The sequence below is a fragment of the Kribbella sp. NPDC020701 genome, assembly GCF_055562215.1.
The window spans coordinates 111,193-445,175 of record NZ_JBVHFT010000006.1; the positions used below are offsets into that span (position 1 = coordinate 111,193).

The 333,983-nt window shown below is 68.5% G+C and carries 322 protein-coding genes, 2 tRNA genes, 2 pseudogenes and 3 riboswitches; of the genes and pseudogenes, 121 read left to right on the forward strand and 205 right to left on the reverse strand.

Annotated elements, in window-relative coordinates; genetic code table 11:
- Positions 1–65: 65 nt before the first annotated feature.
- Positions 66–1,412: a lytic transglycosylase domain-containing protein gene (locus ACZ3HV_RS16095; protein WP_465684961.1), complete on the reverse strand. Its 1,347-nt coding sequence runs from the start codon at positions 1,410–1,412 to the stop codon at positions 66–68.
- A 295-nt stretch (positions 1,413–1,707) separates the two neighbouring features.
- Positions 1,708–3,273, reverse strand: a complete 1,566-nt coding sequence (gene ffh, locus ACZ3HV_RS16100; protein WP_465684963.1) for a signal recognition particle protein — start codon at positions 3,271–3,273, stop codon at positions 1,708–1,710.
- A 139-nt stretch (positions 3,274–3,412) separates the two neighbouring features.
- Here ffh and ACZ3HV_RS16105 point away from each other — a divergent pair, with 139 nt between their 5' ends.
- The 4 genes from ACZ3HV_RS16105 (at position 3,413) to ACZ3HV_RS16120 (ending at position 6,064) form a co-directional block, all read left to right on the forward strand.
- The gene (locus ACZ3HV_RS16105; RefSeq protein ID WP_465684965.1) at positions 3,413–3,844 is read left to right on the forward strand and encodes a hypothetical protein; all 432 of its coding nucleotides are present in this window, start codon (positions 3,413–3,415) and stop codon (positions 3,842–3,844) included.
- A 3-nt stretch (positions 3,845–3,847) separates the two neighbouring features.
- The gene (locus ACZ3HV_RS16110; protein WP_465684967.1) at positions 3,848–4,852 is read left to right on the forward strand and encodes a hypothetical protein; all 1,005 of its coding nucleotides are present in this window, start codon (positions 3,848–3,850) and stop codon (positions 4,850–4,852) included.
- A gap of 16 nt (positions 4,853–4,868) precedes the next feature.
- Positions 4,869–5,021: a hypothetical protein gene (locus tag ACZ3HV_RS16115; protein ID WP_465684969.1), complete on the forward strand. Its 153-nt coding sequence runs from the start codon at positions 4,869–4,871 to the stop codon at positions 5,019–5,021.
- A gap of 302 nt (positions 5,022–5,323) precedes the next feature.
- Positions 5,324–6,064, forward strand: coding sequence for an arginase family protein (locus ACZ3HV_RS16120; RefSeq protein WP_465684971.1), 741 nt, complete (start codon positions 5,324–5,326; stop codon positions 6,062–6,064).
- Here the strand turns inward: ACZ3HV_RS16120 and ACZ3HV_RS16125 are convergent.
- From ACZ3HV_RS16125 to ACZ3HV_RS16140, 4 genes are read right to left on the reverse strand one after another with little or no spacing between them, the layout of a single operon-like run.
- Entirely contained in the window at positions 6,057–7,115 is a 1,059-nt protein-coding gene (locus ACZ3HV_RS16125; RefSeq protein ID WP_465684973.1) for a DUF2332 domain-containing protein, read from the reverse strand. The two genes, ACZ3HV_RS16120 and ACZ3HV_RS16125, sit on opposite strands and share 8 nt — an antisense overlap.
- A gap of 10 nt (positions 7,116–7,125) precedes the next feature.
- Positions 7,126–9,393: a [protein-PII] uridylyltransferase gene (locus ACZ3HV_RS16130; protein WP_465684975.1), complete on the reverse strand. Its 2,268-nt coding sequence runs from the start codon at positions 9,391–9,393 to the stop codon at positions 7,126–7,128.
- Complete coding sequence (locus ACZ3HV_RS16135; RefSeq protein WP_360365058.1) at positions 9,394–9,732, reverse strand: P-II family nitrogen regulator; 339 nt, start codon at positions 9,730–9,732, stop codon at positions 9,394–9,396.
- On the reverse strand, positions 9,729–11,081 hold the full coding sequence (locus ACZ3HV_RS16140) for an ammonium transporter (RefSeq protein WP_465684977.1): 1,353 nt from the start codon (positions 11,079–11,081) through the stop codon (positions 9,729–9,731). Before ACZ3HV_RS16140 ends, ACZ3HV_RS16135 begins: the two co-directional genes overlap by 4 nt.
- Positions 11,082–11,371: 290 nt before the next feature.
- Between ACZ3HV_RS16140 and ACZ3HV_RS16145 the strand changes: the two genes are divergently transcribed.
- Positions 11,372–12,025: a TetR/AcrR family transcriptional regulator gene (locus ACZ3HV_RS16145; RefSeq protein WP_465684979.1), complete on the forward strand. Its 654-nt coding sequence runs from the start codon at positions 11,372–11,374 to the stop codon at positions 12,023–12,025.
- Here the strand turns inward: ACZ3HV_RS16145 and ACZ3HV_RS16150 are convergent.
- Genes ACZ3HV_RS16150 through ACZ3HV_RS16160 form a run of 3 tightly spaced genes read right to left on the reverse strand, consistent with a single transcriptional unit; the run spans position 11,954 to position 14,630 of the window.
- A complete protein-coding gene (locus ACZ3HV_RS16150) occupies positions 11,954–13,201 on the reverse strand; it encodes a hypothetical protein (protein ID WP_465684981.1) in 1,248 nt (415 codons plus the stop codon). The two genes, ACZ3HV_RS16145 and ACZ3HV_RS16150, sit on opposite strands and share 72 nt — an antisense overlap.
- The gene (locus ACZ3HV_RS16155; protein ID WP_465684983.1) at positions 13,198–13,656 is read right to left on the reverse strand and encodes an RNA polymerase sigma factor; all 459 of its coding nucleotides are present in this window, start codon (positions 13,654–13,656) and stop codon (positions 13,198–13,200) included. Before ACZ3HV_RS16155 ends, ACZ3HV_RS16150 begins: the two co-directional genes overlap by 4 nt.
- Positions 13,657–13,682: 26 nt before the next feature.
- The gene (locus tag ACZ3HV_RS16160; RefSeq protein WP_465684985.1) at positions 13,683–14,630 is read right to left on the reverse strand and encodes an NAD(P)/FAD-dependent oxidoreductase; all 948 of its coding nucleotides are present in this window, start codon (positions 14,628–14,630) and stop codon (positions 13,683–13,685) included.
- A 76-nt stretch (positions 14,631–14,706) separates the two neighbouring features.
- Here ACZ3HV_RS16160 and ACZ3HV_RS16165 point away from each other — a divergent pair, with 76 nt between their 5' ends.
- Both ACZ3HV_RS16165 and ACZ3HV_RS16170 read left to right on the forward strand, forming a co-directional pair.
- Entirely contained in the window at positions 14,707–15,282 is a 576-nt protein-coding gene (locus ACZ3HV_RS16165; protein ID WP_465684987.1) for a helix-turn-helix domain-containing protein, read from the forward strand.
- Positions 15,283–15,325: 43 nt separating this feature from the next.
- The gene (locus tag ACZ3HV_RS16170; RefSeq protein WP_465684988.1) at positions 15,326–16,285 is read left to right on the forward strand and encodes an asparaginase; all 960 of its coding nucleotides are present in this window, start codon (positions 15,326–15,328) and stop codon (positions 16,283–16,285) included.
- A 44-nt stretch (positions 16,286–16,329) separates the two neighbouring features.
- Here the strand turns inward: ACZ3HV_RS16170 and ACZ3HV_RS16175 are convergent, their stop codons facing one another.
- Genes ACZ3HV_RS16175 through ACZ3HV_RS16205 form a run of 7 tightly spaced genes read right to left on the reverse strand, consistent with a single transcriptional unit; the run spans position 16,330 to position 24,898 of the window.
- Complete coding sequence (locus ACZ3HV_RS16175; RefSeq protein ID WP_465684990.1) at positions 16,330–17,556, reverse strand: RNA polymerase sigma factor; 1,227 nt, start codon at positions 17,554–17,556, stop codon at positions 16,330–16,332.
- Positions 17,534–17,941 carry a YciI family protein gene (locus ACZ3HV_RS16180; protein WP_360365040.1) on the reverse strand — a complete coding sequence of 136 codons (408 nt, stop codon included), beginning with the start codon at positions 17,939–17,941 and terminating at the stop codon, positions 17,534–17,536. The genes ACZ3HV_RS16175 and ACZ3HV_RS16180 overlap by 23 nt, the downstream gene beginning before the upstream one ends.
- 60 nt (positions 17,942–18,001) lie before the next feature.
- Positions 18,002–19,189, reverse strand: a complete 1,188-nt coding sequence (gene ftsY, locus ACZ3HV_RS16185; protein WP_465684992.1) for a signal recognition particle-docking protein FtsY — start codon at positions 19,187–19,189, stop codon at positions 18,002–18,004.
- 43 nt (positions 19,190–19,232) lie between these two features.
- Positions 19,233–20,852 carry a thiol reductant ABC exporter subunit CydC gene (gene cydC / locus ACZ3HV_RS16190; protein WP_465684994.1) on the reverse strand — a complete coding sequence of 540 codons (1,620 nt, stop codon included), beginning with the start codon at positions 20,850–20,852 and terminating at the stop codon, positions 19,233–19,235.
- Complete coding sequence (cydD, locus tag ACZ3HV_RS16195; protein ID WP_465684996.1) at positions 20,849–22,474, reverse strand: thiol reductant ABC exporter subunit CydD; 1,626 nt, start codon at positions 22,472–22,474, stop codon at positions 20,849–20,851. The genes cydC and cydD overlap by 4 nt, the downstream gene beginning before the upstream one ends.
- Complete coding sequence (cydB, locus tag ACZ3HV_RS16200) at positions 22,471–23,469, reverse strand: cytochrome d ubiquinol oxidase subunit II (protein WP_360365032.1); 999 nt, start codon at positions 23,467–23,469, stop codon at positions 22,471–22,473. The genes cydD and cydB overlap by 4 nt, the downstream gene beginning before the upstream one ends.
- 10 nt (positions 23,470–23,479) lie before the next feature.
- Entirely contained in the window at positions 23,480–24,898 is a 1,419-nt protein-coding gene (locus tag ACZ3HV_RS16205; protein WP_360365030.1) for a cytochrome ubiquinol oxidase subunit I, read from the reverse strand.
- Between the two features lie 83 nt (positions 24,899–24,981).
- Here ACZ3HV_RS16205 and ACZ3HV_RS16210 point away from each other — a divergent pair, with 83 nt between their 5' ends.
- On the forward strand, positions 24,982–25,368 hold the full coding sequence (locus ACZ3HV_RS16210; protein WP_360365028.1) for a BlaI/MecI/CopY family transcriptional regulator: 387 nt from the start codon (positions 24,982–24,984) through the stop codon (positions 25,366–25,368).
- Complete coding sequence (locus tag ACZ3HV_RS16215; protein WP_465684999.1) at positions 25,365–26,270, forward strand: M56 family metallopeptidase; 906 nt, start codon at positions 25,365–25,367, stop codon at positions 26,268–26,270. The genes ACZ3HV_RS16210 and ACZ3HV_RS16215 overlap by 4 nt, the downstream gene beginning before the upstream one ends.
- Here ACZ3HV_RS16215 and ACZ3HV_RS16220 read toward each other — a convergent pair.
- From ACZ3HV_RS16220 to ACZ3HV_RS16240, 5 genes are all read right to left on the reverse strand, one after another.
- Positions 26,263–26,823, reverse strand: a complete 561-nt coding sequence (locus ACZ3HV_RS16220) for a dihydrofolate reductase family protein (RefSeq protein WP_465685001.1) — start codon at positions 26,821–26,823, stop codon at positions 26,263–26,265. The two genes, ACZ3HV_RS16215 and ACZ3HV_RS16220, sit on opposite strands and share 8 nt — an antisense overlap.
- A gap of 147 nt (positions 26,824–26,970) precedes the next feature.
- Entirely contained in the window at positions 26,971–28,062 is a 1,092-nt protein-coding gene (locus tag ACZ3HV_RS16225) for a threonine aldolase family protein (RefSeq protein ID WP_465685003.1), read from the reverse strand.
- Positions 28,063–28,096: 34 nt separating this feature from the next.
- Positions 28,097–28,795 carry an anti-sigma factor family protein gene (locus ACZ3HV_RS16230; protein WP_360365020.1) on the reverse strand — a complete coding sequence of 233 codons (699 nt, stop codon included), beginning with the start codon at positions 28,793–28,795 and terminating at the stop codon, positions 28,097–28,099.
- Positions 28,792–29,322 (reverse strand): sigma-70 family RNA polymerase sigma factor, encoded by a 531-nt coding sequence (locus tag ACZ3HV_RS16235; protein WP_465685006.1) that lies wholly within the window; start codon positions 29,320–29,322, stop codon positions 28,792–28,794. Before ACZ3HV_RS16235 ends, ACZ3HV_RS16230 begins: the two co-directional genes overlap by 4 nt.
- 61 nt (positions 29,323–29,383) lie before the next feature.
- Complete coding sequence (locus tag ACZ3HV_RS16240) at positions 29,384–29,908, reverse strand: COG4315 family predicted lipoprotein (RefSeq protein WP_465685008.1); 525 nt, start codon at positions 29,906–29,908, stop codon at positions 29,384–29,386.
- 84 nt (positions 29,909–29,992) lie between these two features.
- On the opposite strand from ACZ3HV_RS16240, the gene ACZ3HV_RS16245 reads away from it, so the two are divergent.
- Complete coding sequence (locus ACZ3HV_RS16245) at positions 29,993–30,316, forward strand: nuclear transport factor 2 family protein (protein WP_465685010.1); 324 nt, start codon at positions 29,993–29,995, stop codon at positions 30,314–30,316.
- On the opposite strand, the gene ACZ3HV_RS16250 is transcribed toward ACZ3HV_RS16245, so the two are convergent.
- The 15 genes from ACZ3HV_RS16250 to ACZ3HV_RS16320 all read right to left on the reverse strand — a co-directional run bounded on the left by ACZ3HV_RS16250 (position 30,306) and on the right by ACZ3HV_RS16320 (position 45,374).
- A complete protein-coding gene (locus ACZ3HV_RS16250; protein ID WP_465685012.1) occupies positions 30,306–31,256 on the reverse strand; it encodes a zinc-dependent alcohol dehydrogenase family protein in 951 nt (316 codons plus the stop codon). The genes ACZ3HV_RS16245 and ACZ3HV_RS16250 overlap by 11 nt on opposite strands.
- Positions 31,257–31,258: 2 nt before the next feature.
- The gene (locus ACZ3HV_RS16255; RefSeq protein ID WP_465685014.1) at positions 31,259–32,281 is read right to left on the reverse strand and encodes an alcohol dehydrogenase catalytic domain-containing protein; all 1,023 of its coding nucleotides are present in this window, start codon (positions 32,279–32,281) and stop codon (positions 31,259–31,261) included.
- A gap of 71 nt (positions 32,282–32,352) precedes the next feature.
- Positions 32,353–32,919: a TetR/AcrR family transcriptional regulator gene (locus ACZ3HV_RS16260; RefSeq protein WP_465685016.1), complete on the reverse strand. Its 567-nt coding sequence runs from the start codon at positions 32,917–32,919 to the stop codon at positions 32,353–32,355.
- A 49-nt stretch (positions 32,920–32,968) separates the two neighbouring features.
- A complete protein-coding gene (locus tag ACZ3HV_RS16265; RefSeq protein ID WP_465685018.1) occupies positions 32,969–33,373 on the reverse strand; it encodes a VapC toxin family PIN domain ribonuclease in 405 nt (134 codons plus the stop codon).
- Complete coding sequence (locus tag ACZ3HV_RS16270; protein ID WP_360365004.1) at positions 33,370–33,645, reverse strand: type II toxin-antitoxin system Phd/YefM family antitoxin; 276 nt, start codon at positions 33,643–33,645, stop codon at positions 33,370–33,372. The genes ACZ3HV_RS16265 and ACZ3HV_RS16270 overlap by 4 nt, the downstream gene beginning before the upstream one ends.
- A gap of 32 nt (positions 33,646–33,677) precedes the next feature.
- Positions 33,678–37,238, reverse strand: coding sequence for a chromosome segregation protein SMC (gene smc / locus ACZ3HV_RS16275; protein ID WP_465685517.1), 3,561 nt, complete (start codon positions 37,236–37,238; stop codon positions 33,678–33,680).
- Positions 37,239–37,511: 273 nt separating this feature from the next.
- Complete coding sequence (locus tag ACZ3HV_RS16280; protein WP_233712037.1) at positions 37,512–37,667, reverse strand: hypothetical protein; 156 nt, start codon at positions 37,665–37,667, stop codon at positions 37,512–37,514.
- Between the two features lie 187 nt (positions 37,668–37,854).
- On the reverse strand, positions 37,855–38,709 hold the full coding sequence (mutM, locus tag ACZ3HV_RS16285; protein ID WP_360365001.1) for a bifunctional DNA-formamidopyrimidine glycosylase/DNA-(apurinic or apyrimidinic site) lyase: 855 nt from the start codon (positions 38,707–38,709) through the stop codon (positions 37,855–37,857).
- A 1-nt stretch (position 38,710) separates the two neighbouring features.
- The gene (rnc, locus tag ACZ3HV_RS16290) at positions 38,711–39,442 is read right to left on the reverse strand and encodes a ribonuclease III (RefSeq protein ID WP_465685020.1); all 732 of its coding nucleotides are present in this window, start codon (positions 39,440–39,442) and stop codon (positions 38,711–38,713) included.
- A 13-nt stretch (positions 39,443–39,455) separates the two neighbouring features.
- Positions 39,456–39,647 (reverse strand): 50S ribosomal protein L32, encoded by a 192-nt coding sequence (gene rpmF / locus ACZ3HV_RS16295; protein WP_077012766.1) that lies wholly within the window; start codon positions 39,645–39,647, stop codon positions 39,456–39,458.
- Positions 39,648–39,714: 67 nt separating this feature from the next.
- Positions 39,715–40,236 (reverse strand): YceD family protein, encoded by a 522-nt coding sequence (locus ACZ3HV_RS16300; protein WP_360364997.1) that lies wholly within the window; start codon positions 40,234–40,236, stop codon positions 39,715–39,717.
- Between the two features lie 130 nt (positions 40,237–40,366).
- Positions 40,367–40,837, reverse strand: coding sequence for a pantetheine-phosphate adenylyltransferase (coaD, locus tag ACZ3HV_RS16305; RefSeq protein WP_465685023.1), 471 nt, complete (start codon positions 40,835–40,837; stop codon positions 40,367–40,369).
- On the reverse strand, positions 40,830–41,390 hold the full coding sequence (rsmD, locus tag ACZ3HV_RS16310; RefSeq protein ID WP_465685024.1) for a 16S rRNA (guanine(966)-N(2))-methyltransferase RsmD: 561 nt from the start codon (positions 41,388–41,390) through the stop codon (positions 40,830–40,832). Before rsmD ends, coaD begins: the two co-directional genes overlap by 8 nt.
- Positions 41,391–41,505: 115 nt before the next feature.
- Positions 41,506–43,764 (reverse strand): ATP-dependent DNA helicase RecG, encoded by a 2,259-nt coding sequence (gene recG, locus ACZ3HV_RS16315; RefSeq protein ID WP_465685026.1) that lies wholly within the window; start codon positions 43,762–43,764, stop codon positions 41,506–41,508.
- The gene (locus tag ACZ3HV_RS16320) at positions 43,761–45,374 is read right to left on the reverse strand and encodes a DAK2 domain-containing protein (protein ID WP_465685028.1); all 1,614 of its coding nucleotides are present in this window, start codon (positions 45,372–45,374) and stop codon (positions 43,761–43,763) included. Before ACZ3HV_RS16320 ends, recG begins: the two co-directional genes overlap by 4 nt.
- A gap of 86 nt (positions 45,375–45,460) precedes the next feature.
- On the opposite strand from ACZ3HV_RS16320, the gene ACZ3HV_RS16325 reads away from it, so the two are divergent.
- Complete coding sequence (locus ACZ3HV_RS16325) at positions 45,461–46,408, forward strand: SAM-dependent methyltransferase (protein ID WP_465685030.1); 948 nt, start codon at positions 45,461–45,463, stop codon at positions 46,406–46,408.
- A gap of 75 nt (positions 46,409–46,483) precedes the next feature.
- Here ACZ3HV_RS16325 and rpmB read toward each other — a convergent pair whose 3' ends face one another.
- From rpmB to ACZ3HV_RS16350, 5 genes are all read right to left on the reverse strand, one after another.
- On the reverse strand, positions 46,484–46,705 hold the full coding sequence (rpmB, locus tag ACZ3HV_RS16330; RefSeq protein ID WP_130449155.1) for a 50S ribosomal protein L28: 222 nt from the start codon (positions 46,703–46,705) through the stop codon (positions 46,484–46,486).
- 84 nt (positions 46,706–46,789) lie between these two features.
- Positions 46,790–48,772 (reverse strand): aldo/keto reductase, encoded by a 1,983-nt coding sequence (locus ACZ3HV_RS16335; protein ID WP_465685032.1) that lies wholly within the window; start codon positions 48,770–48,772, stop codon positions 46,790–46,792.
- Between the two features lie 40 nt (positions 48,773–48,812).
- Complete coding sequence (locus tag ACZ3HV_RS16340) at positions 48,813–49,640, reverse strand: carbohydrate ABC transporter permease (protein ID WP_465685034.1); 828 nt, start codon at positions 49,638–49,640, stop codon at positions 48,813–48,815.
- On the reverse strand, positions 49,630–50,643 hold the full coding sequence (locus tag ACZ3HV_RS16345; RefSeq protein WP_465685036.1) for a carbohydrate ABC transporter permease: 1,014 nt from the start codon (positions 50,641–50,643) through the stop codon (positions 49,630–49,632). Before ACZ3HV_RS16345 ends, ACZ3HV_RS16340 begins: the two co-directional genes overlap by 11 nt.
- A 1-nt stretch (position 50,644) precedes the next feature.
- Positions 50,645–51,922, reverse strand: a complete 1,278-nt coding sequence (locus ACZ3HV_RS16350; protein WP_465685038.1) for an ABC transporter substrate-binding protein — start codon at positions 51,920–51,922, stop codon at positions 50,645–50,647.
- A gap of 153 nt (positions 51,923–52,075) precedes the next feature.
- Here ACZ3HV_RS16350 and ACZ3HV_RS16355 point away from each other — a divergent pair, with 153 nt between their 5' ends.
- Both ACZ3HV_RS16355 and ACZ3HV_RS16360 read left to right on the forward strand, forming a co-directional pair.
- Positions 52,076–52,684: an HAD family hydrolase gene (locus ACZ3HV_RS16355; protein WP_465685040.1), complete on the forward strand. Its 609-nt coding sequence runs from the start codon at positions 52,076–52,078 to the stop codon at positions 52,682–52,684.
- A gap of 87 nt (positions 52,685–52,771) precedes the next feature.
- Positions 52,772–54,424 (forward strand): GxGYxYP domain-containing protein, encoded by a 1,653-nt coding sequence (locus ACZ3HV_RS16360; RefSeq protein WP_465685042.1) that lies wholly within the window; start codon positions 52,772–52,774, stop codon positions 54,422–54,424.
- A 43-nt stretch (positions 54,425–54,467) separates the two neighbouring features.
- Here the strand turns inward: ACZ3HV_RS16360 and ACZ3HV_RS16365 are convergent, their stop codons facing one another.
- From ACZ3HV_RS16365 to ACZ3HV_RS16375, 3 genes are all read right to left on the reverse strand, one after another.
- Entirely contained in the window at positions 54,468–54,950 is a 483-nt protein-coding gene (locus ACZ3HV_RS16365) for a GNAT family N-acetyltransferase (RefSeq protein ID WP_465685044.1), read from the reverse strand.
- 242 nt (positions 54,951–55,192) lie between these two features.
- Positions 55,193–56,440, reverse strand: coding sequence for an MFS transporter (locus ACZ3HV_RS16370; protein WP_465685046.1), 1,248 nt, complete (start codon positions 56,438–56,440; stop codon positions 55,193–55,195).
- 56 nt (positions 56,441–56,496) lie between these two features.
- The gene (locus tag ACZ3HV_RS16375) at positions 56,497–57,141 is read right to left on the reverse strand and encodes an HAD-IA family hydrolase (RefSeq protein ID WP_465685048.1); all 645 of its coding nucleotides are present in this window, start codon (positions 57,139–57,141) and stop codon (positions 56,497–56,499) included.
- 177 nt (positions 57,142–57,318) lie between these two features.
- Between ACZ3HV_RS16375 and ACZ3HV_RS16380 the strand changes: the two genes are divergently transcribed.
- A complete protein-coding gene (locus tag ACZ3HV_RS16380; RefSeq protein WP_465685050.1) occupies positions 57,319–58,347 on the forward strand; it encodes an ROK family protein in 1,029 nt (342 codons plus the stop codon).
- Here the strand turns inward: ACZ3HV_RS16380 and ACZ3HV_RS16385 are convergent.
- The 3 genes from ACZ3HV_RS16385 to ACZ3HV_RS16395 are packed head-to-tail and all read right to left on the reverse strand — an operon-like array spanning position 58,344 to position 60,782.
- Positions 58,344–59,018 carry a DinB family protein gene (locus ACZ3HV_RS16385; protein ID WP_465685052.1) on the reverse strand — a complete coding sequence of 225 codons (675 nt, stop codon included), beginning with the start codon at positions 59,016–59,018 and terminating at the stop codon, positions 58,344–58,346. The two genes, ACZ3HV_RS16380 and ACZ3HV_RS16385, sit on opposite strands and share 4 nt — an antisense overlap.
- The gene (gene thiD, locus ACZ3HV_RS16390; RefSeq protein ID WP_465685054.1) at positions 59,015–59,818 is read right to left on the reverse strand and encodes a bifunctional hydroxymethylpyrimidine kinase/phosphomethylpyrimidine kinase; all 804 of its coding nucleotides are present in this window, start codon (positions 59,816–59,818) and stop codon (positions 59,015–59,017) included. Before thiD ends, ACZ3HV_RS16385 begins: the two co-directional genes overlap by 4 nt.
- A gap of 1 nt (position 59,819) precedes the next feature.
- A complete protein-coding gene (locus ACZ3HV_RS16395) occupies positions 59,820–60,782 on the reverse strand; it encodes a thiamine-phosphate kinase (protein WP_465685056.1) in 963 nt (320 codons plus the stop codon).
- A 128-nt stretch (positions 60,783–60,910) separates the two neighbouring features.
- Here ACZ3HV_RS16395 and ACZ3HV_RS16400 point away from each other — a divergent pair, with 128 nt between their 5' ends.
- From ACZ3HV_RS16400 to ACZ3HV_RS16415, 4 genes are all read left to right on the forward strand, one after another.
- Positions 60,911–61,147 (forward strand): Lrp/AsnC family transcriptional regulator, encoded by a 237-nt coding sequence (locus tag ACZ3HV_RS16400; protein ID WP_184806149.1) that lies wholly within the window; start codon positions 60,911–60,913, stop codon positions 61,145–61,147.
- Positions 61,148–61,178: 31 nt separating this feature from the next.
- Positions 61,179–61,634: a DUF3515 domain-containing protein gene (locus tag ACZ3HV_RS16405; protein WP_465685058.1), complete on the forward strand. Its 456-nt coding sequence runs from the start codon at positions 61,179–61,181 to the stop codon at positions 61,632–61,634.
- 119 nt (positions 61,635–61,753) lie between these two features.
- Positions 61,754–62,170, forward strand: a complete 417-nt coding sequence (locus tag ACZ3HV_RS16410; protein ID WP_465685060.1) for a YciI family protein — start codon at positions 61,754–61,756, stop codon at positions 62,168–62,170.
- 6 nt (positions 62,171–62,176) lie between these two features.
- Complete coding sequence (locus ACZ3HV_RS16415) at positions 62,177–63,376, forward strand: RNA polymerase sigma factor (protein ID WP_465685062.1); 1,200 nt, start codon at positions 62,177–62,179, stop codon at positions 63,374–63,376.
- A gap of 162 nt (positions 63,377–63,538) precedes the next feature.
- Here the strand turns inward: ACZ3HV_RS16415 and ACZ3HV_RS16420 are convergent, their stop codons facing one another.
- On the reverse strand, positions 63,539–64,669 hold the full coding sequence (locus tag ACZ3HV_RS16420; protein ID WP_465685064.1) for a D-alanine--D-alanine ligase family protein: 1,131 nt from the start codon (positions 64,667–64,669) through the stop codon (positions 63,539–63,541).
- A 282-nt stretch (positions 64,670–64,951) separates the two neighbouring features.
- Between ACZ3HV_RS16420 and ACZ3HV_RS16425 the strand changes: the two genes are divergently transcribed.
- Positions 64,952–65,587 carry a TetR/AcrR family transcriptional regulator gene (locus tag ACZ3HV_RS16425; RefSeq protein WP_465685066.1) on the forward strand — a complete coding sequence of 212 codons (636 nt, stop codon included), beginning with the start codon at positions 64,952–64,954 and terminating at the stop codon, positions 65,585–65,587.
- Positions 65,577–66,689, forward strand: coding sequence for a trans-sulfuration enzyme family protein (locus ACZ3HV_RS16430; protein ID WP_465685068.1), 1,113 nt, complete (start codon positions 65,577–65,579; stop codon positions 66,687–66,689). The genes ACZ3HV_RS16425 and ACZ3HV_RS16430 overlap by 11 nt, the downstream gene beginning before the upstream one ends.
- Here ACZ3HV_RS16430 and ACZ3HV_RS16435 read toward each other — a convergent pair.
- The gene (locus tag ACZ3HV_RS16435) at positions 66,673–67,842 is read right to left on the reverse strand and encodes an MFS transporter (protein WP_465685070.1); all 1,170 of its coding nucleotides are present in this window, start codon (positions 67,840–67,842) and stop codon (positions 66,673–66,675) included. The genes ACZ3HV_RS16430 and ACZ3HV_RS16435 overlap by 17 nt on opposite strands.
- Positions 67,839–68,591, reverse strand: coding sequence for a DeoR/GlpR family DNA-binding transcription regulator (locus tag ACZ3HV_RS16440; RefSeq protein WP_465685072.1), 753 nt, complete (start codon positions 68,589–68,591; stop codon positions 67,839–67,841). Before ACZ3HV_RS16440 ends, ACZ3HV_RS16435 begins: the two co-directional genes overlap by 4 nt.
- Before the next feature lie 76 nt (positions 68,592–68,667).
- Here ACZ3HV_RS16440 and ACZ3HV_RS16445 point away from each other — a divergent pair, with 76 nt between their 5' ends.
- The gene (locus ACZ3HV_RS16445; protein WP_465685074.1) at positions 68,668–69,828 is read left to right on the forward strand and encodes an MFS transporter; all 1,161 of its coding nucleotides are present in this window, start codon (positions 68,668–68,670) and stop codon (positions 69,826–69,828) included.
- Here the strand turns inward: ACZ3HV_RS16445 and ACZ3HV_RS16450 are convergent.
- The gene (locus ACZ3HV_RS16450; protein ID WP_465685076.1) at positions 69,825–70,076 is read right to left on the reverse strand and encodes a hypothetical protein; all 252 of its coding nucleotides are present in this window, start codon (positions 70,074–70,076) and stop codon (positions 69,825–69,827) included. The two genes, ACZ3HV_RS16445 and ACZ3HV_RS16450, sit on opposite strands and share 4 nt — an antisense overlap.
- 48 nt (positions 70,077–70,124) lie before the next feature.
- Here ACZ3HV_RS16450 and ACZ3HV_RS16455 point away from each other — a divergent pair, with 48 nt between their 5' ends.
- Both ACZ3HV_RS16455 and ACZ3HV_RS16460 read left to right on the forward strand, forming a co-directional pair.
- Complete coding sequence (locus ACZ3HV_RS16455) at positions 70,125–70,880, forward strand: MerR family transcriptional regulator (protein WP_465685078.1); 756 nt, start codon at positions 70,125–70,127, stop codon at positions 70,878–70,880.
- 12 nt (positions 70,881–70,892) lie between these two features.
- Positions 70,893–71,366, forward strand: a complete 474-nt coding sequence (locus tag ACZ3HV_RS16460; protein WP_465685080.1) for a GNAT family N-acetyltransferase — start codon at positions 70,893–70,895, stop codon at positions 71,364–71,366.
- Positions 71,367–71,368: 2 nt separating this feature from the next.
- Here the strand turns inward: ACZ3HV_RS16460 and ACZ3HV_RS16465 are convergent, their stop codons facing one another.
- Both ACZ3HV_RS16465 and ACZ3HV_RS16470 read right to left on the reverse strand, forming a co-directional pair.
- Positions 71,369–72,376: a sugar phosphate isomerase/epimerase family protein gene (locus ACZ3HV_RS16465; protein WP_465685082.1), complete on the reverse strand. Its 1,008-nt coding sequence runs from the start codon at positions 72,374–72,376 to the stop codon at positions 71,369–71,371.
- A 19-nt stretch (positions 72,377–72,395) separates the two neighbouring features.
- Positions 72,396–73,490 (reverse strand): Gfo/Idh/MocA family protein, encoded by a 1,095-nt coding sequence (locus tag ACZ3HV_RS16470; RefSeq protein WP_465685084.1) that lies wholly within the window; start codon positions 73,488–73,490, stop codon positions 72,396–72,398.
- A 74-nt stretch (positions 73,491–73,564) separates the two neighbouring features.
- On the opposite strand from ACZ3HV_RS16470, the gene ACZ3HV_RS16475 reads away from it, so the two are divergent.
- Positions 73,565–74,692: an ROK family protein gene (locus tag ACZ3HV_RS16475; RefSeq protein ID WP_465685086.1), complete on the forward strand. Its 1,128-nt coding sequence runs from the start codon at positions 73,565–73,567 to the stop codon at positions 74,690–74,692.
- On the opposite strand, the gene ACZ3HV_RS16480 is transcribed toward ACZ3HV_RS16475, so the two are convergent.
- From ACZ3HV_RS16480 to ACZ3HV_RS16490, 3 genes are all read right to left on the reverse strand, one after another.
- A complete protein-coding gene (locus tag ACZ3HV_RS16480) occupies positions 74,668–75,582 on the reverse strand; it encodes an aminoglycoside phosphotransferase family protein (protein WP_465685088.1) in 915 nt (304 codons plus the stop codon). The genes ACZ3HV_RS16475 and ACZ3HV_RS16480 overlap by 25 nt on opposite strands.
- Positions 75,579–76,583 (reverse strand): NAD(P)H-dependent glycerol-3-phosphate dehydrogenase, encoded by a 1,005-nt coding sequence (locus ACZ3HV_RS16485; RefSeq protein ID WP_465685090.1) that lies wholly within the window; start codon positions 76,581–76,583, stop codon positions 75,579–75,581. Before ACZ3HV_RS16485 ends, ACZ3HV_RS16480 begins: the two co-directional genes overlap by 4 nt.
- Before the next feature lie 64 nt (positions 76,584–76,647).
- Positions 76,648–77,442 (reverse strand): lysophospholipid acyltransferase family protein, encoded by a 795-nt coding sequence (locus ACZ3HV_RS16490; protein ID WP_465685092.1) that lies wholly within the window; start codon positions 77,440–77,442, stop codon positions 76,648–76,650.
- A gap of 16 nt (positions 77,443–77,458) precedes the next feature.
- Here ACZ3HV_RS16490 and cofC point away from each other — a divergent pair, with 16 nt between their 5' ends.
- Complete coding sequence (gene cofC / locus ACZ3HV_RS16495; protein ID WP_465685094.1) at positions 77,459–78,130, forward strand: 2-phospho-L-lactate guanylyltransferase; 672 nt, start codon at positions 77,459–77,461, stop codon at positions 78,128–78,130.
- Position 78,131: 1 nt separating this feature from the next.
- On the forward strand, positions 78,132–78,338 hold the full coding sequence (locus ACZ3HV_RS16500; RefSeq protein WP_360364925.1) for a hypothetical protein: 207 nt from the start codon (positions 78,132–78,134) through the stop codon (positions 78,336–78,338).
- A 135-nt stretch (positions 78,339–78,473) separates the two neighbouring features.
- Here the strand turns inward: ACZ3HV_RS16500 and ACZ3HV_RS16505 are convergent, their stop codons facing one another.
- The 5 genes from ACZ3HV_RS16505 to leuC all read right to left on the reverse strand — a co-directional run bounded on the left by ACZ3HV_RS16505 (position 78,474) and on the right by leuC (position 83,106).
- Positions 78,474–79,061 carry an HU family DNA-binding protein gene (locus ACZ3HV_RS16505; RefSeq protein ID WP_465685096.1) on the reverse strand — a complete coding sequence of 196 codons (588 nt, stop codon included), beginning with the start codon at positions 79,059–79,061 and terminating at the stop codon, positions 78,474–78,476.
- A gap of 244 nt (positions 79,062–79,305) precedes the next feature.
- Positions 79,306–79,491: a hypothetical protein gene (locus tag ACZ3HV_RS16510; RefSeq protein ID WP_465685098.1), complete on the reverse strand. Its 186-nt coding sequence runs from the start codon at positions 79,489–79,491 to the stop codon at positions 79,306–79,308.
- 29 nt (positions 79,492–79,520) lie between these two features.
- Positions 79,521–80,678, reverse strand: coding sequence for a magnesium/cobalt transporter CorA (gene corA / locus ACZ3HV_RS16515; RefSeq protein ID WP_465685100.1), 1,158 nt, complete (start codon positions 80,676–80,678; stop codon positions 79,521–79,523).
- A gap of 383 nt (positions 80,679–81,061) precedes the next feature.
- A complete protein-coding gene (gene leuD / locus ACZ3HV_RS16520; RefSeq protein WP_465685101.1) occupies positions 81,062–81,661 on the reverse strand; it encodes a 3-isopropylmalate dehydratase small subunit in 600 nt (199 codons plus the stop codon).
- Between the two features lie 14 nt (positions 81,662–81,675).
- Positions 81,676–83,106 (reverse strand): 3-isopropylmalate dehydratase large subunit, encoded by a 1,431-nt coding sequence (gene leuC / locus ACZ3HV_RS16525; RefSeq protein WP_465685103.1) that lies wholly within the window; start codon positions 83,104–83,106, stop codon positions 81,676–81,678.
- A 138-nt stretch (positions 83,107–83,244) separates the two neighbouring features.
- Here leuC and ACZ3HV_RS16530 point away from each other — a divergent pair, with 138 nt between their 5' ends.
- From ACZ3HV_RS16530 to ACZ3HV_RS16545, 4 genes are all read left to right on the forward strand, one after another.
- Positions 83,245–83,964: an IclR family transcriptional regulator gene (locus ACZ3HV_RS16530; protein ID WP_360376363.1), complete on the forward strand. Its 720-nt coding sequence runs from the start codon at positions 83,245–83,247 to the stop codon at positions 83,962–83,964.
- 77 nt (positions 83,965–84,041) lie between these two features.
- The gene (locus ACZ3HV_RS16535) at positions 84,042–84,605 is read left to right on the forward strand and encodes an HdeD family acid-resistance protein (protein ID WP_465685105.1); all 564 of its coding nucleotides are present in this window, start codon (positions 84,042–84,044) and stop codon (positions 84,603–84,605) included.
- Between the two features lie 42 nt (positions 84,606–84,647).
- Positions 84,648–85,328 carry a response regulator transcription factor gene (locus tag ACZ3HV_RS16540; protein ID WP_465685107.1) on the forward strand — a complete coding sequence of 227 codons (681 nt, stop codon included), beginning with the start codon at positions 84,648–84,650 and terminating at the stop codon, positions 85,326–85,328.
- Positions 85,329–85,419: 91 nt separating this feature from the next.
- On the forward strand, positions 85,420–85,794 hold the full coding sequence (locus ACZ3HV_RS16545) for a response regulator (RefSeq protein WP_465685109.1): 375 nt from the start codon (positions 85,420–85,422) through the stop codon (positions 85,792–85,794).
- On the opposite strand, the gene ACZ3HV_RS16550 is transcribed toward ACZ3HV_RS16545, so the two are convergent.
- Both ACZ3HV_RS16550 and ACZ3HV_RS16555 read right to left on the reverse strand, forming a co-directional pair.
- Positions 85,754–87,769, reverse strand: a complete 2,016-nt coding sequence (locus ACZ3HV_RS16550) for a hypothetical protein (RefSeq protein WP_465685111.1) — start codon at positions 87,767–87,769, stop codon at positions 85,754–85,756. The two genes, ACZ3HV_RS16545 and ACZ3HV_RS16550, sit on opposite strands and share 41 nt — an antisense overlap.
- Before the next feature lies 1 nt (position 87,770).
- Positions 87,771–89,066: a GAF domain-containing sensor histidine kinase gene (locus ACZ3HV_RS16555; protein ID WP_465685113.1), complete on the reverse strand. Its 1,296-nt coding sequence runs from the start codon at positions 89,064–89,066 to the stop codon at positions 87,771–87,773.
- A gap of 219 nt (positions 89,067–89,285) precedes the next feature.
- Here ACZ3HV_RS16555 and ACZ3HV_RS16560 point away from each other — a divergent pair, with 219 nt between their 5' ends.
- Both ACZ3HV_RS16560 and ACZ3HV_RS16565 read left to right on the forward strand, forming a co-directional pair.
- Entirely contained in the window at positions 89,286–90,053 is a 768-nt protein-coding gene (locus ACZ3HV_RS16560; RefSeq protein WP_465685115.1) for an ABC transporter ATP-binding protein, read from the forward strand.
- A gap of 3 nt (positions 90,054–90,056) precedes the next feature.
- Entirely contained in the window at positions 90,057–92,600 is a 2,544-nt protein-coding gene (locus tag ACZ3HV_RS16565) for an ABC transporter permease (protein ID WP_465685117.1), read from the forward strand.
- A 60-nt stretch (positions 92,601–92,660) separates the two neighbouring features.
- On the opposite strand, the gene ACZ3HV_RS16570 is transcribed toward ACZ3HV_RS16565, so the two are convergent.
- From ACZ3HV_RS16570 to ACZ3HV_RS16590, 5 genes are all read right to left on the reverse strand, one after another.
- A tRNA-Glu gene (locus ACZ3HV_RS16570) sits at positions 92,661–92,736 on the reverse strand.
- A 78-nt stretch (positions 92,737–92,814) separates the two neighbouring features.
- Positions 92,815–92,886: transfer RNA gene (locus tag ACZ3HV_RS16575), tRNA-Gln, on the reverse strand.
- A 118-nt stretch (positions 92,887–93,004) separates the two neighbouring features.
- Positions 93,005–93,934: a lysostaphin resistance A-like protein gene (locus ACZ3HV_RS16580; RefSeq protein ID WP_465685119.1), complete on the reverse strand. Its 930-nt coding sequence runs from the start codon at positions 93,932–93,934 to the stop codon at positions 93,005–93,007.
- Complete coding sequence (gltX, locus tag ACZ3HV_RS16585; RefSeq protein WP_465685121.1) at positions 93,931–95,475, reverse strand: glutamate--tRNA ligase; 1,545 nt, start codon at positions 95,473–95,475, stop codon at positions 93,931–93,933. The genes ACZ3HV_RS16580 and gltX overlap by 4 nt, the downstream gene beginning before the upstream one ends.
- A complete protein-coding gene (locus tag ACZ3HV_RS16590; protein WP_465685123.1) occupies positions 95,468–96,256 on the reverse strand; it encodes a fumarylacetoacetate hydrolase family protein in 789 nt (262 codons plus the stop codon). Before ACZ3HV_RS16590 ends, gltX begins: the two co-directional genes overlap by 8 nt.
- 41 nt (positions 96,257–96,297) lie before the next feature.
- Between ACZ3HV_RS16590 and ACZ3HV_RS16595 the strand changes: the two genes are divergently transcribed.
- Genes ACZ3HV_RS16595 through ACZ3HV_RS16605 form a run of 3 tightly spaced genes read left to right on the forward strand, consistent with a single transcriptional unit; the run spans position 96,298 to position 97,832 of the window.
- A complete protein-coding gene (locus tag ACZ3HV_RS16595) occupies positions 96,298–96,780 on the forward strand; it encodes a GNAT family N-acetyltransferase (RefSeq protein WP_465685125.1) in 483 nt (160 codons plus the stop codon).
- Complete coding sequence (locus tag ACZ3HV_RS16600) at positions 96,777–97,628, forward strand: 3-methyladenine DNA glycosylase (protein WP_465685127.1); 852 nt, start codon at positions 96,777–96,779, stop codon at positions 97,626–97,628. Before ACZ3HV_RS16595 ends, ACZ3HV_RS16600 begins: the two co-directional genes overlap by 4 nt.
- A 9-nt stretch (positions 97,629–97,637) precedes the next feature.
- Entirely contained in the window at positions 97,638–97,832 is a 195-nt protein-coding gene (locus tag ACZ3HV_RS16605) for a hypothetical protein (RefSeq protein ID WP_465685129.1), read from the forward strand.
- 5 nt (positions 97,833–97,837) lie between these two features.
- Here the strand turns inward: ACZ3HV_RS16605 and ACZ3HV_RS16610 are convergent, their stop codons facing one another.
- From ACZ3HV_RS16610 to ACZ3HV_RS16625, 4 genes are read right to left on the reverse strand one after another with little or no spacing between them, the layout of a single operon-like run.
- The gene (locus ACZ3HV_RS16610) at positions 97,838–98,470 is read right to left on the reverse strand and encodes a class I SAM-dependent methyltransferase (RefSeq protein WP_465685131.1); all 633 of its coding nucleotides are present in this window, start codon (positions 98,468–98,470) and stop codon (positions 97,838–97,840) included.
- Between the two features lie 48 nt (positions 98,471–98,518).
- Positions 98,519–99,631, reverse strand: a complete 1,113-nt coding sequence (locus tag ACZ3HV_RS16615; RefSeq protein WP_465685133.1) for a hypothetical protein — start codon at positions 99,629–99,631, stop codon at positions 98,519–98,521.
- Positions 99,628–100,182 carry an RNA polymerase sigma factor gene (locus ACZ3HV_RS16620; RefSeq protein ID WP_360376323.1) on the reverse strand — a complete coding sequence of 185 codons (555 nt, stop codon included), beginning with the start codon at positions 100,180–100,182 and terminating at the stop codon, positions 99,628–99,630. The genes ACZ3HV_RS16615 and ACZ3HV_RS16620 overlap by 4 nt, the downstream gene beginning before the upstream one ends.
- A 34-nt stretch (positions 100,183–100,216) precedes the next feature.
- Positions 100,217–101,044, reverse strand: coding sequence for a class I SAM-dependent methyltransferase (locus ACZ3HV_RS16625; RefSeq protein ID WP_465685135.1), 828 nt, complete (start codon positions 101,042–101,044; stop codon positions 100,217–100,219).
- Between the two features lie 137 nt (positions 101,045–101,181).
- Here ACZ3HV_RS16625 and ACZ3HV_RS16630 point away from each other — a divergent pair, with 137 nt between their 5' ends.
- From ACZ3HV_RS16630 to ACZ3HV_RS16645, 4 genes are all read left to right on the forward strand, one after another.
- Complete coding sequence (locus ACZ3HV_RS16630) at positions 101,182–102,468, forward strand: Fic family protein (RefSeq protein WP_465685137.1); 1,287 nt, start codon at positions 101,182–101,184, stop codon at positions 102,466–102,468.
- 87 nt (positions 102,469–102,555) lie between these two features.
- Positions 102,556–103,137 (forward strand): DinB family protein, encoded by a 582-nt coding sequence (locus tag ACZ3HV_RS16635; protein WP_465685139.1) that lies wholly within the window; start codon positions 102,556–102,558, stop codon positions 103,135–103,137.
- Between the two features lie 60 nt (positions 103,138–103,197).
- Positions 103,198–103,353, forward strand: a riboswitch (cobalamin riboswitch).
- A gap of 136 nt (positions 103,354–103,489) precedes the next feature.
- Positions 103,490–107,458, forward strand: coding sequence for a ribonucleoside-diphosphate reductase subunit alpha (locus ACZ3HV_RS16640; protein WP_465685141.1), 3,969 nt, complete (start codon positions 103,490–103,492; stop codon positions 107,456–107,458).
- Positions 107,455–108,522: a ribonucleotide-diphosphate reductase subunit beta gene (locus ACZ3HV_RS16645; RefSeq protein WP_465685143.1), complete on the forward strand. Its 1,068-nt coding sequence runs from the start codon at positions 107,455–107,457 to the stop codon at positions 108,520–108,522. The genes ACZ3HV_RS16640 and ACZ3HV_RS16645 overlap by 4 nt, the downstream gene beginning before the upstream one ends.
- Positions 108,523–108,620: 98 nt before the next feature.
- Here the strand turns inward: ACZ3HV_RS16645 and ACZ3HV_RS16650 are convergent, their stop codons facing one another.
- The 10 genes from ACZ3HV_RS16650 to ACZ3HV_RS16695 form a co-directional block, all read right to left on the reverse strand.
- On the reverse strand, positions 108,621–109,487 hold the full coding sequence (locus ACZ3HV_RS16650; protein WP_465685146.1) for a DUF4145 domain-containing protein: 867 nt from the start codon (positions 109,485–109,487) through the stop codon (positions 108,621–108,623).
- Between the two features lie 8 nt (positions 109,488–109,495).
- On the reverse strand, positions 109,496–114,013 hold the full coding sequence (locus ACZ3HV_RS16655) for an AAA domain-containing protein (RefSeq protein WP_465685148.1): 4,518 nt from the start codon (positions 114,011–114,013) through the stop codon (positions 109,496–109,498).
- A gap of 163 nt (positions 114,014–114,176) precedes the next feature.
- Positions 114,177–114,437, reverse strand: coding sequence for an isochorismatase family protein (locus ACZ3HV_RS16660; RefSeq protein ID WP_465685519.1), 261 nt, complete (start codon positions 114,435–114,437; stop codon positions 114,177–114,179).
- A gap of 184 nt (positions 114,438–114,621) precedes the next feature.
- The gene (locus ACZ3HV_RS16665) at positions 114,622–115,074 is read right to left on the reverse strand and encodes a MarR family winged helix-turn-helix transcriptional regulator (RefSeq protein WP_465685150.1); all 453 of its coding nucleotides are present in this window, start codon (positions 115,072–115,074) and stop codon (positions 114,622–114,624) included.
- A 51-nt stretch (positions 115,075–115,125) separates the two neighbouring features.
- On the reverse strand, positions 115,126–115,362 hold the full coding sequence (locus ACZ3HV_RS16670) for a hypothetical protein (protein WP_360376305.1): 237 nt from the start codon (positions 115,360–115,362) through the stop codon (positions 115,126–115,128).
- Positions 115,359–116,948 carry a citramalate synthase gene (gene cimA, locus ACZ3HV_RS16675; RefSeq protein ID WP_360376303.1) on the reverse strand — a complete coding sequence of 530 codons (1,590 nt, stop codon included), beginning with the start codon at positions 116,946–116,948 and terminating at the stop codon, positions 115,359–115,361. The genes ACZ3HV_RS16670 and cimA overlap by 4 nt, the downstream gene beginning before the upstream one ends.
- A gap of 221 nt (positions 116,949–117,169) precedes the next feature.
- Positions 117,170–117,577, reverse strand: a complete 408-nt coding sequence (locus ACZ3HV_RS16680; RefSeq protein WP_465685152.1) for a hypothetical protein — start codon at positions 117,575–117,577, stop codon at positions 117,170–117,172.
- 123 nt (positions 117,578–117,700) lie between these two features.
- Entirely contained in the window at positions 117,701–118,792 is a 1,092-nt protein-coding gene (locus tag ACZ3HV_RS16685) for a branched-chain amino acid aminotransferase (RefSeq protein WP_465685154.1), read from the reverse strand.
- Positions 118,793–118,863: 71 nt separating this feature from the next.
- Positions 118,864–119,913 carry a 3-isopropylmalate dehydrogenase gene (locus ACZ3HV_RS16690; RefSeq protein ID WP_465685156.1) on the reverse strand — a complete coding sequence of 350 codons (1,050 nt, stop codon included), beginning with the start codon at positions 119,911–119,913 and terminating at the stop codon, positions 118,864–118,866.
- Positions 119,910–120,074: a hypothetical protein gene (locus ACZ3HV_RS16695; protein WP_465685158.1), complete on the reverse strand. Its 165-nt coding sequence runs from the start codon at positions 120,072–120,074 to the stop codon at positions 119,910–119,912. Before ACZ3HV_RS16695 ends, ACZ3HV_RS16690 begins: the two co-directional genes overlap by 4 nt.
- Before the next feature lie 147 nt (positions 120,075–120,221).
- Here ACZ3HV_RS16695 and ACZ3HV_RS16700 point away from each other — a divergent pair, with 147 nt between their 5' ends.
- Positions 120,222–120,788: an O-methyltransferase gene (locus tag ACZ3HV_RS16700; RefSeq protein ID WP_465685160.1), complete on the forward strand. Its 567-nt coding sequence runs from the start codon at positions 120,222–120,224 to the stop codon at positions 120,786–120,788.
- Positions 120,789–120,894: 106 nt separating this feature from the next.
- Here the strand turns inward: ACZ3HV_RS16700 and serA are convergent, their stop codons facing one another.
- The 6 genes from serA to ilvD all read right to left on the reverse strand — a co-directional run bounded on the left by serA (position 120,895) and on the right by ilvD (position 129,306).
- Positions 120,895–122,493, reverse strand: coding sequence for a phosphoglycerate dehydrogenase (serA, locus tag ACZ3HV_RS16705; protein WP_465685162.1), 1,599 nt, complete (start codon positions 122,491–122,493; stop codon positions 120,895–120,897).
- Between the two features lie 115 nt (positions 122,494–122,608).
- Entirely contained in the window at positions 122,609–123,793 is a 1,185-nt protein-coding gene (locus ACZ3HV_RS16710) for a S1 family peptidase (RefSeq protein ID WP_465685164.1), read from the reverse strand.
- Positions 123,794–123,899: 106 nt separating this feature from the next.
- Positions 123,900–124,919, reverse strand: coding sequence for a ketol-acid reductoisomerase (ilvC, locus tag ACZ3HV_RS16715; RefSeq protein WP_360376372.1), 1,020 nt, complete (start codon positions 124,917–124,919; stop codon positions 123,900–123,902).
- A 55-nt stretch (positions 124,920–124,974) separates the two neighbouring features.
- A complete protein-coding gene (gene ilvN, locus ACZ3HV_RS16720; RefSeq protein ID WP_465685166.1) occupies positions 124,975–125,610 on the reverse strand; it encodes an acetolactate synthase small subunit in 636 nt (211 codons plus the stop codon).
- Positions 125,610–127,358, reverse strand: a complete 1,749-nt coding sequence (locus tag ACZ3HV_RS16725; protein ID WP_465685168.1) for an acetolactate synthase large subunit — start codon at positions 127,356–127,358, stop codon at positions 125,610–125,612. Before ACZ3HV_RS16725 ends, ilvN begins: the two co-directional genes overlap by 1 nt.
- A 280-nt stretch (positions 127,359–127,638) precedes the next feature.
- A complete protein-coding gene (gene ilvD, locus ACZ3HV_RS16730; RefSeq protein ID WP_465685170.1) occupies positions 127,639–129,306 on the reverse strand; it encodes a dihydroxy-acid dehydratase in 1,668 nt (555 codons plus the stop codon).
- A gap of 143 nt (positions 129,307–129,449) precedes the next feature.
- Positions 129,450–129,532, forward strand: a riboswitch (ZMP/ZTP riboswitch).
- Between the two features lie 16 nt (positions 129,533–129,548).
- On the opposite strand from ilvD, the gene ACZ3HV_RS16735 reads away from it, so the two are divergent.
- Positions 129,549–130,460: a 5-aminoimidazole-4-carboxamide ribonucleotide transformylase gene (locus ACZ3HV_RS16735; RefSeq protein ID WP_465685172.1), complete on the forward strand. Its 912-nt coding sequence runs from the start codon at positions 129,549–129,551 to the stop codon at positions 130,458–130,460.
- Here ACZ3HV_RS16735 and ACZ3HV_RS16740 read toward each other — a convergent pair.
- The 4 genes from ACZ3HV_RS16740 to ACZ3HV_RS16755 form a co-directional block, all read right to left on the reverse strand.
- Positions 130,457–132,715, reverse strand: coding sequence for an MMPL family transporter (locus tag ACZ3HV_RS16740; protein WP_465685174.1), 2,259 nt, complete (start codon positions 132,713–132,715; stop codon positions 130,457–130,459). The two genes, ACZ3HV_RS16735 and ACZ3HV_RS16740, sit on opposite strands and share 4 nt — an antisense overlap.
- A gap of 318 nt (positions 132,716–133,033) precedes the next feature.
- A complete protein-coding gene (locus ACZ3HV_RS16745; protein ID WP_465685176.1) occupies positions 133,034–133,297 on the reverse strand; it encodes a MoaD/ThiS family protein in 264 nt (87 codons plus the stop codon).
- Entirely contained in the window at positions 133,294–134,388 is a 1,095-nt protein-coding gene (locus ACZ3HV_RS16750) for a WD40/YVTN/BNR-like repeat-containing protein (protein WP_465685178.1), read from the reverse strand. Before ACZ3HV_RS16750 ends, ACZ3HV_RS16745 begins: the two co-directional genes overlap by 4 nt.
- A 13-nt stretch (positions 134,389–134,401) precedes the next feature.
- Positions 134,402–135,334: a 2-hydroxyacid dehydrogenase gene (locus tag ACZ3HV_RS16755; RefSeq protein ID WP_465685180.1), complete on the reverse strand. Its 933-nt coding sequence runs from the start codon at positions 135,332–135,334 to the stop codon at positions 134,402–134,404.
- Between the two features lie 75 nt (positions 135,335–135,409).
- On the opposite strand from ACZ3HV_RS16755, the gene ACZ3HV_RS16760 reads away from it, so the two are divergent.
- The 4 genes from ACZ3HV_RS16760 to ACZ3HV_RS16775 all read left to right on the forward strand — a co-directional run bounded on the left by ACZ3HV_RS16760 (position 135,410) and on the right by ACZ3HV_RS16775 (position 139,835).
- Positions 135,410–136,789: an FAD-binding oxidoreductase gene (locus tag ACZ3HV_RS16760; protein WP_465685182.1), complete on the forward strand. Its 1,380-nt coding sequence runs from the start codon at positions 135,410–135,412 to the stop codon at positions 136,787–136,789.
- Positions 136,786–138,072: a class I SAM-dependent methyltransferase gene (locus tag ACZ3HV_RS16765; protein ID WP_465685184.1), complete on the forward strand. Its 1,287-nt coding sequence runs from the start codon at positions 136,786–136,788 to the stop codon at positions 138,070–138,072. The genes ACZ3HV_RS16760 and ACZ3HV_RS16765 overlap by 4 nt, the downstream gene beginning before the upstream one ends.
- 55 nt (positions 138,073–138,127) lie before the next feature.
- Positions 138,128–139,240 carry a PQQ-dependent sugar dehydrogenase gene (locus ACZ3HV_RS16770; RefSeq protein ID WP_465685185.1) on the forward strand — a complete coding sequence of 371 codons (1,113 nt, stop codon included), beginning with the start codon at positions 138,128–138,130 and terminating at the stop codon, positions 139,238–139,240.
- Positions 139,241–139,316: 76 nt separating this feature from the next.
- A complete protein-coding gene (locus ACZ3HV_RS16775; protein ID WP_465685187.1) occupies positions 139,317–139,835 on the forward strand; it encodes a general stress protein in 519 nt (172 codons plus the stop codon).
- A gap of 45 nt (positions 139,836–139,880) precedes the next feature.
- Here ACZ3HV_RS16775 and gatB read toward each other — a convergent pair whose 3' ends face one another.
- From gatB to gatC, 3 genes are read right to left on the reverse strand one after another with little or no spacing between them, the layout of a single operon-like run.
- Positions 139,881–141,389, reverse strand: coding sequence for an Asp-tRNA(Asn)/Glu-tRNA(Gln) amidotransferase subunit GatB (gene gatB, locus ACZ3HV_RS16780; RefSeq protein WP_465685188.1), 1,509 nt, complete (start codon positions 141,387–141,389; stop codon positions 139,881–139,883).
- Positions 141,386–142,891: an Asp-tRNA(Asn)/Glu-tRNA(Gln) amidotransferase subunit GatA gene (gene gatA / locus ACZ3HV_RS16785; protein WP_465685190.1), complete on the reverse strand. Its 1,506-nt coding sequence runs from the start codon at positions 142,889–142,891 to the stop codon at positions 141,386–141,388. Before gatA ends, gatB begins: the two co-directional genes overlap by 4 nt.
- A complete protein-coding gene (gene gatC / locus ACZ3HV_RS16790; protein ID WP_130387521.1) occupies positions 142,891–143,187 on the reverse strand; it encodes an Asp-tRNA(Asn)/Glu-tRNA(Gln) amidotransferase subunit GatC in 297 nt (98 codons plus the stop codon). The genes gatA and gatC overlap by 1 nt, the downstream gene beginning before the upstream one ends.
- Before the next feature lie 235 nt (positions 143,188–143,422).
- Between gatC and ACZ3HV_RS16795 the strand changes: the two genes are divergently transcribed.
- Positions 143,423–144,067 carry an ACT domain-containing protein gene (locus tag ACZ3HV_RS16795; RefSeq protein WP_360378428.1) on the forward strand — a complete coding sequence of 215 codons (645 nt, stop codon included), beginning with the start codon at positions 143,423–143,425 and terminating at the stop codon, positions 144,065–144,067.
- A gap of 64 nt (positions 144,068–144,131) precedes the next feature.
- Here ACZ3HV_RS16795 and ACZ3HV_RS16800 read toward each other — a convergent pair whose 3' ends face one another.
- On the reverse strand, positions 144,132–144,356 hold the full coding sequence (locus ACZ3HV_RS16800) for a hypothetical protein (protein WP_465685193.1): 225 nt from the start codon (positions 144,354–144,356) through the stop codon (positions 144,132–144,134).
- Positions 144,357–144,380: 24 nt separating this feature from the next.
- Positions 144,381–145,343, reverse strand: a complete 963-nt coding sequence (locus ACZ3HV_RS16805) for a hypothetical protein (protein WP_465685195.1) — start codon at positions 145,341–145,343, stop codon at positions 144,381–144,383.
- Here ACZ3HV_RS16805 and ACZ3HV_RS16810 point away from each other — a divergent pair.
- On the forward strand, positions 145,296–145,937 hold the full coding sequence (locus ACZ3HV_RS16810) for a hypothetical protein (RefSeq protein WP_465685197.1): 642 nt from the start codon (positions 145,296–145,298) through the stop codon (positions 145,935–145,937). The genes ACZ3HV_RS16805 and ACZ3HV_RS16810 overlap by 48 nt on opposite strands.
- Positions 145,938–146,024: 87 nt before the next feature.
- Here the strand turns inward: ACZ3HV_RS16810 and ligA are convergent, their stop codons facing one another.
- The 5 genes from ligA to ACZ3HV_RS16835 all read right to left on the reverse strand — a co-directional run bounded on the left by ligA (position 146,025) and on the right by ACZ3HV_RS16835 (position 154,283).
- Positions 146,025–148,154, reverse strand: a complete 2,130-nt coding sequence (gene ligA / locus ACZ3HV_RS16815) for an NAD-dependent DNA ligase LigA (protein WP_465685199.1) — start codon at positions 148,152–148,154, stop codon at positions 146,025–146,027.
- Between the two features lie 72 nt (positions 148,155–148,226).
- Positions 148,227–149,204 carry a uroporphyrinogen decarboxylase/cobalamine-independent methonine synthase family protein gene (locus tag ACZ3HV_RS16820; RefSeq protein WP_465685201.1) on the reverse strand — a complete coding sequence of 326 codons (978 nt, stop codon included), beginning with the start codon at positions 149,202–149,204 and terminating at the stop codon, positions 148,227–148,229.
- A 118-nt stretch (positions 149,205–149,322) separates the two neighbouring features.
- Entirely contained in the window at positions 149,323–150,414 is a 1,092-nt protein-coding gene (gene mnmA / locus ACZ3HV_RS16825; RefSeq protein WP_465685203.1) for a tRNA 2-thiouridine(34) synthase MnmA, read from the reverse strand.
- A complete protein-coding gene (locus tag ACZ3HV_RS16830) occupies positions 150,414–151,616 on the reverse strand; it encodes a cysteine desulfurase family protein (protein WP_465685205.1) in 1,203 nt (400 codons plus the stop codon). Before ACZ3HV_RS16830 ends, mnmA begins: the two co-directional genes overlap by 1 nt.
- Positions 151,617–151,664: 48 nt before the next feature.
- Entirely contained in the window at positions 151,665–154,283 is a 2,619-nt protein-coding gene (locus ACZ3HV_RS16835; protein ID WP_465685206.1) for an ATP-binding protein, read from the reverse strand.
- A gap of 80 nt (positions 154,284–154,363) precedes the next feature.
- On the opposite strand from ACZ3HV_RS16835, the gene ACZ3HV_RS16840 reads away from it, so the two are divergent.
- Positions 154,364–154,843, forward strand: a complete 480-nt coding sequence (locus tag ACZ3HV_RS16840) for a pyridoxamine 5'-phosphate oxidase family protein (RefSeq protein ID WP_465685208.1) — start codon at positions 154,364–154,366, stop codon at positions 154,841–154,843.
- On the opposite strand, the gene ACZ3HV_RS16845 is transcribed toward ACZ3HV_RS16840, so the two are convergent.
- From ACZ3HV_RS16845 to ACZ3HV_RS16860, 4 genes are all read right to left on the reverse strand, one after another.
- Positions 154,798–155,478, reverse strand: coding sequence for a nucleotidyltransferase domain-containing protein (locus tag ACZ3HV_RS16845; protein ID WP_465685210.1), 681 nt, complete (start codon positions 155,476–155,478; stop codon positions 154,798–154,800). The two genes, ACZ3HV_RS16840 and ACZ3HV_RS16845, sit on opposite strands and share 46 nt — an antisense overlap.
- Complete coding sequence (locus ACZ3HV_RS16850) at positions 155,478–156,287, reverse strand: NAD-dependent epimerase/dehydratase family protein (RefSeq protein ID WP_465685212.1); 810 nt, start codon at positions 156,285–156,287, stop codon at positions 155,478–155,480. Before ACZ3HV_RS16850 ends, ACZ3HV_RS16845 begins: the two co-directional genes overlap by 1 nt.
- 248 nt (positions 156,288–156,535) lie before the next feature.
- Positions 156,536–157,495 (reverse strand): electron transfer flavoprotein subunit alpha/FixB family protein, encoded by a 960-nt coding sequence (locus tag ACZ3HV_RS16855; protein ID WP_465685214.1) that lies wholly within the window; start codon positions 157,493–157,495, stop codon positions 156,536–156,538.
- Positions 157,496–157,509: 14 nt separating this feature from the next.
- Complete coding sequence (locus tag ACZ3HV_RS16860; protein WP_465685216.1) at positions 157,510–158,316, reverse strand: electron transfer flavoprotein subunit beta/FixA family protein; 807 nt, start codon at positions 158,314–158,316, stop codon at positions 157,510–157,512.
- 129 nt (positions 158,317–158,445) lie between these two features.
- Between ACZ3HV_RS16860 and ACZ3HV_RS16865 the strand changes: the two genes are divergently transcribed.
- On the forward strand, positions 158,446–159,198 hold the full coding sequence (locus tag ACZ3HV_RS16865; protein ID WP_465685218.1) for a class I SAM-dependent methyltransferase: 753 nt from the start codon (positions 158,446–158,448) through the stop codon (positions 159,196–159,198).
- Here the strand turns inward: ACZ3HV_RS16865 and ACZ3HV_RS16870 are convergent.
- The 8 genes from ACZ3HV_RS16870 to ACZ3HV_RS16905 all read right to left on the reverse strand — a co-directional run bounded on the left by ACZ3HV_RS16870 (position 159,173) and on the right by ACZ3HV_RS16905 (position 166,175).
- Positions 159,173–160,213 carry a hypothetical protein gene (locus ACZ3HV_RS16870; protein ID WP_465685220.1) on the reverse strand — a complete coding sequence of 347 codons (1,041 nt, stop codon included), beginning with the start codon at positions 160,211–160,213 and terminating at the stop codon, positions 159,173–159,175. The genes ACZ3HV_RS16865 and ACZ3HV_RS16870 overlap by 26 nt on opposite strands.
- Complete coding sequence (locus ACZ3HV_RS16875; protein ID WP_465685222.1) at positions 160,206–161,081, reverse strand: acyltransferase; 876 nt, start codon at positions 161,079–161,081, stop codon at positions 160,206–160,208. Before ACZ3HV_RS16875 ends, ACZ3HV_RS16870 begins: the two co-directional genes overlap by 8 nt.
- 9 nt (positions 161,082–161,090) lie before the next feature.
- Positions 161,091–162,038, reverse strand: a complete 948-nt coding sequence (locus ACZ3HV_RS16880) for a class I SAM-dependent methyltransferase (RefSeq protein WP_465685224.1) — start codon at positions 162,036–162,038, stop codon at positions 161,091–161,093.
- Positions 162,038–162,817, reverse strand: a complete 780-nt coding sequence (locus tag ACZ3HV_RS16885) for an enoyl-CoA hydratase/isomerase family protein (protein ID WP_465685226.1) — start codon at positions 162,815–162,817, stop codon at positions 162,038–162,040. Before ACZ3HV_RS16885 ends, ACZ3HV_RS16880 begins: the two co-directional genes overlap by 1 nt.
- 40 nt (positions 162,818–162,857) lie before the next feature.
- The gene (locus tag ACZ3HV_RS16890; protein ID WP_465685228.1) at positions 162,858–163,583 is read right to left on the reverse strand and encodes a 4-carboxy-4-hydroxy-2-oxoadipate aldolase/oxaloacetate decarboxylase; all 726 of its coding nucleotides are present in this window, start codon (positions 163,581–163,583) and stop codon (positions 162,858–162,860) included.
- Positions 163,573–164,040, reverse strand: a complete 468-nt coding sequence (locus ACZ3HV_RS16895) for an amidohydrolase family protein (protein ID WP_465685230.1) — start codon at positions 164,038–164,040, stop codon at positions 163,573–163,575. Before ACZ3HV_RS16895 ends, ACZ3HV_RS16890 begins: the two co-directional genes overlap by 11 nt.
- 72 nt (positions 164,041–164,112) lie before the next feature.
- Positions 164,113–165,156, reverse strand: a complete 1,044-nt coding sequence (locus ACZ3HV_RS16900) for a Gfo/Idh/MocA family protein (RefSeq protein WP_465685232.1) — start codon at positions 165,154–165,156, stop codon at positions 164,113–164,115.
- Entirely contained in the window at positions 165,153–166,175 is a 1,023-nt protein-coding gene (locus ACZ3HV_RS16905) for a Gfo/Idh/MocA family protein (protein WP_465685234.1), read from the reverse strand. The genes ACZ3HV_RS16900 and ACZ3HV_RS16905 overlap by 4 nt, the downstream gene beginning before the upstream one ends.
- Positions 166,176–166,322: 147 nt before the next feature.
- On the opposite strand from ACZ3HV_RS16905, the gene glgX reads away from it, so the two are divergent.
- Positions 166,323–168,419 carry a glycogen debranching protein GlgX gene (gene glgX, locus ACZ3HV_RS16910; RefSeq protein ID WP_360378372.1) on the forward strand — a complete coding sequence of 699 codons (2,097 nt, stop codon included), beginning with the start codon at positions 166,323–166,325 and terminating at the stop codon, positions 168,417–168,419.
- A 128-nt stretch (positions 168,420–168,547) separates the two neighbouring features.
- Positions 168,548–169,252, forward strand: a complete 705-nt coding sequence (locus tag ACZ3HV_RS16915) for an SGNH/GDSL hydrolase family protein (RefSeq protein ID WP_465685236.1) — start codon at positions 168,548–168,550, stop codon at positions 169,250–169,252.
- On the opposite strand, the gene ACZ3HV_RS16920 is transcribed toward ACZ3HV_RS16915, so the two are convergent.
- On the reverse strand, positions 169,253–169,696 hold the full coding sequence (locus tag ACZ3HV_RS16920) for a PadR family transcriptional regulator (protein WP_465685521.1): 444 nt from the start codon (positions 169,694–169,696) through the stop codon (positions 169,253–169,255).
- On the opposite strand from ACZ3HV_RS16920, the gene ACZ3HV_RS16925 reads away from it, so the two are divergent.
- The 4 genes from ACZ3HV_RS16925 to ACZ3HV_RS16940 are packed head-to-tail and all read left to right on the forward strand — an operon-like array spanning position 169,681 to position 172,205.
- On the forward strand, positions 169,681–170,091 hold the full coding sequence (locus ACZ3HV_RS16925; protein WP_465685238.1) for a MarR family winged helix-turn-helix transcriptional regulator: 411 nt from the start codon (positions 169,681–169,683) through the stop codon (positions 170,089–170,091). The two genes, ACZ3HV_RS16920 and ACZ3HV_RS16925, sit on opposite strands and share 16 nt — an antisense overlap.
- Positions 170,088–170,474 (forward strand): hypothetical protein, encoded by a 387-nt coding sequence (locus tag ACZ3HV_RS16930; protein ID WP_465685240.1) that lies wholly within the window; start codon positions 170,088–170,090, stop codon positions 170,472–170,474. The genes ACZ3HV_RS16925 and ACZ3HV_RS16930 overlap by 4 nt, the downstream gene beginning before the upstream one ends.
- A gap of 40 nt (positions 170,475–170,514) precedes the next feature.
- A complete protein-coding gene (locus tag ACZ3HV_RS16935; protein ID WP_360378348.1) occupies positions 170,515–171,339 on the forward strand; it encodes a MerR family transcriptional regulator in 825 nt (274 codons plus the stop codon).
- Complete coding sequence (locus ACZ3HV_RS16940; RefSeq protein ID WP_465685242.1) at positions 171,339–172,205, forward strand: transglutaminase-like domain-containing protein; 867 nt, start codon at positions 171,339–171,341, stop codon at positions 172,203–172,205. Before ACZ3HV_RS16935 ends, ACZ3HV_RS16940 begins: the two co-directional genes overlap by 1 nt.
- Before the next feature lie 6 nt (positions 172,206–172,211).
- Here ACZ3HV_RS16940 and ACZ3HV_RS16945 read toward each other — a convergent pair whose 3' ends face one another.
- Together ACZ3HV_RS16945 and glgP are read right to left on the reverse strand one after the other, a co-directional pair.
- On the reverse strand, positions 172,212–173,081 hold the full coding sequence (locus ACZ3HV_RS16945; protein WP_465685244.1) for an alpha/beta fold hydrolase: 870 nt from the start codon (positions 173,079–173,081) through the stop codon (positions 172,212–172,214).
- A 113-nt stretch (positions 173,082–173,194) separates the two neighbouring features.
- The gene (gene glgP, locus ACZ3HV_RS16950) at positions 173,195–175,798 is read right to left on the reverse strand and encodes an alpha-glucan family phosphorylase (protein ID WP_465685246.1); all 2,604 of its coding nucleotides are present in this window, start codon (positions 175,796–175,798) and stop codon (positions 173,195–173,197) included.
- A 205-nt stretch (positions 175,799–176,003) separates the two neighbouring features.
- On the opposite strand from glgP, the gene ACZ3HV_RS16955 reads away from it, so the two are divergent.
- Positions 176,004–177,992 (forward strand): alpha-1,4-glucan--maltose-1-phosphate maltosyltransferase, encoded by a 1,989-nt coding sequence (locus tag ACZ3HV_RS16955; protein ID WP_465685248.1) that lies wholly within the window; start codon positions 176,004–176,006, stop codon positions 177,990–177,992.
- Between the two features lie 99 nt (positions 177,993–178,091).
- Here ACZ3HV_RS16955 and ACZ3HV_RS16960 read toward each other — a convergent pair whose 3' ends face one another.
- On the reverse strand, positions 178,092–179,264 hold the full coding sequence (locus tag ACZ3HV_RS16960; protein ID WP_465685250.1) for a threonine synthase: 1,173 nt from the start codon (positions 179,262–179,264) through the stop codon (positions 178,092–178,094).
- A gap of 11 nt (positions 179,265–179,275) precedes the next feature.
- A complete protein-coding gene (locus ACZ3HV_RS16965) occupies positions 179,276–179,884 on the reverse strand; it encodes a winged helix-turn-helix domain-containing protein (RefSeq protein ID WP_465685252.1) in 609 nt (202 codons plus the stop codon).
- A 329-nt stretch (positions 179,885–180,213) separates the two neighbouring features.
- On the opposite strand from ACZ3HV_RS16965, the gene ACZ3HV_RS16970 reads away from it, so the two are divergent.
- Positions 180,214–184,590, forward strand: coding sequence for a S8 family serine peptidase (locus ACZ3HV_RS16970; protein WP_465685254.1), 4,377 nt, complete (start codon positions 180,214–180,216; stop codon positions 184,588–184,590).
- Between the two features lie 88 nt (positions 184,591–184,678).
- Here ACZ3HV_RS16970 and ACZ3HV_RS16975 read toward each other — a convergent pair.
- The 3 genes and pseudogenes from ACZ3HV_RS16975 to ACZ3HV_RS16985 all read right to left on the reverse strand — a co-directional run bounded on the left by ACZ3HV_RS16975 (position 184,679) and on the right by ACZ3HV_RS16985 (position 187,096).
- Positions 184,679–185,443, reverse strand: a pseudogene (locus ACZ3HV_RS16975) (dihydropteroate synthase).
- A 16-nt stretch (positions 185,444–185,459) separates the two neighbouring features.
- Positions 185,460–185,549, reverse strand: a riboswitch (ZMP/ZTP riboswitch).
- A gap of 240 nt (positions 185,550–185,789) precedes the next feature.
- The gene (locus ACZ3HV_RS16980; protein WP_465685256.1) at positions 185,790–186,407 is read right to left on the reverse strand and encodes a winged helix-turn-helix domain-containing protein; all 618 of its coding nucleotides are present in this window, start codon (positions 186,405–186,407) and stop codon (positions 185,790–185,792) included.
- A 329-nt stretch (positions 186,408–186,736) separates the two neighbouring features.
- Positions 186,737–187,096: a hypothetical protein gene (locus ACZ3HV_RS16985; protein WP_465685258.1), complete on the reverse strand. Its 360-nt coding sequence runs from the start codon at positions 187,094–187,096 to the stop codon at positions 186,737–186,739.
- Positions 187,097–187,311: 215 nt separating this feature from the next.
- On the opposite strand from ACZ3HV_RS16985, the gene arfA reads away from it, so the two are divergent.
- The 6 genes from arfA (at position 187,312) to ACZ3HV_RS17015 (ending at position 193,167) form a co-directional block, all read left to right on the forward strand.
- The gene (gene arfA / locus ACZ3HV_RS16990) at positions 187,312–188,400 is read left to right on the forward strand and encodes a channel-forming protein ArfA/OmpATb (RefSeq protein WP_465685260.1); all 1,089 of its coding nucleotides are present in this window, start codon (positions 187,312–187,314) and stop codon (positions 188,398–188,400) included.
- 116 nt (positions 188,401–188,516) lie between these two features.
- Entirely contained in the window at positions 188,517–189,224 is a 708-nt protein-coding gene (locus tag ACZ3HV_RS16995) for a sunset domain-containing protein (protein ID WP_465685262.1), read from the forward strand.
- Entirely contained in the window at positions 189,221–189,430 is a 210-nt protein-coding gene (locus tag ACZ3HV_RS17000) for a type II toxin-antitoxin system HicB family antitoxin (RefSeq protein WP_465685264.1), read from the forward strand. Before ACZ3HV_RS16995 ends, ACZ3HV_RS17000 begins: the two co-directional genes overlap by 4 nt.
- Positions 189,430–189,819 (forward strand): type II toxin-antitoxin system HicA family toxin, encoded by a 390-nt coding sequence (locus ACZ3HV_RS17005; protein ID WP_465685266.1) that lies wholly within the window; start codon positions 189,430–189,432, stop codon positions 189,817–189,819. The genes ACZ3HV_RS17000 and ACZ3HV_RS17005 overlap by 1 nt, the downstream gene beginning before the upstream one ends.
- 214 nt (positions 189,820–190,033) lie before the next feature.
- Complete coding sequence (gene treS / locus ACZ3HV_RS17010) at positions 190,034–191,755, forward strand: maltose alpha-D-glucosyltransferase (RefSeq protein ID WP_465685268.1); 1,722 nt, start codon at positions 190,034–190,036, stop codon at positions 191,753–191,755.
- On the forward strand, positions 191,755–193,167 hold the full coding sequence (locus ACZ3HV_RS17015) for a maltokinase N-terminal cap-like domain-containing protein (protein ID WP_465685270.1): 1,413 nt from the start codon (positions 191,755–191,757) through the stop codon (positions 193,165–193,167). The genes treS and ACZ3HV_RS17015 overlap by 1 nt, the downstream gene beginning before the upstream one ends.
- A 19-nt stretch (positions 193,168–193,186) precedes the next feature.
- On the opposite strand, the gene ACZ3HV_RS17020 is transcribed toward ACZ3HV_RS17015, so the two are convergent.
- Positions 193,187–193,588, reverse strand: coding sequence for a type II toxin-antitoxin system VapC family toxin (locus ACZ3HV_RS17020; RefSeq protein ID WP_465685272.1), 402 nt, complete (start codon positions 193,586–193,588; stop codon positions 193,187–193,189).
- Positions 193,589–193,590: 2 nt separating this feature from the next.
- Positions 193,591–193,827, reverse strand: a complete 237-nt coding sequence (locus ACZ3HV_RS17025; RefSeq protein ID WP_465685274.1) for a ribbon-helix-helix domain-containing protein — start codon at positions 193,825–193,827, stop codon at positions 193,591–193,593.
- An 88-nt stretch (positions 193,828–193,915) separates the two neighbouring features.
- On the opposite strand from ACZ3HV_RS17025, the gene glgB reads away from it, so the two are divergent.
- Together glgB and ACZ3HV_RS17035 are read left to right on the forward strand one after the other, a co-directional pair.
- On the forward strand, positions 193,916–196,168 hold the full coding sequence (glgB, locus tag ACZ3HV_RS17030) for a 1,4-alpha-glucan branching protein GlgB (RefSeq protein WP_465685276.1): 2,253 nt from the start codon (positions 193,916–193,918) through the stop codon (positions 196,166–196,168).
- Positions 196,169–196,178: 10 nt separating this feature from the next.
- Complete coding sequence (locus ACZ3HV_RS17035) at positions 196,179–197,057, forward strand: NUDIX hydrolase (protein ID WP_465685278.1); 879 nt, start codon at positions 196,179–196,181, stop codon at positions 197,055–197,057.
- Positions 197,058–197,065: 8 nt separating this feature from the next.
- On the opposite strand, the gene ACZ3HV_RS17040 is transcribed toward ACZ3HV_RS17035, so the two are convergent.
- Complete coding sequence (locus tag ACZ3HV_RS17040) at positions 197,066–197,464, reverse strand: DUF4870 domain-containing protein (protein WP_465685280.1); 399 nt, start codon at positions 197,462–197,464, stop codon at positions 197,066–197,068.
- A 65-nt stretch (positions 197,465–197,529) separates the two neighbouring features.
- Between ACZ3HV_RS17040 and ACZ3HV_RS17045 the strand changes: the two genes are divergently transcribed.
- Positions 197,530–198,531 carry a sigma-70 family RNA polymerase sigma factor gene (locus ACZ3HV_RS17045; RefSeq protein ID WP_465685282.1) on the forward strand — a complete coding sequence of 334 codons (1,002 nt, stop codon included), beginning with the start codon at positions 197,530–197,532 and terminating at the stop codon, positions 198,529–198,531.
- Here the strand turns inward: ACZ3HV_RS17045 and ACZ3HV_RS17050 are convergent.
- A complete protein-coding gene (locus tag ACZ3HV_RS17050; RefSeq protein WP_465685284.1) occupies positions 198,491–199,963 on the reverse strand; it encodes an MFS transporter in 1,473 nt (490 codons plus the stop codon). The genes ACZ3HV_RS17045 and ACZ3HV_RS17050 overlap by 41 nt on opposite strands.
- Before the next feature lie 24 nt (positions 199,964–199,987).
- Here ACZ3HV_RS17050 and ACZ3HV_RS17055 point away from each other — a divergent pair, with 24 nt between their 5' ends.
- Positions 199,988–200,437 (forward strand): MerR family transcriptional regulator, encoded by a 450-nt coding sequence (locus ACZ3HV_RS17055; protein WP_360376828.1) that lies wholly within the window; start codon positions 199,988–199,990, stop codon positions 200,435–200,437.
- Here the strand turns inward: ACZ3HV_RS17055 and ACZ3HV_RS17060 are convergent.
- Positions 200,405–201,655 (reverse strand): RNA polymerase sigma factor, encoded by a 1,251-nt coding sequence (locus ACZ3HV_RS17060; protein WP_465685286.1) that lies wholly within the window; start codon positions 201,653–201,655, stop codon positions 200,405–200,407. The two genes, ACZ3HV_RS17055 and ACZ3HV_RS17060, sit on opposite strands and share 33 nt — an antisense overlap.
- A gap of 2 nt (positions 201,656–201,657) precedes the next feature.
- A complete protein-coding gene (locus tag ACZ3HV_RS17065) occupies positions 201,658–202,029 on the reverse strand; it encodes a YciI family protein (protein ID WP_360376822.1) in 372 nt (123 codons plus the stop codon).
- Positions 202,030–202,124: 95 nt separating this feature from the next.
- Between ACZ3HV_RS17065 and ACZ3HV_RS17070 the strand changes: the two genes are divergently transcribed.
- The gene (locus ACZ3HV_RS17070; protein ID WP_465685288.1) at positions 202,125–203,633 is read left to right on the forward strand and encodes a flavin-containing monooxygenase; all 1,509 of its coding nucleotides are present in this window, start codon (positions 202,125–202,127) and stop codon (positions 203,631–203,633) included.
- Here ACZ3HV_RS17070 and ACZ3HV_RS17075 read toward each other — a convergent pair.
- Positions 203,581–204,720 (reverse strand): citrate/2-methylcitrate synthase, encoded by a 1,140-nt coding sequence (locus ACZ3HV_RS17075; RefSeq protein WP_465685290.1) that lies wholly within the window; start codon positions 204,718–204,720, stop codon positions 203,581–203,583. The genes ACZ3HV_RS17070 and ACZ3HV_RS17075 overlap by 53 nt on opposite strands.
- A gap of 73 nt (positions 204,721–204,793) precedes the next feature.
- On the opposite strand from ACZ3HV_RS17075, the gene ACZ3HV_RS17080 reads away from it, so the two are divergent.
- Complete coding sequence (locus ACZ3HV_RS17080) at positions 204,794–205,954, forward strand: citrate/2-methylcitrate synthase (protein ID WP_465685292.1); 1,161 nt, start codon at positions 204,794–204,796, stop codon at positions 205,952–205,954.
- Here the strand turns inward: ACZ3HV_RS17080 and ACZ3HV_RS17085 are convergent.
- From ACZ3HV_RS17085 to ACZ3HV_RS17110, 6 genes are all read right to left on the reverse strand, one after another.
- A complete protein-coding gene (locus tag ACZ3HV_RS17085; protein WP_465685294.1) occupies positions 205,933–207,330 on the reverse strand; it encodes a hypothetical protein in 1,398 nt (465 codons plus the stop codon). The genes ACZ3HV_RS17080 and ACZ3HV_RS17085 overlap by 22 nt on opposite strands.
- 56 nt (positions 207,331–207,386) lie before the next feature.
- Entirely contained in the window at positions 207,387–208,271 is an 885-nt protein-coding gene (locus tag ACZ3HV_RS17090) for a MurR/RpiR family transcriptional regulator (RefSeq protein WP_360376807.1), read from the reverse strand.
- Positions 208,272–208,363: 92 nt separating this feature from the next.
- Positions 208,364–209,305: a co-chaperone YbbN gene (locus ACZ3HV_RS17095; protein ID WP_465685296.1), complete on the reverse strand. Its 942-nt coding sequence runs from the start codon at positions 209,303–209,305 to the stop codon at positions 208,364–208,366.
- Positions 209,306–209,345: 40 nt separating this feature from the next.
- Positions 209,346–211,142, reverse strand: coding sequence for an NAD-binding protein (locus ACZ3HV_RS17100; RefSeq protein ID WP_465685298.1), 1,797 nt, complete (start codon positions 211,140–211,142; stop codon positions 209,346–209,348).
- On the reverse strand, positions 211,063–212,736 hold the full coding sequence (locus tag ACZ3HV_RS17105) for an acyl-CoA mutase large subunit family protein (protein WP_465685300.1): 1,674 nt from the start codon (positions 212,734–212,736) through the stop codon (positions 211,063–211,065). Before ACZ3HV_RS17105 ends, ACZ3HV_RS17100 begins: the two co-directional genes overlap by 80 nt.
- Positions 212,737–212,878: 142 nt before the next feature.
- Positions 212,879–213,382, reverse strand: coding sequence for a MarR family winged helix-turn-helix transcriptional regulator (locus ACZ3HV_RS17110; RefSeq protein WP_465685302.1), 504 nt, complete (start codon positions 213,380–213,382; stop codon positions 212,879–212,881).
- A 32-nt stretch (positions 213,383–213,414) separates the two neighbouring features.
- On the opposite strand from ACZ3HV_RS17110, the gene ACZ3HV_RS17115 reads away from it, so the two are divergent.
- The 3 genes from ACZ3HV_RS17115 (at position 213,415) to ACZ3HV_RS17125 (ending at position 215,405) form a co-directional block, all read left to right on the forward strand.
- Positions 213,415–213,861 (forward strand): DUF4231 domain-containing protein, encoded by a 447-nt coding sequence (locus ACZ3HV_RS17115; protein WP_465685304.1) that lies wholly within the window; start codon positions 213,415–213,417, stop codon positions 213,859–213,861.
- Positions 213,862–213,964: 103 nt separating this feature from the next.
- The gene (locus ACZ3HV_RS17120) at positions 213,965–214,630 is read left to right on the forward strand and encodes a maleylpyruvate isomerase family mycothiol-dependent enzyme (RefSeq protein WP_465685306.1); all 666 of its coding nucleotides are present in this window, start codon (positions 213,965–213,967) and stop codon (positions 214,628–214,630) included.
- A gap of 124 nt (positions 214,631–214,754) precedes the next feature.
- Positions 214,755–215,405 carry a DUF6596 domain-containing protein gene (locus ACZ3HV_RS17125; protein ID WP_465685523.1) on the forward strand — a complete coding sequence of 217 codons (651 nt, stop codon included), beginning with the start codon at positions 214,755–214,757 and terminating at the stop codon, positions 215,403–215,405.
- Positions 215,406–215,409: 4 nt separating this feature from the next.
- Here ACZ3HV_RS17125 and ACZ3HV_RS17130 read toward each other — a convergent pair whose 3' ends face one another.
- The 4 genes from ACZ3HV_RS17130 to ACZ3HV_RS17145 all read right to left on the reverse strand — a co-directional run bounded on the left by ACZ3HV_RS17130 (position 215,410) and on the right by ACZ3HV_RS17145 (position 218,853).
- On the reverse strand, positions 215,410–216,120 hold the full coding sequence (locus ACZ3HV_RS17130; RefSeq protein ID WP_465685308.1) for a PH domain-containing protein: 711 nt from the start codon (positions 216,118–216,120) through the stop codon (positions 215,410–215,412).
- Positions 216,121–216,228: 108 nt separating this feature from the next.
- The gene (locus ACZ3HV_RS17135; RefSeq protein ID WP_360376765.1) at positions 216,229–216,387 is read right to left on the reverse strand and encodes a hypothetical protein; all 159 of its coding nucleotides are present in this window, start codon (positions 216,385–216,387) and stop codon (positions 216,229–216,231) included.
- Positions 216,388–216,682: 295 nt separating this feature from the next.
- Positions 216,683–217,639, reverse strand: a complete 957-nt coding sequence (meaB, locus tag ACZ3HV_RS17140; protein WP_465685310.1) for a methylmalonyl Co-A mutase-associated GTPase MeaB — start codon at positions 217,637–217,639, stop codon at positions 216,683–216,685.
- Positions 217,639–218,853: an acetyl-CoA C-acetyltransferase gene (locus tag ACZ3HV_RS17145; protein ID WP_360376760.1), complete on the reverse strand. Its 1,215-nt coding sequence runs from the start codon at positions 218,851–218,853 to the stop codon at positions 217,639–217,641. Before ACZ3HV_RS17145 ends, meaB begins: the two co-directional genes overlap by 1 nt.
- Positions 218,854–218,945: 92 nt before the next feature.
- Here ACZ3HV_RS17145 and mce point away from each other — a divergent pair, with 92 nt between their 5' ends.
- The 5 genes from mce (at position 218,946) to ACZ3HV_RS17170 (ending at position 224,915) form a co-directional block, all read left to right on the forward strand.
- Complete coding sequence (gene mce, locus ACZ3HV_RS17150; RefSeq protein WP_465685313.1) at positions 218,946–219,389, forward strand: methylmalonyl-CoA epimerase; 444 nt, start codon at positions 218,946–218,948, stop codon at positions 219,387–219,389.
- 51 nt (positions 219,390–219,440) lie between these two features.
- On the forward strand, positions 219,441–220,346 hold the full coding sequence (locus ACZ3HV_RS17155) for an anti-sigma factor RsbA family regulatory protein (protein WP_465685315.1): 906 nt from the start codon (positions 219,441–219,443) through the stop codon (positions 220,344–220,346).
- Between the two features lie 133 nt (positions 220,347–220,479).
- On the forward strand, positions 220,480–221,811 hold the full coding sequence (gene ccrA / locus ACZ3HV_RS17160) for a crotonyl-CoA carboxylase/reductase (protein ID WP_465685317.1): 1,332 nt from the start codon (positions 220,480–220,482) through the stop codon (positions 221,809–221,811).
- 93 nt (positions 221,812–221,904) lie between these two features.
- The gene (locus ACZ3HV_RS17165) at positions 221,905–223,581 is read left to right on the forward strand and encodes a cell envelope integrity protein TolA (RefSeq protein ID WP_465685319.1); all 1,677 of its coding nucleotides are present in this window, start codon (positions 221,905–221,907) and stop codon (positions 223,579–223,581) included.
- The gene (locus tag ACZ3HV_RS17170) at positions 223,578–224,915 is read left to right on the forward strand and encodes an AI-2E family transporter (RefSeq protein WP_465685321.1); all 1,338 of its coding nucleotides are present in this window, start codon (positions 223,578–223,580) and stop codon (positions 224,913–224,915) included. Before ACZ3HV_RS17165 ends, ACZ3HV_RS17170 begins: the two co-directional genes overlap by 4 nt.
- Here the strand turns inward: ACZ3HV_RS17170 and nicT are convergent.
- On the reverse strand, positions 224,912–225,940 hold the full coding sequence (gene nicT, locus ACZ3HV_RS17175; protein ID WP_465685323.1) for a Nickel transporter NicT: 1,029 nt from the start codon (positions 225,938–225,940) through the stop codon (positions 224,912–224,914). The two genes, ACZ3HV_RS17170 and nicT, sit on opposite strands and share 4 nt — an antisense overlap.
- Before the next feature lie 32 nt (positions 225,941–225,972).
- Positions 225,973–226,995: a DUF4331 family protein gene (locus ACZ3HV_RS17180; RefSeq protein ID WP_465685325.1), complete on the reverse strand. Its 1,023-nt coding sequence runs from the start codon at positions 226,993–226,995 to the stop codon at positions 225,973–225,975.
- Positions 226,996–227,099: 104 nt separating this feature from the next.
- On the opposite strand from ACZ3HV_RS17180, the gene ACZ3HV_RS17185 reads away from it, so the two are divergent.
- Genes ACZ3HV_RS17185 through ACZ3HV_RS17200 form a run of 4 tightly spaced genes read left to right on the forward strand, consistent with a single transcriptional unit; the run spans position 227,100 to position 232,874 of the window.
- Entirely contained in the window at positions 227,100–229,856 is a 2,757-nt protein-coding gene (locus ACZ3HV_RS17185; protein WP_465685327.1) for an ATP-binding protein, read from the forward strand.
- 26 nt (positions 229,857–229,882) lie between these two features.
- Entirely contained in the window at positions 229,883–230,401 is a 519-nt protein-coding gene (locus ACZ3HV_RS17190) for a PadR family transcriptional regulator (RefSeq protein ID WP_465685329.1), read from the forward strand.
- Positions 230,398–231,129, forward strand: coding sequence for an ABC transporter ATP-binding protein (locus ACZ3HV_RS17195; RefSeq protein WP_360380944.1), 732 nt, complete (start codon positions 230,398–230,400; stop codon positions 231,127–231,129). The genes ACZ3HV_RS17190 and ACZ3HV_RS17195 overlap by 4 nt, the downstream gene beginning before the upstream one ends.
- Complete coding sequence (locus ACZ3HV_RS17200; RefSeq protein ID WP_465685331.1) at positions 231,126–232,874, forward strand: ABC transporter permease; 1,749 nt, start codon at positions 231,126–231,128, stop codon at positions 232,872–232,874. Before ACZ3HV_RS17195 ends, ACZ3HV_RS17200 begins: the two co-directional genes overlap by 4 nt.
- Positions 232,875–233,126: 252 nt before the next feature.
- Here the strand turns inward: ACZ3HV_RS17200 and ACZ3HV_RS17205 are convergent, their stop codons facing one another.
- Positions 233,127–233,528, reverse strand: a complete 402-nt coding sequence (locus tag ACZ3HV_RS17205) for a hypothetical protein (protein WP_465685333.1) — start codon at positions 233,526–233,528, stop codon at positions 233,127–233,129.
- 75 nt (positions 233,529–233,603) lie between these two features.
- On the opposite strand from ACZ3HV_RS17205, the gene ACZ3HV_RS17210 reads away from it, so the two are divergent.
- A complete protein-coding gene (locus ACZ3HV_RS17210; RefSeq protein ID WP_465685335.1) occupies positions 233,604–235,553 on the forward strand; it encodes a 13E12 repeat family protein in 1,950 nt (649 codons plus the stop codon).
- A 605-nt stretch (positions 235,554–236,158) separates the two neighbouring features.
- Here ACZ3HV_RS17210 and ACZ3HV_RS17215 read toward each other — a convergent pair.
- The 11 genes from ACZ3HV_RS17215 to ACZ3HV_RS17265 form a co-directional block, all read right to left on the reverse strand.
- The gene (locus ACZ3HV_RS17215; RefSeq protein ID WP_465685337.1) at positions 236,159–236,902 is read right to left on the reverse strand and encodes a PIG-L deacetylase family protein; all 744 of its coding nucleotides are present in this window, start codon (positions 236,900–236,902) and stop codon (positions 236,159–236,161) included.
- A 10-nt stretch (positions 236,903–236,912) separates the two neighbouring features.
- On the reverse strand, positions 236,913–237,788 hold the full coding sequence (locus tag ACZ3HV_RS17220; RefSeq protein ID WP_465685339.1) for a carbohydrate ABC transporter permease: 876 nt from the start codon (positions 237,786–237,788) through the stop codon (positions 236,913–236,915).
- Positions 237,785–238,723 (reverse strand): carbohydrate ABC transporter permease, encoded by a 939-nt coding sequence (locus tag ACZ3HV_RS17225; protein WP_465685341.1) that lies wholly within the window; start codon positions 238,721–238,723, stop codon positions 237,785–237,787. Before ACZ3HV_RS17225 ends, ACZ3HV_RS17220 begins: the two co-directional genes overlap by 4 nt.
- A complete protein-coding gene (locus ACZ3HV_RS17230) occupies positions 238,720–240,000 on the reverse strand; it encodes an ABC transporter substrate-binding protein (RefSeq protein ID WP_465685343.1) in 1,281 nt (426 codons plus the stop codon). Before ACZ3HV_RS17230 ends, ACZ3HV_RS17225 begins: the two co-directional genes overlap by 4 nt.
- 1 nt (position 240,001) lies before the next feature.
- The gene (locus ACZ3HV_RS17235) at positions 240,002–240,967 is read right to left on the reverse strand and encodes a GNAT family N-acetyltransferase (protein ID WP_465685345.1); all 966 of its coding nucleotides are present in this window, start codon (positions 240,965–240,967) and stop codon (positions 240,002–240,004) included.
- Positions 240,964–242,070 (reverse strand): exo-beta-N-acetylmuramidase NamZ family protein, encoded by a 1,107-nt coding sequence (locus ACZ3HV_RS17240; RefSeq protein WP_465685347.1) that lies wholly within the window; start codon positions 242,068–242,070, stop codon positions 240,964–240,966. Before ACZ3HV_RS17240 ends, ACZ3HV_RS17235 begins: the two co-directional genes overlap by 4 nt.
- Positions 242,071–242,169: 99 nt before the next feature.
- Complete coding sequence (locus ACZ3HV_RS17245; protein WP_465685349.1) at positions 242,170–242,937, reverse strand: alpha/beta fold hydrolase; 768 nt, start codon at positions 242,935–242,937, stop codon at positions 242,170–242,172.
- Between the two features lie 11 nt (positions 242,938–242,948).
- The gene (locus ACZ3HV_RS17250) at positions 242,949–243,242 is read right to left on the reverse strand and encodes a hypothetical protein (RefSeq protein ID WP_465685350.1); all 294 of its coding nucleotides are present in this window, start codon (positions 243,240–243,242) and stop codon (positions 242,949–242,951) included.
- Positions 243,243–243,272: 30 nt separating this feature from the next.
- On the reverse strand, positions 243,273–244,151 hold the full coding sequence (locus tag ACZ3HV_RS17255; protein WP_465685352.1) for a M20/M25/M40 family metallo-hydrolase: 879 nt from the start codon (positions 244,149–244,151) through the stop codon (positions 243,273–243,275).
- A 1-nt stretch (position 244,152) separates the two neighbouring features.
- Entirely contained in the window at positions 244,153–244,665 is a 513-nt protein-coding gene (locus ACZ3HV_RS17260) for a hypothetical protein (protein WP_465685354.1), read from the reverse strand.
- A 75-nt stretch (positions 244,666–244,740) separates the two neighbouring features.
- Entirely contained in the window at positions 244,741–245,769 is a 1,029-nt protein-coding gene (locus ACZ3HV_RS17265; protein ID WP_465685356.1) for a fatty acid desaturase family protein, read from the reverse strand.
- A 189-nt stretch (positions 245,770–245,958) separates the two neighbouring features.
- Here ACZ3HV_RS17265 and ACZ3HV_RS17270 point away from each other — a divergent pair, with 189 nt between their 5' ends.
- Both ACZ3HV_RS17270 and ACZ3HV_RS17275 read left to right on the forward strand, forming a co-directional pair.
- Positions 245,959–247,254, forward strand: a complete 1,296-nt coding sequence (locus tag ACZ3HV_RS17270; RefSeq protein WP_360373847.1) for a sensor histidine kinase — start codon at positions 245,959–245,961, stop codon at positions 247,252–247,254.
- Complete coding sequence (locus tag ACZ3HV_RS17275) at positions 247,206–247,853, forward strand: response regulator transcription factor (protein ID WP_360373850.1); 648 nt, start codon at positions 247,206–247,208, stop codon at positions 247,851–247,853. The genes ACZ3HV_RS17270 and ACZ3HV_RS17275 overlap by 49 nt, the downstream gene beginning before the upstream one ends.
- Here the strand turns inward: ACZ3HV_RS17275 and ACZ3HV_RS17280 are convergent.
- Positions 247,831–248,640: a helix-turn-helix domain-containing protein gene (locus tag ACZ3HV_RS17280; RefSeq protein ID WP_465685359.1), complete on the reverse strand. Its 810-nt coding sequence runs from the start codon at positions 248,638–248,640 to the stop codon at positions 247,831–247,833. The genes ACZ3HV_RS17275 and ACZ3HV_RS17280 overlap by 23 nt on opposite strands.
- 50 nt (positions 248,641–248,690) lie before the next feature.
- Between ACZ3HV_RS17280 and ACZ3HV_RS17285 the strand changes: the two genes are divergently transcribed.
- The 3 genes and pseudogenes from ACZ3HV_RS17285 (at position 248,691) to ACZ3HV_RS17295 (ending at position 250,638) form a co-directional block, all read left to right on the forward strand.
- Positions 248,691–249,479: a phytanoyl-CoA dioxygenase family protein gene (locus ACZ3HV_RS17285; protein WP_465685361.1), complete on the forward strand. Its 789-nt coding sequence runs from the start codon at positions 248,691–248,693 to the stop codon at positions 249,477–249,479.
- Between the two features lie 135 nt (positions 249,480–249,614).
- A pseudogene (locus ACZ3HV_RS17290) lies at positions 249,615–250,315 on the forward strand (FAD-dependent oxidoreductase).
- Positions 250,316–250,329: 14 nt separating this feature from the next.
- Entirely contained in the window at positions 250,330–250,638 is a 309-nt protein-coding gene (locus ACZ3HV_RS17295) for a hypothetical protein (protein ID WP_465685362.1), read from the forward strand.
- Between the two features lie 8 nt (positions 250,639–250,646).
- On the opposite strand, the gene ACZ3HV_RS17300 is transcribed toward ACZ3HV_RS17295, so the two are convergent.
- The 4 genes from ACZ3HV_RS17300 to ACZ3HV_RS17315 form a co-directional block, all read right to left on the reverse strand.
- Entirely contained in the window at positions 250,647–252,425 is a 1,779-nt protein-coding gene (locus ACZ3HV_RS17300) for a 3-hydroxyacyl-CoA dehydrogenase family protein (protein ID WP_465685364.1), read from the reverse strand.
- 92 nt (positions 252,426–252,517) lie between these two features.
- Positions 252,518–252,973: an NUDIX domain-containing protein gene (locus tag ACZ3HV_RS17305; RefSeq protein WP_465685366.1), complete on the reverse strand. Its 456-nt coding sequence runs from the start codon at positions 252,971–252,973 to the stop codon at positions 252,518–252,520.
- Positions 252,970–253,851 (reverse strand): class I SAM-dependent methyltransferase, encoded by an 882-nt coding sequence (locus tag ACZ3HV_RS17310; protein WP_465685368.1) that lies wholly within the window; start codon positions 253,849–253,851, stop codon positions 252,970–252,972. The genes ACZ3HV_RS17305 and ACZ3HV_RS17310 overlap by 4 nt, the downstream gene beginning before the upstream one ends.
- Complete coding sequence (locus ACZ3HV_RS17315; RefSeq protein ID WP_360373868.1) at positions 253,848–254,171, reverse strand: hypothetical protein; 324 nt, start codon at positions 254,169–254,171, stop codon at positions 253,848–253,850. Before ACZ3HV_RS17315 ends, ACZ3HV_RS17310 begins: the two co-directional genes overlap by 4 nt.
- Before the next feature lie 74 nt (positions 254,172–254,245).
- Between ACZ3HV_RS17315 and nucS the strand changes: the two genes are divergently transcribed.
- The 5 genes from nucS to glmS all read left to right on the forward strand — a co-directional run bounded on the left by nucS (position 254,246) and on the right by glmS (position 257,784).
- Positions 254,246–254,905 (forward strand): endonuclease NucS, encoded by a 660-nt coding sequence (gene nucS, locus ACZ3HV_RS17320; protein WP_360373871.1) that lies wholly within the window; start codon positions 254,246–254,248, stop codon positions 254,903–254,905.
- A gap of 40 nt (positions 254,906–254,945) precedes the next feature.
- Positions 254,946–255,263: a hypothetical protein gene (locus ACZ3HV_RS17325; protein WP_465685370.1), complete on the forward strand. Its 318-nt coding sequence runs from the start codon at positions 254,946–254,948 to the stop codon at positions 255,261–255,263.
- Positions 255,260–255,553 carry an ArsR/SmtB family transcription factor gene (locus ACZ3HV_RS17330; protein ID WP_465685372.1) on the forward strand — a complete coding sequence of 98 codons (294 nt, stop codon included), beginning with the start codon at positions 255,260–255,262 and terminating at the stop codon, positions 255,551–255,553. Before ACZ3HV_RS17325 ends, ACZ3HV_RS17330 begins: the two co-directional genes overlap by 4 nt.
- A gap of 78 nt (positions 255,554–255,631) precedes the next feature.
- Positions 255,632–255,913, forward strand: a complete 282-nt coding sequence (locus ACZ3HV_RS17335) for a hypothetical protein (RefSeq protein ID WP_465685374.1) — start codon at positions 255,632–255,634, stop codon at positions 255,911–255,913.
- 50 nt (positions 255,914–255,963) lie between these two features.
- The gene (gene glmS, locus ACZ3HV_RS17340) at positions 255,964–257,784 is read left to right on the forward strand and encodes a glutamine--fructose-6-phosphate transaminase (isomerizing) (protein WP_465685376.1); all 1,821 of its coding nucleotides are present in this window, start codon (positions 255,964–255,966) and stop codon (positions 257,782–257,784) included.
- A gap of 19 nt (positions 257,785–257,803) precedes the next feature.
- Here glmS and glsA read toward each other — a convergent pair whose 3' ends face one another.
- Positions 257,804–259,156, reverse strand: coding sequence for a glutaminase A (gene glsA / locus ACZ3HV_RS17345; protein WP_465685378.1), 1,353 nt, complete (start codon positions 259,154–259,156; stop codon positions 257,804–257,806).
- A 104-nt stretch (positions 259,157–259,260) separates the two neighbouring features.
- Between glsA and ACZ3HV_RS17350 the strand changes: the two genes are divergently transcribed.
- The 8 genes from ACZ3HV_RS17350 (at position 259,261) to mmuM (ending at position 266,477) form a co-directional block, all read left to right on the forward strand.
- On the forward strand, positions 259,261–260,382 hold the full coding sequence (locus tag ACZ3HV_RS17350; protein ID WP_465685380.1) for an L-talarate/galactarate dehydratase: 1,122 nt from the start codon (positions 259,261–259,263) through the stop codon (positions 260,380–260,382).
- A complete protein-coding gene (locus tag ACZ3HV_RS17355) occupies positions 260,379–261,053 on the forward strand; it encodes a FadR/GntR family transcriptional regulator (RefSeq protein WP_465685382.1) in 675 nt (224 codons plus the stop codon). Before ACZ3HV_RS17350 ends, ACZ3HV_RS17355 begins: the two co-directional genes overlap by 4 nt.
- 17 nt (positions 261,054–261,070) lie before the next feature.
- Positions 261,071–261,931: a LysR family transcriptional regulator gene (locus ACZ3HV_RS17360; protein WP_465685384.1), complete on the forward strand. Its 861-nt coding sequence runs from the start codon at positions 261,071–261,073 to the stop codon at positions 261,929–261,931.
- Between the two features lie 52 nt (positions 261,932–261,983).
- The gene (kdgD, locus tag ACZ3HV_RS17365) at positions 261,984–262,898 is read left to right on the forward strand and encodes a 5-dehydro-4-deoxyglucarate dehydratase (protein WP_465685386.1); all 915 of its coding nucleotides are present in this window, start codon (positions 261,984–261,986) and stop codon (positions 262,896–262,898) included.
- Positions 262,895–264,217: an enolase C-terminal domain-like protein gene (locus ACZ3HV_RS17370; protein ID WP_465685388.1), complete on the forward strand. Its 1,323-nt coding sequence runs from the start codon at positions 262,895–262,897 to the stop codon at positions 264,215–264,217. The genes kdgD and ACZ3HV_RS17370 overlap by 4 nt, the downstream gene beginning before the upstream one ends.
- 19 nt (positions 264,218–264,236) lie before the next feature.
- The gene (locus tag ACZ3HV_RS17375; protein WP_465685525.1) at positions 264,237–264,599 is read left to right on the forward strand and encodes an esterase-like activity of phytase family protein; all 363 of its coding nucleotides are present in this window, start codon (positions 264,237–264,239) and stop codon (positions 264,597–264,599) included.
- An 89-nt stretch (positions 264,600–264,688) separates the two neighbouring features.
- Positions 264,689–265,615 (forward strand): FAD-dependent oxidoreductase, encoded by a 927-nt coding sequence (locus ACZ3HV_RS17380; protein ID WP_465685390.1) that lies wholly within the window; start codon positions 264,689–264,691, stop codon positions 265,613–265,615.
- Complete coding sequence (gene mmuM, locus ACZ3HV_RS17385) at positions 265,608–266,477, forward strand: homocysteine S-methyltransferase (protein WP_465685392.1); 870 nt, start codon at positions 265,608–265,610, stop codon at positions 266,475–266,477. The genes ACZ3HV_RS17380 and mmuM overlap by 8 nt, the downstream gene beginning before the upstream one ends.
- Here mmuM and pdxR read toward each other — a convergent pair.
- Complete coding sequence (gene pdxR / locus ACZ3HV_RS17390; RefSeq protein WP_465685394.1) at positions 266,466–267,845, reverse strand: MocR-like pyridoxine biosynthesis transcription factor PdxR; 1,380 nt, start codon at positions 267,843–267,845, stop codon at positions 266,466–266,468. The two genes, mmuM and pdxR, sit on opposite strands and share 12 nt — an antisense overlap.
- A 23-nt stretch (positions 267,846–267,868) precedes the next feature.
- Positions 267,869–268,858, reverse strand: a complete 990-nt coding sequence (locus ACZ3HV_RS17395) for an NAD(P)-dependent alcohol dehydrogenase (RefSeq protein WP_465685396.1) — start codon at positions 268,856–268,858, stop codon at positions 267,869–267,871.
- Between the two features lie 99 nt (positions 268,859–268,957).
- Between ACZ3HV_RS17395 and ACZ3HV_RS17400 the strand changes: the two genes are divergently transcribed.
- Together ACZ3HV_RS17400 and ACZ3HV_RS17405 are read left to right on the forward strand one after the other, a co-directional pair.
- Entirely contained in the window at positions 268,958–269,623 is a 666-nt protein-coding gene (locus tag ACZ3HV_RS17400) for a TetR/AcrR family transcriptional regulator (RefSeq protein ID WP_465685398.1), read from the forward strand.
- Positions 269,624–269,658: 35 nt separating this feature from the next.
- Positions 269,659–270,462 carry a hypothetical protein gene (locus ACZ3HV_RS17405; protein WP_465685400.1) on the forward strand — a complete coding sequence of 268 codons (804 nt, stop codon included), beginning with the start codon at positions 269,659–269,661 and terminating at the stop codon, positions 270,460–270,462.
- Positions 270,463–270,582: 120 nt separating this feature from the next.
- Here the strand turns inward: ACZ3HV_RS17405 and ACZ3HV_RS17410 are convergent, their stop codons facing one another.
- Together ACZ3HV_RS17410 and ACZ3HV_RS17415 are read right to left on the reverse strand one after the other, a co-directional pair.
- Positions 270,583–271,389, reverse strand: a complete 807-nt coding sequence (locus ACZ3HV_RS17410) for an ABC transporter permease (protein ID WP_465685402.1) — start codon at positions 271,387–271,389, stop codon at positions 270,583–270,585.
- A complete protein-coding gene (locus tag ACZ3HV_RS17415) occupies positions 271,386–272,285 on the reverse strand; it encodes an ABC transporter ATP-binding protein (RefSeq protein ID WP_465685404.1) in 900 nt (299 codons plus the stop codon). Before ACZ3HV_RS17415 ends, ACZ3HV_RS17410 begins: the two co-directional genes overlap by 4 nt.
- 152 nt (positions 272,286–272,437) lie before the next feature.
- On the opposite strand from ACZ3HV_RS17415, the gene ACZ3HV_RS17420 reads away from it, so the two are divergent.
- The 3 genes from ACZ3HV_RS17420 to ACZ3HV_RS17430 are packed head-to-tail and all read left to right on the forward strand — an operon-like array spanning position 272,438 to position 275,289.
- The gene (locus ACZ3HV_RS17420; protein WP_465685406.1) at positions 272,438–273,604 is read left to right on the forward strand and encodes a sensor histidine kinase; all 1,167 of its coding nucleotides are present in this window, start codon (positions 272,438–272,440) and stop codon (positions 273,602–273,604) included.
- On the forward strand, positions 273,601–274,275 hold the full coding sequence (locus ACZ3HV_RS17425) for a response regulator transcription factor (protein WP_465685408.1): 675 nt from the start codon (positions 273,601–273,603) through the stop codon (positions 274,273–274,275). Before ACZ3HV_RS17420 ends, ACZ3HV_RS17425 begins: the two co-directional genes overlap by 4 nt.
- 51 nt (positions 274,276–274,326) lie before the next feature.
- Entirely contained in the window at positions 274,327–275,289 is a 963-nt protein-coding gene (locus ACZ3HV_RS17430) for a GNAT family N-acetyltransferase (RefSeq protein WP_465685410.1), read from the forward strand.
- 54 nt (positions 275,290–275,343) lie between these two features.
- Here the strand turns inward: ACZ3HV_RS17430 and ACZ3HV_RS17435 are convergent, their stop codons facing one another.
- The gene (locus ACZ3HV_RS17435; RefSeq protein WP_465685411.1) at positions 275,344–275,811 is read right to left on the reverse strand and encodes an AMIN-like domain-containing (lipo)protein; all 468 of its coding nucleotides are present in this window, start codon (positions 275,809–275,811) and stop codon (positions 275,344–275,346) included.
- Between the two features lie 175 nt (positions 275,812–275,986).
- On the opposite strand from ACZ3HV_RS17435, the gene ACZ3HV_RS17440 reads away from it, so the two are divergent.
- Positions 275,987–276,454: a carboxymuconolactone decarboxylase family protein gene (locus tag ACZ3HV_RS17440; protein WP_465685412.1), complete on the forward strand. Its 468-nt coding sequence runs from the start codon at positions 275,987–275,989 to the stop codon at positions 276,452–276,454.
- Positions 276,455–276,461: 7 nt separating this feature from the next.
- Positions 276,462–277,184, forward strand: coding sequence for an isocitrate lyase/PEP mutase family protein (locus tag ACZ3HV_RS17445; protein ID WP_465685413.1), 723 nt, complete (start codon positions 276,462–276,464; stop codon positions 277,182–277,184).
- A gap of 12 nt (positions 277,185–277,196) precedes the next feature.
- On the opposite strand, the gene ACZ3HV_RS17450 is transcribed toward ACZ3HV_RS17445, so the two are convergent.
- Positions 277,197–279,071 carry a hypothetical protein gene (locus ACZ3HV_RS17450; RefSeq protein WP_465685414.1) on the reverse strand — a complete coding sequence of 625 codons (1,875 nt, stop codon included), beginning with the start codon at positions 279,069–279,071 and terminating at the stop codon, positions 277,197–277,199.
- A gap of 85 nt (positions 279,072–279,156) precedes the next feature.
- Here ACZ3HV_RS17450 and ACZ3HV_RS17455 point away from each other — a divergent pair, with 85 nt between their 5' ends.
- Positions 279,157–279,645: a pyridoxamine 5'-phosphate oxidase family protein gene (locus ACZ3HV_RS17455; protein ID WP_465685416.1), complete on the forward strand. Its 489-nt coding sequence runs from the start codon at positions 279,157–279,159 to the stop codon at positions 279,643–279,645.
- On the opposite strand, the gene ACZ3HV_RS17460 is transcribed toward ACZ3HV_RS17455, so the two are convergent.
- The gene (locus ACZ3HV_RS17460; protein WP_465685418.1) at positions 279,623–280,942 is read right to left on the reverse strand and encodes a cation:proton antiporter; all 1,320 of its coding nucleotides are present in this window, start codon (positions 280,940–280,942) and stop codon (positions 279,623–279,625) included. The two genes, ACZ3HV_RS17455 and ACZ3HV_RS17460, sit on opposite strands and share 23 nt — an antisense overlap.
- Positions 280,943–281,160: 218 nt before the next feature.
- On the opposite strand from ACZ3HV_RS17460, the gene ACZ3HV_RS17465 reads away from it, so the two are divergent.
- Positions 281,161–281,877 (forward strand): hypothetical protein, encoded by a 717-nt coding sequence (locus ACZ3HV_RS17465; protein ID WP_465685420.1) that lies wholly within the window; start codon positions 281,161–281,163, stop codon positions 281,875–281,877.
- A 16-nt stretch (positions 281,878–281,893) separates the two neighbouring features.
- Here the strand turns inward: ACZ3HV_RS17465 and ACZ3HV_RS17470 are convergent, their stop codons facing one another.
- The 5 genes from ACZ3HV_RS17470 to ACZ3HV_RS17490 all read right to left on the reverse strand — a co-directional run bounded on the left by ACZ3HV_RS17470 (position 281,894) and on the right by ACZ3HV_RS17490 (position 285,967).
- Complete coding sequence (locus ACZ3HV_RS17470) at positions 281,894–282,331, reverse strand: DUF7144 family membrane protein (protein WP_360373963.1); 438 nt, start codon at positions 282,329–282,331, stop codon at positions 281,894–281,896.
- Between the two features lie 128 nt (positions 282,332–282,459).
- Positions 282,460–283,110, reverse strand: a complete 651-nt coding sequence (locus ACZ3HV_RS17475) for a hypothetical protein (protein WP_465685422.1) — start codon at positions 283,108–283,110, stop codon at positions 282,460–282,462.
- Positions 283,094–283,918: a bestrophin-like domain gene (locus tag ACZ3HV_RS17480; protein ID WP_465685424.1), complete on the reverse strand. Its 825-nt coding sequence runs from the start codon at positions 283,916–283,918 to the stop codon at positions 283,094–283,096. The genes ACZ3HV_RS17475 and ACZ3HV_RS17480 overlap by 17 nt, the downstream gene beginning before the upstream one ends.
- Positions 283,919–284,041: 123 nt before the next feature.
- The gene (locus ACZ3HV_RS17485; protein WP_465685426.1) at positions 284,042–284,815 is read right to left on the reverse strand and encodes an aldo/keto reductase; all 774 of its coding nucleotides are present in this window, start codon (positions 284,813–284,815) and stop codon (positions 284,042–284,044) included.
- 69 nt (positions 284,816–284,884) lie between these two features.
- Positions 284,885–285,967, reverse strand: coding sequence for a glycoside hydrolase family 32 protein (locus ACZ3HV_RS17490; RefSeq protein ID WP_465685428.1), 1,083 nt, complete (start codon positions 285,965–285,967; stop codon positions 284,885–284,887).
- Here ACZ3HV_RS17490 and ACZ3HV_RS17495 point away from each other — a divergent pair.
- Both ACZ3HV_RS17495 and ACZ3HV_RS17500 read left to right on the forward strand, forming a co-directional pair.
- Positions 285,956–286,651 (forward strand): amidohydrolase family protein, encoded by a 696-nt coding sequence (locus ACZ3HV_RS17495; RefSeq protein WP_465685430.1) that lies wholly within the window; start codon positions 285,956–285,958, stop codon positions 286,649–286,651. The genes ACZ3HV_RS17490 and ACZ3HV_RS17495 overlap by 12 nt on opposite strands.
- A complete protein-coding gene (locus ACZ3HV_RS17500) occupies positions 286,648–287,232 on the forward strand; it encodes an MFS transporter (protein ID WP_465685432.1) in 585 nt (194 codons plus the stop codon). Before ACZ3HV_RS17495 ends, ACZ3HV_RS17500 begins: the two co-directional genes overlap by 4 nt.
- 298 nt (positions 287,233–287,530) lie before the next feature.
- Here the strand turns inward: ACZ3HV_RS17500 and ACZ3HV_RS17505 are convergent, their stop codons facing one another.
- Together ACZ3HV_RS17505 and ACZ3HV_RS17510 are read right to left on the reverse strand one after the other, a co-directional pair.
- A complete protein-coding gene (locus ACZ3HV_RS17505; protein WP_465685434.1) occupies positions 287,531–288,001 on the reverse strand; it encodes an alpha/beta fold hydrolase in 471 nt (156 codons plus the stop codon).
- Positions 288,002–288,016: 15 nt separating this feature from the next.
- Positions 288,017–288,739, reverse strand: a complete 723-nt coding sequence (locus ACZ3HV_RS17510; protein ID WP_465685436.1) for a patatin-like phospholipase family protein — start codon at positions 288,737–288,739, stop codon at positions 288,017–288,019.
- 61 nt (positions 288,740–288,800) lie between these two features.
- On the opposite strand from ACZ3HV_RS17510, the gene ACZ3HV_RS17515 reads away from it, so the two are divergent.
- The gene (locus tag ACZ3HV_RS17515; protein WP_465685438.1) at positions 288,801–289,400 is read left to right on the forward strand and encodes a TetR/AcrR family transcriptional regulator; all 600 of its coding nucleotides are present in this window, start codon (positions 288,801–288,803) and stop codon (positions 289,398–289,400) included.
- On the opposite strand, the gene ACZ3HV_RS17520 is transcribed toward ACZ3HV_RS17515, so the two are convergent.
- Both ACZ3HV_RS17520 and ACZ3HV_RS17525 read right to left on the reverse strand, forming a co-directional pair.
- Positions 289,397–291,376, reverse strand: a complete 1,980-nt coding sequence (locus tag ACZ3HV_RS17520) for a protein meaA (RefSeq protein WP_465685440.1) — start codon at positions 291,374–291,376, stop codon at positions 289,397–289,399. The genes ACZ3HV_RS17515 and ACZ3HV_RS17520 overlap by 4 nt on opposite strands.
- Positions 291,377–291,450: 74 nt before the next feature.
- Positions 291,451–291,765, reverse strand: a complete 315-nt coding sequence (locus ACZ3HV_RS17525) for an STAS domain-containing protein (RefSeq protein WP_465685442.1) — start codon at positions 291,763–291,765, stop codon at positions 291,451–291,453.
- A gap of 171 nt (positions 291,766–291,936) precedes the next feature.
- Between ACZ3HV_RS17525 and ACZ3HV_RS17530 the strand changes: the two genes are divergently transcribed.
- From ACZ3HV_RS17530 to sppA, 4 genes are all read left to right on the forward strand, one after another.
- The gene (locus ACZ3HV_RS17530; protein WP_465685445.1) at positions 291,937–292,227 is read left to right on the forward strand and encodes a hypothetical protein; all 291 of its coding nucleotides are present in this window, start codon (positions 291,937–291,939) and stop codon (positions 292,225–292,227) included.
- 155 nt (positions 292,228–292,382) lie between these two features.
- Positions 292,383–293,015: an RNA polymerase sigma factor gene (locus tag ACZ3HV_RS17535; RefSeq protein WP_465685447.1), complete on the forward strand. Its 633-nt coding sequence runs from the start codon at positions 292,383–292,385 to the stop codon at positions 293,013–293,015.
- Positions 293,012–294,139, forward strand: coding sequence for a CU044_5270 family protein (locus ACZ3HV_RS17540; protein WP_465685449.1), 1,128 nt, complete (start codon positions 293,012–293,014; stop codon positions 294,137–294,139). Before ACZ3HV_RS17535 ends, ACZ3HV_RS17540 begins: the two co-directional genes overlap by 4 nt.
- Before the next feature lie 283 nt (positions 294,140–294,422).
- Positions 294,423–296,075 (forward strand): signal peptide peptidase SppA, encoded by a 1,653-nt coding sequence (sppA, locus tag ACZ3HV_RS17545; protein ID WP_465685451.1) that lies wholly within the window; start codon positions 294,423–294,425, stop codon positions 296,073–296,075.
- Between the two features lie 2 nt (positions 296,076–296,077).
- Here the strand turns inward: sppA and ACZ3HV_RS17550 are convergent, their stop codons facing one another.
- A complete protein-coding gene (locus tag ACZ3HV_RS17550) occupies positions 296,078–296,662 on the reverse strand; it encodes a cob(I)yrinic acid a,c-diamide adenosyltransferase (RefSeq protein WP_360374001.1) in 585 nt (194 codons plus the stop codon).
- 49 nt (positions 296,663–296,711) lie between these two features.
- Here ACZ3HV_RS17550 and murA point away from each other — a divergent pair, with 49 nt between their 5' ends.
- Both murA and fabV read left to right on the forward strand, forming a co-directional pair.
- Positions 296,712–297,998: a UDP-N-acetylglucosamine 1-carboxyvinyltransferase gene (murA, locus tag ACZ3HV_RS17555; RefSeq protein ID WP_465685453.1), complete on the forward strand. Its 1,287-nt coding sequence runs from the start codon at positions 296,712–296,714 to the stop codon at positions 297,996–297,998.
- 71 nt (positions 297,999–298,069) lie between these two features.
- Positions 298,070–299,239, forward strand: a complete 1,170-nt coding sequence (gene fabV, locus ACZ3HV_RS17560) for an enoyl-[acyl-carrier-protein] reductase FabV (RefSeq protein WP_465685455.1) — start codon at positions 298,070–298,072, stop codon at positions 299,237–299,239.
- Here the strand turns inward: fabV and ACZ3HV_RS17565 are convergent.
- Positions 299,236–299,808, reverse strand: coding sequence for a CGNR zinc finger domain-containing protein (locus ACZ3HV_RS17565; protein WP_465685457.1), 573 nt, complete (start codon positions 299,806–299,808; stop codon positions 299,236–299,238). The two genes, fabV and ACZ3HV_RS17565, sit on opposite strands and share 4 nt — an antisense overlap.
- Positions 299,809–299,888: 80 nt before the next feature.
- Here ACZ3HV_RS17565 and ACZ3HV_RS17570 point away from each other — a divergent pair, with 80 nt between their 5' ends.
- A complete protein-coding gene (locus tag ACZ3HV_RS17570) occupies positions 299,889–301,100 on the forward strand; it encodes an MFS transporter (RefSeq protein ID WP_465685459.1) in 1,212 nt (403 codons plus the stop codon).
- A gap of 31 nt (positions 301,101–301,131) precedes the next feature.
- Here the strand turns inward: ACZ3HV_RS17570 and ACZ3HV_RS17575 are convergent, their stop codons facing one another.
- The 26 genes from ACZ3HV_RS17575 to ACZ3HV_RS17700 all read right to left on the reverse strand — a co-directional run bounded on the left by ACZ3HV_RS17575 (position 301,132) and on the right by ACZ3HV_RS17700 (position 329,728).
- Complete coding sequence (locus ACZ3HV_RS17575) at positions 301,132–303,633, reverse strand: DEAD/DEAH box helicase (RefSeq protein WP_465685461.1); 2,502 nt, start codon at positions 303,631–303,633, stop codon at positions 301,132–301,134.
- 57 nt (positions 303,634–303,690) lie between these two features.
- Positions 303,691–305,310, reverse strand: a complete 1,620-nt coding sequence (locus tag ACZ3HV_RS17580; RefSeq protein ID WP_465685463.1) for a type 2 periplasmic-binding domain-containing protein — start codon at positions 305,308–305,310, stop codon at positions 303,691–303,693.
- Entirely contained in the window at positions 305,307–306,239 is a 933-nt protein-coding gene (locus ACZ3HV_RS17585; protein WP_360379409.1) for a carbohydrate ABC transporter permease, read from the reverse strand. Before ACZ3HV_RS17585 ends, ACZ3HV_RS17580 begins: the two co-directional genes overlap by 4 nt.
- Positions 306,236–307,279, reverse strand: a complete 1,044-nt coding sequence (locus ACZ3HV_RS17590; RefSeq protein WP_465685465.1) for an ABC transporter permease — start codon at positions 307,277–307,279, stop codon at positions 306,236–306,238. Before ACZ3HV_RS17590 ends, ACZ3HV_RS17585 begins: the two co-directional genes overlap by 4 nt.
- A gap of 136 nt (positions 307,280–307,415) precedes the next feature.
- Positions 307,416–309,551, reverse strand: coding sequence for a DUF6351 family protein (locus ACZ3HV_RS17595; RefSeq protein ID WP_465685467.1), 2,136 nt, complete (start codon positions 309,549–309,551; stop codon positions 307,416–307,418).
- A 13-nt stretch (positions 309,552–309,564) separates the two neighbouring features.
- Positions 309,565–310,992 carry a cellulase family glycosylhydrolase gene (locus ACZ3HV_RS17600; RefSeq protein WP_465685469.1) on the reverse strand — a complete coding sequence of 476 codons (1,428 nt, stop codon included), beginning with the start codon at positions 310,990–310,992 and terminating at the stop codon, positions 309,565–309,567.
- Between the two features lie 11 nt (positions 310,993–311,003).
- The gene (locus tag ACZ3HV_RS17605; protein WP_465685471.1) at positions 311,004–312,563 is read right to left on the reverse strand and encodes an FAD-dependent oxidoreductase; all 1,560 of its coding nucleotides are present in this window, start codon (positions 312,561–312,563) and stop codon (positions 311,004–311,006) included.
- Positions 312,564–312,567: 4 nt separating this feature from the next.
- Positions 312,568–313,602, reverse strand: a complete 1,035-nt coding sequence (locus ACZ3HV_RS17610; protein WP_465685473.1) for a LacI family DNA-binding transcriptional regulator — start codon at positions 313,600–313,602, stop codon at positions 312,568–312,570.
- A complete protein-coding gene (locus ACZ3HV_RS17615) occupies positions 313,599–314,561 on the reverse strand; it encodes an ABC transporter ATP-binding protein (RefSeq protein ID WP_465685475.1) in 963 nt (320 codons plus the stop codon). The genes ACZ3HV_RS17610 and ACZ3HV_RS17615 overlap by 4 nt, the downstream gene beginning before the upstream one ends.
- Positions 314,558–315,568, reverse strand: coding sequence for an ABC transporter ATP-binding protein (locus ACZ3HV_RS17620; RefSeq protein WP_465685477.1), 1,011 nt, complete (start codon positions 315,566–315,568; stop codon positions 314,558–314,560). The genes ACZ3HV_RS17615 and ACZ3HV_RS17620 overlap by 4 nt, the downstream gene beginning before the upstream one ends.
- Positions 315,565–316,428: an ABC transporter permease gene (locus tag ACZ3HV_RS17625; protein ID WP_465685479.1), complete on the reverse strand. Its 864-nt coding sequence runs from the start codon at positions 316,426–316,428 to the stop codon at positions 315,565–315,567. Before ACZ3HV_RS17625 ends, ACZ3HV_RS17620 begins: the two co-directional genes overlap by 4 nt.
- Positions 316,428–317,426 (reverse strand): ABC transporter permease, encoded by a 999-nt coding sequence (locus tag ACZ3HV_RS17630; RefSeq protein ID WP_465685481.1) that lies wholly within the window; start codon positions 317,424–317,426, stop codon positions 316,428–316,430. Before ACZ3HV_RS17630 ends, ACZ3HV_RS17625 begins: the two co-directional genes overlap by 1 nt.
- A 2-nt stretch (positions 317,427–317,428) precedes the next feature.
- Positions 317,429–319,072, reverse strand: coding sequence for an ABC transporter substrate-binding protein (locus ACZ3HV_RS17635; RefSeq protein WP_465685483.1), 1,644 nt, complete (start codon positions 319,070–319,072; stop codon positions 317,429–317,431).
- 136 nt (positions 319,073–319,208) lie between these two features.
- Entirely contained in the window at positions 319,209–319,640 is a 432-nt protein-coding gene (locus tag ACZ3HV_RS17640) for a DUF2550 domain-containing protein (RefSeq protein WP_465685485.1), read from the reverse strand.
- Positions 319,641–319,743: 103 nt separating this feature from the next.
- Positions 319,744–320,157, reverse strand: a complete 414-nt coding sequence (locus ACZ3HV_RS17645) for a F0F1 ATP synthase subunit epsilon (protein ID WP_465685487.1) — start codon at positions 320,155–320,157, stop codon at positions 319,744–319,746.
- A gap of 5 nt (positions 320,158–320,162) precedes the next feature.
- Positions 320,163–321,635, reverse strand: coding sequence for a F0F1 ATP synthase subunit beta (gene atpD / locus ACZ3HV_RS17650; protein ID WP_465685489.1), 1,473 nt, complete (start codon positions 321,633–321,635; stop codon positions 320,163–320,165).
- Between the two features lie 5 nt (positions 321,636–321,640).
- Complete coding sequence (locus ACZ3HV_RS17655; RefSeq protein WP_465685491.1) at positions 321,641–322,552, reverse strand: F0F1 ATP synthase subunit gamma; 912 nt, start codon at positions 322,550–322,552, stop codon at positions 321,641–321,643.
- A gap of 6 nt (positions 322,553–322,558) precedes the next feature.
- Positions 322,559–324,196, reverse strand: coding sequence for a F0F1 ATP synthase subunit alpha (gene atpA / locus ACZ3HV_RS17660; RefSeq protein ID WP_465685493.1), 1,638 nt, complete (start codon positions 324,194–324,196; stop codon positions 322,559–322,561).
- A 90-nt stretch (positions 324,197–324,286) separates the two neighbouring features.
- Complete coding sequence (locus ACZ3HV_RS17665) at positions 324,287–325,084, reverse strand: F0F1 ATP synthase subunit delta (protein ID WP_329480174.1); 798 nt, start codon at positions 325,082–325,084, stop codon at positions 324,287–324,289.
- Positions 325,084–325,656 carry a F0F1 ATP synthase subunit B gene (locus ACZ3HV_RS17670; RefSeq protein ID WP_465685495.1) on the reverse strand — a complete coding sequence of 191 codons (573 nt, stop codon included), beginning with the start codon at positions 325,654–325,656 and terminating at the stop codon, positions 325,084–325,086. Before ACZ3HV_RS17670 ends, ACZ3HV_RS17665 begins: the two co-directional genes overlap by 1 nt.
- Positions 325,657–325,686: 30 nt before the next feature.
- Positions 325,687–325,908 carry an ATP synthase F0 subunit C gene (gene atpE, locus ACZ3HV_RS17675; protein ID WP_328519104.1) on the reverse strand — a complete coding sequence of 74 codons (222 nt, stop codon included), beginning with the start codon at positions 325,906–325,908 and terminating at the stop codon, positions 325,687–325,689.
- 73 nt (positions 325,909–325,981) lie between these two features.
- Complete coding sequence (gene atpB, locus ACZ3HV_RS17680) at positions 325,982–326,764, reverse strand: F0F1 ATP synthase subunit A (protein ID WP_465685497.1); 783 nt, start codon at positions 326,762–326,764, stop codon at positions 325,982–325,984.
- Between the two features lie 118 nt (positions 326,765–326,882).
- Complete coding sequence (locus tag ACZ3HV_RS17685) at positions 326,883–327,095, reverse strand: AtpZ/AtpI family protein (protein ID WP_465685499.1); 213 nt, start codon at positions 327,093–327,095, stop codon at positions 326,883–326,885.
- Between the two features lie 90 nt (positions 327,096–327,185).
- Positions 327,186–327,650, reverse strand: coding sequence for a hypothetical protein (locus ACZ3HV_RS17690; RefSeq protein WP_465685501.1), 465 nt, complete (start codon positions 327,648–327,650; stop codon positions 327,186–327,188).
- 204 nt (positions 327,651–327,854) lie between these two features.
- Positions 327,855–328,973, reverse strand: a complete 1,119-nt coding sequence (locus ACZ3HV_RS17695; protein ID WP_360379460.1) for a glycosyltransferase family 4 protein — start codon at positions 328,971–328,973, stop codon at positions 327,855–327,857.
- The gene (locus ACZ3HV_RS17700) at positions 328,973–329,728 is read right to left on the reverse strand and encodes an L-threonylcarbamoyladenylate synthase (protein WP_465685503.1); all 756 of its coding nucleotides are present in this window, start codon (positions 329,726–329,728) and stop codon (positions 328,973–328,975) included. Before ACZ3HV_RS17700 ends, ACZ3HV_RS17695 begins: the two co-directional genes overlap by 1 nt.
- A 242-nt stretch (positions 329,729–329,970) precedes the next feature.
- Here ACZ3HV_RS17700 and ACZ3HV_RS17705 point away from each other — a divergent pair, with 242 nt between their 5' ends.
- Positions 329,971–330,981: an adenosine deaminase gene (locus ACZ3HV_RS17705; RefSeq protein WP_465685505.1), complete on the forward strand. Its 1,011-nt coding sequence runs from the start codon at positions 329,971–329,973 to the stop codon at positions 330,979–330,981.
- A gap of 19 nt (positions 330,982–331,000) precedes the next feature.
- Positions 331,001–331,939 (forward strand): hypothetical protein, encoded by a 939-nt coding sequence (locus ACZ3HV_RS17710; protein ID WP_465685507.1) that lies wholly within the window; start codon positions 331,001–331,003, stop codon positions 331,937–331,939.
- On the opposite strand, the gene prmC is transcribed toward ACZ3HV_RS17710, so the two are convergent.
- Both prmC and prfA read right to left on the reverse strand, forming a co-directional pair.
- A complete protein-coding gene (prmC, locus tag ACZ3HV_RS17715) occupies positions 331,940–332,770 on the reverse strand; it encodes a peptide chain release factor N(5)-glutamine methyltransferase (protein ID WP_465685509.1) in 831 nt (276 codons plus the stop codon). It abuts the gene before it with no gap.
- Positions 332,767–333,843, reverse strand: a complete 1,077-nt coding sequence (gene prfA / locus ACZ3HV_RS17720) for a peptide chain release factor 1 (protein ID WP_465685511.1) — start codon at positions 333,841–333,843, stop codon at positions 332,767–332,769. Before prfA ends, prmC begins: the two co-directional genes overlap by 4 nt.
- Positions 333,844–333,983: the final 140 nt, after the last annotated feature.

The window sequence follows — 333,983 nt, forward strand, 5'->3', positions numbered from 1 at the left end:
CCCGAGTTGGTCTCGCTGCCGCACCTGGTCCCGTTGCCGCACCTGGTCCCGTTGCCGGAGTTGGTTCAGTTGCCGGTCTGGGGTGCCTGACTGGGGGTTGCCGCCGCCGTCCGGGTCGGCTCGGACTCCGGGCCGCTGGCGGTGCAAGGCGTCGGGGTCTCGGTCGGCGTCGGCGTCGGGGTCTCCGTCGGAGTGCCGGTGGGCGTCGGCGTACAGGTCGGCGTCGGCGTGGGAGTCGGCGTCGGAGTGGGCGTCGGCGTCGGAGTGTCCGTGGGCGTCGGAGTCGGCGTCGGCGTCGGCGTCGGAGTAGGCGTGGGGGTCGGCTTCGGCGTCGGAGTCGGTGTGAACGGCGGCTTCGGCGTCGTGGTCGGCGGGGTCGCCTGCGTGTTCGTCGGCTTCGGCGTCGTCGGCTTCGGGGTGGTCGGTGCCGTGGTCGGCGCCGTCGTCGGCTGCGCGGTGGTCGGCACGACGATCGGAGTCGTAGTCGGCGTAGGCGTCGTCGTCTGGCGGGTCGGGTCGTTCGTCCGGTCGACGTTCCCGTTGTCGTCCGGCGTGGCGATCTCGCCCTGGGTGTCCGGGATCGTCACCGTCTGCTTGCTGTACGACTGCATCCACCGCAGCACGGTCGACACATAGTCCATGGAGTGGTTGTAGCGCAGCACCGCCTGCACCAAGCCCTGCGGGTCGGCCAGGTTCGCGCCGCCCGCACAGAGGTAGTCACCGGCCGCCCGAGCCGCATCGAACACGTTGTGCGGGTCCTTGACCCCGTCACCGTTGCCGTCCGCGCCGAACGTCGTCCACGTCCCCGGGATGAACTGCATCGGCCCGACCGCACGGTCCCAGCTGGTGTTGCCGTCGTACACACCCTGGTCGGTGTCCGCGATCGCGGCCATCCCCGGGCCGCCGTCCAGCACCGGACCGAGGATCTTGCCGCGGGTGGTCCCGTTCGGCTCGACCTTGCCGCCGCTGGCGTGCGCGGACTCGACCTTGCCGATGCCGGCCAGCAGCGGCCAGGTCAGGTGGCAGCCGGGCGTCGTCAGCGCGAGATCGTTCGCAGCCTTCTGGTACGCCGCCAGCACCGTGCCCGGGATGCCCGAGGTGTCGCCGGTGATGCCGGGAATCGGCTGCACCGTGCCATCCGTCGTACCCGTGACAGGCACCTGGATCGTCGACTTCTCCTGCGTCGGCAGGCTGCCGTCGGCACCCGGCTGCTTCGGGACGTTGTTGGCCAGGTCGTCGAAGACCGCGTCCTGGCGCGGTGCGGACAGCGCGTGCGCGTCGACGATGAACGTGTTCGAGGTGACACCACCGACGACGAACACGGCGACCATCGCGGTAGGCGGAGCCAAGCACGCACACGTCGCGGACAACTTCCCCCGCCACGTGTCCAGGTTCTTGAACTGCTGCCTCATCGAACCGTCCTCGGCGCATTCCGCAGTGGTGTAACTCTCGGGCGTAGGCACGATCTTAGTCGTCACAGGGTCGTGGACAACCGGTAACGGTGCGCCACTTCATGCAGTAACCGGGTACCCGAGGGCAGTTCCGCCCGACGTCACCGAGAGTTCATCCCCCGGTTTTCACCGTACGCCGACGATGCCCGGACCGGACCAGCCAACCGGATGACAGTTCCGACATCCGGCCGCCGTACGCCGGTCCGATCGGTTCCCGTGGGAAGGTTCGCCCGATCGGGCACCGGCGTACCGCTGGCTACTTGTCGCCGCCCAGCATCTTCTTGAGGTCGTCGGGCAGCTCGAAGTCCCCACCGTTCTGACCGCCGCCGAACGCGGCCGGCAGCTGACCTGGCCGCGGTGCCTGCGGCTGGGGGCTGCCCTGGTTCGCCCGCTTGGCCGGGTTGCCCGAGCCGCGCTTCTTGCCCTTCTTCGCCTGCTGCTTCGCCTTCCGCGCGCCGCCCGCACCCGCACCGGGCATGCCAGGCATCCCGGGCATCCCCGGGATGCCCTTGCCGGAGGCCATCGCGGCCATCATCTTCCGCGCCTCGAAGAACCGCTCGACCAGACCGCTCACCGTGGCGACCTCGGTGCCGGAACCCTTCGCGATCCGGGCCCGGCGGGAGCCGTTGATGATGTTCGGATCGGTTCGCTCGGCCGGCGTCATCGAGTGGATGACCGCCTCGATCCGGTCGATCTCGCGCTCGTCGAAGTTCTCCAGCTGGTCCTTGAACTGGTTCGCGCCGGGCAGCATGCCGAAGATCTTGGTCAGCGGGCCCATCTTGCGGACCGACTGCATCTGGGCGAGGAAGTCGTCCAGCGTGAAGTCCTTGCCACCCTTCTTCTGCAGCTTGGCCGCGGTCTTGGCGGCCTCGTCGGCGTCGAAGGTGCGCTCGGCCTGCTCGATCAGGCTCATCACGTCGCCCATGCCGAGGATGCGCGAAGCCATCCGGTCGGGGTGGAAGACGTCGAAGTCCTCGAGCTTCTCGCCGTTGGAGGCGAACATCACCTGGCGGCCGGTCACCTGCGCGATCGACAGCGCGGCACCACCACGGGCGTCACCGTCGAGCTTGGTCAGCACGACACCGTCGAAACCGACACCGTCCTCGAACGCGCGGGCCGTCGTCACCGCGTCCTGGCCGATCATCGCGTCGACGACGAACAGCACCTCGTCAGGCTGCACCGCGTCGCGGATGTCCGCGGCCTGCTTCATCATGTCCTCGTCGATGCCGAGCCGGCCGGCCGTGTCGACGATCACCACGCTGTGCTGCTTGTCGCGCGCCTCGGTCATCGCCTTGCGGGCGACCTCGACCGGGTCGCCGACGCCGTTGCCCGGCTCGGGCGCGAACACCGGTACGCCGGCCCGCTCGCCGACCACCTGGAGCTGGGTGACCGCGTTCGGCCGCTGGAGGTCGGCGGCGACCAGCATCGGCGTCTGGTGCTGGGTCTCCTTCAGCCACTTGGCCAGCTTCCCGGCCAGGGTGGTCTTACCGGCGCCCTGCAGACCGGCGAGCATGATCACCGTCGGAGGCCGCTTGGCCATCCGCAGCTCACGGGTCTCGCCACCGAGGATGTTGACCAATTCCTCGTTGACGATCTTGATGACCTGCTGCGCCGGGTTCAGCCCGCCGCGCACCTCGGCGCCACTGGCCCGCTCGCGGACCGCCGCGATGAACTCCCGCACCACCGGCAACGCGACATCCGCCTCCAGCAACGCGATCCGGATCTCCCGGGTGGTCGCATCGATGTCGGCATCAGTCAGCTTGCCCTTGCCCCGCAAATTCTTGAAGGCGGTCGAGAGCCGATCGGAAAGCGTGTCGAACACGAGAAACAGTCCGTTTCCTCGAAGCAATGAACCCCCCGAGTCTACCGGCCCCCCAACCTGTGGATAACTCCGGCGGCGGAGGCGCGCATCTCGTTACGGTTGCACCGAGACAGTGACGGACAGCGCACAAGGGACAGGGATGGATATCGCGGAGTTCAACTCGGCCTTCACCGGAGCCAGACGGCGTATCAGGACCGAGCAGGCAGATGTCGGCAAAGAACAGGCGCGGCTACGCGCATTGGTCTCGGACGACGACACCTCCGAGGACCGTGAGTGGGCCCTGAGCTTGATCGAGTCGCTGGCTGTTCCGCCCGCCCCGCCACGGCAATGGAGTGCTCTGTACCACGAAGCCGGTGCGATCCACGCCGATTCGTACCGTACGGGCGACACAGTCGAGGAACGCATCGGCGCTCTACAGGAAGCACGCCGCCGCATCTGGGCGATCGCCGACCGCGCACCCAGGGACGAGGCACCCCACATCAGGGCGATGACCCGCGTGCTGGATCATCTCGAAGCCGAGCTTCGTGAGCCGACTTGGACCGACGACAGCCCTGCCGGCCCAGGAAGCTGACCTGTGAATGCGGGCGACCGGCTGATCCCGCGCGATTCCCCGGTGTACCAAGAGTTCGTGCGCCTGTACCGGATCGCCCGTGCACTTCGGCCGACGCCGGTGGACAGATGGAACGGCGAGCTCTACGCCACCGACGCCTCGGTTTGGGGCAGCGTCAGCCCGACGAGTGGCGCTGTCCGGCTCTCAGGCAGGCTCGTGGTGCCGTACCTGACCGGCACTACCTCGCACCAGCACGCGGTCGAGCAGGCCGAAGCACTCGCCACGGTCCTGCACGAGTCGACTCACGCCGGCATGGAGCTGAAGGCCCTCACCGAGCCGAACGCCATACATTCGAGGCACTCACTCGGCCTGACCGAAGGCGTTGCTGAAGTGCGAGCCATGGAGGACTTCCAGGCCTTCACCTGGCGGACAGGCTATCGAGATGTGGTGCTGCCCAAACCGCAGTACGAAGGTGTCTACGCGGCGACTGACCGACTGCTCGATCAGGCCGGCGGGCCGTTCAGGTCCCGCGAGCAACTCACGGACGAACTCGTCGCCGGACCGGCGGCCATGCATTTCGACCGCCTCGCGAGCGGCGTCGTCCGCAATCGTCTCTGCGACGTGGTTCCGTACGACGAGGACCATGAGCGCGCCGTGCGAGCGGCGCTCATCCGGGCAATGCTTCACGAGGCTTGGCCTGCGCTGCGCGACTATCCCGCGAGCATCGGCGAGCGCGTCGCGGAGGAGATCCGGATGAAGCTGAACTCGACGGTCGATGAGATTCGGCGGCACTATCGGCTCGGTGAGGCGGGGCCGTTCGGCGATGATCCGCGGGTGCGTGGGATCGCGGAGGTCACCGCGCAGCCTGCGCAGGTCGACACTTTGCGGTTCTTGTCTGCGCAGGCGCCGGCCACCGGTGCCGTCGCCCAACGACCACGGCTTGGGCAGGGTGCTCGTCGCACGGGTGCTGGGTCGGGACCCGTCGTACGGGCGCCTACAGCCAGCCGGCCTCCGAGCCTCGAGACCTGACTAGCAGAGGAGAACGATGGATCGTCAGAGCTTTGACGAACAGTTCAGGGCGCGGCAGTGGCTGCTCATCGATCAGGTGATGGATGCGGTCTTCGAGGCTCAGGAGGACGTGTTCGGGTTGATCTCCGAGCTGCCGGCCGAGGACGACCGGCGGACTCCCCTGGAGTGACGAGGTTGCGGAGGACTACCGACCGACAGTCCGGGAGCGGCTCGACCAGAAGCTGTGGATGACCACACGGACCACTGGCAGTGATTGACAGGCCGAGGATGTCTCGAAAGGATCTAACCGATACACGATCGACTACCGGTTAGGAGAGGTTTGTGGGGAAGCGGCGGGTGGTGGTGGATGGGCCTTCAAATTTGGGTTTGCGGGCTCCGGTGGAGGGGGCTGTGCCGGGGTGCTACAAGTTGGCGGGGGCGGTCCGGGATCTGGGGTTTTTGGGGCGGATCGGGGCTGCGGATGCGGGGTGCGTGACGCCGCCTCGGTATGACCGGGCGGGGTGGAAGCCGGGGGACGGCGTGTTCAACGCGGTGGGAATGGCGTCGTACACGGTGAAGTTGGCGGATCGTGTCGGGCGGTTGCTCGACGAGGACAAGTTCGTGGTGTTGCTGGGTGGTGAGTGCAGCAACCTGCTCGGGCCGGCGTTGGCGTTGAAGCGGCGGGGGCGGTACGGCGTCGTCTATCTCGACGGCCACTCGGACTTCCGGACCGTCGACAACTCGCCGTACGTCGGGGCTGCGGGAGGCGAGGCGCTCGCACTGGTGACCGGGCGTGGGCAGGCGGATCTCACCGATCTCGAACAACTGTGCGCGTACGTCAAGGACCCGGATGCGGCGCTGCTCGGGATCCGGGAGGACGACGAGTACGTCGGGGATGTCGAGAAGGCTGGGATTCCGGTGTGGCCGGCTCGTACCATCGCAGCGGATCCAGCACTGGCGGCGGCGCAGACACTCGAGCACCTGGGGCGGGGTGAGCTCGACGGGTTCTGGGTGCATCTGGATGTGGACATTCTCGACGCCGAGGTGATGCCGGCGGTCGACAGTCCCGACCCCGGCGGCATCGATCACGCCCAACTTCGAGCACTGCTCCAGCCCTTGCTGGCGTCGGCGAAATGCGTCGGGATCGACATCGGTATCTTCGACCCCGATCTAGATCCCGACGGTGTTTACGCGGCCGAGCTCACCGACACGCTCGTCGGGTCGTTCAGCTGAACCGGGGATCCCAGACCAGGTCTTGCCCGTGGGGCGCGGCACTCCCGAGGACCCGGAGCTCGCCGCCGGGCCAGGTCTGGACGTCGACGCGGTACTCCCAGCCGTCCGTCCCGCGGCCGTGGGAGAGCGTGTGGTGCGGCTCGAGGCGGAGATGGGCCAACGGGCTGGAGTCGGTCGCCTGCGCACCGAGCTCGTTCAGTCGGTCCTCCACTGCTGTCCGGTCGGTCCGGCGCAGGTACTGCCACATGATCGAGTGCCACACGACGGTGACGTGCCCCTCCGACAGCTCCAGGCCCTGCAGGAACGAGACGGCGTCCTCGCGCCGGATGTCAGCCGGCACCTGCCGTGCGATCGTCAGCGCACCACGCAACCGCTCCAGCCGCTCCGGCATGTCTGGCCAGACGTACGACGTCAACGTGAGCGCACCGTCCGCCGACAACGGGTTCACCGGCGCGATGTCGCATCCCACCCGCTCTGCGATCCGCAGCTCGACAGCTGGCACCGGCCCGGTCCACGCCGGATCGAACACCACCGGACTGTCCGTAGGTCCGTACGACGTCCCGTCGGCGACGTACCGGTAGTGATCGGCCCGCAGGTTCAACCCAGCGCTCGCACCGATCTCGAACAGCCGCACCGGCAGCGGCAGCGCATCGACCAGGTGCAACAGACCGCCGTACAGCGAGGCGGCCCGGCCTACCTCGTTCGTCTGCGGCGGCTGGGTCAGCAGCGATCGGATCTCGCCCGACCGCGACTGCAGCACCTGCTCGAACGCTTCCCACCCGAGCACGGGGTCCCACGACCCGCCCATGCTCGGGTAGAACGCCGCCAGCTCAGGCGCCGAACCGGACAGCACGAGCCCGTGCACAGCAGCCAGCAGCCGCAGTCCGATCGCGTCACCGAACGAACGGTCCTCATAGCCGGCCAGGACCTCGACTGACGAGCCACCGAGCTCGTAGTCGTCCACGATCAGCCGAAGCAGTTCGGCGTACATCGGGGACCCTAGGTCCTCGCAGGCGATCGCTTGGCGCTGGAAGGCTGCTACGACATCCACGTAGCTGAGACTAGAAGGTCAGACGATCGAGAACCGACTTTGCCGTCGTGCGCGCGTCCTCCTCCTCGAGCGGCGAGCCATAGCGATCCGTGAGGTAGAAAACGTCTACACACTCGGCACCCAGCGTGCTGACGTGTGCAGAGCGGATGTCAGCGCCTGTGGACGCTATGGCCGCGGTGACGTCGTACAACAGTCCAGGGCGGTCGTGTGCGCGCACCTGCAGCACAGTGGCTGTCTCCGATGCTCCAGGCAACAGGTCCACCCGGCTGGCGACCCGCTGCTTGACGGCGGACGAGTCACGCGCGGCCAAGCGGCGTACCAGGTCGGTGTCGTCCCGCAGTGCCACCGCGAGCCGGTCACGCAACCGCACCGGGTCAGGCGGCGAGCCAGCGACCGTCCACTGCGAGATCCCCAGCCCTTCAACGGACGTGATGACGGCAGACCGCACTGCGAGCCGCTCGACCGCCAGTACGGCGGCAACAGTCGACAGCGTGCCCACTTGGTCGGGTACGGCGACGTTGACCCGGAGGTCACCGTGATGGTCGGTCACCGTCAGGCCCAGTCGCCCTACGCCGACCACCTGGTGCAACACGGGCACCGGAATAGGCGGAGCCTCGGTCCACATGCCCTCCCCTCCCCCGGATAGCTCACCGCGCACCCGCCGGCACAACTCACCGACCAGCCGGATCCGCCACGGCGACGACGCCGCAGGACCCGCCGCCCGGGCGTCGGCGTACGTGAGCGCCTCCAGAAGATCCAGCGTCTCCGTGTCGCGTACGATGCCCACGACGAGGTCGACAGTCATCGGGTCATCGATGTCCCGACGGGTGGCGACCTGGGCGAGCATCAGGTGCTGCCGGACCAGCAAGGCGATCGTGTCCCCGTCCGCCTCGGCGAAACCGAGGCGCTGAGCCACCTTCCGGGCGATGACCGCACCGGTGACACTGTGGTCGCCGTCGACAGCCTTGCCTAGGTCATGCAGCAGTGCGGCGACGAGCAGCAGGTCAGGCCGCCGTACGTCGCGCACCATCTTCGAAGCCTCGACACACGTCTCCAGCAGATGCCGGTCGACAGTGAAGCGGTGGACCGCCGACTGCGGCGGCCGGAACCGCACTGAGTCCCACTCCGGCAGAATCCGCGTGATGTAGCCGGCCTGGTCCAAGGCCTCCCACACTTCGAGCAGTCCGCTGCCAGCACCCAGCAGGGCGCACAGCAACCGCCGCGCCTCCCCCGGCCAGGGCTCGGGTAGGTCAGCAGCCGAAGAAGCCAACCGTGCACACACCGCAGGCGACAGGACGAGCTCGCGATCGGCGGCGACAGCAGCAGCCCGCACACCCAGTACGGCGTCCCGCTCCGGCCGCGCATCCGGCATCAACACGACTTCGCCCTCGTGCTGACCGACTCCGTCATCGAGTGCCAGCAGCAACGGCCCACCAGACCGCTGCCGGCGCCTGGCGGACCGTCGCGGCTTGGTCATCAGGCTCTCGACGCGCCGCCAGGACACATCGCACACGTGAGCCAGCGTCCGGCCGGTCGAGTACACGTGCCGCAGCAGTTCGTCCCGTCCGGACAGACCGAGCCCGGACGCGACCTCACCGGCCAGGTCTGCGACCAGTCTGTCGGTCGAGCGCCCCGCGACCGTGTGCAGCTCGTCCCGGATGTTCAGCAGGTCCAGTCGGGCCCGCTCCACCACCGGATGCGGTACGTCGACCAACCACGAGGCCACCAACGCCCGCAGTACGACGGCATCCCGCAGACCGCCGTACGCCTCCTTGAGGTCGGGCTCGGCGAGGTGCGCGAGCTCACCGACCGTCGAGGCGCGGTCCCGGCAGGCCTGAGCCAGCCCAGGCAGGCGAGAGCGCGCCGTACGCCGCCAGTCCGCCATCAGCACGGACCGCAGCTGCAGCGTGAGATGTGAGTCCCCCGCGACGTGCCGTGCGTCCAGCAGACCGAGAGCGACCCGGACGTCGTCGGCGGCCGCCTGCCGGGCGTCCGCGATCGTCCGGACACTGTGGTCCAGCTTGGTCCGCGAGTCCCACAGCGGATACCAGATCTGTGCGGCCAGCTCGTCCACCCGTGGGTACCCCTCGACGTGCACGAGCATCACGTCGAGATCGCTGTACGGCGACAGCTCCTCCCGGCCATAGCCGCCAACTGCGACCAGCGCGACGCCCTCGGTAGGTACACCGAGGGCGTCGCAGGCCTTGGAGAGGAGCAGGTACAGCAGCGCGTCGGCCTCCTCGGCCCGGGCGCGCCGCTGTGCTGCCCGATCGATCATCTAGAGCGCGTCTCCGTCGAGCTCGCCGGTCCGCACCCGAACGATGGTCTCCACCGGCGTCACCCAGACCTTGCCGTCGCCGATCTTGCCGGTCTGCGCGGCCTTGACGATCACGTCCACCACGTCCGTGGAGTCACCGTCCTCGACGACCACCTCGAGCCGGACCTTCGGGACCAGGTCCACCTCGTACTCGGCGCCGCGGTAGACCTCGGTGTGGCCCTTCTGCCGACCGTAGCCGCTCGCTTCGGTGACCGTCATCCCGGTGACGCCGAACGTCTCGAGGGCGGCCCGGACGTCCTCCAGCTTGTGCGGCTTGACCACCGCGGTGATCAGCTTCATGCGTTGGCACCTTCCTTCTCGGAAGTCTCGGTGGTCCCATTGTCCGTTCCGGCCGCAGCAGCCGCCGGGCGGGTCGACAGCCCGCCGCGCAGACCAGCCGCACTCAGGAAGTCGTACGCCGTCTCGGCGTGCTCGACCTGGTCGACACCGGTGACCTCGTCGTCCTCCGTGACCCGGAAGCCGATCGTCTTGTCGATGATCTTGCCGAGGATGAAGGCGACCGTGAACGAGTAGACACCGACCACCAGGTTGGCCAGCGCCTGCTTACCCAACTGGGAGGCGCCCCCTCCGTAGAACAGACCGTTCACGGCTGACGGGGCCGCCGCCGTACCGAGGAAGCCGATTGCCAGCGAACCGAACAGACCGCCGACCAGGTGCACGCCGACCACGTCGAGGGAGTCGTCGAAGCCGAACTTGTACTTCAGCGACACCGCGAAGGCGCAGACCGCACCGGCCAGCAGGCCGAGGATGATCGCACCGACCGGGGTGACCGCACCACAGGACGGGGTGATCGCGACCAGACCGGCGATCGCACCGGACGCCATGCCGAGCGTGGTTGCCTTGCCGTGCCGGATCCGCTCGATGATCAGCCAGCCGATCACCGCGGCGGCGGTCGCGGCCTGGGTGTTCACGAAGGTGACCGCGGCGGTGGTGCCGGCGCTGAGCGCGGAGCCGGCGTTGAAGCCGAACCAGCCGAACCACAGCAGACCGGCGCCGAGGATGACCAGCGGCAGGCTGTGCGGCCGCATCGGGTCCTTCTTCCAGCCGATCCGCTTGCCGAGCACGATGGCCAGCGCGAGCGCGGCGGCGCCGGCGTTCACATGCACCGCCGTACCACCGGCGAAGTCGACCGCCTTCAGCTTGTCGCCGATCCAGCCGCCGTCGCCGTCCTGCAGGAACCAGACCGAGTGCGCGACCGGGAAGTACACCAGGAGCGTCCAGCCCACGACGAACGCGATCCAGCCACGGAAGGTGGCCCGGTCGGCGATCGCACCCGAGATCAGCGCCGGCGTGATGATCGCGAACATCAACTGGAACGCGACGAACGCGAGCGTCGGCGTCGAGCCGCTCACCGCGTCCGGCGACATCAGGCCCTTCAGGCCGACCTCCGAGAAGTCACCGACCACGTGTCCGGTGTCGCCGGCGAACGTCAAAGAGTAGCCGACCACCACCCACATGATGGTGACGACGGCGATGGTGATGAAACTCATCATCATCATGTTCAGCACGCTCTTCATGCGCACCATGCCGCCGTAGAAGAAAGCCAGGCCCGGTGTCATCAGCATCACCAGGGCGGCACTTGCCAAGACCCAGGCGGTATCGCCGGCGTTGATCTCCATCAACGTCATCCCTTCCATCGATCCAGGGGGTGGCCGGCGTCCTCAGTCGGGAGAACTCCACAACGCCGGGGAGCCCGCGCTCGGCCACACCGCAAACGGTGTCGGCGCGCCGTTTCAGCCGATCGGTCCGTTTGTTTCAGGCATGTGACAAAGCGGGCTCCCAGGTGACATCGAGGTGACGGCGCCGATATCAGGCGCGTAAGGGCAAGGTGTGACACTCTGGCCTGGACCACACGGGACAGCAGCCGCGCCACTGCCCCCGTCCGAGCCTGGGGCGAGAGATGGAGACCAATCAAGAGGTGAGGCCGCGTCGCGGCCGGCCGAGAGATCCGGACGCCGAGCCGAGGATCCGCCAGTTCGCCATAGAACTGCTGCTGAAGCGGGGATTCGACGGGATGACCGTCGATGACGTCGCCGAAGCGGCAGGTGTCGGCAAGGCGACCATCTACCGGCGCTGGGCCAGCAAGGAACAACTCGCCAACGACGCGATGGCGGAACTGTTCGACCTGGAGATCCCGGATGCCGACACCGGCTCGCTGGCCGGTGATCTGCTCGAGGTCTACCGCTACGCGTTGTTGTTCGTGAACAGTGAAAGGGGGCTTGCACTGATCCGCCTCGCAGTATCGGAGGCGAACCGCGATGAGCGGTCCGCGACGATCTACCGCGATTTCCTGGAGCGCCGGATCGCGCTGACCAGGACCGCGCTGGAGCGCGCCCGGACCCGGGGTGAACCGGTCCGGACGTCCGCGGACCCGGTACTGATGGTCGAGTGGCTCGCCGGAGTGTTCATCATCCGCACCTTGACCGGACAGCCGATGCCGGTACCGGAGGAGGCTGACCGCCTGGTCGAGGTGACCATGCGGGCCATCATGAAGGACGGTTCAGGGTCGGACGCCTGGTCCGATCGCCAAACCGTCCACAGCGAGTTCGGTGACTCGCCGGACTCTGCCTGAGTACAGGTCCCAGGCCAAGACCCAGCCTTGGACCTCCAGCAGCGGAGTGTTGTCGTCGTACCAGCCCAGCACCGAGCAGCAGCCAGGTGCACGGACAGCCTGCCGGTCGGCCGGACCGATCTCCGTTGTCGGCGGTGCGGCGCCGGGCTCCCCCAGCACCAGCAGGCGACTGGGGAGCGTTCGCAGGGTGGAAATCGCCGCGACGACCTGAGGCTGAGAGACCCTCGTCGGCACTTGGGGAAGGTCGTCGGCGACGAAAAGCCGGGCAGCCGCATTGTCCGACGAGAAAGTCTGACCCACCCACCGCCGGACCGGCAGCGCGAGTGCACTGTCCATCATCCATTGGCCGCTGACCAGATAGCGCATCACCGCCCCGGCATCCAGCCGGAAGGGCGCGGTGACGTCCTCCGGGTCGCTGGTGCCGCTGATCTTCACCAGTGCTCCCTCGCCGAAGCCGCCCTCGCCCACGAGCACGCGATAGGCCACACCGGGTCCACTGACGAGAACACGCTGGGCATCTCCCAGCCAGGACACACTCCGAAGGTCCTCGGTCGGTACGTCGTAGTGCGTGACCTCGGCCGTCGACGCGTCGACGGTGACCAGCTCGCCCGGCTGCGGGAAGGCAGCCATGTGCCCGTCGGGAGATACGGTTCCAGGGCTCAACGGCGATCCGTTGGCGATCGCAACCAACTGCACGTCCGCCAGTGACCACGAGGAGTCCGAACCGAGCAGCAGCGGCTCGTAGCCACCACCGCGCTTCACCAGCACCACAGCCGCGATCCGGTCGATCCGCTGGTCCGAGAGCGACCGCACCTTGTCCGGCAGTTGCAGGCGATCACCGAGCGGGGTCTCGAGGCGGTCGAGGAAACGCTCGCTGCCGGGCGGCGGGGCCATCCAGTAGTCGATCCCGGCGATCTGTCCGGCCGGTGCGATGTCACTGGGGTCGGTGGGCGGAGTGGTCGGCGGGACGAAGTCAGCCTTGTTGCCGGAGCTGGCTCCGACCCCGATCGCCGCGACGAGAGCGATGAGGACCACGACCACCAGACCGACCAGGATGCTGCGGCGCCGCCGTCGCCGGGTGGCCACGCCCTCGGCCCAGGCCGCGTCGGCCAGGTCCGGCTCCGGCAGCCGATCCGCGGCCCGCTGGAGCAGCGGCCCGACGTCTTCCGGCCTCACCGCGACTCTCCCGTGCCGGCGTCCCGCCAGTCCCCCGCACCCATCGCCGTCCGGAACCGGCTGAAGGCCGTCATCCCGTGCCCGTGCACAGTCTGATGCGAGAGGCTCAGTAGGTCGGCAACCTCGTATTCGGTGAGCTCCTCGAGATGCAGCAGCACGAACACCGTGCGCTGGGCAGGGCTCAGCTCGCCCAGCGCGATCTTCACCGGGTCGTCTTCGTCCGGGAACGCCTTCGCCCGGTTCCACGGCTTCAGCACGGGCTGATAGAGCACCCGCTGGACGAAGGCGTCGGGATCGTCAACCTTCGTCCAACGCAGCGACAGCCGGGTGAAGGCGCGCAACAGCGCCTCCTCGGCTCGCTCCAAGTCGCCGTACACGAGGTACGCCGTACGGAGCCATCTGCCCTGCCGCGCATCGACATACGAGGCGAAGTCCGGGTCGACCGTGTCGCGCATCCACCCTCCCGCCTCTATTCAACCTCTCAACTACTGCGCGCTGCTACGGCCAATCGCGTCTCTTCGGTGATCAGGTCGAAGTTGATCCCGGCGCCCGTCATCAGGCCGGCGGCCGCGGACGACATCACCTGAGCCATCGGATCGGTCACGTTGCCGGCCGCGAACACGCCGGGCACCTCGGTCGCGCCCCGCGCGTCGACCGGCACGACGGTGCCGATCAGGATGCCGTTGGTCTCTCGGACGACCGTCTCCAGACCCAGGTCGGCCAGGAAGTCCGCCCGTGCCCGCATCGTGGTCTGAATCGCCAGTGCCTGCCGCGGGATGACCTTGCCGCCTTCGAGCCGGACTCCGGTGAGCTTGCCGTTCTCCACCTCGACCTGCTCGACCTTTCCCTCGACTACGGAGATCCCGCGGGCCGCGAGCTCCTCCCACTGGTCGTCGGTCAACTCGGGAGCCGTGTGCAGGAACAGCGTGACGTCGTCACTCAGCTGCCGGAACAGCTGCACCTGATGCAGCGCCATCGCACTGGTCGCCAGTACGCCGATGGCCTGGTCCCGCACCTCCCAGCCGTGACAGTACGGGCAGTGCAACACGTCCTTCCCCCACCGCTCGGCCAGTCCGGGTACGTCGGGCAGCACGTCGGCCAGTCCGGTCGTCACCAGCAGTCTCCGGCCCCGGTACGCCGTACCGTCCGCGAGCTCGACCGTGAAACCGTCGGAGTCCCGGCCGGCCGTGGTCACGGTGCCCGTGACGATCTCCCCGCCGTACCCTGCGACCTCCTGGCGGCCGAGCACGTACAGCTCGCCCGGTGGCACACCATCGCGGGTCAGGAAGTTGTGGACGCCCTCCGCGGGCGCGTTGCGCGGCGTTCCGTCGTCCACTACCAGCACCGAGCGTCGCGACCGGGCCAGCGCCATCGCTCCACTCAGCCCGGCGGCGCCCCCGCCGATCACGATCACGTCGTACTTCGTCATCTCCGGTTCCTCTCTGTTGCTTCGAGGATTCGTGATGATTCTCGTTTTCGACAACCTTCTTTGCCACAATGGCAACATGGAAACGTTCGACGAGGTTCTCGAAGGGGTCGGCCCACGCTTGCGCACACTGCGCGTCGAGCGCGGGACGACGCTGGCCCAGCTGTCCGAGTCGACCGGGATCTCGGTGAGCACACTGTCGCGGCTGGAGTCAGGTCAGCGGCGGCCGACGCTCGAGCTGCTTCTGCCGCTGGCCCGCGCCCATCAGGTTCAGCTGGATGAACTGGTGGACGCGCCGCCGACCGGCGACCCGCGGATCTACGCCAAGCCGATCAAGCGCCACGGCACCGTGCACATCCCGCTGACCAGGCGTCCGGGTGGGCTGCAGGCGTTCAAGCAGATCCTCCCGGAGGGCTACCCCGGCAATGACGTAGCGCAGAAGACGCACGAGGGGTACGACTGGATCTATGTGCTGTCCGGACAGGTCCGCCTCAGGCTCGGCGACCAGGATTTCATCCTGAAGGAAGGCGAGGTGGCAGAGTTCGACACCCGGGTGCCGCACTGGTTCGGAAACCCCGGTCCGGGAGCAACCGAGGTGCTGTGCCTGTACGGGCCGCAGGGTGAACGGATGCACGTCCGGGCCCGCACCCGCTAGCAAGTAGGCTGCGCCCGTCCGTGTGACTGAGGAGGAGCAGGTAGTGAGCATCGCGTTGTTCACCTTGGGCGGCACCATCGCCATGGCCGGTGGACACCGGCTGACCGGCGAAGACCTCGCCGCCGCAGTGCCCGGGCTGTCCGATCTCGACCGGCCGGTCGAGATCCAGGACATCGAGGCAGTGCCGAGTTCCAACCTGACAGCCGCGAAGATGCTCGAGGTCGTCGACGCCGCTTCGAAGGCCGTGGCCGCCGGCGCTGTCGGTGTCGTGGTCACTCAAGGCACCGACACCCTGGAGGAGACCGCCTTCCTGGTGGATCAGGTCTGGCCGCACCCACAGCCGTTCGTGCTCACCGGTGCGATGCGCAACCCCACTCTGGCCGGCCCTGACGGCCCGGCGAACCTCCTGGCGGCTCTCCGCGTCGCCTGCTCCCCCGCGGCCCGCGACCTCGGCGCATTGGTCGTGTTCAAGGAGGAGATCCACGCGGCCCGGTGGGTGCGCAAGACGCACAGCACGAGTACGGCGACCTTCGTGTCACCCAACGCCGGTCCGATCGGTCACGTGGTGGAGGACCGGGTTCGCGTCCTCACGCGCCCGCTGCGTCTCGACGGCGTACAGGGAAGTGCTGAGCCGGCCGAGCTCGATGCGACCCGGGTGGCGCTCTACACCGTCACCATGGACGACGACGGGCTGCTGTTGCAGGGATTGGCGGACACCCACCAGGGTCTGGTGGTGGCCGGCTTCGGCGTCGGGCATGTCCCGGCCGCACTCGCGCCCGTACTGGGAGAGCTCGCCGCGCGAATGCCGGTGGTCCTGACATCGCGGACCGGCGCCGGCTCGATCGCGCGCAACACCTATCGGTCGGTCGGGTCGGAGTCGGATCTGCTGCAGCACGGCCTGATCGACGGCGGGTTCCTCGATCCGTACAAGGCCCGAGTCCTGCTTCGGTTGCTCTTGGCAACAGATGACGACATCGAGCCGGCGTTCGCGCAGTACGCCTGATACTTGGCACCGGACAGACCCCAGGGGTTTGGAGACGGCCCGGCCTAGCTGATCCGCGGGAGCCCGGCTGCTTTCCTGGTGAGGTAGTCGCGCTCCGGCAGGCTCGTCGTCCGTCGGGCCGCTTCGCGGAAGTGATGCACCGCGGTCTCGTTGTCGCCGCGCATCTCGTAGAGGTGCCCACGGGTGGCGTCCAGCCGGTAGTGGCCCGCCAGTTCGTCGTCGAGTGGTTCGAGGAGCTTGAGTCCGGCGTCCGGGCCGTCCACCATGGCGGCGGCGATAGCGCGGTTGAGCTTCACCATCGGGTTTCCGGACAGCTCCTCCAGCACTCCGTACAGCGCGAGGATCTCCGGCCAGTCGGTGTCCTCTGCGCGGTCCACCTCGTCGTGCAGTGCGGCGATCGCGGCCTGGAGCTGGTACTCACCGATTGGCGGCGTACTGAACGCTTGGACCGCGAGCGCCACGCCTTCGGTGATGTAGTCCTTGTTCCACAGCGTGCGGTCCTGCTCTGCGAGCGGGATGAGCTCCCCGGCCCTGCCAGTGCGTGCGAGCCGGCGGGCGTCGTTGAGGAGCATCAGCGCGAGCAGACCGGTCACCTGGCCGTCGTCCGGCAGCAGTGCATGCACAGCGCGGGTCAGACGGATCGCCTCACCGGACAGGTCGCTGCGTTCCAGCTCCGGACCGCTGGTGCTCATGTAGCCCTCGTTGAACATCAGATAGAGCACGTGCTGCACGTTGCGCAGCCGTTCCTCGCTCGCGTCGAGCTCGAAGGCCGCACCCTTGAGCTTCTGCTTGGCCCGGCTGATCCGCTGCGCCATCGTTGCCTCAGGCACCAGATACGCCGTGGCGATCTCGGCGGTGGTCAGTCCACCGACCGCACGCAGTGTCAGTGCGACCGCCGATGCCGGGGTGAGCGACGGGTGGCACGACAGGAACAGCAACTGGAGCGTGTCGTCGCGTTCCTCGACATCCTCCGGCGGCAGGTCCCGCAGTGCCGCGCGCTCCTCACGCCGCCGCCGGGCCTGCTCCTGTCGCACCTCGTCGATCACCCGACGGGACGCGGACTGGATCAACCATGCCTTCGGGTGGTCCGGCGTACCGTTCTTCGGCCACGTCGTAGCCGCAGCCAGCAAAGCCTCCTGGACGGCGTCCTCCGCGGCGGCGAAGTCCCCGGACCAGCGGACGACAGCACCGAGGACCTGCGGCGTCAGCTCACGCAGCAGGTCCTCGAGTGCTCGGTCGTGAGCACCGTCAGATGTCGTGGAGGTCGCCATCCGAATCCATGACCCGGCGGACCTCGATCGGCTGCTCGAGCGGGACACCACCGGGGCCGGGGGCGCAGGACTGCTCCGCCGCGATCTCCAGCGCCCGCTCCTCCGACTCGACGTCGACCATCGTGTAGCCGGCCAGGACCTCCTTGGACTCGGCGTACGGGCCGTCGGTCAGGACCGGCGCGCTCACACCGGTCGCGCGCACCACCTTGGCGTGCTTGGGCCAGGTCAGCGCGTTCACCTCGACCAGCTCGCCACTCTGCCGAAGCCGCTCGATGCTGTCCCCCAGGTGTTGCATGTGGGCCTTCATGTCGGCCTCGTCCCACTCCAGCATCGGGGTGTCGCAGTTACCGCCGTCCATGGTCATCAGCAGCATGAACTTGGTCATCTCATGTCCTCCTCGTAGGGCCTGTACCCGGGAGACGGAGCCGCCACCGCGTTCTCGACATCAGTCCAGCAGAGCGTCGACGAACTGTTCCGGATCGAAGGGTGCCAGGTCGTCGGGTCCTTCACCGAGACCGACCAGCTTCACCGGTACGCCGAGCTCACGCTGCACGGCGATCACGATGCCGCCCTTCGCCGTACCGTCGAGCTTGGTCAGGACCAGACCGGTGACGTTGATGACCTCGGCGAACACGCGGGCCTGGGTGAGCCCGTTCTGACCGGTGGTGGCGTCGATGACGAGCAGCACCTCGTCCACCTCGGCGGACTTCTCGATCACCCGCTTCACCTTGCCGAGCTCATCCATCAGGCCGGTCTTCGTGTGCAGCCGGCCGGCGGTGTCGACCAGGACGACGTCCGCCTCCTCCTCGATGCCCTGCTTGACCGAGTCGAACGCGATGCTGGCCGGGTCGCCGCCCTCAGGGCCACGCACGGTCCGCACCCCGACCCGCTCGCCCCAGGTCTGCAGCTGGTCCGCGGCCGCGGCGCGGAACGTGTCCGCCGCGCCGAGTACGACGTGCTTGTCCTCGGCGACCAGTACGCGCGCCAGCTTGCCGACCGTGGTCGTCTTACCGGTGCCGTTGACGCCCACTACCAAGACGACGGCCGGCTGGGTCTCCTTGCGGCTCACCTTGAGTGTCCGGTCCAGCGAGGGGTTGACCAGCGCGATCAGCTCCTCGCGGAGGATCTCGCGAGCCTGGCCACCGTTCACACCCTCCACGCGCATCCGGGTCCGTAACTTCTCGACCAGCTCCTGCGTGGGCGCCACACCGACGTCCGCGGTGATCAGCGTGGTCTCGATGTCCTCCCACGCCTCTTCGTCCAGCTTGTCCCGCGACAGCAGTGCGAGCAGCCCCTTGCCGAGCGAGCCCTGCGACCGTGCCAGCCGCGCCCGCAGCCGGACCAGGCGGCCCTGCGCGGACTCCGGCTTCTCGATCGTCGCGACCGGGGCCTCCGGCAGCTCGGTGTCCTCGAGCGTCCGGGTCGGCGTGTCCCGCGGCTCCTCCGCGTCCTCACCGACCGTCGGCTCGGCGGTCTCCAGCGACGCGGGCTCAGCGGCCCGCGGGAGCTCGGACCTGCGCCGCCGGGTGACGACGAGTCCGGTCGTACCGGCAACCAGGACGACCGCGATCACCACGATGATGGCGATCAGGGCTTGGTCGGTGAGCAGCGTGACGAGCTGTGGAGTCAACACGGTTCCCCATCTTGACAGACGCCCGGCCCGCCACCCGCATTCGTCACGTCAGGCACACCAGCTGTCGCGGTACGTGATCCGGCACCAGCTCGGGCCGGTGGGTGAGAAGGACCACCGTACGGCGATCGGCCGCGGCGAACAGGTCCGCGAGCAGGGCCCGCCCGGTCTCCTCGTCCAGATGCTCGGTCGGCTCGTCCAGGACGAGTACGTCGCGATCGGCGAGCAGGAGCCGGGCAAAGGCGAGTCGCTGCCGCTCACCGCCGGACAGACGCGCGCCGTGCTCGCCGACCATGGTGTCCAGCCCGTCCGGCAGCTTCTCGACGAACACCCCGAGCCGCGCCCGGTAGAGCGCCCTCCAGAGTTGCAGGTCGCTCGCACCGGGCTTGGCGAGCAGCAGGTTCTCCCGGATGCTCGTGTCGAACACGTGGCTCTCCTGTGTCAGGAGGCCGACCACGGACCGGACCTGGTCGCCTTCGAGCCTGGACATGTCCACACCGTCCAGCAGCACCTCTCCGGCTCGCGGCTCTAGGAACCGCAGCAGGACCGCGGCCAGCGTGCTCTTCCCCGAACCACTCGGCCCAGTGACGACCACCCGGCTGCCGGCAGGCATGTCCACGCTCAGACCGTCCAGTACGTCGTGGTCGTCGTACCCGACGCGCAGAAGCTTCACCTGGAGGTCGCGGCCGGTGGGGAGCGGGAGCGGCTGGGTCGGCTCGGTGACGGGCTCCGGCGTGTCCAGCAGTTCCTGCACGCGGCCGAGCGAGGACCGGACCCGGATCGCCAGTTGGGCCGCCGCGGGGATGCCACCTAGGACGTCCGCCAGCGCGAGTGGGGTGAGGACCAGTACCGCGAAGACCGCGCCGGTGATGTTCGCCGTACTGCCGAGCACCAGGGCTGCCACGCTCGCTCCGCCGACGCACAGGACGAGCAGTGCGCTGCCCAGTCCAGCGCTCCACGCGGATCGACGTTCAGCAGCTGCGAGTCTTGCGTCGCTCCTGCTGAAGGCGTCCAACACGTCATCGATCGCGTTGAAGGCCACGATGTCGCCTGCGGTCAGGAGCGTCTCGGTGGTGGTTGCGGCGACGTCTCCTCGTGCGCCGGCGATCTTCTGCTCGGCGCGCTCGGCGGACTTGGCCGTCAGCCAGGGTACGAGCGTGCACGCGATCAGAACCGCCAGTGCGACGGCCGCCCCGGCCGTGGGCAGCAGGAGGGCAAGCAGACCGACAGTCGCGGCGGCTGTCACCGCGGCGACCGCTACCGGCAGCACTACCCGCAGCCAGAGGTCGAGCACTGCGTCCACATCCAGCACGAGCCGCGCCAGCAGATCGCCTTTGCGCTGCGAGGTCAACCCACCGGGCGCCAACCGTTCCAGCCGCCCGGTGATGCGAGCCCGCGTCTCCCCCAGCACCCGGTACGCCGCATCGTGTCCCACCAACCGCTCGAGGTACCGGAACACGCCACGCCCGACGCCAAACGCGCGCACTGCCACGATCGGCACCATCAGCAAGAGTATCGGCGGCTGAGCGGAGGCAGCCGTGATCAACCAGGCAGAGGTAGCCAGCAAAGCCACCGCCGAACCCGCCGCCGCAACCCCGAGAAGCAGCGCCAGCAACAACCGCCACCGCATGCCCACCTGCGGCCGCGCGAGCCCCCATGTGGTCATGCGCTCACCAGCTCCCTAGCACCGATGGTCACGGTTCGGTCGGCGGCAGCGATCAGAGCCGGCCGGTGCGCCACCATCAGAACGGTCCGGCCGCCGGCCCGCAGTCCGTCGATCACCGCGGCCTCCGCATCCGCGTCCAGCCCGGCAGTCGGCTCGTCCAGCAACAGCACCGGCGCGTCCGTGAGGAGTGCTCTGGCGAGAGCGACCCGACGCTGCTCCCCACCCGACAGCAGCCGCCCCTGCTCCCCCACGGCCTTGTCCAACTCGAGCTCGCCGGCACCTGCCCCGATCAGCGCCAACCGCACGTCATCGTCCGAGGCATCCGGCCGACCAAGCCGCACGTTGTCGGCGACAGTGCCCAGTCGAAGACCCGGTCGCTGCGGTACCCAGGCGAACTGGCGCCTCCAGGTGCTCGGTTCGAACTCGTCCACCGCACTGCCACCGGCAACGACCACTCCGCGCTCCGGCTCGACGAACCCGAGCAACACCGACAACACCGTCGACTTCCCAGCACCACTCGGCCCGGTGAGCGCAACCACCTCACCCGGGCGGAGTTCGAGGTCGAAGCCGTCCAGCGCCGGCTGATCCCGACCCGGGTAGCGCACGGTCACGTCGTACAGGTAGAGCGGGCTCAGCCGCAGATCGGGTACGTCGATGCGGTCGCCGCGCTCGGGGAGCGGGGTCTCCAGCACGCGGAACACTTCTTCGCTCGCGGCCACTCCGTCGGCGCTGGCGTGGAATTGCAGACCGACCTGCCGGAGCGGAAGGTACGCCTCGGGCGCGAGGATCAACACCATCAACGCCGTCTCGAGTCCAAGCTTGCCGTCGACCAGGCGGAGGCCGACACCGACGGCCACCAGCGCCACCGAGATGCTGGCCAGCAGTTCCAAGGCAAATGAGGACAGGAACGCCAGCCGCAGGCTGCTCATCGACGCAACCCGGTGCTTGTCAGTCACCCGTCGTACGGCGGACTCCTGAGCCTTCGCGCGGCCGAACAGTTTGAGCGTGAGCAGTCCGCCGACCACATCGGCGAAGTGGTGCGCCAGTACGGCCAGTGCGTGCTGGCGACGGCGGCTGTGGGCCTGCGTCGCCCAGCCGATCAAGGCCATGAAGATCGGGATCAACGGAAGCGTGATGACCACAGTTCCGGCCGCGATCAGGTCGCCGGTCGCCATCCACCCGACCACTCCGGCGGGTACGGTCGCCGCGAGGACGAGCTGCGGCAGGTAGCGGGCGAAGTACGGGTCCAGGTCGTCGAGTCCCTTGGTGAGCAGAGTTGTCAGGGCACTACTGCGCTCACCGCTCAACCACACCGGGCCGAGCTTCAACGAGTGCTCCAGCACCTGCCGCCGCAGCGTCGACTTCACCGCAGCCGCAGCCCGCTGAGCCACCACCTCCTGCGCCCACACCAGCAAGGCTCGTCCCACGACGACCGCCACCAGCCCTGAGGCCACACCGGCGACCGCACTGCCGTGCAGCACCACTCCCGCGATGCCATGCGCCAGCAACACGGCCTGCACCACGATCAGCACCCCACTGGCGACACCGATCAGCACCGACGCGGCCAGGAAGACCCGGGCACCCCGAGCCCTCCGCAGCAGCCGCGGATCGAGCGGCTTCACGACACTACGACCGGTTCGACCGTGACGCGCTTGCGGAACACCCAGTACGTCCAGCCCTGATACAGCAGCACCAACGGCATGAAGATCGCGGCGATGATCGTCATCGCCTTCAGCGTGTACGCCGACGACGCGGCCTCGACCGCGGTCAGCGTCGTCCCGGGCTCCAGCGTCGACGGCATCACATCCGGGAACAGAGCGGTGAACAACGACACCACGGCCAGTCCGATGGCGAGCGCCGTACCGGTGAAGGCCCAGCCTTCGCGACGGAACAGGTTGGCCACCAGGCCGCCGGCGAACGCGACCACCGCGGCGATCGTCAGAATGACAGATGCGGTGTCGCCACGCAGCGCCTGGGCCCAGGCCAGGAAGGCGATCGCCAGTACGGCGGCGACGGCACCCACTCGGGTCGCCAGCCGGTTGGCGCGGACCCGCAGGTCACCGGTGGTGCGCAGCGCGAGGAAGATCGCACCGTGCGTCGCGAAGACCGTGAGGAAGGTGGCGCCACCGAGCAGGGCGAAGGGATTGAGCAGGCCGCCGAAGCTGCCGACGAACTCGTGGTCCGCGTCCAGCGGCACCCCCCGCACAATGTTGCCGAAGGCAATGCCCCAGAGCACCGCCGGGAGCACCGAGCCGATGATGATCAGCAGGTCCATCCGGTCGCGCCACTCCGGCTCGCTCCGCTTGCCGCGGTACTCGAGCGCGACGCCGCGCACGATCAACCCGAGCAGGATCGCGAACAGCGGCAGGTAGAACCCGCTGAACAGCGTCGCGTACCACTCCGGGAAGGCCGCGAACGTCGCAGCACCCGCCATGATCAGCCAGACCTCGTTGCCGTCCCAGACCGGGCCGATCGTGGTGATCGCGGCGCGCCGCTCGGGCTCGTCGCGGCCGAGCACCCGCAACAGCGTCCCGACCCCGAAGTCGAATCCCTCGAGCACGAAGTACCCGGTCCACAGCGCCGCGATCGCGACGAACCACACAGTCGTCAGTTCCATCTCGAGCCCCTCAGTAAGCGAACGACAGTGGTTTCTCGGTCTCGTCCGGTGAGCCGTCAGGCGGCCCCTCGGCGGCGGGTGCGTCGGTTCCCGCCAGTCCGCCCCGGATGGTCCGCAGCAGCAGCTTCACCTCGACCACCGCGAGTACGCCGTACAGCACGGTGAAGCCCACCAGCGACGTGATCACCTCCGCGCTGGTCGTCCCCGGTGACACACCCGATGCCGTCGGCAACAAACCGAACACCAGCCAGGGCTGTCGCCCGGTCTCGGTGAAGACCCAGCCGAAGGTGTTCGCCAGCAGCGGCAGCAACGGCAGCGGCGCGGCCAGCCAGATCAGCCACCGGCCCGGCGCCCGGCCCCGGCGCGTCACCCACAACAACCACGCCGCGATCGCCGCGGACGCCATCCCGACCCCGATCATCAGCCGGAAGGTCCAGTAGGTCAGCGGGATGTTCGGCTTGTACGACCCCGGACCGTAGAGCTGCTCGTACGCGTCCTGCAGCGAGTTGATCCCCTTCACCTGGCCGTCGAAATGCCCGGTCGCCAGGAACGACAGCAGGTAAGGCAACTTGACCGAGAAGATCTCCTTCGACCCGTCCAGCGTGCCGACGGTGAAGACCGAGAACGACGCCGGCTTCTCCGTCTCGTACAACGCCTCGGCCGCCGCCATCTTCATCGGCTGCACCTCGGTCATCACCTTGCCCTGGAGGTCACCGCTGATCGCGACACCCACACTGGCCACGAGCACCACCGACGCGCCGATCTTCAGCGCCGAACGGAACACGTCCTTGTCCACGGAGGGACGCCGTACCAGGTGCCAGAGCGCGACGCCGGCCACGAACGCGCCACCGACCATGAACGCGGCGAAGATCGTGTGCGGGAAGGTGACCAGGACGACCTTGTTCGTCAGCACCGCCCACAGATCGGTCATCTCGGCCCGGCCGCGGACGGCGTTGTACCGGAAGCCGACCGGGTTCTGCATCCAGGAGTTGGCCGCGAGGATGAAGTACGCCGACAGTTGCGTGCCGAGCACCACCATCCAGATGCAGCCCAGGTGGACCAGCTTCGGCAACCGCTCCCACCCGAAGATCCACAACCCGATGAACGTCGACTCGAGGAAGAACGCGAGCAGCCCCTCCAGCGCCAGCGGGGCACCGAACACGTCCCCGACGAAGCGCGAGTAGTCGCTCCAGTTCATCCCGAACTGGAACTCCTGCACCAGGCCGGTGACCACACCCATCGCGATGTTGATCAGGAACAGCTTCCCGTAGAACTTGGTCAGCCGGAGGTACTTCTCGTTGCCCGTGCGATACCACGCGGTCTGCAGACCGGCGGTGATCGCGACCAGCGAGATCGTCACCGGCACGAAGAAGAAGTGATACACGGTGGTGATCGCGAACTGCCAGCGGGCCAGATCCAGGGTGTCCACGGCAAGGCCTCCCGAGCCCATCTACGACGTGACGTAGTAGAGGCTAGCGCGGATCTACTACATTGTGTAGTTATACTGGTCACGTGGCGAGTGAGGAGAAGGCCCCGCGTCCCCTGGGCGACCTCGAGCGGCTGGTGATGGAGCAGCTCTGGGCGACCTCGGCCGCGCTGACCGTGCGCGAGGTGCACGAGCAGTTGTCACGTACCCGGGAGCTCGCCTACACCACCGTGATGACGGTGCTGGACCGGCTGGCGAAGAAGAAGCTGACCGAGCGGGAGCGCGACGGCAAGGCCTGGCGCTACCGGGCTGCGGCGCCGCGGGAGGAGCTCGCCGCCGACCTGATGCGCGATGCCCTCGAGCGTGCCGGCGACCGCCGCGAGGCTCTGGTCCGCTTCGTCGGAGGAGTGAGCGACGAGGAGGCCGCACTCCTGCGTGAGGCCCTGGCCCGGTTGGAGGAACAGGCGGGATGATCACGCCGGTCCTGCTGGCCGCACTCGCCCTGGTGCTGACCGGACCGGCACCGGCGCTGCTGGCTCGTTCCAGCTGGCCGTACCGGATCCCGCGTGCCGCTGTCGCACTCTGGCAAGCCATAGCCCTGGCTGCCGTCCTCGCCGCCGTGGGTGCGGGGATAGCCCTGTCCTACTCCACCGCGGGCGAGCCGGGCCAGCCCCGCTTCGACTCGTCGTCGCCCAGGGACCTGCTGGCGGCCTTGATCCTCGCCATGACCGCACTGGTCCTGGTGAAGCTGCTGTGGACGACAGGACACGTGGCCGTCGGCACCAGAGCTCGCCGCAAACGTCACCGCGACCTGGTCGACGTCCTGGCCACACCGGATGGTCTGATCCCCGGTCTGCGGGTCCTGGCCGAGGAGACGCCGCTCGCCTACTGCCTGCCGGCACTCCGCGGTGCGCGTGTCGTCGTCTCGGTCGGTGCGCTGGAACGACTCGATGAGAGTGAGCTCCACGCCGTACTGGCGCATGAGCAGGCGCACCTGCGCGCACGCCACGACCTGGTGCTGGAGGCGTTCACAGCACTGCACATGGCCTTCCCGCGCTGGGTCCGTAGCGATGTGGCGCTGGAGCAGGCACGCACGCTGGTGGAACTGCTGGCGGACGACGACGCCCGTCGCCGGAACGGACCGCGCCCGCTGGCCCGCGCTCTGGTCGCACTGGCCGGTGCGCCTGCCCCTGAAGCAGCCCTCGCCGCAGCCAAGTCGGCGACAGTCCTCAGAGTGCAGCGTCTGGCCGACCCAGAGCCTCAGGAGCGCTGGCTCTCGGCCATCACGTACGCCGGTGCGGCCGCACTGCTGATCCTTCCGACCGTCACCGTCGCCGCCCCGATCGTGACAGCGATCGTCGACGCGGTCAGCTAGCCGGCTGGTAGCGGACCAGGACGCCGCCCTTGGCCCACGGCCTGGCCTCGATCAGCTCGAGGGCGACCGGCGAGCCACCCTTCGGGAACGCGCTCTTGCCGTCCCCCAGCAGGATCGGGCAGATCCGCAGCTGCACCTCGTCGACGAGTCCGGCCTGCAGCAGCGAGTGGAACAGCGAGATGCTGCCCCACAAGATGATGTCCTTGCCGTCCTGCTCGGCCTTGAGCGCTCGCACTGCGTCGATGTCGCGGACCACCAGGCCCGGCTCGTACGGTCCCCACGGCGCGCTCTCGAGGGTCGTCGACACGACCACCAGGCGCAATGCGTTCAGCTGCGGGGCGATCGCCTCGTCGGCCGACGCCTCGGTCGGCCAGAACGCCACGAACAACCGGTACGTCTCGGCGCCGAGCAGCATGGTGTCGACGTTCTCGAGCAACGCGAGGTTGTCGTCGTCGGAATGCTCGGCGATCGAGTCGAAGAACTCCAGCCCACCGTCCAGCCCGGCGGCGTACCCGTCGAGGGTGACGTACTCCTGAAAGATCAGTCGCCTCATCCAGCGAGGCTACCCGAATCTCTTCCCCTCACCCCGGGCAACGGCCAGCAGCACGAGCCCCGACAGAACCAGCAGAACCACCATGGTGACGACGAATGTCAGCACATCTCTCCCCGTATCCCAACCCCAACACTGAGCATGACGTGCTCAGTGCACCAAAAGTTCCCCGAACGCCTTCGCGATCTCGTCGACCTGCCATTCCAGCGAGCTCGGCGTGGTCACCAGCTCCACCCACGACCAGCCCGGTACGTCGGCCGGCTGCCAGGGACCGCAGATCGACTCGCGCGTCGTCTCCATCCGCTCGACCGCGGACAGCTCGATCGCCTCGGCCGCGCGGGGCGCGTAGAGCCGGAACGAGTTGGTGTGCGGCGGCTCCGGGAAGACCCGGAATCCCTCGCTCTGCAAGGCCATCGCGAGCTCGACGGCCCGCTGGTAGAGGTCGTCCATCACCGGCAGGACTGTCCGCAGTCCGTCGCGCGCGGACACGGCGTACGGGAAGAGCGAGTACAGGTTGCCACCCAGTCGCCGCTGCCAGCGCCGTACCTCGGCGATGACGTCCTCCGGCCCGGCCAGTGCCGCACCGCTCACGCCACCCAGCACCTTGTAGAACGACACGTACACCGACGACGCGAGCGCGGCGATCTCCGCCAGGCTGTGCGCCAGGTACGGCGCGCTCTCCCACAGGCGAGCGCCATCCAGATGCAGTGGTACGCCGCGCTCCGCACAGGACTCGGCGAACACCACCAGCTCGTCCCACGACGGCAGGACGAACCCGGCATCGCGCAGCGGCAGCTCCAGCGTCACCGCGGCCAGCTTCCCGGGAATGGCGGCCAGCTCGTCCGGCCGGGGCTGACGCGGATCGGAGGTCAACCGCTCGATGCGGAGGTGGTGCACCTCCTCGAGTGCGTTCAGCTCGTGCACCAGCAGGTGTGAGAGCCCGTGCACCGCTACCCGGCTGGTCCCCGCACGATCGGCGTACACGCGCAGGACGCTCTGCTGGGCCATGATGCCGGTCGGCAGGAATACGGCCGCCGGCTTGCCCAGCAGCTCGGCCACCTCCTGCTCCAGCGCCGCGACCTCGCCACCGTTGCCATAGCTGTCACCCTGGTCATCGGTGGCGACCTCCGCGAGCCGACGCAGCCGGTCCGGCACGGAGACCCGTCGGTGCGAGAGCCAGCGCTCGCAGTTGTCAGCCGCGGCCTTCCGGCGGGCCCTCAGGTCGTCAGCGGTAGTAGGCACGCTTCCATCCTCTCGTGCGCTGCAACCGGGTTGTTCAGATGGTGGCGGTCACCACGTGTTCTCCCTGAAGAGTCTTGATCTCCACTGAACGGACCTGGTCGAGCGGCACCAGGACTCCACCGCCGAAGGCGCTGCCTTCACGGGCTGCCTTCGGGGAGACCACCCAGCTGCCGGCGACCCAGGTCTTGCCGGACGTGTCGGTGACGAACATCTGGCACTGCGCTCCGGCCTTCAGACCCGTGATGTTCACCCGGACCCAGCTCCAACCGGCCCGTGGCTCGACTGTGGTCGCCATCTTCGTGCCGGTGGTGGCGTCGGTCGCGGTGACTTCCTTGTAACCGGCCACGGGCTCGTCGGCCTGCGGTGCGGTCTGCCGGCCGAGGGCTACCCCTCCAACGAGCGCCCCGGCGACCAAGACGAACGCGGCTGCGACCAGCAGCCAGCGGGACCGCCGCTTCACCTTCACGGGGGCCGCAGCCGGAACTGGCTCGGGAGCCAGCGCCCGCACCTCCCGCAGCGTGCGCTGCAGCAGCAGGTCGCCGCCCTCGGGTGGGCCGTCCAGGAAAGCCTCCGGTGGCACCTCGCCGAGGAAGTCGTTCATCTCCTGCAACTCGGCCAGTTCGGTCCGGCACTCGGCACAGGTAGCCAGGTGCTCGTCGACCTCGTGGACCTCGTCCGGCTCGAGCGCACCCAGGGCGTAGGCGCCCAGCTGCGTACGGTCATGCTCACTCATTGGGCCACCTCCGCTTCTGTTCCTGCCATCACCGCGCGCAGGGCTCGGAGGGCGTAATACGATCTCGATTTCACGGTACCGGGTGGGACACCCAGTTCCTTCGCGGCTTCGGCCACCGACCGGCCGCGGTAGTACAACTGCACCAGCACCTCGCGATGCTCCGGTGACACCTTGTCCAGAGCGTCCAGTACCACCATGGTGTTCACCACTGCCTCGGAGTGATCACTCTCCACCGGCGGTTTGTCCACCACGTCGGCGACCTCGGCCGGCCGCACCGCCCGCGCTCTGGCCCGGTCGGTGACGATATTGCGCGCCACCGTCAGCAACCAGCCCCGGATGGACCCCTTGCCCTCGGTCAGGTCGTCGGCGTGCTTCCACGCCCGCACCAGCGTCTCCTGCACGACGTCCTCCGCCGCGGCCCGGTCGCCGGTGAGACGGGTCGCGTAGGCCAGCAGGCTGCGCCCGTGCTCGGCGTACAGGGTGCGGATCAACGTCTCGGCGGCGTCCGGCCCTGGGTAGTCACCCACCGTCCGTACGATAGGGGATTCCCCGCCTTTGGCAATGGCCGGGACCCACCGCGGCAGAGTTTCAGTAACCGTTGCCATTACCCGAGCCGGACGGCTGCGTGGTGATCTTCTTGCCATCCGCGCCGACGACCCACCAGACGCCGCCGACTGCCTGGCCTTTGGCGTCACCGGCCCGGGCGTCACTCGCGAACAGGTAGAGCGGCAGTCCGCCGATCGCCAGCTGCTTGCTTCCGTCGGACCGGGTGATCGTGCTCACCAGGGAGGTGTCGATCCCATCCAGCTGCGGTGTCCCGTCGCCGGCCGCCACCACCGGCCACTTGGCCAGGCAGTCGCCCTGGCAGGTCGACTTGCCGGAGGTGTCCTTGTCGAAGATGTACACGGTCCGTCCGTTGCCATCGACAACGACCTTGCCGAGGCCGCTGACGTCTGCGGTGGCCAGTTTCGCCGCCGACCCGGTCTGAGGAGCGGCCTGCGACGCACTCGCGCCGGATCCGGACCCGGAGCTCGAGTCGTCGCCGCCACCACACGCGGTCAGCCCGGCCAGGCCGAGCGCCATCACACCGATCACACTGCCCAGTCGCTTCATCAGATCCTCCTCGGTTGACCGACCTCACCCGCCATACGTGCGGATCGCGCGACCGGTTCAACCGGGGGGGTTATCGTCACTTCCATGAGCCAAGAGATCCCGGCCGCGGTCCAGCGCGCGCTCACCGCGATCGACGAGCAGGACAACGACGCGTTCGTGGCGGCGTTCGCCCCGGACGGTTACGTCGACGACTGGGGCCGCCAGTTCCGCGGCCCGGACCGGATCCGCTCCTGGAGCGGGAACGAGCTGATCGGCAAGCGGGCCACCTTCACCGGCACCGAGGTGTCCACGCCCGGCAACCCGCTCACGATCGTCACCCAGGTCGGCGGCGACGGCTTCAACGGCCCGTCCCACTTCACCTTCGACGTCCAGGACGACCAGCTCGCCTCGATGACGATCACGGCCTGAACAAAACCTTCCCGCCCCGCCCCGGCCGCCGGGCGTGCTCGAGCGCCTGCGCGTACTCCCCCAGCGGGTACGTCGCCTCGACGCGCGCCCGCAGTACGCCGTCCACCACCAGCCGGGACAGGTCGCCGTACGTCCGCTCGACCTCTGCCCGGGGAGCGGTGGTCAGCCAGTTGACGATCCACAGGCCACTCAGCCGCAACTGTCGGTAGATGTGGTCCCCGAGCCCGATCGCGGGCGGCTGCCCGGTCACCGACGAGTAGCTCACCACCGTGCCCTCGAACTCGGCCGCCTGCGCCAGTGCCCCGACCGTCGCGTCACCGGCGCCGTCGAGCACCAGCTTCAGCCGGTTGTCCCCCAGCTCGGCCCGGATCCGCTCGGCCAGATCGTCGCCGTCGACGACAACCGCGTCGGCGTCCAGCGCGACCGGCCGTCGTACGACGCTCAGTACGTTGAGTCCAGCGTGCTTCGCCAGGGCCGCCGCGTACTGCCCGACGGCGGAGTTCCCCAGGTTCTGCCCGATCCAGTCTCCTGGCTTCAGGTCGACGTACTTGGTGAGCGCGAGGTGGGCGGTCAGCGGGTTGATACCGAGCATCGCGAGCTGCAGCGGGTCGCCCTCGTCCGGGATCGGAATCACGTTGGCCGCCTTGACGACGACCTGCTCTGCCCAGGTCCCCTGCTCGTAGTTCGGCAGGATGAGCACGCGCCGGCCCAACAGTTCGGCACTGCCCTCGACCACTCGGCCGACGCCTTCCGAGCCGAGGGCGAACGGGACCTCGATCCGGTAGCCGTAGTTGCCTGAGGCAAGCATGGCGTCGACCGGGTTGATCGTCGCCGCCTCGATCCGGACGAGCACCTCGTCCGGGCCGACGGTCAGGTCGGGATCGTGGTCGAGGACGGCGTTCTCGAGCACGTCGCCCAGGGCTTTCAGGATCAGCTGCATGGTCAGGCTCCCGTCGTCAGGACCATGCGGAACCGGGCCGCGCCGGACAGCATCCGCGCGTACGCCTCGGGCGCCTGGTCGAGCGGGACGCGCTCGACCATCGGGCGGACGTCGTTGCTCAGCGCGAAGGCGAGGTTCTCCTCGTTCTCGCTCGGGGTGCCGGTGAGCGAGCCTTCGATCGAACGGCCGCCGAAGATCAGCGAGCCGGTCGTCACCTCGATCGGGTCGGTCGCCGCACCGACGACGATCAGCTTGCCGCGCAGACCCAGACCGTCGACCAGCGGCGTCATCGAGGCACCGCTGGCCGCGGTCGCCACAATCACCCGGGCGCCGCCGAGCTCTTGCAGCGTCTTGGCCGGATCCGCCGCCGCACTGTCGATGTACTCGCTCGCGCCAAGCTTCAGCGCGAGCTCACGCTTCTCCTCGCCGCGCGCGATCGCGACCACTCGCTGCCCGAGCTTGGCGGCGTACGGGATCGCCAAGTGCCCGAGTCCGCCGATCCCCTGGACGGCGACGAGATCCCCGGGCCGCGCCGCACCCTTGCGCAGGCCGTTGAACACCGTGATCCCCGCACACAACAGCGGCGCCGCCTCAGCCGCGTCCCACTCCTCCGGTACGCCGACCAGCCCACTGGCGGGCGTGGTCAGGAACTCGGCGTACCCACCGTCGATGGTGTCGCCGGTAATGGGCTGGTTCGAGCAGTAGACGAAGTCGCCGCGGCGGCAGTTCGCGCAGACGCCGCACGGGCCGGCCAAGTAGCCGACGCCGACGCGCTGCCCGACGGCCCAGGTGGCCACACCGTCGCCGATCGCGTCGATCCGGCCGACCACCTCGTGGCCGGGGACGATCGCCGTACCGGCCGGGTGGTTGCCGAACAGGTTGTGCACGCCGACGACGTCGCTGTGGCAGACGCCGCAGGCCTCGACGGCGATCCGGACCTGGCCGGCGCCGGGGGCGGTGAGTTCGCGCTCGACCAGCGTGAACGTGCCGTCCTCGACGGCCTCGATCGCACGGTAGGTGGTCATGGACACTCCTTAAGACGGTCGGTCATCTTGCTCTGGGTACAAGAAAGCCGTCCCGGGGTCGGGACGGCTTCTCAGGTCAGGAGGGCGTCGAAGGTGATGGTGAAGAAGATGTCGAAGGCGTCGCCGGTCTTGTCCGCGCGCGCCTGCAGCAGGGTGCCCTCCCAGGCGTTGGTCAGGTAGTGCGCGGTCGGCCGCGGATCGAGCGAGGCGCGGATCTCCCCCGCCTCCTGGCCCTCGGCGATCGCGTCGGCGAGCATCTCCGACCACTGATCGAAGCTGCCCTTGACCCGCAGCCGCAGCGGCTCGCTGTGGTCGACGATCTCAGCGCTGAAGTTGCCGAACATGCACCCGCGAGCGAAGTCCGGCAGCTCGTCACGGAGGAACTCGAAGTGCCGCCGGATCCGCTCCACCGGCGGTATCTCCTGGTTGGCGAGATCACTCAGCCGGCGAGAGTCGCCGTACCGCTCCAGCGCGACCGTGGCGAGCGCTTCCTTGCTCTCGAAGTGGTTGTAGAACGACCCCTTCGGAACCCCGGCCCGGTCCGTGATGTCCTTCACCCCAGCCGCGTTGAACCCGCGCTCCAGGAACAGGTCCACCCCAGCCCCCAGAATCTCTTCCTTCATACTCCGCCGCGCCATGCCACCAATATGACCGGTCGTCTCAGATTGCGCAAGCCAACCCCGGTGATCAGACCGCCCGTACCGTCAGCAGGTCGTCGAGCCCGCGAAAGTTCGCTGCGTTGCGGGTGTAGAGCGGCAGATCCCGGCTGGAGGCGATCGCGGCGATCATCAGATCCATCCGCCGGGGCCGGGGATCTCGTCCAGCCGCGACCGTCAGCGCCACGAAGGTCCCGTACCGCGTCACCGCGTTCCCGTCGAACGGCAACGGGTCGAACGCTCTCACCGCTGAACTCAGTACCTCAGCCCGAGCAGCCCGAGTGAACGGATCCTTCGCCATTTCGACACCCTGGTGCAGTTCTGCCAGCGAAATGGCTGTCAGCTCGGAACGCTGCGGGAGGTCGGCGATGTCCAGAACCAGCAAGTCGATATAGGTGCAGGTGTCGAGGACACCCACTGGTAAACGCTCGCTCATGCGCGCTCGAACGGGTCATCATCGTCGCCGATCCGGTCCTCCGACCCGAAGAACTCGTCGGCCTCCCTCCGCATCGCGGAGGCGTCGATCCGAGGCAGCAGCCGATGCTGGGCGACCAGATCCTCAGTGGTCGGCTGACGCCGCGTGGCGAGCGGCCGCAACTCGGCGACCTCCGCGCCGTTGCGGGTGATGTGGTAGGTCTCTCCCGCCTCGACAGCATCCATCACCGCCGCGGAGTGGTTGCGGAACTCTCGCTGGGTGATGATCTTCATACCACCAGCGTAGCGCGATGAGACACAGCTCGCTACACCGGTTCGGGTTCGCGGATGCGTTGGGAGATGACGGCGGAGACGCCGTCGCCGCGCATCGTGACGCCGTAGAGGGCGTCGGCGACCTCCATGGTGCGCTTCTGGTGGGTGATGACCAGGAGCTGGCTGTTCTCGCGGAGCTCTTCGTAGATCTCCAGGAGGCGGCCGAGGTTGGTGTCGTCCAGGGCCGCCTCGACCTCGTCCAGGATGTAGAAGGGCGAGGGGCGGGCCTTGAACAGCGCGACCAGGAAGGCGACGGCGACCAGGGAGCGCTCACCGCCGGAGAGCAGCGAGAGGCGCTTGACCTTCTTGCCGGGCGGGCGCGCCTCGACGTCGATACCGGTGGCGAGCATGTCGTCGGGATCGGTCAGGACCAGCCGGCCCTCACCACCGGGGAACAGCCGGCTGAACACGTGCTCGAAGGCGGTCTCGACGTCGCGGTAGGCCTCGGTGAACACCTGCTCGACCCGCTCGTCGACCTCCTTGACGATGTCCATCAGGTCGCGGCGTGACTTGCGCAGGTCCTCCAGCTGCTCGGACAGGAACCGGTGCCGCTCCTCCATCGCCTCGAACTCCTCCAGCGCGAGCGGGTTGATCCGCCCGAGCTGGTTGAGTGCGCGCTCGGCCTGCTTGAGCCGCTTCTCGACCTTGGTCCGGTTGAACGGCTCGCCCTCGAGCTCCAGCGTGCCGTCGTCGCCGTCCTTCGGCAGCGGCGGCACCAGCTGGTCCGGGCCGTACTCCGCGACCAGGGCGTCGACCTCGATCCCGATCTCGCCGAGCGCCTTCTCGTAGAGCTGCTCGAGCCGCATCTTGTGCTCGGCCCGGGCCAGCGCGTCGCGGTGCACGGTGTTGGTCAGCTGCTCCAGGTCGGAGCTCAGGTTCCGCGTCGCGGACCTGGCCTGCGCCAGCGCCTGCTCGCGATCGGCCCGTTGCGCCTGGATCGCCGCCCGCTCGGACGCCGCCTGCTGCAGCGAGGACTCCAGCCGGGCCAGCACGTGACCAGCCGCCAGGTGCACGGCCTGGGCCGCCTCCGCCTGGCGGGCGCGACGTGCTGCCCGCGCGATCGCCCGCGCCCGGGCCTCGCGCTCCTGCCGCGCCGCGCGCTCGAGCGAGTCGGCCCGTCCGGACAGCGCCCGGGCCCGCTCCTCGGTGGTCCGCAGCGCGAGCCGCGACTCCATCTCGGTCGCCCGGCCGGCCTTGGCCGCCTCAGCGAGCCGGTCACGCTCCGAGGTGTCCGGCTCGTCGCCGTCGTCGTCGAACGCCTCGGCGTCCATCAGCCGCTCTTCGAGCTCGGCCAGGCCGGACAGGTTCTTGTCGCGCTCCTCCTCGGCCGCGGCGATCGCCTCGGCCATCCGCTGCGCCTCACCGCGGGACGCCTTCGCCAGCGACCCGAAATGCGCCAGCTGCTCGGCGACGGCCGCCATCGCGGCGTCCGACTCGTGCAGCCGGGCCAGCGTGATCTCGACGGACTCCTTCTGCCGGGCCCGCTCGTCCTCCAGCCCCGCCAGCTCGAACCGCAGCCGCTCGCTGCGCGCCGTCGCCTCGGTCAGCTTCTCCGCCGCCTCGTCGACCGCGGACTGCACCTCGATCAGGCTCGGCGCCGCGTCCGAACCGCCGTACGCGAAGTGCGCTCCGAGTACGTCGCCTGCCCGGGTGGCGCAGGTGACGTCGGGCAGGTTCCGTACGAGCGATCGCGCCGCCGGCACGTCGTCCACCACGGCCACCTTGCGCAGCAGCCGCCGCAGCGCCGGCCGAAGACTCTCCGGGCATTCCACGACATCGACGGCGTACGACGATCCGTACGGCAACGGCGGCCACAGCGTGTAGTCGTCGGCCGGGGCGTCACCCAGCAGCAACCCGGCCCGGCCGAGATCGTGCTGCTTCAGGTGCCCGACGGCCTGCAGTGCGGCCTCGGTGTGCGTCACCGCGACCGCATCAGCGGCCTCACCGAGCGCGGCCGCGATGGCGGTCTCGTACCCGGTCCGCACGCTCAACAGGGCGGCGACCGAGCCCATCAGGCCGTTCACCTGCTCGGAGGCGGCCAGCAGGGCGCCGGCGCCGTCCTTGCGGTTCAGGCCGAGCTCCAGGGCTTCCTTCCGCGCGGCCAGACCGGTGCGCTCACGCTCGGCGTCGCGCTCCTCGGCCCGCAGCTTCGCCAGGCGCTCGTCCATCTCGTCGAGAACCGCCTGGGCGGCCTCGTACTGATCGTCGAGCCCCTTCTCGCCGGCATCCAGCCCGGCGACCTGGGTCTCCAACGCGGTGAAGTCGTGCTGCGCCTTGCCGGCCCGGACCTCGGCCTCGTGCATGTTGCTGGCGAGGCGGCCGATCTCGGATTCGGCGGCGGCCGCGCGGCTCTGCAGCACGTTCACCTGGCCGGTCAGCCGGGCCAGGCCCTCGCGGCGGTCGGCGGCGGCCCGGATCAGCGCGGAGATCCGGCGCTCCTCCTCGGCTTCCTGCGACTCCAGCTGCTGGCGGCGCTCAATGGCCTCCGCGAGCAGCTCGGAGTGCGCCTCGACCTCGGCCTCGATCTGTGCCTCGGTCTCGCGGACGCGGGCAGCCTCCAGCTCGAGTTCGTCGGGGTCGCGACCGGCCCGCGGCTCCTCGGCCTCGTCGTTCAGCGACCGGATCCGGTCCGCCGCGATCCGCGCCGTGCCCCTGATCTTCTCGCCGAAGCCGGACAGCTGGTACCAGGTGTCCTGGGCGGCTTGCAGGGCCGGCGCGTCCTCGCGGAGCGCGTCCTCGAGCTCGGCCTCCAGGTCGCGGGCCTCGCGCAGCTTGGCCTCGGTCTCGGTCCGCCGCTGGGTCAGCGCGGCCTCGTCCCGCAGCTCCGCCTCCAGCGCCGACTGCGCCTGGACGATGTCGTCGGCCAGCAGCCGCGCCCGGCCGTCCCGGACCTCGGCCTGGATCGTCACCGCTCGCCGCGCCACCTCCGCCTGGCGCCCGAGCGGCTTCAACTGGCGGCGGATCTCGGTGATCAGGTCACCGAGCCGGTGCAGGTTGCCCTCGGTGGCCTCCAGCTTCCGGATCGCCTTTTCCTTGCGCTTGCGGTGCTTCAGGACGCCGGCCGCCTCCTCGACGAACCCGCGCCGGCCCTCCGGCGTGGCGCGCAGGATCGAGTCGAGCTGGCCCTGGCCGACGATGACGTGCATCTCGCGGCCGATACCGGAGTCGCTGAGCAGTTCCTGGACGTCCAGCAGGCGGCAGCTCTGGCCGTTGATCTGGTAGTCCGACCCGCCGTTGCGGAACATCGTCCGGCTGATCGTCACCTCGGCGTACTCGATCGGCAGAGCGCCGTCTGCGTTATCGATGGTGAGCACCACCTCGGCGCGGCCCAGCGGGGCGCGGCCGGAGGTGCCGGCGAAGATGACGTCCTCCATCTTGCCGCCCCGCAGCGACTTGGCGCCCTGCTCGCCCATCACCCAGGCGAGGGCGTCGACGACGTTGGACTTGCCGGAGCCGTTCGGGCCGACGATGCAGGTGATGCCCGGTTCGAAGTTCATCGTCGTGGCCGACGCGAAGGACTTGAAGCCTCGGAGCGTCATGCTCTTCAGATACAAAGCGATGCTCTCCAACCCGTGAAAGGACAGACGATACCTGGGGAACCGTCGTAACTGCTCGTGACGCTGCCGCTACCCGGGGGAAGTAGTTCCGCTTCGCAGTCTACAAAGAGATCGCCGCGAACCAGCGGAGGCCGACCGATCAGAATGGCCGGCAAAAGGTCAGGAAGCACAACATGCGATGAACATAGAACCGGCGGAGGCCCGGACGGGGGCCACCGCCGTGGTGATGCGGACGGTAGAGATGGAACTCTGTTGTCGCGGCTCGGGTCCTCAGACCGAAGCAGGGGCGCGCAGTGCCTCGTCGACGGTGAGCAGTCTGCCCTCGTGGACCTGTGCGACGAGATGGTCGTTCTCTGCCTGAAGCCGCATCACGTGCGCCTCCAGGTCGGCGACACGCCGGTTGAGCAGACGAACCTGCTCGAGCATGCGCGGGTCAGTGCCTCCAAGGTGCCCTAGAAGAGCCTTGGCCATTGTGCTGTCCTCCGGAAGGGTTCTGGCCTGTGCGCCCCAAGGCCTGGTCACGACTGGAGCGCCGAAAATGTGTGCCGTCTTTCAGGGTGACACCGGCGGGGCCGACGGTCAACCTGGGCCACGTTTATTAACGATACCTCGCTCACCAGCGGACATGGCGCGGAACCGGCTGACATTTCGGGCACCGGTACGACGAACGGTTCATGAACGGCTCCCGACGAATCGGGCGGCCGTCGCGCGGGCACGGCGATCCCTCTTGCCCGTAGACGTTCAGGCCACGCTCGAAGTAGCCGGATTCCCCGTTGACGTTGACATACAGGGCATCGAAGCTGGTCCCGCCGACGTCCAGCGCGGCGGCCATCACCTCGTGGGCGTGCCGGACGATCTCCCTTATCTGTAAGGGTTTCATCGTTTCCGTCGCCCGGGCGTAGTGCAGCTTGGCGCGCCACAACGCTTCGTCAGCGTAGATATTGCCCACTCCGCTGATCGCGGTCTGGTCCAGCAGAGCCCGCTTCAGACCGGTCTTGCGGCGCCGGATCGCGGCCACGACGGCCTCCGGATCGAACAGAGGATCGAACGGGTCGCGGGCGATGTGGGCGATCTCCGCCGGCAGCTCGGCACCACCCTCGGAGTAGGACAGACCACCGAACATCCGCTGGTCCACAAAGCGGACCTCTCCGCCGTCGTCCGCGAACCGGAACCGGACCCGTAGGTGCGGCTCGTCCGGCGCGCCGATCGGCTGGACCCGGAACTGCCCACTCATCCCGAGGTGGGTCAGTACAGCGTCCCCGGACTCCAGCGGCAGCCACAGGTACTTCCCGCGCCGAGCCGGTTCGGTGAACACCTGGCCCTTCAGCCGGGCCACGAAGTCGTCCGGCCCGGCGGCGTGGCGCCGTACCGGGCGGGGGTGCAGGACCTCGACCGCGTCGATGGTCCGGCCGGTGGTGAACTGCGCCAGACCCCGGCGGACGACCTCTACTTCGGGAAGTTCAGGCACCTCAGGGCTGCTGTGAGGGGTCCGTGCTGTCGGGGTGCGCGGCGCGCAGGGCCTTCCAGGCGGTTTCGGCGGCTTGCTGCTCGGCTTCCTTCTTGCTCCGGCCGATGCCGTGACCGTACGTCTCGGAACCGATCCGGACCCGCGCCTCGAACGTCTTGGCGTGGTCCGGCCCGGACTCCGCGATCACATACTCGGGTACGCCGACGCCGAGCTGAGCGACCAGCTCCTGCAGCGAGGTCTTCCAGTCCAGGCCGGCACCGAGCCGGGCCGACGACTCCATCAGGTCGTCGAACAGCGTGTGCACGACGGCCCCGGCGGTCTCGAATCCCCGGTCCAGGTAGACCGCGCCGATCAGTGCCTCGACGCAGTCGGCCAGGATCGACGACTTGTCCCGGCCGCCGGTCGCTTCCTCGCCGCGGCCCAGCCGCAGGTACTTGCCGAGCTTGAGATCGCGGGCGACCCCGGCAAGGGCACGCATGTTGACCACGGCGGCGCGCAGCTTGGCCAGCCGGCCCTCGGACAGGTCCGGATGGTTGCGGAACAGCGACTCCGTGACGATGACGCCGAGCACGGAGTCCCCGAGGAACTCCAGCCGCTCGTTCGTCGGCAGCCCACCGTTCTCATACGCGAACGAACGGTGGGTGAAGGCGTGCTCCAGTAGTGCGTCAGCCAGCGATACGCCGAGCCGCTGGTTCAGCTCGGCGTAGAGCCCCGTTTCGTTGACCGAATTCACTTCCTGGTGCCGTTTAGCTCTCGACGACCTGGCGACGCTCGCCCTTGGCGCCGTACTGACCACAGGTCGGGCAGACGGTGTGCTGCAGGTGCTTCGCGCGGCAGGCGGGGTTCACGCAGGTCACCAGCGACGGGGCAGTGGTCTTCCACTGGGCCCGGCGGCTGCGGGTGTTGCTGCGCGACATCTTCCGCTTCGGAACGGCCACGGTTATGACTCCTCGGTTCGGCCGGGGGCTGGTTGACCCGGCCGGCTAGCTGACGTGTATTCGGTCTTCAGTTGTCCTGCGGTCGTTCGTCCTGCTGGAGCAGGCCGCCGAGGGCCGCCCAGCGCGGGTCGACACCGTCCTCGTGCTTGTGGCCGGGCTCGTCCGCCAGGCGTACCCCACACTCGGGGCACAGACCCGGACAGTCGTCCGTACACAACGGCTGGAACGGCAGTGCGAGCACCACCTGGTCCCTCAGCACCGGCTCGAGGTCGATCAGATCGCCCTCCATCCGGCTGGCCTCGTCCGGTCCGGCTTCGCTTTCCGGGTAGACGTACAGCTCCTGGACGTCAGCGAGAAACTCGTCCTCGATATCGACCAGGCACCGCGCGCACTCCCCGACCAGTCGGCCGCGGGCCGTCCCGGTGACGAGAACCCCTTCGACAACCGATTCCAGCCGTAGATCGAACTGGATCGGATCGCCTTCGGGGACACCGATCACGTCGATTCCGAGATCTGCCGGTGCCGGTGCCGTGAAGGTGACTTCGCGCTGGGACCCGGCGCGGCGCGACAGCTCGTGCGTGTCGATCACGAGTGGGGACCGCGGGTCCAAGACGCTCAGGACATCCCTTTCAGGCGTGGGCAGGGCAAGATCTCGGTCTCATCGAGACCGGTGCTCTACATTACCAACTCCCCGGCCACACGCCCAATTCGGGGTAATCCTAGAGTTTCGCGAGTAACCGTGCGTGAACGGCTGGGGTCACGAACGAGGCTACGTCGCCGCCGAGGCGGGCGATCTCCTTGACCCAGCTGGAGGAGATGAAAGCGTTCTCCGCGCGGGTCGGCAGGAACACCGTGTCCACCCCGGTCATCGCGTGGTTGAGCTGGGCCATCTGCAGCTCGTAGTCGTAGTCGGCGGCCGACCGCAGGCCCTTCACGATCACCCCGGCGCCCTCGGCCCGGCAGTAGTCGACCAGCAGGCCCTCGAAGGTGCCGATCCGGACGTTGCCGAAGGGCGCGGCGAGCTCGGTCAGCATCTCGATCCGCTCCTCGGGGCTGAACAGCCGGTTCTTCGACTGGTTCACCCCGGCCGCGACGATCACCTCGCCGAATGCGGCCGACGCCCGGGCGATGATGTCCAGATGCCCGTTGGTGGGCGGGTCGAAGGTCCCTGGGAAGACCGCCTTAGCCATGGCGGTGACCGTACCAAAGGCGGGCCTCGCCGTACTTGCGATCCCGCAGCGCGGCGAATCCGTCCGGCCACTCCCACGGCTCCCGCTTGCCGCGCTCGACCACGACCACCGCGTCGTCGGCCAGCCAGCCCTTCGCGGCCAGGTCGGTCAGCACGTCCTGCAGCTCGGCCGTCTCCAGCTTGTACGGCGGATCCGCGAAGACCAGGTCGAACCGTGCCGGGCTGTCCCCCGACGCGACCTTCTCTACCGGGCGCGTGAGCACGGTCGCGCCGGGCAGGCCGACGACCTTGATGTTGGCCGCGATCACCTCGGCCGCCTTCCGGTCGGACTCCACCAGCACAGCGCGCGCGGCTCCCCGGGACAGCGCCTCGAGCCCGATCGCCCCGGATCCGGCGTACAGATCGAGGACGGCGAGCCCGTCGAAGCTGCCGAACTCCGACTCCAGCGACGAGAACAACGCCTCCCGGACCCGGTCCGCGGTCGGGCGCGTTCCACTCCCCGCCGGTACGACGATCCGCCGCCCACCCGCCGCGCCCCCGACGATCCGGGTCACTGGGCCTCCCGGTCTGGACTGAGGAGCGCGGGGAGCGCGGCGACTGGAGCGACGAGGGAAGAACGGGAGCCAAGGCCCCGTGACCCCCGCGCCGGAGGCGCGGCATTCAACACAGTCACGTTTTCTCCAGGTACTCGGTGGTCTCCGACTCGAGCGCGCTCCGGACGAAGGATCGCAGCGCCGGGTACTCAGCCAGGTCGGCGTCGACCGAGACGATCGAGTTGGCGACGTGCCGGGCGGCGAAGATGACATCTTCATCCCGCAGCACGCTGAGCAGCTTCAGGCTGCTCCGCCGGCCCGACTGCGCCACGCCGAGCACGTCGCCCTCGCGCCGCGTCTCCAAGTCGATCCGGGACAGCTCGAACCCGTCCGTGGTCGAGGCCACCGCGTCCAACCGCCCGTACGACTTCGAACCAGGCCACAGGTCCGTGACCAGCAGGCAGAGCCCCGGCACGCGACCACGCCCGACCCGGCCGCGCAGTTGGTGCAGCTGGGAGATGCCGAACCGGTCCGCGTCCATGATCACCATCGTCGAGGCGTTCGGTACGTCGACGCCGACCTCGATCACCGTGGTCGCGATCAGCACGTCGATCTCGCCGGCGGCGAACCGCGACATCACGGCGTCCTTCTCGTCGGCGGGCAGCCGGCCGTGCAGGATCTCCACGCGCAGGTCGTGCAGGATCTCGGCCAGCGCTTCCGCCACCTGCATCACCGAGATCGGCGGGCGGGCCGGCTTCGTCGACCCGGGTCCGGCCGGCGGCTTGTCCTCCTCGCCGAGGACGAACTCGCCTTCCTCGTCGGCCGCATTCTTCACGTCGTCACCGATCCGCGGGCACACGACGTACGCCTGATGGCCCTTGCCGACCTCCTCGCGGACGCGGGTCCAGGCTCGCTGCAGCCAGTCCGGCTTCTCCTTCGCCGGGACCACGGACGACTGGATCGGCGACCGCCCGGCCGGCAACTGGGTCAGTGTCGAGACTGCGAGATCGCCGAACACCGTCATCGCCACGGTCCGCGGGATCGGCGTCGCCGTCATCACGAGCACGTGCGGGGTGTTCTCCCCCGACTTCTGGCTCAGCGCGGCCCGCTGCTCGACGCCGAACCGGTGCTGCTCGTCGACCACCACGAGCCCGAGATCCGCGAACTGGACCTTGTCCTCGAGCAGCGCATGGGTCCCGACCACGATCCCCGCGGCCCCGCTGGCCGCGTCGAGCATCGCCGTACGCCGGGATGCCGCGTTCAGCGAACCGGTGAGCAGACCGACCCGGGTGGCATGCTCCGCGCCGCCGAGCATGCCCTGCTCGGCCAGGTCACCGAGCATCTTGGTCAGCGTCTTGTGGTGCTGGGTGGCGAGCACCTCGGTCGGGGCGAGCAGGACCGCCTGACCGCCGTTGTCGACCACCGACAGCATCGCTCGCAGCGCGACCACGGTCTTGCCGGAGCCGACCTCGCCCTGCAGCAGCCGGTGCATCGGGTGCGCGCGGGCCAGATCCGCGAAGATGTCCTCCCCGACCTCCGACTGGCCTTCGGTCAGCGTGAACGGCAGCCGCTGGTCGAACTCGTCCAGCAGGCCGCCTTCCGCGCGCGGCCGCGGTACGGCGTTGAGCGCGTCGGTGACCGCCCGGCGCTGGGCCAGGATCGTCTGCATCACCAGCGCTTCCTCGAACCGGAACCGCTGCTGCGCGTCCCGGATGTCCTTCTCGGTGTCCGGCAGATGCACCTTCTGCAGGGCTTCCCGCAGGCCGAGCAGCTTCTCGTTGCGGAGGATCAGCTCCGGGATCGGGTCGTCGAGGCGCTCGTCGAGGCTGTCCAGGACGATCTTCACCGAGCGCTCGATCGTTGCGGTCGGCAACTTCGCGGTCGCCGGGTAGAGCGGCCGGAACGGCCGGGCCCGGCGCTCGATCTCGGCCTCGGACAGGTCTTCCTCGTCGAGGATCTCGGTGCCCGGACTCTTCAGCTGCATGATGTCGCGGAACATCGTCACCTCGCCCCAGAACAGGGCGGCGGTCCCGGGCGTCAGCTTGGTCGCCAGCCAGGGCTGGTTGAAGAACGCGAGCTCCAGGTCGCGCCGGCCATCGGTCACGACGACCTTGGTCAGCGTCTTGCGCCTGGCCCATTTCTGTACGTCGGTCAGCGGGATCTCGGCCTTGGTGTCCAGCGACCGCACGGTGACCTTCTTGACCCGGCCGTTGACGGTCGCCTGGTCGCCGACCTCGAGCTCGTCGAACGGGGTCAGCTCACCCTTCTTCAGGTACCGCCGTGGGTAGTGCCGCAAGAGCTCGCTGACGGTCTCGATCTCGAGCACGTCCGCGAAGGTCTTGGCCGTCTTGGCACCGAGGAAGTCGCGGAGCTTCCGGTCCATATCCGTTTTCATTCCACCCCGATCAGCAACGGGTACCTGTCCTGCCCTCCGTCGTACACCACGACATCGACATCTTTGCGGTTCCGCCGGACGTGCCGCTCCAAAGCTTCGGCCAGAGCGGGGTCCGCGTCCCGTCCGGTGACGATCGTGAGCAGCTCACCACCGCCGCCGAGCAACCGGTCCACCACGCCGAACGCGGCTGCCTCGAGGTCCTCGGTGATCAGCGCGAAGTCGCCGTCGACCACGCCCAGCGCGTCGCCGATCCGGCACCGGCCGGCCATCGTCCAGGCGTCCTTGACCGCGATCGTCACGGCGCCGTGCCGGGTCTGCCCGGCCGCGGCGGACAGGTGGACGACGTCGTCGTCGAAACTGCGCTCCGGGTCGTGGATGGCGATCGCCGCCAGGCCCTGGACCTGCGCCCGGGTCGGGATCACGGCCACCCGGATCCCGTCCTGCCGGGCGGCGGTCGCGGCGGCCTCGGCGACCGCGATCGAGTCGTTGTCGTTGGGCAGGATCACGATCTCCAGTGCCTTCGAGCGCTCGATCGCCTGCAGCAGCTCGCCCGTCGAACACCGCCGGCCCGGTCCGCCTCTGATGATGTGCGCGCCGGCCTCGGCGAACAGCTCGGCCAGCCCGTCGCCGGCCACGACCGCGATCACCGCCCGGCTCGGGACCGGCTCGTGGTGGTGCGCCTGATCGGCGAAATGCGTCACCCGGATCCGGTGTGGCCGGCCGATGTCGATGCCCTGCTCGACCGCGGCGCCGACGTCGTCGGTGTGGACGTGCACGTTCCACAGCCCGTCGCCGCCGACCACGACGACCGAATCCCCCAGGCCGGCGAGGTTCTGCCGGAAGTCACTGATCTTGTCATCCGGCGCGTCGAGCAGATACATGACCTCGTACGCCGGGCCCTCCGGGCTCAGGTCGCTCGTACTCTCGGTCGGCACCCGCGCGGGTACGTCGACCCGCACGAGCCGCCCGGTGAGCACGGACTCCATCGCGCCGAGGATCACGACCAGGCCGGCTCCCCCGGCGTCCACGACGCCCGCGCGCCGCAGTACGTCGAGCTGCTCGGTGGTCTTGGTCAGCGCCTGCCGCGCGGACGCGACGGCGGCCAGGCAGACGTCGGCCAGGCTCTTCCCGTCGTTCGCGGCCGTCATCGCGCCGGTCGCGGCGGCGCGGGCGACGGTCAGCATGGTCCCCTCGACCGGCTGCGCCACGGCGCCGTACGCGGCATCGGCGGCGTACTTCAGGGCGTCCGCGAAAGCGACGGGCTCGCTCATGCGTGGATCCGCGAGCACTCCCTCGGCCTGGTCACGCGGGAGGTTCTCGGCCAGACGGAGCCCGCAGGCGCGGACGAGCTGGGACGTGATGACGCCGGAGTTGCCGCGAGCGCCCAGGAGCGCGCCGCGGCCGAACGCCTGGACTGCCTCCGTGAAGGTCAGCTCACCCTGCGGCAGCGCGTCGCAAGCGGCCTCCCAGGTCAGGTAGAGGTTCGTCCCGGTGTCACCGTCCGGGACCGGGTACACGTTCAGCTCGTCGATCTCGGTCCGCGCGCGCCCGAGCTCGGCCAGCGCGGTCCGGGCCCAGGCCCGCAACACCTCGACGGTCAGTTCCTCCACGCCCGGAAGGCTAACCGGTCCGCCTACTATGTGCTGTGCTCTCCCCGGTCCTGTTCTCGGTTGCTGCTGACAGTTATGAGTGGGCTGTGCGGGAGATCCGGGGTGAGTTCGGGCGCTCCGTACGTATCGAGCGGGTCAGCGGGGACCTTGGGCGGGTCATGGACGGTCCGACGGTGCACGAGCTGGCTGAGGCGTGTGACGCCGGGCGGATCATGTTCGTGCGGCACCTGACGGTCGAGATCGCGAGCTTCGAGGAGCTGCCGCCGGACTACGAGCTCGCCGAGCTGGTGCTGGGTGAGCTGACCGAGTATCCGAAGGCGCTCGCCGTGCAGGCCTGGACGGACAACGCCGGCACGGGCGGGTCGTCGTACCACCGGATCGAGCAGGCGCTCGGCGAGCGTGGGGTGACCGTGACCCGCTCCGGTCAGGAGCTGGTCGTGTCGTGCTTCGTCGGCCGTCGGGCGACCCTGCTCGGCCTGAACCGGCTCGAGGACAGCCTGTCGGACTGGCCGGGTGGGCGGATGCGGCTGGCCCGGGCCGACGAGCGGGTGTCGCGGTCGGAGTTCAAGCTGGAGGAGGCGATCGCGACCTTCGGGCTGGAGCTGCCCGCCGGTGGGAAGGCGGTCGACCTCGGCGCCTCACCGGGTGGGTGGACGCGGATTCTGCGGCAGCACGGGCAGGAAGTGTGGTCGGTGGACCCGGGTTCGCTCGACCCGCGGCTGCGGGGTGATCGCCGGATCCACCATGAGGCGACGACGGCCGGGCGGTTCTTCGCGGCGAACCGGACCCGGTTCGACGTGGTGGTGAACGACATGCGGATGGACCAGGTGCTGAGCGCCCGGATGATGGTCGACGCGGCCGCGCACCTGCGCCGCGGCGGGCTGGCGATCGTCACGCTGAAGGGCGGCGGGAAGAACCCGCTCGACGGCGCCCGGCATGGTCTGGACGTGCTGCGCCAGGAGTACGACGTACTGCACGCGCGGCAGCTGCATCACAACCGCAACGAGATCACCGTGGTGGCGCGAAAGCTCTGAGAACACACGCGAAATAGGCGCCCGGGGTGATCCCGGGCGCCTATTTCAAGGCCCTACACGGAGTGAAAGCTGGGGTCAGCCGACGACGCGCTGGACCTTTCCTGCCTTGATGCAGGACGTGCACACCTTGAGCTTGGTCGGGGTGCCCTTGATGAGCGCCCGGACCGGCTGGATGTTGGGGTTGAACCGCCGGGGCGTGCGAGCCTTGACCCGGCGGATCATCGCGCCCTTACCCAAGCGGGCAACGCTGTTGCCGAACGTCGGCTGCTTGCCGCAGACATCGCACTTCTTAGACATGATTCTCCGTGTTCAGGGTCGTGACACCGACAGACCATGTTACATGCGGGCCGACGCACGACCAATTCGGTCCACAGCTGTGGATCAGGCAGTGAGGTAGGCCACTTCCTCGTCCGTCAGGGTCACCGACAGGCCCGGCGTCGAGGTCCGGGTCTCGCTGATGTGCCGCGGCCCGATCAGCGGGAACACCGGGTACGGCTGGTGCAGCAGCCAGGCCAGCGCGATCGCGGTCGGCTCGACACCCTTGGCAGCCGCCAGCTCCCGGGCCCGGTCGAGGCGGCGGAAGTTCTCGTCGGAGTAGAAGCAGCGCACCAGCTCCTCGTCCGACCGGTCCTCCGGCTTGGCCCGTCCGGTGAAGAACCCGCGCGCCTGGCTCGACCACGGGAACAGCGCGACCTGCCGCTCCCGCAACCACGCCTGCGACTCGTCGTCGGACACGTGCCGGCACCCGGCCCACGGTACGTCGTACGCCCGGGCGAGGCTGAGGTGGTTGCTCAGCAGGGTGAACGGCTGCTTGCCGCTCGCCTCGGCGTACGCGTTGGCCTCGTCGAAGCGGGCGGTGGACCAGTTGGACCCGCCGAACGCCTTGATCCGGCCGGCCTTGAAGTGCTCGTCGAGGACGTCGACGAACTCGGAGACCGCGATCTCCTCGTTGTCGCGGTGCATCAGGTACAGGTCGACGTGGTCGGTCTGCAGCCGCTCGAGGCTCTCGTTCAGCTGCCGGGTGATCGACTCGGGGTCGCAGTGCGGCGTGTGCGCACCCTTGCCGATGACAACGACCTCGTCCCGGTTGCCGCGCGAGGTGAGCCACTGGCCGAGCAGCTTCTCGCCGCGGCCGCCGCCATAGATGTAGGCCGTGTCGAACGTCGTACCGCCGCGCTCGACGAAGTCGTCGAAGATCGCGGCCGCGTGGGTGAGCGTCTGCTGGTTGTCGACACCCATCACGAGCCGGGACACCTGCTTGTCCAGGCCGGCCACCTTGCCGTAGATCATCGGGGCGTCGTCGCGGCGCTTCAGCGGCCGGCCGGTCGCGGTCGGAATCAGCGCGTCGTCGCGCTCACTCGCGTACTGCTGCCCGATCGCGACCCGCCAGGCGTCCTGGACGGTGAGGTTGCCGAGGGTGTCGGCCCAGCTCATCTCCGGGGCCTGCCGCTGCGCGATCGCCGCGGCGACCGCCTCGGCCTCGGCCGCGTAGATGAGGGCGGGCTCCGCGGAGATGTCCTGCGGCTCCTCCCCCACCTTGTGCAGGGTGACGTGGGTCGGCTTGCCGTCGCCGCCGAACCACGGGTCCTCGATGACGAGGTAGCCCTTGCTACCGAAGATGCGGACCTGGTTCTGGTCCTGCAGCCGTACGCCGGTACTGACCTGAGCGGTCACGCCGCCGTCGAAGAACAGCGTCGCCACCGACCACTCGTCGGCACCGGTCTCGCCGACGGTCCCGACCGCGGTCACGGCGGCCGGGTCCGCGAACGGCTGTCCGGTCGCGGCGCCGGCGATCAGCCGGGCGTACGACACCGGGTAGCCACCGACGTCGAGGATGCCGCCGCCGGCCAGTTCGTCGGCGAAGATCCGGCTCTCCGGCCGGAACCCGGCGGCGAACGCGAACGTGGCCTGGATCTGGTGCACGGTGCCGAGCTCGCCGTCGCGGACCAGCTGGGCGACCAGCTTGGTCTGCGGCAGGCAGCGGTACATGTACGCCTCCATCAGGAAGACGTCGTTGCGCACCGCGGCCTCGATCATCGCCTCGGCCCAGGCCTTGTTGATCGCCAGCGGCTTCTCGCACAGCACGTGCTTGCCGGCCTCGGCGGCCTTGATCGCCCATTCGGGGTGCATCGGGTGCGGCGTGGCGACGTACACCGCGTCCACGGTCTCGTCGGCCAGCAGGTCGTCGTACGAACCGTGCCGGTTGGCGATGTTCCATTTGTCCGCGAAGGCGTTGGCCGAGTCGATCGACCGGCTGCCGACGGCGACGACCGCGTTGGCCGCCGACGTCGGCACCTGGCTGGCGAACCTCGACGCGATGTTGCCGGTGCCGATGATTCCCCAGCGAAGCTTGGTGTCAGTCAAGAGGAGTCCCGTTCTTGTTTTGGCAGGGTCAGAACTACGGTCAGAATTTCATCGCGCCGGCGGCGATGTCGGCGATGAAGGAGCGGGCGCCGATGATGAAGACGCCGATCAGCGGAATGACACTCATCAGGGCACCTGCCATCACCATCGAGTAGTCGGTGCCGTAGATGCCGTTCAGCTGCTGCAGTGCGACCTGGAGCGGCAGCTTGTTCGGGTCGGTCATCACGATCAACGGCCACAGGTAATCGTTCCAGACATTGATGAACGTGAAGATACCCAGGAACGCCAGGCCGGGCCGCAGCACCGGGATGCCGACGGTCAGGTACTGCCGGAAGAAGCCGGCGCCGTCGACCTTGGCCGCCGAGATGAGCTCGTCGGGGATGGCGCCGCGGGCGTACTGGCGCATCCAGAAGATCCCGAACGCGTTCGCCGCGCCCGGGATGATCAGCGCCTTCAGCGACCCGATCCAGCCGAACTCGGCCAGCGTCACGAACTGCGGCACCAGGGACAGCTGGGCCGGGATCATGAAGGTGGCCAGCAGCAGCCCGAAGAGCCACTTGCTGCCGGGGAACTCGTACTTCGCGAACGCGAAGGCGGCCAGCGAGTCGAAGAACAGCACCAGCGCCGTCACCGCGAGCGCGACGATCACCGTGATCAGCATCGAGCCGAAGAAGTCGATGTTGTCGAGCACCTTGCCCATGTTCTCGAACAGGTGCGATCCGATCAGCAGCTTCGGTGGGTAGGTGAAGATGTCCGGCGTGGTGTTGGAGGCCATCACCACCATCCAGTAGAAGGGGAAGATCGACAGTACGACGCCGAACATCAGCACCACGTGGCTGACGATGTTCCGGGCTCGGTCAGCGCGCATCGGCCTGCTCCCTTCCGTTCGCGGTCTGTCGTGCGTTCCGGCGGGCGGCACGGCGGGCGATCCGCTCGTCACCACCGCCGATCAGCCGCCAGTTGATGATGCTGAACAACACGATCAGGATGAACAGGGCCCAACCGATGGCGGCGCCGTACCCGAACTGGTTGTTCAGGAACGCGCTCTGATACAGGTACGACACGATCGTCGTCCCCGAGCCGCCGGGGCCGCCGGTGTCGCCGAGCAGCACCTGGGACTCGGTGAAGATCTGCAGGCCACCGATGGTCGACGTGACGGCGGTGAACAGGATCACCGGGCGCAGCAGCGGCACGGTGATCCGCCAGAACGTCTGCCGCGGCGAGGCGCCGTCGACCTTGGCCGCCTCGTAGACGTCGCCGGAGATCGCCTGCAGGCCGGCCAGGAAGATGATCGCGTTGTACCCGACCCAGCGCCAGGTGACGATGCTCGCGATCGCGATCTTGATCCCCCACGGCTGGGTCAGCCATTCGATCTTGGTCAGCCCGATCGACTGCAGGAACGCGTTCAGCAGACCGAAGTTGTTGCTGAAGATCGAGCCGAAGACCATCGTGACCGCGACCACGGAGGTGACGTTCGGGATGAAGTAGGCGACCCGGTAGAAGCTGCGGAACCGGGTGGCGTTGTGCAGCGCGTTGGCGATCACCAGCGCCAGCAACAGCATCGGCACGGTCGACAGCACCCAGATGATCAGCGTGTTGCCGATCGACTGCCAGAACTTCGGATCGCTGAGCAGGTAGCTGTACTGCTGCAGCCCGACCCATTTCATCGCCCCGATGCCGTTCCAGGAATGGAACGAGATCCAGATCGAGAACAACACCGGGAACGCACCGAACACCGCGAACAGGATGAAGAACGGCGAGACGGCCGCGTACTGCGGCAGCGCCTGGCGGTACTTGTTCGGCGGCCTGGACGGCCCGGGGTCCTTGGTCGTACTGATCGGCGCCGGGAGCACCTTGCTGGTGACAGCCATCTCAGATCGCCCCCGCTCGGGTGAGTTCACGTTCGATCTGGCGCTGCGCGTCCGCCCAGGCCTGGTCCGGCGATTTCCCGGCCACTTCGACATTCACCAGCTCGGCGCCGAGCGGCGTACCGATGATGCTGTCGTACGGCGAGAAGTAGGCGCCGGGGTACTTCTTGGCCGACGCGGCGAAGACGTCGACGATCTTCTGGCCGCCGAAGAACGGATCCGGTGCGGCCATCGTCTGGTCGGTGTAGCTGGCCGGGGTGGACGGGAACAGCACCGGGTCGAGGAACGCCTGGGCCTGGTTCTTCGCCGACTCCAGCCAGCTGATGAACGCGAAGGCCGCCTCCGGGTTCTTGCAGTACTTCGTGATCGCCAGGAAGGACCCGCCACGGTTGCCGGCGCCACCAGGAGCCGCCGTCACCCGCCAGAGTCCCTTCGTCTTCGGGGCCGCGTTCTTCGGCCCGAGCTGCGCCCACCAGACGGCAGCGTTGTACGCGACCAGCTTGCCGTTGGTGACCACGGCGTTCGCGTCCGTCGTACCGGACTGTGCGTTCGCGGACAGGCCTTCCTTGACGACCCTGATCGAGAGGTCGAACGCCTGGCGGATGTGGTCCTGGTCGCCGATGTACTGCCCGTCCTCGGTCATGTAGCGCTTGGACTGCTGGGCCAGCGCGTAGCTGTAGACACCGGTGATGTTGTCGGTGATGGCCGAGCCGGGCACGGCGGCCTTGAGCTTCTTCCCGAGCTCGATGTAGCTGTCCCAGTCGGGCGCGAGCTCCGCGACCGCGGCCGGGTCGGTGTCGATGCCGGCCTTGGTGAAGATGTCCGTGCGGTAGAAGAGCGCGGTCGGTCCGGTGTCCATCGGATAGGCCATCATCCGGTCCTCGGGCGTGATCCCGAGCTTCCACTTCCAGGGCAGGAAGTCCTTCTCGAGGTCGTTCGCGCCGAGCGTCTTGAGATCGATGAACTGGTCCTGGTTCGGGAAATAGGTCGCCACGTCGTCGTTGATCGCGACGATGTCGGGCACGAGCGACTTGCCGGCCAGGGAGGTCAGCACCTTCGTCTTGTAGTTGGTCCCGATCCGGGTCATCGCCAGCTTCATGCCGTCGAACCCCGGGATCGCCTTCTCCGCCTGACCGATCAGGCCGTCGTTGACGGAGCCGACCCAGGTCCACATGCTGAGCTCGTCGGACCCGCCGAGTGAGCTGCGGGAGCCGCACCCGGTGAGACCCGCGGCGGCCGCGGCGGAGCCGAGCGCGAGGAACTTCCTTCTACTCAAGGTCATACGCCTCACCTGGCGCTTTCTGTTGGATTTCGCCGGAAGGTGTCCAGATATGTTTACGTCGCCATTAGGTAAGCGCATACCGACTGAACCGGTCAAGGGGTTGCCTTGGCCGGTCCCGGCAGGTGAACGGTTGGCGCCTGACAGGATGGCGGCATGGTCTCCGCCGTTCTCTTCGACGCCGATGGCGTCATCCAGCGCGCCAGCCAGGACTGGTGGTCGCGTCTGTCCTCGCTCGTCCCCTCCGACACCGACGCCTTCGTGGCCGACCTGATGGCGGCCGAGAAGCCGAGTCTGGTCGGGAAGGGCGACTTCCGTGACGCGGTGGCCGAGGTGCTCGCGCGCTGGAACTCGCCGGCCTCGCTGGAGGAGGCACTCGAGCCCTGGCACTGGTTCACCGCCGAACCGGCGGTCATCTCGCTGATCGGCGACCTGCGGACGGCCGGGATCGGATGCCACCTCGCGACCAACCAGCAGGCGTACCGGCGGGCGATCATGCAGGACGAGCGCGGGTACGGCGCATGGTTCGACCAGACGTTCTACTCCTGCGACCTCGGGCTGGCCAAGCCGGATCCGGCGTACTTCCGGGCCATCCTCGCGACGATCGACGTACCGGCGTCCTCGGTGCTCTTCATCGACGACAACGAAGCCAACGTGGCGGGCGCTGCGAGCGTCGGACTGCAGGCCGAACTGTTCGACCTGTCGTCCGGTGTCGAGACTCTGGTCGGGCTACTTCGGCGTTATGGACTGCCGATTCCGGGCTGAGGTCTTGTGGTGCCAGGGCGGCTGTGGCATCGTCGCCGGGCAGATGACAACGTAGGACAGTCACCAGCCGCTCCCTGGAGGCACTGCATGTCCGATCGCCGACGTCTCACCCTGACCCGCCGCCGCGCCCTCGGCCTCACCGCCGGGCTGGGACTCGGCTCACTCGCCCCGTCGTTCGCCTTCGGCGCCTCGCCTTCAGTGCGGCCGTCGTACCCCAAGGGTCAGCGACCGCGGCTGCTGAACGTGCTGACCGAAGACTCCTTGAGTCCTGCCGAGCGGACGCTCGCGACCACGCTCCAGGGCCTGTTGGCGCGCCGCGGTGGCGAGTCGCTGTACCTGAACATCCCGTCGCTGGGCTACCAGTTCTGGCTCGACGACCTCGTCTCCCGGTACGGCGTACGCACCCGGACCGGAGACCTGTGGAAAACCGTCAGCCGGTCGGGCGTCGACGGATATGTTCTCTTTCGAACGGGCACCCCGTCGGTCAACGTGGCGACCACGCTGGCCGGCCTGACGGGTGCCGTCGCGATCGAGGAGAGCTTGGAGGCGACCGCGGTCCAGGCCGGACTGCGCAAGGTCCTGGACGTGCGGGACAAGGACGACCGCTGGGTGTTCGACAACCACTGGCCCCGGCTGCGGCACGACGTCGCGGTCGAGCAGAGAGGAGACTGGCCGGAGCGACTGCGGGACTACGTGACGATGGCGGGGACGCTCGCCTTCTTCGACGGCAACTCCGGCTTCCGCGCCGAGGTGGTCACCGCGCTCGACGACGACGCCACGCTGATCGGCTGGGGCGACGCGTCGAACGGCGAGGACGCGTTCATCGGCGTGAACTCGTCCGCCGGCGTCAAGGCCCTGCCGGCCGACCATGCCCGCAACCTGTCGGTGCTGTCCGGCATCAGCGAGGACCGGCTGACGCAGCGAGGGCGCCCGTACGACCCGGCGCTGGCCACCGGAACGTCCACCGGTGATTCGGCTCGAGGCAACGACCTGAGCGGAGGGGGTGGGGGGAGGGCCCTCGAACCGGATCCGAATGCCCACTACGTGACTTTCCTGATCACCGACGGGGACAACATCCAGTGGATGCTGGGCGACTTCCCGACCGACAAGCGCTGGTTCGGCAGCCCCCGGCGCGGAGAGGTCGACCTCGGCTGGGGCATCTCACCGTCGCTCATCGACCTCGCCCCCTCGGTGATGCGCTGGTATTACGACCAGTCGCGCAAGGACCGCTGGGTCGTCGGCCCGTCCGGCGGCGGCTATATGTACCCGAGCAGGTATCCGGCCGCCGCGTTGGAGAAGCACACCGCGTCACTCGCCCAGTCGATGGGCCGCGCCGACCTCTCCGTCGCGCAGATCATCGACTTCGACGCCTTCGAGAACACCAGCCTCTGGTCGTCGTACCTGAAGCGCCCCGAGATCGACGGCCTGATCTACCTCGAGTACTCCCGGTACGACGGCCTCAAGGGCAAGGTCGTCTGGTCCGAAGGCAAGCCGGTCATCTCCGCCCGCACGATGCTCTGGGACGGACTCGACGGCGCCGACGAAGCATCGGTCACCGCCGAGCTCAACGCGGCCACCCGCAACCCACACACCACCGCCGGCTACTCGGTCGTCGTGTGGCACGCCTGGAGCAAGTCCGTCGACAATGTGCTGGCTATCGTCGACGGCCTCGCCCCACACGTGAAGGTCGTTCCGCCGGACACCCTGGTCAAGATGGTCGGCCGGTACGCCCGCCCGTAGGCGACGCCGGCTCGGACCCCGCGCCGACTAGGACGACGCGGGATCAGAGCTCCCGGAAGTAGACCGCGACCGGGAGCTTGACGCAGCCGAGACTCTCGTAGAGAGCCCGGGCAGGCGCATGGAAATCGTCACCACCGGTGCCGATCTCGACCATCTCCGCACCGTGCTCTCGCATCGCCGCGAACGCGTGCTCGCAGAGCACGGTGCCGAGATTGTCTCGACGATGCGCCGCCGCGACGGCCAGCAGCACGATGCTGCCGTGCCGACGGGCAGGCTCGACGGTCCAGGCGACATAGCCGCCCAGTACGCCGTTCTCCTCGGCGACCGCGACGTAATTGTGGTTGCCGGGGTCATGGAGTTCCGGGACCTGCTTGCGATAGTCGTCGCGCCAACCGCCGTGCTGGATGGCGAAGACGGTCTCGCCGACGAGCGGGCGGAAGGAATCCTCGTAGAACGGCCGGAACGTCTCGATGGTCAGCTCGGTGATCCGGGCCAGGTCAGACTGCACGTACGAACGAATGAGCATGAAGTGTGCCTCTCGCACTGAAGGGAGTCGGGCAGCGCGCGACCCGCTCGCAGTTCGCGACGCGGCGGGCCGATCTTCAGCGGCGAAGACGCCAGGCGGCGAAACACTCCATGCGCGTCATCCCAGTTGCTCGGTTGACGCGGACCGCCAGGCCATCACAACACCGCCGTCGATGACGACCTGCCGCTCACGAGTGGCGGGAGTCGGCAATTGTGATGGCCTGCAGGTCCGCACTCGCCGTGTCAGTCGACGTGCGGGACGGGTGGGGCGAGTCGGGCGGCGCCGTCGGCGGGGTCGCGGCGGAGGTGGAGGTCGTCTCGTCCGGTGCTCTCGTCCGGGTGGCCGGTCGCCGAGGTTTTCGGGCGACGGCTCAGCAGGAAGAGGGCGGCGAGGAGGGGGAGGGTGATGAGGTACGCCGTTCGCAGGTCGACGACACGGGCGAGTACGGCGAGGGCCGCGGGGGCGACGAGGATCGCCGTACCGGAGGCTAGGGCTCCGATTGCCGCCAGACGCGCCGGGCTGAGGCCGGGGGTTGCGACCAGGGCGGCCAGAGTGACCGGGTAGAGCGGCGCCACGCCGAGGCCGGCGACTGCCAGGCCGACAGCGACCACCGCGGGTGCGTCGAACAGGCTGACGAGCAGCGTGCCTGCGGCCGCGAAGATCCCGGCGGGTACGACGGGTGACCAGCCGCGCCAGTGGATCGGGCCGATCGCCCGTCCGATCGCCATACCGATGGGGAACGCGCTGCCGAGCAGTGCGGCTGTTGCCGTTGGCAACCCAGTGGCCACCAGCCGGGCCACCGCCCACACCACGAAACAGAACTCGACGGCCACGGCCAGCACCACCCGCAGCCAACCGAGCCCCACCGCCACCACCACCTGCCGCTCCAGTCGCCGACGGCCGGCTCCCGCTTCGCGGCGGGTGCCCAGCCATTTCCGGCCGAGGCCTACTGCGGGTGCGGAGTCGATCAGGACGGGCGCGTACGGCTCGTCGAGCTGGTGGGCCGGCTTCGCGCGTCGGGTGAGGATTGCGAGGAGAAGAAGGGGCGGGGTTGCGGCGAGCATGGCCAGGCGGCCGGTGGCGCCGAGGGAGTCGATGGCGCCGATGGTGATGGGCGCGAGGATGCCGGTAGCGCTGGCGACCGCGTTGACGCGGCTCAGGCGTGACGCCGCGGTCGGCCCGTCCAGCATGAGCGGGGTGACGAGAACCATCAGCGCGCCGCCCAACCCGACGAACAGGCCGCCGGCGATCGCGACGGCGTACACCGGAGCCAGCGCGAGCAGCACCGTCCCCACCGCGCAGCCGACCGCACCGATCGCGAGAGCGTTCTGCATCGACCACGACCGCAGCAGCCGCGGGCCGACCACCGCCACGATCAGAAGCCCGAGCGCAAATCCCGACGACAAGAGCGCCAGCCGGCTCGTAGGTTCGTCCAGATCCCGGGCCAGGATCGCAATGCAGGCACCGAGGCCGGCCAGCACGAACCCCATGGATGACAGCCCGATACCGATCCGGACCTCATCCCCTCGGGTTGCGGACCCCGGGTTCATTCGGCGCTCAGGTCGGTCGACCCGCCATCCTCCAGGAACAGAGCGACGAGCTGATGGAGGTCCGGGAGCTGGATGTCGGCGGGCACGCCCTTGAGACCGGCTGTCGTGGCGCCGGAGGCTCGGCCGGCTGCCAGGCCGACCGTGGTGTCCTCGACGACCAGACAGTGCTCAGCAGGTACGCCGAGGAGCTCGGCGGCTCGCAGATAGCCCTCCGGATCGGGCTTGCCGCGGGTGACGTCGTCCAACGTGACCAGGATCGACGGTGAGATCCCCGCCGCCTCCAGGCGGACCTTCGCCAGCCGGTTGGACGCACTGGTGTAGACCGCCCACGCCAGACCGAGCCGCTCCAGCGTGCTGGTCAGTTCATGCGCGCCCGGCGTGGGCACTACGTCGGACAAGTCGTCGCATTCGAGGTCCAGTATTCGCGCGACCGCCGCCGCCAGCTCGTCCGGCGAAAGGTCGGGCCGCAACCGGGCGATGGTCGCCTCGGCCGGGCTGCCGTGCGCGATCGCGAGGACCTCGGCGGCGGGTATGCCGTACTCCCCCGCCCAGTGGGTCCAGGTCCGGTCGACAACAGCGTCGGAATCGACCAGCGTGCCATCCATGTCGAACAGCACCGCGCGGACGTCGGGAAGCCCCATCACCCCTCCAATTAAACTCGTCCTCCGAGCATAAGGTAAAAGGATGCTATGACTCCAGTGCGCCGGGGACAGTGGCAGACGGCTTCGGACGTGCTGACACAAGTCAGCCGACAGCCCGGGATCACCCGGGCCGCTGTGGCGCGGGCGTTGCGGTTGAGCACAGGTTCGGCGACAGAGGTGACTGCTCGGCTACGCGGCGTACATCTGCTCACCGAGGTTCCTGCGCCCAGTCAGGGGCGTGGACGGCCGACCACAGTGCTGCGGGCGCATCCGCGGGGGCCCGTGGTGCTGGCGCTCGATCTGCGGCAAGGCAGTTGGCGGAGTGCGATCGCCACGCTCGACGGGTCGCTTCAGGACCAGCAGTACAAGCGTCATCGGAGCAGGCGGCCGCAGGTGGTGCTCAGCAATCTGCAGCGGGAAGTGAAGCGGGTTCAGGAGGAGTACGGGGATCGGCTGCGCGTCGTGAGCCTCGCAGTACCGGGGACTATCCGTGACAACCATTTGATGCAGGCGCCGACGCTGGAGTGGTTCGAGCTGGACCTCGAGACGGTCACTGCCGGCACGGGGCTCACACTCTTCGCCGGCAACGACGCGACGCTCAGCGGGGTGGCCGAGGCTCGCACTGGTGCTGCCGCTGGGGCTGGTACGGCGCTGCACCTCATCGTCGAGGTGGGACTCGGTGGGACGCTGCTGATCGACGGTGTGCCGGCGCAGGGTGCGTCCGGAGCAGGCGGCGAGTATGGGCACATCCCGTTCGGTGATCGCACGCGGCTGTGTCCGTGTGGTGCACGCGGATGCTGGGATCTGGAGATCGACGGGCGCGCATTGGCCAGACACCTCAAGGAGCCCGCACCGGACGACCCGTACGCCTACACCGAGGGCATCCTGCTCCGCACCGACCGCGCTACGGGTCGTGCGGTCACCAAGGTGGTCACTGCCCTCGCCAGCGGCATCGCCGGACTCGTCAACGCCCATGACCCGGATGTGGTCACCATCGGCGGCCTGGCCATCCCACTCAGGGCGGCGGCCGAGGCCACGTTCCAGCAGGCCTACCTAGCCGGCCTGATGACCTTCCACCGGGGCTCTCCCCCGCCGGTCCTCGCCGCGAAGCACGAGCCCGATGGTCCGCTCCGCGGTGCGGCGGCGCTGGCCCTCGACCACCTCACCAGCGAGCCGGCCATCGCCGCCTGGGCAGCACAGCACTAGCCGGCAGTCTCCGAGCTGGCCGACAGTCCCTGCCCCGGCTCCGGCTCAGCCTCCTCGGTCTGAGCTTCCCCGGCACCCTCTTCAGTGATTTCTTCAGGGGCCGGCTGCGGCTTGGGGACGATCGGGGGTTCGACCTGCGCCAGGATCGTGGTGAGGTCGAGTCGGTGGTGCTGGATCTCGTGTGCGGTGTGGCGGATGATCCAGCCCAGCGAGCGCGGCGCTCGTACCGGGTAGTTGTAGAGCCCCAGCCGACCGAGCTGCGGCGGCGTGAGCACACGGGCGGCGGCACCGAACTCCCGGGCGAACCGCATCAGCGCGGCCGCGACCTCCATCGGGTCCTGGTTCTCGTACTTGAGCTGCTTGACCCGACCGGTCCGGTCCATCGGCGCGTACACCGGCCGGTCCTCCGCCAGGCACTGCGCGATCCGCAGCCGCTGCACCTCGAGTACGTCGCGCACGTGGCACGCGTACTCGATCGCCGACCACACCTCCGGCTTCGGCCGCAGCCGGACGACGTTCGGGTCCGGACCGGCCGCGGCCTTGGTCAGCGCCATGCTGCACTCGGCCGCCTGCCGGACGAGCAGAGTCACGGTGCCCTGTAGGTCACCCGTGTCGTAGTTGAATCCGCACTGCTCGCAGTACCCGTCGACCGGGGGCTGCTGGTTCGTCAACTGCCACTCCCTCGAAATCTCCACGCATGGTCGACTGGACCGATCCCACCACCGAGTGCGAACCCCGCCCCGATCGCCCCGGTCACGTACTCCTTCGCAGCACCCACTGCGCTCGGTACGTCGTACCCACGGGCCAGGTACGACGCTATTGCACTGGCCAGAGTGCATCCGGTGCCGTGCGTGTGCCGGTTGTCCGCCCGGACCGCACTGTAGGACCGGCGTACCCCTGGACCGTGCAGCACGTCCACTGACGCCGTACCGACGTCGTGACCGCCCTTCACCAGGACCCACGACGCACCTGCGTCCAACAAGAGCTTGGCCGCGAGCTCTCGGTCCTCCACGGCCTCCAAGTCGACTCCGGCGACCGGTCCGAGCTCGGTGAGGTTCGGTGTGAGGACGGTGGCCAGCGGGACGATCTCGGAGCGTACGGACTCCATGGCGTCGGCGGCGAGCAACGCGTCGCCGTGCTTCGACACCGACACCGGGTCGACCACGACCGGCACGGACGGCGGCAGCGTGCGCAGTAGGGAGGCGACCACGCGGACCATCGACGCCGAGGCCAGCATGCCGGTCTTCACCGCGTCGACGCCGATGTCGTCCACCACGCTGTGGAACTGGGCCCGGACCTGCTCTTCCGGCAGCTCCCACGCCCCCTGGACGCCGAGACTGTTCTGCGCCGTGATCGCGGTCAGTACGCTCATCCCGTGCACGCCGTTGGCCAGCATCGTCTTCAGGTCCGCCTGGATCCCGGCTCCGCCACCGGAGTCGGAGCCGGCGATGGTCAGCACTCTGGGCAGCATCTCAACTCCTGAAGTGGGCGTGACCGGACTCGGCAGCATACGGCGCGCCGTCCACCGTCACGGTCCCGGCCTGGCGATCCTGGTTGCCCTCGGCAACCGAGCCGATGACGGTCCAGCCCTCGGGCACGTCGGCCGGTTCGAAGGTGCCGACCAGCGCGTGGTCCTCACCACCGGTCAGGACGAACTTCAGCGCGTCCACCCCGGTCGCGGCTGCAACCGCCTGCAGCGGCTCGGGCACGCTCAAGGCCTGCGTATGCACATCGATGGCGACCTCACTCGCCACCGCGATGTGTCCGAGGTCGGCGAGCAGTCCGTCGCTCACATCGCACAGCGAGGACGCTCCGGCGAGTGCGGCCCGCGGACCCTCGGCGTACGGCGGTTGTGGTCGGCGATGCGCCTCGACCACGGCCCGTGGCGAGCGGAACCCGCGTGCCAGCACCGCCCAGCCGGCCTCGGCCCAGCCCAGTCGGCCGATGTACGCGACCTCGTCACCTGGGCGCGCGCCCGACCGCAGCACCGGTGCACGTCCGTCCAGCGAACCGAACGCCGTCACCGAGACGACGATCTTGTCCGCCTGGACCGTGTCACCGCCGACGATGCTCACCTCGACCAGCTCGCACTCGTCCACCAGGCCCTGGTTGAGCTCCAGCGCCCAGGCCGTCGGCAGGTCGGCGGGCGCGCCGAAGCCGACCACCAGCGCCGTCGGCCGCGCTCCCATCGCCATGATGTCGGCCAGGTTCTGCGCGGCGGCCTTGCGGCCCACGTCGTACGCCGACGACCAGTCCTGGCGGAAGTGCCGGCCCTCCACCAGCAGGTCCGTCGTGATCACCATCCGACCGTCCGGCACCGCCATCACGGCAGCGTCGTCACCGGGGCCGACCAGGACGTCCTCACCTGTGGACAGCCCTTTGGTGACGGCCTCGATCAGGCCGAACTCACCCGTGCTCCCCAACGTCTCTGTCACGTCAACAGACCTCCCATATCGCCAACCGGAGTCTAGGCGGTACCGTGACCGGGCAACGAAGAGTACGCCCGGCTGTCTCGCAGTACCGGTGGCCGGAGCCAGCTGAGGACGACTGAGTGGAGAACGACGTGGTGGTCCAGGCCTACATCCTGATCCAGACCGAGGTCGGCAAGGCGGCCGACGTCGCGGCACAGATCGCCGAGGTCCAGGGCGTCACCCTGGCCGAGGACGTCACCGGTCCGTACGACGTGATCGTCCGCGCGGAAGCCCGCAACGTCGACGAACTGGGCAAGCTGGTGGTTGCCCGGGTCCAGAACGTGCCCGGCATCACTCGTACGCTGACCTGTCCTGTCGTCCACATCTGAACCGAATCCCGGGGTCCCGCCCATCTTTCGCATGCCCAAAGTCCTGTTCGCTGCACTCGGCCTGATCGTGCTGGCCGGGTGCAGTGCCGGTCCTGCGCCCGTTCCGGTCCCCTCCCCCGCGCCCGACGTCGCCGCCGCCTGCGCCGACCTCGTGAAGGCCTTGCCCGAGAAGGTGCTGGACGGCAAGCGGCGCACGACGACACCGGAGAGTCCGCTGACCACCGCGTACGGCGATCCGCCGATCGAGGTCACGTGTGGCGTCGCCCCGCCGGCCGGGATGGCCGAGGCGCAGTCGCAATGCTTCGAGGTGAACGGGATCGGCTGGTTCGCCAAGGAAGTCACCAACGGCGTCATCTTCACCACCATCGGCCGAGCCCTCTACCTCGAGGTCGCCGTCCCCTCGAAATACGCCCCCGAAGCCAACGCCCTCACCGACGTGTCGGACGCTGTCCACAGGTTCAACAAACTCGTCACGCCCTGTACCTGACGACGGCATACTCCCTGTCGAGAAGGTTGCTCTGCGGTTGGTGTCCGGTTCGGGCCGGTGGGGGCGACGTTTCGGATGAGAGGTGCCCGCGGTGGGTGCCTGGACGACGGGAGAATCCGATGAAGTACATGATCCTGACCTACGCGTCGCAGCAGGACTACGACGGGATGGCGGGCAAGGACACCGGGAAGCCGGCCTGGACGGGCGAGGACTTCGCGGCGATGGGCGCGTTCATGGAGAAGTTCAACGGAGACCTGGCCGAGTCAGGTGAGCTGGTCGAGACCCGCGCGCTGGCGGCGCCGGTGCTGACCCGGCGCCTGGGCTCGAAGGACGGTGCCTCGGTGGTGACCGACGGCCCGTACGCCGAGACCCAGGAGGTGCTCGCCGGTTACTGGATCGTGGAATGCGAGTCCTTCGACCGGGCGACCGAGATCGCCGCCAGACTCGGCGACACACCGGCGCCGGAGTTCGTCCGCGCGACCGCGTACGCCGACGTCCGCCCAGTGATCGAGGGCCGCGACGACCTGGTGGAGTGACCTGACATGACCATCGCTCTCGAGGACCTCTTGCGGGAGCTGGCGCCGCAGGTGCTCGGGGCGCTGGTCCGGCGGTACGGGCACTTCGACACCGCCGAGGACGCGGTGCAGGAGGCGTTGCTCGCGGCGGCGCAGCAGTGGCCGGAAGAAGGCGTGCCGGACAACCCCCGCGGGTGGCTGATCAGGGTGGCTTCGCGCCGGCTGACGGATCTGCTCCGCCGGGAGCAGGCCCGTCAGCGGCGGGAGGACCGGGTGGCGCAGTGGGCGTTGCCTGGTGAGCCGGTCGCGGACACCGACGACACGCTGGTCCTGCTGTTCATGTGCTGCCATCCGTCGCTGTCGCCCGCGTCGCAGATCGCGTTGACGTTGCGGGCGGTCGGTGGTCTCACCACCGCGGAGATCGCCCGGGCCTTCCTGGTGCCCGAGGCAACGATGACGCGACGGATCACCCGGGCGAAGGCGAGCGTGCAGGACAGCGGCGCGCGGTTCACCCTGCCGGCCGACCGGGACGAGCGGCTGGGCGCGGTGCTCAAGGTCGTGTACCTGATCTTCACCGAGGGCTACGCGAGTACGACGGGGCCGAGCCTGCAACGGGTCGAGTTGGCGGCCGAGGGGATCCGGTTGGCGCGGATGCTGCACCGGCTGCTGCCGGACGACAGCGAGGTCGCGGGCATGCTGGCGCTGATGTTGCTGACCGATGCGCGTCGTCCGGCTCGGACCGGTCCGCTCGGGGAGCTGGTGCCGATGGCCGAGCAGGACCGGTCGCTGTGGATCCCGGAGCTGATTCGGGAGGGCGTCGAGCTGATCACCGCGGCGCTGCCTCGAGGCCCGGTCGGGCCGTATCAGCTGCAGGCGGCGATCGCGGCGGTGCACGACGAGGCGCCGTCGGCCGAGGAGACCGACTGGGTGCAGATCGTCGCGCTGTACGAGGTGCTGTTGCAGCTGACCGACAATCCGATGGTCGCGCTCAATCACGTCGTCGCGGTGGCGATGGCGCGTGGGGCGGATGAGGGTCTCGTGCTCCTCGGTTCGATCGAAGACGACGAGCGGATTGCGAAGGATCACCGGTTGTCGGCGGTCCGAGCTCATCTGCTGGAGATGTCGGGCGACACAGTCGGTGCGAGGGCGGCGTACGAGGAGGCCGCGAGCAGGACGACCAGCCTCCCGCAGCAGCGTTACCTCCACGCCCGCGCGAGCCGACTATGAGCGGCGGACGCGGTAGCGGATGTGGGTTGCGTCGGGCGTCGAGCACTGCTGTGGACATAGACCTGCTCCCCTCCAGGGCCACCTGCGGACCGGGGCCACTGAGGTGACCGTAGGACCGCAGGATTTCAACCCGCTTTCATGGCGGGCGCCCGCGTGGGAGTTTCAGCGAAGGCCGGTGGGGCGGGTTGCGGCGAGCGTCAGGAGGCGTTCGACCAGGGCTGGGTAGTCGACGCCCGAGGCCGCCCACAGGCGGGGGAACATGCTGGTCGGGGTGAAGCCCGGCATGGTGTTGATCTCGTTGATGATCACCCGGCCGTCCTCGTCGAGGAAGAAGTCGACGCGCGCCAGACCCTCGGCCTCGATCGCGTCGAAGGCGGTGAGTGCCTTCGCCCGGATGTCCCCGGCGATCTCCTCGGGAAGATCGGCCGGCACCGAGAGAGCAAGGTACTCCTCGCCCTCGGGGAGGTACTTGGTCTCGAAGTCGTAGAAGTCGTGACCGCCACCCGAGACCGCGATCTCGCCGCAGACGCTGACCTCCGGCGTGCCGTCCGCGCGACCGAGAACGCCGACCTCGATCTCGCGCGGGTTCTTCGCGGAGGCCTCGACGATCACCTTCGGATCGTGCGCCCGTGCCTCGGCGATCGCGTCGTCGAGCTCGTCCAGGCTGTTCACCTTGCTGATGCCCAGGCTCGACCCGCCCCGGGCAGGCTTCACGAACACCGGGTAGCCGAGCGCGTCCACGGCCGCCCGGCTCGCGGCCGGGTCGTGGGTCCAGTCGCGGTCGCGGATGACGACGTACGGCGTCACCTCAAGACCGGCGCCCTGGAAGACGACCTTCATGTAGTGCTTGTCCATGCCGACCGCGCTGGCCAGTACGCCGGAGCCGACGTACCGGATGTCGGACATCTCGAGCAGGCCCTGGATGGTGCCGTCCTCGCCCCAGGGACCGTGCAGCAGCGGGAAGACCACGTCGACCTCGCCGAGCGTGCTCGGGACCTGGCCGGGTTCGCTCACCACGAGCTCGCGGTTGGCGCCGAACAGCACCGGCAGCGCGGTCACGTCCACCTCGGGGAGCTTGCCGTCGGTGATCGACAGCCGCTCCGGGTCACCGCTCTCCAGGACCCAGTGGCCGCTGGTGCTGATGCCGACCGGGACCACGTCGTACTTGTCCCGGTCGATCACCTGCAGCACGTTGGCCGCGGTCACGCACGAGATGGCGTGCTCGCTCGACCGGCCACCGAACACGACGGCGACGCGGGGCTTGCGTTGTTCTTCCCTCGAGTACTCACTCACCGGCTCGACTGTAGCGGCCCGGAGATCAGGAACCGATCGGGGTTCGGTTAAGAGCTCTTCAGATCGCGGACCGTAGCGGCGGGATACCTTGTGATCGCAGCGTGATCACACCGTCACTCACAGGTGACCGGGGGCGGTGACGCCGTACACGAGGGTGTTGTTCTTGTACTGGATCTCCTCGAGGGGACGGGTCATGGTGCCCCTTCGTCGAATTTGGTAGTGACTGCCATATGATGGTATCTACCGAACCTGTCACCCGCTACGCTGCCCGCGGAGGTGGAGATGGGACTGCGCGAGCTGAAGCGGGAACGGACCCGCCGGCTGATCGCGGACAAGGCGTTCGAGCTGTTCTCCGACCACGGCTTCGGCCGGACCACGGTCGAGCAGATCGCCGCCGCCGCGGAGGTCGGCCCGAGCACGCTGTACCGGTACTTCCCGACCAAGGAGACCCTGGTCCTGGAGTTCGTCGAGGACTGCCTGGTCGACGCGGTCACCTGGTTCCGCGAGCAGCCCGGCCTGGATCTGCCGGACGGCCTGCAGGCGGTGATCGAACGCGTGCTGGAGCAGCTGGAGCAGAACCCGGACCGGGTCCGCGCCGTCTTCGACCTGGCCGCCCAGACCCCGTCGGTCAGCGCGCACCTCAACGAGCTCATCTGGCGCTTCCGCAACGACCTGACCGACGAGCTCGTACGCCGGTTGCCCGCGAGCGCCCCCCGGGACTCCGAGTTCACCGCCGCCCTGTCCGCCGGGATCGCGATGAACATCATCGAGACGGTGGTCCGGATCTGGGTCGAGAACCCGGATGCCACCGAGGTGCGGGACCTCGCGCGCCGTGCCATGACCCTGCTCCGCGGCGGCGGTATCCCCCTCCCCGCGGCCGCTGATCAGGTCAGGGACAATTTCCGCTATGGCTCCTGATCTCGACCCGTCCACCGTTGTCGTCCACGCCGGCCGCCCCGAGCGGGTGCCGAACGCGCCGGTCGGCAACTCCCCCGTCTTCAGCTCGACGTACGTCGCGGGAGGGGATCGTGGCTACGGGCGGTTCGGCAACGATTCCTGGTCCGCGCTGGAGGAGACGCTCGGCGCGCTCGAAGGCGGGCGCGGGCTGGCGTTCGCGTCCGGCATGGCGGCCGTCGCGGCGATCGTCGACCTCGTCCCGGTCGGCGGCCGGGTGATCGCTCCACAGCATGCGTACTCCGGCGTACTCGCGCTCCTCGACCAGCAAGCCGACGCCGGCCGGCTGATCGTGGACCGGGTCAACGTCGCGGACACCGAGGCGGTTATCCACGCTGTCGACGGCGCCGACATGCTGTGGATCGAGTCGCCGACCAACCCGGCGATGGAAGTCGCCGACATCCCGGCGCTCTCCGCGGCCGGCCGCGCCGCCGACGCGATCGTCGTGGTCGACAACACGTTCGCGACCCCGTTGCTCCAGCAGCCGATCTCACTCGGCGCGGACATCGTGATGCACTCGGCCACCAAGTTCATCGCCGGTCACTCGGACGTCATCCTGGGCGCGGTCGTCACCGCCGACGAGGAGCTGTGGAACGCGGTCGAGCTCCGCCGCCGCAGCCTCGGCGCGATCCCCGGCCCGATGGAGGCCTGGCTAGCACTACGCGGCCTGCGGACACTCGCCCTGCGGCTGGAACGCGCGCAATCCAACGCGGCGTTCCTGGCTCAGCGTTTGCTCGAACACCCGAAGGTCAGCCGGGTGCGCTACCCCGGTCTGCCGGGAGACCCGGGTCACAAACGCGCCGAGGCGCAGATGTCCGGCTTCGGCGCCATCCTGTCCATCGAGCTCGGCGGTGACGCGGCAGCCGCTCAGCGGGTCTGTGAATGCACCGAGCTCTGGGTCCATGCGACCAGCCTCGGCGGCGTCGAGTCGATGCTCGAACGCCGCCGCCGCTGGCCGATCGAGGTCCCGACGATTCCGGACGACCTGATCCGGCTGGCCGTCGGGATCGAGCACCCCGCCGACCTCTGGGCCGATCTCGAGCAAGCCCTCACGAACGGGACTTGAGCACCGGCCCACCGAAGAACGTCAGGACGCACAGCACGACCGGCAGGATGAACGCGATGTTCAGCGGCATCCAGTGCGCGAGTCCACCGATCAACGCCGGCCCGGCGAGCAGACCGACGTACCCGAGTCCGACCACGCGGGCCATCAGCGCACCGGCCGCGCGGGGGTCGAGGTTGCCGGCGGCGGTGAAGAGCTGCGGTACGCCGCCGGCCAGGCCGAGACCGAACAGCGCCCAGCCGAACAGAGCCACGGGCACCCACGGGACCACGATCACGATGGTGAGACCGACCGCCGCCATGGCAGCGCCCCACCGGACGATCGCGGCCGGTCCGACGACTGCGGCGACCCGGTCGGTGAGGAAACGTCCGACGGTCATCGCCACCGCGAAAGCGCCGTACGCGTACGCCGCTGTGCTGACCGACGTACCGAGGATGTCGCGGAAGTGCAGCGCGGCCCAGTCGTTGGCGACGCCCTCCGACAGCATCAGGCCGAAGGCGAGTCCGCCGAGCGCCCAGACCAGCTTGGCCGGCGGCTTCGCGCGCTCCTGCTCCGTCTCATGCTCTTCCTCGACAGTTGCCTCGATCAAGAATGGCCGCGCGGCCACGGCGATCACGATGCACACCACACCGGAGAGGCCGAGGGTTACTTCCGTCGGTACGCCGGCCCGCAGCGTGGCGGCTCCGATCAGCGCAGCGATAGCGCCACCGATCGACCACATCGCATGGAAGGCGGCCATGATCGGGCGCGGGTAACCGCGTTCGACCACGACGGCTTGGGCGTTCATGCCGACGTCGATCGAGCCGTTGCCGAAGCCGATCAGGATGAGCGCGAGGCCGAGCGTCCACCAGTTGTGCGCCAGGCCGGGACCGGCCAGCGCGATGCCGAGCAGTACGCCGGCCGCCGGAACGAGCCGGCGTTGACCGAGCCGGTCGACGAGTGGGCCGGCGACCTGCATACCGGTGAAGGCAGCGCCACCGAGCACCAGCAGCAGAAGGCCGAGGGTGCTGTGAGAGATGCCGGTCGCGTGCTCGATGTTGGGGATGTGGACGACCCACATGCCGACGGCGAAGCCATTGAGGCCGAAGTACAGCCAAGTGGCGACGCGGGCGGCTCTGGGCGGTGCGGTCTGCTGACGCAGATCGGTGGTGCTCAAGGAGCGTCCTCCGCAGTGGCAACCTCGACGAGTACTCCGCGTTGGGTGAGCATGGTCCGTTGGTCCTCCGGAGCACCTGGGTCGGTGATGATCAGATCGGGCCGGTCGGCCGGGCACACATACGCCAGCGCAGCCCGGTCCCATTTGGCGCCGTCGGCGAGCACCATCGATCGGTTGGAGACGTTCATCGCCTCCTGCTTGACCTCTGCGTCGCCCAGGTCGAAGGCGGTCAGTCCGGCGTCCAAACTGAACGCACACGGACTCAGCACGGCCAGATCGAACCGCAGCGCCCGCAGCGAGGCGACGGTCAGCGGACCGACCAGTGACAGCTCCCCCTTGCGCGCCTCACCGCCAGGCATGAGCAGCCTGATCCGCGGTGCGTCGGCGAGTTCCTGGGCGACGTGCAACGACAACGGCATCACCGTCAGCGTGCGATCGCGCAACAGCCGCGCTGTCTCCAGCGCCGTCGTACCGCTGTCGAGGACGATCGTCTCGCCATCGCGAATGTGTTCGACCGCCGCCTTCGCGATCGCCCGCTTGGCCGCGACCGCCGCCTGGGCGCGCAGCGAGTACGGCGGCTCGACACCGGACGGCATCGAGGACACCGCTCCCCCGTGGACGCGTTTGAGCACGCCCTGCGCGGCGAGGAAATCGAGGTCGCGGCGGACCGTCATGTCCGACGCCTCGGTGGCCTCGACCAGTTCCTGGACCGAGACTCGGTCCAGCGTCCGAAGTCGTTCTACGATCACTTGATGCCGTTCCGCACTTCTCACGCGCAGAAATCTACCATCCGCCTGATCGTTCAAACAGATTGCGTGTTTGCTTGTGGCTGAAGACACAACGCTGGTCAAGCGATCGCGGTACGCCGTGGCCGCCGTCTTCTGCGTGCACGGATCGGTGACGGGGTCGTTCGCGACCCGGGTGCCGTGGATCCAGGAACACACCGGCGCGTCCCCGGGGCAACTCGGGCTGGCACTCGCGTTCCCGGCGCTCGGCGCGGCCCTGATGATGCCGCTCGCCGCGCGGGTGAGCCACCGCCTCGGCAGCCGGACGGCGCTCCGCGGCCTGCTCGCCCTCTGGACGCTGGCGCTGATCCTGCCGTCGTTCGCCCCGAACCTGTGGACGTTGTGCGCGGCGCTGCTGGTGTACGGCGGGACCTCGGGGATGGCCGATGTCGTGATGAACGCCATCGGGGTCGAGGTGGAGCACCGGCTGAACAAGTCGATCATGTCCGGGTTGCACGGCATGTGGAGTGTCGGTGCGCTGCTCGGTGCCGCGGTCGGGACGGTCGCGGCGCACGCCGGGTTGAGTGCCCAGATCCACCATTTGGTGGCGGCCGTCGTACTGACGGTGGTCGGGGCCGTCGTGTGTCAGTTCGTGCTGAACATCCATCCCGAGGACGACGAGGAGCCGCCGGCGCGGTTCGCCTTGCCACCGAAGTCGGCACTGCTGATCGGGGCGGTCGGGTTCTGCGCGGTGTTCGCCGAGGGCGCCAGCCTGGACTGGTCGGCGGTCTACCTGCGCGACATCCTCGACAGCTCGGCCGGAGTCGCGGCGGGTGCGACGACCGGGTTCGCGTTGACGATGGCGATCGCGCGGCTCACCGGTGACGCGGTGGTCGACCGGTTCGGCGCCGTACGCACGGTCCGCTGGAGTGGGGTGGTCGCCACGGCCGGCGGCGTACTGGTCGTCGTCGCTCCCACCGCGGTCGTCGCCATGGTCGGGTTCGGGCTGATCGGTGTCGGCATCGCGGTCGTCGTACCGCTCGCCTTCGCGGCCGCGGCCCGGAGCGGCACCAACGCCAGCCAGGCGATCGCCGGCGTCGCCACCATCACCTACGCCTCCGGCCTGGTCGCGCCGTCGATCATCGGCGGCATCGCGCAGGCGAGCAATCTGACGGTCTCGTTCGTGGTCGTCACCGTCCTCGCTGCCGCCCTGGCCGTCTTCGCCCCGGTTCTGCGCAGCAGGCCGCGCGTACGCGCCTAACTCAGCAACTGGTTGAGGACGTCGCCCGCCTCCTCGTAGCCGGCGTCGCTGATCCGTTGGAGCTCCAGCAGGTCTTTGGCGGCGGCCGCGCGCCGGGTGAGGTGCTCGCCGGCCCGCTCGTTGCCCTCGTCGAGCAACTCGTTCAGTACGTCCACGTCGGAGCGCTCGTCGGCCAGGTCGGCGAGGCGGTCCATCGCCTTCTCGTTGCCCTCGTCGGCGAGGGCGCGCAGGGTCTCCCAATCGCTCATGAGTCGATCATGCGACCTTGCCCCCGGGGCAAGGTCAAGAATGGAGTTGTGCTCACCATCGGACAGCTGGCCAGGTACGTCGGGGTGTCGACGAAAACTGTCCGTGTGTACCACGCCAAAGGCCTGCTGGCCGAGCCCGAGCGAGACTCATCCGGCTACCGCCGGTACCCGGCGCAGGCCGTCGTCGAGCTGGTCAGGATCCGCACACTGGCCGAGGCCGGCGTACCCCTCGCCCGGATCCGCGACCTGGGGTCCGCACCGGGCGAGCTCGAGACCGCACTGGAGCAGATCGATGCCGATCTGACCGCTCGTATGCGGCAACTCCGCGCGACCCAGCGCCGGCTTCGGCAGCTCGCCGCCGGCGACATCCGCCTGCTTCCCGCCGAGGTCGACCGCCACCTCGCGGGGCTGAGCGAGGTCGGTTTCACCGACCGCTGGATCAGGATGGAACGCGACCTGTGGATCGTCGTCTACGCGACCCATCCGGAGGTCGCCGGCACCTTCTTCCACGATCAGGCGCAGGCCCTGACCGATCCCGCCCTCCGGCAGCTCTACCTCGCCTACGACCAGGCCCACGATCTGGATCCGGCCGATCCGTTCCTCACCGAACTGGCCGACCGCATCGTTGCCGCAAGCATCGACCGCTACGGCACGGACCTGCCTGCCCAGCCCGAGGACACCGCGATTCCCCAACTCCTCCAGACCACCGTCAACGCCTCCTCCCCCGCCTGGCAGCGCCTCGACTCCCTCATCCGGCACCGCCTGAGTGACCTAGGGGTGCCCGGCGTCAGCGAGCACGGCTGAGATACTTCGGCCGTGAAGATCGATGAGGACCGCCAGGTGGCCTGGGAGCTGCGTTCCGCGGAGCCGGCTGATCTCGAGGCGATCGTCGAGCTGCGGGCCGTGGTGATGCGCCCGGATCTGGTGCGGTTGGGGAGATTCGACGAGCATCGGGTCCGGCAGCGGCTGCGGGACGCCTACTCCCCGCAGCACACCTCCGTCATCGTGGTCGACGGCGCCTTCGCCGGCTCCGTCGCCGTACGACCTGCCGAGGACGGGCGATGGCTGGAGCACTTCTATCTCTCTCCGGAACTCCAGGGCCGGGGGCTCGGATCAGCCGTCCTCCGGACACTGCTGCAGGACAGCGATGCCGACGGCGCAGTCGTCCGGCTGAACGTACTCCAGGGGAGCCCTGCACAACGCCTGTACGAGCGCCATGGGTTCGCCGTGGAGTCTCAGGACCCCGTCGACGTCTTCATGGTGCGACAGCCGGTCTCCCCTGGAGTGTGAGGCTACTTATCCGTGGCGAAGGCGGCGTCGAACGCGGCCGCGGGCTTGTCGAAGGCGAGGGCGCGGATGACGTTCACGGCCTCGGCGGCGCCGACCTTGCGCTCCATCCCGGCGTCTTCCCACTCGACCGAGATCGGACCGTCGTACCCGATCGAGTTCAGGACGCGGAAGCAGTCCTCCCACTGCACGTCACCATGGCCGGTGGAGTAGAAGTCCCAGCCGCGCCGCGGGTCACCCCAGGGCAGGTGCGAGCCGAGCCGGCCGTTGCGCCCGCCACCGACCCGCATCCGGGTGTCCTTGCAGTCGACGTGGTAGATCCGGTCCTTGAAGTCCCACAGGAACGCGACCGGGTCGATGTCCTGCCAGACCATGTGGCTCGGGTCCCAGTTCAGCCCGAACGCCTCGCGGTGACCGATCGCCTCCAGCGTCAGCGTGGTGGTCCAGTAGTCGTAGGCGATCTCCGACGGGTGCACCTCGTGCGCGAACCGCACGCCCTCGGCGTCGAACACGTCGAGGATCGGGTTCCACCGGTCGGCGAAGTCCTGGTAACCGGCCTCGATCCGCTCCGCGGGCACCGGCGGGAACATCGCGACGTACTGCCAGATCGACGAGCCGGTGAAGCCGATGACGGTGTTCACTCCCAGCTTCGCAGCGGCACGCGCGGTGTTCTTCAGGTCCTCGGCCGCCCGCTGCCGGACGCCCTCGGCGTCGCCGTCGCCCCAGATCCGGGACGGCACGATCGCCTGGTGCCGGAAGTCGATCGGGTTGTCGCAGACGGCCTGGCCGACCAGGTGGTTCGAGATCGCGAAGACCTGCAGGTTGTACTTCTCCAGGATGTCCTTGCGGCTCTGGACGTACGAGTCGTCGTCGACGGCCTGCTGGACATCGAAGTGGTCACCGGAGCAGGCGATCTCCACGCCGTCGTACCCCGCCGAGGACGCGAACTCGCAGGCCTCCTCGAACGGCAGGTCGGCCCACTGACCGGTGAACAGAGTGATCGGACGAGGCATCTGACTGGCTCCTAAGCGATTAAGCGTTGTCGACTGTGGTCCAGGCGCTGTCGTTCGCGGCCGAGCGCAGTACGGCGTCGACCACGCGGGCGGACCGCGCTCCGGCGGTGAAATCGGGCAGGCCGTCCGGCTGGTCGCCCAGTACAGCGGCATAGCTGTCGGCGACGAACGAGTCGAACGCGTCCTGGTACCCCTGCGCGTGCCCGGCCGGCAGCCGGTTCACTCGCGCCGCGGGCGGGCTCAGCGTCTCGGGGTCGCGGGTCAGCACCTGCGATGCGGTACGACGGCCGACCCACAGGCGGTCCGGATCCTCCTGGTCGAAGCCGAAGCTGGACTCGGTGCCGGAGACCTCCAGGTACAGGCGGTTCTTCCGGCCGGCCGCGACCTGGCTGACCACGATGGTGCCGACCACTCCGGCCTCGGTCCGGAACTGTGCGGTGGCCAGATCCTCGGTGCGGACCTCGACACCGCCACGCTGCGCTCGGACCGTCCGCAGTTGCGCGCTGATAGCAGCGATCCGGTCACCGGTGACGAACTCGGTCAGGTCGCACCAGTGCGACCCGATGTCGGCGAACGTCCGCGACGGACCGCCGGTGGAGTCGTCGACCCGCCAGTTCTGGTCATCGGCACCGGCCAGCCAGTCCTGCAAATACGACCCGTGCAGGCTGGTGATCACTCCGGCGTCGCCCGCCGCGATACGTGAGCGCAACTCGCGGACCATCGGGTGGTAGCGGTAGACGAACGGCACCGCGCCGACGAGGTCCTTCTCGACGGCGGCGGCTTGCAAACCGGTCGCGTCCTGGACCGAGGTCGCCAGCGGCTTCTCGCAGATCACGTGCTTGCCCGCCTCGAGCGCCTTCAGCGTCACGTCGAGGTGCGTGTTGTTCGGCGTACAGACGTGGACCACGTCGATGTCGGCGGCCAGGAGCTCGTCGAGGGTCGCGAAGCCGCGCTCGGCGCCGGTCGCCTCGGCTGCTCCCTCAGCCTTTGCAGGCGAGGAGCCGACAGCCCCGACCACCGAGGCTCCGGAGACCAACGCGGACCTGCCGTGAACGCCGCCCATGAAGCCGCCGCCGACGATCCCGATCCGGAGCTTGCGCGCACTGGTGGACACGTCGAAGGACGCTATGTGACACTTTTGAATCCTGTCAAGCAAAAGTCCACCGGCCCAGCGACGGAAGTGTGGCGATGAGCGATCTCGGTACGGCGGAAACCGCGGCCGTACTGCGCCTGCTCCTGGACGGGCAACCGCGGACCCGCGCCGAACTCATCGACCTCAGCGGCCTGGCCCGGTCCACGGTGACCGGACGGATCGAGGCGTTGCTCGAGTCGGGTCTCGTCGTCCCGTCAGGCGAAGCGGCCTCGACCGGCGGGCGACCGCCGGCGCGGTTCCGGTTCAATCCGACGGCGCGACTGATCCTGGCCGCGGATGTTGGCGCGACGCATCTGTCGGTCGCGCTCACCGATCTGACCGGAGAGATCCTGGACCGGTCGACAACCCCGCTGAACATCGCCGAAGGGCCAGAGGTGGTCCTGAGTGAGGTCGCGCGACTGGGACGAGTGTTGCTGCGGGCAGCTCGGCGATCCGTCCTGGATCTCGCCGGCACCGGAGTCGGACTACCGGGCCCCGTCGAGCACAGCACAGGCAGACCGAACCATCCGCCGATCATGCCGGGCTGGGACTCGTACGACGTCGTCGGCCGGCTGAGCAGTGAACTCACCGGCCCGGTCCTGGTCGACAACGACGTGAACATCATGGCGCTCGGCGAACACGCGACCGAGTACGCCGACGTCGAGCACCTGCTGTTCGTGAAAGTTGCCACCGGCATCGGCGCGGGCGTGATCAGCGGCGGCCGGCTCCATCGCGGCGCGCAAGGTGCGGCCGGCGACATCGGCCACATCCAGGCACCGGGTCACACCGAGCTCTGCCGGTGCGGCAACACCGGCTGCCTGGAGGCGGTTGCATCCGCCGCGGCCATCGCCACCCGACTCGGAGTCGGCGGCAGTCGCGACGTTGTCGAGCTGGTCCGGGCGGGCAACACCGCCGCGACCACGGCGGTTCGCCAAGCCGGACGGGAGATCGGGACAGTGCTTGCCGCGGCTGTCAGCCTGCTGAACCCGTCCGTGATCGTCGTCGGCGGCTCACTCTCCCAGGCCGGCGACAATCTGCTGGCCGGTATCCGGGAAGCGATCTATGCCAGATCGTTGCCTCTGGCCACCACCGATCTGCGCGTGGTCACCGCGAGCTCCGGCCAGGACGCCGCCCTCCGCGGCGCGGCGACCCTCGTCCTTCAGCACCAGCTGACGACGAGCTGATCCACGAGCGCGATGATCCGCTCCAGGTGCGGACCACTTCGGGCGCGCCCGAAGCCATGCCGTCGCCCGTGGAACGCAGCCTGCACCATCTGCAGGTGTGCCCAGCTCCGGACGCGTTCCGGGTCGAGCTCCGCGGCTTCAGCGAACACGGCCAGCTCGTGCCGCAACGCCTTCATCAGGTCCTCGGCCTCGATCAGTGCCAGCGCACGAGGTTTGAGTAACGTCGCCCCGTCGTACGCTTGATCGCCGACGTACCCCTTGGGATCGACAGCCAGCCACGGCTCGCGCTCGCCGCGCAGGATGTTGCGGGGATGGAAGTCGCCGTGCACGAGGAGGTCCGGCTGGTCACGGCCCAACTCGTCGACGACAGCCAGCGCGGCGTCCAGCGCGACGCCGGGCACCGCACCTGGAAAGTCCGCCGCCCCTTGGCGCAGCTCCTCCTCCCAGCTGTCCGCCTGATCCGCCAACCGCGGCAGCTCAGCAGTCGTCGCAACCGACAACCGGTTGCTGAGCCGCCCAGCCACCGCGACGATCTGGTCGCCGTCGCCGAGCTCCCACAGCGTTGACGACTGCACACGCTCGAGCAGCATCGCGAAGTGATCGTCATTGCGCTCGTACAGCAGAACAGCGCCGCGTCCTTCCCAAGCTGCGTAGGCGTCCGGCTCGTGCACGTTCCCCGGATGCGGAAAGGACACCTTGAGCGCCGCAGGCCCAGCAGCAGACCGCGCCGGCACGATCACACCGACCTGCCCATGCATCACCGGACCGTCAGCCACACAGCCCCACTGCGACAACAGCCCCTCGACGATCCCAGGCAGCTCTGCCAGCCACGCCGCACCGGCCTCGCCTTCACGATCGATCGTCGATTGCGCGAAGGCGGGCGGGATCAACCCCAACGCTCCGACTTGGCAGAGCGCGCGACCAGGCTGAACAGCATGTCCTTCGGCGTCATTTCGCCGGCGACGACCTTGGTGACGTGTTCGGCGATCGGCATCTCGACGTCGTGGTGGTGGGCCAGCTCGGAGATCGACGCGCAGGACTTCACGCCCTCGGCGACCTGACGAGTGGCACCGGCGATCTCGGCCACCGTCATGCCCTGGCCGAGCTTCTCGCCGAAGGTCCGGTTGCGCGACAGGGGCGACGAACACGTCGCGACCAGATCGCCCAGGCCGGCCAGCCCGGAGAACGTGTGCTCGTCCGCGCCGACCGCCGTACCGAGGCGGGCGATCTCGGCCAGCCCGCGCGTGATGACGGAGGCGCGCGCGTTGTCGCCGAAGCCGAGGCCGACCGCCATCCCGACGGCCAGCGCGATCACGTTCTTGCAGGCGCCGCCGAGCTCGCAGCCGATCACGTCGTTGTTCGTGTACGGGCGGAACGTCGGCGAATGGCACAGCTTCTGCAACCGGGTCGCCGTTCCCTCGTCCGCACACGCGACCACCGACGCGGCCGGCTGTCCTTCGGCGATCTCGCGCGCCAGGTTGGGACCCGACACCACCGCGATCCGCTCCGGGCCGGCACCGGTCAGCTCGGCGATCACCTCGCTCATCCGCTTCGTCGTACCGACCTCGACGCCCTTCATCAGGCTGACCAGCGGTACGGCGTTCGGCAACACGCCGGCCCAGTCCTTCAGGTTGTCCCGCAGTGACTGACTCGGAACCGCGAGTACGACGGCCTCCGCGCCATCGGCGGCCGCGGCGGGATCGTGGGTCGCGGTGATCGCGTCCGGGAGTCTCAGGCCGGGCAGGTAGTCGGCGTTCTCGTGCTGGGAGTTGATCGCCTCACACAGCGACTCACGCCGGCCCCACACGGACACCTGGTTCCCCGCGTTGGCCAGCACGACAGCAAACGCCGTACCCCAGGATCCAGCACCGAACACCGCCACCTTGGTCATTGGGCCTCCCGGGAGCCAAGGCCCAATGACCACGCCGGCGCCGGAGGCCCGGCCAAAAGCACTGTCATGCTGTCTCCTCACCGTCGGTGGGTTTGCGGGACTTGCGCAGGTCGAAGAGTTCCTTCGGCGGGGTCTCGCCGCGCAGTTCACCGAGGGTTTCGGCGACCGCGTGCATGATCACCTCGGTTGCCTCATGCAACAGCTCGTTGGTCAGCGGCTTGCCCTGGAACACGCTCAGGTCGACCGGCAGCCCGGCCCGCACCTGGATGGTCTTACGCGGCAGCAACCGGACCCTGATCTTGCCGGTGTAGGACTTCAGGACCTCCTGCGCACCCCAGTTGGCGATCGGGATCACCGGGCATCCGGTCTGCAGCGCGATCCGGGCCGCCCCGGTCTTGCCTGTCATCGGCCACATTTCCGGGTCGCGGGTGATCGTGCCCTCCGGATACATGCCGACGCACTCGCCCCGCTCGACCGCGGCGACGGCATCCCGGTATGCGTCGGCCGCCTGTGCCGAGTCCCGGTGCACCGGGATCTGCCCGGCACTGGTGATGATCCGGCCGAGGACCGGCAGCTTGAACACCGACGCCTTGCCGAGGAACCGCGGGATCCGGCGGCACTCCCAGATGTAGAACCCGAGCACGAACGGATCGAAGTGCGAGATGTGGTTGGCCGCGAACACCACGCCACCCGACCGCGGCATGTTCTCCCGGCCGGTGAACTGATGCTTGGTGAACACCAGCATGAACGGCTTGACGATCGCCACCACCAGGCCGAACCAGAAGCCCCGACGTGGCCGGGGATCGCTGCCTTGGCCGTCCACTACTGCCTCCTGGTGCTCGTCACTGCCATCCGTCATGGGAGAATCCTGCCTGATGGCAGACCTACAGGTCGCTCCCTGGATCCTGGCGATCCCGGTGAAGCGTACGGCGATCGCGAAGAGCCGGCTCGCCCCCGCCTACCCTCAGCACCGCCCGGAGCTCGCCCGCGCCTTCGCTGTCGACACTACTGCGGCCGCCCTCGCCTCTCCCTTGGTGCGTGCGGTCCTGGTCGTCACCGACGATCCCGTGGTGGCCGCGGACGTGACCGCGGTGGGCGCGCGCGTCGTCCCCGATCTCCCGGGCGCCGGGCTGAACGAAGCCTTGCTGCATGGAGCCACTGTGGCCGCTGCCGAGTTCCCGGGCAACGCGGTGGCCGCTCTCTCCGCGGATCTGCCCGCGTTGCGTCCGGACGAACTGACCGCCGCACTGGCCGCGTGCGTGGCGCCGCGGTCGTTCGTGGTCGACCTTCCCGGCACCGGTACGACGCTGCTCGCGGCAGCTCCCGGGGTCGCGCTCGATCCGCGCTTCGGCGTCGGTTCCGCACTAGCCCACCAGGCGTCCGGGGCGGTGCCGATCGAGCTGACCACCATCGAGTCGGTACGTCGTGATGTCGACACGGCAGCCGATCTGGCGCACGCCGTACAACTGGGTGTGGGTCCGGCCACGGCGGACGTGATGTCGCTGGTCCTCGGTGCGGCGACCGGGACCGAGGGTCTAGCCTGCTGACATGCAAGGGACTGTGAGCCGCTACGACACCGAGACGTTCTCCGGTGCGGTGCTGACCGACCGCGGCGTCGAACTGCCGTTCACCGTGCACGCGGTGGCCGATACCCCGGTCCGGCATCTGCGCGTCGGCCAGCGGGTGCGGCTGGAGACCAAGGGTTCCGGGGAAGGGCTGACCATCACCAAGGTGGAGTTCGCCACCGAGCTCTGAACGTTGCCGGAGGCACCCGGACACGGCCCGGCCAAGATTGCACTGTGCACACGGCGAAGGCCGGTCGCCCCTGGAGTGGGGTGACCGGCCTTCGCTGTAGTGCGGTGCTGTCGTGCGGTGCTGCAGTGCTGAAGGTCAGCGAGCGGCTGCGCGCTTCACCGGAGCCTTCTTGGCGGGGGCCTTCTTGGCCGGCGCCTTCTTGGCAACGGTCTTGACCGGGGCCTTCTTCGCCGGCGCCTTCTTGGCGACGGTCTTGGCCGGGGCCTTCTTGGCAGCCGCCTTGACCGGGGCCGCCTTCTTCGCGACCGTCTTGGTCGCCGTCGCCTTCTTCGCGGCGGCGGTCTTGGTCGCTGCGGCCTTGGCCGGAGCAGCCTTCTTCGCCGGGGCAGCCGCCTTGGTGGCGGTCGCGGCCGGCTTCGGAACGACCAGCTTCGGCAGCTTCTTCGCGCCGGAGACAACGGCCTTCAGCTCCGCACCCGCACGGAACTTCGGAACCACGGTCTTCTTGGCGCGCTTGGTCTCACCGGTCCGCGGGTTGCGCACGATGCGCGCCCCACGCTCGATGGCCTCGAAGGCACCGAAACCGGTGATGGCGACCTTGCCACCCTTCTTGGTCAGCTCGCGCTCAACGGTGTCGATCACCGATTCCAACGCGTGCTGGGCCTGGCGGCGGTTTCCGTCGAAGTGCACTGCGAGCGCTTCGACCAACTGGCTCTTGTTCACTGCTTCCCTCCGTGAACTAGACGTCGAGCACAGCGCTCGATCTCACAGGAACGTTATGGACTCAAGTGGCGGTTCACAAACACCAACGCGGCAATTCGGCCTTGTTTTGGGCGATTCGGGCCACAATTTCGCCCGATCCGGCCTCTGAAGGGTCCTGATGAGGTCTCCGAATCCCTGTAGAGCAACGATCCGATGCCCACAGTGATACCGCTGCGATCACCTTCGCACCACCCCGAAGCCCCGTTCAGCGGCGCTTTCCGCGCAGCGTTCGTACCCCTGACCGGGCGGTGTCGAGCCCTCTGGTCAGGGCCGAGTCACCTTTCCTGGCACGCAACTCGGCGGCCACCTTGCCGAGCAACCAGTCCAGCAACGGGATCGCGATCGCCAGGATCGCCCACATGATCAGCTTTCTGCGCAGGAACACCCACATGGCTGTCCACCTCCTTGGCGGACAGCATGTCAGAGCCAGCTGAGCCGTTTGAAGATGAGGTACAGACCGCCACACACCATGCCCATCAGGCCGACCGCGAACGGGTAGCCGTACTCCCAGTGCAGTTCGGGCATGTTGTCGAAGTTCATCCCGTAGACGGTGCCGATCAAGGTCGGCGCGAACAGGATGGCCGCCCACGCGGAGATCTTCTTGACCTCTTCGTTCTGCGCGCTGCTGGCGATCGCGAGGCTCTTCATCTCCTCGTTCTGTTCCTGGGCGACCAGCGTCGAGTTCACCGTCAGGATGTCGCGCAGCAGTTCGCGGAAGCCGTCGACCTTCTCCACCACTTCGGTGACGTGGTCGGCCACATCGCGCAGTGAACGTTGCAGTTCCTCGTCGACACCGTACTTCTCGAAGCCGCCGCGCAGGGACTCCAGCATGCCGACCAGTGGCCGGGTCGCGCGCTGGAACTCGATCACCTCACGGGACAGTTCGTAGATGCGCCGCGACACCTTCGGGTCACCGCGGAAGACCTCGGTCTCGATCTCGTCGATGTCGTTCTCGAGACCGGCGACCACCGGAGCGTAGCCGTCCACGACCTTGTCCATGATCGCGTAGAGCACGGCTTCGGTGCCGCGGTTGAGGAGTTCGGGATCGCGTTCGACCCGGCGGCGGACCGCGGCCAGGTTGGGCGCTTCGGCATGCCGGACCGTCACCACGAAGTCCGGGCCCACGAACAGGTGCACCTCGCCGAACTCGACCTCCTCGGTCGCGTCCCGGTAGCGAGCGGCCTTGAGGACCACGAACAACGTCTCGCCGTACCGCTCCAGCTTGGGCCGCTGGTGGGCCTGGATGGCGTCCTCGATGGCGAGCTCGTGCAGGTCGAACTCCTGCGCCAGGGACGCGAGTTCGCGGCTGTCCGGCCGGTACAGGCCGATCCAGGCCAGGCTCTTCGGGGCCTTGTGCAGCACGCGATAGGTCTCGGCCAGCGATCCCGGTGAGGCGACCCGGCTGCCGCCGCAGTAGATCGCGCTGTCGACGACGCTGTGCCCCTTGGGCTTCGGGGCTTCGCGTGGCAAGGCGTCCGGCTCCACGACGGGAGCGATCTCGGCATGACGGCGGGCGGCGGCACGCAGCGACGGGGTACGGCCGAAGGCACGGAGCGTGCGCAGGCGCAGGTCGGACATGGGTCCTCCAGGTGCGGTGAAGCGAGTGAGTGATGGGCACGCGTCTGCCCGACCCCCACGGCACTCAAGCCGCAACTACCAGAGGATTCAGCCTCTCAAGGTCGAGCGAGACCGGTATGTCTGGAGGGATCGCTGTTCATCAGCGCCTCACCTCCTTGGTCTCGCAAGCCTTGTTCTGACAACCCCCGCAAGGGTAACACCACAGTTATCGCCGCCGACGTCCCCGACGTTACGGCGGCGATAACTCCGCTTTGGGCCGGGCCTTCGGCACCGGCGTGGTCATGGGGCCTTGGCTCCCGGCCTTCCCTCGTCGCTCCGGTCGCTTCGCTCCCTGCGCTCCTCAGTCCAGGCCGGGAGGCCCCATGACCCTGTCTGGCCGAGTATCAGGCCTTGGCGGGAAGGGTGGCCGGCTTGAAGGACGGCCGGGTTGCTTCGTATGTCGCGATGTCGGCCTCGTGGGACAAGGTGATGCTGACGTCGTCGAGGCCGTTCAGCAGCCGGTAGCGGGTGTAGTCGTCGATCTCGAACGTCGCCGAGACGTCACCGGCCGAGATCGTCTTGTTCTCCAGGTCGACCGTGACCTTGGTGCCCGGGTCGGCCTCGATCGTGGTCCACAGCTGCTCGACGACGTCCTGGTCCACCAGGGCCGCCAGCAGTCCGGCCTTGCCCGAGTTGCCGCGGAAGATGTCGCCGAACCGCGACGACACGACCACACGGAACCCGTAGTCGAGCAGGGCCCAGACCGCGTGCTCCCGCGACGATCCGGTACCGAAGTCCGGTCCGGCCACGAGCACCGAGACCCCGTCGTACTCGGGCTGGTTGAGGACGAACGCCGGATCGTTGCGCCAGGCCGCGAACAGCCCGTCCTCGAAGCCGGTCCGGGTGACCCGCTTCAGGTAGACCGCGGGGATGATCTGGTCGGTGTCGACGTTGCTCCGGCGCAGCGGGGCCGCAGTACCGATGTGCTGGGTGAAGGCTTCCATGATTCTGCTGCTCCTCAGACGTTCTCGGGTACGGCGACGTCGACGGGCGGAAGGTCCGCGGGGGCCGCGAGGGTCCCGGTGACCGCGGTGGCGGCGGCGACCAGCGGTGACACCAGGTGGGTGCGCCCGCCCTTGCCCTGACGGCCTTCGAAGTTGCGGTTCGACGTGGAGGCGCTGCGCTCCCCCGGAGCCAGCTGGTCCGGGTTCATGCCCAGGCACATCGAGCAACCGGCCCCACGCCACTCGGCACCGGCGTCCTTGAAGATCGCGTCCAGGCCCTCGGCCTCGGCCTGCAGCCGGACCCGGCCGGAGCCGGGAACCACGAGCATCCGGGTGCCTTCGGCAACCTTCCGGCCGGCCAGCACGCCGGCCGCGGCCCGCAGGTCCTCGATCCGGCCGTTGGTGCACGAGCCCAGGAACACCGTGTCCACGTGGATCTCGCGCATCGGCGTACCGGCGCTGAGGCCCATGTACTCCAGCGCGCGCTCGGCCGCGACCTTGTCGTTCTCGTTGTCGAAGTCGGCCGGGGACGGAACGTTCTCCGACAGCGGGATGCCCTGGCCGGGGTTGGTACCCCAGGTGACGAACGGCGCGATATCCTCGGCCCGCAGCACGACCTCGCGGTCGAAGGTCGCGTCCTCGTCGGTGGCCAGGCTCTTCCAGTACTCGACGGCCGCTTCCCAGTCGACTCCCTGCGGCGCGTGCGGCTTGTCCTGCAGGTAGGCGAACGTGGTCTCGTCCGGCGCGATCATGCCGGCCTTCGCGCCCCACTCGATCGACATGTTGCAGATCGTCATCCGGGCTTCCATGCTCAGCGCCCGGATCGCCTCGCCGCGGTACTCCACGATGTAGCCCTGGCCGCCGCCGGTGCCGACCTGCGCGATCAGCGCGAGCACCAGGTCCTTGGCCGAAACCCCGTCGGGCAGCACGCCGTCGACCGTGACGGCCATCGTCTTCGGCCGGGCCTGCATCAGGGTCTGGGTGGCGAGCACGTGCTCGACCTCGCTCGTACCGATGCCGAAGGCAATCGCCCCGAACGCGCCGTGAGTAGAGGTGTGGCTGTCACCGCAGACCACGGTCATGCCGGGCTGGGTCAGGCCGAGCTGCGGGCCGATCACGTGCACGACGCCCTGGTCCGGGTCGCCGAGGGTGTGGATCCGGATGCCGAACTCCTCGGCGTTCTTGCGCAGCGTGTCGACCTGCGTGCGCGACACCGGGTCGGCGATCGGCTTGTCCACGTCGTACGTCGGGACGTTGTGGTCCTCGGTGGCGATGGTCAGGTCGGGCCGCCGGACCTGCCGGCCGGCCAGCCGGAGTCCGTCGAAGGCCTGCGGGCTGGTCACCTCGTGCACCAGGTGGAGGTCGATGTAGAGGAGGTCGGGCTCTCCGTCGGCATGGCGCACGACGTGCGCATCCCAGACCTTTTCCGACAACGTCCTACCCATCAGACTTCTCCTCCTTGATACTTGTCCCGCCCCGGCGCCCCGGGTGAGGCTTCTGGTGAGGTGCTATCGCTCACAGTGCTCCGGAACCCAGGGCAGAAGCGACTTGCGTTCCACGATTCGAGACGGCAATATCGTCTCATGGACAACTCTAGCGGAGTCGGCGTTCTCGACAAAGCAGCTCTCGTTCTGTCCGCCCTCGAGTCCGGGCCGGCGACCCTGGCCGGCCTGGTGGCGGCCACGGGACTGGCCCGCCCGACGGCGCACCGCCTGGCGGTGGCGCTGGAGCACCACCGTCTGGTCGGACGCGACATGCAGGGACGGTTCGTGCTCGGTCCGCGACTGAGTGAGTTGGCCTCCGCCGCCGGCGAGGACCGGCTGCTCGCCACCGCCGGCCCCGTACTGGCGCGACTGCGAGACATCACCGGTGAATCGGCGCAGCTGTTCCGCCGCCAGGGTGAGTACCGGGTCTGCGTCGCTGCCGCGGAGCGTCCGTCCGGCCTGCGCGACACCGTGCCGGTCGGTAGCCAGTTGACGATGGCAGCCGGGTCGGCAGCGCAAATACTGCTCGCCTGGGAGGACCCGGAGCGGATGCACCGCGGCCTCCACAACTCGACCTTCAACGCTGCGGCACTGGCCGGCGTACGGCGTCGTGGCTGGGCGCACTCGGTCGGCGAACGCGAGCAAGGTGTCGCGTCCGTCTCCGCTCCGGTCCGGTCGCCCAGCGGCAAGGTGATCGCGGCGGTCTCGGTCTCCGGCCCGATCGAGCGGCTGTCCCGCCAGCCCGGCCGGATGCACGCTCCCGCGGTCATGGCGGCCGCCGAGCGCCTCTCCGAAGCGCTCCGTCGCGCCTCTGAGTAGTCGTGACCCGCTCACGGTAGTTGTCAACCGGTCACGCTGGGATCACCATGAGGTTGAGAAGCCTCTAGGAGGTCTACATGGAGCGGGACTGGTTCACTCTCGGCTGGAAGATGCTGCTCGTCCGCGGCGTGATCGGCATCGTGTTCGGGATCATCGCGATCGTCTGGCCGATCAACACGGCGATCGCGCTGGCGTTGCTCTGGGGTATCTGGGCCCTGGTCGACGGCATCGGCTCGATCATGCAGGCATTCCAGCCGGAGTCCCGCGGTAGCCGGCTCTGGCTGATCACGCTCGGCGTGATCGCCCTGATCGCCGCGTTCTTCGCGATCACCAGCCCGGGGCTGACCGCGAAGGCCCTGACCTGGATCCTCGGCATCTGGCTGGTCATCCGCGGCGTCTTTGAACTCTTCGGAGCGTTCAGCAGCAACCGGGTGACGCCCCGCTGGCTGCTGGTGCTGAGCGGCGCTCTCTCGATCCTGCTGGGCATCCTGTTCGCCGCGAATCCAGGCGCCGGCGCCGTCGGCATCGCCGTACTGCTCGGAGTCACCGCCCTGATCTGGGGCGTCGTCCTGATCGGCGTGGGCCTGTCCGTACGCCGCGAACTGACCGGCCCAGCGCACACCAGCCCATCCCCGGCCTGACAACCACGGCCCGGCCTGGACGGCGGGCCTAGAGTGAGTGCCGTGGCGTTACGAGTTGTCTTTGCGGATGACAACTTCCTCGTGCGCGAAGGCATCTCCGCGCTGCTCACCGAGACCGAGGACGTCGAGCTCGTCGACGTGGTCACCGATCCGGCCGCGCTGCTGGAGTCGGTGGCCCGGCACCGGCCGGACGCCGTCCTGACCGACATCCGGATGCCCCCGACCTTCACGACCGAGGGCATCGACGCCGCCAAGCGGATCCGCGCCGACCACCCGTCGATCGGGGTCGTCGTGCTGTCGCAGTACGTCGAGGAGGACTACGCGTTCGACCTGCTGTCCGACGGTGTCGCCGGCCTCGGGTACCTGCTCAAGGAACGGGTGTCGCAACGCGACGAGCTGTTGCGAGCCCTGTACGACGTTGCGCGCGGCGGCTCCGTCCTCGATGCCCGGGTGGTCGAGGGTCTGCTGGCGCGCAAGGCGCGGGATTCGCGCTCACCCTTGCCCGGCCTGACCGACCGCGAGCGCGAGGTGCTCCAGGAACTCGCCGCCGGCCGCAGCAACGAGGCGACGGCCAAGGCCCTGTTCATGAGCACCCGCGCCGTCGAGAAACACATCAGCTCGCTCTTCCAGAAGCTCGGCCTGGCCGACGAGTCCGACGTCAACCGGCGCGTGATGGCCGTCCTCGCGTTCCTCGAAGCGACCGGTGGGCCGGCCGGCCGCTGACGTCGGTGGGGGCAACCGCACCAGTCCGGGCGGACAGCACCCTGTCGCCGCTCCGGTCTGTCCCCCACGATGGCGGACAGGAGGTGAACCAGTGACCGACGTACGCGTCCTGATCGTGGACGACCAGGAGCCGTTCCGCCGGGCGATCGCTGCCGTCGTGTCGGAGACCGACGGATTCGTCGTCGTCGCGTCCACGTCATCCGGCGAAGAGGCGCTGCTCGCTGTCACCAGGCTGCGCCCGAGTCTCGTGCTGATGGACGTCAACCTGCCCGGCATCGACGGCATCGAGGCCACCCGGCGGATCACCCGGGACGCCGCCCCGCCGGTCGTCGTACTGCTCTCGACCTATGACCAGGACGAGTTCGACCTCGCCGGCTGTGGAGCTGCGTCGTACCTGGCCAAGGCCACGTTCGGTCCGGACCTGCTCACTGCCGCGTGGGCTCGCCGGCTTCAACCGGAATACTGACCGACATCAGGCCAGCCTCATCAAGCCACAGCCGTCCGTCCGCGGCCTCGACCCGGTCGACGATCGCTTGTACGTCGATCTGATCGCGAGCGAGGCCGCGGATCTGCACGACCAACTCAGCGGCCGCGATCCGGACATCGATACCGGCCGCCATGGATCCGGCGCGCACCGCCTCGACACAGGCGAAGTACGCCGCCGCCTCGACCCTGGCCGGGAACCGCCGGTCAGCCGACGGCTCGACGTGCAGAGCGACCTCCTGCCCGCTCCGCGCCAGATGTGAGCTGAGCGCGCGAGCGAGCCCCGCCCGGGCCAGCTGGGTGGGGAACAGCCCCTGCGTCAGTGCCCGCAACGAGTCGAGCGCCGCGTTCGTATCGTCAACGAGCTGCTCGAGTTCGTCTGTCGCCGCGCTCCCGGACTTCGCGACGCTGAGGCGGCTCAACCGCTCCGGCATCGGCTGGAGGTAGGGCAACACCTCTCGGGTGATCGCGGACTCCAGCCGGCGGCGAGCGGCGTCGTCGGCCGCGATGATCCTTCGCCGGGACTCCTCCAGCGCCTCGGTGGTCTGATCGAGGGCAGCCACGTGCCCCGCCAGCTCGGCCTCCATCGCGGCGTTGCGGAAGGCCAGCGCGGTCTGGTCCGCCAGATCATGCAGCAGCTGCTCGTCCGCGGGCCGGAGCCCGCGCCCCTTCGGCATCGTGACGCCGATGCTGCCGAGGGTGTCGCCACCCTGCCGGACAGGCACCTGGTAGTCCGGTTCTCCGTCGGCCGGGCCGGGCCAGACGTCGGATATCCCCACCAGGCCGGGAACCTGAAGGACCGCGGTGGAGGACCGCGCGGACACCGCGCGCCCGGCTGCTTCCGCCACTGCAGGCAGCAGCGCGTTCGGTGACGGAGGCTCCGTGAGGCGACGGCTGAAGTCGGAAAGTGCCTCGTAGGGCGACGCCCTGGCCCCGTAGGCCAGCCGGTTGGCCAACCGGACGACCCGTTCGCGGAGCGGCTGGAACGCAAGTGCGACCAGCGCGGTGGCGAGCAGCGACAGCCAGAATCCACTGGTCTGGGTGTTGAGCAGGGCTGCGACCGCAAGGACCAGACCGACGTAGCCGATCCCGGCAAAAATGGTGCCTAGGGCAAGGACGACGGCCCGGTTGATGATCAGGTCCAGGTCGAACAGCCGGTAGCGCAGTACCGCGACGGCGAACAGCAGTGGCAGGAAGAAGTAGGAGACGAACAAGGGGAGGCTCGAGATCCAGGTCTGCCGTCCGCCGTTGAGCAGCTGGACGACGAGCAGGAAGATGAAGCTCAAGGCAACGAACGCCGCCGACAGCGCGATCAGCCGCAGTTGCTGCCGCTGCACTCCCCGGCTGCGACGCAGGCGGAGAACCATGGACACCATCGCGGCGACCAGACCACCGGCTATGAAAGGTAGCCCCAGGACGGGCAGCAGACTGCCGATCGGCCCGACGTCCTGGTGGTCGATGTCGTATTCGGTCGGCGACAAGGTGAGCAGGCCCCCGGTGTAACAGACGTACCCCACCAACGTCACGATGGCCGCGGCGCGCCAGCGGCGGGACAGCAGCCGGCCGTCCGGCGCAACCAGGAAGAGGATGGCAAGCGCAGCCAACGAGAGGTATCCACCCAGCAGGGCGGAGATCCAGCCCGCGATCCCGCCGAGGCCCTGGGACCCCGGCCCGTCGGCCGTGGCCACCCACACGCTGTAGGCCTCGGTCAGCAACGAGATCGACGAGAAGAAGCCGATCAGGCAGAGCAGCCAGCCGATCGGGTGCCGCGACCACCGTGCCACGATCAGCGCGCCCATCGCCGAGCACCCTACGACGGCCGCGGTGACGAACGGGAAACCGTGCACGGCGACGGCTTCCTCGGACAGTAGCTGGCGGTAGGCGGAGGTGACCCAGACATCGGCACCGGCGATCAGCACGGTGAGCGCGGTCAGCGCCCAGGCCACTCGCGCGTACATGTCAATCCACCGGCCGGCGCGCGCCCGGCAGTCTGGCTGCTACCAGAGTGCCGCGCGACGGTGTCGTCTCGATGGTCAGCGTTCCGCCGGCCGACTCGACCCGATCACGCATGTTGGCCAGACCTGCGCCGGCGTGCGCCGCCCCGAGATCGAACCCTGCACCGTCGTCCTGGACGCTCACCTCCAGCAGCGTGGGGCTGCCCCGCAGGTCCAGGCGGATCGCCTTCGCCGACGAATGCTTGGCCGAGTTCTGCAGCGCCTCCAGTGCGCAGAAGTACGCCGCGGCCTCGACGCCGGCCGGGTACCGGCCGATATCAGCCGCGACCAGTTCGGCCGGCAGGGGGCTCCAGGAGACCGCCGTCCGGAGTGCGACCGCAAGCCCTTCGTCGACAAGCAGGCTCGGGTAGATGCCCCGCGAGAGGCTGGTGATCGCCTCGATGGTCGCGGTGGCTGCCTTGCACTGCTCCGCGACCAGCCGATCGGCCCGCTGCGGCGACCGGCCGGCCAACGTGTGGGCGAGCCTCAGGTTCACCGCGAGCGCGACCAGGTGCTGCTGGGCGCCGTCGTGGATGTCGCGCTCGAGCCGCTTCCGTTCGGCGTCCTGCGCGTCGACGAGTCGTTGCCTCGACCTCCGCAGTTCCGCTGCGAGCCTGGACAGCTCCGCGAGTCGATGAACCAGCTCGGCCCGCAACCGCGCGCCGCGCAGTACGAGCCCGGCCTGATTGGCCAGCCCTACGAAGAGCCGTTCCTCGACCGGCGTGAGCGGTTCGTTCTCGTGTTCCTGAACGACCAGAACGCCCAGCAGCTCGCCGGCCTGGCGCACCGGCAACTGCCGCCGACCGGGCAGCTCGCCGGCCTCCCCCGATCCGTCAGCGGACGGCCAGGTTGCGGCGAGCCTCAGCCGGCCGTCGACCATCAGCCACACCTGCGCGGCCTTGGCGCCCGTCCCGGCGGCCAGCACTTCGGCCATCCGGGCCGGCAGGTCATCGTTCGCCGGGCCACCGGTCACCGCCGGCGAGAATCGGCTCAGAACCTCGTACGGCGACTGCGATCCGCCGTGCACCAGCCGCGACATGACGACCTCGAGCCGTGACTGCACTCGCCCGAGCGAGAGTGCGACCACCGCTGTCGCGAGCACCGAGAGTCCTATCTGCGGCGACGACGTGTGGCCGATGAGAACACCGCCGCCGAGAACGATGACGACGTACACCAGCACCACGAACACCACGAGTCCACCCAGCACCAGCAGACCAGCGAGTTGTTCACGGCCGGTACGCCGTCGCCCCCACAACCTCACCTCTGCAGTCTGCGCCCACCGACGCCGCGATGGGAGTGCCCGAACCCCCGGGGTGGGGTCAGCCGCACGATCGTCCGCTGATTGCCCGCGGCCAGCGCCAGGGTGCCGTGCGCCCAGCCCGATGGGACCAGGCGGCCGGATCGCCTTTGCTGGGATCACGCCGCTCGACCGGGGGGTCGAAACCAGGCACAACGAATCCAGCCACAGGGAGAATCACACATGTCTGCCACCATCAGCACGACCGGCAGCACCACTGCTCCGGTGACGGCCGCAGCCCGGGCCGAGGGCGTCAGCAAGTTCTACGGCACCGGTGACGCGACCATCGCCGCGCTCAAAGACGTCTATGTCAGCCTCGAGGCCGGCAAGTTCACCGCGATCATGGGGCCGTCCGGCTCGGGCAAGTCGACCTTGCTGCACATGCTCGCCGGCCTCGACCGGCCGACGTCGGGCGAGGTTTTCCTCGGGGACACCCAGATCACTTCACTGAACGACAAGGCGCTCACGCTGCTACGCCGGGATCAGATCGGCTTCATCTTCCAGTCGTTCAACCTGCTTCCGACGATGAGCGCCGCGGAGAACATCGTTCTTCCGATCCGCATCGCCGGCCGCAAGCCGGACGACATCTGGGTCAAGTCGATCGTCGACAAGCTGGGCCTCGCCGACCGGTTGAGCCATCGCCCGACCGAACTGTCCGGCGGTCAGCAGCAACGGGTCGCCGCGGCCCGCGCACTCGCCTCGCGTCCGCAGATCGTCTTCGCGGACGAGCCCACCGGCGCGCTCGACTCCGCCGCGGGAACCGAACTACTCGGCTTCCTGCGCAAGGCCGTCAAGGAACTCGGCCAGACGGTCGTCATGGTCACCCACGACCCGACTGCCGCCAGCTACGCCGACCGGGTCCTGTTCCTGGCCGACGGGCACGTCGTCGACGAGATGTTCGAGCCGACGGCCGACGCCGTTCTCGACTTCATGAAGCATCTAGGAGCCTGAGCCATGTTCACTGCAACGCTGCGCGGCATGCTCGCGCACAAGGTGCGACTCGTCCTGACCATTGCCTCGATCGCGCTCGGGGTCGCGTTCCTGGCCGGCACCCTGGTCCTGACCGACACCATGCGCCTGGCGTTCGACCAGCTGTTCGGCAAGGTCTCCGCCGGCACCGACGCGGTCGTCCGCGCCGAGGCCGCCTACAGCCAGTCCGAAGGCATCGGCACCAGCCGGGCGCCCATCCCCGCCTCGGTCCTCACCCAGGTACGCAAGGCCGACGGGGTCCGCACCGCCGAGGGCTCGGTGAGCGGCTACGCGCTGCTGACCGACAACGCCGGCCGGGCCGTGCTGACCAGCGGCGGAGCTCCCACCATGGGCTACAGCCTGCCGGCCGATCCCGCGCTGCGAGGTGACGTCAAGCTCCTCACCGGCACCGCGCCTTCAGGTGCGCACCAGGTGGCGATCGACGCCACCAGCGCCGAGGACCACCACATCGCGCTCGGCTCCACGATCAAGGTGCTGTTCAACGGTCCGACGCAGGAGTTCACCGTGGTCGGCACCGTCGGCTTCGGCGGCGAGAAGAACCTCGGCGGTACGACGGGCGCGTACTTCGACTCCGCGACCGCGCAACAGGTGCTGGGCGCACCCGGCTTCTTCGACTCGATCGGCGTCAGCGCCGATCCCGGGACGGCACCGGCCGACCTGGTGCAACGGATCACCACGGTGCTGCCCGACGGCGCCGAGGCGGTCACCGGTGCGACCGTGGTGAAGGAGTCCGCGGACGCGGTGAACAATGACCTGAAGGTCGTCACCATCCTGTTCATGGTCTTCGCCGGTATCGCCTTGTTCGTCGGCTCGTTCATCATCTGGAACACGTTCACCATGACCATCACCCAGCGGTCGCGGGAGATCGCCCTGCTGCGGGCCATCGGCGCCACCCGGCGCCAGGTGAACCGGAGCCTGGTGCTCGAGGCGCTGCTGCTCGGCCTCGTCGCGTCGGCCGTCGGTATCGGTCTCGGCCTACTCGTCGCCAAGGGCCTCAACCTGCTGATGGGCGCCGTCGGCTTCAGCCTGCCCAGTACGTCGATGCAGGTGGAGCCGCGCACCATCGTGGTATCCCTGCTGGTCGGCACCGTGGTCACCGTCGTGGCGGCACTCGTCCCGGCCTACCGGGCGACGAAGGTGCTGCCGGTAGAGGCTCTGCGTGAGGCAGTGCCAGGCTCCGGCAACCCGACGAGGAAGCGGGTGATCAGCGGGGCCGTCGTCACCGTCATCGGTCTGACCGGACTGTTCATGACCTTGTATGCCGACCTGAACATGAAGCTGTTCGGCCCCAGCCTGCTGGCCATCATCGTCGGCGTCCTCATGCTGCTTCCGGCTGCCGCCCGTCCGCTGGCGTCACTGATCGGCGTACCGCTGCGGATGCGTGGCCTGCCCGGCGAACTGGCCCGGCAGAACGCGATGCGCAATCCCCGCCGTACGTCGTCCACGGCCGCCGCGCTGATGGTCGGCCTGACCCTGGTGGTCAGCATGGGCGTGTTCGCCTCGTCGCTGAAGGCATCGTTCGGAGACATCATCGGGGATTCGACCAACGCCTCGCTGTTCGTCACTCCGTCGAGTGCCCAAGGCCCGGGCTACAGCCCGGAAGCGATCAAGGCGGTCCAGGGTGTGTCCGGCGTCGACAAGGTCTCTGCCAGTGGCTGGGGTCAAGCCCGGTTCAACGGTGCGGATTCGAGCTACTCCTCCGTCGACCCGGCCACCGCGACGGCGGGCCTGAACCTGCGGTTGTCGGCCGGCTCCGTGTCCGACCTCGGCACCACCGGGATCGTGGTGGCGCAGTCGGCCGCGACGACGCACGGGTGGAAGGTCGGCGACACCATCGGGACCGAGTTCGCCGAGACCGGCAAGCACACCATGAAGGTCGTCGGCATCTACGACAGCAAGGGCTGGATCAGCGACGACTACGTCATCAGCATCGCCGCTCAGACCGCCGCGGCCGGTCCGCAGCTGATCACCTCCGGCCTGGTCACGCTCGTCCCCGGCGCCGACCGGTCGACCGTCCAGAAGGCCATCACCGCGGCCCTGGCCGACCACCCGGACGCCAAGGTGCTCGATCGCAAGGGGTTCGAGAAGGAGGCCAGCGGCTTCATCGACAAGCTGCTCACCTTCGTCACAGTGATGTTGCTGCTGGCGGTCATCATCGCCCTGCTGGGCATCGTCAACACCCTGGTGCTGTCGGTCTTCGAGCGGACCCGTGAGCTGGGCCTGCTCCGGGCGGTCGGCATGACGCGGGCTCAGGTCCGGGCGATGGTGCGCTGGGAGTCCGTGGTGATCAGCCTGATCGGTGCGCTGGCCGGCGCCGCCCTCGGCATCGGCTTGGGGCTCGCACTGTCGCAGGCACTCGCGGACGAGGGCATCAAGGCCATCTCGATCCCCGGCCTGCAGGTGGCGCTGTACGTGGTGCTGGCCGCGGTCGCGGGTGTTCTGGCGGCCGTCGGACCGGCCAGGTCCGCCGCCAAGGTCGATGTCTTGAAGGCGGTGGTGGCGGACTGAGATCCGGTTGAACGGAAACTGACGAAGGCCCGGACCGTGAGGTCCGGGCCTTCGATTCTCTGGTAGCCCCGACGGGATTCGAACCCGCGCTACCGCCTTGAGAGGGCGGCGTGCTAGGCCGCTACACAACGGGGCCAGAGCGATGTCGACCGGTCCTTGCGGGCCGGGCAACGAGGTTGAACTCTACCGATTTCCATCGGTGCGGTCCAATCCGCTGGGGTACTAGGACTCGAACCTAGACTAACTGAACCAGAATCAGACGGGCTGCCAATTACCCCATACCCCAAAGGCATTTCACTACCGTTGTGAGCTTGTTTCCGCCCTCACAACCTGGCTCGAAGAGAGTACCCGAGCAAGTGCCTGGACACCAAAACGGGGTCCCCTCGGGCGGGTTGTCACTCCCGTCACACCAGCCTCTTGCCAGGTCCCGGCGCAGCGGTCAGCGGCAACGCGCAGACGCTGTCCAGCTTCATCCGCCGGGCCAGCCACAGCGCGACCGCACCGAAGGCCGCGAACTTCACCACGTCGACCGTCACCAGCGACCACGGCGCGTCCTGAACACCGAGGCTCGCGCCCACGCTGTCCGTCAAAGCCGCGAAGATGAACGTCACCACGTTGTTCGCCGCATGCGCCGCGATCGAGGCCTCCAGCCCACCCGTGCGTACGACGAGCAGGCCCGCGACCAGACCGAACGCGAACCGGTCCAGGAACAGTGCCGGACTCTGCCACGGCCAGATCCCGTGCGCGACCGTGAACAGGACGGTCGTGACCAGGATCGCGATCACGGCACTCCGAACCAGCGCGCCGACCGCCTGCAGCAGGTAGCCGCGGAAGAAGTACTCCTCCCCCGCCGCCTGGAACGCCGACGTCAGCAAGGTGACCGCGATCACGGCGATCGCGTCCGGCGCGGCACCACCACCGTGGCGCTCACCACCGGCGAGCTCGATGCCGCCGAACTGGATCACCGCGAGCATCACCAGTTCGAGTGCGACCGCCGCCACCGCGAACCAGGCCAGCGGCTTCCAGCGCAGCCGGCCGACCACCGAGGACAGCAGCCCCGGGGTCTGCCGGTTGAGCGTCCGCGCGACCAGCATGCAGAGCGGGATCAGGACGATCAGCGACAGGTTCGTCGCCAGCAGCCCGAACCACGAGACCGTGTCCTCGGGATCCTTCCGGATGACCTGCTGGAAGCTCAGGATGACGATGCTCGCGATCATCCAGCCGACGAGGATCGCGAGCGCGCCGAGCACGACGAACCCCCGCGGCGCGTACGGGTTCCGCAGCAGCCGCAGGTAGGTCGGGGCTTGCGTCTCGACCGGTTCGCTTGCGGTCATGACGTCGTACGACGGGCCCGCTCGAGCCGGTGCAGCGACTTCTCCCGGCCGAGCAGTTCCAGCGACTCGAACAGCGGCGGGGAGATCCGGCGACCGGAGATCGCCACCCGGACCGGGCCGAACGCGTTCTTCGGCTTCAGCCCGAGCCCTTCGATCAGCGATGCGCGCAGCGCCGCCTCGATCGCCTCGGTGGTCCAGTCGACGTCCGCGAGCGCCTTGGCCGACGCTTCCAGGACCGCGCCGGCGTCACCGGTGAGCACCTTCGCGGCGGCATCCGGGTCGATCGTGAACGCGTCGTCGTCGACGAACAGGAACCCGAGCATGTCGACGGACTCCGACAGCGAGTTCATCCGCTCCTGCACCAGCGGTACGGCGGCCTGCAGCAGCGCGAGCTGGTCCGCCGACGGCTCGGCCGGGAGCACCCCGGCCTTGGCCAGGAACGGGATCATCCGGGCCCCGAAGTCGTCGGCCGGCAGCATCCGCATGTGCGCCGCGTTGATCGCCTCGCACTTCTTCGGGTCGAACCGGGCCGCGTTCGCGTTCACCTTGCGGATGTCGAACGCCTCGACCATCTCCGCCATCGTGAACACGTCGCGGTCGTCGGCGATCGACCAGCCGAGCAGGGCCAGGTAGTTGAGCAGACCCTCGGGCAGGAAGCCGCGCTCCATGTACTCGCCGAGCCCCGCGCCCGGGTCGCGCTTGGACAGCTTCTTGTTGCCCTCGGTGCCCATTACGAACGGCAGGTGCCCGAACCGCGGCGTCCGGCCGCCGCCGATACCGATCTCGGCAAGCGCCTCGTAGAGGGCGATCTGCCGCGGCGTCGACGGGAGCAGGTCCTCGCCACGCAGCACGTGGGTGATCTCCATCAGCGCGTCGTCGACCGGGTTCACCAGCGGGTAGAGCGGGTAACCGTTCGCCCGGACCAGGACGTAGTCGCCCAGGTTCTCCGGCAGGAAGGTGATCTCGCCGCGGACCAGGTCGTCGAACACGATCGGCCGGTCGGGCATCCGGAGCCGGACCACGGGCCGGCGGCCTTCGTCGACGTACGCCTTGACCTGCTCGTCGGTGAGGACACGGCAGTGGCCGTCGTACCCGCTGTGCTGGCCGGCGGTGCGAGCGGCCTCGCGGCGCTGGTCGAGCTCCTCCTGCGAGCAGTAGCAGTGGTATGCCCTGCCCGCCGCGAGCAGCTTGGCGACGACATCGGCGTAGATGTCCATCCGCTCGGACTGCTTGTAGGGGCCGTACTCGCCGCCGACCTCGGGGCCTTCGTCCCAGGTCAGGCCGAGCCAGCGGAGCGACTCGAGCGTGTAGCCCAAGGCTTCGGGGGTGTTCCGGGCCTGGTCGGTGTCCTCGATCCGGAGCACCAGCGTGCCGCCGTAGTGCCGGGCGAAGGCCCAGTTGAACAGCGCGCTGCGGATGTTGCCGACCGTGAGCAGCCCGGTCGGCGACGGTGGGAACCGCACCCGGACCTGGTTCGGTTCCAGGCCGCCCAGGACGTCGCCGTCGTCGGCAAAGGAAGCAGCGGCAGGCCGGTCAGTCACGCACGATCACCTTGTTCGTCAGAGTTCCGATTCCTTCGATGCTGATCGAGACCTCGTCGCCGGGCAGCATCGGGCCGACCCCCGCCGGGGTGCCGGTGAGCACCACGTCGCCGGGCAGCAGCGTGGTGAAGGAGGTGATGTAGGCCAGCACCTCCGGGATGTCGAAGATGAACTGCGAGGTCCGCCCGTCCTGCTTGGGCTCGCCGTTCACCTCCGTCGTGACCCGTACGTCGGACGCGTCCAGCTCGGTGGTGATCCACGGGCCGAGCGGGCAGAACGTGTCGTACCCCTTCGCCCGGGCCCACTGCCCGTCGGACTTCTGCAGGTCGCGGGCGGTGACGTCGTTGGCCACCGTGTAGCCGAAGATCACCTCGTTGACCCGCTCCTTGGGCAGGTCCCGGCAGATCCGGCCGATCACGATCGCCAGCTCGCCCTCGAAGTGCAGGTCGTTGGTCTGCTCGGGGTAGATGATGCCGTCCCGCGGGCCGATCACGCTCGTGTTCGGCTTCAGGAAGATCATCGGCTCCTTGGGCACCTCGTTGCCGAGCTCCTGGGCGTGCGCGGCGTAGTTGCGCCCGACGCAGACCACCTTGCTCCGCGGGATCACCGGCGCGAGCAGCCGGACGTCGGCCAGTTGCAGCTTCTCCCCGGTGAACTGGACCGGCCGGTAGAGCGGGTCCGAGTCGAGCACCGCAACGGTGCCCACGAGTCCTTCGGGGTCGTCGGTCTCGACGACGCCGTACTTCGGTTCGTCGTCGACGGAGAATCTGGCGATACGCACGGCCCGAGCCTACCGTCGCGAGGGAATGAGACAGTTATCCGGTGACTGTTGATATCCGCCCGGCGCTTCCGGGCGAGTACGACGCGGTCGGCGAGCTGACCGTGGAGGCCTACACGCACGACGGTTTCGTCCGGGGCGACTACGCGATGACGCTGCGTGCGGCCGCCGACCGGGCGGCCAAGGCGGAGCTGTGGGTCGCGGCGGACGCCACCGGGCTGCTCGGCACGGTGACTTACTGCCCGCCGGGCTCTGTCTACCGGGAGATCGGCCAGGACGGCGAGGGCGAGTTCCGGATGCTCGGAGTCGCCGGCCGGGCGCGCGGACTGGGCATCGGGACCGCTCTGACCGAGCGCTGCGTCGATCGCACCCGGGAGCTGGGCCTGGCCCGGCTGGTGATGTGCAGCGCGATCTACATGACCACCGCGCACCGCGTGTACGAGCGCCTCGGCTTCGTCCGGCTGCCAGCCCGCGACTGGTCCCCGATCGCCGGAGTCGACCTGTGGGCGTTCGCCCTGGACCTGTGACTGCCACGCTGACGTTTGCCGAGTGGACGCCTCTCGAGGCGGCCCACCATCGCCGGGTCGACTGCCTGGTCGCGGATCACCTCGAACGCCGGCGCCGCCGCGAACCCCACCCGGTCGAGGACTTCCTCTTCACCTACTACCCCACCCGGCCGAACCAGCTCCGCGTCTGGCACCCCGGCCCCGGCGTCCGGTTGCTCGAGGCGTCCGAGTACGACGGGCGCCGCGGGTACACGTACGTCGACGGAGCAGCCGGCCTGGATCCGGCGGAGATCTCGCGTCGCGCGGACAGCATCCGGTGGATCCGCCGGCTCCTCGCCGCGACTCTCGATCGGCAACCACAGTTCGGCTGTTTCGGGCTGCACGAATGGGCGATGGTCTATCGGACACCCGCCGTACGTCATGAGAAATGGCCGCTCCGGCTGGGCGCCGCCGGCACCGACCAGGTGGTCGAGTCGCACAAGATCGCCTGCTCGCACTTCGACGCGTTCCGCTTCTTCACGTCGCCCGCACGACCGCTGAACGTGCTGCAGCCGACCCGCGAGTCCCAGCCTTCGCTCGAACAAGGCGGCTGCCTCCACGCCAACATGGACCTCTACAAATGGGCCTCCAAGCTCATGCCCTTCACTCCGAGCGCGTTGGTGCTGGACTGCTTCGAGCTGGCCCGCGACATCCGCACCCTCGACATGCGCGCGTCGCCGTACGACCTGTCCGCCCTGGATTACGAGCCGGTGCTCATCGAAACCCCGGCGGGCAAAGCCGAGTACGCCGCCGCCCAACGCGGCTTCGCCGACCGCGCCCGCCCGCTCCGCCGGCAACTCGTCGACCTCTGCGACGTTCTCCTCCGCTAACCTCACTCCATGGGAAAGATCGTCGCCATCGCCTTGGGTGCCCTGCTCCTAGCCATCGGCGCGATCTGGACCCTCCAAGGCCTCGGCTACCTCAAGGGCAGCTCGATGACAGGCAGCTCCTTCTGGGCCATCGTCGGCCCCATCGTGGCTGCCGCCGGAGTGTCCCTGGTGTACGTCGCGCTCCGAGGGCCCCGGAAACGCTGACGGATTCAGGTCGCCTTGCGGACGACTGCCCATTGGTAGTGCATGTCGCGGCCGTCGTCCCAGGTGAGCCATTCCTCGACGGTTGCGTGGCGGTCGAGGGTTTCACGGAGGCCGGCATCGGTGCGGATGCTGAAGAAGCGGCCCGGGCCGAAGCCGGAGTCGTCTTGCCAGACCTGCTCGCCGCCGGTGGCGTTACCCCAGAGGCCGACCGCGAGTGGCGCACCCGGGCGGAGGACTCGGACGATCTCCGCGAGCGCCTGGTCGAGATCCTCGTCGGCCACGTGCAGGAGGGTGCTCATCGTCCAGCCCGCGTCGAAGGTCGCGTCCTCGAACGGCAGGTCCAGCACCGAGGCAACCTGTGCCTTCAGGCCGATCGAACGGCACGTCTCGACGCTGGCGGGCGCGAGATCGACGCCCGTGTAGTCGAACCCAGCATCGGCGATCGCCTGTCCGTCGCGCCCGGGACCGCAGCCGATCTCCAGAACGGTCCGGCGCCCCTCACGCTCCAGTTGCTCGAGGTACGCCGTACGCCGGGCGACGCGTGCGTCGGGGAGATCCCGGCCGACGCGAGCCTCGACCTCGTTGTTGTAGTACGCGATCAGGTCGCTCTCGCGCTGTGTCCGCCCATCGTCTGTCACAGGCTGATGGTAGAAGGATCGGGCTCGGGCTTCGACTGAATACTCGGCCTAGAAGCGTCGGGGCGGGTCGTCGCCGGTGCTGCGGTGGATGGTGACGAGGGTTGCGCCTTGGCGGGCGGGTGCGGGGACGACCGTGTAGAGCGTGCGTCCCTTCGGGAACGTGAACTGCTGGGCTGCGCCGGCGGCTCCGGTTGTGGCGTCGCGTGAGGTCAAACCTTCCACGGTCTTGTTCGTGGTGAGGAGTGTGAGGACCAGACCCAGGCTGTCGCTACCGCCGAAGATGTAGGTGTCACTGGTCACTGCCGGTGGTGACATGTCGGCAGCGCCAATCGTGTCTTCGGTCTCCGCACCGGTCCGGTACGAGCCGTCAGCCGGCATGCTGGCGAACTGGTAACCACCCTCGACCGCGAAGGCATACAGGGTCCGATGGTGCAGCATCCCCGTCGAGTCGTAGTACCTGCGGTCGTCGAGCAGGATCGGATCTCCGATCGGCGGGGTCGCCTTGACCTGGGCCGACTGCGGATCCAGCGGCAACGGCGACGAGGTGTACTTACCGAGCGCGGCCGGATCCAGTGACTGTCGTCCTGCCGGCCCCGAGCACGTTGTGCGCCGGCCGACCAGCCAACCGGTCATCGTGTACGTCAACTCGGTCCGGGCGATGCGCCGACCGGAGGAATCACCGTAATCGAGCACGCCGGTCGTGCCGTTGAGCGTGAACTGATACCGCGGTACGCCGTACACGATCGCTTCCGGCGGCGTCTCGGTGGGATCGAGGACGGCGCGAACCCGGTTGCCCGTGACGGAGTTGATGCCCGGTTCGATCACCCTCCGGTCCTGGCACGCCCAGGCGCCGATCGCGCTCGGCAGCGGTCCGCTCGACGGAGTGCTCGTCGAGATCACGGGTTCCGGTGTCGTCGTGATCGCCGACGGCTTGTTGCCGTTGGCAAATAGCGCGGCGACGACGAGGACGCTCGCCACCGAGGCAGCAGCCAGGTACGGCGCGACTCGCCGGCGCCAGCCTGCTGGGCGGCTGATCGGGGCGCCGGCGGGTGACTCCGCAGTGCGCTCGTGGAAGGCCTGCCACAGCTGGTTGACGTCGACCTTCACCTGTGTGGCGGCCCGATCGAGGTCTTGCGTCAGCCGGCGCTCGGGTTCGTTCATCGGTGTTCCTCGAGTTCTACCGCGAGCCTGGCCAGGCCGCGGCTGACGAGTGACTTGACCGTGCCGACGCGCACTTGCATCGCGTCGGCGATGTCGGCCAGGGGTAGATCGAGCCAGTAGCGCAGTACGAGCGCCTCGCGCTGCCGCGGCGCCAGGCGGTCGAGCGCCCGCAGCAGCCCGAGCACCGACTCGGCCAGCTCGACCTGCTCGTCGGCCGGGGCGGCCGTGACCGGATGCAGGATCTTGCGGTCGGCGATGAGCTTGCGCCGGCGTCGCGACCGCACCTCGTTGACCACGATCCGGTTCAGGTACCCGGGGAGGTTCGCGATCTCGCGGTGCCGGCGGACGGCGTACAGCCGGCAGAACGCCTCCTGGACCACGTCCTCCGCATCCTCCGCGCCGAGCAGATGCGCCAGCCGCACCAGCCGCGCCGCCTGCGCCCGGAACAACGCCTCGAACCCAGACGTGAGCGTGGGCGTTGACCCCGCCGGACGCCCCGGCGTGGGCCCCGCCTCGTCGCCGCTCACCGCGTCTCCCAGGATCAGCCCCATACCTGAATGACGATCCCGGCGACGAAAGGTTGAGTCAATCCGTCCGAACGGCCTTCAGCGCGAAGAGCAAAGGAATGCGGGGCGCCTCGTCCGGCAGCCGCCACCAGCCTTCCGGCGTTTGCTGCATCGAGGGCCACCGCGGCCACGGCAGGACCTCGGACTCACGCAGAGAAGTGAGGCGGAAGCCGGCACCGGCAAGAGTGGTCACGAGCTCGCCGATCCCGTGCCGCCATTCGTAGCTGCGCTGCCGACCGGGAACCTCGTCGCCCGTGTACGTGACGGTGGAATCGTGAGCGATCGCCCCGCGACCTTCGAGGTAGTCGGCGCGGAGGACCAGTTCATCGGTCTCACCCGGCAGCGACACCTCGCGGAGCGCGTTCAGCAGTGGGTGAAACTCGACGACGTACAACGCACCGCCGGGTTTCAGGAGCTCGTGGACGACCTTCGCCCAGTGCTGCAGATCCGGGAGATAGCAGAGCGCACCCTTGCCCGTATAGACGACGTCGAATCGACGACCCTGGACCGCATCGACCGCGTCGTACACATCGGCATGCACGTACTCGACGTCCTGACCGGCGTTGGCAGCGATCCGGCGCGCTTCATCCAGCGACTTCGCCGACAGGTCGAGACCGGTGGTCCGCGCACCGCGCTGGGCGAACGCGATGGTCTCGGTCCCGAGATGGCACTGCAAATGGAGTACGTCGCGCCCGCGCAGTGCACCGAGGTCGTCCCACTCGTAGTCGGCGAACCAGTACTCCGCGGGCTGACTGTAGAACTGGCTGGCCGCATGCAGCGGCGCCCGCGCGTCCCAGTCCGCCTCGTTGGCGGCCACCATCTCCTGAGTCTCCACGTCCAACGTCACCGGCGTCTCCGTCCGTCTCCGTTCGGCCGCCGTCCAGTCTGCCCACAACCGGGTCCACACCTCGCCACTCAAAGTCACCACCATCCACAGGCTGTGGACTCTTGTTCAAGGTTTGTGGATAAGCTTGAATAAGAGGTATGGCACGGGTCGAGTTGCATCGGTGGCCTGGGCACCCGGATGGGTTCACCCGGGCGGAGCGGTTGGGCGGGTCCTACGAGTTGTACTTCCCGGATCCGCTGGTCGGGCGCGAGTTCGACCTGAGCGACGACGTGCTCGCCGTCCTCGAGGACGCCGCCGGAGACCTCGCCAGGCTCGACGCAACGGCCGCCGTGCTCACCAACAGTGAGGCTCTCGCCCGGCTGCTGCTGCGGGCCGAAGCTGTCGGGTCCTCCCAGATCGAAGGACTGGTGGTCGGCGCGCGCCGCCTGCTCAAGGCCGACGTACTCCGTGATCGCGCCGGCAGCGGACCCGGTGACGTCACCGCCGAGGAGGTGCTCGGGGCAGTCGACGCCATGACGTGGGTGACCGAATCCGTCCAGGCCGGCGACAAACTCGAGGTCGACCACCTGCTGGAAGCGCACCGGCGACTGATGGCCCAGTCCCCCACCCCTGACTTCGGCGGGGAGATCCGCTACCTGCAGAACTGGATCGGCGGCCGCTCCCCCGCCGAGGCGTACTACGTCCCGCCGCCGGCACATCTGATCCCTGACCTGCTCGCCGACCTGATGACGTTCGTCCGCGAGTCCCGCCTGCCGGTGCTGGCCAAGACAGCGATCGCCCACGCCCAGTTCGAGACCATCCATCCCTTTGCCGATGGCAACGGCCGGACCGGGCGTGCGTTGATTCACTTGATCCTGCGGGCCGACGGCCTGGTCGCGCGGACCGTGCCACCGGTGTCGTTGTCGCTCGCCACGCACGCGGGCCAGTACATCGAGGCCCTGACCGACTTCCGCTACGTCGGACGGGCGACCACCGCCAAGGCGCGGTCGGCGGCGAACCCATGGCTGCGCATGTTCGCGATGGCGTGCAGTCACGCGACCGCGGAGGCAGCCCGCTTCGAGCAGACCGCCACGGACCTCAAGACCGCGTGGCGCGAGCGGGCGACTCCCGTCCGCGCGGGATCTGCGACCGACCTGTTGATCGAGGCACTGCCGGCGGCCCCGGTCCTCACCCTCGCCGCGGCCGCGCAGCTCATCGATCGGTCTCAGCAGGCCGCCAATCAGGGACTGGCCAAGCTGGTCGAGGCGAAGGTCCTGCGCGAGGTCACCGACGGCCGCCGGAACCGTGTCTACGAAGCCCCGGAACTGATCGACGCCTTCACGTTGCTCGAGCGGCGCTTCGCCAGCCCGGCGGCCGATACCCGGATCGAACCGCCTAGCAGACCCGTTCCGTCGAGGCCAGAACCAACACACCATCCGCATTGACTTTCTCCTCCCCGTCGAGACACAATTCGAACACATGTTCGATCGCGTCTCAAATCGAGGCGCCTGACGGGGAGCGTGAGAACCGTGATGCCGGAGCCGTTCGACTGGGACATCCTGCACCGCCCATCAGCGATGGCGATGGTGCGAGGCCAGCTCGGCTTCAGCTGGATGGTGTTGTCCGGCCGGCTCGCCCAGCTGACCGACGAGCAGTACTTCTGGCGACCGAGCAGCGAGGCCCTGACCGTCGTCCGGCGGCACTACGCCGGCCGGTTCCGATCACTCGGATCCGGGGAGTGGGTGGCGCAGTGGCCGGACGAGCCGGACCATCGCGGCCCGCGCACGATCGCCTGGCTGATCGCCCATCTGACCGAGACCTTCTTCGAGCGTTGGGAGTGGACGTTCGGCGAGAGCCGGCAGGGCCGGGCCGACATCACGCTGCACGGCAACGCGCGGGACGCGGTGGCCTGGCTGACGCATTGGGTGGACGCCTGGCAGGAGTCGATCGCCGCGCTGGACGAGGAGCAGGTGATGACGGTCGGCCTGAGCCAGGCGACCGAGCTGGACGCGGGTGAGCCGTTCGGCCACGTCGTGCTCCGGCTCAACCGCGAGCTCATCCACCACGGCTCGGAGATCATGACGCTCCAGGATCTGTATGCGGTCGCGGCCTGAGAACCACAAGATGTGCGACACGCGGCGTGGCGCTACCACAAGATGTAGATCCGGCCGCCTAGCATCACTACTGCTGGTGGTTCGGAGTGGTCGGCACCACAAGATGTGGGCCATGCCGAGGCAACAGGGGAATCCGGTGCAAGTCCGGAGCTGCCCCGCAACGGTGAGCGGAGACCTTCCGCGAGTCCGGATACCTGCCACCGGCGCGTGCACCGCCGGTGCACGCGGTCCGAGACTTCGCGGGTGGGTCGCAGGGCGTGACGGCAGTGTTCCCGGCCGGTGCGGCCGTGTCGTCGTGCGCCTGCCCGCGCAATGGTCGAGGGCCTCCGATTCTCGCGTGGAGAGAGCATCTGTGACTATCGCTTCCTCATCCCGGACCGCTGATCAGACCGGTCCGGACGGCTCGGCCGATCAGCACCACCAACTCACCGTCGTCCGCCGCGACGGGAGTAGCACCGCCTTCGACCCGAGCAAGATCTCGGTTGCCGTGAGCAAGGCCTTCCTCGCGGTCGAGGGCGCCGAGGCCGGCGCCACCCACCGGGTCCGTGACCTGGTGGCCGACCTGACCGGCCGGGTCGTGCGCGCCCTGACCAGCCGCGGTGACGCCCGGCGCAGCGTCCAGGTCGAAGACATCCAGGACCAGGTCGAGCTGGCGCTGATGCGCGCCGGTGAGCACCAGGTCGCCCGCGCGTACGTCCTCTATCGGGAGGAGCGGACCAAAGCCCGCACGCCCGCGGACCCGGCCGGGGTCACCGAGAAGCCCACGCTGACGGTCCGCGCGGCCGACGGCAGCCGGGCACCGCTCGACACCGACCGGCTGCGGGTGATCGTCGTCGAGGCGGCCGAGGGGCTCGACGCGGTCGACCCCGAGCTGATCCTCGACGAAACCCTCGGCTCCTGCTACGACGGCATCGCGCAGCACGAGGTCGAGCTCGCGCTGGTGATGGCCGCCCGGTCCTACGTCGAGACCGAGCCGCAGTACAGCTTCGCCGCGTCCCGGCTGCTGCTGGACCAGATCCGGCGCGAGGCCCTCGGCCGCGTCCACGGCGAGCCCCGGCAGGCCAGCCAGGCCGACATGACCGAGGCGTACGCGGACTACTTCCCGCGCTACATCCAGGTCGGCATCGAGGCCGGACACCTCGACCCCGCGCTGGCCACCTTCGACCTGGCCCGGCTCGCCGCCGCGATCCGGCCCGAGCGCGATCTGGACTTCACCTTCCTCGGCCTGCAGACGCTCTACGACCGGTATCTGCTGCACATCGACAAGGTCCGCTTCGAGCTGCCGCAGGCGTTCTTCCTCCGGGTTGCGATGGGGATGGCGCTGCGCGAGGACGACCGGGAGGCGCGCGCGATCCAGTTCTACGAGCTGCTCAGCTCGTTCCGGTTCATGTCGTCCACGCCGACCCTGTTCAACTCCGGCACCACCCGGCCGCAGCTGTCGTCGTGCTTCCTGACCACGGTCGACGACGACCTGGCCGGCATCTTCCACGGCATCCGCAACAACGCACTGCTCGCGAAGTACTCCGGCGGTCTCGGCAACGACTGGACCCCGGTTCGCGGCATCGGCGCCAAGATCCGCGGCACCAATGGTGAGTCGCAAGGCGTCGTACCGTTCCTGAAGATCGCCAACGACACCGCCGTCGCGGTGAATCAGTGCTTTGCTCCGGAAACTCTCGTCTACGCCGCAGCCGGGGCAACAGCGATCCGCGACCTCAAGGTGGGCGATCTTGTGCTGGGCGCGAGCGGTCATTACCGCGAGGTCACAAGGACCTTCACCTACGACCAGGACGGTCCGATGGTGGAGGTCGACGTCAAGCATTCGATCGAGCCGCTCACGGTCACCGCCGGTCATCCGCTCTACGCGATTCAAGGCGTACCGATGGAGCAGGGCAACGAGCGCACGCTCGAATGGCTCGCCAAGGAGAAGGTCCAGGCTGCCTGGGTCGAGGCCGGCATGCTCAGCAGAGGTGACTACGTCGGGCAGGTCGTCCCAACGGATGTCATTCCCGTTCGTGGCTTCACCCAGGACGACGCACGCCTGTACGGCATCCTGCTCGGTGATGGCCACCTGTCGAAGAACGGCAACCAATGGGGGGTGTCAGGTAACCCACAGCGCGACACTCACCTGTCGTTCGTACGTGACTATCTCACCGCGCGCGAAATCCACTTCTGGGAGACGGGTCGTGGAGACACCTACGCTCAGGTCCACTGGTCGGCGGGACGCGGTGCCACGAGAGACCCGATCACGGGACGTATCCTCGGTCGCGGCGAGGCAACGCTTCCGTTGACCGGTGAGGACCTCTACGACGAACACCATTCGAAGCACATTGCCCGTCGGCTCACTCATCTACCGCTCGCCCAGGCACGAGCGCTCATCCATGGTCTCCTCGAAACTGACGGCGGCGTATCGCGTGGCAAGGAGATCTACTTCACGACTACTTCGCGAAAACTCGCCTCCGGGTTGCGTTACCAGCTACTCCGGCTCGGGATTCCCACCGCAGGGCAATACCGCGTGCGGGAGGGTCATCATGTGGGCCGACGGTCCGACGGATCCGAGATCACCTTCTCGAAACCGGTGCACGCGTTCGACCTCCGCATCCCCGCCGTAGCGGGAATCGCCGAGCGCGTGGGCGCCAGACCCATCACCAAGTTCAACTGGATCACCCATCAAGGCATGGTTTTCTCTCGCGTGCGCGAGGTCCGCACTACGCCGATGGTTCCGGTCGTGCACGACCTCGAGGTCGAGATCGACGAGTCCTACCTGACCACTGCCGGCCTGGCCCACAACGGTGGCAAACGGAAGGGCGCGGTGTGTGCGTATCTGGAGACGTGGCACATCGATGTCGAGGAGTTCCTCGACCTCCGCAAGAACACCGGCGACGAGCGCCGCCGTACGCACGACATGAACACGGCGAACTGGGTGCCGGACCTGTTCCTGCAGCGCGTCGAGGCGGGCGGCGAGTGGACGCTGTTCTCCCCCAACGAGGTCCCGGATCTGCACGACCTGTACGGCGCCGCGTTCGCCGAGGCCTACGTCGGGTACGAGGAAGCCGCCGACCGTGGTGAGATCCAGGTGTTCAAGCGGGTCAAGGCCATCGACCTGTGGCGCCGGATGCTGACCGTGCTGTTCGAGACCGGTCACCCGTGGATCACGTTCAAGGACGCCTGCAACCTGCGCTCGCCGCAGCAGCATGACGGCGTCGTCCACTCGTCGAACTTGTGCACCGAGATCACGCTCAACACGAGCGTCGAGGAGACCGCGGTCTGCAACCTCGGCTCGGTGAACCTGGTCGCGCACCTGACCGCTGACGGCCTGGACGCCGACCTGCTCCGCGACACCGTGAAGACGGCGGTCCGGATGCTCGACAACGTCATCGACGTGAACTTCTACACCACCCCGGAGTCGGAGCGGGCGAACCAGCGGCACCGTCCGGTCGGTCTCGGCCTGATGGGCTTCGCCGACGCACTGTTCTCGCTGCGGATCCCGTACTCCTCCGAGGCCGCGGTCGCGTTCGCCGACAGCTCGATGGAGCAGATCAGTTATCACGCGATCGAGGCGTCCAGCGATCTGGCCGCCGAGCGTGGCCGCTATTCGACGTACGACGGATCTCTGTGGAGCAAGGGGATCCTGCCGATCGACTCGCTCGAGCTGCTCAAGACCGCTCGTGACGGCGACGTGATCGTTGACGAGAGCAAGCAGTTGGACTGGGACGCGTTGCGCCACAAGGTGCTGCGCTACGGGATGCGCAACTCGAACGTGATGGCGATCGCGCCGACCGCGACGATCTCCAACATCTGTGGTGTGAGCCAGTCGATCGAGCCGGCGTACAGCAACCTGTTCGTGAAGTCGAACATGTCCGGTGAGTTCACCGTCGCGAACCCGTACCTCGTCGCCGACCTGAAGGCACGGGGCCTCTGGGACCAGGTGATGGTGTCGGACCTCAAGTACCACGACGGCATCCTGACCGGGATCGAGCGGATCCCGGCCGACCTGCGCGAGCTGTATGCGACCGCGTTCGAGATCGAGCCGCTGTGGCTGATCAGGGCCGCCTCCCGCCGGCAGAAGTGGATCGACCAGGCACAGTCGCTGAATCTCTACATGGCCGCGCCGTCGGGTCGAGCGCTGGACGAGTTGTACAGGTCGGCTTGGCGCTATGGCCTCAAGACGACTTATTACCTGCGTTCCCAGTCAGCGACCCACGTGGAGAAGTCCACGCTGAAGGGCACCGACGGGCGTCTCAACGCAGTGCCTGTTGCCATTCCTGAACCCACCGGAGCCGTCTGCTCCATCGACGACCCCGACTGCGAGGCCTGCCAGTGACCACCACGAACAACTCCACCGGGCTGGGCGCGGTTGCCGTCGGGGCATCCCGGGTCGAGGTTGCCGACAAGGCGATGATCAACGCGCGGGCCGACGTCAACCAGTTGCTGCCGTTGAAGTACCAGTGGGCCTGGGACAAATACCTTGCCGCATGCAACAACCACTGGATGCCGACCGAGGTCTCGATGCAGGCCGACATCTCACTCTGGAAGTCCAAGGACGGCCTGACCGAGGACGAGCGGCTGATGCTGAAGCGCAACCTCGGCTTCTTCGCGACCGCGGAGTCCCTGGTCGCGAACAACATCGTCCTGGCCGTCTACCGGCAGCTGACCAACCCCGAGTGCCGGCAGTACCTGCTGCGCCAGGCGTTCGAGGAGGCCGTGCACACGCACACCTTCCAGTACATCTGTACGTCGCTCGGCCTGGACGAAGGCGAGCTGTTCAACATGTACCGCGAGGTGCCGTCGATCTCGGACAAAGATGCCTGGGCGCTGAAATACACCCAGCACCTGGAGGACCCGGACTTCCGGACCGGGACGCCGGAGGCCGACACCGCGTTCCTGCGCGACCTGATCGCGTTCTACGTGGTGTTCGAGGGGATGTGGTTCTACACCGGCTTCGCGCAGATCCTGTCGCTCGGCCGGCGGAACAAGATGGTCGGCATCGCCGAGCAGTACCAGTACATCCTGCGGGACGAGTCGATCCACCTGAACTTCGGCATCGACTGCATCAACCAGATCAAGCAGGAGAACCCGCACCTCTGGACGGCCGAGTTCCAGGCCGAGGTCCGGCAGATGCTCACCGACGCGTGTGAGCTAGAAGTCGCGTACGGGCGTTCCACGATGCCGAACGGCATGCTCGGGCTGACCGCGGAGTTGTGCGAGCAGTACATGCACTTCATCACGGACCGCCGCGCGGAGCAGATCGGCCTCGCCCCCATCTTCGGCGAGACCCGCAACCCGTTCGGCTGGATGTCGGAGGTGATGGACCTGAAGAAGGAGAAGAACTTCTTCGAAACCCGCGTCATCGAGTACCAGTCGTCCAGCGGCCTGAGCTGGGACTGACCGCCGTCACCGGTTTGCTCGCGGAGTACACCGCGAGCAAACCGGCTCCGTACGAGCGACGGCACGTCCGGCACAGATATGCCGGCCGTCAAACTCCTTCAGTGCGAGGTCGGACTCGTCTCAGGGCTCGCGGCGGCCGGTGTGGAGGTTCGCCGAGCCGCGCCAGCAAGGTCGTTCAGTGCTGCGACGACGACGTTCCACGCGATCCGGACCGTGTCGGGATCCGGCCGGTAGTCGTCCGTCAGCTGACGCTTCGGATGGACCAAGTTGCGATGATTGCGCAGCACGTGCGCGTAGTCCGCGACATCCGTGGAAATCCAGCGCTGGTCACGCGCCCGGTTGATCATGGTCTCGAAGTGATCGCGTGGCGGCCGGTCGTCCAGCGGATGGTGCACGAAGAAGTCGTACAGCACGCCTTCGAGCAAGCTCCCAAGCATGATGACAGCCGCCGTCGGCGCACCGCCCTGCCAGCACGCATACGCCTCGTCCAGCCGGCCACGGAGCTGCTCGCCAAACGCTGCGTCGCCGACCACGTCAGTCAAGTTGGCGGTGAGCTCAACCGGAATCCGCGAGGTCATCCGGCTGGCATCGCCGTCTTCCTTCCGCGCGATCGACGGCTGGTTCGCTTCGAAGACGACGACCAGATCCTCGAGGGCCAGGAGCTGATTCAGCTCGGTCAGCACCGCCGCGTGCGCCTCTGGTTCGTCGACATACTCGCGCCGGTCCGCGAGCCTCAGTAACAAGGCCCGCATCATGGACGAATGCTTGCGGCACTCCGCAAGCCGCTCCCGCGTCCACCAGAGCCGACCGCCGTCCACGCCGTTTCGCAGCCGCCATCCTGCGGTACGGAACAAGCGTTCGAGGTCCGACCCGCTCCGGTACTTGAGCGGCGGATCGTCACCGCAGATGATCGTCGCCAGCTCGGCGGTGACGTTCTCGTCCAGCACTACTTCGAGCTCCGCCATCGCAATCCTCATTCCTCGTCAAGCTCGACCGGATGCCAGTTGGTCGAGGCGTCCGTTAGGTCTCCCGGCCTGATGTCCCGCTCCGCAAGCGCCTTCCACAGCGACTCCAGTTCACGCTCGGGATCGAAGGCGAACTCACTCTCCCGAACCCGCACCGTCACCCACCCCATCCGGTCCAGCTCGCTGTCGCGACGAGCATCATTCGTCTGCTGATCAAGGCCCGCATGCCAGTAGTGGCCGTCGCATTCGACGGCGATCCGCCCTCCGGCGCCTGCCACCACCAGATCGAGCGTTCGGGTGCCGACGGGAAACTGCGGTACGACGTGATACCCCTTGCCCCGGATCGCCCGAAACACCTGCTGCTCGAAGAGCGAATCGAACGGCTGTGTGGGATCAGTTGCCGACACGGAGTCCAGGTCCGGGGAGTGCCCGTAGATCGACGGCGGGTTGTTCATGTAGCCGAGCAGCGAGGCCCGCAGATCCCTCGGGTTCAAGTCGTCCATCCGCAAGCTGGTCACCAGCCACAGCTGATCCCGGGCGCGGCTGACGGCCACGTTGTACGCCTGCTGGTAGGACTGCGCCTGAGCCAGTCGGACCCGGCCGGCCATGACCGTCGACAGGAAGATGACATCGCGTTCGTCGCCCTGGAAGTTCGGCGCCGTCCCGACCCGGATCTTTCGGGATTGACGTTCCTCTGATGGGACCACCTCGTTGATGAGGTTCTCGAGCAGCCGCAAGTGCGACTGGGCGTTCGCCAGGACCACGATCCCGAACGTCTTGCCGTCGTAGGCCGGGTCTTCCATGCACTTGAGCATCGTGTCGATGACTTCACGGGCCTCGACCTCGTTCCGTCGATTGGCGTCGCGTCCCTCGACGACCGCGCCCTCGACGGAGATGACCTTGAGCGGATCGAGGTCGTCGGCCTTGCGTTCGCGCAGCGGGATGAGGCCGCCGGAGTCGGAGCCGTAGGCGTAGAACTGGTCCGACGACCAGCGGATGATCTCTGGCACACAGCGGAAGTGCTCACGCAGTCTGACCAGACCGTTCTTGCCGGCCCGAGCCGACAGCACTCCGTACAGGTTGGACTTCGGTGTCAGGTTGGTGCGGATGTCCTCCGGCAGTCCGCCCAACCGGTCACGTTGCCGATCGAAGACCTCGTCGAGCGTGCCCATCGCGGATCCGGCCGGGGTGCACTGCTTGTCATCCCCGACGACGATCACTCGCGGGGCCATCCAAAGCAGATACAGATGCTCGATGCCTACCTGGCTCGCCTCGTCCACGATGACGACGTCGAACCGGTCCCGGTGGGCGGGCAGGTTCTCCAGGAGGTTGGCCAGCGGCACAACCCAGGCGGGTACGGCGTCCTGCGCCTTCAGCATGGCCGCCCTCGCGGCCTTCCGGAATTCCGCCGTCTTCTGGCCGGTGCCGGCACCGATCTTGCTCATGTGCTCGCGGTAGGTGTTCAGCGCGCGGGTGTGCTGGTCGGTCAACCGGAGCATGCAGGCGCGCATCGCCTCGGCCGCGACCAGCTCACCGGTGACGATGCTGAGCCGAGCCGTCAGGTCGCTGTATTCCTTGACCAGTCTGTGCTCTTCCTCGACCGTGCGGTGAGCCTGGACGAACGACGCGGCCAGCGACCATGCCCATGCTGCGGCGAGATTACGATCCTTCCACTCCGTCTGCCTGTCCGCACGCATCAGCTCTAGTAGGGCCGGATGACTCTGGCCCAATCGGCTGGACAACTGCCGGCACCGCAACTCCGCCGCCCGCTCGGCCCGGAGCCGATTGACATCGCTCAGGGCGGCTGCGGCTGCCGCCGAGTCGCGGATCTTGACCGCGTCTGCCACTGCCGTCAAGTCGCGGACACAGATGTTGCCGCGCACCATCCCTTGCAGGCGGTCGATCAAGTCGTCCACCCGGCTGGTCGCCTCGCGGGCCCGTCGCGCTGCCTGCACCTGGGGAATGCTCCCGGCCACTGAGCTGAACTCGTCCATACTGCGGACCGCTATCGGCCGTGCCCCGAGAGCCGTCCGGAACCGGCCGACCACTTCGAGCATCCGCATCACCTGCTGGAGCAGGTCCGCGTGATCGGACAGCTCCGCGAGTCTGGGACGCAGGCTGCCGACCGTGATCTCGACGTCGACATCACGCCAGCGCTCCGCCAGCCGGACAGATGCGACCTCTGCGCGCAGGTGCGCCAGCGCCGCCTCCAGTTGGCTGGCGGACTCGATCCGGCTTCCGTCGACCTTGACAGCTTCGAGCAAAACCTCGGCGTCACGCTGTACCTTGGGGACCAGCCGGGTCCGGAGCTTGCGCCCCTGACGCAGATGCTCCAACAAGGCCTCGCCGACCACGATCCGCCGCTGAGTCTCGGCGACCGTCGCTGCGCTGACCGGCTGGAGAACCTCGACGGCACTGCGCGAGCGGTCGTTGAGCTCGGCGAGGAGCCGCTCGGCGTCGCTCGCCGTCTCGAGCAGTCCTCGCCACAGGCCTGCTCGTCGCGACCCGATCAGGTCGTCGGCGGCCCTTCTCGACCACTCAGTAGCCATGATCGAGGTCGTCCGCAGCAGCTGCTCGAACTCGGCCGCGCAACCCTCCAGCTCGGTCATCGTCTGATCGTCGGTGGACATCAGCACCTCCGACGGTCCCGCCGGAGGCGATGCGCTCGCCTCGCGTTCGTCGGCGAACAATGTCGCTAACTCGCCCTCGGTTGGCAGCTCCTCCTCGGCGGGCACGCTCCGATCGCCCAGATCGGCTCGCTCCACTGTTGCCGTCGACAACAATGTGGCCAGTTCTCGGAACTCGGCCTGCGACAGTGCAGGGGTCCGCTCGCTCTGCGGCACAGATGGCATCCAGTCGTGGACTAATGCTTCGCGCTGGGTCTGGGCGACGATCGCAGCCAGCGTTCCGGAGTACGTCGTACCCTCGTACTCAGGAACCGCCGGGGGCCACTCCTTGCGCTCGACGTCGCGGAGTTCGCGAACTCGCCCGTTCACAATCTCGGCCTGCTGCGAGAGCCTTGCACGCTCCGCGCTCAGTGCCTCTGCCTTGACCCGGAGTGTGCGTTCATCGGTGGACGCGATCGCGCCGGACAGCGCCTCGATCCCCTTCTCCAGCTCGGCGGCAGCGTCCCGACTACCACCGGCCAGCAGGACGCACAACTGGCGAAGTGGCGCCGGGATCTTCTCGCGCAGCACCCGAAGCGCCTGATCCTTCTGGCTGGTGACAAGCACCCGTTGCCCGCGGGCCAGCAGAGCGGAGATCAGGTTGGCGATCGTATGGGTCTTTCCGGTGCCGGGCGGCCCCTGAACGACGATGCTCGTCTCGTCGCGGAGGAGCTCCATCACCCGGGTCTGCTCCACGTTGGACGGCAGCGGGAAGCGCGGCTCGGTGCCGAGCACATCCCCGGACACGGCGCTGCTTCCAGAGAGCCAGCGCTCGCGGGTCGTCTGATCGGTCTCCGCGACCAACTGCGCGAGGCCGACCGGGATGCCCAAGTCGTCGTTCTCGAGCGCCTCGGCGATCCCTCTATATGCCTCGGCGATCAGAGCCTTCGTTCGCGGCCGGAGAACCAACGCCGGGGCCGTCGCGATCTTCGGAACATCCCCTGGCACGGCCTTCGGCGAGAGCGCTTCGTCGCGATCGTTTCCGATGGTCACCGCGAGCCCGAGCCAGCCGGACAGCATCTCCTGCACGAGCTCGCTGTCGAGCGCCTCCTGACTGTCGAGCATGTTGGCCCGCGGATCTCGAGCCCGATCCGGGCGGTACTGCTCGACGCCACCGAGCATCTCGTAGTCCTCGAGCCGACGGGTGCCCGGCAGGCGCCGTACCGTCAGCGTGCCTGAGCGGTCGACCCGTGGATGAGCCTTCTCTGTCAGCAGGTGCCGGCGCACGTTCAAGCCGTCCGGCGGACGCCAGCTCAGGTATCCGGCACCGAGCATGAACTCGAACTCGTCGTCCCGCTGCTCCATCATCTGGGCGGCGTGCTCGAGCCGCTCGTAGATGTTGTGGCGATGTCGTCGGACAGGCTCATCCGCCGCCCACTGCCGCCACTCCACGAGCCACCGGTCAAACGACTTCTGCCGCTCCAAGGCCGCCCGGACGGCTTCCCTGTCGAGTTCCTCACGCTCTTCGCCGAGTGCATCCGGTTCGCCGTCATCCTCGTCGCGCTCTGATGGCGCGACTGGCCGACTCACGACAGGATCCTCGCGCAGGACCGGAACGATCGCCGGATCGTGGACCGACGCCGGTGTGACCCAGCCGGACAGATCCGTTGGCGGCGGTGGCGCTGGTACCGCCGCGACCGGTTTGATCCGGACCAGCAGGTCGGTGTCCTTCGGATCCGGTCGCACGATGTCAGGTGGCAGCGTCGGCAACCAAAGCACATCTTCCGGCGCCTGCGAGGTGCCGTCGAAGATATCTGGTGACGAGCTCCGCCTGCTGAGGTCGGTCAGCTCCATCAGATAGGTGACCAGGTGTCTGGTGTTGACGAAAGCTTCGCCGTCAATCTGCTGTTCTGGGCTCATCCCAAGTCCCCCCTTGGACGCTAGGCAGCCCTGCAGATTATCGAGGGGCACGTTTGGTAGTCAATGAGCGTCTCACTGCAACTTCCGGTACGTCTTCTTGGCACGAGGGCGGTCGCGACCGACGAACCGCGGCGCTGGACGCGTCCCCGCAGTTCGTCGGCGGTCAGGGCAGGAGGGCGAGGATCTCGGCCGTGATGCCGGTTTCGCCGAGGCGGGGGAAGATGCGGGTGAGGGCGTGCTCATGGGAGTCGGCGGACAGGTCGGTCATCGCGTCGGTGGCGAGGGTGACGTTGTAGCCGTGTTCGTAGGCGGCGCGGGCGGTCGACTCGACGCCGATGCTGGTCGCGACCCCGGTCAGGACGACCTGGGTGACGCCGCGACGGCGCAGGTGCACGTCGAGGTCGGTGCCGTGGAACGCCCCCAGTTCCGCTTGGTGACGATGATGTCCTCCGGATGCCCGGCCAACTGGTCGCCGCCGGCGGGCGGCGTACCGGTCGAGTGCCGCTGCAGCTCGGAACGGTCAGTCCACCGAGGAGGCCTGCTGTCGCCGTTCCGATGAGTGGAGCGGGCGGGGACCGAAGAGGTCGACCAGGCGGCCGGGGCGGGGGTCACCGAGTGGTCGCCGCCTCGACGGCGTGGTCCAGCAGGGCGAGGGCCTTGAGGATGGTTTGGCGTTCGGACTCGGTGCAGCGCTCCTGCAGGGTCTCGGCCAGCCACTCCTGCCGGACCTTCCGGTCGCCCTGGATCCGGTGCCGGCCGGCCGTGGTCAGCGAGACCACCTGACGGCGGCCGTCCTCGGGGTCGGGGTGGCGCTCGATCAGATCGGCCGCACGGAGAGCCGCCAGAATCGCGGCCATCGACTGCGGCCGGACCCGCTCGGCCGCAGCCAGTTCGCTGGCCGACGCCGGCCCGTCCTTGTCGAGTCGGCTGAGCACCGAGGACTGCGACGGCGTCAGGTCGTCCTGCGTCGCGAGCTCCTTCAGCCGCCGCTTCACCCGCCCGAACACGACCCGCACCTCACTGGCCGCCCGCACCGCCGACGCGGAGATCTGCTGACCCATATCGCCAGCATAGACTGGTCAGTAGCAACTGAACAGTTTGAACTGACTATCTCAGGCGACGGTGACCTCGAGCACGCCGATGACCTTCGCGAGCCGGGCCGCGACCCGGCCGGCGTCGAAGCCCTCACCCTCGACGACCACCCGCAGCTCGCCCTTGTCCAGCGACAGCGCGAGCTCGCGGACGTCGTACGGATTCAGCTGGACGGCGATCCGGGCGAGCATCCCCTCGGTCTCGACCACCTCGGCAGTGAAGACCGTGACGGTGCGTTCTACCGCGAGCAGGGTCATCGTACGACCTCCTTGTGCCGCAGCAGCCCGAACGTGAAGCCGTCGACGAGGGCCTCCCACGACGCCTCGACGATGTTGTGACCGACGCCGACCGTCACCCACGAGCCCTCGCCGTCGGCGGTCTCGATCAGCACTCTGATCACCGCGTCCGTCCCGTGCCCTTGATCGAGGATGCGGACCTTGTAGTCGACCAGCTCGAACTTGTTCACCACCGGGTACGCGCGTTCGATCGCGGTGCGGAGCGCATGGTCGAGAGCGTTCACCGGGCCGTTGCCCTCGCCGGTGACGATCTCCCGCTCGCCGCCTGCGACCAGCTTCACCGTCGACTCCGAGACCGCCTCGCCGTCGGCCCGGGACTCGGTGATCACGCGCCACGACTCGACGTCGAAGAAGCTCGGCCGCTTCCCGGTGACCTCCTCGGTCAGCAGCAGCTCGAACGACGCGTCCGCGGCCTCGAACGTGTACCCGCGGGCCTCCATCTCCTTCACCCGGTCGGCCACCCGGCTGACCAGATCGCGGTCGTTGCCGAGGTCGAAGCCGAGCTCGCGGCCCTTCAGCTCGATGCTCGCGCGGCCGGCCATCTCGGAGACGAGCATCCGCATGTCGTTGCCCACCTGGGCCGGATCCGTGTGCTGGTAGAGATCCGGATCCACCTTGATGGCACTGGCGTGCAGGCCCGCCTTGTGGGCGAACGCGGACACACCGACGTACGGCTGCCGGGTCGACGGCGGCACGTTCGTCACTTCGGCGATCGCGTGGGCGATCCGGAACGACTCGGCGAGCTTGCCGGCCGGAAGCAGTTCCATCTCCCGCTTGAGCTCGAGGTTGGCCACGATCGCGAGCAGGTCGGCGTTGCCGGTGCGTTCGCCGTACCCGTTGATGGTGCCCTGGACGTGCGTGACGCCGGCCTCGACGGCGGCGATCGAGTTCGCCACCGCGCAGCCGGCGTCGTTGTGACAGTGGATGCCGAGCCGGGCGCCGGTGGAGTCGAGGACGTCGCGGACGATGTCCTGCAGTTCTCTCGGCAGCGTCCCGCCGTTGGTGTCGCACAACGCGACCACGTCGGCGCCGGCCTCGACTGCTACCCGGACGACTTCCAGGGCGTACGCGCGGTTGGCGCGGTAGCCGTCGAAGAAGTGCTCGGTGTCGAGGAACACCCGCTGCCCGTTCTCGTGCAGGTGGCGGACCGTGTCGGCGACCATGCGGAGGTTCTCGTCGAGCGTCGTACGCAAGGCGCGCTCGACGTGCGCATCGTGGCTCTTGGCAACGAGTGTGACCACGCCGGCGCCGGACTCGCGGAGCGCGGCGACCTGCGGGTCGTCGGCCGCGGTGGTCTCGGGCTTGCGGGTCGCGCCGAAGGCGGCGAAGGTCGCGTTCTTCAGGTGCAGCTCGGTCCGGGCGCGCTCGAAGAACTCGGTGTCCTTGGGCACGGCTCCCGGCCAGCCGCCCTCGATGAAGCCCACCCCCAGGTCGTCCAGATGCTGCGCAATGGCGATCTTGTCGGCCACGGACAGCGCCAGTCCCTCTTGCTGCGCGCCGTCGCGCAGAGTCGTGTCGTAGACGTGGAACTCGTCCGAGATGCTCATGATCGGCCTTCCGAGGGGGTGGCGGGCAAACAAAAAACCTCCCGCAAGGTGCGAGAGGTCTGCGCGCTCAGGTACAGCTGGCTGAGCGCGCCTAAGTAATAATGACCCGGCTGATCTTCATGACGTTTTGCAGTCTGCCACACAAAGTCCACAGCGTGGCGAGACCGTCTCGCATCACGAACATCCAGTACTCACAGCAGTACTACGGCGTACGAAGGAGTTCAGGCGGTGAGGCTGGTGAGGGACCAGCCGGGGTCGTCCCAGGCGGTGTAGAAGTCTTCGCGGGACAGGGGCCGCAGGCCCCATTCGTCGCGGTCCAGGGCCTGGTCGGTGAGGATGCCCTCGTCGTCCTCGAGGCGCTGCCACCAGTACCGGGTGATGGTGCCGTCCTCGGCCGCGCCGAGCTGGCGGACCACGACCCACTCGCGCTCGTGCCAGACCGCCTCGTACAGCCAGTCGGTGCCTTCCTCGTCAGCCAGCGCGCCGTAGGTGCGTGGCGCGGTGCCCCGGTCCAGATCCCGGATCAGCTCGACGGTGGCACGGATCGCGCCGGCCGTCTCGGGCGACCATGAGCGCCGCTCGGCCAGCTCCGCGTAGTAGGCCTCGACATTGTCCGGGAAGCTGCTCATGCAGCCCGACCCTATCGAACCCCGGCCGCGAACAGCGACCGTCCGTCCACACCCCAGACCTGAAAAGATCCTCTGAAAACGACCCGCTCCGAACGGAGCGGGTCGTCGTCATGGGCAACTAGTTCAGCAGATGCGGGTCATCCAGTTGTGGGTGTCGGGAGTGCGGCCGTACTGGACGTCGAGGAGGGCGCTGCGGACCGCGGCGGTGACCGGGCCGCCGTTGCCGTCGCCGACCTGGGTCTCGCCGTCCTTCCACTTCAGGGACGCGACCGGGGTGACCACCGCGGCAGTGCCGCAGGCGAAGACCTCGCGGACCTTGCCGGACGCCGCACCGTCACGCCACTCGTCGATCGAGATCTTGCGCTCGGTGACGGTGTAGCCGAGGTCGGTGACGAGCTTCAGGATCGAGTCCCGGGTGACGCCCTCGAGGATGGTGCCGGACAGCTCCGGGGTGACCACGGAGTTGTCGTCGAGGACGAAGTACAGGTTCATCCCGCCGAGCTCCTCGACCCACTTCTTCTCGACCGCGTCGAGGAAGGCGACCTGGTCGCAGCCCTGCTCGATCGCCTCGGCCTGCGCGAGCAGCGAGGAGGCGTAGTTGCCGCCGGTCTTGGCCGCGCCGGTGCCACCGGGGGCAGCCCGGGTGTACTCCTCGCTCAACCAGATCCGGACCGGCTTCACACCGCCGGAGAAGTACGACCCGGCCGGCGACGCGATCGCGCAGTACGTGACCTGTGCGGACGGGCGGACGCCGAGGAACGGGTCCGAGCCGAACATGAACGGCCGCAGGTAGAGCGACGTCTCGCCACCGCCGGGCACCCAGGCCTTGTCCAGCTCGACCAGCTTGCGCAGCGAGTCCAGGAAGGCGGCCTCGGGCAGCTCCGGAAGAGCCAGCCGGCGAGCAGAACGCGCGAAGCGGGCCGCGTTCGCCTCAGGGCGGAACATGTGGATCGAGTCGTCGGGATGCCGGTAGGCCTTCATCCCCTCGAAGATGGTCTGGGCGTAGTGGAACACCGCGGTGGCCGGAGACAGCTCCAGCGGACCGAAGGCGGTGATCCTCGCGTCGTGCCAGCCGTTCTCCTTGGTCCACGTGGCGATCGCCATGTGGTCGGAGAAATACTGCCCGAATCCCGGGTTCGCCAGGATCGTGGCGCGCTGGTCGTCGCTGGCCGGATGGGTGGTTGGCTCAACGGTGAACTGCAGATCGGCGCTCATAGCCGCACCGTACCTCTTGGCCAAGTGGTCATGCGAGCACCAGTCAGCGCCTCACACGCGGTCACCGGGCCTCACCCGGCCGCGCGCTTGGCGATGGCGTCACCGATCTCGCCGGTGCTGCGAGCGGCGCCCGTGCGCTCCTCGATATCGGCGGTCACGGCCGCCTCGATCGCGGCCGCGGCCTCGGTCAGGCCGAGGTGGTCGCACAGCAGCGCGGCGGACAGGATCGCCGCGGTCGGATCGGCCTTCTGCTGGCCGGCGATGTCCGGCGCGGAGCCGTGCACCGGCTCGAACATGCTCGGCGCGGTCTTGTCCGGGTTGATGTTGGCGCTCGCGGCCAGCCCGATGCCACCGCTGATCGCGGCCGCCAGGTCGGTGATGATGTCGCCGAACAGGTTGTCGGTGACGATCACGTCGAACCGCGCCGGGTCGGTGACCAGGAAGATCGTCGCGGCGTCCACGTGCAGGTAGTCGACCGCGATCTCCGGGAACTCCTCGGCGACCTTGTCGACGGTGCGCTTCCACAGGTGACCGGAGTACACGAGCACGTTGTTCTTGTGGACGAGCGTCAGCTTCTTGCGCGGGCGCGCCTGGGCCCGGGCGAACGCGTCCCGGACCACCCGCTCCACGCCGTACGCCGTGTTGACGGAGACCTCGGTGGCGATCTCGGCCGGCGTACCGACGCGCAATGCGCCGCCGTTGCCGACGTACGGACCCTCGGTGCCTTCACGGACCACGACGAAGTCGACGTCGCCCGGGTTCGCCAGGGGGGAGCCGACGGACGGGTAGATCTTCGAGGGGCGCAGGTTCACGTAGTGGTCGAGGGTGAAGCGGAGCTTCAGCAGCAGGCCGCGCTCCAGCGTGCCGGACGGGACCGACGGGTCACCGATCGCGCCGAGCAGGATCGCGTCGTGCTTGCGAATCTCCTCCAGCTCCGCGTCCGGCAGCGTCTCCCCCGTGGCGTGCCAGCGCCGCGCGCCGAGGTCGTACTCGGTCCGCTCGAACGTCACGCCGTGCTGGGCGGCGACCGCGTCGAGCACCTTGAGGGCCTCGGTGGTCACCTCGGGTCCGATCCCGTCCCCGGGAACGACGGCCAGCGTGAAGTTCTTCTTGTCGCTCACTTCTCGGGTTCTCCCCCATTGTCGCGGCGGTTCATGGCCTCTTGGACAGCCCTGGCCTCGGACGCGGTCGCACTCGCCGGGCGGGCCGGGCGGCGACGGCGCGTCGCCTTCCGTTCCCGGGCGTCGATCGCGGGCCAGTTGGCTGGATACATCTCGTACATGCTGCTCCTCCCGAAACAGGTCGCGGGCGGCAGGGTGTGCACGAATTTACTCTGACGTCCGACTATTTCACCACTATGCGGGCAGGTTGTCCCGGAATATGAGATGCCGGTGCTGGTACTGGACCAGAGCTGTGCAACTCTCAACCGGTGAGTGCTCTTCCAGAACTGCCGCCGCTGGTGTCAGCGGCCCTCAGCCTGTCCGGTCGGCGTGGATTCGTCAGCTCCACCAGGAACGAGACCGGCCGGCTGCTCGCCACGCTCGCGGCGTCGAAGACCGGCCTGCTCGGTGAACTCGGGACTGGCTGCGGTGTCGGTTCGGCCTGGCTGCGCAGCGGCGCCGGCGAGAGCACCCGGATCGTCACCGCGGAGAGCGACCCGCAACTGGCGCAGGTGGTGGCGGAACTGTTCGCCGATGACGAGCGGATCGAGGTCGTCTCGGCCGACTGGACCGCACTGATCGAACGCGGCCCGTTCGCGCTCCTGTTCGTCGACGCGCGCGAGGCCAAGCTGTCGGCCCGCGACATCATCGCGGACGTGATCGAGCCCGGCGGCTTCGTCGTCCTGGACGACTTCACGCCGTCGGCGGTCTGGCCGCCGATGTACGAGGGGCGCGTCGACACGCTGCGGCAGGAGTGGCTGATGGACAAGCGCTTCACCACCGTCGAGGTGATGGTCGCCCCGGACGCCGCCGTACTCCTCGCCACGCGGCACTGACCCCCCGGACATGGAGCGGGCCCGAGCTATTGAGCTCGGGCCCTTGCCAGCCGCCATGCGCCTGCGGGCGGCTGACCACCTCCAGTAAATCAGTCGTTGGACTGACTCACGCCTCCAGGTCCACGGTACGAGCGGTGTCGGCCTGGACCGCCCCGGCGATGTCGTCCAGCACGGCCGGCGCGATCGCCGAGTCGACCGACAGCGCGACCAGCGCCTTGCCGCCCTTGCGGTCACGGCTGACCTGCATGCCCGCGATGTTCACGTCCGCGTCGCCGAGGATGCGGCCGATCTGCCCGACGATGCCCGGCCGGTCCTCGTAGGTGAGGAAGGCGAGGTGCGCCGACAGCTCGACCTCGAGGTCGAACCCGTCGATCTCGACCAGCCGCTCCGACTGCCGGACGCCGACCAGCGTGCCGGACACCGACACCTGGGCACCGTCGGCGAGCGTGCCGCGCAGGGTGATCAGGTTGCGGTGCTCGGGGCTGTCGTGGTCGGTGACGAGCCGGACCTCGAGGCCCCGCTCGGCCGCGAGCAGCGGCGCGTTCACGTACGAGACGTTGTCCTCGACGACATCCGCGAACACACCCTTGAGGGCGGCCAGCTCGAGCACCTTGACGTCGTACTGCGTGATCTCGCCGCGGACCTCGACGTCGAGCTGCTGCGCGACGCCGCCGGCCAGCGCGGTGAAGATCCGGCCGAGCTTCTCGGTCAGGGCGATCCCCGGCCGGACGTCCTCGGCGATCACGCCGCCCTGGACGTTGACCGCGTCCGGCACCAGTTCGCCGGACAGCGCGAGCCGGACCGACTTGGCGACCGCGATCCCGGCCTTCTCCTGCGCCTCGTCGGTCGACGCGCCGAGGTGCGGGGTAGCGACCACGTTCTCGAACTCGAACAGCGGCGAGTCGGTGCACGGCTCGCTCGCGAACACGTCCAGGCCGGCGCCCGCGACGCGGCCCTCCTTGAGCGCGGTGTAGAGCGCCTGCTCGTCGACGATGCCGCCGCGGGCCGCGTTCACGATGATGACCTCGGGCTTGACCTTGTGCAGCTCCTCGTCGCCGATCAGGCCGATCGTCTCCGGGGTCTTCGGCAGGTGCACCGAGATGAAGTCGCTGGCGCCGAGCAGCTCGTCCAGGGACGCGAGCCGGACACCCATCTGCGCGGCCCGGCCGGCCTGCACGTACGGGTCGTAGGCGATCACGTTCATGCCGAAGGCGGCCAGCCGCTGCGCGACCAGGACGCCGATCTTGCCGAGGCCGACGATGCCGACGGTCTTCTCGAACAGCTCGACACCGGAGTACTTGCTGCGCTTCCACTCGCCGTTCTTCAGCGACAGGTCGGCGGCCGGGACACGGCGCGCGGCGGCCAGCAGCAGCGCGACCGCGAGCTCGGCGGCGCTGACGATGTTGGAGGTCGGCGCGTTGACGACCATCACGCCGGCCTGGGTGGCGGCCTTCACGTCCACGTTGTCCAGGCCGACACCGGCCCGGGCGACGACCTTCAGGCGCTTGGCGGCAGCGAGGGCTTCGGCGTCCACCTTGGTGGCGCTGCGGATCAGGATGGCGTCGACGTCGGCGATGGCCGGGAGCAGCTCGGCGCGGTCGGCGCCGTTGATCTGCCGGATCTCGAAGTCGGGGCCGAGCGCCTCGACGGTGGCCGGGCTGAGCTCTTCGGCAATCAGGACGACGGGCCGGGTTACGTCAGTCATGGAGGAATCTCCTGCAGAAGCGGTAGGGGCTCGTGTGAACAGAGCACCGCGCTGTGCCCGCTGCTCCGATGGTACCCCGTCGCCTCCGGACCCTGCGCGCGGACCCGAATGCCGGTCAGTCGCAGGCCCGCCCCGGCAACACCATCTCGACCCCGTCCATCACAAGCTTTCCGCCTTCCCGGACCAAGCGGTAGCGCTGGTCGAACCGGCGGCAGTTCAGCCCGCCCGCACCCTTGACGTCCGGCGAGAACAGTACGTTGAAGGTCATCCGCGCGTACGCCCCGTCCGCACCGTAGGCGCTCACCCCGGTGATCTTGGGATCGAAGAAGTACGACGTCTGGTGGCTGTCCCGGTCCCGGGTCGGGCTCATCGACTTCTTCCGGTACTTGGAGTACACCGTCTGCAGCGCGGTGAAGTCGTGCCGGTTCTCCAGCGTCAGATAGTCGCCGAGCATCCTCTGGGCTTCCACCGCCAGAGGGGTGCTCGCTACCTGCAATTCTGGAACGACCGGGTTCTGCGGCCCCCGCGACCGCGCACACTGACCGCCCGCTCCGACGGTCAGGCCGACGGGCTTCGGTGCGGTGTACGCGCGCAACTTGGCGAGCCCGATGATCGTGGCGGCCTGGACCGTGTCGCCGACGACGAGGCCGACCACCTGGCCGTTCTGGTCGACGACCGGGCCGCCGAGTTTGGCCGCGTTCATCACCTCGCTGAGTGCGCGCGGGCGCTCAGTCGTACCGACCGGCTGGATGCGTTGCTGGCCGGCCGCGGTGTAGCCGATCTGGGCGAGCTCCGACTTCGGGTCGGGATCGGCGGTGGCGAGCGGGATCGGTTCGTCCTCGAGTTGCCCGATCATCCGCAGTACGGCGACGCCGTCCGCGGTGGTGCCCAGCAGGTTCGCCTGCCGGATCTGGTTGTCCGGCGTCACGATCACGATCGACAGCGGCGTCTTGACCGCGGAGGCCGCGGTCAGGACGATCCCGTTCTCCAGGAGTACGCCGGTCGCCTCGCCCGACCCCTCACACGTCGTGGCCAGCACCCGGACGACACCGTGGCCGATCGATTCGAGGACCTGGCCGGTGTTGATCCGGAGGCTCTCGGCGCGGACGAACCAGCCCGCGGTGGCGCCGGCGGCGATGATCAGGAGGACGACGAGGAAACCGGCCAGGAAGCGGCCGTAGACCCACGGTTGCCGGGGCGGGGGGTCGGGGGTGCGGGGTGTCGTGGTCTGCAGCTGGGTGAGCGTGCCGGCGTCCGCGGGGACGCGGCGGGGCGGCCGGGGCAAGTCGCGCCCGTCCATCGGTCACCTCCCCCATCCCAGTGCAGACCGGGACCGTTATCGATTGTGCCAAAAGAAGAGGTCCGGGCCACCCACCTGGGTGCCCCGGACCTCTGGTGCTGCCGCGTCAGCGGGCTGAGGTGCCCTCGACATAGTCGTCGTCGTGGGACTTGACCCACGCCATCAGGCCGCGCAGTTCCTTACCCACGGCCTCGATCGGGTGGGACTCGCTCTGCTTGCGGAACTCGGCGAACTCCGGCGCGCCGGCGTCCTGGTCGGCGATGAAGCGGGCCGCGAAGGTGCCGTCGGTGATGTCGCCGAGGACCTCCTTCATGCGCTGCTTGACCGACGCGTCGATGATCCGCGGGCCGGACACGTAGTCGCCGTACTCGGCGGTGTCGGAGACCGACCAGCGCTGCTTGGCGATGCCGCCTTCGTAGATCAGGTCGACGATCAGCTTGAGCTCGTGCAGGCACTCGAAGTACGCGACCTCGGGCTGGTAGCCGGCCTCGGTCAGCACCTCGAACCCGTTCTGGATCAGCGCCGACACACCGCCGCAGAGGACGGCCTGCTCACCGAACAGGTCGGTCTCGGTCTCCTCGGTGAAGGTGGTCTTGATCCCGCCGGCCCGCAGGCCGCCGATGCCCTTGGCGTACGAGAGCGCCAGGTCCCACGCCTTGCCGGTGGCGTCCTGCTCGACCGCTACCAGCACGGGTACGCCGCGACCCTCGGTGTACTCACGGCGGACCAGGTGGCCCGGGCCCTTCGGGGCGACCATGAACACGTCCACGCCGGCCGGCGGCTTGATGTAGCCGAACCGGATGTTGAAGCCGTGACCGAAGACGAGCGCGTCGCCGTCGACCAGGTTCGGCTCGATGGCCTCGGTGTAGAGCTTGCGCTGGGCCGGGTCCGGCGCGAGGACGACGATGACGTCGGCCTCCTCGACCGCCTCGGCCGGGGTGAGGACCCGCAGGCCCTGGGCCTCGGCCTTGGCCCGGCTCTTCGAGCCCTCGGGCAGGCCGACCCGGACGTCGACGCCGGAGTCACGCAGCGACAGCGCGTGGGCGTGGCCCTGGGAGCCGTAGCCGAGCACGGCCACGTGGCGGCCCTGGATCACCGACAGGTCGGCGTTGTCGTCGTAGAACATTTCTGCTGCCACTGGGGCTCTTCTCCTCGGATTCTGTGTGTTGTCGGTACGGCGTTCAGGCGTGGCGGGCCGGTGCCACGGGTCGGCCCGGCGGGGGTGCCGGGACCGGGTGGTGCGCTCGGTCGGCGGGTTGCGCCTGCACGTTCGGGGTGCCCGAGGCGACATGCGGCGGTGGCACCGGGACCGGCCGCAGGGTGCGGTCGGAGATGGAGCGGCTGCCCCGGCCGATCGCGACCATGCCGGACTGCACCAGCTCGCGGACGCCGAAGGGTTCCAGCACCCGGAGCATGGCCTCGAGTTTCTCGGGATTGCCGGTCGCCTCGATCGTGATCGCGTCCGGAGCCACGTCCACCACCTTCGCACGGAACAGCTGGACGGTCTCCAGCACCTGTCCCCTGGTCAGGGTGTCCGCCTTGACCTTGACCAGCAGCAGTTCGCGCTGAACCGTCTGGCTGGGCTCGAGTTCGACGATCTTGATCACATTCACCAGCTTGTTCAGCTGCTTGGTGATCTGCTCCAGCGGCTGCTCGTCCACGCTGACCGCGATGGTCATCCGGGACACCTCGGGGTGCTCGGTCGGACCGACCGCGAGGGAATCGATGTTGAACCCCCGGCGCGAGATCAGCGCCGCGACACGGGCCAGCACACCGTGCTTGTTCTCGACCAGGATCGACAGCGTGTGCTTGCTCATCAGAGTTCCTCGGTGTCCCACTTGGGCGCCATGTCGCGGGCGATCTGGATGTCGTCGTTGCTGGTACCGGCCGCGACCATCGGCCAGACCATTGCGTCGCGGTGCACGACGAAGTCGACCACGACCGGCTGGTCCGTGACCGACATCGCCTTGTCGATGGTGGCGTCGACCGAGTCCTTGTCGGAGCAACGCAGCCCGACGCCGCCCATCGCCTCGGCCAGCTTGGCGAAGTCCGGGATCTGGGCCGAGTGCAGGTCGGTGTTGGAGTAGCGCTTGTCGTAGAACAGCGTCTGCCACTGCCGGACCATGCCCAGCGACTGGTTGTTGATCACGGCAACCTTGATCGGAATGCCCTCGAGCGCGCAGGTGACCAGCTCCTGGTTGGTCATCTGGAAGCAGCCGTCACCGTCGATCGCCCACACGGTCTTGTCCGGGCGCGCGACCTTGGCTCCCATCGCGGCCGGCACGGCGTACCCCATGGTGCCGAGGCCGCCGGAGTTCAGCCAGTGGCCCGGCTTCTCGAACGGCAGGTAGTGCGCGGCCCACATCTGGTGCTGGCCGACGCCCGCGGTGTAGACGGCGTCCGGTCCGGCGATCTTGCCGATCCGCTCGATCACGTACTGCGGGGACAGCGTGCCGTCCTCGGGTTCGTCGTACGCGACCGGGTACTTGGCGCGGACCGCCTCCAGCTGGTGCCGCCAGGCGTCGTACGACGGGGTCCGGCCGGCGTTCGCGATCTCGGTGCGCATCGCGGCGACCAGGTCGGTGATGACCTCCTTGCAGTCACCGACGATCGGCACGTCGGCGGCGCGGTTCTTGCCGATCTCGGCCGGGTCGATGTCGGCGTGGATGACCTTCGCGTCAGGCGCGAACGAGTCGAGGCGGCCAGTCACCCGGTCGTCGAAGCGGGCACCGAGACAAATCAGGAGATCAGACCTCTGCAGGGCGCCGACAGCGGACACCGAGCCGTGCATACCTGGCATGCCGAAGTGCAGCTCGTGGGTGTCGGGCAGCGCGCCGCGGGCCATCAGCGTGGTGACCACGGGGATGCCGAGGAGTTCCGCGAGCTCCTTCAACTCGGCGGTGGCCCGGGCCCGGATCACGCCGCCGCCGACGTACAGCACCGGCTTCTCGGCGGCCGCGATCAGCCGGGCCGCCTCGCGCACCTGCTTGGGGTGCGGGCGGGTCACCGGCCGGTAGCCGGGCAGCGAGAGCTCGGTCGGCCACTGGAAGTCGACCTTGGCCTGCATCGCGTCCTTGGTCACGTCGACGAGCACCGGGCCGGGCCGGCCGGTGGAGGCGATGTGGAACGCCTCGGCCACCGTGGTGGCGATGTCGTTCGGGTCGTTGACCAGGAAGTTGTGCTTGGTGATCGGCATCGTGATGCCGCGGATGTCGGCCTCCTGGAAGGCGTCCGTACCGATCGCGGCGCTGGCGACCTGCCCGGTGATCGCGACCAGCGGGACCGAGTCCATGTACGCGTCGGCGATCGGCGTCACCAGGTTCGTCGCGCCGGGGCCGGAGGTCGCCATGCACACGCCGGTCTTGCCGGACGCGGAGGCATACCCCTGGGCGGCGTGGCCGGCGCCCTGCTCGTGACGTACCAGGATGTGGCGGATCTGGGTCGAGTCGAGCATCGGGTCGTACGCCGGGAGGATCGCGCCACCCGGAATGCCGAAGACGGTGTCCACTCCGGCATGTTCCAGTGCACGGATCAGAGCCTGTGCCCCGGTCAGCTGCTCACTCATGAGTGCCTTCCCTATGTCCTGTCACGATTTGACTGTCGCGACCGATCCATCCTCGCTTGTGGTTGTCTTCAGGTCTTCTCTGGGTCTCAGATAGTCGCCCTGGCAACAAAAAACCCCTTCCGCCGGTTGGCTGAAGGGGCGCGCTCGACTCGGTGGTCGCGTCAGTCGGCGCGCCGCACAAGTACGAGGAGAATCGATCGCATGTAGGCATTATTCGCCTCCGGCCCGCGACCGGGTCAAGTTCAGCACCGAGCTGTCTCATTTGATGAGATGACTGTCTTTAGATGCAGACCGCACCTTCGGAGGCCGAACGGACCAGGCGGGTGTACTTGCCGAGGACCCCCTTGGTGATCGCCGGGGTCTTCGGGGTCCAGCCCTGCTTGCGGCGTTCGAGTTCCGCTTCGGTGACGTGGAGATCGAGGGTCCGGTTCTTCACGTCGAGGGTGATCCGGTCGCCGTCCCGGACGAACGCGATCGGGCCGCCGTCGACCGCTTCGGGGGCCACGTGTCCCACGCAGAGTCCCGTCGTACCGCCGGAGAAGCGGCCGTCGGTGAGGAGCAGGACGTCCTTGCCGAGGCCCGCGCCCTTGATCGCGCCGGTCACCGCGAGCATCTCGCGCATGCCGGGGCCGCCCTTGGGGCCTTCGTACCGGATCACGACGACGTCGCCGGGGTTCAACTCCGGGACTGCGTCCATCGCAGCGCGTTCGCCGTCGAAGACTCGCGCCGTACCCTCGAACACGTCCGAGTCGAAGCCGGCGCTCTTCACCACCGCGCCTTCCGGCGCGAGCGAGCCGTGCAGGATCGTGATGCCGCCGGTGCCGTGGATCGGCCTGTCGAGCGCGCGGATGATCGTGCCGTCGACGTCGGGCGGTGCGATGTCGGCGAGGTTCTCCGCCATCGTCTTGCCGGTGACCGTCAGGCAGTCGCCGTGCAGCAGGCCGGCGTCGAGGAGTGCCCGCATGACCACCGGGATACCGCCGACGCGGTCGACGTCGGTCATCACGTAGCGGCCGAACGGTTTCAGGTCGCCGAGGTGCGGGACCCGGTCGCCGATCCGGTTGAAGTCGGCCAGCGTCAGGTCGACCTCGGCCTCGCGGGCGATCGCGAGCAGGTGCAGTACGGCGTTCGTCGAGCCGCCGAGCGCCATCACGACGGCGATGGCGTTCTCGAAGGCCTCCTTGGTGAGGATCTGGCGGGCCGTGATCCCCTTCCGCAGCAGGCCGACCGCGGCCTCGCCGGACTTGCGGGCGTAGCCGTCGCGGCGACGGTCGACCGCGGGCGGTGCGGCCGAGCCCGGCAGCGACATCCCGAGTGCTTCGGCGGACGCGGCCATCGTGTTGGCTGTGTACATCCCGCCGCAGGCGCCCTCACCGGGGCAGATCGCGCGCTCGACCGCATCGACCTCGTCCTGGGTGATCAGGCCGCGAACACACGCGCCGACCGCCTCGAACGCGTCGATGATCGTGACGTCCTTGTCGCCGAGCTTGCCCGGCATGATCGACCCGGCGTACAGGAACACCGACGCCAGGTCGAGCCGGGCCGCGGCCATCAGCATGCCGGGCAGCGACTTGTCGCAACCGGCCAGCAGCACCGAGCCGTCGAGTCGCTCGGCCTCCATCACGGTCTCGACCGAGTCGGCGATGATCTCGCGGCTGACGAGTGAGTAGTGCATGCCGACATGGCCCATCGAGATGCCGTCGGACACGCTGATCGTGCCGAACTCGAGCGGATAGCCGCCGGCCGCGTGCACGCCTTCCTTGACCGCCTTCGCGAGCCGGTCCAGGGACAGGTTGCACGGGGTGATCTCGTTCCAGCTCGAGGCGACCCCGACCTGCGGCTTCGCCCAGTCGTCGTCCCCCATCCCCACCGCCCGGAGCATCCCTCGGCTGGCGGTGGCTTCCAGGCCATCGGTCACTGTCCGGCTGCGAGGCTTCACATCGACCATGCCGCTCACTCTATTCGGTTGCCTACGCTGTGCCAGGTGAACCGACTCGAGGCCGGCTCGACGGGGATCGGATCGTGTATCTGCGTGAGTACGCGACCACCGCACCGCTCTACGACTGAACCGGCAGCTGGCGGGACTAGGCTGGGGATCACCGCGACTGGCGAGGGTGGAGTACCACCGGGGAGCGGAATCAACCAGCAAGGCGTCGTCCGCCTGGGCGCCTCCGATCTCGGAGGTGCTTGATGCGTTATGGGATGAATCCACATCAGACCGCGGACATGGTGGCGACTGGGCCGCGCGCTCCGTTCACGGTGGTGTCTGGCGAGCCGTCGTACATCAACGTGCTGGATGCGCTCACCGGGTGGCAGCTCGTGCGCGAGGCCTCAAACGCGTTCGGCGTGCCGGCGGCTGCGTCGTACAAGCATGTGTCGCCGGCTGGGGCGGCCTTGGGCTCGTCGGTGAGCGCGGCCTATCTGCGCGCTCGCGATGCCGATCCGAAGTCGTCGTACGGCGACTTTGTCGCGGTCTCGCATCCGGTCGACGCGGAGCTCGCCGGGGTGCTCAAGCGGGTCGTCTCGGACGGGATCATCGCGCCTGGGTACGACGAAGGCGTGGTCGGGACGTTGGCGGCGAAGAAGCGTGCGAGCTTCCTGGTGCTGGAGGCCGACCCGGCGTTCGAGCCGCCGGCGGCGGAGGTCCGCGAGTTCTACGGACTACGGCTGACGCAGCGGCGGGACGATGTACCGCTGACTCGTGAGCTGCTGGATCCGGCGGTGCCGGACGCCGCGGCCCGGGACTTGGTGCTGGGGTTGATCGTCGCCCGTTACACCCAGTCGAACACTGTGGTGATGGTGAAGGACGGCATGACGATCGGCGTCGGCGCCGGGCAGCAGTCGCGCGTGGACTGCACACGGCTGGCCGGCGAGAAGGCTCAGGCGTGGTGGGCCCGGCACTCGGCCGAACCGTTGACCGGCGTCTCGATGGTGTCCGACGGCGCACTTCCCTTCGTCGACAACATCGAGGAGGCGCAGCGGCACGGCGTCACGCACATCGCCGAGCCGGGCGGCTCGATCCGATCGGACGAGGTCGCCGCGGCCTGCGCCGAGCGTGGGATCAGCTGGTCACCGACCGGCGTACGCCTGTTTCGGCACTAGACCGGGGAGGTCTCGCGCGGTTTGGGTTCGGGGGCCGGCGGTGGCTCGCCACCTTCCAGCTGGATGTCGGGGATGATGCGGTCGAGCCACTTCGGCAGCCACCAGGCCCGGTCGCCGAGCAGCGTCATCACCGACGGGACGAGGATCATCCGGACGATACTGGCGTCGATCAGGACCGCGACGGCCATGCCGACCGCGAGCATCTTCACGGTCGGGTCGTCGTCGAGGACGAAGCTCAGGAACACCGCGATCATGATCGCCGCCGCGGTCGTGATCACCCGGGCGGTCGCGCCGATCCCGATGGCCACGGCGCGATGGCTGTCCTTCGTCTGCAGCCAGGCCTCGTGGACGCGGGACAGCAGGAAGACCTCGTAGTCCATCGACAGCCCGAACACGATCGCGAACATCAGCATCGGGACGAACGACGGGATCGGCACCTTCTCGTCGATGCCGACCAGGGAGGATCCCCAGCCCCACTGGAAGACCGCGACGATCACGCCGTACGCGGCGCCGACCGACAGCAGGTTGAGGACCGCGGCCTTGACCCCGATCAGCAGCGAGCGGAAGGCGACCATGAGCAGCAGGAAGGCCAGCAGGACGACCGCGCCGATCAGCCACAGCATCCGGCCGGCCACCTTCTCGGTGAAGTCGACGTACCCGGCGGTGGTGCCGACGACGTACGTGGGCTCGTTCTGCCCCGCGAGTACGTCGTCGCGGATCCGGTTGACCAGATCCTCGGTGTCCGCCGACGACGGCGAGGTGGTCGGAATGACGGTGATGATCGCTGTCGTACCGGCTTCGTTCGTGCTCGCGGGCTGTACAGCCGCAACGCCGGGGGTCTTCTGAAGCGTGGAGGTGAGACCGGTCAGCAGGGTCTGGTTGTCGCTCGCGCTGCCGGACGGGAGCTGTACGACGACCGTCAGCGGACCGTTGGCGCCCGGGCCGAACCCTTGCGCGACCAGGTCGTACGCCTTCCGGCTCGAGTCACCGGCCGGATCGGTGCCCGCATCGAGCTGGCCCAGATTCATCGAGAACAGCGGGATGGCGAGAATCAGCAGCACCAGGGTGGCGACGATGCCGTACGGCCACGGCCGGTCGCTCACCTTGCGTCCCCACCGGGCGAAGGCGCTCTGCTCGTGCTTGAGATCGCGCCGCTCGCGCTCGTCGGCTCGGTGCTCCGCGACGGCCTGCTCGTCCGGGAGTCCGGCCTCGAGCTCACGCTCCTCGGCCAGGTGGTGGCGGTCCTCCCGGTTCAGGACAAGGAGCTTCGCCAGGCCGAGCAGGGCCGGAATGAGGGTCAGGGCGGCGAGGACGGTGAACGCGACGACGATGGCCGACGAGAGACCGAGGGCACCGACGAACGGTACGCCGGAGACGTAGAGGCCGAGGATCGCGATGACGACCGTCCCGCCCGCGACCAGGATCGCCGCGCCGGACGTCGACTCGGCGCGCCCGACCGATTGTTCGACGCCCATACCGTCGTCGAGCTGTTCGCGATGGCGCGACACCAGGAACAAGCCGTAGTCGATCGCGACGCCGAGGCCGAGCAGGGTGGCGACAGTCGGCGCCGAGACCGGGAAGTCCTTCACGGCCGCGAGCAGGCCGAGTATGGCCAAACCGCCGCCCACGCTGAAGACTGCGGCGACCAGCGGCAGTCCGGAGGCCACGATCGAGCGGAACATCAAGAACAGCAACAGCAACGCAAGCGCGAGGCCGATCGCCTCCGAGAGCGCATCGTCGGCCTGCTTGCCGATCTGTCCCGCGCCACCGCCGAACTCGACCTGGAGGCCGGCGGACCGGGCCGGCTGGACCGCGGCGTTCAGCGAGTCGAGGTAGCTCTTGTCGAGCGAGGCCGGCACCACGGAGAACGAGACCGGTGCGTTGACGACCGTTCCGTCCTTGGAGATGTACGCCGTCTGGTTGGTCGCGAGCGGGTCGGTGGCCGAGACGACGTCGGGCAGTTTGCCGACATCGGCCATCGTGGTCTTGACCGCGTCGGCCTGCGCGGACACCGTTCCGGACGTCGAGTGGAAGACGATCGAGCCCGAGTAGCCGCCGGCCTTGGCGAAGTCCTTGTTCAGCAGGTTCAGACCGGCCGACGACTCGCTCCCCGGCACGGTGTAGTTGTTGACGTAGGTGCCGCCGAAGGCCGACCGGAGCACGAACAGTCCGACGACCAGCACGACCCACCCGGCGATCACGAACCAGTGATGGCGAGCGGCCCCCCGGCCGAGCCGATCGAGAAACGCATGCATGAAGGCGCCCCCCTCCCCCCAAGGCGCCCCCCAGGCGACGGCCGAGCCGTCGGCTCCTCCGCCCGACAGTAAGCCGGGCCTGACCCCGTCACAACCCTTCGATCCTGGTGCACGCCCTCCGCCACCGGCCCATCGCACTCAGTTGCCAACGGCCCTCAAACGTTTGCCCAACCGCCTGTCCTCACAGGCGAACCCGCCCGGAGCGCACCACCTCCCGGACCCGAGCCGGGTGCACCGGTCAGGAGAAGTACTTCGCTCATGCCGCCGAACGCTAACCAAGCGCGCCGGTAAACTGCAGTCTTTTCTTTTCGCCGGTCGTCAGCCGCCGGCGACGCTGGGGAGGATGAGGAGCTCGTCGCCGTCGGTCAGCTTGGTGTCCAGGCCGTTCAGGTCGCGGATGTTGTCGTTGCCCAGGTAGATGTTGACGTGCCGGCGGAGGGCGCCTTGTTCGTCGGTCAATCGGCGGCGCAAGACGGGATCTAGTGCGGCGAAGACCTCGCCGACCGTGGTGCCGGCGACCTCCACCCGATCGGCTCCGGACGCGAACGCCTGGAGCACGGTCGGCAGGCGGACGGCGATCATCCGACCACCGCGGCGCGGACTGTGAGTACGTCGGGCAGGTGGCGCGCGACCTCGACCCAGGTGTCGCCCGCGTCCGCGCTGGCGTAGACGCAGCCGTCGCGGGTGCCGACGTACACACCGGCCGGGTCGGCCGTGTCCGTGGTGAGGGCGTCGCGCAGGACCGGTACGTACGACACGTCCGGCAGGCCCGTGGTCAGTGGCTCCCACGTCGCGCCCGCGTCACGGGAGCGGTAGACCCGGCTTTTGCCCTCGGTGGGGATCCGATTCGCGTCCGCGACCAGCGGGAACACGTACACGGTGTCGGGCTCGTGCGGATGCACCGCGATCGGGAATCCGAAGTCCGACGGCAATCCGTCCGCGATCGACTTCCAGATCGCCCCGCCGTCGTCGGATCGGTAGACGCCGTGATGGTTCTGCGCGAACATCCGCTCCGGTACGTCGGGATGCGCGGCCAGCTTGTGCACACACTGGCCGAACTCCGGATACGGGTCGGGGAAGAACTTCGCCTGGATCCCCTGGTTCGCCGGCTCCCACGACGTACCGCCGTCGGTGGTCCGGTAGACCCCACCGGTCGACATCGCGACATTGACCCGATCGGGATCGGTCGGGTGCGGCAGCACGGTGTGGATCGCCTGCCCGCCGAATCCGGCGCCCCACTCCTTGCGGTGCGGGTGGTCCCACAGCCCGCGGATCAGATCGAACGTCACTCCCCCGTCGGTCGATTTCCACAGCGCCGACGGCTCGGTCCCGGCGTACACGACGCCAGGCTGCCCAGCCGGGCCGGGCTGGATCTGCCAGACCCGCTCGAGCGAGGCGTCGGCGTCGGCTGGGAAGCCGATGGACCCTTCCGGCGGCTCGGCCCAGGTCGCCCCGAGGTCGTCGGAGTGGAAGACCGCCGGACCCCAGTGCTCGCTGGTCCCGCCGGCGAACACCCGTGGCCGCTCACCGCGGGTGTCGATCCCGACGGCGTACACACCCTGCATCTCGAACTCCGGCACCGGGCCGTCCAGCGTCCACTTCTGCCGGGCAGCATCGCTCCGGCCGATCCAGAGCCCCTTCTTGGTTCCGATCAGCAGTACGGCCTCGGACATCCTTGTCCTCCTCCTAGCGTGGCGGTCCCGCCACCACATTGATCAACGGTTCTGCTGCCGAGTAGCGCTCCAGCTGTGCGCGCACCAGCCGGGCCACCCGCGGCGCGAACGCCGTCGAGGCACCGCCGCGGTGCGGATTGATCAGCACGTTCGGAGCTGACCACAGCGGATGTCCGGCAGGCAACGGCTCGGGGTCGGTCACGTCCAGCGCGGCGCTGATCCGGCGCGTGCCCAGCTCGGCCAGCAACGCCTCGGTATCCACCACGACACCGCGCGCGACGTTCACCAGCAGGGCGCCGTCCTTCAGCCGGGCCAGGAACTTCGCGTCCACCATCCCCGTGGTCTCCGGCGTCGCCGGCGTCAGCAGTACGACGACATCCGCCCGCGGCAGCAGCTCCGGCAGCTCGGAGATCGGATGCACGCCGTCCCGCGCCCGCCGCGCGACCCGGATCACATCACACTCGAACCCACTCAGCCGCCGCTCCAGTGCCTCCCCGATCGACCCGTACCCGAGGATCAGCACCGTGCGATCCGCGAGCGAGTCGTCGATCTCGTCGTACGACGAGGGCCAGGTCTGCCGCTCCTGGTTGCGCACGGCTCGCGGCAGGCGACGGTACGACGCGAGGATGAGGCCGACCGCGAGCTCGGCCGTGGACGCGTCATGCACCCCGCGCGCATTGCACAAGGTCACGCCGTCTGCCAGGTATGGCAGGACATTCTCGAAGCCGGCGGTCTGGAGCTGCACCACCTTCAGCGCGGGCATCTCCCGAACCACCTCGGCGACCTTCCGGCCGCCCATGTAACCGGGCACGTAGAACTCCACCTCGCCGATCGACGCCGGCAGCTCGCCACCGTCGAAGAAGTCGACGTCGAAGCCCGCGGGCAACCCGTCGAGGAAGGTACCGGGGTCCTCCCAGGGCAGCCATGCCTTCACCACATCAGCCATGCCCCGAACCTACTCGGCCGGGCCGACAGTTTGAACTCCCGTGCCAGACGGTGGGCGTCGTCGTACTCTGGATTGGTGCCTTCGACATCGGATCTGGCGGCGACACTCGAGCATGATCAAGCCGTAGGGGGGTTGCGGGAGTCGTATCAGCGCATTCCCGCAGGCGAGCCCGTTCGGCTGGCGAAGCGCAGTTCGAATCTCTTCCGGCCGCGGGCCGAGGTCGAGCGCCCGGGCTTGGACGTGTCGAAGCTGACCGGGGTGATCAGCGTCGATCCGGCCGCCCGGACCGCGGACGTGCAGGGCATGTGCACCTACGAGGACCTGGTCGCGGCGACCCTCCCGCACGGGCTGACTCCGATGGTCGTGCCGCAGCTGAAGACGATCACCCTCGGCGGCGCGGTGACCGGGCTCGGTATCGAGTCGTCGTCGTTCCGGGCCGGCCTGCCGCACGAGTCCGTGCTCGAGCTCGACATCCTCACCGGCGCGGGCGACGTCGTCACCGCGCGGCCCGAGGGCGAGCACGCGGACCTGTTCCGGATGTTCCCGAACTCCTACGGCACCCTCGGCTACGCGACCCGGCTGAAGATCGAGCTCGACCGCATCTCGCCGTACGTCGCTCTGCGGCACGTCCGCCTGGGCCTGGACCAGCTGGCGCCGGCGATCGACGAGATCGTTGCCTCCGGCACGTACGACGGAGAGCCGGTGCACTTCGTCGACGGGGTCGCGTTCAGCCCGAGGGAGGCCTACCTGACCCTCGGCCGCAACAGCGACGCCGCCGTCCGAACCAGCGACTACACCGGGCAGCAGATCTACTACCGCTCGATCCAGCACCGGCAGAAGGATTTCCTCACCGCGCACGACTACCTGTGGCGCTGGGACACCGACTGGTTCTGGTGCTCGGCCGCGTTCGGCGCCCAGAAGCCGTTGGTACGACGGCTGTGGCCGCGCCGCTGGCGGCGCAGTGACGTGTTCCACAAGATCGTGGGCTTCGAGAACCGGCACCAATTCGCCGCGCGGATCAACCGGCGCCGCGGACAGCCGGATCGTGAACGCGTTGTCCAGGATGTGGAGATCCCGGTCGACCGACTGGCCGGGTTCCTGCGCTGGTTCGACGCGCACGTGGGAATGCGGCCGGTGTGGCTGTGTCCCCTGCGGCTGCGCGGGTCGGCAGCCTGGCCGCTGTACCCGCTCCAGCCCGGCCGGACCTACGTGAATGTCGGCTTCTGGGGCACTGTGCCGATCGCTCCCGGCGCCGCGGACGGTGATGTGAACCGGCACATCGAGACGGCGGTGACCGATTTCGGCGGGCACAAATCGCTGTACTCCGACGCTTACTACGACCGAGCCACTTTCGACCGGCTCTACAACGTCCCGGCCTTGACCGAGGTGAAGAAACGCTACGACCCGAACGCCCGGCTGACCGGGCTCTACGAGAAGGCGGTGACGCGCCGATGACGACGCTCGCGACCCAGGTTTCTATCGCTGACGCACTGACGACCGTGACTCCCGGCGGTCTCCCGTTCCGGTTCACGGCGTACGACGGCAGCGCGACCGGCCCGGAGGACTCGCCGATCCACATGCATCTGGCCTCCGAGCGTGGTCTGTCCTACGTACTCACGGCGCCCGGTGACCTCGGGCTGGTCCGCGCGTACGTGATGGGCGACCTGGAGATCACCGGTGCCCACCCGGGCAACCCGTACAACCTGATGCGGATGATGCTCAACCAGTTGCACTTCGAGCGCCCGACGCCGTCGGAGGCGCTCCGGATCGTCCGCGGGCTCGGCTGGAGTCACCTGAAGCCCCCGCCTCCCCCGCCGCAGGAGCACCTGCCGAAGTGGCGTCGTACGTTCGAAGGCTTGCGGCACTCGAAGTCGCGGGACAAGGCGGCGATCCACCACCACTACGACGTGTCGAACGCGTTCTACGAGTGGATTCTCGGGCCGTCGATGACCTACACCTGCGCCGTCTACACGTCCACGGACGCGTCGCTGGAGCAGGCGCAGTACGAGAAGTACGACCTGGTCGCGCGGAAGCTGGACCTCAAGCCGGGGATGCGGCTGCTCGACGTCGGCTGCGGCTGGGGTGGCATGGTCCGGCACGCGGCCCGCGAGTACGGCGTGACCGCGCTCGGCGTCACGTTGTCCGCGGCGCAGGCCGAGTGGGCTGCCGCCGCGATCAAGCGGGAAGGGCTGGAGGACCGGGCCGAGGTGCGGTTCCTCGACTACCGCGACGTGGCGGAGCGGGACTTCGACGCGATCAGCTCGATCGGCCTGACCGAACACATCGGCGTCCGCAACTACCCGTCGTACTTCGGTTTCCTGCTCGACCGGCTGAAGCCCGGCGGCCGGCTGCTGAACCACAGCATCACGCGGCCCGACAACCGGTACCGCTCGACCGGCGCGTTCATCGACCGCTACATCTTCCCCGACGGCGAACTGATCGGCTCCGGCCGCATCATCGCCGAGGCGCAGGACGCCGGCTTCGAGGTCCGCCACGAGGAGAACCTTCGCGAGCACTACGCCCTCACCCTGGCCGCCTGGTCCGACAACCTCGTCGCCCATTGGGACCAGGCCGTCGCCGAGGTCGGCCACGCCACCGCCAAGATCTGGGGCCTCTACCTGGCCGCCTGCCGCGTCGGCTTCGAACGCAACAACACCCAACTTCACCAGATCCTCGCCGTGAAACTCGACGACCAGGCCAACGCCCACATCCCCCTCCGCCCCACCTGGCTCAGCTGAACCATTTGGCGGTCCGCGGTGTAGTAGTACCTACAGGACTACCGGAGGAGACGGCGTGGGCGGGACCAAGGTCAGGCAACGGGGTGGCGCCGCGGTGGTGTTGACGGCGTTGGCGTTGGTGGCCGGGTGCTCCGACGACGCGCCGGCTTCGCAGACTACGTCCGCGCCGACCAGCTCTACGACGGCCGGCGGGCAGGTGTCGGTGAAGCTGGCGGTGGCTTCGACTGTGGCGACGGGGATCGAGGTGCCATGGGGGCTGGCGTTTCTGCCTGACAAGACTGCTCTGGTGGCGGAGCGGGACTCGGGGAAGGTGAAGCGGATCGCCGACGGGCAGGTGAGTGACGTCGGCGAGGTGGATGACGTGAACGCATCCTCCGAGGGTGGGCTGCTGGGGTTGGCCGTCGATCCTGGGTATCCGGGGCGTCCGTACATCTACGCGTACTACTCCGGCGGCGACGACAACCGGATCGCCCGGATCACGTACCAGGACGGTCGGCTGTCCGACCAGCAGGTGATCCTCGAGGGGATCCCGGCCGCCGCGATTCACAACGGCGGCCGGCTGCGGTTCGGCCCCGACGGGTATCTGTACGCCGGGACCGGCGACGGCGCGGATCGGCCCAACTCGCAGGACGACGGGTCGCTGGGCGGGAAGATCCTGCGCATCACCACCGAAGGGAAGGCCGCGCCGGGTAACCCGGACGGACGTGTCTGGATCACCAAGGGCCACCGGAACGTGCAGGGCCTCGCGTTCGACGGCAGCCAGTTGTACGCCGCCGAGTTCGGCCAGAACACGTGGGACGAGCTGAACGCGATCACGCCCGGCGCCAACTACGGCTGGCCGGCCGCCGAGGGGATCAGCGAGCTGGACGGGATGACCGACCCGATCGCCCAGTGGCACACCTCCGACGCCTCGCCGTCCGGGATCGCGTTCGCCCAGGGGCACGTCTTCATGGCGTCGCTGCGGGGTCAGCGGCTCTGGGCGATTCCCGTTGCCAATGGCAAGCGAGTCGGCGAGCCGCAAGCGTTTTTCACCAATCAGTACGGGCGATTGCGCACCGTCGAGGTGGCGCCGGACGGCTCGCTGTGGCTGACCACGTCGAACACCGACGGCCGCGGTGACACCCGGGACGGCGACGACCGGACCCTCCGCGTGACGATCAGCCGCTGAGTGCCAACCGTTTAGAACCTTTGGCCGTCTGGTACTTGTGGGGAGAACCCCATGACGACCAGAGGAGGAGATTGGTATGCGGACCGGCCAGGCGCCCGTTGTCCCCAGCAGTGTGATCGCTTCGGTGAGCAGCTTCGAGGATGCTCAGCGGACGGTCGGGTACCTGCGAAGTTACGGGATGGACGCGCGGAGCCTGGAGGTGGTCGGCGCCGAACTCCGGCAGGCGGAGAGACATCAGGTCATCCCGGTCGCGCGACTCACCGGCGTCGGGGCGCTCCAGGGCGCGCTGCTCGGCGTACTCGCGGCGGTCTTCATCACGCTCGTCGCCGAGACCACGCTGACCGGCCTGGCCGTCGTCGTGTGGGGCTTCGTGTACGGCGTTCTGATCGGCGGGCTGTGGGGGTTGTTCCGGGGACTCGTCCGGAACCGGCCCGACGCGATCACGACCGAGGTCGTACCAACCCACTTCGAGGTCCGCTGCCCACCCGAGGAACTGTCGGTGGCCCAGACCCTGCTCGCGGACGCCACGGATCTCGATGACGGCCGCGTCGAGCGCGAGGTCATCGCAGAGGCACCCCAGAAGGACGCGGCCTAAAACTGAGCCGGGCCCAGGCGCATCGCCTGGGCCCGGCGTCAGCTGTCAGATACCGAGCTTGGCGTTCAGGAGCTCGCGGACCTTGGCCGCGTCCGCCTGACCGCGCATGTCCTTCATCACCGCGCCGATCAGCGCGCCGGCGGCGGCCGGCTTCCCGGCGTTGACCTTCTCGACCACGTCCGGGTTGGCCGCGATCGCCCGGTCGATCGCCTCGATCAGCGCCGAGTCGTCCGAGACCAAGGCCAGACCGCGCTTCTCGATGATCTCGGCCGGCGTGCCCTCACCCTTGATCAGTCCGTCGAAGACCTGCCGCGCGAGCTTGTCGTTCAGCGAACCCTCGTCGACCAGCTTCTGCACCTCGGCGACCTCGGCCGGACCGACGCCGAGCGCCTCGAGCTCCTGGCCCGACTCGTTCGCCGCGCGGGCCAGCTCACCCAGCCACCACTTCTTCGCCGCGGCCGGCGTGACCCCGAGCTCGACGGTCGCCACGATCGGCTCCAGCGCGTTGCCGTTGATGACGTCGCGCATCTCCAGGTCGGTGAAACCCCACTCCTCCTGCAGCCGGACCCGGCGCAGCGAAGGCGCCTCCGGCAACGAAGCACGGATCTCCTCGACCCACTCGCGGGACGGGGCGACCGGGACCAGGTCGGGCTCCGGGAAGTACCGGTAGTCGTCGGCGTCGGACTTCTCCCGGCCGGACGTGGTGATGCCGGTGTCCTCGTGCCAGTGCCGGGTCTCCTGCAGGACCTTGCCGCCGGACGACAGCACCGCCGCCTGCCGGGTGATCTCGTACGTGATCGCGCGCTCGACCGAGCGGAACGAGTTCACGTTCTTGGTCTCGGTCCGGGTGCCCAGCGCCGACGAACCGTGCGGCTTCAGCGACACGTTGGCGTCGCAGCGCAGCGAGCCCTGGTCCATCCGGACGTCGGAGACACCCAACGCGAGCAACAGGTCGCGCAGCATGCTCACGTACGCCCGCGCCACCGCCGCGGCCTTCTCCGGCGGAACCTCGATCGTCTTGGTGACGATCTCGATCAGCGGGATACCGGCCCGGTTGTAGTCGACCAGCGAGTGCGAGGCGCCGTGGATCCGGCCGGTCGCGCCACCGACGTGGGTGGACTTGCCGGTGTCCTCCTCCATGTGGGCGCGCTCGATCTCGATGCGATAGGTCTCGCCATCGACGACCACTTCGGTCCACCCGTTGTACGCGATCGGCTCGTCGTACTGGGAGGTCTGGAAGTTCTTCGGCATGTCCGGGTAGAAGTAGTTCTTCCGGGCGAACCGGCACCACTCCGCGATTTCGCAGTTCAGCGCCAGGCCGATCTTGATCGCGGACTCGACGGCGCGCCGGTTGACCACCGGCAGGGCGCCGGGCAGACCGAGGCAGACCGGGCAGGTCTGGGTGTTCGGCGGCGCGCCGAACTCGGTCGGGCAGCCGCAGAACATCTTCGACCTGGTGTTCAGCTCGACGTGGACCTCGAGGCCCATCACCGGGTCGTACTGCGCCAGGGCGTCGTCGATCTCGAGGACGGCGTCAGTTGTCGCGGTGGTCATCGGGTCACCTCCAGCTCCGGAGCCTTGGTCATCAGCACGCCGCCCCACTGCTCGGCCAGCGCGGACTCCAGCGCGGCGCCGACGGTGTAGCACAGGTCGTCACGCATCACCGGGGCCATCACATGGAAGCCGACCGGCATGCCGTCCTCGTCGGCCAGGCCGCACGGGAACGACCCGGCCGCGTTGCCGGCCAGGTTGGACGGGATCGTGCAGAGGTCGTTCTTGTACATCGCGATCGGGTCGTCGATCCGGTCGCCGATCGCGAACGCCGTCGTCGGCGTCGCGGGCGAGACCAGCACGTCGACCTGCTCGTAGGCCTTCGCGAAGTCGCGGGCGATCAGCGTCCGCACCTTCTGCGCCTGCCCGTAGTAGGCGTCGTAGTACCCCGCCGACAGGGCGTGCGTGCCGAGGATGATGCGGCGCTTCACCTCGGCGCCGAAGCCGGCCTCGCGGGTCAGGCTGGTCACCTTCTCCGCGCTGTTCGTGCCGTCGTCGCCGACGCGCAGTCCGTACCGCATCGCGTCGAACTTGGCCAGGTTCGACGAGGCCTCGCTCGGCAGGATCAGGTAGTACGCCGGCAGCGCGTACTCGAAGTGCGGGCAGGAGACCTCGACCACCTCGGCGCCGAGCTTGGTGAGCAGCTCGACCGCCTCGTGGAAGCGCGCCTCGACACCCGGCTGGTACCCCTCGCCGCCGAGCTCCTTGACCACGCCGATCCGCAGGCCCGCGACGTCACCGTTGCGCGCCGCCTCGACGACGGCCGGGACCGGCTGGTTGATCGACGTCGAGTCCATCGGGTCGTACCCGGCGATCGCCTCGTGCAGCAGCGCCGCGTCCAGCGTCGTCCGCGCACACGGACCGGGCGTGTCCAGGCTCGAGGCAAGTGCGATCAGTCCGTATCGCGAAGTCCCGCCGTACGTCGGCTTGACGCCGACCGTGCCGGTGAACGCACCGGGCTGCCGGATCGAGCCGCCGGTGTCGGTGCCGATCGCCAGCGGCGCCTCGTACGCCGAGATCGCGGCCGACGACCCACCGCCGGAACCACCGGGGATCCGGCTCAGATCCCACGGGTTGTGGGTGGTGCCGTACGCCGAGTTCTCAGTGGAGGAGCCCATCGCGAACTCGTCCATGTTGGTCTTGCCGAGGATGACGATCCCGGCCGCCTTCAACCGCTTGACGACCGTCGAGTCGTACGGCGGCTTCCAGCCCTCGAGGATCTTCGAGCCGGCCGTGGTCGGCACGTCCTGCTGGGTCAGCACGTCCTTCAGCGCCAGCGGGACACCGGCCAGCGGGCCGAGCTGCTCGCCCGCGGCACGCTTCGCATCCACGGCGGCGGCCTGCGCCAGCGCGCCCTCGGTGTCGACGTGCAGGAACGCGTGCACGTCACCATCGACCGCAGCGATCCGGTCAAGGTGCGCCTGGGTGATCTCCACCGAGCTGGCCTGGCCGGACGTCATCAACTCCGCGAGCTCGGCCGCGGTCTTCCTGATCAGCTCGCTCATCAGTCCTCCTCCAGGATCCGCGGCACCCGGAATCGCTGCTCCTCCGCGGCCGGCGCGCCGGACAGCGCCTGCTCCGGCGTGAGGCACGGGACGTTCTCGTCCGCGCGCATCACGTTGGTCAGCGGCAGGGCGTGCGAGGTCGGCGGGATGTCGTCCGCGGCCACCTGGCTGACCTGCCCGACCAGGGTGATGATCTGGTCGAGCTGTGGCGCGAGGTGGTCGAGCTCGTCATCGCTGAGCTCGATCCGCGCCAGTCGCGCCAGGTGCGCGACCTCTTCGCGGGTAATCGATGGCATGAACTGATCCAATGTCTGCAAGTAGCCGAGTGAGAAACACAGAGAGGTTCTCGGTGTAACGCGAGCCATCCTAGTGGGCAGCCATGACGGTCGCGTTTCCTCATCCCCGGTCCCTGTGGACAACGCTCTGTGCTCAAGTGTCGAGAGGGCCGGGCGTGTCTTCGCGTTCCGCTCTGTAACATTGGCGGCGACAGGGTGTTATACGCATGGTGATCGGCTGGGAGATGATCGTTCGGTGTTTCTGCTGCGATTGATCATCCCGGACCGGCCCGGTTCGCTGGGCACTGTGGCGACCGCCCTCGGTGAAGTGAACGCCGACATCCACGCCATCGAGATCGTCGAGCACCGGCGCGAGAACGGCACCGCCGTCGACGACATCGTGGTCGACCTGCCGCAAGGCGTCCTGCCCGACCGCCTCGTCTCGGCGTGCAACGGCGTACCGGACGTCGAAGTGATCTGGTTCTCCCGGTACGGCGCCGGCGGCGGACTGCACATGGATCTGGAAGCCGTCGAGCAGATGACGTCGGCTCCGACCGACGCGATCGACATCCTGGTCGAGCAGTCACCGGCCGTGCTGCATGCCGACTGGGCCGCACTGCTGGACGGCACCGGCAGCGAGGTGAAGGTGGCGCTGGAGACCAGCGCCACTCCCGAGTTCGGCGATATGGCGAAACGCTGGCTGCCGATGGACAAGGCGACGACGCTGGAGGCCCCGGAGCACAAGGGCCTGTCCGAGTCCGTGCTGGTCGCGGCCCCGCTGGAGTCCGAGCGCCGGATCCTGGTCATCGGCCGCCGCGGCGGCCCCGAGTTCCTCGGCTCCGAGGTAGCCCGCCTGAGCTACCTCGCCTCCCTGGCCGTCACCATCCGCGCCACCGCCTGACCCACGGACGCCGTACAAGCAGGAAGCCCCCGCTCCAGCGAGCGGGGGCTTCCTGCGTGTGGTTCTAGGTGAACTGGAAGTAGGCGAGGACCCAGAGGCCGGCGATGACCAGGAGGACGACGACGCCGACCAGGACCACGATCAGGATCGCCTGGCTGTTGCTGCCGTTGCCGTCCGGGAGGTCGAACTGGGTGGGCCCCCAGGCGCCGCCGCCGTCGACGCGCTGGACCGCCTCGGGCGGTGGTGCGACCACCGTCCGCGACTCCCGCTTCTCCCGGGGGAACTTCATCCGGTCTCCTGACCTCGACTCGACTCAGACGAAGAACGTCTCGTAGGAGATGTTGATCCGCTGCGAGGAGTACCCGTCCGTGGCGTTGCCGGTGATCTCGACCCGCCATCCGGCCACATAGGAAGCGTACGACTTCCCGTCACTGTGCGCCTGGATGTACGACTTCAGCGCCGCGATATCCCCGCCCGTGAGTGCGCCGAACGCGTCGTTCACCGCGGCCGGAAGGGCCTTCTTCACGTCCGCCGGGTCACCCGAGGCGCTCATCTCGATCTGCTTGATGCCCTCGCCCTCGCTGGCGTAGAAGTACACCCGCTGCGAGCCGTACTTGCCGACCTGCTTGCTGCAGGAGCTCGTGCAGACGTACTGCTTGGCCTTCAGCCTGGTGACCATCTGCGGCTCGGTCGTGTCGAAGGTCTTCCTCGGCAGGTCGAGCGAGTCCATTCCGGACTTGCCGCCGGACAGCTCCAGGGTGTCGCCGTCGTTGCGCAGCTGGAACTCGCCCCAGGTGCTGCCGACCTTCTGCGACTTCTGCCCGTTCTTGACCGCGGTCTGGATCTGCTTGACCTGGTCGCCGCCGAAGGTGTCGTTGCCGAGCGCCTGCAGCTCCGCGTCGAAGGTGACCGCGGCGTTGTTGACGTTGTCCTCGTTCTGCGAGGTCAGCTGGACACCGATGATCGTGCCGTCGGCCTGGAACTGGAAGACCGCCTCGGCCTCGGTGGCACCTTCGTACTTGAAGCAGCCGCGGTGCGCGCCTTGAGCGGTGTTGAACAGGTCGCTGCAGCCGTACCCGATGCCCTGCAGCTTCTCGGTGGCGGTCTTCGCCTGACCGGTCGCGTTGCCGAGCTCGCCGTTGTTGTTGTCCCCGCCGTTGCTCGGGTTGCCGGTCGGCTGCTGGGAGGTGGTCGGATTCGACTCGGGCTCGTCGTCACCGCCGAAGGCGTGGATGCCGAGGAACACGAGCAGGCCGATCAGGATGATGCCGACCACACCGCCGCCGATGACCAGCGGCAGCTTCTCCTTGCTGATGCCGCCGGGACCCTTGGAGCCGCCAGGACCACCCTGCTGCCACTGGGGCTGACCAGGCTGTCCTTGCTGCTGGTGCCAGCCACCTGGCTGCTGACCCTGCTGGCCCCACGACTGCTGCTGGTACGGGCCGCCTTGCTGCTGCGCAGTGCGCTGACCCCAACCGCCCTGAGCAGGCTGGCCCTGCCCCGGCTGGCCCTGAGGCTGACCCGGTCGGTCCTGCAGGCCGGGGCCGGTCTGCGGCGGCCGGCCCTGCTGCGGCCGCGCCGGCGGCTGTCCCCAACCGCCCTGCTGAGGCGGCTGCCCCTGCGGCCGGCCCTGCTGAGGGGGCTGACCCTGCTGAGGAGGCTGACCGTGCGGAGGCCGGCCTTGCTGCGGCGGCTGCTGTGGGTGCTGACCCCAGCCTCCACCACCCTGGCCCGGAGGAGGCTGCTGGCCCCAGCCGCCTTGTCCTCCCTGTCCCCCCTGCTGCCCGCCTGGCTGGCCCCCCGGCTGCCCAGGACCCCACGGTCCTTGCGGCGGCGTCGTCATATTCGCTCCTTCTTGACCCACATGTAGACGTGCAAAGTTAACAGTCCGACGGCTCAGCACAGCCTTCGGATCCACGCCGTACGACGACGTGGCGGCGATCACCCGACGCGGGAGCTACGCGTCTCCGGGCTCCGGCCTGGTGGCGACCTCGGACGCGGCGTCGGCGCCCTGGTCGAGCAGCACCTGGAAGCCGGCCCCGTCCAGGATCGGCACGCCCAGCTGGACTGCTTTGTCGTACTTCGATCCCGGCGAGTCGCCCACGACGACGAAGGAAGTCTTCTTCGAGACCGAGGACGCCGCCTTGCCACCACGCGACACGATCGCCTCGGTGGCCTCGTCGCGGCTGAAGCCTTCGACCGTCCCGGTCACGACGATCGACAGGCCGCTCAGGGTCTGCGGCACGATCGGTCCGGTGCGCTCCTCGCGGAGCTGGACGCCGGCCGCCTTCCACTTGTCGACGATCGCCTGGTGCCAGTCGATCTCGAACCACTCGATCACGGCGTGCGCGATGGTCGGGCCGACGCCCTCGATCTCCGAGAGCTCCTCCTCGCTCGCCGCGCGGATCTGCTCGATGTCGTCGTACACCGCTGCCAGCGCCTGCGCGGCGGTCGGGCCGACGTGCCGGATGGACAGCGCGACCAGGCCGCGCGACAGCGGCTGGGTCTTGGCTTGCTCCAGGTTCGTCAGCAGGCGCAGCGCGTTCGCAGACAGCGATCCGGCCTTGGTGGTGAAGAACGAACTCCGGGCCAGGGCCTCCTCGGTCAGCCCGAACAGGTCGCCCTCGTCCGTGATCAGCCCGTCGACGATCAGCGCGTCGGCGCCCTTGAATCCGAGCGCCTCGATGTCGAACGCCGACCGCCCCGCCAGATGGAACAACCGCTCCCGCAGCTGCGCCGGGCAGGACTTCGTGTTCGGGCAGCGGATGTCGACGTCGCCTTCCTTCATCGGGCGCAGCGTCGTCCCGCAGGAGGGACATTTGGTCGGCATCACGAACTCGTGGGCGTCGTCCGGCCGCAGGTCGATCACCGGGCCGAGGATCTCCGGAATCACGTCACCGGCCTTGCGCAGGACCACGGTGTCGCCGATCCACACGCCCTTGCGCTTCACCTCCGACGCGTTGTGCAGGGTCGCGAACTCGACCGTCGACCCGGCCACCCGGACCGGCTCCATCCGTCCGTACGGCGTGACGCGGCCGGTGCGGCCGACGTTCACCTCGATGTCGAGGAGCTTGGTGGTGACCTCTTCCGGCGGGTACTTGTACGCGATCGCCCAGCGTGGTGCGCTCGAGGTCGACCCGAGCGCGCGTTGCAGGTCGACCTCGTCCACCTTCACCACGACACCGTCGATCTCGTGGTCGACGGAGTGCCGGTTCTCGCCGTAGTACGCGATGAACTCGTTGACCTGGTCGAGCGTCTCGACCTTGCGGGCGCGGTCGCTGGTCGGCAGTCCCCAAGCCTTCAGCTGGTCGTACGCCTCGGACAAGCGGCCGATGTGGAAGCCGTCAACGCGGCCCAGGCCGTGGACTACGAAGCGCAGCGGGCGGGTCGCGGACACCCGGGGGTCCTTCTGCCGCAGCGATCCGGCGGCGCTGTTGCGCGGGTTGGAGAACGGGTCCTTGCCCGCCTCGACCAGCTGCGCGTTCAGCTCCTCGAAGTCCTCGACGCGGAAGTAGACCTCGCCGCGGACCTCCAGGAAGGACGGGTGGTCCTTGCCGTCCAGCTCGTTCGGGATGCTCTTGATCGTGCGGACGTTGGGCGTCACGTCCTCGCCGGTACGGCCGTCGCCGCGGGTGGCGCCGCTGACCAGCTTGCCGTCTTGGTAGACCAGGTCGAGCGCGAGTCCGTCGACCTTCAGCTCGCACAGGAAGCCGCTGTCGTGGATCTGCTGGAGGGTGACCTCGCGCTCCAGTCGCTTGGCCCAAGCCTCCATCTGCTCGGCGGAGAACGCGTTGCCGAGGCTCTCCATCCGCATCGGGTGCTGCACCGGGGTGAACAGGGTGGAGATCGGGATGCCGACCTTCTGCGTCGGCGAGTCCGGCGTACGGAGCTCGTTGTACTGCTCCTCGATCGCCTGCAGCTCGTGCATCAGCGCGTCGAAATCCGCGTCCGAGATGATCGAGGAGGCAAGGTAGTACCGCACCCGGTGGTCCTCGATCTCCTTGCTCAAGGCGGCATGCCGCTCACGCACCTCAGGCGGCGCGGCAGGCTGATCAGCAGCAGTCGTCTCCGGAATCTCGGTGCTCATGAGGTGAATTTACAGCCGACCACCGACGTTTCAGCGCAGAAAGACGCCGCCCTCGGGGGGTGGTGGGCTGGGTCAGGCGTCGGCGGCTTCGCCTACGGCGTCTACTACTCGGCGGAGGAGGTCCAGGCGGGCTCTGGCGTCGGAGGGTGACGGGGAGGCGGCGAGCCCGCAGGCGGGGGTGATGACTACCTGTTTCAACAGCTCCGGGTCGAGGCCGAGTTCGCGCCAGCGGCGGATCAAGGGACCTGCTGCCTGTTCGGGGTTGGGGATGGCGCCAGTGGTGGGGACCACGCCGGCGTAGAGCGTCGTACCGGCCTCGGCGGCGATGGCGATCTGGTCCCAGGCGGCGGTGCCCAGCAGGGAGACGTCGACGGCCACCCCGGTGGCGCCGGACTTGGTGAAGACCTCGATGGGCGGCCGCGCGGCGCAGCAGTGGATCACTGTGGGTGCCGCAGTCGTCACCAGACTCAGGAGCTCCACCGCACCCGGACCGTCCACGGACCGGTGTTTGCCCCAACCGGATGCGGTCGGCACGGCCCCAGCCAGCACAGCAGGCAGCCCCGGCTCATCGATCTGTACGACGAGCTCCGCCCCGGGCACCCGCCGTCGTACCTCGGCCACATGCTCGCCCAGCCCCAACGCCAGCGCCTCAGCCAGGTCCCGCCGCGCACCATGGTCCGCAAGCACCTTGTCACCGCGCGGCAGCTCAACAGTCGACGCAAGAGTCCACGGACCGGTCAACTGCACCTTCAGCGGCCCGGCGTACCCGTCCGCCAACTCCTCGAGCACATCCAGGTCCTCAGCGAGCAACGACCGCGCCCGCCGCTGATCCAGACTCGCCCGCGGATCACTCCCCCCGGTCAACCGCCAACCGGCCGGCTGTAGGTCCGCGGCCAGCTCGGCGAGTACGGCAATCGCCCGGCTGAGCATGTCGCCGTACGGACGCGCCGGCAGCTCAGCCAGGAACGGAATGTCAACCGCCTCGAGCAGAACCTTCGTCCACTCACGGATGTCATCACCCGGCAGCGAACCGAGACCGGTCGTGGTCATGGGGCCTCCCGGCCTGGACTGAGGAGCGCAGGGAGCGAAGCGACCGGAGCGACGAGGGAAGGCCGGGAGCCGAGGCCCCATGACCCCGCCGGCGCCGAAGGCCCGGCCAAAAGCACTGTCATGCGTGTTGTGCCGCGACACGCGCGACCGTGTCGATCGTTGCCGATCCGATCACGCGGGTTCCGTCGTACAGCACCACGGCCTGACCGGGCGCGACCGCGGACGTCGGCTCGTCGAAGTCGACCGAGACGAGGTCGCCCTCGATGCGCGCGGTGACCGCGACCTCGTCGCCGTGCGCGCGCAGCTGGGCCTTCACCTGCAGCTCCGACGTCGGCGCCGGACCGCACCAGCGCGGCTTCGACGCGGTCAGCCGCGAGACCGCCAGCTCGTCGCGCGATCCCACAGTCACCGTGCGGTCGACCGGGCTGATGTCCAGCACGAACCGCGGCTTGCCGTCGGCGGCCGGCGTACCGATCCGCAGGCCTTTGCGCTGACCGACGGTGAACCCGTGCGTGCCCTTGTGCTCGCCCAGCTTGTTGCCCTGCGCATCGACGATGTCCCCCGGAGCCTCACCGAGCTGCTCGCTCAGGAAGCCCGGGGTGTTGCCGTCGGCAATGAAGCAGATGTCGTGACTGTCCGGCTTGGCCGCCACCGAGAGCCCGCGCCGCTCGGCCTCTTCGCGCACCTCGGTCTTCACCGTGTCGCCGAGCGGGAAGAACGCGTGCTTCAACTGTGCCTGCGTGAGCACCCCGAGCACGTACGACTGGTCCTTGGCCGGATCGACAGCCCGGTGCAGCTCCCGGCCGGAAGGCGTGTCCACGATCCGCGCATAGTGCCCGGTCGCGACCGCGTCGAAGTCGAGCGCGAGAGCCCGCTCCAGTACGGCGCTGAACTTCACCTTCTCGTTGCACCGCAGGCACGGGTTCGGCGTACGGCCGGCGGCGTACTCGCTGACGAAGTCCTCGACCACGTCGGCGTGGAACCGCTCGGCCAGGTCCCAGATGTAGAACGGGATGCCGATCACATCCGCGGCCCGGCGGGCGTCGCGGGAGTCCTCGATCGTGCAGCAGCCGCGCGCGCCACTGCGATACGACTGCGGGTTGCGGCTCAGCGCCAGGTGCACTCCGACCACGTCGTGCCCGGCTTCGGCCATCCGCGCCGCCGCGACGGCGGAGTCGACCCCGCCGGACATGGCTGCGAGTACCCGCATCAGTTGTTCCTTCCCACGTTCTGCAGACCGGCGGACTTCGCCCGCTCCACCACCGGTCCGATGTTGTCCAGTACGGCGTCGACGTCGGCGCGGGTGCTGGTGTGTCCGAGGGTGAATCGGAGCGACCCGCGCGCCCGCTGGTCGTCGTACCCCATGGCCAGCAGCACATGGCTGGGCTCGGCGACCCCGGCGTTGCACGCGGACCCGGTGGAGACCTCGATCCCGCGTGCGTCGAGCAACAGCAGGAGCGAGTCGCCCTCGCAGCCGCTGAAGGACAAGTGTGCGTTACCGGGCAAGCGGCCCACCGGGTCACCCGACAGTTCGGCGCCCTCGACCGTGCCGACCACACCGGCGATCAGGGCGTCCCGCAGCTCGGTCAACCGCCGCGCCTCGTCGGCCTGATGCTTGATCGCGTGCTCAGCGGCGACCGCGAATCCAGCGGTCGCGGGCGCGTCCAGTGTGCCGGACCGGACGTCGCGCTCCTGCCCACCACCATGCAGGATCGGCGTCAGCTTCGTCTCCTTGTGGACGACCAGCGCACCGATTCCGTACGGACCACCGAGCTTGTGCGCGGACACGGTCATCGCGTCCACCCCCAGCTCCGCGAAGTCCACCGGCACCTGCCCGATCGCCTGGACGGCGTCGGTGTGTACGGGTACGTCGTACTCCTGGGCGATCGCCGCGATCTCACGCACCGGCTGGAGCGTGCCCACCTCGTTGTTCGCCATCATCAACGTGACGAACGACACGGACTCGGGATCGCTTTCGACAGCCCGGCGTACGTCGTCCGGCCGCACCCGCCCGAGCTCGTCGACCGGCAGCCACTCGATCTCCGCGCCCTCGTGCTGGGCCAGCCAGACGGCCGGGTCGAGGACGGCGTGGTGCTCGATGCCGCTCAGCAGGATCCGGCGCCGGCGCGGGTTCTCGGCCAGGCGTGCCCACCACAGGCCCTTCAGTGCGAGGTTGTCCGCCTCGGTGCCGCCGGAGGTGAAGACGATCTCACTCGGCTGCGCCCCGAGCGCCGCAGCGATGGTCTCGCGCGATTCCTCCACCGTCCGCCGGGCGCACCGGCCGGAGCCGTGCAGGGACGACGCATTGCCGGTTCGCGCGAGGTGATAGGTCATCGCCTCGATCGCAGCCGGGAGCATAGGAGTCGTCGCCGCGTGGTCCAGATACACCGTGCGGCGCTCGGAAGGAGTCATAACGGTTTCAAGGGTATGTCCGCCGCCCTTGTTCCCGCGCATCGAGGCTCAGCGGCCGGACAGCAGCCTGAGCGTACGAGCGTGCTCGAAAGCGGCCCCGATCCGCTCGAACCGGGCCGCCGCCTTCGTCAGCAGACCCTCGTCCCGGTTCAGGCGCCCCCTGGCTCGCAGCAGTACGGCGTCCGACCAGGCGTTCTCCGTCACCGCGCGTTCGACGTACTGCTCGGCGTCGTGAAAGCCGGCCACGACCGCCAACTCGGCCCCGGCGGCGCGCGCGTACGGGACCCACCATGGCTCGGGGAACTCCGCGAAAGCCCGTTCGACTGCCTGTGCCACGGTTGCCGTGGCAGTGCCCGACTCGAGGCCGTGGAGGGTCAGGCGGGCGTCGACGAAGGCAGCGGCCGACGCCAGCCACGGAGCGTCCGCCGCATCGTCCACACGGGAGATCTCGAGGGCGCGAGCCTGCCAGACCGCTTCCTGGCCGGTGCCGAGCAGTCCGTGGGCCAGGGCGGCGGTGGACGCGGCCGAGGCCATCCAGGCGTGCGGTGGGCAGCCGGCCGCACGCCAGCCGGTCCACATCACGTCCGCCGCCCGCACTGCCTCGTCGAGCAGTCCGCTGAGGGCGAAGGCGCGCACCTTCCGCGGAGCGGTGATGAACGGATGGCCGTGCGTCGGGTCGTCGGTGAGCCGGGCCAGGCGGACCGCCTCGGTCAGCTCACCGACGGCAACGGCTGTGGTGGAGGCGACGTGGAAGGCATCGACGATCTCCGCGACCGCCCGGGGGTCGTGCTCGGGCAGCTCGGCTGCCAGAGCCATCCGCTCCTCGGCTGCCCGGCGGGCGTCGTGGAAGCGCAGCACACCGGCGACGGCGGTGCTGTACGCATCCAGCGCGTTCATGGTGGCGAGCGGATCCCCAGACTGCCGTGCCGCTGTGACGGCGTCCTCAGCGGGCTGGATCTCACCACGGTGAGCCCAGGCTCGGCCGATGCGAACCGACACCGTGTCGGCGTCCGCCGCGAGCAGGCTGGCTCCGCGGTCAGCCGGCAGGGGTGGTTCGACCTCGTAGCGGTTCAGGATCATGACCGCCTGGGCCTGGGCCTCCTGCTGGAGCTCATGGTTGTTCTCCGCCGCGGCACGGTCCGCCGCACGCAACATGAGGTGGTAGGACTCCGTGCCGTCCGCAACGACCAGGGCCGCGTCGGATGCGTCGCGCAGATCGTCATACAGCTCGGCAGCATCGGCTGCGTGTGCTGCGGCGGTGAGGTAGTGGTCGTGCGCTTCGACGAACCGCTTCCGGGCGAACGTCAGATGAGCCACTCTGCGCGCCAACCGGCGTACGTCGGGGCTCGGGCGGCTGATGGCAGCACGCAGGTCCGATGTGACCCGGTCGAACTCGGACTGCCAGTCATCACCGTCTTCCAGCCGGGCCTCCAGGTCCGCAGCCGTGCTGTCGGCCCAGGCCAGATGCAGTACCGCGACCTCGTCGTACTCACCGGATCGGTCGAGCGCGTCCAGTGCGAAGACACGGACCGTCTCCAGCATGCGCCACCTGCTCGTACCGGCCTCGTGGCTTCGGTGCAGCAGGCTCTTGTCGGTCAGTCGACCCAGGAGGTCGCTCAGCTCGGCCGTCGTACTGCCGGGCGTCACACCGGTCGCAGCACTCAGGTCGAACCCACCGACGAACACTCCGAGCCGCCGGAACAGCGTGCGCTCGTCGTCGTCCAGCAGGTCGTAGCTCCAGCCGATCACCTGTGCCAGCGAGTGATGCCGTTCGTTCGGCCCTCGCCCGCCGGCCAGCAACCGCAGGCGGTCATCGAGCGCCGCCAGCAAGCCGTCCGGTCCCAGCGAGCCTGCTCGCGCGGCCGCCAGCTCGATCGCCAGCGGTACGCCGTCCAGCTCGGCACACACCTTCTCCGCGAGGAGCCCGTCGTCAGCCAACTCCGGTGCGACCAGTGCGGCGCGGTCACGGAACAGCTGCTCTGCCTCAGCGCCCAGCGGAAGCGGGCCGAGCTGCAGCGGACGCTCGCCCGGCACACCGAGCCGTTCGCGGCTGGTCGCGAGTACGGCGGTCTCTGGCGCGTTGGTGAGGATCCGGGCGACCAGGCTGCCCACGTCCTCCACTACGTGCTCGCAGTTGTCCAGCACGAGCAGAGTCCGGCCCCGCTTGAGGCGTTCGAGCACGGCGTCGACGACGGTCTGGGGCGGCTGCTCTCGCACCTGGAGTGCTTCGGCGACCGCGGCCACGACGAACCCAGCTCGTACTGGAGCCAGGTCGACGACGGCGCCGCCGTACGGGTAGTTGTCTCCGACCTCTGCCGCGACGCGCAGTGCCAGCCGGGTCTTGCCGACGCCACCGGGGCCGAGCAGGCTCACCAGGCGGTTGCTTGTCAGTGCTGCGAGCAGTTCGCTGCGGTCCTGCTCGCGGCCGACGAAGCTCGTGTTGGGGCCGGTTGGTGTGCTGAACCCCTGTGTGGTGGTGACTCCGGCCAGTTTGGTCAGTTCGTGGCGGTCTGCGACGCCGTACTTGCGCAGTAGTGCGGAGACATGGCTCTCGACCGTGCGGATGCTGATGTGCAACTGCCGAGCGATCTGCGCGTTGGACCGGTCGCCGGCCAGTGCGGCCAGGACCTCGGCCTCCCGCGCGGACACCTCCTTCGGACCAGCCATCCGCCCATCATGCCGTTTCAGTGGTGCTTCAGTGGCGGCCACGGAAGACTTTCCGTACCGCCGGACCGCACTGTGGTGTGATGACACAGGAGATCCTCGACCAGCGCGCAGCCGCGGTCATCGAAGCCAACAAGTACATGACCTTGGGTACGGTCGACGCCGACGGCCTCCCGTGGGTCACTCCGGTCTACTTCACCCCGGACGGCCACGCCGACTTCTACTGGGCGTCGTCGCCGGAAGCCCTGCATTCGAAGAACATCGCGACGACCCCGGACGTGAGCATCGCGATCTTCGACTCGAGCGTCCGCATCGGCGGCGCCTCAGCCGTCTACTTCCGAGCCAGGGCCTCGCTGGTCCCCGACGAGGAAGTCGAAGCCTGCGCCACCCTCTACACCTCCCGCTACCCAGAGCTCCGCGCGTACGGCGTCGACGAACTCCGCTCCCCCGCCGACCTCCGCCTCTACCGAGCCCACGCCACCGCCCACTGGCTCCTCGTCCGCGGCAGCGACCCCGACTACGGCACGGGGATCGACTCCCGCCGCCCGGTCTGGGCTAGCTGAGGTTGCGGACTCGCTCGGTCCACGAGTGGTTGGGGTGTAGGCGCTCGATCATGTCGGCGAGCCAGGTACGGCGATCCGGGGTGAGAAGTGGGAGTGCGGCGGCGAGGTCGCGCTCGTCCTTCGGGCGCGTCTGCCCCGCCTTGTAGGCGAGGTTCCGGATTGAGGTAGCGGATGCCGTCCGCGACCCAGGTGATGTCTTCGAGGGCGAAGTCGAGGGTGAGATCGCGGCGGAAGATCCAGCGGCCGTCGCGGTCGGGGTTGGGTTGGAGGTCGAACTCCCACGGGGCCAGCGCATGCCGGCGCAGCCAGATCTGCGGGGCGTCTTCCGGCTGCTCCGGACGTTCGTCGGTCAGCGGTTGCAGTCGGCCGCCTGCGTTGGACCACAGGTCGTAGCGGTCCTTGAGGTGGAGCCGCAGCTTCTCGATGTCGCGGCGCCAGAGGGATACGTCGACGTCTTCGTGCTCCCGGCGTACGCCGGTGAACGCTTCGATCGCCCACCCGCCATTGATCCACCAGTCGCCGTCGTACCCGTCCATCAGTTGGCGAGCGTCCCCCGGAGTGGACACCTTCCACGGTCCGAACAAGCGCTGGAACTTGAGATCTTCCGGGTTCAGCCCCTCCGGATACCCGTCCATCAGTCCCTCCAACTGCTGTGGTGGGTCCAGCCGATCACCTCGGCAGCACGGCTGGAGTCGAAGAGCGACGTCGTACCTGGCAGGTCGCCGTGGACCACCGTGTCGGGTGAGTAGCGGGCCAGGAGGTCGGTGGTCGGCTGGTGCATCCCGGTGTCTTCGGCCGCGATGACGAGTGCCTCGTAGCGTTCGGCGGCTGGTCTGGGGTTGAGCGACAGGACGCACGCGCGGGCGGCTTCGGCGAGGTCGACGTACCCCCAGAGGTTGCGGCGGTTGTCCTCGGGTGCGGCCTCGGCGATGTACTGGCGTACTTCGTCGGGGGCGAGGATCCAGTGGAAGCGCAGCGCGGTGACCTGCATGCCGCGACGCGCGTACATCTGTCCCATGCGCTCGAGGATGTCCTTCGTCAGCGCGTACGGATCGACGTACCGCAACGCGGTCTCTTCATCGATCGGCACGTCCGATACGCCGATCTCCTCCGGCGACCACGCGGTCCCGTAGATCGACCCGCTGGACGCAAGCACAGCAGTCCGGATGCCCTGCGCCCACGCCTCTTCCAGCGCATTGAACGTCGTGATCGCATTCGCCTCGAGCAGCCGCACCGGCTCGATATTCTCCGGACTAGCGATCCCAGCACAATGCACGACCGCATCCACCCCCTCAAGCGACCGCGCGACCGCCCCGCGATCCCTCACATCAACACCCCCCGCCCCCACCACATCAGCCTCAACCACCGCATGCCCCTCGGCCCGCAACTGCCGACAGACCTCACTCCCCAACTTCCCCTTGGCCCCACTAACCCAGATCCGCACCCGCCGATGCTAGCCACGAAATCAGCTCTCCCCAGCCAGGGTGAGCGATTCCACCGTGGTCCTGCGAGCTCGGCTCCGGAGGTGGGCTCGTCGGAGGTGGAGTGCTGGGCGGCTGGTGGGTAATGGGTGGGGCGATGGGATGGGAACGCCCGGCTCGGGAGGGGTGCCGAGCCGGGCGGGACCGGGGTGAGCCGGGTTGTTGGAACCCCATCTGGTTTGTCGGGATGCCCAGGGTTCGGGCGGGTGGGTTAGGACTTGCGGTTGGTTACGTCTTGGGTGGCGGTGGGGAGGACCTTGTGGAGGTCTCCTACTACGCCGAAGTCGACCAGTTCGAAGATGGGGGCTTCTTCGTCCTTGTTGATGGCGACGATGGTCTTCGAGGTTTGCATGCCGGCTCGGTGCTGGATGGCGCCGGAGATGCCGGCCGCGACGTAGAGCTGCGGGGAGACGGTCTTGCCGGTCTGGCCTACCTGGTAGGCGTGCGGGTACCAACCCGAGTCGACGGCGGCGCGGGAGGCGCCGACGGCTGCGCCGAGGGAGTCGGCGAAGGCTTCGATCGGGCCGAAATCGCCGCCGGTGCCACGGCCGCCGGAGACGATGATCGCGGCCTCGGTGAGCTCCGGGCGGCCGGTGGCCTCGCGCGGCTTGGAGTCCGTGATGCGGGCGGTCTTCGCGGCGTCGGAGATCGACACGTCGAACTCCTCCACCTCAGGCGACGTCTCGGCGGCCTCGGGGGTGGCGGCGTTCGGCTTGACGGTGATGATCGGCGTGCCGTGAGTGACCTTGGCCTGGACGGTGAAGTTGCCCGCGAACACGGATTGAGTCGTGACCGGGCTGCTGCCGTCATCAGCCAGGACGTCGACGGCGTCGGTGATCAGGCCGGAGTCGAGCTTGACCGCCAGCCGGGCGGCGATCTCCTTGCCCTCGGCGTTCGACGAGATCAGGATCGCGGACGGCTCGATCTTCGCCGCGACCTGCTGCAGCGCCTCGGCCTTCGGAGCCACCAGGTACTGCGCCAGGTCCGGGTTGGTCAGCGCGATCACCTTGGTAGCGCCGTACTGACCCAGCGCCGGGAGCGCGTCCTGCACGCCGTCGCCGATGTAGACGGCGACCGGCTCGCCGAGCCGGCGCGCGATGGTGAGGAGCTCCGCGGTGGTCTTGCGGACCGTGCCGCCGGTGTGGTCAACGAGAACCAGAACGTTCGACATGAACTGATCGCCCCTCAGAGGAACTTGTTGGTGGACAGGAACTCGACAAGTTGATGAGCACCGCTACCGGCGGGGTCAGAATCACTGTCGGTGACGATCGTGCCGGCGCTGCGCGGCGGACGGGCGGTCACCTCGACCACCTCGGTCCACGCGCTCGCGCCACCCACCTGGTCGGCGGACAGCTCCAGGTCGGCCAGCGACCAGGTCTCGACCGGCTTCTTCTTGGCCGCCATGATCCCCTTGAACGACGGGTACCGCGGCTCGTTGGCCTGGTCGGACACCGACAGCACCAGCGGCAGCGTGCCCTCGATCGTCTCGCTCGCGGTGTCGCCGTCGCGGCGGATCCGGACGGTCTGCCCGTCGACGGTCACCTCCGAGCCGAGCGTCACGGCCGGCAGGCCGAGCCGCTCCGACACCATCGCCGGCACGACCCCCATCCCGCCGTCGGTCGAACCCATCCCGAACACGACCAGATCCGCTTCCAACCGCGCCAGCGCCTTCGACAGGATCAGCGAGGTCGCGACCGCGTCCGAACCATGAATCGCGTCGTCGAGAACGTGGACACCGGCGTCGGCACCCATCTGCAGACCCTTCTTCACCGCATCCGCAGCCTGCTCCGGACCCACGGTCAAGACGGTCACCACAGTGTCAGCAGGGTCACCGTCCCGCTCTTTGACGGTCAGAGCGGTCTCGACGGCGTACTCGTCCAGCTCGGACAGCAGCCCGTCGACACCGGCACGGTCCACCGTGTTGTCCTCCGAGCGGAAGCGACGGTCCGCGGTGGCATCCGGCACGAATTTCGCGCAGACGACGATCTTCATAGCGTGTAGGACCCCTTCTGGTTAACGGTCTCTCCCAGCCTGCCACGGATGTTACTCACGGGAAACATAAGCCACGTGCGAGTCCCATCACAGTCCGGCCGAGCACGAGGCAGCACTAGGCTGACTCAGGTGACCGAGACGTTACCGCTTACCGGGGAGAGAACGGCGCCTGGGATCTGGCACGAGAACTACTGGTTCGCGCGCCACGACGCCGCCTATCGCTGGATCACGGCGAATCTGGCGATCATGCGGACCGGCCGGGTCCTCGACGCCGGCTGCGGCGAGGGCTACGGCGCGGAGCTGATCCGCCTGGCGGGGGCGGACTCCGTGACCGGTCTCGACTATGAAGATACGACGTTGCGCCACGTCAGCCGGGCTTATCCACAGATCAATCTGGTGCGGGGCAATCTCGTCCAGACCGGCTTCGCCGATCACACCTTCGACGTCGTCACCTCGCTGCAGACGATCGAGCATCTCTGGGAGCAGCCCAGGTTCGTCTTCGAGTGCGCGCGCATCCTCCGACGGCACGGCACGCTGATCCTGAGTACGCCGAACCGACCGACCTTCCCGAGCGGGAACTGGTACCACACCCGCGAACTGACCGCCTCCGAGTTCGTCGAGTTGGTCGAACCGGCGTTCGACATCACGCACGCGCTCGGTCTTCACCACGGCAAGCGCCTGCGGACTTGGGAGGCGCAGTACGGCTCGGCCGTGACTGCTCAGCTGGCGGCCGAGCACGACGAGTGGGACGAGAACCTGGCCGGTCTCGTACGAAGCACGACGTACGCCGATTTCGAGATTCGTCCAGACCGTGGTGATCTGGACGAATCTCTCGACCTCATCCTCGTCGCGAGACCTAAGGACGCACGAAGCGCTCGATGATCTTGCCGGCGATCAGGTAGACCAGCGCCGCGATCCCCCAGTTCACCAGCAGGGTGTTCTTCGCGGTCTCGAGCCGGAACAGGTCCTTGAACGGCCCGACCAGGTCGTGCCCGCGCTCCAGGATCCAGCGCACGATCTCGTTGCTCTGGTTGGTCTGGTCGAGCGCGGTGAACAGCGCGCCGAGCGCCAGTACGGCGGCCGCCAGCACCGCGATCAGCCAGATCAGCGAGGCGATCAGGTTGCGCACCTTCCGCACACCCGAACCCACCGAGGTCAGCGCCTGCTTGCCCTTGCCCGAGCCCGCGGCAGCCGCGCCCTTCGCAGGTTTGTTGCCCGCGGCACCGGTCCGGATCCCCGCGGTCACCGCCGGCGTCGCCGCCGGATCCTTGCCCACAGCACCCTTCGCGGCGCCCGTCGCGGCAGCGGCATCCTGCGCGGTGCCTGGTGCGGCAACCTCCGAGCCGGCCGCACCGCTACCGGCCGGGGTCTCGGCCGCAGCCTTCTCCCGGGCCCGCTGTTCCGCGACGATCTCCGCCGCCGTCTTCGGCCGCGCGGTCTTCGTCGCAGTCGCCGTCCCCACAGTGGCCGGCGTCTCCGCGCCGGCCTCCGGGGCCCCGCCGGCCTGGTCGGCTTCGGCGGCCGTCGCCTTCTCGTCCTGCGTACCCACGTCGTCCATCTCCTCAGCCGGGGTCGGTTCCTCGTCCGTCACCGGGGCCGGAGCCGGCGGTCTCCTCCGCCGGCTGACCGGGACCGGGCGCGGCGACAACCTGCGCCGGGCGCCCGGGATCGGGGCCGGTGCCGCTGTCCTGCCGTCCACTGCCTGCACCTCTGGGTCCAACCTACGATTCACGCCCACATCCGGATCATTCGTTTGATGCACTGGTTCCAACGTAGCGCTCCCCGGCTCCGACACGATCGGAGCCGGGCCGACCGCGCGGGCCTTCGCCTGCGTGATCGAACCGTCGGCCGCGGCCTGGTCGAGCAGGGACCGGTCGGGACCGGTCTGGTCAGCCACGCTGCGTCTCCTCTCCGACGGTCAGCCGGTCGTGGGCGTCCAACCGGTCGTGCGGGCCATAGTGCCCGACTGGTGAGTAACTTGAGAACCCCTCATCGTTCTCATTTTCACCATCTGCTTCTACCTCATCACTCCCGGCTTCCTCCGGTACGACGCTCCGCTCGGGGGTCGTCGCCTTCTCGGGAGCCGGCTCGCCGGCGTGCAGGCGGGCAGTGGTGCGGTCGTTGGCCTCGGCCAGGCCGGCCAGGTAGGCGCGCCGGGTGGCACCGGCCGCGTACCGGGTAGTGCGGTCGCCAACGACCACGGCCGGCACCCCGGCGGCGATCGCGTACGCCGGAATGTTGCCACGGGCAACGCTGTTGGCGCCGATCACCACGCCCCGGCCGATGTCGGCGCCGCGCGTCACGGTCACCTTCGTGGCCAGCCAGCAGTCCGGCCCGATCCGGACCGGCGACTTCACCAGGCCCTGGTCCTTGATCGGCAGCTCGAGGTCCTCGGTCTTGTGGTCGAAGTCGCAGATGTAGGTCCAGTCCGCGATCAGCGTGGACGCACCGATCTCGATGTCCAGGTAGCAGTTCACCGTGACACTGCGGGCGAACACCACCTTGTCGCCGATCCGCAGCGTCCCCTCGTGCGCGCGCAGGCGGGTCTCGTCACCGAGATGAACCCACTTGCCGAGCACGATCCGGCCGTGACCGGGCCGCGCCACGATCTCCAGGTGCTTGCCCAGGAAAACGAATCCCTCGGTGATCACGTGGGGGTGGCGCAGCTTGAACCAGGCGAATCGCCAGTAACGCTTGAGGTAGTACGGCGTCCACGCTCGATGGCGCACCACCCAGCCCAGATTCGCCGCGGTCAGTAACCGCATCAGAACACCCTACTGCGCGACACCCGTGATCGAGACGTTGTAGTACAGCTCATCAGGTACGACGGCCGACAGCACCTTGTCCACCTTCGACAGCTGCAACCACGACTTGTACGCGAACATCCGCCACCCGAACCCGAGCTTCTGCTCCGGTACGGCGGCCTCGAACGTCCGGATCGGCCACCCGACCCACGCCGCCAACAGCTCCTCGGTGACAGTCCGTACGTCGACCGCCCCCGCGCGACCGGCCATCCGGGCCAGCGTGTCCGGGTCGAACGTGTGCAGGTCGACCACCGCTTCCAGAGCCGCCGCCCGGGAGGACTCGTCCAGCTCCTCCTGCGAACGACGCCACTCGGTCAACGCCGGCAGCTTGGTCACCTTCGTCGTCGCCCACCAGGTGAACCGGGACAACCGTCGCGCCACGTAGTCGCCGTACCGCGTGGGTTCGCCGCAGATCACGAACCGGCCGCCCGGCTTGAGGACGCGGAGCATCTCGCGGAAGGCGAGCTCGACGTCCGGGATGTGGTGGATCACGGCGTGCCCGATGACGAGGTCGAAGGTGTCGTCGTCGTACGGCAGCTTCTCCGCGTCCGCGACCCGGCCCTCGACCGCGAAGCCGAGCGTGGCGGCGTTCTTCTTCGCCGCCTCGACCATGCCGGGCGAGAGGTCGGTGACATGCGCCTCGTCGAGCACTCCGGCCAGCTTGAGGTTCAACGTGAAGAAACCGGTGCCGGCGCCGATCTCCAGCGACTTGCCGTAGGGCCGGCCCGTCGACCCGGCGATCGCGGTGAAGCGGTCGCGGGCGTAGGTGACGCAGCGTTCGTCGTACGAGATCGACCACTTCTCGTCGTACGTCGAGGCCTCCCAGTCGTGGTAGAGGACCTGGGCGAGCTTGTTGTCGTTCCAGGCTGCCTCGACCTCTTCGGCGGTGGCTGCCGGCTTCTCAGCGGAGGTGGTCATCAAATTCCCTTGAACTCGGCCTTGCCCGGGCCGCTCTCGACGAAGGACTTCATCCCGATCGCACGGTCCTCGGTCGCGAACAGCGCGGCGAACTGCTGCCGCTCGATCTCCAGGCCGGTCTGCAGATCCACGCCCAGCCCGGAGTCGATCGCCTCCTTGGCGGCGCGCAGCGCCAGCGCGGCACCGCGGGAGAACTGCGAGGCCCACGCAACTGCCGCCGAGTAGACGTCGGCGGCCGGTACGACCTTGTCGACCAGACCGATCGCGAGCGACTCGGCGGCATCGACGAAGCGGCCGGTGTAGATCAGGTCCTTGGCCTTGGACGCCCCGACGAGCCGGGACAGCCGCTGCGTGCCGCCGGCGCCCGGGATGATGCCGAGCAGGATCTCCGGCTGGCCGAGCTTGGCGTCCTCGGCGGCGATCCGGTAGTCGGCGCACAGGGCCAGCTCGCAGCCACCGCCGAGCGCGTACCCGGTGATGGCGGCAACGGTCGGCTTCGGGATCGCGGCGACCGCGGACAGGGAGGACTGCAGCGGGCCGGAGCGCTTGACCATGTCGGCGTACGACATGTCGGCCATCTCCTTGATGTCCGCACCGGCCGCGAACACCTTCTCGCCGCCGTAGATCACCACCGCACGGACCTCGTCCGACGCGGTCGCCTCGAGGGCGGCGGCCCGGATCTCCTCCTGCACCTGAACGTTCAGGGCGTTCATCTTCGGCCGATCCAGCCGAATCGTGCCGACACCGTCACTCACGGTGAGGTTCACGAACTCGCCCATGCCTGGCTCCTCCACTCGTCGGGACTACCCGTGGGTCACATCAGATCGGCACGGTACCGGACGTGTGGAGGATCCGGCTCAGCAGGCGTCGGTGTAGGTCACTCCGAGCCGCTCCAGCAACGGCCGCAGGTTGTTGACGTCCAGGCTCAGCTCGCCCCGCCTGGAAGCGGGCCCGGTTCGCCGCCTCGCGGTCCTCCCGGACCCGCGCGGCCTCGACCGCCGCGGCGACCTCGGAGCGGGGAATCACCATCGCTCCGTCGTCGTCGGCGATCACCAGGTCACCCGGGTTCACGGTCGCGCTCCCGCAGCCCACCGGGACGTTGACCCAGCCCGGCGTCGCCTTCACCGTGCCCGCGGCACTCACCGCCCGCGACCACACCGGGAACTCCATCTCCTGCAGCTCCCGCCGGTCGCGCACACCGGCGTCCAGTACGACGCCTGCGATCCCCTGCGCCCGGCACTGCGTCGCCAGCAACTCCCCGAACATCCCATGCGTGGACGGACTCAGTGTGGCAACGATCAGCACGTCGCCGGGCTCACACACCTCCACGGCCGCGTGCAGCATCAGGTTGTCGCCGGCGTGGTTGAGAGAAGTCACCGCAGGACCGCATACGCGAGTCCCCGGTACGACGGGGTGGATGTCCAGCATGAGTCCGCGCCGGCGGTTCGCCTCGTGCAGTGTGGCGACTCCGTACTGCGCTGCCGCCTTGACGAGCTCGGGATCCGGCCGGGTGATCCGGCGTACGACGGTGGGGCTACTGGACATGGGCTGCTCCCAGATGCGCCGCGGCCCGGGGGAACAGGCGCAATGCGTTGCCGGACAGGATCTTGGTCAGATCGGACTGGTCGAGGCCCAGTCCGTCGAGGTCGCCGAGGATGTCGTCGAAGAACCGGCCGGTGGCCGCGTCGCGCGTCTTCGCCGTACCGAACATCTCCGAGCCGAACAGCACGTTGTCCGGGCCGATCTTGCGGATCAGCATCGCCAGCGAGTCGGCGTCGTATACGGCGGTGTCGAAGTACAGGTTGCGGACCGCCTGCTCGAAGGGCGGCAGCGACTCCGCCACGTGCAGCGCGCGGCTGCGGTTGAAGTGGAACGGGATGCCACCGCCTCCGTGCGGCACGATCAGCCGCAGCGTCGGGAAGTCGGTGAAGACCGCGGACGAGCACAGCTCGACCACAGAGGCGGCGAGCGCGGCGATGACCGAGCACCTGAGCGACGTCATCGACCACCTGATGCTCGCGTCGCACCGAGGCTGAAGCGGTGCCGGTCGCCACTGGGGCGACCGGCACGCTGATCAGATTTCTACGGGCTGACCCGAGACTGCGGACCGGCGGGCGGCGTCGACGATGCGCAGTGTGCGCAGGCCGACTCCACCATCCGGCTGCGGTACGACGGCGGGCGTCGTACCGGCCTTTGCCGGGCCGGACTCCCGGACCGCGGCCAGGAATGTGGCGAGCAGCGACTCGTCCAGGTTGCCGCCGATCCCCAAGAAGACCTCACCGGACGCATCCGTGCCGCCCACGTGCGGCAGGAACGGCTCGATCTCCACCGACCCGTTGGTCCCGGTGACCTGCAGCGAGACGCCACCCCAGGTCGGACCGTTGTCCGGAACGCTCCACGAGCAGTCGATGGTTGCCAGGAGCCCGTTGTCGTAGGTGACCGTCACCAGCCCACCGGTCTCCACGGCGACACCCTTGTCCTGGTGCAGCACGTGGTTGGCCGCGGCATACACGCGCATCGCCGACGCACCGCCGGTCAGACCGTCGATCAGGTCGGCACAGTGCACGGTGTGGTCGACGAGCGCTCCCCCACCGGCCTGCTTCGGGTCCGTGAACCACTGCCGCTGGTCGTACGGGATCTTCCCGTTGTTCGTCCCCAGTACGGCGAACACGTCGCCGAGGCGGCCGGACTCGACCATGGCACGCAGCCGCAGGTACGACGGCGCGAAGCGAACCGGATACGCGATCATCAGGATCGATCCGGCGGCCTCACAGGCAGCCAGCATGGCCTCGCCGTCCTCGACCTCTGTCGCCAGCGGCTTCTCGCACAGCACGTGCGCACCGACTGAGGCCGCACGCTCGACCAGTGCGCGGTGGCCGGCGTTCTCCGACGTCACGACGACGGCATCCGGTCCCCAGGCGAACAGTTCGTCGTACGAGTCGACGTACGGGATGCCGATCTGCTCGGCAAAGGCAGCACCCCGCGGACCGGAGTCGGGCGCGGACGCACCGTCGGGATCGGCGGACAGCACCTCGACGTCCGGCATCGAGCCGAGCAGGTAGGCGTAACCCGCCGCGTGAGTGTGAGCGAACGAAGCGATCGCAACCTTCAGGCTCATGCCACGGCTCCCGTCTGGACGAACGTCTTCATGTCGACAGCGCGGCCGGACTCCATCGAGGCGCGCGCAGCTTCGGCCAGATAGACGGCGGTCGCGCCGTCCAGACCGAGCACCCGCGGCTCCGGTCCACCACGCAGGCCGATCGCCAGCTCACGAAGCTGCGTCAGGTAAGGACTCTCCCCCAGCGTCGACTCCGGGATCAGCAGGTCGCCGCCGGCCCCTCCGTCCTGCAGCTCCTCAGCGAAGCCCAGGTCACTGTTGGACGTGTACTTCAGTACGCCGGTCGACCCCGCCACCTGGAACCCGGACTGGAACGTCGTTCCCGTCGCACCCCACGTCGCACGGCAGTGGCTGATCGCCCCGGTGTCATGGGTGAGCGTCACGTGCGCCGCCACGTTGACCGGGCTGATGCCGTCCACGGTCGGCGGGTTCTGTACGGCGTACACGCTGGTGACCTCGCCACACAGCCACCGGGCCTGGTCGAGGTCGTGGACCATCAGGTCCATGATCACGCCGCCGGAGTGGGCCACATCGCGGTACCACCCGGCACCGGCCGGCGACGACGCCTGCCGGAAGAACCGCGCCACCGCCACGTCGCCGATCCGCCCCGCCTGGATCGCGTCGTACGCCGCCTTGTACGCCGGGAAGTACCGGACCACGTGGGCCGGGTAGAGCCGGACGCCGGCGGCCTGCGCGGCGTCGATGACCTCGTGCGAGTCGGCCGCCGTCAACGTCAGCGGCTTCTCGCAGATCACGTTCTTGCCCGCCTTGATCGCGGCCAGCGCGATCTCCTTGTGCGTCGGCGACGGCGTGACGATGTCGACGAACTCGGCCTCGGCAAGGCAGCCCTCGAGTGACGCCATGACCTCCAGCCCGTACTGCTCAGCGAGCTCGTCCGCACCCTCCAGCGAGTGCACCAGCACCCGCGCTCCGAGTGCCTTCCACGCGGCGACGTGGACGTGGGCGATGTTGCCCGCGCCGATCAGACCGACGGTCAGACCGGCCAACTGTTCCGACATGTGATCCCCTACTCGGCGTCTGCCGAAGTCCGGAAAATTAGTAACGGTCCTTGCGTATCACTGCGCACAGGCGTTCGCAACTACCGTCTCATGAACATAACCACCTTCGTTATCGATAACCCACCTCTGACTGTGCAGAATGTGCCGGTGACCGAAGCGACCGCCGCCCCGAGTGCTCTCGGCCAGACTCCCGACATCGAACCGCGACTGGGCGCAGTGGTCCAGACCGACGGGACGACGTTCACGCTCTGGGCCCCGGCGGCGGAGCGGGTCGAGCTGGCCCTGGTTGCCGACGACGGCAGCCAGCGGAACCTGGATCTGGCCCATACCGGTGAGTTCTGGACCGGTTTCGTCCCCGGGGTCGGCGCCGGCCAGCGATACGGGTACCGCGTGCACGGTCCGTTCGATCCGTCCCACGGACTCCGCTTCAACCCATCGAAGCTCCTGCTCGACCCGTACGCGCGAGCCGTCGACGGCTCGCTGGACTTCTCCAGTCCGCTGATCTACGACTCCTCGGACGGCGACTCGGCTGGTCACGTCCCGGTCGGCGTCGTGGTCGCCGACACCGAACCACCTCCGCCGATCAGCAAGCCGGTGCACTGGGGTGAGACGGTCATCTACGAGTTGCACACCAAGGGCTTCACCAAGCGGCATCCCGACGTACCGGAGCACCAGCGCGGGACGTACGCCGGTCTCGCGCATCCGTCCGTGATCAACTATCTGACCGAGCTCGGTGTGACGTCGGTGGAGTTGCTGCCGATCCACCACTTCCTGACCGAGCCGGCGATCGCGGCCCGCGGCCTGCCGAACTACTGGGGGTACAACACCCTCGGCTTCTTCGCGCCGCACGCGCCGTACTCCTCGTCCGGCGCGCGCGGTGAGCAGGTGGCCGAGTTCAAGGCCATGGTCGCCGCGTTCCATGCCGCGGGCATCGAAGTGATCCTTGACGTGGTCTACAACCACACCGCCGAGGGCGGGTTCGACGGACCGACGCTGAGCTTCCGCGGCATCGACAACCGCGCGTACTACCGGCTCGCGCACGGGGCTGCGATGTACGACGTCACCGGCACGGGCAACTCGGTCGACACCTCGCACCCGCAGGTCCGCCGGCTGGTGATGGACTCGCTGCGGTACTGGGTGGAGGAGATGGGTGTCGACGGGTTCCGGTTCGACCTGGCCGTGACCCTGGTCCGCAACGAGCGGCACGAGGTGGACATCCCCGACCACCCCTTCCTCGCCGAGGTCGCCGCCGATCCGGTGCTGGGCCGGGTCAAGCTGATCGCCGAGCCGTGGGACGTCGGCCCGTTCGGCTACCAGGTCGGCAACTTCGGTACGCCGTGGTCGGAGTGGAACGGGAAGTTCCGCGACAGTGTCCGCGACGTCTGGCGGAACACCTCCGACGGTGTGAAGGACCTCGCCTACCGGCTGTCCGGCTCCAGTGACCTGTACGGCGACGACGGGCGCTACCCCTATGCGTCGATCAACTTCCTGACCGCGCACGACGGGTTCACCCTGCGGGATCTGGTCAGCTACGACCACAAGCACAACGAGGCGAACCACGAGGACAACCGGGACGGCACCGACGACAACCGGTCCTGGAACTGCGGATTCGAGGGCGAGACCGACGACCGGCGCGTGACCACGTTGCGCAAACGCCAGATGGCGAATCTGATGTCCACGCTGATCCTGTCCACCGGCGTACCGATGCTCACCGCCGGCGACGAGTGCGGGCGCACGCAACACGGCAACAACAACGCCTACTGCCAGGACAGCGAGCTCTCCTGGTTCGACTGGACCCTGCCTGGCGTTTGGTCGGATCACCTCGACCTCACCAAGAAGCTGATCGCCCTCCGAGCCGCGCACCCCGTCCTCCGCCAGTGGCACTATTTCTCCGGCGGCCCCGTCGTACCAGGTGGTCGCAAAGACCTCTCCTGGATCGCACCCCACGGCGGCGAGATGACCGACGCCGACTGGTACGACGGCAACCTCCGAACCATCGGCATGTTCCTGGCCGGCGACGCCCTCCGCGCCACCGACGCCCAAGGCAACGCCCTCACCGACAACTCCTTCCTGCTGGCCCTGAACGCCACCCCGGAAACCCGCCAGGTAGTAGTCCCCGACGCCTCCTGGGCCCCCGCCTACGAGGTAGTCCTGGACACCAGCAACAGCATGGTCACCGAAGTAGAAGCCAACGCCACAGTCCCCCTGGCCCCCCGCTGCCTGGTCCTCCTCCGCGCGCTCTGAGGGTTGTTAACCTTCCTCCAGTACATTCGGCGGTCACCTGGTGTTCATGTCTGGGGGGACCGATGTTTTTGTTGCGGCGCGGGGTTCGTGAGCGGACTACACCTATTGGTGCGCTGCATCAGGCGATCATGCGATGGGGTGAGGCGGAGCGCACCAGTTCGCGTCTGGCCCTTCAGCGCTGGGTCGACGGGGTGGCGTACGTCGACGTTCAGGCGCGGACATATGCGGACTACTGGACGCGACAGAACGAGCAATCGCTGGCCGCCGACGGTCCGCTCTGGGTCGTCCTCGGTGACTCGACCGCGCAGGGGTTGGGTGCGTCAACTCCACTGAACGGGTACGTCGGTCAAGTGCTGAACGCGCTGCGCCGTCAGGGCACCCCTTGGCGGGTGCTCAATCTGTCCCGGTCCGGTGCGCAGACCCGGCACGTGCTCGACGACCAACTCCCCCTGCTGGACGGACTGACGCCGGCGCTGGTGACGTGCGGGATCGGTAACAACGACATCCTCGGTACGCCGCCGAGGCGGTTCCGGGATCACCTTCGTCAGGTGATCGAGCGGTTGCCGTCCTCGTCGGTGGTGATGGATCTGACGGTGCCCGATCGCTTCTGGCGCATCGGTGGGGTCGCCAGTCCGTATGTTGCGGGGATCAACCAGCTGATCAGCACCACCGCGACCGCGCGCGGTCTCTCGGTGGCTGAGGTGTCGCGGCATGCGCGGCCGCCGTGGCGGGGGATGCTTGCGCCGGACAGTTTTCATCCGAACAACCTCGGCTACCGCCGGCACGCCGACGCTCTGCTCGCCGCTTTGCCGGCCGGCGTCGCGCAGTACTGATCAGGCTTCGGGGGTCTGTGGGCCGTCGGCGAGCAGCAGGTAGAGCGAGCGGCGAGCGTCGGCCAGGATCTTGGCGGCCGCGGCGCGCTGGTCCTCCGAGCCGCTGCGGGCGACCTGCCGGGTCGCTGAGTGCAACTCCTCGACCAGTCCACGCAGGTCGTTGGCAGGCTCGGCGTTCGCGAAGCCGGCGAACGGGTCGATCGACGTCTCGCGACGCCCCTCGACGTACTCACGGCCTGCGTCGGTCAGGGTGACGAGTTTGCGGCCGGCCTCCGCGGTCACGGTGACCAGGCCCTCGTCTTCCAGTTGGTTGATGGTCGGGTAGATCGCGCCGGGGCTGGGGGTCCAGCGCCCGCCGCTGCGGTCGGCGATGGCACAACACCCCGAACTAGATTGGCAAATACTACGGATCCGGATAATCTGGATCCGTGGAAAATGAACTATTGCTGGTGGTGCTGCAGCGGGCGACGCATGTGACGTTGCAGGTGCTGGGGACGGAGCTGGCCGAGCTTGGGCTGAGCGCTTCCGAGATCAACGTGCTGGCGAATCTGGCCGACGGGCAGGCGCGGACGGTGTCCGAACTGGGGGTCGCCGCCGGCGTGCGGCCGACGACGTTGACCGGCGTACTGGATCGGCTGGAACAGAAGGGGCACATCACGCGGGCGGCGCGGCCGGGTGATCGGCGAGCGGTGGAGGTCGCGCTGACGGAGGTTGGCATGGAGAGTGCTGGACAAGTGCAGCGAGCTTTCGCTGCCGTGGAGGAACGAGCGCTGGCCGGGATGTCCGCGGGCGCCCTGACCCAGGCTCGGCGGGTGCTCACCGCCTTGGCGGCGGTATGAACACCTTCGACGAACTGATGGGCGAGGTGATGGCGACCGGTGAGCGGTTCGGGCATCGGGAGCACGTGCGACTGACGTGGCTCGCCGTACGGCGGTGTGGGACGGCCGGCGCGGTCGAGTTGGTCAGCGACGGCATCCAGCGGACCGCGCGGTATGCGGGGGCACCGCAGAAGTACAACGCCACCGTGAGCAGGGCGTGGGTGGAGCTGACGGCGTACCACATGGCCGAGGAGCCGAACGAGAGCTTCGATGAGCTGGTACGCCGCAACCCGGGGCTCCTGGACAAGCGGCTGCTCACGCGCTTCTACTCGTCGCGCACCTTGGCCTCGCCGGCCGCGCGGACGGGGTGGGTCGAGCCGGATGTGAAGGCCTTCCCTGTCTGATGCTTTACCTTGCCCCTGGGGCAGGGGGTTTGATGGTCGCGTGTTGACGATCAGTGAGTTCGGGCGACGTACCGGGCTTTCGCACAAGGCGTTGCGGTTGTACGACGTGTCCGGGTTGTTGCCGCCGGCCCAGGTGGATCCCGCCAACGGGTACCGGTTGTACGACGAGGAGCAACTCGAGCGAGCCCGCCGGATCAGCGTGCTGCGGCAGGTGGACATGCCGCTGACCAAGATCGCCGAGGTACTCGCGGGGTCCGACGAGGAGGCGCTGATCCGGCTGGACCGGTGGTGGGCCGCCGAGGAGGCGACCACCGCGGCCCGTCGGTCGACGCTGCAGTACTTGCGGGACCGGCTGTCCCGGTCGGGAACTCCGGGACTGGCGCCGCGTCCGGTGCTGACTCGCGACGTACCGGAGACCAAGATCGCGGCGATCCGGAGCGACACGGATCAGCAGTCGCTGATCGGTGTGATCGTGTCGTCGACCGACGAGCTCCGCGCGTACCTCGTCTCCGCGGGTGCGACGCTGCCCGGTGAGTCGTGGGTGATCTACCACGGCGCGGTCACGCCGGAGGCCGAGGCGACGGTCGAGGTGTGCGTGCCGTTCGCCGGGCTGGTGGATCCGTCCGGGCCGATCGCGATCCGGGTCGAACCGGCGCATCGGGAGGCGTACTGCACGATCACGATGGACGAGTGCGCGTTCCCGCGGATCATGCTCGCGTACGACCTGGTCTTCGACTGGGTCCGCGCGGCCGGGTTGCCGGAGGCGGGTCCGCCGCGCGAGGTCTATCTGCCCGACTGCCACCTGATACCGCGCGACCAGCCGGCCGTCGACATCGCTCTGCCCATTCTCGAAAGGAAAGCCTGATGGACTACGCGGTTCAGACTGAGTTCAGCGATCCCGGCGTACATGCCGGCCTGTTCGATGCGTTGCCGGACGACGTCGGCGGGATCGGCGAGGTGGTGCGCAACCTGCTGATCCACTATCGCGGTGGCGGGATCGAGTTCACCGGCGACCGGCTGGCGGAGATCGACCATCGCTGGGTGTCGGCGATGCTGACGACCGACCAGAAACGGAACGGTACGGCGCTCGCCGTACCGCGCGAACCGGCCGACCACGTCGTCGGATGCTGCCGGGACTACACGCTGATGTTCGTCTCGGCCCTGCGGCACAAGGGGATCCCGGCCCGCAGCCGGATCGGGTTCGCGGTGTACTTCGCGTCCGGGTTCAACCACGACCACGTCGTCGCGGAGTACTGGAACGGCGAGCGCTGGGTGATGATCGACCCGCAGCTCGACCCGGCCGGGGATCGCCCGTTCAACTCCCTCGACATGCCGCCCGGCCCGTTCCTGTCCGCCGCCGAGGTCTGGCTCGGCGTCCGCGCCGGTGATCTCGACGCCGATCTGTACGGCATCGACCCCGGCTCCCCCGTCCGCGGCGGCTGGTTCATCCGCAACTACGTGCACCTCCAGCTCGCCCACCTGCAGGGTGACGAGCTCCTGCTGTGGGACAACTGGGGTGCGATGTCCGACAGCCTGGACGGCGCCGACGTCGACCTCACCGACCGGATCGCCACCCTGATGGTTGCCTCCGACAACGGAGACGATGCCGCTGGCAAGGAGCTCGCCGAGCTCTACCGCACCGACCCGGCGTTGTCCTTCACCGGCCGCTCCTTCGTCACGTCCCCGGCCGGCGGACCGTTCGCGTGGGTGGACCTTCAGAAGCCCGCGTAGTCGACCTCAGTCGAGCTGGGCGACCAGATCCGCGACGACCCGATCGATGGAGTTCAGCAGGGAGAGGTGGCCCTCCCCCGGTTCGAAGTGGAAGGTGGCTCCCGAGACGTGCTGGGCCAGCCAGTGGCCGTGCGCCTCGGGGACCATCCGGTCCTGGTCGCCCTGCCAGATCGCGACGGGCGTCGCGATCTGATCCAGGCGGAAGCCCCAGTCCTTGACGAAGGCCAGGTCGTCGTCACGCCAGCCGGCGATGCCCTCGGAGACGGCGTGCCGAGCCGACGTGGCGAGCCAGTCCAGGATCGGGCCGGTCATCGCGGCCTTGTCCACCTCGCTGACCAGGTCGCCGAAGGCGGCGGCCAAGTCCGACGGAGCAGCACCGGCCAGGCCCTTCGCCTCCTCTTCGATCAGCGGCTCGAGCGCTTCCGGTCCTTCGAAGGCGGCACCGAATTCGGCGATGTTCTCCGCGCCCATGCCGGCCACGAAGTCCAGGTCGTCCGCGCCGGCCTGCCCGACGCCGGCGATCGAGGCCGCCGCGACACAACGGCCCGGGAGCAGGGCGGCACACGCCAGCGAATGCGGCCCACCACCAGACACGCCGATGCTGAGGAACCGGTCGGCGCCGATCGCATCCAGGAGGCCGGTGATATCGGCCGCTACGTCGCCCACCGAGCGCCCCGGGTCCGGTGTCGACGCACCGTATCCGGGCCGGCCGGGGCTGACCAACCGCAGCCCGTACCGTCCCGCCGCCTCAGCCAACGGCCCGAACCGGACTGCGCCACCCGGCGTGCCGTGATGAAACACCAGCGGCATCCCACCCGCCGGCCCTTCAACCAAGTACTCCAACTTGCGCCCACCAGCCAGCTCAGCAATCGCCATGCCCGCAACCCTAAGACCTCACAGCAACTGGGGGCCGCGGACAAGGAATACCTTGTCTGCGGCCCCCAGTTCTTGTCCCGGGTCCCCGCCTGGTGAGGCAGGCGGGGCGGGGCTCAGAATTCTGAGCCGGCGGGGAGGTCGGGGGTGGAGGGGTCCTCGGGGTCGGAGGGGCCGGCGGCGAGGCCCATTTCGGCTTGGCTGGCGAGGCCCGTGTGGTTCGGGACGACGCGGACGGTGTAGCCGAACGGGCCGGTGCGGTCGAGCTTCAGCTCGCCCTCGTACCGGTGCCGGTTGCCCTCATACGTCTCCGCCAGCGACAGCGCCGTACGCACGGGGTCGGTGATCTCGTCGTTGGTGTCGACGCGACCGTGCAGGACCTCGACGCAGATGTCGGCCGGGGTCAGGTCGCCGATCGCCGCGAACGCGCGGATGCCGACGGTGGTCCCGAGCTGCGGTACGTCGCCCAGTCCCTGCAGCTCCACGTGGTCGACCCGGATCTGCTCCCACGCCGCCCGGACCTTCTTCTTCCACGCGGCCAGCTCGCGGGCACCGTCGTACGTCGAGTTCAGCGACCGCGACGACTGAGCGGCCGGCACGTACAGCTGCTCGACGTAGTCGCGGACCATCCGGGTGGCGAGCACCTTCGGGCCGAGCTCCTTGATCGTGTGCCGCAGCATCTCGATCCATCGAGAAGGCGTCAGTCCGGGCTCCGCGTCATAGAACCGCGGCGCGACCTGCTTCTCGATCAGGTCGTACAACGCGTGCGCCTCGAGGTCGTCACGCCGGTCGGTGTCCTCGATCCCTTCGGCGGACGGGATCGCCCAGCCGAACTCGTCGTCGTACCACTCGTCCCACCAGCCATCGCGGATGGACAGGTTCAGCGCGCCACACAGCGCCGCCTTCATGCCGGACGTGCCACACGCCTCGTACGGGCGCAGCGGGTTGTTCAGCCAGACGTCGCAGCCCGGGTACATCGGCTGCGCCAGAGCGATGTCGTAGTCCGGCACGAACACGATCCGGTGCCGGATCTCCGGGTCGTCCGCGAAGCGGACCATCTCCTGGATCAGCTTCTTGCCACCCTCGTCGTGCGGGTGCGCCTTGCCGGCGATGACGATCTGGACCGGACGCTGCGGGTGCAGCAGCAGCGCCTTCAGCCTGGCAGGGTCGCGCAGCATCAGCGTCAGCCGCTTGTACGACGGAACCCGCCGGGCGAATCCCATCGTCAGGACGTCCGGGTCGAGGATCGAGTCGACCCAGCCGAGCTCGGCCTCGCTGGCACCGCGGTTGAGCCAGGACTGCCGGACCCGGGCCCGGGTGTCGTCGATGAACCGCTGCCGCAGGATCCGCTTGGTCTCCCAGATCTGCTGGTCGGTGGTCTTGTCCAGACCCTCGAAGACGGTGTCGCCCTCGGCCGTGTAGTTGGCGTAGGTCAGGTCGTGGATCTCCCGCGCCACCCAGGTCGGCGCGTGCACGCCGTTGGTGATCGAGGTGATCGGTACGTCGACCGGGTCGAAGCTCGGCCACAGTCCGGAGAACATGCCGCGGCTGACCACGCCGTGCAGCTTGGACACGCCGTTGGCCCGCTGGGCCAGCCGCAGACCCATGATCGCCATGTTGAACACACCCGGGTCGCCGCCCTCGAAGTCCTCGGCGCCGAGCTCGAGGATGCGGTCGATCGGGACGCCCTTGCCGAACGCGTCCGGCGAGAAGTGCTGCTGGATCAGCTCGACCGGGAACCGGTCGATGCCGGCCGGCACCGGGGTGTGCGTGGTGAACACGGTGCCACCACGGTTCACCTCGAGCGCGGTGTCGAAGTCCAGGCCCTTGTCGGCGGCCAGCTCGCGGATCCGCTCGACACCGAGGAAGCCGGCGTGGCCCTCGTTGGTGTGGAACACCTCGGGCGCCGGGTGGCCGGTGATCCGGCAGTACGTGCGGACCGCGCGGACACCGCCGACGCCGAGCAGGAGCTCCTGGAGCAGCCGGTGCTCGGTCGAACCGCCGTACAGCCGGTCGGTCACCTCGCGCTCGGACGGGTCGTTCTCCTCCATGTCGGAGTCGAGCATCAGCAGCGGCACCCGGCCGACCTGCGCGATCCAGATCTGCGCGTGCAGCTGCCGGTTGCCCGGCAGGGTCAGCGTCACGGTCGCCGGGGCGTCACCGTCGCGAAGCAGGCTGATCGGCAGCCCGTCCGGGTCCACCAGCGGGTAGCGCTCCTGCTGCCAGCCCTCACGGTTGAGCGACTGCGCGAAGTAGCCGTGCCGGTACAGCAGGCCGACACCGATCAGCGGCACGCCGAGGTCACTGGCCGCCTTCAGGTGGTCACCGGCCAGGATGCCGAGACCGCCGGAGTACTGCGGCAGCACGTGGGTGATGCCGAACTCCGGTGAGAAGTAGGCCACCGCGCTGAGCGGCGTACCGGCCTCGGCCTGGAACCACCGGTTGTCGGTCACGTAGCTGTCCAGATCGGCTACGGCCAGTTCCAGCCGGCGCAGGAAAGCGTGGTCGTTGGCCAGCTCGTCGAGCCGGGCCGCCGGGACCTCACCGAGAAGCTTGACCGGGTCACCGCCGGTGCTCCGCCACAGCTGCGGGTCGACGGCCTCGAAGACGTCCTGCGTCTCCGGGTGCCAGGCCCAGCGGAGGTTGTTCACCAGGGTTCCCAGGCCGGTCAGCGGCTCGGGCAGGACAGGGCGGACGGAGAATCGTCGTATCGCTCGCACCGGGACACCGTACCGGGCCATGGGTAGCAGAACACCCTCGGGATGCATCGATCTTGCAACGCAAGCAAGATTTTGCAGGAGCGCATGGCAAAGACCTGCGCTGGGAACCGATAACGTCAGTCCTGTAGTTCTCGATGTAGTTACCCAACCCGCCGGATCCGTAATCGGGCGGGTCCGCATTCTGAGGGGAAGGTTCGTCTACGCCATGACTGGGCGCATCCCGATCACCGACGTCACCCCGACCGTCGACGCCGGAGCGTATCCGGCCAAGGCCTCGGTCGGCGAGACGTTCACCATCGCGGCAACGGTCTTCCGTGAGGGACACGACGCGGTGAACGCGAACGTCGTACTGACCTCGCCGTCGGGACAGACCAGACGGATGCTGATGACCCCGGTCGGGCAGGGCAGCGATCGCTGGACGGTCGACGTGACGCTGCAGGAGCAGGGCGCGTGGACGTTCGCGGTCGAGGGCTGGAGCGACCCGTACGGGACCTGGCGGCACAACGCCGAGATCAAGGTGCCGGCCGGTCTCGACGTCGACCTGATGTTCGCCGAGGGCGCAGCGTTCTTCGACCGTGCGGCCGCCGGCGTGCCCCCCGCCGTACGGGCTGATCGGGCCACGCTGGGTGATGCCGCGCACGCGCTGGCCAACGGGGCGCTGCCACCGGAGGCCCGGCTGGCCGCGGGAATCTCGCCGCAGGTGCGAGCCTCGCTCGGGCGGTACCCGGTCCGCGAGCTGATCACTTCGTCGGAGACCTACCCGGTGTGGGTCGACCGCGAGCGCGCGCTGTACGGCAGCTGGTACGAGTTCTTCCCCCGGTCCGAGGGAGCGAAGTACGACGAGGAGTCGGAGACGTGGACGTCCGGGACCTTCCGGACCGCGGCCGAGCGACTGCCCGCGGTCGCGAAGATGGGCTTCGACATCCTCTACGTGCCGCCGGTGCACCCGATCGGGCACGCGTTCCGCAAGGGCCCGAACAACACCCTCGACCCGAAGCCCGGTGACCCGGGTTCGCCGTGGGCGATCGGTTCGGCCGAAGGCGGGCACGACGCGATCCACCCCGAGCTCGGCACCTTCGAGGACTTCGACTACTTCGTCGGCCGTGCTCGTGAGGCAGGCCTCGAGGTGGCCATCGACCTGGCCCTGCAGGCGTCGCCGGACCACCCCTGGGTGACCGAGCACCCGAAGTGGTTCAGTGTCCGCGCGGACGGCTCGATCGCGTACGCCGAGAACCCGCCGAAGAAGTACCAGGACATCTACCCGATCAACTTCGACAACGATCCCGAAGGCATCTACGCCGAGGTGCTGCGGATCGTGAAGCTGTGGATCTCGCACGGCGTCACGGTGTTCCGGGTCGACAACCCGCACACCAAGCCGGTGAACTTCTGGGAGTACCTGCTCGGCGAGATCCGCAAGACCGACCCGGACGTGGTGTTCCTGTCCGAGGCGTTCACCCGGCGGCCGATGATGCACGAGCTGGCCAAGGTCGGCTTCCACCAGTCCTACACGTACTTCACCTGGCGCAACGAGAAGTGGGAGCTGGAGGAGTACCTGCAGGAGCTGACCAAGGAGACGGGCCACTTCTTGCGGCCGAACTTCTTCGTCAACACGCCGGACATCCTGACCGCCTACCTGCAGTACGGCGGTCCCGGCGCGTTCAAGATTCGGGCGGCGATCGCGGCGACGGCGTCACCGACCTGGGGTGTGTACGCCGGGTTCGAGCTGTTCGAGCACGTCGCACTGCGGCCGGGCTCGGAGGAGTACCTGGACACCGAGAAGTTCCAGCTCCGTCCGCGCGACTGGGAGGCCGCGGCGGCCGAGGGTCGCACGCTGGCGCCGTACCTGACGTTGCTGAACACTGTCCGCCGCCGGCACCCAGCCCTGCAGCAGCTGCGCAATCTGTCGCTGCACTCGGTCGAGGACGAGGCGATCATGTGCTACTCCAAGCGCACGACCGCACCCGACGGGCACAGCGACACCGTCATCATCGTGGTGAACACCGACCCGCACTCGGTCCGCGAGTCGATGGTCCACCTCGACATGGCCGCCCTCGGCATGCGCCCCGAGGACACCTTCACCGTGTACGACGAGATCACCGGAGCCACCTGGCGCTGGGGCCAGCAGAACTACGTCAAGCTCGACCCCAACGGCGAGCCCTGCCACATCCTCGCCGTCCGCCGCGGCCAGGCCTGACCGTGTGAGATCCTCTCCCCCACTGTCCAGGTGGGGGGAAGAGGATCGGCACGATCGCCGGCCCGGTCCTCGCATCTGGTGGCAACGCGCGCGGACCGGCTAGTCCAACGGGACGGTCTCCGGGTACTTGAGGCCCGCCCCGGTGTTGAGGGCTACGACCTGGTCGTCGGGGCGGATCCAGCCGGACTCGCGGAGCCGGCGGACGGCGGCGAAGTTCGCGGCGCCTTCGGGACAGATGAAGGCGCCTTCGAGCCGGGCGACGAGGTGCTGCTCGGCCAGGATGTCGTCGTCGTCGACGGCCACGGCACACCCGTCGGTCTCCGCGATCGCCTGCAGGACCAGGAAGTCACCCAACGCCTTGGGTACGGTGATGCCGAAGGCAACGGTTTGCGCATCCGGCCAGGGCTCGCTCTCCGGCAGGCCCTTCTCCCATGCCCGTACGATCGGCGCACAGCCGGTGGCCTGTACGGCGACCAGTCGCGGCAGCGGACCGTCGATCCAGCCGAGCTCGCGCAACTCGACGAGCGCCTTCCAGATGCCGATGATGCCGACACCGCCGCCGGTCGGGTAGAGGATCACGTCGGGCAACTGCCAGCCGAGTTGCTCGGCGATCTCGAGGCCCATCGTCTTCTTGCCCTCGATCCGGTACGGCTCCTTCAGCGTCGACACGTCGAGGTACCCCTCGCGGCTGGCCAGCTCCGCACGGATGAACGCACCGGCATCGCCGATCAGCCCGTCGATCAGGTGCAGTTCGGCGCCGACCACGCTCACCTCGCGCCGGCAGATCTCCGGCGCCGCGATCGGCATCGCGATCAACGCCTCCATCCCGGCCCGCGCGGCGTACGCGGCCCAGGCCGACCCGGCGTTCCCGTTCGTCGGCATCGCGATCTTCCGTACGCCGACCTCGTACGCGCGGGACACTCCGACCGCGGCACCCCGGGCCTTGAACGTACCGGTCGGGATCAGCCCCTCGTCCTTCATCAGGAGCCGGTCGACACCGACCTCACGCCCGTACCGCGGCAACGGCAGCAGCGGCGACATCCCCTCCCCCAGGCTCACGACGTTGTCCGCGGACCGCACCGGGAGCAGCTCGTGGTACCGCCACAGATCCGGCGGCCGGGTGGCCAGTTCGTCCTTGGTCAGCGTCACCGCACTGACGTCGTACCTGGCCAGTAGCGGCGATCCGCACGGGCAGAGGCCGATGACCTGGTCGGCGTCGTGGACGGATCCACAACGAGGGCACTCGAGATGACTCAGCGCAGAGAACGTCACACCTGCAGAAACTACCCCGCCCGGAGGCTGGTGACCGATGGGCGTTGGTGATCGGTGAGACGGAAGCCGATGCCGCGGACGGCGTCGATGGTGACCGTGGTGCCGAGTTCGTCGAGTTTGCGGCGCAGGCGCTTCACGACCGAGTGCACGTCGGCGGTGCCGCGGAGGTCCCGGTTGCGCCACACGGTCTGGTGCAGAGCGTCGTACGTCCAGACCCGGACGGGCGTGCACATCAGCCGGGTGAGCAGGTCGTGCTCGAGCTCGGTGAGCTGGATCTCGCGGCCACGCCAGCGGGCGACCGAGCGGGCCCGGTCGATCGTCAGCACGTCGGCGTCCGGCTCCTCCCCCGACGTGCGCGACGCGACGGAGTCCACCACGTTCGGCTCGGGCGGTTCGGGGTGCTCGGGGGCGGCGGGCGGGGGCTGCTGCGCGGGCACGAGCAGCTTGCGGAGTTCGTCGAGACTGGAGACCAGCAGCAGCGGAGCGACGTCGTCGACGAGCTCGGCGAGCCGAACACGCTGCTCGGGCGAGGCCGCGACCGCTATCAGCAGCGGGAACGGCTCCGGACCGGTCGTGGTCAGATCGACGTCCGCAGGGGCGGGGACACGGGCGGTGACCATCCGATCACGATGTCAACCTCTGCCCGGGATCGTCAACGGACTGCCAACGTTTGACCACTTTGCCTCGATCGGTGCGACAGCTAGTCACATCTTGCTCACGAAGTGTGCTTGTTACCACGTTGTTCTGACACATAAGGTCCACGTCAGGCTCGCGGTGTCACATGCCGCGACCTGGGGGGCACGGAGCGTTCGCCCAACCGGTCCAACCGCCCAACGCGAACCCCCATGCACCTCTGCACCGATGACTCGGGGGAGTCAACTCGGGGTCTGTCAAGTGAGGGGCTGCAGAGATGTCACATCAACCACGAAGGGGACTCACCAGATCTCTGGTGGGTGCCCTCGCGACGGTGGCCGTCCTGGCCACCGGGCTGGCCGCGGCCGGCCAGGCGCAGGCCGCACCACCTACCAAATCTGAAGCCACACCGGCACCGGCTGCCAAGATCAAGCCGGAACTGTTGTCGAAGCTGGAGGGCAAGGACGCCAAGGCCGCGACGGACTACTGGGTCCGGTTCGCACCGAAGGCCGATCTGACCGCCGCCAGCAAGATCACCGACTGGAACGAGCGCGGCACCGCCGTGGCCGCGGCGCTGCGCAAGACCGCCGCGGACAGCCAGGCGAAGATCCGCGCCGAGCTGGACGCGCAGCACGTGAAGTACACCGCCTTCTGGGGTACGAACGCGATCCGCATCCAGGGCGGGTCACTCACCCTGGCCCAGAACCTGGCCACCCACACCGAGGTCGAGGGCCTGTACGCCCCGGTCGCGATCGAGGTGCCCAAGGTCACCCAGGGCACGACCGAGCACGAGATCAACGCGGTCGAGTGGGGTATCGCGAACATCAAGGCCGACCAGGTGTGGTCGCAGTTCGGTGACAAGGGCGAGGGCATCGTCGTCGCCAGCATCGACACCGGCGTGCAGTTCGACCACCCGGCGCTGGTCAAGCAGTACCGCGGCAACAACGGCGACGGCACCTTCGACCACAACTACAACTGGTTCGACGCGGCCGGCACCTCGCCGAACCAGCCGGCCGACGGCAACGGCCACGGCACCCACACGATGGGCACCATGGTCGGCGACGACGGCGCGGGCAACCAGGTCGGTGTCGCGCCGGGCGTGAAGTGGATCGCCGCGAACGGCTGCTGCCCGAGCGACGAGGCGCTGATCACCTCCGGTCAGTGGATGCTCGAGCCGACCAACCTCGCCGGGCAGAACCCGGACGCGAGCAAGCGGCCGAACGTCATCAACAACTCGTGGGGCTCGACGCTGCCGTCGAACGACCCGTTCATGGAGGACATCACCCTGGCCTGGACCGCGTCCGGGATCTTCGGTGCGTTCGCCAACGGCAACAGTGGTGAGGGCGGCTGCAACACCTCCGGTTCGCCGGGCAGCCTGACCAGCAACTACTCGGCCGGCGCCTACGACATCAACAACAACATCGCGTCGTTCTCCGGCCGTGGTGTCGGTCAGAACGGCACGATCAAGCCGAACATCTCGGCCCCCGGCGTCAACGTCCGTTCCAGCCTGCCCGGCAACACCTACGGCAGCTTCAACGGTACGTCGATGGCCACGCCACACCTCGCGGCCACCATCGCGCTGCTGTGGTCGGCCTCGCCGGCTCTGAAGGGTGACGTCAACGCCACCCGGGCGCTGCTGAACCAGACCGCGGTCGACGCGCCGAACAGCCAGTGCGGCGGCACCCCGGAGAACAACAACGTCTTCGGACAGGGCCGTCTCGACGCGCTCGCACTGCTGCAGGCCGCGCCGATCGGCGACACCGGCACCCTGACCGGCAAGGTCACCGCCGCCACCGGTGGTGCCGCCCTCGCCGGCGCCAGCGTGACGGTGAAGACGGCCGGCCAGCCCGACAAGGTCCTGACCACCAGCAGCACCGGCACGTTCTCGTCGGTCCTGCCGGCCGGGAGCTACGACCTGACGGTGGCGTCGTTCGGGTACCAGACCCAGACGGCCACGGTCAGCATCACCACCGGTCAGACCACCACCAAGGACTTCGCCTTGGTGAGCTCTCCGCAGGTGAGCGTCGGCGGCACCATCACGGACGGCTCCGGCCACGGCTGGCCGCTGTACGCGAAGGTGAGCGTCGAGGGTCCGGGCGGTGTGTTCGACTACACCACCCCGAGCAACGGCCGCTACAGCCTGAAGGTGCCGGCCGGTGCCGCGTACTCGCTCAAGATCGAGTCGCAGTTCCCGGGCTACCAGACGGTCAGCCAGCCGATCACGGTCGGCAGCAGCAACCTGACCAAGAACGTCGCGGTCCCGGTCCTCAGCAACTCGTGCACCACGGCGCCGGGCTACAAGTACGGCTCCGACGGTGTCTATGAGACCTTCGACTCCGGTGCGGCCCCGAGTGGCTGGACCGTCGTCGACAACAAGGGCAACGGCCAGGTCTGGCAGTTCAACGACCCGGGTAACCGGGGCAACCTGTCCGGTGGCAGCGGCAAGTTCGCGGTCATCGACAGCGACAAGTACGGTCCCGGCGGCCTGCAGGACACGTCACTGGTCAGCCCGGTCGTGGACCTGAGCGCGGTCACCGCCCCGGTGATCCGGTTCAACCAGGACCTCAACTGGCTCAGCGGTGAGAAGGCCGACGTGGACCTGTCGATCGACGGCGGCGCCACCTGGACCACTGCGCTGACCCAGATCACGGACGCCCGTGGAGTCAAGGAGATCGCGATTCCGCAGGCGGCCGGCAAGTCCGCCGTACAGGTGCGGTTCCACTACTGGGACGCCTCGTACGAATGGTGGTGGGAGGTCGACAGCGTGCTGATCGGCAGCCAGATCACCTGTGAGCCGACCGGCGGCGGCATCGTCGTCGGCAACGTCAAGGACGCCAACACGAACGGCTTCGTGAACGGCGCGGTCGTCACCCGTGACGGCAGCTCCGAGTCCGCGACCACCGTGGCGACGCCCGAGGACACCGGTCTGAACGACGGCTTCTACTGGCTGTACTCGTCCGCGGACGGCGACCAGGGCTTCACCGCCAAGGCCGGCAACTACGTCACCTCGACCGCGACCGTCGGAGTCGAGGCCGACTGGACGACCGTGGCCGACTACTCCCTGAAGGCCGGCCGGCTGAGCGTCACACCGGGCAGCGTGACGGGCAACCTGAAGCTGCCCACCGGCAAGGTCACCAAGTCGTTCACCGTCACCAACACCGGTGGCGCGGACGTCGACGTGAAGTTCGGTGAGAAGGACGGCGGCTTCGTCCTGGAGAACGCGAACGGCACCAAGACCACGAAGGCGCAGGTGCTGAACGGCACCGGTGCCCCGCTGCAGCGGCTCGCGGTGCAGACCTCGTTCGCCAACATACTGTCGGGCAAGACGGCCGGTACGCCGGCCGCCGCGAAGCCGCTCGCGGCGCCGTGGACCGACATCGCCGACTACCCGTCGACCGTGATGGACAACCGGGTGGTCAACCTCGACGGCAAGATCTACTCGATTGCCGGTGGCAACGGTAGTGCGTCGAGCGCGAGCAGCTACGTGTACGACCCGGCGGCGCTGGCCTGGACCGCCATCGCTCCGCTGCCGGCCGCTCGCAACGCCGTCACCGTCGGCGTCGTCGCTGGCAAGATCATCGCCAGCTCCGGCTGGGGCGTCTCCGGTCCGGACGCGGCGACCTGGGCCTACGACCCGGCCGCCAACGCCTGGACCTCGGTGGCCGCCAACCCGGCTCCGCGGGCCGCGGCCGGTCAGGCCGTCGCGGACGGCAAGCTGTACGCCGTCGGTGGCTGCACGACCTCCGGCTGCCTCCCGATGAGCAACACGGTGGTCCGGTACGACCCGGCCGCCAACGCGTGGGAGACGCTGGCGAACTACCCGAAGTCGGTCGCGTTCGCGTCCTGCGGTGCCATCGACGGCAAGGTGTACTGCGCCGGTGGTAACGACGGTACGAACTCGCTGAAGTCGGCGTACGTCTACGACCCGGGAGCAGACTCCTGGACCGCGGTCGCCGACGCCCCGTCCGACCACTGGGCGGCGTCGTACGCCGTCGCCGGCGGCAAGCTGCTGATCGTCGGCGGCGTGCAGGCCGGTGCGGTCACCAACGCCGGGTTCTCGTACGACCCGGCCGCGGACAGCTGGACCGCCCTGCCGAACGCCAACCTGCCGCGGTACCGCGGTGGCGCGGCCTGCGGCTTCTACAAGGTCGGTGGCTCGTCCGGCGGCTTCACCGCCACGGTCGACAGTGAGGCCCTGCCGGGTCTCGAGGACTGCGCCGAGTCGTCGGCGGACGTGAGCTGGCTGTCCATCGACAAGACCGAGGCCACGCTGGCCCCGGGCGCGTCGACGACCGTCCAGGTCACGCTCACCGCGAACGTGGACCAGCCGGGGACGTACTCCGGCGGGGTCACGATCGGCGAGAACACCCCCTACTCGGTCGCACCGGTCGGCGTGACGATGAACGTCACCCCGCCGAACACCTGGAGCAAGTTGCAGGGCACCGTCTCGGGCGTCAGCTCGGCCGGCGTCACCGCACCGCTCCCGGGCGCGATCCTGCAGGTGGACTCGTGGGCGCAGTCGTACACCTTCATCACCGACAAGGACGGCAAATACGCCTACTGGCTGGACCGTCGCAACAACCCGCTCACCCTGATCGCCGCCAAGGACGGCTACAAGCCCCAGACCCGCACCACCAAACTGCTAGCCGGCATTCCGGTCACCGAAGACTTCGCCCTGAAGTCCATCAAGTAACACCGCAGTAGCCAGGCCGGCCCCCGCCCTTCACGGGCGGGGGCCTGTCCGCGTTCTGCCACTAGACCCGCTTTGCGGAACTTTTCCGTCACCAGGCGGCAGGGAAGTTCCGGAGATCGCGGTCGCCGGACGATCGAGACGCGCGCGTCAACGCGGCGAGGACTGTCAGGGCGTCGGCCGACGCGGCGGGGTCGTGGGTTCGGATGTAGTCGGCGCCTTAGGTGGCGGCGTGGAGCTCGGCGGCAAGGGTTGCCGGTCCGATGCCGGTGAGGTCAGTGCCGGTGAGGGTGCGCAGGAAGGACTTGCGGGACGGGGATATGAGGACCGGGCGGTCGTAGCGGGCCTTCAGGCGGGACAGGTTACCGAGCACGGTCAGGGACGGTTCCGGCGTACGGCCCAGGAAGTAGCCCAGACCGGGGTCGAGGATCAGGCGGTCGCGTTTGATGCCCGCCGCCTCGAGTGCCGCGATCCGCTCGTCGAAGAAGTCCTCGATGCCTGACCAGATCGACCGCGCGTCCGTCCACACCTTCGTCGCCGGTCCGTGGCGCTGCACCGAGTGCATCACCGCCAGCTGACACGTGAGGCCGCCCAATTCGTCGTACCGGCGGGGATCCGGGAAGCCATGGATGTCGTTCAGGTACGCCGCTCCTCGCGCAGCCGCATATCGCTGTGTCTCCGGGTGATAGGAATCCACACCCCACGGAATCGCCGGCCCGAACTCGACTAGATCGGCGCCTCCCGCGTGCAGGCGGCACGCTTGGGCGAATGCGTCACCAGCGGCCAGATAGCGCCCACCGTCGGAGAACGAGTCTCTGGTGATATTGACGATGCCAACCAGCTGCGGCCGAACCATGCGGGTCTCCCGGTCGATCAGAAGCCCAGGCGCACGGCACACGTCGTCGAGACGAGGCCGCTCCCCGATGGATAGCCCATCTCACGCGCCAGTCACGACCCAGCCGCACGTTATCAACCCACGCCGCCTGGCACCCCTCCAACTCCTGCCACGGGACAATACGCAGCCGGGATTCGTGGAGGGTTTGCCCGGATCGGCAAAGAAACCCTCCCTTGATAACGCAAAAACCCTCCACGATCGGCAGACGGCAGCTCCGCATCCGCGACCTCCGCTGAGGTCGGGCCCTCGCCTGTAGCCGCGCCGTGCCGGGCTCAGCTGAGCGGGACGGCGGGCGTTGGCCGGAGGGCTATGTGGTGGGGAGGAGGTGGAAGCCGACGCCGCGGACGGCGTGGATGGTGACCGTGGCGCCGAGGTTGGTGAGTTTTTGGCGGAGGCGTTTGACGACGGAGTGGATGTGGGACCCGTGGCCGAGGTGTTCGTTGCCCCAGACGGCGTGGTGCAGGCGCTGGTAGGTCCAGACGCGGCCGGGTTCCTCCACGAGGCAGTGCAGGAAGTCGTGCTCGAGCCGGGTGAGGGAGACCTCGCGGTCCTTCCACCGGACGACGCGACGGTCCACGTCCAGGTGCAGCTCGGCCTCGGACGAGGGCGGTACGGCGGCCCGGACAGCCGGCGCCGCCACTGCGACCGGAACCGCGGCGACCGTGGCCGGAACGGCGACCACCCTCGCGGGAACTGCCTCGATCTGGGCAGCCTCCCCAGAGGCGACCGGCAGCACGGTCGGCGTGAGTACGACGGGACCGGCCGGCGACATGACCGCCGTCAGCTCGAGGAACGCGCGAGCCTGGTCCGCGCTCGACACCAGCAGCAGCGCGTCGGCCGCACCGAGCAACCGCGCGAGCTGTACCCGTTCGGACGTGGACGTGGCCACGCCGATGATCAACGACGAATCCGCGAGCCTCTCCATGGCGAGCCCCTCCCCAATTCAACGCCGGCCAGCCACCAGTACGGTTTACGGCGCGAAGTAAGTCAAGTGATTCATCGCGCCCCGGGCTGGCACAAATGCGACCTGTCCGAGACAGGCCAAACCCAAGCAGGGCAAGGAAAGGCCGGCCGGCCCAGGGCGGCGGGGCACGGCCGACGGTCCCCGTCGACGGGCAGCGGGTCGAGATCAGCTTGTAGTCCTCGATCCCGGCCTCGTACTTCCCTTGCGCCGCACCGGTCGCCGACCCACCGGGCGCGGCCTGCGTGACCCCGGTCCAGCCGCGGCCGTAGAACCCGATCCCGAGCAGCAACTTACTCCTTCTTCAGCTTGCGCAACTGGTTGAAGTTGCCGCGCAGCGCACCGGTGTCCCAGGTGTCGGCGACGCCGTCGACCGACGAGGCCGCGTCGTAGAACTTGTCGTACGCCGCGTAGCTGTCACCGATCGCACACCGGCCACCGGTGGTGTTGCCGAACGCGTAGACGATCGTGGTCAGCTTCGCGGCCGAGCCACTCGTCTTGATGTTCTTCACGTGGTAGTTGCGGTCGCAGACACCCCACTCGGTAAAGTAGCCGACCACTCTCTTGCCTGCGGCAACAGTGTGGTCGGGCGCGGGCTGGGCCGCGGTGGCGGCCGGTGCGAGACCGGCGCCGAGGAGAGCTATCGCAGCCAAGAGCACAGGAAAACGGGGTCGCATGAGTACCTCCTGGGGGCGGAGAGGAACTGTCCGCACCCTAACGACCACATCCAGTTAAGAAAAGAACTAATCCAAATAAAGATGTTCTCGTGATCATCGCGACGCTCCCCCGCGAAGGTGTGCGGAGGGAGCGTGCGGCGGAGTAATCTCCTCGCGCACGGTCACTCTTGACCGCACCCGACGGAGGAACAGTGCCCGGTCTCGTTCGGCGGCCGATCGTCGTCTGGCTGCTCGCGGCCCTCGCGGTACCTGTGCTGCTCACGGCTGTGCTGATTCCGGCCAAGGCGGGGACCACCGAGGACGATCTGCGCGACCGCACGCTGGCCGCACTCCAGGCCCGCGGCATCGAGGCCGGCTCCGTCGACTTCGACGGCCGCGACGCGACGGTCGCCGTACCGGCCGGTGTCGATGCCGAGCTCGTCCGCGAGGTCGTCGTGAAGGTGGACGGCGTTCGCTCGGTGCGGATCGAGGGTTCGCCGACTCCGACTGCTACTCCGACGACTGAGGCGCCTGCCGAGTTCGACGTGGCGCCGTTCGAGGTGGGCCGGACGAACCAGTCGATCCGGGTGCAGGCGGCGGTCAAGGATCAAGCGGTCAAGGAAGCCATCGCCGCCGAGGTCGGCAAGGTGCTCGGCGAAGACCGTGAGTACGACGACCGTACGACGATCGACGCCGCGACCGGATTGGCCGACGCGACCGCGATAGCCGCGCTGCTGCAGGCGCTCGCGATCGGGACCGGCGACGCCTCGGTGCGGTACGACGGAAGCACGGTGACGCTGTCGGGTGAGGTGCCGGACCAGGCGAGCAAGGCGACCGTCGCCCGGGCCGCGGCGAAGGCGGTCCCCGGCGCGGTGATCGCGAACCAGCTGGAGATCCCGGCGCCGCCGAAGTCCGAGGTCAGTGAGCCGTGCCGGACGTTGCCGAGCCGGCTGTCGGAGTTCACCCGGCAGCACAAGATCAACTTCCTGTCCGGCACGTCGATCGTGAACGACGCGACGAAGCCATCGGTGGTGCGTGTCGCCGCTTTGCTGAGGTCGTGTCCGAGCGCGTTCTTCGAGGTGGCCGGTCACACCGACAACCTCGGGTCCGAGGCGACCAGCCTGCCGTTGTCCGAGCGTCGGGCGGCCGCGGTCAAGGCCGCGCTGGTCAAGCTCGGCGTGGCCGCCAACCACATCCATGCGAACGGTTACGGTCAGGCCTTCCCGATCGCACCCAACTCCACCGCCGCCGGCCGGATCGCCAACCGCCGGGCCGAGATCCGAGTACTGCAGGGGAACTGAATGAGCTGGCTCGTCGCACAGATGTGGATCCTGCTTCTGGTCGCGTTCGTCCTCGGAAGCGCGGCCGCCTGGCTGCTGCACCGACTGGTCCGCAACCCGGCGAGGGGGGCACGCTGATGAGCTGGCTGCTGCGACACAACTGGCTGTGGTCGTTACTCGCCTTCCTGATCGGCGCTCTCATCACCTGGCTCCTCCTCGAACGCCGCCCCCCGGCCACTCCCCCGGACGCAGCCGCCGACGAGCCGCTCGAGCAGAAACAAGAGGTCCTGGTCGGAGCCCGAGTCGCGGAGACAGCACCCGCCGCACGAGCCGAACCCGCCGCGCATCCCGAGCCGGCGCCTAATGGACGAGCGAAACCGCAGCCCGCCGTACGAGTGGAGCCGGCGCCTGACGCACGAGCTGAACCGCGGCCGGTCGTTCGGACCGAACCGGTGCCCGTCGTGCGGGAGGAGCCGCAGCCGGCGTTCTCGCAGCTGATGGAGGCGGAGCCGACGCTGTTCGACGACGCCGAACTCGCCGCGATGAACGGCGACACCAGCGCGACCGCGCCGCAGATGCGGGCCGCGGCCCCCGCCGGCCGCTACGGTGAGGGCTCGGCCGACGCGGTACCTCATCAGGCTCCGCCGGACGGGTTCACCATCAAGGGCAACGCCCAGTCGATGCTGTTCCACACCCCCGACTCGCCGTACTACGGCCGGACCAAACCCGAGGTCTGGTTCCGCAGCGAGTCCGACGCCGAACGCGCCGGCTTCACCAAGTACGCCTGCCGCCCCCGCAAGTCCCCCACCCCCCGCGACCAAGCCCTCGCCCAGGAGGCCGAGTGAAGCACGAGATCCACGTGCCCTACAGCGTCACGCAAGATGAGGACGGCGGCTGGGCCGCGGAGGCCGCACTGCTGCCGGACGCGTTCGCCAACGGTGAAGGCGATACGCGCGAGGAAGCGATCGAGGATCTCCGCCAGGCCATCGTCGTACTGGCCGAGGAGGTCGGCGTACCGGACGAGCTGACCGTCGAGGTCGAGGTCGACTGATGCCGCCCGGCTGGAAGCCGAAGAAGGCTGCCGACATCGTCAAGGATCTCGAGAAGGCAGGATTTTCCGAGGCGAAGGGCCGGGGCAAGGGCAGTCACCGGATCTTCAAGGGCAAGGGCAAGACGATCGTCGTCCCGGACCACGGGGGCAAAGACGTCAAGACCGGGACCATGCGCAACATCGCGAAACAGGCGGGTCTGAAGCCCGAAGACCTGTACGGCTTCCAGCAGACGGGTGCCGCGAGGCAGTTGACGCCCGCGGAGGTCAACGCCGGCGTTGCGAATGCGGCGGACGCGACCAAGGCACGTGGGGACCGGAGCCGGTCCGGTGGACGGCGTGGGGCGGGCTCTGTGAGTCGGGAGAGGGACGAGCGGTCGCGTCGTCGATGAGCTTGGGATAAGGGGATTCGGCCCCTATTTGCTTGTACTGGCAACGGGCCGTCACACTGAGCGGAACGCCTTGCCGGAACCGTCCGTCCCGGGGCGTCCACCACATCGCCGGCTCTGTCCGGACACATCGCACCGAACTTCTTTTACGACGCCGACAACGGGGTACGGGAAGCAGTGCGGCACACCGTAGTACCGCTAGGTTTGGAGACACCCGATGGAGGTGAGCGTGACCGACATGCTGCCGGAGCAGCACCACGGACTGACGAAGAGTGACCCGCTGTGGTTCAAGCGGGCCGTTTTCTACGAGGTCCTCGTGCGGTCCTTCAAGGACTCGAACGCCGACGGCATCGGCGATCTGCAAGGCCTGACCGAGAAACTCGACTACCTCGAGTGGCTCGGTGTCGATTGCCTCTGGTTACCCCCGTTCTACCCGTCGCCGTTGCGCGACGGCGGTTACGACATCTCCGACTACACCGGAGTGATGCCCGAGGTCGGCACGATCGCCGACTTCGCGGCGTTCATGGAGGCCGCGCACGCCCGTGGCATGCGGGTGATCGTCGACTTCGTGATGAACCACACCTCCGACCAGCACCCCTGGTTCCAGGCGTCGCGGGAGGACCCGGACGGCCCGTACGGCGACTTCTACGTGTGGTCCGACAGCGACGACAAATACTCCGACGCCCGGATCATCTTCGTCGACACCGAGCAGTCGAACTGGACCTGGGACCCGGTCCGCGGCCAGTACTTCTGGCACCGGTTCTACTCCAACCAGCCGGACCTGAACTTCGAGAACCCGGCCGTCGGCGACGCGATGATCGAGGCGCTGAAGTTCTGGCTCGACCTCGGCGTGGACGGCTTCCGGCTGGACGCGGTGCCGTACCTGTTCGAGACCGAGGGTTCGAACTGCGAGAACCTCCCGCGCACCCACGAGTTCCTCAAGCGGGTCCGCAAGGAGGTGGACGCGAACTACAGCGACCGCGTCCTGCTCTGCGAGGCGAACCAGTGGCCGGCCGACGTGGTCGAGTACTTCGGCGACCGCGCCTCCGGGGGTGACGAGTGCCAGATGGCCTTCCACTTCCCGGTCATGCCGCGCATCTTCATGGGCGTCCGCCGCGAGTCCCGGTTCCCGATCTCGGAGATCCTGGCGCAGACCCCGGAGATCCCGGACACCTGCCAGTGGGGGATCTTCCTGCGCAACCACGACGAGCTCACCCTCGAGATGGTCAGCGACGAGGACCGCGACTACATGTGGGGCGAGTACGCCCAGGACCCGCGGATGAAGGCGAACATCGGCATCCGCCGCCGGCTCGCACCGCTGCTGGACAACGACGTCAACAAGATGGAGCTGTTCACCGCGCTGCTGCTCAGCCTGCCCGGCTCCCCGATCCTGTACTACGGGGACGAGATCGGCATGGGCGACAACATCTGGCTGGGCGACCGCGACGGCGTCCGGACCCCGATGCAGTGGTCCCCGGACCGCAACGCCTCGTTCTCCACCGCGACTCCGGGCAAGCTCAGCCTGCCGGTGATCATGGACCCGGTCTACGGGTACCAGGCGGTGAACGTCGAAGCGGAGATGGAGAACGCGTCCTCGCTGCTGCACTGGACCCGGCGGATGATCCAGACCCGTAAGCAGCACCCCTGTTTCGGCATGGGTACCTTTACGGATCTAGGCGGTTCCAACCCGAGCGTGCTGTCGTACGTGCGTGAGTTCGGCGACGACGTGGTGCTGTGCGTGAACAACCTGTCCCGGTTCCCGCAGCCGATCGAGCTGGACCTGCGGCAGTGGCAAGGCGTGGAACCGATCGAGTTGCTCGGTGGCGTGCACTTCCCCACGATCGGGGAACTGCCCTACCTTTTGACGCTCGGCGCCCACGGTTTCTACTGGTTCCGGCTGCCGGTGACCAAGCCGGCTGACCACGAGGAGAGCATGTAGTGAGTTCCCATCTGGACCAGGTCCAGTCCTTCTGCGCGAGCCAGAGGTGGTTCGGTGAGAAGGGACACGACGTTCACGTCGACGCGATGGCCACCTCGGTGTGGCTGTCGGACGGGGACGCCTGGCCCGCGGTCCGGATCGGGTTCGTCTACTGTTCCGGTCCGCCCGGGTCGGAGTTCCCGATCCGGGTGTACCAACTGCCCCTCAGCTACCACCGCGCCCCGGTCGAGAACCTCGGCCACGCGCTGATCGGTGAGTGGGTCGAGCAGGACCTCGACGATACCGAGGTCTGGGTGTACGACGCTCTGCACGACAAGGAAGCGACTCCGTACTGGCTGGACGGGCTGACGCACGGACGTCGGCTGGACGGGCTGGAGTTCCATCCCGTCCACGCCCCGGACCGGACCACCGTCGTACCGGAGGACGCGCAGTCGCTCGTCCTCACCGTCGAGCAGAGCAACACGTCGCTGGTGTTCGGCGACGTGGCCTTGCTGAAGGTGTTCCGCCGGCTCGAGCCCGGGAGCAATCCCGGGGTCGAGATCGAGTCGGCGCTCACCGAGGCGGGGTCCGAGCTGGTCCCCGAGGTGCTCGGGTCCGCGCGGGGCACCTGGCCGCGCGCGGGCGGCGGGAACGATTCGGGTGAGCTGGCGATGATGACGGCGTTCCAGAAGAACGCCACCGACGGCTGGTCGTTCGCCTGCTCGTCGGTGCGGGATCTGTACGCCGAGGGGGACCTGCACGCCGAGGAGGTCGGCGGTGACTTCGCGGCCGAGTCGCACCGGCTCGGCGCGAGTACGGCGCAAGTCCACTCGGAGCTGGCGAAGGCGCTCGGCACCGACATCTGGGAGCCGTCCAAGTTGGTCGAGCACGCAGCGGCGATGCAGCGCCGCCTCGATCAGGCGGCCGCGGCCATCCCCGAGCTCGCGCCGTACAAGGCCGGCCTGAGCCGCTGGTTCGAGGCGCTGGCGGCGTACGACCAGCCGGTGACGGTGCAGCGGATCCACGGTGACTTCCACCTGGGTCAGGTGCTGCGGACGATCGACGGCTGGAAGCTGATCGACTTCGAGGGTGAGCCGGCCAAGTCGCTGATCGAGCGGCGGGCCCTGGACACCGCGGTCAAGGACATCGCCGGGATGCTGCGGTCGTTCGACTACGCGGCCCGCTCGCTGCTCGCCGACCACCTGGGCGACCAGCAGATCGCCTACCGTGCGACCGAGTGGGCGAACCGGAACCAGCAGGCCTTCTGCGACGGGTACGCCGAGGTCGCGGGCACCGATCCGCGGCACGAACCCGTGCTGCTGAGCGCCTTCCTGGCCGACAAGGTCATCTACGAAACGCTCTACGAGGCCCGCAACCGCCCCAGCTGGCTTCCGATCCCGCTGTCCGCGGCGGCTCACTTGGCCGAACAGTGATGCCCCAAGCCTGGGCGAGTTAGGGCAGTAACTCGAAGGATTCGACGTGGGTCGGCCGGACGACACTGAAGTGCCGGCGGTCGAGGGTCGCGACTTGCGCGGCGTTCAGCCGCTCGGCAACGGCGACGACCGACGCGTCAGCCGTCCCCAACGGAAGATCACGGTAGACCGACGCCAGTTCCGCGATCCGCAGCCAGTCCCGGGGAACGACGGGTTCAGCCACCAGGTTGCCGTTCGCGAGATCGCCGAGGAAGCGGATCTCCGGCACCGGACCGAGGCGGCCGGCGAGCAGATGTGTGACTTCCGTGATCACGAGCATCGGCACCAGCAGCGGACCCGGATGAGTCGCGAGCAACTCCAGACATTCCTCATGATGCTTGTCGTCCGCGTCGACGTACGCATAGAGCGGACCCGCATCCACGATCAGTGCGATCGGTCGACCTCCGCCGCGAGGATCTCCTCGATCCGCTCCGAGACATCCGAGTGCCCGCTGCGCCCGGCCCCGGCCGCCAGCAGCCGACGCCGGCGCCCGCGACCCGCGGCCAGGTGGGTCTCCACCGCTTCCCGCGTCAGTTCCGAGATGGTCATTCCGCGCCGTGCGGCCTCGTGCCGCAACTGCGCGTCGAGCTCGTCCGGCAGCTTCACCGTGGTCCTCTTCATGGTATGCCAGCATACCCCCGTGTGTACGTCGGGACTCGACGGGTACGGGGTGCGGTGAATGCAGTGTTGATCGGGCAGGATGGGGTTCATGGGATCGAGCGAGCAGAACGCCGGGCCGGCGACTGAGGCTTTCGAGACGCCGGTGGTGCCGGCTGACAAGCCTGTGGTGACAGCGGTTCCGGTGGATCGGACCGTGCTGGAGCAGCTGGTCGGCGGGACCTTTCACGATCCTCATCAGGTGCTCGGACCACACCTCGGCGAGCATGGTGTCACCGTCCGGGCGCTGCGCCCGTTCGCCCAGTCGGTCACCGTTCTGTACGACGACAAGCGGCTCGAGCTCCGGCACGAGTTCGAGGGTGTGTGGGTCGGCGTCCTCGACGTCGACAAGGTGCCCGAGTATCGCCTCCAGGTCAGCTACACCGACGGGCCCGCTGTCGAGGTCGACGACCCGTACCGCTACCTCCCGTCGCTCGGTGAGGTCGACCTGCACCTGATCGGCGAGGGCCGGCACGAGCAGCTCTGGACCGTGCTGGGTGCCCACGTGCGCCGGTACGACGGCCCGACCGGGACCGTCACGGGGACGTCGTTCGCCGTCTGGGCCCCGAACGCGCAAGGGATCCGCCTCACCGCGGACTTCAACTTCTGGGACGGCCGCGCGCATCCGCTGCGGTCACTGGGCGCGTCCGGCGTGTGGGAGCTGTTCGTCCCGGGCGTCGGCGCCGGGACGCGGTACAAGTTCGACATCTGCGGCCGGGACGGGGTCTGGCGGCAGAAGGCCGACCCGATGGCCAACCTGGCCGAGACTCCCCCGGCGAACGCGTCGGTCGTGCACGAGTCGTCGTACGAGTGGGACGACGCGGCCTGGCTGGAGCGGCGGACCGCGGCCCAGGCCTACGCCGAGCCGATGAGCGTCTACGAAGTGCACCTCGGGTCGTGGCGCAAGGGCCGGTCCTACCGCGAGCTGGCCGACGAGCTCGTTGCCTATGTCAACGACATGGGCTTCACCCACGTCGAGTTCATGCCGGTGATGGAGCATCCGTTCGGTGGCTCCTGGGGTTACCAGGTGACGTCGTACTTCGCGCCGACGGCGCGCTTCGGTGACCCGGACGACTTCCGGTTGCTGGTCGACCGGCTGCACCAGGCCGGCATCGGCGTCCTGGTCGACTGGGTGCCGGCGCACTTCCCGAAGGACGCCTGGGCGCTGGCCCGCTTCGACGGGACCCCGCTGTACGAGCACCCCGATCCGCGCCGCGGCGAGCAGCCGGACTGGGGCACGCTGGTCTTCGACTTCGGCCGTCCGCAGGTGCGGAACTTCCTGGTCGCGAACGCGCTCTACTGGGCCGAGGAGTACCACATCGACGGCCTGCGCGTGGACGCGGTCGCCTCGATGCTCTACCTGGACTACTCCCGCCAGGACGGCCAGTGGGTCCCGAACCAGTACGGCGGCCGGGAGAACCTGGAGGCCGTGTCGTTCCTGCAGGAGATGAACGCGACCCTCTACAAGCGCGTCCCCGGCGTCATCACCGTGGCCGAGGAGTCGACGTCGTGGCCGGGCGTCACCCGGGACACGCATCTGGGCGGCCTCGGGTTCGGCTTCAAGTGGAACATGGGCTGGATGAACGACTCGCTGCGCTACCTGGAGCACGAGCCGATCCACCGGCAGTACCACCACCACGAGCTGACGTTCTCGATGATGTACGCCTACTCGGAGAACTTCGTCCTCCCGCTGTCCCACGACGAGGTTGTGCACGGCAAAGGTTCGCTGCTGCGCAAGATGCCGGGCGACCGCTGGCAGCAGCTGGCGAACCTGCGCGCGTACCTGGCGATGATGTGGGCGCACCCGGGCAAGCAGCTGCTGTTCATGGGCTGCGAGTTCGGCCAGGAGTCGGAGTGGTCCGAGAAGGGCGAGCTCGACTGGTGGTTGCTGGACCACACCGACCACCGCGGCCTGCAGCAGCTGGTCCGCGACCTGAACGGCGTCTACAAGGACAACCCGGCGCTCTGGCGGACCGATCATTCGGCGGAGAAGTTCAGCTGGATCGACGCCAACGACGCGAGCAACAACATCTTCTCCTTCGTCCGGTACGGCGACGACGGCGAGCCGACGGTCGCCTGCATCGCGAACTTCTCCGCGATCCCGCACCACGGCTACCGCCTCGGCCTCCCGTACGGCGGCCGCTGGGAAGAGGTCGTCAACACCGACGCCGACGTGTACGGCGGATCCGGGGTCGGCAACTACGGCGCCGTCGAGGCGGACGGGCCGGAGTGGCACGGCATGACGACGAGCACCGAGCTGTCCGTCCCACCCCTGGCGACGGTGTACCTGCGCTTCACCGGGTAGCGTTCACGGGGTGACCGCCGTACATCCGCTGACCGATGGTGAAGTGACGCTGCGACTGTCGCGACAGGATCAGCAGGTGGTGAGCTTCGACGTCGAGCAGGGCAAGCCGCTCGGCATCGTCGAGGTACGCCGGACCACGCCTGGGGTCGGCCTGGTCGTCTGGGAGCTGGACGGCGGCCCCGAGGTCGCGCAGCGGGCCGTCCGCCTGCTGACGGAGTACGCCTTCGGCGAGCTCGAGCTGGAGCGGCTGCAGGTCGAGGTCGACCCGGCGATCCACGTATCCGCCCGGGTCGCGATCCGGTCCGGCTTCCGGCGCGAGGGCGTGCTGCGGGGTGCGGCGCTGGTGGCGGACGAGCGCCGTGATGTGGCCGTGTACGGGATGCGCAAGGACGACCCGCGCCCGGACACGTTGACGGGCTGGACCGCGTTGATGGACTCGACGCTGCCGAAGAAGCGGGTGATCGCGCATGTGGTCGTACGCGACACGGCTGGGCGGGTGCTGCTGTGTCAGGTCAGCTACAAGAACGATCTGGAGTTGCCGGGCGGCGTGGTCGAGCCGGATGAGGATCCGGCCACCGGCGCGTCCCGTGAGATGCAGGAGGAGCTCGGGGTCGCGTTGCCGCTGCTCGGCGTCCTCGCGATCGACTGGCTCCCGCGCTGGGAGGGCTGGGGCGACGCCGTGGAGATCCTGTACGACGGGGGCGTGCACGACCCGTCGTTGCTGGACACGCTGCAGCCGGACGGCTTCGAGATCCGCGGCATCTCCTGGCACGCACCGGATGCTCTGGAGGGGCTGGTGTCACCGTTGAACGCGCGCCGGCTGCCTGAGATCCTGCGGGACCCGTCTGTGCTGCACAACTTGAGCAACGGCTCCCCCATCACCTCGTGAGCCGCACTCTAGTGGACCAGGCGGATCGTCAACGGGTAGCGGTACTCGCGGCCGCTGGAGGCGGCCATGGTCGCGAGGATGATGAAGATCAGCGCCGCGATCGCGCCGATGATGATCAGCGGGACGATGATCAGGATCCCGAGACCGAAGGTGACCAGGATCAGGATCACCGCGATCGCGGAGTAGATCAGCAGCGAGAGCTGGAAGTTCAGGGACTCCAGCGCGTGCCGGCGAATGAAGTCGGACCGGTTCCGGTACACCAGCCAGATGACCAGTGGACACAGAAACCCCATCGCGAACCACGCCGCGACGAAGACTCCCACGTGGGCGATCATCCCCCACGTCCGCTCATCCGAGGCCGACAGCGGTGGCCCGGCGTTCGGCGTACTCATATTCCAGTGAAGCACACCGATTCCTTTTCGTGGGGTCGTCGGTCTGTACCGATGAAGACCTCATCGAGAAGGGCGCCACAATGGCCGAACTGACGTACGCCGTCGAGACCCAGGGAGCTGTGATGACGGGCGAGGCCGAGTTTGCCCGTCGCACCGAGCCGTTCCGGAAGGAACTGCTGGCGCACTGCTATCGCATGCTCGCCTCGGTGCACGAGGCCGAGGACGTCGTGCAAGAGACGTACCTGCGGGCGTGGCGTTCGTACTCGGCGTTCGAAGGCCGGTCGTCGATCCGGGTCTGGCTCTATCGCATCGCCACCAACGCCTGCCTGACCGCGCTCGAGCAGCGCGGCCGGCGGGCTCTTCCTTCTGGCCTCGGCGCGCCGGCCACTGATCTGGCCCCGGGACCTGTGGCGGCCGATGTGGCGTTCGTGGAGCCGATCGCGGACTCGTTGGTCCTGTCGGAGTCCAGCGACCCGGCAAGTATCGTGACCACGCGGGAGAGTCTGCGGCTGGCCTTGATCGCGGCTCTGCAATACCTTCCGGCCAAGCAGCGCGCCGTACTGATCCTCCGTGAGGTACTCGCGTTCCCGGCGGCCGAGGTCGCGACGATGCTCGACACGTCGGTCGCGGCGGTGAAGAGCACGCTGCAACGAGCGCGCGCCCGGCTCGACGAGACCGCGTTCGGTGAAATCACCGAGCCGACCGATCCGCGCGCTCAAGCCTTGCTGGCCGAGTACATCACCGGCTTCGAGAACGCCGACACCGCCGCCCTGGAGCGTGCTCTCCGAGCGGACGCGGCGATCGAAATGGTCGGCACCACCACCTGGTTCAACGGGCGGGTGATGTGCCTGCGCGTGCTCGCCGAGGCCGTCGGCTCACCTGGCGATTGGCGGATGCTCCCGATCGTCGCCAACGGCCAGCCCGCGGTCGGCGCGTACGTACGCAGCCCGGCCGGCGACTACGAGCCGTACGGCGTCGCCGTGCTCACTCCGGCTCCCACCGGCCTGACCCGCATCTCCGTGTTCAGCACCCCGAGCCTTGTCACGCACTTCGGCCTACCGGCGACACTTCCGGCTGACTGAACAGCTCAGCGGCTCGATGGGCCGTCGTGTGGGCCCATCGCGTCGTACTCATCAGCGCCAGCGCAACGACGCCGATCCCCAGGGCCGCCACCGGCCACCAGAGCAGATGTTCCGCGTCGGTGAACGCCTGCGGATCGCCGCCCGCCGTCGAGCCGACGACCGCGCCGGCGATCGCTACGCCCAGGGTGGTGCCGGTCTGACGGGCGGCGGAGGCCACCGAGCCCGCCAGACCGGCCATGGACAAGGGCATGCCGGACACAGCCGTGTTGGTGATCGGTGGGTTGACGGTCCCCAGGAAGATCCCGAAGAACAGATAGACCGCGAGCACCACCGGGAGCGGTGTTGCCGGCGCGAGCCACAACGAGCTCAGCGCACCGAGCGCCAGCGCTGAGCCGGCAACCACGAGTGGAAGCCGGGGACCGCGCGTACCGACCATCCGGCCCGCCGTGGGCGCGACGACGGTGATCACCACACCGACCGGGAGAAGACACAGCCCGGCCTCGAGTGCCGACAACCCGCGAACGTTCTGCAGATACAGCGTCGTGACGAACAAGAACGCGCCGAACCCGCAGAGCGCGAACAGCGCCATCAGGATCGCCGAACTGAATGGCACGCTCCGGAAGAGCCGCAGCTCGAGCATCGGATCGGTCCGCCGGGGCTCGTAGGCCAGCAAGGCCAGCGCCGCGAGTACGGCGACGCCCAGCGGCCCGAGGATTACCGGCGAGGTCCAGCCGCGGGTCTCGGACCCGATGATCGCGTACACGACGCACCCGAGCATCAGGATCACGAGAGCCTGACCGACCGGGTCGAAGCGCCGCGCCCGGTCCGCGCGCGACTCGGGCACGAAGAGCGCCGTACAGACGATCGCCACGATGACGACCGGAACGTTGACCCAGAAGATCGCCCGCCATCCGATGCTGTCGACGAGCGTCCCGCCGAGGATCGGCCCCAACGCGAGCGCCAGCCCGGACATCGACCCGAACACGCCGATGGCCCGCGCCCGCTCGGCCCGGTCCGGGAACGTGGTCGCGACGATCGCCATTGCCACCGGGTTGAGCATCGTGCCGCCGACCGCCTGCACCGCCCGCGCCGCGATCAACCACCCGGCCGTCGGCGCCAGGCTGCACAACAGCGACCCCAGCCCGAACGCGGCCAGCCCGATCATGAACACCCGCCGCCGCCCAACCCGATCGGCCGTGGACCCGGCGAGCAGCAGCAGGCTCGCCAGCACCAAGGTGTAGGCGTCGACGGTCCACTGCAACTGCGCGACCGACGCGCCCAGGTCCGCTCGCATCGCGGGCAAGGCGACCGTGACGATGGAAATGTCCATCACGACCACGACGATGCTCGCGCAACAGATCGCCAGCACCCCCAGCCGACGCCGCCGACTCAGCTCACCCGGACCACTGCGCTGCACCGCTGGAGCACTCATACCTGCGACGCTAGAATTTAGAGCGTGCTCGAAGTCAAACGGATCCCCGAGACCGGGATCACCATCGCCGAGGCCGCCCAGCGGACCGGGGTGAGCGTGCACACCCTGCGGTACTACGAGCGCGCCGGCCTGGTCGTCACCACCGTCGACCGCACCGCGAGCGGCCGCCGCCGGTACCACCAGCTCGACCTGGACTGGATTAAGGTCTGCACCCGCCTGCGCGCCACGGGCATGCCGATCAGAACCATTCGCCGGTACGCCGAACTCGTCACCGCCGGCCGCGGCAACGAGAAGGATCGCCTGGAGCTGCTCGAGTCCCACCGGGCCGAGGTGCTCACCAAGCTGGCCGAACTCCAGGAGAACCTCGAACTCATCGACCACAAGATCGACGTCTACCGCGGCCGCCTCCAAGCCGGCGACGCCGACCGCCTCTGGGCCCCCTCAGCCGATGAGGGCAGCGCGGCGAAGAGTTAGGAAGCGGCGTTCCGCTTCGTTGGCGGTCAGGGCGATGGCGGACTCGTAGGCGGCGGCTGCTTCGTGCGGGCGGTTCAGGCGGGCCAGGACGTCGGCCCGGGCCGCGGGGAGGTAGGCGTACGACGCCAGCGCCGGCTCCTTGCCGAGGGCATCCAGTTCGGTGAGGACCGCCTCGAGGTCGGCACCGGGGACGAGACTGTGCGCGGCGGCCCGGTTGAGCGCCACGATGGGAGTCGGCCAGCTGATCATCATCGCGTCGTACATCCGGACCACCTGGGTCCAGTTCGTCCGCTCCCACGACGGCGCCGTCACATGCAGCCCGGCCACGGCCGCCTGCAACACGAACCTCCCCTGCCCCTGCCCCAGCGCGGCCGTCGCCCGGGACACACCCTCCGCCAGCATCCGCGCATCCCAGCGCGACCGATCCTGATCCGCCAGCAGCACCAGCTCCCCGTCCTCGCTGACCCGCGCATCCCCGCGCGCCTCCGTCATCAGCAACAACCCCAGCAACGCCTGCGGCTCCGGCTCGTCCGGCATCAACCGCACCAGCAACCGTGCCAACTCCACCGCCCGCCCGGTCAGATCCGTCCGGGTCAGCTCCGGCCCCGCCGCCACGTGTCCGGCTGTATACACCAGGTGCACCACCGTCAGTACGACATCCAGCCGCGCCGGCAACTCGTGATCGGCAGGGATCCGGTACGGGATCCCTGCCGCCGCGATCTTCTTCTTCGCCCGGGTGATCCGCGCGGCCGCCGTCGGCTCAGTGATCAACAGAACGGCCGCCACCTCGCGCGTGGTCAGTCCGCAGATCAGCCGCAGCGTCAACGCCACCTGCGAGTCCCGCGCCAGCGCCGGGTGACAGCAAGTGAACACGAGTCGCAGCGGATCCGTCGGGTGCTCCACGTCCCCCGGCGCCACCGGATCCTCGACCAGTAACGGGAGTTTCCGCCACAGAGTCGTCTCCCGGCGCAGCCGATCGAGCGCGAGGCGCCGCGCGACGGTCGTCAGCCAGCCACCCGGATTCGCCGGGATCCCGTCCGGCCAGGTCCGCAACGCCTGGACGAACGCGTCCTGCGTGCAGTCCTCGGCCAGGTCCAGGTCCCGGGTCAGCCGCACGACGGACGCCAGGACGGTCGACCAACTCTCCCGGTGCGCGCGATCCACCACCCGGGCCACCTCGACCGCGGAGGCCGTCGGTGTACCCGGCTGGTGGACCATGGTCAGGCCGTCGGTCCGGAGCCCTCGGACGTGGGCATGACCGGCCGGACCTCGATGTTGCCGGACGGGCAGAGCTTGGCGAGCTCGAGGGCCTGGTCAAGGTCACGCGCCTCGATCACGTAGAACCCGCCGAGAGCTTCCTTGGTCTCGATGAACGGGCCGTCGGTGACGAGTGGCTCGGCACCCTCGCGGTTCTTGACCGTGCTCGCCGTGCTGGACCGCTCCAGGGCCTCCCCGCCGAGGATCCGCGCCCCGGCCTTCTCGACCGCCTCCGAGAAGGCACCGTGCAGCTTCATCGCCTGCTGCCACTCCTCCGCGGTGATGTTGTCGTACCACTCTTCGCTGTCGAACAGCAGGAACATGTACTGCGCCATCTCTCCGGCTCCCCTTGGTCGCGCGCTGTCTAGCGCTTCTACTGAACATCTTGCTGACGAATGGCGCCGCACGGAATCGACAACGCCGGGAAGGAATGTTCACTACTGTTGAGTACATGGAACACCTCGACGTCCTGATCGTCGGCGCCGGGCTGTCCGGTATCGGCGCCGCCTACCGGTTGCAGACCCAGTCCCCGGACCGGTCGTACGCGATCCTGGAGGCCCGGGACAGCATGGGCGGCACCTGGGACCTGTTCCGCTACCCCGGCGTCCGCTCGGACTCGGACATGTTCACGCTCGGGTTCCCGTTCCATCCCTGGAAGGCGGCCAAGGCGATCGCGGACGGCCCGTCGATCCTGGAATACCTCCACGAGACCGCCTCCACCTACGGCATCGACAAGCACATCCGCTTCGGCGAACGCGTCGTACGGGCGTCCTGGTCGTCGGAGGACGCGCAGTGGACCGTGGCGACGAGTCAGGCGTCGTACACGTGCTCCTTCTTGTACGCGTGCAGTGGGTACTACGACTACGACGCGGGCTATGTGGTCGACTTCCCGGGGCAGAGTGAGTTCCAGGGGCAGATCGTCCACCCTCAGCATTGGCCGGACGACTTGGACTACACCGGTCAGCGAGTGGTCGTGATCGGCAGCGGCGCGACCGCGGTGACGCTCGTGCCGGCCATGGCTCGCACGGCGGAGCACGTGACGATGCTGCAGCGTTCACCTAGCTATGTGGCGTCCAGACCGGCTCATGACGCGTTCTCCGACCGGTTGCGCGCCGTACTGCCCGAGAAGCTCGCCCATCGACTCATCCGCGGTAAGAACGTTGCCTTCAGTACAGCGGTCTACAGCGCGTTCCGGAGGTGGCCGGCGCATGCTGCCTGGCTGCTGAACAGCACAGTCGCCAAGGAACTGCCGGAGTCGATCCCGGTGGACCCGCACTTCACTCCCCGCTACAAGCCCTGGGATCAGCGGTTGTGTCTGGTGCCGGATGCGGACCTGTTCGAGGTGCTGCGCGATGGCTCGGCAGCTGTGGTCACCGACGAGATCGAGACGTTCACACCGACCGGTCTGCGGCTGCGGTCGGGTCAGGAGCTGCCGGCGGATCTGGTGGTCACCGCGACTGGCCTCCGCATGGTTGCGCTCGGCAACATCCAGCTGACGGTCGACGGCCAGGTGGTGAAGCCGCATGACACCTTTGTCTACAAGGGGATGATGCTGAGCGGCGTACCGAACCTGGCGTGGTGCATCGGCTACACCAACAACTCCTGGACGCTCCGCTCCGACCTGACGTCGCAGTACGTGTGCCGGCTGCTCAACCACCTCACCACGACCGGCACCAGCATCTGCGTCCCCGAGATCGACCCAGCCGAGTACGACGCTCCCCCACGGCCCGTGGTCGACCTGTCGTCGGGCTACATCCGGCGTGCCGCCGCCATCCTGCCGCGCCAGGGCTCCACCGGCCCCTGGCGCCTGCGGCAGAACTACCCTCGCGACCTGCTGAGCCTTCGCTTCAGCCCGGTCGCCGACGGCACCATGCGCTTCACGACGGCTACGGGACCGGGACCGGCGGCCGCGGGCCGACGTACGTCGCGATCGGCCTGATGATCTTGGGGTCGGTGGCCTGCTCGAGGATGTTGGCGGACCAGCCGATCACGCGGCTGACGGCGAACGTCGGCGTGAACATCGCGCGCGGGACACCACAGAGCTCCATCACCACACCGGCATAGAACTCGACGTTCGCGTAGAGGTTGCGGCCGGGCTTGAGCTCGGCCAGGACGTCGACGATGCGCTGCTCGACGGTGGTGGCGAAGTCGACCAGGTCGCCGCCGATGCCGCGGGCGATGTCGCGCAGCATCAGCGAGCGGGGGTCCTCGGTCCGATAGACCGCGTGACCGAAGCCCATGATCCGGTCGCCGGCCGACACCTTCTCCCGCACCCATGCGTCGATGCGATCCGGCGTACCGATCTCGTCGAGGCTCGCCAGCGCCCGGTCCGGCGCGCCACCATGCAGCGGCCCGGAGAAGGCCCCGATCGCACCGGCAATGGCGGACACGACGTCCGCACCGGTCGACGCGATGACGCGCGCGGTGAACGTCGATGCGTTGAAGCCGTGGTCCACGGTGGCGACCAGGTAGTGCTCGATCGCCGTCGCCTCTACTGCGCTCGGCTCGCGGCCCGTCACCAGGTACAGCCAGTTGGCCGCGGCGGTCAGGTCGGCGCGTGGCTCCAGCGGCTCGAGTCCTTCGCGGAGCCGGTACAGCGCCGCCAGGATCGTCGGCGTCACCGCGCACACCAGCATCGCGTCGGCCTTCCGGCGGGCCGGATCGGCGTCCCACAGCGGCGGCAGACTCCGTACGGCGGCCAGGAGCGACAACGCCGTGCGGAGACCGGCCAGCGGATTGAACTTCGGACCTGCGGCCGCGATCGCGGGCAGGACCGTGGTGACCTCGTCGGGCAGCACGCGCAGCGGAGCCAGCTCGGCGATGAAGCGTTCCCGCTCCGCCGCGGTCGGGAGGTGTCCCTCGAACATCAGGAACCAGACGTCTTCGAGCGTCTTCGACTTGGCGAGATCGATCGCCGAGTACTCGCGGTAGTGGTAGAACCCCTCGTCGCCCCGGACGTCGCCGAGGGTCGTCTCGGTGACGACGACGTTGCGCAGGCCGGGCGGAACATTGATTGTTGTTGACATATCTTCAGAGTTGACAGGCAATCAACTATTGTCAATATTGATCCAGTCAACATGAACGCTCGGAGGAGCGCGGATGCCGTCCCAGAGTGACGAGAATTACCTGACCACGGCCGAGGTCGCGCGCCGGCTGCAGGTGAAGCCGGAGACGATCTACGCCTACGTCAGCCGCGGGCTGCTGACGAGCGTCCGGGCCCGGGGGCGTCGCGGCAGCCTGTTCGCGGTGGCCGACGTCGAGCGGCTGGCGAGCAGGTCCGTCGAGCACTCGGGGGTGGTCGAGCGGATCGAGACGGAGCTCACCCTGCTGCAGGACGACGAGCTCTACTACCGAGGTCATTCGGTGCGCGAGCTCGCCGCCGAGTGGACCCCCGAAGCAGTAGCCCACCTCCTCTGGACCGGTGAGCTGAGGGAGCGGCCGAGCTGTCCGGTGGAGCGTGAGTCTGTGCTGCTGGCCCGATCCGCGATGGAGGTGGTTCCGAGCACGGCACGCTTGACGGACCAACTGCGCGTGGCTGTCGCCGTACTGGGGGCTGCCGATCCGTTGCGCTTCGACCTGGCCCCCGGCTCGGTCACCGCGGCGGCCGAGCGACTCCTCGGCGCACTGGTCACCGCCTTACCCGGCCCCACCGACTACGTCCGGGAGACGCTCGGCGCCCGGCTCTGGCCGAAGCTGTCCTCCCAGCCGCCACGCCCGGAGGTGCTCGACGCGGCGCTGATCCTGCTGGCCGATCACGGGCTCGCCGTCTCGACGGTGGCAGCACGAGTCGCCGCCAGCGCCCGGGCGAACCTGTATGCCGTGCTGTCAGCCGGGCTAGGTGCACTGGACGGGCAGTACCACGGAGCGGCGCCGACGCTGGCCTACGAGTTCCTGGAGCGGGCGCAGCGGGATCCGTTGGGTGCGTTGTCGGATCAGCTGCGATCAGGTGAGCCGGTGCCCGGCTTCGGACACAGGATCTACCAGCACCGCGACCCAAGGGCCGAGGTGCTCCTCGGGCTACTCGGGGACCATCGGATCGTGGAGACGGTCACCACGATCGCCGCCCGGGCGCCGGGTTTCCCGAACAGCGATCTGGCCATCGCGGCGATGATGCACGCTTACGACTTCCGCCCGGATGCCGGGGACGCGTTGTTCGCCCTGGCACGCATGATCGGCTGGACCGCGCACGCCTTGGAGGAGTACGCGGCCCCAGCCCTCCGCTTCCGCGCCATGGGTGTCTACACCGGCGAGACCGCCTGACCAACTGATCCGCCGAGCTTCACCAGGGTTGCCGCACCGGGCGCCAGGTCGACCGGGATGGGAGCAACCGGACGGGCCGTGTAGGTCTGGGTGGCCGGCTCGAAGAGGCCGACCGCGCCAACCGTCTGCTGGTTCGGCGTGACGACGGCCCGTGCGCGTTCGTGATGGGAGCGGTTGGCGACCAGCAGCCAGCGGTCGGTGGAAGTGGTGTCGCGAGAGTGGAAGGTACCGATGACCACCGGGCTCCCGGAGACGCCGGTCACCAGGTTCGTGGGGGTGAAACCGACGGCACCGTTGGGCAACGGGGTTTCGTTGGCATGGGCAACGGACTCCGACACCAGCGGCTTCAGCTCACGCCCGACCTGATGCAGCCAGGTCGTGTTGATCTGCCGGGCGGCGGCGTACCGCGGGGTGCGCCGGCCGTCGACCGTGATCAACGCCGGCCCGAACCCTTCGCCGCGCGCAGCCTCGGGAGTCCAGTAAGTGAAGTACTGGATGCCCTTCGCACCGTAGGCCAGGCTGATGTTGACCTGCCAGAGCAGCTCGGCCGCGGTCGGTTCGCGGTGGTTGTTGTAGGCAAGCGTCTGGATGAACACCCACGACGGGATGTCACCGTGCAGCGCGGCATCCCGGACGATCGCCCAGTTGTGGAAGTAGTTCGCGTCCTCGCGGCCCTCGGACAGCAGCGGGTACCGGTCGAACGAGATCAGGGACGGCTTCACCACATCGACGAAACCGCGGTAGTACGCCGGGTCGTCGGACGGGAACAGGTTGATGTACGGCAGCAGTCCCGGGGCCAGCTCGCGCGAGATCGCGACCGCCTTCGCCAGCGAGCCGAACCAGCCCGGGCCGGGTTCGTCGTACAGGTTGAAGCCGGCCAGCGACGAGAACGGCCCGTAGGCGTCGCGGGCGCGGATGTAGAGGGCGCTCGCCTCGGCCGGCGTGACACTGAGGTTGTCGGCGGGGTTGTCGGAGATCGAGAACCAGCGGGACATGTTGCGGATCTGGATGTCGTCGGAGATCAGCATCTGCAGGCCGGCGGTGCGGGCGAGGCCGAGCTGGTACTGGAAGATGTTGCCGTCGCCGGCGTAGTTGCCCGAGATGACGAAGCCGAACCCGGCGGACTTGATCTCGGCGAACCGCTCCGCCGTACTCGCGTACGGATGCGGCGGCCAGAACAAACCGATCGGGAAGTCCGGTCCGCCCGTCAACGGAAGGTCATCCGGCGAGGGGACGGCGGCGGGTACGACGGCCGCCGTGCCAGGCACCCCAGCAGCGACAGCGGTCGAGGTGGTGGCGGCGGTCAAGGCGGTGGCACCGGCGCCGAGGAGCAGCGTCCGGCGGCTGGGGCCAAGGGTTTGGTGCGGGCTCTGCATGGTTCTCCTTCGGAGGGCGGTCGAACGGAGTAATCAGGAGCGAGCGGTCAAAGACCTCAGGACCGCCGTCGATGATCGGCGACGGCGTCCGCGGTGGCGTCGAAGGCCTGCTCCGCCAAGGGGTAATCGCGCTGGGCAACACCGAGATACAGCGCGTCGAGGACGATCATCTGGGCATGCCGGCCGGACAGTCCGCCGGTCCGGAAGGTGACGTCGCGGGCAGCAGTGACCAGTACGACGTCCGCCGTCCGCGCGAGCGGGGATCGCGGGTAGTTGGTGATGGCAACAGTCGTCGCACCCTGCCGGCCGGCCCGGCCGAGTGGCTCGAGCACCTCGATCGTCTCGCCACTGTGCGAGATGCCGATCGCGACATCGCCGACACCGAGCAACGCCGAGCTGGCGAGCGCGGTGTGCACGTCGTTCCACGTCGAGGCGGCGCGGCCGATCCGGTGCAGCCGGAGGCGGAGGTCCTCGGCGACCGACGCGGATCCGGCGACGGCGTACAGGTCGATCCGGCGCGCGTCGGAGATCGCCTGGATGGCCCGGCCGAGCGCGTCCCGGTCGAGCGACGCGACGGTGTCCTCGAGGGCGCGGGTGTCGGCGCGCAAGAGAGTCCGGAGGACATCGTCGAGCGAATCGTCCGGCCCGACCTCGGAGCCGGTCCCCCGCTCCCAGCTGATGCTGCTGCGCCCGCTCTCGGCCGCGAGCGCGAGCCGGAGCTCGGCGTACCCGGACAGGCCGAGCGCGAGGCAGAACCGCGTCACGCTCGGCAGCGACGTACCGCATCGGGCCGCGAGCTGGCCGATCGTCGACGAGGCCACCGCGGCCGGATCCCGCAGGACCTCGGTCGCGATCCGGGCCTGCGCCGGGCTGAGCGCCGGCAGCAGGCCGTGGATCCGCGCCTCCAGGCTCGGCGGTGGCGTCTCGGCGAGAACCGTCATGTGAATAATTCTCGGAGCACGTCAGCGACGATTACAAGCGTTCACAGCTGACCGATTCCGGCCAGCTGCGTCGACTCAGAACAGCGTTCGACTCAGAACAGGGCGGACATCAGGCGGCGGCGCGCCTTGATGACGCGGTCGTCGTCGGCACCGACGACCTCGAAGAGCTCGAGCAGGTGCAGGCGGACGGTGTTGCGGTCGTCGCCCGAGGTCGCCTGGACCGTGGCGATCAGCCGGTTGAACGCGTCGTCGACGTGCCCGCCCATCAGGTCGACATCGGCGACCAGCAGCTGCGCCTCGACATCGGCCGGGTTGTCCGCTGCCCGCGTCCGCACCTCGGCCGGCACGTCCTGCGTGCGCTTGACCAGCTGCACCCGCGCCAGCCCCGACTTCGCCTCGGCGTCGCCCGGCGTCTCCTTGAGCAACTCCTCGTACGCCGCGATCGCGCCGTCCAGGTCACCCGCGCCGACCGCGTTCTCGGCCTTCTCGTACCGCGGGTTCGGCGGCGGCTCCTCCTCGTCCTCGGAGGTCTCGGCCGCCGGACCGACCGGCTCGGCCCGGCCGGTGATGCCGTTCGCGACCGCCACGGTGAGCAGTTGGTCGAAGTACTGCCGGGCCTCCGGCTCGCCGACCGGGCCCTGGAACAGCGGGACGACCTGTCCCCGCAGGACGGCGATCACCAGCGGAATCGTCTGCACACCGACCGCCTGGGCCAGCTGCGGATTCGCGTCGATGTCGATCCGGGCCAGCAGGAACTTCCCGGCGTACTCGGTCGACAGCCGGGCCAGCACCGGGCCGAGCGCGTTGGAGGCCTCCGAGCGCGGCGACCAGAACTCGACCACGACCGGGACCTGCAGGGACCGCTCGATCACATCGGCCTGGAAGGTCGGCTCGCTCACGTTCAGCACATACGATCCCGCGGCGCCGCCGCCACCGGCCGGCGCTCCAGAACCGGCCGGACCGGCCGGTGCACCAGCGTTGCGCAGGGACGACAGATCGATCGCCCCGGGACGGGAGAAGTTCGACTGACTCACGACTGCCCTCGCATTCGGTTCACGTTCACAGGTCTATCCTCTACGACGGCCGGGAAGTGCGGTGCGCCCGGGTCGCCAAGAGAAGGCGGGCCAGGCCACTTCGGGTGCCTGCGACGGCGATCCGGTCGCCCGGCCGGAGGTCCCGCTCGGACGCCGGTTTCCAGTCCCACGTCCCACCGTCGTCCTGCCGGGCGAGCACCCGCAGACCACCCGCCTCGTCCAGCTCGCCCAATCGCAGGCCGCTCGCGACCGAGCCAGGCTCGACGGTGACCTCGGTGAGCAGCAGAACGCGACGACCGGCCGGCACGGTCACCTGACTGCGCCGGTTCGCCACCGCGGCCGCGATCGCCGGCGCGACCAGCATCGACACCGACCGGCTGTGCCCGAGCCCGAGCTGCCGCTCGACCCGCTGGGCCAGGTCGTGGTCGAACATCCGCATCGTGATCCGGGCTTCGTCGTTCAGGTCGCGGACCACCATCGCGGACTCGAGGTTCGTGATGTCCCCGTCCGTGAGCGCGAGTACCGACTGGGCTCGTTGTACTCCGGCCGACCGCAGCGTCTCCTCGTTGCTGCTGTCGCCGATGACCACCGGGATCCGGAGCCGGTGCGCGGTCTGTACGCCGGGCGCGTCCTCGTCCTGCTCGACCCCGACCACCGCGACCCCGCGCTCGGCCAGGATCTCCAGCACCCGGGCGCCGACCGTACCGAGGCCGCAGACGACCACGTGGTTGCGCGGCCGCCCCCGGACACCACCGATCACCCGCGACAACCGGGCGCCGATGAGCGAGTCGACGACGACCGCGGTGAGTAAGGCCATCAGGACGATGCCGGTCAGCTGCACCAGGACCGCGGCGACCTTCACCCACGGATCCGCGCCGGAGAACTTGTCGTCCTCGATCCCCGCGGACGTCACCGCACCGGACGCGAGGTAGACCGCCCGCCACCACTCGATGCGCCCGACGAAATGGATCACCGCGGTCCCGACCACGACCAGGAACGCCATCACCGCGGCGATCCGCCGGACCCGGCGGTCGAAGATGTCACGCAGCCCCATCAGCCAGCCGGCCCGCCGGACGTCCTTGGTCCGCCAGACGGACCGTACGCCGGTGCCGAGAACGATGTCGCCCTCCGGGTCGGAGGTGGCCATCGGCAGCAGCTCCGGCGTCGCCGACGACGTGGTGTCGGCCAGCACGGTCAGATGGGGTTCCCGGATCAGGTCGGCCTGGCCGGCGACCAGCCGGCGCCCGCCGATCTCGAGCCAGGTGAGCTCGTCGTCCTCCAGCGCGTCGGAGACGAACGCCGGCGCGGCCAGGGTGGGTCCGGAGATCATCACGCAGTCGCCCAGCAGGCGGAGCAACTGCTTGCCCAACCGCGGGTTGACCATCTGGACGATGATCCGCAGGTCGGGATCCATGTCGCGCGCGGTCAGCGCGGTGTGCACGTTGTGGACGTCATCGGTGTCGAGCAGCACCAGGGCGCGAGCGGTCGACGGGTTCCCGTCCTGTGCGTCGATACCGGCCCGGCGGAGCAGCGCCTCGCTGATGACGCGCACGCCGATCACGTGCGCGCCGAGCTCGCCGATCCGGTCGTAGTGCCGCGATCCCGGGTTGACGATCGCGGTCACCCGCTCGCCCGAGCTCACCAGCTCGGTGACCACCCGCAGCATCGTGCGGTCCGAGCCACAGACGACGACACTGCGTCCTTCGAGCGGACCGATCGCGGCCTGTGCCGTCGCCTCGACCGGTGGTGCCTCGTCCTCAGAAGCGGGCGGGCTCTCGGTACTCTCCCCACTGTTCCCGAAGAACGTGACAGATTTCCCCCATCGTGGCCTCCGCACGCGCTGCCTCCAGCATGGGCTCGATCAGGTTGCCAGTACCCCTGGCCGCCTCCACCAGAGCCGTTAGCGTACGGCGTACCCGGTCCTCGTCGCGGTGTGTCTTGCGCGCGGCGAGCACCCGGCACTGCTCGATCTCGACCTCGTGCGAGACCCGGAGGATCTCCAGCTCGCCGGAAACCGTGTCGGTCAGCGTGTTCACGCCGACGATCTTCTTCTCGCCCTTCTCCAGTTTCTGCTGGTACTCGAACGCGGCATCGGCGATCTCGGCCATGAACCAGCCGTCCTCGATCCCGCGCAGGATGCCGCCGGTGATCGACTCGTCCGGGCTCATCTCCTTGATCCGGGCAAAGATCTCCTCGGCCTCGGCCTCGATCGCGTCGGTGAGCTCCTCGACGTACCAGGACCCGCCGAGCGGATCGGCGACGTTGGTGACGCCGATCTCCTCCATCAGCACCGATTGGGTGCGCAGGGCAATCTCCGCCGACTCCTCACTCGGCAGCGCGAGGGTCTCGTCGAGTGCGTTGGTGTGCAGCGAGTTGGTCCCGCCGAGGATCGCGGCCAGCGCCTCGACAGCCGTGCGTACGACGTTGTTGTACGGCTGCTGCGCCGTCAACGACACCCCGGCGGTCTGCGTGTGGAAGCGCAGCGACTGCGCCTTGTCCGTACGAGCGCCGTACACATCACGCAGCCAGCGGGCCCAGATCCGCCGGGCCGCGCGGAACTTCGCGATCTCCTCGAAGAAGTCCAGGTGGCTGTCGAAGAAGAACGACAGGCCGGGCGCGAACACGTCGACATCGAGACCACGGGACAGGCCGAGCTCGACGTACCCGAAGCCGTCGGCGAGCGTGTACGCCAGCTCCTGGCCGGCGGTCGAACCGGCCTCGCGGATGTGGTAGCCGGAGACGCTGAGCGGCTTGTACGCCGGGATCGTCGCGGCGCAGTACTCCATCAGGTCACCGATCAGGCGCAGGTGCGGTTCCGGCGGGAACAGCCACTCCTTCTGCGCGATGTACTCCTTGAAGATGTCGGTCTGCAGCGTCCCGTTGAGCTTGGTGAGGTCCGCGCCCTGCCGCTCGGCGGCGACCAGGTACATGACGAACGCCGGTACTGCGGGGCCGGAGATCGTCATCGACGTCGTGACGTCCTGCAGCGGGATGTCCTTGAACAGCCGGTCCATGTCCGCGGCCGAGTCGATCGCGACGCCGCAGTGACCGACCTCGCCGAGCGACTTCGGCTCGTCGGAGTCGCGACCCATCAGCGTCGGCATGTCGAACGCGACCGACAGGCCGCCCCCACCGCCGTTCAGGATCATCTTGTACCGCTCGTTGGTCTGCTCGGCGTTGCCGAAGCCGGCGAACTGGCGGATCGTCCAGGTCCGGCCGCGGTAACCGGTCGCGTACAGCCCGCGCGTGAACGGGAACTCCCCCGGCCACCCGATCCGCTCCATCCGCGGGTCGTCGACACCTTCGGGAGGCCCGTACACCGGGGCGACCTCGGTGCCGGAGAGCGTGGTGAAATCGGCCTCGCGCTTACGCGCCGTGTCGTACCGCTGCTGCCACCGGCTCCGGCCGGTGGCGATCTGCTCGGCATCCATCAGTCAGACCTCCTCGGGAACTGGTCCCAAAATACTAGGACGTCCAACTATTTCCAACTAGCTGACCAACCGGAGTCCCCGGCGACGGGCCTGCTCGCGCAGGTCGGGAGCCGGTAGCACGGGCCAAGCAGGTCTCAGGGGATCAGCTGAAGTCGCCGGCGTTGTGGCGGAGCGGTTCGAGGACGGACCAGAGCATCTTGAGCTGCTCGTCGGTCAGGCCGGACAGGGCGAAATCGGCGGCGACCAGATCGGCCGTGGCGCGCTCGACCAGGTCACGTCCCTCCTGGGTGATCTCGCACAGGATCGCGCGGCCGTCGTCCGGGTGCGGCGTACGGGTCACCAGTCCGGCCGCCTCCAGCCGCCGGACGATCGAGGTCACCGACGTGGGGTGGACCTGCAGCCGCTCCCCCATCTTGCCCAGCGGCAGCGATCCGCGCCGCGAGAACGTCAGCAGCACCAGCGCCTCGAACCGTGCGAACGTCAGCCCGTGCTTGCGCAGGATGTCGTCCAGCTCTCCGATGACGATCTGCTGCGCCCGCATCAGCGACGTGACGGCGCGCATCTGCTCGACCGCTCCCCAGCGCCGGCCCCACTGCCGCGACGCCTCCTCGATCGGATCGAACGGCAACGCCCTCTTCCTCGCCATGAGCCGAAGGTTAGCTGGACACTAGGCAGATCATGGCGACCCTCAGAGATTCGGACTTCCCGGCACTCGGCAAGGACTCACCCGCCGAGCAACTCATCAGCGTGCGATTCCGGTGGTATTTCCAGCAGGCGAAGCGGGCCCGGATCGCCTACCGCTTGCTCGGCACAGTGCAACTGGTGGCCGCACTCATCATCGCGATCTCGGTCGCGATCTCCGCGCCGACCTGGCTCGCGCCGGCCCTCGGCGGCGTGATCGCGCTGGCCGAAGGGATCCGCACGTTGTTCGGATTCAAGGACTCCTACCCGGCCTACACCCGCACTGCCCAGCAGTTACGCAACGAGGCCTGGCTCTACGCCCAGCGAGCCGGTCGGTACGGCAAGGCCGACGACCCGGTACGGCTCCTCGCGGAACGAGTGGTGGACATCAGCCAGGAGGAGACCTCCGACTGGGAGGCCGCGCTCAAGGCTCGGAGCATCTGAAACTGTCCGTGGGGCGTGGGAGGGTCGGGGCATGACTTTGGCGGCGGAGGTTTACCTGGGGCACGTGCGAGCTGAGTCCGCACGGCTGGGTGAGGTTGGACGGATGGGCCTCGAGGCCGCGGTGCCGAGCTGTCCGGGATGGACGGTGGATTCGGTGCTGCGCCACGTGGCGCTGGTCTACGTGCACAAGGTCGAGGTGTTGCAGTTCGGCGCGCTGCCGAAGCCCTGGCCGCCGGACTTCAGCGGCCTGGAGACGCTCGAGTGGTACGACGAGGCTCGCGCGGCGATCGTGCAAGCGCTGGAGAAGGCGGGCACCTCCCTGGAGACGTGGACGTTCAACCCCCGCGACACAACCTCGGCCTTCTGGTATCGCCGGATGGCAATGGAGAGCGTGGTCCACCGGATCGACGTCGAGCAGGCTCACGCGGTCGTCACACCGATCGACGCCGAGCTCGCGCTCGACGGTATCGACGAGCTGCTGTACCCGAACCTGGCCGGCCCGTGGTGGGAGGAGGGCGACACCGAGCACCCGGTCGACGCGACCGTGCGCATCACCGCCGCCGGGCGCTCCTGGACGATCCGCGCGGACAGCACGAGTGTCGAGGTCACTCAGGGTGCCGAGGGCGAGGCAGCCGCCGAGATCTTCGGTGACCCCACCGCGGTCTACCTCTGGCTCTGGGGCCGCGCCGGCGACGACGCGATCCAGACCGCCGGCGACGATGACGTCGTACGGGCGTTTCGGGGACGGCTCGCGGAAAGTACGAAGTGATGTCCTCTGCGGGTCCGGCTGTTCGTTCCTTTCCCGAGGGACCACAGTGGTCTCAGCAGAAGGAGGACTCCGATGCCGCAGTACCTTGCACTGACCTATACCGCGGACGTGGACTGGTGGGCACCTGAGCAGGCCGACGAGCTGGCCGAGTACCGGCAGTTCGGCGTGGACAACGCCGCGCAGATCAAGGCGAGCGCGGTCCTGCACCCGACCTCGACGGCGACCGTCCTCTGCGGTGCTCGCGTTGCTGTTGCTGACCGAGGCGCGTCGGCCGGCCAGGCTCGACGAGCAGGGCGAGGTGGTCACGCTCGATCTGCAGGACCGGAGCCGCTGGGACGCCGAGCTGATCGCGCGCGGGGTCGAGCTGCTCAACGACTCGCTCCAGCGCTCGGATCGCCAGGCCGATGCGTACCAACTGCAGGCCGCGATCGCCGCCGAGCACGCCCGCGTGCCCAGCTACACGGCGACCGATTGGCACGAGATCGTGCGGCTGTACGAGCTGCTTGTCGAGGTCGCGCCCAGCCCGGCCGCCCAGCTCGGCCTTGTCGTCGCGACCGCCGAGACCGGCGACATCACGTCAGCCTTGGCGCTGCTGGACGCCGTACCGCACAGTCCTCGCCGGCATGCGATCCGCGGCGAGCTGCTGGCTCGCCAGGCTCGCTACGCCGAGGCAGCGGATGAGCTGGACCAGGCATTGGGGACCGCTCCGCCGAACCATCCGGAGCGTGCACATCGGGAGCGCCGCCGCGACGTGTTCCGACAGCGCGCCGGCTGAGCGCTCAGTCGGTGTCGTCGGTCCAGTTGCCGCGTTCACTGTTGAAGATCGACTTCGGGCCTGACGAGGCCGGCCGGGCGTGGTGGGCCGGAGCGCTGGGCGCCACCGTGCTGATGACCTCCTGCGCGGAGTCCATCCCGATCGGACCGGTGCCGTCGTCGTCGGAGTCCTCGTCGCCTTCCAGCACGTCGACGCTCGCCGCGGCGCGCAGACCGGTGCGCTGGATGACTCGCTGGATGGTCAGATCCCGGTCGTCCGGGCGGCTGACCCACTTGATCTCCCGGAAGCCCTGATCCTGCGCCGCCGACTCGAAGACGAAGTGGCCGTAGCCGAGGATCCGGCCGATGCTCGGCTTCTTCAGGGTGATGTCGAGGACTCGCGCGATCGGGGTGGTCGCGATGCTCTGGGAGAAGACGCCACGGATCCGCATGACCCGCATGTTGGTGACCACGAACCGGTCCCGGTGATGGGTCAGGAATTGCCAGAACGCATGCGACAGCAGCACCAGCACGAGCACCAGCAGCACCTGCGAGCCGCCGATCGAGTTGGTCACCAGCACCACCAGCAGCGCGGTCGCCAGCGCGACCTCGAGCATCGGCACCAGATACACCACCCAGTGCTGCCGGACCTCGTCGATGACGACTTCGCCCTCGTCCGAGATCAGATGGCGCCGGACCTTCGGGTCGAAGATCCGGAACAGGCCTATTCCGGCCATCCACTCACTCCCCTGTCAGCCCCGCTGTCGGGCCTGCCGGCCCTGCTTGCGTCCCTTACAGCCAAGTGTCCCGCACGATTGCTCGTCACGGGACACTTGAACCGCAGATCAGCTGAACAGCGCGGTCAGGAAGGTGATCACACTTTGGAACGCGTCGCCGACGGCAGAGAACGCGCCGCCCACCGCGTCGGCGGCGTTCGCCGGCTGAGTGAACAGATAGAAAGCCGCAAAGGCGATGACCGACCAGATCAACAGCTTCTTCGGCATGTCACCACTCCTCGTTCGCAACCACTCGGTCGACTGTGTTTGAATTTGTATCACGGACCGTCACCAATTGTCACTGACTGAACACAGCCCACCCTACGATGCTCACCAGCTACAAGGTCCATTCTGTAACGGATCCGGGAGCATGGCACCCACCGGCGCGCCGCCGTGAGACGCCCATCCTGCCATCCGGCGCAAATTCTGCGGTATTTGCCCGAATTCGGAACAACACCCGGTGAACGGAAAGCGAAAGACACAAAGTGACACTCCGTGGTCGAGTGTTCCAACCGAGACCACGTCACAACGCCGCGATCAACTCGTCCGCCGCAGCGTACGGGTCGGTGCCTCCGTCGGCCACCTTGGCCGCCAGCACATCCAGTCTGGCGTCACCGTGCAGATGCGCGAACCGGGACCGCAGCGCCGTCATCGCGATCGCCTCGATCTCGTCCCGCGCGCGGCTGCGCCGGCGTTCGGTGAGGACGCCGTTCGACCGCATCCACTCGAGTCGGTCGTCGATCGCGACCACCACCTCGGCGACCCCCTCGTTGCGTGAGGCAACCGTCTTCAGGATCGGCGGCGACCACGCACCCTCGGCGCGTTCGGCCAGCGCGAGCATCGACCGCAGGTCGCGGGTGACGTTCTGCACGCCGTCGCGATCCGCCTTGTTCACCACGTAGATGTCGCCGACCTCGAGGATCCCGGCCTTCGCCGCCTGGATGCCGTCGCCCATCCCGGGGGCGAGCAGCACCAGCGTCGTGTCCGCCATCCCCGCGATCTCGACCTCGGACTGCCCGACACCGACCGTCTCCACCAGAACGACGTCGAACCCGGCCGCGTCCAGCACCCGCAGCGCCTGCGGTGTCGACCACGCCAGCCCACCCAGATGCCCGCGCGAGGCCATCGACCGGATGAACACCCCGGTGTCGGTCGCATGGTCCTGCATCCGCACCCGGTCCCCCAGCAAGGCTCCGCCGGAGAACGGCGACGACGGGTCCACCGCGAGTACGCCGACCCGCTTCCCGCTCGCGCGGTACGCCGAGACGAGCGCCGACGTCGACGTGGACTTGCCGACGCCCGGCGAACCCGTGATGCCGACGATGTGCGCGTGACCGGCGTGCGGCGACAGCGCCGCCATCACCTCACGCAGCAGCGGGGACTCGTCCTCGACGAGCGAGATCAGCCGAGCGACGGCCCGGGAGTCACCCTCCCGGGCCCGCTCGACCAGCTCGCCGACAGGTGCGGTGCGTCGTGGCATCAGCTCTTCGGAACCCGCACGATCAAGGCGTCACCCTGACCGCCGCCGCCACACAGAGCAGCGGCTCCCACGCCTCCACCGCGACGCTGAAGCTCCAGCGCGAGGTGCAGCACCAGGCGAGCGCCGGACATGCCGATCGGGTGACCCAGCGCGATCGCGCCACCGTTCACGTTCACCTTGTCGACGTCCACCTGGAGTTCGCGAGCCGACGCAATCCCGACCGCCGCGAACGCCTCGTTGATTTCGACGAGGTCCAGCGCGGACGGCTCGATGCCTTCCTTCGCGCAGGCCTTGACGATCGCGTTGGCGGGCTGGCTCTGCAGCGTCGAGTCCGGCCCGGCGACCGACCCGTGGGCGCCGATCTCGGCGATCCAGCTCAGCCCGAGCTCCTCGGCCTTCGCCTTGCTCATCACGACGACAGCACAACCGCCGTCGGAGATCTGCGAGGCCGAACCGGCCGTGATCGTGCCGTCCTTGCCGAACGCCGGCCGCAGCTTGGCCAGCGACTCGGCCGAGGTGTCACTGCGGACGCCTTCGTCGCTGTCGACCACGATCGGGTCGCCCTTGCGCTGTGGCACCTCGACCGGGACCACCTCATCGGCGAACACGCCGTTCTTCCACGCGGCGGCGGCCTGCTGGTGCGAGCGGGCGCTGAACTCGTCCTGCTCCTCGCGGGTCAGCTTCAGGCCGTCGTTGTTGGCCTGGTCGGTGAGCGCGCCCATCGCCTGATCGGTGAAGGCGTCCCACAACCCGTCGAACGCCATCGAGTCCACCAGCGGCACATCGCCGTACTTGAAGCCCTCGCGGGACTTCGGCAGCAGGTGCGGCGCGTTCGTCATCGACTCCATGCCGCCGGCCACGACGACGTCGTACTCACCGGCGCGGATCAGCTGGTCGGCGAGCGCGATCGCGTTCAGGCCGGACAGGCAGACCTTGTTGATGGTGATGGCCGGGACGTCCATCGGGATTCCGCCCTTGACCGCGGCCTGCCGGGCGGCGATCTGGCCGGCGCCGGCCTGCAGCACCTGGCCCATGATCACGTACTCGACCTGGTCCGGCGCGACACCGGCCTTCTCCAGGGCGGCCTTGATCGCGAACCCCCCGAGCTCGGCGCCGGTGAAGCCCTTGAGGCCACCCAGCAGCCGCCCGATCGGGGTGCGTGCGCCGGCCACTATGACGGTTTGGTTCTGCGAGCTGCGAGTGGCGTCAGACATGTTGTCACGATACCTGCGACAGCACTGGTACGCCGCTGTCGATCAAGTCACACGAGCCATGGATCGGGTCACACCAGCCATAAGCTGACGGCATGGATCACGTCACCTCTGGCCTGTTCGAAGCCATCGACCATGTCGGCGTCGCGGTGGCCGACTTCGACGAGGCCGTCCGGTACTACGCGGACGTCTTCGGCCTGCGGGTCGCGCACGAGGAGATCAACGAGGAACAGGGCGTCCGCGAGGCGATGCTGTCGATCGGCGACTCCGGATCGTCGATCCAGCTGCTCGCGCCGTTGTCGGACGCATCGCCGATCGCGAAGTTCCTGGACCAGCGCGGCCCGGGCATCCAGCAGCTGGCCTACCGCGTCGGCGACCTCGACAAGGTGTCCGCGGTCCTGCGTGAACGCGGCGCCCGCCTGCTGTACGACGAGCCGAAGCGCGGCACCGCCGGGTCGCGGGTGAACTTCATCCACCCGAAGTCGGCCGGCGGCGTGCTCGTCGAACTCGTTGAGCCACGGGCCCCGAACACGGTGTGACGGCGCGCGCTGCTGACCGCCGGAGAGCACTGAGCGGACTAGTCTGTTCAGGTGCTGAAGGACAGCGCCACCGACTCTCTGCACGGAGCGCCGGCGGGGTTCAGGCACGACGCCTTCGTCTATGCGTCGGACGAGGAGTTCGTGCGGCTCGCGGGAACGTTCGTGCGGGACGGTTTGGCGGCGGGGGAAAAGATCGTGGCCGTGCTGCCACCTGGGCGGATCGCCTTGCTGGGCGAAACTCTCGGTGCAGCGCGCGACCAGGTCCGCTTTATCGATATGACTGTTGCCGGAAGCAACCCTGCCCGGCTGATCCCGCTCTGGCGCGACGCCCTCGAGCAGCACGCCGGCCACCCGGTGCGCGGTCTCGGTGAGCCCGCCCACGCCGGCCGGAGCGCGACCGAGTACGACGAGGCGTTGCTGCACGAGGCGCTCCTGGACATCGCCTTCGCGAGCGACCGATCCTTCTGGCTGCGCTGCCCGTACGAGGCCTCCGTCGGCATCGACCCGACGGCGACCCACTCCGGCGCGGAAGCCCTTGCGGAGAAGACGTTCCGTACGGCGCTGGACGACGTACCGGATCGGGCCGAGCGCTGGGAGTTCGGGCTCGCCGACCTGGGAGACGTGCGTGATTGGGTCACCGCGCAGGCGTCGTCGTACGGCGTCTTGCGGGACCGGCGAGACGACCTGGCGCTGGCGTTGCACGAGATCTGCACGAACAGCATCAGGTTCGGCGGCGGTCGCGGGACGTTGTCGGTGTGGGTCGCGGACGGCGCGCTGATCTGCGACGTGGCCGACCGCGGCCGGATCGACGACCTGCTGGTCGGGCGCGTGCTGCCACCGCTCGACGGACTCGGCGGACGGGGCGTCTGGCTGGCGAACCAGCTCTGCGATCTGGTGCAGCTGCGGTCGGGTGACGACTTCACCCAGGTGCGCTTGCACACTCGCCTGCGCGGATAAGACCACTGACAACGGTGGACTGCAAAAGTGACGGTCGTCTCACCCGTCCCGTCCTGTGTTACAGGGCACAGCGGTGCGTGCATACTCAGCGGTAAGTTCCGCTCACCCAGACCGCCGTTGCAGGAGGTACGACGTGAAGCAGATCCTCGATGCGATCCTTGCCGGTGACACCGCTGCCGTGGGTGCGCTCGACGTACCCGATCACTACCGCGGGATCACCGTCCACGCCGACGAGGCCGGAATGTTCGAGGGTCTGGACACCAAGGAGAAGGATCCGCGCAAGAGCCTGCACCTGGACGACGTGCCGACGCCCGAACTCGGGCCGGGTGAGGCGCTGGTCGCGGTGATGGCGAGCGCGATCAACTACAACACCGTCTGGACGTCGATCTTCGAACCGGTGTCGACGTTCTCCTTCCTCAAGCGGTACGGGAAGCTGTCGCCGCTGACCGCCCGACACGACCTGCCGTACCACGTGGTCGGCTCCGACCTGGCCGGCGTCGTACTGCGGACCGGCCCGGGAGTGAACGCGTGGAAGCCCGGCGACGAGGTGGTCGCGCACTGCCTCTCGGTCGAGCTGGAGTCGCCGGACGGACACAACGACACGATGCTCGACTCCGAGCAGCGGATCTGGGGCTTCGAGACGAACTTCGGCGGCCTGGCCGAGCTCGCGCTGGTGAAGTCGAACCAGCTGATGCCGAAGCCGGCCCACCTGACCTGGGAGGAGGCCGCGTCGCCGGGGCTGGTGAACAGTACGGCGTACCGGCAGCTCGTGTCGGCGAACGGCGCGAACATGAAGCAGGGCGACGTCGTCCTGATCTGGGGCGCGTCCGGCGGACTGGGTTCCTACGCGACGCAGTTCGCGCTGAACGGCGGGGCGATCCCGGTGTGCGTCGTGTCCTCGCCGGAAAAGGCGGAGATCTGCCGGGCGATGGGCGCCTCGCTGATCATCGACCGGTCGGCCGACGGGTACAAGTTCTGGAAGGACGAGACCACTCAGGACCAGAAGGAATGGAAGCGGTTCGGGGCGCGAATCCGCGAGCTGACCGGCGGGGACGACCCCGACATCGTCTTCGAGCACCCGGGACGGGAGACCTTCGGAGCGTCGGTGTACGTCGCCCGCCGCGGCGGGACGATCGTGACGTGCGCGTCGACGTCGGGATTCATGCACGAGTACGACAACCGCTACCTTTGGATGAACCTGAAGCGGATCATCGGCTCCCATTTCGCCAACTACCGCGAGGCCTGGGAGGCGAACCGACTGATTGCCAAGGGCATGGTTCATCCGACGGTCAGCCGGGTCTACCCGCTCGAGGAGACCGCTCAGGCCGCGTACGACGTGCACCGCAACCTGCATCAGGGCAAGGTCGGCGTGCTCACCCTCGCTCCCACCGAGGGACTCGGGATCCGGGACCCGGAGCTGCGTGAACAGCACGCCGCGGCGATAAATCGCTTCCGTAACAGGTAGTTGTCCCCAGGGGCGGATTAGCTGGTTACACCCGGGTTCTGACAGGCTTAAGGTGGGGGATTCAGCTGAGCCGCCAGAAGGGAATCTCGGGAAATGCCTGACGAGTCGAGCCTGCCGTTCTTCGACCGCACGGCGACCGCGGCCGGGGGCTTCCCGGTCAGTCGCCGTGGGTACGACAAGCAGGCGGTGGACGACTATGTCCGCGCGCTGGAAATGCAACTCGTCGAGGCGCGTAACCGCGCCGACGAACTCCAGGGCAGTGTCGCGCCCATGCAACGCCAGCTCGACGAGACCCGTCGCCAGCTCGAGGCCAGTGCGAACCCGTCGTACGCCGGGCTCGGCGACCGGGCCGCGCAGATCCTCCGGCTCGCCCAGGACCAGGCGTCCGAGGCGCTCGAGGAGGCCCGGCGGGAGGCCGACGAGCTGCGGACCAACGCGACCAAGGAGGCGGCCGCCACCCGCGCCACCGGTGTGCGTGAGGGCGAGGACATCCGCTCCGTCGCGCTGAACGAGGCCGACAGCATGCGCCGGACCGCCGAGGGTGACGCCGCGGAGCTCCGCCGGACCGCCGAGACCGAGTCGGCCGAGGTGCTGGCGGCAGCGCGGCGCAAGGCCGAGCAGCTGCAGCTGACCGCCGAGTCGCAGTCGAGCACGCTGAAGAACGGCGCGCTGCACGAGGCGGAGAAGATCCGCACCGCGATCCAGCGCGAGTCCGCGGCCCTGCGGGCGCGGCTGGCCGACGAGCGTGAGCAGCAGGCCAAGGAACTGGCCGACAAGCACCAGCAGATCGCGGCCGACACCGAGAACCTGACCTCCCAGATGAAGGAGGCCGCCGAGGCCTCCGAGCGGCGCGTGGCGGAGGCGACCGAGCAGGCGCGCAAGATCCGCGCCGAGGCCGAGGAGTCGGCCGAGCGGACGATCTCGCGGTCGCGGCGTGAGGCGGAGCAGCTGCTCACGACCGCGCGGACGCGGGCCGAGGCCGAGCTCGCGAACGCCGCTGACGAGGCGGAGCGGTCGCGGACGATCGTGGCCCGCGAGACCGAGCGGCTGGCCAAGCGGCGCGACGGCATCCTGACCCAGATCGCCGGGCTGAACGAGATCGCCAGCAATATCGCCCGGCAGGCCGCCGAGCTCGACTCCGAGACGGCCGCCCCAGCCTACGTCAACCCGTTCGCCCGTCCGCAGACCCCGGCGGCCCCCGGCCCGCTGGACGGCCCGGCACCGAGCCCGTTCGAGGCACCACAGACCCCGGCCCCGAGCAGCAGTTCGTTCTCGGAGCCGGAGGGGTTGGCCCCGACCAGTAGCCCCTTCGACCGCCCCGCCGAGGACGAGGACGAGGTCGGCCCGTTCACCGGGGCGAGCCCGTTCGTCGGGGTCGGCGCGGGTGACGCCCGGGTCGACGAGACCCGGATCGACAGCGGCCTGCGGGTCGACCCCAAGGACACCGACGACCTCGCCGGCAAGACCGCCGGCGGACCAGCCGAGCCTGACGACTCCCCCGCCACATCAACCTCATCCGCCAAGCCCGTCGCGTCCCCGACCGCCGACGCGGACATCGACGACGAGGACATCGAGGACGCAGACCTCGACGACGAGGACGAGGACGAGGACGACGAGCCGGCCGATTCAACCCGGATCGACGAGTTGCGGCTGGATGACCTCGCGAACGAGCAGACTCGGGTCCAGGCGAACGGTTCCGCTGCCGCCGACGACGACAAGACCGACGAGGCCAAGGGCCGTTCGAGATCCCCGAAGGACAAGACGACGTGACCCCACCCGGCGACGAGACCTCCACAGCGACCCCCGGCGAGGACCTCGCCGAGGCGACCAGGGAGGCACAGACCGCCGCCGCCGAGGCACAAAAAGCAGCCGACGAGGCCGAGAAGTCCGCCGACAAGGCCGAGGATGCGGCCGGCAAAGCTGACGAGGCGGCCGGCAAGGCGGCCGACGCAGAGGCAGCGGCAGAGAAGGCCGAGGCCGCAGCGGAGAAGGCTGTGCAGGACGACGACCTCGCCGATGAACTGCTGATCGAGGAGCGTCACCCGGACGAGGGCATGGGGATGCCCGGTCCGGCGCTGCGGCGGTCGAACCCGTTCGTCTTCGGGTTCTTCGCGGCTCTCGGCGTACTCGTCGCCTGGGGATTGTGGAACGCCCTCGGCCAGGCCAAGTCGGTACTGATCCTGCTGCTGGTGTCGATGTTCATCGCCGTCGGCCTGAACCCCTTGGTCGAGTGGTTCATGCGCCGCGGCCTGAGGCGCGGCCTGTCGGTCGGCGTCGTGTTCCTGCTGATGCTCCTGGCGGTCACCGGCGTCGGCTTCGCGATCGTTCCGGTCGTCACCGACCAGGTCAACAGCCTGATCAGGAACGCCCCTGAGTGGCTCGACCTGCTGCAGAAGTCGAACTCGCTGAAGGAACTCAACAACCGCTACCACTACATCCAGAAGGCCCAGGACTACATCCAGGACCCGGCGCTGGCGCAGCGTGCGTTCGGCGGCATCCTCGGCGTCGGCAGGGTGGTCGCGGGCGCCCTGTTCAACACCTTCACGATCATGATCCTGACGCTGTACTTCCTCGCCTCGCTCCCGTCGGTGAAGCGCGCGGCGTACAGCCTGGTCCCGGCCACCCGCCGCAACCGCGTCTCGATCCTCGGCGACGAGGTCCTGACCCGGGTCGGCGGCTACGTGAGCGGCCAGTTCATGGTGGCCCTGTGCGCCGGTGTCTGCATGTTCATCTTCCTGGAGATCGTCGGCCTGCGGGAGTACGCCGTGGCGCTGGCGATCGTGGTGATGTTCTGCGACTTCATCCCGATGGTCGGCGGCCTGATCGGCGTCGTGGTCGTCTCCCTGATCGGGTTCACCGCAGGCCTGTGGATCGGCGTCGCCTGCCTCATCTACGGCATCATCTACCAGCAGATCGAGAACTACGTCGTAGCTCCTCGCATCATGCGCCGGGCCGTGGACATCCCCGGCGCCGTCACCGTCATCGCCGCCCTCCTCGGCGGTGCGCTCCTCGGCGTGGTCGGCGCCCTGCTCGCCATCCCGAGCGCCGCCGCCATCCTGCTCATCATCCGGGAAGTCTGGGTCCGCAAGGCCAACGACTCTTAGGACCAGCGCTCCTCGATCCGGCCGTAGCGCCAGACCAGCAGCGCGACGGCCCAGATCACGACGAACAAACCGGTGATGACGAAACCGGCCTGGTTCAGGTCGAGTCGGCTGATCGCGACCAGCGGCCCGGACGTGATGCCGAGTTTGCCGGTCAGGATGGACAGGATCTCGATGGTGCCGATCGCGAGGGCGACGACCACCGAGAGCGCCGTGACGACCAGGTTGTAGAAGGCTCGGCGCACCGGATTGATGACCGCCCAGCGGTACGCGACGCTCATGAAGCAGCCGTCGATCGTGTCCAGCAGACTCATCCCGGCCGCGAACAGGATCGGCAGGACGAGGACGGCGTACCAGGGCAGCGCGAACGCCGCGGCTCCACCCGCGAGAACGAGCAGCGACACTTCGGTCGCGGTGTCGAACCCAAGACCGAACAGCAGTCCGACCGGGTACATGTGGCGCGGCTTGCGCACGGCCCTGGTCACCGGGCGCAGCAGCCGGTTGAGCAGACCTCGGCTGTCGAGGTGCGCTTCGAGCTCCGCCTCGTCGTGATCCCCCTGACGCATCCGGCGCACGACCGCCGCGATGCGTGCGAGTAGGACGAAGTTGACCAGGCCGATCGCGACGAGGAAGACACCGGACACCGCCGTACCGACCAACGCCGTGGCCGACTGGAGCGTGGACGAGTCGTTCTCGACCTGACCGACCAACGAGCGCACGCCGAAGGCGAGCAGGAGGCACAGCCCGAAGACAACGCTGGAGTGACCGAGCGAGAACCAGAACCCGACGGACACCGGCCGCTGCCCGGCCGCGGTGAGCCGGCGAGTGGTGTTGTCGATCGCCGCGATGTGGTCGGCGTCGAACGCATGCCGCATCCCCAGCGTGTACGCCGTCAGCCCCAGACCGACCCCGAATCCGCCGGACGCGGCGAGGCTGTAGTGCCTCGGCGCGACCAGACCGACGAGGACTCCCCAACCGACCACATGCAACAGCAGGATGAAGGCCGCCATGGCCACTGTCACGGTCACCGGACGGATGCTGCGCCCCCTGACGTTCATGGTCAGCTCGCCGCCGGCACGTACGGGAAGGTGTCCCTGGGCTTCGACGTCACGGACTCCTTGCCGATCCCGAGGGAGACCGGCGTGTTGGCCGCGATGGAGAACATCACGTTGGGTGCGTTGTCGGTCAGCGACCGGCCGTTCCAGGCGTTGAAGCCGAAGCTGGCCGGCGTTCCGACGACGTACGGCAGCATGTTGGGCAGGAACCGCCGTACGACGGCCGCCGCGTAGGCCTCCGGGTCGGCAGCCGTGCCGTACGCGCGGACGACGCCGGCGATCTCGTGGGTCAGCAGCTTCCCGTAGGTATCGGGGTCGTCGGCGGGCCGGCCGTCGTTGAGGTCGTCGCCGAGCTTCTCGTTGAACTGCGTGAACAGCGGGTGGATCATCGGGAGTCCAATCCGGTTGATCGAGCGCCAGCCGCCGGCGTCCGTGGCCAGGCTCGCGACCGCCCACACGTCGATCGGACGGGTCGTGTGTGCGGGATCGAGCAGCTCGGCGTCGGGAATCTCGAGGACGATCGAGTACACGGTGTGCCCGGCGAACAGGTTCTGCGCCTGGTCCGGGGTCCACGTCCCGAGGTCGACCGTCGTACCGTCCTGGAAGGCGTGGCCGACGGCGTGAAGGACGTCGGGCTCGATCCAGAACGAGTCGCCGGCCTTGCCGGCCCACACGCGCAGTCCACCCTCTCCGTCGAGCGTCTCCTCCGTCTCCCCCGTCACGACAACGCTGCCCGCGTCCGATGGATCGGCGGTGATCCGATGCACGGTCAGGCTCTGCCGGCCCAGTTCGTCGCGCTCTCCGAACACGAAGCGGTACGTGAGGTCCTCGACGCCGTCGTGGTCGAGGTCGACCTTGAACTCGTACTTGCCCTCGGGGTGGTAGCCCGGCGTCGGGATGTCACCGGCGAGCGAGTGGCAGAGGTTGACGGCCAGCACGGTGCCGGTCTCGCCGCGGAACGCGTACAGGTCGGTGAGGTCGAGACGGACGTCCTGACGGGCCAGCGGTGAGTCGAGGTGATGCGACATGGTCGATGCCTTCCTTTCAGGTGGGGAGTTCGGCACGACCACAGTCGTGGATCGGTGCGCCCGCGCGGATGAGTCATCTGACTCGCTTCGTACGATCGAGTCAGATGACCGAGTCGGGTACCGGGAGGACAGTGATGAGCCCCGCGCTGGTCGGGCGGCATGAGGAGCTCGAGTTCCTCCGGGCCTTCGTCCGTGAGGCCGCCGTCCACGGTGGAACCGTGCTGGTTTCGGGCGGTCCCGGTGTCGGCAAAACGACGCTGCTCGACGCCGCGGAACGGTACGCGCGGGAGTCGGGAACAACCGTCTTGCGTGTCGGCGCGACCGAGCTCGAGGGCGGGCTGAGCTATGCCGCGCTGAACCAGGCGTTGTATCCGCTCGACTTCGACGAACTGAACCCCGCTCAGCGTGGCGCGCTGCAGGTCGCTCTCGGGTTCGGAGACGGCCCACCTCCGGGCCGGCTGCTGGTGTCCAACGCCGCGACTGTGCTCCTGCGGAGGGCGGCGGCCCGATCCCCACTCCTGCTCATCGTCGACGACATTCCCTGGATCGATCGGGCCAGTGCAGGTGTCTTGAGCTTCGTCGCGAGGAGGCTCGCCGGCAGTCGGGCCGGGCTGCTGGCCGCCAGCCGCACGGGCGAGGACCAAGGGTTCTTCGACCCGGCGGGACTACCGGAGTACGAGCTGAAGCCGCTGAACGACGCTGCCGCGAATCAACTCCTGACAGCACGGTTCCCCGACCTCCACTCCGCAGTGAAGGCACGGATCCTCGACACCGCGCAGGGCATCCCGCTCGCGCTGCTGGAGCTTCCCAGGACATTGAGCCAGTCGCAGCGGACGGCCGCCGAACCGCTACCCGCCGTACTGCCACTCGGGCAGAACCTGCAGCGGCACTTCGTGTCGCGGGTTGCGAGACTCCCCGACGCAACCAGGACGCTGTTGGTCACAGCGGCTCTCGAGGGCACCGGGGATCTCGGCGTACTGGAGGCCGCGGGCGGCGGGGCGTACCGGATCGAGGATCTGGCGCCCGCCGAGCGGGACCGGCTGGTGACCGAGCACTCACATCGAGTGGAGTTCCGGCATCCGCTGATCCGGTCGGCGGTCGTCGAGGCGACAACCTCGGCAGAACGCCGCTCGGCGCACCGCAGGCTGGCCACTGTCCTCGTGAACCAGCCCGAGCACCTGGCATGGCATCTTGGCGAAGCCACAGTCGAGCCTGACGAGCAGGTCGCGGCGGTCATGGAGCAGGCGGCTCACATCGTCGTCGCGCGAGGCGACTACACGTCCGCGGTCGCCCTGCTCACGCGCGCTTCGGATCTGAGCCCCAGCCCTGCCGAGCGCGGCCGCCGGCTGGCCGCGGCGGCTTATATCGGCGCAGAGGCGATGGGCGAGGTCCGGAGTACGGCGGAACTGCTCGAAGGCAGCCGACGAGCCGGCAGCCGGGCGAGCGCGTCACTGCACTACGCGTCGGCCGCCACGTTGGTGATGCTCGACAGCGACGCGCAGGTCGACACCGCCCACCGCATGATGGTCAGCGCAATCGAGGGGAGTTTGGACCGCGGCGATGCCGACGAGATGGAACTCGTCGACGGGTTCGCGACGCTGCTACTGATCTGCTTCTTCGGCGGTCGCAGCGAGCTGTGGAAGCCGCTGTACGCCGCACTTGGGCGGCTCTCGCACGAACCCCCACCGTTCCTCACGCTGACGTTGGACCTGTTGGCCGATCCGGCCCGCACGGGCGTCGCAGCTGTCCCTCGTCTGCGAACTGCGCTGCAGGCTGTTCACGATGACTCTCAGCTGATGCGTAGGGTCGCAGCGGCCGCGTGGTATGCCGACCGTCTCGCGGAGCTTCGTGAGCCGTTGTGGCGGGCGGTGCTGCACGGTCGCGAGGGTGGCCCGGCGAGAAGGCACCTGGTGGCACTCATGGACCTCTGCGTGGACGACTTCCACCGAGGCAGGTGGGACGAGGCCGCGGAACTCGCCGCGGAAGGACTGTCCCTGACCGAAGAGGGTGGTGGCAGATTCTTCGGCTGGTACTTCCGCTATCACCAGGCGTTGCTGGCGGCGGTCAGAGGCGAGTTCGAGACCAGCCGGACGCTGGCTGAACAGATGATCGGCTGGGCAGGCCCGCGAGGTGTCGGCACGGCACGGGTCTTCGCTCACCATGCCCTCGTCCTGGGCGACCTCGGACGCCGCGACTTCGAGAGCGCCTATCAGCACGCGATGATGGTCAGTCCCGCCGGCACGCTCGCCTCACACGTTCCGCACAGCCTGTGGCTCGCGATGGATCTCGTCGAGGCCGCTGTACACACGGATCGGCGAGCCGAGGCCGAACGCCATGTCCGCGCCATGCAGGAGGCCAGGTTGCCGGAGCTCTCGCCGAGGCTGGCCATCCTGACCGCAGGGGCCGCGGGGATGGCGGCCGGGGATCCCGCGCTTTTCGAGCAGGCCCTGAGGCTTCCTACTGTCGATCAGTGGCCGTTCGAAGTTGCGCGCGTACGGCTTGCGTACGGCGAACTGCTGCGTCGTACCCGCGCGATGACTGAGGCCAAGGTCCAGCTGCAGGCGGCTCTGACCGCGTTCCGGACACTCGGCGCGGATCCGTGGACCTCACGGGCGGAGCAGGAACTGCGGGCTGCTGGGCTGGCTTCCACCTCAGCCTCCGCCTTTGCCGCTCCTGGTGCGCAGACCTTGACCGCCCAGGAGTTGCAGATCGCCGGCCTCGCCGCGTCCGGGCTCACGAACAAGGAGATCGCCGCACAGCTCTACCTCTCACCCCGCACGGTGAGCGGGCACCTCTACCGGATCTTCCCCAAGCTCGGCATCACCACCCGAGCCGCCCTTCGCGATGCTCTCGACAAATAGGTAGCGGGTATATATTCTCGCTATCTATGCGGTCACTTTTCCTGGCCTTGCTCGCTGACGAGAGCCGGTACGGGTACGAGATCAAGCAGACGCTCGAGCAGGAGTTCGGGGAGTTGCTGCCGGCGCTGAACGCCGGGCAGATCTACTCGACGCTGGCGCGGCTCGAGCGGGACGGGCTCGTGGTCGGTCAGAGCATCGAGGGCGACAACCGGCGCAAGCGGGTGTACGAGCTGACCGAGGCCGGCCGGACGGCGCTGGCGGGGTGGATCGAAGCGCCGGTGCCGGGGACCCGGTTGAAGGACGAGTTCTTCATGAAGCTGGTGATTCTCGCGTCGGCCGGGCTGGCCGAGCCGAGGGCGCTGATCGCCGGGCAAAGGCGCGAGTACCTGCAGTCCCTGCGCGACCTCGACGCGGTCGTGTCGGTCGACGGCAGCCGGCCCGCCGCCGATCTGCTGGCCGAAGGGGCGATCCTGCACCTGAAGGCCGACCTGGAGTGGCTCGATCTGATCGAGCAGAAGCTGCCGATGCAGCGGGAGTCAGCATGACACCGGTACTCGAAACACGAAGGCTCGCGAAGACCTACGACACCGGGGGTACGCACGTCCTCGCCGTGCGCGGGATCGACCTCACGATCAGCAAGGGTGAGTTCGTCGCGATCGTGGGGCCGAGCGGATGCGGGAAGTCGACGTTGCTCAATCTGCTGGCGGGGCTCGATCGCGCGACGGCCGGTGAGGTCTGGCTCGGCGGTGAGCGGATCGACCAGCTGAGCGAGACCGCGCTGGCGCGGATGCGCCGGCAGAAGGTCGGGTTCGTGTTCCAGTTCTTCAACCTGGTACCGACCCTGTCCGCCATCGAGAACGTCGAACTGCCACTCCTCCTGGTCGGCCGGCGCCGGACGGACGCCCGGGAGACCGCCGGCAGATTGCTCGATGACCTCGGCCTCGGCGACAAGTACGACGCCGCGCCCTCGCAATTGTCCGGCGGCCAGCAACAGCGGGTGGCGCTCGCCCGTGCCTTGGCGAACACGCCGGACATCCTGCTCGGCGACGAGCCGACCGGAAATCTCGACTCGGCCTCGGCCCGTGAAGTACTCGCGCTCCTCCGTGCCGCCCGGGATCGGGGCCAGACCCTGCTGCTGGTGACCCACGACTCGCGTGTCGCCGCCGCGGCGGACCGGGTCATCACCCTTCGCGACGGGCTCGTGAACGACGACACCGAACTGCAGGCTGCCCGACCGGTCACGCTTCCCTTCGACGCGGGCGGTCCACCATGACCGTCACTTTGGCAAGACTCGCTTTCGCGGGGATGCGTTCGCGGTTGCTCGCGAGTGCTCTGACGGTCCTGCTGTGCAGCGCGGCGGCCGCGACCATCGTGCTCGCTTTGGAGGTCGGCGCCACCGCCCGTGATCCGTGGCAGCGGACCTTCACCGAGGCCAACGGCGCACACGTCCTCGCGAACGTCGCCTCGGCTGCGGATGCCGGCAAGATCGCAAGCCTCCCCGGAGTCGCCGAACGTGATGCGGCTATCCCGAACACCAACGCGCCCGTTGCCGGCGGCACCGACAAGTTGCAGCTCGCCGGGCTGGCTGCCGCGCCGCAGGTCAACCGGCCGGTGCCGATCATCGGTACCACGCGACCCGCGGACGGCATCGTGCTCGAGCGAAGCTTTGCCGACGCGCTCGGCCTCCGAGTCGGTACGACGCTGCGCCTCGCCGCGACCGGCGGACCGGTCGACCTGACCATCGTCGGGACGGCGGTATCGCCTAGCCAACCGCGTTATCCCCGGCGGACTCCCGGGCTAGCTTGGGTGTCCCGGGCCACGCTGGAGCGAGTCCAGCCGGACAGCGCGCGCTGGCGCTGGACCGAGGCCGTTCGACTGACGGATCCGGCTACTGCTCCGGACTTCGCCGTACGTGCTGCTGGGACTGTTCCGCCGAGCACTGCAGCTTTTGAGACCTGGCAGGACCAGCGTGACAGCGCGCTCCAAGACGCAGCTCCGGCTCAGCTCATCCTGACGACGTACACGATCGTGTTGCTTGCGGTGGTCTTCTCGGTGGTGGCGATTCTGGTCACGGCGCGCGCGAGCGCACAGCACCGCGAGATCGGATTGCTGAAGGCCGTCGGGGTCACGCCACGGCAGATCACTGCTGTGTTCGCGCTCGAGTCCGCCGTACTTGGTCTGGTCGCTGTGGTGATCGGCTTCGTGGCTGGGGTGCTGCTCGCGCCCCGGCTGGCCGCATCCAGCGTCGCCACGATGGTCGGATCGCCGACCATTGCGGTGAACCCTTGGCATCTCGTTGTCGCCGGCTGCCCAGTGCTGCTGGTTCTGGTCGGCAGCGCTGCCTCGGCGGCCCGGCGCAGTACGAGATCCAGCGTCCTGCAAGCAATCCAATCCGGATCCCCGACGCCCGCGTCACGCTCACGCCTCGGCCGCCTGATCGGCCGGGCCTCGCTTCCCGTCGTACTATCGCTAGGCCTCAAGGACCTCCTCGCCCGGCGACACCGAGCGATCCGACTGGCCGGCGCGATCGTCGTCACTGGCGCCGCGGTCGTCTTCGCGCTCTCGATGCAATCGAACCTCGCGGCCCGCGCCGCCGGCGAAGTCAGCGATGTCCCGCGCGAACTTCCCGTCCTCGTCTACACCCTCGACGCTGTCCTCCTCCTCATCACCGTCACGACCCTCGTCGCGGTCGCCCTCTTGTCGGTCCGCGAACGCGTCCGCGAGTACGGCGTACTGAAGTCCATCGGGCTCACACCCCGCCAGATCGCCACAAGCCTCGTCGGCGCCCACGTCACCCTCGCCACCATCGCAGTCATCCTGTCGATCCCCGTCGGCATCCTCCTCTACATCACCGTCTACGCCATCGCCGGCGGCAGCCCCGAAGACCGAGTCATCGCCCCCTGGTGGTCCCTGGCCCTGGTCCCACCCGCCACCATCCTCCTGGTAACCCTCGCCACCACCCTCCCCGCCCGCCTAGCCACCCACCTCCCCGCCACCGAAGCCCTCCGCTACGAATAACCTTTGTGATCAGGCGTATGGCCAACGGGGGCAGTCTCGAGGATGGCCACCACCACACCAGCTCACCCAGGCTCAGGACGACCGCAAGCCCAGCAGCGCACACCGCAGGGACTTGTCCGCAGTCGTCAGCGGCGTCCCGCCGTACTTATCCGGCGGAGTCAGCACCAGAGTGACCTCGAGCGCGAGAATCACGATGCCTGCGTTGCACGAGCGTCGCCCGCGCTCCGTCCACCTCGTCCACTCGGCCAGTTGTCATTTGTGCATCTCACGGAACACCTCGTCGCCGTCGTCGGGCGGTCCGGTCGAATACCAGGCTGTGAGGTCGGCCCTCGTCCAGTACAGCCGCCGCCCGAGGAACGGCGCCTGCACGCTGAACAGCAGCGATGCCGCCGCCACCGTCAGCGCGGTCGGTGCCCCGCTGGCCGTTCTCCTCGCTGACCAATAGCCCGCGAAGCGCTGGGCCGCCCGTCGAGGCCGCGTCAGCCCCGTCGATGCGGGCGTGTGCCGGTTGGAGGCAACAGAAGCGCTGCCCCCGGCCACCGAAGGTTCTTCAGTCATCACTTCGGCCCGTCGCCGAGAACCGCCGCGCGCGTCGCCACATGTCAACACCGAAGCACCCGAGGGCGTCGCCGCTGCGTTCAGGTAGTACGGCATTCTGACCTCCAGGTCGATCGTCTTACCTGGCAACATATCCACTTCGTCGCCAGCTCGACTGCGACGTTTCCCCTTGTGGATAACGGATTCTGCGCCGTCGTCGAGTTGGCACGAGCTGAAGCATACGCTAGAATCGAACACATGTTCGAGAGAAATTTGACCACGTTGTCGACCGCCGACCTGCTCGAGTCGGCCGCCGAGCACCGTGCCGAGGCGAACAGAGCCGAAGCCCGGCTCCTCGAACACGCCCAGGTCTTTGCCGACCGCAACCATCCCGACGGCCGCCGACCCCGCCGCCGCACTGCCGACGGCCGTGAGCGCAGCATCGTCCTCGGCGGCGACGGCTGTCCGGCGATCGCGGAGTTTGCGCCCGCCGAGTTCGGTCTCGTCCTCGGCATCTCGAGCGCCGCGGCCGCAGGCTACATCGGCCGGGCGCTCGCGCTTCGGCATCGCTTCCCACGCATCTGGGCCAAAGTCCAGGACGGCACGGCCACCCCGTGGCGCGCCTGCAAGATCGCCGCCGCCTGCGAGAGTCTGAGCGAGGAATCGGCCGCATCCATCGACAAACGTCTCGCCCGCTGCGTCGACACAGTGACGCCACAGCGGCTGGAGAACATCGTCAAGGCTGCCCAGGCCCACGCCGATCCCGCCGCTGCCCGAGCCAAAGCCGAACAACGTGCCCGCGAACGCGGCGTATACCTCGGCCGCTCCGACGACCACGGCACCAAGACCATCTATATCCGCACCGCCACCGGCAACGCCCTGCGCCACGACGCAACCATCGCCGGCATCGCCGATGCCCTGAAGATCTTCGGGGACACCCGTTCGGTGCAGAGCCGCCGCGCCGAAGCAGTCGGCATCATCGCCGACCCCCGCTACACCGAAGAGCTACTAGCCCAGGCGAGAGAACACCTCTTCAACAATCCCCACGCTGTCCAAGCGGAGGCTCCCGGCGTCGACCACGCCCCCCAAGTGGACGCCCCCGACGTGGACCGCGCCGCCCTCCGCCGCTCCCCGAGCGATCACGCCAGGCAGAGCGACGCATCGAATGTCGACCCCGACCTTCCGCAAGCCGGCGGAGCCGCGTGCTGCGAGCCAGACGGCGATCACGCTGCCGACCGGGTCGGTGACTCGGACGATGATGAGTTGCTCGACGACGGGACAAGTGGTGAAGGGGAGGAGCCAGGCCCGAACGACGAGGCCGACCGCGACGCACCCCACCCGAGCGAGTGCGACCTCGCTGACCCCCTCGACATCCCATCTGCTGAGCCAATCGAGTCGTTCGACCCCGGCCTCTGCTTCGATCCCGACGACGGCGAACCTCCGGACACCACGGCTGCGCGTGCCCTGCGCGCCCGCCTAGCCCAAATCAAGCACGACGCCCACACCGGTCCGAGACACCATGTCGGCGGCCACCACGGCAGTCGCGACCCCGACGCCGGCCGCGCCGGCGTCTGCCCCACCACCCGCAGCGGCACCAGTGCTGGCGAGGGACGTCGGAGTGGGCGGCTGCGACCCGGGCAAACCGAGATCTACGTACACCTCACCGACCACACCCTCGCCACCGGCACCGGCGTACTCCGCGCCGAAACCATCGGCCCGCTACTCGCCTCCCAGCTGACCCAACTCATTGGCTACGGCCCCTACACCGTCAAGCCAGTCATCGACCTCAACGACGCCATCAGCGTCGACGCCTACGAAATCCCCGACCGCATCCGCGAACGCATCAAACTCACCCACCCCGTCGAACTCTTCCCCTACGGCACCCGCGAAACCAACCGCACCATCGACCTGGACCACATCCAGCCCTACGACCCCCTCGGCCCACCAGGCCAAACCAGCACACCAAACCTCGCACCCCTGGGCCGCTTCACCCACCGGGTCAAGACCCACGCGCACGGCTGGAACGTACGCCGCCTCGACCACAAGACCCTGGAGTGGACCACACCCCACGGCTTCACCTTCCACGTCAACCCCACCGGCACCACCAAAGTCGACCCTCCTCACCCCGAATGCCCGACCTGACGGCCGAAGAGCTCATAGCCGACCGGACTGAGACGACGCTGGAGGTGTACCCGGATCTGGCGGTGTAGTTACGCTCGGCGGATGGCGAACACCGCAGCGCTGCAAGATGCGATTGAGTGGGTTCGGGGAGATCTCGCGCGGGAGTACTCGGTGCCGTTCGGCAAGAGCACCGTGCGCCTCCGCACGGGCGGGAAGAGATCGTTCAACGCGGTCTCCTCCGACGGCCGCGTCATCGCCACGGTGCTTAACAGCTCTGGAGCAACGTCAGGCGGCAAGAAGCCGTCCGGCAAGATCCGCTATGCAATCGCGGAGTTGTACTTCCTCTCGCTCGCGGATGCACCTCAGCGCTTGCTCGTTGCGACCAATGCGGAGTTCCTCGAGTACCTCGAGAATGAGACTGCCGGCGCGCTGGTCGAGGGGGTCCGGCTCGCACACATCCCGCTACCCGGTGGACCTCGCGGCCCGTGTGTCAGAGGTGACGACAGCAGCCAGCAGAGAAATGGGACGGTAGCCCGGGCTCTTCGTCACACCCGCCATGGGTGGGTGGGAGCGGTGGGTAGCACGCTGCGTAGGAGCGAGCGTAGTGCTGCGCGGGATGGTCTCTCTTATGGGCCGGCGAGTTTGGTTATTTCGGGGGTGGGGTTGGAGTGGAAGGCGGTGGCTCGGGGGTAGCCGGCTAGGCAGCCTCGGGTGGTCATGAGGGCTGTGTAGTAGTCGATGTAGCGGAAGCCGTAGGTTTCGCCGCGGGCGAAGGCTTGGTGGCGGATGGCGGAGATCCAGCGGTAGAAGGCCTCGTCGGGGATGGGGACGTACTGGGTGGGGCGGAAGCCCTCCATGTCCTCCCAGTTCTCGGCGTGCAGGAAGCTGCGGACGCCGTGGCGGGGCAGGGCGGCGAGCTTGCGGACCAGCTCAGGGTGCTGCGAGGGATCCTGCGAGGAGGAGGGGTCCATTGGGAGGCCGGCGAGGAAGCGGGCGCGTTCGGACAGGCTCGCGGCGTGTTCGTGGTCGCGGTGGATGGAGTGTTTCCAGTGGGTGATGATCGTGTCGGGTTGCTTCTCGCGGATCACCCTGGCCAGTTCGAGGGCGACGTCGTCGGTGTCGGGGAGGAAGCCGTCGCTCTGGTCAAAGACCATGAAATCGGCACCGATCGCCTCCGCGAACGCCGAGCCCTCGGCGATCTTCTGCTTCTTGTACTCGGCGGGCGTCAGCCGGGGGTGACCGCGCTCGCCGGGAGTCAGCGCGACGATCGTCACCCCGGCCCCCTCCAGAGCCAGCTTGGCCAAGGTGGGACCCGCGGTCAGGTCCATGTCGCCGATGTGCGCCCCGATGGCGAGCACTGTTCTGGTCACAAGGATCTCCTCATTTCAGGCCACTCAGTACGACGCCGCGGACGTAGTACTTCTGGAACAGCAGGAACACGATCAGCACCGGCAGCGTGCTGACCACCAGGCCGGCCATCACGATCGGCATGGTGCGGTCGGGGTCGAGGAAGCTCTGGAGCAACTGGATGCCGACCGGCAGGGTCTGCAGGGACGGGTCGGAGGACGAGATGAGCAGCGTCCAGATGTACTCGTTCCAGGTGCCGATGAACGTGATCAGGCCGAGCGTGATCGCCACTGGCTTGGTCTGCGGGAGCACGATCAGGCGCCAGGTCTGCCACTGGTTGGCACCGTCGATCTTGGCCGCCTCGAGCATCTCGTCCGGCAGCGACACCATGAACTGCCGCATCAGGAAGATCCCGAAACCTGAAACAGCGAACGGCAGGATCAGCGCGACCAGGCTCGTCGTCAGCCCACCGTCACCACCACGCCCGAGGATGTCGTTGCCGCCGGCCAGCGGCCAGTTCAGCATGATCAGGAACGTCGGGATGAGCAGCAGGAACGGCGGCAGCATCATCGTCGCGAGGATGAACCGGAAGATCACCGCCCGCCCGCGGAACCGCAGCTTGGCGAGCGCGTAGCCGGCCATCGACGACGTGATCAGCACCGACACCGTCACGCTGACCGTGACGATCACGCTGTTGCGGAACAACCGGAGCAGCTCCAGCTGGGAGAACGCCTCCCGGTAGTTCGACAAATCAAAAGAGGAAGGCAGGAGCTTGTACGGGATGACGCCGTACTCCCCTGGTCCTTTGAACGAGCTCATCACCATGTCGAGGAACGGCATCACCATCGCGACACCACCGACGATGACGACCAGGTACGCGAACCAGGGGAAACCACCACGACGTTTCACGACGTCTCCTCTCCCCTCCGACGAGCGATCCTCAGCTGCAGCAGGGTGATCACGAGGATGATCACGAACAGCACCATCGCCATCGCGCTCGCGGTCCCCCAGGCGCCGAACTTGAACGCCCGCTGGTACATCTCGAACGCCGCCACGTTGGTCGCGTTGACCGGTCCACCGTCACCGGTCATGACGATGATCAACGCGAACGACTGCAGCCCGCCGATGAACTGGGTGATCAGCACGAACAGCAACGCCGGCCGCAGCAACGGCAACGTGATCGACCAGAACCGGTGCCACGACCCGGCCCCGTCCACCTCGGCGGCCTCGTAGTACATCTCCGGGATCGCCTTGAGACCGGCGGTCAGGATCAGTACGGCGCCGCCGATCGAAGCCCAGGCGTGGACGACGGTCACCGACGGGAGCGCGTACGACGCGTCCGACAGGAAGCCGACGCTGTTGACGCCGAGCTTGTTCAGCACACCGTTGATCAACCCGGCCGGCTGGTACATCATCTTCCACACGTTGCCGATGGCCACCACCGTGGCGACCACCGGGAGGAAGTACAGCACCCGCCAGAAGCCCTGGAACGACAGCCGGTCGATGCAGTAGGCAACCAGCACCGAGCCGAACGTTGCCAGCAGCACCGACCCGAACGCGAACAGCAGCGTGTTCACCAGGATCGGCTTCACGAACGTCCCGTTGAAGCTCAGGGCATCACGGAAGTTCGAGACCCCGGTCCACCGCAGAGTGCCCAGGTCGAACCCGCCCCAGTCCGAGAACGCGAGCACGATCGCGAAGATGAACGGCAGGATCAGGAACACGCAGAAGAACAGCAAGACCGGCGCGAGGAACAGGTACGCCGCCCGGCCCTCACGATGCAGCCTGCCGACCCGCTGGGCCGGCACCGCGACGGCGCCGACCCTGCTGACCGCGGTCGTCATTGCGGCTTGACGGCCTTGGCCGCTTGCGCCAGCGCGTCGTCAGGACTCTTGCCATCGGCAAGCACAGTCATGATCGCGTTGTGCAGCGCGGTCTTCGCCTCGTACGCACCCGGCTGGTTCGGCTCGGCCATCGCGTACGTCGCCGCGTCGTAGATCGGGGCCAGGTTGGGATCCGAGAGCGACTTCTTGTACGTGGCCTGGTCCGCGGTCCGCGGCGGGATCAGGCCCTGGTCGGCCAGCCACTTGCCGACCTCGGTGACACCACCCTCGGTCTGGTGCTCGTTGAGCCAGGTGAGGAACTTCCAGGCCTCATCCGCGTGCTTGCTGCGCTGGTTCACTCCCATGAAGAATCCGTACGCCAGCGAGCCCTTGTCGCCCGCGTTCGGTCCGGGGATGGCCGCGACACCGACATCGGAGTACTTGTCCTTCATCTGCGTCCGCAGGCTGCCGATCCACCAGCCGGCCTGGATCGCCATCGCGACGCCACCGCTGCGGAACTGCTTGGTCGGCGAGATCGACGGGTTCGTCGCCTTGACCGCGGCGAGGTCGGCCTCGAACTTCAGCGCGGCCTTGCCCTGCTCGTTGTCGAACTGCGCCGTCCCGTCGGTACCGAGGAACTTCCCGCCCGCGGAGTCGAGCAGCGACAGGAACGGGTGTACCGACTTGTTGTCGCCGTCCTGGATCAGGCTCAGGCCCTCGACCTGGATGTTGCCCTTCCCGTCCCGCTTGACAGTCTTCTTCGCCGCGTCCTCGAGCTCGGCCCAGGTGCTCGGCGGCTTGGTGATACCGGCCGCGGCGAGGATCTTCTTGTTGTAGAACAGCACGTAGGTGTTCAGCTCGGTCGGGTACCCGAGCAGCGTGTCACCGGTGGTGACCGCGCCCAGCGCCGCCGGGCTGTACTCGGCCTTGATCTTCGAGGCGATGTCGTCCGGCACCTTGGCCACGACGTTCGCCTTCTGCAGCTGCCCGCCCCACAGGCCGTACGCGCTGACGATGTCGGCGCCGCGGCCGCCGGTCTGCCGGACCGTCATGGTGGTCAGCAGATCGTCGAACTTGACGACCTCCGCCTTCACCTGGATGTTCGGGTTGTCCTTGTTCCACTGCGCGATCATCTTGTCCAGCCCGTCCTTCGACGGGCCGTCGCTGTAGTGGCTCAGCAGCGTGAGCTGGACCTTGCCGTCGCTGCCGCCCGAGCCACTGCCGCCGCCACAGGCCGCGCCGGTGGCCAGCAGTCCCATGACCACCGCCAGCCGGAGTCCCTTGGAGAACCTTCGCATGTCAGTCAGTCCCTTCGGCCGGGGCCAGCGGCGCCCGGAGGATGGTGAACGTGCGGGTGATGCTGAACCCCGTCTTCAGGTAGAGCTGCCCGGCCGGCGACTTCTCGCCGGTCCACAGGAACCAGGCGCTGTGCGCGCCGAGGGCAACCATCCGCTCGAGCGTCAGATGCAGCAGCACCTTGCCGAGGCCGATCCCCCGCGACGCCGGCAGTACGCCGAACGGCCCGAAGCGATCGATCACGCCTTCGTAGGTGCCGTACATCGCCCAGCCGAGGATTCCGCGGCCCGGGTCACGGGCCACCACGATGCGATCCAGGGGCATCCCGGCGACGACGGCCTCGCGGATCGCGCGGGCCCAGTCCGGGTTGAAGTCGTCACCGGCGATGGTGATCAGCGACGTCAGCTCGTCGCCCGTCGGTGTGCCGAAGGTGTACCCCTCGGTCTTCAGTGTCTCGAGCTGTTTCCCGACCTCGGCCGGGATCTCGTACCCGACCAGGCTCCGGTCCATCGCGACCGCGTCGTACCGGCGCTCGAAGCCGAGGGCCGACAGCAGCCGGGCGGCGGCCGGGTAGCGCGCGGTGTCGAGGCCCGGGAGGAAGTAGTTCGGCGTGTACGACGAGAAGAAGACCTCGTTGCGCCCGACATCGCGGAGCCAGCCCGTTGCCGTGGTCAACAACTCCCGGCCGAGGCCGCGGCGACGAAAGGAGGGGTGCACGAAGAAGAACGGGATCCAGCCACTCGACGGCTCGAGGTCGTCCCCCGTGGCCGCGATCAGACGGCGTACGGCGTAGGCCGCGCCCACAATCTGATTGTCGACAACGGCGACCTTGAGACCGGCCGCGTCGAAGTTGCGGTCGAGCAGGAAGAGGTCACGAAGGCGTGGGTAGCCGATCGGGTCGGCTGGGGCCGCCGCGGTCCAGGCTTCGGCGAGCGCCGGGCCATCTCCGACCTCGAACGAGCGAATCATCCGGCCGTCCCTTCGTAGAGCAGTACGCCGGGCTCCGCCCAGCCGGCCGGCGTGGTTGCCGCAGGCAAGAGCTCCAACGGGTCGTCACCAGCTTCGAGCGCCTTGCGGAGCGAGTCCGATCCCCACAGCCTGTCCAGCGACGGCAGCAGGGTGAAGTCGTCGGGATAGAGCTCGTTCAGCACCCGGAGCATCACCAGCGCGGTCCGCACCGGCTCGTACGCCGACCGGTCGACCACGTGAAGCTGTACGCCGGACACCGCCTGGCCGGCGTACTTGCTGAACACCGGCTCGAACCAGGTACGACGGAAGATCACTCCAGGCAACTCGCACGCCTGCAACGCCGGGACGAACCGATCATCCAGATAGGGCGCACCGATCGTCTCGAACGGTCGCGTCGTACCCCGGCCCTCACTGAGATTGGTGCCCTCGAAGAGACCGGTGCCGGGATAGACGAGCGCGGTGTCAGGCGTCGGCATGTTCGGCGACGGCGGCACCCACGGCAGGCCGGTCTCCACAGAGCTCCGCGTCCAGCCCTCCATCGCGACGACCGTTGCCTCACCCAACTGAAGGGCGAGCTCGCCGACGGTCAGGCCGTGCCGGAGCGGGATCGGGGCTCGGCCCACGAAGCTCTCGAAGCCCTGCTGCAGCAGCGGACCTTCGACCCGGACGCCGCCGAGCGGGTTCGGCCGGTCGAGCACGATGAACGGCTTGCCGAGCCGCGCGGCGGCCTGCTGGCAGTCGTACATCGTCCAGACGTAGGTGTAGAACCGCGTCCCGATGTCCTGGATGTCGAACAGCAGCGCATCCACGCCGGAGAACAGATCATCGAGCGCGCGACCCTGCCGGAGGTAGGTGTCGAAGACCGGCAACCCTGTATCCGGGTCGACGCACTCGGCTTCGCTTGCTCCGGCTTGCGCCGTACCGCGTAGGCCGTGCTCTGGTCCGAACAGGGCTGTCAACTGCAGGCCGGCATCCAACAGAGCAACGGATGTCGGGCGCAGGTCCGGCAGAACGCCGGTGAAATTCGTGATCAGTCCGAGGCGACCATCGGCCACCAGCCTCGGCTCTCCGGCCAGGCGCTCCGCACCGGTCCGGACTGCCATCGCCACCACCCCAGATCGTGGATCGTGCAGGAACTGGGTTGAAAACTTACCGATGAATTCAGGCGAAGGTCAATGGATTACCGGCGAACGTTTGCCAGATCAGGGCAGGAACGGCGTGAGGGCCGCGAGGAAGTCGTCGAGGCGCTCGGCGTGGACCCAGTGACCGGCCTCGGGGACCTCGGCGTACTGGACCTGCGGGAAGTACGACGCGATGGTGGCGCGGTGGTCGTGCTGGACGTAGTCGGACATGCCGCCGTAGATGAAGAGCGTCGGGCCGTCGTACGACAAGCCGGCAGCATCCGCGGGCCAGCCGGAGATGGCCGGCAGGGCGGCCTCGATGACCGGGAGGTTCGGGCGCCACCGAGCGCCGTCGGAGTCGAGGATGAGGTTCTGCAGCAGGAAGGCGCGGGTCCCGGCAGTGGGGACGGCGGCAGCCAGTTGGGCGTCGACCTCGGCGCGGCGCGTGATCGAGGACAGGTCGGCGTTGCGCATCGCCTGGGCGTACTCGACGAACGCGGGCGGATAGGCGACGGGGGCCGCGTCGACCACGACCAGGCGTTCGACGACCTGCGGGTACTGCAGCGCGGTGAGCATCGCGGTCTTGCCGCCCATCGAGTGGCCGACGAGCGCGACCGGTCCGACCCCGAGCGACTCGATCGTCTCGCGGACGTCTTCGGCCATCTCCGGGTAGCTCATCGTGTCGGTGTGCGGCGACGTCCCGTGGTTGCGCAGGTCGAACGCGAACACCCGATGCCGATCGGCGAGCCGCCGGGCCGCGGTCATCCAATTCCGGCCCGACCCGAACAGTCCGTGCATCACGACCACGGGCGTGCCCGACGAGCCGTACGACGTGACCGGGAGCTTCATCCACACACCTTTCAGCGCCGGCGTTGCCAGCAGGCCGAGTGCCAGTGGCGTCGCTCGTCGAGGGACTGGGCGCCACCGATCGCGGCGAGCAGGCTGGGGTTCTCCGGCCAGACCACGACGTGTGGCGTGGCCGGCGGGATCTGCTGGTCGCAGCCGGGGCAGCGGTAGGACTTCGCCGACGCGGAGCCGGACACGCGGCGGACGATCCACTCGCCGTCAGACCGCTGCTCGCGCGCCTGGGTACCACCGAGCAGCGGCCGGTCGCCGACCGGCCGCTGCCACTTGGAAGGCCTTCTGCGCGACATAGCCCTTCAAGGCTAGCCGTATGAGCTAGGTCACCCCCGGGCGACCGCGTACGCCGCGGTGCCGATCAGCTCCATCGACACCTGGAGGCGCTCCAGGCTGACGTTCTTCGCGATGGTGTCCTCGGGCGAGTGGTACGGCGGCTCGAGGAACGCCGGCGAGATCTCACCACGCCAGGAGAAGTTGGCCGCCGCGATCCCGACCTCCTGGAACGACTGGTGGTCCGACGCACCACGCAGTACCGGACCGACCAGCTTCGGGTCGTAGCCGAGCCGCTGACCGGCCGCCCGAACCGCGTCGGTCGCCGTGTTGGCCAGCCCGGTGAAGGACAACAGCCAGTACGTGATCGCCGGGTCCCAACTGGTGGCGACCATGTCGTTCTGGAAGACCGCGAGGTGCCGGTCGCGCTGATCCTGTGCCAACTGCGCGACGTGGTACCGCGAGCCGATCGGGCCCTGCTCCTCCGAACCCCACAGCGCGAACCGCAGTGTCGCGTTGGTGGGGAGGCGGCTGAACACCCGGGCCAGTTCCAGCGTCAGCACGGTGCCCGAGCCGTCGTCGTTCGCACCCGGTGCGCCGATCACCGAGTCGTAGTGACCGCTGATCACCACGATCGGTCCGTTGGCGCCGGACTTACCCCGCCGCTCGCCGATCACGTTGTTCGACATCAGTCCGCGGTGCGCCGCCGTACTGATCCGCAAGGGCAGTGAGTTCACCACTGCGAGAGCCTCGCGGATCAGCCGCTTCTGCACCTGGGCAACGCCGATCACTGGGATCGGTGCGTCGGTCAGGCCGCTCGGCGAGAACGCCGACGCCCGGCGTGGAAACACCAGGTCGGCCGGCAGCAGGACGACTCCGACAGCACCCCGCGCCGCGGCCTCCGCGACTAAGGCCGGGCGCGATGCTGCCACGTCATCCGCGATCACGATCGAGCCGGCCACATCGGCCGGCCAGACCGGCGCCGTCGCCGGGCCGACATCCCGGACCGGGCCCTCGACGGTGACGTCGAGCTTGCCTCCCGGAGCAGCTCCGGCCTGCCAGCACAGGTCGTCCGGCAGAATCCCCCGGACGTCCTCGAATCTGGGCCAGGAACTTGTCTGCCACCGGGAACGGCTCCAGCCGGGTCCCGTAGCCGAACTTGTCGAGCTGGCCGGCGATGTAGTCGGCCGCTCGCTTCTCACTCGTGGTCCCGCCGATCCGCGGGCCGATCGTCTCGGACAGCACCTGCAGGTGGCGCAGCGCGCGGTCCGAGGACAGACCGGACACGATCTGGCGGTCGTACTTGTCCAACTTCGGGCGATTCACGGCACCGGGTCGCTGCTCGTCGACACCCCAGGCAGGGGCGGCGGGAAGAGCAGTGGCGGCGGTGACCCCGGCGACAGCGCCGAGCAGGCCTCGGCGACTCAAACCGGATCTTTCGGTCATCAGGTCTCCTCAAAGGTGGGCGGCCCCGAGACCTGAGAACCTAACCGATCTGCGACTGAGTCGCCTAGAGATGGACTAGCGCTGATCGCGAAGTTCGGCGCCGACCTCGTGCATGTGGCGGAGACCCATTCGGTACGAATCGATCAGGGTGGTGCTGAGGTACGGCATGCCGATGCGTTCGCAGTACGACTGCACGATCGGCTGGGCGAAGCGGAGGTTGGCTCGCGGCATGCTCGGGAAGAGGTGGTGCTCGATCTGGTAGTTGAGGCCGCCCATCATCCAGTCGGTCACCAGACCACCGTTGACGTTGCGCGAGGTGAGCACCTGCTTCTCCAGGTGACCCCAGCAGGTCTGGTCGTCGGGCATCTCCATGCCCTTGTGGTTGGGAGCGAAGACGCTGCCCAGGTGCAGACCGAAGACCATGTGGTGGATCAAGGCGAACAGCACTGCCTGCCCCGGCGACAGGATCACGAACAGCGCACCGAGGTAGAGCCCGAGGTGAGCGGCCATCAGGCCGAGCTCGAGGCGGGCCTCGCGGCGCGGGCGGCCGAGCAGGAAGCGGATGCTGGAGACCTTGAGGTTGAAGCCCTCGAGCGTCAGCAGCGGGAAGAAGATGCGGGCCTGGTTGCGGCTCAGCCAGCCGTTCAGGCCCTCGCGGCCCTCGGCCTGCTCCATCGTCCAGACCAGAATGCCCTCGCCGACGTCCGGGTCCTTGTCGGTGTGGTTCGGGTTCGCGTGGTGGCGGTTGTGCTTGTCGTTCCACCAGCCGTAGCTCATCCCGCACAGCAGGTTCCCGTGCAGGATTCCGACCCAGTCGTGCAGCTTGCGGGAGCCGGCGATCTGCTGGTGACCCGCGTCGTGCCCGAAGAACGCGGCCCGAGTGGTGAGGATCCCCAGCGGGATCGCGAGCAGCAGCGCCCACCACGACGCGCCGATCACGGCGATCCCGGCCCAGGTCATCGCCATCAGGGCGACGTTGATGCCGATCGCCATCGCGTAGGCCGCCGTACGCCGTTCCAGCAGGCCGGCGGCCTTGATCTCGCGCAGCAACGGCGAGAAATCGGAGCCGCGGGTAGCAGCAGGGGATACCACAGGCTGAGCCATCAGGTCCTCGTCTCAAGAGCGGTAAAGGCCTGGGCTTACAGCCGCGGCCAGAGTACGGCATCAACCCTGGTCGGCCTAACGACCGCAAACATGAGTGCTACTACCCGAATCGATGGGGTGACAGTGCCCATGAACAGAGTGGACCTAACACCACTGAGTCAGGTCTCACGCTGCGTCATGATGGAGGACATGACCACGATTGCCACCCAGGCGCCGCCGATGCGGTACCCCAAACTCGCCCAGCCGTGGATCGCGCTGTTCCTGGCTGTCCTCGCCGAGCTCGGGATCGCCTTCTTCGTGCTCAACGTGGTGGCCGTTCCGCTGATCGCGGTCTGGGTCGGGATCCCGATGCTACTGGTGTTCGTCCCGGCCACCCGCTGGTTCGCGAACTGCCACCGGACCATGCTGGCCGGCTTCACCGGCGAGGCGATCCCGCGCCCGTACAAGAAGCCGCCGATGCCCGGCGTACTGATGTGGCTGCGGACGACGCTGACCGACCCGGCTACCTGGCGTGACATCATCTGGCTGCTGGTGAACGCCGTCCTCGGCTTCACCCTCTGCCTGCTGAGCGCCGTACTGTTCCTGGCCTCGCTGTTCTATCTGGTCTACCCGCTGCTCGTCGGCGTCACCCCGGAGGGGGTCTTCACCGAGCCGTTCGGCGGGCTGTTCACGGTCAACTTCTGGACCAGCTTCCTGGTGATGCCGGTCGCGCTGATCGCGTTCATGATCTGGATGGCGGCCGGCGAGCGGCTGCTGAAGGCCAACGCCTTCATGGCCCGCTCGCTGCTCGGCCCGACCGAGAGCGCCAAGCTGGCGATGCGGGTCCGTGAGCTGGCCGAGTCCCGCGCCGAGACCGTCGACACCCAGGCGGCCGAGCTGCGCCGGATCGAACGGGACCTGCACGACGGCGCCCAGGCCCGGCTGGCCGCGCTGAGCATGAACCTGGGCATGGCCGAGGAGATGGTCGCCCGCGACCCGGCCCAGGCGGCGGCCCTGCTCACCGAGGCACGCCTGTCGGCCAGTACGGCGCTGTCCGAGCTGCGCGACCTGGTCCGTGGCATCCACCCGCCGGTGCTCGCCGATCGCGGTCTGGAGGGTGCGGTCAAGGCGCTCGCGCTGTCCTGCCCGTTCAAGGTCGACGTCACCTTCGACGTCCCCGGCCGTCCGGCCGCACCGGTCGAGTCGGCGGCGTACTTCGCGGTGGCCGAATGCCTGGCCAACGCGGTCAAGTACTCGGCGGCCACGAACGCCTGGATCCAGATCACCCACGAGCAGGAGAAACTGCACATGATCGTCGGCGACGACGGCGTGGGCGGTGCGGTGATCCGGCCCGGCGGCGGTCTGTACGGTATCGAGCGGCGGCTGGCCGCCTTCGACGGTACGTTGACCGTGGTGAGCCCGAGCGCCGGGCCGACCACCGTGATCATGGAGCTGCCTTGCGAGTCCTCATCGCTGAAGACCACGCCCTCCTCCGGGACGGACTGATCCGCCTTCTGGAGGCGCACGACTTCGAGGTCGTCGAGGCAGTCGACAACGGTCCCCGGCTGGTGCCCGCCCTGGTGGAACACCGGCCGGATGTGGCCGTTGTCGACGTTCGGCTGCCACCGACGTTCACCGACGAGGGCCTGAAGGCCGCGATCGAGGCCCGCCGCCAGGTTCCCGGCCTGCCGATCCTGGTGCTCTCGCAGTACGTCGAGCAGCTGTACGCGCGGGAGCTCCTCACCGGCGGCGGTGGCGCAGTCGGCTACCTGCTCAAGGACCGGGTCTCCAACGTGGCCGATTTCCTCGATTCGGTACGCCGGGTGGCCGCCGGAGGCACCGCGATGGACCCGGACGTGATCGGCCAACTGCTGGCCCGCAACACCCGCGACGAACCGATCAGCCGGCTCACCCCGCGCGAGTCCGAGGTGCTCGGCCTGATGGCCGAAGGCCGCTCGAACGCCGCCATCGCCGGCGCTCTCTTCGTCACCGAGAAGGCCGTCAGCAAGCACACCAACAACATCTTCGCCAAGCTCGACCTGCCGCCGTCCGAGGACGACAACCGCCGCGTGATGGCAGTCCTCACCTATCTGTCGTCCCGCTAGCCCGGTACGTCGTCGGGCTCAGGCCGGTGCGGAGGCGGAAACGGGTGGAGAAGTACAGCGGGTCCGGGTAGCCGACCTCGGCGGCGACCGAGGCGATCGGACGGGTGGTGAGCTCGAGCAGCCGGCAGGCCGCGTCGAGGCGGCGGCGTTCGACGAACTGCTGCGGGCTGACCCCGAGCTGCTCACGGAACAGATGGGCGAACCTCGACACCGAGAGGTTGACCGCGCGGGCCAGCCCTGCCAGGTCGAGCCGGGCCTTGAGGTCCTGGTCGATCAGCTCGATCACGCGGAGCAGGCGATCGTCGATCCGGACCGCCTTCGGGTTCTGGGTGTCGCACCACAGCAGCGCGGCTTCGAGGGCGTTCGCGCTGAGCTGCTCGCCTTGGGTGAGCACGCTGCGCTGGTGCCGGACGGCGTCGTGGAGATGGGCCGCGATGCGTTCCGCCGCACCGGCGGCCGGCCGGAGCTGAAGGATGCCGGGGGCAACCTCCGGCCAGTCGAGCAGCGGGAGCCAGTCCGACTTGGGGTGCATGTGCGCGTAGAGGAAATGCCAGCGGTGCCCGACGGTGCCGTAGTCGTGCCTGGTTCGGGGCCGGACCAGGACGACCGTGCCGGGATCAGCGGAGATGTCGCCGAACCTGCCGGCGCCGTCGAGGGTCTGCACCAGCAGCCAGTCGGTGGTCCCGCGGCGGCGATAGGTCGCGTACTCCGGTCCTTCGTCGAACTCACCGGTCTCCAGCCGGCGGACCTCCGGGTGGGGAGACTCAGCAGGATCTCGAAGGTTCACAGCTCGATAGAGTATCGCTCGTCCAACCCAACGGCGCGGATCCTTGAAGCATGACGATCACAGTCGCCGATATCTACCGGCGGGACGGCATCGTGCAGGTTCCGCAGCTGCTCGACGCCGCCGAAGTCGAGCAGCTCAGGTCGGTCTTCATGGACCAGGTGGCGGTGGACCACTCGCTGGCCATCGACGACGGCGTACCCGAGGACGACCCGCTGGCGCGGTTCCCGCGGTTCGTGCACCCACATCGGCGTACCGATGTGGCGGCCGGCCGGCTCGCGCTGGAGCTGATGCTGGACAGCCGGATCCTCGATGTCGTCACAGCACTGATCGGCCCGGCCCTCGGCGCCCAGTCGATGTTCTACTTCAAGCCGCCCGGCGCCCGCGGCCAGGCGCTGCACCAGGACAACACGTTCCTGCGCGCCGATCCCGAGACCTGCCTGGCCGCCTGGATCGCGGTCGACGACGTGGACGCGGACAACGGTGGCCTGGCGGTCGTCCCCGGCTCGCACCAGACCGAGCTCGTCTGCCCCGAGCCGGCCGACCTGACCGAGTCCTTCACGAACGCCGAGGTCCCGGTGCCGGACGGGCTGCACAGGGTGCAGACGAAGATGCGGGCCGGCGACGTGCTGTTCTTCCACGGCAGCGTCGTACACGGATCGCGACCCAACACCACCGCCGACCGCTTCCGCCGCTCGCTGATCTTCCACTACATCCCGGAGGACAGCGTCGAGATCGCCGCCTTCTACAACCCGCTCGTCCGGCCGGACCGCCGTACGGCGATCCTCCCCGAGGCGATCGGTGGCGGCCCCTGCGGCGACTACGCCGACGCCGAGCCCTGAGTTCGGCAAGTGATCTGAGCCACTGCTGTCACAAACCGCCGGGCATCCGGTGTCTTTAAGGCCACCTCAGACGAAGGAGTGGCCATGACCGAGAAAACCGATGTCATCGTGGTCGGCGGCGGATACGCCGGCGTGATGGCTGCGAACCGCCTGACGCGGCGCGACAACGTGAAGGTGACCCTGATCAACCCGCGTCCGGCCTTGTCGAACGGATCCGCCTGCACCAGCTCGTCGGCGGGTCGGACGACGCGCTGGTGGACTATCAGAGCATTCTGGCCGGCGGCGTCGAACTCGTGGTCGACGCTGTCGCCCGGATCGACGCGGCCGGACGTCGCGTGTTCCTGGCGAGCGGCGGCACCCTCGGCTACGACTACCTGATCTACGCCGTGGGCAGCGGCAGCGGGGACCCCGGCGTGAACGGCGCGGCGGAGTACGCCTACCCGATCTCCACTCTGGAACAGGCACGGCGGCTCCAGCCAGTCATCGACGCTGCGCCGGTATCGGCCGCCCTGACGGTGGTGGGCGCCGGCCCGACCGGCCTGGAAACCGCATCCGAGCTGGCGGAGCAGGGTCGCAACGTCACTCTCGTGTGCGGAAAGGTGCTCGGGCCGTACCTGCATCCGCGGGCCAGGCGCTCGGTGGCGCGGCGGCTCACCAAGCTCGCAGCTACGACGACATCGCCGCGGCCGTCGACAAGAACCCGGCGGCCGTCCGCCAGATCGCGCACCGCGCCCGGCAGGACGTCGACGCCCGCCGGCCCGGCACGGTGGTCTCCCCCGGCGAGGGACGGGCGGCCTTCGAGGCTTTCCAGCGCGCGGTCGAGGCCAGCGACCTGAAGGCCCTGCTCGACGTGCTCGCACCCGACGTGGTCCTGGTCAGCGACGGCGGCGGCCTCAAACTGACCGCACTGCGTCCGATCGTCGGCGCCGAGAAGGCGATCCGGATGTTCGTCGGCAGTATGCAGAAGGTCGGCGGCACGCTCACCACCGAGCCGACCGTGATCAACGGCAACCCGGCGCTGCTGTTCCGCTTCGACGGGGAGCTCGACGGCGTCGTCGCGCTGCGGATCGAGGACGACCACGTCACCGGCATCTACTACGTCCGCAACCCGGAGAAGCTGTCCCGCGTCGAGTCAGAAACCGCACTCACCCTGCACTGAGGGCGACCTCAGCTGCTGTAGTCGCGAAAGCCGCGGCCGGTCTTGCGACCGAGGTACCCGGCGGTGACGAGGTGCTCGAGCAGCGGGGCCGGCGCGAAGCCGGGCTCGCGGAACTCCAGGTAAAGGGTGCGCTGGATCGCGAGCGACACGTCCAGGCCGACCACGTCGAGCAGCTCGAACGGACCCATCGGCAGGCGGCACCCCAGCTTCATCGCGGCGTCGATGTCGTCGACGTTGGAGTAGTGCGCCTCGAGCATCCGGACCGCGTCGTTCAGGTACGGGAACAGTAGCGCGTTGACGATGAAGCCGGCCCGGTCACCGCACCGGACCGGGTGCTTGCCGGCGGCAACGGCCAGGGCCGCGACCGAGTCGGCGACGTCGGCCGACGTACTGACCGTACTGACGACCTCGACCAGCTTCATCACCGGCGCCGGGTTGAAGAAGTGCAGCCCGACCACGTCGGCCGGCCGCTTGGTCGCCATCGCCAGGTCGATCACCGGCAGGCTCGAGGTGGTCGTCGCCAGGATCGCGCCCGGCTTGCAGATCTCGTCGAAGGTCTCGAACAGGGCCTGCTTGACACTCAGCTCCTCGACGACGGCCTCGACCACCAGGTCGACCTTCGCCAGATCGTCGAGCTTCGCCGTACCGGTGATCCGGCGCAGGGCCGCGTCGCGCTCGTCCGACGACAGCTTGCCGCGCTGGACGCCCTTCTCCAGCGAGCGTTCCAGGCCGGCGCGGACCCGGTCCACCTTCTCGGTGCCGCGGGCGACGTACAGAACGTCGTACCCGGCCTTGGCACAGACCTCGATGATGCCGACGGCCATCGTGCCGGAGCCGACCACGCCGACCTGCTTGATCGGGCGGACCGCGGTCTGGTCGCCGTTCGGCCGCGGGGTGTGCTCGTCATCCACGACGACCGGCGAGTCCGGGGCCTCGTAGGTGTAGAAGCCGCGGCCGGTCTTGCGGCCGAGCAGGCCGGCGGTGACCATCTGCTTCAGGATCGGGGCCGGTGCGTGCAGCCGGTTGCGGCCCTGCTTGTACATCGTGTCGAGGATCTCGTACGCCGTGTCGAGGCCGATCAGGTCGAGCAGTGCCAGCGGGCCCATCGGGTAACCGCAGCCGAGCCGCATCGCCGCGTCCACGTCCTCGCGGGTGGCGTAGCGGGACTCGACCATCGAGACCGCGTGGTTCAGGTAACCGAACAGCAGGGCGTTCGCGATGAAGCCGGCCCGGTCGGCCGCGACCACCGGAACCTTGTCGAGGCGGCGGGCCAGCGCGAGGACGTCCTCGACGACGTCCGGCTCGGTGACGACGGTCTTGATCACCTCGACGAATTCCTGCACCGGCGCCGGGTTGAAGAAGTGCATGCCGACGACGCGGCGCGGACGCTGGGTGGCGACCGAAATCTCGGTCACCGACAGGCTCGAGGTGTTCGTCGCGAGGATGGCGTCCTCACGGACGACCTTGTCCAGCTCGGCGAAAATCTCCCGCTTCAGCTCGAGACGCTCGATCACTGCCTCGATCACCAGGTCGCAGTCGGCGAGCGCGTCCATCGAGGTGGCGAACGTGACCCGGTCGAACAGCGCCTGCTGCTCCTCGACCGAGAGCTTGCCGCGCTTCACCGCCCGGTCGGTCGAGTGCTGGATATGCCCGCGGCCGCGCTCGGCAGCCTGCTCGTCGCGCTCGACGCCGACCACCGTCAGCCCGTTGCGCGCGAACACCTCGGCGATCCCGGCGCCCATCGTGCCGAGACCCACCACACCCACTGTCGTCAGTTCCCGAGCCATGGAGCGAACTATGCCAGTCCGGCTACTGGTCCGCCCATGAGCTGAGTCACCCGCGACGTTGCTCACAGTGGGACAGCTCATCGCGTCCGGGCTCACACGTCCTCGTCGAACGCCGTCGGCGTCTCCAGCCACCCGTCCATCAACCACTCCGGATCCGGCGCCGCAGCCAGCGCGGCCGCGATCGGCTCCGGCTTCAGTCGTCGTACGACGAGGTCGCGCACAGGCAGCCACACCGCGCGATAGCTGCCGTGCTCGGATTCCGCCGGGCTCTCCATCTCCGGCCCGGCCCCGGTCCCGAACTCGCCGCCGATCAGCTCGGCCAGGAAGTAGTGCTGGGTGCTGTTGCCGAAATGCACGACCGCGACAGGTCCGCGGATCTTCACCAGGACACCCAGCTCTTCGTGCGCCTCCCGCCGCGCAGCCTCCGGCAAGCTCTCGCCATCCTCGACCTGTCCACCGGGCAACACGTGGTAGGTCATGCCGTCCCGGACGCGCTCGATCGCCGCGACACCCTCACCCGACATCAGCACGATCCCGGCCCGGATCATGCGCGCGCCGCCAGGACGGAGAACCAGCCGCCGCCCTTGAGCTGGACCCGGCGCAGGTCCTGGACCGCCCAGCCGGTGCTGGTGAGGAGCTCGCGCAGCGGGTCTTCCTGCCAGAGGACGAAATGCCGGGGCAGATCGAGATGCCGGTTCGACCACTCTTCGCCCTTGCCTTCCTTCGTGCTGAAGGCCAGCACCTTCGACGCGCGGGCCGCCTTCCGCAGGACGTCGGCGAGCTGGGCCCGATCGAAGTGCAGGAACACGGCGTCGGCGAAGACCGCGTCGTACGGTCCGCCGAAGTCGTCGTGGAGGGCGTCGAGCCGGTCGGCGGCGTGCCCGTCGGCCCGCATCATGTCGATGAACGCCTGCGCCGCGTCGGTCCGGCGTACGACGAAACCGCGACGCTCGAGCTCGACCGCGTCCCGGCCGGTCCCGCTGCCGAGCTCCAGCACCCGCGCACCTGGCGCGATCCGCTCGGCGAGCTGGCCGATCAGGTCGGTGTTGGGCTCCGTGGGGATCGACTCGCGGAACTTGTCCGCCGCCTGCTCGTACGTCGCCAGCGTGACCTCGTTGTCGCTGGGCACCCGGGACCACCCGTCCCCTGTGTGCTCGACGATCGCGGGGAGCCTGAGTCCGAGATCCAGCCCGAGGACGACCACGGTCTCTCCTCGATGCGAGTCCGCGATCGACTGCAGCTCGTCGTCGGGACGGCGTACCAGCTCGGGTACGACGGTCAGCCGCACGCCGAGGTGATCCGCCAGCCGGGCTCCGGCCGCGGCCTCGAACGGGCCGGCGTACACCTGGGCGATCCGCTCCGCGACCGCCGGATCCTGCACATCCCCAGGCAACAACAGAATCCGCGCCGGACACATGAGATTCATCCGCGGACGTACTCCAGCGCCTCCGCGGCGTAGTCCGGCCAGACCGCCGACTGGGCCAGCGGGATCACCACCCACTCCTTCATCGGACGGCCCATGCCGGGGTCGAACGGCTCGACGCCGGGCAGCGCGAGCGCCTTCTCCCGGGGCTCGGGCGGGAGCTTGAACGTCATCGCGTCGCCGAACATCCCGGCGAGCACCTTCTTGCCGACCTTGAGACAGGGCATGCCGAACATGCTGCCCCGAATCACCCCGGCCGACTCCAGTCCGGCGGCGACCGCGTCGTACGCGGCGACCGCCTGGTCACTGACCTTCGGCATCATGCACACCACCCTCCCACTCCGACCCGGCCAGGCGACATAGGTTCCGGGCCGGTTGTGGACTACGGTGCTTTCTCGTGCGCTTGGTGATTGCTACGTGTTCTGTGGATTACTCCGGCCGGCTCACGGCTCATCTGCCGATGGCCCCGCGGTTGCTGATGGTGAAGGCGGACGGCTCGGTGCTGATCCACGCCGACGGCGGGTCGTACAAACCGCTCAACTGGATGTCGCCGCCGTGCAAGCTGACCGAGGACGACGGCGTCTGGAGCGTCACGAACAAGGCCGGCGAGGAACTGCGGATCACCCTCGAGGAGGTGCACAGCGACACCGCCTACGAGCTCGGCACGGACCCCGGCCTGATCAAGGACGGCGTCGAGGCGCACCTGCAGGAGCTGCTGGCCGAGCACGTCCACACGTTCGGCGACGGCTGGACCCTCGTCCGCCGCGAGTACCCGACCGCGATCGGCCCGGTCGACCTGCTCTGCCGCGACGCCGACGGCAAGCACGTCGCGGTCGAGATCAAGCGCCGCGGCGAGATCGACGGGGTCGAGCAGCTCACCCGCTACGTCGAACTCCTGAACCGCGACCCCCTGCTCGCCCCGGTCCGCGGCATCTTCGCCGCCCAACTCATCAAGCCCCAGGCCCAGTTCCTGGCCACCGACCGTGGCCTGGAATGCATCACCGTCGACTACGACGCCCTCCGGGGCATGGAATCCGACGTCCTCCGCCTGTTCTGACCTCTTGACCCGGCGTGGTGCCGGAGAGTTACTTAGCAACATGGCTAAGGAAACGGTGATCTGCACCTACCGCGTCCGGGCGGACGCGGAGAACCAGTTCCGCGAATTGCTGGCGGAGCACTGGTCGACGCTCCGGGAGCTCGGCTTCGTCACCGAGGAGCGGTCGGTCGTGTTGCGCGACGTGGACGAGACGACGTACGTCGAGATCTTCACCTGGGTCGACGGTGGATTCGCCCGGGCGCACGAGCACCCGGATGTGCTGACGTTGTGGGAGCGGATGGATCCGCTGCTGGAGGAGCGGGACGGACGGCCGAAGTGGGAGTTTCCGCACTATCTGCCGCAGGATCTGTCGGCTTGACCGCTCGCGGCGGGCGGGAGCTGGATGAGCTCGACCGGGTGTTCACCGCGCTCGCGCACCACTCCCGCCGGACGATCCTGCTGGTTCTGCACCTGCGCGGCGGCGAGATGACCTCAGGCGAGATCGCCGCCCGGTTCGACCACTCCTGGCCGACGATCACCCGGCATCTCGGCATCCTCGAACAGGCCGGGCTGGTGCACGTCAGCACCCGCGGTCGCGAGCGGGTATACCAATTGGACTCCGACCTCCTGTTCGGAGTCGGAGTCCAATGGCTCAACAGGTTCACCTGAGCCTGACCAGGAAACCATATTTGCCCGATTTCGGGCAAAACGTTGGCTTTGACCCGCCAGACACTGCAGAGTTGACGGGTGATCAGTGAGGCGACGGTGGGACCGGTGGACGAGCTGGCCGAGCAGGTCAGCCGGACGACGGGACTGTCCGCGGACGACGCGCGGCGCGTGGTCGCCGACGTACTGGCGTATTTCACCGAGACGACCGAGGAGTACGTCCGGCGCCGGCACCGCGAACTGCAGACCTACGGTGCCCGCAACGACGAGATCTTCGCCCGGCTCGGCACCGAGCTCCGGCAGTGGCCGGTCCGCTCACCCGAACTCTCCGCCCGGCAGCTGCGACGGATCGTCTACGGCTGACCGGCACTCCTTGTCCAAATTCTGGCCAAATCTTCGAAAGGCACCACTACATGTGCGGAATCGTCGGGTACGTCGGCACCAAGCCGGCCGCGCCCATCCTGGTGGACGGACTGGCTCGACTCGAGTACCGCGGCTACGACTCGGCTGGTGTCGCCGTCCTCGGCTCGAGTGAGCTGAAGGTGCACAAGGACGCCGGCCGGGTGCGTGAGCTGGAGGCGTCGCTGCCGAAGCGGTTCGGCGGCAAGCTGGGCATCGGCCACACCCGGTGGGCGACCCACGGCGGCCCGAGCAAGGACAACGCCCACCCGCACGCCAGTGGCAACGAGCGGATCGCCGTCGTCCACAACGGCATCTTCGACAACGCCGGCGTGCTGCGCGCCCAGCTCGAGGACGCGGGCGTCAAGCTCCGCTCGGAGACCGACACCGAGGTTCTCGCGCACCTGATCGAGCAGTCCGAGGGCGCCACCCTCGAGGAGAAGGTGATGGCCGCCCTGCGACGGATCGAGGGCACCTACGGCATCGCCGTGATCGACCTGGACTTCCCCGACCGGATCGTGGTCGCCCGCAACGGCAGCCCGCTGATCCTCGGCATCGGCGACGGCGAGATGCACGTCGCCTCCGACGCGGCCGCGCTGATCCGCTACACCCGCCAGGTCGTGTACCTGGACGACGGCGAGATGGCCACCGTCCGCGCCGACGGCTACCGCACCTTCACCCAGGACGCCGCGCCCACCACCAAGACCGCCAAGACGGTCGAGTGGGAGGCCGACGAGTACGAGCGCGGCCTGCACGAGCACTTCATGATGAAGGAGATCCACGAGCAGCCGGACGCGGTCGGCCGGGCCATCCGCGGCCGCCTCGACGAGCGCTTCCACACCGTCCACCTGGGCGGCCTGAACATGGACGCCCGCGAGGCCCGGGAGATCAAGCGGGTCAAGATCCTCGGCTGCGGTTCGGCGTACTACGCCGGTCAGATGGGTGCGCAGTTCATCGAGGAGGTCGCCCGGATCCCCGCCGACGCCGAGCCGGCCTCGGAGTTCCGCTACCGCAACCCGGTGGTCGAGCGGGACACGCTGTACATCGCCGTCAGCCAGTCCGGCGAAACCCTCGACACCCTGGTCGCGGTGCAGGAGCTCAAGCGCAAGGGCGGCCGGGTGATCGGCCTGGTCAACGCTGTCGGTTCGAGCATCGCCCGTGAGGTCGACGGCGGTGTCTACCTGCACGCCGGTCCGGAGGTCTCGGTGGCCTCGACCAAGGCGCTGACCAACATGGCGGTCGCGTTCGCGATGCTCGGTATCCACCTGGGCCGGATTCGCGACGTCTCCCCCGCCGATGGCCGCCGGCTGATCGAGGGCTTGAAGAAGCTCCCCGAGCACATCCAGTCGATCGTCGCGCAGGAGGAGGAGCTGGCCAAGATCGCCGGCCGCCTCGCCCAGCACGAGAGCCTGTTCTTCGTCGGCCGGACCCGCGGCTACCCGGTGGCCCGCGAGGGTGCGCAGAAGCTGAAGGAGATCTCCTACCGGCACGCCGAGGCGTACCAGACCTCGGAGCTGAAGCACGGCCCGCTCGCGCTGATCTCGCCGGACGTGCCGAGCGTCGCGATCGTCCCGCAGGACGAGCTGCTCGACCGCAACATCGGTGCCTTGCACGAGATCGGCGCCCGTTCCGGTCCGCTGTACGTCGTCACCCACCCGGGCGTCGAGGTCCCGGACGGTGTCGCGGCGAAGATCGTCGTACCGAAGAACGAGCCGGAGCTGGACCCGATCCTGCTCACGATCCCGCTGCAGATCATCGCGTACTACGCGGCCGTTGCCCTCGGCCACGACGTCGACAAGCCGCGGAACCTGGCCAAGTCCGTCACGGTCGAGTAGGACCCGGACCGCCAGGCCATCACATCTGCAGTCCGCCGGCCCTCGTCACGCTCGTCGTGGCGGGGGCCGCGGCTTTGTGATGGCCTGCAGGTCCGCCCACCCTCGCCACTCCCCCCAACGCCAGCCGTGCCACTTCACGGTCGGCACCCAGCCCCTTGTACGGGTGCAGGCCGTACTCGTTCACCAGCCGCTTGCACACCTCGACACCGCGAACCGAGTTGCCCGCCGCATCCAGCCGCGGTGAGAACACGACGACGGCCAGGCGCTTCTCGGGGACGACCATCATCACGTTGCCGGAGACGCCGGACTTGGCCGGCAACCCGACCTGGTCGGCGAACTGGCCGGAGTCGTTGTACATCCCGCTGTGCCCCATGACAGCCAGCACCCGCCCGGCCGTCTCCTGGGAGAACACCCGCTCACCCGAGTACGGCGCTACGCCGCCGTTCGCCAGTGTCGCACCGGCTGCCGCGAGACGCTGGGCGTCCAGCTCGAGCGAACAAACGGCGAAGTAGAACTCGGCCGCCTTCCGTGGACCATCGGGGTCCTTCGGGTCCACGTTCAGCATGTCCTGGGCGGCCATCAGGCTGGCCAAGCCGCGGTTTCCGTGGCCGGTGTCGCGCTCGGCCAGGAAGGTCCGGTGATCGAAGCCGGGCGGTGTGCCCATCATCTTGGCCCAGGTTTGCTCGACCTTGGCGAACCGCTCGGACACGTCCTGGTCGGACTCGACCAGCGCGAGGGTCGCCATCGCGCCGGCGTTGATCATCGGGTTCTGCGGCTTGCCGCCCGCGTCCAGCGACAACCTCGGGTCGTTGAACGTCCCGCCGCTCTGCTCCTGGCCGACCCACTGATGGACATCGGCCGCGCCGCGCTCTTCGAGTGCCATCGCGTAGCTGAACGGCTTCGACGTCGACTGCACACTGAACCCGACGTTCGCGTCGCCGATCTGGAACACCTGGCCGTCGGCGGTGCAGACCGCGATGCCGAACCGGTCGGGGTCCGCGTTGCGCAACGTCGGGATGTACTGCGCGACCTCGCCGGACCGCTCGTCCTGGAGGTCGGCGTAGATCCGCTCGATGCCCTCGGTGAACTCGGCGAACTCACTCGGCGGCATCGACAACTGCCCTTGCAGCGCCCGCCAGATCACCGGCTCCCGGACGACTGCGCGGAACTGCTCGAGGTCGAGCCATTCGGGCTGGCCGGGTTCGAAGGGAGCACTCGAGTTCACCGACCAGTCCACCGCACGCTCTACTCGCGGGTCGTCTGCCCGCAGCCCGGCCTGCTTCAGCTCCTCGAGCAGCTTCCACTTCCAGACCACGTTCGCCCGGTCGGTGTCGAGCGAGCGGAACAGAGTCTCCACGTCGAATTCGGCCATGCGGGCGAGCCTGTCCGGTCCGTGTTTCCGGGCCGGTTCTCCGGTGTTACGACAGCGTCAAACAGCCACTCATCGTACAAGTTGATGACTTGTATGATCACTGGATGGATCGCATCCGGCACGTCAGGCTCTCGTCAGTCGTCCTTCCGCTCGGCCAGCCGATCAGTGACGCCAAGGTGCTGACCGGCCGGCAGCAGCCGATGACCGAGATCGTGTTCCTGTTCGCGGAGATCGCGACCGAGCAGGACCAGCACGGGATCGGGTTCAGCTACTCGAAACGGGCCGGCGGGCCGGCGCAGTACGCGCATGCCAAGGAGGTCGCGGCGGGGCTGATCGGCGAGGATCCGTCGGACATCGCGAAGGTGTACGACAAGCTGCTGTGGGCGGGCGCGTCGGTCGGGCGGTCCGGCGTAGCGACGCAGGCGATCGCAGCGATCGACATCGCGCTGTGGGATCTGAAGGCGAAGCGGGCGTCGCTGCCGCTGGCCAAGCTGCTCGGGGCACACCGGGACTCGGTGCGCGCGTACAACACGTCCGTCGGGTTCCTGCACGCGCCGATCGAGGAGGTGAAGGAGCGCGCGTCGAAGTCGCTGGCGGACGGGATCGGCGGGATCAAGATCAAGGTCGGGCAACCGGACACGCGGGTCGACCTCGACCGGGTCCGTGCGGTGCGCGAGCACCTCGGCGACGGCGTACCCCTGATGGTGGATGCCAACCAGCAGTGGGACCGGCCGACGGCACTGCGGTTCGGGCGGGTGCTGGAGCAGTTCGACCTGGTGTGGATCGAGGAGCCGCTCGACGCGTACGACGCTCTCGGACACGCGGAACTCGCGGCTGCGCTGGACACCCCGATCGCGACCGGGGAGATGCTGTCGAGTGTCGGCGAACACGTCCGGCTGATCGAGGCACGGGCCGCCGACATCATTCAGCCGGACGCGCCGCGGATCGGCGGGATCACGCCGTTCCTTCGTCTCGCCACTCTCGCCGACCACGCGGGGCTTCAGTTGGCACCACACTTCGCGATGGAGATCCACCTGCACCTGGCCGCCGCGTATCCGCGCGAGCCATGGGTGGAGCACTTCGAGTGGCTGAATCCCTTGTTCAACGAGCGTTTGGAGACGCTGGACGGCCGCATGGTCGTTCCCGACCGCCCTGGACTCGGCTTCACCACGAGCGAGCAGTGCGCGGCTTGGACGGTCGACGCCTGCGAGTTCGGCACTCGATGAACGGACGCGGGTTGGCGTACGACCTGGTCGAGGAACTGAAGCAGCGAATTCTCAGCGGACAGATCTCCCCCGGGGACAAGCTGCCGGCCGAGAACAGCCTGGTCGAGGAGTTCGGGGTCAGTCGGACGGTGGTACGGGAGGCTGTTTCGCGACTGCAGGCCGCCGGGCTGGTGGAGACGTTCCAGGGGCGTGGGTCTTTTGTGCTGCAGGTACCTGAGCGGACCTCCGGGCTGCGGGAGGTGCGGTCGCATCAGGACGTGCTGGAGTTGATGGACTTCCGGATCGGAGTGGAGAGTGAGGCCGCTGGGTTGGCGGCGGCCCGGCGGAGTACGCATCAGTTGAAGGGGATCGAGCGGGCGCTGGACGAGTTCCGGCGGATCGGGGACGACCCGAGCCGATCCGTGGAGGCGGACTTCGCGTTCCACCTCAAGGTTGCGGTTGCCTCGGGCAACCGGTTCTACTCCGACCTGATCGCCTCGCTCGGGCCGATGATGATCATGCTGCCGCGGACCCGGCTCGATCCGGCGTACGAGATCTCGGACCCGGAGCACCTCACCCGCGTCGTGCACGAGCACGAGAACATCTACGCCGCGGTCGCCCGTTCCGACCCCGAGGCGGCCCGGGCCGCGGCGCGGGTGCACCTGGCCAACACGCGCGAACGGCTCTCGTGATGTTCTCACTCGATCAGTTGAGCGCCTTCGTGGCCGTCGCCGAGGAACTTCACTTCGGCCGTGCCGCCGAGCGACTGAACATGACCCAGCCGCCGTTGAGCCGGCAGGTGCAGAAGCTCGAACGCGCCGTGGGCGTGCAGTTGCTCGAGCGGGACAACCGCCGGGTGGCGCTCACCGAAGCGGGCCAGGCGTTCCTGACCGAGGCCCGCCGCCTGCTCGCGCTGGTCGAGACCGCGGGCGATCTGGCCCGCCGGGTCGATCAGGGCGCGGCCGGGACGCTGCGCCTGGGTTTCACCGCCACCTCGGCGATCCGTACTCTCGGGCCCCTGCTCCGGCGGCTGTCCGAGGAGTTGCCCGGTGTCGACGTGATCCTGCACGAACGGGTGACGCCCGGACAGATCGACGGTCTGCTCCGCGGTGAGCTGGATCTCGGGCTGGGCCGGCCGCCGTTCGATACCCGGGTGCTCGACTCGCGCATCGTGTTCCGCGAGCCGCTGTGTGCCGTTGTCCCGGGCAACCACCGGCTCGCGCTGCTCGGCCGGCCGCTGACCCCAGCCGACTTCGCCGGCGAGCAGGTGATCAGCTACTCGCCGACCCAGGCGCGCTACTTCCACGAACTGACGGTCCGGTTCCTGGCCGAGGCCCATCCCCGGATCGAGCAGCGGGTCCAGCAGATCCTCACCGTGATCCTGCTCGTCGCGGCCGGTCGCGGGGTCGCCCTCGTCCCCGCGTCGGCACGCAGCCTCGGCGTCGAGGGAGTGACGTACTGCGACGTCGGCGTACCGGGTGAGCCCGTCGAACTCCACGCAATCTGGAACCGCGACACCACCAACCCAGTCGTGCAGCGGGTGCTCGCGATGCTCCCAGAGCATCACTAGATCCAAAAATGCTCTTGGACAGGTATCCACCGAGGTTCCTACGCTGCTGCACGTGACCCACTACTCCCCCGCCGAACTGGCCGCTCAGCTCAAGACCGGACTGCTGTCCTTCCCGGTCACGCACTTCAACCCTGACCTGAGCTTCCACGAGATCGGCTACCGCGAGCACCTGTCCTGGCTGAGCCAGTACGACGTCGCCGGCCTGTTCGCCGCGGGTGGCACTGGCGAGGGATTCAGCCTGACCCCGGCAGAGATCGACACCGTCGTGCGGACGGCGGTGTCCGAGGTGAACGGCAAGGTCCCGGTGATCGCGCCCGCCACCGGCGGTACGGCGACCGCGATCGCCCAGGCCCAGGCCGCGGAGTCAGCCGGCGCGGACGGTGTGCTCCTGTTGCCGCCGTACCTCACCGAAGCGGGTCAGCGTGGTTTGATCGAGCACGTGTCGGCCGTCTGCCGCAGTACCAGCCTCGGGGTCACCGTCTACAGCCGCGCGAACGCGATCCTGACCGACGTCACCGTTGCCTCGCTCGCCGACCGCAACCCGAACCTGGTCTGCCTGAAGGACGGTGTCGGCAACATCGAGATGATGACCCGCACGTACGCGCGGGTCGGCGACCGGCTCACGTACATCGGCGGGCTGCCGACGGCCGAGACGTTCGCGCTGCCGTTGCTGCAGCTCGGCGTGAGCACGTACTCGTCGGCGATCTTCAACTTCGTGCCGGAGTTCGCGCTCGGCTTCTACGCCGACGTCCGCGCCCAGGACCGTGACGCCGTCTACCGCAAATTGAACGAGTTCGTCCTGCCATACCTGGACATCCGCGACCGGACGAAGGGGTACGCCGTCTCGATCGTGAAGGCCGGCCTGACTGCGATCGGCCGCTCCGCCGGTCCGGTCCGTCCGCCACTCCAGGACCTGAGCACGGAAGAGCTGGCTCAGCTGACCGACCTGATCGGCAAGATCAAGTGACCCCGACGATCGCGTCCGTCGAGGTCGTGCCCGTCGCCGGGTACGACAGCATGCTGCTCAACCTGAGCGGCGCGCACGGACCGTTCTTCACCCGCAACGTGGTGATCGTGACCGACAACTCCGGCAACACCGGTCTCGGCGAGGTCCCTGGCGGCGAGAAGATCGCGTCCACCATCCGCGAGGCCGCAGCGCACCTGCAAGGCCAGGAGATCGCCCGCCATCGCCAACTGCTGCGGCAGGTCAGTCAGGACTTTGCGGACCGCGACTCCGGTGGCCGGGGTCTACAGACCTTTGACTTGCGTACGACGGTTCACGCGGTGACCGGACTTGAGTCGGCACTGCTCGACCTGTTGGGCCAACACCTCGGCGTACCGGTCGCTGAGCTGTTGGGCGACGGACAGCAGCGCTCGGCCGTGCCCGTGCTCGGCTACCTCTTCTACATCGGCGATCCGGCGCGCACCGACCTGCCGTATCTGACGGACGACAACGGTCCGGATCGGTGGTCCCAGTTGCGACGGCAGCCGGCGTTGACGCCCGACGCGGTCGTCGCGCTCGCGGAGGCGGCTCAGGAGCGGTACGGGTTCGCGGACTTCAAGCTGAAGGGTGGCGTCTTCGACGCTCACGTCGAGATCGACGCCGTACGCGCGTTGGCGAAACGGTTCCCGTCCGCACGGATCACCGTCGATCCGAACGGCGCCTGGCTGGTCCGCGAGGCGATCGCGGTGTGCTCGGGGCTGGACGACATACTCGCGTATGTCGAGGACCCGTGCGGCGCCGAGCCCGGTTTCTCCGGGCGGGAGACGATGGCCGAGTTCAAACGGGCGACCGGGCTGCGGACGGCGACGAACATGATCGCGACCGACTGGCGCGAACTGGCGCACGCCATCCGGATCGACGCGGTCGACATCCCGCTGGCGGATCCGCACTTCTGGACGATGGCCGGATCGGTCCGGGTCGCGCAGTTGTGCAACGACTTCGGGCTGACCTGGGGTTCGCACTCGAACAATCACTTCGACATCTCGCTCGCGATGTTCACCCAGGTCGGCGCGGCCGCGCCCGGCGACATCACCGCCCTCGACACGCACTGGATCTGGCAGGACGGCCAGGCGCTGACCAAGGAGCCACTGCAGATCGTCGACGGCGAGATCGCCGTACCCACTCGTCCGGGTCTCGGCGTCGAACTGAACCACGAAGCCCTGGCCGCAGCCCACGAGCTCTATCTACGCCACGGCCTCGGGGCCCGCGACGACGCAATCGCGATGCAATACCTGATCGACGGCTGGAGTTTCGACCCGAAACGGCCCTGTTTGGTGCGGTGATGTTCACCTGGCGGCCGGACTGTCCGCGATCAACGTGACCGGCCGCCACAGTGCGGTCGCGCTGGTGGACAACGTCGCGACCACGCCGGCCCGGGTATTCGACCTGAAGATCAACAGCAAGCCGACGTCGGCGAGTGTCGACGGGATGACGATCCTGCGCTGCCCGGACGGTACGCCGTACAACGGTGCCGACTTCGACGGTGAAGGGCTGGTCGTCGAGCGAGGCGACCGGACCATCCTCGCGACCTCCGAGCGGGAGCCGTCGATCCGTCGCTTCCGGCTGTCCGACGGTCTCCAGATCGGCTCGCTGCCGGTCTCGACAACGTGGAAGGCCTCGCCCTCGGTGGATCGCTGCCGGGTGGGCGGCGGCAGCTGTATCTGATGTCGGACGACAACAACGGCGCGACCCAGATCACCCGGTTCTACTCGCTGGCGGTCGACCTGCACTGACCGACGCGTCACAATGTGTGAATGCGCGTGATCGTGGTGGGTGCGGGCGTGATCGGGCTCAGTTGCGCGGTCCGGCTCGCCGAGGGTGGGTACGAGGTGGCGGTGTTCGCGCGCGATCTGCCGCTGGAGACGACATCGGCGGTGGCGGCCGCGCTGTGGTACCCGTTCCTGTCGGCGCCCGAGGACCGCGTCACCGCCTGGTCCAGGACGACGTACGAGGAGTTCGCGAAGCTGGCGGAGCTCGAGCCGTCGGTGCGGATGCAGCACGGGCGCGAGTTCCTGGTGGAACGGACGCCGGATCCGCGCTGGGCCGACGTACTGCCTGATCTGGCCCGAGTGCCGTCGCCGCCCACCGGATTCGCCGACGGGTGGTCGTTCACCTCGCCGGTGGTCGACATGCCGGTCTACCTGCAGGCGCTGGTGAAGCGGCTCGAGTTGGCCGGCGGGACGCTGACCCGCTCAGCGCTGTCCGCCCTGCCGACCGCGGCCGACCTCGTGATCAACTGCACCGGCCTCGGCGCCCGGCTGACCGCCGGCGACCCGACCGTGACGCCGGTCCGCGGCCAGGTGATGACGGTCGAGCAGTGCGGTCTGAGCGAGTGGCTGATCGCGGACCGCGCCCCGCACGAACTGACGTACGTCGTCCCGCGCGAGAAGGACGTCGTCGTCGGAGGCACGAACCAGCCCGGCGACTGGAACGTGGCCGTCGACCCCGAGATCAGCGACCAGATCCTCACGCGCGCCGCCGAGCTCGTTCCCCAGCTCCGTAAGGCGAAGATCCTGCACCAGCGCGTCGGCCTTCGTCCCGCGCGTCCCACGATCCGCTGCGAACTCGTCCGTACTCGCGCCGGCGAACCCATCATCCATTGCTACGGTCACGGCGGCTCCGGCGTTACCCTGTCGTGGGGCTGCGCAGATGAGGTCTTCGAGCTTGTCCAAGGTGTCTGACCGGCCGATCATCCTCGACGGCGGTCTGTCGAACGCCCTCGATGATCGGGGGCACGACCTCTCGGATGCGTTGTGGTCGGCACGGTTGCTGAGGGACGCACCGGAGGAGATTGCAGCGGTGCATCGCGCGTACTACGAGGCCGGGGCGATGGTGGCTACGACGGCCAGCTATCAGGCGAGTGTGGTCGGCTTCGAGCGCGCCGGGGCGTCGCGGGCCGAGGCGGAACGGCTGATCGGTGACAGCGTGCGGATCGCGCGCGGGGTGCGCGACGAGTTCGGCGGCGACAGGCTGGTGGCCGCTTCGGTGGGACCGTACGGCGCGATGCTCGCGGACGGGTCGGAGTATCGCGGCCGGTACGGCGTGAGCCGGGCGGTGCTGCGTGATTTCCACGGACCGCGACTGGAGTTGCTGATCGATGCCGGCCCCGATCTGCTCGCGATCGAGACAATCCCTGATGTGGACGAGGCCGAAGTGCTGGTCGAGCTCGTGCGGGAGTTGAACTTCCCGGCGTGGTTCTCGTACTCGATCGCGGGCTCGCAGACCCGCGCCGGGCAGCCCTTGTCCGACGCGTTCGCCACCGCCGCCATCTCTGAAGTAGTTGCCGTGGGCATCAACTGTTGTACCCCGGACGACGTTCAGGCGGCTGTCGAGACAGCTGTTGCGGTGACCGGCAAACCGGCGATCGCGTACCCGAACAGCGGGGAGTCCTGGGATGCGGGCGGCCGCCGCTGGACGGGTGACCCTGCCGACCCCACGACTCTCGCAGCCGGGTGGATCGCGGCGGGAGCGACGTACGTCGGCGGCTGCTGCCGGGTCGGCCCGGCCGACATCCGCGCCCTGGCCAACGCGCTAGACGCCTAGGACCTGGCAGAGGAGGTCGAGGGCGCCGGGGTAGGCGTGGTCGGGCGGGGTGCCGTAGCCGACGATGACTGCCTGGCGGGTGGATCGGGTGGGGTTGACGTGGTAGTTGCTGAGGGTGGCGAGGCCGAGGCCCTGGCGGGCGGCGCGGGTGACGATGTCGTCGGCGTCGGCGGGTACGTCGAGGAGGACGTGCAGGCCGGCCGAGATACCGGCGACCTTGACGTCGGGGGCGCGGACGGCGAGCAGCTCGACCAGGCGGTCGCGGCGTCGGCGGTAGTGCAGGCGGGAGCGCCGTACGTGCCGGTCGTAGTGGCCGGAGGCAATGAATTCCGCGAGGGTCAGCTGGTCGAGCGTCGCGGTCTGGAAGTCCGCGGTCCGCTTGGCTGCGATCACCGGCTCGATCAGTCGCTGCGGCAACACCATCCAAGCGAGCCGGAGGCCCGGCGCGAGACTCTTGCTCGCCGTCCCCGTGTACACGACCCGCTCGGGGTCCAAGGCCTGCAGCGCACCCACCGCCTGCCGGTCGTATCGGAACTCACCGTCGTAGTCGTCCTCGATCAGCACCGCTCCCGCAGAGCGAGCCCATTCGACTGCCGCCGTACGACGCTCTGGCGCAAGCGGCACGCCCGTCGGCATCTGGTGGGCCGGTGTGAGCAAGACACCTTGACCTGTGAGCGCTGACGCCTGTGCACCCAGCTCATCGACCGGTACGGCGGCGACCTCCAAGCCACGCGCCTGGATCACGTCCCGGTGCAGGCTGTAGCCGAACTCCTCCACCGCCATCGTCGTACCGCCGAGCGCCTTGACCACCTCGCTGAGCAGACTCACTGCCTGCACGTACCCGGAGCAGATCAGGATCCGCTCGGGATCGGCCCGGACCCCCCGCGCCCGGGCGAGGTAGTCGGCCAGCATCCGCCGCAGCTCGATCCGGCCGCGCGGATCGCCCAGCCCGAATGCCTCGTTGGGCGCAACGGTCAGTGCCTTCCGCGCCGCGGTCAGCCACTCCCCGCGCGGAAAGGTCGCTACATCCGGTGAGCCGGGCGTCAGGTCGTAGCGGAAGTTCTTTGCTTGCGGCAACGACACGACCGGCGCCGGTGCGGTGCCGGCGCGGTTGGCGACGACGGTGCCGGACCCTTGGCGGGCGGTGAGCCAGCCCTCGGCGACGAGCTGTCCGTAGGCGTCGGCGACGGTGTTGCGGGCGATGCCGAGGTCCTTGGCCAGCGACCGCGACGACGGCAGCCGGGTCCCGGCGGGCAGGCGTCCGGTCCGGATCGACTCGTGCAACGCCCGGACCAGCTCGTTGCGTCCCCGGGCCGCGGCCAGATCCAGGTGAAGGTCCGCCCCGGCGGCATCCCCCGAACTCTCCATGGCACGGGACTTTATCCCGGGGGTCAGATCGCGATGGCGACCTTTCCCCGCACCTTGCCCTCGGCGAGGTGGCGGAGCGCGTCCGCGGCCTGGTCGAGTGGGTACGTACGGTCGACGCTGGGCGTCACCTTGCCGGCCTCGATCAGCTCGGTCAGCCGGACCAGGTCGCTGCCGCTCTCCTTGTTGACGAACATGGTGATCCGCTGCCGCACGAACAGCGACAGGATCAGGCCGCGCAACTGCCGGTTCATGCCACCGGTCAGGCCGCCGCCGTCCTCACCACCGGTGATGACGGCCGTGCCAGTGGCCGTCAGGGCGCGCCGCAGGCGGGACAGCGTCGGGTTGCCGGCGATGTCGATGATCAGGTCGTAGCGGTGGCCTGTCGCGGCGAAGTCATCCTGGGTGTAGTCGATGACGTGATCCGCGCCGAGCGATCGCACCAGGTCCAGCTTCTGCGTGCTGGCCACGCCGGTGACCTCCGCGCCAAAGGCCTTGGCCAGTTGGACGGCGTAGCTGCCGACGCCGCCGGAGGCCCCGGTGATGAGCACGTGCTGACCGGCCTTGATCCGGCCGTTGGTGAGTGCGTCCAGGGCGGTGAGCGCCGAGATCGGGACCACGGCGGCCTGTTCGAAGGAGAGGTTGGCCGGCATCCGGGCGAGCTTGTCCTCGCGGGCGACGGCGTACTCGGCGAAGGAGCCGGGCGCGACGCCGTACACCTCGTCGCCGGCCTTGAATGCGGTCACCGCCGGGCCGACGGCCTCGACCACGCCGGCGACGTCCCGGCCCGGGACCGGGTTCCTCGGTCGGCGCAGTCCGAACGCGAGGCGGAGGAGGTACGGCGTACCCGTCATCAGGTGCCAGGTCCCGCGGTCGACGCCGGCCGCGTGCACCCGGACGAGGACCTCGTGGCCGGTGATCCGCGGAATGGCGATCTGGTCCTGGCGCAGGACGTCGGCATCGCCGTACCGGTCCTGGACGATCGCTCTCATCGTGGTCGCTGTGGTGGTGGCCATGGTGTCCCCCTGGTGGGTTCGGGTGCCCCCAGCGCACCGAATTTCGTACTAAGTACGGCAACCGTACCGTACTTTGTACGAAACTGCTATGGTCCAGGGATGGGAACCTCCGAGAAGCCGCGCCAACGTCTCCGGCTCAGCCGGGAGCGGGTGCTGCGAGCCGCCGTCGACGTGGCCGATGCGGGCGGGATCGGGGGCCTCACGATCCGTTCGCTGGCCCAGGAGCTCGGCGCGAAGCCGATGTCGGTCTACTACCACGTCGCCGGCAAGGAGGAGATCCTCGACGGCATCGTCGATTTCGTCTTCAGCCAGATCGAGCTCCCGTCGGCCGGCGGCGACTGGCGCGCGGAGCTACGCCGGCGCGCCGCATCGGCTCGTCAGGTGCTGCGGCAGCATCGCTGGGCGATCGGGTTGATGGAGTCGCGGACCTCCCCCGGCCCGGCCACCCTGCGCCACCACGACGCGGTCATCGCCACCCTCCGCGCGGCGGGCTTCTCGCTGGAGATGACCGCGCACGCGTACGCCCTGATCGACAGCTACACGTACGGCTTCGCACTCCAGGAGGCCGGCCTGCCGTTCGAGGGCCCCGACACCGTGGCCCCGGTCGCCGACTCGATCATGAAGCACTTCACCGCCGGCGACTATCCGCACCTCGTCGAAATGGCTACCGGCTATTACTTCAAGACCACCTACGACTTCGCCGACGAATTCGACTTCGGCCTCAACCTCATCCTCGACGGCCTCGCCAGCTCCCTTCCGCGCTGACCGTCAGCACCTCGATTCGGGCGTACTGTCGGTGGATGGAGTGGCTTTTGTTCCTGGCCCTGGGTGGGGGCATCGTGGTTGCCGCGCGGCGGGTGTGGGATCGACGGGCGGTGCGACGGGCGGACGCGGCGGATGTGCTGCAGATCAGCAAAGTCGCCGAAGAGGACATCACCCTGCTCGGCGAGGAATTGTCGCGGCTGGGGGTGGATGTCGCCGGGCAGGAACTCGACGCTGCGACACGGCGTGATTACCAGGTGGCGCTGGATGCGTACGAATCCGCGCAATTGGCTGTCAAAGAGCTGCGGACGACTGATGCGATCAGCACGATTACCGACACGCTGGCCACTGGGCGGTACGCCATTACGTGTGTCCGCGCTCGGGTTGCCGGCGTCGACGTACCCGAGCGACGCGTTCCGTGTTTCTTCAATCCGCAGCACGGGCCGTCGACCACGGATGTCGTGTGGACGCAGCCGCGCCGCGGGACTCGCACGGTGCCGGCGTGTGCTCAGGACGCGGCGCGGGTCGGCGCTGGTGAGGAACCTGAGATCCGCTATGTGCAGATCGGCTCCCGCCAGGTCCCGTACTGGGAGGCCGGCCGCGCGTTCGCGCCCTACGGCCAGGGCTACTTCGCCGGCGCGGGAGGAGGCGCCACCTACATCGCCCTGTCAGGCTTCGACGGCCAATCAGGCGGCCACGCCGCCTGGGGCGACAGTTGGGGCGGCGCTCACGGAGGCGCCCATGGCACGGGCGGGCACGACGGCGGCGGCCACGGCGGTCACGACGGAGGCGGTCACGACGGCGGCTTCGACGGGGGCGGCTCTGGCGGCGGTGACAGCTAGCGGCCTGTTTGACACCCGCGGGCTTCCAGAGGACGGTGACCAGCCTGGGGCGCATGCGGCGCGCCCCGCCCACTGGAGGGAGTGCGCGGGGCGCGGACCCGCGACCAGGGGCGTCCGGGTTCAGGCGGATTTCACCTCGCGGTGGAGTAGCCGTAGGAAGCCGAGGGCGAGGGGCAGGAGCACCCAGATCGTCCCGGCGACCGCGAGGTGCGCCCAGTCGTCACCGTGGAACGTCTGCTGTTCGAAGGCCGGTGCCATGGCGGTGTTGAGGTCGAGCCAGGGCGCGGCGTTCTCGAGAGCGCCCACCATCGAGAAGAGCACACTCCACGCGATCGGGATCACGTAGTACAGCACGATGGCGGCCGCGGTGTTCATCAGCAGCATTCCGAAGGCGAAGCCCTGCAGGATGCCGATCAACTGCACGGCGAAGAAGTCGCGGACGTTGGCAGCCCCGACGTTCCAGCTGCCGGCGCCGTCCATGAACGCCATGCCGGCCAGGTTGCTGAGGGCGGCAACGCCGAGCGCCACGACCACGGCGAGCAGGCCGACCAGGGTCACGGCGACCAACTTCGCGACAGCGACGCGGATCCTGCTCGGTTCGAGGGTGAAGGTGACCAGGCCGGTGCGCTGGCTCCACTCGGCGGTGACCGCGAGGATGCCGAGCACCGGGAGCAGGATGCTCTGTGGCGTTGCCGTCGCGCCGACGAAGTTCAGGAACGTCAGTTGGTCCGGATCGGCGACGAACAAGAACACGACGATGACGGTGACCGTGATGAGACCGATGGCGGTGAGCAGCCAGAAGCCGGCCCGGGTGTCGACGAGCTTGCGCAGTTCGACCCGCAGCAGCCGGCTGAAGGGTACGGACGTGACGCTGGGATCTGGTGACACTTCGAGGTGGAACGGTGCTGGGTGGGTCGTGGTACTCATGCGGTGACCTTCTCTCGTGCGTCGTCAGCGGTGAGTTGCAGGAACATGTCCTCGAGTCCGGCGCCGTCCGCGCCACGCAACTCGGTGACGACTACGCCGTTGTGCGCGGTGGCCGTGGCGATCTGCTCGCGGGTGGCCTCCACGACGTACGCGCCGTCCGGGGTGGACCGGTAGGGGTAACCGGCGACGTCGAGGCAGCGCGCCAACGCCTCCGGTTCCAGGCCACGGACCAGGGTGCCGGCGGCGTTCAGAAGCTCTGCCTTGCTGCCGTCGGCGACGATGACACCGCGACCGATGACGACGAGGTGGTCGGCGATGACCTCGATCTCGTGCAGGAGGTGCGAGGACAGGAGGACCGTTCCGCCTCGGTCGGCGAAACTCTTGAGCAGCCCGCGCATCCAGTGGATGCCGGCCGGGTCGAGTCCGTTGGCGGGCTCGTCGAGGATCAGCACCTGCGGGTCGCCGAGCAGGGCGTGTGCGATGCCGAGCCGTTGGCGCATGCCGAGGGAGTAGTTGCCGACCCGGCGGTCGCCCTCTTCGCCGGACAGGCCGACGAGCCCGAGCATCTCGTCCACCCGTTGGCGGCGAAGACCCATGACGGTGGCGCCGAGGCGAAGGATCTCGCGCCCGGTCCGCCCGGTGTGCTGCGCGGAGGCGTCGAGGAGGACCCCGACGTGCCGGCCCGGGTTGGGGAGGTCGGCGTACGGGACGCCGAGGATGGTGCTGCGGCCGGCAGACGGCGGGGTCAGGCCGGTCATCATGCGCATCGTGGTCGACTTGCCGGCCCCGTTGGGACCGAGGAAGCCGGTGACGGATCCGGGTTGCGCCCGGAAGGACACGCGGTCGACGGATTGGTGTGCTCCGTACCGCTTGCTGAGTTCTTCGACTGTGATCATGACATCGAGCCTGGGCCTGAACACCGGACCGGCACATCGGTCGCAGTGCCATGACCGCAAACCACGGGATAGACCTGTGTAGCCCGCGGTAGGGGGTCGGGCCGGACCGCGGTCCCTGCCCTGAACCACGCACCTCCCGTACCGTGGGCGAGGTGGACGCCATCCAAGCCGCGCCACCACCTCCGCTGAGCCGCTGGCAGTCGACGTGGCGCTACAGCTTCGCCATCATCGTCGGCGCCGGTTTCTGGATCACGAGCTACTTCAACACGTACGCCGGAGAGATCCGTGCGCTCTGGATCATCGATCTCCTGCTCGGAGCCGTCAGCGTGGTTCTGATGCGCTGGAGACGGCGCAGTCCGCTGATCGTTGCCCTGATCGTCAACGTCTTCGGCTCCTTGTCCACGGCCGCATCGGGGGCGGTGGTCGTCACGACGGTGTCCTTGGCCACTCGCCGGCGGTGGCGCGAGATCGTGCCGGTCGCGGTGGTGGGCTTCATCGCCTCCGTGGTCTTCTTCGAGACCCATCCCGGTGCCGACGATTCGTTGCTCTTCTCGCTCTTGTTCACGGTCGTCTTCGTGAGCGCCGTGATCGCTCCCGGCATGTACATCGGCGCCCGCCGCGACCTGCTGGCCACCCTGCGGGAACGCGCGGACCGCGCGGAACGCGAGCAGAGCCTGCGGGTCATGCAGGCGCAGGTCACCGAGCGGGCCCGGATCGCCCGTGAAATGCACGACGCACTGGCCCATCGACTGTCGCTCGTGGCGTTGCACGCGGGCGCGCTGGAGTACTGCCGAGGGCTGAGCGAAGCCGAGGTGGCCCGAGCGGCCGCCATCACTCGCAAGAGCGCCCATCTCGCCCTGCAGGACCTGCACGCGATCCTCGGAGTTCTGCGTACGCTCGAAACCGACGCATCACCCGAACGTCCGCAACCAACGCTGGCCGACCTTCCGGCACTGGTCCAGGAGGCCATCGGATCCGGCACGAGAGTCCGGTTGCACAACCAGGTCGGCAACCTGGCGGAGGCGCCTGACGCGATCGGGCGCGGCGCGTACCGGATGATCCAGGAGAGCCTGACGAATGCGCGCAAACACGCACCGGACACTGCGGTCGACGTGACGCTCAGCGGTCGAGCCGGCGGGCAGTTGATGCTCGAGGTACGGAACCCGCTGCGGCTCGGCTCCGCGGTGAGTGCGACGCCCGGCTCCGGGCTCGGCCTTCTCGGGCTGACCGAGCGCGCCGAGCTGATCGGTGGCCGCCTCGAGCACGTGAGGTCCGACGGAGATTTCGTGGTCCGCGCCTGGTTGCCGTGGCCGGCATGACGAATCGTGCTGGTGACTCGGTCCGGGTCGTGATCATCGACGACGACGCGTTGGTGCGCACCGCACTTGCGATGATTCTGCGTGACGACGCCACGATCGAACTGGCGGGCGAAGCAGACGACGGCGAGTCCGGGCTCGAACTCGTCGCGCGGGTAGCGCCAGATGTCGTACTGATGGACATCCGGATGCCACGACTCGACGGCCTCGAGGCCCTCGCCCGGTTGATGGGTCGACCGGCACCTCCCAGGGTGATCGTGCTGACGACGTTCGACGCCGACGACTATGTCCTGCGGGCACTCCGCGGCGGAGCCAGCGGGTTCCTGCTCAAACACACCCCACCCGCGGAGATCGTCGAGGCGGTGCACAAGGTCGCCGCGGGTGACCACATGCTCTCCCCCAGCGTGACCGCGCAGCTGATCGCCCGGCTGGGTGATGATGAGCCGGACAACCAGCAGGTCGTTCGGGCACGGTCATTGGCCGGGACTCTCACCGACCGCGAGCGCGAGGTGGCCATCGCGGTCGGCGAAGGCAAGGTCAACGCGCAGATCGCCGAGGAGCTCTACCTGAGCATGGCGACCGTCAAAGCGCACGTCTCGCGCATCATGGTGAAGCTCGAAGCCACCAACCGCGTGCAGATCGCGAACCGGATCCACGACGCCGATCTGCTCTGATCAACTCTGCCGAACACTGGACTCTGCAGTAGGACTAGACCACTGTGAGGTGTGGATACAACTGCTGTACCGCCGCACGGCTACACCGTGCGGGCACCTGAGCCGACCGACGCCGAGGCATTGTTCGACATGCTTGCGGCCTACAACATGCGCTTGATCGGATTCGCGGACGGGACGGTGGAGGAAGTCGCCGACCGCATCGTCGAGCCGGGCTTCGACCGTGGCACGGACGGCTTCCTGGTGCTCGCCGGGGACAGTCTGCCGGTGGGGTACGGCACCACGTTCGGCAAGGGCGACCGTCAGGTCGTCGGGATCCAGGTGTGGTCGCAGCAGCCGGCGATCGCCGATTGGCTGTTCGAGCGGACGATGCACCGCGCTCGGGAGATGGGGCGCGAGAGCGGCCACACCGAGATCACCGTCGACACCGACATCTATCGTGCCGACGAAGCACAGCGGACGCTGCTGTCCGATCACGATTTCACCGCGAGTACGACGTACCACCGGATGCGGATCGATCACACCGACCCGGTCGCCGCCCCGGCGGTGCCGGCCGGGGTGGTGGTCCAGCGCGGAGCCTTCGACGATGTCACTCGCCGGACCGCGCACGAGGTCATCGTCGAGAGCATGCGCGGGCAGTTCGGCTTCGTCGCTCGCCCGCACGAGGAGTGGGTCGAGTACCTCGATGCCACGTCCACGTTCGACTGGTCCCAGATGACCCTGCTCGAGATCGACGGGCGCGCGGTTGCGATCCGCGTGTGTTACGACGACCACGTCGAGACCGAGAACTGCGGGTACGTCGGCGTCCTCGGCGTACTCGAGGAGTTCCGCGGGCGGGGGCTGGCGAAGTTCCTGCTGCGGGACGCCTTCGCCGCCGACGCGGACGAAGGCCGCGCCGGCACCATCCTCAACGTCGACACCAACAACCCGACCCCAGCCCTCGGCCTCTACCTGTCCGTCGGCATGACCCCCACCCTCGTGAGCGAAGGCTGGCGCCGCGTGCTCCCGGTCAACTAGGTGTCTCTACCAGGTGTGCGCGACGTCGACGACGATCCGGCTGGTTGCTCGGCTCTACCAGTTGTGAGCGACATCCACGACGACGCGGTTGGTCAGGGTGAAGACGCGGAAGGGGAGGTGGGCGCGGACGCCGACGCCGATCGTGGTCTGCCCCTCGAAACTGCCGGCGTTCGCGACCTGCCGGAAGGTTCGGTAGGCGAGCACGAGAGTCAGTTCGTCGTGGTCGGCGGGGTTGTAGGTGCTGCGGCCGGCAGTGTCGTGGGAAGGGACCGAGAGGACGATCTCCAGCTTGGCGTCGCCGCGGAGTGGCACGAAGTCACCTTGCCCCAGGGTGACGACGTTCTTCACGTAGTGCACGAGGCGCCAGGACGGCCGGCCGCTGACGTCGAACACGATGCGGTCGAAGGAGGTGTGCCGGCCGGTCCGGACGTTCGTCAGCAGTCCGGGACCGCCGTACTCGCTTGCCTCAGGCAATAATCCCCATTCGGCACGGCCCGTGCTCACAGCTGTTGTCGTCTTCATCGTGGAGTCCCCCTCAGACACCTGCTAGATGCAGTTCTCGCGCCTGAAGTTCAGCTGGTGGCCCGGTGATTTCCCGTGCCTGAACGCCCACCGACCGCGACCGGCCGGATTGGCCCCTGGATCCTGGTGGGAAGTGGACCACGTGGCTGGGCCGGTTCGGTCATAGCGTGGGGGTATGAGTACAACGACGACGCGGCGGGTGAAGCTCGCCAACGTGGTTCCTGATTTCTACAAGGCGATGATCGAGCTGGATGCGGTCTCCGATCGGGGGCTGGATCCGAAGCTGGCGCATCTGGTGCGGGTTCGGGCCTCGCAGATCAACGGGTGTGCGTACTGCACCGACATGCACTCGCTCGACCTGCTGCAGTTCGGCGAGGACCAGCAGCAGCGGATCACATTGCTGCCGGTGTGGCGGGAGGCGAAGAAGTTCTACACCGAGCAGGAGCAGGCGGCGCTGGTACTGACCGAGGCGATCACGCTGGTGAGCATCGACCACGTGCCGGACGAGGCGTACGACGGTGCCGCGGCGGTCTTCGACGAGAAGGACCTGGCCCAGCTGATCGCCCTGATCATCACCATCAACATGTGGACCCGGGTCGGCGTCACCGGACGGATGGAGCCCGGCCATTACAAGCCGAGCTGAGCCCGCGATGACAGCCTCAGCCGAAGACTTCCGCGCCCTCCATCACGGCGGCACTCCCCTGATCCTTCCGAACGCGTGGGATCCGGTCAGCGCCAGGATCGTCGCCGACGCAGGCTTCGCCGCTGTCGCCACCAGCAGCGGTGCGGTCGCCCGCGTCCTCGGGTACGACGACGGCCAGCTGACGCCGGCCACCGAGATGTTCACGGCGGTCGCGCGGATCGCCCGTGCGGTCGACGTACCGGTCACCGCGGACATGGAGGCCGGGTACGGCTTGCCGGCCAAGGAGTTCGTCGACCGTCTCCTCGAGGCCGGCGCGGTCGGCTGCAACCTTGAAGACTCGGTCGGCGGTCAGTTGGTGGACCCGGCCCAGCAAGCCGACTACCTCGCCGAAGTCCGCGCCGCCGCCGGAGCCGACCTGGTGATCAACGCCCGCATCGACACCTTCGTCCGCCCCGGCGCTGACGGAGCCGGGGCGGTCGCGGAGGCGGTGCGGCGGGGCCGGGAGTATCGCCGGGCCGGTGCGGACTGCACCTATCCGATCGCGGCTCCGACCGAGGTGCTGCCCGAGCTGGTCAGCGGCATCGGCGGACCGATCAACGCCCACGCAGCGCCCGGTGGCCCGACGGCGGCCGAGCTGATCGCCGCGGGAGCCACCCGGATCTCGTACGGCACCAGCCTGCACAGGTATCTGATGGACAACCTGCGGGACCTGCTCCCAAAGTTGGCGTAGAAGTGCCTTGGTCTATGCATGACCTCTCAGCGCATAGACCAAGGCCCAGTCCTGGTCGTTGGCGAGCGGATCCGCCACGTGGGCGGGCTGTCCGTTCACACAACTGGGATAGACGAAGGCGCAGGTCGCCGAGCCGTCCGCCTCGAAGCTGACCAGATTCGCTCGAAGGATCGACTCGGTCGCCGCGTCCAGCCAGGCCGCCTGTTCCGGGTCCACGAGCTCGCGCGGCCAAGCGCCGTACACGACCGCACTGAGCGCGGACCAGTAATGCGGGAAGACATCGCCCCACAACCGCAGCCTTCCGAACCAGTAGCCGTCCCAGTGCCGGATCGCCACGTGCCGCAGACGTACGTCGGGCTGGTCCGCGGCGAACGAGGTCAGCCAGGGTAGGCGGCGGCTCAGCTCGGCGCCGTCGATCTCGCCTGGTGCAATCCGGTACGCCGACACCAGCAGCTCGAGCAACGGCGCGACCATCGACTGCTCGTAGTTGACCTCGTGGGGCGGCAGCTCGTCGCCGTACTCGATGAAGGTCCGTGCATGGCGGATGAGGTGCTCGTGCAGCCCGAGTTCGCTCAGCAGCGGACCGAGGTCGAAGGCGAGAAAGTGGTCTCCCCCGAGTTCGTAGTACCGGTTGAGGATGCGTGCCGCGCCGGTCGGATCGCCCTGGCCGAGCAGGAACCGCGCGAACCACGGAAAGTTGTAGAGCCGCACATCGGTCTGGTGGATGCTGTCATCGTGGACCGTGCCGTCCACATCGACCACGTGCTCGCGAACGAACTGCTCGTACCCGGCGAGCGCCTCGTCCAACTCCGCCCGGTCACCCCAGCCGCGAGCGCGGACCTCTTGCAGGAGCAGAGCCATCCCGATCCGTTCGCGCGCGTCGGACCAGTCTCGCCACGCACCGGACAGCACAGTGAGCCCACTGTCGTTGTCGTAGGGCACGAACGCGTATTTGCGACTGTCGGCCAACTCCGGCCGTCGCTGCTCGTCGAGGATGAACCGGACCCTCCGCTCCGCGATCTCCTGCAGGGGTTGATGAAACAGTACGGCGATCCGCGCGGTCCGCTTGCCGTCGGTCGCCTCGACGTACCTGAGTCCTGGCTCCTCGCCAGTGATCTCACTCGCGCCTCTGAGCTGAATCGTCTCGCCTACCTCGGCTGCGAGTCGGTCGGCGTCGATCAGCGGTTGACGATCCGCGTGGAAGGCGGGCAGGTCGTCGTACCAGGCCAGCTGCCAGGTCCAGCGGTAGGACTGGTTGGGAGCCAGTGACACGGTCGGCTGACCGCCCATCGCATGCGGTGCACGGGCGTGATCGGTGACGTGGAGGTAGATGTGACCGCGGACGTTGCTGCTCGTCCCGGGCTCGCGTGACTCGATCGAGTACGCCCAGAGCTCGCCCTCTTTCAGCTGCAGCCCGAGACCGGGACTGCTGCCGTCCATCGGGACCGCCCACACCCAGGCGTCCGCCCCACCGGTCCAGACATGCGCGTGGACAGCGCCGGTGAGACTCTCCCGGCTCGACGTGTAGACATCGCGGTACGGCGTACTGATTGCGAGGGAACCGACCTCCACCGGCTCCGACGTGGTGTTGCGGAGCTCGTAGGTCTCGGTCCACTGCTCCCCGAACCGGCGACCGACCCGCAACTCCAGTCCGCCCAACTGATAGAGCAAGTCGATCCCGGTCTGCCGCCACCGAACCAGCGCCGGGCTGTCGAACCGATGACTCCCACGATCGGTGACGACAAACCCCTTGCCCCACGCATGCAGGCTGTCGTGCACCTTTCCGGCATCGAGCAGCACCCGCCGGCCGTCCGGATGAACGACCTGCTCAACCGCCCCGTCGTCACCGACCTGGACCGTGCCCGGACCGAATCTGAAAATCTCCACGATTCGTCAACCTATCGATGTCGAGGACCGGGTGGCGGCTTCGTCCCCCTGATGAGAACACCCTCCGAGTGGAAGGATCAGCAGCATGACCAGGGAAGAGATCGCGGAGATTCTGGCCAAGCCCTACGGGCAGCAGTTGCTGACCGGCCCCGAGCCGGCCCGCTTCGCGTACGACGGCCTGGACGGCGACCCGCGGGTGATCCCGATCGGCTTCTGGGTCGAGGGCGAGCAGATCGTGATCGCCACCGTGCCGAAGTCGGCCAAGGTGGCGGCGCTGCGGAAGAACCCGAAGGTCGCGCTCACCATCGACACCGGCGCGTTCCCGCCGAAGGCGCTCCTGCTCCGCGGCACCGCCGAGGTCGAGCTGGTCCAGGGCGTCCCGGAGGGCTATCTCCAGGCCGGCCACAAGGTCATGACCGACGAGCAGTACCCGGAGTGGGAAGCCGGCGTGAAAGCCCTATACACCGAGATGGTCGTCATCACGGTGACCCTCACCTGGGCCAAGCTCCTCGACTTCGAAACCACCATCCCCAAGGCGGTCGAAGACCTCATCAAGGAGAAGTCGGCCGGCTAGCAGTCCGCCGAGAGCCGTGGGCGAGGCGGCGTGATCGCGGGCCGGCTCCCGGAGCTTCGCCGGCCTGCTCGAGGTGGACGTACCGGCCTCCGAGAGGACCGGCGGTGACACCGTGGAGCACCACGCTGAGCAGCACAGTGAGCGCCACGACGGCGACGGCCCGCTCGACCACCGGGGTTTTGCCGAGCTCCTCGACGGCCAGCAGTGCGAACACGACCGATGCCAGGCCGCGCGGCCCGAACCAGCCCACGAACAAGACGGTCCTGCGGTCCAGCCCCGCTCCGAGCAGGGACACCGCAACCGGCGCCATCCGGACCACGGTCAGACTCAGTACGGCGTACGCGAGAAGCGCGAGGTCGAGGTTGTGAACGGCGATCGGCACCAGCGCGGCTCCGAAGAGGAACCAGACGGCGAGTGCCAGGACCTCACCGAGAAGCTCCGGTAACTCGACGGTGTCGTCCGCGTCGACAGTCTCCTCGTCGAGTGCTGCGCTGAACGCGATGCCGGCCACGAACGCCGCGATGAATCCGTTACCGCTGAGCGCCACGGCGACGCCGAAGCTGCTCAGTGCGGCCGCCAGGGTTCCGAGCCGCCGCGCGCCCGTACCCATCCAGCGCCGTCGATTGCCGATCGTCATGAGCCTGGCACTCGCTGTCCCTACTGCCAGGCCGACGACGAGACCGACCGCGAGTTCGAGCAGCGCACCGCCGCCGTGATCGGAGGCGCCGTCGTGATCGGAGGCGCCGTCGTGACTCTCGACCCCGAGTTGGCCGGCGGCGAAGGCCAATGTGAACGTAACGACCGGTGTGACGATGCCGTCGTTGAGCCCACTCTCCACATTGAGTGCGCGGCGCAGACGCATGGGGATCCGGCCGTCGTTGATCACCTGTGCGCTGAGAGCGGCGTCGGTCGGAGCCAGCGTGGCGCCCACGAAGCCCGCGAGTGCCCAGGTGAAATCGTCGAAGAACCAGGCGGCCAGGAGAGAGCCCAGGATCACGGACAGGGGAAGGCCGATCGCCAGCAGCCGGCCGGGCAGGCGAATGTCTTGTCTCAGCCTCGAGAGGTTGACCCTGGCCGCGTCCGAGAACAACAGGAGCGCCAGCGTCAGCTCCGCGATCCGATGGACGGACGGGGCCTCGACGTCCACCGAGAGCAGGCCCCAGTCGGGGTTTCCCAGTGCGTAGCCGGCGACGGCGAACAGGAGCGGACCGGTGATGTTCAGGCGGGCCAGGAGGTCCGAGGTCACTGCCCACGCGAGAACCAGGAGCGCGAGCACCGCGAACGTGGCCTCTGTCACCGCCCCGCCTCCGCCCTTGCGCGCCGCGTATAGCTCGGACTGGCTCATCCGACTCTGACCGTCGCCGCCCGGCGGCCGCCTCATCCACCTGGGAGGGTTTGGCGCCCGGTTTCACCCCGGACGGAGGACGCGAAACCCACCGGAGCGGGGCATGCTGACGGTCTGACTCAGCTCGGTGGCGGAACGCGAGATCGGGCAACGGGGCAAAGGACAGAGACGTGAGCGAGACGACGCGGCGGTCATCCGGAAACGATGGGCCTGATCCCGGCACATCCCGCGGCAAGAGCCGAGGAGTCCGGGCATGGTGCCTCTACCTGGCCACCACGATCGGCCTGCTCTGCCTGATGGGCCGCTGGGGACTGGGTGGGGCGGTCACCGGTGTGGTCGTTGCCCTGACCGCGGGCGCTGTCACCGCCTTGGCCATCTGGGGAGTCGAAGGGCGGCGTGAGGTGCGAAGGATCGCTCGGGTCACGCTCGCCACCGGGCTGATGGCGCCGGCCGCCGTGGGCCTGATCGGAGTCTTCAATGTGGCCGGCGTCCTGGTCGTCCTGGCACTCGCGGCGACCACGCCGGCTCTGACCTCGAGAATCCCGCGACGGCAGGCAGCGGGGGACTCCCCCGTTGATCAGCCAGAGCCGGCGGCACGTCGGGCCCCCGAGACCTCGCTCGCCGACGGTCCTGCGGCCGCACCGGCGAGCGAGCTCAGTTCCCTCGGCAACGAGGCATTGTGCCTGGCCTGGCGCCGGAGCTTCCGGCTGCTGGAGGCTGCCGCGTCGGCGGCGGAACGCTTGGCCGTCGTCGAACAGCGGCAGCAGTACCTCGACGAGTTCCAGCGGCGATCCCCGGAGGGACTCGCCGCCTGGCTCGCCTCCGGCGCACGGGCGTCCAGCAACCCGCTTCCGTTCCTAGGTGACGCCCGGCGCCGAGCAGACTGAATCGGGGCAGACCGAATCAGGCTTCTTTGACGTCCCGACCGTGCGCGGCCAGCGCCCAGATGACGAAGATGTCGATGGCAATGACGGTCAGCGCCCAGAACGGGTAGTACGGGATGAAGGTGAAGTTGGCCAGTGCGCTCAGCACAGCCAGGATGATGCCGACCACCCTCGCCCAGGTCTGGCCCGCGATGACCGCGAAGCCGGCCAGTAGCACCAGCAGGCCACCGATCAGGTGGATCCAGCCCCACGCGGTGGCGTCGAACTGGAACAGGTAGTTGCGGGTGGCTACGTAGAACTCGTTCTCGAAGAGTGCCACGAGACCGGAGAACATCTGGAAGCCTCCGGCCATGATCATCATGAGGCCGGCGAACAGGACGAACCCGACGGCCCAACTGCTGACCTCGTGTTCCTCGCCCGCCGCGTCGTACTGCGATGCTGCTGCGCCTTGTGCCACTGTCGTTCACTCCCCTGTGCTCTCCCCGATGGCTCTCCGTGATCGGATCGCTCCACGGACGATGACTCCAGGCTGACCAACCACCTCGGGTCCGGCATCATCCCCAGGGGACGACTGTGACCCCGCGCTCACACCTGGAGGCTGATCGGGAAGGTCGCGATCCAGGCGATGGCGGCGACCAGCACGACGCAGCCCGCCCCGGCCAGGATCAATCGCGGCCGGCGGCCGGTGATCTTGGTGCTCATCCCGGCGAAGAACAGGACCACGGCGTACAGCACGACGGTGAGCACATAGTCGCCGGAAATCTTGATGTTCCGAAGCACCTCGGCCGCGGAGGTCGCGGCGGCCGCGTCGAGCCGTTCGGCCTCCTGCCGCGCCGCGAGCTGGTACTGCGGCATCGCGAACGGCGTCGGCGGCGCCTCCGGATTCGTGGCCGGGCGGGTCGCCATCCAGGCGTCGAACGCGGGCCGGAACTCCGCGCGGAAGCGGTTGGCGTAGAAGGTGGCGAGGTCAGCCTCACCCTGGCGGTCCGCGTCCGCCCAGGCGATGAACGTGGCGACGTCCACCTGGCTCTGGAACTGGGCCTGGCCTTGTGCCCGGGCCGCGTCGATCCTGATCGCGTTCGTCCGGCCGGCCGCCTTGGCCTGCTCGCCGTTCCACCGGGTGGCCTGGTAGCTGCTCCACGACGTCCCGAGGGCGGCGACCACCAGCAGGATGGTGACGAGCACCTCCTGCCACGCGCGGCCCTGGCCGGGCTGCTCCTCAGCGGCGGTTGCCATGCTCGTCACACGGTGGTCTCACGTCGACCCCGACGAGCTTGGCCTGGGTGTCGATCAGGCCGATGGTTCGCTCCATCGCGGTCGGCTGCAGCCTGCCCACGCCCTGTCCATGCGGATGGTCGAAGAACACGAGCAGGAACAGCAGCAGGGTGATGACCACGGTCACGCTGCCCATCAGCAGGCCTTGCGTCACCGGGCCCTCGGACGGGTCGGCGAAGAACAGCATGTACACGAAGATCACCACGGAGATCGCACCGAGGACCATCCACAAGGGCGTCGGGATGATGCCTTCCGCCCCGTGCACCCGGTCGATGCGCGCCTGCTCCCGGTCGGCGGTCTGGTCCATCCAGCGGTCGTACGCCGACTGCTCGACCGACGTCCGCGGGTTGACGGCCGAGATCGTCCGGTACATCTCCACTCCCCACGGATTGACGGAGTTCCCGAGCGTGCCGGTATCGAGAGCATCCCACTCGACCCCGGCCACGGACCGGGCGTAACACGCCAGTTCGCCGGTGAGCTCCGTCGCGGTCTGCCGGGGCAGGAACTGGGCCGTCTGAACCTGCTGCGCCACGATCGTCGCCTCGGACTCGGCGCCGGACCGCGACTGGTCGTACGACGTGAACGACAAGAAGATGATGAACCCGAGCAGCACGGAGAACCCGGTGGCGAGCACACCGAAGACCCCCGAGGCGCGGTCACCGTTGCTGAAGTAGCCGCCGTCGGGCGCCCGCCTGCGCACGAGGAGCATCGCCGTGACGGTGACCGCGGTCACGAAGACGGTGACCAGAGCCGCCCAGACGATGTTCACCTGCGCCTCCCGCCGCGGCTGTCACAAGCCGACTACTTCGCGGTTCCGGCTACACGTCGGCGGATCGATCGTCTCTGCCGCGGGCGCAGCGAACCTCACCCCGCGCGGATGAACCTCCGGCGGTCACGACCACCATTTCTGACGCTGTGCCAGCGCGTCGGCTGTCTGATCGGTGGTGTCGAGCGAGTCCAAGGCGGAGATGGACTGCTCGTCGAGTTCGAAGTCGAAGACGTCGAAGTTCGCTTCGATGCGTTCGCGGTGGGTCGACTTGGGGATGACCGAGAGACCCTTCTGGATCGCCCACCGGATCAGGACCTGGGCCGGCGTCCGTCCGGTGGCGGACGCGATCCGCTCGACGGCCGGATCCCCGAGGTGCCGCCCGGTTCCCAGCGGGCTGTACGCCTGGGAGACCACGCCCGCGTCCGCTCCCGCTTCGACCAAAGCCCGGCGGTAGTCGAACGGGCTGAACAGGATCTGGTTGACCGCCGGCTGGATCTGGCTCACCTTCAAGAGCTCCTGGAGCTCCGCGGCGCCGAAGTTCGAGATCCCGATGCCCTTGCTCAGGCCGGCTTCACTCGCCGCCTCCATCCCGGGCCAGGCCCAGGTCGGCCCGCCCTGCGGCCAGTGGATGAGATAGAGATCGAGGTAGTCGGTGCCGAGCCGCGCCAGGCTCTTCTCCGCCTCGACCCGCGGGTCCTTGCCTCCCGGGTAGAACTTCGTCGTGAGGAAGATGTCCTCGCGCGGTACGCCGCTGTTCCGGATCGCCCGTCCCACACTCGACTCGTTCCCGTACGCCTGGGCGGTGTCGATCAGCCGGTAGCCCAGCTCGAGCGCCCAGGCGACCGCCCGCTCACACTCCCGTCCGTCCCGGACCTGCCAGACCCCCAGGCCCAGCACAGGAATCTCCGTACCATTCGAGAGCGTTCGGGTCAGTTGAGGGCTCATGCACCCCTTGTATCAGTCGGCTCAGCGATCCGGCCAGATCGAGTCGAGGGTATGAACGGTCGTGGTGACCTGGACGGGTGCGGTGGACGTGAGGACGATTCCCCGGTCGGTGGGCAGGTAGCAGCGCGAGAGCGAGACTTCGCCGTCGTTGGCGAAGAGCTCCAGCGAGGTCCGGTCGACGAGGAGCTGAACGGTTGCTGTCTCGCTGGTGAGGTGGATGGGCGTGTCCGATACGTCCATAGTGAGGCTGGCGCCAGGCGGGATCGCAACCTCTAGGTGGAGCTCGACTTCTTGCGAACCGGTGGTCAGAACTTGATCGCCGCCCGGCTTGACCGTGCCGGACCAGTGCCTGGTGCCCGATCGCAGGCTCGCGAGCTCACGGATCGGATGACGGAACAGGTGCGGGCGTCCGTCGACCGTCCGCAGGGTGAGTTCACACGGGAACGTGACCTGCTGGTTGAACGGCATGTCGGGATAGACGCCGTGCCGCATCCACGCAGCCTGGATCCGGCGGCCGTCGCCGGTCTCGGTGTTGTTCCAGGTCTGGGTGGCGTAGAAGTTCAGGCCGGCGTCGGACAGCACCTGCTCTGACTCCTCGGTGAAGCACGTCCCGTCGAAGTCACCCACCGAATACTTCCCGTCGCCCCGCACCAGCACCCACTTGGTCTGCCCGCCGTCCAGCGGGAGCTCGAAGAAGTCGGGGCATTCGAAGCTGTTCGGTACGACGTTGCCGGTGTCGATCCAGTGCAGCAGGTCGGTCGAGGTGAGCAGGTGGTACTGCTGGTCGCCGTACAGGAGCATCACCCAGTGATCACCCGGGTGGTAGCGGAACACTTTCGGGTCGCGCTCGGGCATTGTCATGATCGGGTTGCCGGCGTAGTGCTGCCAGGTGCGGCCCTTGTCGAGGCTGAAGGACAGGCACTGGCTCAGGTTGTCGTTGCGCGACCAGAAGGCGACCATCGGCGGGTTGGCCGGGTCGTCCGACAGCCCGGAGGTGTTGCCGTAGTCGCCGCCGCGCTCGACGGCGCGGTCGACGTGGAGATCGTCGCGTTTCCGCAGGACGGCGTGCTCCGGCGGCCCGGCGTACTCGACATGCTGGACCAAGCCGCGGCGGAGGGCGCGACGAGTATCGGCGGGCTCGACCCGGCCTCGATCGACCGCGATCCGGTAGGCCAGCTCGACGCACTCTTCGAGATCGCCGTACGGCGTGGTGCCGGGATCGACATCCACCTGCACGATGGCGGTGAGCTCGGCGCGTTCCAGTACGAGTTGATCATCGAGCGCACCCGGCAGTCCGGACTCGCCGGAAAGGTCAACGTCTCGCACGGGTTCGCCCTCGGCCAGCTGTCCCCGACGCGGCAGAGCGAACTCGTCGAGGAGCTCGGCGCGGCCGGGATCTCGTGGACGACGGTCGCACCCGTCGGTTCGGCGCCGCTGCCCTGGCGCGAGCTGCGGACGGCGGGAGTCGCGGTCGGCCTCGGCACCGACGGCATCCGCGACCTGTGGTCGCCGTACGGCGACGGCGACCTCCTGCAGGTCGCCCGCGGTTTCGCCCGGCTGCACGGGCTGCGTGCGGACGAGGACCTCGCGTACGCCGTCGAGCTCGCGACGACCGCCGCCGCGCCGTTCGTCCACCGTGAGCACCACGCGCTCGCCCCGGGAGCCCGCGCGGACGTCGTCCTGATCGACGCCGAGAACGTGCCGGACGCACTCGTCCGCGCACCACGCCGCGAAGTGGTCATCGCCGGCGGACAGGTCGTCGTCCGCGACGGCGAACTCCAGGTGTGAGCGCCCGTACGCCCGCGGTTCTCGGGCGGACTCTGGGTTCGCTGCGCGAGAACCGGCCGTTCCAGCTGCTCTGGATCTCCAACCTCTTCTTCTTCGGCGGTGTGTGGACGCAGACCCTCGTCCTGGGCTGGCTTGCCTGGGAGACCACGCACTCCGACTTCCTGGTCGCTGTGTTCGGCGCGGTGCGGCTGGCGCCGTTGCTGCTCGGTCCGTTCGCCGGTGCGTTCGCGGACCGGCACAACCGGGTCCGGCTGCTCGTCATCGCGTGCTCGTGGGCGCTGGCGGCAGTCAGTGTCGTGGCCACGCTCGCGTCGCTCGGCAGAGCGTCGTACGGCGTACTGCTCGTCGGCGGCCTCGCACTCGGGCTCGCTCAGTCACCCTCGCAGCCGGCCCGCGCCTCGCTGGTGCCCGACCTGGTCGGCCGCCAGAACCTCAGCAACGCGAACGTGCTCAACTCGATGGCACTCAACATGACGCAGGTGATCGGCCCCGCGGCCCAGTCGTGGCCAAGTCGACGATCAAGCGGGCGAGCTCGGCGGGCTGATCCTCCGGGACGAACGAATACGAGTCGGCAAGGGTGACCAGCCTTGCGTCGGGCAGGATCGCCGACAGCCGATCGAAGAGCGTTGCGGGGAAGATCAGATCGTCGGCCGCGCGAACCAGGAGCACCGGCTTGCGGAATCCGCTCAGCGACTTCGCTGCAGCCACGGTGAACCTGTTGTCCACACTGACGACGAAGCGTTTGGCGTCTCGCCGGATCTGCCGGCTGGCGCGGATCGGCCGCAGGTAGGAGTCGAGGATCTCGACCGGTATACCGTTCTTGGCCAGCCAACCGAACGCGAACGGCTGCCGCTGCACCACCGGCAGCCGGAGAAGCCGTCAGGCCAGCCAGATCATGCCGGGCAGGCGTGCCAGCTTCGGCATCCGTGCGTACGGCTCGGGAGAGAAGGCCTCGAACGCGTCGCACGGAGTGAGCACTACACGGCCGAGCCGCTCCGGATGGTCGGCCATCAAGATCTGCGTGAGTGCCCCGCCGGTGTCGTTGGCGACCACGGTGACATCAGTCAGGTCGAGCTCGGCAAGGAACTCCGCGATCAGGCCGGCGACCCCGGAGGGCGTCAGGTCGGCTTCGTCCGGCATCGGCACCCGGTGTGCGCCGAGCGGCCAATCCGGGGCGATGCAGCGAAACCCCGCGTCGGCGACGGCCGGAACCACCTTGCGCCACAGGTTGGCATTGACCAGCAGGCCATGGACGAACACAACCGGCGGACCCGACCCACGCTCGGCGTACTCGACCTGGCCGCTCGGCAACTCAACGGTCCTGCCTGCACCAAGGGCTGCGTCGCGCATGCCGGTCTCCTTCTCTCAGAGTGCCACTTGGACGGCGGGCGCGAGTACGTCGAGTGCGGCGCGGGACGGAGGTGACTGGGTCTCATCCAGGCGCCGGGTGCGCAAGGCAACGATGTGCGTGGCCTGCTGCGCGAGAGCCGTGCGTACGGGCGTCCCTTCGCTCAGCCCGGCGTCGACGTACGCACATCCGTCGATCTCGACCGGTTCGCCGGCGAGGAGCGGCATCGCCGCCGACGCACGCAGCGCAGCCTGCAGGCTCAGCTGGTCGTGAATGTGCCCGTGCAGGTCGACGCCCTTGCCGGTCAAGGCGTCCGTGGCCATCGGGTGGAGCTCGACAGGGCTGTCGAGGATCTCCTGGAACCCCATCGGCATGATCTCGGTGTAGACGGTGTGCACGAGATAGCGAGTGTCCACCACGGGCCGCCGGCGATGCAGGACACGTCGCGGGTTGATGGTCGTCCCCATGATCATGGGATCCCACCAAGCGTGCATCGTGCTCTCAGCGCGACCGCACACCAGCCACGCCGCGTTCAGCGCTCCGGCGGAACTTCCGTAGACGGCATCGAACAGCGGCAACAACCCCAGCTGCTCGATGGCGATCGTCATCCCGCTGGAGTAGGCACCACGCGAGCTCCCGCCCTCGACCAGCAGCACCAGGCGTGCATCGTCGCGGCGATGGCCGGGAACGCTTCCCTGTTCCCTACGATCGCGCAGCAACTGAAGGACAGCGTCGGTCACCGCTCCTTTATACACTGTTTTGTATCATCGTTCCATAACGCTGATCTGCTACGGTCGGAGCGTGCCCCGGCCGAAGCAACGCACCGAAGCTCTCCAGGAGCGCGGATTGGCGAGCGCGCTGGCGGTGCTCGACGAGGAGGGCGTGGGAGGCCTGACCACGCGGACCGTCGCCCGCCGCGCGAACGCCTCCGTTCCGGCGATCTACGAGGTCTTCGGCGACAAGGCGGGTCTCGTCCGGGCGGTCTTCTTCGAGGGATTCCGGATGCTGGGAGACAACCTCGCGGCGCTGCCCCCGACCACGGACCCGGTCGGGGCCCTTCGCCGGCTGGCCGACGCGTTCCGCGCATTCATCCTGGCGAATCCGGTGCTCGCCCAGGTCATGTTCTCCCGACCGTTCGCCGACTTCGATCCCACGAAGGACGAAGCCAAGGCCGGCGTCAAGGTGCGCAAGATCTTCGTCCAGCACGTCCGCGACGCCGTCGACGCCGGCCGCCTGTCCGGCGACCCGACCGACCTCGCCCTCATCCTCTTCACCTTCGTCGAGGGCCTCGCCGCAGCCGAGAACGCCCACCGTCTCGGCACCTCAAAACAATCCACCAACCGCCGCTGGCACCTCGCCCTCAACGCCCTGCTCAAGGGCTTCCAGCAAGGTGCGCGCTAGAGCTTGTTGGCTTGTCTGATGACGTCGACGACGTTGGACATCATGCCGGTGAGGTCGTAGTCCTTGGGGGTGTAGACGGCGGCTACACCGGCTGCGGTCAGCGCTTTGGCGTCCGCGTCGGGGACTATGCCGCCTACTACTACGGGGACGTCTTCCAGGCCGGCAGCGCGGAGGCCCTTGACTACTTGGGGGACCAGTTCCATGTGGGATCCCGAGAGGATGGAGAGGCCTACGCAGTGGACGTCTTCGGCGACTGCGGCGGCGACGATCTGGTCGGGAGTCAGGCGGATGCCTTGGTAGATGACCTCGAAGCCGACGTCGCGGGCGCGAACCGCTACCTGTTCGGCGCCGTTGGAGTGGCCGTCGAGACCGGGCTTGCCGACCAGGAGGCGCAGGCGACCGCCTAGCTCGGAGGAGGTGGTGGCGACCTTCGAACGGACCACAGCGATCGCCTCACCGCCGCCGGAGACGCCGACCGATCCGGAGACCCCGGTCGGTGCGCGGTACTCGCCGTACATCTCTCGCAGAACACCGGCCCACTCCCCCGTGGTCACGCCGGCACGAGCGCACTCCAGCGTGACGGGCATGAGGTTGTCGGTGGTCTTGGCGGCGGCCCGCAACTTGGTCAGTGCGGCGTCGACGGCCGCGTCGTCGCGCTCGGCCCGCCACTTCCGCAGTGACTCCAACGCGGCTGACTCAGCAGCCGGATCGACAGTCTGGATGGCGGTGTCGAGGTCCGCGGTCAGTGGCGACGGTTCGGTGTTCTCGAACTTGTTGACACCAACGACAACCTGTTCACCGGACTCGATCCGCTGCCGGCGTTCGGCATGGGAGGCGACCAGCGCCTTCTTCAAATAGCCGCTTTCGACAGCCGCGACCGCACCGCCCATCGCTTGCACACGGTCGATCTCCTCGAGCGCACCGGCGACCAGTTCGTCGACCTTCGCCTCGATCACGTGCGATCCGTCGAAGATGTCGTCGTACTCGAGCAGGTCCGACTCGTACGCGAGTACTTGCTGCATGCGCAGCGACCACTGCTGGTCCCACGGGCGGGGCAGGCCGAGCGCCTCGTTCCAGGCCGGCAGCTGGACCGCGCGGGCCCTGGCGTTCTTGGAGAGCGTGACGCCGAGCATCTCGAGCACGATCCGCTGGACGTTGTTCTCCGGCTGCGCCTCGGTCAACCCGAGCGAGTTCACCTGTACGCCGTACCGCAGGCGGCGAGCCTTCGCGTCGGTCACGCCGTACCGGTTCAGCGTCAGGTCGTCCCAGAGCCGGACGAACGCGCGCATCTTGCAGGTCTCTTCGATGAACCGCACCCCGGCGTTCACGAAGAACGAGATCCGCTGGACCACGTCACCGAACCGCTCCGGCGGCACCTGACCCGCATCCCGGACCCGGTCCAGTACGGCGATCGCCGTCGAGATCGCGAACGCGAGCTCCTGGACCGGAGTCGCGCCGGCCTCCTGCAGGTGGTAGCTGCAGATGTTGATCGGGTTCCACTTCGGGATGTTGGCGACGGTGTACGCGATCACGTCGGTGGTCAGCCGCAGCGACGCGTCCGGCGGGAACGCGTACGTGCCGCGGGACAGGTACTCCTTGACGATGTCGTTCTGGGTCGTCCCGGTCAGCTCGTCGGGCAGCGCGCCCTGCTCCTGCGCGGCGACCTGGTACAGCGCGAGCAACCACATCGCGGTCGCATTGATCGTCATCGACGTGTTCATCTGCGCGACCGGGATCTGGTCGAACAGCGCGCGGACGTCGCCGAGATGCGCGACCGGTACGCCGACTTTCCCGACCTCACCCTTGGCCAGCGGGTGATCCGCGTCGTACCCGGTCTGGGTCGGGAGATCGAACGCGACCGACAGGCCGGTCTGGCCCTTGGCCAGGTTCCGTCGGAACAACGCGTTCGACTCCGCCGCGGACGAGTGGCCCGCGTACGTCCGCATCACCCACGGTCGATCCTTCTCGGTCGCCATGTACCCGAGAGTAGGACTGTGTTCCCTTGTGAGTCCCTCCCTCGTGACGGGTGTCACCAGGGCCCACGTCACACTCAGGCGCTGATCGGCAGGGGACTGCGTTCGACGTGCAGGATGCGGTGCAGGCGGGTGACCGCGAGGATGCGGATGACCGAGGGCATCGGGTGCCAGAGCACGAGCTGGCGGCCGAGCTGCTGGGTCCGGCGGTGGGTGGCGACCAGCAGGCCGAGGCCGGTCGCGTCGACCGCGTCGACCGTCTCCAGGTCGACGAAGACGTCGCCGACAGAAGTGTCGATCAGGTTGTTCAGGGTCTGCCGGACATCGCCGACGGAGCGGACGTCCAAGATGCCGGTCAGGTGTACGACGTTGTCGTGGGTCGGTGCGAGCATGTCCGTGCCCTCCGCTCTTCCGGCGGCCCCCGAGTCATCGGCCGCGTGGCAGCGTTTGTGTTGGTAAAGACTCCCTGGCGACACGGAAGGTTGCCAAGACCTCACGATCTTTCTTTTCGCGAGACAATGGTGTCCGTGGTCGGTGGTGGAGAGTACTTCGTATTTCCGTTCGTGGCTATCGCCCTGGCCGGACTGATGGTACTGCTCTGTCGCTGGGCTTTCTCGAAGGCGAAGGGCGGGTCGCTGGTTCGGCGGGTCGATCTCGGTCCTGCGGAGCACGACGCCTTCGGGCTGCTCGTCGACATCCGCACCGTGCGCTCGTACAACGAGGCCCGGGTCACGGTGTCGAGGCTGAAGGACTTCGGCATCAAGGCGACCGCGGCGCGCACCAAGGACGGCTGGAGCGTCTACGTCTGGCCGAAGGACGAGGCCGCCGCGCGCGGACTGCTCGACGCTTCCTGACTCTTCACCCATTTCTCCCCCGGTGTCCTCCGGAGAGCGCTCTCGCGCGTCCATCTCCCGGCAGCTCGGGGATTTCGGGGTACGAGAAGGGGTCTGGGGACATCGGACAAGAACAGGGTGAGCCGACCGGCTGCGCACCACGCGTGAGGAGTTCGATGACGCCCGACCTGGCCCTGGCGACCCTCGCGTTCCCCGGTCGGCCGCGGACTGCCGCCGTACCCGCTGACACCGCACGAGACTCCGATGCCGATGCCGATGGGCGGGCGCTGGAAGCGTCGGTAGGGGAGCCGGATCGCTTCACGGTGATCTTCGACCGGTACTTCGGTCAGGTGCACGGGTACGTCGCCCGCCGACTGGGGACCGATGTCGCCGACGATCTGGCCGCGGAGACGTTCCTGATCGCGTTCCGGCAGCGGGAGCGGTTCGACCGGCGGAACGGGGTGGTGCGGGCCTGGCTGTACGGCATCGCGACGAACCTGATCCGCCGGCACCGCCGCGACGAGGTGCGCGCCTGGCGGGCGCTCGCGAAACTGCCGTTACAGATCCCGGCGAGCGCCCCCGAGGACCGGATCGCCGCTCAGGTCACCGCCCAGGGAGCGAGTCGTGAGCTCGCCGCCGCGCTCGCCACGCTGAACGCCAAGGATCGCGAGGTGCTGCTGCTGGTGGCTCTCGGCGACCTCACGTACGACGAGGTCGCGGCGGCGCTCGGGATCGCGTACGGCACCGTCTGCTCCCGCCTGTCCCGAGCCCGCCGCACTCTCCGCACGCACCTCGAGGACCCGTCATGAACGAGTTCGAGCACCTTCGCCGCGCATTCCCGCAACAGGACGCGCCGACTCCTGAGGCAGCCGCCGCCGCGCGGCAGCAGGTGGAGGCGTTGATCCGCGAAGCGAAGTCCGGCAAGCGTCGTGTGGTCAGGGTCGCTCGGGCGGGGTGGGTCGGGACGGCTGTGACGGCCGCGACCGCGGTGGTGGCTGTGGCTGGACTTGGTGGGGCGCTGCTGGCCGGTGGCGGCGGGGACGGAGACGCGGTCGTGCCTGGCGCCGGTGGGACGACGACGGCGCCACGGCTGGTGACGGCGGCACAGGTGCTGATCGCGGCGGCCATGCGGCAGGAAGTGGACGAGAAGGTCTCGGGGAAGTTCTTCCGGGTGCGGAGCCTGCAGGTCAGCGCCACGACCCGGGTGGGGAACCCGGAGTACACGCTCGAACGGCGATCCATCACCGAGAGCTGGATGCCGATGAAGCCCGGCGTCGAGTCGTGGTTCGGCTGGGTGAACCTCGCGTACCGCCCGGCGACCGTGAACGACGTCGCGAAGTGGCAGGCCCAGGGATCACCGCAGTCCTGGAAGCTGCCGTACGAGGTGGACCCGATCAGCACGAAGGACGGGGAACCGGTGGTCAACAAGATGTCGTTCCGCGACGTCCCGCCCGGCTACTACCTGACCGGTGACAGACCGCTGACCGCCCAGCAGATCGCGGCGCTGCCGACCGACCCGATCGCGCTCCGCGGGGTGCTCGCCAGGAGCGTCGGCCCGCGCGAGACCGCGGACGAGCGGAACTACGCCGTCTTCGCCGCGGCCGGCCGGCTCCTGTTCGAGATGCCGTCGCCGCCGAAGCTCCGCGGCGCCGCCCTCCGCGTGCTCGCGGCCCTCCCCGGCACCCAGATCCGCGCCGGCGTGAAGGATCCCATCGGCCGCGTCGGCACGGAGATCACCCTCACCGCGGACCTGTCGAAGGCCAGCGGCGGCAGGACGTTCCTGTTCGCGGGCGGCGCTTCGTACATCATCGATCCCGCCACCGGCCGCCTGCTCAGCTCGTCGGTCGCCGGGCCGAAGCCCGGTTCCACCGTCGTCCTCGAATCCGGCTGGACCGACGACCGGCCGACTCCGCCCTCCCCAGCCGTCCGCTGAGCGGTCAAAAGCGTGCCGGAACGGCGAGACTACGTGTACGGCGCCAAGGAGCACTCCTTCCTGTACGGCTTGCACACCAACGGCTCGCTCTACCGCTACACGGTGACGACCGCACCCAAGTCCCTCGGTTCGGCACCCGCTTGGCTCTCTGCCGAGCGGGGGCAGGTCTTTTGTGGCGGGTCTAGGTCGTGTCTGGTAGTCCCGCGCCGTAGCGAGCAGGTGCTTGGTGCGGTAGCTCGGCGCAGTAGGCGCGGGACTACCAGACACGGCCTAAGGTCGGAGTATGGCGACTCTGCTCGAGCTGGATCTGACCCGCGGTGTCCTCGAGACGCCGCCCGCCTCACCGGTGGCGGCGTTCCGCGCCCGTCATCTGCCGACGCTGCGGGAGCTGGTGGCAGCTCTGCGGAAGGGAGCCCGCGACGACGCGGTCGTCGGCGTGGTCGCCCATCTGGGCGGTCAGCGGCTGTCGCTGGCCCAGGTGCAGGACCTGCGCGAGGCAGTCGCCGACTTTCGTACGTCGGGAAAGCCCGCGGTCGCGTGGACCGAGTCGTTCGGGGAGACCGGCTACGGCACGGTCCCGTACTACCTGGCCACCGCGTTCGACGAGATCTGGGTCCAGCCGTCCGGCGATCTCGGCATCACCGGTGTGTCGGTGCAGGCGGTCTTCATCCGCGGTGCGCTCGACAAGGCCGGGGTGATCCCGCAGTTCGGCAAGCGGCGTGAGTACAAGACCGCCGCGGACACGTTCACCGAGAAGGAGATGACCGCTCCGGCCCGTGAGATGGCGTCGCGGCTGGCGGAGTCGGCGTACGAGCAGATCGCCGAGGGGATCGCCGTACGACGGCGTCTGGACACCGCACGCGTGCGTGAGCTCGTGGACAGCGCACCGCTGCCCGCCCAGGCCGGACTGGACGCAGGCCTCGTCGATCGGCTCGGCTATCGCTCAGACGTGTACGACGAGCTTCTGAAGCAGCTCGACTACGACACGCGGCTGCTGGCCGAGCGGTACATCCGGCGTGGTCCGCGCACTCTGCAGGACGTGCGCAAGACACTCCCGTGGCCGGCCAAGCCGCTCGTGGCCGTCGTCCGTGTCTCCGGTGGCATCACTGTGGGGCGCAACTCCAACAGCCCACTAGGCGGGCCGGGGTCCGGCTCAGACACGGTCGGTGCCGCCCTGCGAGCGGTGGCGGACAACGACAAGGTCAAGGCCGTCGTACTGCGGGTCGACAGTCCGGGTGGTTCGTACGTCGCGTCGGACGCGATCCGGAACGAGGTCTTGCGGCTGCGGTCGACCGGTCGTCCGGTGATCGCGTCGATGGGCAGTGTGGCGGCCTCTGGTGGGTATTTCGTGGCGATGCCGGCCGATGTGATCGTCGCGCAGCCAGGCACGATCACAGGTTCGATCGGTGTGCTGACCGGCAAGGGCGTCGTCCGCGATGCGCTGGCGCGGGTCGGGATCTCGCAGGAGGCCGTGTCCGAGGGTGAGAACGCGCGGATGTACTCGGCGCAGGAGGAGTTCACCGACGAGCAGTGGGCGCGGCTGGAGGAGACACTCGACCGCATCTACAAGGACTTCGTCGCCAAGGCGGCCCAGGACCGCGGGCTGCCCGAGGAGCAGCTGGAAGCGCTCGCCCGCGGCCGGGTCTGGACCGGTGCCGACGCACACGCCCGCAAACTCGTCGATGAGCTCGGCGGCTTCCAGCACGCCCTCACACTGGCCTGTAACCGAGCCGGTCTGGACCGCGACGAGATCGCGCTGGCCACCGTGCCGCATCGCAACCTGCTGGACCAGCTCCGCGCACCGACAACGACGGACGACCTGGCCGTCACGTCGCAGCCGTTGACGATTGACGGCCTGACCGCCGGTCTCTACAGCGCTCTGGGCCTGCCACCTGCCGGTCTGCTGCGGATGCCGCTCAACTGGGAGCTGGGCTAGAACTAGGGCGTCCGTTCGCCGCCGGGGATCCAGAGGACGTCGCCGCCGGAGGAGAGGTTGGCGACGCGGCCGAGGATGAAGAGCAGGTCGGACAGGCGGTTCAGGTACGTGATGGCGAGCAGGTTGACCGACGGGCCGTGCGCTTCGACGGCGGTCCAGCCGGCCCGCTCGGCCCGGCGGACCACAGCGCGGGCGACATTCAGGTAGGCGGCGCCCTCGGTGCCGCCGGGCAGGATGAACGAGCGGAGTTTCGTCAGCCGCCCGTTGTAGTCGTCGCACCAGCCCTCGAGCCGGTCGATGTACTCCTGGGTGATGCGCAGCGGCGGATACTCCGGATTCGGCGTGATCGGGTTGCACAGATCGGCGCCGACGTCGAAGAGGTCGTTCTGGATCCGGGTCAGCAGCACCACCAGCGTGCTGTTCAGGTGTCCGGCCGCGATCGCGACACCAATGGCCGAGTTCGCCTCGTCCACCTCGCCGTACGCCGCCAGCCGCGGATCGGTCTTCGAGGTCGTCGAGTTGTCGCCCAGGCGGGTCTCGCCGGCGTCACCGGTGCGCGTGTAGATCCGCGTCAAGTTCACTGCCATGCGAGGACTCTACGCATAGCCCGCTACCGTCAAACGCTACAGTCGACCGGTGGAACGGTTTCGGATCGCAGGTGAGGCCAGGCTCGAAGGAGCCGTCGAAGTCGCCGGGGCGAAGAACAGTGTGCTCAAGCTGATGGCGGCTGCCCTGCTGGCGGAGGGCCCGACGACACTGCGCGGCGTACCGGGGATCCTCGACGTCACGTTCATGGCCCAATTGCTGGACACCCTCGGGTGCTCGGTGAAGGTGAACGCGGACGATCAGATCGCGACCATCGCCGTACCGCATGAGATCGGGCACCAGTGCGACTACGAGCTCGTGCGCAAGCTGCGGGCATCGATCTCGGTGCTCGGACCGCTGCTGGCCCGCTGCGGTCAGGCGGAGGTCGCGCTGCCGGGCGGCGACAACATCGGCTCCCGCGGGCTGAACATGCACGTCGCCGGCCTGGAGTCGATGGGCGCGAAGGTGCACATCGAGCACGGTTTCGTGATCGCCGAGGCACCGCAGGGCCTGCACGGCGCCGAGGTCTGGCTGGACTTCCCGAGCGTCGGTGCGACCGAGACGATCATGATGGCCGCGGTGATGGCCCGCGGTACGACGATCATCGAGAACGCCGCGCGGGAGCCGGAGATCCAGGACATCGCCGCGATGCTGGTCGCGATGGGCGCCCAGATCGACGGCGCCGGCTCGCCGCGGATCGAGGTGACCGGTGTGAACGGTCTGCTCCGGCCGGTCGACCACACCGTGGTTCCGGACCGGATCGTGTCCGGCAGTTGGGCGTTCGCGGCGGCGATCACCAAGGGCGATGTCACGATCACGAACGGCCATGCCGAGCACCTCGAGCTGCCGCTGGACAAGCTGCACAAGGCCGGCGCGGAGATCAGCGTGCTGACGTCCGGTTTCCGGGTCCGGATGCACGACCGGCCGAAGCCGGTGGACGTGGTGACGCTCCCCTACCCCGGCTTCGCGACCGATCTGCAGGCCTTCGTGATCGCGCTGAACGCGGTGAGTGACGGCGCGGCGATGGTGACGGAGAACCTCTTCGAGGGCCGCTTCACCTTTGCGCAGGAGCTGACTCGGCTCGGGGCACAGATCCAGACCGACGGTCATCACGCCGTGGTCCGCGGGGTTCCGCGGCTTTCCGGTGCTCCGGTCGTGGCCAGCGACATCCGGGCCGGCGCGGCGCTGGTGCTCGCCGGGCTCGCGGCCGAGGGTGAGACGCTCGTGTCCGCGGCGCACCACGTGCACCGCGGCTACACCGACTTCGCCGGCAACCTGCGCCGCCTCGGCGCGGACGTCACCGTCGAGCCGGACGACGCGGAACTGTACTGGAACTGACCCCACCTTTTCGGCGCATTCTTCCGGCACTCCGCCCTGGTTAGCCGATTCGGCGGGTTAGGGTCGTCGGCATGAGTGAGCGTGTGGTCAAGCCCGTGGGCCGTGGATTCCTGTTCCTGGACTCGCATCCAGCCGGTTGTGCTCAAGTGGTCCGCGATGTGGCCGGCCAGGTCGAGCGTCGCAGGCCGGAACGCCGGACCGCGCTGGTGATCGGGTCCAGCTCGGGCTACGGACTGGCCACGACGATCGCGGGTCTAGCGCGCTACGGGATCGATGGGATCGGCGTGTGCTTCGAGAAGGCACCTACTGCCCGGCGGACCGCGACGGCCGGCTGGTATCGGACGGCCGAGACCGCCGCGCTCGCGGCCGAGCTCGGCCGGGACTTCCGGTTCGTGAACGCGGACGCCTTCGCGGACTCCACGAAGACGGAGGTCCTCGAGCTGATCGCCGAGCGGTGGGGTGGGATCGACCACCTGATCTACAGCGTCGCCGCGCCGCGTCGGGTCGATCCGCGCAACGGTGAGACCTACCAGTCGGCGATCAAGGCGATCGGCTCCGCGCACACGACCAAGAGCCTCGCGTTCGACGACGGTGAACCGGTCCTCCAAGAGGTCGGGATCGAGGTCGCCACCGACGACGAGATCGCCCAGACGATCAAGGTGATGGGCGGCGAGGACTGGTCCCGCTGGATCTCCGCCCTCGAGGTGCGCGATCTGCTGAAGCCCGGCTTCAACACCGTCGCGCTCACCTACATCGGCTCCGAGCTCACCGGACCGATCTACCGCCAGGGCTCGATCGGCGCCGCGAAGGCCGACCTCGAGCACACCGCGCTGACTTTGAGCAAGGACGGCGTCCAGGCGATGACCTCGGTGAACGGCGCCGCCGTCACCCAGGCATCGTCAGCGATTCCCGGTATCGGCCTCTACGTCAGCCTTCTCCACAAGGTTCTGGGCGACGGCTTGCAGACCCCGGTCCAGCAGTCGATCGCGCTGTGGGACCAACTCACCGGCGCGACTCCCCTGGACCTGGACGACGAAGGCCGCATCCGCCTCGACCGCTGGGAACTGAACGACGAGACCCAGAACGCCGTCCGCGCTCAATGGGAGTCCGCGACGCAGGACAACATCGCAGACGTCGCGGATACGGCGTGGTTCTTCGCCGAAGTGCGCCGCCTGTACGGCTTCGACGTACCTGGGGTCGACTACGAGGCTCCGGCCGAGGTTGACGTCGACTGGCCCTAACCTCGGGCGCGGTACTTTCGCATCTTGTTGCGGGAGCCGCAGAGGGACATCGTGCACCAGCGGCTGCGGCCTGCCGGGCTGCGGTCGTAGTAGACCCACCGGCAGGTGTCGGCGGCGCATGCCTTGAGTCGTGGCCAGTTGCCGGCCACGACGGAGGCGCTGATGTCAGCGGCCAGCCGGGCGACCAGGGCCTGCACGTTGCGCAGCCCGTCGGCTGGGCGGATCGTCGCGCCTCCGTCAGCTGCTAGCGCCAGAGTCAGTGGCGCCTCGGCCAGCAGTCGGTCGAGAACCGCCAGGGACGCGGCCGGTACGTCGACCCCGGCGTGAGCCTGGCAGACGTCGCGGATCGCCTCACGGAGCATCAGCACCTCATCGAGGTCGGCCTGGTCGAATCGCAGGTCGGGCAGTCCGTGGCCGGCACAGAACGTGCTCAGGTCCGCGGGCTTCGTCAGGACGTCCCGCTCCATCTCCAGGTCGACGGTGTTGACCAGGTCCTGGACGAGCACCAGCGGCTCCGGAGCCGGGGTGCGCTCGCCTGGCTGGATCACGGTTGCCACGTTACTGCTCATAGGGCATGATCCGGTAACGGTTACCCGATAAGGCTGAGTATCGGTAACGACCAATTGATGAGGCGGAGGCAGCGGCACCAGTGGACGGCGACTTCAAGCGGTTCTGGGCGGGGCAGACGATCTCCGCGGTCGGCACGCACGTGACGGCGGTCGCGCTGCCGCTGACCGCGGCACTCACGCTGGACACGGGCGCCGCCGGTGTCAGCGCGATCGCGACCGCGAGCTACCTCCCCAGCGCGGCGCTGCCCCTGCTGGCCGGGCATTGGCTGGAGCGCCGGCGCAAACGCGGCGTCATGATCGCGACCGATCTGATGCGCGCGGCCGCGATCGCGATCGTCCCGCTCGCCTGGGCCTTCGACCAGCTCACGCTGCCGTTGCTCGTCGTGGTCGCGTTCGTCGTCGGCGCGGCGAGCGTGGTGTTCGACATCGCGTCGTTCGCCTACCTCCCGGACTTCGTCCCCGAGCACGACCTACCGGCCGCCAACCGTGCATTGCAGGGCTCGTCGACGGCAGCGCAGGTCGGCGGCCCCGGCCTGTCCGGTCTCCTCGTGCAACTCCTCGGCCCGGCCATCGCGCTCCTGGTCGACGCGATCTCCTACCTGGCCAGTGCGACAGGCATCGCGTCCGCGCGACGTCCGGAGTCACCACCGCATGCGACCGACGAACGACCGGGGCTATGGGAGGGCGTGCGCCAGATCAAGGTCAGCCCGTTCCTCCGATCGCTGACCGCGCACGCGGCCCTCTACAACGCCTCCGCGCAGATCCTCGTCGTCAACCTCGTCATTCTCGCCGTCAAGGAACGCGGCCTCTCCGCCGGCGGCTACGGCATCGCCCTCAGCGCGGGTGGCGCCGGCGCCTTCGTCGGCGCGATGCTCGGCCTCCGCCTGGCCAAACGACTCGGCTACGGACGTGCCTTCGCCGCCTCCCTCATCCTGTCCACCGGACTGCCGCTGCTGCTGGCGTTCATCCCCGGCCGCGGCCTGCAGTACGGCGTAGTTCTCGGAGCGATTCAGTTCCTTGCCGGCATCGGTCTCGGCAGTGCGAACGTGCTGTCGGTGACGATCCGCCAACTGCTGATCCCTCGCACGGCGCTTGCCCGGAGCAACGGTGCCTACCGCACCTTCACCTTCGGTGTGCTCCCGATTGGCGCGGCGCTGGGCGGCGTACTCGGCAGCACATTCGGCACCACGGCGGCCGTCGCCGTCGGCACGGCGGGCATCGCGTTGTCCGCGCTGCCGATGCTCGTCCGAGAAGTCAGAACCCTGGAGACCCCGGTCACCACAGCCGCCTGAACGCCGGCGACTGGCCGCTCACCCCGTGTGCTTACAACGGTTTGAAGGAGGCCAACGCCATCACCAGGTCGCCGGCTTCGTCGGAGGCGGCGAGGTCGACGGAGGCGGAGATGCGCCAGTCGTGGTTGCCTTCAGGGTCGTCGATGATCTGCTGGACTTCCCAGTACCCAGGGTGTTCCTCGATCAGGAACAACGCCGGACCACGGGCCGCCGGGCCGGTGCCGACCACGTCGTGCTCGGCGTAGTACGCCGTACCCGCCTCGGCCCAGCGGGCGGCGTCCCAGCCTGACTCGCTGTCGAGCAGGCCCAGCTCGGCCCAGCGGTGCAGGGCGAGGAGCTCGACGCGGCGGAACATCGCGTTGCGGACGAGGACCCGGAAAGCCCTGGTGTTCAAGGTGATCCGGCGCGGACCGGTCGGCGTGACCTCGGCCTCCGGCTCGTCGGTGGGGTTGGTCAGCTCCTCCCACTCGTCGAGCAGGCTGGAGTCGGTCTGCCGGACCACTTCGCCGAGCCACTCGATCAGGTCGGTGAGATCCTCGTTCACCTTGTCCGGTGGCACTGTCTGCCGCAGCGCCTTGTACGTGTCGCTCAGGTAGCGCAGTACGACGCCCTCCGAGCGCGCGAGCCCGTAGAACCCGATGAACTCACCGAACGTCATCGCCCGCTCGAACATGTCCCGGACCACGGCCTTCGGCGACAGCCCGGTGTCCGCGATCCACGGATGGGTCTGCCGGTACATCTCGAAGGTTGCCTCGAGCAACTCGTTGAGCGGCTTCGGCCAGGTGACGTCCTCGAGCAGTTCCATCCGCTCGTCGTACTCGATCCCCTCGGCCTTCATCGCGTTCACGGCCTCGCCCCGGGCGTGGTGCTCCTGCGCCCACAGCACCGCCCGCGGATCCTCCAGCGTCGCCTCGACGATCGACACCACGTCGAGCGCGTACGACGGATCGGCCGGATCGAGCAGGTCCAGCGCGGCCAGCGCGAACGTCGACAGCGGCTGGTTGAGGCTGAAGTCCTTCTGCAGGTCGACGGTCAGCCGCAGGGTCCGGCCGTTCTCGTCGGGTTCGTCCAGCCGCTCGACCACGCCGGCCGTGAGGAGCGTCCGGTAGATCTGGATCGCGCGCCGGATCAGCCGGACCTGGACCTTGGCGTCCTCGTGGTTGTCGCGGAGCAGGTGCCGCATGCTCTCGAACGCGTTGCCGTCGCGGGCGATGACGTTGAGCAGCATCGCGTGGCTGACCCGCATGCGCGACTGCAGCGTCTCCGGCTCGGCCGCGACCAGCCGGTCGAACGTGTCCTCGCCCCAGGTGACGAACCCCTCCGGCGGCTTCTTCCGCTGCACCTTGCGCTGCTTCTTCGGATCGTCGCCGGCCTTGGCCAGCGCCTTCACGTTCTCCACCACGTGATCCGGCGCCTGGACGACGACCGTTCCCGACGTGTCGTATCCGGCCCGGCCGGCCCGGCCCGCGATCTGGTGGAACTCTCGCGCCTTCAGGATCCGCTGCCGGCGTCCGTCGTACTTGCTCAACGCCGTCAGTACGACGGTTCTGATCGGGACGTTGATGCCGACACCCAGGGTGTCGGTGCCGCAGATGACCTTTAGCAGGCCGGCCTGGGCGAGTTGCTCGACCAGCCGGCGGTACTTCGGCAGCATGCCGGCGTGGTGGACGCCGATGCCGTGCTTGACCAGCCGCTGCAGGGTCCGGCCGAAGCCCTTGCTGAACCGGAAGTTGCCGATCAGCTCGTTGAGCTTCTCCTTCTCCTCCTTCGAGGAGACGTTGATACTCATCAGTGCCTGGGCGCGCTCGAGAGCGGCGGCCTGGGTGAAGTGGACGACATACACCGGGGCCTGGTGGGTAGTGAGGAGCTCCTCGAGCGTCTCGTGCAGCGCGGTGGTGACGTACTTGTAGATCAGCGGCACCGGGCGCTCGCCGGACGCGACAATCGCAGTCGGGCGGCCGGTCCGCCGGGACAGGTCGATCTTGAACCGCTCGACATCACCGAGGGTCGCGGACATCAGCACGAACTGGGCGTTCGGCAGCTCCAGCAGCGGAACCTGCCACGCCCAGCCACGGTCGGGCTCGGAGTAGAAGTGGAACTCATCCATCACCACCTGGCCGACGTCGGCGGCCGCGCCCTCACGCAGCGAGACGTTGGCCAGCACCTCGGCGGTGCAGCAGATGATCGGCGCGCCCGCGTTCACCGACGCGTCGCCGGTCAGCATGCCGACCTTGTCCGCCCCGAACACATCACACAGCGCGAAGAACTTCTCCGAAACCAGCGCCTTGATCGGCGCGGTGTAGAACGTCCGCTGCCCGTTCGCGAGCGCGGCGAAGTGCGCGCCGGTGGCGACCAGGCTCTTCCCGGACCCGGTCGGCGTCGACAGGATCACGTTCGATCCCGTCATCACCTCGATCAACGCCTCTTCCTGCGCCGGATACAACGAGATCCCCTGCTCACCCACCCACCGCGCGAACGCGTCGTACAGGTCATCAGGCTCAGTAGTCCCCGGCACTTGCTCAGTCAGCGTCATCGCCACCCATTGTCCCTGACGGGTCCGGGCCGGGGCGAGGACGCCCCGGCCCGGCGGTTACTTGCGGCCTTGGATTGACATGGCTTCTTCGTATTCGTGGCGGATGGCGTCGCCGCCGGATTTGCGCCAGTCTGCGACGGCCTTGTCCCAGGAGGCGACGTCGGCACGGCCTAGCTGGATGTCCTTGGTGGTTGCGTCCAGTCGGCTGTCGAGGACCTTGCCCTTGGTGGACTGGGTCGGTGAGTAGAGGCCGTACGTCGGCGGCAGGATCGCGGTCGGCAGGATGGCCTTGAGGTGGTTGTAGGCCACGTCGACCGCCTCGGGGTGACCCGGGAAGTAGACCGGGTAGCCCCCGTCGGCCAGGTACTGGATCGGGAACTCCCCCAGACAGACCTCACTCCCGCCGGCCTCGGTCAGCTTGGGATCGGTGCCGGTCAGCGTGTAGTGCCGACCGGGCAGCCCGAACTTACGGAACAGGTACTCCTCGGTGCCGAACGGCGCGGCCATCCAGTTCAGCACCCCCAGCAGCATCCGGGTCCGCTCCGGCGAACTGGGCTTGATCGCCGCGATGGAGTTGATCGGCTTGCCCAGCAGGAACCGGCCTGTCTTCCCGGCGTCATCACGGACGACGGGGATCGAGATGGCGAAGGACTTCACCACACTGCGCCGGTAGAAGCTCTGGATCGAGGAGTACGTGTCCTGCGTCATCACCGCGGAGCCCTGGCTGAACCAGACCTTCTGGTTGTTCTTCGCGATCCCGTCGGGATGGATCAGCCCACCGGCCGACATCTGCCGGGTGACCTTGAGCATCTCCTTGTGCTCCGGAAGCTCCCGGCTGTGCAGCAGCCGACCGTCGCGAACCTCCCAGTCGTTCGGCAGCCGCAGCATCGCGCCCAGCGCCGCCGTCGGCGGAACCGCGAATGCCCACCGGTTCTTCTTCTCGTCGGTCACCGCCTTGGCGACCGCGAGCAACTCGTCCACGTCGGGCGACCCGAGCTCTACCCCGAGCTGATCGAGGAGATCCTGCCGCGCCAGCAGCAGGTTGGACGACATCACCCCGCGCTGGATCGGGACCGCCCGGATCCCGCCGGAGTACACGCACCCACGCCAGGCGTCCGGGGCCAGGTTGGCCAGGAACGGGTAGTCGAGGATCGCGTCGCCGGACAGGTACTCGGTCAGGTCCTGCCCCCGTGCCTCGAGGAACTGCGGCAGATACGCGAACCCGCTGTCGACGTTGAACAGATCACCGAGGGTGTCGCCGGCCACGGCTGTCGCGAACTTGTTGGGGTAGTCGGTAGCCGAGGTGATCGTCAGCTCCAACGGTGACCCGAGCCGGCGGTTCAGCTCCTGCCAGTACGGGTTGCGGTCGGCAGTCGGTGGGATCGGGTTCGACGTCGGAGCGGACCCGGACACATCGCTGCCATCGCCGGGTGCGCCGTCGGTGACCCGGGCCGGCTCGGCCGGGAACCTGTAGAAGCAGTCCGGCATCAACGGATGAGACCGCGGCAGGTCCGGCTTCGGTCCGTCGAACCGCTTGTACGTCGGTAGCGCCACGGGCCTGTTCAGAGCCGCGATATCGGTCGACCTGGTGACCGTACTGCAGCCGGTCAGACCACCGACGCCGGCCGCGGCAGCCAGCGACCCACCGAGGAGTGTCCTTCTGCTGATCGGTGTCATCCCTTCACCGCCCCGGTCAGCATTCCCTTGGCGAAGTGCCGCTGGAGGAACGGGTACACGATCAGGATCGGTACCAGCGAAACCACCAGGATCGCCATCTGGATCGACTCCTGCGGCGGAAGCTGGTCGGCCGCCGCACCACCGAGATCACCACTGCTGAGCTCGGTGTTGTTGATGACGTACGTCCGCAGCACCAGTTGCAGCGGCCATTTCGCGGTGTCGCTGATGTAGAGCATCGCGTTGAAGAACGCGTTCCAGTACCCGACCGCGTAGAAGAGGCCGACCACCGCGAGGACCGCCCGGGACAGCGGGAGGACCACCGACCAGAAGATCCGGAAGTCGCCGGCCCCGTCGATCCGGGCCGAGTCGAGTACCGAGTCCGGTATCGCCATGAAGAACGAGCGGAGGACGATCACGTTGAAACCGTTGATCGCGGTCGGCAGCACCAGGGCCAGCAGTGAGTCGAGCAGCCCGAACTCCTTCACCACCAGGTAGTTCGGGATCAGCCCCGGGCTGAACAGGATGCTGAACAGGACGATCATCAGGATCGGCCGCTGCCCGAAGGAACCCGGCCGGCTCAGCGCGTAGGCCAGCATGGTGGACCCGGCCAGGCTGACCAGCGTGCCGGCGGAGGTGATGACGACGCTGACCAGCAGCGCCCGCAGCACCACACCCCCGTTGAAGATCGAGCGGTAGGAGTCCAGGTTGATGCCGTCCGGCCACAGAACGAAGCCGCCGGAGTTGGTGACATGGGCCTGGCTGGCAATGCTGGTCGAGATCACGCCGATGAACGGGATGATCACGACCGCGCAGCACAGCAGCAGCACGATGCCCTTGAGCGCCCGCGTCGGAATCGCGGGGCCGTCGTCGATCTGCTTCGGCCTGCGGTCGGTACCGGGCGGCCGGATGACGTTCGTCTGGGTACTCATGATTTCCGGTACACCCCCGCCTCGCCGAAGATGTGCGCAACCTTGTTGGCGCCGATCACCAGGGCGACGCCGAACAATCCTTTGACCAGGCCCACCGCGGCCGATACACCCCATTGGCCCGCCAGTACGCCGTTGTTGTAGACGTAGGTGTCGAGCACTTCGCTGGCCGGTCTACCCACCAGGCTCTGCTGCAGGATGATCTGCTCGAAGCCGACGGTGAGCGAGTCACCGAGCCGCAGGATCAGCAACAGGATGATCAACCCGCGGATGCCCGGCACGGTGACGTGCCACAGTTGCCGCATCCGCGACGCTCCATCGACCCGAGCGGCCTCGTACAGCCCGGTATCGATCTGCGTCAGCGCCGCCAGGAACAGGATCGTTCCCCAGCCGGTGTCCTTCCAGATCACCTGGCTGGTGAGCAGCGTGATGAAGCTGTCGGGGTTGCCGAGGAAGTCGATCGTGTCGATGCCGTGCGATCGCAGGACATTGTTGATCAGGCCACTACCACCGAGGATCTGCTGGAAGATCGCGATCACGATCACCCACGACAGGAAGTGCGGCAGGTACAGCACCGACTGGACGACGCGCTTGATCCGCTCCGACAGCAGGCTGTTCAGCAGCAGTGCCAGTGCGATCGGCGCCGGGAAGACGAAGATCACCTGGACCAGCGTGATCAGCAGAGTGTTCTTCAGCGCGTTGAGGAACTCCTGGTCGCCGTTGAAGATCACCGCGAAGTTGTCCAGACCGACCCACGCGCTGCGTCCGAGCGGTACGAACGGCAGGTACTCCTGGAACGCGATCAGATTGCCGAGCAACGGCAGGTAGTGGAAGGCGAGCATCAGCGCCAGGCCGGGCAGGGCCATCAGCAGCAGGATCTTGTCCCGCCGTGCTCGCGCCCACCAGGACAGGCCCTGTTTGGATGGACGGGCGGATCTCTTCGGTACGGCCGGACCCGGTGGCCCGGAGCCGGCGGCACCGGCTGGGTCGACCCGGGTGGATCGGGTGGTTTCGGGGCTGAGAACTTCTTCTGCTCGGGACACGCCTCACTCCCTGCGTCATCATCGGCGCCCTCTGGAGAGCGCTTTCCGTTCCCCCCTGTTCGATCTTGTCGTGTCTTGGGGGATGTCGCAGCTTGAGCGGAGCGTCATCCGAATATCGGACGACGCACACCGGTAATCAGCGGGGGAGGGTGAGCCAGGTGCCGGCGAGTGGTTGCTGACCGATGCCCGGCTTGGAGTAGTCGCACACGCCGCCGGGGAAGATCGTGTGCAGGCGGGCCCACTGGGCGTCGGTGAAGGATGGGTAGTCGGACCGGACCGGGTCGTGCAGCTGGCACTTGATGACGTCCGCGGCCACCCCGGCGCCGGCGACCTCGCGCGGGAACGACGCCGACGGGAACAGCTGCTCACACCGCGATGCCGGGTTGCGGTCGAGTGGCTGCGCGATGAACCCCGAAGGCCCCCGGCACCCTTCCTTCAGCCCCGACGGCCGCGCGGCGACGATCTTCGCGATGCGCGGGCGGGACGACCCGTCCGCGGCCAATCGGGTCAGCCAACGATCCATCGAGTCGACCGCGTGTTGCACCAGCGGGCTGTCGGTGCTGAACAGGCCGTACTTCGCGTCCTCCAGCAGGCTGACCTGGTTGGCCGCCGTACCGTTGGCCTTCTCCAGCCGGGCGCGCATCGAGAACGTGTGGTACCGGACGTGGATGTCGCCGTACGACTGGGAGTCGAAGTACGCGCGGTAGTCGATGATCGGCACGTCCTTCAGCCCTCCCCCGCCGCTGGTCAGCCGACCGGTCCGGTACGCCGCTTGCACGGCCTGTGGATCGGCAACCGTCCGGGCCGGCACGAGGTTGGCGTCCACGTCGAAGCCGCCGATCCGCTCGTTCAGATCGAGGAACTGGTCCACCGCGATGACCCCGGACTTCAACACGCTGAGCCCGTACTGCACGCCGACGTTGTCCAGCGGCCGCCGGGCGAACCCGGTCGCCGGATCAGCGCCGTACGCCGTGATCGTGTGGTCGTAGACATCGCAGCGGACGCCGTGCGGGTTCCCGACCGGGTCGTAGCGTTGCGCCGGCGGGATGATGCCGCAGTTGCGGCGCGGGTCGATCCGGCCGGCGCTGATCGCCATACTCGGCAGCGTCGCGTACGTCGCGAAGCCGGCGACCTGCCGTTTTTGCTCCTGGGTCCAGGGCACGGTCGTCCGCGCGGTGAAGTACGAGTCCAGCAGCCAGGCGTCGCTGATGAACGTCACGGTCCCGAAGCCGACGTCGGGGAACGAGCAGCCGACGATGATGCCGTCGAAGATGCCCGGGTAGTTGTCGGTGATCTGGTGTGCCTGGTACGAACCACCGGAGCAGCCGAAACCAACCGTGTAGTCGGGACGGCCGTAGTGCTCGACGAAGAGTTCCTTCGTCATCATCGCCGACTCGGCCGCGGTCAGGTCGTTGCAGTTCTGGCCGAAGACGTTCAGCGAAGAGGACATCAGCGCGTAGCCGCGGCCGAGCAGGAAGGCGTCCGTCACACCACCGGTCGTGCTGCCCGAGCGGTACCAGCCGCCCGCGCATCCACCGCCGAGCGTGAAGATCGCCCGCCCGTTCCAGCCCGGCGTACGCCGCACAGGTGCAGGAGCCGGATCGTTCAATGGATCGTGCAGCATGCTGGTCTGGACTACGGCCCGGTCGGCGCTGCCGGTCTCCATCCGCACGATGAACGGAACGCGCCGACCGAGCGAGGTCTTCGTGTGTGCCAGGTCGGCCGGGTACGACGTGGCACCGGCTGGCCACGCCGCCCACTGACCAGCGGTTGTTCTGTAGCAGTAGTCGACGCGCGACCTGACCGTGCAGTCGGCGTCGAGTGGGGCGCCCAGCGTGCCGCCGATCACCGGGATGGTGAACTGCGCGGTCTCGCAGACAAAGGGTTGCTGGTGTGGGCCGGAGAAGACCGGCCCCTGGCGTGGATAGTTGCGGACATCGAGGCGTGCGGTGGACCCGTCGGGCGCGGCGGCCCGCAAGGTGTTCGGGCCTGACCGCATGCTCCCGACCAGACCGACCAGCGACTGCTTGTCGACGGTGAAGGACGAGGTCACGTCCTTGCCGTTCAGCTCGACCTTCACCTCACCGGGCGGGACCTGAGCCGGTACGGCGACGCGCACCAGCGCGTCGCCTCCGGTCACGAAGTCCGGACGGCTCGAGAGGATCTCCAGCGCCAACCGACTGGACGCCGCGGCTGGAGTCAACGGGGCCACGACAGCGAGGAGGCAGGCGAGTACCACGAGCAGACGACCGGCTGATCGGGAGCGGTTCACGGGTCCTCCAAGATCAGTGGGCGGCGACCTCGTAGACGCGGGCGATGTCAGGGGTGGTGCTGGACGGATCGGTGATGGTCAGGCGGAGCTGGTCGACGGTCGCGGACGGGCCGGGCATGGAGACCAGAGATCGGGTGTTACCGGTGACACTGCCCAGCTGGACCCAGCCGGCCGCGGTGTGGGCCTCGACCCCGAACGCGGTCAGAACGGTGCCGGTGGCAACATTCGGAAAGCCGTACCCGCTGTAGACGTCGACCTGGTTCACCTCCTTGTACGAACCCAGATTCAGCGTCAGGACCGGTGCCGTGTCGCCCTCGGCGGACATCCAGCGTCCGCTGTCGATGCATGACCCGTCAACCGCCTTCGCCGCGCCGGACGAGGCGTCGTACGTCGAGGAGGCGGTGACGGTGGCGCCTCGGGCCAGGTGATCGGAGCACGGCGAGACCGCGGGAGCACCGGCCAGCCAGTCGCGGACGAAGGGGCCCTGGTACTCGCCGCTGAGCAGGTTCCAGTTCTTGTCGAACATCACCGGAGCCCAGAAGTTGTCGAAGATCCAGCCGAGCCAGCCGATCTGTGGGCGGGCGTCCAGGTACTGCCGCAGGGGCAGTCCCCAGCCGGAGGTCGTGCCTGCCGTGACGTTGTTGGCCGACGACGACGGATCCCAGCCGAACTCGGTCAGCACGACCGGCAGCGTCGCGGCGGCATTGCCGAACTTCGGGTCGAGGTTGGTCGCGGTCGCCGGACCCTGGTTCGGGTAGAGGTGGTAGACGTAGGCGATGTTGCCGCCGGTGATCGGGGCCGTCAGGGCACCGTTCAGCCGGGTGCTCCAGGACGGGCTGCCCATCAGGATCACGTTGGACGCGACGGACCGGATCGAGTCCACGACCGGCTGGATGTACGACTTCCAGGTGGCCCAGTTGTCCGGCGCGATCGGCTCGTTGAACACCTCGAAGAGCACGTTCGGGTTGTTCGCGTAGCGCGGGGCGATGAAGTCCCAGAACCCCTTCACGTCCGACTGCGGTACGGCGCCGGCCGCGTCACCGTAGTTGCGGACCAGGTGCAGGTCGATGATCACGTAGAGACCCTTGGCCACCGCGTGGTCGACGTACGGCTTGATGTAGGTGGCGTCGTAGGCGTTCAGGTCCTTGCCGATCGCCTCGGTGACCAGGAGGCGGAGGATCTTGGAGTTCCAGCCGTTCGACACGGTCATGTCGATCAGGTCGTTGATCGGCTTGTTGTTGCAGTCGGTGCAGACGGCGTTCTGCTCGGGGGCGATGACGGAGACACCCTTGAGGGTGACGTTCGTGCCGGCGCTGTTCTTGATGTGGTTGCCGTCGGTGTGGAGGGCGGGGAGGGCGGCCGTCTGGGCCGAGGCATTCACCAGGGTTACCGCGGACAACAAGAGGGCAGAGCACAGGGCTAGGGCGGACTTCCTGAGCACGGCGGTTCCTTTCAGTCGCGATGGGTGCGGATGTGTTCCGGCCAGGCCAGCGGGATGTTCAGACTGTCCGCCAGCAGGCGTCGGTAGTCGGCCAGGTGGGTGGGATCGTTGCGGACCTTGCGCGGCGAGAGTCCTTGGGTCAGGCAGAAGCTGATGAGCGCGCCGACGGCCTCGCCGATGCTCCACTCGACCGGGTGCAGGCGGTAGCAGCCGTTGGTGATGTGGGTGGTGCCGATGTTCTTGTTCGCCGGCAGCAGGTTGTCGACCCGGACCGGGATCAGCGCGCCGAGCGGGATCTGGAAGGGGTAGGCCTCGATGTCGACATAGCTCCGCCCGGCCGTACTCGGATGCAGATCGATCCGGTAGCGCCCGAGGCCGACGCTGTCGGCGAACACCTCGCTCCCCGCCCCGTCCGGCCGCGCCTCCACCCCGACGTGCTGCTCGAGCACGGTGAACTCGGCCTGGATCCGCCGCGACTCCCGGATGTACGGCGCCTTGGCCAGACCGTCCGCCGTCCCCGTGATGTCCGGTCGCAGCCGCAGACCCGGGTAGCCGGCTTCGGTCTGCATCCAGTACAGGAAGGACAGCGACAGGTCCCGACTCGCCGCCAGCGCCGCGGCTGGATCCTCCACCCCGATCAACGGGCGCTCCCAGTAGTCGAGCTGCGGCCAGTTGACCACGGTGACATCCGGGATCACGCCGTCGATGAAGTTGCTGCTGGCAAGCACCTGCCGGTAGCGCCAGAGCGAGAACGGCGCCCGCTGCTCCGGGTTGGCCTCGAACAACCGCCACTTCCGCCGCTCCAGCGTGACCGGTACGACGTCCTCCCAGGACAACTGCGGTCCCGGCCAGAACGGGGCGACGTGATCACGCCAGTGCGCGTACCCCGCCGGGCGGTCGATGGTGTGGTCCTCTCCCGGCCGGTGCTCCAGCGCGAAGCACCACGAGAAGGCCTGCTGGTCCAGCGGATCCGCGATCTCAGGAGCGTGCAGCTCACCGGTCGTGGCGCGACTCTCAGCGCCGACCACATGCTCGACGCCGGCCAGCTCCAACAGGTCGCCGAGCTCGGTGGCGTCCACGACGTAGCTGGCCGACACGGTCAGCTCCGTGCCGCTCCGCAGATCCCTGGTCGTCACCGCGTCGATCTCGTCGCCCTCGGCATGCGCCGCGATCGGCTCGTGCTCGAGATACACGGCGAGCCGGCCGGACGCCTGCCACGGCGCCAGCATCTCCTCCAGGACCGCGGCGGCGACGCGTGGCTCGTGGCAGAACCGGCTCACCACGCCGCGGCCGGGGTCGAGCAGCGGGTCAGCAGCCACCTCCGGCCGGAGCGGGTAGTTGCGCCGGTAGTAGTCCCGGATCCGCCGACGGAGCTCGGCGTACCCGGGGGCGGCGTACTCCTCGATCCACGGGTGCTCGTCGGGCGGCACCGCCTGGCTGGTCAACTGACCGCCCAACCAGTTGGTCGGCTCGGTCAGAACGACGCGCCGGCCCAGCTTCGCCGCGGTCAGTGCCGCCGCGACCCCGCCCAGACCGCCGCCGACGACCAGCACATCCGTCTCGAGTTCCACCCGTTCACTCCTTCGTTCGCGGTGTTTGTGGTGGCGCGGCGACGGTTTCGCCGGCCACCAGATCGCAGGGCACCAGTTGACTGACCGGTGGTTCGTCCGGGTCCTCGACCCGGGCGACCAGTGCGTCGATCGCGATCCGGCCGATCTCCTTGCGCGGGATCACCAGGCAGTCCCAGCGGTGCCCGGGTTCGTCGCCGGATCCCTCCAGGACCGCGACGGACACGTCCGCCGGAATGCTCAGCCCACGCGCGGCCAGCCCGGTCCGCAGGTCCTCGGCCAGCCCGATGTTCTCGGCGACCACCGCGGTCTCCGGCCCGGACGCCAGGTCGTCCAGCCACTCGTCGGTCAGCCCCGGCTCGCCGCGGAGACCCGGCGAGCGGTCCTGCAGACCAAGCCGTTCGATCGCTTCGCGATAGCCCGTACGGCGATCGGCGTACGCCTCCTGCTCGATCCCCGAGCGCAGGTAGGCCAGGTCACGGTGACCGCGCTCGGCCAACGACGTCACCAGCCGGTCGGCGGCCGACACGTAGTCGGGGATGATGCACGGGATCTCCGCGCCCGCGACCTCCCGGCGACCGATGTGGACGAACAAGTACCCGTCGTGCCACAGCCGGGCAAGCTCCTCGCGGTCGGTCGCGGCACCGAGCAGCACGCTGCCGTCGGCGAGGTTGAGGCGGTTGGTGCCGTCCCGGTAGATGCGGCGGCGGCCGTCGCTCGTACCGGTCGAGGTGAACAGGACCAGGTCGTATCCGATCTCCTCGGCGCGCTCCTCGATCCCGAGCAGGAACTCGAAGTAGAAGTCTTCCCGCGCATGCGGGAAGACGGCCTCGAAGGTGTGTACGCCGAGCAGCCGGTTGCGCTTGTTCCGCAGGTTCCGCGCGGCCGCGTTCGGGACGTAGCCGAGCTGCTTCACCGCCGCCCGGATCCGCTCCCGGGTCTCCTCCGGAATCCGGTCGACGTCCCCGCTGACTACGCGGGACACCGCGGACTGGGAGACCCCGGCGAGCCGGGCGACGTCGGACTGTCGTGGTGCTTTCATCGCTTCTCCTGCAACCAGCAGTGCGTCCACTGCCCAGTGGGTAGTTCGGTCCGGGGCGGCGCTTCGGTACGGCAGACATCCATCGCGAACGGGCACCGCGGGTGGAAACGGCACCCGGCCGGCGGATCGATCAGGCTCGGCGGCTCACCGAGATCCTCGGCATCGAACAACGAGTCCCGGTCGGACCGCTCGCGCTCGGGATCGGGTGACGAGTCGATCAGCAGTTGCGTGTACGGATGCAACGGCTTGGCGATCACGTCCTCCTTCGGACCGCCTTCGACCATCTGGCCGGCGTACATCACCACGATGTCGTCGCACAGGTAGCGGGCACTGGCGATGTCGTGGGTGATGTAGAGCAGCGCCAGGCCGTCCTCGGTCCGCAAACGGTCCAGCAGGTTGAGCATCTCCAGCCGGATCGACACATCCAGCATCGAGATCGGCTCGTCGCCCAGAAGCACCTTCGGCTCGACGGCCAGCGCCCGCGCGATCACCACCCGCTGCCGCTGCCCACCGGACAGCTCGTGGGGGAACTTGTCGATGAATTGCTCGGCCGGCGACAGGCTGACCCGCTCCAGCAACTCCACGACCCGACGGTCCACGTCGGCCTTCGTGCGTACGGCGTGATGCAGTTTGACGGCCCGCTCCAGGTTGTACCGGACGCGATGCAGCGGGTTCAGCGAACCGAACGGGTCCTGGAAGATCAGCTGGACGTCGCTGTAGTACGAACGAGGCTTGCCCCGGACCGCCTTGCCCCGCAGGCGAACCTCGCCCTTCGTCGGCGCGTAGAACCGGGCGAGCAGTCGAGCGAGCGTGGTCTTGCCGCTACCGCTCTCCCCGACCAGCGCAACGATCCGGCCAGGCTGCAACGCCAGCGTCGCATCCTCGACCGCCCGGACGACGGCCTTGCCGGCCGGGAAGTGTTTCGAGACCCCACGGGCCTCGAGCACGGGTTGGCTCATGCTCGATCATCTCCCGATGGGTACAGCCGGCAGGCCACGGCGTGGTCCTCGATCGTCAGCAGGGCGGGTTGTTGCTCGTCGCAACCGTCGAAGCGGTCGGCGCAGCGGGGATGGAACGGGCAACCCGGTGGTGGGTTGCGCAGGTCCGGCGGGGTGCCGGGGATGCCGGTCAGGCGGGTGATCGGCGACCGCAGCGGTGGGAAGGAGTCCCGGAGGCCGCGGGTGTAGGGATGCCGGGGCTTGGTGTAGAGCGACTCCGCCGTACCGATCTCGACGATCCGGCCCGCGTACATGATCGCGATCCGATCGGCCAGCTCGAGCAGCAGGGACAGGTCGTGGGTGACGAAGACGACAGCGAATCCGAGCTCACGCCGCAGCCGCAGTACCTGAGCCAGGATCTGCCGCTGCATCACGACGTCGACGGCCGTCGTCGGCTCGTCCATCACCACGAGCTCGGGACCACAGGCCAGGGCGAGCGCGATACTCGCACGCTGCCGCATCCCGCCGGACAGCTCGTGCGGATAGCTGCGGACCCGATCCGCCGAGATCCCGACCATGCCGAGCAGTTCGGAGGCCCGCGCCCAGGCGTCCTGGCGACTCAGGTGCCTGTCGTGTTCCCGCAGTACGTCGACGAACTGCGCACCGACCCGCATCACCGGGTTGAGCGCGTCCATCGCACTCTGCAGAACAATCGCTAATGAGGTCCATCGCAGCGCCCGCAACTCGGCCGGCGCCAGACCGACCAGCTCGACGGTGTCACCGTCACGATGGAACTCGATGCGTCCGGCCGTAGTCACCGCCGGCGGGCGCTGGAGTCGGGTCAGCGCGGTGATCAGCGTCGATTTGCCCGACCCGGACTCCCCTGCGACGCCGAGGATCTCGCCCCGCCGGAGCTCGAACGAGACGTCGTCGCATGCCCGGACCGGCTGGTCACCGGTCACGTAGTCGACGGTCAGCCCCGCGACGGACAGGACCGCCGTCCGCGTGGACACCTGCGTGATCGTCATGCCTCCACCACCTTGCGGGTGCGGACGACGACCGAGCGACGGGCCATCCGGAGTTTGGGGTTGGACAGTTCGTCGACACCGAAGTTCACCAGGGTGGCCGCCGTACCGATCAGCGCGATGCACAACCCCGGTGGTACGAACCACCACCACAGTCCCCGCAGTACGGCGCTCTGCTGCTGAGCGGACTGGATCATCGTGCCCCAGCTGATCGAGCCGGAGTCGGAGATCCCGAGGAAGGCCAGTCCGGCCTCGGCCATCACGCCGCCGATCATGCCGTGCAAGAACATCGCCGAGATCCAGCCGGTCAGATGCGGCAGGATCTCGCAGAAGATCAGCCGCCGATGCGGCTCGCCGACCATCTTCATCGCCAGCACGAAGTCCCGGCTGCTCAGGCTGAGCGACTGGGCCCGCAGCGTCCGCGCGCCGCCCGACCACCCGAACAGGCCGATGATCAGCGCGATCACCCACGGCCCGGTGCCCTGGACGTACCCGGCGACGATCAGGATCAGCGGGAGCACCGGCATCACCAGGAACAGGTTGGTGAGGAAGTTCAGCCCGTTGTCGACCGCGCCGCCGAAGTACCCGGCCGGAACCCCGACGCTGATCGCGATCAGCGTGCCGATGGCGGCCGCGAGGAGACCGACCAGCATCGACCCGCGGGCGCCGGCGATGGTCTGCGCGAGTACGTCCTGGCCGAACTGGGTGGTGCCGAACAGGTGATCGGCGCTCGGTGGCTGCGAGATGGCGGAGATGTCGTTCGCCCGCGGATCCAACGGCAGCAGCGGCCCGAAGAGCGCCAGCAGCACGAAGAAGACCAGGACCGACAGACCGAAGCGAACCTTCCAACTGGAGAGCATCATCACCCCTTCGCCCGGATGCGCGGATCGAGCAGGACATAGGCCAGGTCGGCGACCAGGTTGGCCAGCAGTACGGCCAACGTGATCAGCAGGAAGACGCCTTGCATCATGGGGTAGTCCCGCTTCTGCAACGCCTCGTAGAGGAGGTAGCCGATCCCCGGGTAGCTGAAGACGATCTCGGTCAGCAGCGCGCCGCCGACGACACCGCCGAGCGCCATCGCGAAGCCCGTGAAGCTGGGCAGCATCGCGTTGCGGGCGGCGTACCGGAACATCACCCGGCCCGGCGAGAGACCCTTCGCCTGGGCGAGCAGGACGTAGTCCTCGCGGACCGTGGTGACGGTCATGTTGCGCATCCCGAGCAGCCAGCCGCCGAACGCGGAGAACACGATGGTTGCTGCGGGCAACACACCGTGATGGAGCACGCTGACGGCGTACGCGAAGCTGAAGCCCTGCGGGAGGTCGGCGTCGTAACCGCCCGAGAGCGGGGTCCAGCCGAGGACGAAACCGAAGATCCAGAGGGCGAGCAGCGCGACCCAGAAGTACGGGACGGAGCTCAGGAACGTGGTGAACGGTGTGAGGATCGCGTCGAGCCGGCTGCCTGCCTTCCAGCCCGCGACGACACCGAGCAGGGTGCCGATCGCGAACGCCGTGACGGTCGTCGTACCGACGAGGAGCAGCGTCCAGGGCAGGGCCTGCCAGACCAGGTCGGCGACCGGGACCGGGAAGTTGACCACGGACACGCCGAGGTCACCGTGGGAAAGCTGGCGGAGGTAGTCGGCGAACTGGTGGGCCAGGTTGTCGGACGGGTTGCCGAAGATCGCGCGGATCGACATCAGCGTCTCGGCGGGAACCTGCTGGCCGCTGACCCGTTCGAGCTCCTCGACGATCGCGGACGAGGGGTCACCGGGCATCAGGCGCGGGAGCAGGAAGTTCAGGCCGATCGCGGCGGCCGCGGCGGCCAGGTAGAAACCCAGCCGCCGGACCAGGAAGGCCCATCGCATCGTCAGCTCCCCCGGCGCTGCAGGCCGAGCATGGTCAGGATCGTGTCCGGCCCCATACCGACGAACGGGATGTGGTCGAAGTCGTCCGGCGTCGGCCAGCCGGTCCAGCGGCTCGCGTTGATGTCGACGAAGTAGAAGTTGTTGTAGATCGGGCTGAACGGCACCTTGTCCACGACGATCTTCTGCAGTTGCCGGCCGAGCGTCTTGAGCTGCTCGACGTCGTCGGTGCGTTGCATCGCGGCGATGATCGTGTCGGTCTCCGGGTCACTCCAGCGGCCCTGGTTCAGCGTCGCCGACTTACCGACCGGCACCTTGAAGGAGCTGCTCAGGAACCGGTAGACGCCGTACACACCGGATCCACCGGTGGACGCGGCGGCCAGGTCGAACTGGCCGAGGTTCTGCTTGTCGTAGTACCCGGCGCTCGGCTGGCCGGCGCCCTTCACCTGCAGGCCGAGGGACTGCTTCCAGGTGTTGATCAGGATGTCGGCGTAGTTACCCCAGCCCCAGTCGGCGTTGAACAGGATCGACGGCTGGTAGCGCTTGCCGTCCTTGACCAGCGCGCCCTGCTCGACGGTCCAGCCGCCGGCCGCCAGTTCGGCCTTGGCCGCGGCCGCGTCGACCTTCTGCACCTGGCCCTTGTACGCCGGGTCGAGCCAGTCGGCGAACAGTTGGTCGGACAGTCCGGTCGGCCCGGCCTCGGTGCCGGGGCGTTGCAGCGTCGTCACGACTGCTGTCCGGTCGATGGTGAGGGCGAGCGCACGCCGTACGTGGACGTCGTCGAAGGGTGCGTTGGCGGTGTTGAAGAGGACGGACATCGCACCGCCGTTGGAGTACAGCTGGTAGAGGTGCTTGTCCGGGTCCTTGGCGACGTACTCCTTCTCGCCGTTCGGCCAGCTCGCGGACGACCAGTCGACATCGCCCTTGAGCAGCTGGGCCTTCAGCGCGTCCGCGCTGGTCGGGATGATCTTGTACGTGCTCATCGGCAGCTTGCCGCCCCAGTAGTCGGTGCGGGCCTTGAGCGTGATCTGCTGCGGCTTGAACTCGGCCACCGTGAACGGGCCGGTGCCGACGGGCTCGGGATTCGTCCAGGTGTTGAGGTTCTGGGTCGCCCAGATGTGCTTGGGCACCATCGGCAGCAGGATGTTCGCGAACTGGTTCACCGTCGCGTACGACGGCTCCGCGAACCGCACCGTCACCGTGCTGTCGTCCACCTTGGCCACGGACTTGTAGGTGATCCCGGCGATGCTGAAGTCCGGCTTCTCGATCGGCAGCCCGAGCGAATAGACCACGTCATCCGCGGTGAACTTCTGCCCGTCGGACCAGGTCACGTCCGTGCGGAGCTTGATGGTCAGCTGCTTGCCCGCGTCGGCGAACGCCCAGCTCTCCGCCAGCCACGGCTTCACCACTCCCCCGGCGCCGTAGTCGACCCGCATCAACGGCTCGTACACCAGCTCCATGTTCGGCGCTTTGTCGGTGGCCGGACCCATCACGTTGTAGTTGCGGACGAACGTCGTACCACCATCGGTCTTGCCGTACACGATCGTGGCGTCGCTCGCGCCACCACCGGCCTTCGTCGCCACGGGGCCCGAACACCCCGCCAGCAGCACCGCACCGACCACTGCCAGGACCCGCCACCGACTGCGCATATCTCTCACCCCAGGACTAGAGCTGCTGTTGCACGTTCATACGTATGAGCACTCGCCTATGAACTAGTTAGGAGCTGCTCTTACGTATGCGCAGGAACCTACGAACGTTACGACCGCATGTCAAGACCGAGAAGGTCTAGAGATACGTCTGAGTGCTGGGGGGTGCGGATTCCATCCAGGCCAGGACGCCGGTGAGGGCTTCTTCGGTCATGGCGAAGTGGACGGTGCGGTCGCGGAGCTCGGCGTCGACGATGACGTGGCCGGCGTAGGTGACCAGGGGCTCGTTGCCCATCGGGCGGCGGGTCCTCACGCTTTCGAGCTGGCGGCGGTTGACGACGAGTTTGGGCCACCAGGCGAGGCTGAAGACCCGGAACCACTGCAGGTCGTCCCCGACGTAGCGGGCCAGGCCGAGAGCCCAGCCGCGGCCGTGGTCCTTCTGGGCCAACTGGAGGCTGCAATCAAACGTTCCGCCGTCCCTGGACAACCAGCGACGGCGGAACGCGAAGATGATGATCAGCAGTACGGCGGCAAGCAGACAGACCCCGACGACATCGAGGGCTACCCTCATACCTTGCCGACCCCATTTCCGGTGCCCAATATATTTGGTACTGCTCCGGGCACCGCCGGAGAACCGTACTTTCAGTGACGATGTTCGATTATGGCAGGTCGGTTCAGGTCGTCTTCTCGGCGGCCCTCACCCGGGCCTCGGCGAGTCGCACCTCATCGGCGTCGGCTTCGCTCGCGGTGCCGGTCGCGAGCGCCTGCTCGAGCTCGCGACGGGCCTCCTCGAGGTCGATGTCGTGACCCATCTCGGCGTTCTCGGCCAGGATCGAGACCCGGTCGTTCGCCACCGAGATGAACCCGTCCGGTGCGGCCGCGACGAAGAACTCGTCGTCGACGGTCCGCACCTGCACGGTGCCACCCTGCAGCAGGCCCAGCAGCGGCGCGTGGCCGGGCAGGATCCCGACGTCACCGTCCGTGGTCCGGGCGATGACGATCTTGGCCTGGCCCTGCCACACGGTCCGCTCGGCCGCGACCAGCGCGACCTCGAGGTGCTTGGCAGAATCTGTATCAGAAACAGCCATGTCAGTCACTGTTCCTTTTGAAGCTCGGCCCACTTGCGCTCGACGTCGTCGAGCGAACCGACGTTGAAGAACGCCTGCTCGGCGATGTGGTCGCACTCGCCTTCGGTGATCTTCTTGAAGGACTCGATGGTGTCCTTCAGCGGCACGGTGGAGCCCGGGATGTTGGTGAACTTCTCCGCCATGTAGGTGTTCTGGGAGAGGAACTGCTCGATCCGGCGCGCGCGGGCGACGGTGATCTTGTCCTCTTCGGAGAGCTCGTCGACACCCAGGATGGCGATGATGTCCTGCAGTTCCTTGTTCTTCTGCAGGATCTGCTTCACCCGGACGGCCACGTCGTAGTGCTCCTGGCCGATGTATTGCGGGTCGAGGATCCGCGACGTCGAGGCCAGCGGGTCGACGGCCGGGTACAGACCACGCGACGCGATGTCACGGGAGAGCTCGGTGGTCGCGTCGAGGTGGGCGAAGGTGGTCGCCGGCGCCGGGTCGGTGTAGTCGTCCGCGGGCACGTAGATCGCCTGCATCGAGGTGATCGAGTGACCCCGGGTCGAGGTGATCCGCTCCTGCAGCACACCCATCTCGTCGGCCAGGTTCGGCTGGTAACCGACCGCGCTCGGCATCCGGCCGAGCAGGGTGGAGACCTCGGAACCGGCCTGGGTGAACCGGAAGATGTTGTCGATGAAGAGCAGCACGTCCTGCTCCTTGACGTCGCGGAAGTACTCCGCCATCGTCAGCGCCGACAGCGCGACCCGCAGCCGGGTGCCCGGCGGCTCGTCCATCTGACCGAAGACCAGCGCGGTGTCCTTGAAGACGCCGGCCTCTTCCATCTCGTTGATCAGGTCGTTGCCCTCACGGGTCCGCTCGCCCACGCCGGCGAACACCGACGTACCACCGAAGTTGTGGGCGATCCGGTAGATCATCTCCTGGATCAGCACGGTCTTGCCGACACCCGCACCGCCGAACAGGCCGATCTTGCCGCCCTGCACGTACGGCGTGAGCAGGTCGAGCACCTTGATGCCGGTCTCCAGCATCTCGGTCTTGGACTCGAGCTGGTCGAAGGCCGGCGCCTTGCGGTGGATCGGCCAGCGCTCGGTGATCTCGAACTCGGACTCGTCCTGGTTCAGGCACTTGCCGGTGACGCTCCAGACCCGGCCCTTGGTGACGTCGCCGACCGGAACGGAGATCGCCGCACCGGTGTCGCGCACCTCGGTGCCGCGGATCAGGCCGTCGGTCGGCTTCATCGAGATCGCCCGGACGATGTTGTCGCCGACGTGCAGCGCGACCTCGAGGGTGATCGTCTGGGTGGTGTCGCCCAGGGTGATGTCCACCTCGAGCGCGTTGTACATGTCGGGCATCTCGTCCGCTGGGAACTCGACGTCGACGACCGGGCCGATCACCCGGGCGACGCGGCCAACTGTGTTAGCAGAGGGCCGGCCGCTGCTGTCCCCGTCGTCGTTCTTCTCGGTAACCGTGGCAGTCATCTCTCTCACTCGCTCCCGGCGCTCGCGTCGGCCAGCGCGCTGGCGCCACCGACGATCTCGCTGATTTCCTGGGTAATTTGGGCCTGGCGGGCCTGGTTCAGGTCCCGCGTCAGCTTCTCGATCAGGTCCTGCGCGTTGTCCGTCGCGGACTTCATCGCCCGCTGCCGGTTGGCCAGCTCCGACGCCGCCGCCTGCAGCATGCAGTAGTGGATCCGGCTGGCGACGTACTTCGGCAGCAGCCCGTCGAGCACCTCTTCGGCGGACGGCTCGAACTCGTACAGCGGCAGTACGTCGTCCGGCGCCGGCGCCTCCTCACCCTCGACGACCTCCAGCGGCAGCAACCGGATCACGTCCGCGCGCTGGGTCAGCATCGACACGAACCGGGTGAAGACGATGTGGATCTCGTCCACGCCGCCCTCCTCGGCCGGGGTCAGGAAGGCCTCGATGAGCGCGTCGGCGATCTCCCTGGCCCGGGCGAAGCTCGGGTTGTCGGAGTCGCCACTCCACGACTGCGCGATCTCGCGCTGCCGGAAGGTGTAGTACGCGATGCCCTTGCGGCCGCTGAGGTACGGGACGATCTCCTTCTCCTCCTCGCGCAGCAGCTGGTTCAGCCGCTCCCCTTCGCGGATCACGTTGGACGAGTACGCCCCGGCCTGACCGCGGTCGGAGGTGATCAGCAGGACGGCGGCCCGCTTCGGGTTCGGCTTCTCGGTGGTCAGCGGGTGGTCGACGTTCGAGAACGTCGCCACCGCCGACACGGCACGGGTGAGCTCACGCGCGTACGGACCGGCCGCCCCGGCGCGTTGCTGCGCCTTGACGATCCGGGACGCCGCGATGAGCTCCATCGCCCGGGTGAGCTTCTTGATCGTCGAGACCGAGGCCTTACGATCGCGCAGCTCCCGCAGATTGGCTGGCACGGTCGATCAGCCCCGCTTCTGCCGGACGATCTGCTCCTGCTCGACGTCGCCCTCGTCCATCGGCTCGGCCTCCGCCTCGGTGCCGAGCAGCGTGCCCTCGGAGGTCTGGAAGGTCGGCTTGAACGCGTCCAGCGCCTCGGTCACGGCCTGTGCCTCGTCGTCGCCGAACAGCCCGGACTCGCGAATCGCCTCGAGCACCTTGCTCTCGCGCCGCAGGTAGTCCAGGAAGTCCCGCTCGAAGCGCAGTACGTCGTCCACCGGGACGTCGTCGAACTTGCCCGTCGTACCGGACCAGATGGAGACGATCTGCTCCTCCACCGGGTACGGCGAGTACTGCGGCTGACGCAGCAGCTGGACCAGCCGCTGACCCCGGTCGAGCTGCCGGCGGGAGGTGGCGTCGAGGTCGGACGCGAACATCGCGAACGCCTCCATCGCACGGAACTGGGCCAGGTCGATCTTCAGCGAGCCGGACACGTTCTTCATGCCCTTGACCTGCGCGGCGCCGCCGACCCGGGAGACCGAGATACCGACGTCGATGGCCGGCCGGATGTTGGCGTTGAACAGGTCGGACTGCAGGAAGATCTGGCCGTCGGTGATCGAGATGACGTTGGTCGGGATGAACGCCGACACGTCGTTGGCCTTGGTCTCGATGATCGGCAGACCGGTCATCGAGCCGCCGCCGAGCTCGTTGGACAGCTTCGCGCAGCGCTCGAGCAGCCGGCTGTGCAGGTAGAAGACGTCGCCCGGGTAGGCCTCGCGGCCCGGCGGGCGGCGCAGCAGCAGCGACATCGCGCGGTACGCCTCGGCCTGCTTGGTCAGGTCGTCGAAGACGATCAGCACGTGCTTGCCCTGGTACATCCAGTGCTGGCCGATGGCCGAGCCGGTGTACGGCGCGACGTACTTGAAGCCGGCCGGGTCGGACGCCGGGGAGGCGACGATGGTGGTGTACTCCATCGCGCCGGCCTCTTCGAGCGCGCCGCGGACGGCGGCGATCGTCGAGCCCTTCTGGCCGACCGCGACGTAGATGCAGCGGACCTGCTTCTTCGGGTCGCCGGACTCCCAGTTGGCCTTCTGGTTGATGATCGTGTCGACCGCGATCGCCGTCTTGCCGGTCTTGCGGTCACCGATGATCAGCTCGCGCTGGCCGCGGCCGATCGGGATCATCCCGTCGATCGCCTTGATGCCGGTCTGCAGTGGCTCGCGGACCTCCTGGCGGTCCATCACGCCGGCCGCCTGCAGCTCCAGCGCGCGGGTGCCCTCGAGGTCCTTGATCTCGCCGAGACCGTCGATCGGCTTGCCCAGCGGGTCGACGACGCGACCGAGGTAGCCCTCGCCGACCGGCACCGAGAGCACCGTGCCGGTCCGGCGGACCTGCTGGCCCTCGTCGATCCCGTCGAACTCACCGAGGACGACGACACCGATGTCGCGGGTGTCCAGGTTCAGCGCGATGCCCCGGGTGCCGTCCTCGAACTCGAGCAGCTCGTTGGTCATCGCCGAGGGCAGGCCCTCGACGTGCGCGATGCCGTCACCCGCGTCGATCACGGTGCCGACCTCTTCCCGGCTCGCCTGCTCCGGTTGGTACTCGGTGACGAACCGATCCAGGGCGTCCCGGATCTCCTCCGGCCTGATCGTGAGCTCAGCCATTGTGTTTCCTGCTTCCTTGACCCTTGCTGGCCTGTTGTGGCTCTAAAGGCTTTCCCGACCCTTAGCGCCGCTTTATGTCGTTAAGGGGGTTCAGCCCGCGATGCGCCGTTGCGCTTCGTCGAGCCTGGCCGCGATGGTTCCGTCGATCACTTCGTCGCCGATGTCCACCCGGACGCCGCCGACCACGTTCGGGTCGACGATGACGTTCAGCTGGATGTCCCGGCCGTATTGCTGTCCCAGCGTCGCGGCGAGCCGTTCGCGCTCGCCCTCGGTCAGGTCGGTGGCGACCCGCACGGTCGCGATGCTGGCGTTGCGCCGGGCCGCCGCGGCGACCTGGTACGTCCGCATCGAGGCCGCGAAGCTGCGGCCCCGGCCGTCCACAGCACGCTCGGCCAGCCGCACCGTGACGGCATCGGCCTTGCCCTGCAGCAGTCCGGCGAGCAATTCCTGCCGGGCCGCGAGCGGGATGTTGCGGTCGCTGAGCTTGTCGCTCAGTCCCCGCTCCGCCGCGACGATCCGGTCGAGCCGGAACAGCTCGTCCTCGAGGTCGTCCAGCTTGCGCCGGCCGTCGGCGTACGCCACCTCGGCCTGCACGCTGAGCTGGTCGAGGGCGTTCCCGAGGTCCCGGCCGCCGACCCAGCGACCGGCCACCGCCGTGGTCAGGATCTCCTGCGCCTGGGTGGAGATCTTGCCGCCGAACAGCTGCTGGACCAAGGAGACGCGGGCGTCGCGGGGCCGGGCCGGATCGGTCAGTGCACGCCGGAGCGCGCCGCTGCCGTCCAGCAGCTTGGCGACCGAGAACAGCTCGGCGCCCAGCCCCTCGGTCACGGTGACACCCGCCAGGGCCTCCGCGGCCCGGGCGAGTGACTCGTTCGACGCGCCGCGCATCAGCCGTCCGTTCCGACGGCCTGACGAGCGGACTCCGACGCCTCGAGATCGGCCAGGAAGCGCTCGACGGTGCGGCGCTGACGCGCCTCGTCCTCGAGCGACTCGCCGACGATCCGGCCGGCCAGCGTGGTCGCCATGGTGCCGACCTCGCTGCGCAGCGAAGCGACCGCCTGGGTCCGCTCCGCGTCGATCTGGGTCCGCGCGTGCGTGACGATCCGCTCGGCCTCGGCGTTCGCCTGCTCGCGCATCTCCGCGATGATCTGGGCACCCTGCTCGCGGGCGTCCTCGCGGATCTTCGCAGCCTCCTGCCGGGCCTCGGCCAGCTGCGCGTTGTACTTCTCCAAAGCCGCCTTCGCCTCGGCCTGGGCCTGCTTGGCCTCGTTCATCCCGCCTTCGATCGCCGCGGTCCGATCGGCGTACGCCTTCTCGAACCGGGGGACGACGTACTTGGCGAAGGCGACGGCCAGCAGGATCAGGAAAACGAAGGCGAAGATGATCTCGGCCGTGTGCGGGAGCAGCGGGTTCGCGGTCTCACCGGCCGCTTCGCTGAGCGGTAGCACCAGCGTCTTCATGTCTGGATCCTGTCAGTCGGAGGAAGTAGCTCAGGTACGGAAGACGAAGGCGAGTGCGATACCGATGATCGCCAGCACCTCGGTGACACCGAAGCCGATCCAGGCGATCGACTGCAGCTTGCTCTGGGCCTCCGGCTGCCGCGCGGTGCCGTTGATCACAGCGGCGAAGATCAGACCGACGCCGACGCCCGGACCGATCGCGGCCAGGCCGTAGCCGAGGACTGCGATGTTGCCGGCAATCTCGAGAGCCATCTCAGGTGTTTCCTTTCGGTACGGATAGGGGCTATCCGGGTTTCCGTTACTACGGGTCTAGGGGTACTGCGGATCAGTGGTCTTCGGCGATGGCGCTGCCGATGTACTGCGCGGTCAGCACGACGAAGATGTAGGCCTGGATGCACTGCACGAACAGCTCCAGTCCGCCGATCGCGAGGCCCATGATCCAGGTCAGGATGCCGACGCCGGCCAGCGCGATGCTGTCGGCCTCGAACACCAGGTACTCACCGCCGAGCACGAACACCAGCAGCAGGATGTGGCCGGCGAACATGTTCGCGAACAACCGCAGGCTCAGCGAGATCGGCCGGACCACGATGTTCGAGATGAACTCGATCGGGATCATCAGCGGCATCAGCCACCACGGCACACCGGGCGGCATGGTCTGGTGCTTGAAGTAGCCCCAGGGACCGTGCTTCCTGATGCCGACCGCGTTGTAGATGACCCAGGTCATGATCGCGGCGCTGTACGCCCAGCCGATATGGCTGAAGGTCGGGAACTGGACCAGCGGGATGGTGGCCGCGATGTTGTTCAGCAGGATGAAGAAGAACAGGCCGGTCAGGTACGGCACGTACTTCATGTATTCCTGGCTGCCGATCGCGTCGCGGGCGATCGAGTTGCGGACGAAGTTGTACCCGAGCTCGCCGGCGAACTGCAGCCTGCCAGGGACGACACCGGCCTTGCGGGACGCACCCCAGAAGAACCACAGGATGACGACGACGGACAATGCGGACACCAGCACGGGCTTGGTGAACCAGTCCACGCCATCGATGATCGGCGGGGTGTCGAAGCTCTGTGGACCGGGTGCGATGAACTCGGTCGGAACGCCGGCGGTCACCGGGTCTCCTCTCGCGTCGTGCTCAAGTCGGACGCCTTGTAGTGAAGGGCAGGGCGGCTCAGGGCATGGCGGTCAACAACGTCAGACCCGGTGCGGATCGCGCCGAACCCTGAAGGATTCAGGACTTTCCGTACCGGAAGTGCAGCAACAAGATGGTGAGCCCGGCACCGAGGACGATGCCCACCGGGAGTAAGAACTGAGTGCCGAGCAGGCGATCCAACCCGAACCCGATGCCGCCGTACACCACGACACCGCCGATCAAGTAGGACAGGACCCGCCAGCCGTCGCCCGAATTGGGGGGTGATGGCTTCGGATCCTCGTGCTCGCTCATTGGCACCCGAAACGTACCAGGAGTGGACAGGACCGGTCACATCGGCACCCGTAACCTCTGCCACAGCAGGGGAATCATTACCCAGGGTGCTCATGCCGTCACCTCATTGTCGAGGTCGTAGATCGGGATGCGCAGCCGCGACCAGGCCCAGATCTCGCCGGCCAGCCAGGCCATCACGACCACCAGGGCGACCACGCCGAGCACGGTCAGATTCACGTGCCGCGCCAGGCTGTCGGAGCTCAGCGCGATCGCGAGCAGACCGCCGAAGAACGCGATCCGTCCGGAGTACGACGCCATCGCGACGGCCAGCTGCATGGTCGGAGAGGTCTTGCGCGACAGGTGCAGAGCGATCAGGCCGACGCCGGAGAAGACGATCACCGTCAGCAGACCCAGCAACGCTCCCCACAAGCCGGGCAGACCGGCCGCGACGGTGGACACCACGGCCGCATTGATACCGACGACGAGGGCGGCGACCAAAGCGCCACGCAACATCGCTAGCGCCGGGTGCCTCGTGGCTTGGCCGGCGACTTTCGGGCTGTGAGCCGAAGGAGCCATCTGGTGGTTCCGTCCTGCTGGCGACCAGGTCTCGCGGCCTGGTCGTCGGGTGGGCGGGGTCAGGGGTGTCGCTGTTCTTTGCTGGTGCTTGTGAAAACTAGCACAAAGTCTGCACGGTCAGCAAAACGGGGCCCCTGCCGCTGTACACGCACACCCTATCGGTAGGCCACGTGCGTGAGTGGTCTGGTCCCTCCAAGTTCGCGGTCAGACCTTGGCGAGCGGTTTCCGGGAACGGCGTGGCAAACCGGTCGTGAGCAGGATCGCGGTGACCGTCACGGCCAGCACGATCAGAGCCGTCCACCAGAACAGGACCAGGCCGAGGACGACCACGCCGTACGCGATCAGAGCCGTCCAGAGGTACATCAGCAGCACCGCCCGGCGGTGCGAGTGACCGCGCTGCATCAGCCGGTGGTGCAGGTGCAACTTGTCCGCGGCGAAGGGCGACCGGCCGGCCTTGGTCCGGCGGACGTAGGCCATGGTCAGGTCCAGCGCGGGGATCGCGAGGACGGCGATCGGGAGGATCAGCGGGAGGAGCGCCGGCAGCAGGCTGGAGCCGCCCACCTCGTACGGGACCGCGTTCGGGTCCATCTGGCCGGTGAGGCTGATCGTCGACGCGGCCAGCATCAGGCCGATCAGCAGGGCGCCGGAGTCGCCCATGAAAACCCTGGCGGGAAAGAAGTTGTGCGGCAGGAAGCCGAGGCAGGCACCGGCCAGGGCCACCGTGATCAGGGTCGAGGTGGTCGCACGGTCGAGGTTCTGCTCGACGTTCAGCAGGTACGAGTAGGTGAAGAACGCGGTCGCGCCGATCGCCGTGACGCCGGCGGCCAGGCCGTCCAGGCCGTCGACGAAGTTCACCGCGTTGCAGGACACCAGCAGGATGCCCGCGGTCAGCACGGCCAGCTGCGCGGGTGACGGCGAGATCACGCCACCGGGCAGCGGGAGCCAGTACAACTGGATGCCCTGGACAACCATCACGCCGACCGCGAGGACCTGGCCGGCCAGCTTGGTGATCGCGTCCAGCTCGTACAGGTCGTCGACCACGCCGACGGCGCAGATCACCACCCCGCCGATCAGGATCGCCCGGGCGTCGTGGGCGACCTGCAGGCTGTCACCGAGGAACGGCAGGGCGGAGGCGACCGCGAACGCGGCGATCAGGCCGCCGAGGATCGAGATGCCGCCGAAGTACGGGATCGGGACCTTGTGCACGTCCCGGGACCGCACCTTCGCGACCGCGCCGTACCGCAGCGCGATCTGTCGGGCCACGCCGGTCAGCAGGAAGGTCGTGGCCATCGCCACGAACAGGACCAGCAGGTACTCGCGCACTAGTCCGCAGGCCTCACATCAGGATCGGTCGGCTTCTCGTCATCCGTTGCGTTGGACGCCTCGACCACATCTTCGGTTGGCTTTTCTGTGGTTTCCGCTGCGGTTTCCTCATCAGAGTCTGACGCGACCTCAGGCACGACAGCGCGCAGTTGCTCCAAGGAGAGGGCTCCGAGGCGGACGACCTTGGGCGTCTCTCCCGTGAGGTCGACGATGGTCGACGGTTCCCCGCCGGTCACCGCGCCGCCGTCGAGGTAGACCGCGACCGAGTCCTGCAGTTGCTCCTCGGCGTCGTACACGTCCAGCGCGGCCGGCCGGCCGGACTTGTTCGCCGAGCTGACCGCGAGCGGCCCGGTCCGGGACAGCAGTTCGCGGGTGTTCTCGTGATCGGGCACCCGGAGCGCGACGGTCCCCTGGGTCTCCCCCAGGTCCCACATCAGCGACGTCTGCGCGTGGCAGATCACCGTCAACGGCCCCGGCCAGAACTCCTGGCAGAGCTTGCGGCCCGCGTCCGGGACGTCGGTGGCGAGCGCGTCCAGCGACTCGACCACCGAGATCAGCACCGGCGGCGGCATGTCCCGCCCGCGGCCCTTGGCGTCCAGCAGCCGCTGGACCGCGTCGGCCTTGAAGGCGTCCGCGGCGATCCCGTACACGGTGTCGGTCGGTAGGACGACCAGGTCGCCGGCCTCGATGGCATCCACGGCCGCGCGGTAGGCCGGTGCCAGTTCGTCGCCGCTGAAGTCGAAGCGCTCACTCACGGAGTGAATCGTGCCACTCACGCGGGCCCCGACTCCAACCGGGCTGCACCCCCACCCGTTCCTGACAAATGATTGTGAGCTTTCCAGCCGCCCGCCCCCAGTACTCCTTAGGATCCCGCTCATGACTGTTTTGAATTGCCGAGCCTCCGGCCCGGCGGGTCATGGGGCCTTGGCTCCCGACCTTCCCTCGTCGCTCCAGTCGCTTCGCTCCCTGCGCTCCTCAGTCCAGGCCGGGAGGCCCCATGACTGTGTCGCGTGAGTTCCTCGCCGCGATGCCGAAGGCCGAGTTGCATGTTCACCACGTCGGATCGGCCTCGCCGCGGATCGTCGCCGAGCTCGCCGCCCGGCACCCCGAGTCGCCGGTGCCGGCCGACCCGGCGCTGCTCGCGGAGTACTTCAAGTTCACCGACTTCGCGAAGTTCATCGAGGTCTACCTGACCGTCGTCGACCTGATCAAGACGCCCGAGGACGTCCGGCTGCTGACCTACGAGGTCGCCCGCGAGATGGCCGCGCAGAACCTCCGGTACGCCGAGCTGACCTGTACGCCGTACACCTCCGTGCAGCGCGGGATCGCGGCCGAGGCGTACTGCGAGGCCATCGAGGACGCCCGGGTGGCCGCCGAGAAGGAATTCGGCATCACCCTGCGGTGGATCTTCGACATCGCCGGTGAGGCCGGGCTGCCGGCCGCCGAGGAGACGCTGCGGATCGCGACCAAGATCCGGCCGGAAGGCCTCGTCGGGTTCGGGCTCGGCGGGCCGGAGGTCGGCGTACCGCGGCCGCAGTTCCAGCCGCACTTCGAGGCCGCCGTCGCGACCGGCCTGCACAGCGCGCCGCACGCAGGCGAGACCACTGGGCCGGAGACGATCTGGGACGCCGTCCGCATGCTGAAGGCCGAGCGGATCGGCCACGGTACGTCGACCATGCAGGACCCGGCTCTGGTCGACTACCTGGGTGAGCACCGGATCCCGCTCGAGGTCAGCCCGACCTCGAATATCGCCACCCGCGCGGTCGCGTCGTACGACGTGCACCCGCTGCGCGCGATGGTCGACGCCGGCCTCGTCGTCACGATCAACTCCGACGATCCGCCGATGTTCGGCACCGATCTGACGAACGAGTACGCCGTCGCCGCCCGCCTCCTCGACCTCGACGAGACCGGCGTGGCCGAGCTCGCCAAGACCGCCGTCCGGGTGTCGTTCGCGGAGGACTCGGTCAAGGACGAACTGCTGGCGGAGATCGACGCGTACGTGAGCTAGGCCTGGGTACCTTGGTCCGGTGCGGAGAGTCTGTGGGGTGCTGGCGGTCGTCCTGGTGAGTGTGGCGGCCTGCAGCGACGTCCCCGCTGCCACGACCTCAACGACCTCCGAGCCGGCACCGACGGCCGTCCGGCCGAGTCCAACAGTCCCCACCCCGCCGGCCGACGGTGAGCTGCCGCGGGGCGGGCGGGTGATCTTCCCGAAGTACCAGCTGGTCGGGTACGTCGGCATGCCCGGATCACCCGCGCTCGGGCCGTTGGACAAGGACCTCGACGCGAAGGCGGCGAAGCTGGAGACGCTGTCCAAGGCCTACGCGGCCGGGCGGACGCCGCTCCCGGTGATGGAGCTGATTGCCGTTGTGGCGAAGGGATCCCGGGGCACGGACGGGATGTACCGCGGCCGGCTGCCGGACGCGACGATCGACGAGTACCTGGCCGTCGCCCGCAAGCACAAGATGCTGTTGCTGCTCGACATCCAGCCGGGCCGGGCCAAGATCCTGCCCGAGGTGAAGCGGCTCGAGCGCTGGCTGAAGGAGCCGGACGTGGGACTCGCGTTCGACCCGGAGTGGGCGGTCGGGCCGAGTCAGGTCCCGGGCGGGGTCTTCGGCCACACCACGGGCGCCGACCTCGACAGCATCGCTTCGTACCTGTCGGGACTGGTGCAGGCCGGCAACCTGCCCGAGAAGGTGTTCGTCTTTCACCAGCTGTCGACGCGGATCGTCACCAACGAGCAGGCCCTGAAGAAACATCCCGGCGTCGTCACCATCAAGTCCGTCGACGGCATCGGCGCCCGCGTCGACAAACTGAAAACCTGGACCAAACTCACCACGAGTCTTGCCCCGAGCGTCCACGCCGGCTTCAAACTCTTCTACGTCGAGGACACCCGCCACGGTCCCCTCATGACACCGACCCAAGTGATGGCCCTCAAGCCCCGCCCAGAATTCGTGGTCTACGAGTAGTCAGATCCGGCGGCCGGTGGCGAAGCGGTGGCGGCCGGCTAGGTCCAGCTGGTCGCGGACTTCGATGAAGAGGCCGGTGGTGGTGAAGACGGCGGGGGCGGATTCGCCTTGGACGTCGGCGTGTTCGCAGGCGAACCAGCCGCCGGGCTTGAGCAGGCGGGCCGCGGTCGCGGCGACCACCTTGATCTCGTCGAGGCCGTCGTCACCGGACCACAGCGCGAGCGCGGGGTCGTGGTCGCGGACCTCGGCGGTGACGGATTCCCACGCGGTCAAAGGGATGTACGGCGGGTTGGAGATCACCGCGTCCACCTGACCGTCGAACTCCGGCAGACATCCGTCGATGTCGCGCTCATGCAGGACGGCCCCGGTGCCGGCCAAATTCCGTCGGGCCCAGACGCACGCCTCCGCCGACAGTTCGACCGCGTGCACGACGCTGTCCGGGCGCTCGGTCGCGATCGCGCCGGCGATCGCGCCTGAGCCGGTGCAGAGGTCTACGACGAGCGGTTCCTTCACGTCCTCGAGGCGGTCGAGGATCCAGCCGACCATCACCTCGGTCTCCGGCCGCGGCACGAACACCCCCGGACCGACCGCGAGCTCCCGATAGCGGAAGGCCGCCGTACCGGTGAGGTGTTGCAACGGTTCGCGACCAGCCCGGCGCTCGATCAGTACGTCGTACCGCTGCCTCTGCTCGTCCGTGGGCTCAGCCAGGTGCAGCCGACTCGATCCCGTGACGAAAGCGAGCAACTCGGCTGCGTCGAAGTCCGGTGACGCAACCCCCGCCTCCCGCAACCGAGCCGTCGCCTCGGCTACCAGAGCTTTCACTCCGCTCACTGGGACTCGACGGCCTCGAGGCGGGCGGCCAGGTCGGCGTCGGTCAGGGCCTGGATCACCGGCGCCAGCTCGCCGCCGAGGACCTGGTCGAGGTTGTGCGCCTTGTAGCCGACGCGGTGGTCGGAGAACCGGTTCTCGGGGAAGTTGTACGTGCGAATCCGCTCAGACCGGTCCACAGTCCGGATCTGCGACCGGCGCGCGTCGGACGCCTCCTGGTCGGCGGCCTCCTGCGCGGCGGCAAGCAACCGGGACCGCAGGACACGCATGGCCTGCTCGCGGTTCTGCAGCTGCGACTTCTCGTTCTGCATCGAGACCACGATGCCGGTCGGCAAGTGGGTGATCCGAACGGCGGAGTCGGTCGTGTTCACGCTCTGCCCACCCGGCCCGGACGACCGGAACACGTCGATCCGCAGGTCGTTCTGGTCGATCTCGACATCGACGTCCTCGGCCTCCGGCAGCACCAGCACGCCGGCCGCGGACGTGTGGATCCGCCCCTGCGACTCGGTCACCGGCACCCGCTGGACCCGGTGCACGCCGCCCTCGAACTTGAGCTTCGCGTACGGCGCCTCACCCGGCTCCGGCGTACCTTTCGCCTTCACCGCGACCGTGATCGACTTGTACCCGCCCAGGTCGGACTCGGCGGAGTCGAGGACCTCGGTCTTCCAGTTCTGCGACTCGGCGTACTTCAGGTACATCTTCAGCAGGTCGCCGGCGAACAGGGCCGACTCGTCGCCGCCCTCGCCGGCCTTGATCTCGAGGATCGCGTCCTTGTCGTCACTCGGGTCCCGCGGGACGAGCAGCACCTGCAGCTTCTCGGCCAGCTCCTCGCGGCGGGCGGCCAGCTTGGTCGCCTCTTCCGCGAAGCTCGGGTCCTCGGCGGCCAGCTCACGCGCCGCCTCGATGTCGTCCCCGGTCTGCAGCCATTCGTCGTACGTGCGGACGACGGGTGCGAGCCCGGCGTACCGCTTGCCGACCCGGCGGGCGTTGGCCTGGTCGGAGTGCAGCTCCGGATCCGCCATCTGCCGCTCCAGCTCGGCGTACTCGGCCTTGAGCGTCTGAACCGCCTCGAACATCGTGCACTCCTCCCTTCGAAAACCCTGCTGACAACACAAACCGCGCGCCGGTCCCCCAAGCGTGGGCTCGCGGGACCAAGAGAGGGGAGGGTGCCCATTTTTTGTGTGCTCCTTTTTTAAGGGGGCCACACAGGCAACAG

Coding starts and splice junctions, on each gene's coding strand:
- ACZ3HV_RS17205 (WP_465685333.1), bottom strand. CDS start 233,528: ATGCCGTACTACCTGAACGCAGCGGCGACGCCCTCGGGTGCTTCGGTG.
- ACZ3HV_RS16490 (WP_465685092.1), bottom strand. CDS start 77,442: ATGACGGATGGCAGTGACGAGCACCAGGAGGCAGTAGTGGACGGCCAA.
- ACZ3HV_RS16260 (WP_465685016.1), bottom strand. CDS start 32,919: ATGGCGCGGCGGAGTATGAAGGAAGAGATTCTGGGGGCTGGGGTGGAC.
- ACZ3HV_RS17535 (WP_465685447.1), top strand. CDS start 292,383: ATGACGCCCGACCTGGCCCTGGCGACCCTCGCGTTCCCCGGTCGGCCG.
- ACZ3HV_RS16475 (WP_465685086.1), top strand. CDS start 73,565: ATGAGCGATCTCGGTACGGCGGAAACCGCGGCCGTACTGCGCCTGCTC.
- ACZ3HV_RS17565 (WP_465685457.1), bottom strand. CDS start 299,808: ATGAGCAGTAACGTGGCAACCGTGATCCAGCCAGGCGAGCGCACCCCG.
- ACZ3HV_RS17575 (WP_465685461.1), bottom strand. CDS start 303,633: ATGACGCTGACTGAGCAAGTGCCGGGGACTACTGAGCCTGATGACCTG.
- ACZ3HV_RS17550 (WP_360374001.1), bottom strand. CDS start 296,662: ATGGCAGTGAACTTGACGCGGATCTACACGCGCACCGGTGACGCCGGC.
- ACZ3HV_RS16765 (WP_465685184.1), top strand. CDS start 136,786: ATGACGACGCTCGCGACCCAGGTTTCTATCGCTGACGCACTGACGACC.
- ACZ3HV_RS16655 (WP_465685148.1), bottom strand. CDS start 114,013: ATGAGCCCAGAACAGCAGATTGACGGCGAAGCTTTCGTCAACACCAGA.
- ACZ3HV_RS16550 (WP_465685111.1), bottom strand. CDS start 87,769: ATGTACGCGCGAGTGGCCTGGGCGCTGACCGCGCTCACCGTGCTGATC.
- ACZ3HV_RS17165 (WP_465685319.1), top strand. CDS start 221,905: ATGCCTGACGAGTCGAGCCTGCCGTTCTTCGACCGCACGGCGACCGCG.
- ACZ3HV_RS16630 (WP_465685137.1), top strand. CDS start 101,182: ATGGCACGGGTCGAGTTGCATCGGTGGCCTGGGCACCCGGATGGGTTC.
- ACZ3HV_RS16995 (WP_465685262.1), top strand. CDS start 188,517: ATGAGCTGGCTGCTGCGACACAACTGGCTGTGGTCGTTACTCGCCTTC.
- ACZ3HV_RS16250 (WP_465685012.1), bottom strand. CDS start 31,256: ATGCAGCTGATCCTGAAAGCCCTGGGCGACGTGCTCGAGAACGCCGTC.
- ACZ3HV_RS17130 (WP_465685308.1), bottom strand. CDS start 216,120: ATGGCCGGAATAGGCCTGTTCCGGATCTTCGACCCGAAGGTCCGGCGC.
- cimA (WP_360376303.1), bottom strand. CDS start 116,948: ATGAGCATCTCGGACGAGTTCCACGTCTACGACACGACTCTGCGCGAC.
- ACZ3HV_RS17230 (WP_465685343.1), bottom strand. CDS start 240,000: ATGCGAAGGTTCTCCAAGGGACTCCGGCTGGCGGTGGTCATGGGACTG.
- ACZ3HV_RS16855 (WP_465685214.1), bottom strand. CDS start 157,495: ATGTCGAACGTTCTGGTTCTCGTTGACCACACCGGCGGCACGGTCCGC.
- ACZ3HV_RS17440 (WP_465685412.1), top strand. CDS start 275,987: ATGAGTACAACGACGACGCGGCGGGTGAAGCTCGCCAACGTGGTTCCT.
- ACZ3HV_RS17120 (WP_465685306.1), top strand. CDS start 213,965: ATGGGCCTCGAGGCCGCGGTGCCGAGCTGTCCGGGATGGACGGTGGAT.
- ACZ3HV_RS16340 (WP_465685034.1), bottom strand. CDS start 49,640: ATGCGCGCTGACCGAGCCCGGAACATCGTCAGCCACGTGGTGCTGATG.
- ACZ3HV_RS16215 (WP_465684999.1), top strand. CDS start 25,365: ATGATCACGCCGGTCCTGCTGGCCGCACTCGCCCTGGTGCTGACCGGA.
- ACZ3HV_RS17045 (WP_465685282.1), top strand. CDS start 197,530: ATGGCCGAACTGACGTACGCCGTCGAGACCCAGGGAGCTGTGATGACG.
- ACZ3HV_RS17520 (WP_465685440.1), bottom strand. CDS start 291,376: ATGGCGACCGAGAAGGATCGACCGTGGGTGATGCGGACGTACGCGGGC.
- ACZ3HV_RS16560 (WP_465685115.1), top strand. CDS start 89,286: ATGTCTGCCACCATCAGCACGACCGGCAGCACCACTGCTCCGGTGACG.
- ACZ3HV_RS16255 (WP_465685014.1), bottom strand. CDS start 32,281: ATGACCACCTACCGTGCGATCGAGGCCGTCGAGGACGGCACGTTCACG.
- ACZ3HV_RS17405 (WP_465685400.1), top strand. CDS start 269,659: ATGGAGTGGCTTTTGTTCCTGGCCCTGGGTGGGGGCATCGTGGTTGCC.
- ACZ3HV_RS16745 (WP_465685176.1), bottom strand. CDS start 133,297: ATGATCGCCGTCCGCCTGCCGACCGTGCTCCAGGCGTTCGCGTCCGGA.
- ACZ3HV_RS16880 (WP_465685224.1), bottom strand. CDS start 162,038: ATGACCACCTCCGCTGAGAAGCCGGCAGCCACCGCCGAAGAGGTCGAG.
- ACZ3HV_RS17630 (WP_465685481.1), bottom strand. CDS start 317,426: ATGCGATGGGCCTTCCTGGTCCGGCGGCTGGGTTTCTACCTGGCCGCC.
- cydB (WP_360365032.1), bottom strand. CDS start 23,469: ATGGAACTGACGACTGTGTGGTTCGTCGCGATCGCGGCGCTGTGGACC.
- ACZ3HV_RS17235 (WP_465685345.1), bottom strand. CDS start 240,967: ATGATTCGCTCGTTCGAGGTCGGAGATGGCCCGGCGCTCGCCGAAGCC.
- ACZ3HV_RS17705 (WP_465685505.1), top strand. CDS start 329,971: ATGACTGTGTCGCGTGAGTTCCTCGCCGCGATGCCGAAGGCCGAGTTG.
- ACZ3HV_RS17380 (WP_465685390.1), top strand. CDS start 264,689: ATGCGCGTGATCGTGGTGGGTGCGGGCGTGATCGGGCTCAGTTGCGCG.
- mnmA (WP_465685203.1), bottom strand. CDS start 150,414: ATGCGGGTACTCGCAGCCATGTCCGGCGGGGTCGACTCCGCCGTCGCG.
- ACZ3HV_RS16695 (WP_465685158.1), bottom strand. CDS start 120,074: ATGTACGAGATGTATCCAGCCAACTGGCCCGCGATCGACGCCCGGGAA.
- ACZ3HV_RS16800 (WP_465685193.1), bottom strand. CDS start 144,356: ATGAAGTTCCCCCGGGAGAAGCGGGAGTCGCGGACGGTGGTCGCACCA.
- ACZ3HV_RS17245 (WP_465685349.1), bottom strand. CDS start 242,937: ATGAAGCTCCCGGTCACGTCGTACGGCTCGTCGGGCACGCCCGTGGTC.
- prfA (WP_465685511.1), bottom strand. CDS start 333,843: ATGTTCGAGGCGGTTCAGACGCTCAAGGCCGAGTACGCCGAGCTGGAG.
- ACZ3HV_RS16620 (WP_360376323.1), bottom strand. CDS start 100,182: ATGGGGCTGATCCTGGGAGACGCGGTGAGCGGCGACGAGGCGGGGCCC.
- ACZ3HV_RS16875 (WP_465685222.1), bottom strand. CDS start 161,081: ATGCGGTTACTGACCGCGGCGAATCTGGGCTGGGTGGTGCGCCATCGA.
- ACZ3HV_RS17105 (WP_465685300.1), bottom strand. CDS start 212,736: ATGGATGCCGAGCAGATCGCCACCGGCCGGAGCCGGTGGCAGCAGCGG.
- ACZ3HV_RS16725 (WP_465685168.1), bottom strand. CDS start 127,358: ATGAGTGAGCAGCTGACCGGGGCACAGGCTCTGATCCGTGCACTGGAA.
- ACZ3HV_RS17225 (WP_465685341.1), bottom strand. CDS start 238,723: ATGACGACCGCGGTCAGCAGGGTCGGCGCCGTCGCGGTGCCGGCCCAG.
- ACZ3HV_RS17640 (WP_465685485.1), bottom strand. CDS start 319,640: ATGAGGGTAGCCCTCGATGTCGTCGGGGTCTGTCTGCTTGCCGCCGTA.
- ACZ3HV_RS16415 (WP_465685062.1), top strand. CDS start 62,177: ATGACCATCGCTCTCGAGGACCTCTTGCGGGAGCTGGCGCCGCAGGTG.
- ACZ3HV_RS16465 (WP_465685082.1), bottom strand. CDS start 72,376: ATGCCTCGTCCGATCACTCTGTTCACCGGTCAGTGGGCCGACCTGCCG.
- ACZ3HV_RS17690 (WP_465685501.1), bottom strand. CDS start 327,650: ATGGCTCCTTCGGCTCACAGCCCGAAAGTCGCCGGCCAAGCCACGAGG.
- ACZ3HV_RS17425 (WP_465685408.1), top strand. CDS start 273,601: ATGACGAATCGTGCTGGTGACTCGGTCCGGGTCGTGATCATCGACGAC.
- ACZ3HV_RS17415 (WP_465685404.1), bottom strand. CDS start 272,285: ATGATCACAGTCGAAGAACTCAGCAAGCGGTACGGAGCACACCAATCC.
- ACZ3HV_RS16425 (WP_465685066.1), top strand. CDS start 64,952: ATGGGACTGCGCGAGCTGAAGCGGGAACGGACCCGCCGGCTGATCGCG.
- ACZ3HV_RS17525 (WP_465685442.1), bottom strand. CDS start 291,765: ATGCTCGCACCGACCCACGACAACGTCGTACACCTGACCGGCATCTTG.
- ACZ3HV_RS16840 (WP_465685208.1), top strand. CDS start 154,364: ATGACACAGGAGATCCTCGACCAGCGCGCAGCCGCGGTCATCGAAGCC.
- ACZ3HV_RS16220 (WP_465685001.1), bottom strand. CDS start 26,823: ATGAGGCGACTGATCTTTCAGGAGTACGTCACCCTCGACGGGTACGCC.
- ACZ3HV_RS17615 (WP_465685475.1), bottom strand. CDS start 314,561: ATGAGCCAACCCGTGCTCGAGGCCCGTGGGGTCTCGAAACACTTCCCG.
- ACZ3HV_RS17475 (WP_465685422.1), bottom strand. CDS start 283,110: ATGGCAACCGCCGCTGAGGAGCAGCCCGGCCAGGGCCGCGCGTGGCAG.
- ACZ3HV_RS16945 (WP_465685244.1), bottom strand. CDS start 173,081: ATGGCGATTGCTGAGCTGGCTGGTGGGCGCAAGTTGGAGTACTTGGTT.
- mce (WP_465685313.1), top strand. CDS start 218,946: ATGGATCACGTCACCTCTGGCCTGTTCGAAGCCATCGACCATGTCGGC.
- ACZ3HV_RS17065 (WP_360376822.1), bottom strand. CDS start 202,029: ATGGCGCAGTACATGTTCCTGCTGTTCGACAGCGAAGAGTGGTACGAC.
- ACZ3HV_RS16500 (WP_360364925.1), top strand. CDS start 78,132: ATGCAAGGGACTGTGAGCCGCTACGACACCGAGACGTTCTCCGGTGCG.
- ACZ3HV_RS16270 (WP_360365004.1), bottom strand. CDS start 33,645: ATGAAGATCATCACCCAGCGAGAGTTCCGCAACCACTCCGCGGCGGTG.
- ACZ3HV_RS16280 (WP_233712037.1), bottom strand. CDS start 37,667: ATGCTCGAGCAGGTTCGTCTGCTCAACCGGCGTGTCGCCGACCTGGAG.
- gatC (WP_130387521.1), bottom strand. CDS start 143,187: ATGCCATCGATTACCCGCGAAGAGGTCGCGCACCTGGCGCGACTGGCG.
- ACZ3HV_RS16685 (WP_465685154.1), bottom strand. CDS start 118,792: ATGAGCGCCGATCTGCAGTTCACCGTTGAGCCAACCACCCATCCGGCC.
- ACZ3HV_RS17665 (WP_329480174.1), bottom strand. CDS start 325,084: ATGCGCGGCGCGTCGAACGAGTCACTCGCCCGGGCCGCGGAGGCCCTG.
- ACZ3HV_RS16410 (WP_465685060.1), top strand. CDS start 61,754: ATGAAGTACATGATCCTGACCTACGCGTCGCAGCAGGACTACGACGGG.
- gatB (WP_465685188.1), bottom strand. CDS start 141,389: ATGACCACCGCGACAACTGACGCCGTCCTCGAGATCGACGACGCCCTG.
- ACZ3HV_RS16245 (WP_465685010.1), top strand. CDS start 29,993: ATGAGCCAAGAGATCCCGGCCGCGGTCCAGCGCGCGCTCACCGCGATC.
- ACZ3HV_RS17610 (WP_465685473.1), bottom strand. CDS start 313,602: ATGAAAGCACCACGACAGTCCGACGTCGCCCGGCTCGCCGGGGTCTCC.
- ACZ3HV_RS16860 (WP_465685216.1), bottom strand. CDS start 158,316: ATGAAGATCGTCGTCTGCGCGAAATTCGTGCCGGATGCCACCGCGGAC.
- ilvN (WP_465685166.1), bottom strand. CDS start 125,610: ATGAGCAAGCACACGCTGTCGATCCTGGTCGAGAACAAGCACGGTGTG.
- ACZ3HV_RS17270 (WP_360373847.1), top strand. CDS start 245,959: ATGACCACGATTGCCACCCAGGCGCCGCCGATGCGGTACCCCAAACTC.
- atpD (WP_465685489.1), bottom strand. CDS start 321,635: ATGACTGCCACGGTTACCGAGAAGAACGACGACGGGGACAGCAGCGGC.
- glmS (WP_465685376.1), top strand. CDS start 255,964: ATGTGCGGAATCGTCGGGTACGTCGGCACCAAGCCGGCCGCGCCCATC.
- recG (WP_465685026.1), bottom strand. CDS start 43,764: ATGAAAACGGATATGGACCGGAAGCTCCGCGACTTCCTCGGTGCCAAG.
- ACZ3HV_RS16830 (WP_465685205.1), bottom strand. CDS start 151,616: ATGACTCCTTCCGAGCGCCGCACGGTGTATCTGGACCACGCGGCGACG.
- ACZ3HV_RS17050 (WP_465685284.1), bottom strand. CDS start 199,963: ATGAGTGCTCCAGCGGTGCAGCGCAGTGGTCCGGGTGAGCTGAGTCGG.
- ACZ3HV_RS17195 (WP_360380944.1), top strand. CDS start 230,398: ATGACACCGGTACTCGAAACACGAAGGCTCGCGAAGACCTACGACACC.
- ACZ3HV_RS17455 (WP_465685416.1), top strand. CDS start 279,157: ATGACCAGGGAAGAGATCGCGGAGATTCTGGCCAAGCCCTACGGGCAG.
- fabV (WP_465685455.1), top strand. CDS start 298,070: ATGAGTGAGCGTGTGGTCAAGCCCGTGGGCCGTGGATTCCTGTTCCTG.
- ACZ3HV_RS17620 (WP_465685477.1), bottom strand. CDS start 315,568: ATGACGATCACGCAGGTGTCCACGCGGACGGCGGTCCTGTCCGTCGCG.
- meaB (WP_465685310.1), bottom strand. CDS start 217,639: ATGCCACGACGCACCGCACCTGTCGGCGAGCTGGTCGAGCGGGCCCGG.
- rpmB (WP_130449155.1), bottom strand. CDS start 46,705: ATGTCTAAGAAGTGCGATGTCTGCGGCAAGCAGCCGACGTTCGGCAAC.
- ACZ3HV_RS16350 (WP_465685038.1), bottom strand. CDS start 51,922: ATGACCTTGAGTAGAAGGAAGTTCCTCGCGCTCGGCTCCGCCGCGGCC.
- ACZ3HV_RS17135 (WP_360376765.1), bottom strand. CDS start 216,387: ATGCCGAAGAAGCTGTTGATCTGGTCGGTCATCGCCTTTGCGGCTTTC.
- ACZ3HV_RS16650 (WP_465685146.1), bottom strand. CDS start 109,487: ATGGCGGAGCTCGAAGTAGTGCTGGACGAGAACGTCACCGCCGAGCTG.
- ACZ3HV_RS17190 (WP_465685329.1), top strand. CDS start 229,883: ATGCGGTCACTTTTCCTGGCCTTGCTCGCTGACGAGAGCCGGTACGGG.
- ACZ3HV_RS16750 (WP_465685178.1), bottom strand. CDS start 134,388: ATGTCCGAGGCCGTACTGCTGATCGGAACCAAGAAGGGGCTCTGGATC.
- ACZ3HV_RS16940 (WP_465685242.1), top strand. CDS start 171,339: ATGGACTACGCGGTTCAGACTGAGTTCAGCGATCCCGGCGTACATGCC.
- ACZ3HV_RS17110 (WP_465685302.1), bottom strand. CDS start 213,382: ATGGCGAGGAAGAGGGCGTTGCCGTTCGATCCGATCGAGGAGGCGTCG.
- ACZ3HV_RS17285 (WP_465685361.1), top strand. CDS start 248,691: ATGACGATCACAGTCGCCGATATCTACCGGCGGGACGGCATCGTGCAG.
- ACZ3HV_RS16095 (WP_465684961.1), bottom strand. CDS start 1,412: ATGAGGCAGCAGTTCAAGAACCTGGACACGTGGCGGGGGAAGTTGTCC.
- sppA (WP_465685451.1), top strand. CDS start 294,423: ATGGCGACTCTGCTCGAGCTGGATCTGACCCGCGGTGTCCTCGAGACG.
- thiD (WP_465685054.1), bottom strand. CDS start 59,818: ATGCTGCCCAGAGTGCTGACCATCGCCGGCTCCGACTCCGGTGGCGGA.
- ACZ3HV_RS17085 (WP_465685294.1), bottom strand. CDS start 207,330: ATGCAGAGCCCGCACCAAACCCTTGGCCCCAGCCGCCGGACGCTGCTC.
- ACZ3HV_RS16885 (WP_465685226.1), bottom strand. CDS start 162,817: ATGGGCGAGTTCGTGAACCTCACCGTGAGTGACGGTGTCGGCACGATT.
- ACZ3HV_RS17315 (WP_360373868.1), bottom strand. CDS start 254,171: ATGATGCCGAAGGTCAGTGACCAGGCGGTCGCCGCGTACGACGCGGTC.
- ACZ3HV_RS17265 (WP_465685356.1), bottom strand. CDS start 245,769: ATGGCTCAGCCTGTGGTATCCCCTGCTGCTACCCGCGGCTCCGATTTC.
- ACZ3HV_RS17080 (WP_465685292.1), top strand. CDS start 204,794: ATGCCGTCCCAGAGTGACGAGAATTACCTGACCACGGCCGAGGTCGCG.
- ACZ3HV_RS17075 (WP_465685290.1), bottom strand. CDS start 204,720: ATGTCAACAACAATCAATGTTCCGCCCGGCCTGCGCAACGTCGTCGTC.
- ACZ3HV_RS16105 (WP_465684965.1), top strand. CDS start 3,413: ATGGATATCGCGGAGTTCAACTCGGCCTTCACCGGAGCCAGACGGCGT.
- ACZ3HV_RS17005 (WP_465685266.1), top strand. CDS start 189,430: ATGCCGCCCGGCTGGAAGCCGAAGAAGGCTGCCGACATCGTCAAGGAT.
- ACZ3HV_RS16175 (WP_465684990.1), bottom strand. CDS start 17,556: ATGGCGACCTCCACGACATCTGACGGTGCTCACGACCGAGCACTCGAG.
- ACZ3HV_RS16135 (WP_360365058.1), bottom strand. CDS start 9,732: ATGAAGCTGATCACCGCGGTGGTCAAGCCGCACAAGCTGGAGGACGTC.
- glgB (WP_465685276.1), top strand. CDS start 193,916: ATGGGATCGAGCGAGCAGAACGCCGGGCCGGCGACTGAGGCTTTCGAG.
- ACZ3HV_RS16130 (WP_465684975.1), bottom strand. CDS start 9,393: ATGATCGATCGGGCAGCACAGCGGCGCGCCCGGGCCGAGGAGGCCGAC.
- atpE (WP_328519104.1), bottom strand. CDS start 325,908: ATGGCTCTCGAGATTGCCGGCAACATCGCAGTCCTCGGCTACGGCCTG.
- ACZ3HV_RS17090 (WP_360376807.1), bottom strand. CDS start 208,271: ATGACGGTTCTCGCCGAGACGCCACCGCCGAGCCTGGAGGCGCGGATC.
- ACZ3HV_RS16740 (WP_465685174.1), bottom strand. CDS start 132,715: ATGCATGCGTTTCTCGATCGGCTCGGCCGGGGGGCCGCTCGCCATCAC.
- ACZ3HV_RS16900 (WP_465685232.1), bottom strand. CDS start 165,156: ATGAGCCTGAAGGTTGCGATCGCTTCGTTCGCTCACACTCACGCGGCG.
- ACZ3HV_RS16980 (WP_465685256.1), bottom strand. CDS start 186,407: ATGGAGAGGCTCGCGGATTCGTCGTTGATCATCGGCGTGGCCACGTCC.
- ACZ3HV_RS16895 (WP_465685230.1), bottom strand. CDS start 164,040: ATGACGTCGCTCAGGTGCTCGGTCATCGCCGCGCTCGCCGCCTCTGTG.
- ACZ3HV_RS17505 (WP_465685434.1), bottom strand. CDS start 288,001: ATGCGCGACGCAGCCCTTGGTGCAGGCAGGACCGTTGAGTTGCCGAGC.
- leuD (WP_465685101.1), bottom strand. CDS start 81,661: ATGGAAGCCTTCACCCAGCACATCGGTACTGCGGCCCCGCTGCGCCGG.
- ACZ3HV_RS17410 (WP_465685402.1), bottom strand. CDS start 271,389: ATGAGTACCACGACCCACCCAGCACCGTTCCACCTCGAAGTGTCACCA.
- ACZ3HV_RS16265 (WP_465685018.1), bottom strand. CDS start 33,373: ATGAGCGAGCGTTTACCAGTGGGTGTCCTCGACACCTGCACCTATATC.
- ACZ3HV_RS17435 (WP_465685411.1), bottom strand. CDS start 275,811: ATGAAGACGACAACAGCTGTGAGCACGGGCCGTGCCGAATGGGGATTA.
- glsA (WP_465685378.1), bottom strand. CDS start 259,156: ATGGCCGAATTCGACGTGGAGACTCTGTTCCGCTCGCTCGACACCGAC.
- ACZ3HV_RS16605 (WP_465685129.1), top strand. CDS start 97,638: ATGGGAAAGATCGTCGCCATCGCCTTGGGTGCCCTGCTCCTAGCCATC.
- ACZ3HV_RS16165 (WP_465684987.1), top strand. CDS start 14,707: ATGGAAACGTTCGACGAGGTTCTCGAAGGGGTCGGCCCACGCTTGCGC.
- ACZ3HV_RS16930 (WP_465685240.1), top strand. CDS start 170,088: ATGAACACCTTCGACGAACTGATGGGCGAGGTGATGGCGACCGGTGAG.
- ACZ3HV_RS17445 (WP_465685413.1), top strand. CDS start 276,462: ATGACAGCCTCAGCCGAAGACTTCCGCGCCCTCCATCACGGCGGCACT.
- ACZ3HV_RS16755 (WP_465685180.1), bottom strand. CDS start 135,334: ATGGCTGATGTGGTGAAGGCATGGCTGCCCTGGGAGGACCCCGGTACC.
- ACZ3HV_RS17305 (WP_465685366.1), bottom strand. CDS start 252,973: ATGATCCGGGCCGGGATCGTGCTGATGTCGGGTGAGGGTGTCGCGGCG.
- ACZ3HV_RS16680 (WP_465685152.1), bottom strand. CDS start 117,577: ATGAGCAGCTTCCCGGACAATGTCGAGGCCTACTACGCGGAGCTGGCC.
- ACZ3HV_RS17355 (WP_465685382.1), top strand. CDS start 260,379: ATGAACGGACGCGGGTTGGCGTACGACCTGGTCGAGGAACTGAAGCAG.
- ACZ3HV_RS16835 (WP_465685206.1), bottom strand. CDS start 154,283: ATGGCTGGTCCGAAGGAGGTGTCCGCGCGGGAGGCCGAGGTCCTGGCC.
- ACZ3HV_RS17250 (WP_465685350.1), bottom strand. CDS start 243,242: ATGTCGCGCAGAAGGCCTTCCAAGTGGCAGCGGCCGGTCGGCGACCGG.
- ACZ3HV_RS16355 (WP_465685040.1), top strand. CDS start 52,076: ATGGTCTCCGCCGTTCTCTTCGACGCCGATGGCGTCATCCAGCGCGCC.
- ACZ3HV_RS16360 (WP_465685042.1), top strand. CDS start 52,772: ATGTCCGATCGCCGACGTCTCACCCTGACCCGCCGCCGCGCCCTCGGC.
- ACZ3HV_RS16965 (WP_465685252.1), bottom strand. CDS start 179,884: ATGGTCACCGCCCGTGTCCCCGCCCCTGCGGACGTCGATCTGACCACG.
- cofC (WP_465685094.1), top strand. CDS start 77,459: ATGGCAGACCTACAGGTCGCTCCCTGGATCCTGGCGATCCCGGTGAAG.
- ACZ3HV_RS17300 (WP_465685364.1), bottom strand. CDS start 252,425: ATGGCTCGGGAACTGACGACAGTGGGTGTGGTGGGTCTCGGCACGATG.
- ACZ3HV_RS16405 (WP_465685058.1), top strand. CDS start 61,179: ATGCCCAAAGTCCTGTTCGCTGCACTCGGCCTGATCGTGCTGGCCGGG.
- ACZ3HV_RS17635 (WP_465685483.1), bottom strand. CDS start 319,072: ATGCGCAGTCGGTGGCGGGTCCTGGCAGTGGTCGGTGCGGTGCTGCTG.
- ACZ3HV_RS17070 (WP_465685288.1), top strand. CDS start 202,125: ATGTTCACTACTGTTGAGTACATGGAACACCTCGACGTCCTGATCGTC.
- ACZ3HV_RS17310 (WP_465685368.1), bottom strand. CDS start 253,851: ATGAATCTCATGTGTCCGGCGCGGATTCTGTTGTTGCCTGGGGATGTG.
- ilvD (WP_465685170.1), bottom strand. CDS start 129,306: ATGGTCGATGTGAAGCCTCGCAGCCGGACAGTGACCGATGGCCTGGAA.
- ACZ3HV_RS17670 (WP_465685495.1), bottom strand. CDS start 325,656: ATGAAGACGCTGGTGCTACCGCTCAGCGAAGCGGCCGGTGAGACCGCG.
- ACZ3HV_RS17115 (WP_465685304.1), top strand. CDS start 213,415: ATGGCGACCCTCAGAGATTCGGACTTCCCGGCACTCGGCAAGGACTCA.
- corA (WP_465685100.1), bottom strand. CDS start 80,678: ATGTCCGACCTGCGCCTGCGCACGCTCCGTGCCTTCGGCCGTACCCCG.
- ACZ3HV_RS16890 (WP_465685228.1), bottom strand. CDS start 163,583: ATGTCCAGTAGCCCCACCGTCGTACGCCGGATCACCCGGCCGGATCCC.
- cydC (WP_465684994.1), bottom strand. CDS start 20,852: ATGACCACATGGGGGCTCGCGCGGCCGCAGGTGGGCATGCGGTGGCGG.
- ACZ3HV_RS16365 (WP_465685044.1), bottom strand. CDS start 54,950: ATGCTCATTCGTTCGTACGTGCAGTCTGACCTGGCCCGGATCACCGAG.
- ACZ3HV_RS16375 (WP_465685048.1), bottom strand. CDS start 57,141: ATGGGGCTTCCCGACGTCCGCGCGGTGCTGTTCGACATGGATGGCACG.
- ACZ3HV_RS17540 (WP_465685449.1), top strand. CDS start 293,012: ATGAACGAGTTCGAGCACCTTCGCCGCGCATTCCCGCAACAGGACGCG.
- ACZ3HV_RS16735 (WP_465685172.1), top strand. CDS start 129,549: ATGCGTTATGGGATGAATCCACATCAGACCGCGGACATGGTGGCGACT.
- ACZ3HV_RS16485 (WP_465685090.1), bottom strand. CDS start 76,583: ATGACCAAGGTGGCGGTGTTCGGTGCTGGATCCTGGGGTACGGCGTTT.
- ACZ3HV_RS16615 (WP_465685133.1), bottom strand. CDS start 99,631: ATGAACGAACCCGAGCGCCGGCTGACGCAAGACCTCGATCGGGCCGCC.
- ACZ3HV_RS16240 (WP_465685008.1), bottom strand. CDS start 29,908: ATGAAGCGACTGGGCAGTGTGATCGGTGTGATGGCGCTCGGCCTGGCC.
- ACZ3HV_RS16580 (WP_465685119.1), bottom strand. CDS start 93,934: ATGACCGCAAGCGAACCGGTCGAGACGCAAGCCCCGACCTACCTGCGG.
- ACZ3HV_RS16115 (WP_465684969.1), top strand. CDS start 4,869: ATGGATCGTCAGAGCTTTGACGAACAGTTCAGGGCGCGGCAGTGGCTG.
- ACZ3HV_RS16530 (WP_360376363.1), top strand. CDS start 83,245: ATGGACAACTCTAGCGGAGTCGGCGTTCTCGACAAAGCAGCTCTCGTT.
- ACZ3HV_RS16510 (WP_465685098.1), bottom strand. CDS start 79,491: ATGTGGGTGTTCCTGCGCAGAAAGCTGATCATGTGGGCGATCCTGGCG.
- ACZ3HV_RS16915 (WP_465685236.1), top strand. CDS start 168,548: ATGCGATGGGGTGAGGCGGAGCGCACCAGTTCGCGTCTGGCCCTTCAG.
- coaD (WP_465685023.1), bottom strand. CDS start 40,837: ATGGCTAAGGCGGTCTTCCCAGGGACCTTCGACCCGCCCACCAACGGG.
- serA (WP_465685162.1), bottom strand. CDS start 122,493: ATGACTGACGTAACCCGGCCCGTCGTCCTGATTGCCGAAGAGCTCAGC.
- ACZ3HV_RS16905 (WP_465685234.1), bottom strand. CDS start 166,175: ATGTCGGAACAGTTGGCCGGTCTGACCGTCGGTCTGATCGGCGCGGGC.
- ACZ3HV_RS17585 (WP_360379409.1), bottom strand. CDS start 306,239: ATGAGTACCCAGACGAACGTCATCCGGCCGCCCGGTACCGACCGCAGG.
- ACZ3HV_RS16535 (WP_465685105.1), top strand. CDS start 84,042: ATGGAGCGGGACTGGTTCACTCTCGGCTGGAAGATGCTGCTCGTCCGC.
- ilvC (WP_360376372.1), bottom strand. CDS start 124,919: ATGTTCTACGACGACAACGCCGACCTGTCGGTGATCCAGGGCCGCCAC.
- ACZ3HV_RS17685 (WP_465685499.1), bottom strand. CDS start 327,095: ATGAGCGAGCACGAGGATCCGAAGCCATCACCCCCCAATTCGGGCGAC.
- ACZ3HV_RS17240 (WP_465685347.1), bottom strand. CDS start 242,070: ATGGCAGTCCGGACCGGTGCGGAGCGCCTGGCCGGAGAGCCGAGGCTG.
- ACZ3HV_RS16180 (WP_360365040.1), bottom strand. CDS start 17,941: ATGACCAAGTTCATGCTGCTGATGACCATGGACGGCGGTAACTGCGAC.
- ACZ3HV_RS16955 (WP_465685248.1), top strand. CDS start 176,004: ATGACTGGGCGCATCCCGATCACCGACGTCACCCCGACCGTCGACGCC.
- ACZ3HV_RS16665 (WP_465685150.1), bottom strand. CDS start 115,074: ATGGGTCAGCAGATCTCCGCGTCGGCGGTGCGGGCGGCCAGTGAGGTG.
- ACZ3HV_RS16710 (WP_465685164.1), bottom strand. CDS start 123,793: ATGGACGGGCGCGACTTGCCCCGGCCGCCCCGCCGCGTCCCCGCGGAC.
- ACZ3HV_RS17495 (WP_465685430.1), top strand. CDS start 285,956: ATGCTGGACCAAGCCGCGGCGGAGGGCGCGACGAGTATCGGCGGGCTC.
- ACZ3HV_RS16775 (WP_465685187.1), top strand. CDS start 139,317: ATGCGGACCGGCCAGGCGCCCGTTGTCCCCAGCAGTGTGATCGCTTCG.
- ACZ3HV_RS17625 (WP_465685479.1), bottom strand. CDS start 316,428: ATGATGCTCTCCAGTTGGAAGGTTCGCTTCGGTCTGTCGGTCCTGGTC.
- pdxR (WP_465685394.1), bottom strand. CDS start 267,845: ATGGAGAGTTCGGGGGATGCCGCCGGGGCGGACCTTCACCTGGATCTG.
- ACZ3HV_RS16140 (WP_465684977.1), bottom strand. CDS start 11,081: ATGACGTTGATGGAGATCAACGCCGGCGATACCGCCTGGGTCTTGGCA.
- ACZ3HV_RS16565 (WP_465685117.1), top strand. CDS start 90,057: ATGTTCACTGCAACGCTGCGCGGCATGCTCGCGCACAAGGTGCGACTC.
- ACZ3HV_RS16635 (WP_465685139.1), top strand. CDS start 102,556: ATGCCGGAGCCGTTCGACTGGGACATCCTGCACCGCCCATCAGCGATG.
- ACZ3HV_RS17200 (WP_465685331.1), top strand. CDS start 231,126: ATGACCGTCACTTTGGCAAGACTCGCTTTCGCGGGGATGCGTTCGCGG.
- ACZ3HV_RS16820 (WP_465685201.1), bottom strand. CDS start 149,204: ATGACCACGACCGGTCTCGGTTCGCTGCCGGGTGATGACATCCGTGAG.
- ACZ3HV_RS17395 (WP_465685396.1), bottom strand. CDS start 268,858: ATGGCCACCACCACAGCGACCACGATGAGAGCGATCGTCCAGGACCGG.
- ACZ3HV_RS17645 (WP_465685487.1), bottom strand. CDS start 320,157: ATGGCTGTTTCTGATACAGATTCTGCCAAGCACCTCGAGGTCGCGCTG.
- ligA (WP_465685199.1), bottom strand. CDS start 148,154: ATGAGCACCGAGATTCCGGAGACGACTGCTGCTGATCAGCCTGCCGCG.
- ACZ3HV_RS16155 (WP_465684983.1), bottom strand. CDS start 13,656: ATGCGCGACACGGTCGACCCGGACTTCGCCTCGTATGTCGATGCGCGG.
- ACZ3HV_RS17025 (WP_465685274.1), bottom strand. CDS start 193,827: ATGAAGAGGACCACGGTGAAGCTGCCGGACGAGCTCGACGCGCAGTTG.
- ACZ3HV_RS17185 (WP_465685327.1), top strand. CDS start 227,100: ATGACCGAGTCGGGTACCGGGAGGACAGTGATGAGCCCCGCGCTGGTC.
- ACZ3HV_RS16160 (WP_465684985.1), bottom strand. CDS start 14,630: ATGACGAAGTACGACGTGATCGTGATCGGCGGGGGCGCCGCCGGGCTG.
- ACZ3HV_RS17325 (WP_465685370.1), top strand. CDS start 254,946: ATGGCTAAGGAAACGGTGATCTGCACCTACCGCGTCCGGGCGGACGCG.
- ACZ3HV_RS16430 (WP_465685068.1), top strand. CDS start 65,577: ATGGCTCCTGATCTCGACCCGTCCACCGTTGTCGTCCACGCCGGCCGC.
- ACZ3HV_RS17060 (WP_465685286.1), bottom strand. CDS start 201,655: ATGGTCCACCAGCCGGGTACACCGACGGCCTCCGCGGTCGAGGTGGCC.
- ACZ3HV_RS17180 (WP_465685325.1), bottom strand. CDS start 226,995: ATGTCGCATCACCTCGACTCACCGCTGGCCCGTCAGGACGTCCGTCTC.
- atpA (WP_465685493.1), bottom strand. CDS start 324,196: ATGGCTGAGCTCACGATCAGGCCGGAGGAGATCCGGGACGCCCTGGAT.
- ACZ3HV_RS17145 (WP_360376760.1), bottom strand. CDS start 218,853: ATGTCTGACGCCACTCGCAGCTCGCAGAACCAAACCGTCATAGTGGCC.
- gatA (WP_465685190.1), bottom strand. CDS start 142,891: ATGAGCGAGCTGATCAGGAAGACCGCGGCCGAGCTCGCGGAGTTGATG.
- ACZ3HV_RS16370 (WP_465685046.1), bottom strand. CDS start 56,440: ATGGGGTTCGTGCTGGCCGGCCTCGGTGCCTGCATTGCGATCCTGGCC.
- ACZ3HV_RS16670 (WP_360376305.1), bottom strand. CDS start 115,362: ATGACCCTGCTCGCGGTAGAACGCACCGTCACGGTCTTCACTGCCGAG.
- ACZ3HV_RS17350 (WP_465685380.1), top strand. CDS start 259,261: ATGGATCGCATCCGGCACGTCAGGCTCTCGTCAGTCGTCCTTCCGCTC.
- ACZ3HV_RS16230 (WP_360365020.1), bottom strand. CDS start 28,795: ATGAGTGAGCATGACCGTACGCAGCTGGGCGCCTACGCCCTGGGTGCG.
- ACZ3HV_RS17580 (WP_465685463.1), bottom strand. CDS start 305,310: ATGACACCGATCAGCAGAAGGACACTCCTCGGTGGGTCGCTGGCTGCC.
- ACZ3HV_RS17260 (WP_465685354.1), bottom strand. CDS start 244,665: ATGACCGAAAGATCCGGTTTGAGTCGCCGAGGCCTGCTCGGCGCTGTC.
- leuC (WP_465685103.1), bottom strand. CDS start 83,106: ATGGGTAGGACGTTGTCGGAAAAGGTCTGGGATGCGCACGTCGTGCGC.
- treS (WP_465685268.1), top strand. CDS start 190,034: ATGGAGGTGAGCGTGACCGACATGCTGCCGGAGCAGCACCACGGACTG.
- ACZ3HV_RS16450 (WP_465685076.1), bottom strand. CDS start 70,076: ATGAGCGATTGGGAGACCCTGCGCGCCCTCGCCGACGAGGGCAACGAG.
- ACZ3HV_RS16845 (WP_465685210.1), bottom strand. CDS start 155,478: ATGGACGGGTATCCGGAGGGGCTGAACCCGGAAGATCTCAAGTTCCAG.
- ACZ3HV_RS16345 (WP_465685036.1), bottom strand. CDS start 50,643: ATGGCTGTCACCAGCAAGGTGCTCCCGGCGCCGATCAGTACGACCAAG.
- ACZ3HV_RS17400 (WP_465685398.1), top strand. CDS start 268,958: ATGGGAACCTCCGAGAAGCCGCGCCAACGTCTCCGGCTCAGCCGGGAG.